The organism is Rossellomorea aquimaris (assembly GCF_020172085.1).
Taxonomy (GTDB): Bacteria; Bacillota; Bacilli; order Bacillales; family Bacillaceae_B; genus Rossellomorea; species Rossellomorea aquimaris_E.
This window is the reverse complement of sequence record NZ_JAIVAT010000003.1, coordinates 1321320-1782692: the sequence shown is the minus strand read 5'-3', so window position 1 is coordinate 1782692 and position 461373 is coordinate 1321320. Positions and strand designations below refer to the sequence as shown.

At 41.0% G+C, this 461373-nt stretch carries 448 protein-coding genes, 1 tRNA gene, 2 riboswitches and 4 other annotated features (2 of these 455 running past the window's edge); of the genes, 380 read left to right on the top strand and 69 right to left on the bottom strand.

The annotated features are described in order from the left end of the window. From sigG to pyrE, 22 genes are all read left to right on the top strand, one after another. Positions 1-746: the 3' portion of an RNA polymerase sporulation sigma factor SigG gene (sigG, locus tag LCL96_RS09880; protein WP_060669863.1), read on the top strand. The gene continues 31 nt to the left of window position 1, outside the view; 746 of the gene's 777 nt are visible here — the last part of the coding sequence; its start codon lies beyond the left edge, outside the window; its stop codon occupies positions 744-746. A gap of 559 nt (positions 747-1305) precedes the next feature. Then, the gene (locus LCL96_RS09875) at positions 1306-1593 is read left to right on the top strand and encodes a YlmC/YmxH family sporulation protein (protein ID WP_034755825.1); all 288 of its coding nucleotides are present in this window, start codon (positions 1306-1308) and stop codon (positions 1591-1593) included. A 51-nt stretch (positions 1594-1644) separates the two neighbouring features. Further along, the gene (gene pgeF / locus LCL96_RS09870) at positions 1645-2466 is read left to right on the top strand and encodes a peptidoglycan editing factor PgeF (protein ID WP_224941199.1); all 822 of its coding nucleotides are present in this window, start codon (positions 1645-1647) and stop codon (positions 2464-2466) included. A gap of 1 nt (position 2467) precedes the next feature. Next, positions 2468-3142: a YggS family pyridoxal phosphate-dependent enzyme gene (locus LCL96_RS09865; protein WP_224941198.1), complete on the top strand. Its 675-nt coding sequence runs from the start codon at positions 2468-2470 to the stop codon at positions 3140-3142. 16 nt (positions 3143-3158) lie between these two features. Then, positions 3159-3602, top strand: a complete 444-nt coding sequence (locus tag LCL96_RS09860; RefSeq protein ID WP_224941197.1) for a cell division protein SepF — start codon at positions 3159-3161, stop codon at positions 3600-3602. 8 nt (positions 3603-3610) lie between these two features. Continuing rightward, positions 3611-3874 (top strand): YggT family protein, encoded by a 264-nt coding sequence (locus tag LCL96_RS09855; RefSeq protein WP_224941196.1) that lies wholly within the window; start codon positions 3611-3613, stop codon positions 3872-3874. Between the two features lie 85 nt (positions 3875-3959). Then, on the top strand, positions 3960-4730 hold the full coding sequence (locus LCL96_RS09850; RefSeq protein WP_224941195.1) for an RNA-binding protein: 771 nt from the start codon (positions 3960-3962) through the stop codon (positions 4728-4730). 89 nt (positions 4731-4819) lie between these two features. Next, positions 4820-5335 (top strand): DivIVA domain-containing protein, encoded by a 516-nt coding sequence (locus LCL96_RS09845; protein WP_098350955.1) that lies wholly within the window; start codon positions 4820-4822, stop codon positions 5333-5335. A 47-nt stretch (positions 5336-5382) separates the two neighbouring features. Next, positions 5383-5616: a binding site (T-box leader), on the top strand. Between the two features lie 116 nt (positions 5617-5732). Continuing rightward, positions 5733-8504 carry an isoleucine--tRNA ligase gene (gene ileS / locus LCL96_RS09840; RefSeq protein ID WP_224941194.1) on the top strand — a complete coding sequence of 924 codons (2772 nt, stop codon included), beginning with the start codon at positions 5733-5735 and terminating at the stop codon, positions 8502-8504. Between the two features lie 134 nt (positions 8505-8638). After that, positions 8639-8920 (top strand): hypothetical protein, encoded by a 282-nt coding sequence (locus LCL96_RS09835; protein WP_224941193.1) that lies wholly within the window; start codon positions 8639-8641, stop codon positions 8918-8920. A gap of 106 nt (positions 8921-9026) precedes the next feature. Further along, a complete protein-coding gene (lspA, locus tag LCL96_RS09830) occupies positions 9027-9521 on the top strand; it encodes a signal peptidase II (protein WP_224941192.1) in 495 nt (164 codons plus the stop codon). Then, on the top strand, positions 9493-10404 hold the full coding sequence (locus LCL96_RS09825) for an RluA family pseudouridine synthase (RefSeq protein WP_224941191.1): 912 nt from the start codon (positions 9493-9495) through the stop codon (positions 10402-10404). The genes lspA and LCL96_RS09825 overlap by 29 nt, the downstream gene beginning before the upstream one ends. A 198-nt stretch (positions 10405-10602) precedes the next feature. Continuing rightward, positions 10603-11148 carry a bifunctional pyr operon transcriptional regulator/uracil phosphoribosyltransferase PyrR gene (gene pyrR / locus LCL96_RS09820; RefSeq protein ID WP_224941362.1) on the top strand — a complete coding sequence of 182 codons (546 nt, stop codon included), beginning with the start codon at positions 10603-10605 and terminating at the stop codon, positions 11146-11148. 149 nt (positions 11149-11297) lie between these two features. Next, entirely contained in the window at positions 11298-12626 is a 1329-nt protein-coding gene (locus tag LCL96_RS09815) for a solute carrier family 23 protein (RefSeq protein ID WP_224941190.1), read from the top strand. A gap of 159 nt (positions 12627-12785) precedes the next feature. After that, positions 12786-13664, top strand: a complete 879-nt coding sequence (locus LCL96_RS09810; RefSeq protein WP_224941189.1) for an aspartate carbamoyltransferase catalytic subunit — start codon at positions 12786-12788, stop codon at positions 13662-13664. Between the two features lie 15 nt (positions 13665-13679). Further along, on the top strand, positions 13680-14966 hold the full coding sequence (locus LCL96_RS09805) for a dihydroorotase (RefSeq protein ID WP_224941188.1): 1287 nt from the start codon (positions 13680-13682) through the stop codon (positions 14964-14966). Then, on the top strand, positions 14963-16054 hold the full coding sequence (locus tag LCL96_RS09800; RefSeq protein ID WP_224941187.1) for a carbamoyl phosphate synthase small subunit: 1092 nt from the start codon (positions 14963-14965) through the stop codon (positions 16052-16054). Before LCL96_RS09805 ends, LCL96_RS09800 begins: the two co-directional genes overlap by 4 nt. Beyond that, positions 16047-19259, top strand: coding sequence for a carbamoyl-phosphate synthase large subunit (carB, locus tag LCL96_RS09795; RefSeq protein WP_224941186.1), 3213 nt, complete (start codon positions 16047-16049; stop codon positions 19257-19259). Before LCL96_RS09800 ends, carB begins: the two co-directional genes overlap by 8 nt. Next, positions 19256-20029, top strand: coding sequence for a dihydroorotate dehydrogenase electron transfer subunit (locus LCL96_RS09790; RefSeq protein ID WP_224941185.1), 774 nt, complete (start codon positions 19256-19258; stop codon positions 20027-20029). The genes carB and LCL96_RS09790 overlap by 4 nt, the downstream gene beginning before the upstream one ends. Beyond that, positions 20026-20967 carry a dihydroorotate dehydrogenase gene (locus LCL96_RS09785; RefSeq protein WP_224941184.1) on the top strand — a complete coding sequence of 314 codons (942 nt, stop codon included), beginning with the start codon at positions 20026-20028 and terminating at the stop codon, positions 20965-20967. The genes LCL96_RS09790 and LCL96_RS09785 overlap by 4 nt, the downstream gene beginning before the upstream one ends. Then, the gene (gene pyrF / locus LCL96_RS09780) at positions 20939-21649 is read left to right on the top strand and encodes an orotidine-5'-phosphate decarboxylase (protein WP_224941183.1); all 711 of its coding nucleotides are present in this window, start codon (positions 20939-20941) and stop codon (positions 21647-21649) included. The genes LCL96_RS09785 and pyrF overlap by 29 nt, the downstream gene beginning before the upstream one ends. Beyond that, positions 21646-22269, top strand: a complete 624-nt coding sequence (pyrE, locus tag LCL96_RS09775) for an orotate phosphoribosyltransferase (RefSeq protein ID WP_224941182.1) — start codon at positions 21646-21648, stop codon at positions 22267-22269. The genes pyrF and pyrE overlap by 4 nt, the downstream gene beginning before the upstream one ends. A gap of 110 nt (positions 22270-22379) precedes the next feature. Here pyrE and LCL96_RS09770 read toward each other — a convergent pair whose 3' ends face one another. Beyond that, entirely contained in the window at positions 22380-24083 is a 1704-nt protein-coding gene (locus LCL96_RS09770) for an NFACT family protein (protein WP_224941181.1), read from the bottom strand. A gap of 209 nt (positions 24084-24292) precedes the next feature. Here LCL96_RS09770 and LCL96_RS09765 point away from each other — a divergent pair, with 209 nt between their 5' ends. The 138 genes from LCL96_RS09765 (at position 24293) to LCL96_RS09080 (ending at position 166229) form a co-directional block, all read left to right on the top strand. Continuing rightward, positions 24293-26974 (top strand): cation-translocating P-type ATPase, encoded by a 2682-nt coding sequence (locus tag LCL96_RS09765; protein ID WP_224941180.1) that lies wholly within the window; start codon positions 24293-24295, stop codon positions 26972-26974. Positions 26975-27135: 161 nt separating this feature from the next. Next, positions 27136-28011 (top strand): YicC/YloC family endoribonuclease, encoded by an 876-nt coding sequence (locus LCL96_RS09760; RefSeq protein ID WP_224941179.1) that lies wholly within the window; start codon positions 27136-27138, stop codon positions 28009-28011. A gap of 56 nt (positions 28012-28067) precedes the next feature. Continuing rightward, the gene (gene remA, locus LCL96_RS09755; protein WP_034755776.1) at positions 28068-28340 is read left to right on the top strand and encodes an extracellular matrix/biofilm regulator RemA; all 273 of its coding nucleotides are present in this window, start codon (positions 28068-28070) and stop codon (positions 28338-28340) included. Further along, positions 28341-28955 (top strand): guanylate kinase, encoded by a 615-nt coding sequence (gene gmk, locus LCL96_RS09750; RefSeq protein WP_224941178.1) that lies wholly within the window; start codon positions 28341-28343, stop codon positions 28953-28955. Then, positions 28956-29177: a DNA-directed RNA polymerase subunit omega gene (rpoZ, locus tag LCL96_RS09745; RefSeq protein ID WP_034755771.1), complete on the top strand. Its 222-nt coding sequence runs from the start codon at positions 28956-28958 to the stop codon at positions 29175-29177. Positions 29178-29312: 135 nt separating this feature from the next. Then, positions 29313-30539: a bifunctional phosphopantothenoylcysteine decarboxylase/phosphopantothenate--cysteine ligase CoaBC gene (coaBC, locus tag LCL96_RS09740; RefSeq protein ID WP_224941177.1), complete on the top strand. Its 1227-nt coding sequence runs from the start codon at positions 29313-29315 to the stop codon at positions 30537-30539. After that, on the top strand, positions 30526-32949 hold the full coding sequence (gene priA, locus LCL96_RS09735) for a primosomal protein N' (RefSeq protein ID WP_224941176.1): 2424 nt from the start codon (positions 30526-30528) through the stop codon (positions 32947-32949). The genes coaBC and priA overlap by 14 nt, the downstream gene beginning before the upstream one ends. A gap of 31 nt (positions 32950-32980) precedes the next feature. After that, positions 32981-33463 carry a peptide deformylase gene (gene def, locus LCL96_RS09730; RefSeq protein ID WP_224941175.1) on the top strand — a complete coding sequence of 161 codons (483 nt, stop codon included), beginning with the start codon at positions 32981-32983 and terminating at the stop codon, positions 33461-33463. Next, positions 33463-34413: a methionyl-tRNA formyltransferase gene (gene fmt / locus LCL96_RS09725; RefSeq protein ID WP_224941174.1), complete on the top strand. Its 951-nt coding sequence runs from the start codon at positions 33463-33465 to the stop codon at positions 34411-34413. Before def ends, fmt begins: the two co-directional genes overlap by 1 nt. Next, complete coding sequence (gene rsmB, locus LCL96_RS09720; protein ID WP_224941173.1) at positions 34406-35743, top strand: 16S rRNA (cytosine(967)-C(5))-methyltransferase RsmB; 1338 nt, start codon at positions 34406-34408, stop codon at positions 35741-35743. The genes fmt and rsmB overlap by 8 nt, the downstream gene beginning before the upstream one ends. Before the next feature lie 193 nt (positions 35744-35936). Next, positions 35937-36686 carry a Stp1/IreP family PP2C-type Ser/Thr phosphatase gene (locus LCL96_RS09715; RefSeq protein ID WP_224941172.1) on the top strand — a complete coding sequence of 250 codons (750 nt, stop codon included), beginning with the start codon at positions 35937-35939 and terminating at the stop codon, positions 36684-36686. A gap of 6 nt (positions 36687-36692) precedes the next feature. After that, positions 36693-38711: a Stk1 family PASTA domain-containing Ser/Thr kinase gene (gene pknB, locus LCL96_RS09710; protein ID WP_224941171.1), complete on the top strand. Its 2019-nt coding sequence runs from the start codon at positions 36693-36695 to the stop codon at positions 38709-38711. Between the two features lie 140 nt (positions 38712-38851). After that, positions 38852-39733 (top strand): ribosome small subunit-dependent GTPase A, encoded by an 882-nt coding sequence (gene rsgA, locus LCL96_RS09705; RefSeq protein ID WP_224941170.1) that lies wholly within the window; start codon positions 38852-38854, stop codon positions 39731-39733. Positions 39734-39735: 2 nt separating this feature from the next. After that, on the top strand, positions 39736-40386 hold the full coding sequence (rpe, locus tag LCL96_RS09700; protein WP_224941169.1) for a ribulose-phosphate 3-epimerase: 651 nt from the start codon (positions 39736-39738) through the stop codon (positions 40384-40386). 59 nt (positions 40387-40445) lie between these two features. Continuing rightward, positions 40446-41093, top strand: a complete 648-nt coding sequence (locus LCL96_RS09695; protein WP_224941168.1) for a thiamine diphosphokinase — start codon at positions 40446-40448, stop codon at positions 41091-41093. Between the two features lie 113 nt (positions 41094-41206). Continuing rightward, on the top strand, positions 41207-41287 hold the full coding sequence (gene spoVM / locus LCL96_RS09690) for a stage V sporulation protein SpoVM (protein ID WP_032088878.1): 81 nt from the start codon (positions 41207-41209) through the stop codon (positions 41285-41287). Between the two features lie 650 nt (positions 41288-41937). Then, complete coding sequence (gene rpmB / locus LCL96_RS09685) at positions 41938-42126, top strand: 50S ribosomal protein L28 (RefSeq protein WP_034755741.1); 189 nt, start codon at positions 41938-41940, stop codon at positions 42124-42126. Between the two features lie 244 nt (positions 42127-42370). Continuing rightward, on the top strand, positions 42371-42733 hold the full coding sequence (locus LCL96_RS09680; protein WP_034755738.1) for an Asp23/Gls24 family envelope stress response protein: 363 nt from the start codon (positions 42371-42373) through the stop codon (positions 42731-42733). Between the two features lie 15 nt (positions 42734-42748). Then, positions 42749-44413 (top strand): DAK2 domain-containing protein, encoded by a 1665-nt coding sequence (locus LCL96_RS09675; RefSeq protein WP_224941167.1) that lies wholly within the window; start codon positions 42749-42751, stop codon positions 44411-44413. Positions 44414-44510: 97 nt separating this feature from the next. Beyond that, positions 44511-45173, top strand: coding sequence for an L-serine ammonia-lyase, iron-sulfur-dependent subunit beta (sdaAB, locus tag LCL96_RS09670; RefSeq protein ID WP_224941166.1), 663 nt, complete (start codon positions 44511-44513; stop codon positions 45171-45173). Between the two features lie 49 nt (positions 45174-45222). Then, positions 45223-46116 carry an L-serine ammonia-lyase, iron-sulfur-dependent, subunit alpha gene (sdaAA, locus tag LCL96_RS09665; protein WP_224941165.1) on the top strand — a complete coding sequence of 298 codons (894 nt, stop codon included), beginning with the start codon at positions 45223-45225 and terminating at the stop codon, positions 46114-46116. Next, positions 46103-48154, top strand: a complete 2052-nt coding sequence (recG, locus tag LCL96_RS09660; RefSeq protein ID WP_224941164.1) for an ATP-dependent DNA helicase RecG — start codon at positions 46103-46105, stop codon at positions 48152-48154. The genes sdaAA and recG overlap by 14 nt, the downstream gene beginning before the upstream one ends. A 92-nt stretch (positions 48155-48246) precedes the next feature. Next, positions 48247-48822, top strand: a complete 576-nt coding sequence (gene fapR, locus LCL96_RS09655) for a transcription factor FapR (RefSeq protein ID WP_224941163.1) — start codon at positions 48247-48249, stop codon at positions 48820-48822. A 6-nt stretch (positions 48823-48828) separates the two neighbouring features. Continuing rightward, entirely contained in the window at positions 48829-49818 is a 990-nt protein-coding gene (gene plsX, locus LCL96_RS09650) for a phosphate acyltransferase PlsX (protein ID WP_224941162.1), read from the top strand. A gap of 1 nt (position 49819) precedes the next feature. Next, on the top strand, positions 49820-50764 hold the full coding sequence (fabD, locus tag LCL96_RS09645) for an ACP S-malonyltransferase (RefSeq protein ID WP_224941161.1): 945 nt from the start codon (positions 49820-49822) through the stop codon (positions 50762-50764). Next, a complete protein-coding gene (fabG, locus tag LCL96_RS09640) occupies positions 50765-51508 on the top strand; it encodes a 3-oxoacyl-[acyl-carrier-protein] reductase (protein WP_224941160.1) in 744 nt (247 codons plus the stop codon). A gap of 94 nt (positions 51509-51602) precedes the next feature. Then, positions 51603-51836: an acyl carrier protein gene (gene acpP / locus LCL96_RS09635; RefSeq protein WP_034755712.1), complete on the top strand. Its 234-nt coding sequence runs from the start codon at positions 51603-51605 to the stop codon at positions 51834-51836. Positions 51837-52030: 194 nt separating this feature from the next. Further along, the gene (gene rnc, locus LCL96_RS09630) at positions 52031-52774 is read left to right on the top strand and encodes a ribonuclease III (RefSeq protein WP_224941159.1); all 744 of its coding nucleotides are present in this window, start codon (positions 52031-52033) and stop codon (positions 52772-52774) included. Between the two features lie 11 nt (positions 52775-52785). Then, the gene (gene smc, locus LCL96_RS09625; protein ID WP_224941158.1) at positions 52786-56352 is read left to right on the top strand and encodes a chromosome segregation protein SMC; all 3567 of its coding nucleotides are present in this window, start codon (positions 52786-52788) and stop codon (positions 56350-56352) included. A 17-nt stretch (positions 56353-56369) separates the two neighbouring features. After that, positions 56370-57359 carry a signal recognition particle-docking protein FtsY gene (gene ftsY, locus LCL96_RS09620; protein WP_224941157.1) on the top strand — a complete coding sequence of 330 codons (990 nt, stop codon included), beginning with the start codon at positions 56370-56372 and terminating at the stop codon, positions 57357-57359. A 194-nt stretch (positions 57360-57553) separates the two neighbouring features. Continuing rightward, positions 57554-57865 carry a putative DNA-binding protein gene (locus LCL96_RS09615; protein ID WP_397550046.1) on the top strand — a complete coding sequence of 104 codons (312 nt, stop codon included), beginning with the start codon at positions 57554-57556 and terminating at the stop codon, positions 57863-57865. Between the two features lie 12 nt (positions 57866-57877). Then, entirely contained in the window at positions 57878-59221 is a 1344-nt protein-coding gene (gene ffh / locus LCL96_RS09610; protein ID WP_224941155.1) for a signal recognition particle protein, read from the top strand. A gap of 118 nt (positions 59222-59339) precedes the next feature. Further along, positions 59340-59612, top strand: coding sequence for a 30S ribosomal protein S16 (rpsP, locus tag LCL96_RS09605; RefSeq protein WP_032088859.1), 273 nt, complete (start codon positions 59340-59342; stop codon positions 59610-59612). Positions 59613-59624: 12 nt separating this feature from the next. Further along, on the top strand, positions 59625-59858 hold the full coding sequence (locus tag LCL96_RS09600; RefSeq protein WP_206850961.1) for a KH domain-containing protein: 234 nt from the start codon (positions 59625-59627) through the stop codon (positions 59856-59858). Positions 59859-60092: 234 nt separating this feature from the next. Continuing rightward, the gene (locus tag LCL96_RS09595) at positions 60093-60479 is read left to right on the top strand and encodes a YlqD family protein (RefSeq protein ID WP_224941154.1); all 387 of its coding nucleotides are present in this window, start codon (positions 60093-60095) and stop codon (positions 60477-60479) included. A 17-nt stretch (positions 60480-60496) separates the two neighbouring features. Then, positions 60497-61015 carry a ribosome maturation factor RimM gene (rimM, locus tag LCL96_RS09590; protein WP_224941153.1) on the top strand — a complete coding sequence of 173 codons (519 nt, stop codon included), beginning with the start codon at positions 60497-60499 and terminating at the stop codon, positions 61013-61015. Then, positions 61015-61749: a tRNA (guanosine(37)-N1)-methyltransferase TrmD gene (gene trmD, locus LCL96_RS09585; protein ID WP_224941361.1), complete on the top strand. Its 735-nt coding sequence runs from the start codon at positions 61015-61017 to the stop codon at positions 61747-61749. The genes rimM and trmD overlap by 1 nt, the downstream gene beginning before the upstream one ends. Positions 61750-61885: 136 nt before the next feature. Next, positions 61886-62230: a 50S ribosomal protein L19 gene (gene rplS / locus LCL96_RS09580; protein WP_032088854.1), complete on the top strand. Its 345-nt coding sequence runs from the start codon at positions 61886-61888 to the stop codon at positions 62228-62230. Between the two features lie 183 nt (positions 62231-62413). Beyond that, entirely contained in the window at positions 62414-62953 is a 540-nt protein-coding gene (gene lepB, locus LCL96_RS09575; RefSeq protein ID WP_318246410.1) for a signal peptidase I, read from the top strand. Between the two features lie 29 nt (positions 62954-62982). Continuing rightward, positions 62983-63849: a ribosome biogenesis GTPase YlqF gene (ylqF, locus tag LCL96_RS09570; protein WP_224941151.1), complete on the top strand. Its 867-nt coding sequence runs from the start codon at positions 62983-62985 to the stop codon at positions 63847-63849. A gap of 90 nt (positions 63850-63939) precedes the next feature. After that, positions 63940-64740: a ribonuclease HII gene (locus tag LCL96_RS09565; protein ID WP_224941150.1), complete on the top strand. Its 801-nt coding sequence runs from the start codon at positions 63940-63942 to the stop codon at positions 64738-64740. A gap of 48 nt (positions 64741-64788) precedes the next feature. Continuing rightward, entirely contained in the window at positions 64789-66576 is a 1788-nt protein-coding gene (locus LCL96_RS09560) for a hypothetical protein (protein WP_224941149.1), read from the top strand. Continuing rightward, entirely contained in the window at positions 66573-66854 is a 282-nt protein-coding gene (locus LCL96_RS09555; protein WP_224941148.1) for an EscU/YscU/HrcU family type III secretion system export apparatus switch protein, read from the top strand. The genes LCL96_RS09560 and LCL96_RS09555 overlap by 4 nt, the downstream gene beginning before the upstream one ends. 243 nt (positions 66855-67097) lie before the next feature. After that, positions 67098-68258, top strand: a complete 1161-nt coding sequence (gene sucC, locus LCL96_RS09550; RefSeq protein WP_224941147.1) for an ADP-forming succinate--CoA ligase subunit beta — start codon at positions 67098-67100, stop codon at positions 68256-68258. A 16-nt stretch (positions 68259-68274) separates the two neighbouring features. Further along, a complete protein-coding gene (gene sucD, locus LCL96_RS09545; RefSeq protein ID WP_098351794.1) occupies positions 68275-69177 on the top strand; it encodes a succinate--CoA ligase subunit alpha in 903 nt (300 codons plus the stop codon). Between the two features lie 77 nt (positions 69178-69254). Next, positions 69255-70130 (top strand): DNA-processing protein DprA, encoded by an 876-nt coding sequence (gene dprA, locus LCL96_RS09540; protein ID WP_224941146.1) that lies wholly within the window; start codon positions 69255-69257, stop codon positions 70128-70130. A gap of 299 nt (positions 70131-70429) precedes the next feature. Beyond that, positions 70430-72505: a type I DNA topoisomerase gene (gene topA, locus LCL96_RS09535; protein WP_224941145.1), complete on the top strand. Its 2076-nt coding sequence runs from the start codon at positions 70430-70432 to the stop codon at positions 72503-72505. Positions 72506-72827: 322 nt separating this feature from the next. After that, positions 72828-74126 carry an FADH(2)-oxidizing methylenetetrahydrofolate--tRNA-(uracil(54)-C(5))-methyltransferase TrmFO gene (gene trmFO, locus LCL96_RS09530; RefSeq protein WP_224941144.1) on the top strand — a complete coding sequence of 433 codons (1299 nt, stop codon included), beginning with the start codon at positions 72828-72830 and terminating at the stop codon, positions 74124-74126. Between the two features lie 61 nt (positions 74127-74187). Further along, complete coding sequence (xerC, locus tag LCL96_RS09525) at positions 74188-75087, top strand: tyrosine recombinase XerC (protein WP_224941143.1); 900 nt, start codon at positions 74188-74190, stop codon at positions 75085-75087. A 19-nt stretch (positions 75088-75106) separates the two neighbouring features. Continuing rightward, positions 75107-75649, top strand: coding sequence for an ATP-dependent protease subunit HslV (gene hslV, locus LCL96_RS09520; RefSeq protein ID WP_224941142.1), 543 nt, complete (start codon positions 75107-75109; stop codon positions 75647-75649). 65 nt (positions 75650-75714) lie between these two features. Beyond that, entirely contained in the window at positions 75715-77127 is a 1413-nt protein-coding gene (gene hslU, locus LCL96_RS09515) for an HslU--HslV peptidase ATPase subunit (RefSeq protein WP_224941141.1), read from the top strand. Between the two features lie 96 nt (positions 77128-77223). Beyond that, positions 77224-78003: a GTP-sensing pleiotropic transcriptional regulator CodY gene (gene codY / locus LCL96_RS09510; protein WP_149155501.1), complete on the top strand. Its 780-nt coding sequence runs from the start codon at positions 77224-77226 to the stop codon at positions 78001-78003. A gap of 590 nt (positions 78004-78593) precedes the next feature. Next, positions 78594-78983 (top strand): flagellar basal body rod protein FlgB, encoded by a 390-nt coding sequence (flgB, locus tag LCL96_RS09505; RefSeq protein WP_224941140.1) that lies wholly within the window; start codon positions 78594-78596, stop codon positions 78981-78983. Positions 78984-78985: 2 nt separating this feature from the next. Continuing rightward, a complete protein-coding gene (gene flgC / locus LCL96_RS09500; RefSeq protein ID WP_224941139.1) occupies positions 78986-79447 on the top strand; it encodes a flagellar basal body rod protein FlgC in 462 nt (153 codons plus the stop codon). Positions 79448-79464: 17 nt separating this feature from the next. Then, the gene (gene fliE, locus LCL96_RS09495) at positions 79465-79770 is read left to right on the top strand and encodes a flagellar hook-basal body complex protein FliE (RefSeq protein ID WP_224941138.1); all 306 of its coding nucleotides are present in this window, start codon (positions 79465-79467) and stop codon (positions 79768-79770) included. Between the two features lie 33 nt (positions 79771-79803). Further along, entirely contained in the window at positions 79804-81402 is a 1599-nt protein-coding gene (gene fliF / locus LCL96_RS09490) for a flagellar basal-body MS-ring/collar protein FliF (RefSeq protein ID WP_224941137.1), read from the top strand. A gap of 11 nt (positions 81403-81413) precedes the next feature. Further along, positions 81414-82427 (top strand): flagellar motor switch protein FliG, encoded by a 1014-nt coding sequence (gene fliG, locus LCL96_RS09485; protein ID WP_224941136.1) that lies wholly within the window; start codon positions 81414-81416, stop codon positions 82425-82427. Further along, positions 82420-83193, top strand: coding sequence for a flagellar assembly protein FliH (fliH, locus tag LCL96_RS09480; protein ID WP_224941135.1), 774 nt, complete (start codon positions 82420-82422; stop codon positions 83191-83193). Before fliG ends, fliH begins: the two co-directional genes overlap by 8 nt. Beyond that, positions 83190-84509 carry a flagellar protein export ATPase FliI gene (gene fliI, locus LCL96_RS09475; RefSeq protein ID WP_224941134.1) on the top strand — a complete coding sequence of 440 codons (1320 nt, stop codon included), beginning with the start codon at positions 83190-83192 and terminating at the stop codon, positions 84507-84509. The genes fliH and fliI overlap by 4 nt, the downstream gene beginning before the upstream one ends. Positions 84510-84514: 5 nt before the next feature. Beyond that, the gene (fliJ, locus tag LCL96_RS09470) at positions 84515-84961 is read left to right on the top strand and encodes a flagellar export protein FliJ (protein WP_224941133.1); all 447 of its coding nucleotides are present in this window, start codon (positions 84515-84517) and stop codon (positions 84959-84961) included. Positions 84962-84965: 4 nt separating this feature from the next. Next, entirely contained in the window at positions 84966-85556 is a 591-nt protein-coding gene (locus LCL96_RS09465) for a MotE family protein (RefSeq protein WP_224941132.1), read from the top strand. Positions 85557-85586: 30 nt separating this feature from the next. Then, complete coding sequence (locus LCL96_RS09460; RefSeq protein WP_224941131.1) at positions 85587-86858, top strand: flagellar hook-length control protein FliK; 1272 nt, start codon at positions 85587-85589, stop codon at positions 86856-86858. Positions 86859-86866: 8 nt separating this feature from the next. Beyond that, complete coding sequence (flgD, locus tag LCL96_RS09455) at positions 86867-87496, top strand: flagellar hook assembly protein FlgD (protein ID WP_224941130.1); 630 nt, start codon at positions 86867-86869, stop codon at positions 87494-87496. Between the two features lie 11 nt (positions 87497-87507). Then, entirely contained in the window at positions 87508-87897 is a 390-nt protein-coding gene (locus LCL96_RS09450) for a TIGR02530 family flagellar biosynthesis protein (protein ID WP_224941129.1), read from the top strand. A 71-nt stretch (positions 87898-87968) separates the two neighbouring features. After that, entirely contained in the window at positions 87969-89192 is a 1224-nt protein-coding gene (flgF, locus tag LCL96_RS09445; RefSeq protein ID WP_224941128.1) for a flagellar basal-body rod protein FlgF, read from the top strand. Between the two features lie 75 nt (positions 89193-89267). Next, positions 89268-89483 (top strand): flagellar FlbD family protein, encoded by a 216-nt coding sequence (locus LCL96_RS09440; protein ID WP_224941127.1) that lies wholly within the window; start codon positions 89268-89270, stop codon positions 89481-89483. Then, positions 89480-89905 carry a flagellar basal body-associated protein FliL gene (fliL, locus tag LCL96_RS09435; protein WP_224941126.1) on the top strand — a complete coding sequence of 142 codons (426 nt, stop codon included), beginning with the start codon at positions 89480-89482 and terminating at the stop codon, positions 89903-89905. Before LCL96_RS09440 ends, fliL begins: the two co-directional genes overlap by 4 nt. A 34-nt stretch (positions 89906-89939) precedes the next feature. Next, positions 89940-90938 (top strand): flagellar motor switch protein FliM, encoded by a 999-nt coding sequence (fliM, locus tag LCL96_RS09430; protein WP_224941125.1) that lies wholly within the window; start codon positions 89940-89942, stop codon positions 90936-90938. After that, on the top strand, positions 90928-92079 hold the full coding sequence (fliY, locus tag LCL96_RS09425) for a flagellar motor switch phosphatase FliY (protein ID WP_224941124.1): 1152 nt from the start codon (positions 90928-90930) through the stop codon (positions 92077-92079). Before fliM ends, fliY begins: the two co-directional genes overlap by 11 nt. Before the next feature lie 40 nt (positions 92080-92119). Next, the gene (locus LCL96_RS09420) at positions 92120-92482 is read left to right on the top strand and encodes a response regulator (protein WP_224941123.1); all 363 of its coding nucleotides are present in this window, start codon (positions 92120-92122) and stop codon (positions 92480-92482) included. A 23-nt stretch (positions 92483-92505) separates the two neighbouring features. Further along, a complete protein-coding gene (locus LCL96_RS09415) occupies positions 92506-93144 on the top strand; it encodes a flagellar biosynthetic protein FliO (protein ID WP_224941122.1) in 639 nt (212 codons plus the stop codon). Continuing rightward, positions 93137-93802: a flagellar type III secretion system pore protein FliP gene (fliP, locus tag LCL96_RS09410; RefSeq protein WP_224941121.1), complete on the top strand. Its 666-nt coding sequence runs from the start codon at positions 93137-93139 to the stop codon at positions 93800-93802. Before LCL96_RS09415 ends, fliP begins: the two co-directional genes overlap by 8 nt. Positions 93803-93816: 14 nt before the next feature. Further along, a complete protein-coding gene (gene fliQ / locus LCL96_RS09405; protein WP_224941120.1) occupies positions 93817-94086 on the top strand; it encodes a flagellar biosynthesis protein FliQ in 270 nt (89 codons plus the stop codon). A 4-nt stretch (positions 94087-94090) separates the two neighbouring features. Next, complete coding sequence (gene fliR, locus LCL96_RS09400; RefSeq protein WP_224941119.1) at positions 94091-94867, top strand: flagellar biosynthetic protein FliR; 777 nt, start codon at positions 94091-94093, stop codon at positions 94865-94867. A gap of 1 nt (position 94868) precedes the next feature. Continuing rightward, a complete protein-coding gene (gene flhB / locus LCL96_RS09395; protein WP_224941118.1) occupies positions 94869-95951 on the top strand; it encodes a flagellar biosynthesis protein FlhB in 1083 nt (360 codons plus the stop codon). Between the two features lie 18 nt (positions 95952-95969). Further along, the gene (flhA, locus tag LCL96_RS09390; protein ID WP_224941117.1) at positions 95970-98006 is read left to right on the top strand and encodes a flagellar biosynthesis protein FlhA; all 2037 of its coding nucleotides are present in this window, start codon (positions 95970-95972) and stop codon (positions 98004-98006) included. Continuing rightward, complete coding sequence (flhF, locus tag LCL96_RS09385) at positions 98003-99166, top strand: flagellar biosynthesis protein FlhF (protein ID WP_224941116.1); 1164 nt, start codon at positions 98003-98005, stop codon at positions 99164-99166. Before flhA ends, flhF begins: the two co-directional genes overlap by 4 nt. Next, positions 99147-100007 (top strand): MinD/ParA family protein, encoded by an 861-nt coding sequence (locus tag LCL96_RS09380; protein ID WP_224941115.1) that lies wholly within the window; start codon positions 99147-99149, stop codon positions 100005-100007. Before flhF ends, LCL96_RS09380 begins: the two co-directional genes overlap by 20 nt. 9 nt (positions 100008-100016) lie before the next feature. Next, positions 100017-101096 carry a protein-glutamate methylesterase/protein-glutamine glutaminase gene (locus tag LCL96_RS09375; protein ID WP_224941114.1) on the top strand — a complete coding sequence of 360 codons (1080 nt, stop codon included), beginning with the start codon at positions 100017-100019 and terminating at the stop codon, positions 101094-101096. A 15-nt stretch (positions 101097-101111) separates the two neighbouring features. After that, positions 101112-103157, top strand: a complete 2046-nt coding sequence (locus LCL96_RS09370) for a chemotaxis protein CheA (RefSeq protein WP_224941113.1) — start codon at positions 101112-101114, stop codon at positions 103155-103157. A 12-nt stretch (positions 103158-103169) separates the two neighbouring features. Then, positions 103170-103616, top strand: coding sequence for a chemotaxis protein CheW (locus LCL96_RS09365; protein ID WP_224941112.1), 447 nt, complete (start codon positions 103170-103172; stop codon positions 103614-103616). A 41-nt stretch (positions 103617-103657) separates the two neighbouring features. Next, positions 103658-104266, top strand: coding sequence for a chemotaxis protein CheC (locus tag LCL96_RS09360; RefSeq protein ID WP_412103565.1), 609 nt, complete (start codon positions 103658-103660; stop codon positions 104264-104266). Next, the gene (locus tag LCL96_RS09355; protein WP_263628075.1) at positions 104263-104760 is read left to right on the top strand and encodes a chemotaxis protein CheD; all 498 of its coding nucleotides are present in this window, start codon (positions 104263-104265) and stop codon (positions 104758-104760) included. The genes LCL96_RS09360 and LCL96_RS09355 overlap by 4 nt, the downstream gene beginning before the upstream one ends. 78 nt (positions 104761-104838) lie before the next feature. Then, positions 104839-105597, top strand: a complete 759-nt coding sequence (locus tag LCL96_RS09350) for a FliA/WhiG family RNA polymerase sigma factor (protein WP_224941110.1) — start codon at positions 104839-104841, stop codon at positions 105595-105597. A gap of 29 nt (positions 105598-105626) precedes the next feature. Beyond that, on the top strand, positions 105627-106154 hold the full coding sequence (locus tag LCL96_RS09345) for a hypothetical protein (protein WP_224941109.1): 528 nt from the start codon (positions 105627-105629) through the stop codon (positions 106152-106154). Between the two features lie 159 nt (positions 106155-106313). Then, entirely contained in the window at positions 106314-107021 is a 708-nt protein-coding gene (rpsB, locus tag LCL96_RS09340; RefSeq protein WP_044337376.1) for a 30S ribosomal protein S2, read from the top strand. Between the two features lie 151 nt (positions 107022-107172). Further along, positions 107173-108054 (top strand): translation elongation factor Ts, encoded by an 882-nt coding sequence (gene tsf / locus LCL96_RS09335; RefSeq protein WP_224941108.1) that lies wholly within the window; start codon positions 107173-107175, stop codon positions 108052-108054. Positions 108055-108141: 87 nt separating this feature from the next. Further along, entirely contained in the window at positions 108142-108867 is a 726-nt protein-coding gene (pyrH, locus tag LCL96_RS09330; protein WP_044337374.1) for a UMP kinase, read from the top strand. Beyond that, a complete protein-coding gene (frr, locus tag LCL96_RS09325; protein WP_098440752.1) occupies positions 108867-109424 on the top strand; it encodes a ribosome recycling factor in 558 nt (185 codons plus the stop codon). Before pyrH (LCL96_RS09330) ends, frr begins: the two co-directional genes overlap by 1 nt. A gap of 278 nt (positions 109425-109702) precedes the next feature. Further along, on the top strand, positions 109703-110494 hold the full coding sequence (locus tag LCL96_RS09320; protein ID WP_224941107.1) for an isoprenyl transferase: 792 nt from the start codon (positions 109703-109705) through the stop codon (positions 110492-110494). Continuing rightward, entirely contained in the window at positions 110494-111276 is a 783-nt protein-coding gene (locus tag LCL96_RS09315) for a phosphatidate cytidylyltransferase (RefSeq protein ID WP_224941106.1), read from the top strand. Before LCL96_RS09320 ends, LCL96_RS09315 begins: the two co-directional genes overlap by 1 nt. Positions 111277-111309: 33 nt before the next feature. Next, entirely contained in the window at positions 111310-112452 is a 1143-nt protein-coding gene (gene dxr, locus LCL96_RS09310) for a 1-deoxy-D-xylulose-5-phosphate reductoisomerase (RefSeq protein ID WP_224941105.1), read from the top strand. 121 nt (positions 112453-112573) lie between these two features. Next, positions 112574-113830 (top strand): RIP metalloprotease RseP, encoded by a 1257-nt coding sequence (rseP, locus tag LCL96_RS09305; protein ID WP_224941104.1) that lies wholly within the window; start codon positions 112574-112576, stop codon positions 113828-113830. 148 nt (positions 113831-113978) lie between these two features. Continuing rightward, positions 113979-115682, top strand: coding sequence for a proline--tRNA ligase (locus LCL96_RS09300; RefSeq protein WP_224941103.1), 1704 nt, complete (start codon positions 113979-113981; stop codon positions 115680-115682). Between the two features lie 99 nt (positions 115683-115781). Then, a complete protein-coding gene (locus LCL96_RS09295; protein WP_224941102.1) occupies positions 115782-120101 on the top strand; it encodes a PolC-type DNA polymerase III in 4320 nt (1439 codons plus the stop codon). 185 nt (positions 120102-120286) lie between these two features. Continuing rightward, positions 120287-120757 carry a ribosome maturation factor RimP gene (gene rimP, locus LCL96_RS09290; RefSeq protein ID WP_224941101.1) on the top strand — a complete coding sequence of 157 codons (471 nt, stop codon included), beginning with the start codon at positions 120287-120289 and terminating at the stop codon, positions 120755-120757. 35 nt (positions 120758-120792) lie between these two features. Continuing rightward, positions 120793-121926 carry a transcription termination factor NusA gene (gene nusA / locus LCL96_RS09285; RefSeq protein WP_079531429.1) on the top strand — a complete coding sequence of 378 codons (1134 nt, stop codon included), beginning with the start codon at positions 120793-120795 and terminating at the stop codon, positions 121924-121926. A 12-nt stretch (positions 121927-121938) separates the two neighbouring features. Beyond that, positions 121939-122208 carry an RNase P modulator RnpM gene (rnpM, locus tag LCL96_RS09280; RefSeq protein WP_224941359.1) on the top strand — a complete coding sequence of 90 codons (270 nt, stop codon included), beginning with the start codon at positions 121939-121941 and terminating at the stop codon, positions 122206-122208. A gap of 10 nt (positions 122209-122218) precedes the next feature. Next, positions 122219-122536, top strand: a complete 318-nt coding sequence (locus tag LCL96_RS09275) for a YlxQ family RNA-binding protein (RefSeq protein WP_224941100.1) — start codon at positions 122219-122221, stop codon at positions 122534-122536. A gap of 4 nt (positions 122537-122540) precedes the next feature. Further along, positions 122541-124700, top strand: a complete 2160-nt coding sequence (gene infB, locus LCL96_RS09270) for a translation initiation factor IF-2 (protein ID WP_224941099.1) — start codon at positions 122541-122543, stop codon at positions 124698-124700. Then, positions 124697-124975 carry a DUF503 domain-containing protein gene (locus LCL96_RS09265; RefSeq protein WP_224941098.1) on the top strand — a complete coding sequence of 93 codons (279 nt, stop codon included), beginning with the start codon at positions 124697-124699 and terminating at the stop codon, positions 124973-124975. Before infB ends, LCL96_RS09265 begins: the two co-directional genes overlap by 4 nt. Before the next feature lie 57 nt (positions 124976-125032). Further along, positions 125033-125401: a 30S ribosome-binding factor RbfA gene (gene rbfA / locus LCL96_RS09260; RefSeq protein WP_224941097.1), complete on the top strand. Its 369-nt coding sequence runs from the start codon at positions 125033-125035 to the stop codon at positions 125399-125401. A 99-nt stretch (positions 125402-125500) separates the two neighbouring features. Next, positions 125501-126409 (top strand): tRNA pseudouridine(55) synthase TruB, encoded by a 909-nt coding sequence (gene truB, locus LCL96_RS09255; protein ID WP_224941096.1) that lies wholly within the window; start codon positions 125501-125503, stop codon positions 126407-126409. A gap of 18 nt (positions 126410-126427) precedes the next feature. Then, complete coding sequence (gene ribF, locus LCL96_RS09250; protein WP_224941095.1) at positions 126428-127378, top strand: bifunctional riboflavin kinase/FAD synthetase; 951 nt, start codon at positions 126428-126430, stop codon at positions 127376-127378. A gap of 135 nt (positions 127379-127513) precedes the next feature. Beyond that, on the top strand, positions 127514-127783 hold the full coding sequence (gene rpsO, locus LCL96_RS09245) for a 30S ribosomal protein S15 (RefSeq protein WP_034760125.1): 270 nt from the start codon (positions 127514-127516) through the stop codon (positions 127781-127783). A gap of 341 nt (positions 127784-128124) precedes the next feature. Beyond that, a complete protein-coding gene (gene pnp / locus LCL96_RS09240) occupies positions 128125-130248 on the top strand; it encodes a polyribonucleotide nucleotidyltransferase (RefSeq protein ID WP_224941094.1) in 2124 nt (707 codons plus the stop codon). Positions 130249-130390: 142 nt separating this feature from the next. Beyond that, a complete protein-coding gene (locus LCL96_RS09235; RefSeq protein WP_224941093.1) occupies positions 130391-131395 on the top strand; it encodes a polysaccharide deacetylase family protein in 1005 nt (334 codons plus the stop codon). Between the two features lie 28 nt (positions 131396-131423). Continuing rightward, positions 131424-132665, top strand: a complete 1242-nt coding sequence (locus tag LCL96_RS09230; RefSeq protein ID WP_224941092.1) for a M16 family metallopeptidase — start codon at positions 131424-131426, stop codon at positions 132663-132665. 128 nt (positions 132666-132793) lie between these two features. Next, complete coding sequence (locus tag LCL96_RS09225; protein ID WP_098351732.1) at positions 132794-133027, top strand: YlmC/YmxH family sporulation protein; 234 nt, start codon at positions 132794-132796, stop codon at positions 133025-133027. Between the two features lie 173 nt (positions 133028-133200). Beyond that, positions 133201-134103 (top strand): dipicolinic acid synthetase subunit A, encoded by a 903-nt coding sequence (gene dpaA / locus LCL96_RS09220; RefSeq protein WP_224941091.1) that lies wholly within the window; start codon positions 133201-133203, stop codon positions 134101-134103. After that, a complete protein-coding gene (gene dpaB, locus LCL96_RS09215; RefSeq protein WP_224941090.1) occupies positions 134100-134693 on the top strand; it encodes a dipicolinate synthase subunit B in 594 nt (197 codons plus the stop codon). Before dpaA ends, dpaB begins: the two co-directional genes overlap by 4 nt. Positions 134694-134900: 207 nt before the next feature. Continuing rightward, on the top strand, positions 134901-135950 hold the full coding sequence (gene asd / locus LCL96_RS09210) for an aspartate-semialdehyde dehydrogenase (RefSeq protein ID WP_224941358.1): 1050 nt from the start codon (positions 134901-134903) through the stop codon (positions 135948-135950). Between the two features lie 85 nt (positions 135951-136035). After that, positions 136036-137274, top strand: a complete 1239-nt coding sequence (dapG, locus tag LCL96_RS09205) for an aspartate kinase (protein ID WP_224941089.1) — start codon at positions 136036-136038, stop codon at positions 137272-137274. A 22-nt stretch (positions 137275-137296) separates the two neighbouring features. Next, complete coding sequence (dapA, locus tag LCL96_RS09200; RefSeq protein ID WP_224941088.1) at positions 137297-138169, top strand: 4-hydroxy-tetrahydrodipicolinate synthase; 873 nt, start codon at positions 137297-137299, stop codon at positions 138167-138169. A gap of 268 nt (positions 138170-138437) precedes the next feature. Next, entirely contained in the window at positions 138438-140105 is a 1668-nt protein-coding gene (locus LCL96_RS09195; protein ID WP_318246416.1) for a ribonuclease J, read from the top strand. 143 nt (positions 140106-140248) lie between these two features. Continuing rightward, a complete protein-coding gene (locus LCL96_RS09190; protein WP_224941357.1) occupies positions 140249-140983 on the top strand; it encodes a ClpP family protease in 735 nt (244 codons plus the stop codon). After that, entirely contained in the window at positions 140980-141186 is a 207-nt protein-coding gene (locus tag LCL96_RS09185; RefSeq protein ID WP_224941086.1) for a YlzJ-like family protein, read from the top strand. The genes LCL96_RS09190 and LCL96_RS09185 overlap by 4 nt, the downstream gene beginning before the upstream one ends. A 186-nt stretch (positions 141187-141372) precedes the next feature. Further along, positions 141373-143727 (top strand): DNA translocase FtsK, encoded by a 2355-nt coding sequence (locus tag LCL96_RS09180; RefSeq protein WP_224941085.1) that lies wholly within the window; start codon positions 141373-141375, stop codon positions 143725-143727. A 427-nt stretch (positions 143728-144154) separates the two neighbouring features. Further along, positions 144155-144880 (top strand): GntR family transcriptional regulator, encoded by a 726-nt coding sequence (locus tag LCL96_RS09175; protein ID WP_224941084.1) that lies wholly within the window; start codon positions 144155-144157, stop codon positions 144878-144880. Between the two features lie 50 nt (positions 144881-144930). After that, the gene (locus LCL96_RS09170; protein ID WP_224941083.1) at positions 144931-146025 is read left to right on the top strand and encodes a BMP family lipoprotein; all 1095 of its coding nucleotides are present in this window, start codon (positions 144931-144933) and stop codon (positions 146023-146025) included. A 274-nt stretch (positions 146026-146299) separates the two neighbouring features. Further along, complete coding sequence (locus tag LCL96_RS09165; protein ID WP_224941082.1) at positions 146300-147835, top strand: ABC transporter ATP-binding protein; 1536 nt, start codon at positions 146300-146302, stop codon at positions 147833-147835. Then, positions 147828-148877, top strand: coding sequence for an ABC transporter permease (locus tag LCL96_RS09160; RefSeq protein ID WP_224941081.1), 1050 nt, complete (start codon positions 147828-147830; stop codon positions 148875-148877). The genes LCL96_RS09165 and LCL96_RS09160 overlap by 8 nt, the downstream gene beginning before the upstream one ends. Beyond that, entirely contained in the window at positions 148878-149837 is a 960-nt protein-coding gene (locus LCL96_RS09155) for an ABC transporter permease (RefSeq protein WP_224941080.1), read from the top strand. Between the two features lie 261 nt (positions 149838-150098). Then, positions 150099-151373 (top strand): EF-P 5-aminopentanol modification-associated protein YfmF, encoded by a 1275-nt coding sequence (gene yfmF, locus LCL96_RS09150; RefSeq protein WP_224941079.1) that lies wholly within the window; start codon positions 150099-150101, stop codon positions 151371-151373. 2 nt (positions 151374-151375) lie between these two features. Beyond that, complete coding sequence (gene yfmH, locus LCL96_RS09145; RefSeq protein WP_224941356.1) at positions 151376-152665, top strand: EF-P 5-aminopentanol modification-associated protein YfmH; 1290 nt, start codon at positions 151376-151378, stop codon at positions 152663-152665. A gap of 70 nt (positions 152666-152735) precedes the next feature. After that, positions 152736-153452: an elongation factor P 5-aminopentanone reductase gene (ymfI, locus tag LCL96_RS09140; RefSeq protein ID WP_224941078.1), complete on the top strand. Its 717-nt coding sequence runs from the start codon at positions 152736-152738 to the stop codon at positions 153450-153452. Positions 153453-153541: 89 nt separating this feature from the next. Next, positions 153542-153799: a DUF3243 domain-containing protein gene (locus LCL96_RS09135; protein ID WP_224941077.1), complete on the top strand. Its 258-nt coding sequence runs from the start codon at positions 153542-153544 to the stop codon at positions 153797-153799. A gap of 242 nt (positions 153800-154041) precedes the next feature. Beyond that, entirely contained in the window at positions 154042-154833 is a 792-nt protein-coding gene (locus tag LCL96_RS09130) for a DUF3388 domain-containing protein (protein ID WP_219168814.1), read from the top strand. Positions 154834-154852: 19 nt separating this feature from the next. Beyond that, positions 154853-155752, top strand: a complete 900-nt coding sequence (locus LCL96_RS09125) for a helix-turn-helix domain-containing protein (protein ID WP_224941076.1) — start codon at positions 154853-154855, stop codon at positions 155750-155752. Positions 155753-155833: 81 nt separating this feature from the next. Further along, on the top strand, positions 155834-156412 hold the full coding sequence (gene pgsA, locus LCL96_RS09120; RefSeq protein WP_224941075.1) for a CDP-diacylglycerol--glycerol-3-phosphate 3-phosphatidyltransferase: 579 nt from the start codon (positions 155834-155836) through the stop codon (positions 156410-156412). 72 nt (positions 156413-156484) lie between these two features. Further along, complete coding sequence (locus tag LCL96_RS09115) at positions 156485-157726, top strand: competence/damage-inducible protein A (RefSeq protein WP_224941074.1); 1242 nt, start codon at positions 156485-156487, stop codon at positions 157724-157726. Positions 157727-157984: 258 nt separating this feature from the next. Next, positions 157985-159022, top strand: a complete 1038-nt coding sequence (gene recA, locus LCL96_RS09110; RefSeq protein ID WP_224941073.1) for a recombinase RecA — start codon at positions 157985-157987, stop codon at positions 159020-159022. A 432-nt stretch (positions 159023-159454) separates the two neighbouring features. Further along, the gene (gene rny / locus LCL96_RS09105; RefSeq protein ID WP_224941072.1) at positions 159455-161014 is read left to right on the top strand and encodes a ribonuclease Y; all 1560 of its coding nucleotides are present in this window, start codon (positions 159455-159457) and stop codon (positions 161012-161014) included. A gap of 160 nt (positions 161015-161174) precedes the next feature. Continuing rightward, positions 161175-161978, top strand: coding sequence for a TIGR00282 family metallophosphoesterase (locus LCL96_RS09100; RefSeq protein WP_224941071.1), 804 nt, complete (start codon positions 161175-161177; stop codon positions 161976-161978). Between the two features lie 136 nt (positions 161979-162114). After that, positions 162115-162375, top strand: coding sequence for a stage V sporulation protein SpoVS (gene spoVS, locus LCL96_RS09095; protein ID WP_034760060.1), 261 nt, complete (start codon positions 162115-162117; stop codon positions 162373-162375). A gap of 91 nt (positions 162376-162466) precedes the next feature. Beyond that, on the top strand, positions 162467-163390 hold the full coding sequence (locus tag LCL96_RS09090) for a dipeptidase (RefSeq protein WP_224941070.1): 924 nt from the start codon (positions 162467-162469) through the stop codon (positions 163388-163390). A 226-nt stretch (positions 163391-163616) separates the two neighbouring features. Continuing rightward, entirely contained in the window at positions 163617-165359 is a 1743-nt protein-coding gene (locus tag LCL96_RS09085; protein ID WP_224941069.1) for a 2-oxoacid:acceptor oxidoreductase subunit alpha, read from the top strand. A 3-nt stretch (positions 165360-165362) separates the two neighbouring features. Continuing rightward, complete coding sequence (locus LCL96_RS09080; protein ID WP_224941068.1) at positions 165363-166229, top strand: 2-oxoacid:ferredoxin oxidoreductase subunit beta; 867 nt, start codon at positions 165363-165365, stop codon at positions 166227-166229. A 21-nt stretch (positions 166230-166250) separates the two neighbouring features. Here the strand turns inward: LCL96_RS09080 and LCL96_RS09075 are convergent, their stop codons facing one another. After that, positions 166251-167252: a hypothetical protein gene (locus tag LCL96_RS09075; protein WP_224941067.1), complete on the bottom strand. Its 1002-nt coding sequence runs from the start codon at positions 167250-167252 to the stop codon at positions 166251-166253. Between the two features lie 491 nt (positions 167253-167743). Here LCL96_RS09075 and LCL96_RS09070 point away from each other — a divergent pair, with 491 nt between their 5' ends. The 3 genes from LCL96_RS09070 (at position 167744) to LCL96_RS09060 (ending at position 170777) form a co-directional block, all read left to right on the top strand. Then, complete coding sequence (locus tag LCL96_RS09070) at positions 167744-168931, top strand: hypothetical protein (protein WP_224941066.1); 1188 nt, start codon at positions 167744-167746, stop codon at positions 168929-168931. 97 nt (positions 168932-169028) lie between these two features. Beyond that, entirely contained in the window at positions 169029-170213 is a 1185-nt protein-coding gene (locus LCL96_RS09065) for a coiled-coil domain-containing protein (RefSeq protein ID WP_224941065.1), read from the top strand. A gap of 72 nt (positions 170214-170285) precedes the next feature. Beyond that, entirely contained in the window at positions 170286-170777 is a 492-nt protein-coding gene (locus LCL96_RS09060; RefSeq protein WP_224941064.1) for a M67 family metallopeptidase, read from the top strand. 41 nt (positions 170778-170818) lie between these two features. Here LCL96_RS09060 and LCL96_RS09055 read toward each other — a convergent pair whose 3' ends face one another. Beyond that, positions 170819-171499, bottom strand: coding sequence for a glycosyltransferase family 2 protein (locus LCL96_RS09055; protein WP_224941063.1), 681 nt, complete (start codon positions 171497-171499; stop codon positions 170819-170821). Positions 171500-171786: 287 nt separating this feature from the next. Here LCL96_RS09055 and galE point away from each other — a divergent pair, with 287 nt between their 5' ends. Beyond that, entirely contained in the window at positions 171787-172779 is a 993-nt protein-coding gene (gene galE / locus LCL96_RS09050; RefSeq protein WP_224941062.1) for a UDP-glucose 4-epimerase GalE, read from the top strand. Positions 172780-173023: 244 nt separating this feature from the next. On the opposite strand, the gene cysQ is transcribed toward galE, so the two are convergent. The 8 genes from cysQ to LCL96_RS09010 form a co-directional block, all read right to left on the bottom strand. Then, positions 173024-173791 (bottom strand): 3'(2'),5'-bisphosphate nucleotidase CysQ, encoded by a 768-nt coding sequence (gene cysQ, locus LCL96_RS09045; protein WP_224941061.1) that lies wholly within the window; start codon positions 173789-173791, stop codon positions 173024-173026. 106 nt (positions 173792-173897) lie between these two features. Next, positions 173898-174497, bottom strand: a complete 600-nt coding sequence (gene cysC / locus LCL96_RS09040; RefSeq protein WP_224941060.1) for an adenylyl-sulfate kinase — start codon at positions 174495-174497, stop codon at positions 173898-173900. An 18-nt stretch (positions 174498-174515) separates the two neighbouring features. Beyond that, on the bottom strand, positions 174516-176276 hold the full coding sequence (locus LCL96_RS09035) for an SLC13 family permease (RefSeq protein WP_224941059.1): 1761 nt from the start codon (positions 176274-176276) through the stop codon (positions 174516-174518). A gap of 23 nt (positions 176277-176299) precedes the next feature. Beyond that, positions 176300-177454, bottom strand: coding sequence for a sulfate adenylyltransferase (sat, locus tag LCL96_RS09030; protein ID WP_224941058.1), 1155 nt, complete (start codon positions 177452-177454; stop codon positions 176300-176302). A gap of 1347 nt (positions 177455-178801) precedes the next feature. Beyond that, entirely contained in the window at positions 178802-179545 is a 744-nt protein-coding gene (locus LCL96_RS09025) for a sulfotransferase (protein WP_224941057.1), read from the bottom strand. A gap of 38 nt (positions 179546-179583) precedes the next feature. Next, positions 179584-180357 carry a glycosyltransferase gene (locus tag LCL96_RS09020; protein WP_224941056.1) on the bottom strand — a complete coding sequence of 258 codons (774 nt, stop codon included), beginning with the start codon at positions 180355-180357 and terminating at the stop codon, positions 179584-179586. Beyond that, the gene (locus LCL96_RS09015; RefSeq protein ID WP_224941055.1) at positions 180354-181307 is read right to left on the bottom strand and encodes a glycosyltransferase; all 954 of its coding nucleotides are present in this window, start codon (positions 181305-181307) and stop codon (positions 180354-180356) included. Before LCL96_RS09015 ends, LCL96_RS09020 begins: the two co-directional genes overlap by 4 nt. Positions 181308-182282: 975 nt before the next feature. Then, on the bottom strand, positions 182283-182993 hold the full coding sequence (locus LCL96_RS09010; protein WP_224941054.1) for a galactosyltransferase-related protein: 711 nt from the start codon (positions 182991-182993) through the stop codon (positions 182283-182285). Positions 182994-183360: 367 nt separating this feature from the next. Here LCL96_RS09010 and LCL96_RS09005 point away from each other — a divergent pair, with 367 nt between their 5' ends. Further along, positions 183361-184113, top strand: coding sequence for a sulfotransferase domain-containing protein (locus LCL96_RS09005; RefSeq protein WP_224941053.1), 753 nt, complete (start codon positions 183361-183363; stop codon positions 184111-184113). Positions 184114-184281: 168 nt separating this feature from the next. Here LCL96_RS09005 and LCL96_RS09000 read toward each other — a convergent pair whose 3' ends face one another. Further along, positions 184282-185163 carry a glycosyltransferase gene (locus LCL96_RS09000; protein ID WP_224941052.1) on the bottom strand — a complete coding sequence of 294 codons (882 nt, stop codon included), beginning with the start codon at positions 185161-185163 and terminating at the stop codon, positions 184282-184284. Positions 185164-185324: 161 nt separating this feature from the next. Here LCL96_RS09000 and LCL96_RS08995 point away from each other — a divergent pair, with 161 nt between their 5' ends. Beyond that, on the top strand, positions 185325-186527 hold the full coding sequence (locus LCL96_RS08995) for a hypothetical protein (protein ID WP_224941051.1): 1203 nt from the start codon (positions 185325-185327) through the stop codon (positions 186525-186527). A 41-nt stretch (positions 186528-186568) separates the two neighbouring features. On the opposite strand, the gene LCL96_RS08990 is transcribed toward LCL96_RS08995, so the two are convergent. Next, positions 186569-187642: a hypothetical protein gene (locus tag LCL96_RS08990; RefSeq protein ID WP_224941050.1), complete on the bottom strand. Its 1074-nt coding sequence runs from the start codon at positions 187640-187642 to the stop codon at positions 186569-186571. Positions 187643-187956: 314 nt separating this feature from the next. Here LCL96_RS08990 and LCL96_RS08985 point away from each other — a divergent pair, with 314 nt between their 5' ends. Beyond that, positions 187957-188718 carry a CsxC family protein gene (locus LCL96_RS08985; protein ID WP_224941049.1) on the top strand — a complete coding sequence of 254 codons (762 nt, stop codon included), beginning with the start codon at positions 187957-187959 and terminating at the stop codon, positions 188716-188718. Between the two features lie 146 nt (positions 188719-188864). Here LCL96_RS08985 and LCL96_RS08980 read toward each other — a convergent pair whose 3' ends face one another. The 3 genes from LCL96_RS08980 to LCL96_RS08970 form a co-directional block, all read right to left on the bottom strand. Next, positions 188865-190409: a hypothetical protein gene (locus LCL96_RS08980; protein WP_224941048.1), complete on the bottom strand. Its 1545-nt coding sequence runs from the start codon at positions 190407-190409 to the stop codon at positions 188865-188867. A 73-nt stretch (positions 190410-190482) separates the two neighbouring features. Beyond that, entirely contained in the window at positions 190483-191238 is a 756-nt protein-coding gene (locus LCL96_RS08975; RefSeq protein ID WP_224941047.1) for a CsxC family protein, read from the bottom strand. A 183-nt stretch (positions 191239-191421) separates the two neighbouring features. Next, positions 191422-192201, bottom strand: coding sequence for a CsxC family protein (locus tag LCL96_RS08970; RefSeq protein ID WP_224941046.1), 780 nt, complete (start codon positions 192199-192201; stop codon positions 191422-191424). Between the two features lie 236 nt (positions 192202-192437). Here LCL96_RS08970 and LCL96_RS08965 point away from each other — a divergent pair, with 236 nt between their 5' ends. Both LCL96_RS08965 and LCL96_RS08960 read left to right on the top strand, forming a co-directional pair. After that, positions 192438-193625 (top strand): ParM/StbA family protein, encoded by a 1188-nt coding sequence (locus LCL96_RS08965; protein WP_224941045.1) that lies wholly within the window; start codon positions 192438-192440, stop codon positions 193623-193625. 5 nt (positions 193626-193630) lie between these two features. Then, positions 193631-194017 (top strand): hypothetical protein, encoded by a 387-nt coding sequence (locus LCL96_RS08960; protein WP_224941044.1) that lies wholly within the window; start codon positions 193631-193633, stop codon positions 194015-194017. A 44-nt stretch (positions 194018-194061) separates the two neighbouring features. Here LCL96_RS08960 and LCL96_RS08955 read toward each other — a convergent pair whose 3' ends face one another. Next, positions 194062-194637 carry a CotY/CotZ family spore coat protein gene (locus tag LCL96_RS08955; RefSeq protein ID WP_224941043.1) on the bottom strand — a complete coding sequence of 192 codons (576 nt, stop codon included), beginning with the start codon at positions 194635-194637 and terminating at the stop codon, positions 194062-194064. Between the two features lie 384 nt (positions 194638-195021). Between LCL96_RS08955 and miaB the strand changes: the two genes are divergently transcribed. Together miaB and LCL96_RS08945 are read left to right on the top strand one after the other, a co-directional pair. After that, complete coding sequence (miaB, locus tag LCL96_RS08950; protein ID WP_224941042.1) at positions 195022-196587, top strand: tRNA (N6-isopentenyl adenosine(37)-C2)-methylthiotransferase MiaB; 1566 nt, start codon at positions 195022-195024, stop codon at positions 196585-196587. A gap of 1 nt (position 196588) precedes the next feature. Next, a complete protein-coding gene (locus LCL96_RS08945) occupies positions 196589-197020 on the top strand; it encodes a RicAFT regulatory complex protein RicA family protein (protein ID WP_224941041.1) in 432 nt (143 codons plus the stop codon). Positions 197021-197055: 35 nt separating this feature from the next. Here the strand turns inward: LCL96_RS08945 and LCL96_RS08940 are convergent, their stop codons facing one another. Continuing rightward, entirely contained in the window at positions 197056-197283 is a 228-nt protein-coding gene (locus LCL96_RS08940; RefSeq protein WP_224941040.1) for a hypothetical protein, read from the bottom strand. Between the two features lie 230 nt (positions 197284-197513). On the opposite strand from LCL96_RS08940, the gene LCL96_RS08935 reads away from it, so the two are divergent. The 15 genes from LCL96_RS08935 to LCL96_RS08865 all read left to right on the top strand — a co-directional run bounded on the left by LCL96_RS08935 (position 197514) and on the right by LCL96_RS08865 (position 215620). After that, positions 197514-198050 carry an outer spore coat protein CotE gene (locus tag LCL96_RS08935; protein ID WP_138777630.1) on the top strand — a complete coding sequence of 179 codons (537 nt, stop codon included), beginning with the start codon at positions 197514-197516 and terminating at the stop codon, positions 198048-198050. A 328-nt stretch (positions 198051-198378) separates the two neighbouring features. Then, positions 198379-200547, top strand: a complete 2169-nt coding sequence (locus LCL96_RS08930) for a DNA topoisomerase III (protein WP_224941039.1) — start codon at positions 198379-198381, stop codon at positions 200545-200547. A 94-nt stretch (positions 200548-200641) separates the two neighbouring features. Further along, on the top strand, positions 200642-201160 hold the full coding sequence (locus LCL96_RS08925; protein WP_224941038.1) for an ankyrin repeat domain-containing protein: 519 nt from the start codon (positions 200642-200644) through the stop codon (positions 201158-201160). A 229-nt stretch (positions 201161-201389) separates the two neighbouring features. Further along, positions 201390-202838, top strand: coding sequence for a carbon starvation protein A (locus tag LCL96_RS08920; protein ID WP_224941355.1), 1449 nt, complete (start codon positions 201390-201392; stop codon positions 202836-202838). 426 nt (positions 202839-203264) lie between these two features. Continuing rightward, positions 203265-204155: a nitrilase-related carbon-nitrogen hydrolase gene (locus tag LCL96_RS08915; protein WP_224941037.1), complete on the top strand. Its 891-nt coding sequence runs from the start codon at positions 203265-203267 to the stop codon at positions 204153-204155. A 72-nt stretch (positions 204156-204227) separates the two neighbouring features. Further along, entirely contained in the window at positions 204228-205583 is a 1356-nt protein-coding gene (locus tag LCL96_RS08910) for an NAD(P)-dependent oxidoreductase (RefSeq protein WP_224941036.1), read from the top strand. A 24-nt stretch (positions 205584-205607) separates the two neighbouring features. After that, on the top strand, positions 205608-206894 hold the full coding sequence (preA, locus tag LCL96_RS08905) for an NAD-dependent dihydropyrimidine dehydrogenase subunit PreA (protein WP_224941035.1): 1287 nt from the start codon (positions 205608-205610) through the stop codon (positions 206892-206894). A 16-nt stretch (positions 206895-206910) separates the two neighbouring features. Beyond that, complete coding sequence (gene hydA, locus LCL96_RS08900; protein WP_224941034.1) at positions 206911-208338, top strand: dihydropyrimidinase; 1428 nt, start codon at positions 206911-206913, stop codon at positions 208336-208338. 140 nt (positions 208339-208478) lie between these two features. Then, positions 208479-209951 carry an NCS1 family transporter gene (locus LCL96_RS08895; protein ID WP_397549705.1) on the top strand — a complete coding sequence of 491 codons (1473 nt, stop codon included), beginning with the start codon at positions 208479-208481 and terminating at the stop codon, positions 209949-209951. 54 nt (positions 209952-210005) lie between these two features. Beyond that, the gene (locus LCL96_RS08890) at positions 210006-210212 is read left to right on the top strand and encodes a hypothetical protein (RefSeq protein WP_224941033.1); all 207 of its coding nucleotides are present in this window, start codon (positions 210006-210008) and stop codon (positions 210210-210212) included. 16 nt (positions 210213-210228) lie between these two features. Next, entirely contained in the window at positions 210229-210417 is a 189-nt protein-coding gene (locus LCL96_RS08885) for a hypothetical protein (protein WP_224941032.1), read from the top strand. Between the two features lie 52 nt (positions 210418-210469). After that, a complete protein-coding gene (locus tag LCL96_RS08880; protein ID WP_224941031.1) occupies positions 210470-212083 on the top strand; it encodes a PucR family transcriptional regulator in 1614 nt (537 codons plus the stop codon). A gap of 219 nt (positions 212084-212302) precedes the next feature. Beyond that, the gene (locus tag LCL96_RS08875) at positions 212303-213769 is read left to right on the top strand and encodes a CoA-acylating methylmalonate-semialdehyde dehydrogenase (RefSeq protein WP_224941030.1); all 1467 of its coding nucleotides are present in this window, start codon (positions 212303-212305) and stop codon (positions 213767-213769) included. Positions 213770-213790: 21 nt separating this feature from the next. Beyond that, positions 213791-215146 (top strand): aspartate aminotransferase family protein, encoded by a 1356-nt coding sequence (locus LCL96_RS08870; protein ID WP_224941029.1) that lies wholly within the window; start codon positions 213791-213793, stop codon positions 215144-215146. A gap of 105 nt (positions 215147-215251) precedes the next feature. Next, positions 215252-215620 (top strand): VOC family protein, encoded by a 369-nt coding sequence (locus tag LCL96_RS08865; RefSeq protein WP_224941028.1) that lies wholly within the window; start codon positions 215252-215254, stop codon positions 215618-215620. A 34-nt stretch (positions 215621-215654) separates the two neighbouring features. Here the strand turns inward: LCL96_RS08865 and LCL96_RS08860 are convergent, their stop codons facing one another. Further along, the gene (locus LCL96_RS08860; protein ID WP_224941027.1) at positions 215655-216581 is read right to left on the bottom strand and encodes a VanW family protein; all 927 of its coding nucleotides are present in this window, start codon (positions 216579-216581) and stop codon (positions 215655-215657) included. A 130-nt stretch (positions 216582-216711) separates the two neighbouring features. Between LCL96_RS08860 and LCL96_RS08855 the strand changes: the two genes are divergently transcribed. The 4 genes from LCL96_RS08855 (at position 216712) to mutL (ending at position 222932) form a co-directional block, all read left to right on the top strand. Further along, a complete protein-coding gene (locus LCL96_RS08855) occupies positions 216712-217527 on the top strand; it encodes a hypothetical protein (RefSeq protein ID WP_224941026.1) in 816 nt (271 codons plus the stop codon). A gap of 107 nt (positions 217528-217634) precedes the next feature. Then, a complete protein-coding gene (locus LCL96_RS08850) occupies positions 217635-218249 on the top strand; it encodes a DedA family protein (protein ID WP_224941025.1) in 615 nt (204 codons plus the stop codon). Positions 218250-218426: 177 nt separating this feature from the next. Then, entirely contained in the window at positions 218427-221042 is a 2616-nt protein-coding gene (gene mutS / locus LCL96_RS08845) for a DNA mismatch repair protein MutS (protein WP_224941024.1), read from the top strand. A gap of 12 nt (positions 221043-221054) precedes the next feature. Then, the gene (gene mutL, locus LCL96_RS08840) at positions 221055-222932 is read left to right on the top strand and encodes a DNA mismatch repair endonuclease MutL (protein WP_224941023.1); all 1878 of its coding nucleotides are present in this window, start codon (positions 221055-221057) and stop codon (positions 222930-222932) included. Positions 222933-222979: 47 nt separating this feature from the next. On the opposite strand, the gene LCL96_RS08835 is transcribed toward mutL, so the two are convergent. Beyond that, positions 222980-223426: a DUF4385 domain-containing protein gene (locus tag LCL96_RS08835; protein ID WP_224941022.1), complete on the bottom strand. Its 447-nt coding sequence runs from the start codon at positions 223424-223426 to the stop codon at positions 222980-222982. Between the two features lie 211 nt (positions 223427-223637). Between LCL96_RS08835 and LCL96_RS08830 the strand changes: the two genes are divergently transcribed. The 7 genes from LCL96_RS08830 (at position 223638) to spoVK (ending at position 232070) form a co-directional block, all read left to right on the top strand. Further along, entirely contained in the window at positions 223638-224675 is a 1038-nt protein-coding gene (locus LCL96_RS08830; protein WP_224941021.1) for a class I SAM-dependent methyltransferase, read from the top strand. Between the two features lie 182 nt (positions 224676-224857). Further along, on the top strand, positions 224858-226246 hold the full coding sequence (locus tag LCL96_RS08825) for an FAD-binding oxidoreductase (RefSeq protein WP_412103564.1): 1389 nt from the start codon (positions 224858-224860) through the stop codon (positions 226244-226246). Next, positions 226243-226809: an MFS transporter gene (locus LCL96_RS08820; protein ID WP_224941019.1), complete on the top strand. Its 567-nt coding sequence runs from the start codon at positions 226243-226245 to the stop codon at positions 226807-226809. The genes LCL96_RS08825 and LCL96_RS08820 overlap by 4 nt, the downstream gene beginning before the upstream one ends. A 97-nt stretch (positions 226810-226906) precedes the next feature. Continuing rightward, complete coding sequence (locus LCL96_RS08815; protein WP_263628073.1) at positions 226907-229291, top strand: penicillin acylase family protein; 2385 nt, start codon at positions 226907-226909, stop codon at positions 229289-229291. Between the two features lie 225 nt (positions 229292-229516). After that, the gene (gene miaA, locus LCL96_RS08810) at positions 229517-230476 is read left to right on the top strand and encodes a tRNA (adenosine(37)-N6)-dimethylallyltransferase MiaA (protein WP_318246409.1); all 960 of its coding nucleotides are present in this window, start codon (positions 229517-229519) and stop codon (positions 230474-230476) included. A 28-nt stretch (positions 230477-230504) separates the two neighbouring features. Next, positions 230505-230741 carry an RNA chaperone Hfq gene (gene hfq / locus LCL96_RS08805; protein ID WP_206850853.1) on the top strand — a complete coding sequence of 79 codons (237 nt, stop codon included), beginning with the start codon at positions 230505-230507 and terminating at the stop codon, positions 230739-230741. A 378-nt stretch (positions 230742-231119) separates the two neighbouring features. Next, the gene (spoVK, locus tag LCL96_RS08800) at positions 231120-232070 is read left to right on the top strand and encodes a stage V sporulation protein K (RefSeq protein WP_224941018.1); all 951 of its coding nucleotides are present in this window, start codon (positions 231120-231122) and stop codon (positions 232068-232070) included. A gap of 47 nt (positions 232071-232117) precedes the next feature. On the opposite strand, the gene LCL96_RS08795 is transcribed toward spoVK, so the two are convergent. Next, positions 232118-232726 carry a trimeric intracellular cation channel family protein gene (locus tag LCL96_RS08795; protein ID WP_224941017.1) on the bottom strand — a complete coding sequence of 203 codons (609 nt, stop codon included), beginning with the start codon at positions 232724-232726 and terminating at the stop codon, positions 232118-232120. 206 nt (positions 232727-232932) lie between these two features. On the opposite strand from LCL96_RS08795, the gene hflX reads away from it, so the two are divergent. From hflX to glnA, 4 genes are all read left to right on the top strand, one after another. Beyond that, positions 232933-234186: a GTPase HflX gene (gene hflX / locus LCL96_RS08790; RefSeq protein ID WP_224941016.1), complete on the top strand. Its 1254-nt coding sequence runs from the start codon at positions 232933-232935 to the stop codon at positions 234184-234186. A gap of 18 nt (positions 234187-234204) precedes the next feature. Next, on the top strand, positions 234205-235473 hold the full coding sequence (locus LCL96_RS08785; protein WP_224941015.1) for an aminotransferase class I/II-fold pyridoxal phosphate-dependent enzyme: 1269 nt from the start codon (positions 234205-234207) through the stop codon (positions 235471-235473). Between the two features lie 148 nt (positions 235474-235621). Then, positions 235622-236038, top strand: coding sequence for a MerR family transcriptional regulator (locus tag LCL96_RS08780; RefSeq protein WP_224941014.1), 417 nt, complete (start codon positions 235622-235624; stop codon positions 236036-236038). A gap of 37 nt (positions 236039-236075) precedes the next feature. Beyond that, entirely contained in the window at positions 236076-237410 is a 1335-nt protein-coding gene (gene glnA / locus LCL96_RS08775; RefSeq protein WP_224941013.1) for a type I glutamate--ammonia ligase, read from the top strand. 277 nt (positions 237411-237687) lie between these two features. Here glnA and lexA read toward each other — a convergent pair whose 3' ends face one another. Beyond that, a complete protein-coding gene (lexA, locus tag LCL96_RS08770) occupies positions 237688-238308 on the bottom strand; it encodes a transcriptional repressor LexA (RefSeq protein ID WP_224941012.1) in 621 nt (206 codons plus the stop codon). A gap of 157 nt (positions 238309-238465) precedes the next feature. On the opposite strand from lexA, the gene LCL96_RS08765 reads away from it, so the two are divergent. The 9 genes from LCL96_RS08765 to LCL96_RS08725 all read left to right on the top strand — a co-directional run bounded on the left by LCL96_RS08765 (position 238466) and on the right by LCL96_RS08725 (position 249039). Then, a complete protein-coding gene (locus LCL96_RS08765; RefSeq protein ID WP_224941011.1) occupies positions 238466-238792 on the top strand; it encodes a LysM peptidoglycan-binding domain-containing protein in 327 nt (108 codons plus the stop codon). 11 nt (positions 238793-238803) lie between these two features. Beyond that, positions 238804-239454, top strand: coding sequence for a recombinase family protein (locus tag LCL96_RS08760; RefSeq protein WP_224941010.1), 651 nt, complete (start codon positions 238804-238806; stop codon positions 239452-239454). Positions 239455-239548: 94 nt separating this feature from the next. After that, a complete protein-coding gene (locus LCL96_RS08755) occupies positions 239549-239782 on the top strand; it encodes a DUF896 domain-containing protein (protein ID WP_224941009.1) in 234 nt (77 codons plus the stop codon). A gap of 281 nt (positions 239783-240063) precedes the next feature. Further along, positions 240064-242067, top strand: a complete 2004-nt coding sequence (tkt, locus tag LCL96_RS08750; RefSeq protein WP_224941008.1) for a transketolase — start codon at positions 240064-240066, stop codon at positions 242065-242067. A gap of 872 nt (positions 242068-242939) precedes the next feature. Further along, positions 242940-243377 (top strand): sporulation inhibitor of replication protein SirA, encoded by a 438-nt coding sequence (sirA, locus tag LCL96_RS08745; protein ID WP_224941007.1) that lies wholly within the window; start codon positions 242940-242942, stop codon positions 243375-243377. Between the two features lie 84 nt (positions 243378-243461). After that, the gene (locus LCL96_RS08740; RefSeq protein ID WP_034759902.1) at positions 243462-243683 is read left to right on the top strand and encodes a YneF family protein; all 222 of its coding nucleotides are present in this window, start codon (positions 243462-243464) and stop codon (positions 243681-243683) included. A 188-nt stretch (positions 243684-243871) separates the two neighbouring features. Then, positions 243872-244993, top strand: coding sequence for a CamS family sex pheromone protein (locus tag LCL96_RS08735; protein WP_224941006.1), 1122 nt, complete (start codon positions 243872-243874; stop codon positions 244991-244993). Positions 244994-245481: 488 nt separating this feature from the next. Continuing rightward, positions 245482-247230, top strand: a complete 1749-nt coding sequence (locus LCL96_RS08730; protein ID WP_224941005.1) for an ABC transporter transmembrane domain-containing protein — start codon at positions 245482-245484, stop codon at positions 247228-247230. A gap of 3 nt (positions 247231-247233) precedes the next feature. Continuing rightward, the gene (locus LCL96_RS08725; RefSeq protein WP_224941004.1) at positions 247234-249039 is read left to right on the top strand and encodes an ABC transporter ATP-binding protein; all 1806 of its coding nucleotides are present in this window, start codon (positions 247234-247236) and stop codon (positions 249037-249039) included. A gap of 102 nt (positions 249040-249141) precedes the next feature. On the opposite strand, the gene LCL96_RS08720 is transcribed toward LCL96_RS08725, so the two are convergent. Further along, positions 249142-249321, bottom strand: a complete 180-nt coding sequence (locus LCL96_RS08720) for an aspartyl-phosphate phosphatase Spo0E family protein (RefSeq protein ID WP_061811297.1) — start codon at positions 249319-249321, stop codon at positions 249142-249144. A gap of 264 nt (positions 249322-249585) precedes the next feature. Here LCL96_RS08720 and LCL96_RS08715 point away from each other — a divergent pair, with 264 nt between their 5' ends. From LCL96_RS08715 to LCL96_RS08700, 4 genes are all read left to right on the top strand, one after another. Continuing rightward, positions 249586-250293 (top strand): cytochrome c biogenesis CcdA family protein, encoded by a 708-nt coding sequence (locus tag LCL96_RS08715; protein WP_224941003.1) that lies wholly within the window; start codon positions 249586-249588, stop codon positions 250291-250293. 131 nt (positions 250294-250424) lie between these two features. Then, complete coding sequence (locus tag LCL96_RS08710) at positions 250425-250787, top strand: response regulator (RefSeq protein ID WP_224941002.1); 363 nt, start codon at positions 250425-250427, stop codon at positions 250785-250787. Positions 250788-250906: 119 nt separating this feature from the next. Next, complete coding sequence (locus LCL96_RS08705; protein ID WP_224941001.1) at positions 250907-251386, top strand: CcdC family protein; 480 nt, start codon at positions 250907-250909, stop codon at positions 251384-251386. A gap of 108 nt (positions 251387-251494) precedes the next feature. Continuing rightward, positions 251495-252025, top strand: coding sequence for a site-2 protease family protein (locus tag LCL96_RS08700; protein ID WP_318246408.1), 531 nt, complete (start codon positions 251495-251497; stop codon positions 252023-252025). A 161-nt stretch (positions 252026-252186) separates the two neighbouring features. On the opposite strand, the gene LCL96_RS08695 is transcribed toward LCL96_RS08700, so the two are convergent. Continuing rightward, positions 252187-252612 carry a DUF2621 domain-containing protein gene (locus LCL96_RS08695; RefSeq protein WP_224941000.1) on the bottom strand — a complete coding sequence of 142 codons (426 nt, stop codon included), beginning with the start codon at positions 252610-252612 and terminating at the stop codon, positions 252187-252189. Between the two features lie 203 nt (positions 252613-252815). Between LCL96_RS08695 and LCL96_RS08690 the strand changes: the two genes are divergently transcribed. After that, a complete protein-coding gene (locus tag LCL96_RS08690; RefSeq protein ID WP_224940999.1) occupies positions 252816-254141 on the top strand; it encodes an ATP-binding protein in 1326 nt (441 codons plus the stop codon). A 61-nt stretch (positions 254142-254202) separates the two neighbouring features. On the opposite strand, the gene LCL96_RS08685 is transcribed toward LCL96_RS08690, so the two are convergent. Further along, positions 254203-254298: transfer RNA gene (locus tag LCL96_RS08685), tRNA-Sec, on the bottom strand. Positions 254299-254575: 277 nt separating this feature from the next. Here LCL96_RS08685 and LCL96_RS08680 point away from each other — a divergent pair. From LCL96_RS08680 to LCL96_RS08560, 25 genes are all read left to right on the top strand, one after another. Next, positions 254576-255100 (top strand): hypothetical protein, encoded by a 525-nt coding sequence (locus tag LCL96_RS08680; protein ID WP_224940998.1) that lies wholly within the window; start codon positions 254576-254578, stop codon positions 255098-255100. Between the two features lie 152 nt (positions 255101-255252). Next, positions 255253-255390, top strand: a complete 138-nt coding sequence (locus tag LCL96_RS08675; RefSeq protein WP_224940997.1) for a YvrJ family protein — start codon at positions 255253-255255, stop codon at positions 255388-255390. A gap of 139 nt (positions 255391-255529) precedes the next feature. Further along, positions 255530-256675, top strand: coding sequence for an exonuclease SbcCD subunit D (locus LCL96_RS08670; RefSeq protein ID WP_224940996.1), 1146 nt, complete (start codon positions 255530-255532; stop codon positions 256673-256675). Beyond that, the gene (locus LCL96_RS08665; protein ID WP_224940995.1) at positions 256672-259806 is read left to right on the top strand and encodes an AAA family ATPase; all 3135 of its coding nucleotides are present in this window, start codon (positions 256672-256674) and stop codon (positions 259804-259806) included. The genes LCL96_RS08670 and LCL96_RS08665 overlap by 4 nt, the downstream gene beginning before the upstream one ends. Before the next feature lie 125 nt (positions 259807-259931). Further along, the gene (locus LCL96_RS08660) at positions 259932-261011 is read left to right on the top strand and encodes an endospore germination permease (protein ID WP_224940994.1); all 1080 of its coding nucleotides are present in this window, start codon (positions 259932-259934) and stop codon (positions 261009-261011) included. A 12-nt stretch (positions 261012-261023) separates the two neighbouring features. Then, positions 261024-262496 carry a spore germination protein gene (locus LCL96_RS08655; protein WP_224940993.1) on the top strand — a complete coding sequence of 491 codons (1473 nt, stop codon included), beginning with the start codon at positions 261024-261026 and terminating at the stop codon, positions 262494-262496. Then, complete coding sequence (locus LCL96_RS08650; protein WP_224940992.1) at positions 262477-263634, top strand: Ger(x)C family spore germination protein; 1158 nt, start codon at positions 262477-262479, stop codon at positions 263632-263634. Before LCL96_RS08655 ends, LCL96_RS08650 begins: the two co-directional genes overlap by 20 nt. Positions 263635-263754: 120 nt before the next feature. Next, the gene (locus LCL96_RS08645; protein ID WP_224940991.1) at positions 263755-264051 is read left to right on the top strand and encodes a hypothetical protein; all 297 of its coding nucleotides are present in this window, start codon (positions 263755-263757) and stop codon (positions 264049-264051) included. After that, positions 264048-264869, top strand: a complete 822-nt coding sequence (coaW, locus tag LCL96_RS08640) for a type II pantothenate kinase (protein ID WP_224940990.1) — start codon at positions 264048-264050, stop codon at positions 264867-264869. Before LCL96_RS08645 ends, coaW begins: the two co-directional genes overlap by 4 nt. A gap of 81 nt (positions 264870-264950) precedes the next feature. Next, positions 264951-265547 carry an SCO family protein gene (locus tag LCL96_RS08635; RefSeq protein ID WP_224940989.1) on the top strand — a complete coding sequence of 199 codons (597 nt, stop codon included), beginning with the start codon at positions 264951-264953 and terminating at the stop codon, positions 265545-265547. 113 nt (positions 265548-265660) lie between these two features. Next, entirely contained in the window at positions 265661-266197 is a 537-nt protein-coding gene (locus LCL96_RS08630; RefSeq protein WP_224940988.1) for a GNAT family N-acetyltransferase, read from the top strand. Positions 266198-266404: 207 nt separating this feature from the next. Next, complete coding sequence (selB, locus tag LCL96_RS08625) at positions 266405-268285, top strand: selenocysteine-specific translation elongation factor (protein ID WP_224940987.1); 1881 nt, start codon at positions 266405-266407, stop codon at positions 268283-268285. A gap of 105 nt (positions 268286-268390) precedes the next feature. Then, positions 268391-268948: a VanZ family protein gene (locus LCL96_RS08620; protein ID WP_224940986.1), complete on the top strand. Its 558-nt coding sequence runs from the start codon at positions 268391-268393 to the stop codon at positions 268946-268948. A 125-nt stretch (positions 268949-269073) separates the two neighbouring features. Beyond that, on the top strand, positions 269074-270288 hold the full coding sequence (gene cls, locus LCL96_RS08615) for a cardiolipin synthase (RefSeq protein ID WP_224940985.1): 1215 nt from the start codon (positions 269074-269076) through the stop codon (positions 270286-270288). Positions 270289-270402: 114 nt separating this feature from the next. Beyond that, positions 270403-270582: a hypothetical protein gene (locus LCL96_RS08610; RefSeq protein ID WP_224940984.1), complete on the top strand. Its 180-nt coding sequence runs from the start codon at positions 270403-270405 to the stop codon at positions 270580-270582. 237 nt (positions 270583-270819) lie between these two features. After that, entirely contained in the window at positions 270820-271476 is a 657-nt protein-coding gene (locus LCL96_RS08605) for an HAD hydrolase-like protein (protein WP_224940983.1), read from the top strand. Between the two features lie 25 nt (positions 271477-271501). Next, the gene (locus LCL96_RS08600) at positions 271502-272128 is read left to right on the top strand and encodes an NUDIX hydrolase (RefSeq protein WP_224940982.1); all 627 of its coding nucleotides are present in this window, start codon (positions 271502-271504) and stop codon (positions 272126-272128) included. Between the two features lie 97 nt (positions 272129-272225). Continuing rightward, positions 272226-272852 carry a metal-dependent hydrolase gene (locus LCL96_RS08595; protein ID WP_224940981.1) on the top strand — a complete coding sequence of 209 codons (627 nt, stop codon included), beginning with the start codon at positions 272226-272228 and terminating at the stop codon, positions 272850-272852. Positions 272853-272912: 60 nt separating this feature from the next. Continuing rightward, positions 272913-273154 (top strand) — a binding site (T-box leader). A 57-nt stretch (positions 273155-273211) separates the two neighbouring features. Further along, the gene (locus LCL96_RS08590; protein ID WP_224940980.1) at positions 273212-274210 is read left to right on the top strand and encodes a tryptophan--tRNA ligase; all 999 of its coding nucleotides are present in this window, start codon (positions 273212-273214) and stop codon (positions 274208-274210) included. Between the two features lie 120 nt (positions 274211-274330). Further along, a riboswitch (SAM riboswitch) is annotated at positions 274331-274436 on the top strand. A gap of 92 nt (positions 274437-274528) precedes the next feature. Further along, positions 274529-275653, top strand: a complete 1125-nt coding sequence (locus tag LCL96_RS08585; protein WP_224940979.1) for a methionine biosynthesis PLP-dependent protein — start codon at positions 274529-274531, stop codon at positions 275651-275653. Continuing rightward, positions 275646-276830 carry a cystathionine beta-lyase gene (metC, locus tag LCL96_RS08580; RefSeq protein ID WP_224940978.1) on the top strand — a complete coding sequence of 395 codons (1185 nt, stop codon included), beginning with the start codon at positions 275646-275648 and terminating at the stop codon, positions 276828-276830. Before LCL96_RS08585 ends, metC begins: the two co-directional genes overlap by 8 nt. 16 nt (positions 276831-276846) lie before the next feature. Next, positions 276847-278697: a bifunctional homocysteine S-methyltransferase/methylenetetrahydrofolate reductase gene (locus LCL96_RS08575; protein ID WP_224940977.1), complete on the top strand. Its 1851-nt coding sequence runs from the start codon at positions 276847-276849 to the stop codon at positions 278695-278697. After that, positions 278678-282124 carry a methionine synthase gene (gene metH, locus LCL96_RS08570; protein ID WP_224940976.1) on the top strand — a complete coding sequence of 1149 codons (3447 nt, stop codon included), beginning with the start codon at positions 278678-278680 and terminating at the stop codon, positions 282122-282124. Before LCL96_RS08575 ends, metH begins: the two co-directional genes overlap by 20 nt. Positions 282125-283081: 957 nt before the next feature. Then, positions 283082-284074 carry a ring-cleaving dioxygenase gene (locus LCL96_RS08565; RefSeq protein ID WP_224940975.1) on the top strand — a complete coding sequence of 331 codons (993 nt, stop codon included), beginning with the start codon at positions 283082-283084 and terminating at the stop codon, positions 284072-284074. Between the two features lies 1 nt (position 284075). After that, positions 284076-284681 (top strand): alpha/beta hydrolase, encoded by a 606-nt coding sequence (locus tag LCL96_RS08560; RefSeq protein WP_224940974.1) that lies wholly within the window; start codon positions 284076-284078, stop codon positions 284679-284681. Between the two features lie 62 nt (positions 284682-284743). Here LCL96_RS08560 and LCL96_RS08555 read toward each other — a convergent pair whose 3' ends face one another. After that, a complete protein-coding gene (locus tag LCL96_RS08555) occupies positions 284744-285661 on the bottom strand; it encodes a hypothetical protein (protein WP_224940973.1) in 918 nt (305 codons plus the stop codon). Positions 285662-285844: 183 nt separating this feature from the next. Between LCL96_RS08555 and LCL96_RS08550 the strand changes: the two genes are divergently transcribed. After that, a complete protein-coding gene (locus tag LCL96_RS08550; protein WP_224940972.1) occupies positions 285845-286909 on the top strand; it encodes a bifunctional transcriptional activator/DNA repair enzyme AdaA in 1065 nt (354 codons plus the stop codon). A 98-nt stretch (positions 286910-287007) separates the two neighbouring features. Continuing rightward, positions 287008-287613 (top strand): YitT family protein, encoded by a 606-nt coding sequence (locus LCL96_RS08545; protein ID WP_224940971.1) that lies wholly within the window; start codon positions 287008-287010, stop codon positions 287611-287613. A 42-nt stretch (positions 287614-287655) separates the two neighbouring features. On the opposite strand, the gene LCL96_RS08540 is transcribed toward LCL96_RS08545, so the two are convergent. Continuing rightward, positions 287656-288432: an MBL fold metallo-hydrolase gene (locus tag LCL96_RS08540; RefSeq protein WP_224940970.1), complete on the bottom strand. Its 777-nt coding sequence runs from the start codon at positions 288430-288432 to the stop codon at positions 287656-287658. A 156-nt stretch (positions 288433-288588) separates the two neighbouring features. Between LCL96_RS08540 and LCL96_RS23700 the strand changes: the two genes are divergently transcribed. Then, positions 288589-288912, top strand: a complete 324-nt coding sequence (locus LCL96_RS23700) for a TIGR04104 family putative zinc finger protein (RefSeq protein WP_412103543.1) — start codon at positions 288589-288591, stop codon at positions 288910-288912. A gap of 42 nt (positions 288913-288954) precedes the next feature. On the opposite strand, the gene LCL96_RS08530 is transcribed toward LCL96_RS23700, so the two are convergent. Further along, positions 288955-289848 carry a glycerophosphodiester phosphodiesterase gene (locus tag LCL96_RS08530; protein ID WP_397550966.1) on the bottom strand — a complete coding sequence of 298 codons (894 nt, stop codon included), beginning with the start codon at positions 289846-289848 and terminating at the stop codon, positions 288955-288957. A gap of 198 nt (positions 289849-290046) precedes the next feature. Between LCL96_RS08530 and LCL96_RS08525 the strand changes: the two genes are divergently transcribed. The 8 genes from LCL96_RS08525 to LCL96_RS08490 all read left to right on the top strand — a co-directional run bounded on the left by LCL96_RS08525 (position 290047) and on the right by LCL96_RS08490 (position 297361). Continuing rightward, the gene (locus LCL96_RS08525; protein WP_224940968.1) at positions 290047-291048 is read left to right on the top strand and encodes a DUF3231 family protein; all 1002 of its coding nucleotides are present in this window, start codon (positions 290047-290049) and stop codon (positions 291046-291048) included. A 427-nt stretch (positions 291049-291475) separates the two neighbouring features. Then, on the top strand, positions 291476-292273 hold the full coding sequence (locus LCL96_RS08520; RefSeq protein WP_224940967.1) for an alpha/beta fold hydrolase: 798 nt from the start codon (positions 291476-291478) through the stop codon (positions 292271-292273). 241 nt (positions 292274-292514) lie between these two features. Further along, positions 292515-293252 (top strand): TIGR02206 family membrane protein, encoded by a 738-nt coding sequence (locus LCL96_RS08515; RefSeq protein WP_224940966.1) that lies wholly within the window; start codon positions 292515-292517, stop codon positions 293250-293252. A gap of 58 nt (positions 293253-293310) precedes the next feature. After that, positions 293311-293886 carry a glycerol-3-phosphate acyltransferase gene (locus tag LCL96_RS08510; protein WP_224940965.1) on the top strand — a complete coding sequence of 192 codons (576 nt, stop codon included), beginning with the start codon at positions 293311-293313 and terminating at the stop codon, positions 293884-293886. Positions 293887-293897: 11 nt separating this feature from the next. Continuing rightward, a complete protein-coding gene (locus tag LCL96_RS08505) occupies positions 293898-294983 on the top strand; it encodes an aminotransferase class V-fold PLP-dependent enzyme (RefSeq protein ID WP_224940964.1) in 1086 nt (361 codons plus the stop codon). Positions 294984-295109: 126 nt separating this feature from the next. Next, complete coding sequence (locus LCL96_RS08500; protein ID WP_224940963.1) at positions 295110-295511, top strand: hypothetical protein; 402 nt, start codon at positions 295110-295112, stop codon at positions 295509-295511. Further along, complete coding sequence (locus LCL96_RS08495) at positions 295508-296107, top strand: hypothetical protein (RefSeq protein ID WP_224940962.1); 600 nt, start codon at positions 295508-295510, stop codon at positions 296105-296107. The genes LCL96_RS08500 and LCL96_RS08495 overlap by 4 nt, the downstream gene beginning before the upstream one ends. Before the next feature lie 144 nt (positions 296108-296251). Then, the gene (locus tag LCL96_RS08490) at positions 296252-297361 is read left to right on the top strand and encodes an LTA synthase family protein (RefSeq protein ID WP_224940961.1); all 1110 of its coding nucleotides are present in this window, start codon (positions 296252-296254) and stop codon (positions 297359-297361) included. Positions 297362-297428: 67 nt separating this feature from the next. Here the strand turns inward: LCL96_RS08490 and LCL96_RS08485 are convergent, their stop codons facing one another. After that, complete coding sequence (locus tag LCL96_RS08485) at positions 297429-297779, bottom strand: hypothetical protein (RefSeq protein ID WP_224940960.1); 351 nt, start codon at positions 297777-297779, stop codon at positions 297429-297431. A gap of 132 nt (positions 297780-297911) precedes the next feature. Then, positions 297912-299165, bottom strand: coding sequence for an ATP-binding protein (locus tag LCL96_RS08480; protein ID WP_224940959.1), 1254 nt, complete (start codon positions 299163-299165; stop codon positions 297912-297914). A 470-nt stretch (positions 299166-299635) separates the two neighbouring features. Here LCL96_RS08480 and LCL96_RS08475 point away from each other — a divergent pair, with 470 nt between their 5' ends. The 5 genes from LCL96_RS08475 (at position 299636) to LCL96_RS08455 (ending at position 304310) form a co-directional block, all read left to right on the top strand. Next, the gene (locus LCL96_RS08475; RefSeq protein WP_397550983.1) at positions 299636-300493 is read left to right on the top strand and encodes a YitT family protein; all 858 of its coding nucleotides are present in this window, start codon (positions 299636-299638) and stop codon (positions 300491-300493) included. 665 nt (positions 300494-301158) lie between these two features. Further along, positions 301159-302364, top strand: a complete 1206-nt coding sequence (gene thrS, locus LCL96_RS08470; RefSeq protein WP_412103542.1) for a threonine--tRNA ligase — start codon at positions 301159-301161, stop codon at positions 302362-302364. A 233-nt stretch (positions 302365-302597) separates the two neighbouring features. Then, positions 302598-303326: a UMP kinase gene (pyrH, locus tag LCL96_RS08465; protein ID WP_224940957.1), complete on the top strand. Its 729-nt coding sequence runs from the start codon at positions 302598-302600 to the stop codon at positions 303324-303326. A 77-nt stretch (positions 303327-303403) separates the two neighbouring features. Then, the gene (locus LCL96_RS08460; RefSeq protein WP_224940956.1) at positions 303404-303868 is read left to right on the top strand and encodes a GNAT family N-acetyltransferase; all 465 of its coding nucleotides are present in this window, start codon (positions 303404-303406) and stop codon (positions 303866-303868) included. Positions 303869-303890: 22 nt separating this feature from the next. Next, positions 303891-304310 (top strand): GNAT family N-acetyltransferase, encoded by a 420-nt coding sequence (locus LCL96_RS08455; RefSeq protein WP_412103541.1) that lies wholly within the window; start codon positions 303891-303893, stop codon positions 304308-304310. A 17-nt stretch (positions 304311-304327) separates the two neighbouring features. Here LCL96_RS08455 and LCL96_RS08450 read toward each other — a convergent pair whose 3' ends face one another. From LCL96_RS08450 to LCL96_RS08435, 4 genes are all read right to left on the bottom strand, one after another. After that, complete coding sequence (locus tag LCL96_RS08450) at positions 304328-304639, bottom strand: 4a-hydroxytetrahydrobiopterin dehydratase (protein WP_224940955.1); 312 nt, start codon at positions 304637-304639, stop codon at positions 304328-304330. Next, entirely contained in the window at positions 304636-306366 is a 1731-nt protein-coding gene (locus LCL96_RS08445) for an aromatic amino acid hydroxylase (RefSeq protein ID WP_224940954.1), read from the bottom strand. The genes LCL96_RS08450 and LCL96_RS08445 overlap by 4 nt, the downstream gene beginning before the upstream one ends. Positions 306367-306456: 90 nt before the next feature. Then, positions 306457-306671: a binding site (T-box leader), on the bottom strand. A 141-nt stretch (positions 306672-306812) separates the two neighbouring features. Beyond that, on the bottom strand, positions 306813-307037 hold the full coding sequence (locus LCL96_RS08440) for a hypothetical protein (RefSeq protein WP_224940953.1): 225 nt from the start codon (positions 307035-307037) through the stop codon (positions 306813-306815). A 477-nt stretch (positions 307038-307514) separates the two neighbouring features. Next, positions 307515-307961, bottom strand: coding sequence for a DUF2062 domain-containing protein (locus LCL96_RS08435; RefSeq protein WP_224940952.1), 447 nt, complete (start codon positions 307959-307961; stop codon positions 307515-307517). 210 nt (positions 307962-308171) lie between these two features. Between LCL96_RS08435 and pssA the strand changes: the two genes are divergently transcribed. Beyond that, positions 308172-308846, top strand: a complete 675-nt coding sequence (gene pssA / locus LCL96_RS08430) for a CDP-diacylglycerol--serine O-phosphatidyltransferase (protein ID WP_224940951.1) — start codon at positions 308172-308174, stop codon at positions 308844-308846. A gap of 52 nt (positions 308847-308898) precedes the next feature. Here the strand turns inward: pssA and LCL96_RS08425 are convergent, their stop codons facing one another. The 3 genes from LCL96_RS08425 to LCL96_RS08415 form a co-directional block, all read right to left on the bottom strand. Continuing rightward, positions 308899-309363 (bottom strand): hypothetical protein, encoded by a 465-nt coding sequence (locus LCL96_RS08425; protein WP_224940950.1) that lies wholly within the window; start codon positions 309361-309363, stop codon positions 308899-308901. A 68-nt stretch (positions 309364-309431) separates the two neighbouring features. Further along, entirely contained in the window at positions 309432-310616 is a 1185-nt protein-coding gene (locus tag LCL96_RS08420) for a chromate transporter (protein WP_263628071.1), read from the bottom strand. Between the two features lie 18 nt (positions 310617-310634). Beyond that, complete coding sequence (locus LCL96_RS08415; RefSeq protein ID WP_224940949.1) at positions 310635-310943, bottom strand: PadR family transcriptional regulator; 309 nt, start codon at positions 310941-310943, stop codon at positions 310635-310637. A gap of 500 nt (positions 310944-311443) precedes the next feature. Here LCL96_RS08415 and LCL96_RS08410 point away from each other — a divergent pair, with 500 nt between their 5' ends. The 3 genes from LCL96_RS08410 to LCL96_RS08400 all read left to right on the top strand — a co-directional run bounded on the left by LCL96_RS08410 (position 311444) and on the right by LCL96_RS08400 (position 315140). Beyond that, positions 311444-312931: a lipase family alpha/beta hydrolase gene (locus LCL96_RS08410; protein WP_224940948.1), complete on the top strand. Its 1488-nt coding sequence runs from the start codon at positions 311444-311446 to the stop codon at positions 312929-312931. 239 nt (positions 312932-313170) lie between these two features. After that, positions 313171-314220 (top strand): M14 family metallopeptidase, encoded by a 1050-nt coding sequence (locus LCL96_RS08405; RefSeq protein ID WP_224940947.1) that lies wholly within the window; start codon positions 313171-313173, stop codon positions 314218-314220. A gap of 149 nt (positions 314221-314369) precedes the next feature. Next, positions 314370-315140: an alpha/beta hydrolase gene (locus LCL96_RS08400; protein WP_224940946.1), complete on the top strand. Its 771-nt coding sequence runs from the start codon at positions 314370-314372 to the stop codon at positions 315138-315140. Positions 315141-315169: 29 nt separating this feature from the next. Here LCL96_RS08400 and LCL96_RS08395 read toward each other — a convergent pair whose 3' ends face one another. Next, positions 315170-315586, bottom strand: coding sequence for a universal stress protein (locus LCL96_RS08395; RefSeq protein ID WP_224940945.1), 417 nt, complete (start codon positions 315584-315586; stop codon positions 315170-315172). Positions 315587-315851: 265 nt separating this feature from the next. Between LCL96_RS08395 and LCL96_RS08390 the strand changes: the two genes are divergently transcribed. After that, the gene (locus tag LCL96_RS08390) at positions 315852-317336 is read left to right on the top strand and encodes a SulP family inorganic anion transporter (RefSeq protein ID WP_224940944.1); all 1485 of its coding nucleotides are present in this window, start codon (positions 315852-315854) and stop codon (positions 317334-317336) included. Between the two features lie 120 nt (positions 317337-317456). Here LCL96_RS08390 and LCL96_RS08385 read toward each other — a convergent pair whose 3' ends face one another. Beyond that, positions 317457-319088: a M4 family metallopeptidase gene (locus LCL96_RS08385; protein WP_224940943.1), complete on the bottom strand. Its 1632-nt coding sequence runs from the start codon at positions 319086-319088 to the stop codon at positions 317457-317459. Between the two features lie 302 nt (positions 319089-319390). Here LCL96_RS08385 and LCL96_RS08380 point away from each other — a divergent pair, with 302 nt between their 5' ends. From LCL96_RS08380 to LCL96_RS08360, 6 genes are all read left to right on the top strand, one after another. Then, positions 319391-320074 (top strand): Type 1 glutamine amidotransferase-like domain-containing protein, encoded by a 684-nt coding sequence (locus tag LCL96_RS08380; protein ID WP_224940942.1) that lies wholly within the window; start codon positions 319391-319393, stop codon positions 320072-320074. Between the two features lie 49 nt (positions 320075-320123). Then, complete coding sequence (locus tag LCL96_RS08375; protein WP_224940941.1) at positions 320124-320864, top strand: class I SAM-dependent methyltransferase; 741 nt, start codon at positions 320124-320126, stop codon at positions 320862-320864. A gap of 157 nt (positions 320865-321021) precedes the next feature. Further along, the gene (locus tag LCL96_RS23425) at positions 321022-321150 is read left to right on the top strand and encodes a hypothetical protein (protein WP_263628070.1); all 129 of its coding nucleotides are present in this window, start codon (positions 321022-321024) and stop codon (positions 321148-321150) included. An 89-nt stretch (positions 321151-321239) separates the two neighbouring features. Beyond that, the gene (locus LCL96_RS08370; RefSeq protein ID WP_224940940.1) at positions 321240-321806 is read left to right on the top strand and encodes a GNAT family N-acetyltransferase; all 567 of its coding nucleotides are present in this window, start codon (positions 321240-321242) and stop codon (positions 321804-321806) included. 111 nt (positions 321807-321917) lie between these two features. Continuing rightward, positions 321918-322739, top strand: a complete 822-nt coding sequence (locus tag LCL96_RS08365; protein WP_224940939.1) for a hypothetical protein — start codon at positions 321918-321920, stop codon at positions 322737-322739. After that, positions 322729-323415, top strand: coding sequence for a serine hydrolase (locus LCL96_RS08360; protein ID WP_224940938.1), 687 nt, complete (start codon positions 322729-322731; stop codon positions 323413-323415). Before LCL96_RS08365 ends, LCL96_RS08360 begins: the two co-directional genes overlap by 11 nt. 52 nt (positions 323416-323467) lie before the next feature. Here the strand turns inward: LCL96_RS08360 and LCL96_RS08355 are convergent, their stop codons facing one another. After that, positions 323468-324010 (bottom strand): GNAT family N-acetyltransferase, encoded by a 543-nt coding sequence (locus tag LCL96_RS08355; RefSeq protein WP_224940937.1) that lies wholly within the window; start codon positions 324008-324010, stop codon positions 323468-323470. A gap of 309 nt (positions 324011-324319) precedes the next feature. On the opposite strand from LCL96_RS08355, the gene LCL96_RS08350 reads away from it, so the two are divergent. The 11 genes from LCL96_RS08350 to LCL96_RS08300 all read left to right on the top strand — a co-directional run bounded on the left by LCL96_RS08350 (position 324320) and on the right by LCL96_RS08300 (position 333789). Next, the gene (locus LCL96_RS08350) at positions 324320-324586 is read left to right on the top strand and encodes a CD3324 family protein (RefSeq protein WP_224940936.1); all 267 of its coding nucleotides are present in this window, start codon (positions 324320-324322) and stop codon (positions 324584-324586) included. 148 nt (positions 324587-324734) lie between these two features. Beyond that, positions 324735-325376, top strand: coding sequence for a FusB/FusC family EF-G-binding protein (locus tag LCL96_RS08345; RefSeq protein WP_224940935.1), 642 nt, complete (start codon positions 324735-324737; stop codon positions 325374-325376). Positions 325377-325523: 147 nt separating this feature from the next. Continuing rightward, positions 325524-326594: a 23S rRNA (adenine(2503)-C(2))-methyltransferase RlmN gene (gene rlmN / locus LCL96_RS08340; RefSeq protein WP_224940934.1), complete on the top strand. Its 1071-nt coding sequence runs from the start codon at positions 325524-325526 to the stop codon at positions 326592-326594. 352 nt (positions 326595-326946) lie between these two features. Continuing rightward, a complete protein-coding gene (locus tag LCL96_RS08335; protein ID WP_224940933.1) occupies positions 326947-327990 on the top strand; it encodes an ArsR/SmtB family transcription factor in 1044 nt (347 codons plus the stop codon). Positions 327991-328004: 14 nt separating this feature from the next. Then, positions 328005-329231, top strand: a complete 1227-nt coding sequence (locus LCL96_RS08330) for an MFS transporter (protein WP_224940932.1) — start codon at positions 328005-328007, stop codon at positions 329229-329231. Between the two features lie 67 nt (positions 329232-329298). Continuing rightward, positions 329299-330147, top strand: a complete 849-nt coding sequence (locus tag LCL96_RS08325) for a DUF2785 domain-containing protein (RefSeq protein WP_224940931.1) — start codon at positions 329299-329301, stop codon at positions 330145-330147. A gap of 15 nt (positions 330148-330162) precedes the next feature. Further along, complete coding sequence (locus LCL96_RS08320; RefSeq protein ID WP_224940930.1) at positions 330163-331539, top strand: NAD(FAD)-utilizing dehydrogenase; 1377 nt, start codon at positions 330163-330165, stop codon at positions 331537-331539. A 77-nt stretch (positions 331540-331616) separates the two neighbouring features. Continuing rightward, positions 331617-331976: a hypothetical protein gene (locus LCL96_RS08315; RefSeq protein WP_224940929.1), complete on the top strand. Its 360-nt coding sequence runs from the start codon at positions 331617-331619 to the stop codon at positions 331974-331976. Between the two features lie 28 nt (positions 331977-332004). Next, complete coding sequence (locus LCL96_RS08310; RefSeq protein ID WP_224940928.1) at positions 332005-332439, top strand: hypothetical protein; 435 nt, start codon at positions 332005-332007, stop codon at positions 332437-332439. A 60-nt stretch (positions 332440-332499) separates the two neighbouring features. Beyond that, positions 332500-332961 carry a DinB family protein gene (locus LCL96_RS08305; RefSeq protein ID WP_224940927.1) on the top strand — a complete coding sequence of 154 codons (462 nt, stop codon included), beginning with the start codon at positions 332500-332502 and terminating at the stop codon, positions 332959-332961. 54 nt (positions 332962-333015) lie between these two features. Further along, the gene (locus LCL96_RS08300; protein WP_224940926.1) at positions 333016-333789 is read left to right on the top strand and encodes an HAD-IIB family hydrolase; all 774 of its coding nucleotides are present in this window, start codon (positions 333016-333018) and stop codon (positions 333787-333789) included. 226 nt (positions 333790-334015) lie between these two features. Here LCL96_RS08300 and LCL96_RS08295 read toward each other — a convergent pair. Beyond that, a protein-coding gene (locus tag LCL96_RS08295; protein ID WP_224940925.1) for an IS3 family transposase occupies positions 334016-335373 on the bottom strand; the annotation gives its coding sequence in 2 pieces (ribosomal slippage) (positions 334016-334908 and positions 334908-335373; 1359 coding nt in all). Positions 335374-335918: 545 nt separating this feature from the next. Here LCL96_RS08295 and LCL96_RS08290 point away from each other — a divergent pair. From LCL96_RS08290 to LCL96_RS08250, 9 genes are all read left to right on the top strand, one after another. Next, a complete protein-coding gene (locus LCL96_RS08290) occupies positions 335919-336353 on the top strand; it encodes a MarR family winged helix-turn-helix transcriptional regulator (RefSeq protein ID WP_224940924.1) in 435 nt (144 codons plus the stop codon). A gap of 30 nt (positions 336354-336383) precedes the next feature. Beyond that, on the top strand, positions 336384-337019 hold the full coding sequence (locus LCL96_RS08285; protein WP_224940923.1) for a nitroreductase family protein: 636 nt from the start codon (positions 336384-336386) through the stop codon (positions 337017-337019). Between the two features lie 24 nt (positions 337020-337043). Next, entirely contained in the window at positions 337044-337340 is a 297-nt protein-coding gene (locus LCL96_RS08280; protein ID WP_224940922.1) for a putative quinol monooxygenase, read from the top strand. A 194-nt stretch (positions 337341-337534) separates the two neighbouring features. Then, positions 337535-338419 (top strand): SMP-30/gluconolactonase/LRE family protein, encoded by an 885-nt coding sequence (locus LCL96_RS08275; RefSeq protein WP_224940921.1) that lies wholly within the window; start codon positions 337535-337537, stop codon positions 338417-338419. Positions 338420-338463: 44 nt separating this feature from the next. Beyond that, the gene (locus LCL96_RS08270; RefSeq protein WP_224940920.1) at positions 338464-339120 is read left to right on the top strand and encodes an O-methyltransferase; all 657 of its coding nucleotides are present in this window, start codon (positions 338464-338466) and stop codon (positions 339118-339120) included. 58 nt (positions 339121-339178) lie between these two features. Next, positions 339179-339388 (top strand) — a binding site (T-box leader). A gap of 337 nt (positions 339389-339725) precedes the next feature. Continuing rightward, positions 339726-340979 (top strand): tyrosine--tRNA ligase, encoded by a 1254-nt coding sequence (gene tyrS / locus LCL96_RS08265; RefSeq protein WP_224941346.1) that lies wholly within the window; start codon positions 339726-339728, stop codon positions 340977-340979. 64 nt (positions 340980-341043) lie between these two features. Next, positions 341044-342060 (top strand): serine hydrolase domain-containing protein, encoded by a 1017-nt coding sequence (locus LCL96_RS08260; RefSeq protein ID WP_224940919.1) that lies wholly within the window; start codon positions 341044-341046, stop codon positions 342058-342060. Positions 342061-342063: 3 nt separating this feature from the next. Beyond that, a complete protein-coding gene (locus tag LCL96_RS08255; protein ID WP_224940918.1) occupies positions 342064-343023 on the top strand; it encodes a GNAT family N-acetyltransferase in 960 nt (319 codons plus the stop codon). Positions 343024-343097: 74 nt separating this feature from the next. Further along, complete coding sequence (locus LCL96_RS08250) at positions 343098-344015, top strand: ferritin family protein (RefSeq protein WP_224940917.1); 918 nt, start codon at positions 343098-343100, stop codon at positions 344013-344015. Between the two features lie 52 nt (positions 344016-344067). Here the strand turns inward: LCL96_RS08250 and LCL96_RS08245 are convergent, their stop codons facing one another. After that, on the bottom strand, positions 344068-344775 hold the full coding sequence (locus LCL96_RS08245) for a DUF421 domain-containing protein (protein WP_224940916.1): 708 nt from the start codon (positions 344773-344775) through the stop codon (positions 344068-344070). Between the two features lie 187 nt (positions 344776-344962). Beyond that, positions 344963-345580, bottom strand: coding sequence for an acetate uptake transporter (locus LCL96_RS08240; RefSeq protein ID WP_224940915.1), 618 nt, complete (start codon positions 345578-345580; stop codon positions 344963-344965). 397 nt (positions 345581-345977) lie between these two features. On the opposite strand from LCL96_RS08240, the gene LCL96_RS23695 reads away from it, so the two are divergent. The 4 genes from LCL96_RS23695 to crcB (LCL96_RS08220) all read left to right on the top strand — a co-directional run bounded on the left by LCL96_RS23695 (position 345978) and on the right by crcB (LCL96_RS08220) (position 350451). Further along, positions 345978-346058, top strand: coding sequence for a putative holin-like toxin (locus LCL96_RS23695; protein ID WP_224941345.1), 81 nt, complete (start codon positions 345978-345980; stop codon positions 346056-346058). A gap of 202 nt (positions 346059-346260) precedes the next feature. Continuing rightward, the gene (locus tag LCL96_RS08230; RefSeq protein WP_224940914.1) at positions 346261-349425 is read left to right on the top strand and encodes a DEAD/DEAH box helicase; all 3165 of its coding nucleotides are present in this window, start codon (positions 346261-346263) and stop codon (positions 349423-349425) included. 268 nt (positions 349426-349693) lie between these two features. Continuing rightward, positions 349694-350095, top strand: a complete 402-nt coding sequence (crcB, locus tag LCL96_RS08225) for a fluoride efflux transporter CrcB (RefSeq protein ID WP_224940913.1) — start codon at positions 349694-349696, stop codon at positions 350093-350095. Beyond that, positions 350095-350451, top strand: coding sequence for a fluoride efflux transporter CrcB (crcB, locus tag LCL96_RS08220; RefSeq protein WP_224941344.1), 357 nt, complete (start codon positions 350095-350097; stop codon positions 350449-350451). The genes crcB (LCL96_RS08225) and crcB (LCL96_RS08220) overlap by 1 nt, the downstream gene beginning before the upstream one ends. Before the next feature lie 59 nt (positions 350452-350510). Here the strand turns inward: crcB (LCL96_RS08220) and LCL96_RS08215 are convergent, their stop codons facing one another. Beyond that, the gene (locus tag LCL96_RS08215) at positions 350511-351146 is read right to left on the bottom strand and encodes a YdcF family protein (protein WP_224940912.1); all 636 of its coding nucleotides are present in this window, start codon (positions 351144-351146) and stop codon (positions 350511-350513) included. Then, entirely contained in the window at positions 351146-351472 is a 327-nt protein-coding gene (locus LCL96_RS08210) for an NIPSNAP family protein (RefSeq protein WP_224940911.1), read from the bottom strand. The genes LCL96_RS08215 and LCL96_RS08210 overlap by 1 nt, the downstream gene beginning before the upstream one ends. A gap of 221 nt (positions 351473-351693) precedes the next feature. Between LCL96_RS08210 and LCL96_RS08205 the strand changes: the two genes are divergently transcribed. Genes LCL96_RS08205 through LCL96_RS08190 form a run of 4 tightly spaced genes read left to right on the top strand, consistent with a single transcriptional unit; the run spans position 351694 to position 354831 of the window. Continuing rightward, positions 351694-352314 (top strand): TetR/AcrR family transcriptional regulator, encoded by a 621-nt coding sequence (locus LCL96_RS08205; protein ID WP_224940910.1) that lies wholly within the window; start codon positions 351694-351696, stop codon positions 352312-352314. Positions 352315-352339: 25 nt separating this feature from the next. Continuing rightward, a complete protein-coding gene (locus tag LCL96_RS08200; RefSeq protein WP_224940909.1) occupies positions 352340-353224 on the top strand; it encodes an ATP-binding cassette domain-containing protein in 885 nt (294 codons plus the stop codon). 6 nt (positions 353225-353230) lie between these two features. Next, positions 353231-354022 carry an ABC transporter permease subunit gene (locus LCL96_RS08195; RefSeq protein ID WP_224940908.1) on the top strand — a complete coding sequence of 264 codons (792 nt, stop codon included), beginning with the start codon at positions 353231-353233 and terminating at the stop codon, positions 354020-354022. A gap of 14 nt (positions 354023-354036) precedes the next feature. Further along, a complete protein-coding gene (locus tag LCL96_RS08190) occupies positions 354037-354831 on the top strand; it encodes an ABC transporter permease subunit (RefSeq protein ID WP_224940907.1) in 795 nt (264 codons plus the stop codon). Positions 354832-354961: 130 nt separating this feature from the next. Here the strand turns inward: LCL96_RS08190 and LCL96_RS08185 are convergent, their stop codons facing one another. From LCL96_RS08185 to LCL96_RS08175, 3 genes are all read right to left on the bottom strand, one after another. Then, positions 354962-355456: a DinB family protein gene (locus LCL96_RS08185; RefSeq protein ID WP_224940906.1), complete on the bottom strand. Its 495-nt coding sequence runs from the start codon at positions 355454-355456 to the stop codon at positions 354962-354964. A gap of 144 nt (positions 355457-355600) precedes the next feature. Beyond that, positions 355601-357040: an MDR family MFS transporter gene (locus LCL96_RS08180; protein WP_224940905.1), complete on the bottom strand. Its 1440-nt coding sequence runs from the start codon at positions 357038-357040 to the stop codon at positions 355601-355603. A gap of 222 nt (positions 357041-357262) precedes the next feature. Continuing rightward, positions 357263-360322, bottom strand: coding sequence for an efflux RND transporter permease subunit (locus tag LCL96_RS08175; RefSeq protein ID WP_224940904.1), 3060 nt, complete (start codon positions 360320-360322; stop codon positions 357263-357265). A gap of 215 nt (positions 360323-360537) precedes the next feature. On the opposite strand from LCL96_RS08175, the gene LCL96_RS08170 reads away from it, so the two are divergent. Further along, entirely contained in the window at positions 360538-361419 is an 882-nt protein-coding gene (locus tag LCL96_RS08170) for a TetR/AcrR family transcriptional regulator (protein WP_224940903.1), read from the top strand. A gap of 140 nt (positions 361420-361559) precedes the next feature. Further along, the gene (locus tag LCL96_RS08165) at positions 361560-369107 is read left to right on the top strand and encodes a carboxypeptidase regulatory-like domain-containing protein (protein ID WP_224940902.1); all 7548 of its coding nucleotides are present in this window, start codon (positions 361560-361562) and stop codon (positions 369105-369107) included. 99 nt (positions 369108-369206) lie between these two features. On the opposite strand, the gene LCL96_RS08160 is transcribed toward LCL96_RS08165, so the two are convergent. Beyond that, positions 369207-369980 carry a putative hydro-lyase gene (locus LCL96_RS08160; RefSeq protein WP_224940901.1) on the bottom strand — a complete coding sequence of 258 codons (774 nt, stop codon included), beginning with the start codon at positions 369978-369980 and terminating at the stop codon, positions 369207-369209. Positions 369981-370105: 125 nt separating this feature from the next. On the opposite strand from LCL96_RS08160, the gene LCL96_RS08155 reads away from it, so the two are divergent. From LCL96_RS08155 to LCL96_RS08010, 30 genes are all read left to right on the top strand, one after another. Beyond that, positions 370106-371404: a D-serine ammonia-lyase gene (locus LCL96_RS08155; RefSeq protein WP_224940900.1), complete on the top strand. Its 1299-nt coding sequence runs from the start codon at positions 370106-370108 to the stop codon at positions 371402-371404. 92 nt (positions 371405-371496) lie between these two features. Further along, on the top strand, positions 371497-372399 hold the full coding sequence (locus LCL96_RS08150) for a cupin domain-containing protein (RefSeq protein ID WP_224940899.1): 903 nt from the start codon (positions 371497-371499) through the stop codon (positions 372397-372399). A gap of 184 nt (positions 372400-372583) precedes the next feature. Next, positions 372584-373126, top strand: coding sequence for a signal peptidase I (lepB, locus tag LCL96_RS08145; RefSeq protein ID WP_224940898.1), 543 nt, complete (start codon positions 372584-372586; stop codon positions 373124-373126). Positions 373127-373179: 53 nt separating this feature from the next. Then, on the top strand, positions 373180-373791 hold the full coding sequence (locus LCL96_RS08140) for an HAD family hydrolase (RefSeq protein ID WP_224940897.1): 612 nt from the start codon (positions 373180-373182) through the stop codon (positions 373789-373791). A 204-nt stretch (positions 373792-373995) separates the two neighbouring features. Further along, entirely contained in the window at positions 373996-375192 is a 1197-nt protein-coding gene (locus LCL96_RS08135) for a sensor histidine kinase (RefSeq protein ID WP_224940896.1), read from the top strand. A 140-nt stretch (positions 375193-375332) separates the two neighbouring features. Beyond that, the gene (locus tag LCL96_RS08130) at positions 375333-375830 is read left to right on the top strand and encodes a DUF1456 family protein (protein ID WP_224940895.1); all 498 of its coding nucleotides are present in this window, start codon (positions 375333-375335) and stop codon (positions 375828-375830) included. Between the two features lie 3 nt (positions 375831-375833). Then, complete coding sequence (locus LCL96_RS08125; RefSeq protein WP_224940894.1) at positions 375834-376541, top strand: M48 family metallopeptidase; 708 nt, start codon at positions 375834-375836, stop codon at positions 376539-376541. 107 nt (positions 376542-376648) lie between these two features. Beyond that, the gene (locus LCL96_RS08120) at positions 376649-377017 is read left to right on the top strand and encodes a nuclear transport factor 2 family protein (RefSeq protein WP_397550354.1); all 369 of its coding nucleotides are present in this window, start codon (positions 376649-376651) and stop codon (positions 377015-377017) included. Between the two features lie 245 nt (positions 377018-377262). After that, the gene (gene helD, locus LCL96_RS08115) at positions 377263-379557 is read left to right on the top strand and encodes an RNA polymerase recycling motor HelD (protein WP_224940892.1); all 2295 of its coding nucleotides are present in this window, start codon (positions 377263-377265) and stop codon (positions 379555-379557) included. A gap of 109 nt (positions 379558-379666) precedes the next feature. Next, a complete protein-coding gene (locus LCL96_RS08110; RefSeq protein ID WP_397550355.1) occupies positions 379667-380260 on the top strand; it encodes a kinase in 594 nt (197 codons plus the stop codon). A 103-nt stretch (positions 380261-380363) separates the two neighbouring features. Continuing rightward, the gene (locus LCL96_RS08105) at positions 380364-381065 is read left to right on the top strand and encodes a DUF421 domain-containing protein (RefSeq protein WP_224940891.1); all 702 of its coding nucleotides are present in this window, start codon (positions 380364-380366) and stop codon (positions 381063-381065) included. 411 nt (positions 381066-381476) lie between these two features. Then, positions 381477-381761 (top strand): hypothetical protein, encoded by a 285-nt coding sequence (locus tag LCL96_RS08100; protein ID WP_224941342.1) that lies wholly within the window; start codon positions 381477-381479, stop codon positions 381759-381761. 22 nt (positions 381762-381783) lie between these two features. Continuing rightward, entirely contained in the window at positions 381784-382170 is a 387-nt protein-coding gene (locus LCL96_RS08095) for a nucleoside 2-deoxyribosyltransferase (protein ID WP_224940890.1), read from the top strand. A 42-nt stretch (positions 382171-382212) separates the two neighbouring features. Further along, positions 382213-383346 carry a metallophosphoesterase gene (locus LCL96_RS08090; RefSeq protein WP_224940889.1) on the top strand — a complete coding sequence of 378 codons (1134 nt, stop codon included), beginning with the start codon at positions 382213-382215 and terminating at the stop codon, positions 383344-383346. A 96-nt stretch (positions 383347-383442) separates the two neighbouring features. Next, the gene (locus tag LCL96_RS08085) at positions 383443-384333 is read left to right on the top strand and encodes an alpha/beta hydrolase (protein WP_318246415.1); all 891 of its coding nucleotides are present in this window, start codon (positions 383443-383445) and stop codon (positions 384331-384333) included. A gap of 6 nt (positions 384334-384339) precedes the next feature. Next, positions 384340-384915: a GNAT family N-acetyltransferase gene (locus tag LCL96_RS08080; protein ID WP_224940888.1), complete on the top strand. Its 576-nt coding sequence runs from the start codon at positions 384340-384342 to the stop codon at positions 384913-384915. 1 nt (position 384916) lies between these two features. Continuing rightward, on the top strand, positions 384917-385513 hold the full coding sequence (locus tag LCL96_RS08075) for an AAA family ATPase (protein ID WP_224940887.1): 597 nt from the start codon (positions 384917-384919) through the stop codon (positions 385511-385513). Positions 385514-385537: 24 nt separating this feature from the next. Then, entirely contained in the window at positions 385538-385993 is a 456-nt protein-coding gene (locus LCL96_RS08070; protein ID WP_224940886.1) for a GNAT family N-acetyltransferase, read from the top strand. Positions 385994-386216: 223 nt separating this feature from the next. Then, positions 386217-386468, top strand: coding sequence for a hypothetical protein (locus tag LCL96_RS08065; protein ID WP_224940885.1), 252 nt, complete (start codon positions 386217-386219; stop codon positions 386466-386468). Positions 386469-386575: 107 nt separating this feature from the next. Next, positions 386576-386992 carry an NUDIX domain-containing protein gene (locus LCL96_RS08060; protein WP_224940884.1) on the top strand — a complete coding sequence of 139 codons (417 nt, stop codon included), beginning with the start codon at positions 386576-386578 and terminating at the stop codon, positions 386990-386992. Positions 386993-387530: 538 nt separating this feature from the next. Further along, positions 387531-387749: a hypothetical protein gene (locus LCL96_RS08055; protein ID WP_224940883.1), complete on the top strand. Its 219-nt coding sequence runs from the start codon at positions 387531-387533 to the stop codon at positions 387747-387749. A 369-nt stretch (positions 387750-388118) separates the two neighbouring features. After that, the gene (locus LCL96_RS08050; RefSeq protein WP_224940882.1) at positions 388119-389048 is read left to right on the top strand and encodes a sigma-70 family RNA polymerase sigma factor; all 930 of its coding nucleotides are present in this window, start codon (positions 388119-388121) and stop codon (positions 389046-389048) included. 131 nt (positions 389049-389179) lie between these two features. Continuing rightward, a complete protein-coding gene (locus LCL96_RS08045; protein ID WP_224940881.1) occupies positions 389180-389599 on the top strand; it encodes a GNAT family N-acetyltransferase in 420 nt (139 codons plus the stop codon). A 222-nt stretch (positions 389600-389821) separates the two neighbouring features. Next, complete coding sequence (locus tag LCL96_RS08040; protein ID WP_224940880.1) at positions 389822-390004, top strand: hypothetical protein; 183 nt, start codon at positions 389822-389824, stop codon at positions 390002-390004. Positions 390005-390431: 427 nt separating this feature from the next. Further along, positions 390432-390545, top strand: coding sequence for a hypothetical protein (locus tag LCL96_RS08035; RefSeq protein ID WP_224940879.1), 114 nt, complete (start codon positions 390432-390434; stop codon positions 390543-390545). Positions 390546-390560: 15 nt separating this feature from the next. Further along, on the top strand, positions 390561-390941 hold the full coding sequence (locus LCL96_RS08030) for a VOC family protein (protein ID WP_224940878.1): 381 nt from the start codon (positions 390561-390563) through the stop codon (positions 390939-390941). 9 nt (positions 390942-390950) lie between these two features. Next, the gene (locus LCL96_RS08025) at positions 390951-391595 is read left to right on the top strand and encodes a YdbC family protein (protein ID WP_224940877.1); all 645 of its coding nucleotides are present in this window, start codon (positions 390951-390953) and stop codon (positions 391593-391595) included. Positions 391596-391641: 46 nt separating this feature from the next. Beyond that, entirely contained in the window at positions 391642-392421 is a 780-nt protein-coding gene (locus tag LCL96_RS08020; RefSeq protein ID WP_224940876.1) for an SDR family oxidoreductase, read from the top strand. A 131-nt stretch (positions 392422-392552) separates the two neighbouring features. Further along, the gene (locus LCL96_RS08015) at positions 392553-393122 is read left to right on the top strand and encodes a TetR/AcrR family transcriptional regulator (protein ID WP_224940875.1); all 570 of its coding nucleotides are present in this window, start codon (positions 392553-392555) and stop codon (positions 393120-393122) included. A 52-nt stretch (positions 393123-393174) separates the two neighbouring features. Continuing rightward, a complete protein-coding gene (locus LCL96_RS08010; RefSeq protein WP_224940874.1) occupies positions 393175-394107 on the top strand; it encodes an NAD(P)H-binding protein in 933 nt (310 codons plus the stop codon). Positions 394108-394201: 94 nt separating this feature from the next. Here the strand turns inward: LCL96_RS08010 and LCL96_RS08005 are convergent, their stop codons facing one another. Both LCL96_RS08005 and LCL96_RS08000 read right to left on the bottom strand, forming a co-directional pair. Next, a complete protein-coding gene (locus LCL96_RS08005) occupies positions 394202-395122 on the bottom strand; it encodes a helix-turn-helix domain-containing protein (protein ID WP_224941340.1) in 921 nt (306 codons plus the stop codon). Positions 395123-395273: 151 nt separating this feature from the next. After that, complete coding sequence (locus LCL96_RS08000) at positions 395274-396113, bottom strand: LysR family transcriptional regulator (RefSeq protein WP_224940873.1); 840 nt, start codon at positions 396111-396113, stop codon at positions 395274-395276. Positions 396114-396195: 82 nt separating this feature from the next. On the opposite strand from LCL96_RS08000, the gene LCL96_RS07995 reads away from it, so the two are divergent. From LCL96_RS07995 to LCL96_RS07965, 7 genes are all read left to right on the top strand, one after another. Beyond that, positions 396196-397065, top strand: coding sequence for a sulfite exporter TauE/SafE family protein (locus tag LCL96_RS07995; RefSeq protein WP_224940872.1), 870 nt, complete (start codon positions 396196-396198; stop codon positions 397063-397065). Positions 397066-397284: 219 nt separating this feature from the next. After that, positions 397285-398580 (top strand): M20 family metallo-hydrolase, encoded by a 1296-nt coding sequence (locus LCL96_RS07990; protein WP_224940871.1) that lies wholly within the window; start codon positions 397285-397287, stop codon positions 398578-398580. A 162-nt stretch (positions 398581-398742) separates the two neighbouring features. Then, entirely contained in the window at positions 398743-399129 is a 387-nt protein-coding gene (locus LCL96_RS07985) for a VOC family protein (protein ID WP_224940870.1), read from the top strand. A gap of 92 nt (positions 399130-399221) precedes the next feature. Continuing rightward, positions 399222-399794 carry a sugar O-acetyltransferase gene (locus LCL96_RS07980; protein ID WP_224940869.1) on the top strand — a complete coding sequence of 191 codons (573 nt, stop codon included), beginning with the start codon at positions 399222-399224 and terminating at the stop codon, positions 399792-399794. Positions 399795-399879: 85 nt separating this feature from the next. Then, positions 399880-400479, top strand: coding sequence for a histidine phosphatase family protein (locus LCL96_RS07975; protein WP_224940868.1), 600 nt, complete (start codon positions 399880-399882; stop codon positions 400477-400479). A 559-nt stretch (positions 400480-401038) separates the two neighbouring features. Next, the gene (locus LCL96_RS07970; RefSeq protein WP_224940867.1) at positions 401039-402466 is read left to right on the top strand and encodes an N-acetylmuramoyl-L-alanine amidase; all 1428 of its coding nucleotides are present in this window, start codon (positions 401039-401041) and stop codon (positions 402464-402466) included. Between the two features lie 91 nt (positions 402467-402557). Continuing rightward, complete coding sequence (locus LCL96_RS07965; protein WP_224940866.1) at positions 402558-402872, top strand: DUF3892 domain-containing protein; 315 nt, start codon at positions 402558-402560, stop codon at positions 402870-402872. Positions 402873-402987: 115 nt separating this feature from the next. On the opposite strand, the gene LCL96_RS07960 is transcribed toward LCL96_RS07965, so the two are convergent. Further along, the gene (locus LCL96_RS07960) at positions 402988-403224 is read right to left on the bottom strand and encodes a hypothetical protein (protein WP_224940865.1); all 237 of its coding nucleotides are present in this window, start codon (positions 403222-403224) and stop codon (positions 402988-402990) included. 202 nt (positions 403225-403426) lie between these two features. On the opposite strand from LCL96_RS07960, the gene LCL96_RS07955 reads away from it, so the two are divergent. Next, complete coding sequence (locus tag LCL96_RS07955; protein ID WP_224940864.1) at positions 403427-404902, top strand: flavin monoamine oxidase family protein; 1476 nt, start codon at positions 403427-403429, stop codon at positions 404900-404902. A gap of 180 nt (positions 404903-405082) precedes the next feature. Then, a complete protein-coding gene (spoIIP, locus tag LCL96_RS07950) occupies positions 405083-406249 on the top strand; it encodes a stage II sporulation protein P (RefSeq protein ID WP_224940863.1) in 1167 nt (388 codons plus the stop codon). Positions 406250-406313: 64 nt separating this feature from the next. Here the strand turns inward: spoIIP and fbpA are convergent, their stop codons facing one another. Continuing rightward, positions 406314-406529, bottom strand: a complete 216-nt coding sequence (gene fbpA / locus LCL96_RS07945) for a Fur-regulated basic protein FbpA (protein WP_224940862.1) — start codon at positions 406527-406529, stop codon at positions 406314-406316. Between the two features lie 99 nt (positions 406530-406628). Beyond that, a riboswitch (SAM riboswitch) is annotated at positions 406629-406735 on the bottom strand. 215 nt (positions 406736-406950) lie between these two features. Here fbpA and LCL96_RS07940 point away from each other — a divergent pair. Next, the gene (locus LCL96_RS07940) at positions 406951-408348 is read left to right on the top strand and encodes a protoporphyrinogen oxidase (RefSeq protein WP_224940861.1); all 1398 of its coding nucleotides are present in this window, start codon (positions 406951-406953) and stop codon (positions 408346-408348) included. 71 nt (positions 408349-408419) lie between these two features. Here LCL96_RS07940 and LCL96_RS07935 read toward each other — a convergent pair whose 3' ends face one another. Next, entirely contained in the window at positions 408420-409439 is a 1020-nt protein-coding gene (locus tag LCL96_RS07935; RefSeq protein ID WP_224940860.1) for an STAS domain-containing protein, read from the bottom strand. A 317-nt stretch (positions 409440-409756) separates the two neighbouring features. Here LCL96_RS07935 and LCL96_RS07930 point away from each other — a divergent pair, with 317 nt between their 5' ends. From LCL96_RS07930 to LCL96_RS07920, 3 genes are all read left to right on the top strand, one after another. After that, positions 409757-411913 carry a YhgE/Pip domain-containing protein gene (locus LCL96_RS07930; RefSeq protein WP_224940859.1) on the top strand — a complete coding sequence of 719 codons (2157 nt, stop codon included), beginning with the start codon at positions 409757-409759 and terminating at the stop codon, positions 411911-411913. Between the two features lie 101 nt (positions 411914-412014). Next, on the top strand, positions 412015-412902 hold the full coding sequence (locus LCL96_RS07925; RefSeq protein ID WP_224940858.1) for a diacylglycerol/lipid kinase family protein: 888 nt from the start codon (positions 412015-412017) through the stop codon (positions 412900-412902). A gap of 111 nt (positions 412903-413013) precedes the next feature. Continuing rightward, on the top strand, positions 413014-413388 hold the full coding sequence (locus LCL96_RS07920) for a nucleotide excision repair endonuclease (protein WP_224940857.1): 375 nt from the start codon (positions 413014-413016) through the stop codon (positions 413386-413388). Between the two features lie 84 nt (positions 413389-413472). Here the strand turns inward: LCL96_RS07920 and LCL96_RS07915 are convergent, their stop codons facing one another. Further along, the gene (locus LCL96_RS07915; protein ID WP_224940856.1) at positions 413473-413925 is read right to left on the bottom strand and encodes a hypothetical protein; all 453 of its coding nucleotides are present in this window, start codon (positions 413923-413925) and stop codon (positions 413473-413475) included. 233 nt (positions 413926-414158) lie between these two features. Here LCL96_RS07915 and LCL96_RS07910 point away from each other — a divergent pair, with 233 nt between their 5' ends. After that, complete coding sequence (locus LCL96_RS07910; protein ID WP_224940855.1) at positions 414159-414680, top strand: GNAT family N-acetyltransferase; 522 nt, start codon at positions 414159-414161, stop codon at positions 414678-414680. A gap of 326 nt (positions 414681-415006) precedes the next feature. Then, on the top strand, positions 415007-415723 hold the full coding sequence (locus LCL96_RS07905) for a class I SAM-dependent methyltransferase (protein WP_224940854.1): 717 nt from the start codon (positions 415007-415009) through the stop codon (positions 415721-415723). A 39-nt stretch (positions 415724-415762) separates the two neighbouring features. Here the strand turns inward: LCL96_RS07905 and LCL96_RS07900 are convergent, their stop codons facing one another. Beyond that, a complete protein-coding gene (locus LCL96_RS07900) occupies positions 415763-416641 on the bottom strand; it encodes a LysR family transcriptional regulator (RefSeq protein WP_224940853.1) in 879 nt (292 codons plus the stop codon). Positions 416642-416756: 115 nt separating this feature from the next. Here LCL96_RS07900 and LCL96_RS07895 point away from each other — a divergent pair, with 115 nt between their 5' ends. The 4 genes from LCL96_RS07895 (at position 416757) to LCL96_RS07880 (ending at position 420129) form a co-directional block, all read left to right on the top strand. Then, positions 416757-417842 carry a citrate synthase/methylcitrate synthase gene (locus LCL96_RS07895; RefSeq protein ID WP_224940852.1) on the top strand — a complete coding sequence of 362 codons (1086 nt, stop codon included), beginning with the start codon at positions 416757-416759 and terminating at the stop codon, positions 417840-417842. A gap of 206 nt (positions 417843-418048) precedes the next feature. Then, positions 418049-419086, top strand: a complete 1038-nt coding sequence (locus LCL96_RS07890; protein ID WP_224940851.1) for an aldo/keto reductase — start codon at positions 418049-418051, stop codon at positions 419084-419086. Between the two features lie 112 nt (positions 419087-419198). Continuing rightward, positions 419199-419627 (top strand): hypothetical protein, encoded by a 429-nt coding sequence (locus tag LCL96_RS07885; protein ID WP_224940850.1) that lies wholly within the window; start codon positions 419199-419201, stop codon positions 419625-419627. Beyond that, positions 419620-420129, top strand: a complete 510-nt coding sequence (locus LCL96_RS07880) for an NUDIX hydrolase (RefSeq protein WP_224940849.1) — start codon at positions 419620-419622, stop codon at positions 420127-420129. The genes LCL96_RS07885 and LCL96_RS07880 overlap by 8 nt, the downstream gene beginning before the upstream one ends. 92 nt (positions 420130-420221) lie before the next feature. Here the strand turns inward: LCL96_RS07880 and LCL96_RS07875 are convergent, their stop codons facing one another. Then, positions 420222-420734, bottom strand: a complete 513-nt coding sequence (locus LCL96_RS07875; protein WP_224940848.1) for a GNAT family N-acetyltransferase — start codon at positions 420732-420734, stop codon at positions 420222-420224. 204 nt (positions 420735-420938) lie between these two features. Between LCL96_RS07875 and LCL96_RS07870 the strand changes: the two genes are divergently transcribed. From LCL96_RS07870 to LCL96_RS07855, 4 genes are all read left to right on the top strand, one after another. After that, a complete protein-coding gene (locus LCL96_RS07870) occupies positions 420939-421586 on the top strand; it encodes a pentapeptide repeat-containing protein (RefSeq protein ID WP_224940847.1) in 648 nt (215 codons plus the stop codon). Positions 421587-421815: 229 nt separating this feature from the next. Continuing rightward, positions 421816-422727, top strand: coding sequence for an ABC transporter ATP-binding protein (locus LCL96_RS07865; RefSeq protein WP_224940846.1), 912 nt, complete (start codon positions 421816-421818; stop codon positions 422725-422727). Between the two features lie 15 nt (positions 422728-422742). Further along, entirely contained in the window at positions 422743-423486 is a 744-nt protein-coding gene (locus tag LCL96_RS07860; RefSeq protein WP_224940845.1) for an ABC transporter permease, read from the top strand. A gap of 96 nt (positions 423487-423582) precedes the next feature. Further along, positions 423583-424044 carry a GNAT family N-acetyltransferase gene (locus LCL96_RS07855; protein ID WP_412103538.1) on the top strand — a complete coding sequence of 154 codons (462 nt, stop codon included), beginning with the start codon at positions 423583-423585 and terminating at the stop codon, positions 424042-424044. Between the two features lie 54 nt (positions 424045-424098). Here the strand turns inward: LCL96_RS07855 and LCL96_RS07850 are convergent, their stop codons facing one another. Further along, on the bottom strand, positions 424099-424596 hold the full coding sequence (locus LCL96_RS07850) for a sigma-70 family RNA polymerase sigma factor (protein WP_224940844.1): 498 nt from the start codon (positions 424594-424596) through the stop codon (positions 424099-424101). 511 nt (positions 424597-425107) lie between these two features. Further along, positions 425108-426196, bottom strand: coding sequence for a serine hydrolase domain-containing protein (locus tag LCL96_RS07845; RefSeq protein ID WP_224940843.1), 1089 nt, complete (start codon positions 426194-426196; stop codon positions 425108-425110). Between the two features lie 177 nt (positions 426197-426373). Here LCL96_RS07845 and LCL96_RS07840 point away from each other — a divergent pair, with 177 nt between their 5' ends. Next, positions 426374-426823, top strand: coding sequence for an NUDIX domain-containing protein (locus tag LCL96_RS07840; protein ID WP_224940842.1), 450 nt, complete (start codon positions 426374-426376; stop codon positions 426821-426823). Positions 426824-426862: 39 nt separating this feature from the next. Continuing rightward, on the top strand, positions 426863-427048 hold the full coding sequence (locus LCL96_RS07835; protein ID WP_224940841.1) for a hypothetical protein: 186 nt from the start codon (positions 426863-426865) through the stop codon (positions 427046-427048). A gap of 45 nt (positions 427049-427093) precedes the next feature. Here LCL96_RS07835 and LCL96_RS07830 read toward each other — a convergent pair whose 3' ends face one another. Together LCL96_RS07830 and LCL96_RS07825 are read right to left on the bottom strand one after the other, a co-directional pair. After that, on the bottom strand, positions 427094-427618 hold the full coding sequence (locus LCL96_RS07830) for a cysteine hydrolase family protein (RefSeq protein WP_224940840.1): 525 nt from the start codon (positions 427616-427618) through the stop codon (positions 427094-427096). A gap of 11 nt (positions 427619-427629) precedes the next feature. Further along, entirely contained in the window at positions 427630-427812 is a 183-nt protein-coding gene (locus LCL96_RS07825) for a DUF1272 domain-containing protein (protein WP_224940839.1), read from the bottom strand. A gap of 100 nt (positions 427813-427912) precedes the next feature. Between LCL96_RS07825 and LCL96_RS07820 the strand changes: the two genes are divergently transcribed. From LCL96_RS07820 to LCL96_RS07810, 3 genes are read left to right on the top strand one after another with little or no spacing between them, the layout of a single operon-like run. After that, positions 427913-428404 carry an NUDIX hydrolase gene (locus tag LCL96_RS07820; protein WP_224940838.1) on the top strand — a complete coding sequence of 164 codons (492 nt, stop codon included), beginning with the start codon at positions 427913-427915 and terminating at the stop codon, positions 428402-428404. A 58-nt stretch (positions 428405-428462) separates the two neighbouring features. Continuing rightward, on the top strand, positions 428463-429200 hold the full coding sequence (locus LCL96_RS07815; RefSeq protein WP_224940837.1) for a class I SAM-dependent methyltransferase: 738 nt from the start codon (positions 428463-428465) through the stop codon (positions 429198-429200). Positions 429201-429227: 27 nt separating this feature from the next. Then, positions 429228-429917 (top strand): HAD family hydrolase, encoded by a 690-nt coding sequence (locus LCL96_RS07810; RefSeq protein WP_224940836.1) that lies wholly within the window; start codon positions 429228-429230, stop codon positions 429915-429917. A gap of 13 nt (positions 429918-429930) precedes the next feature. Here LCL96_RS07810 and LCL96_RS07805 read toward each other — a convergent pair whose 3' ends face one another. Continuing rightward, positions 429931-430554: a class I SAM-dependent methyltransferase gene (locus tag LCL96_RS07805; RefSeq protein WP_224940835.1), complete on the bottom strand. Its 624-nt coding sequence runs from the start codon at positions 430552-430554 to the stop codon at positions 429931-429933. A gap of 799 nt (positions 430555-431353) precedes the next feature. On the opposite strand from LCL96_RS07805, the gene LCL96_RS07800 reads away from it, so the two are divergent. The 4 genes from LCL96_RS07800 (at position 431354) to LCL96_RS07785 (ending at position 434571) form a co-directional block, all read left to right on the top strand. Next, positions 431354-431629 carry a helix-turn-helix domain-containing protein gene (locus LCL96_RS07800; protein WP_224940834.1) on the top strand — a complete coding sequence of 92 codons (276 nt, stop codon included), beginning with the start codon at positions 431354-431356 and terminating at the stop codon, positions 431627-431629. Positions 431630-431819: 190 nt separating this feature from the next. Continuing rightward, complete coding sequence (locus tag LCL96_RS07795; protein WP_224940833.1) at positions 431820-432494, top strand: serine/threonine protein kinase; 675 nt, start codon at positions 431820-431822, stop codon at positions 432492-432494. Between the two features lie 135 nt (positions 432495-432629). Next, on the top strand, positions 432630-433703 hold the full coding sequence (locus tag LCL96_RS07790; protein ID WP_224940832.1) for an NAD(P)H-dependent flavin oxidoreductase: 1074 nt from the start codon (positions 432630-432632) through the stop codon (positions 433701-433703). 178 nt (positions 433704-433881) lie between these two features. Next, a complete protein-coding gene (locus tag LCL96_RS07785) occupies positions 433882-434571 on the top strand; it encodes a hypothetical protein (RefSeq protein ID WP_224940831.1) in 690 nt (229 codons plus the stop codon). Positions 434572-434606: 35 nt separating this feature from the next. Here the strand turns inward: LCL96_RS07785 and LCL96_RS07780 are convergent, their stop codons facing one another. Beyond that, positions 434607-435086 carry a hypothetical protein gene (locus LCL96_RS07780; RefSeq protein WP_224940830.1) on the bottom strand — a complete coding sequence of 160 codons (480 nt, stop codon included), beginning with the start codon at positions 435084-435086 and terminating at the stop codon, positions 434607-434609. A gap of 95 nt (positions 435087-435181) precedes the next feature. Between LCL96_RS07780 and LCL96_RS07775 the strand changes: the two genes are divergently transcribed. The 15 genes from LCL96_RS07775 to LCL96_RS07705 all read left to right on the top strand — a co-directional run bounded on the left by LCL96_RS07775 (position 435182) and on the right by LCL96_RS07705 (position 449810). Further along, the gene (locus LCL96_RS07775; RefSeq protein ID WP_224940829.1) at positions 435182-435766 is read left to right on the top strand and encodes a vWA domain-containing protein; all 585 of its coding nucleotides are present in this window, start codon (positions 435182-435184) and stop codon (positions 435764-435766) included. A 426-nt stretch (positions 435767-436192) separates the two neighbouring features. Next, a complete protein-coding gene (locus LCL96_RS07770) occupies positions 436193-437368 on the top strand; it encodes a TraB/GumN family protein (RefSeq protein ID WP_224940828.1) in 1176 nt (391 codons plus the stop codon). Between the two features lie 445 nt (positions 437369-437813). After that, on the top strand, positions 437814-438371 hold the full coding sequence (locus tag LCL96_RS07765) for a histidine phosphatase family protein (protein ID WP_224940827.1): 558 nt from the start codon (positions 437814-437816) through the stop codon (positions 438369-438371). 105 nt (positions 438372-438476) lie between these two features. Further along, positions 438477-438662 (top strand): hypothetical protein, encoded by a 186-nt coding sequence (locus tag LCL96_RS07760; RefSeq protein WP_224940826.1) that lies wholly within the window; start codon positions 438477-438479, stop codon positions 438660-438662. A gap of 171 nt (positions 438663-438833) precedes the next feature. Next, the gene (locus LCL96_RS07755; protein WP_034759492.1) at positions 438834-439013 is read left to right on the top strand and encodes a hypothetical protein; all 180 of its coding nucleotides are present in this window, start codon (positions 438834-438836) and stop codon (positions 439011-439013) included. 546 nt (positions 439014-439559) lie between these two features. Continuing rightward, positions 439560-440384, top strand: coding sequence for a M55 family metallopeptidase (locus LCL96_RS07750; RefSeq protein WP_224940825.1), 825 nt, complete (start codon positions 439560-439562; stop codon positions 440382-440384). A 14-nt stretch (positions 440385-440398) separates the two neighbouring features. Next, positions 440399-441331, top strand: coding sequence for an ABC transporter permease (locus LCL96_RS07745; protein WP_224940824.1), 933 nt, complete (start codon positions 440399-440401; stop codon positions 441329-441331). Beyond that, positions 441331-442284, top strand: a complete 954-nt coding sequence (locus LCL96_RS07740; protein ID WP_224940823.1) for an ABC transporter permease — start codon at positions 441331-441333, stop codon at positions 442282-442284. The genes LCL96_RS07745 and LCL96_RS07740 overlap by 1 nt, the downstream gene beginning before the upstream one ends. Positions 442285-442289: 5 nt before the next feature. After that, the gene (locus LCL96_RS07735) at positions 442290-443300 is read left to right on the top strand and encodes an ABC transporter ATP-binding protein (RefSeq protein WP_224940822.1); all 1011 of its coding nucleotides are present in this window, start codon (positions 442290-442292) and stop codon (positions 443298-443300) included. Positions 443301-443337: 37 nt separating this feature from the next. Further along, complete coding sequence (locus LCL96_RS07730) at positions 443338-444963, top strand: peptide ABC transporter substrate-binding protein (protein ID WP_224940821.1); 1626 nt, start codon at positions 443338-443340, stop codon at positions 444961-444963. A gap of 96 nt (positions 444964-445059) precedes the next feature. Then, entirely contained in the window at positions 445060-445992 is a 933-nt protein-coding gene (locus tag LCL96_RS07725; protein ID WP_224941338.1) for a S66 peptidase family protein, read from the top strand. Further along, positions 445989-447068 carry a dipeptide epimerase gene (locus LCL96_RS07720; RefSeq protein ID WP_224940820.1) on the top strand — a complete coding sequence of 360 codons (1080 nt, stop codon included), beginning with the start codon at positions 445989-445991 and terminating at the stop codon, positions 447066-447068. Before LCL96_RS07725 ends, LCL96_RS07720 begins: the two co-directional genes overlap by 4 nt. Before the next feature lie 17 nt (positions 447069-447085). Continuing rightward, positions 447086-448009, top strand: a complete 924-nt coding sequence (locus tag LCL96_RS07715) for a C40 family peptidase (protein ID WP_224940819.1) — start codon at positions 447086-447088, stop codon at positions 448007-448009. Next, positions 448006-449010: an ABC transporter ATP-binding protein gene (locus LCL96_RS07710; RefSeq protein ID WP_224940818.1), complete on the top strand. Its 1005-nt coding sequence runs from the start codon at positions 448006-448008 to the stop codon at positions 449008-449010. The genes LCL96_RS07715 and LCL96_RS07710 overlap by 4 nt, the downstream gene beginning before the upstream one ends. 20 nt (positions 449011-449030) lie before the next feature. Then, positions 449031-449810 carry a serine hydrolase gene (locus tag LCL96_RS07705; RefSeq protein ID WP_224940817.1) on the top strand — a complete coding sequence of 260 codons (780 nt, stop codon included), beginning with the start codon at positions 449031-449033 and terminating at the stop codon, positions 449808-449810. Between the two features lie 88 nt (positions 449811-449898). Here the strand turns inward: LCL96_RS07705 and LCL96_RS07700 are convergent, their stop codons facing one another. Together LCL96_RS07700 and LCL96_RS07695 are read right to left on the bottom strand one after the other, a co-directional pair. Beyond that, positions 449899-450900: a DUF3231 family protein gene (locus LCL96_RS07700; RefSeq protein WP_224940816.1), complete on the bottom strand. Its 1002-nt coding sequence runs from the start codon at positions 450898-450900 to the stop codon at positions 449899-449901. Positions 450901-451356: 456 nt separating this feature from the next. Next, complete coding sequence (locus LCL96_RS07695; protein WP_224940815.1) at positions 451357-451698, bottom strand: DUF3889 domain-containing protein; 342 nt, start codon at positions 451696-451698, stop codon at positions 451357-451359. A gap of 252 nt (positions 451699-451950) precedes the next feature. Between LCL96_RS07695 and LCL96_RS07690 the strand changes: the two genes are divergently transcribed. Beyond that, positions 451951-455031, top strand: coding sequence for a GNAT family N-acetyltransferase (locus tag LCL96_RS07690; RefSeq protein WP_224940814.1), 3081 nt, complete (start codon positions 451951-451953; stop codon positions 455029-455031). A gap of 179 nt (positions 455032-455210) precedes the next feature. Next, entirely contained in the window at positions 455211-456011 is an 801-nt protein-coding gene (locus LCL96_RS07685) for a class I SAM-dependent methyltransferase (protein ID WP_224940813.1), read from the top strand. Positions 456012-456102: 91 nt separating this feature from the next. Here the strand turns inward: LCL96_RS07685 and LCL96_RS07680 are convergent, their stop codons facing one another. Both LCL96_RS07680 and LCL96_RS07675 read right to left on the bottom strand, forming a co-directional pair. Further along, positions 456103-456273, bottom strand: coding sequence for a twin-arginine translocase TatA/TatE family subunit (locus tag LCL96_RS07680; RefSeq protein WP_224940812.1), 171 nt, complete (start codon positions 456271-456273; stop codon positions 456103-456105). A gap of 45 nt (positions 456274-456318) precedes the next feature. Continuing rightward, a complete protein-coding gene (locus LCL96_RS07675) occupies positions 456319-456669 on the bottom strand; it encodes a hypothetical protein (RefSeq protein WP_224940811.1) in 351 nt (116 codons plus the stop codon). A 215-nt stretch (positions 456670-456884) separates the two neighbouring features. Between LCL96_RS07675 and LCL96_RS07670 the strand changes: the two genes are divergently transcribed. Then, entirely contained in the window at positions 456885-457436 is a 552-nt protein-coding gene (locus LCL96_RS07670) for an STM3941 family protein (protein WP_318246414.1), read from the top strand. A 46-nt stretch (positions 457437-457482) separates the two neighbouring features. Here LCL96_RS07670 and guaC read toward each other — a convergent pair whose 3' ends face one another. Beyond that, positions 457483-458466, bottom strand: a complete 984-nt coding sequence (gene guaC, locus LCL96_RS07665; protein ID WP_318246413.1) for a GMP reductase — start codon at positions 458464-458466, stop codon at positions 457483-457485. A gap of 240 nt (positions 458467-458706) precedes the next feature. Here guaC and LCL96_RS07660 point away from each other — a divergent pair, with 240 nt between their 5' ends. Continuing rightward, complete coding sequence (locus tag LCL96_RS07660; RefSeq protein ID WP_224940808.1) at positions 458707-459258, top strand: 2'-5' RNA ligase family protein; 552 nt, start codon at positions 458707-458709, stop codon at positions 459256-459258. A gap of 140 nt (positions 459259-459398) precedes the next feature. On the opposite strand, the gene LCL96_RS07655 is transcribed toward LCL96_RS07660, so the two are convergent. Further along, entirely contained in the window at positions 459399-460370 is a 972-nt protein-coding gene (locus tag LCL96_RS07655) for a nucleoside hydrolase (RefSeq protein ID WP_224941337.1), read from the bottom strand. A 129-nt stretch (positions 460371-460499) separates the two neighbouring features. Here LCL96_RS07655 and LCL96_RS07650 point away from each other — a divergent pair, with 129 nt between their 5' ends. Beyond that, positions 460500-460880 (top strand): MerR family transcriptional regulator, encoded by a 381-nt coding sequence (locus LCL96_RS07650; protein WP_224940807.1) that lies wholly within the window; start codon positions 460500-460502, stop codon positions 460878-460880. Next, positions 460880-461373 carry the 5' portion of an acyl-CoA dehydrogenase family protein gene (locus LCL96_RS07645; RefSeq protein WP_224940806.1) on the top strand. 1189 nt of this gene lie beyond the right edge of the window, so only the first 494 of its 1683 coding nucleotides appear in the window; the start codon lies at positions 460880-460882; its stop codon lies beyond the right edge, outside the window. Before LCL96_RS07650 ends, LCL96_RS07645 begins: the two co-directional genes overlap by 1 nt.

Sequence of the window (461373 nt, the reverse complement as noted above, 5' to 3'; positions counted from 1 at the left end):
TGGATACGTCCAAATTGCCGGTTCTCAAAAATGACGAAATGAGAATACTGTTTAAAGAAATGCAAGCGGGTGACATTTCAGCAAGAGAAAAACTGGTCAATGGAAATTTGCGCCTCGTCTTAAGTGTAATTCAGCGCTTTAATAATCGTGGTGAGTATGTGGATGATTTATTTCAAGTAGGTTGTATTGGATTAATGAAATCCATTGATAATTTTGATCTGGGTCAAAATGTTCGATTCTCTACATACGCGGTTCCAATGATCATTGGGGAGATCCGTCGCTATTTAAGAGACAATAACCCAATAAGAGTGTCCCGTTCACTGCGAGATATTGCGTACAAGGCTCTACAAGTAAGAGAAAAATTAATGGGAGAGACATCTAAAGAACCAACGGCAGAAGAAATTGCCAAAGTTCTTGATGTATCCCATGAGGAAATTGTATTTGCACTTGATGCCATCCAAGATCCTGTTTCGTTATTTGAACCAATTTACAATGATGGCGGTGACCCTATCTTCGTAATGGATCAACTAAGCGATGAAAAAAACCGGGATTTTCATTGGATCGAAGAAATCGCCCTTCAAGAAGGGATGAGGCGATTAAATGATCGTGAAAAACTTATCATCAGCAAACGTTTCTTCCAAGGAAAAACTCAAATGGAAGTAGCTGACGAAATTGGCATCTCTCAGGCTCAAGTATCAAGACTCGAAAAAGCAGCAATCAAACAAATGAACAAAAATATTCAATAAGACAAGAAAAGCGGAGGCGGCTCGTTCAGCCCCGACAAGCACAAATGGAAAATCCCAAAAGGCGTACTTTGCCTTATGGGATTTTTCATTTGTGACCTCGAGGGGCTAGCCGCCGCAGCTGGACAGAGAAAAGCGGAAGGGCTTTGCCCAGAAGCGACAAGCATAAGGCGAACCATCCGGAAAGGCGTACTTTGCCTTTTTGGATGGTTTGACTTATGACCTCGAGCTTTTAAGCCCTGCAGCTGGACAAACCGAAAAGCGGAGGCGGCTCGTTCAGCCCCGACAAGCACAACTGGGAAATCCCAAAAGGCGTACTTTGCCTTATGGGATTTTTCAATTATGACCTCGAGCCTCTAAGCCCTGGAGCTAGACAAAACGAAAAGCGGAAGGGCTTTGCCCGGACAAAACACAAAAGAAAGGCAGATCACCTTCGGGATGGTCTGCCTTTTTATTTGCTGCATACACTAATAATAACTACTTGAAATGGGTGAAAAGTGTAAACATACACATTTACCGTGATCAATACATTAGGAACGAGATGAAAAGAGGGTGAAGAAACATGGTACGTATATCTGAATTCCAGGTCAAAGATGTGGTGAGCATTTCAGATGGGAGAAAGTTAGGGAACATTGGTGATATTGAAATAAACCTGGATACGGGAAGAATCGAGGCAATCGTCATCGGTACCGGAGGGAAAATATTAGGTTTTTTTGGCAAAGACGAAGATATAGTGATTCCTTGGAGCAGTATCGTGAAAATAGGAGAAGATGTAATTCTGGTCAGATATAAAGACAGCCATTATATTCAAGGGCAGCTTCAAGAACCGAAACAATCTCCAGATACATGACGAATCTTAAGCGACTATGGTACACTTAATAAAAAACGAAGGAGATTCAACGTGTCGAAAGAACCCTTTGTAGTAGAAACAGAATCTTATTATTCTATTGATAGATGGACGCAAAAACATTCTAAACTAGTGGCAGGAATTACCACAAAGCATGGCGGAGTCAGTGACGGACCGTTTCATTCATTCAATATGGGTCTTCATGTAGGTGACAAGGACTCTTCTGTCATCCATAATCGCCAATCTCTTGCAACAGCTCTTCATATACCTTTGAAGAGATGGGTGGCGGCTGAGCAAACACATGGGAATCATATTTACTCTCCAGGTTCTGAAGACGCTGGGAGAGGTGCAGAGAATTACCATAGCAGCATCAAAGACACAGACGGATTCATAACAGATGAAAGAAACCTCCTGTTAACGATGTGCTATGCAGATTGTGTTCCCCTTTATTTCCTTGACAGAGATACAGGGACAATTGGATTGGCTCATGCGGGATGGAAGGGGACGGTTCTTGAAATAGGACCCAAAATGGTCCATGAATTCATCGGGAATGGGTCCTCCCTATCTTCGTTAGAAGTGGTAGTCGGGCCATCCATATGCAAGGAATGCTATGTGGTGGACGATTATGTGATTGATAAAGTGAAAAAAACACTAGAAGATGAAAACAACTTACCCTATAATTTAAAGGAAGAGGGACAGTACAATCTCGACCTTAAGAAGTTAAATCAACAGTTATTACTGCAGAGTGGATTGCATTCAGAGCAAATCCATATTTCCAGTTTTTGTTCATCCTGTCACAAGGAATTTTTCTCTTATAGAAGAGATAGTGGAGAAACGGGAAGAATAATGAGTTTTATCGGCTGGAAGGAGAATTAACATGAAAGTTTCGGAAAACCTGAAAATCATCAAGGAAAATATTCAGACTGCCTGTGAACGTAGTGGAAGGCTTGAAGACAGCGTAAATATTGTAGCCGTCACGAAATACGTATCGACCCAACGGGCAGAAGAGGCTGTTGAAGCTGGCCTTCTCCACTTAGGGGAAAACCGGGATGAAGGATTGGTTTCTAAGTGGGAGGTTTTACAGGACAAGCCTCAATGGCATTTCATCGGCTCCCTGCAATCAAGGAAGGTTAAAAACATCATTGATAAGGTCTCATACATACATTCCCTGGATCGTCTGTCATTAGCGAAAGAAATTCATAAAAGGGCGGATAGGCCTGTGTCTTGTTTCGTTCAAGTGAATGTGTCGGGAGAAGAGTCAAAGCATGGTATTTCTCCCGATGAAGTGAAGAAATTTATCGTCAGTTTAAAAACGTATTTCAATATTAAAGTCGTGGGATTAATGACAATGGCTCCACATACGGATGATGAATCTTTCTTACGTTCTTGTTTCAGACAGCTGAAAACCGTTCAGGAAGAAATCCATGCACTAAACCTTCCTTACGCCCCATGCACGGAATTATCTATGGGGATGAGCAATGATTATATGATTGCGATAGAAGAAGGTGCCACATTTATTCGTATTGGAACGGCATTAGTTGGAAATGACTGAGAGGGGATGAATACAAATGGGTATTAAGTCAAAGTTTAAAACGTTCTTTTTACTTGATGAAGATGAGTATGATTATGAAGAAGAAAAGTATGAAGAGGAATACGAGGAGAAGAAGCCCATGAAGTCGCAGCTTTCTAATACGAAACAAAATGTTGTGAGCCTTCAAAGTGTTCAAAAGTCTTCTAAAATGATTCTCGTCGAACCGAGAGTATATGCGGAGGCTCAGGAGATTGCAGATCATTTAAAGAATCGCCGTTCAGTACTTGTGAACCTGCAGAGGATTCAGCATGATCAAGCGAAAAGGATTGTCGATTTCCTCAGTGGAACTGTCTATGCAATCGGAGGCGACATTCAGCGGGTAGGCGATAATATTTTTCTATGCACACCTGATAATGTTGAGGTGAGCGGAAATATTTCTGAGTTCTTAAAAGAGGAAGATCTTTCAGATTCGAGGTGGTAATGTAAATTATGGTATTGTTGTATCAAATCTTGTCTAACTTAATTCAAATTTATTCATGGGCATTAATCATTTATATTTTGATGTCATGGTTTCCAAATGCCAGAGAGACATCGATCGGGCAGTTCCTTTCGAGGATATGCGAACCGTATCTTGAGCCATTCAGACGTATTGTTCCATCGATCGGGATGATTGATATTTCACCTATTGTGGCTTTCATTGTGTTGAACCTGGCGCAATCGGGGTTATACCAATTATTCAAGTGGCTTATTTAAACTAGGCTATAAAGCATAAAGAACTGAAACCGGGCAAACAGTTTCAGTTCTTTTATTTTGTGTAAATCACTTAAGGGGTGAACGAATGTCTTCGATCTATCAACATTTTAGGCCGGATGAGAAAGAATTTGTGGATGCTGTGCTGGAGTGGAAGCAAACAGTGGAAAGTCAATATGCTCCGAAACAAACGGACTTTTTAGACCCAAGACAGCAGCATATTGTCGAGTCCATAGTAGGAAGTAACGACGAAATCTTGGTTTCTTTTTATCCGGAAGATTCGGAACGCAAACGGGCTTTATTATACCCTCCCTATTTCCAACCAGAAGAAGAAGATTTTGGAATAGAGGCTTTTGAAATACAGTACCCTTCGAAGTTTGTTACAATAGAACACAGACAAGTATTAGGGACCCTGATGTCACTTGGATTGAAAAGAGAGAAGTTTGGGGATATTGTGACGGGTGAGGATATCATCCAGATTATACTTGCCGATGAAATCTCGGATTATGTCCGCATGGAACTTACCCAAGTAGGGAAAGCCAAGGTTTCTCTAAAAGCAATAACATTAAAAGACAGAATTCAAAGTAGGGAAGAATGGCAGGAGAAGACGACCACCGTCAGTTCATTGAGACTGGACGTCGTTCTTGCAGCCATCTACAATGACTCCCGTCAAAAGGCTCAAACATTGATTAAAAGCGGGCACGTAAAAGTGAATTGGAAAACGGTTGAAAATTCATCTTTTGAAGTCGTTGCTTCGGATGTCATATCAGCAAGAGGCTATGGCAGAAGCAAGTTAATGAGTATTGAAGGAAGAACAAAGCGAGATAAATGGCGAATTTCTGTTGGAATACTGAAATAATTTGAGAAAAATAAAGGAATTCCCCCACATGCTGTCGAAATTTTAGTTATAATAAAAATGTAATTCACCAAGTACTGGAGGTGGCTCCCATGCCTTTAACGCCATTAGACATACATAATAAAGAATTTAGTCGTGGCTTTCGTGGTTATGATGAGGATGAGGTTAATGAATTTTTAGATCAGATTATTAAAGATTACGAAATTCTGATCCGTGAGAAAAAAGAGACGGAAGAACGTTTAAACTCCTTAAATGAACGATTAGGTCATTTCACAAACATCGAGGAAACGTTGAACAAATCAATCGTCATTGCTCAAGAAGCAGGGGAAGAAGTCAAGCGGAATGCAATGAAAGAATCCAAGCTAATTATTAAAGAGGCAGAAAAGAACGCTGATCGAATCGTGAATGAATCATTGTCCAAAGCACGTAAGATTGCCATTGAAATTGAAGAACTCAAGAAACAGTCAAAAGTGTTCAGAACCCGATTCAAAATGCTGATTGAAGCACAGCTGGATTTATTGGATACCAATGACTGGGATCAACTGATGGAATTCGATTTGGATGCAACAGATTTAAAAACTTTAAAAGAAGAAGAGACATTGTCTTGACGAGAATAGCAATACTTTCATATAATTGAACAACAATCTTTTTTGTCATAAAAGCTACGACAGGGACAGTACGTTCTTTTTCATATATCCTTACTAGCGAGTCGGGGACGGTGTGAGCCCGACAAGGAAAAAAGCACGGAAGATCACCCTCGAGCCCTATTCATGAAATTCGAATCGAAGAGTAATGAATAGCGAATTATTCACGTTACGAATCATAACAAGTGAAGGCCGAGCTGGTCTTTATGAGGGTGGTACCGCGGGAAAGCTTTCTCGTCCCTGTTCAGGGATGAGAGAGCTTTTTTATTTTTCCTATAAACAGAAAGTGCATCCGTTCTGATTAAGACGTGAAGGATTTAGAAATGATGGCAATAAGATAAACGTTTAGGAGGAAGAGTTCATGGAATATAAAGATACATTACTGATGCCGAAAACGGAATTTCCAATGAGAGGGAATTTACCGAAGCGCGAGCCAGATACCCAGAAAAAATGGGAAGAAATGAATATTTATCAAAAAGTGCAGGAAAGAACAAGTGATCGTCCTTTATTCATCCTTCACGACGGACCTCCATATGCAAATGGTAATATCCATATGGGTCACGCATTGAATAAGGTGCTGAAGGATTTCATTGTTCGATATAAATCCATGAGTGGATTTCACGCACCGTATGTCCCGGGTTGGGATACCCATGGGTTGCCTATCGAGCAGGCCTTAACAAATAAAGGCGTGAAACGCAAAGAAATGACGATTGCAGAGTTTCGTAAATTATGTGAAGAATATGCATATGAGCAGGTAGATAACCAACGTAAGCAATTTAAACAATTAGGGGTACGTGGTGATTGGGATAATCCTTATATTACACTCAAGCCTGAATATGAAGCCCAGCAGATCAAAGTGTTCGGCGATATGGCGAAAAAGGGATACATCTATAAAGGGAAAAAGCCTGTCTATTGGTCACCATCAAGTGAATCAGCACTTGCTGAAGCAGAGATCGAATATCAGGATAAGCGTTCTCCATCCATTTATGTTGGATTTGCCGTTACAGATGGAAAGGGTGTTCTACAGGAAGGAACCCAGCTCGTTATTTGGACGACAACTCCTTGGACGATCCCTGCCAATCTTGGAATCGCAGTTCATGCTGATCTTAGCTATGTCGTTGTAACCGTAAAGGAAAACAGCTATCTAGTTGCAGAAGATTTACTTGAAGAAGTAGCAAAGAATCTCGAGTGGGAAGATTATTCCGTATCTAATAAAGTGAAAGGTGCCGACCTTGAACATGTCGTTGCCAAACACCCGCTGTACGATCGTGAGTCACTTGTGGTCCTTGGAGAGCATGTTACGACTGATTCAGGTACAGGTTGTGTTCATACAGCACCTGGTCATGGTGAGGATGATTTCCTTGTAGGAAAGAAATATGGCCTTGACGTGTTATGTCCTGTAGACGATAAAGGGGTTATGACTTCGGAAGCCCCTGGATTTGAAGGATTATTTTATGACAAAGCCAATAAGCCGATCACGGATAAGCTACAGGAAGTGGGAGCGTTACTCAAGTTAAACTTCATTACTCACTCTTATCCACATGATTGGCGTACGAAGAAGCCGGTTATTTTCAGAGCTACCGCTCAGTGGTTTGCATCTATTGATAAATTCCGTAAAGAGTTATTAGAAGCGGTAAATGATACGAAATGGGTTCCTGCATGGGGAGAAACACGCCTATTCAATATGGTCAGAGACCGTGGGGACTGGTGTATTTCCCGTCAACGTGCATGGGGAGTGCCGATTCCGGTATTCTATGCTGAAAATGGTCAGGAAATCATTACAGATGAAACGATTGATCATGTGTCTAATCTCTTCCGTGAACACGGGTCAAATATCTGGTTTGAGAAAGAAGCGAAAGATCTTTTACCTGAAGGATTCACTCATGAAGGTAGCCCGAATGGGACGTTCACGAAAGAACAGGATATCATGGATGTCTGGTTTGACTCAGGTTCTTCACATCAGGCTGTCCTTGAGGAACGTGATGATCTACAACGTCCGGCAGATTTATATTTAGAGGGATCGGACCAATATCGCGGATGGTTCAACTCATCTTTAACGACGAGTGTAGCCGTTACAGGCAAAGCTCCATATAAAGGCGTATTGAGTCATGGTTTCGCCTTAGATGGTGATGGAAGAAAAATGAGTAAATCCCTAGGCAATGTCATGGTTCCTGAAAAAGTCATGAAACAGCTCGGTGCCGACATTCTTCGCCTTTGGGTCGCATCTGTTGATTATCAAGCGGATGTGCGTGTATCAGATCCTATACTGAAGCAGGTAGCAGAAGTTTACCGTAAGATCCGTAATACATTCCGTTTCTTATTGGGCAATCTTTCTGACTTCGATCCTAAGACCAATGCTGTATCGTTTGATCAGCTAAGAGAAGTGGATCAATTCATGCTTGTGAAGCTGAATGACCTTGTGAAAAACGTGAAAAACTCTTATGATAAATATGAATTTGCGAGCATTTATCACGCTGTTAATAATTTCTGCACATTGGACCTAAGTTCATTCTACTTGGATTTTGCCAAGGATGTCCTTTATATCGAGTCAGAAGATCATGACGATCGTCGTGCGATTCAGACTGTCTTATATGAGTGTCTAATGGCTCTGACAAAACTGATGTCTCCAATCCTTTCTCATACTGCTGATGAAGTATGGGCATATATCCCGGGAGCAGAGGGAGAAAGCGTGCAACTGACGGATATGCCTGAAGTACAGTCGTTTGACAATGCTGATCAGTTAAAGAAAAAATGGAATGCTTTCCTGGAATTAAGAGATGATGTTCTAAAGGCTCTTGAGGAAGCTCGTAACCAGAAGATAATCGGGAAATCATTGACAGCTAAAGTGACCCTTTTCGTGAATGATGAAACGAAAGACTTGCTACATTCCATTAAAGAAGACGTAAAGCAGTTATTTATCGTGTCTGCCTTTGAAATAGGTGGAGCTGTAAATGAAGCCCCCGGGCATGCTTTAAGCCTCGGTGAAAACAATATCGTTGTTGAAAAGGCCGATGGTGAAACATGTGACCGCTGTTGGGTTGTCACGACAACAGTAGGAGAGGATAAAGATCATCCAACCCTTTGCACACGTTGTGCATCTGTTGTGAAAGAAAGTTATTCTCACTTGGCATGATGAAAAAAGGTGACCCGTCATTTGGCGGGTCACCTTTTTAATCTGTTTATGCTCAATTCAAATTCCATAATTGCTATATCTTGCAACACAATATTCAAGACCGTTTCCTCCATACTATAAATGGAGGGATCAAGATGACATATGACCGATACACATCCATTGTAGAAGAGCTGGTGACATCCTTGCAGGAGCTTGAGGCAAGTCAATCTCAGCATCCTTTAGTACAACAATATATATACGACGAAATCAACGATGTGAAGCAAGCACTGGACCGTTTCCAGGACAATCAGTACGGAACCTGTGAAATGAGTGGTGTAGAAATTCCTTTTGATTACATGCTGATGAATCCAACCTGTACCAAAATAGAAGATGCGCTGGATTGGAGAAGGTTTGGAAAGATTTCTTCATATACGTAGATTTCAATTGCTTTTACGTTGTTCTTCTCCAGTTTCAGTGTCTTTATTTCCCCTTTTATGCTAAAATGCAAAGGTAATCAATTAACGATGTTCGGAGGTTGCCTTTGTGTATTATTATTTAGTGGCTTTGATTGTCATTGGATTGGATCAATTTACAAAATGGTTGGTTGTAAGACGAATGACCGAGGGAGAGAGCATTTCGATTATCGACAATGTCTTTTATCTTACTTCTCACCGGAATCAAGGTGCAGCATGGGGAATCCTCCAAGGCCAAATGTGGTTCTTTTATGTTATTACATTAGTCGTGATTGTAGGTATTGTGTATTATATGCAAGTCCATGCAAAAGGGCATTCATTGTTTAGTCTGAGTCTCGCTTTTATGCTTGGTGGAGCAATTGGAAACTTTATTGATCGTGTCTTAAGAAAAGAAGTGGTCGATTTCTTAAATACATACATTTTTTCCTATGATTTTCCGATTTTTAATATTGCCGATGCAGCATTAACCATTGGAGTGGCATTGTTACTCATTTACATGTATTTAGACGAACGAAAAGCAAAGAAGGAGAACAAAAATGGAAGTAATTCAGCACAACATACTTGAGGATGAACAGGGTGAACGAATCGATAAGGTCGTCAGTCAATTGAACAAGGAATGGTCACGTTCCCAGGTTCAACAATGGATAAAAGACGGTCATATCAAAGTGAATGATGAGAGTGTCAAGCCAAACTTGAAATGTCCATTGAACGCGGTGATCACGGTTTCAATCCCTGAACCGGAAGAATTAGATGTAGAGCCTGAAAATTTACATCTGGATATCGCATATGAAGATGGAGATGTCATCGTGGTGAACAAGCCGAAAGGGATGGTCGTCCATCCTGCTCCTGGACACTATTCAGGAACGATGGTGAATGGATTGATGTATCATTGCAAGGATCTTTCAGGCATCAACGGAGTCTTAAGACCCGGGATCGTCCATAGAATTGATAAGGATACGTCCGGTTTACTGATGGTAGCGAAGAATGACATGGCTCATGAACATCTTGTAAACCAGTTGGTAGAAAAGTCTGTAACGAGAAAATATACGGCCATTGTACATGGCTTGATCCCACATGAATACGGAACGATCGATGCTCCTATTGGTAGGGACCCTAAAGATCGCCAAAGCATGGCTGTCGTGGATAATGGAAAACAGGCTGTTACCCATTTCAGGGTCTTGGACCGGTACAAGGATTTCACACTGGTTGAATGTGAATTGGAAACAGGAAGAACTCATCAGATCCGTGTGCATATGAAATATATCGGATACCCGCTTGCAGGGGACCCAAAATACGGTCCACGCAAAACGCTTAGTATCGATGGACAAGCCCTCCATGCTGGTGTATTGGGTTTTATTCATCCCCGAACGGAAGAATATATGGAGTTCCATTCAGAACTGCCTGATGAATTCGCCAAATTAGTGAAGCATCTTGAAAATAATCGTTGACAATTTTCGACCTGACCTTTATCATGAAGTTAATCGAATAAGTAACCTTTAATACGGTCCCGTGAGGCTGAGAAGGAGCAATGTACGACCAATCATCTTGGCGTGCAATCTGATATCATAACGATAAGTGTGCCCTCTCATCTATAGCGGTGAGAGGGATTTTTTATGTGCGAAATTAAAGAAATTGAGGTGGCGAAAATGACGAAGAAAGCAACAGTATTGGATCAGCCCGCCATTCGAAGGGCACTCACAAGGATTGCCCATGAAATCATTGAACGAAATAAGGGAATTGAGGATTGTGTTCTTGTTGGAATCAAAACAAGGGGAATTTACATCGCCAACCGATTAGCTGAACGGATACACGCGATTGAAGGCGAAGAAATCCCTGTAGGTGAAATAGATATTACACTATACCGGGATGATCTCACAAAGAAAACTGAGGATCACGAACCAGAAGTTAAAGGCTCCGATCTCCCGGTTGATATTACAAACAAAAAAGTCATACTGGTGGATGATGTATTATTCACAGGAAGAACGGTCCGTGCAGGATTGGATGCCTTGATGGATCTCGGCAGACCAAGTCAGATACAACTGGCTGTACTGGTGGACCGGGGACACAGGGAATTACCAATACGGGCAGATTTCGTCGGGAAGAATATTCCGACTTCAAGCTCTGAAAAAATCATGGTTGCATTAACAGAAGTAGATCAGGAAGACGTAGTATCCATTCACGAAAAAGAATAATGATAGTCCTTTTAATAGCGGTCCAGAGAGGCTGACAAAGGATGGGAATGAAGGTAGTAACCTGGCCTTCTTGTACCCTCTTTGTGCCCTCTTTACGACAAAGAGGGTTTTTTTATGGGGAATTATGGGTAATAGAGGAGGAGACATACATGAATCAAGATCAACGAATCGTATTAGACGTAGAAGAAGTACCGAATATAGGGAAATGGATTACACTGAGCATCCAACATTTATTTGCGATGTTCGGGGCAACGGTACTGGTTCCATTCCTGGTAGGGTTAAGTCCGGGAGTCGCCCTCATTTCAAGCGGATTGGGAACACTGGCATATCTGCTGATTACAAAAGGTAGGATTCCCGCTTACCTTGGATCATCATTCGCATTCATTGCACCGATCCTAGCCGCTAAGAGCCTTGGAGGTCCGGAAGCTGCCATGATGGGAAGCTTCCTCGCCGGTATTGTATACGGTATCGTCGCACTACTCATTTCGAAGCTGGGATTGAAATGGCTGATCAGGATCCTGCCCCCGGTTGTAGTAGGGCCAGTCATCATGGTCATCGGATTGGGTCTTGCCGGAACGGCTGTGAATATGGCGATGTATGAAAATCCGGGAGCAGAACAATTAGTCTACAGTAATACACACTTCATGGTCGCACTTGCGACTTTGACCATAACCGTCATCTGCTCGATTTACTTCAAAGGCTTTCTCGGAATGGTTCCGATCCTTGCCGGTATCATCGGAGGGTATATCATCGCATTTTTCGCAGGGCTGGTGGACTTTCAACAGGTCATCAATGCACCGTTCTTCCAAATGCCGGACTTCTTTATCCCGTTTGTTGACTACACGCCAAGCTTCTCTTGGGAAATCGTGTCCATCATGGTTCCGGTTGCCCTGGTGACCCTGGCGGAGCATACGGGGGATCAGATGGTATTAAGTAAAGTGGTGGGGCGGAATTTCATTGAAAAACCGGGTCTTCACCGCTCCATACTAGGAGATGGGGTAGCGACGATGATTGCATCCTTCCTGGGTGGGCCACCAAATACAACATATGGTGAAAACATCGGGGTCCTGGCCATTACACGGGTGTTCAGTGTATTCGTCATCGGTGGAGCTGCGGTCCTGGCCATCCTGTTCGGATTCGTAGGGAAAATCACGGCCTTGATCGGCTCCATACCATCAGCTGTCATGGGAGGCGTATCCATCCTCCTGTTCGGAATCATCGCTTCAAGTGGATTACGTATGCTGATTGACAATAAAGTGGACTTGGGGAACAAGCGGAACTTAGTCATCTCAAGCGTCATCCTGGTAATTGGAGTCGGAGGTGCATTCGTAAAGATTAACGAAAATGTGTCCTTATCCGGAATGGCTCTTGCAGCGATTGTAGGGGTGTTCCTGAACCTGGTCCTACCAGGCAGGAAAGAAAGTGAAGGAGACAATAATTTATTCAAAGAAGAAAATAAGAAGCAAGATGTTGCATAGAAACACCTTTTAACATGGTCCAGAGAGTCTAAGAAGGGTGAATTTGAACAAGGCATGCGGGGTTTCCCGTCCTGTCCCTGTTAGTATGTTCAAAAACACCCTGTCAAGAAAATGACAGGGTGTTTTTTTTGAAAGAAGTGAAAATAGGGGTGTCTCAAGATGAAGAGCTTATTGACGATGAATGACTTATCAAAGAATGAAATCATTGAAATATTAGATGCAGCTGAACGCTTTAAAACGGGAGAGGCCTCGATGGAAGGCTCAAATAAATATGTAGCCAATCTTTTCTTTGAAGCAAGTACCCGCACGAAAAGCAGCTTTGAAATGGCGGAGAGAAAGCTGGGACTAGAAGTCATCCCCTTCGAAGCTCAAACGTCAAGTGTTCAAAAAGGCGAGACCCTTTACGACACGGTGAAAACACTGGAAAGCATCGGGGTTGAAGCTGTTGTGATTCGTCACTCCCTGGAGCGATACTTTGATGAACTGGCGCCTCTGAAAATGAGCGTGATCAACGGTGGTGACGGATGTGGAAATCACCCTACACAATGCCTGTTGGATCTGATGACCATCCGTCAGGAATTTGGAGGATTTGAAGGGATAAAAGTATCGATCATTGGAGACATTGCTCACAGCCGCGTTGCAAGGTCCAATGCGGAAGCGTTGAGTAAACTGGGAGCAGAAGTCGTGTTCTCGGGTCCAAGAGAATGGTTCCCCTCCCAAGATCTACATCTGCACAGAACGATGGATGAATGTATAGCAGATTCCGATGTGGTGATGCTGCTTCGGATTCAACACGAACGACACGAAAGTACATCCAGCTTGTCAAAAGAAGAATATCATGAACAATTCGGTTTGACAGAAAGCAGAAAAACGAGAATGAAACCAACCGGTATCATTCTACATCCAGCTCCTGTCAATCGAGGGGTCGAAATTGCCGATTCATTGGTGGAATGCGACCAATCAAGAATCTTTAAACAAATGGAAAATGGAGTATACGTCAGAATGGCTGTTTTAAAAAGAGCACTTGAAAACATCTGATTAGGGGGAAATGAAATGAACTGGATAATCCGAAATGCGCACATTCTAACAAAAAATGGTGACCTTGAAAAAGTAGATGTGAAAGTGGAGGATAAGAAAATCATCGAGATTGGGCAAGAAATCAAGGGGGATCATCACCAGGAATTCCAAGCAGAAGGGTTATTGCTTTCCCCTGGATTTGTCGATCTTCATGTCCATTTACGGGAACCAGGCGGTGAACATAAAGAAACGATCGAAACAGGAACGCGTGCAGCAGCCAAGGGAGGATTCACCACTATCGCCGCTATGCCTAATACAAGACCCGTACCTGATTCGGTGGAAAACCTCCAGTCCCTAAACGAAAAAATTACAGAAACAGCAAGTATCAGAGTACTACCCTATGCTGCCATCACAGAGCGCCAAATTGGAAAAACAATCAATGATTTATCATCCTTAAAGAATAACGGTGCATTTGCTTTCACCGATGATGGAGTGGGTGTTCAATCTGCAGGAACGATGTTTGAAGCAATGAAACAGGCAGCGGACATCGGTGCATCCATTGTTGCGCACTGTGAAGAGAATACGCTGATCTATGGAGGTGCGGTACATGAAGGAACATTTTCAAGAGAGCATGACATTCCTGGAATACCATCTATATGTGAAGCGGTACATATCGCGCGGGATGTGCTTTTGGCTGAAGCAGCCGGCGTCCATTATCACGTCTGTCATATATCGACGAAAGAATCAGTCAGGGTGGTCCGTGATGCAAAGAAGGCAGGGATAAATGTAACAGCTGAAGTAACCCCGCATCACCTTCTGCTATCAGAAGACGATATTCCGGGACTTGATCCCAACTTCAAGATGAATCCTCCATTAAGGAGTAAAGAGGATAGACAAGCCCTGATCGAGGGGCTGTTGGACGGAACGATTGACTTCATCGCCACCGACCATGCACCACATACAGAAGAAGAAAAGTCAGAAGGCATGCAGCTTGCTCCATTTGGAATCGTAGGGTTGGAAACCGCTTTTCCTTTACTGTATACACACTTTGTCGAAAAAGAAGTCTTTACACTGAAACAGTTAATTGACTGGATGACCATTAAACCGAGCTCTGCATTCAATCTTCCGTTTGGACTACTGGAAGTAGGAGGAGAAGCAGACTTTACGCTCATAGATTTAAAGAAACAAAAGCTGATTGACCCTGCTGAATTTTTATCAAAAGGGAAAAACACTCCATTCAAAGAGTGGGAGTGCAGAGGCTTTCCGAAAGCAACGTTTTATCAGGGATCTCTCGTATGGAATGAAGGAGGAAACGAACAATGAAAAGACAACTCATATTAGATGATGGAACAGTTTTCGTAGGAGAAGGATTTGGAGCAAACGAAGAAAGCATCGGTGAAGTGGTATTCAATACAAGCATGACTGGATACCAGGAGATTTTATCCGATCCATCCTATTGCGGACAGCTTGTCACCCTTACCTATCCGCTTGTAGGAAACTACGGAATCAACCGTGATGATTTTGAATCGATCACTCCCGCAATCAAAGCGTTCATAGTAAGAGAAGTGGCAGACTTCCCTTCTAATTGGAGAAACGAATCTACACTGGACGAATTACTCAAAGTAAAAGGCATTCCAGGAATTTCAGATATCGATACGAGAAAGTTAACAAGAATTATCAGAAAGCATGGAGCGATGAAAGGAATCATTTGTTCTGCAGAATTAGATCCACAGGATATGCTGGATAAATTGCATGATACAAAGCTTAGGACCGATCAGGTAAAACAGGTGTCCACGAAAACAGCCTATGCAAGCCCGGGAAGGGGTCACCGTGTAGTGTTGATGGATTTCGGTATGAAGCATGGGATTTTGCGGGAATTAAACAAGCGCGATTGTGACGTGATTGTGGTTCCTTATGATACTACTGCAGAAGAAATCAGAAGGTTGAAGCCTGATGGAATCATGTTATCCAATGGCCCAGGGGATCCGAAAGACGTACCTGCAGCGATTGAAACGATTAAAGAGCTGCTGGGGGAAATTCCCCTTTTCGGAATTTGTTTAGGTCATCAATTATTTGCCCTGGCTTGTGGTGGTGACTCTTTCAAAATGAAATTTGGCCACAGAGGGGGTAACCACCCAGTCAAAGATCTTAGAACGGGTAAAGTCGCCCTGACTTCTCAGAATCACGGATACGCTGTGGATGAAAAATCTTTGGCAGGAACAAGATTACAGGTAACGCACATGGCTGTAAACGATGGGACGGTGGAAGGTTTGAAGCACTTGGACTTCCCTGCCTTTACGGTTCAGTATCACCCTGAAGCATCTCCAGGACCAGAAGATTCAAATTACTTATTCGATGATTTCTTACAACTTATGAAAGAAGAGAAAAGAAAGGAGCTTCAACATGCCTAAACGTACAGACATCCAAAGCATCTTAGTAATCGGAAGCGGACCTATCATCATTGGACAGGCGGCAGAATTCGATTATGCCGGAACACAAGCCTGTATCGCTTTAAAAGAGGAAGGGTACAGAGTCATTCTGGTAAACTCGAATCCTGCGACCATCATGACAGACGCTGAAATGGCAGATAAAGTATACATCGAACCACTGACACTGGAATTTGTCAGCAGAATCATCCGTAAAGAGCGTCCGGATGCCTTACTGCCTACATTAGGCGGCCAAACTGGATTGAACATGGCAGTTGAACTTGCTAAATCAGGAGTATTGGAAGAATGTGGAGTTGAAATTCTCGGCACGAAACTTTCCGCTATCGAGAAAGCGGAAGATCGTGACCTGTTCAGGAACTTGATGAATGAAATGGGTGAGCCTGTACCTGAAAGTGAAATCATTCATACACTGGATGAAGCCTATACCTTTGTGGAAGAAGTGGGTTACCCTGTCATCGTCCGCCCTGCTTATACACTGGGGGGGACAGGCGGTGGAATCTGTCACAATGAAGATGAGCTGGTCGAGACTGTAGGCTCAGGATTGAAATATAGCCCTGTAACTCAATGTCTCCTCGAGAAAAGCATTGCAGGCTTTAAAGAAATAGAATACGAGGTCATGAGAGATGCAGCCGATAATGCCATCGTGGTATGTAACATGGAAAACATCGACCCGGTCGGGATTCATACAGGAGACTCGATCGTAGTGGCACCAAGTCAAACCTTAAGTGACAGAGAGTATCAAATGCTACGAAATACAAGTTTGGATATTATCCGTGAGTTGGGGATCGAAGGAGGCTGTAACGTTCAGCTTGCCCTTGATCCGGACAGCTTCCAGTATTACATCATCGAGGTGAATCCACGGGTGAGCAGATCATCAGCACTTGCATCTAAAGCGACGGGGTATCCAATCGCGAAGCTCGCGGCGAAGATTGCAGTTGGTCTTACACTGGATGAAATGATGAATCCTGTGACAGGGAAAACATATGCTTCATTTGAGCCTGCACTGGATTATGTGGTGACCAAAATCCCGAGATGGCCATTTGATAAATTTGAAGCTGCTAAGCGTAACCTCGGTACTCAGATGAAAGCAACCGGTGAAGTCATGGCAATTGGCAGGACCTTCGAGGAATCCCTACTTAAAGCGATCCGCTCCCTTGAAAGCAATACGTATCACATGGAATTAAGTGATGCACACGAATTTACAGATGAGTGGATCGAGAAAAGGATACGCAAAGCCGGAGACGAACGACTTTTCTATATCGGAGAAGCGCTTAGAAGGGGTGTGACGATCGAAACCATTCATGAATGGAGCAAAATCGATCTCTTCTTCCTATATAAAATGAATAAAATCATAGAGTTTGAAAAGGAACTATCACAGAATCCATACAACCTTGAACTAGTACAGAAAGCCAAGCGAATGGGCTTCTCGGATATCACCCTGGCAAATCTATGGAAGAGCACAGAAGCTGATGTCTATCAGTGGAGAAAAGAGAATGGCCTTACACCGGTCTATAAAATGGTCGATACGTGTGCGGCGGAGTTTGAATCAGAAACACCTTACTTCTATGGAACTTATGAAGATGAGAATGAATCCAGAGTGACTGAGCGTGAAAGTGTCATCGTCCTAGGCTCAGGACCTATCAGGATCGGACAGGGCGTTGAGTTCGATTATGCAACGGTCCACTCTGTATGGGCGATTAAAGAAGCTGGTTATGAAGCGATCATCGTGAATAATAATCCGGAAACCGTATCCACTGACTTCAGTATTTCGGATAAATTATACTTCGAGCCTCTGACTGTGGAAGATGTGATGCACATCATCGATCTTGAAAAGCCAAAGGGAGTCGTCGTTCAGTTCGGTGGGCAGACAGCCATCAATCTTGCAGAAGAGCTTGTCAGAAGAGGCGTAAAGATTCTTGGTACATCACTTGAGGATCTTGATCGTGCAGAGAACCGAGATAAATTCGAACATACATTGAACGAACTCGGCATCCCTCAACCGGAAGGGAAAACGGCCGTATCTGTAGAAGGTGCACTTGAAATTGCAACAAACATCGGTTATCCGGTCCTTGTCAGACCGTCATACGTCCTTGGTGGAAGAGCCATGGAAATCGTCTACCGTGAAGAAGAGCTTCTTCAATACATGAAGAATGCAGTAAAGGTCAACCCACAGCATCCAGTATTAATCGATCGGTACTTGATCGGTAAAGAAATCGAGGTGGATGCGATTTCAGATGGAAGAGACGTAGTCATCCCGGGAATCATGGAGCATATCGAGCGTGCCGGAGTTCACTCTGGAGATTCCATAGCAGTGTATCCTCCGCAACAGCTTACGCAGGAACAGAAACAAACCATAGTCGATTACACGACGAGACTTGCAAAAGGCTTAAACATCGTAGGCTTATTGAATATCCAATATGTCATCTCTAAAGGCGAAGTATTTGTCCTTGAAGTGAATCCGCGCTCCAGTCGGACAGTACCTTTTATTAGTAAAATTACGAATGTACCAATGGCCAATATAGCAACGAAGTCCATCCTGGGGATTTCTCTGAAAGAACAGGGATATGAGTCAGGACTAATCCCTGAAAAGCATGGAGTATACGTGAAAGTCCCTGTCTTCTCGTTCGCGAAACTAAGAAGGGTGGATATAACACTCGGACCTGAAATGAAATCGACAGGTGAAGTAATGGGGAAAGATCTGACATTGGAAAAAGCCCTATACAAAGGGATGGTCGCAGCTGGTATGCAAATGAAAGAATATGGATCCGTGCTCATGACAGTAGCCGATAAGGACAAGGATGAAGCGGTTCACTTAGCACAACGATTTATCGATATCGGGTATCAAATCCTCGCAACAAAGGGAACTGCCGAACAACTGACAAAAGTGGGTATCCCTGTTCGTGAAGTGGATAAAATCGGGTCCAACGGACCTACATTGCTGGATATCATCCAGAGCGGAGAAACACAGCTGGTCATCAATACGTTGACTAAAGGGAAGCAGCCGGCACGTGATGGATTCAGGATCCGAAGAGAATCAGTTGAGAACGGCATCCCTTGTCTAACGTCTTTGGATACTGCAGAAGCCATCCTGAGAGTGATTGAATCGATGACCTTCTCGGCAGAGGCATTACCAGCACAAGTGAAAACGAAAGAGGCGGTATTTCAATGATCGTAAATGAAAAGATGGTGGTGCTTTCACATGAAAGAATAGCTGAAAACATCTTTGAACTCGTCCTTCGAGGAGAGTTGGTAGGTGAAATAACGGCACCCGGCCAGTTTGTGCACGTGAAGACAGGGACGGGAATCGACCCTCTACTCAGAAGGCCGATATCCATCGCTTCTCACAACCAGGAAGAGCAGACTATGACGTTGATCTACCGTGCTGAAGGAAAAGGCACAAGACTCCTTTCCCAGGTGGAAAGGAGTGGAAAGGTCGACGTATTGGGGCCACTGGGCAATGGCTTCTCCGTGGAAGAAGGAAGTAAGACCGCACTGTTGATAGGTGGAGGAATTGGGGTTCCTCCTCTCTACGGACTTTCCAAAAAGCTTGTGGAGAATGGGTGGAAAGTGAAGCATATCCTCGGCTTTCAAAATGAAGCCGTGAGCTTTTATGAAAACAGGTTCAGGGAGCTTGGGGACACGTATGTCGCCACTGTAGACGGATCGAGTGGTACAACAGGATTTGTAACAGATGTTATCCGGGATGAAAAACCAGCCTTTGATGTGTTTTATTCATGTGGTCCGACACCGATGCTGAAGGCGTTGGAATCACAATTGATGGACAAACGGGGCTTCATTTCATTAGAAGAACGGATGGGCTGTGGAATCGGCGCATGTTTCGCCTGTGTTTGTCATAAACAGGATGATCCAGATGGCACAAGTTATGTGAAAGTATGCAGTGACGGACCGGTTTTTCCAGTTGGGGAGGTGCTTTTATGAGATCATTGCAAGTCGAATTACCTGGATTATCATTAAAGAACCCGGTTATGCCGGCTTCAGGCTGCTTTGGCTTTGGACGCGAATATAGTCAGTTCTATGATTTAAGCGAGCTTGGAGCCATCATGATCAAAGCGACGACGGAAGAGGCCCGTTTTGGAAATCCGACTCCGAGGGTTGCTGAAACGAACGGCGGCATGCTGAACGCTATCGGGTTACAAAATCCTGGGCTTACCGGGGTGATGGAAAAGGAACTCCCATGGCTCTCACAATATGATGTGCCAATCATCGCAAACGTGGCAGGTTCCCAGGTTGAGGATTATGTTGAAGTAGCAAGGGTTATTTCTTCTGCAGATAACGTGGCTGCGCTGGAACTGAATATCTCCTGTCCAAATGTAAAAACGGGTGGAATCGCATTCGGGACCATTCCTGAAGTGGCGAAAGAATTAACTGAAAGGGTCAAAGAAGTCTCACAGGTTCCACTTTATGTAAAGCTATCACCGAACGTGGCGAATATCGTTGAGATGGCAAAGGCCGTTGAAGCAGGGGGCGCGGATGGGTTGACCATGATCAATACCCTGCTTGGCATGAGATTGGATTTGAAGACCGGGAAGCCGATCCTGGCGAATAAAACAGGGGGATTATCGGGACCTGCGATTAAACCAGTAGCCATCCGGATGATTTATGAAGTGAGTCAACAAGTGGATCTTCCAATCATAGGAATGGGTGGAATTCAGTCGGCTGAAGATGTTATCGAATACTTCTATGCAGGGGCAAGCGCGATTGCAGTCGGAACAGCCAACTTTGTTGACCCGTTCGTGTGTAAAACCATTATAAGCGATTTACCTCCATTGCTTGATGAACTTGGAGTCGACCATATTTCTCAATTAACCGGAAGGAGCTGGGGGAAGCATGAATCCAAAACCGTTTATAGCTCTTGATTTTCCGACATGGGAAAGGACATCAGACTTTTTGAATCTGTTTTCAGAGAGTCTAAATGTAAAAGTGGGGATGGAGCTGTACCTTCAAAATGGACCGGTGATCCTGGAGAAGATCTTAAGTAAGAATCATCGGATTTTCCTGGACTTGAAGCTTCATGATATTCCCAACACAGTTTATGGAGCCATGAAGGGACTTGCCGGGTTTGACCTGGAGTTGCTTAATGTACATGCTGCAGGTGGCGGTGTAATGATGGAAAAGGCGCTTGAGGGTTTGTACGCGGGAACTCCGGTCAATCATAAACGGGCTCAGCTGATTGCCGTTACACAGTTGACATCGACTACAGAAGCACAAATGCAGAAAGAACAATTGATCCCTACTACTATCAATGAATCTGTCTTACACTATGCGACTCTTGCAAAACAAGCAGGTCTGGATGGAGTTGTATGTTCACCTCATGAGGCTTCCTTGATAAGTGAACATTGCGGAAATGATTTTTTACGTGTCACTCCCGGGATCCGCTTAGCAAATGATCAAGCAGGAGATCAAAAAAGGGTCACTACGCCACACTTGGCAAGAGAATTAGGTTCTTCCTACATAGTGGTCGGAAGAAGTATTACAGCTGCCGAAAATCCGGTGCTTGCGTATGAAAGAATCGTACATGAATGGGAGGCTAATGCATGAAACATGCAATCGCAAAACAATTATTGGAGATCGAAGCCGTATATTTAAACCCCAATGAACCTTTTACATGGTCATCGGGAATAAAGTCCCCAATCTATTGTGACAATCGGCTGACACTGTCTTATCCGTCCGTACGGAACGACATCGCAGAAGGGCTGTCCAAAATGGTTCAACAGCACTTTCCAGATGCAGAAGTCATAGCCGGGACAGCGACCGCTGGAATTCCGCATGCAGCCTGGGTCAGTGAGAAATTAAACCTTCCCATGTGTTATGTCCGGTCAAAAGCAAAAGCCCACGGAAAAGGAAAACAGATTGAAGGAATTGCGGCTCCAGGTCAAAAGGTTGTTGTTGTGGAAGACCTCATCTCAACGGGAGGGAGCTGTATAACAGCAGTTGACGCCTTAAGAGAAGCGGGATGTGACGTATTGGGAGTAGTCGCGATCTTCACATACGGACTGGATAAAGGGGAAAAAATGCTGAATGAACACGACATTCAATCCTATACTTTATCTGATTATTCATCTTTACTGGAAGTAGCGGTCGAAAAAGAGATCATTCGTGAAGATGAACTGGAACAATTAAAGCTTTGGAAAGAAGATCCGGAGAATTGGAGAATGTAAAAGTGAAAGCAACTCGCTGGTGAGTTGCTTTTTTTATATTAATTAGCAACAAAAATACACTCCCACTCCAGGCCAATACATGGCCTGAGTGGAAGTGCTTCCTGGATTATTCAACCCTTCAATGAACGAACGAGGTCCAAATCAGGTGTCACATATACCGTTTGCTGCCCTTCATAAATGACAAATCCAGGTTTGGCGCCTTTTGGTTTTTTCACTTGTTTGACTTCTGTGAAATCAACAGGAACCGAGCTGGATTCGCGTGCTTTACTGAAGTAAGCTGCAATATTGGCCGCTTCCTTGATGGTTTGCTCGGAAGGCTTCGTACTTTTGATGACTACGTGCGAACCGGGGATATCCTTGGTATGGAGCCAGATCTCTTCTCTTCCGGCAACCCGGTTGGTTAGATAGTCGTTTTGTTTATTGTTTTTACCTACCAGGATTTGCGTCCCGTCACTTGATGTGTAGTGTTCAAGTACAGGCTTCATATTAACTTTTTTCTTTTTCATTTGCTTACGTGCCCTGAGGTAGCCTTCCTCTTCAAGCTCTTCCCTGATTTCTTCTACGTCTTTAGTGGAAGCCGACTCTAATTGTTGTAATAATTGTTCAAGATATACGATCTCTTCCTTTGCTTTGTCAATTTGCTCATGGACGATGTTAACGGCATTCTTCGCTTTTTGATAACGAGAGAAATAATTCTGAGCGTTATCGGAAGGTGATTTTTGAGGGTTGAGTGGAATCGTGATACTCTCACCGTTTTCATCATAGTAATTGACTACGCTGACTTCCTTCATGCCTCGTTCTACTGCATATAAATTCGAGGTTAGGAGTTCTCCGAGTAATTGATAGCGGTCTGCTTGTTGGGCATCCTCAAGCGTCTGCTTCAGCTTTTCGATTTTATTGACATTTTTATCACGTTCGTTTCGAATAAATCGCTCCAGGTCATTCCCTTGCTGTTTGACTCGATCTCTTGCTGCCTTTTGATAGAAGAACCTGTCCAGTAATTCACTCAAGGATGGAAAGGTTTGTTTCTCACCTTGAAGATGTGCAAGGTCCATCCAATAAAATGTTTCCTTGTCGCCACTGATGAGGGTTGGCGTCGTATCATGAACTTTTGCTTTTTGAATCATTGTAAGGAATGACTCAGCGATGGTAGAACGGTTTCCAATACCAGCGTGGTGAACGATCTCTTTCGCAAAGAGTGGAGAGATCCCTGCGAAAGATTGAACGATCTGCTTGTCGAGCTTGCCGGAATTGAAATCAAGAGCCCTTAGGACATCATCACTTGTTGCTTCAAGAGGATTTACCTTGTCCTGCTGTGGAGGCAGTATATACGAATGTCCTGGTAATACGGTTCTGTGTGTATTCATGCTTGGTGAAATATGCTTGATGCTATCGAGGATCATATTACGTTCTTTATCCACTAAAATGATGTTACTATGACGACCCATTACTTCAATAATGAGTTGCTTATAAGAAACATCCCCGATCTCGTTTCTTCCCTTCACTTCAAAGATGATCATCCGATCCAATTCCAACTGATTGATTCCCTCGATAATATAACCTTCAAGATGTTTTCTCAACAGCATACAAAACATAGGTGGGACCGATGGATTTTCATAGTTTTCATTGGTCAATTGAACCCGTGAGTAACTGGGGTGGGCAGATAAAAGGACTTTGTGATTTTTACCATTTGCCCGTACGATCATGATGATTTCATTTTTATAGGGTTGATGTATTTTATTGATTCGTCCGTTTAATAAGTTTTCATTCAATTCTTTCGTCATGTTCCTTGTAAATAATCCATCAAATGACATATATAACATCCTCTGCTCTTTACGATTTCAATATAGTTTGACTTTTGTCCTGGCGATGTCTTGAAAGTATCAAATGTAACCGATTTTACCGCTCCGGAAGCTAAAATGCAAAACATACATAAATCATATCATTTTTTAGGACGAGTCTGAATAAGAATGCTATGAGAAGGACAACTTTTCGTATCGTAGGAGGAGAGTGACATGGTTGCATGAAATTTCATGAGATGAGACAAGAGGACATAGAGCAGTCACTAAATACTAATTATCAAGAAGGGCTTTCAGCAGATGAAGTAGCGCAAAGACGTAAGCAGTATGGGTACAATCAATTGGAGGAAGCTGAGAAGCAATCGGCATTGCTATTATTTTTCAGTCAATTCAAGGATTTTATGGTTCTCGTGTTATTGGCAGCCACTCTCATTTCTGGATTGCTAGGGGAATATATCGATGCGATCGCCATTATTGCGATTGTACTTATTAACGGGTTTTTAGGGTTTTTCCAAGAACGGAAAGCGGAAAGATCCCTGCAGGCTTTAAAGGAGCTTTCTGCACCACAAGTGTCGGTCCTGAGAGACGGAAAGTGGTTGAAGATTGTCTCAAAAGAAGTAATGATCGGGGACATCATTCGTTTCGGAAGTGGAGACAGAATAGGTGCGGATGTGCGTCTTATCGAAGCGAATAACCTTGAAATAGAGGAATCGGCACTTACAGGGGAGTCTGTCCCCGTTACTAAATCCACAAAACCACTCAGTGGAGAAAATATGAGTCTCGGAGATTTAGAAAACATGGGGTTTATGGGAACGATGGTTACACGTGGAAACGGTATCGGCGTCGTGACATCGATTGGTATGAAGACAGCCATGGGGCAGATCGCGGATATGATCCAAAAGGCTGAAACCATGACGACCCCACTGCAGAGAAGACTGGAGGAGTTAGGTAAGATCCTTATTACGGTTGCCCTCATACTGACGGCTTTGGTCGTGGGAATCGGTGTGATCCAGGGACATGATATGTACACTATGTTCCTGGCAGGAGTTTCACTGGCTGTTGCCGCCATACCGGAAGGATTACCTGCTATTGTGACGGTCGCCCTTTCACTTGGTGTTCAAAGAATGATAAAGAAAAAGGCCATCGTCCGCAAGCTTCCGGCAGTGGAAACCTTAGGATGTGCGTCGGTGATTTGCTCGGATAAAACAGGAACCTTGACTCAAAATAAGATGACGGTTACCCACCTCTGGAGCGGAGGAAGAACGTGGACGGTAACGGGAACAGGATACGAACCGGATGGACAATTTTATAACGGGGAACGAAGGGTCACTCCTCACAGTGAAAATACTTTACATCAATTATTAACGTTTGGAATGCTCTGTAATCATGCAGAACTGGTAACCCGTGAAGAAAGCTTTTTCGTCGATGGCGATCCCACTGAAGGAGCCCTGCTTGTTGCTGGTTTGAAGGCAGGACTTTCAAGAGAATCCTTACAGAAAAAATTTACGATTGTGAAAGAGTTCCCCTTTGATTCTACCAGAAAGATGATGAGTATCATCGCGGTCGATCAAAATGGTAAGTACTTCTCTGTCACCAAAGGTGCGCCAGATGTTTTGGTAGGGAAGAGTGAGTCGTTCCTTTGGGAAGGAAGAATACAAGGGAAATCGTCAGAGATAGCGGGAAAAGTGGAGGAAGCCATCCGTGACATGTCTTCCAATGCTCTCAGAAATATTGCCATTGCGTATAAACCGATCAAGGATAGGGCCGTGGAGACATTAACGGAATCGGACATTGAAGAAGGCATAACCTTCATCGGTTTACAAGGAATGATCGATCCGCCGAGGCCTGAGGTGAAGCGGGCTGTAAAAGAGTGCCGTGCAGCCGGTATTAAGACCGTTATGATTACCGGGGACCATGTTTTAACTGCGACAGCCATTGCCAAGCAGCTGGGGATTTTGAAGAATAAGGACCGCGTACTGGATGGAAAGGCACTAAACCAAATGGAAATACATGAGTTGGAAGAAATAGTAGATGAAGTTTCGGTGTTTGCCCGTGTGTCACCTGAGCATAAATTAAAAATCGTCAAAGCCCTGCAAAACAGGGGACATGTCGTAGCCATGACCGGTGACGGAGTAAATGATGCCCCTGCGATAAAAACCTCAGACATCGGAGTGGCGATGGGGATAACAGGGACGGACGTTTCGAAGGAATCATCTTCATTGGTTCTGCTGGATGATAACTTTGCAACAATCAAATCGGCGATTCAGGAAGGCAGGAACATATATGAAAATATCCGAAAATTCATCCGGTATCTTCTTGCATCAAATGTAGGTGAAATACTTGTCATGCTTTTTGCTATGATCCTTGCTCTTCCGCTGCCATTGGTTCCAATCCAAATATTATGGGTCAACCTTGTAACAGATGGTCTGCCAGCTATGGCACTTGGCCTTGATAAGCCGGAAGATGATGTCATGAAGAGAAAGCCGAGACACCCGAAAGAAGGAGTATTTGCAAGGGGGCTTGGCTGGAAAGTCGTCTCCAGGGGATTCCTGATCGGTGGGGCAACCTTACTTGCATTCATGCTATCGTACAAGACCCACCCGGATCATTTGGCATATGCTCAAACCGTCGCATTCTCGACATTGGTCATGGCTCAACTGATCCATGTATTCGATTGTCGAAGTGAAGTGTCCGTGTTCTCAAGAAATCCTTTCGGTAACATGTATCTTGTTTTAGCTGTTCTATCTTCCCTTGTATTGATGCTCATAGTCATCTATGTACCTTCACTGCAGCCTATTTTCCACACCGTACCGATTGCTATCAAGGACTGGCTCTTGATCATCGGTTTAAGTTCAGTTCCAACGTTTTTATTGGCAGGGTCATTTTTTGCAAGAAAAAAACAGTGAAATGTGGTATAATCCAAAAGGTAATAGAGAAAATCCTCTATTACCTTTTTTATATCGTTGTGATGTGTTGTGATTCCTTTCGCAGATTTACAACATAATATGATAGTGAATTCAGCGTTGTTCTACATACGTATACCGTCAAAGGATTGGATGTGATCGTAATGGTTGTCAGTATGACAGGCTTTGGAAGAAGCAAAGTAGAGTCTGAACAACATTCTGTAACGGTTGAAATGAAATCCGTTAATCACAGATTCAGTGAGTGTTATATTAGAATGCCACGTCAATTATTAAAGCTGGAGGAAAAAATTAAGAAACAAGTTTCCCATTTCGTAAAAAGAGGGAAAGTAGATATATTCATTACCATAAGTGGTGATGGCCTCGTACATAAAAACCTACATATTGACTGGAAGCTCATTCAAGATTATTATCAGTTAGTAAATAAAGTGAAAGAAACCTTTTCTTTAAAAGAAGAAGTACAATTATCCCATCTCTTGAACAGGGAAGAATTTGTCATGATTGAAGAAATGGAAGAGGAAAATGAAGAACTTGAGCAATTGGTATTAAAAGCTGTAGATGAAGCAGCAATGGAACTGAGAAAGATGCGGGAGAAAGAAGGTGAGCTCCTCAGGAAAGATTTTCTCACTCATCTCCAACAATTTGAACTGAATGTGATCGAACTGACCAATCAAGCACCTGAAGTGGTCAATCTCTATAGAGAACGATTAAGAAAGAGGATTGTCGAATACAATGAAACGTCACTGGATGAAAGTCGCATACTGACGGAAGTGGCAATCTTTGCAGATAAATCCGATATTACAGAGGAATTGACGAGACTTAATAGTCATATCCAGTACTTTCATTCCACCTTGTTGAATGAAGGGCAGGTAGGCAGGAAATTGGATTTCATGATCCAGGAAATGAACAGGGAAGTGAACACAATTGGTTCAAAAGCAAATGATTCCCTTATTGCGACCTTAGTTGTGGAATTGAAATCAACACTTGAGAAGCTGAGAGAACAAGTACAAAATGTAGAATAATAAGTTTAGTTTCCTATCATTCAGGCGAAACTAAACTATTGATTAGGAGGAGCGTTATGTCGATCAAGCTCATCAATATAGGATTTGGAAATATCGTTTCAGCAAACCGGATCATTTCAATTGTAAGTCCGGAATCAGCCCCGATTAAACGTTTGATTCAAGATGCCAGAGACCGGGGAACACTCGTTGATGCTACATACGGAAGAAGAACAAGAGCGGTTATTATTACGGATAGCGATCACGTTATTCTTTCGGCTGTTCAACCCGAAACCGTTGCTCATCGTTTGACAGATAAAGAGGATTTAGTAGAAGAAGGGCAGGGTAAATAAATGAAAGAAAAAGGATTGCTGATCGTTCTTTCCGGACCATCAGGTGTAGGGAAAGGAACAGTTCGTAAAGCGATTTTTTCCCAGGAAGATACAAAGTTTGAATATTCCATCTCCATGACCACACGGAAACCGCGTGAGGGAGAAGTTGATGGTGTGGATTATTTCTTCAAGTCGAGAGAGGATTTTGAAGAGCTGATCAAAGAGGGGAAACTGTTAGAGTATGCTGAGTTTGTAGGGAATTATTATGGTACTCCCGTTGACTATGTCCGGGAAACCCTCGACGCTGGAAAAGATGTTTTTCTTGAAATTGAAGTTCAAGGTGCACAACAGGTCAGAGATAAATTCCCTGAAGGATTGTTCATTTTCCTTGCCCCACCAAGTCTTTCAGAACTTCAGAACCGTCTCGTCACAAGAGGGACTGAAACGGACGATTTGATCCAAGGCAGAATGAATACGGCAAGAAAAGAAATCGAAATGATGAATTTATATGATTACATTGTTGAAAATGATCAAATTGCAAATGCCGTCGACAAGATTAAATCCATTGTGCAAGCAGAACACTGCAAGCGGGAACGCGTGCAACAACGATACTTAAATATGCTGGAGGCTGAATAAATGTTAAACCCATCCATTGATTCATTAATGAAAAAGATCGATTCTAAATATTCGTTAGTCAGTATTGCGGCTAAACGTGCAAGGAATTTGCAAGATACAGGTGATTATCGCTTGAACCGGTACGATTCTCATAAATTCGTAGGTAAAGCCCTTGAAGAGATTCATGCAGGTCAATTGTCTATGAAAGAAAGAGATGCTAAAGCAGTATATTCTGATGAATAAACGGCAGGAAGTTTAACGGATAACTCCAGGGGTTGACTCGAAAGGTTTCATCATCTTTCGAGACAACCCTATTTTCTTTTTCTATTAACATCCTTCATAATATAAGAAGGATAAAGAGTAATGGGGGAAAGTAGAATGATGCAGGGAAAAAAGATACTTTTATGTGTTTCTGGAGGAATTGCTGTATACAAAGCAGCTGCGCTAACGAGCAAGCTGGTACAAGGTGGAGCTGAAGTGAAAGTAATCATGACAGAGTCCGCACGCAAATTTGTTGCTCCGCTGACGTTTCAAGCATTATCCCGTCAAGACGTATACTGGGATACCTTTGATGAAAAAGATTCAGCCAAAATCGCCCATATTGATTTAGCGGATTGGGCAGATCTCGTATTGGTTGCGCCTGCAACGGCCAACATAATCGGAAAACTTGCCAACGGGATTGCAGACGATATGATCACCACCACGATTCTTGCAACGACGGCGAAAGTATGGATTGCCCCGGCCATGAATGTACATATGTATGACCATCCAGCAGTGAAACGAAATATTCAAACCCTTTTTGAGTTTGGCTGTCAATTTGTGGAGCCGAGTGAAGGGTACTTAGCATGTGGATATGTAGGAAAAGGAAGACTTGAAGAACCGGAGAAGGTAGTAAATTTGGTGGATCGTTTTTTTGAAGAACGTGACAGTCAACATAAACTGCTACAAGGGAAGAAAGTAGTGATCACAGCTGGACCGACGAGGGAAATGGTGGATCCCGTACGTTTCTTCTCCAATCGCTCAAGCGGCAAAATGGGATATTCACTTGCGGAGGCGGCCTTTTCACTAGGGGCAGAAGTGGTGTTGATATCTGGGCCATCAGCATTACCAATTCCAAAGGGAGTGAGATTCGTGACCGTAACGTCTGCTGAAGAAATGTACCAAGCAGTTCATGGTGAATTCCAAACGGCAGATATTGTGGTGAAAAGTGCTGCAGTTGCAGATTATCGCCCTAAAGAAATATTGGTAGATAAGTTGAAGAAAAAAGATGGTAACCTAGTGATTGAATTTGAACGTACAAAAGATATATTAATGAGTCTAGGTGAGAGGAAGACCCACCAATACCTCATTGGGTTTGCAGCAGAAACGACAAATGTCGAAGAGTATGCAAAAGCAAAGCTTGAGAAAAAGCGCGCTGATATGATTGTAGCAAATAACGTGAAGGAAACCGGATCCGGGTTTGGGACAGACACCAACAAAGTATCGATTGTCACAAGTGGGGGAAAGGTACGGGAACTGCCTTTATTATCAAAGGTAGAGGTTGCGAAAGAAATCTTCAAAGAAGCTGTCCATAATATGAATGGTGCCTCCAATGAACGTAGCTAGTGTAATAGTAGACGTTCCTGCCATGCAAACGGATCGCACGTATGATTACAGCATACCTGATGAATGGAAGGGCAGCATCGTTCCAGGGATGAGGGTCATCGTTCCTTTTGGCCCGAGGAAAATTCAAGGATTCGTCGTCGAGCTAAAAGAAACAAGCGAAATCTCAAAACTAAAATCCATTGTCGAACCTATGGACCTTGTGCCGGTCCTTAATGAAGAATTACTGACACTTGGGAACTGGCTTACAGAGAAGACTCTCTGCTTTAAAATCTCTGCATTTCAAGCGATGCTCCCAGCTGCCATGAAGGCGAAATATGAAAAGCTTTTTCAACTAGAAGGAAACAAGAGTCCAGGTGAACTTCATCCCTCCCTTCAACGATTTTTTCAAAGCAACAGAGTTGTTTCCTGGAAAGCCATTGAAGAAAGTGGATTGCTTCCCCTAATACATAAAGAGGTTAAACAAGGAACAGTCGAAGTGATTTACAAAGTTAAAGCAAAAGGAAATAAGAAAACCGTTCGTAAGCTATACCTTAGTGTACCGGTTCATCAAGTGGATGAAGTAAAGAATGCTTTGCCTCCCCAGGCAAGTAAGCAAAAGCAAATCATCGAATACATGATGGATACTGTACCAGGAGGAGACGGAATACTCGCATCCACACTGCTCGAAGAAATGTCTACGACGTCAAGTACCGTTAAGTCATTGGTTCAAAAAGGAATTCTCACTGAGAAAAACGTAGAAATGTACCGTGACCCTTTTGAAAATAGAACATTCGAGAAGACGTCTCCTCTTTCATTGACTTTCCAGCAGGATCAGGCGATTCAACCCATCCTGAGTACGATCGATCAAGAAGTGCATCATACATTCCTCCTATACGGGGTAACCGGTAGTGGGAAAACCGAGATTTATCTGCAATCCATCCAGCGAGTCCTCAAAGAGGGAAAAGAAGCCATTGTGCTGGTTCCTGAGATTTCCCTTACACCTCAAATGGTTCACAGGTTCAAAGGAAGATTTGGTGACGATGTGGCGGTCCTTCACAGCGGATTGTCAGTAGGCGAAAAGTATGATGAATGGAGAAAGATCCAGCGTAAGGAAGTGAAAGTGGTGGTGGGGGCACGTTCTGCCGTTTTTGCCCCATTCGAAAATATCGGGATCATCATCATAGATGAAGAACATGAGACGAGCTACAAGCAGGAAGAAAATCCGCGTTATCACGCGAGGGACGTTGCGATCTATCGCGGGGAATTCTACCAATGTCCCGTGATTTTGGGAAGTGCGACGCCCTCTTTGGAATCTTTTGCACGGGCTTCAAAAGGTGTATATGAGCTGTTGACCCTTGATAAACGAATGAATGACGGCCCGCTTCCATCCGTCGATATAGTGGATATGAGGGAAGAGTTAAGGAAGGGAAACCGTTCGATGTTTTCTTCCAATCTGTTTGAGAAGCTCCAAGACCGTATTGAAAAAGGAGAGCAAACGGTTCTATTTCTTAATCGCCGAGGGCACTCATCTTTCATCATGTGCAGAGATTGCGGCTTTGTGCTTCAATGTCCCAATTGTGATATCTCCCTGACCTACCACCGATTTTCAAACGGGATGAAATGTCATTATTGTGGATATGAAGAAGGTGTTCCAACAACTTGTCCTGAATGCATGAGTGAACATATCCGTTATTTTGGGACCGGTACCCAGAAGGTCGAAGAAGAATTGACGAAGCTTCTGCCCGATGCCAGGATTATCCGAATGGATGTTGATACCACTTCCCGCAAAGGATCACATGAAAAGCTGTTAACGGCTTTCGGAGAAGGGAAGGCTGATATCCTGCTCGGGACCCAGATGATCGCAAAAGGTCTCGATTTTCCCAATATCACACTGGTCGGCGTGCTGAGTGCAGATACTATGCTTCATCTACCGGATTTCCGGGCTGCTGAGAAGACGTTTCAATTACTGACACAAGTAAGTGGAAGGGCTGGCAGGCACACATTACCCGGGGAAGTCGTCATTCAAACCTATACACCTGAGCATTACTCGATCGACTTAGCATCGAATCATGATTACAACAGGTTTTATCAGCAAGAAATGATGATGAGGAAGATGGGTTCCTATCCTCCCTTTTACTACATCACTTTGATTACATTAAGTCATGAAGATTTAATGAAGGTGGTGAATATTTCAGAGAAAATGACGGCTTACATCCGTTCCAAGCTATCTGAAACGACAATGATCCTGGGACCGGTGGCGTCACCCATTCCCAGGATCAAGAATAGATATCGCTACCAATGTTTGATAAAATACAAACGGGAACCAAATCTTGGTATTACCTTAAAAACAGTACTTGATCAGTTTCAGCAACAATATGCATCACAGGGGCTTTCCATCTCCATTGATGTGAACCCATATGTAATGATGTAACCATATTTAAATAGAAAGATGGAGGACAGTTATGGCAATACTTCCAATTGTAATGCATCCGAATCCCATTCTCGAAAAAGAATGTGAGAAGGTAACGGATTTTGATAAAAAACTAAAGAAATTACTTGCTAATATGTACGACACCATGATTGAAGCAGATGGAGTCGGACTTGCAGCACCACAAGTGGGAATCGACCTGCAGGTAGCGGTTGTCGACATCGGTGATGATTCAGGAACAATCGAATTGATCAATCCGGAAATCGTCGAGGCAAAAGGGTCTCAAACCGATCTTGAAGGATGTCTCAGCTTCCCCGGTCTATATGGAGAAGTGACCCGTCCTTACTCAATCAAAGTGCGTACGCAAGACCGGAAAGGAAGAATGGTTGAATTTCAAGCCGAGGACTTTATGGCCAGGGCGATACAACATGAAATCGATCATCTCCATGGCATTTTATTCACATCGAAAGTAGAAAAGTATATCACAGAAGAAGAATTAGAAGGGTATGAAGCGTAATGACAAAAGTGATTTTCATGGGAACACCTGACTTCTCGGTTCCTGTTCTTCAATCTCTAATAGATGAAAAATATGATGTGATCGCAGTTGTGACACAACCCGATCGCCCTGTGGGAAGAAAAAGGACGCTTACTCCACCACCTGTGAAAGTGGCAGCAGAAAAGCATGGAATCCCGGTTTATCAACCTGAAAAGATTAAGAACGAAGAAGAGTTAAACCAGGTGCTGGCATTAAAACCGGATCTTATTGTAACGGCTGCGTTCGGACAAATCCTTCCAAATGCCCTGCTTGAGGCACCGAAATATGGATGCATCAATGTACATGCCTCCCTGCTTCCGGAACTGAGAGGCGGAGCGCCGATTCATTATTCAATCCTTCAAGGGAAAGAGAAGACGGGAATCACCATCATGTATATGGTGGAGAAACTGGATGCAGGGGATATCATCAGTCAAGTGGAAGTAGAGATCGAAGAAAGGGATCACGTTGGTACGTTACACGATAAACTGAGTGTAGCAGGGGCCAAGCTGCTGATCGAAACCATTCCTTCATTACTTAGAGGAGAAATATCTCCTGTTAAGCAGGATGATGAAAAAGCCACATTCGCGCGTAATATCAAACGCGAACAAGAGAAGATCGACTGGACGAAAACCGGGAAAGAGATTTACAACCATATCAGGGGGCTGCATCCGTGGCCGGTTGCATACACCACATTGGCCGGCTCTGTCATGAAGGTATGGTGGGGAGAGAAAGTAGATATCACCCCAGCTTCACCTGGAGAGATCCTCCGTGTCGAAGAGGATGGTTTCATCGTGTCCACCGGGAATTCTGTAGGAATTAAAATTACTGACTTACAGCCTTCAGGGAAAAAGAGAATGACTGCAAAGGATTACCTGCGGGGAGCGGGATCACATTTAAAAACAGGCATGATGGTAGGAGAGGAAAATGAATAAACGAACTAAAACCGTCCGTGAAGCGGCACTTGATGTGATCGAGGCGGTTGAAAAGAATCAATCGTATAGTAATTTATTGCTTCATTCTGTGATTGAAAAGAATGAATTGCCGAGCAAAGATATTGGTCTATTGACGGAGCTGACCTATGGGACCATTCAAAGGAAAATGACATTGGATTTCTATTTAGCTCCATTTATTAAAGGGAAGCTGGATGACTGGGTGCGTCAGTTATTGCGTTTATCCCTCTATCAACTCGTTTATTTAGACCGGATCCCGGATCGTGCTGTCTTCTATGAAGCAGTGGAAATCGCCAAAAAAAGAGGGCATAAGGGGATATCCGGGTTAGTAAACGGTGTATTAAGATCGATTCAACGAAAAGGTCTCCCGACTCTTGATTCCATCAAGGACCCTGTCGAAATGGTCTCCATCGAAACGAGTCATCCATATTGGCTTGTGAAGAGGTGGACGGAGCAATTCGGGTTAGAAAAGACTAGAAAAATGTGTGAAACCAATTTAATCGCCCCTAACCAATCGGCCCGTGTGAATACAACCAAGATCAGTCGGGAAGAACTTGTACATCAGTTGACGGAAAGCGGGAATGAAGTCAAAGAAAGTCCCATCGTCCCTGAGGCGGTCCAGTCACTAAGGGGAAATATCGCTAAAACAGAAGCCTACCTCAATGGGCAATGCACCATTCAGGATGAAAGCTCCATGCTTGTATCATATGCCTTAAAGCTTGAAGAAGGTATGAGAGTATTGGATGCATGTGCTGCTCCTGGGGGGAAAACTACTCACATTGCAGAAAAGCTTTCTGGAACAGGTGAAGTCCAGGCATTGGACCTTCACAAGCATAAAGTGAAATTAATTGACGAAAATGCCAGTAGACTAGGTTTATCCAATGTGAAGACGTCTGCCCTTGATAGTCGAAAAGCTGGAGAGAAGTTTGAAAAGGAAAGCTTTGACAGGATTTTAGTCGATGCACCGTGCTCCGGATTAGGGGTACTGAGAAGAAAGCCCGATATCAAGTATGCCAAAAAAGAATCGGATCTTCACTCTCTTCAGAAGATTCAACTGGACATCCTTTCAGCTGTAGCACCCTTGCTGAAAAAAGATGGATTATTGGTTTATAGTACATGTACCGTAGATCGGAATGAGAATGAAGGCACCGTATCCTCTTTCTTGAGTGATCATCCTGATTTCGTGTCTCATCCCCTCGACGAGCTTCCAGAGACTGTTAGGTCTTTCCTTGATGGCGATCAACTGCAAATTTTCCCTCAGGACTTTGGAGGGGACGGATTTTTCATAAGCTGCTTCAGGAAAAAGAATTGAGTCGAATATAATCAAAGATTGAATGTAAAGCAGGAAAATTCACTATAAAAGTCGTAAAGGTACAACAGACCTTAAAGAATTGAATCTTTGATGATCCGTTTTTTTGATATCGATTTGATGATGATCAAAGTCGTTCTTATATGAAGGATGCACCATATCCTTTAGGTGCAGAAGAAGAGAAGAGGTGACCTAAGTGAAGACGGTTTATTTTACGGACAAAGGGAAAGTACGCCAGCTAAATGAAGATAGTGCAGGCGTATTCGTAAATGATCATGGCGATCATTTAGCTGTTGTAGCAGATGGGATGGGTGGTCACAGAGCGGGTGACGTGGCCAGTGAGCTGACCATTTCCATCTTAAAGGACTTATGGGAGAACACTGAGAAATTTCACACCGCTGATGAAGCTGAAAATTGGTTAAAATCAACTATTAACGAAGTAAACAAAGAAGTATATACTTATTCTCAATCCAATTCCGAGTGCGAGGGAATGGGGACGACCCTGGTCGGGGCCATCTGCACCTCGTTGTTCGCAACCATTGTGAATATCGGGGACAGCAGAGGGTATATCTTGAACGAAAATGGTTTTCATCAATTAACCGAAGATCATACACTGGTGAATGAACTGGTCAGAAGCGGTGAAATTTCAAAAGAAGATGCAGAGCATCATCCAAGAAAAAATGTCATATTAAGAGCGATCGGAACGGAAGCTTCGATTACTATGGATATTAAAACGATTATGTTTGAAGAGGAAGACGTCATTCTTCTCTGTTCAGACGGACTTTCTAATAAAGTTTCTGAAAAAGAGATGAAAGATATATTAATGCAGGATCACTCTCTTGATAATAAAGGGGAATCGCTCGTTCATTTAGCCAATGAATATGGCGGTGAAGATAATATTACTGTAGTAATTGTCGAGTTTGCCGCTGAAACGGAAAGCGGGTGATATAACATGATGGAAGGTAAGCGCATCAGTGGGCGTTACAAAATCATTAAACTTATTGGTGGCGGAGGGATGGCCAACGTCTATTTAGCACACGATGTGATCCTTGATCGTGAAGTGGCCATCAAAATGCTTCGAATCGACTTTGCCAATGAAGAGGAATTCATTAAACGATTCCAAAGGGAAGCTCAATCAGCTACAAGTCTTGCTCACCCGAATATTGTGAGCATCTACGATGTAGGAGAAGAAGATGACCTTTATTATATCGTCATGGAATACGTCCATGGCATGACATTAAAGCAATACATACAGCAGCATTCGCCGGTCCATGTCGAAAAAGCGATCGATATCATGAAGCAGCTGACACTAGCGATGTCACATGCCCATCAGAACCATATCGTACACCGGGACATAAAGCCCCATAATATCCTCCTGGACGAAGAAGGAAATGTAAAGATTACCGATTTCGGAATTGCCATGGCGCTAAGTGCCACTTCAATTACTCAGACAAATTCCGTTCTTGGATCGGTGCATTACCTTTCTCCAGAACAGGCCAGGGGAGGAATGGCCACGAAAAAATCGGACATCTACTCCCTTGGAATCGTCATGTTTGAATTATTGACGGGTAGGCTGCCATTCTCCGGGGAATCGGCCGTCTCAATTGCCTTGAAGCATTTGCAATCAGAAACACCATCCTTAAAAAGATGGAATCCCGATATTCCTCAAAGTGTAGAAAATATCGTATTAAAGGCAACGGCAAAGGACCCGTTCAGACGATATGAGAGCCTCGAGGAAATGGATGAGGACCTGACTTCAGCACTGGATCCGGATCGCATGGATGAGCCTAAATTCGCAGTGCCCCTTGATGATGAAGCGACTAAAGCAATCCCTGTCATCACGGACCAAAAAGCGTATTCGAATCTAGACGATACAATCGTCCATCAAACCAATACGGATATCGTACAAACAAAGCCAACTCCCCCTCTTAAAGATGGGAAGAAAAAAGGCAAGAAGAAAGATAAAGGTAAAAAGGCAAAGAAGGACAAAAGCAAAAGAAAATGGCCGATCATTATCATCAGTTTGTTCTTTTTACTTATTCTGTTAGGGGTTGCCGCATTTACGTTGGTGCCTGGTTTGTTGGGGCCAAAAGAGATTGAGGTGCCGGATGTTGCAGAGATGGGTCAAACAGAAGCTATATCCACGATTGTATCAGCAGGGTTTGTTGTCGGTGAAACCAAGGAGATAGCGGATGATACAGTTCCTGAAGGTGATGTAATCAAAACGAATCCTAAAGGTGGTAGGATGGCGAATGAAGGATCCTCAGTCGATATTTATGTTAGTACGGGTAAGGAAAAAGTAGAGATTGAGGATTATTCCGGTCAAAACTATGAAGACGTTGCTGCTCAATTAGAGGACGAAGGTTTTACTGTGGAGAAGGAAGAAGAATTTAATGGTGAAGAATCGCAAGGCACGATTTTGGATCAAGATCCTTCACCTGGGAATGAAGTAGTGGCTGAAGAGACTACAATCACTCTTACAGTAAGTAAAGGCTCAAAGCCATTCGATATGGATAATTTAGAGGGCTATAGCAAAGCAGAGCTTAATCAATATGCAACATTAAAAGGTGTAAAGGTAGAGGAGAGGGAAAGTGAATTCTCTGATACTGTCGAAGCTGGTAAAGTAATTTCTCATGACCCAAAACCAGGGTCTCCGACTTTTGAAGGGGAAACGGTATATGTTACTATGTCTAAGGGCCCTGAGCCTCCTAAGGAAGTTCCTACCAAGGAGGTTGCCGAGGAAGTGGAAATCCCTTATACCAAAGGTAACGGAGACCCTCAGGTAGTCGAAATATTTATTGGGGATAAGAATAGAAAGATTGAGGATAGTGATGAACTCGTTCCAATTAAAGAGGATACAACCTTTACATTGAAGTTTACTCTGGAAGAAGGAACTGTAGGAGAATATCGCATCCTCGTTGATGAAAAAGAGTATAAAAATGGAACTGTCGAGTATCCTAAAGAAGAATAAAATTCAATTACAAAGGGGCTGTACCCGGGTTTTAAATGAACCAACGGGACAGTCCTCTTGTTTTCATTTATAATGATAGTGATACATAATGAAAATAACTAAATTCATGTAGATAATTGCTTTTGAATAGGAGGTTTCGAATGCCTGAAGGAAAAATCATTAAAGCCTTAAGTGGATTTTACTATGTGCTCTCTGAGGGAAGCATTACACAATGTCGGGGCAGGGGAAATTTTCGCAAAAATAAAATTACGCCGCTGGTCGGTGATTATGTTGAATTTCAAGCGGAGAACAAAACGGATGGGTACATTCTAAAGGTCTTTGATCGAAAGAATGAACTGGTTCGCCCCCCGATAGCCAATGTTGACCAGGCCATCCTCGTTTTTTCTGCCAGCGAGCCGGATTTCAGTACAGCCTTATTGGACCGGTTTCTTGTGTTGGTGGAGAGCAAAGAAATTGAGCCGCTCATTTGCGTCACCAAGATGGACTTATTGTCAACCGAAGAATCAGATAAGATTGAACAATATGTGAGCGATTACCGCGCTTTTGGATATGAAGTACTGATGACTTCATCGAAAACAGAACATGGGATCGAGGAGTTGACTCCCTACTTAAAAGACAAAATTTCTGTTTTCGCCGGGCAATCCGGTGTTGGTAAATCATCATTACTAAATGCAATGAAGCCTGAACTTGAATTGAAGACGGCCATGATTTCCTCACATCTGGGACGTGGAAAACATACGACACGTCATGTCGAACTCATTGACATTGAAGATGGATTGGTCGCTGACACTCCTGGATTTAGTTCATTGGAATTTTCCGAGCTTGAAATAGAGGAACTGCCTAACTGCTTCCCGGAAATGGTCGAAGCATCCGAACAATGCAAATTCAGGGGATGTCTTCATATCAATGAACCGAAGTGTGCAGTGAAAGCGGCTGTCGAATCAGGGGAGCTTCCAGCTTATCGCTACGATCATTACTTAACATTCCATAAAGAAATCAAAGATAGAAAGCCGAGGTACTAAATATGAAAATCGCACCTTCCATTCTTTCTGCCAATTTTGCAGAACTGGGCAACGAAATCAAAGATGTGGAAAAAGGAGGAGCGGATTATATCCATGTTGACGTCATGGATGGTCACTTCGTCCCGAATATTACACTTGGTCCGATGATCGTAAGTGCCATCAGACCACTGACAACGTTACCACTTGACGTACATCTGATGATTGAAAATCCAAGTCAGTACGTTGATGCATTTGCTGATGCAGGAGCGGATTATATTACAGTCCATGTAGAAGCAGATCCTCATTTGCATAGAACGATTCAAATGATCAAAAATAAAGGCGTGAAAGCGGGAGTCGTCCTGAATCCCGGTACTCCTGCTGAAATGATCAAGCCTATTCTTCAAGATGTCGATATGGTCCTTTTGATGACCGTGAATCCAGGATTCGGTGGACAATCGTTCATTCCATCTGTTGTCCCGAAAATTAAACAAATCCGCGAGTGGGCGAATGAAGTTAACCCGTCTCTAGAGATAGAAGTGGATGGGGGAATCAACCCTAAAACAGCAGCCATTTGTGCTGAGGCGGGAGCAGACGTCTTTGTAGCAGGGTCAGCTATCTATAATAAGAGTGATCGCGGCGCCGCAATCGAAGAATTGAAGAAATCACTGGCTTAATGGATAACAGGCTGATCCTTGTAGGATCAGTCTATTTTTCTTAAATGGGAGTGTAAAATATGAATATTCATATCGTTGCCGGAGGGCCGGATAGATACATACCGAAATTAGACATCCACCATACTGAGAGTGTTCACTGGGTTGGGGTTGACCGGGGGGTATCGACTTTATTGGAACAAAAAATCAAACCCGATATTGCATTTGGAGACTTTGATTCAGTGAATGAAGTTGAGTGGAAACTCATTCAAGAAAATGTACTGGAAGTAAATCGATATAAACCTGAAAAGGACGAGACGGACCTGGAACTTGCCATGAACTGGGCCATCGATCAACAACCTGAAAAAATCAAAATCTTCGGTGCTACCGGGGGACGGCTTGATCATTTCATGGGCAACCTGCAATTATTAATGACCCCGCACCTCTTGGATACTGAAATTGAAGTGGAAATCATAGATGTGCAAAACCGATTATATGTTGCAAAATCCGGAGAGCATCTTATTGAAAGAAACAGTGAATTACAATATATTTCCTTCGTTCCCATTACTGAAAGTGTAGAAGGAATTACCCTCACAGGCTTCAAGTATCCTTTAAAAAATCGGAATATTTCAAGAGGCTCCACACTATGTATTAGTAATGAACTTATACAATCATCTGGTACTTTTTCCTTTTCAAATGGCATATTAATGGTGATAAGAAGCAGTGATTAAAGCTTCTTGAAACCATGCAGAAAAGAAGACGTACTTAACTGAATTTGCTTGAATAGACTAAACTGTTGTCAAGCGAAACATTACGTTCTTTAGATTGTGGGGAGGGACTTTAAATGCGCTTTTATACAATTAAATTACCGAAATTTTTAGGTGGACTTGTGAGGGCGATGTTGGGAACGTTTAAAAAAGAATAATGGGAATATTGGGGATGGCTAAGGAGCCATCTTCTTTTTTTATATTTAGAAATGGTCATATGTAGAACAATGAGGGTATTTTGAAGGGTTTAGTTAGAGTAAATGATGATTAATGCATCTAAGAGTGTATTTTGAAAGGGAGAACGCGTTAAAATTTAATGTCTTTAGAGATTAAATGGGCCGGAATCGCTGTTAATTGGGCCACCTTGACGGATAATTGGGCCGGATTCACCGTTTATTGGGCCACTTTTGCGGTTAATTGGGCCAAGATGTGAACATGGAAGATGTTCGGTTGATTTAGATCTTCTAAGAATTGAAGAACGTCTTGCAGGTTTCCTGGAGATGTTTGTCAGAGCAAGCCGCCTCCGCTTTTCTGCGATGTCCAGCTCCAGGGGCTTGAGGCTCGAGGTCATTTCTGAAAAATCACCAAAGGCAAAAAGCGCCTTTTGGGATTTTCCAGAATGCTTGTCGCCTCAGGGCGAGCCCCTTCCGCTTTTCTTGCTGTAAAGTATTTTTTCTTGAAAGGTTTTAATTGTAGTATTGCATTATAGAAAGTTGTGTGATAAATTATTAAAGTATCTTTATGATAATAAGCGAAATGTGGAACTGAAATTAACTTCAGCTTCTTGTTAGTGAGGAGGGAATATATTATGGCAAAACAATGCGTAGTAACAGGCCGTAAAGCAAGCTCAGGTAACGCTCGCTCTCACGCAATGAATGCGAACAAGCGTACTTGGGGTGCAAACCTGCAAAAAGTTCGAATTCTTGTAGACGGAAAGCCTAAGAAAGTATGGGTTTCTGCAAGAGCGTTGAAATCTGGTAAAGTAGAACGCGTATAATACTTAAAATGAGAAGGCGCCTAATCGGGCGCCTTTTTTCATTCAGTATCTATTCACAGCTTGCTGTGAGTCTTCTTTGAGCCTGATCACTTGGAAACTGAATGATTAATCTTTCAATTATAAGGAAAAAATAGAGGGTAAACCCAACAAATGAAGCTTGAGAGAATAGTTTAGCTTTCAAAAACAGCATACTTATAGTAAAATGTTTTTAGCCAAGCATGTAATTAAAGGGGGAAAACATTCCATGTCCATCGAATTAAAAACGCAGTACGGACAAATTGATATTACGAATGATGTCATTGCAATGATTGCTGGAGGTGCAGCGGTGGATTGCTACGGAATTGTTGGAATGGCTTCAAAAAACCAAATTAAAGACGGTTTCACAGATATCTTACGTAAAGAAAATTTCACTCGCGGAGTGATTGTTCGTCAAGATGAAGAGGAAGTACATATTGATATGTATATTATTGTGAGTTATGGTACGAAAATTTCTGAGATTGCCCATAATGTACAATCCAAAGTTAAATATACTCTTGATAAGACCGTCGGCTTGGCGGTAGATTCAGTAAATATTTTTGTGCAGGGGGTTCGTGTCACGAACCCGTAGTGAGGAGGAAGATTCGTGTCGATTACATCTTTGGAAGGAAAACGTTTTGCCCAGATGGTGATACAAGGTGCCACGCAATTATCTGCCAATGCGCAGCTGGTTGACGCGCTGAACGTTTTTCCTGTTCCTGATGGTGATACTGGAACAAATATGAATTTATCAATGACTTCTGGTGCGAAGGAAGTCCAAAACAATATTCAAGATCATATTGGAAATGTGGCTACTGCCCTTTCAAAAGGCTTGTTAATGGGGGCAAGAGGTAACTCAGGTGTTATCTTATCCCAATTGTTCAGAGGCTTTGGTAAAGCGATTGAAGGGAAAGAATCCTTATCAAGTGCAGAGTTTGCCAATGCACTTCAAACGGGTGTAGAGACGGCTTATAAAGCGGTTATGAAGCCTGTAGAAGGAACGATATTAACGGTTGCGAAAGATGCTGCAAGACAAGGGGTCGCTGCGGCAGAAACCGAAAGTGATTTCATAAAGGTCATGCAGGCAATCGTAGATGAAGCTCAGGCTTCATTAAATCGTACACCTGATTTACTTCCTGTATTAAAGGAAGTGGGAGTAGTCGATAGTGGTGGTCAGGGACTATTATGCGTATATGAAGGCTTCCTGGCTGAACTGAAGGGCGAAAAAGTTTCGAATCAGGCGTCATTGCCATCCATGAATGATCTTGTAAGCGCTGAGCACCATAAGTCGGCTCAAGATTTCATGAGTACCGAAGATATTGAATTTGGTTACTGTACAGAATTCATGGTTCGCTTTGAAGAAGGTAAACAATCATTTGTAGAAGAGGATTTTCGTCAGGATCTAAGCAAGTTCGGTGATTCTCTACTTGTGATTAGTGATGAAGAATTAGCGAAAGTACATATCCACTCCGAACAGCCAGGAGATGTATTGACATACGGGCACCAATACGGAAGTCTCATCAATATCAAAATTGAAAATATGAGACAGCAGCACAGCTCGATTGTTGGCGAGTCTAAGCCTGTCAAAACAGAAGCTCCAGCTCAGAAGAAGGAAGTAGACTTTGCGATTGTGACCGTATCTATGGGGGCAGGCATTGCTGAATTGTTTAAGAGTATTGGCGCGACCACTGTCATTGAAGGTGGACAGACGATGAATCCAAGTACGGAAGATATCGTGAAGGCCGTTAATGAAGTGAATGCCAAGAAAGTAATCATCATGCCGAATAACAAGAATATCATCATGGCTGCCGAGCAAGCGGCTGAAGTACTGGAAATGGAAGTAGCTGTCGTCCCGACAAAAACCGTTCCTCAAGGTATGGCGGCATTGCTTGCTTTTAACCCATCTGCATCTGTTGATGATAACAAGCAAGTGATGACTGAAGCGTCTAAGCAGGTGAAAACAGGCCAAATCACATTTGCTGTCAGAGACACTACTATAGATGGTGTTTCGATTTCTAAAGATGATTTCATGGGAATCAAAGAAGGTAAGATTGTCATTTCTGATTCTGACCGTCAAAAGTCTGCTCAAGGCTTATTGGAAAAAATGCTTGATGAAGATTCTGAAATCTTAACCATTCTTTATGGCGAAGGTGTAACTGATGAAGATGTTGAGTCATTAAGAGAGTTCGTTGAAGAGCATTATGAAGATGTAGAAGTGGAAGTTCATAATGGTAAACAACCACTTTACTCCTATATATTCTCAGTTGAATAAGGAATGAAGCGAGGGGGCAGCTCTAATATGGAGTTTGTCCCCTTCAACTATGTTAGAATAGAAGTATAGTTTGGATGCTTAATTAGGGGGAAAAGCGATGAAATACAAGAGTGTATTTGACATTATTGGTCCTGTTATGATCGGTCCATCCAGTTCTCACACAGCCGGTGCGGCACGAATCGGGAGAGTGGCAAGGAATTTGTTTCGACGCGAGCCGAAATGGGCGACGATTTCATTCTACGGCTCATTTGCGAAAACGTACAAAGGACATGGAACGGACGTTGCCATTGTAGGAGGTATCCTTGATTATGATACATATGATGAACGAATCATAGAATCGATCAAAGTAGCCAAGGAAAAAGGGATTAAAATCAAATTTCAAGAAGAAGATGCCATCACAGATCATCCGAATACAGCGAGGATCCGTATGGGGGACGATCAAGGCGAAATCGAGTTGGTCGGGATTTCCATTGGCGGGGGGAAAGTTGAAATCGTTGAACTTAACGGCTTCGAGCTTAAGCTTTCAGGACACCATCCTGCGATTCTTGTGGTGCATGATGACCGATTCGGAGCGATCGCCTCTGTCTCCAATGTCATTGCTAAACATCAATTGAACATCGGGCATATGGATGTATCCCGGAAAGAGAAAGGTCAAATGGCATTAATGACCATCGAAGTCGATCAACCGATTGATGAAGCTGTCATCAATGAATTGACTTCACTTCCGAATATAACACAAGTAACACGGATTTCAGATTAACCAATTACTAATATGATAGCGTTTACATGAAGGCTAGGAGGTTGTTGATATGTTTCGAAATGTAGCAGAGTTGGTTGAACTTGCTGAAAGTCAGAACAAGAAAATTTCTGATATCATGATCGAACAAGAAATTGAGTTTACGGGTAAAACATTTGAACAGGTATACAGTCAAATGGAGAAGAACCTTGAAGTAATGGAACAGGCAGTGGCGAGAGGGCTCGAAGGAGTCAAATCCCATTCCGGATTGACAGGAGGGGATGCCGTATTACTGCAGAAATATATTGATTCTGGCCGCTCACTGTGCGGGGACACAATATTGGATGCAGTCAGTAAGGCTGTTGCGACCAATGAGGTGAATGCAGCGATGGGAACGATTTGTGCAACGCCTACAGCAGGGTCTGCAGGTGTAGTACCTGGAACCTTGTTTGCTGTGAAAAATAAGCTGAATCCGACAAAAGATCAAATGATCCGCTTCTTATTTGCATCAGGTGCCTTTGGGTTTGTCGTGGCAAATAACGCGTCGATTTCAGGTGCAGCCGGCGGATGTCAGGCTGAGGTAGGGTCTGCAAGTGGAATGGCTGCCGCTGCCATCGTAGAAATGGCCGGTGGTACACCTGGTCAATCAGCTGAAGCCATGGCGATTACCTTGAAGAACATGCTAGGCCTCGTATGTGATCCCGTTGCAGGTCTTGTAGAAGTACCCTGCGTGAAACGTAACGCGATGGGAGCAGCCAATGCAATGGTTGCGGCGGATATGGCGCTAGCTGGCATAACGAGCCGGATTCCGTGTGACGAAGTGATTGATGCCATGTATAAAATTGGTCAAACAATGCCGGTGGCTCTTCGTGAGACGGCTCAAGGGGGACTGGCGGCTACGCCGACCGGAAGAGAGCTGGAAGCAAAAATCTTTGGGGTTTCCCTGAACAAACGTGAAGACGCGTAATGAAGAACCGACGATTCAGAATATAAAGGGGATTGGTGAAGAGACAGCCTTACAGCTGAATGCAATGGGGATTTATTCCGTTCTGGATCTGTTGGAATATTTACCATACCGCTACGAGGATTATCGGCTAAGGAACTTGGAAGAAGTTGCCCATGATGAACGTGTCACTGTTGAGGGGAAAGTTCATTCTGAACCCGCGTTGATGTTTTATGGCAGAAAGAAATCACGGTTGACCCTAAGAATTTTGGTTGGGAGAAATTTAGTTCAAGCTGTGTTTTTTAATCAGCCTTACCTGAAGAAAAAAATACATCTTCATGATACGGTGACGGTGACAGGCAAATGGGATAAAAACAGACAAATCATTACAGTTCAATATTTTCAATCCGGCCCTCATGACAAACAGGGGGATTTTGAACCTGTCTATTCGGTGAAGGGTTCTGTGAAAACCAATACACTCAGGAAATTCATCAAGAATGCTTTCGCTGAGTACGGGCATTTAATAACGGAGAATCTCCCTGACCATTTGATGGAGAAGTATAAGCTTGCAAGTCGGAAGGAAGCTTTATATCACCTCCACTTTCCTGATTCAACGGAAGATATGAAGCAGGCGAGAAGGCGATTTGTTTATGAGGAGTTCTTGTTGTTTCAGCTAAAGATGCAGGCATTGAGAAAGTTTGAAAGAGAACACTCTTCCGGCATGCAGCAACCGTACGATTTGGAAAAGGTCAAAGCATTCATCGAATCTTTGCCGTTTCCATTGACCGACGCCCAAAAGCGGGTAGTGAACGAGATATCAGCAGATATGAAATCTCCCTATCGCATGAATCGTCTTTTGCAAGGGGATGTCGGGTCCGGTAAAACGGTTGTGTCGGCCATTGCCCTATATTCCAGCGTGACAGCTGGAAATCAGGGAGCGTTAATGGTGCCAACTGAAATATTGGCAGAACAGCATGCGAATTCCCTCAGCGAACTCTTTGGGCCAATGGGGTTGTCCGTCGCTTTGTTAACAAGTTCGGTTAAAGGGAAGAATCGGCGTGTTTTACTGGAAAAATTGAAAGATGGTGAAATAGATATTCTTATCGGTACCCACGCACTCATTCAGGATGATGTCGAATTTAAACAACTGGGCCTCGTGGTCACCGATGAGCAACATCGTTTTGGCGTGAATCAAAGGCGCGTCCTCAGGGAAAAAGGGGAAAGTCCAGATGTATTATTTATGACGGCTACACCAATTCCGAGAACGCTCGCCATCACTGTATTCGGTGAGATGGATGTCAGCATCATCGATCAAATGCCAGCCGGCAGAAAGACGATTGAAACCTACTGGGCTAAAGCGGATATGTTGGATAGGGTACTCTCATTCATGGACAAGGAATTAGATCAGGGGCGTCAGGCTTATGTGATTTGTCCATTGATTGAAGAGTCCGACAAACTGGATGTGCAGAATGCCATAGACGTTTATAATCAATTGCTTCTCTACTTCGAAGGAAGATACAAAGTAGGGCTGATGCATGGAAGGCTGCATCCCGAAGATAAGGATGGAGTCATGAGGGATTTCAGTTCGAATCATCTTCAAGTACTTGTTTCCACTACGGTGGTAGAGGTGGGCGTGAATGTACCGAATGCGACATTCATGCTCATCTATGATGCGGAACGTTTCGGCTTGTCGCAGCTTCACCAACTGAGGGGACGGGTAGGAAGGGGAGAACACCAATCTTATTGTATCCTCCTTGCAGAACCGAAGAACGAAGTCGGGAAAGAGCGAATGAAAATCATGACAGAGACCAATGATGGATTTGTTCTTAGTGAGAAGGACCTTGAACTCAGGGGGCCCGGTGATTTCTTCGGAAGAAAGCAAAGTGGTATGCCTGAGTTTAAAGTGGCAGATATGGTCCATGACTACCGGGCGTTAGAAGTAGCGAGGGACGATGCAGCTAAGTTGATCCAGTCCGACCATTTCTGGCAAAGTCCGGAGTTTGAACCACTGAGGAATTATTTATCCGTTTCAGGTATATTAGAAGGGGAAAAGCTGGACTAGAACGGCAGATTGTGAGATTATTTCTTGCAATCTGCTTTTTTTGATTATATACTACTATTAGTACCTAGTACTAATACTGGACGGTGTTGATATTGAGGCTTTCAAAAAAAGAAAGACAGGAAAACCTGGCAGTTACGATTAATGAGAATCCTTTTATTACAGATGAGGAATTAGCGGGAAGATTTCGGGTGAGTGTCCAGACAATCCGTTTAGATCGCATGGAATTGTCGATACCTGAGCTTCGAGAACGAATCAAATTTGTAGCAGAGAAATCGTTTGAAGACGAAGTAAAGTCGTTGCCTATTGAAGAAATTATTGGAGAAATTATTGATATAGAATTAGATCAAAGTGCTATATCCATTTTTGATGTCAAGCGTGAACATGTTTTCGTCCGAAATGGAATTGCAAGGGGACATCATTTGTTCGCTCAAGCAAATTCCCTTGCAGTAGCCGTCATAAATGACGACTTGGCTTTAACAGCGAAGTCAACGATCCGTTTCACCCGGCCTGTCAAGGAAGGGGAGCGGGTTGTCGCGAAAGCGAAAGTGATACATATGAAAGATCAAAAAGACCGAACAACGGTAGAAGTTCAGAGTGTAGTCGGTGGTGAGCTCGTTTTTACAGGTGAATTTGAAATGTATCGCTCTAAAAACTCTGTAAAGGATTGAGAGTAGATGAAGTTAGCCGTTGATGCAATGGGCGGAGATCATGCCCCGAAGGAAATTGTTTTGGGTGTGAAGAAGGCACTGGATGAATTTGATGACATTGAAGTGCTTTTATACGGAGATGAAAAGAAGATTAAAGAGTATATCACTCCAGAAGATCGATTGACCATCATTCATACAGATGAAGTGATCGAGGGTACAGATGAGCCCGTCAGAGCTGTGAAACGTAAGAAGAATGCATCGATGGTATTGATGGCGCAAGCGGTTAAAGATGGAGAGGCGGATGCTTGTATCTCAGCCGGAAATACAGGTGCCCTGATGACGGCAGGATTGTTCATTGTCGGGAGGATTGAGGGAATCGAGAGACCTGCTCTTGCACCGACACTCCCTACATTGGATGGAAGCGGATTTCTAATGCTTGATCTAGGGGCAAATGTTGATGCCAAACCTGAGCACATATCGCAATATGCGGTCATGGGAAGCATTTACGCGGAGAAGGTGAGAGGAATCACCAATCCCCGTGTAGGCTTATTGAACATCGGTACCGAGGACAAAAAAGGAAATGAATTAACAAAGAAAACCTTTCAGTTGCTAAAGGACCTCCCTATCAATTTTGTGGGGAATGTTGAATCTAGAGACTTACTTGAAGGTCCTGCGGATGTAGTCGTGACGGACGGTTTCACGGGGAATATGGTGCTTAAGACGATAGAAGGAACGGCGCTCTCCGTCTTTTCTATGTTGAAAAAGACATTTACCGCCTCGACGAAAAATAAGATTGCTGCAGGACTAGTGAAGAATGATTTGAAGGAATTGAAGAATATGCTTGATTATACAGAATATGGTGGAGCGGGTTTGTTTGGCCTTAAAGCGCCAGTCATCAAAGCCCACGGTTCCTCTAATGAAGTGGCCTTATATAATGCCATGAGACAGGCGAGGGAAATGGTGAAGCATGATGTATGCAACACAATCAAAGATGCCATAAAGGGGAGTGAGGAATAATATGAGTAAAATCGCGTTTATCTTTCCAGGACAAGGTTCCCAGACGGTAGGGATGGGGAAAGAATTAGCTGGGAAATTCCCTGAAGTACAGAATTATTTCGATGCAGCAGATGAAAGGTTGGATACAAAGTTATCAACAATCATATTTGAAGGTCCCCAGGAAGAGCTTACACAGACAACAAACGCTCAACCTGCACTGTTGACGACGAGCATGGCGATATTGGAGCGATTAAAAGCAGAAGGAATCACGGCAGATTATACTGCTGGCCATAGCTTAGGGGAATACTCTGCCCTGGTAGCTGCAGGTGCCCTGCGTTTTGAAGATGCTGTGTACTCTGTTCGAAAAAGAGGCGAATACATGGAGGAAGCAGTGCCAAGCGGTGAAGGGACGATGGCAGCCGTACTCGGTATGGCAAGAGAGCCTCTTAAAGAGGTGACCGACTTTGTTACGGGAGAGGGCCATCCTGTAGGTCTGGCAAACTTGAATTGCCCAGGACAGATTGTCATCTCGGGAACTGTAAAGGGAGTTGAGCTTGCTTCAGAGAAAGCGAAAGAGGCTGGAGCGAAGCGGGTCATTCCTCTTCAGGTAAGCGGACCTTTTCATTCTGAATTGATGAAACCTGCTGCCAACCAGTTTGTTTCAATATTGGATTCAATCAACATCGAGGATGCGGCTGTACCTGTCATTGCAAATGTGACGGCAACCCCTGTGACGGATCGTGAAGAAATCAAGCGTCTATTAATTGAACAATTGTACTCACCTGTTCAATGGGAAGATTCTGTTGAGAAGCTTCTTGAATTAGGGGTGGATACGTTTATTGAAGTAGGACCTGGGAAAGTTCTTTCAGGTTTAGTGAAAAAAGTGAATCGAAGAGTGAAAACGTATGCTGTTCAAGATGAAGCATCCTTGGAGCAAACCATTCAAGCGTTGAAGGAGGAAGCTTAAATGAATTTAGAAGGTAAAGTGGCACTTGTAACAGGAGCGTCCCGAGGCATCGGTAGAGAGATTGCTCTTGAGCTTGCACGGGAAGGCTGTAATGTTGCTGTGAATTTTGCTGGTAGCGAAGCGAAAGCAAATGAAGTTGTGGATGAAATTAAAGGTTTAGGAAGACAAGCCATAGCCGTACAATGTAATGTGTCAGATAGTGAAGCGGTTCAGGCAATGGTGAAAGAAACGATCGGACAATTCGGTTCTCTTGATATCCTGGTGAACAACGCCGGCATCACGAAAGATAATCTGTTGATGAGAATGAAAGAAACGGAATGGGATGATGTCATTAACATCAACCTTAAAGGTGTTTTCCTTTGTACAAAAGCCGTTACACGCCAAATGATGAAACAACGAAGTGGTAGAATCATCAATATTTCTTCTATTGTCGGAGTGAGCGGTAATCCTGGTCAAGCAAACTATGTAGCTGCCAAGTCCGGTGTAATTGGTTTGACGAAAACAACAGCAAAAGAATTAGCACCACGCGGCATTACGGTAAATGCTATCGCTCCGGGTTTTATCTCTACGGATATGACGGATCAGCTACAGGAAGATGTGCGTAACGAAATGTTGAAGCAAATCCCTCTGAGCCGATTTGGGGATCCGAAAGATATCGCGAAAGTCGTAACATTTGTTGCATCTGACTCAGCTGCATATATGACGGGTCAAACCCTGCATATCGATGGCGGAATGGTCATGTAATGGCAGGGAAATAATAAATTATTGATCGTTTTCATGTATACTCTTTTCATTAGAGGTCAAAATGCTCTATAATACTTGAGGGGAGGTGACAAATATGGCAGAAGTATTAGATCGTGTAACAAAGATTATCGTTGATCGTCTGGGTGTAGATGAGTCTCAAGTAACTCTTGAAGCTTCTTTCAAAGAAGACCTAGGAGCCGACTCCCTTGATGTAGTTGAGCTGGTTATGGAACTTGAAGATGAATTCGACATGGAAATCTCTGACGATGATGCTGAAAAAATCGGCACAGTAGGTGATGCTGTGAACTACATACAAGCAAAAGCTTAATCGTTCTTTTGAATCTATGGACGGGCTTGTGCCCATCCTGCATTCAAAACCATTTAAAACTTGGTAGAGGTTTCATCTCTACCAAGTTTATTTGTGTTCTAACCATATATTGAAGAAATTTTTGCGTAATTGATTTTTTTAGAATAAACTTGATTAGTATACATTGAGAACATATTAGCAAGGTGGAGTGCCTTATGCGGAAGCAAAGCAGAAATGGATTATCTAAACATAAAAATGATTTGAAGTTCAAGACATTTCAGAACCAAATGGAAATTCAATTTAAAGATGAAAAACTCCTTAAACAAGCTTTTACTCATTCATCCTATGTGAATGAGCATCGTCGAAAGCCCTATGAAGACAACGAACGCTTAGAATTTCTTGGAGACGCCGTCCTTGAATTGACGGTATCCCAGTTTCTTTTCAAAAAGTATCCCATGATGAGCGAAGGCGAACTGACTAAATTAAGAGCAGCCATCGTTTGCGAGCCATCTTTGGTGAAGTTTTCGATCGAATTGAACTTCGGCGAACTCATCCTCCTTGGAAAAGGTGAAGAAATGACGGGTGGTAGGGAAAGACCGGCATTGCTTGCTGATGTCTTTGAAGCGTTTATCGGGGCGGTATATTTGGATCAAGGATTAGAGACGGTCATTTCAATCCTTGAAAAAGTTGTCTATCCAAAGATCAATGTCGGTGCTTTTTCTCATGTGATGGATTATAAGAGTCAGTTACAAGAGCTGGTCCAGAGGGGCAGTGCAGGAATGATTGAATACAGTATCCTGGAAGAAAGCGGTCCGGCACACAACCGTCAATTCATTTCCAGAGTCAGTTTAAATGACGAAGAATTAGGAATTGGAAAAGGCCGGTCAAAAAAAGAGGCTGAACAGCAAGCCGCACAGAAGGCTCTGGAAAAGTTAAAACAAAAGCTGGATGCTAAATAGGGGGAAAGAAGATGTTCCTCAAACAACTAGAAGTAATGGGGTTTAAATCTTTTGCAGAAAGAATATCCGTGGAGTTTGTCCCGGGTGTCACGGCAGTCGTTGGTCCAAACGGCAGTGGAAAAAGCAATATTATAGACGCAATCAGGTGGGTCCTTGGCGAACAATCGGCTAAAAGCCTGCGTGGGTCTAAAATGGAAGACGTCATATTTGCCGGCAGTGATTCGAGAAAGGCCCTCAATATAGCAGAAGTGACACTGGTTTTAGATAATGAGGACGGAGCACTTCCAATCGACTATAGTGAGGTAAGTGTCACTAGAAGAGTCTACCGGTCGGGAGATAGTGAATATTTACTGAATAAACAGCCTTGCAGGTTGAAGGATATCATTGAGCTGTTTATGGATTCAGGGTTAGGGAAAGAAGCATTCTCAATTATCAGTCAGGGGAAAGTGGAAGAAATCCTAAACAGTAAGCCTGAAGAAAGAAGAACTATCTTCGAAGAAGCGGCAGGAGTATTGAAATATAAATCCCGAAAGAAAAAGGCTGAAAATAAGTTATTTGAAACGCAGGAAAACCTTAATCGGGTGAATGACATTCTTTATGAATTAGAAGGTCAGGTAGAACCTTTGAAGATCCAAGCTTCCATGGCCCGGGATTATCTGGAGAAGAAAGAGGAGCTTGAGAAATTTGAAGTTGCTCTGACCGTCTATGATATTGAAGATTTACATAAGCAGTGGGAAAAGCTTAGTGAAGAATTTGAAAGACATGGAAAGGAAGAGCAGACTCTTTCCGCGTCGATTCATCAGAAAGAGGCAATTCTTACCCAAACCCGGGATAAAATTGCTGCTCTTGATGAGTCAATTTCAAGCCTTCAGGAAGTTCTCCTCTCCACGAGTGAGGAATTAGAGAAACTTGAAGGAAGAAAACAAGTATTGGTGGAACGGAAGAAAAATTCATCCACAAATGAATCTCAGTTGAAACAATCCATTGAGGAAGCAGAAATCCAAATTCAAAAGCTAGCTTCTGAAAAAGAAAAAGCAGAGCGGGACTTTGAGAGGATTGATGCTGACGTTTCGGAATTAAAAGAGAACCTTGTAACAAAACAGAATCAATTTAAGCACTATAACGAAAATATTGAGGATGTAATTGAATCTTTCAAGAGTGATTACATTGAAAAGCTCAATCAACAGGCGTCAGCAAAAAATGAAATTCAGTATTTAAAACAGCAGTTAGAGCAGCAGTCGAGCCGAAACGGCCGATTAGAAGCGGAAAATGAAAAGTATGTCACTCAGCGTGAAGAATTGCATGTTCGCCACAAGGAAGTGTCGAAAGAAGTTCAAGAACAAAAAGAACTAATGGATGAGCATATCTTTCTTTATCGTGAAGAACAGAAAAAGCTTGAATCGGTGAAAGCCAAATATGAAAAGCAAGAAAAAACGCTTTACCAGGCTTATCAATTCCTGCAACAAGCAAAGTCCCGAAAAGAAATGCTGGAAGAAATGGAAGAAGACTATTCCGGATTTTTTCAAGGGGTAAAGGAAGTCCTTAAGGAGCGATCTGGTAAGTTAGCAGGTATACAAGGAGCGGTTGCTGAACTCATAACCGTACCCAAAGTATATGAGACCGCTATGGAAACGGCTCTCGCAGCCTCGATGCAGCATATTGTAGTGGATACGGAAGAGGATGGCCGCAGGGCCATTGCCTTCTTGAAGAAGAATCAATATGGACGCGCCACATTCTTGCCGATGAATGTAATCAAGGGGAAATCGATAACCGATAGCCAAAAGAGTATGTTAAAAGGACATCCCTCATTTGTTGGAGTGGGGGCCGATCTTATAGAATTTGAAGATCGCTTTCATATGGTGATCTCGAACCTGGTCGGTAATGTTATCATCACTAAGGACTTAAAAGGGGCAAATGAAATCGCCAAGCTCATTCAGTATCGTTATCGACTGGTAACGTTGGATGGAGATGTTGTCAATCCAGGTGGATCGATGTCTGGTGGTACAGTGAAGCAAAAGAAAAATTCGCTTCTTTCCAGAAAGGGCGAGCTTGAAGAGGTAAAACAAAAGCTTGCAGGTATGGAACATCAAACGGAATTGCTTCAATCTCAGGTAAAATCACTTAAAGAAGAGAGTGGTTTCCGTGAGAAGAAGCTGGAAGAAATGAGAGTAAAAGGTGAGAATTTGCGCCTGAAGGAACAGGGATTGCTCTCACAACTGCGTGAAATCGAACTGTCCCAGCAAAACCTTGACGAAAGGCTTTCATTATATGACTTGGAGAAAAAAGACTTTACCTCAATTAAAGAAAAACATGATTTCAGAACCAAGGAGTTAGAAGCATCACTCAAGGAGATAGGGAAAGAAGTTTCGAAACTTGATCAAAAAATCCATGAGTTGACGCTTCAGAAAAACAGTGAACGTACGTCCAAGGACGCTCTACTGAATGACATCAGTGATATTAAGGCAGAGCTTGCCGCTAGGAATGAACAGCTTGTTAACAGCCGTCTTCAATTGAAAAGGGTACACGATACAATCGTGGAAACAAGCAAGCGAAAAGCAAGTTTACAGGAAGATTTGGAGTGGCTCCAAACCGAAATGAAGGATAACTTCTCCGGCGAAGAACAGCTAGGTAAAAAAGCGGAAGAGTGCGCGGTCCAAAAGGAAGAAACATCGGGACTGATTGCTGTTCGACGGGATGAGCGCCTGACCTTACAGCATACGGTGGAAGACGAGGAGCTCGAGTTAAAAGAGTTAAAGCGACAGCATAAAGGGTTGGTCGGAGCTTTGAGAGATGAAGAAGTGAAAATCAATCGTCTTGATGTTGAACTGGAGAACCGTCTTGATCATCTAAGGGATGAGTATATGCTATCATTTGAAGCGGCGAAGGCAGATTACCCCCTTACGATAGAAGTCGATGAAGCAAGGAAGAAAGTAAAACTAGTGAAACTGGCACTGGAAGAACTCGGGACTGTCAATCTCGGAGCGATTGATGAATATGAACGTGTGAAGGAGAGATTCGAATTTCTGGTTGATCAGAAGAATGATCTTACTGAAGCGAAGGACACTCTCTATCTGGTCATTCATGAAATGGACACAGAAATGATCAAACGTTTTGATCAAACGTTCACGAGTATTCAAGAGGAGTTTGAAGGTGTATTTAAAGCATTGTTTGGTGGGGGCCGAGCTCAGTTAAAGCTGACAGATCCATCTGATCTCCTTCATACAGGTGTGGATATTGTTGCCCAGCCGCCTGGCAAAAAGCTGCAGAACCTCGGGCTTATGTCCGGTGGGGAGAGGGCTTTGACTGCCATTGCCCTTCTTTTCTCCATATTGAAGATACGGCCTGTACCATTCTGCATTCTGGATGAAGTGGAAGCGGCGCTGGATGAAGCGAATGTACAGAGATTCAGCCAATATTTAAAGAAATTCAGTGACGAGACACAATTCATCGTCATTACCCATCGTAAAGGGACGATGGAAGAAGCACACGTGCTGTACGGTGTAACGATGCAGGAATCCGGAGTGTCTAAATTAGTATCCGTCAGACTGCAAGAAACGAAGGAATTACTTGAAACTTAGGTTAGGGGTGCAGAAGATTGAGTTTTTTTAAGAAGCTGAAAGATAAGTTTACAGAATCAAGCGATAATGTAACAGAAAAATTCAAAGATGGTTTAAGTAAAACGAGAAATAACTTCACCTCAAAAGTGAACGATCTGGTTGCCAGGTATCGCAAAGTAGATGAAGAATTCTTTGAAGAGCTGGAAGAAATCCTGATTGGAGCGGATGTCGGCTTTGATACCGTCATGGAACTCATTGATGAACTGAAGCTTGAAGTGAAGCGAAGAAACATACAAGACACTGAAGAGGTTCAATCCGTCATCTCAGAAAAGCTCGTGGACATCTATCAGGGGGAACGGGATGAAGACAGCAGCCTGGATATCCAAAACGATCAGCTGACGGTTTTACTTTTTGTCGGTGTAAATGGAGTCGGCAAGACGACGACTATCGGAAAAATGGCTCATATGTTCAAGGAACAGGGAAAGAATGTTGTTCTTGCTGCGGGGGATACATTCCGTGCCGGGGCGATCGAACAGCTTGAAGTATGGGGTGAACGCGTAGGGGTCCCTGTCATTAAGCAGGCAGCAGGAAGTGATCCTGCAGCGGTTATGTTTGATGCTGTTCAATCTGCCAAAGCAAAAAAAGCAGACATTCTTATTTGCGATACGGCTGGAAGACTGCAGAATAAAGTCAACCTTATGAAAGAACTCGAAAAAGTGAAACGGGTGATTGAGCGTGAAATTCCAGGTGCACCACATGAAGTCCTTCTTGTCCTTGATGCCACCACTGGTCAAAATGCCATGGTTCAGGCGAAAACCTTTAAAGAAGCAACAAATGTTTCCGGGATTGTCCTGACCAAACTTGACGGTACTGCCAAAGGCGGTATCGTACTTGCAATCAGGAACGAACTTGAAATCCCAGTGAAATACGTTGGTCTTGGAGAGAAAATGGACGACCTTCAGCCGTTTGATGCTGAGAAATATGTATACGGCTTGTTCTCGAACCTGGTTGATAAAGAAGAAGAATAGAGACACAAAATAGAAGAGTAGCCTTGTGAGAGACTTGTGAGTAGGGATCTTAAGAAGGCACTCTTCTCTTTTTGATTTTATCAATAAAAAAACAGTGTGTATCCTTGACAAACGCCTGTAAAGACTGTATTCTTCATATGTAAAGGTTTTTCACTTAACAAGGAGGGAAATCCGTGCTGGAGAAAACAACCAGAATGAATTATCTCTACGATTTTTATCAGTCTTTGTTAACTCCCAAACAGAGAAGCTATATGTCCCTCTATTATCTCGATGATTTTTCTCTAGGGGAAATCGCCGAGGAGTATAATGTTAGCCGCCAGGCAGTTTACGATAACATTAAGCGGACAGAGGCTATGATAGAGGAGTACGAAGAAAAGCTTTTATTATTTAAAAAATTTCAAGAACGCAACGAGATTCTTGATGAACTAAGAAAAAAAATAGAAGAACCATCCATCGATTCTTCTCATTGTTTAAAACTCATTGATGATCTTGAAATATTGGATTAGGAGGCGGCATGAATGGCATTTGAAGGATTAGCCGACCGACTGCAAGGTACAATACAAAAAATCCGTGGAAAAGGGAAAATCTCAGAAGCGGATGTTAAAGAAATGATGCGTGAAGTTCGTCTTGCTCTTCTAGAAGCAGACGTTAATTTTAAAGTGGTGAAGCAATTCGTCAAGAAAGTAAGCGAACGGGCTGTCGGACAGGAAGTCATGAAGAGTCTTACGCCAGGACAGCAGGTTATAAAGGTTGTTCAAGAGGAACTTACAAACTTGATGGGTGGCGAACAAAGTCAGATTGCCGTTGCGAAACGTCCTCCTACCGTCATCATGATGGTCGGTTTACAGGGTGCCGGTAAAACGACGACCACTGGTAAGCTTGGGAACCTGCTTCGGAAGAAACACAATCGCAAACCCCTTTTAGTGGCTGCTGATATATATCGTCCAGCTGCTATCAAGCAGCTTGAAACCGTCGGGAAGCAATTGAGTCTTCCTGTATTTTCAATGGGCGATCAGGTAAGTCCGGTGGAAATTGCAAAAAAAGCCATCGAAAAGGCAAAAGAGGAACATCACGACTATGTTCTGATTGATACGGCAGGTCGACTTCACATTGATGAAAACCTGATGGGAGAGTTGAAGGAAATCAAAGAACTCTCAAATCCGGATGAAATCTTCCTCGTTGTTGATGCCATGACTGGTCAAGATGCAGTGAATGTCGCACAAAGCTTCAATGAAGCACTTGGTATTTCTGGTGTTGTCCTGACCAAACTAGATGGTGATACTCGAGGCGGAGCTGCATTATCAATCCGTTCAGTTACTGAAAAACCGATTAAATTTGTTGGTATGGGTGAAAAAATGGATGCGTTGGAAGCATTCCATCCTGAACGTATGGCTTCAAGGATCCTCGGTATGGGAGATGTACTCTCCCTCATTGAGAAGGCCCAAGCCAATGTGGATGAAGAAAAGGCAAAAGAACTGGAACAAAAAATGCGTACTATGTCCTTTACATTTGATGATTTCCTTGACCAATTAGGTCAGGTGAAGCAAATGGGCCCACTCGATGAATTGCTGAAAATGATGCCTGGCGCCAACAAAATGAAGGGTCTGGACAAGCTTAAAGTCGATGACAAACAGATCAGTCACGTAGAGGCGATCATCCAATCCATGACGGGTGATGAAAAAATTCACCCCGAAACCATTAATGCTTCCCGTCGCAAACGAATTGCCAAAGGAAGCGGTACGTCCATCCAAGAGGTGAACCGCCTTCTGAAACAATTCGAGGACATGAAGAAAATGATGAAACAGATGAGTGGCATGCAAGGAAAAGGTAAGAAAAAAGGGATGAAATTCCCATTTATGTAAGCAATTCGTTCAACTTTTCTAAAGAAAAATTGAACTGTTAAGAAAAAACACTTTACAAACAAAATACACATTTGATATTATACTAACTTGTGTGAAACTATTCGGAGGTGCTTTAATTATGGCAGTAAAAATCAGATTAAAACGTATGGGAGCAAAAAAATCTCCTTTCTATCGTATCGTAGTTGCAGATTCTCGTTCACCACGTGATGGACGTCAAATCGAAACAGTTGGAACGTACAACCCAGTTGCTAAACCAGCTGAAGTGAAAATCGATGAAGAGCTAGCTCTTAAATGGTTATCAAATGGAGCAAAACCATCTGACACAGTTCGTAACCTATTCTCAAAACAAGGCATTATGGAAAAATTCCACAATGCTAAAAACAGCAAGTAATCGATTAGATCGATGAAAGATCTTATTCTAACGATTGTGAAACCCTTAGTGGACCATCCTGAAGCTGTCCGCGTCGATTTGGATGAAGGGACGAACGGCTTAACGTATAAGTTATCCGTTCATCCCGAGGACATGGGAAAGGTTATTGGGAAGCAAGGGAGAGTAGCTAAATCGATTCGAACTGTGGTATACGCTGCAGCAGGATCTTCACAACAGAAGAAAATCTTCTTAGAGATCGTGGAGTGAGGAAGCTTTCATAAGCTCCTGACTCAGGGCTCTATGAATCAGGGGACTGACCCACAAAGGTTATACTATTTAACCTTACGATGTCAGTCCCCTTTTTCGTAGGGATTATCTACATCCAATGGTATGATATAGTCAGAGGGTTACAAAGCCGTCGTACTAGCCGCCACTCCCCTAAGAGCACCCTTTTAGACCTAAACTTCAGTGAGGGGTGAATAGAAGGAGGAGGAAGAACTTTTGAACGTGATACATACGATTACGATTAAACAGGTACTGACAGAAAAGAGCAAGAACCTGTTAATGAAACGATATGAAAATCAGAAGTTTCATCTGAAAAAGGAAAGAGACCAGCTTCAGTTCGAAATGAAAAAAATCGAGCGGGGCAAGAAATATCCTACCCACAAATTAAATCAGCATTTTGAAAAAGAATTGAATGAACGGGCTGAAAAGATCAAACTGTTGGATTTTCAAATGGAACAGCTTGATATCCTGCCGATTGGAAGTGAACTGAAGGAAAAGGAAGTTCAAGGTATGATGAACATTCAAGTTGGTGACAATTGGGATGAAGAAACCCTTTCGAGGACGATTGTGGTAGAAGACGGTATAGTAAAAGAAATTCGTTAAGGCAAGAGGTGAATGCGATGGAAAAGTGGTTTAATGTAGGTAAGATTGTGAATACACATGGCGTTAAGGGAGAAGTAAAGGTCGTATCGACTACAGATTTCCCTGAAGAACGTTATCAAAAAGGAAACACCCTATACCTGTTCCATACTAAAGGACAAAATCCCACAGAACTCATAATCAAATCTCACAGGAACCATAAGAGCTTTGATTTACTTACCTTTGAAGGATATGAAAATATCAACGAGGTTGAGAAGTTCAAAGAGGGAATCTTGAAGGTGCAGGAAGATCAATTGCAGGATCTCGAAGAAGGTGAATACTATTTCCATGAGATAGTTGGTTGTACGGTAAGGACGACCGCGGGGGAAGAGTTGGGTACCGTCAAAGAAATCCTGAGTCCAGGTGCGAACGATGTATGGGTCGTAAAAGGAGAGAGGGGAAAAGAGTATCTCATCCCTTACATTGAGGATATCGTGATCAGTGTCGACATTGAAGGTCAGCTCATTACCATTGAACCGATGGAAGGCCTATTATCATGATGAGAATTGATGTTCTATCTCTATTCCCTGGAATGTTCGAAGGCGTCTTTGGTGATTCAATCTTAAAAAAGGCTTACGAAAAAGAAGCTGTTACGTATAATGTGATTAACTTTCGCGACTACGCTGACAATAAACATCATCAGGTAGACGATTATCCATATGGTGGGGGAGCGGGAATGGTTTTGAAACCCCAGCCGATCTTTGATGCCGTCGATGCACTAAAGCATGAAGAGAATTCGAAACCAAGAGTCATCCTGATGTGTCCACAAGGGGAGCGCTATACCCAGCAAAAGGCTGAGGAGTTTGCCAAGGAAAAGCATCTCGTATTTATATGCGGTCATTATGAAGGCTATGATGAACGTATAAGGGAGCATGTCGTCACAGATGAAATTTCTATTGGCGACTATGTACTAACCGGTGGTGAGCTAGGGGCCATGGTGGTCATAGATAGCGTTGTCCGCCTTCTACCCGGGGTTCTTGGTAACGAGGATTCACCCGTACTGGATTCATTCTCTTCAGGTCTCCTCGAGCATCCTCACTACACCCGTCCTGCCGATTTCAGAGGGATGAAGGTCCCTCAGGAATTGATTTCAGGAAACCACAGGTTGATTGAGGAATGGAGAGAGAAAGAGAGCCTGAGAAGGACCTTCGAAAGAAGACCTGACCTATTGGAAAGTCATACACTTTCGGATAAACAAAAGGCATGGATTGAGGAATGGAGAAAGTCAAAATAGACGCTTGCATCCTAAATGCCTGTATGATATTATAATCTTTGTGGCTTGAGGAGTTAGCTTCTAAAGTCATGGATCCCGATGTTCCGCTGCAATCAATCGCTTTTGTAAGAGCATCTGTTGGAAGGAGTTGAAAAAGATGCACAAATTAATCGAAGATATTACGAAAGAACAACTTCGCTCTGATCTACCATCTTTCCGTCCTGGTGATACAGTACGTGTACACGTTAACATCGTTGAGGGTACTCGTGAACGTATTCAGGTATACGAAGGAGTAGTAATCAAACGCCGTGGTGGCGGTATCAGCGAAACATTTACTGTTCGTAAAATTTCTTACGGTGTAGGTGTTGAACGTACTTTCCCAGTACACACACCAAAAATCGCTAAATTAGAAGTAATTCGTCGCGGTAAAGTCCGTCGTGCGAAACTTTATTACCTACGTAACCTACGTGGTAAAGCGGCACGTATTAAAGAAATTCGATAAGAACGTAAGAAAAGGAGCTTGGAGACAAGCTCCTTTTCCTTTTATTAAAGCGTCTTATACGTAATGAAGCTTTAGAGTTTCGACTATTTGAGTGAAACCACCAATTTTTAATGAGAATTAGAAGAATTTCTAGTAGAATAGAAAAAGATAGAAAAGATTGAAATAATCATGGGTGGTGGAGATGTGGTTAAAGAGAAAAACGAGTGGTGGGAATGGATGAAAGCCCTGTTAATTGCAGTAGGATTAGCTGCCATAATCAGATTCTTTCTATTTGCACCCATCGTTGTCGATGGATTATCAATGATGCCTACTTTACATAATGGTGACCGAATGATTGTAAGTAAATTGGGAGAGCCGGAGCGATTCGATATCGTTGTCTTTCATGCGCCTGAACATAAGGATTATATCAAACGTGTCATCGGGTTGCCGGGAGATAAAGTGGAGTACAAGAATGATACATTATATATTAACGGAAAATCCTATTCTGAACCCTATTTAAAGGAGTACAAAGATCAATTGGACGGTGGCGTCTTAACAGAAGATTTCACTCTTAAAGACATTACCGGTGAAGAAACGGTTCCTGATGGGGAAATCTTTGTTATGGGAGACAATCGTCGATTCAGCAAGGATAGTCGTCATATCGGGACAGTTTCAACTGATGAAGTCATCGGGGATACGAAAGTGATCTATTGGCCTGTTAAAGATTTTGGTTTGGTGAAATAATAGAAAAAAAGTTGTTTGGAGGTGGTCATATGACAATACAATGGTTTCCAGGGCATATGGCTAAAGCTCGTAGACAAGTAACCGAGAAATTGAAACTTGTTGACATTGTGATTGAATTGGTAGATGCAAGAATTCCGTTATCATCGAGAAATCCGATGATTGAAGAAATCATTGGTCAAAAGCCCCGTCTTGTTTTGTTAAATAAAGCGGACATGGCAGACACAAGCAGGACGAATGAATGGATTACCTATTTCAAAGAACAGGGTATCACGGCCATTGCTGTAAATGCGCAGGCTGGAAAAGGGCTTCAAGTCATCGTGCAAGCCGCTAAGGAAATATTAAAAGAAAAATTCGACCGCATGAAGTCGAGAGGAATGAGACCACGTGCCATCAGGGCGATGATTGTGGGAATCCCAAATGTAGGTAAATCCACATTGATCAACAGACTGGCAAAGAAAAATATCGCTAAAACAGGCAACACTCCTGGTGTGACGAAAGCCCAGCAATGGATCAAAGTAGGAAAAGAGCTCGAATTACTTGATACACCCGGGATACTCTGGCCGAAGTTTGAAGATCCAAAGGTAGGGTATAAACTTGCTTTAACGGGAGCGATCAAGGATACCATCCTGAATTTGCAGGATATTGCGGTATATGGCTTACGCTTTCTTGCGGAACACTATCCTGAGCGATTAGAAGAGCGCTACGGTCTCGATGGAATACCAGAAGAAGTCGTGGATAGCTTTAATCAAATCGGAACTAAGAGAGGCTGTCTGATGGCTGGTGGAGAAGTGAATTATGACAAAACATCGGAGATCATTGTAAGAGATATCCGGAATGTTCAACTAGGACCAATGACCTTTGATTTCATTGATGAAGCAGAAATGGATAGTGAATAACCGAAGAGGCTGAATAAAGGGACGGGATCTCTTTTACACAGCCTCTTTATTATTTGCGGGGATAACCGATATATACGAGGAGGAACGAGAGTGACGAAAGTACATAAATCGATCAAAGAGATCAAGCAAATGATTGGAACATTGACTGACTCTGACCCGATAATGGAAGAATTAAAACAAGATGAACGAAAAGGTGTTCAGAAGCTTTTACAGCAGTTTGAACGTGAACGGATAAAGAAAGTAAAGGAGAAAGAAGAATTCAAGATTCTCACTCGATACGAAACGGAGGTGCGCCATCAAGGTTTCAAGAATATCGCGGGTATAGACGAGGTGGGAAGGGGACCACTTGCTGGACCCGTCGTCACGGCAGCAGTTATTCTGCCACCAGACTTCTATTTGGCAGGGTTGAATGATAGTAAGAAGCTTTCAGAATCGAAAAGAGAAGAGTATTTTAACTATATCCAAGAACACGCTATATCGATCGGAGTAGGGATGGTTCATGCGATGGAAATTGATGATATCAATATTTATCAAGCGACGAAAAAAGCGATGAATGATGCAATCGTAAATTTGTCGGTTAAACCTGATTATTTATTAATCGATGCGATGAAACTTGAAACACCATATCCTAGTAAATCAATCATTAAAGGGGATTCGAAAAGCATATCCATAGCCGCGGCTTCGATTGTCGCAAAGGTTACCAGAGACAGGATGATGAAAGAGTATGCTGAAAGATATCCTGGCTATGCTTTCGAGAAAAACGCAGGGTATGGAACAAAAGACCACTTAATGGGATTGAAACGATTAGGTGTTACCCCTCTTCATAGAAAAAGCTTTGCACCGGTGAAAGATTTTCTTCAGAATGAGAATAAAGAAAGAGTAGCTAAATAGGAAAAGAAAGATTCGATAGGATAAAATTGTGGAACGGGGGAAAGGGAGATGGCCCACATTCATGGTACCGGAGGCAATCAGCCATTGTCCTCTGCTTTTGGGAAACCATTCTCATTTCAAAATGGAAAGATTCTATATGTAAAGGTACATAAACTAATGGGTGATGACGTAGCAGATGTTTCAGCAAATGGTCGCAGGTTCATGGCCAGGCTCGAAACCCCTATAAAGCCTGGGGAACGTCACTGGGTGGAAGTGAAGCAAACGGAGGATGGAGTGAGTCTTCAATTGATCCGGACCCCAAATGGAGAAGGTGATGGTGAGGGAATAGCTTTTAAATTGTTACAGCACCTTTCCATCACGAGTAAAGAAAAAGAAATGTCTTCGTTCATTATGGAGCTTGTGAAGAATAAAATTCCCATCCATAAAGACATGCTTGTATTTGCCGAAAAGTATTTAAAAGGCGATGAGGCATCCATGAACGTAAAAGTACTTGTGGAAATGGCAAGAAAAAACTTACCTTTTACAGACAGGACATTCTTATCTATGAAATCCGGTGAAAAAGGTGATTTTATTTCCATGCTGGACACACTCAAGATAAAGTTGAGTGAGACAGGGAGAGATTCACGCACTCTGCAGATGCTTCAGAAAATGCAGGAACCCATCATGGAGAATGTTTCTGAAAACCTTGTCATCAAGGCTTTGGCACGGTTAGCGGACAACTCCCGAACCTTTTCAACCCGACTGGGCCACTTTGACCTATTGAAGTCCTTGGGATTCTTTTCTTCTGAAATGGTTATGCACCAATGGAAGGAAGGATTGACAAGGATGGTCTTGGAAAGCTACTCTTCTCTCGTGGAAGGGAACAGGGTCCATCATTATGGAAAGCTGCCAAATCATTCTGAAGAAAGCCTTCTGAATGAACTGAATCAATACTTAATGGTAAGTGATAAGGGCGCACAATCTTTAAAAACCGCTGCGTCCGTGGTGGAAAAATGGGTGAATGTCCTGACAGGCACCCATAACACCACCGTTGGAGACAAGAATGAGGCTTCCCTATCGGCGGCAAAACAGTTGTACGGTTTAAGTGGGAGGGAAAAGCAGGTGGAAATGAATTTCACCAAACTTAAACAGATGTGGGGGAAGAGTGTTCCTGCTTCAAATCAGGAAAAAATATTTCAAATTCTTCTTCACGAAACTGTAGAGGAATTCACTCAGCAAATCCGTGGGGATGAAATGGCCAAAGTGTTAAAAAAAGTGATCGGGCAATTCGGGATTAACTTTGAAGCGCAGTTTCATAAAGGACTTGAAATCCAGGGACAAACATTAAAAGAGCATCTTATAGGATTGAGTCAGCACCACACATCTTCAGACATTCGTCAATTAGCCGATGACATTGTTCTGAAAATGAATCATCAAGTTCTTCAGTCACAGGATCATACCCCTTTTCTTACAATTGTGCAGCAATTTCCCCTGTATCTGTTTGGAAGGAGCACGGATATTACCATTCAGTGGACAGGAAAAGAAACAGATAAAGGTGTCATAGATGAAGACTACTGCCGTGTCCTATTCTACTTGAACCTGGAAAGATTAAATGAGACATTGATCGATATGCAGGTCCAGAATCGGGTGATTTCCTTGACTGTTTGGAATGAACACCCCGCCATGGAAGCTTTGTCACAATCATACGTCCCCAATTTGAGAAACGGTCTGGAGATGCTCGAGTATCAACTCTCGAATATAAAGTTTAAAGTTCCGGATACTCATTCAGAGCTTTCAAATAAGATTCTCGGTGACCAATCTAATCGAACCTATTCCGGAGTTGATGTTAAGGTATGAAGAACCAGCAAAAGCGGAAAGAAGCGATGGCATTAGGGTATAATCCACATAGTGAAGCGGCTCCTAAAGTACTTGCGAAGGGGAAGGGGATCATTGCTGAGAACATCCTTTCACGTGCAAAGGAGAATGGGGTGCCGATCCAAGAAGATAAGAGTCTTTTGTCCCTCCTAGGAAACTTGGATATTGGTGAATCCATCCCGGAAGAATTATATGGTGCAGTAGCAGAAGTCTTTGCTTTTATCTACCGTTTGGACAGGGATATATCCAAGAAGGAATGATTGAAGCGGTTTCCCGTATGAAGTTAATGAAATAGATTTAGAGGGGAATATATTTTTTGAATATAATATTTCTATTGGAGATACCCTAATAAACATAGCGTGTTAAGAAAGAATTCTATCAACTTATGTTCAGAATTTTTAAACTAATATAATATTTTTAGCATAATGGTAGACAGATATACTGTCATTCTATACAATGAAAGCGCAGTCTATTTTTTGAAGAGTTTGATAGGAGGATGGAAAATGAATATCCATGAATATCAAGGTAAAGAAATCCTCAGAAATTACGGGGTGTCCGTACCAAATGGTAAAGTGGCTTTTACAGCTGAAGAAGCAGTAGAAGCGGCGAAGACGTTAAATTCTAGCGTATATGTAGTAAAAGCTCAAATCCACGCAGGTGGCCGGGGTAAAGCTGGAGGCGTTAAGATTGCTAAGAGCCTGGACGAAGTGCGTACATATGCAGAAGAGCTAATCGGTAAAACATTAGTTACTCATCAAACAGGGCCTGAAGGTAAGGAAGTAAAGCGCTTACTTATCGAAGAAGGCTGTGATATCAAGAAAGAATATTACGTAGGTCTTGTACTTGACCGCGCAACTTCTCAAGTGGTTCTGATGGCTTCTGAAGAAGGCGGAACTGAAATCGAAGAAGTAGCAGAAAAAACACCGGAAAAAATCTTTAAAGAGTATATCGATCCGGTTGTAGGATTAACAGGATTCCAAGCGAGACGTATCGCTTTCAATATCAATATTCCGCAGAAACTTGTTGGGAAAGCAGCTAAATTCATGATGGGTCTTTACAATGTCTACATCCAAAAAGATGCTTCGATCGTTGAAATCAACCCGTTAGTTGTAACAGGTGATGGGGACGTTATGGCTTTGGATGCGAAGTTTAACTTCGATTCGAATGCATTATACCGTCAAAAAGATGTCATTGAATTACGCGACCTTGAAGAAGAGGATGCGAAAGAAATCGAAGCTTCTAAATATGACCTGAGCTATATCTCTCTTGATGGAAATATCGGCTGCATGGTAAATGGTGCTGGTCTTGCCATGGCTACGATGGACATCGTGAAGCATTATGGTGGAGATCCCGCTAACTTCCTTGATGTTGGGGGCGGTGCCACAGCTGAGAAGGTAACAGAAGCGTTCAAGATCATTCTTTCTGATGAAAACGTTAAAGGTATTTTCGTCAATATCTTCGGCGGAATCATGAAATGTGATGTTATTGCAACTGGTGTTGTGGAAGCGGCTAAGCAAATCGGTCTTCAAGTACCTCTTGTAGTTCGTCTTGAGGGTACGAACGTTGATTTAGGAAAAGAAATCTTGAATCAATCTGGATTGAATATTATTGCAGCTGAATCTATGGCAGACGGCGCACAAAAAATCGTTGAGCAAGTAGGCTAAGAAAGGCGGGGGACAAATGAGCGTATTTATTAATAAAGATACCAAGGTTGTTGTACAAGGGATTACAGGATCAACAGCTCTTTTCCATACGAAGCAAATGCTTGAATACGGTACACAAATCGTGGCTGGTGTTACACCTGGAAAAGGCGGAACTGAGGTTGAAGGCGTACCTGTTTTCAATACAGTCGAAGAAGCAAAGAAAGCAACAGGTGTAAATGCTTCTGTCATTTATGTTCCAGCTCCATTTGCAGCAGATGCAATCATGGAAGCGGTAGATGCCGAGCTTGATTTAGCTATCTGTATCACAGAGCATATCCCTGTATTAGACATGGTGAAGGTTAAGCGTTATATGGAAGGAAAGAAAACGCGCCTTGTTGGGCCGAACTGTCCTGGAGTCATCACTCCTGACGAGTGTAAAATCGGGATTATGCCTGGCTACATCCATACAAAAGGTCATGTTGGGGTTGTTTCCCGCTCTGGTACGCTGACGTATGAAGCAGTTCACCAACTTTCACAAGCTGGTATCGGACAGTCTACAGCAGTCGGTATCGGTGGAGACCCTGTGAATGGAACAGACTTTATTGATGTATTGAAGGCTTTCAATGAAGACGAAGATACGTATGCAGTGATCATGATTGGTGAAATCGGAGGTACGGCTGAAGAAGAAGCAGCTGAGTGGATTAAAGCCAATATGACGAAACCTGTAGTAGGATTCATTGGTGGACGGACGGCACCTCCAGGTAAGCGTATGGGACATGCCGGTGCGATTATTTCAGGTGGTAAAGGAACCGCTGATGAGAAAATCCGCGTGATGAATGAATGTGGTATTCAAGTTGCGCCGACTCCTTCAGATATGGGCGAAACATTGATCAAGGTTCTGAAAGAAGAGGGAATCCTCGATAAATGTAAAACTCATTAATCTTGTATTGAGACTGATAGCTTAGCTATCAGTCTCAGTTTTATCTAGATTTAATAATGAAATAAAGGAGGCTGTAAATGAAAGGGAATCGTCACATGCTCTTCCATATTCACCATTGCCGTGGTATAGGGATAAAAGGAACCAAACGGCTGGTGGAAACATATCAAGATCTTCACGCTGTCTTTGAACTTTCTTCATCAAAGCTTCAACAGTTAACCGCTTTAAGTTCTACGAATATAGAACTCTTCTATAAAGATCTTCATTCCTTTCCTTCCGATCGGTATAAGAAACTCTATGAGGAAAATGATATAGAGTGGATTACCTTATACGATGATGATTACCCTAAGTTATTAAAAAACGTATATGACCCTCCCTTTTTGCTTTTCTTAAAAGGAAACAGGAAACTCCTTCAAGCTTCGACGAAATTGGCTGTGATTGGTTCAAGAAACGCCACCTCTTATACAGAGAAAGTCCTCCATAGGTTGATTCCACAGCTGATTGAACGGGGAGTCGTAATTGTAAGCGGGCTTGCCAGAGGGGCAGATACGATTGCTCATAAAGAAGCGATTAAGTCAGGTGGGAATACGATAGGTGTGTTAGGTGGAGGGTTCCAGCATATTTACCCTAAACAAAATGTCGATTTGGCCCATCATATGATGCATCATCAACTTCTCCTTTCGGAATATCCACCCTATATGAAGCCTGAAAAATGGCATTTTCCGTTCCGAAATCGAATTATCAGCGGTCTTAGTGATGCAGTTCTTGTCACTGAAGCCAGGAAAAAAAGTGGAACCTTCATCACGGCTGACTATGCATTGAACGAAGGACGGGAAGTGTTATGCATTCCCGGGTCCATACATGATCCATTAGCTGAAGGAACAAACTCTCTCATTCAAGAGGGAGCCAAAATGGTCTTAACAATAGAAGATATTTTTTCAGAACTGCGTGTATAAACTAGAAAATAGGACAAAAATCTCTTAATAAAACAGATTTTCACCCATATATATCCGAATAAATATAAGTTATTTATACAAAATGGTTGCAATTATGGTAAAACTGTTATACATTTTGCAACAGGTATCAAAAACTGTATTTATGAGAAATAAATAGGTAAGAGCAGTACTTCTCTACACTGAAATTAATTTCATACCTATGTGAATGTGAGTGTAAACGTTTCCGTTTGTACGAGTTGAATCAACATTCCAAGGTACTATACACAGTGATTATTTTCCTCTTTAAGGAGGCTTATTGGATGGCAGATTATTTAGTAATAGTGGAATCGCCGGCAAAGGCGAAAACAATTGAACGTTATTTAGGGAAAAAGTATAAGGTGAGGGCCTCAATGGGGCACGTCATTGACCTGCCTAAGAGTCAAATGGGCGTCGATGTTGAAAATGAATTCGAACCGAAGTATATCACGATACGGGGTAAGGGACCTGTATTGAAAGAACTGAAAACCGCTGCAAAAAAAGTGAAAAAGATCTTTCTCGCGGCCGACCCCGACAGAGAAGGGGAAGCGATCGCATGGCACCTTGCACACAGCCTGGATATGGATACTGATTCTGCGTGTCGAGTCGTTTTTAACGAAATCACGAAGGATGCGATCAAAGAATCGTTTAAACATCCACGGGCAATCAATATGGATTTGGTGGATGCGCAACAAGCAAGAAGGGTTTTAGATCGATTAGTCGGCTATAACATCAGCCCCTTACTATGGAAGAAAGTGAAAAAGGGTCTCAGTGCCGGCCGTGTGCAATCCGTTGCCGTCAGGTTAATCATTGACAGAGAAAATGAAATCAAAAACTTTACTCCTGAAGAGTACTGGTCAATAGAAGCGGAATTTACAAAAGATAAAGAGACGTTTCAAGCATCCTTTTATGGGATTGACGGTAAAAAGATGGAATTGAAAACGGAAGAGGACGTAAAAGATGTGCTCGGAAAAGTTAAGGGTAAATCCTTCGAGGTGAACAAAGTCACAAAGAAGGAAAGAAAGAGAAATCCTGCGCCTCCGTTTACGACGTCCTCCTTACAACAGGAAGCAGCCCGGAAATTGAATTTCCGTGCAAAGAAAACGATGATGCTTGCTCAGCAATTATACGAAGGGATTGAAATGGGAAAACAAGGAACCGTTGGATTTATCACATATATGAGAACGGACTCCACCCGTATTTCTGAAGTAGCCCAAAAAGAAGCAAACGAATACATCGTGAATAAATATGGTCAGGATTTCATCAAGCAATCTGAGCGTAAAGAGAAAAAACAACAAAAAGCCCAGGATGCCCATGAAGCTGTTCGTCCCACGAGTACCTTAAGGGATCCATCATCTGTGAAAGAGTTTCTTTCAAGGGATCAATATCGTCTGTACAAATTGATTTGGGAACGATTCGTGGCAAGTGAGATGGCACCTGCTATCATGGACACCATGAGTGTAGATCTTGTGAACAACTCGGTCATGTTCAGGGCTACGGGTTCCAAAGTGAAATTCCCAGGCTTTATGAAGGTATACGTTGAAGGATCTGACGACCAAAAAGAAGAAAAGGATAATTTCCTTCCAGCGCTAGCAGAAAACGATAAGGTGAAAAGTGAAAACATTGATCCGAATCAGCATTTCACGCAGCCTCCACCAAGGTATACTGAAGCACGATTGGTTAAAACCTTAGAAGAACTCGGTATCGGCAGACCTTCCACTTATGCTCCTACTCTGGATACGATCCAACGAAGAGGATATGTAACGCTTGATAATAAGCGTTTTGTCCCAACGGAGCTCGGGGAAATCGTTTTAGAGCTGATAAGAGAATTTTTCCCGGACATCATTGACGTAGAGTTCACAGCAAATATGGAACGGAGTCTTGATGATATTGAAGACGGAAATGTAAAGTGGAAAAAAATCATCGATCGTTTTTATCAAGATTTTGAAAAACACCTGGAAAGAGCCGAGAATGAGATGGAGAAAATTGAAATCCGGGATGAACCCGCAGGGGAAGATTGTGAAGAATGTGGACATCCAATGGTCATTAAGATGGGGCGATACGGTAAATTCATGGCCTGCAGTAATTTCCCGGATTGCCGGAATACAAAACCGATCGTCAAAGAAATCGGTGTGAAATGTCCTAAATGTGAAAAAGGAAACATCATTGAACGAAAAAGTAAGAAGAAACGAATTTTCTACGGCTGTGATCAGTATCCCGAATGTGATTTCTTATCATGGGATAAACCAATCGAACGGAAATGTCCGAAATGTGCTGAACTCCTCGTAGAGAAAAAGCTTAAAAAAGGAAATCAAATTCAATGTACGAATTGTGATTATAAAGAAGAACCTCAGAAATAGTGGTGTACTGAATATATAAGGGTTCCGGTACACCTTATATCCTGCTGGAGGTATGAACCATAATCCCAACAGCTGATCAATCAACGAATATTGTAAACAAAAGCAATAAAAAGATTGATTGTTGAACAATGAACTTATACAATGTAACGAGGGACTGTCCCAACAGGTGATTTCTCTATTACCTATTGGGTCAGCCCTTTTGTGTTTTCCTTTAATTTTGTAAAAACTATACAGTTTTTCAATATATATATCTTTTTTTCACATTGTCCCTTGAGGTACAATGCTGACAGGTTATAACGTTCGGACTGTAGGAGGTCAAATCATGACAGTAAATGTTATTGGAGCAGGGTTAGCAGGTAGTGAAGCCGCTTGGCAGATTGCAAAGAGGGGAATCAAAGTCAATCTCTTTGAAATGAGACCCATTACGAAGACCCCTGCCCACCATACAGATAAATTTGCAGAGCTTGTGTGCAGTAACTCCCTTAGAGCCAATACTCTTACGAATGCAGTAGGGGTATTAAAGGAAGAAATGAGATGTTTGGATTCGGTCATCATGGCTGCAGCTGATGCTTGTTCCGTCCCGGCTGGAGGAGCACTGGCCGTCGATCGCCATGAATTTGCTGCGCTGGTTACAGATAAAGTGAAAAACCACCCGAACGTAACGGTGTTCAATGAAGAAGTCACCGAATTGCCTGAAGGGACTACTATTGTAGCTACCGGTCCTTTGACTAGTGAGAAACTTTCAAGGCAAATTAAACAGCTGACAGGGGAAGAGCACTTATACTTTTATGATGCAGCTGCACCGATCATTGAGAAAGACTCCATAGATATGGACAAAGTGTATTTGAAATCCCGTTATGATAAAGGGGAAGCAGCATACTTAAATTGCCCGATGACCGAAAGTGAGTTCAATCGCTTCTATGAGGCCTTGATTTCTGCAGAGACGGTTCCATTGAAAGAATTCGAGAAAGAAATTTTCTTCGAAGGCTGTATGCCGATTGAGGTCATGGCTTCACGCGGAAAGAAAACGATGTTGTTCGGACCATTAAAGCCAGTGGGATTGGAAGATCCTAAAACAGGAAAACGTCCGTATGCTGTAGTACAATTAAGACAAGATGATGCAGCAGGTACGCTTTATAATATTGTCGGGTTCCAAACTCATTTAAAGTGGGGACCGCAGAAAGATGTTTTACGTTTAATTCCTGGTCTTGAAAATGCTGATATTGTACGTTACGGGGTCATGCACAGAAATACCTTCATCAATTCACCTAATGTCTTAAAGGATACGTATCAGCTGAAAAATCATGAGAACCTGTTCTTTGCAGGTCAGATGACAGGAGTGGAAGGGTATGTGGAATCTGCTGCGAGCGGATTAATCGCAGGTATCAATGCTGCAAAACTCGCAATGGATCAAGAACCCTTGGTGTTTCCATATGATACGGCAATTGGAAGTATGGCCAGATATATAACGACGGCGAATAAAAATAATTTTCAGCCTATGAATGCCAATTTTGGCCTTTTCCCTGATTTGCCCAAAAAGGTCAAAAGTAAAAAAGAGCGTAATGAACAACACGCAAACCGGGCTTTAGAAACAATTCAGAACTTTGTGAAAAAAGTGTAAAATTCATTGCAAGGGCTGTTCGGTTGTGTTACTATTTAGTAGCCCTTGTGAGGTGTTAAACATGGAGAATCAATTAAATGAACAACTACAATCCTTTACTGAATATTTACAAATAGAAAAGCATTATTCTGTTCATACATTTGAACAATATCGTCATGATATTGAAGAGTTCTACGTATTTATGAAAGAACAAGGTTTAAGTTCATTAAAAGATGTCGAGTATTCTGATGCGAGACTTTTTTTAACTAAGCTGCATGATCAAGGTTTAAAGAGGTCTTCCATTTCAAGGAAGGTTTCCAGTATTAGAAGCTTATACCGTTATTTGAACCGGGAAAAGCAGCTGCTCGATAACCCTTTTTCATTTGTCAATCTCCCAAAAAAAGAACAGAGACTACCTAGCTTTTTTTATGAGGAGGAAATACAGGCACTGCTGGATGCCTGTGCCGGGGAATCCCCCATGGAAGTACGTAATCGGGCGATCTTCGAACTTCTTTATGCAACGGGTATCCGAGTAAGTGAGTGCACGAATATACAGCTTGGTGACGTTGACATGGGATTATCTACTGTCCTGGTTAAAGGGAAAGGAAACAAAGAAAGGTATGTCCCATTTGGAAGCTACGCACACGATGCACTAGAACAATACATAACACAGTCCCGGCCAAAGTTGATAAAGGATAATCCCCATAATCAGTTGCTGGTCAATCATCGTGGTGGAGCATTAACCCAAAGGGGTGTACGTTTGATCTTAAATAAGATTATCGAGAAAGCATCTTTGACGGGGAAGATACACCCCCATATGCTGCGGCACACTTTTGCAACCCATTTATTGAATAATGGTGCCGATTTAAGGACGGTTCAGGAACTTCTCGGACACGCTCAGCTATCATCAACTCAGCTATATACCCATGTGTCCAAGGATCAGTTGAGAAAAACGTATTTAGCACATCACCCACGTGCTTAGAAGAGTTGGAGGTCAGGATATGGAACAATTCCACGCAACCACTATTTTCGCCGTGCAGCATAAAGGCAAATGTGCGATGTCAGGCGACGGACAGGTTACATTCGGAAACTCCGTTGTCATGAAGCATACGGCAAGGAAAGTACGGAAATTATTCAATGGGAAAGTATTGGCTGGTTTTGCGGGTTCAGTTGCCGATGCATTCACTTTATCAGAAATGTTTGAGGGAAGGCTTCAGGAGTTCAACGGAAATCTTCAGAGAGCAGCAGTCGAGCTTGCAAAAGAGTGGCGAAGTGATAAGGTACTGAGAAAGCTTGAAGCGATGTTGATCGTCATGGATGAAAATCATCTTCTTTTAATTTCCGGAACGGGTGAAGTGATTGAGCCGGATGATGGGATTCTGGCCATCGGTTCTGGTGGGAATTACGCATTATCTGCTGGCAGGGCATTGAAACTTTATGCCGGTGATCATTTATCTGCTAAGGAAATCGCTCAATCATCCCTTCAAATTGCTGCAGATATTTGTGTATATACGAATAACCAAATTATCGTCGAAGAGCTTTAATCGCGGATCTTCAGATTTGAAATGATATCCTCTCACACTATAAGGAGTAAGGAGTGTGCCACTTTATGAAGAGTACTGTCCACTTAACCCCAAGGCAAATTGTAGAAAGACTGGATCAATATATTGTAGGGCAGAAAGATGCAAAGAGAGCCGTTGCTGTTGCCCTTAGGAATCGCTATAGACGAAGCCTTTTGTCTGACGTATTGAAGGATGAAGTGATTCCAAAGAACATCTTGATGATGGGTCCCACAGGTGTCGGTAAAACAGAGATTGCCAGAAGGATTGCCAAACTGGTCCGTGCCCCATTTGTGAAGGTGGAGGCAACCAAGTTTACGGAAGTAGGCTATGTTGGACGCGATGTTGAATCGATGGTCAGGGATTTGGTCGAGACTTCGGTTCGTCTGGTTAAAGAGGAGAAGATGGTCGGGGTTCGCGAAAGGGCTGCGGAAAATGCCAACCGTCGCTTAGTAGAACTTGTCGTTCCATCAAAGAAAAAGTCCTCATCTTATAAGAATCCGTTTGAAATGATATTCGGTGGTAACGGGAATCAAGAGACATCAGAAGAAGATGATGAGAAACAGGAAGAAATTTCACTACAAGAGCAAAGAAGAAGAATCGAAAAGAAACTTGATGACGGTGAATTGGAAGAAGAATTCATCACGATTGAAGTGGAGGAGCAACAAGCATCCATGTTTGATATGCTCCAAGGTTCAGGTATGGAACAAATGGGGATGAACATGCAGGATGCCCTAAGTAGTTTCATGCCAAAGAAGAAGAAAAAGCGTAAATTAAAAGTGAAGGAAGCAAGGGTCGTACTGACAAATGAGGAAGCCCAAAAGCTCATTGACATGGATGAAGTGACCCAGGAGGCGATCGTCCGTGCTGAACAGTCCGGTATCATTTTCATAGATGAAATTGACAAAATTGCGAGTAAGAGCTCCGGTCAATCTTCAGCGGATGTATCCAGGGAAGGGGTTCAGCGTGATATCCTCCCTGTAGTGGAAGGGTCTACCATTGTCACGAAATATGGTTCGGTGAAGACAGATCATGTCCTTTTTATAGCGGCAGGCGCCTTTCACATGAGTAAACCTTCGGATCTTATTCCTGAATTACAAGGACGTTTTCCGATCCGAGTGGAACTTCAGAAGCTCTCTACGGAGGACTTCGTTCGAATTCTAGTTGAACCGGACAATGCGATCATTAAACAATATATCGCTTTAATGGAAACAGAAGGTATACAAATTGAATTTTCTGACGATGCTATTCGTAGACTAGCTGAAATTGCTTATGATGTTAATCAAAATACTGATAATATCGGAGCGAGAAGACTTCATACCATTATGGAAAAACTCCTTGAAGATCTGTCCTTTGAAGCACCGGACATCACCATGGATAAGGTGAAAATCACACCTCAGTATGTTGATGATAAATTAGGTGCCATTTCTAAAGATAAAGATCTAAGCCAGTTTATTCTATAAGTTTTTCCTTACCCACAATTGGGTAAAGGTAGATGGATAAATGATAATAGTAAATAAAATAATAGATACACTTAAGTTGTAGTAGGAGGAAATGTAATGAATTTATTAGGTAAAACAAGAACCATCAATGCCATGTTGCAAAAAGCAGCCGGTAAACCGGTGAATTTCAAAGAAATGTCTGAAACACTAAGTAAGGTGATTGAAGCGAATGTATTCGTTGTCAGCCGCCGTGGTAAACTGTTGGGTTATGCCATCAATCAGCAGATCGAAAATGAGCGTATGAAACAAATGCTGGCAGACCGCCAATTTCCTGAGGAGTACACTCAAAACCTATTCAATGTTCAGGAAACCTCTCCTAACCTTGATGTAAATAGTGAATATACTGCTTTCCCAGTAGAAAATAGAGAATTCTTCAAGAATGGTTTAACGACAATCGTTCCAATCATTGGTGGGGGAGAAAGATTGGGAACGCTGATCCTTGCCCGCCTGGAAGCAAGTTTCGAAGATGATGATTTGATCCTTGGTGAATATGGTGCAACCGTGGTAGGTATGGAGATCCTTCGTGAAAAAGCCGAGGAGATCGAAGTCGAAGCGAGAAGCAAGGCAGTTGTACAAATGGCGATCAGCTCATTGTCTTACAGTGAACTTGAAGCGATTGAACATATCTTTGAAGAATTAAATGGAAACGAAGGACTACTCGTAGCTTCTAAAATTGCCGACAGAGTCGGTATTACACGATCAGTTATCGTTAATGCCCTTCGTAAACTTGAGAGTGCAGGTGTCATTGAATCGCGTTCTCTAGGGATGAAAGGAACGTACATCAAAGTATTAAACAATAAATTCTTAGTTGAATTGGATAAATTGCGTACAAACTAAATAATCCAAAAGCTGTTTCCCTACTGGGAAGCAGCTTTTTTTTGTGAACAGAGGGATCTAATCAGTGAAAACCTGGCTAGGAAACAACATATAAGGGATGAATGAAGCGAAAAGTCAGACTGTTTAGGGAAAATAAGTCGAATGAACTACTGGCAATCGGTCTTTGGGTATTGTCATCTAATGTATGGGTAGTACAATAAAATTACAACAATGTTACGACCAATTTCGACATCAGGACACTGATATAGACAAATCACAAGCATAAGCATGCACTTTAAACCAGGAGAGGTTTTCTTGTGTATTCCGTGGATGATCTTCTATTATTTGAAAGATTCAATTTAAAGGTTTATGTAACGTTCCTGTAACATAATTGGTAAAAAATATATTTATGTGTAAAAAACAACCATGGGAATATAAGGATGAAAAGTGGATTAAAAGTCACGAAATTGATGAATATCGGCCTCTTTCAGGAAAATTTACCGAATATTCATAGACACTAATCTTGCTAAACATTACAATAAATACTGTTGTATGTTAAATTTGTCAAAAATAGTTGAAACATGTCAAAAAAACGGATAGAGGTGCCTAAAGTGAAACTATTTTCCAATACGTTCACTACTCTTGAAAACGGGCTGAATTACGCTGCGTTAAATCAGAAAGTCATTTCTCAAAATATTGCAAATGTCGATACACCGAATTATAAAGCGAAAAAAGTAGAGTTCAAGAAGGTCTTTGATCAGTCTCTCCAGCAACTGGATGCTAAGCGAACGGATCAACGCCACTTTACCTTTCATTCAGACAGTCAACATCCTGCTGTGAAGACGAAATCCACTTACCAGTATAATCACAACGGTAACGGAGTGGACCTCGATCAGGAAATGTCAGAAATGGCTACTAACCAAATTTACTTTAATGCCCTGTCAGATAGGATAAATGGTAAATTTAATAGTCTGCAATCCGTCATAAGAGGAGGTAAATGATCATGACTTTGTTTACAGGTATGAATACAACCGCTTCCGCTCTTACTGCCCAGCGTTTACGAATGGATGTTATTTCTTCCAATATGGCCAACGTGGATACAACGAGGGGGAAAATGGTGAATGGGGAGTGGCAGCCCTACCAGAGGAAATCAGTAGTGATGGCACCGCAGGAAAATCAGTTTTCATCTTTTTTAAATCAGGCCATGAATACGAGAGACAATCACTCTGTCGGTAATGGCGTGAAGGTATCAAGGATTGAAGAAGATGAACAAACTCCATTTAAGATGGTCTATGACCCTGAGCATCCCGATGCAAATGATGAAGGGTATGTCAGGCTGCCGAATGTCGATCCATTGAGGGAAATGGTAGATCTTATCTCAGCGACACGGTCATATGAAGCCAATGTAACCGTCTTTAATGCAAATAAAGCGATGTTAATGAAGTCACTGGAAATTGGTAAATAGAGAGAGGTTTTAATTCTATGGCAATTCAACAAATTAATTCGATAACACCTGGGATTATAAGTCCGTCCTTTGCAAAAAAAATTAATTCCCCTTCTGAGGGAGCAGGTAATTTCAGTCAACTATTAAAGAATTCTATCGATGAAGTTAATAAGATGCAGGTGCAATCGGATCAATTAACAGAAAAGCTTGTCAGGGGTGAAAATGTCGATCTACATCAAATGATGATTGCTTCCCAGAAGGCGAGTATCACCCTGCAAACAACGATGGAAGTACGTAATAAAGTAGTGGAAGCCTACCAAGAGATTATGAGAATGCCAATGTAGTAGACTCATGCAGTCGAGTACCGGAGGATTGTAATGAATGAATCGTTTAAGAAATATACAGATCAGATAAAGTCTTTTTGGACAAGTAGAACCAAGAAACAAAAAATGAGTATGGGAGCCATCTTCCTGATAACCGTCATTCTTATCGGTACGTTAAGTTATTTTACAACAAGGACGAGTCTGGAACCTTTGTATAGTAATTTATCCCCTTCAGAAACGGGAACTATCAAAGAAAATCTGGATGGCAGGGGAATCCCCTCGGAAATTACAGATAGTGGATCGACGATCATGGTCCCTAAGGAACAAGTGGATACCTTAAAGGTTGAACTGGCAGCAGAGGGAATTCCAAACTCAGGAAGCATTGACTACACCTTTTTTAGTCAGAATGCCGGATTTGGTATGACGGATAATGAGTTTAATGTAATGAAACTGGATGCCATGCAGACCGAATTAGCAAATCTAATAAAGGGGATAAACGGAATCCAGGATGCAAAGGTCATGATCAATCTTCCTGAAAAGGAGATTTTCTTAAGTGATGATGTTCAAAATGCATCAGCTTCCATTGTGTTGGATACTAAACCAGGATTCACATTAGATCCAAAGCAGATTAAATCGCTTTATCACCTTGTTTCAAAGAGTGTGCCGGACCTTCCTACTGAGAATATCGTCATCATGAATCAATATTTTGAGTATTTTGATTTAGATTCTCAAAATAATTCTATGGGAAGCGGGAATTTTGCCCAACAAATGAATGTAAAGAAAGAAGTCGAGCGCGATATTCAACGTCAGGTTCAGAATATGCTTGGCACGTTGATCGGCTTCAACAAGGTAGTGGTTTCAGTCACTACAGATATTGATTTTACTCAGGAAAACCGTGAAGAGGTTCTGGTGACGCCAGTCGATGAAGAAAATATGGAAGGAATTGCGGTCAGCGCTCAGCGAATTACAGAAACATTTTCAGGTGAAGGAGCGAGCCCTGGTGGGACAGCTGGAGCAGGGGACACGAATGAACCGACCAACAGCGGAGTAACGTACGGATCCAGTTCAGAATCGAATGGTGATTATGAACGTATGGAAGAAACGATCAACAATGAAGTCAATCGGATTAAAAAAGAAATCGTTGAAAGCCCATATAAAATAAGGGATCTTGGGATCCAGGTCATGGTAGAACCACCTAACCCTGAAGAAGAAACGTCGTTGCCGCAAGGTCGGGTCGATGATATCCGTCAAGTATTGTCTACTATCGTTCGTACCTCGATTGACAAAGAAGAAAATCCTGAACTGACAGACGAGGCCATTGAAGATAAGGTGGTCGTCTCGGTTCAACCTTTCAATGGGAAAATGGACGTCTCTACAAAAGAGAAACCTTTCCTCCCATGGTGGACGTACGTAATTGGTGGTATTCTCCTTGTTGTGATTCTTTTATTGGTATTTTTCTTAATGCGTTCACGAAAGAAAGATCTTGAAGAAGAGCTGGAATATGAAGAACCAAGAGAACCAGTCCAAATCCCTGACATCGAACCAAAAGAAGAAACAGAAGGCTCGATTCGCAGGAAGCAGCTGGAGAGAATGGCTAAAGATAAACCAGAAGAATTCGCTAAACTGTTACGCACCTGGTTAGCAGAGGATTAGGAGGAATGAACATGGTAAGAAGAGAGAAAGGTTTAACAGGGAAACAAAAGGCAGCCATCCTCCTGATCTCTCTTGGTCCTGATGTATCGGCATCGGTGTACAAGCATTTGTCGGAAGAAGAAATCGAAAAGCTTACATTAGAGATATCCGGAGTGAAAAAGGTAGAGACGGAGGCTAAGGAAGATATATTAGAAGAATTTCACAATATAGCCATTGCTCAGGATTACATCTCACAAGGTGGTATAGGCTATGCCAAAACCGTTTTGGAAAAGGCGTTGGGGACAGAACAGGCTTCAGCCATAATCAATCGTTTGACCTCCTCTTTACAGGTCAAGCCATTTGACTTTGCGAGGAGAGCGGATGCTGCTCAAATCCTTAATTTCATTCAAAATGAACATCCACAGACGATCGCATTGATACTATCTTATTTGGACCCGCAACAGGCTGGTCAAATTCTTTCAGAGCTTCCGCAGGAAGTACAAGCAGATATTGCAAGGCGAATCGCTGTAATGGATGGTACCTCACCGGAAGTGATCAGTGAAGTGGAAGCCATCTTGGAACGGAAGCTATCAGCCACTGTCACGCAGGATTATACTCAGACAGGTGGAGTTGAAGCGGTAGTGGAAGTGCTAAACGGTGTGGATCGTTCAACAGAGAAAACGATCCTAGATGCTTTGGAAATTCAAGATCCTGAATTAGCCGAAGAAATCAAGAAGAGGATGTTTGTCTTTGAAGATATCGTCACACTTGACGGTCGTTCCATTCAACGTGTCATCCGAGATTGTGACAATGAAGACCTGCTTCTGTCTCTTAAAGTGTCAAGCGATGAAGTGAAAGAAGTGGTATTCAGGAATATGTCAAATCGGATGGTTGAAACCCTTAAAGAAGAAATGGAGTTCATGGGACCGGTGCGATTACGGGATGTTGAAGAAGCGCAGTCACGTATAGTAGCAGTCATTAGAAGATTAGAGGATTCCGGTGAAATCATCATTGCCCGTGGTGGAGGAGACGATATTATTGTCTAGGATCATAAAGTCTACCTTAGCTCAAACCGTCGAAGAGAACAAAAAAGTCATTTCTCTTAAAAAGTTAACCCCGACTAATGAGGTATCCCAAAAGGAAGATATCCTAATGGGTCAGACTTCCTTAAGAAGGGATCAAATCATAGAACAAGCGACCAATGAAGCTGAACGAATCATTCAATTGGCGAAGGAGAAGGCTCGTCAAGAAGAAGACCGTTTGATGTATGAAAAGGAAAATTGGTTATCGGAACGAGAGCAGCTCGTGCAGGAGGCGTACAATGCCGGTTTCCTTCAGGGAGAAGAAGAAGGAAAGAGGAAAGGCTATCAGGATTTTCAGTTGAAACTGCAAGAAGCAAATGACATTGCTGATTGGAACAGGGAACAGTTTGAAGGTCATATTCAGCGAGCAGAAGAAGTCATCCTCAATCTTGGGATCGCATGTGCAGAGAAAATTATCAATCAAAAGCTGGAAGCAGAACCTGAAGCATTCCTATCCATAGTGAAAAGGGGGTTGAAGGAAGTGAGGGATTTGCCCCACATCCAGATACATGTCCATCCTTCCAGACATCATATGCTTGCCGTAAATAAATCCGAACTTGAAATGATGTTCCCGACTGACATTCAGTGCTTCATTTATGCAAATGACGATCTCGGACATGAGGAATGTTACATTGAAACGAATCAAGGGCGAGTCATTGTCAGTGTTGATTCACAACTAAGAGAATTAAAACTGAAGCTTCATCATCTCCTGGAAGGTGATGTGGAATGAAAGCGGTAGATCTTATCTCCCATATCCCTCATATCCCCACCTTCAAGAAATTCGGGAAAGTGAAACGGGTTGTCGGATTGATGATTGAGTCACAAGGACCGGAAAGCTCTGTCGGTGAAGTCTGCCATATCCATATTTTCTCCCGTGGGAAGCAAAAGGTGATCATGGCAGAAGTCGTGGGCTTTAATGATGATTTAGTCATCCTGATGCCTTATACGAATATGCAGGATATCTCACCGGGGAGCCTTGTTGAAGCAACATCAAAGCCTTTAGAGATCAAAATAGGATCTTCTTTGATTGGGAAAGTGATTGACCCCTTGGGGCACCCCCTTGATGGCAGTCAATTGCCTTCAGGATTAAGCACCGCCTATACGGAACAGGACCCACCCAATCCATTATCCAGGCCTCCGATCGATGAGAAAATGGAGGTTGGTGTAAAAGCCATCGACAGCATGTTGACGGTAGGTAAGGGACAGAGGGTAGGGATTTTTGCCGGTAGCGGAGTCGGGAAGAGTACATTATTAGGCATGATTGCCAGAAATACGAAAGCGGATATAAATGTCATTGCTCTAGTAGGAGAGCGTGGCAGGGAAGTAAGGGAGTTCATCGAAAGAGATTTGGGCGTAGAAGGGTTGAAAAGGACGATTGTAGTGGCAGCCACATCCGACCAACCTGCTCTCATGAGAATAAAAGGGGCCTTTACGGCAACGGCGATTGCTGAATATTTCCGGGATAAGGGCATGAACGTTATGCTGATGATGGATTCAGCTACAAGGGTGGCCATGGCTCAGAGGGAGATTGGATTGGCTGTTGGCGAACCGCCTACAACCAAAGGATATACGCCTTCAGTATTCGCCATTTTACCAAAGCTACTGGAGAGAACAGGGACCAATCTCCAAGGAAGTATTACGGCATTTTATACCGTTCTCGTAGATGGTGATGATCTGAATGAACCTATCTCTGACACAGTGAGAGGTATTCTTGACGGTCATATCGTCCTTGACCGTCAAATCTCCAACCGGGGACAATACCCTGCCATCAATATTCTTAAAAGTGTCAGCCGGTTGATGAATCACCTGGCAACTCATGAGCATTTACAAGCTGCAACTAGGATCAGAGAATTATTGAGTACGTATATGAGCTCTGAAGACCTGATTCAAATCGGGGCATACAAGAAAGGTACATCCCCTGAAGTGGATGAAGCCATCCAATTTTACCCTGGGATCATTTCCTTCCTGAAACAGGGAGTATACGAAAAGGTTTCTCTTCCTGCTAGTGTCGAGGAGCTAATAGAGCTATCGGAAAGAGGTGGATGATTCGAATGAGTTATCAGTATAAATTCCAGCGAATATTGACGCTGAAAGAAAAAGAAAAGGATGAAGTCCAAGAAATGTATAGGGGCTCTATCGAAAAATTTGAAACCGTCGCCGAAAAGCTTTATGAGTTCCTGAAGAAGAAAGAAACGCTTGAACAAAAGCAGCAGACTCAATTACAGCATGGCTTATCCGTGCAGAATATTCGACATCACCAGCAGTTCATCGCCAATCTTGAAAAAACCATTTCTTACTATCAGGATTTGGTGATACAAGCGAGGAACCGTATGAATTGGTATGAAGAAAAGCTTGTAGATATGAATGTCGAAGTGAAAAAATACGAAAAAATGAAAGAAAAAGATTTTCGTCGTTTCCTTCGGGACATTCAGTTGATGGAAAATAAACAATTAGACGAAGTGTCAGTCGTTCAATATATGAAACGGAGAGCAAGGTGATTTCATGGCAAAAGTAATCGAAGAGGAAAAGAAAGATTCATCCAATCGCTTTCAAAGATTTATTTTTATCATCGTCATTCCTCTCTTGTTTGCAATAACCTTCGCTTTGGTCATCATGACGTTCGCAGGGATAAACATATTTGAGAAAGCACAATCGATAAGTTCGGACATCCCTTTCTTGTCCAAGGTCATCCCTTCAAATGAAACCGAGGACCGAAAGCAATTACAAGAGAGGATTATTTCATTAAATGCTTCTATTGAAGATCAAGAAGCAAAGACTGCACAGCTTCAAAGTGAGATTGAGAAGAGAGACAGTGAAAATGAACAACTTCAGGCAACCATCCAGCAGCAGAAAGCAGAACTGGAAGAATTAAGGCAGATTGGTGAAGATAATAAGCGTGCCTTTAAGGAAGTTGTCAGTACCTTTGAAGCGATGTCTGCTAAGAGCGCAGCTCCTGTTCTCATGAACATGGATGATGAAGAAGCAATGAAGATCCTATCAAACATCAAACCGGATACACTGGCTGATATTTTGGAAAAAATGCCTCCCGAGGATGCCGCAAGATACACGGGTCTTCTTTCCACAGAGGAATGACGGAATGTTTTATTAAAAGGAGGTGAATGAATGGAAATCGGAATCGGGATTCAAAGCGTAAACTCTATTTCAAAAGGGAACAAAGGAGCTGCCTTGACGAAAAAGGAGATGGTAGGCTTTTCCCAACACCTTCTGGGCTCCGTCTCGAATCAAGTCAGTGGGAATGAAGTGAAAAAAGAAGGATCACTGTCATTTCTCACCGGTCTTGAAGCTTTACTTGGAACACATGAGCTAGAGGGTCTCGCCCTTACACAAAAGCAACTGGATGAACTTTCAAAAGTGAAAGAAGTAGATATCAGTCAAATCGCGGATATTCTCGGAGTTAGCACAGAGGCAATCACTACGCTTTTTTCTGAATTAAGTTCCGTCCTGTTTGGTACCATGCACGAGGCTGCTACAGGTAGCGGCGAAGATGCATATGAAAACCTTCTGGGCACATTGCAACTCTTACAATCCGTCTTTTCACAAAATGTAAAAGGATCTAAGCCTCTAGTCCAGCATGCTCTTGAAGTGTTGAATAACGAAGGGCAAATAGAAAAGGTCATTAAGTTAGCCAAAGTATTGGAACTATTCACTCAAAAGCGGGACTTGCATGTTACCGATGCAGCAAAAGCAACAGAGATGAAAGCAATGGTGAAGAATCTTCAAACTGGGGTGGAAGCTTCGATTACAAAGCTGGGTCATCCTGTGGGGGATTGGTCACGCATTTTAAGAGAATCATATACAAGGAACTTACCAGAAGAAACTCATGGTAAGGATCCTGCAATAGATGTTCCGAATGCTGATAAGAAAAGTATTTCCTCCATACCGGGAACCAATCTTCATTTTGTATTGCCTAGGACGGAAACCAATTCAATCCATTTGACATCGGGTGGACGATCTGTCCAATATGATCAATTTGTGAAAGAGTTCCAGAATATCCTGGGTAAATCGAGTCTAATATCACAGCCCAACATGAGTAAGATGTTAATCAAGCTTTACCCTGAACATTTGGGTTCCCTCAGGATTGAATTACTACAGCATAATGGAGTGATGACAGCGAAGATATTAGCGTCTTCCACTTCAGCGAAAGAAATGCTGGATTCTCAAATTCACGGGTTAAAACATGCGTTCACTGCTCAGAATCTAAATGTGGAGAAGATTGAAATCTCCCATGCACTTTCAGATACAGAGCGACAGTTCAAAGAACAATCACAACAACAGTCTCAGCATCAAAAACAGCAACAATCCGACCAAACAGGAAAGACAAAGGAAGAGGAAAATCAATCCTTTAAAGATTATCTCGTAAATACCGAAATATAGGTGATGACATGACGAAAATAGATCCGAGTTTACTTTATTCCACAGTGCAGACAAAACGGCAGTCAGGAGGGGATATTTTAGGAAAGGATGATTTCCTGAAGATCCTGATGACCCAATTGCAAAATCAAGATCCATTGAATCCGATGCAGGATAAAGACTTCATCGCTCAAATGGCTACATTTTCTTCCTTGGAGCAAATGACGAATCTCACTCAGACGATGGAAAAGTTCGTTGATAATCAAAGTCAGACCCAATTGATTTCTTACAATCAATTTGTAGGTAAGCAGGTTACTTGGCATAAGATCGTAGAAACGGATTCTAATGAAACACCAGAAATACAAGAAGGACAAGGACTTGTGAAAGGTGTTCGCTTTAAAGGGGATTCTGTTGAATTCATCATGGAAGACGGTACGATATTAACTCCGGGAAATATTTCTCAAGTGAATTCTGAAGGAAGCCAGGATTCTTCCCTGGTGAGTGCATCCATGTTAATAGGAAAGAAAGTCACTTGGAATGGAGAAGAAGGAGAACGGAGCGGAGTGGTACAGTCTGTTTCAAAGAAAGATTCACAAATATGGTTTCAAACAGCAGAAGGGGAGAAAATCTCCAGTGATGCTTTAATAAAAATTGAATCATAGGGAGTGGTTGCATGGAAAAGACATTCTTTCACCGTTCACCGCAACCAATATCGGCTCACTACCATAATAAAGCAACTAAGCCATCTGTCCACGGTTCTTCATCGTTTGCAACTCAATTGGATAAAGCGATCCAAGATGTGGCTCCAATGCACGTCAGTAAACATGCAAAAATTCGAATGGAGCAAAGGGGCATTTCCATTTCCAAGGAAACATGGGCGGAAATCGGTGAAAAAGTGAAGGAAGCAAAAGGGAAAGGTGTACAGGATTCGCTCGTCATATTGAAAGATGCCGCATTGATCGTAAGTGCGAAGAATCAAACAGTGATTACGGCGCTGGATCGCAAAGAAGCCCATTCTCAAATTTTTACCAATATTAATGGAACGATATTAATTGATTCATAGGCCGGACCTGAAAAAGGAAGCCTACCGCTGTGGAATGACTGAAGCAGCACATACGAAAGGGGACAACATTCATGCTACGTTCAATGTATTCAGGTATAAGTGGAATGAAAAATTTTCAAACGAAATTAGATGTCATCGGGAATAATATCGCCAATGTGAATACGTATGGATACAAAAAAGGCCGCGTGACGTTTCAAGATCTCATGAACCAAACCGTTTCAGGGGCCAGCAGGGCAACTGCTAACCGTGGTGGTCAGAATGCAAAGCAAGTGGGTCTTGGATCCTCCCTATCTTCTATTGATACAATTCAGACCCAGGGAAGCCTCCAGACTACGGGACGTTCATTGGATGTCGCCATTTCAGGGGATGGATATTTCGTTGTAAGACAAGGGAATAACGAAATGTTCACCCGTGCAGGGAACTTTTATCTGGACTCAAATGGGAACCTGGTAACGGGACAAGGAAACCTCGTGCAGGGGTATCCTGTTAATGCAGATGGAGACGTCAATAAGAGTGGTACGGCGGATATTAAGATTGACACGAACACCACCATGGCACCTCAAGCAACGAGCAAAGCGACTTATAATGGGAATTTAAAGTCAAGTGCTCCAATTGGTACTGAAGTTGAGCTTGAGACCAAAGTAAAGGATTCACTAGGTAAGGATATTAGTATTAAATTATTAATGAATAAAACAGCTCAGAATACCTGGGGTGTTACGATCTCAAGTCTGACAAACGATGTGACAGTATCTGCTGGTCAAACAACTTCTCTGACCTTTGATGCAGGAGGGAAGTTAACTTCTCAAGTTCCTTTTCCTATCACATTGAATAATCAAACAGGTGGCAATCAATCTCAATCGATTGACTTGGATTTCTCCAAAATCACCCAGTTCGACAGCTCATCATCCGCCAATGTTGATACCGTGGATGGTAACTCGGAAGGATATCTGGAAAGCTTCAATATCGGATCTTCCGGTGAAGTGAACGGAGTATTTTCGAATGGAGAAGTACGCGTTTTGAGCCAATTGGCGCTCGCAACATTCTCGAATCCAGGTGGATTGACGAAAGCTGGAAGTAATTTGTTCCAGGCTTCCAATAACTCTGGTCTTCCTAATCAGGGAGTTGCCGGAGAAGGCAGGGGATCTCTCCAATCCGGATCACTTGAGATGTCCAATGTGGATTTATCAGAGGAATTCACGGAGATGATCACAGCTCAGCGTGGATTTCAGGCCAATACTCGTATCATCACAACATCGGACGAAATTCTGCAAGAGCTTGTAAACTTGAAACGTTAATTCCTTAAAAGGGAGGAAGGGACTGACTGATCAGTCATGATGATCGTCATACAGGCAGGTCAGTCCCAAATATGAATGATTACATTAACCAGGTTGAATGGTAAATCGTTTACTTTAAATGCCTTATACATAGAAACAGTAGAAGCGTTTCCGGATACAACCATTCTGTTATCGAACGGAAGGCGGTATGTGGTGAAAGAGACAGTGGACGAGGTTAACGCCCTGTCATGTACGTTCTATGAAAGAGTGAACCTGCTTAATCTGCCACAGGAGGGAGGAAGTACAAGATGAAGAGTAAAGCTATGACCATCATGATGATATCTTTGGTGACCATTACCTTCGTGGGTGTCATTGCTTTGGTTGTTGTACTGAAATTCTCAGGGGAAGAAAAAGCGAAAGAACCTTCCATCGAAGAAGTGATCGAGAATTCAGTAGACATACCTGAAACCACAACCAATTTAATGAGCAATGACTTTATCCGGATCTCATTCAAGATCCAGACGGATAGTAAAAAAGCAAAGAAAGAACTAGAGAAAAGAGATTTTCAAGTGAATAATATTATCATAGAAGAGCTTTCAGAATTGAAAGCAGAAGAACTGCAAGGAAAACAAGGGAAAGAATTGGTCGAAACAAAGGTGAAAGACAAAGTGAACTCCCTTATGCAGGAAGGCGCGGTAGAAAAAGTGTATATCACCTCTATGATGATTCAGTAAGGCAGCTGTTAGTGGAAGGTTTGGAGGTGAAGAGATGGCAAGTGAAATATTGTCCCAAAGTGAAATAGATGCCCTGTTATCTGCCCTCAATACAGGGGAAATGAGTGCGGATGATTTCAAAAAAGAAGAAGAAGAGAAAAAAGTCAAAGTATACGACTTTAAAAGGGCACTGAGGTTTTCAAAAGACCAAATAAGAAGTTTGACCAGGATCCATGAGAACTTTGCAAGGATCTTAACCACTTATTTCTCTGCTCAATTAAGGACATATGTTCAAATAAATGTAGCTTCTGCCGATCAAATTCCTTATGAAGAATTTATTCGTTCCGTTCCGAAAATGACAATATTGAATGTGTATGAACTGCCTCCGCTGGATGGAAGGATCCTCATGGAGATTAACCCGAATATTGCGTATTCAATGATGGATCGTGTGATGGGGGGAAGAGGAGTCAGTGTCAACAAGGTTGAGTCCTTGACCGAAATCGAAACAAGGATCATGAGCCAATTATTTGAAAAGGCGTTTGAAAATCTTAGGGAAGCTTGGAGCACAGTGGTGGACGTTGATCCGGTGTTTGCTGAATTTGAAGTGAATCCCCAGTTTTTACAAATGGTCTCTCCCAATGAGACCGTAGTGGTCATTTCATTGAACACAACGATAGGTGAAACGAGTGGCATGATCAACATTTGTATTCCTCATGTTGTATTGGAGCCCATTCTTCCGAAGCTATCAGGAAGTTATTGGATGGAGTCAAAACGGAAAGAAAGTAATCCTGAAGATACCGCTCTTCTTGAAAGAAGAATCAAGCAAGCGCAAGTACCGATTGTCGCTGAATTAGGCCAATCGGATATCACCATTGAGGAATTCCTTATGCTTTCAATAGGTGATGTTATTGAAATGAAAACAAGAATCGATGATCCTTTGACCATTCGAGTGGGTGAGATTCCTAAGTTTACGGCTCAGCCTGGTAAATCAAATAAAAAAATGGCTGTCCAAATTTTAGATTCGTTGAAGGGGGGAGAAGACGATGATGAGTGATGATATGTTATCGCAAGATGAAATAGATGCATTGCTTCGAGGATCAGCAGAGCCTGAAGAAGTAATAGAAGACCGTAAAGAGATCAACATGAGTGATTATATCAGCTCAATGGAAGAAGACGCCTTAGGTGAGATCGGGAACATATCTTTTGGGAGTTCAGCAACAGCACTCTCTACACTGCTGAATCAGAAGGTGGAGATAACGACGCCTAAAGTATCCATTATTAATAAGAATCATTTAGAAGAAGAATTCCCACATCCCTATGTAGCCATCCAAGTTAAATATACTGAAGGATTTTTAGGTGTGAACTTACTGGTGATTAAACAATCGGATGCCTCAATCATTGCCGATTTGATGCTGGGTGGTGATGGCCGAAATCCATCTGGTGATTTAGGTGAAATTCAGCTCAGTGCAGTCCAGGAAGCCATGAATCAGATGATGGGTTCTGCTGCAACATCCATGTCGACGGTATTTAGCAAGAAAGTCGATATTTCACCCCCATCCATTGACCTCATGTATATCCCACAAGGAGAAGGTGAGGAGAATCTCCCGGATCAGGATCTTCTGGTGAAGGTTTCATTTTCTTTGAAGATTGGAGATCTCATTGATTCTAATATCATGCAGCTTCTGCCGTTAAGTTTTGCCAGAAGTCTAGTGGATGAATTAATGAATGGTGGTGCACAGGAAGAAGTGGCGGCGGCTCCGCCACCGGTTATGGATAGTCCTCAAACAGCGCCTGAACCTGTAAACAATCACGTTCAAGAGAGTATTGATCGATCACCACAGCATTTGGGAGGACAAGCATCGTACTCAGAGCCCGTCAATGTACAGCCTGCTACATTCAGTAGTTTCGAACCTGCTTCCTTAGGACAGCAGGAAACGAAAAACCTAAATATGTTATTGGACATCCCGCTTCAAGTGACAGTAGAGCTTGGGAGAACAAACCGATCGGTGAGGGATATCCTCGAATTATCATCAGGTTCAATCATTGAGCTCGATAAGTTAGCAGGGGAGCCGGTAGATATTCTCGTGAACAGCCAACTGATGGCAAAGGGGGAAGTCGTGGTCATCGACGAAAACTTTGGAGTCAGGATAACAGACATTGTTAGTCAAAGTGATCGAATTAAAAAATTAAAATAAATAGAAATGATTCTTAATGAGATGATGGAGGATGAAGAAAATGGCAAACAAAATTCTAATCGTGGATGATGCAGCCTTTATGAGAATGATGATTAAAGACATTTTAACGAAAAATGGCTTCGATGTCGTTGGGGAAGCAGCGGATGGAAGTCAAGCTGTTGATAAGTATAAGGAATTAAAACCGGATCTTGTGACCATGGATATTACCATGCCTGAAAAAGATGGGATTGCAGCCTTGAAGGAGATCAAAACGATTGATGCTGGTGCGAAAATTATCATGTGCTCAGCGATGGGACAACAAGCTATGGTCATTGATGCCATTCAAGCGGGAGCAAAGGACTTTATCGTGAAACCATTTCAGGCAGATCGTGTAATCGAAGCGATCCAGAAAGCGCTAAGCTAACATCAATAAGAAGGTGCATGATAGTGAAACAGTTTCAAATTTTATTAGGTATAATGCTTTTCTTTCTAACGGCGGGAGCTTCTAGCCTTACTGTATCCGCTGAAGTGAATAATGTGAAAGATTGTATAGAGCATCCGGATAAATGCAATGGTCAACAAATAAATGAAGTGGAAAGTCCCGAATCAGGGCTTTCCACTTCCGTTACATTTGTAGATTATCTAAAAATGATCGTCGCTCTTGTATTTGTCGTTGCACTTATTTATTTTTTATTGAAGTTCATTAATCAAAAGAGCAGATCGTTTCAACAAACAAAATTAATCAATCATTTAGGTGGAGCACCACTTGGTGGTAATCGTTCCGTGCAAATTGTGAAAGTAGGCAATCAGGTTCTCGTATTAGGAGTCGGGGAAGATATTCAGCTTTTGAAAGAAGTGACGAATGAAGATGAGAAAAAGGAAATTCTTTCGTACTATCAGGAACCTCAAATACCTTATGGGCCACCGGCGGTATTCAGCTGGATCAACAAGATAAAAGGATCTTCGACAAATATGGAGGGGAATTCATTTCAGTCACAGTTGAGAACTCAGCTCGAGGAAATAAACAAAGGTAGAAAAAAGATGATGCAGGAATTAAAAAATAAGGGGAATCATTCAGATGAATGAGTTCATGGAATTTTTTAATAGCAGTTCTGCAGATAATGTTTCAACGAGTGTAAAGCTATTATTATTATTTACTGTTTTATCGCTCGCCCCTAGCATTCTGATCTTGATGACGTCTTTCACACGGATCATGATCGTCCTGTCCTTTGTCAGGACGTCCCTTGCTACACAACAAATGCCGCCGAATCAGGTGTTGATTGGACTCTCTTTATTCCTTACTTTCTTTATAATGGCTCCTACTTTTCAGGAAGTGAACGATGAAGCATTGACTCCTCTTTTTAATGAAGAGATTAATCTTGAAGAAGCTTACGATAAGGCTTCCATTCCGTTTAAAGAATTTATGAGTAAGCAGACAAGACAAAAGGATCTGGAGTTATTTCTCGAGTATTCCGGTGCTGAGAGACCGGAATCTGTGAAAGATATCCCCCTCACATCCTTAGTGCCAGCTTTTGCATTGAGTGAAATCAAGACGGCATTTCAAATAGGCTTCATGATTTTCATTCCATTCCTCGTCATCGACATGGTTGTTGCCAGTGTGTTGATGTCTATGGGGATGATGATGTTGCCACCTGTGATGATTTCCTTGCCTTTCAAGATTTTGCTTTTTGTTTTGGTTGATGGTTGGTACTTGGTAATAAAATCTCTTTTACAAAGTTTTTAAGTAGGTGAGTTTTAATGAATGCTGAATCCGTAATTTCCATAGCAGAGAGAGGGATCTACGTAACCCTTATCGTATCGGGCCCCTTGTTATTGTTAGCCCTCGTTGTCGGGTTGATTGTCAGTATTTTTCAAGCAACAACACAGATTCAAGAACAGACACTTGCCTTCATTCCGAAGATCGTTGCCGTTTTGATCGGCATTGTCTTCTTTGGGCCGTGGATGTTAACAAAGCTTGTGACGTATACATCACAGATTTTTTCAGACTTGACAAGGTTTGTGGGGTAAAGGAATGGAAGAACTCGTACCTATTCTATCGGTATACCTACTTGTATTTGTCAGGGTATCATCGTTTTTTGTCACAATGCCGTTATTTTCATACCGGAATATACCTGCCCAGCACCGTATCGCTTTTTCGGTGGTGCTCTCCTGGGTAATGTATTATACGATTGACTCAAAGGCATTCGAAATTAACGGGCAATACTTCTTATTGATCATGAAAGAAGCTATGGTCGGTCTGTTGATCGGTTTTGTTGCCTATATGATTGTTACGGCTATTCAAATTGCAGGCGGGTTCATTGATTTTCAAATGGGGTTTGCCATTGCCAATGTGATCGATCCTCAAACTGGATCACAGAGTCCTTTGACCGGACAATACTTGTACACATTCGCTTTATTGCTGTTGCTCGCTCTAAATGGCCATCATTTATTGCTCGATGGGATTTTCTACAGTTATCAATTGATTCCCATCGATCGACCATGGATTCCATTTGGAAATGAGAACTTAGTCGATTATGTCATCTCGGCCTTTAATTCCATGTTTATCATTGCATTCCAGATGTCGATTCCAGTTGTGGCTACTCTTTTTCTGGTAGACGTTGCATTAGGTATCGTGGCGAGGACCGTACCTCAGTTAAATATCTTTGTTGTCGGGTTTCCCATAAAAATTGCGGTTGCCTTTATCGTTTTATTTATTGTAATGGGTGTAACGTTCACGGTCATGCAAAAGCTGTTTGAAATGATGTTTGTGACCATGAGAGATTTAATGAAAATTATTGGAGGCACATAAATTGCAGTTGCTATCATTAGACCTACAGTATTTCAGCGGGGAAAAAACGGAGAAAGCAACTCCAAAGAAAAGAGAAGACGCAAGAAAAAAAGGACAAACAGCGAAAAGCCAGGATGTCAACACAGCGATTATCCTACTTGCAGTATTTTTATTTATGACCTTCAGTGCTTCCTATATAGGCGATATTGTGTTTGATTTGTTTCATCAAACGTTTCAGGAATACATGCTCATGGAACTTACCGAAAATACGGTTCAGGTCATCACGATGGACCTGATGAAGGAAATTGCCCTTCTTCTTGGACCGGTCATGATCATTGCACTCCTTGCAGGTTTGTTTTCTAATTATATCCAAGTGGGAGTTATGTTCACAGCAGAGCCTTTACAGCCTAAATTAGAGAAAATCGACCCCATAAAAGGGTTCAAACGAATCTTTTCCTTACGTGCAATCGTTGAGCTATTAAAATCAATATTAAAGATTTCTTTTGTAGGGGCCATAACGTTTGTCATTCTATGGATGAATATCGACAGAGTCCTTAGCCTATCTTTTAAATCGGTGGGAGATTCATTGACAACGATGGCAAATTTGGCGATCCAAATGGGGATTGCAGCGTCTTTGGCTTTGTTATTCTTATCGCTGTTTGATTTTCTTTATCAAAAATACGATTTCGAAAAGAATATCAGAATGTCCAAACAAGATTTGAAAGATGAACATAAAAACATTGAAGGCGACCCGCTTATCAAGTCGAAAATTAAACAAAGGCAGCGGGAGATGGCCATGAGAAGAATGATGCAGGAAGTTCCCGAAGCAGATGTTGTCATTACAAATCCCACCCATTTTGCCATAGCGCTTAAATACGACGAAGATAAAATGGATGCCCCATTTGTCGTGGCTAAGGGAGTGGATTACCTCGCGCAAAAGATTAAATACATTGCAGGTGAACATGATGTCGTCATGGTGGAGAATCGGCCACTAGCACGTTCGCTTTATGATTCGGCAGAAATCGGTGATGCCGTGCCAGAAGAGTTTTTCAAGGCAGTAGCAGAAATTTTAGCTTATGTTTACCGAATAAAAAACCAGATGTAAGCAGTTAGGAGAGAAACAATGCCAGCAAGAGATTTATCCGTACTAGCCAGTGTTATATTAATTGTTGCGATGCTGATCATTCCATTTCCATCCTGGTTATTAAGCCTATTGATCATTATTAATATTTCACTTGCGTTACTTGTCCTCCTAATTTCCATGAATATGAATGAACCGTTACAGTTTTCTATATTTCCTTCCCTTTTATTACTATTGACGCTTTTCAGATTGGGTCTAAATGTTTCCACAACGAGATCGATCCTTAGTAAGGGTGAAGCAGGGGACGTTGTGGAAACATTTGGAACATTCGTTGTAGGTGGAAATATTCTTGTTGGGCTGGTTGTATTCATCATATTGATCGTCATCCAATTCATTGTCATTACAAAAGGATCCGAACGTGTTTCAGAAGTAGCTGCACGCTTTACACTTGATGCAATGCCTGGGAAACAAATGAGCATTGACGCGGATCTGAATGCCGGGATGATTTCTGAACACGATGCAAGAAACCGTCGTGAAAAAGTGGGGAAGGAAGCCGACTTCTATGGTGCGATGGACGGTGCTTCCAAATTTGTAAAAGGTGATGCGATCGCAGGGATCGTCATTGTCATGATCAATTTGATATTCGGGATCATCATCGGAATGACTCAACAAGGGCTTCCTATTGCGGAGGCAGCAACCCGGTATTCACTTCTTACTGTTGGTGACGGTATCGTCAGCCAGATCCCGGCACTGTTAATATCGACAGCCACTGGGATCGTGGTAACAAGGGCTGCATCTGAAGGGAATTTGGGCCAGGATATCATGAACCAGTTGCTTGCTTATCCTGTCATGCTTTATGTATCTGCGTTCACTATTTTCATGCTAGGAATCGCAACACCCATCAATGATATCTTAACGATACCCGTAGCGGCCCTATTAGGGGTCGGCGGTTATATGCTTTCAAGGTCGCCTAAAGAAAATGATGCTGACATCATGGAAATGGAAGAAGAAGTAGAACAGGATGAGATGAAAAGCCCTGAAAGCGTAGTGAATCTTCTCAATGTCGATCCAATTGAATTTGAGTTTGGATATGGACTGATACCACTCGCAGATACCAATCAGGGGGGAGACCTTCTTGACAGGATCGTCATGATTCGACGTCAATTAGCCATCGAACTTGGCCTTGTCATCCCCGTGGTCAGGATCAGGGATAATATTCAGCTTCAGCCAAACGAATATCGGTTGAAGATCAAAGGGAATGAAATGGCCCGTGGCGAATTGCTCTTGGATCATTATCTTGCCATGAGTCCAGGGGTTGAAGATGATTCCATTGAAGGGATTGATACCATAGAGCCGTCATTCGGTCTCCCTGCTAAGTGGATTTCAGAAGAAATGAAGGAGCAGGCAGAGATCTTCGGCTATACGGTAGTGGATCCACCTTCTGTTGTGTCCACTCATATCACGGAGATGATCAAGAATAACGCTCACGAACTCCTTGGTAGACAGGAAACGAAGCAACTTATCGATCATCTGCAGGAAACTTACCCAATCCTTGTCGAGGAAGTGACACCGAACCCATTAACCGTTGGTGAAGTACAAAAGGTTCTTTCCAAGTTATTAAAAGAACATGTTTCTATCCGTAACTTACCAATAATCTTTGAAACACTTGCCGATTATGGCAAGATGAGTTCTGATACAGATTTGTTAGCAGAATATGTAAGACAATCACTTGCAAGACAGATCACGAACCAATTTGTTCAGGGAGAAACTTCTTTAAAGGTTGTCACGATGTCCGGTAAAGTGGAGAAATTGATTGCAGATGCCATTCAACAGACAGAGCATGGCAATTATTTATCTATGGATCCAAATGACTCTCAAAGCATATTGGAAGCTGTTGCTTCACAAGTAGAGCAGCTGTCCCTGATGGAAGAGTCCCCCGTCATTCTGTGTTCACCTGCAGTGAGAATGTACGTTAGACAATTAACGGAGAGATATTTCCCTCAGGTACCGATCATTTCTTATAACGAACTAGAGGCAAATGTAGAAGTGCAAAGCTTAGGGGTGGTGAATGTAGGATGAAAGTAAAGAAGTATGCGGCTCCAACCATGAATGAAGCCATGAAGAAGGTTAGAACGGAATTAGGAGAAGATGCAGTAATATTAAATTCTAAAGTCACCTACACAGGCGGATTTATTGGGTTATTCAAGAAAAAAATGATTGAAGTGATCGCTGCCATCGACCCTGAGGTAGCGAGCGAAAAGTTGGAAATCAGCAGAGTAAGGTCAAAAGCGATGTCTCCGTCGCTGACTCAGAAAGAGTATGAGAAGAAGACAGAGTTTGAACCAACTAGAATGGTAGAATCAGAATTAAAGGAATTAAAACAAATGATATCTACCCTAAAATCTAAGAATCAATTTGAAAAGTTTCATGATGTTGTTCAGGAAATTTTACTTTACCTTAAAAAGCACGAGGTAAATGATTCTGCACTCTATCTACTCGGGGACGAGTTGGAAAAGAAGATCCCAAACCATTCTCTTCCACATGAAGGAATAGAAGAATGGGCGATGAAAGAAGTGAAAGAGTTCCTTCATCATCACTTAAACGGGATTGAAATGGGCGGTATAAGTTATAGCAGAAAATATATTAATGTAATCGGCCCAACAGGTGTTGGTAAAACTACGACACTTGCCAAAATGGCAGCGGAAGCAGTGATTGAAAAACGAATGAAAATTGCCTTTATCACTACTGACACGTACCGGATAGCTGCGATTGAACAATTGAAAACGTATGCTGGTTTACTGAATGTGCCCGTGGAAGTCGTCTATAAGATGGAGGATTTTAAAAAAGCGATCGATAAATTTGTAGATTACGATCATGTTTTCATTGATACAGCTGGTCGTAATTTCAGGGAGAAGAAATATGTTGAGGATTTGCGAAGTATTATTGATTTTAATCAACAGATGGAAACCTTCCTCGTTCTCTCATTTACTAGTAAAGAAAATGATATGAGAGAAATTATATCGCAATTTTCCCCCATTCATATTGATCGGTTTATCTTCACCAAATTAGATGAGACATCAAGCTACGGTTCAATGATCAATTTGATGTCAGAAACGGGAATTGGCGCAGCTTACGTAACCAATGGTCAAGATGTTCCTGAAGACATTAAAGAGATGAATGTGGATGAAATCGTTCGATTGCTAATGAAAGGATTCTGCCATGAAAGATCAAGCATATAGCCTAAGGAGGAAAATGCTCCTGACAGACTCCAAACCTGCAAAAACCATTGCGATTGTAAGCGGGAAAGGAGGGGTTGGAAAATCGAATATCTCGACGAACCTCTCTATTTTGATCGGTAAAGAGAATAAGAAGGTCCTATTATTTGACATGGATATAGGGATGGGGAATATTCATATCCTACTCGGGAGTCATCATTCATACTCTATCATGGACTACATTGAGGAAAAAGAACTAGAAATCAATAAGATTATATGTGAAAATGTTCATGGTATTTCTTACATAAGTGGGGGGAATGGCCTAAAAGATATAGTTGAGTGGAAAGAGAAGCAAATGGAACGTTTTTTTGAAGTAATGGAATATGCCATTCATCATTATGACTATATCCTTTTTGATATGGGTGCAGGTGCAACAAAGGAAACACTGGAATTTCTCCTAGCCATGGATGAAATGATCGTCGTCACAACTCCTGAGCCGACATCCATCACCGATGCTTACTCCATGATGAAGTATATTTACCTGAGGGATGAGGGGAAACCCTTTTACCTCTTATGCAATCGTGCTGAATTCAGGAAAGAAGGACTTGAAACGATCACTAGATTACAAGAAACCGTGAGAAAATTTCTGCAAAAGGAAATTGTATCATTGGGAGTACTTCCCGAGGATTCAACAGTCAGAAAGGCAGTCATAAACCAAATGCCAATCGTCGTCGGTTATCCAGCATCAGACATGGCGTTGAGTCTTCGAGCAATGGTTCATAATCTCACGGGGGCGGCAGAAAACCCGGAAAGTAAAGGGTCAGGGTTTGTCAATAGAATACGAAATTTATTTTTTGGGAGGTAAAAGTCCTGAATGAAAAAGGTTTTAGTTGTTGATGATTCAGCATTTATGAGAAAGCTAATATCAGATTTTTTATCAGCCTCCAATGCGCTTGAAGTGGTTGGAATTGCAAGGAATGGCGAAGACGCGATCATGAAGATAAAAAAACTTCGGCCCGATGTCGTAACTCTTGATGTAGAGATGCCGAAAATGAATGGAATTGAAGCTTTAAGGCACATCATGGAGGAGTGTCCAGTTCCTGTTGTCATGCTTTCTTCAACAACGAAAGAGGGGGCAGAGGAGACTGTCAAAGCCATGGAGCTTGGGGCTGTTGATTTCATCGCGAAACCTTCTGGGACCATTTCACTGGATCTCCATAAGATTCAAGATGAAATGGTAGAAAAAGTAGTGGCAGCAAGTAAAGTGAATGTGACGAAAATGACAGATCTGTACCAAAAGAATTCAGCAAGTATATCATTAAAGGGTATTTGTGAAGGATCAGAAGCTTTACCTTCTGATCGTCCCTTGCTTTCAAATTCTCCAAAAATGATACTGATTGGAACATCGACGGGTGGCCCCCGCGCCTTGCAAAACGTGTTGACTGCGTTACCACGTCATTTGGAAGCACCCATCATTGTGGTCCAGCATATGCCGCCTGGGTTTACGAAATCACTTGCCGATCGTTTAAATGGTCAATCTGCCATACACGTGAAGGAAGCTGAGGATGGCGAAGTCCTTCGAAACGGGACAGCCTATATTGCACCAGGTGGTTTTCATACTAGAGTGAAGGATCATGGCCGCCAATTATCCATTCAGCTATCAAAAGATGAAGCACCTAGAAATGGCCATAGACCTTCAGTGGATATTTTGTTCGAGTCTGCAAGCATAATCCGTACTTACAGCAAAATAGCCGTCATTATGACGGGCATGGGTTCTGATGGTTCGGACGGATTGATCAGACTTAAAGAAAGCGGAGAAGTGAAGGCTATTGCAGAATCAGAAGAGACTTGTATTGTGTTTGGGATGCCGAAATCGGCTATCGCAACAAAGTTAGTTGATAAGGTTGAACATATCGGGAATATCCCCGGATCAATAATGACGTACATGGTGTAGAGAGGTGTGTAGTATATGGAATTGAGTCAATATTTAGAAGTTTTCATTGAAGAGAGTAAAGAAAATCTGCAAACCTGTAATGAACAACTACTTGAATTAGAGAAAAATCCCCAAGACCTTGCGATTGTCAATGAAATTTTTCGGTCAGCTCATACATTAAAGGGTATGTCTGCCACGATGGGGTTCGAGGATTTAGCTAATCTCACCCATAAAATGGAGAATGTTCTGGATGCCATACGTAACGAACAAATAAAGGTAACTCCTGAAATATTGGACGTTGTGTTTAAATCTGTTGATGACCTTGAAGCGATGGTATTTTCCATAGCGGATGGGGGAGATGGTAAGAGAGATGTAACGGAAGTAGTGGAAATGCTTCAGGCAATCGAACGAGGGGAACATATCCAGGATACTCAAGCAGTGAAAGAGATCGCTGCAGCTATCGCTACTCCTGAATTGCAAATCCAATCCATGCAGTATGAAGCCTATGAACAAACGGTTATTCAACAATCCTTTGAGCAGGGATTCCGCTGCTTTGAAATTTCAGTTACCCTGCGGGAAGACTGTCTGCTTAAAGCCGCCCGTGTATATATGGTTTTTGAAGTCCTTGGAAAGATGGGTGAAGTCATCAAATCCCTTCCTACGGTAGATCAGCTTGAAGAAGAGCAATTCGACCATTCATTCGTCATTGCAGTCGTATCAAAAGAAAAGGCTGAAGATTTAGAGAATCATGTACGTAAAGTATCTGAAGTGGACGACGTCTCTGTTATGGAACTCACTGCGGACGGCCTCCAGAATCAGAATCAACCGGAGGATTCAGCTATCGAGCCGGTAAAGGGAGAAATTGTAGACAATGGGCAAAAAGAGGTGCCAGCTTCTAAGTCCTCAGGAAACGTTTCCAAACAATCGAATCCTTCTAGTAAAACGATACGCGTAAACATAGAACGACTGGATGTCCTTATGAATCTTTTTGAGGAGCTCGTCATTGATAGAGGAAGGTTAGAACAAATCTCAAAGGATTTGAATAATCCTGAGTTAAATGAAACAGTTGAAAGAATGACGAGAATTTCAGGAGATTTACAAAATATCATCCTCAATATGCGTATGGTCCCTGTAGAGACCGTATTTAATCGTTTTCCACGAATGGTCAGACAGCTGGCAAGAGATTTGAATAAAAAAATCGAATTGGAAATCATCGGTGCTGAAACGGAACTTGACCGTACAGTGATTGATGAAATCGGGGACCCTCTCGTCCATCTCATCCGTAATGCACTGGATCATGGCATTGAGATGCCTGAAATCCGAATGAAAAATGGAAAACCAGAACAAGGTACGGTGAAGTTGAAAGCGTATCATAGTGGAAATCACGTCTTTATCGAACTTGAAGATGATGGAGCCGGCATCAATAAAGAGCGTGTTCTCGAAAAAGCAATCCAAAAAGGAATTGTCTCGGAAGAAACAGCCAAAACATTATCAGATAGACAAATTTATGAGCTCATTTTGGCATCAGGTTTTTCTACAGCTGAACAAATTTCCGATATTTCCGGTAGAGGTGTGGGATTGGATGTTGTGAAAGCAACGATCGAGTCGCTTGGAGGTTCGATTACAATCGATTCCACTGTTGGCCAGGGATCATTGTTCTCCATTCAATTACCTCTTACTTTATCGATTATTTCCGTCATGCTTGTTGAAATCGAAGAAGAAAAGTACGCCATCCCACTCTCTTCTATTATTGAGACAGCTATTGTGAAAAAGGAAGAAATCATGAATGCGCATAATCAAAAGGTAATTGATTTCAGAGGAAAAGTGGTTCCGTTACTGTTCCTTGAGGATGTATTCGAAGTACCTAAACATTCAAATGAAGAAGAATTATATTCTGTGGTCATTGTTCGTAAAGGAGAAAAAATGGCTGGTCTGGTCGTCGATTCCTTTATAGGTCAGCAGGAAGTTGTATTGAAATCATTAGGAAATTATTTAAATGATGTCTTTGCGATTTCCGGAGCTACCATTCTCGGGGATGGGCAAGTAGCACTAATTGTCGATTGCAATGCGTTAATTAAGTAGGAGGTAAGGGTAATGAGTGAAGTGACAGATATAGTGGAAGATTTAAAGCTTATCGTTTTTCAATTAGTTGATAAGGAATATGCCATTCCTGTGAATCAAGTACGATCCATCGAAAAACTCGAACATATTACAAGAGTTCCGAGGACCGCCTCCTATGTAAAAGGTGTCATCAATTTACGCGGAGTGGTTACACCCATTATTGATTTAAGGTGCAGGTTTGATTTGCCATTCGGAGAGCCGACTGAGAGTACTCGTGTGATTATAGTAGGTTTAGAAGATAAAGAAGTTGGTTTGATCGTGGATGCTGCCAATGATGTACTGGATGTTTCAACAGACTCGATTGAACCATCTCCAGAAGTCGTTGGAGTAGTGGAGGCTGAGTACATCGGTGGGGTTGTTAAACAAGATAAGAGACTCCTGACCCTTCTCCATTTAGATAAAATACTTCTATCCATCTAAGAGGAGGGATCACATTGGGGTATGAAAAAAAAATAACGTCGATGCACTTGGATGTATTGAAGGAAATTGGAAATATTGGGGCTGGTCATGCAGCGACGGCCCTTTCCACCCTTCTTGATAAAAAAATTGATATGAAAGTACCCAGCGTTAAAGTCGTATCATTTGATGAAATGATGGAAATGGCTGGAGGACCTGACAATGTAGTCGTAAGCGTATTTTTAAGAATTGAGGGCGAAGCACCGGGTAGTATGTTTTTTTTGTTGCCTCTTGAACAGGCTTCTATGTATATCAGAACAATGATACACGATCGTTCTTTTTCCTTTAGTGATCCTCCATATTCAGAATTAGGGTTATCCGCCATGCACGAACTCGGTAATATCCTTTCGGGCTCATATTTATCCTCGTTGTCTGATTTTACAAACCTGAAGCTATTTCCATCTGTACCTGCGTTGTCTGTGGATATGGTAGGTGCTGTCATCGGTTTTGGACTATTGGAAATATCCCAGGTGAGCGATTATGCAATTGTTATAGATACGGCCCTGAAAGAGGAGGAAGTTGACGAGTCTGAAAGTGTGAAGGGACATTTTTTCCTGCTTCCTGATCCTGATTCATTTGACACCATATTCCAATCTTTGGGATTAAAGCTATGATGATTAGCAGCACCGTAGTAAAAGTAGGAATTGCAGATATGGATATTGCTGAAAGCGGAAGTTCGATCCGTACATCTGGGCTGGGTTCATGCATCGGAGTCGTCTTGTATGATGAGCGCATCGGCCTTGCCGGCATGGTTCATGTCATGCTTCCCGATTCCTCTTTGGGGAAAGAACAGAAACCGAATCTTGCTAAGTATGCCGATACTGGAGTTGAGGAGCTCATTCGAAAGTTAAGGAACAGGGGAGCGAACATGAATAGACTACAGTGTAAAATGGCAGGCGGTGCACAGATGTTTCAATTTCAATCCAAGAGTGACGTAATGAGGATCGGCCCTAGAAATGCAGAAGCTGTTAAAGAAGCTCTCTCAAAGCATAACGTCCCGATAATAGCACAGGACTTAGGAGGGAACAAAGGGAGAACCATCGAATTCTTCACCTCCACGGGGATCCTTCAGGTCCGGACGGTGAATGAAGGGACAAAGGAATTATGAAGAAATGCGACCTTTTAGTCAAACAATAGGGAAGTCATATGTTTCACTGTAAGAAAATAGTTAGCAAGGAGGATTCTTATGTCTCAACAACCCACTCGAACAGATGAACAAAAATATTGGGAGAAATGGATTAACAGTCGTGATACCGAATCCGGGGACATGTTAGTGAGGAAGTACATGCCCCTGGTCTCATATCATGTTCAGCGAATTTCCGTTGGGCTGCCAAGGAACGTCTCGAGAGAAGATATAAAGAGTCTTGGGTTGATGGGATTACTGGATGCTCTTCAGAAGTTTGACCCTACTAGAGATTTAAAGTTTGATACATATGCTTCGTTCAGGGTCAGAGGGGCGATTCTTGACGGGCTTAGAAAAGAGGATTGGCTTCCTCGTTCAACAAGGGACCGGGCCAAGAAAATCGAAGCGAAGACTGTGGAACTGGAACAAACGCTTTTACGCCACGTGACCGCCGAAGAAGTAGCTGCTTCCTTAGAAATGACACCGGATGAAGTCTACCGAACCACAAATGAGCATTTCTTTGCCAATGTCCTTTCCATGGATGAACAATTAACTGATGACGATCACGAATCTCAAAACTACTCGATTAAAGATCACAAAACGATTTCTCCTGAAGAAGAAGTGTTGAAAGGTGAAAAACTGAACGAATTAGAGCAAACAATCCAGACCCTTTCTGAGAAAGAACAGCTTGTGTTAAGCTTATTCTATAAGGAAGAACTTACTCTGACTGAGATTGGAGAAGTCATGAAATTATCAACATCCAGAATTTCGCAAATTCATTCAAAATCAATATTCAAATTACGAAATCTCCTAGGTTCGTAATATAAATTCAAAAAAAGCAAGGTGATGATATGGTTACGTTTCTACTTTTTTTATCCTTTCTCCTCAATATCGTTTCACTGCTTTCAATCGTCCTATTATATTCAAGACAAAATCGCTATCATAACGTGGAAAAAGATCAGAAGAGAACGATCGCTGAAATAGAAGATATTATATCGTCCTATATGGTTGAAATGAAGGAAGAAAATGATGAATTCATTCAAAGCTTTAGGAACGAAGTACGCAATAGCGGAAGAGGAATTCATCCTGAAGAGAATAATCAAGAATCCACTTCTCCTGACCTTAATCATACGAAGTGGACTGGGGCTGGTTATAAACGTGCTTCGAAGGCTTATCTTCAGTCTAAACAAACTGAAACGAAACCAATCGACCAAACGGCCGAGATGCATGAGATACATGAGATACCGGGACAGGACCCGCTTATTCAAAAGGTCATTACAATGAAGAAAAAGGGAATGTCACTAGAGGAAATAGCAAAGGCTGTTGGAAAAGGTCAGACAGAAATCGAGCTTCTGTTGAAATTTCGTCAAATTATGTAGGAAGTCCTTGATTGGCGTGAACAGGTGTGCTATAGTATTCATGGTGTGATTACACACGTTTCTCGATTGGGGTAGATGGTGCTATTCTTTAGAATAGTTTCTACTTTCCAGATGACGGAGACGGAGGAGAAAAACAAAACCATTTAGGAGGAAACACACATGTCAGTAATTTCTATGAAACAATTGCTAGAAGCTGGTGTACATTTCGGACACCAAACTCGCCGTTGGAATCCAAAGATGAAGAGATACATCTTCACTGAGCGTAACGGCATCTACATCATCGACCTTCAAAAAACAGTTAAAAAGGTTGAAGAAGCTTATAACTTCGTGAAAGAATTAGCTGGTAACGGCGGTAAAGTTCTTTTCGTTGGAACAAAGAAGCAAGCACAAGAATCTGTTAAAGAAGAAGCAGAACGTGCAGGTATGTACTACATCAACCAACGTTGGTTAGGTGGAACGCTTACAAACTTCGAAACAATCCAAAAGCGTATTTCACGTCTTAAAGAAATTGAAAAAATGGAAGAAGACGGTACGTTTGAAGTACTTCCTAAGAAAGAAGTAGTACAACTTAAAAAAGAACATGAGCGCTTAGTTAAATTCCTAGGCGGAATCAAAGATATGAACACGCTACCTGATGCATTATTCATCATCGATCCTCGTAAAGAGCGTATCGCAGTGGCAGAAGCTCGTAAACTTCATATCCCAATCGTGGGTATCGTTGATACAAACTGTGATCCGGATGAAATTGATGTTGTCATTCCTGCGAATGATGATGCAATCCGTGCGGTTAAGCTTCTTACTGGTAAAATGGCTGACGCTATTCTAGAAGCTAAGCAAGGTGAAGAAGCAGCTGTAGCAGCTGAGTAATGAATGAAAGGTGATAAGAGGACTTACCCTTATCACCTTTTTTTAAAGAATTTTCACATCTGCTTCCCTCTGATACAGAGTCAGCAGATTTAATGACTCATACCAATTGGTCACTGATGTCTACATAGTTAAACTAAGGAGGAAACCCACTATGGCAATTACTGCACAAATGGTTAAAGAACTTCGTGAAAAAACTGGCGCTGGAATGATGGATTGTAAAAAAGCGTTAACAGAAACTGATGGAGACATGGACAAAGCAATTGATTTCCTACGTGAAAAAGGGATTGCAAAAGCAGCTAAGAAAGCGGACCGTATCGCAGCTGAAGGTACTACTTACATTGCGAGCGAAGGCAACACTGCCATCATCCTTGAAGTGAATGCAGAAACAGATTTCGTTGCGAAAAACGAAAACTTCCAAAATCTTGTAAAAGAACTATCTGATCATCTTCTTGCAAACAAACCTGCTTCTGTTGAAGAAGCACTTGAGCAAAAAATGGCAAATGGTTCAACTGTATCTGAATTCATCAACGCTGCAATCGCAAAAATCGGAGAAAAAATCACATTACGTCGTTTTGAAATCCGTACTAAAGGCGATAACGCTGCATTCGGTGAATACCTGCACATGGGTGGCCGTATCGCTGTTCTTACAGTGGTAGAAGGCACTACTGATGCAAGTGTAGCGAAAGATGTTGCGATGCACGCTGCAGCATTAAATCCTAAGTATGTTTCTCGCGACCAGGTTTCTGCTGAAGAAGTAGAACGTGAGCGTGAAGTGCTTAAGCAACAAGCGTTAAACGAAGGCAAGCCTGAAAATATCGTTGAAAAAATGGTAGAAGGCCGTCTTGGAAAATACTTCGAGGACATCTGCATCCTGGATCAAACATTCGTTAAGAATCCAGATCAAAAGGTACGTCAATACCTTGAAGCAAATAAAGCGACTTTAACTGATTTCACTCGTTACGAAGTAGGGGAAGGTCTTGAGAAGCGTCAAGAAAACTTCGCTGAAGAAGTAATGAATCAAGTAAACAAATAAGATCAGCTTAAGTTGAACATTATTTAGTAGGGAACACCTAGCGTGTTCCCTATTTTTCAAGAAAAATTCTATTTTATGGAGGTTCCCATGAGCGTTCCAAAATACAAACGTGTCGTTCTAAAACTTAGTGGAGAAGCATTAGCAGGTGATGATGGCTTCGGTATTAATCCTTCTGTCATTAAAAATGTAGCAGAAGAAGTAAAAGAAATCGCTGAACTTGATGTGGAAGTGGCGGTTGTCGTTGGCGGAGGTAATATCTGGCGTGGTAAAATAGGCAGTGAAATGGGAATGGATCGTGCATCTGCAGACTATATGGGGATGCTCGCTACCGTTATGAACTCTTTAGCTCTTCAGGACAGCCTTGAACAACTGGGGATCGAAACAAGAGTTCAAACTTCCATTGATATGCGTCAGGTCGCAGAACCATATATCAGACGCAGAGCCATCCGTCACTTAGAGAAGAAACGTGTTGTCATTTTTGCGGCAGGTACTGGAAATCCATACTTCTCTACTGACACAACGGCAGCACTTCGAGCGGCGGAAATCGAAGCAGAAGTGATCCTAATGGCTAAGAACAACGTAGATGGTGTATACTCAGCAGATCCTAAGAAGGACGAAACGGCTGTTAAATATGAAGAACTTTCCTATTTAGATGTTCTGAAAGAAGGTTTAGCTGTCATGGATTCAACAGCTTCTTCCCTATGTATGGACAATGATATTCCACTTATTGTATTCTCTATTATGGAGGATGGGAATATTAAGAGAGCCATTACTGGGGAAAATATTGGTACAATCGTTAGGGGGAAATCATAATGCCAAACACGATCATAACAAATGCAAAAGAGAGAATGACCAAAGCCATTCAAACATTTTCACGTGAGTTAGCAAGTATCCGCGCAGGAAGAGCAAATGCTTCTCTTCTTGATAAGATCTCAGTTGATTACTATGGTGCACCTACACCGGTCAATCAATTAGCTGGAATCTCGATTCCAGAGGCGCGTATGCTTGTCATCCAGCCTTACGACAAATCAGCACTAGGTGATATTGAAAAGGCAATCCTGAAATCGGATCTTGGCATCACACCGACAAGTGATGGAAACATCATCCGAATCGTGGTTCCTGCATTAACAGAGGAGCGCCGTAAAGAACTTGTGAAGCTTGTGAAAAAAGAAGCTGAAGATGCCAAAGTGGCTATCCGAAATATCCGACGTGATGCGAATGATGAATTGAAGAAAAAAGAGAAAAACGGGGACATTACAGAAGATGATCTTCGTGGCTACTCAGATGATGTTCAAAAAGCAACCGACGAAAGTATTGTCAAGATTGATAATATTGCAAAAGATAAAGAACAAGAAATGCTCGAAGTATAATCTTTCATAATCGAATCCTAAGGGGCTGACCTATAAGTGAACTTATATTCCTTATGGGGAGGTCCCTTTGTTTTTCGTTTGTTAACCAATTACTTATGGCTGAATTAAAGAGCCTTTATCACCTCTATCACCGGTGTTTGTTAAGGTGAACAGCCAAGCCACTAAGTTCAAAAACGTATAGGTATATACATAATCTATTTTCTTAAAGATATCTTCCTTGTTTTTTGATATGATAATAAGGTCAAATATTTTTTGGATTGTTGGTGGAGGATTTTTTTATGCTAAACAAGCTTAAGCAATGGAAAAGACAACAAACTTCCGAGGAAGTAGATGATCGATTCCAAGAACTACTGAAACACCCGATTCCGGGTCATATAGCAATCATTATGGATGGTAATGGACGTTGGGCCAAAAAAAGGGCTTTGCCGAGGGTTGCCGGACACCATGAAGGGATGAAGTGTGTTCGGAGGATCACCAAATTGGCAAATGAACTGGGACTAGAAGCCTTAACGTTATATGCTTTTTCAACAGAGAACTGGAAACGCCCTAAAATGGAAGTTGAGTTTCTGATGAAATTGCCGGAAGAATTCTTAGGAACGTTCCTTCCTGAATTGGTTGAAGAAAATGTACAAGTGAAAATGATGGGCTCGCCGGAGGCTTTGCCAAATCATACGAAGGCAGCGGTTACAAAGGCAATAGAAGCAACACAGCATAATGATGGGCTAATCCTGAATTTCGCCTTGAATTATGGAAGCCGGTCAGAAATCATTGATTCCATGAAACATGTCTTAAATGATATACAGAATGGAATACTAGATGAAAGAGAATTAAATGAGGAAGTCTTTTCAAACTATTTAATGACAAGAGACTTAAAAGATCCAGACCTGCTTATTCGAACGAGTGGAGAGATCCGCTTAAGTAACTTTATGCTTTGGCAGTTGGCCTATACTGAGTTCTTTTTTACAGATGTACTATGGCCGGATTTCGGTAAAGAACAATTAATTGAAGCCATCGAAGCATATCAAGGTCGTTCAAGAAGATTTGGTGGGTTACAAAGCGAGGAATCCTAATGAAACAAAGAATTATTACAGCAGTGGTAGCAGCAGCAATATTTTTACCGATTATCATTTTTGGTGAAACACCGTTTATCATTTTAATGTATCTGATCGCTTCCATCAGTTTATATGAGGCGTTAAAGATGAGGGGGCAATGGATTTTTACCATTCCTGGATTATTATCGCTCGCTCTATTGTGGGTGTTCCTCATACCGACGGAAACGATTGGGATCATATCAGATTTCGGTTACTCTAAGATTGAATTGGCATTTCTTGCCGTGTTATTATTTTTAACGTATACAGTGGCCACCAAGAATCGTTTTAATTTCGATGATGTAGCGTATGCGCTATTAAGTGTTCTATATGTAGGGATCGGCTTCTATTACTTCATGGAAATCCGACTTGAAGGCGTTCAATTTGTGTTTTATGCATTATTCATCATTTGGGCGACAGATTCCGGGGCTTATTTCATCGGCAGGGCAATGGGGAAGAAGAAGCTGTGGCCAGAAATTAGTCCGAATAAGACCATTGAAGGCTTTGTGGGAGGCATAGTTTGTGCTGTCATAGTCGGCGTCGTCATGACGTTCTTTACCGATCTTGATATGTCGATCCCTAAGCTAGTGATTGTGACCGCTATCCTCTCTGTTTTTGGACAGGTAGGGGATTTGGTTGAATCTGCATTAAAGAGACATTACAAAGTGAAAGATTCAGGACATTTACTTCCAGGGCACGGAGGAATGTTGGATCGATTCGATAGTTTACTGTTTGTATTACCCCTTCTTCACTTTCTGTTATAAAGTGGAGGGTTTCAATCGGGAGGAGTGTACTAGTTGAAGAATATCAGTTTAATGGGTGCTACGGGGTCGATTGGAATACAGACCCTAGATGTCATTCGGGAGCATCCTGAAGAATTCAAACTGACTGCCATTTCTGTTGGCAAAAATATAGAAGAAGCCAGGAAGATTATCATGGAATTCAGCCCCAAACTTGTTTCTGTCCAGCAGAAAGAAGACGCTGAAACATTATGCGGGGAATTCCCTTCATCCGTTACGATCCTACATGGGGAAGAAGGATTGGTGGAAGTGGCATGCCACCAGGATGCCGATGTTCTGGTTAATGCAGTCCTTGGGAGTGTGGGGTTATACCCTACACTTCAAGCCATTGAGGCAGGAAAGACGATTGCAATTGCCAATAAGGAAACCCTGGTAACCGCGGGTCACCTTGTGATGGAAGCGGCAAGGGGCAAAGGGACGACATTGCTGCCGGTGGATAGTGAACATTCTGCCATCTTCCAGGCACTTCAAGGAGAAAAAGAAAAAAATATTGAGAAATTGGTCATTACGGCATCTGGTGGAAGCTTCAGGGATCGGACGAGGGAAGAATTGAAAGGTGTCAGTGTACATGAAGCATTGAATCATCCAAACTGGTCAATGGGAGCGAAAATCACCATCGATTCTGCTTCCATGATGAATAAAGGGTTGGAAGTCATTGAAGCTCATTGGTTATTTGATATCCCTTACGACCAAATCGACGTTGTCCAGCATAGAGAAAGCATCATCCATTCAATGATCCAATTCCATGACTCATCTGTAATGGCTCAATTGGGCACACCTGATATGCGCGTGCCGATTCAGTATGCACTGACGTATCCTGACAGACTTCAAAGACAGGGGAAAAGGCTGGATCTTACTGAAATAGGAAAGCTTCATTTTGAAAAAATGGATCTGAATCGTTTCCGCTGTCTGGCTTTTGCTTATGATGCAGGTCGGATCGGGGGGAGCATGACAACGGTTTTAAATGCTGCAAATGAGGCAAGCGTAGCGATGTTCCTGAATAATAAGATTTCATTCCTGGACATTGAAACCTATATTGAAAAGGCTTTGAATGCTCACCAGGTAATACATAAACCCGACCTTGAAACGATACATGAAATTGATCGGGAGACCCGTCTACTCGTTTCAAGCTGGTTGTAGGTAAGTATCTGCGCATGTTTACTTTGTTTGTAACGTAGAATGATAGTGGACATGTTTCAGTGGGTCTATACTTAACATTTAAATCTGTTACCAACAGGTTATAAAAAAGGTGGTTTTTTATTTGCAAACGGTAATTGCCTTTATTGTTATCTTTGGGGCTTTAGTATTTTTTCATGAATTGGGGCATTTGATTTTTGCTAAACGTGCAGGGATACTCTGCCGTGAATTTGCCATAGGATTTGGTCCAAAGGTTTTTTCTTATAAGAAAGATGAAACAACCTATACCATCCGTTTACTGCCTCTTGGGGGCTTTGTAAGGATGGCAGGTGAAGATCCGGAAATGGTAGAGCTCAAGGCTGGCCATCGTGTGGGGCTTGTACTGGACCAAGATGAAAAGATCGTTAAAATTGTCTTGAATAACAAAGACCGCTTTCCGAATATCCGTGTTTTAGAAGTGGAAGAAGCGGATTTGGAACATAGACTGCACATCCGTGGATATGAGGAAGACGAAGAAGAACTGAAAACCTTCAAAATATCAAGAGATGCTGTTTTCATTGAGGATGGTGTTGAGACGCAAATAGCACCATGGGATCGACAATTCGCATCCAAGACACTTCCACAGCGGGCACTTGCCATCTTTGCGGGCCCACTATTTAATTTCATTCTTGCCTTCTTTATCTTTATCCTTGTAGGCTTACTACAGGGTGTTCCTACAAACGATCCTGTACTTGGGGAGTTAACATCAGATGGTGCTGCGAAAGAGGCAGGGCTTCAGAAGGATGATGTTGTCCTAAGCATTGACGGCAAAGAGATTTCCACTTGGGATGATATCGTAACGATCATTCAGAAACATCCGGGCGATGAACTCCGATTCAATGTTGACCGCGATGGTTCAAATACCGAGATTGCCGTCACGCCAAAACCACAGGAAATCGAAGGGAAAGAGATCGGAATCATCGGTGTTCATAGCCCAGTGGAAAAATCACCACTTAAAGTAGTGACAAACAGTGCTCAGCAAACCTATGAATGGACTAAAATGATTTTTGTCCTTCTTGGTAAATTAGTTTCGGGTGAATTTTCTATCGATGCCTTATCAGGACCTGTTGGTATCTATCAGTCAACAGATGTAGTGGCGAAATCGGGAATATTCTACTTAATGAGATGGGCAGCCATCCTTAGTATCAACCTGGGAATCATGAATCTACTACCGATCCCGGCACTGGATGGAGGGAGACTCCTATTCTTTGCAGTCGAAGCTATAAGGGGGAAACCAGTGGACCGTCAAATGGAAGGAATGGTACACTTTGTCGGCTTTGCCCTTCTCATGGTTCTCATGCTCGTCGTGACATGGAATGATATACAAAGATTTTTCTTATAAAATGAATGGTATGAAATCAAAACAGGCAGTTTCTCCCTTAATAATCAAAAAAATGAGGGTGTCACTGCCTGTTCATTTAAGTTAAAATAGTGTGAAGGAAAGTCCAATATTACATAAATAATTTATATGGTAACTGAGGTGCTAAAAGATGAAGCAACAAAATACATTCATTCCGACACTGAGGGAAACACCTGCTGATGCAGAAATTAAGAGTCATCAGCTTCTCTTGCGTGCAGGATTCATTAGACAAAATGCAAGTGGTATTTACAGCTTCTTGCCACTTGGAAATAAAGTGTTGAAAAAAGTAGAAGAAATCATCCGTGAAGAGCTGGATGCAGCCGGTGCTGTGGAGTTACTCATGCCTGCACTACAACCATCGGAGCTTTGGAAAGAATCAGGTCGTTGGGGAACATATGGACCAGAATTAATGCGAATGAATGATCGTCATGATCGCGAATTCGCTCTTGGTGCCACTCATGAGGAAGTTATAACCAGCCTTGTGAGGGATGAAATAAAATCGTACAAGCGTCTGCCTCTCACCATGTATCAGATTCAAACTAAGTATCGTGATGAAAAACGTCCGCGTTTTGGACTCTTAAGAGGAAGAGAATTCATCATGAAAGATGCTTACTCTTTCCATTCATCATATGAAAGCCTGGACACCACGTATGATACTTTATTCCAGGCATATTCAAATATTTTCAATAGATGCGGCTTGAACTTCAGGGCGGTCATCGCTGATTCTGGTGCAATGGGTGGTAAAGATACACATGAATTCATGGTGTTATCGGATGTCGGTGAAGACACAATCGCCTATTCAGATTCATCTGATTATGCTGCAAATATTGAAATGGCTGAAGTCAACGATACCTACTCCGAATCAACTGAAGAGATGTTGTCAGTGGAAAAAGTATCAACGCCTGAAATCAAAACAATCGATGAAGTATCCACATTCTTATCAGTGGAAAAAAATCAATGCATAAAATCACTTTTATTTAAAATAGATGAAGAGTATGTATTGGTATTATCTCGTGGTGATCACGAAATCAACGATATTAAAGTGAAGAATCTCTTTAATGCTGATGTGGTGGAATTGGCGTCAGCGGAAGAAACGAAAGAAGTCATTGGGTGCGAGATTGGTTCGATCGGACCATGTTCATTAAACTTAAAGATCGTAGCGGACACAGCGGTGAAATACGTTCGCAACGGTGTATCAGGGGCCAATGAGCCTGGATTCCACTTCAAGAATGTAAACCCTGAGCGAGATTTTTCGGTATCAGAATATGCCGATCTCCGTTTTATCCAGGAGGGGGATGCTTCACCTGATGGGAATGGGACAATTGTCTTCGCAAAAGGTATTGAAGTAGGCCATGTCTTTAAACTGGGAACAAAATACTCTGAAGCTTTAGGCAGTTCGTTCCTGGATGAAAACGGCCGTTCTCAATCCACCATCATGGGGTGTTATGGTATCGGGGTTTCCCGTACCCTTGCTGCGGTAGCGGAACAATTCAATGACGATAGAGGACTTGTTTGGCCGACGAATCTATCTCCATATGATCTTCATTTAATACCGATTAACATGAAAGATGAAGCACAAGCATCACTCTCGAACGAATTATATACTGCTCTTAAAGGAAATAGATATGACGTATTAATGGATGATCGAGCTGAACGCCCTGGAGTTAAATTTGCAGACTCTGACCTGATTGGTCTTCCTGTCCGGATAACGGTTGGAAAGAAAGCAGGGGAAGGGATCGTAGAAGTAAAGGTAAGAAAAACAGGCGAAGTGTTGGAGATTCATAAAGATGAACTTCCTTCCAAGCTGAATGAACTGTTCAAGACACTTTCTTAATTGTGGAAGGGCTCGACTTTAAAGGAGGCAATCCTTTTGCTGTCAGCCCTTTTACTCTGTAATCATATCGTTCACGAATAGAAATGGGGGGAAACGGATATGGAAGGAAAGCCCCTGGGCAAAAGAGAAAGGTTTCAATTGCTACTGCAACAGTTAGGCTTAACAGAGGACGCCTTTGTGCAGTATTTTCAACATGCTGAAATTGAAAAATTGGCAGTATATCGAAAGGAAAAGAAATGGCATTTTTACTTCAACTTTGAAGAAATTATCCCTTGTAACGTTTGGAGTAAATTTTCTATTGCATTGCAAACATCCTTTAAACACATTGCAAACGTCGGGTTTACGATCAAAGTACTCAATCCTAATGTGACAGATCAGCATATATTAGATTACTGGCAGGACTGTGTGAAAGAAATACAAGGAATTTCTCCGCCGTTATTAAAGTTATTAAATACACAAAAGCCGAAAATCAATGGAAATAAAATCATTGTTCAGGCTTCAAATGATACTGAAGCCACTCAACTAAAGAGAAAATACGGAGAAATGATCACATCCACATTCGAGAACTTTGGGTTTCCTAAACTGGTGTTGGATGCAGAGGTTAGTCAGGTTGAGGAACAAAGCAATGAATATGAGAAATTCTTAGAAGAGAAACTCAAAGAAGATCAAGAAAGGGCGAAACAAGCTCTTATTGAAATGGAGAAAGCGGAAAAAGAGGATGCAAGTGATGCTCCGAGCGGTCCATTTATGCTTGGTCTTACAATCAAAGACGATGCTGACTTCCGTAAGATTGAAGAAATTTACGATGAAGAGCGTCGTATCGCCATCGAAGGATATGTATTTGATTGTGAGACTAGGGAACTCAGAAGCGGACGTACCCTTCTTACATTTAAAGTGACCGATTATTCTAGTTCGATTCTGGTCAAAATGTTCTCCCGGGATAAAGAGGACGCCGCGGTTATGAATAATATGAAAAAAGGCATGTGGGTCCGATGCCGCGGAAGCATACAAAACGATACATTTGTACGTGATCTTGTGATGATTGCGAATGATGTAAATGAAATCAAACCGGTTCTTAGACTGGATACGGCCCCTGCTGATGAAAAAAGGGTAGAGCTTCATATGCATACCCCGATGAGTCAAATGGATGCCGTTTCTTCAGTGGCAAGCCTTGTGGCACAAGCGAAGAAATGGGGACATAAAGCGGTTGCGATAACAGATCATGCTGTTGCTCAATCTTTCCCGGAAGCTTACAATGCAAGCAGGAAAAATGATATTAAAATGCTTTATGGTGTGGAAGCCAACCTTGTCGATGACGGGGTTCCGATTGCTTATAATGATAGGGACCTTCCTCTGGAAGATAGCACGTTTATCGTGTTTGACGTAGAAACGACTGGTCTTTCCGCCGTTTACGATACCATCATTGAACTGGCAGCGGTAAAAATCAGGGATGGGGAAGTCATTGATAAATTCGAGTCATTTGCCAACCCTCATCATCCTTTGTCCGCAACGACGATCGAGTTGACTGGGATTACAGATGACATGGTTCAAACGGCTCCTGAAATAAACGATGTTCTTCACGATTATTATAAATGGGTAGGTGACGATATTTTAGTCGCCCATAATGCTTCCTTTGATATGGGGTTCTTGAATGCAGGGTATCAAAAAGCAGGTCTTCCTAAGTCAACCAATCCTGTCATCGATACATTGGAGCTTGGAAGGCTTTTATATCCTCAATTTAAGAACCACAGGCTAAATACATTAGCCAAGAAGTTTGATATTGAATTAACCCAGCATCACCGCGCCATTTATGATGCTGAAACAACAGGGTATCTGCTGCTGAAAATGTTGAAGGATGCCGTAGAGAAAGGTATCACCAATCATAATCAGTTCAATGATTACATGGGTAAAGGTGATTCATACAAGCGTTCAAGACCCTATCACTGTACATTGATCGCACAGACGGAAGAGGGATTGAAGAATCTATATAAGCTTGTATCCATTTCCCATATGAATTATTTCTACAGGGTTCCAAGGATTCCGCGGTCTCAATTACAAAAATATCGGAAAGGAATTTTGGTAGGTTCTGGATGTGATAAAGGGGAAGTATTCGAAGGAATGATGCAAAAAGGGAAAGAAGAAGTTGAAGAAACAGCTCAATTCTACGATTACCTGGAGGTTCATCCTAAAGAGGTATACCAGCATTTAATCGAATTAGACCTCGTTCAAAGTCAGAAGAACCTAGAAGATATCATTCAAAATATCGTTGAACTCGGTAAGAAATTAGATAAGCCCGTGGTGGCTACAGGAAACGTTCATTATCTTAATGAAACGGACAAGATATATCGGAAGATTCTTGTGGGTTCTCAAGGAGGAGCCAATCCCTTAAATCGACATGAACTTCCTGATGTCCATTTCAGAACAACGAATGAAATGCAGGATTCATTTTCCTTCTTAGGGAAAGAGACCGCTAAAGAAATCGTTGTGGATAATTCCAATAAGATTGCCGATATGGTAGATGTGATTAAACCGATCCGGGATGATCTTTATACACCTAAAATCGAAGGTGCAGACGAAGAGATGCGCCGGATGAGTTATGCCATGGCCAGGAGTATATATGGCGAAGAACTTCCTGAAATCGTTGAAGCCAGAATCGAAAAAGAATTAAAGAGCATCATCGGGCATGGTTTCGCGGTCATCTACTTAATCTCGCATAAATTAGTAAAGAAATCACTGGATGACGGTTACCTGGTCGGTTCTCGTGGATCTGTAGGTTCTTCATTTGTGGCGACGATGACTGAAATCACGGAAGTGAATCCTTTGCCTCCACATTATGTATGTCCGTCATGCAAAAAGTCAGAGTTCTTTGATGATGGTTCTGTTGGATCGGGCTTCGATTTACCAAATAAGGATTGTCCAGAGTGTGGAGTTCCTTATAAAAAAGATGGTCATGATATCCCGTTCGAAACCTTCCTCGGATTCAAAGGGGACAAGGTTCCTGATATCGATTTGAACTTCTCGGGGGAATATCAGCCGAATGCCCACAACTATACAAAGGTGTTATTTGGAGAGGATAACGTATATAGGGCAGGAACAATTGGTACTGTTGCAGAAAAGACCGCATATGGGTATGTAAAGGGATATGCAAACGATCATCAGCTGCAAATCCGCGGTGCCGAAATCGATCGCTTGGTCAGTGGGTGTACCGGTGTGAAGAGAACAACCGGTCAACATCCTGGAGGAATTATCGTAGTGCCTGATTATATGGACATATATGATTTCTCACCAATACAATTCCCTGCTGACGATTCGAGCTCAGAGTGGAGAACCACACACTTTGATTTCCATTCCATACATGATAATCTGTTAAAGCTTGATATACTTGGACACGATGACCCAACAGTCATTCGCATGCTTCAGGACTTATCAGGGATCGATCCTAAGACCATTCCGACAGACGATCCTGAAGTGATGAAGATATTCAGCGGCACTGAATCTCTTGGAGTGACTGAAGAGCAAATCATGTGTAAGACAGGTACTCTTGGTATACCGGAATTCGGTACAAGGTTCGTCCGCCAGATGCTTGAGGATACAAAGCCGACAACATTCTCTGAACTCGTACAGATTTCCGGATTATCACATGGTACGGATGTATGGCTTGGGAATGCACAAGAACTCATCCATAACAATATTTGTAATCTGAGCGAGGTTATCGGATGCCGTGATGATATTATGGTATATCTGATCTATCAGGGACTGGAGCCTTCCCTTGCCTTTAAAATCATGGAATTCGTACGAAAAGGAAAAGGCCTGCAGGATGAATGGGTGGAAGAAATGAAGAAGAACGGTGTACCAGACTGGTATATCGATTCGTGCCTGAAGATCAAGTACATGTTCCCGAAAGCCCATGCGGCAGCTTATGTATTAATGGCTGTTCGTATTGCATACTTTAAAGTGCATCATGCTCTCCTGTATTATGCAGCTTACTTCACCGTTCGTGCGGAGGATTTTGATATTGAAGCGATGGTGAGAGGTTCACAGGCTGTTAGAGCCAAGATAGAGGAAATCAATAGCAAAGGCCTGGATGCATCTCCTAAAGAAAAGAACACATTAACCGTTCTTGAGTTGGCGTTGGAAATGTGTGAACGGGGCTATAAGTTCCAAAAAGTAGATTTGTATCGTTCACAGGCTGCCGAATTCGAAATCGATGGAGAAACATTGATTCCACCATTTAACTCCATTCCCGGACTTGGGACCAATGCCGCCATCAATATTGTAAATGCAAGGAAAGATGGGGAGTTCTTATCAAAAGAGGACCTTCAGCAAAGAGGACGAGTTTCCAAGACGATCATAGAGTACTTGGATAATCACGGCTGCCTAGAATCACTGCCAGAGAAGAATCAATTATCCCTCTTCTAAGCTGATAACACGGGAATTGTTTGCATAAAAATGTTGATTATGGTATATTTTTATTGGAAATACTAAAGATAGCTCTAAAGGTAGAAGAGTGGGGTCGCACCCCACTCTTTCGTTATTACATGGAGAATTTTGAACTATCATTTCTAGTCTTGGTGCAAGATTTTCATATAGACCAGGAGGTAAGTATGAGCAAAATAACAACACTTGTAGAAGAAATTGTTACACCGATCTTAGATGACATGTCATTGGAACTTATCGACATGGAATATGTGAAAGAAGGATCCAATTGGTTTCTTCGAGTATTCATCGACAAGGATTCAGGTGTTGACATTGAAGAATGCGGAACAGTAAGTGAAAGACTTAGTGAAAAGTTAGATGAAATTGATCCAATTCCTCATAATTACTTTTTAGAAGTTTCTTCACCGGGGGCAGAACGTCCTTTAAAGAAAGACAAGGACTTCGAGAAAGCCATCGGCAAAAACGTTTATGTAAAAACGTATGAGCCTCTGAACGGCGAAAAAGCCTTTGAAGGGACACTTCTTTCCTATACTTCAGACCAATTATCATTAGAAATAACCATTAAGACTCGAAAGAAGAAGGTTGAAATTCCAACAGATAAGATAGCCATCGCACGATTGGCTGTTACATTTTCATAGGAACTAACCGCACTATAAAGGGGGATGAAACCACCATGAGTACTCAGTTATTGGATGCTCTTACTGTTTTAGAGAAAGAGAAAGGCATTGCAAGAGATGTCATCATTGAAGCAATTGAAGCAGCCCTTGTGTCTGCTTACAAACGAAATTTTAACCAAGCACAGAATGTCCGTGTAGATCTTAACCTTGATACAGGTACGATGAGAGTCTTCGCCCGTAAAGAAGTCGTAGATGAAGTATTTGACTCCCGTCTGGAAATTTCAGTTGAAGATGCAGGAGAAATCAACCCAAGTTACGAAGTAGGAGACGTTGTAGAACTTGAAGTCACTCCAAAGGATTTTGGACGAATCGCAGCCCAGACAGCTAAACAGGTTGTGACTCAACGGGTGAGGGAAGCAGAAAGAGGAATCATCTATTCCGAATTTGTGGACCGTGAAGAAGACATCATGACGGGCATCGTTCAACGCCAGGATAACCGTTTCATTTACGTGGCTTTAGGGAAGATCGAGGCACTATTACCGGTAAGTGAACAAATGCCTAACGAAACATATAAGCCTCATGACCGCATTAAAGTGTTCATCACAAAGGTAGAGAAGACGACTAAAGGTCCTCAAATCTTTGTTTCAAGAACTCATCCTGGATTGTTGAAACGACTATTTGAAATCGAGGTTCCAGAAATTTTCGACGGGACAGTTGAAATCAAATCGGTAGCTCGTGAAGCAGGCGATCGTTCTAAGATTTCCGTTCATGCTGAGAATCCTGAAGTGGATCCTGTAGGTGCATGCGTGGGAACGAAAGGAGCCCGTGTTCAGGCAATTGTAAATGAACTGAAAGGCGAGAAGATCGATATCGTCCAATGGTCAGAAGATCCGGTGACATTCGTAGCAAACGCCTTAAGTCCATCTAAAGTCCTTGATGTACAGGTGAATGAGGAAGACAAAGCAACTAGAGTCGTGGTACCGGACTACCAGCTGTCGCTTGCCATTGGTAAACGTGGTCAAAATGCCCGTCTTGCAGCTAAATTGACTAACTGGAAGATTGATATCAAGAGTGAAACAGATGCACGTGAATTAGGATTGTATCCTCGCGAAGAGGCATTTTTACCTCAGGATGAAGAGGATGAGTATGACAACGAGCCTTTAAATATTGATTTTGAAAATCAAGATTAAGAGGTGAGTATGATGGCTATGAATAAAAAAATCCCTTTGCGCAAGTGTGTAGCAACGGGTGAAATGAAACCAAAGAAAGAAATGATCCGTATTGTAAGGTCTAAAGAAGGGGAAGTCTCCATTGATCCAACAGGTAAGAAATCAGGACGTGGAGCTTATCTTTCAAAGGATAAAGAAGTCATTTTACAAGCTAAAAAGAAAAATACTTTAGCCAATCAATTACAAGCGAAAATAGATGAATCTCTTTACGATGAATTGATTAGCCTTGTGGAGAAGGAGTAACGTTTAGCGTATGAATCAGAATCGTTGGATGTCACTTTTAGGATTGGCGAATCGGGCACGTAAGATTATTTCAGGTGAAGAGCTTGTGATAAAAGAAGTTCGTAATGGACGAGCAAAACTTGTCATCCTTTCCAAAGATGCTTCTGCTAATACCAACAAGAAAATCACGGACAAGTGTAAATCCTACAATGTCCAGGTATGCTTAGTGGAAAACAGGCATGAGTTAGGTCAATCTATTGGAAAAGAGGCCAGGGTAGTCGTAGCCGTCATGGATGCAGGCTTTGCCGGGAAATTATCCGAACTGCTCGATGAATCTCAGTGGGGGTGAACATATGAGCAAGATGCGTGTATACGAATATGCAAAAAAATATAATGTTTCAAGCAAAGATGTGATCGAAAAATTAAAGCAGCTGAATATTGAGGTATCAAACCATATGGCAACTATAGAAGACGACGCAGTAACAAAATTGGACGCGATGTATAAAGGCAATTCTACCGGGAATAAAGCCCAAAAGGATGCCAAGTCAAATGCATCCAAGTCAGAAGAAGCTCCTAATAAGGAAAAAGTGAAAACAGCACCGAAAAGCCGAGAAGGAAAGAAACACGAACAACAGCACCAATCAAAGGAGAAGAAGGTCTTCAATAATAATAAAAACAAAAACAACAGACAAAATAAACAAAATAAAAATACAAAACAGGCTCCTCAACAACAACAACAGCCTGCCAAGAAGAAAGAGCTTCCTGCAAAAATAACGTTCTCAGAGTCATTAACGGTTTCAGAACTTGCCAAAAAACTTCATAAAGAACCTTCTGAAATCATTAAGAAGTTGTTCATGCTTGGTGTCATGGCTACGATCAATCAGGAACTGGACAAAGATTCAATCGAATTGATTGCAGGGGAATACGGAGTCGAAGTAGAAGAAGAAATTAAAGTGGATGCTACTGACCTTGAAGTATATTTCACAGAGGATACAGAAGATCAAGTGGAAGAACGTCCTTCTGTTGTAACGATTATGGGTCACGTCGACCATGGTAAAACAACTCTTCTTGACTCGATCCGCAATACGAAAGTGACGGCAGGAGAAGCGGGCGGTATCACTCAGCATATCGGTGCTTATCAAGTTGAAGTGGATGGTAAGAAAATCACTTTCCTTGATACTCCGGGACATGCTGCCTTCACAACAATGCGCGCACGCGGTGCAAAGGTGACGGACATTGCGATCATCGTTGTAGCGGCTGACGACGGTGTCATGCCACAAACGGTTGAAGCGATCAACCACGCAAAAGCGGCTGAAGTACCGATCATCATCGCTGTCAATAAAATGGATAAGGAAGCTGCCAATCCAGATCGTGTGATGCAGGAGCTGACAGAATACGAATTGGTTCCTGAAGCATGGGGTGGAGACACAATCTTCGTTCCATTATCTGCATTATCTGGTGACGGTATCGACAATCTCCTTGAAATGATCGTTCTTGTAAGTGAAGTGGAAGAGCTTAAAGCAAATCCAAACCGTCTTGCACAGGGAACTGTCATTGAAGCTCAATTGGATAAAGGCCGTGGATCTGTTGCTACTTTACTCGTTCAAAACGGAACGCTTAAAGTCGGTGATCCAATCGTAGTAGGAAATACATTCGGTCGTGTCCGTGCGATGGTCAATGACCTTGGCCGTCGAGTGAAAGAAGCTGGACCATCTGCTCCTGTTGAAATTACAGGATTGAATGATGTTCCTCAAGCAGGGGATCGTTTTGTCGTATTCGAAGACGAGAAGACAGCACGATCAGTAGGTGAAGCCCGTGCATCCCAGGCACTCCAAGCTCAGCGTGGCGAGAAATCAAAGGTAAGTCTTGAGAACCTGTTTGAACAAATGAAACAGGGAGAAATGAAGGACCTGAACCTTGTGCTCAAAGCAGATGTTCAAGGATCGGTTGAAGCCCTTGCAGCGTCATTAATGAAGATCGAAGTCGAAGGTGTAAATATTCGAATCATTCATACGGGTGTTGGAGCGATCAACGAATCTGATATTACACTGGCGTCGGCATCAAATGCCATTGTCATCGGTTTCAACGTACGACCTGATGTGAATGCAAAGCGCACTGCCGAAGCTGAAGGTGTAGAAATTCGCTTGCACCGCATCATCTATAAAGTAATGGAAGAAATTGAAGCGGCTATGCAAGGGATGCTTGATCCTGAATTCGAAGAGAAAATCATCGGTCAGGCAGAAGTCCGTCAAACATTTAAAGTGTCTAAAGTCGGTACAATTGCGGGAAGCTATGTAACAGAGGGTAAAATCTCTCGTGATAGCGGAGTTCGTCTGATTCGTGACGGAATCGTCATCTTTGAAGGTGAACTCGATGCCCTTAAACGTTTTAAAGATGATGCTAAAGATGTTGCTAAAGGGTATGAATGTGGTATTACGATCAAGAACTTTAATGATGTGAAAGAAGGCGACGTCATCGAAGCCTTCATCATGGAGGAAATTACACGTAAATGATCTCATATGTTGAATGTGAGTGTATGATTTATGATTCTCACTCGTTAAAAGAAAAACGGGCGGTCCTGCAGAGGATCATGTCACGCCTTAAACAGAAATTCAATGTATCAGTTGCGGAAATCGATCACCAGGATGTATGGCAGCGAACAAAGATTGCCATTGTTGCCGTAGCCTCCTCCAAAGGAGCGAGTGAACGAGAAATCGAACATGCATTGAAATTCATAGATTCTTTTCCTGAGTGGGAACGACTGGAAACCCAATTCGAGTCATTGTAATGAACGACTTATGTTTCAACGTAAAATCATTATTAGTATATATATGAGGTGATATTGATGAGCCATCGTGCGAATCGTGTTGGCGAGCAAATGAAGAAAGAGCTCAGCGATATTATCGGACGAAAAATAAAGGATCCACGCATTGGCTTTGTAACGGTTACAGATGTACAGGTATCCGGAGATTTACAACAGGCAAAAGTGTATATTACCGTTCTGGGTGGAGAGGACCAAAGGGAGAACACTCTCAAAGGTCTCGCGAAGGCAAAAGGATTCATCCGTTCTGAAGTCGGACAAAGAATCCGTCTTCGTAAAACACCTGAAATTATTTTTGAGTTTGATGAATCGATTGATTATGGTAATCATATTGAGTCTTTATTAAGAAAAGTTCAAGATGAACCAGAAGAGTCTAAAGATACAGAAGAGTAACATGAAAGGGCTGATCCGGACGGAAGTACACTTCCATTGGGTCAGCCCTTTGTGTTTTCGCCGATTGAATATTCTACATAATGTATTGGAGGAATGAAGATGAATGGTATCCTGCCCCTATGGAAGCCACGGGGAATGACGTCCCATGATTGTGTTTTTAAGCTTAGGAAGCTTCTAAGAACGAAGAAAGTCGGTCACACAGGCACCCTGGATCCGGAAGTCTCAGGAGTACTGCCTATTTGTATTGGAAGAGCAACCAAAATAGCAGAGTATATAACAGCATCCGGGAAGACTTATGAAGGGGACGTTACGCTCGGTTATTCCACTACAACAGAAGATGCTTGGGGAGAGAAAGTGGAAGAAAAGGAAATCGACCGAGTGATAACAAGAACAGAGGTTGAAGAAATTCTTCAAAGTATGACGGGTGAAATTACACAGACTCCACCCATGTTTTCAGCGGTCAAAGTGAACGGGAAGCGTTTATATGAATACGCAAGACAGGGGGTGGAGGTGGAAAGACCTTCAAGGGTCGTCACTATCCATAAACTTCAATTACTGGACGATTGGATTGAACTGGATCCAGAAGACCCTTCCTTCTCCTTTGAAGTTGTTTGTGGTAAAGGGACGTATGTCAGAACTCTTGCTGTTGAAATCGGAAATAAGTTGGGTTATCCAGCACATATGTCCGCTCTTACCAGAACACAATCAGCCGGCTTTAGAAAAGAACATTGTTTCACTTTCGAAGAAATTCAAGAGTCCGTTTTTAACGATCAACAACAAAGCCTTCTTCTCCCCTTGGAATTGGGGCTTTCTCATTTGCCGAAAATGACAATTAGTGATACATTAGCAGAGAAAGTGAAGAACGGAGCACGCTTAGAAGAGCCTGAGGATTGGCCTGACGGACCTGAGATAGTGATGGAATATCAAGATAAAGCCATTGCCATCTATCAGCCGCATCCGGACAAACCTGGGATTATCAAGCCTGTCAAAGTACTCTTCAACGACTAGTGAAAAAGGTGAAATACTGTGAAAGTAATAACTGTACATCATCCACATTCAATTAGTAAGAATGATTTTCCACCCCTTGTACTCGCCCTTGGGTATTTTGATGGAGTGCATAAGGGCCACCAAAGGGTGATCAGGGCAGCTGTAGAAAAAGCGAATGATATGGACATATGCAGCGCAGTGATGACATTTGACCCCCATCCTTCCGTTGTGTTGGGCCACAAGCATAAACACATAAACTATATAACGCCTTTAGAAGATAAAAAAGAAATCATCGAAGATCTGGGTGTGGATTATTTATTCATTGTCCGCTTCACCTCAGATTTTGCGAGTTTAATCCCACAGGACTTCGTTGACGAATATATTATCGGACTTAACGTAAGGCATGTAGTGGCGGGATATGATTATTCATATGGAAGATTAGGGAAGGGGACGATGGAAACCCTGCCATTCCATTCCCGTGATATGTTTACATCCACAATCATTTCTAAGCTGACGGATGATGATCTGGATTTGAAAGTGAGTTCCACCCTTATAAGAGAAAGCCTTAAAGAAGGGGATGTATATAGGGTTCATAAGCTTCTTGGAAGACCATATAAAATGAAGGGAACGGTCATCCATGGAGATAAAAGAGGGAGGAAAATAGGATTCCCCACAGCCAATATTGAACTATCCGACAATTATTTGACGCCAAAGGTAGGAGTCTATGCGGTTAGAATGAAAATTCATGATAAATGGTTCAACGGTGTTTGCAATATCGGGTATAAACCGACATTCAAGAATCCCGATGACTATTCCCTCTCCATTGAAGTACATCTTTTCGATTTTCATACTTCCATATATGGAGAAGAAGTGTTCATAGAATGGTATGATAGGATCAGGGACGAACAGAAGTTTTCTGGAATTGAGGAATTAATCTCTCAAATCCAGAAAGACAAGGACCAGGCAATAGACTACTTTATGAAAATTTGAGGATTATACTTGATTTTTATATGAAAGAGTAGTATTCTAAATAGCGTATGAAATGAACCTTTGCTTGGCATCACGATTCACCAACGGTTGCTCAGTAACAGGGGATTTGAAAGAAATTATTAGGAGGTGAAAAGGATGGCTATCACTAAAGAGCGTAAAAACGAACTTATCAGTGAATACAAAGTACATGAGAACGATACTGGATCTCCAGAAGTTCAAATTGCTGTCCTAACTGAAGAAATTAACAATCTGAACGATCACTTACGCGTTCACAAGAAAGATCACCACTCTCGTCGCGGTCTTCTTAAAATGGTAGGTCACCGTCGTAATCTTTTATCTTACCTACGTAAGAAAGATGTACAACGCTACCGTGAGTTAATTAACAAATTAGGTTTACGTCGATAAACAGACAAAGGAAGCGGGATTATGTCCCGCTTTTTCTTTAGCTTTCATAAGTGGAAATCTTTGTATGATCCTCCACTTCTTTTTATACATTTTCTTGATTTCAAGTATTCAACTTGATTGTTTTTGTCTAAAATACATAATATGTACATAGATTACTCGATTGACTACTGTACGGTTCAATCATCCACTATGATGCAGCATCCTGTATTTACATAGTCAGCAGATTTCATTCAAAGGAATATAACAGCGCAAATGTGCATGATATAGATTATTTTTAGTATTTATCCGGGTTGGGTATAGGCCGAACCCTTTAGTGATATATAAAGAGAGGGGTACACTTTATGGAACAAACTAAACAAACCTTTTCCATTGATTGGGCCGGAAGAGAATTAACGGTTGAAGTTGGCCAATTCGCCAAACAAGCAAATGGAGCGGTAATGGTACGCTATGGTGATACTGCGGTATTAAGTAGTGCTACAGCTTCAAAAGAGCCAAAACCTTTGGATTTCTTTCCATTAACAGTTAATTATGAAGAAAGACTATATGCAGTGGGTAAAATCCCTGGAGGATTTATTAAACGCGAGGGACGACCAAGTGAAAAAGCCATTCTTGCCAGTCGTTTAATTGACCGTCCCATCCGTCCTTTGTTCGCAGATGGATTCCGAAATGAAGTTCAAGTAATCAGCATTGTGATGAGTGTAGACCAAAACTGTTCATCTGAGATGGCAGCTATGTTTGGCTCTTCCCTGGCACTTTCAGTGTCTGATATTCCATTTGAAGGACCGATTGCCGGAGTTATCGTTGGTCTTGTCGATGGGGAGTTCGTCATTAATCCCTCAGTCGAGCAATTGGAGAAGAGTGAAATTCATTTATCTGTCGCTGGTACGAAAGATGCCATCAACATGGTAGAAGCCGGTGCAGATGAGGTCCCAGAAGAAACAATGCTTGAAGCGATCATGTTCGGTCATGAAGAAATCAAGCGTTTAGTGGCTTTCCAGGAGGAAATCGTCGCTAAAGTTGGTAAAGAGAAATTGAACATTCAACTTGTTGAACTGGATCAAGATGTTGAAACAGAAGTTCGTTCACTGTGTGAAAGCGAACTGATTCCTGCAATCCAAGTTCAAGAAAAGCATGCACGTGAAGAAGCCATCAAGGCTGTTAAAGATAAAGTAAAGGCTGTTTATGAAGAAGAAAAAGAAGCGGATGAAGACACTCTGAAGCAAGTAAAGAAAGTATTGGACAAACTTGTGAAGAATGAAGTGCGCCGCTTGATTACAGAAGACAAAGTCCGTCCTGATGGTCGTAAAGTAGACGAAATCCGTCCACTTTCATCTGAAGTCGGTTTATTGCCAAGAACACATGGTTCAGGATTATTTACACGTGGACAAACTCAGGCGCTAAGTATTTGTACATTAGGTGCTCTAGGGGATGTTCAGGTACTGGACGGATTAGGAATTGAAGAATCAAAACGATTCATGCACCATTATAATTTCCCTCAATTCAGTGTTGGGGAGACAGGGCCGATCAGAGGGCCGGGCCGTCGTGAAATCGGACACGGGGCACTGGGAGAAAAAGCGCTGGATCCTATTATTCCAAATGAAAAAGACTTCCCTTATACAATCCGCCTTGTTTCGGAAGTACTCGAGTCAAACGGTTCGACCTCTCAGGCGAGTATTTGTGCAAGTACATTGGCGATGATGGATGCGGGGGTTCCAATTAAGGCACCAGTAGCCGGTATCGCAATGGGTCTTATTAAATCCGGTGAAAATTATTCTATTTTAACGGATATTCAAGGGATGGAAGATCATCTGGGTGACATGGACTTTAAAGTAGCCGGGACATCTAAAGGGGTAACCGCTCTTCAAATGGACATCAAGATTGAAGGACTTTCCCGTGAAATCCTTGAAGAAGCCCTTCAACAAGCGAAAAAAGGAAGAATGCAAATTCTTGAGAGCATGTTAGCCACGATCGGTGAATCAAGAACAAGTCTGTCACAATATGCTCCTAAGATCTTAACGATGCATATCAATCCTGATAAGATTCGTGATGTTATTGGACCAAGTGGGAAACAAATCAATAAGATCATTGATGAAACGGGTGTTAAGATCGATATCGAGCAGGATGGAACAATATTCATTTCTTCTACTGATGAAGAAATGAATAAAGTAGCTAAGAAGACCATCGAAGATATTGTTAGAGAAGTGGAAGCTGGACAAATGTATCTTGGAAAAGTGAAACGAATTGAGAAATTCGGTGCATTTGTAGAAATCTTCAGCGGAAAAGACGGCCTTGTCCACATTTCAGAGCTTGCAGAAGAACGTATCCGTAAAGTGGAAGATGTGGTTGCGATCGGCGATGAAATCCTTGTAAAGGTACTGGATATTGATAATCAAGGAAGAGTGAACTTATCTAGAAAAGCCGTTCTGAAAGAACAGCGTGAAAAGGAAGAACAAAACGAAGGGTAATCGTTTAGAATGGCAGGCTGTCCTGTAAGGAGCAAATTCTCCTCCGGGACAGCTTTTTTTATCTGTTCCATTGCTTTTTTGCCGGATGTTCTAGGCTGTTCCTCTCCTACATATGTTTTTAGGAGAAGGAAGGTGGACAGGGATGGAAAAAAAATACTTGATTGGAATTAGTCTAATTGCTATTCTGACTTTAGTAGTTGTAGAGAATCCTTTATCAGATCAGTATGTGACGGGGTTAAAACAAGATGCAATCGTAGTAAGTGGGGGAAATGGGGAAACGGATCTGACCCGTAGAGTAAAAGAGGAAGCAAAATTAAGAGAAATTCCAGCTCAGGATGCTGTGATCGATACGGTTTGGAAAGCTACACCAGGATATAATGGTTTAAAAGTGGACGTTGAGGCATCTCTGCAAAATATGAAGAAAGAAAAATCGTTTGAAGAAGATAAACTGGTTTACAAACAAGTCCCTCCAGAGAAGCATTTACCTGATTTACCCGCTTCACCAGTCTATCGGGGGAATCCTGATAAGCCAATGGTTTCCTTTATCATCAATGTGGCGTGGGGGAATGAATATATTCCCGATATGCTTGCAACTTTGAAAAAACACCAGGTATATGCTACGTTCTTTCTAGAGGGGAGATGGGTAAAGAATAACCCGGACTTAGCAAAGATGATCGTGGATGCAGGACATGAAGTGGGGAATCATTCTTATTCTCATCCAGATATGAAGACACTTCAAACCGCCAAGGTAAGAGAAGAATTAAAAAAGACGAATGAAATGATCGAAGTGACCACGGGGGAAAAAGTGAAATGGTTTGCTCCACCGAGCGGAAGCTACCGGGATGAAGTAATCAATATTGCCGATGAGATGCAGATGAGGACTATCATGTGGAGCGTAGATACGATTGATTGGCAGAAACCAGAGCCCAGCGTATTGATCGATCGTGTGATGCGAAAGATGCATAATGGGGCGATTGTGCTCATGCATCCTACAGCTTCAACAGCCAATTCCTTAAATGCGCTGATCCTTCAAATTAAAGAAAAAAATCTAAGGCTCGGAACGATCTCAAGTCTGGTGAAAGAAGAGAGAATCGTAGATGATGCCGATAATTCGTCTCAACAAGGAAATAGTAAGAAGAAGCAGTAACATTGCATCATGAATAGGAGGAACTTTCTTGATTAAGAAATATACATGCCAAAACGGACTGCGAATCGTGCTGGAAGAAATTCCACACGTTCGCTCCGTAGCAATCGGGGTTTGGATAGGTACCGGTTCACGTAATGAAACGGAACATAATAATGGAATTTCCCATTTCCTGGAGCATATGTTTTTCAAAGGTACAAAGACAAAGACTGCTCGTGAAATAGCAGAGTCGTTCGATAGCATAGGCGGACAGGTAAATGCATTTACATCAAAGGAATACACATGCTACTATGCAAAAGTCTTGGACAACCATGCAGATTACGCATTACATACACTTTCAGATATGTTTTTTAATTCTACGTATGTTGAAGAAGAATTGACAAAAGAAAAAAATGTGGTGTATGAAGAAATAAAAATGTATGAAGATACTCCGGACGATATTGTTCACGACTTACTAAGCAAGGCCATTTATGAAGAGCATCCACTTGGGTATCCGATCCTTGGTACAGAAGACACTTTAAACACATTCAATCAGGCCAAATTAAAAGAATATATGCATGACATGTATACACCTGATCAGGTAGTCGTGTCTGTTGCAGGAAATGTGGATGAATCCTTCATTAAAGAAGTCGAAAAGCTATTCGGTTCCTATGAAGGTGGTAAAGGGCCAGAGGATCGTGTGAAACCCGTCTTTCACCATAATAAGCTTGCCCGTAAGAAAGATACAGAACAAGCCCACTTATGTTTAGGTTTCGATGGTCTGAAAATCGGTCATCCAGATATATACAATCTGATTGTGTTAAACAATGTATTGGGTGGCAGTATGTCATCCCGCCTGTTCCAGGAAGTTCGCGAGCAGAGAGGGCTTGCGTATTCCGTATTTTCTTATCATTCCGCATACGAAGACAGTGGAATGGTGACTCTTTATGGAGGTACGGGGGCCAATCAATTAGATCAATTATTTGAAACGATTCACAATACACTTGAGACCCTCAAAGCAGAAGGAATTACATCTAAAGAATTGCTTAACAGTAAAGAGCAATTAAAAGGGAACCTCATGCTGAGCCTGGAGAGCACCAACAGCCGTATGAGCAGGAATGGTAAGAATGAATTACTCTTAAAGCGGCACAGAACCCTGGATGAAATCGTCGAGGAAATCGATGGTGTGACAATGGATAAAGTCAACCGGCTTGCCTTGGACATCTTTACTGATGACTATGCATCCTCCCTTATCAGCCCTGATGGAATCCTTCCTGAAAATATGCGTAAATGATCGGAAAACAGACTCTTTAGAGTCTGTTTTTTTTTTGAACATCTCACGGTGATGATAAAGTTTTGCTTCTAAAATGATGGACAATGTATACATTGTACTAAAGAGAACGTTTTGGAGGGATACCAACCATGAGGTTAAGCGAATTAAGCGGGAAAGAGATCGTTGACTATAAAAAAGCGGAACGGCTGGGCATTCTTGGGCAAACGGACCTTGAGTTCAATGATAAGTCAGGGAGCATCAATGCTCTGATTATACCGACAGGCAAATGGCTGAGAAAGCAAGGGGGAGAAATCCGGGTGCCATGGCATCAAATCAGGACGATTGGGGCAGACATGATCATTTTGGAAGTATCGGAAGACTAATTGGATTTTGGATTAAAGTAAAAAAACGGGGCTGCCCCGTTTTTTTTTTTGCCATCTTTATCGAACTTACATACACCTCATTTCTTCTCACCTATTGGGTAAGTGCAACATACACTGTTGAAGTGAAAAGGGATTTAGAATAGCGATTATGTAAAAAGTAGGTGAAATCAGTGATGCTGACCGGAATGCAGATCGCAGTTCTAGGCGGAGATGCACGTCAACTTGAGATTATTCGGAAACTTACAGAATTGGATGCCAAAATATCACTCGTAGGTTTTGAACAACTAGATCATGCCTTTACAGGTGCCACAAAGGAAAAAATTGATGAAGTGGATTTCTCGGTAATAGATGCCATTATCTTACCTGTACCAGGCACGAATCTACAAGGAGAAATAGATACGATTTTTTCTAATGAGAAAATCACGTTAACGGAGGAAATAGTATCTGATACGCCAGAGCACTGTACGATCTATTCAGGAATTAGTAATGTGTACTTGGATCAAATTATGTCATCAACGAACCGGAAACTTGTTCAGTTGTTTGAAAGGGACGACGTTGCCATCTATAATTCCATTCCTACAGTTGAAGGAACGATTATGATGGCTATTCAACATACTGACTTTACTATACATGGATCTGAGATTGTCATATTGGGTCTAGGGAGAGTGGGTATGAGTGTAGCCAGAACGTTTCATCATTTAGGCGGAAGGGTGAAGGTTGGGGTGCGCAAAAGTGAGCATCTTGCCCGGGTGACCGAAATGGGTTTAATTCCCTTCCATTTAGATGCGTTAGAAAAAGAAGTAGAGAATTGTGACATTTGTATCAACACAATTCCAGTGCATATAGTGAAGGCAGCGGTCATAGCCAAAATGCCTGCCCATACGTTAATTATCGATCTGGCTTCAAAACCTGGCGGTACAGATTTCCGTTATGCAGAGAAGCGAGGGATCAAAGCATTGTTAGCACCAGGGCTGCCAGGGATTGTAGCACCTAAAACGGCAGGACAGATCCTGGCGAATGTCCTTTGTCAATTATTAGAGGAAGATTTTGATTCAAGAAAGGAGAGTTCATCATGAGTGTGAAAGGAAAAAGAATCGGGTTTGGTCTGACTGGATCTCATTGTACGTATGATGCCGTTTTCCCTGAAATCGAACGATTAGTCAATAACGGAGCGGAAGTCATGCCGATTGTAACCTCAACCGTTATGAATACTGAGACAAGATTCGGTAAAGGCGAAGATTGGATTAAGCGTATAGAAGACGTTACAGGACATAAAGTAATCGATTCAATCGTCAAGGCAGAACCGCTTGGTCCAAAGATACCACTGGACTGCATGGTGATTGCGCCTCTTACAGGAAATTCAATGAGTAAGTTTGCCAATGCCATGACCGATTCTCCTGTGTTGATGGCAGCCAAAGCGACAATTCGAAATCATCGTCCTGTGGTGCTCGGTATTTCTACAAATGATGCTCTTGGATTGAATGGTGTGAATCTGATGCGGTTGATTTCGACTAAAGATATATATTTTATTCCATTTGGGCAGGATGCACCTGAGGCTAAACCGAAATCGATGGTGGCAAGAATGACTCTGATTCAGGAAACGATAGAAGCAGCGATGGAAGGGAGGCAGCTGCAACCCGTCGTCATCGAAAGATATTTGGATTAATACATCAAGAAGGTCATCACCTTATCCCATTCAGATGACCTTCTTTTCATGCACGTAGAAGAGATTCGTGAAATGAGGGTACTTGGAAATAAAAAAATTCCTATTGTCGAATAATTGTTTATGTTAAAATATTCTTTATTATAGTAATAGATTAAATTACTTTACCTATTGTACTATGGTATTACTGAATGGTTGGAAGGAGAGAAGATTTTGAATACAACGGGATTACATGTAGCTGTTGTGGGTGCCACTGGTGCCGTAGGGCAACAAATGCTTCAAACTTTAGAAAAAAGGGATTTTCCAATAAAACAATTGACCTTATTATCATCAGCACGTTCTTCAGGGTCCACTGTTATGTTTAAAGGGAAAGAATGGACGGTAGAAGAAGCAAAGCCTGAAAGTTTTGAAGGAGTCGATATCGCTTTATTCAGTGCTGGGGGAAGTGTATCCAAACTTCTTGCTCCTGAAGCCGTAAAGCGCGGGGCTATTGTTGTCGACAATACGAGTGCGTACCGAATGGATCCGGATGTTCCGCTTGTTGTTCCGGAAGTGAATGAAGAAGATTTGAAAGATCATAATGGAATTATTGCCAATCCTAATTGTTCTACGATACAAATGGTTGCGGCGCTTGAGCCAATCCGCAAGCAGTATGGACTGAAGAAAGTGATCGTGTCTACTTATCAGGCCGTTTCAGGTGCAGGTGCGGTTGCAATTGATGAACTTCACTCACAGTCACAGGCCATTTTATCAGGTGAATCATATGAACCTGCTGTGTTACCTGTAAAAGGGGACAAAAAACATTATCAAATAGCATACAATGCCATTCCTCAAATTGATACATTTCAAGACAACGGCTTTACGTTTGAAGAAATGAAAATGATCAACGAAACGAAAAAAATCATGCATATGCCTTCGTTAAAGGTATCTGCAACATGTGTAAGATTACCAGTTGTAACAGGTCACTCTGAAAGTGTATATATTGAAATTGAGAAGGATTCTGTTTCAGTGAAAGATATCCATGCTCTTCTAGAGGAAGCACCAGGGGTGACCTTGGAAGACAATCCTGAAGAACAAATTTATCCGATGCCTGCCCATGCCGTAGGAAAACCGGATGTATTTGTTGGTAGGGTGCGTAAAGATCTTGATGAAGACAAAGGCTTCCATATGTGGGTTGTGTCTGACAACTTATTGAAGGGAGCCGCTTGGAACTCAGTTCAAATCGCAGAAAGTTTAATGAAGCTTGGCCTAATAAAGTAATAAAGAGGGGTCCATCCAGCTGATCTGAATAATTCCACTACTCGTTTTCTCATACCTCTTGAACATATGACAATGAGGTGTAGTCATGAAAGTGATCGTTCAAAAATTTGGTGGAACATCTGTACGTGACGAGGCAAGCCGACTGAAGGCACTTGCCCACACGAAACAAGCAATCGATAAAGGTTATAAAGTAGTGGTAGTGGTTTCGGCAATGGGACGGAAAGGTGAACCTTACGCGACGGACTCCCTTTTATCATTAATTGGTGGAAGGAATACTTCGATCAGTAAGAGGGAGCAGGACCTACTATTGTCCTGTGGAGAAATCATATCAAGTCTGGTATTTTCCAACATGCTGCTTGAGCATGGAATTCGGTCAACAGCCCTTACAGGCGCGCAAGCCGGGTTCCGGACCAATAATGATTTTAATAATGCAAAGATAGTAGAGATGAAATGCAGCAGACTGGTAAAAGAACTCGAGCATCATGATGCCGTGGTGGTGGCAGGATTCCAGGGAGCGACAAAAGATGGGGATGTCACAACCATTGGCAGAGGAGGAAGCGATACTTCTGCTTCCGCTCTTGGAGTTGCATTAAAAGCGGACTATATTGATATATTCACAGACGTGGAAGGAGTCATGACTGCCGATCCGCGAATATCATCCAAAGCAAGGCCCATAACGGTTGTTTCTTATAACGAAGTGTGTAATATGGCATACCAAGGAGCGAAGGTGATACATCCGAGGGCGGTTGAAATTGCTATGAATTCGAATGTGCCAATCAGGATTCGTTCGACCTATTCAAATGGTGAAGGTACCCTGGTTACTACCCTTGAAAATACAAAAGCACACAAAGAGTTCAGAAGCCATCCCGTCACAGGGATCGCTCATGTATCCAACCTCACGCAAATTAAAGTCTTTGCTAAGGAAGATCAGTACAATCTCCAAGCAGAAGTATTTAAAGCGATGGCCAAAGAGGAGATAAGTGTTGATTTCATTAACATTTCCCCAAGAGGTGTCGTGTACACGGTGGGTTCATCCGTGGCAGAAGATGCAATCAGCGTTCTAAGGAAAATAGGACACAACCCCGTTATTGAATCAGAATGTGCAAAGATCTCAGTGGTTGGAGCCGGGATGACAGGAGTCCCCGGTGTGACCTCTGCCATCGTTTCCTCCCTTTCCAATGAAGGGATCCGCATACTGCAGTCTGCGGATAGTCATACAACCATTTGGGTACTGGTGAAAGAAATGGATTTGATTAAAGCCATTAATGCACTTCATGATACCTTTCAATTACAAGAGAGAAGCGCTGTATTCAGAGTGGGATAAACTTACGAGGAGAGTGACTAGATTGAATTTTGGCCGTGTATCTACGGCAATGGTTACACCATTTGACCGTAAAGGAAATATTGATTTTACTAAAACGACGCAATTGATCCAGTATCTGATTGATAACGGATCGGATTCGCTCGTAGTAGCCGGGACTACTGGAGAATCACCTACTTTAACGAAAGAAGAAAAGGTTGCCTTATTCCGACATGTGGTGAAAGTGGTGGATGGTAGGGTTCCTGTCATTGCCGGTACGGGAAGCAATAACACCCATGCCTCAATTGAGCTGACCAAGAAGGCTGAAGAGGCAGGCGTGGATGCAGTCATGCTTGTGGCACCGTATTATAATAAGCCGAGTCAGGAAGGAATGTATCAGCATTTTAAGGTGATTGCCGAATCAACGTCCTTACCTGTCATGCTCTATAATATTCCTGGAAGATCAAGTGTCAACATGTCACCTGAGACGATTATTCGTCTTTCAAAGATCGATAACATCGTTGCTGTCAAAGAAGCAAGTGGAGATTTGGACAGTATGACTGCCATTATTTCCGAGACGTCAGACGGGTTTAAGTTGTACAGCGGGGATGACGGTCTTACCTTACCTGTATTGTCCATTGGTGGTGAGGGAGTAGTATCTGTTGCTTCCCATGTCATCGGAAACGAAATGCAGGAAATGGTTTCAGCCTTTTTAAATGGAAACCTTTCAGATGCAGCACGCATGCATCAAGGACTACTTCCGATCATGAAAGGCCTGTTTACTAGCCCGAACCCGACTCCTGTCAAAACGGCATTGCAGATGAAAGGCCTTGACGTCGGCTCTGTGCGCCTACCGTTAATTCCACTAACTGAAGTGGAAAGGGCAAAACTGTCTCAATTGTTAGAAGCTTTATCATAAACATAGGCCACTGACTTAACATATTAGACCGTGAAGGGATGTTCCTTTACGGTCTTTTTTTGTCTTATATCAGTGAGGCATATATTACCCGAAAGAAGAAGGAATTCCTCTTAATGTATCGAAATAGTAACGTAGTATAAATGATTGCAGTCTTTTACCTAATCTTGTTGAGGGAGGATAAATTTGGTTGTGCTCCCAAAATAGTATCAAGTATAATGGATATAACTGATTTAAGATCGGGGAAGGAACAGCATAGGAGGACATAATGGTGAGTAAGACAAAGAATGAAAGTATTAAAGTAATACCTCTTGGTGGAGTGGGAGAAATCGGTAAGAATATGTACGTGATTGAAGTGGATCACGAAATTTTTGTGATCGACGCGGGACTGATGTTTCCAGAAAATGAAATGCTGGGAATCGACATCGTTATCCCGGATATTCAATATTTACTGGAAAATAAAGAAAGGGTGAGAGGGATCTTCCTGACTCATGGACATGAGGACAGTATCGGTGCGATTTCATATGTTTTAAGTAAGATCAAAGCTCCTGTCTATGGTACACGCTTGACAAATGCCCTTGTAAAGGCCCGGTTGAAGGATGAGAATGTCAGGGAGGATGTGAAATTCTATACCGTTCACTCAGACAGCTATCTCACTTTCGATGGCGTAAATGTCACTTTTTTTAAGACTACACACAGTATTCCTGATTCGGTCGGGATATGTATACATACATCTGAAGGAATCATCGTCCATACAGGAGAGTTTAAGTTTGATCAATCAGCTAAACATCTTTACAGACCGGATTTAGGCAAGATGGCGCAAATCGGTGAGAAGGGTGTTCTATGTCTCTTGTCTGATAGTAAAGAGGCAGAGAGACCAGGATTTACTACATCCGAATCAGTCATTGAGCAACATATCACGAATGCATTGCGCAGTGCGTCTGGCAGAGTGATTGTAGCATGTTTTGCAACCAATTTAATAAGGCTTCAACAAGTTTTCGATACAGCGGATCAAAATAATCGTAAAGTCGTTGTAGTTGGTAAGAGTTTGAAGAGAGTCTATGATGTTGCCTTGAAACTGGGATATCTCCATGTCCGGGATGAACTGATCATAGGGATGGATGAAATCGGTGATTATCCTAAAGATGAAATTCTCATCATCGCCACAGGCACACAGGGAGAACCTTTTGAAGCACTTCAACGTATGTCCAAACGTTCTCATCGCCTGGTGAACATTGAAGAAGGAGACACAGTCCTCATTACCGCAACGCCATCACCTGGAATGGAAGTGATTGTAGGCAGAACGATCGACATGCTTTATAGAGCAGGGGCAAATGTATTGACAGCGACAAAGAAAGTCCATGTGTCTGGTCATGGAAGTCAGGAAGACTTAAAGTTCATGTTAAATATCATGAAACCAAAGTACTTCATCCCCATCCAGGGTGAATATAAGATGTTAGTCGCCCATACCCAGCTGGCACATGATACAGGACTTCCATATAAGCAGATTTTTATTTTGGATAAAGGTGATGTGCTCCAATACAAGGACGGTAAGATGAGAATGAGCGGTCGTGTACAGGCAGGAAATGTACTGATCGATGGAATTGGTGTCGGCGATGTTGGGAACATTGTTCTTAGGGATCGTAAATTATTATCGGAAGACGGTGTATTTACGGTTGTCGTGACCATCAACCGACGTTCCAAATCAATCGTCGCTGGACCTGAAATTATTTCACGGGGGTTTGTTTATGTAAGGGAGTCCGAAGAATTGATCGAAGGTGCCGGGGGCATCGTGACAGATGTGGTCCATTCTTATCTGCAAAAAGGCTCTTTCGAATGGACTGCCATCAAGCAGGACATCCGTGATCAATTGAATCATTATCTATTCAATAAAACAAGAAGAAGACCGATGATCCTACCGATCATCATGGAAGTATAATGAATGGGGCTATTTGGATTATCAAATAGCCCTATATTTATTTAACACGAAAGAAAACAGTATGAAAACACTCCTGAATTAAAATAATAACAAGAGAATGGGAATGAAAAGGAGATGTTTTCATGGAACAAAATCATGAACATATGCAGGACGAGCCAAACAAGGGGCAGGATGATCAAAAAGACAAGCCATCTGGTTTAATGGAAAAGATTCAGCAACTTGGACAGACGAATGTTCCACAACTTTCTCAAGACTCCAACATCCACTGCCTGACGATTGTCGGACAAATAGAAGGGCATATGCAGCTCCCGCCCCAAAATAAAACAACGAAGTATGAACATGTCATTCCACAGCTTGTAGCCATTGAACAAAATCCAAAAATAGAAGGGCTAGTTGTGATATTGAATACAGTGGGGGGCGATGTGGAAGCGGGATTAGCTATATCCGAAATGATCGCTTCATTATCCAAGCCCACCGTATCCGTCGTGCTTGGAGGAGGACATAGTATAGGTGTCCCCATTGCTGTATCATGCGACTTTTCTTACATTGCAAGCACAGCAACCATGACGATCCACCCTGTTCGATTAACGGGTCTGGTGATTGGAGTACCACAAACGTTTGAGTATCTGGATAAGATGCAGGAACGGGTGGTAAGCTTTGTTACGAAACACAGCAACATCACGGAAGAAGATTTTAAAGACCTGATGTTTGCAAAAGGGAACCTCACCAGGGATATCGGTACCAATGTGGTGGGGGATGATGCAGTAGAATATGGGCTGATCGATGGAATTGGTGGGATCGGGACTGCCATTAAAAAGATTAATGAAATGATAGAGATGAAGAAGCAGTCTGATCAACAAGAAGGGCTGGTACAATGATACTGTATACTGTCGTTCCAAATGATCTTGTATTCCCGACAGATGTAAATGAATTCAGTGGCCAAATGATGATGGACTATCAGGGCGTGCCTCTACTCGTTCAGCAGGTAGAGAATAAATACCGTATCATCAGGGTCATGAGCAGCGATCCGGCACATTATATGAATGATCAAATATGCCCGGGAGAATTTATCAACAATTGAGTGAGAAAGAGGATTTTCCCGAAATAGTGGTTATGCTATAATATTACTGGAAGACGATAGATTGATTCGATAAGTACACGGGAAGGGTCTGACACCTTAGGCACACACATTGCCCCAAAGGGTCAGCCCTTTCTTCATCTTTATGTACATAACAAGGTAGACTTCAATAGAATTTAGGTGAATGGATTGGCAAAACGAAAAAGAAGAAAAAAACGTTCTCAAACGAGTTCCACTCTAAAACAGACGATCAAGTATGAGATCATCGGTCTGATCCTAGCTGCATTAAGTTTGATTTCCATCATAGAGCTGGGTGCAGTTGGAAAGGCGATTGTGTATTTTTATCGTTTTTTCCTGGGAGAGTGGTACATGATTGCCTTGCTGTGGATGCTTTACGTAGCGGGCTATCTCATGATTAAGAGGGAAGTCCCCATGTTATTCAGCCGCAGACTGGTAGGCGTGTATATCATTATTGCGAGTTTTCTCCTACTTAGCCATGTGAAATTATTTGACCTCCTTTCAAATGGTGGCTCTTTCGCTAATCCCAGTGTCATTATGAATACATGGGATTTGTATTGGATGGATGTAAGGGGCGATTCCAGCACTTCGGACCTTGGAGGGGGAATGATAGGGAGCATCCTATTTGCTGTATCCTATTTTCTTTTTGATTCACAAGGAGCAAGGATCGTGAGTGCAACCTTCATCATGATCGGGATCATATTAGTGACGGGTAAGTCCTTAGGCGATGTTCTTGGACGAGCCGGAAAGCGATTCGGTACATTCATGGGTGGACAATGGTCGGCATTCAAACAGGATATGAGTGAATGGAAAGAAGAGCAGTCCAAGAAAAAAGAGACGAGGGAAAAGAAGAAGAAAGAGGCACCAGTGAAAGAGGAAGTCGTGGCATCAGCGCCTTCACAGGAGGAAGAAAAGAGGGAGCCGATCATCTCGAATTTCGCGGAACGTGCATACGGTGTACCTCCTAAAGATGACCCAACTCCATCCACCGAAGGTACAAAAGAAGAGAAAGAAGTCAGTGTTCCACAAAACCATACCGAGTCTGTAGGGGAACCGGATTCACCTCCAATCACCTTTACAGAGGTAGAAAATAAGGATTACAAGCTTCCTTCGATCACATTATTGAAAAGTCCCAGAAAAACAGATCAAAGTAATGAGTACCAATTAATCCATGCCAACGCCGCAAAGCTCGAGAGAACGTTTCAGAGCTTTGGCGTAAAGGCAAAAGTGACACAAGTCCATCTAGGACCTGCTGTTACAAAATATGAAGTGCATCCCGATGTGGGTGTGAAAGTAAGTCGCATCGTCAACTTGAGTGACGACCTTGCATTAGCCCTTGCAGCGAAGGATATTCGGATTGAAGCGCCGATTCCTGGTAAATCCGCCATCGGTATCGAAGTTCCCAATTCGGAAGTGGCCATGGTGTCCCTTAGGGAAGTTCTCGAAGCGAAGGAACACAATAAGCCCGATGCCAAGCTGCAGATTGGATTGGGACGAGATATTACAGGCGAAGCGGTTCTGGCTGAACTGAATAAAATGCCTCACCTATTAGTGGCAGGTGCGACAGGAAGCGGGAAGAGTGTTTGCATCAACGGGATTATAACCAGTATTCTCATGAGGGCAAAACCGCATGAAGTAAAGCTAATGATGATTGATCCGAAAATGGTGGAGTTGAATGTCTATAACGGTGTACCCCATCTCCTGGCCCCTGTTGTAACGGATGCCAAAAAAGCTTCTCAGGCTTTGAAAAAGGTTGTAAGTGAAATGGAGCGAAGGTATGAACTATTCTCTCATACGGGCACAAGGAATATTGAAGGCTATAATGACTATGTTAAGAGACAGAATATCGAGAACGATGATAAGCAGCCTCTTCTTCCTTACATTGTGGTCATTGTCGATGAGCTTGCCGATTTGATGATGGTGGCCTCGAGCGACGTGGAGGATGCCATCACACGGCTTGCTCAGATGGCACGTGCGGCAGGGATCCATCTAATCATAGCGACGCAGCGTCCTTCTGTAGATGTTATCACAGGAGTCATTAAAGCAAATATCCCATCACGGATTGCCTTTGCCGTATCCTCTCAAACGGATTCGAGGACCATCTTGGATTCAGGTGGTGCAGAGAAGCTTTTGGGCCGGGGAGATATGCTCTTCATGCCAGTCGGGGCATCGAAGCCGACAAGGGTTCAAGGAGCTTTCTTATCAGATGAAGAAGTAGAAGAGATCGTTGATTTTGTCATTTCTCAACAAAAGGCGCAATATCAGGAAGAAATGATTCCTGATGAAGTGCAGGAGGATGAGAAGTCAGGTGAAGTCGAAGACGAATTATATAATGACGCCGTCCAGTTAATTGCTGAAATGCAGACTGCCTCTGTATCCATGCTTCAGCGAAGATTCAGGATCGGCTATACGAGAGCTGCCAGATTGATCGATGAAATGGAAGTAAGGGGAGTGGTAGGCCCTTATGAGGGCAGCAAGCCGAGAACCGTCTTGGTAGGCAAGCCATCAGAAGAACAAAGTTCGTAAAATAAAAGGTGTGTTATCCTATTCAATCCGAATAGAATAACACACCTATTTTTGTGATCATTTTTTGAAGGAAATACCATTTGAACACAATAAATTTAATAATATCAATAGTTATCCACCAATATGTTATACTATTAAAAGCGTTTTCAATTGTAAAGACACTGTTGTGTGCATGTAAAGTTTGATAATAAAATACGATACGAATGTAAAATTAGAGTTAATATATCCCATGAAAACCCATTCAAAAGCAGTTTTTAACCTAATTTTTTACAAAAAAGGATTCTAAATTGTCATTCTAATCATTTTTTTCGACAAAATCACACAATGCTATTTATTTATCAAAAGAAAAGTGTTATAGTATTTTCGATTAGTAGGAAAGATATACATCAGAGGTCTGATGTCTTGAGAAAATGTGGTGGTGGTTCCAGTGACAATAAAAACAGACAATAGGCATTTATACTTACAAGTAATTGACCGTTTGAAGAAGGATATCGAAGCGGGAGTATACAAAGAAAAAGAAAAACTCCCATCAGAATTTGATCTCTCCAAACAATTAGGCGTAAGTAGAGCTACTCTAAGGGAAGCTCTCAGAATTCTTGAGGAAGAAAGTGTCATCGTACGACGTCATGGAGTAGGTACATTTGTAAACGCGAAGCCGCTCTTTACTTCCGGTATCGAGCAGTTAAACAGTGTAACGAACATGATTAAGCAGGCTGGTATGGAGCCAGGGACCATTTTCTTAAGCTCAACAACTCAAGAAGCTACTGAGGATGATGTGAAAAGGTTTACATGCAATGAAGAGGACGACGTGATCCTGATTGAAAGAGTTCGAACCGCTAATGGGGAACCGGTTGTCTATTGTGTGGATAAGATTCCTGAAAAGGTAATGCCGAGGAATTTCACACACGAGGATAATTCGATTTTCACCGTTCTCGAAAAACGAGAGAATAAAAGAATCACTCATGCGGTAGCACAAATAGAGCCAATGGGATATCACGATAAAATCTCCCCTATTCTAAATTGCGAACCGGAAACGGCCTTACTCGTTTTAAAGCAAATGCATTTTGATGAAAATGATGAGCCGATCCTGTATTCCGTAAACTATTTCAGATCAGACAAATTTAGCTTCCAGGTATTAAGAAAGCGCGTATAACAACAATCTATCTTACTACTAATTTATTACAATAATAGGGGGTACTCTAGGTGAAAAAACGTAAATTTGGTTTAGCGTTGTCATTTGTTCTGGCAGCAGGTACATTATTAGGTGCTTGTGGGACAAGCGAGGACAAAGAAGGTACATCTAGTGGTGAAGGCAAGAAAGAAGATCAATTTACAGTAGCAATGGTAACAGATGTTGGTGGGGTAGATGACAAATCATTCAACCAATCAGCTTGGGAAGGACTTCAAGCATTCGGTAAAGAATACGACTTAGAAAAAGGTAAAGAAGGATTTGACTACTTACAATCCCAATCTGATGCTGACTATGCTACGAACTTAAACACTTTAGCTCGTCAAGACTTTGACTTAGTATATGGTATCGGTTTCTTAATGCAAGGTGCGGTCAATGATATTGCACAACAACAAAAAGATTCACATTTTGCAATCGTTGACGCTGTTGTAGAACAACCAAACGTTGCAAGCATTACGTTTAAAGAGCAAGAAGGATCATTCCTAGCTGGAGTTGCAGCTGGTTTAGCAACAAAAACAAACAAGATTGGATTCATCGGAGGTATGGAAATCCCTGTAATCGAACGTTTCCATTCAGGTTTCATCGCTGGTGTTAAATCCGTTAATCCTGATGCAGAAATCGTTGCGGATTATGCAGGAGCATTTGATAAGGCTGAACTTGGACAAACAATCGCTTCAAAAATGTATTCCCAAGATGTTGACGTAATCTTCCATGCAGCTGGTGGTACTGGTAACGGTCTATTCAAGGAAGCGCGTGACTTAAAAGAGAAAGACCCTTCACGTGAACTATGGGCGATCGGTGTTGACTCTGATCAATCAGCAGAAGGTAAAGTCGGGGATCACAACATCATCTTAACATCTTCATTAAAGCGTGTTGATAATGCGGTTATGGACCTTTCAAGCAAGGCGAAGGATGGCAATTTCCCAGGTGGAGAGGTTATCTCATACGGTCTTAACGAAGATGGCGTTGGTTTAGCTCCGATTAATGAAGAGCTTTCTAACAAAGACGAAGTGATGAAGAAAGTTGATGAATGGAAAGAAAAGATCAAGAGTGGAGAAATCACTGTTCCAGAATCACTTGATGAAGCTAAATCATTCTCAGCTAGCTAATGTATCAGGGATAAGGGGATCAATGAAAGCTGGTCTCCTATCCCTTTTTTAAAACGAAGTTCTGATTGGATAATGGTACAAGAGTCACGCGTCTTCCGATGTGAAAAGTAGACGATTCAATGAAATTTTACTTAGAACCTTAATTGAAACATAGAACTTCTTTCTATCTTTCATTTAGAGTTTTATAAGGGGAAACCCTTTTTTTCTAGAGTTATAAGGTCTGACCTCTAACTACTAGATCGATATCCCCAGCCTATGCAAGGAGTGAATAGCAATGGATTATGTAATCGAGATGTTGAATATTCGCAAAGAATTCCCCGGCATCGTAGCAAATGATAATATTACCCTCCAGCTCAAAAAAGGTGAAATTCATGCGCTTCTTGGTGAAAATGGAGCAGGTAAGTCAACACTGATGAACGTATTATTTGGACTTTACCAACCTGAGCAAGGTGAAATTCGAGTTAAAGGACAGCAAGTGAATATCACCAATCCAAACATAGCGAATGATCTCGGAATAGGGATGGTTCATCAGCATTTCATGTTGGTAGATACCTTTACTGTAACAGAGAATATTATTCTTGGAAGAGAGCCAAAGGCTGGAGCCACGGTGGATATTAAAAAAGCCGAGAAAGATATTCTGGATATTTCTGAAAGATACGGCCTGAAAGTGGACCCATCCGCTAAAATTTCCGAAATCTCAGTTGGTATGCAGCAGCGTGTAGAAATATTAAAGACGCTTTATCGTGGAGCGGAAATCCTGATTTTCGATGAACCTACAGCTGTATTGACCCCACAGGAAATCAAAGAGCTTATACAGATCATGAAAACCCTGATCAAAGAAGGAAAATCCATTATTCTTATCACCCATAAACTGAAAGAGATTATGGAAGTGTGTGATAATGTAACCGTTATCAGGAAAGGGAAAGGGATAGGCACAGTGAAAGTGTCGGAAACCGACCCGAATCACCTTGCCAGCCTGATGGTAGGGAGAGAAGTCACATTTAAAACGGAGAAGAAAGAAGCTTCCCCGAGTGATAGTGTATTAGAGATTCGTGATTTGAATGTGAAAGATCATCGCAATGTTCCTGTAGTTAAAGGATTGAATCTTGAAGTGAAAGCAGGAGAAATCCTGGGTATTGCAGGAGTCGATGGGAACGGACAAAGCGAGTTGATTGAGGCCATTACTGGGTTATATAAGGTCGACAGCGGTTCGATAAAATTGAATGGCAAAGAAATAATGAATATGAAACCCCGTAAGATTTATGAATCAGGAGTGGGCCATATTCCTCAGGACCGCCATAAACACGGTCTGGTTCTTGATTTTCCAATCGGCGAAAATATGGTGCTCCAAACGTACTACCAGAAGCCGTATTCGAATAAAGGGATCCTAAGTTATAAAAATATTTATAATCAAGCGAGAAAACTAATTTCAGAGTTTGATGTAAGGACCCCGTCAGAGTTTACTCTTGCACGTGCTTTATCAGGAGGGAACCAGCAAAAGGCGATAATAGGCCGTGAGGTTGACAGAGATCCTGATTTATTAATTGCGGCACAGCCAACGAGGGGTCTTGACGTAGGTGCGATTGAATTTATCCATAAGCGGCTGATTGAACAAAGGGATAATGGGAAAGCTGTTCTGCTTCTTTCATTTGAACTGGATGAAATCATGAATGTAAGTGACCGTATCGCCGTCATTTACGAAGGTCAAATTGTGGCGATTGTTGACCCTAAGGAAACAACCGAACAAGAACTTGGACTTTTAATGGCTGGTTCTAAGAGGAAGGAAACGGGAGGAAACGCACATGTCTAATCGATTAACGAATATACTAATCCCTGTTATCTCAGTCCTTTTGGGTATCATCGTCGGAACCATCATCATGCTTGTGAGTGGATATGATCCGATTGCTGGATACTCCGCATTATGGAATGGTATTTTCGGTGAAATATATTATGTTGGAGAAACGGTTCGTCAAGTCACACCATATATTCTGGCAGGTTTAGCTGTTGCCTTTGCCTTTAGAACTGGGCTTTTCAATATCGGGGTAGAAGGCCAATTGATTGTTGGTTGGCTGGCTGCAGTCTGGGTAGGTGTTGCCTTTGATGGTTTGCCAAAGATGATTCACCTGCCACTTGCCATCATTGCAGCAGCAATGGCAGGAGCGCTTTGGGGTTTCATCCCTGGTTTACTTAAAGCGAAATATCGTGTACATGAAGTTATCGTCACGATCATGATGAACTATATTGCACTACACGTAACAAATGCCATAATCCGTGATGTGTTAACAGATCGAAAAGATCGTACAGATTATATAGCAGAGACGGCTTCGTTGAAGTCACCATTCTTTGAAAGCTTAACGGATTATTCCCGTTTGCATTGGGGGATTTTCATCGCCCTTGCATGTGTATTCATTATGTGGTTCTTACTCGAGAAAACAACCCGTGGTTATGAATTGCGTTCAGTAGGTTTCAATCAGCATGCTTCTCAATACGCAGGAATGAACGTGAACGGGAACATCATCCTCTCCATGGTCATCTCTGGTGCATTTGCAGGACTTGCTGGAGCAATGGAAGGCCTCGGAACATTCGGCTACGCTTCCATTAAAGGTGGATTTACAGGAGTCGGGTTTGACGGTATCGCTGTCGCTCTATTAGGCGGAAATGCAGCCATAGGAGTTGTATTCGCTGCCCTTCTATTCGGAGGACTTAAAGTAGGGGCACTGAATATGCCACTCGATGCAGGAATTCCGAATGAACTGGTAGATATTATTATTGCTCTTATTATTTTCTTTGTAGCATCTGGTTACATGATTCGTTATCTGATTCAACGATTTAGTAAAAAGGGGGTGAAATAAGTGGGCTTTATTGATATTTTGACTATTCTCATCCCGTCTACATTACTTTGGGCGACTCCACTTATTTTCACTGCTTTGGGAGGAGCGTTCTCAGAGCGTTCAGGTGTAGTTAATATTGGTCTTGAAGGGTTAATGGTCATTGGAGCATTTTCAAGTATTGTATTCAATCTTGCATTCGCAGATACTTTTGGTTCAGCGACACCATGGGTGGCACTAATCATTTCCATGCTGATGGGAGCATTACTTGCCATACTTCATGCCGTTGCTTCGATCACATTCAGAGCAGATCAGGTCGTTTCTGGTGTGGCTATCAACTTACTTGCAGTCGGCTTGACTCTATTCCTGGTTAAAAGAATCTACGGTAAAGGTCAGACCGATATCATTTCCGAAGGATTTGGTAAGATCGATGTCCCTTTACTTCACAAAATACCTGTCATTGGAGATATTTTCTTCTCCAACACGTATTGGCCGCCATTCGTAGCAATCTTAGTGTCCTTCATCGTTTGGTTCGTAATGTTTAAAACGCCATTCGGTCTTAGACTCCGTTCAGTCGGGGAACACCCTATGGCAGCAGATACAATGGGGATCAATGTAACGAAAATGCGCTATATCGGTGTCATCATTTCAGGTGCGTTTGCTGGGGTGGGCGGTGGAGTATATGCCCAGGCAATCTCCTCAGACTTTAGTCATGCCACAATAAGCGGTCAAGGGTTCATGGCCCTGGCGGCATTGATATTCGGTAAATGGCATCCACTTGGAGCCATGGGGGCTGCTTTATTCTTCGGGTTCGCTCAAAGTTTAAGTATTATCGGCTCAAGTATTCCGCTATTTGAAAATATTCCTAGTGTATATCTTTTGATTGCGCCTTATGTATTGACCATACTTGCACTTACAGGCTTCATCGGACGTGCAGATGCACCAAAAGCATTGGGCACGCCTTATATCAAAGGAAACCGTTAAGTCATTTGAATAACAACAAGAAGGATATCCCGAAATGTCGGGATATCCTTTTTTTATATCAAGAGAGTTACCACCGTGAAACATAAAGGAAAATCTGCAAGCATATTATAGTTTACTCCATGGGTATTTTTCCAACAGAGGAAGATGCTTGAAAACAATCACTCTCTACATGTATAGTTATACATAAATACCGCACAATAAGGGTGTTTATAACTTTTGAATCCAAAATGACGGAAGTGTGGAACTAAGGAGGACGGTACGATGACAGCCATCAATGAAGTAGTAAAAAAGAAACAGGGGTACACGCTACATATCGTTCAAACGGATAAGTATAAGACAAACAGCCTCGTATTAAAGATGAAAGCACCCCTTGATCCGGAAACCGTTACATTGCGGGGATTACTACCCCATGTAATGCAGAGCAGTACAGGGACATATCCAAGCACAACGGAATTACGCTCGTATCTTGATGAGTTATATGGTGCCAATTTTTTTGTCGATTTAGGTAAAAAAGGAGAGTACCATGTGGTCAGTATGTCCGTTGAAATCGCCAACGAGAAGTTTCTGAAGGATTCTGAACCATTACTTCAAAAAGGGATTGAATTCCTTGCAGATGTCCTGCAGAATCCTCATGTTGAAAATAATGAATTTGATAAGAAAACCGTTGAAAAAGAAAAGCGAAACCAAAAGGTGAGAATAGAAGCGGTATATGATGATAAAATGCGCTATGCCAATTCACGGTTAGTGGAAGAAATGTGCAAAGGGGAACGGTTTGCTCTTCATGTGAATGGTGAGAGTGAAGAAGTGGAAGCCATTACCGCAAAGAGATTATATGACTATTATCAGAAAGTGATGTCTGAAGATCAATTTGATTTGTATGTGATTGGAGATGTTGAGGTTAGAGAAGTGGAAAGTCTCTGTGACTCACTCCTTAAATTAAGTGACCGTACTCCCCAAGAAGTGGGCGCATCAGAAGTGACGAAGAAAGAACAAGAAAACGTCATAAAAGAGAAGCAGGATGTGAAACAAGGAAAACTCAATATGGGTTACCGCACACATACGAAGTACGGGGATGATGACTACTTTGCACTTCAGGTATTCAACGGGATCTTCGGCGGTTTCTCCCATTCTAAACTGTTCATAAATGTGAGGGAGAAAGCAAGCTTGGCTTACTATGCTGCCAGCCGTTTGGAAAGTCATAAGGGATTATTGATGGTAATGTCCGGAATCGAATTCGAGAAGTATGATCAGGCTGTCGGTATCATAAACGAACAGCTGCAAGCCATGAAGGATGGAGACTTTACGGATGGGGAAATCGATCAAACGAAGGCGGTCATTCGCAATCAGCTTTTAGAAACGATCGATACGTCCAGGGGCTTGGTTGAAGTCCTATATCATAACGCCGTTGCTCACGAAGAAATCGATCTGAAACATTGGCTTGATGAAGTGGAAAAAACAACAAAAGAAGATATAGTGAAAGCAGCAAATAAGGTTGAACTTGATACGATCTACTTTCTAACAGGAATGGAGGGATAATGATGAAGAAAATTTCCTTCGATCAATTACAAGAAAATTTATATTATGAAAAAATGTCAAATGGACTGGACGTGTACATTCTCCCAAAAAAAGGTTTTAATAAGACGTATGCCACATTTACGACGAAGTATGGAAGCATCGATAATCATTTCGTCCCTCTGGGTGAAGATGATTTCGTCAAAGTACCGGATGGGATTGCTCATTTCTTAGAACATAAGTTGTTTGAAAAAGAAGATGGAGATGTCTTCCAACAGTTCAGCCGACAAGGGGCATCGGCTAATGCTTTCACCTCCTTTACAAGGACAGCTTATTTATTTTCCAGTACAAACAATGTTGAGCGTAATCTCGAAACACTGATTGATTTCGTTCAAGACCCTTACTTTACAGAAAAAACGGTAGAAAAAGAAAAAGGCATCATTGGTCAGGAAATCACCATGTACGATGATAACCCGGACTGGCGATTATACTTCGGGGTCATCCAGAACATGTATAAAAATCATCCTGTGAAAATTGATATCGCTGGTACGATCGAGTCCATTACCCCGATTACGAAAGATATGCTGTATCAGTGCTACAACACATTCTACCACCCAAGCAATATGCTGCTGTTTGTGGTGGGGGCAGTAGATCCTGATCAGATCATGAATCAGATCCGTTCAAATCAGGAAAAAAAGGATTATGAAAAAATGCCTGAAATCAAGCGGAAATTCGAGGATGAACCTGACACTGTGGCAGAGAAGAAACAGGTTCTAAAAATGAACGTACAAAGTCCTAAATGCTTAGTTGGTCTCAAAGCTCCAGAACCACAGCAGCAGGGCAAGGAAATGCTCAGACAAGAGCTATCCATGAATGTCTTCCTTGACATGTTATTTGGGAAGAGTTCAGCGTATTATTCTGAACTCTATAATGATGGTTTAATCGATGAGACGTTCCATTACGACTATACACAGGAAAATGGCTTTGGATTCCTTACTGTCGGTGGAGATACGGAAAAGCCGGATGAACTGGCGGAAAAGGTACAATCCCTGCTTCTGAAAGCGAAACAGGAATCCCTTTTTACAGAAGAAGGATTGGAAAGAACCAAGAAGAAGAAGATCGGTTCATTCCTTCGCGCCATTAACTCTCCTGAATACATTGCGAATCAATTCACGCGATATGCGTTTAATGAAATGGATTTATTCGAAGTTGTACCGACACTTGAATCATTAAAGTATGATGATATCCAGGCAGTAGCCAATTCCATTATTAGCGAAGAACGATTTACCGTTTGTCAGGTAGTACCTAAATCATGACCATAGGGGAGCTATTCTTTTTCAAAGAGTAGTTCCTCTCTTTATGTGATCAATGTTTGGAGTGAAACGAATGAAACATGCATTAATTACAGGTGCATCGGGCGGGATTGGAAGCAGTACGGCCCTTGCACTTGCAGAAGAGGGGTGGAATGTTTATTTACATTACCATTCCAATGAAAAGGCAATGAAAGAATTAGTACATAAAATTGAAGGACTTGGGGTGGAGGCAATCCCTATTCGGGCCGATCTCACCACTCCAAAGGAAGTCGGAAAACTAGTTCAGTCCATTTTTCAGCTTGATGCCGTTATTTATTGTAGTGGGAATTCCGGGTGGGGGCTCTTTCAAGATCATTCAGAAAATGACATGGATCAGATGATCAATCTTCATATCAAAAGTCCAATGCTCCTCATTCAGCAACTTTTGCCGAAGTTGATAGACAGAAAAGGAAATATCGTCATAGTAAGCTCCATTTGGGGTCAGATAGGCGGTGCCTGCGAGGTCGTTTATTCAACGGTCAAAGGGGCTCAATTGGCTTTCGTGAAATCTTTAAGTAAAGAGCTTGCTCCAAGTGGGGTAAGAGTGAACGCGATAGCACCGGGAGTGGTAGAAACCAATATGTTGAGTGGATTCACTGACGAAGATAGGCTTTCCATGTTTGAGGAGATTCCAATGGGACGCTTCGCTCATCCAGATGAGATTGCGGACTCCATTCATTTCCTGATATCCAAAAAGGCTACATATATTACCGGTCAAACCCTCTCTGTCAATGGGGGATGGCACACATAAAAAAGTTCTGAAGCCATTTGATAATGACGCATAATTTTTTCTCCTGGATACAAACTAAGATTGTATTTCAATAAAGGAGGTCATGACAAATGTCTGTATTAGATAACTGGTCTGAATGGAAAAACTTTTTAGGGGACCGTCTTAACCAGGCTCAACACGGCGGTATGGAAAATGAAACAGTAAACGACTTGGCATACCAGATTGGTGACTATCTTGCCAATCAAGTTGAGGCTAAGAACGATCAGGAAAAAGTATTAGCGGATTTATGGTCTGTCGCTTCTCCTGAAGAGCAACATGCTATTGCGAACATGATGGTGAAACTTGTAAACAACAACGGTACTCGCTAAGGAGAGGGAATTTCCCTCTCCTTTTTATTATATGAGGGTAAAGTGTATGGTGAAAATGTTCATATCCTGATACACCCAATCAAAAAGCACACTTAGGAATTGAGAAATTATGCATATTTATATAGGTTTTGCTTTTCTATTGCCTGAAAATCATTTATGATAATACCTAGATGTTTAAAATATACTTTTCGAATGATGTTTTTTTCTTGAATCGGAATATCACAGTCTTTAGGAGGGTAACGATGGAACGCAAAGAGTGGTATTTAGAATATGAAATCCAAAAGAATCGTCCTGGCCTCTTAGGTGATATCTCCTCATTATTAGGAATGCTTTCTATAAATATAGTGACTATAAATGGTGTTGACGAAGGAAGAAGGGGCATGCTGCTCCTTGCCAATAATGACGAACAGATCATGAGGCTTGAGTCCATCCTTCAAACAATGGATACGATCAATGTGACCAAGCTCAGGGAGCCGAAATTAAGGGACAGGCTTGCCGTCCGTCACGGCCGCTATATTCAGCGAGATGCCGATGACAAGAAAACGTTTCGGTTTGTTCGTGATGAGCTTGGGTTATTGGTGGATTTTTTGGCTGAATTATTTAAGCAAGAAGGACATAAGCTTGTTGGGATCAGAGGGATGCCTCGTGTAGGTAAGACAGAATCCATCGTGGCATCAAGTGTATGTGCAAATAAGAAATGGCTTTTTGTCTCTTCTACATTGTTAAAGCAAACGATTAGAAGCAAATTGATCGAGGATGAATACTCCTCCGAAAACTTGTTTATCATAGACGGTATTGTTTCGACACGCCGTGCAAGCGAGAAGCACTGGCAGCTGGTAAGGGAAATCATGAGGTTACCTGCTGTGAAAGTAATCGAACATCCTGATGTTTTTGTTCAAAACTCTGAATATTCACTTGAAGATTTTGATTATATCATTGAACTTAGAAACGATCCTGATGAAGAAATTACATACGAATTAGTGGAACAAAATAATCTATTTCAAAATTCCGATTTTGGAGGTTTTGATTTTTAATATTGGAAGGTGTTAAGTGGTGACGGAATTAGGAAATCGTTTAAAGGAAGCACGTGAGGCAAAAGACTACAGCCTTGATGATTTACAAAGGATAACAAAAATCCAAAAACGCTATTTGATTGGAATCGAAGAAGGCAATTATGATGCGATGCCGGGTAAATTTTATGTTCGGGCATTCATTAAACAATACTGTGAAGCGGTTGGGCTTCCCCCAGAAGTGATCTTCGAGGAGCACAAGGAGGAGATCCCGAAAACCTATGAAGATGAAATACCGATGTCTCTCTCAAGGGTCCAGTCCCGTAAGAGTGTATCGGAAAGCTCGACCAAGGTATTTGATTTTCTGCCAAAGCTGCTCATAGCCCTGTTTGTCATAGGAGCACTGGTTGCCCTTTGGGTGTTTTGGCAAGGAAGAGTGGGGGACAAGGCTCCTGAGGCCAATCCATCAGAAAATCAATCCCAGGTGGATGTAGATGAAAATCAAAGTGCCGAAGGGGAAAAGCCTGAAAAAGAAACCCCTGACAAGAAACAAACCGATGAAGACAAACCTTCCGACGATCAAAAGGCGGATGAAGATGAGGCAAAGCCTGAACAATCTTTAGAATCAGTGAACTCTTCAGGATATAAAACGACGTATGAACTGAAAAATGCAGATGAGTTCAAGCTTCAGCTGTCAGCAAAGGGTGATACGTGGGTAGGAGTATATAACACCGTCGATGAAGCGCTATTCGAAGGGTTATTAAAGAAGGATAATAAAAAGGACTTTGATTTATCTGGGGAAAAGCAGGCATATCTCATTATTGGTAATGCCTCAAACACAGATATTTCCGTGAACAGTCAACAGCTTGAATACAAAATCTCTGCCACGGATGTCGTAAGGCAGGATATCATCATTCATTACGAACCACAAACGAATCCATAATGAACAGGAGAGGAGTTTTAATAACTCCTTTTTCTTACATACTAAAAGTAGATGCGTTTTTTAAGTATTGGAGGTAGAAAGGTGAACTTACCTAATAAGATAACAGTATCAAGGATATTTTTAATTCCATTATTTCTAATCATCATGCTCGCACCTTTGAACTGGGGGGGAATGATGTTCCTTGGAGCACAAATGCCGGTTAAGCATTTTGTTGGGGCCATGATTTTCATTATTGCGGCAACAACGGATTGGGTTGATGGCTATTATGCAAGGAAGCTGGACCTTGTGACGAATCTGGGGAAATTCTTAGATCCACTGGCTGACAAATTGCTTGTATCGGCAGCGTTAATTGTTCTGGTTGAGATGGGGCTTGCTCCCTCATGGATCGTCATCATCATCATCAGTCGAGAGTTTGCAGTAACCGGACTTCGCCTCGTATTAGCAGGAGAAGGGGAAGTCGTGGCAGCAGGTCAACTAGGTAAGATTAAGACTTGGGCACAGATCATTGCGATTTCTGCTCTGCTCCTGCACAACGCGATATTCGAATTGATCAATCTTCCATTTGCGACCATTGCTCTATGGGTGGCTATGTTCTTTACGATTTGGTCTGGATGGGATTACTTTAAACATAACAAAAAAGCATTTGTAAATTCGAAATAATAAAGTATTTGAGGGGATTGATCCAAATAGGGATCATCCCCTTCTTTACACCAAATTCAGGGGGGAATAGAGATGAACGCAGAAATTATTGCTGTTGGATCAGAATTGCTGCTTGGGCAGATCGTCAATTCAAATGCTCAATACATCTCTGAGCAATTAGCAGAAATGGGTGTGGATGTGTATTATCACACTAGTGTAGGAGACAATCCTGGTCGTTTGCAGCATGCTATTGAAGTAGCCAAGAAGCGATCAGACTTATTGATATTCACAGGGGGACTTGGACCCACAAAAGATGATTTGACGAAAGAAACGATTGCGAAGGCATTAGGAACGACCCTGAGCATGGATACGGATGCTTTGGAATCGATTAAAAACTATTTTCAAAAAGTCAATCGTGAAATGACACCAAATAATGAAAAACAGGCACTTATTTTGACCGGAGCACATGTATTGAAGAATGAACAAGGTATGGCTCCTGGGATGCTTCTAAAAAAAGGTGCCAATGCTTATATGCTTCTTCCGGGTCCACCATCCGAAATGCGGCCGATGTTCCATAAGTATGGTAAACAGGCGATTCAAAATCTGATGAAGAAGAAAGAAGTCATCTATTCACGGGTCCTCCGATTTTTTGGGATTGGAGAAGCACACCTGGAAACGGAATTAGAACATTTGATCGATCAGCAAACCAACCCAACCATCGCCCCTCTTGCAGGTGATGGGGAAGTGACGTTGAGACTGACTGCAAAGCATGAGTCAAAAAGTATCGCTGAATCGTTGGTGAATGCATTAGAAAAGGAGATTTTACAGATTGTAGGGGAATACTTCTACGGATATGATACTGATTCCCTGGTGGAAGTAGGATTAAAACTGCTTAAGCAGAAAGGCGTTACTTTATCGTGTGCAGAGAGCTTAACAGGCGGACTCTTTCAGGCGCAATTGACATCCATTCCCGGGGCATCAGAGGTTCTGGCAGGTGGTGTGGTCTGTTATCAGGATGCAGTGAAGAAAAAGGTCCTATCTGTAAAAAGCGACACATTAAAGCGACACTCTGCTGTAAGTGAGCAGTGTGCTGTGGAATTGGCGGATAACGTTAGGGAGCTTTTTTCTACTGATATAGGAATCAGCTTTACCGGCGTGGCAGGACCTGACCCCCTAGAAGGCAAACCTGCCGGGACAGTCTGGATCGGATTATCCGTTAAAGGAGGGACGACCAAGACGTTCCTGCTCAATCTTGGTGGAGGAAGAAATGGGAACCGTATGAGGACGGCGAAGTATGGCTGGCATTATTTGATTAAGGAATTGAGTCAAGTTTGAATGAGACATGGGCTGCCTTCTTTTTAGAGGGCAGCCTTTTGGCGTTTACAGGTCGCTCTTGTTTATAGGCATACCGTTCTTCTGTTTGGTCTCAATGACGAGAAAATTCAAGCACGCGAACCGGTTTGAAAAAACCGAATGAATGTTCGATTTTTTTCTTGTTTTCTATATTAAAAAGGTTTATAGTATAGATAGGTTGGATTTGAGACAAACTTATAAGTTGTCATTTCAAGATGTATATTTAAAGGAGGAAGATTTGTGAGCGATCGTAAAGCAGCCCTAGATATGGCGTTAAAACAAATAGAAAAACAGTTTGGTAAAGGCTCAATCATGAAGCTTGGGGAACAGACTGATAGAAAAGTAGTAACATGTCCAAGTGGATCACTTGCGTTGGATGCTGCCCTTGGAGTTGGCGGATATCCGCGTGGAAGAATCATTGAGGTATATGGACCCGAATCATCCGGTAAAACAACCGTTGCACTTCATGCGATTGCAGAGGTTCAGGCTCAAGGCGGACAAGCGGCATTCATTGATGCCGAGCACGCACTTGATCCTGAGTATGCTCAAAAGCTCGGAGTAAACATAGATGAATTATTGCTTTCTCAACCAGATACAGGTGAGCAGGCTTTGGAAATCGCAGAAGCGTTGGTGCGCAGTGGAGCAGTAGACGCAATCGTCATTGATTCCGTTGCAGCCCTAGTACCAAAGGCTGAAATCGAAGGTGAGATGGGGGATGCCCACGTAGGTCTTCAAGCCCGTTTAATGTCACAGGCTCTACGTAAACTTTCAGGTGCTATCAACAAATCGAAGACCATTGCCATTTTCATTAACCAAATCCGTGAAAAAGTCGGCGTTATGTTCGGAAATCCTGAAACGACTCCTGGTGGACGTGCGTTGAAGTTCTATTCTTCCGTGCGTTTAGAGGTTCGTCGTGCGGAAACACTTAAACAAGGCAATGAAATGGTCGGGAACAAAACAAAGATTAAAGTCGTAAAAAATAAAGTGGCTCCACCTTTCCGTGTGGCTGAAGTTGACATCATGTACGGGGAAGGAATATCTAAAGAAGGTGAAATCGTCGATCTTGGCTCTGAATTGGACATCGTTCAGAAGAGCGGTGCCTGGTACTCCTACAATGAAGAGCGTTTAGGCCAAGGCCGTGAAAACGCGAAGGTTTTCCTTAAAGAAAATCCTGAAGTCCGCAATGAAATCATGCTGAAGATTCGTGAGCATTACGGATTGGATACAGGCCGTGCCGAAACGGATGATCAAGGTGAATTAAGTCTTTTAGAAGACTAAGTGAGGGAGAGAAGCAGCCATGGATTGGCTTGCTTCTCTTTGTTATGTATGGTATTGGAATAATTGGTTGAAAATAGAAACAACACCATTTCTCTCAAACAGGATATATGTGGAAATGAGAACCTAAATGATCAGACCATCCTCTCAACGAGACACAAGATGAAAAAAAAGTTTTGATTAAAAACAAATCTCATGCCCGCCGTATCAGTGCCAATTTTTGTCGATTGCAAAAAAACCCTTGAGAAATCTAGTGATAGAGGGCTCAACCCCTTGACAATAAATTTTCAGAGATTTAAAATTAACATGTATATTTTACAAATTTTTCGAATGAATATTTGAAAGCCTAGCGCTGTATATTTTGTTCAAGTGAGCAATGTACAAGCCGACATGTAAAAAACATGATGACAGTTCATAGCAAGAGGAGGTGAAATAATGCAACCTATTACAATCATCTTCATTTTGCTTGGCCTAATCGTCGGTGTAGTTGTTGGATACCTAATTCGTAAGTCCATTGCTGAAGCAAAGATTGCTGGTGCTAAAGGTTCAGCGGAGCAGATTTTAGAAGATGCGAAGCGCGAGGCAGATGCTCTGAAGAAAGAAGCACTTTTGGAAGCAAAGGATGAAAATCATAAACTTCGCACAGAAATGGAAAATGACCTTCGTGAACGAAGAAATGAATTGCAAAAACAAGAAAATCGTTTGATGCAAAAAGAGGAAAACCTCGATCGGAAAGATGAAACGCTTGATAAGCGTGAAGCCTTACTCGAGAGAAAAGAGGGGACTCTTAACGAAAGACAACAACATATTGAAGAGATGGAAAGCAAAGTGGACGAGATGGTACGATCACAACAATCAGAGCTAGAACGTATCTCGAGCTTGACTCGTGATGAAGCGAAAGGAATCATTCTTGACCGCGTTGAAAATGAACTCTCCCATGATATCGCTATTATGGTAAGAGAGCACGAAACCCGTGCCAAAGAAGATGCAGATAAGAAAGCGAAAGAAGTCCTTTCACTGGCTATACAACGTTGTGCTGCTGAACATGTGGCAGAGACAACCGTTAGTGTTGTGAACTTACCAAATGATGAGATGAAAGGTCGAATTATTGGACGAGAAGGACGTAACATTCGTACGCTGGAAACACTTACAGGAATTGATTTGATTATTGATGATACTCCTGAAGCAGTTATTCTTTCTGGTTTTGATCCGATTCGTAGAGAAACGGCTCGAATTGCATTAGAGAAATTAGTTCAGGATGGACGTATCCACCCTGCACGAATCGAAGAGATGGTGGATAAATCCCGACGTGAAGTGGATGAATACATCCGTGAAATTGGTGAACAAACCACATTCGAAGTTGGTGTACACGGTCTCCATCCGGATTTGATCAAGATCTTGGGAAGATTAAAATACCGTACAAGTTACGGTCAAAATGTTCTGAAACACTCAATGGAAGTAGCATATCTTTCAGGGCTACTTGCAGCCGAGCTTGGAGAGGACGAACGACTTGCTAAACGTGCCGGTTTGCTTCATGATATTGGGAAAGCAATCGACCATGAAGTCGAAGGTAGCCACGTAGAGATTGGTGTGGAACTTGCAACGAAATACAAGGAACACCCTGTAGTCATTAATAGTATAGCCTCTCACCATGGAGATACAGAACCAACGTCTATCATTGCAGTTCTAGTCGCAGCAGCTGATGCATTATCCGCTGCAAGGCCGGGAGCAAGAAGTGAGACGCTTGAAAACTATATCCGTCGATTAGAGAAGCTTGAGGAAATCTCAGAGTCTTATGAAGGCGTTGAGAAATCCTTCGCGATACAGGCTGGCCGAGAAGTACGTATTATGGTAAGACCTGAAGCGATCGATGATTTAGAATCTCACCGATTAGCAAGGGATATCCGTAAACGGATTGAAGATGAACTCGATTATCCTGGTCATATCAAAGTGACGGTCATTCGTGAAACAAGAGCTGTCGAATACGCGAAATAAGAGGTTGACTCGAAAAGGGATATCCCTTTTCGAGTCAGCTTTTTTGTTTGTGTCCCTCTTGTTTAGGAAAACAGTAGAAGATGATAATTTCCGGATGAATAGACAGGAAGTTATTTGTGTTACAATATAGTCAAGAATACATAAGAAGAAGGGAATTTTCATGAAAATATTATTTGTAGGAGACGTTGTCGGCTCAATGGGCAGGGAAATGATTACAGAATACCTGCCGAAGTTAAAGAAAAAGCATTCACCGGATTTCACGATCGTTAATGGGGAAAATGCTGCTTCAGGTAGAGGGATAACGGAGAAGATTTATAAACAGTTTTTACAAGATGGTGCCAATATGGTGACTCTGGGTAATCATACTTGGGATAATAAAGATATTTTCGACTTCATCGATACCTCTAAACAAATGGTGCGACCGGCAAATTTCCCTGAAGGTACGCCAGGTAAAGGTTTAGTGTTTGCAGAAGTGTATGGTAAGGAGGTTGCGGTCATCAATGCTCAAGGAAGGACGTTTATGCCTCCTTTGGATGATCCGTTCAAAGCACTTGATGAACTGGTGGATGAAGCCAGGAAGAGAACATCCGTCATTTTCGTTGATTTTCATGCAGAGGCAACAAGTGAGAAGCAGGCGGTAGGATGGTTCTTGGATGGTCGTGTATCTGCGGTGATTGGGACCCATACTCATGTTCAGACGGCAGACAACCGTATTCTACCTGGTGGGACTGCCTTTATGTGTGATGTTGGGATGACTGGGCCATATGATGAAGTACTGGGAATGAATAAAGACTCAGTTATAAGAAGATTTCAGACAAGTTTACCCGTTCGCTTTGAAGTTCCGAAAGCAGGGCGTAAAATCCTTAGCGCATGCTTAATCGACATTGATCAAAAATCTGGTAAAGCAAAAAAAATTGAGCGTATCCTGATTAACGAAGACCATCCGTTTATGGCAGAATATTAAATGTTTTCCTTCCTTTTTCAGTGTTCCCGGAATGATTTGTCCATTTCCTGAATATAGTATCAGTGGAATCATTTATACCAAATTTGTTCTTTACCACGGACATACGGTATGGGGGAAATGACAAGGAGGAAAAGGAATGGAAATATTAAAAGTTTCAGCAAAATCTAATCCTAATTCTGTAGCTGGTGCACTCGCCGGTGTTCTTCGTGAGAGAGGGGGAGCAGAGATTCAGGCAATTGGTGCAGGTGCATTAAATCAAGCCGTTAAAGCAGTTGCCATTGCCAGAGGATTTGTGGCTCCCAGTGGTTTGGATTTAATATGTATCCCGGCATTTACGGATATTCTGATTGATGGGGAAGAACGTACGGCGATAAAGTTAATCGTAGAGCCAAGATAATAAACCATAGGCTGTTCATTAAAGAGGACTCTTTAATGGACAGCCTTTAATCTATAAAAATAACCTATTTTACACTGGAAGGACGAACAATATGATTTTTGATGCCCACTGTGATGTTTTATTGAAACTGTATTTAGAACCAGGAACAGGAGCATTTCAATCCAAAGGTTCCTTACATATTACGTATCCTCAACTCCTTCAAGGGAGAAGCAAGGTTCAGTTGTTTGCCATTTACATCCCATCCGATCTCAAACCGGGACAACGTTTTCAAGCAGCGCTTGAGATGGTGAACATGTTTTATAATCAAATCCTTAAGCCGAACCCTAAGTTGAAATTAGTTACCACAAAAAAAGATGTAGAGATTCTTAAGGAAGATGAAATAGGAGCCATGCTCACACTCGAAGGTGCAGAGGCAGTGGAGGAGGATCTCACAAAGCTTGAAATCTTGTATAGACTGGGAGTTCGTTCCGTAGGTTTAACATGGAATTGGGCTAACGCAGCGGCTGATGGTGCACTTGAACCAAGGGGAGGCGGGTTGACCAACTTTGGCTGTGATATCGTCTCGTTTCTTAACGAGAAAAAACTTTGGACAGATGTCTCCCATCTATGCGAGAAAGCATTCTGGGATGTGATAGATACGGCTGATTATCCGATAGCCTCCCACTCAAACGCATACTCGATCTGCCCTAATCCAAGAAACTTAAGAAATGAACAAATACAGGCTATCATCAAAAAAGACAGCGTTATGGGAATTACCTTTGTTCCGCCATTTTTAAACAAGAAGGGTACAGCGGAAATCTCTGATGTGATCAGGCATATTGAACATGTATGCAGTCTGGGAGGAGAAGATCATATCGGGTTTGGATCCGATTTCGATGGAATTACAGAAACCGTCCAGGGACTATCCTCATATATCCAATATGATAACTTAATCAATACACTTCTACGTTACTATAGTGATAAGCAAGTAAAGAAATTCCTATACGAAAACTTTATTGGGAAATTGCCAGATTGATATTGGGAACAGCCACTTAAAGGAACGCCTTTAGTGGTTTATTTATGTCCATGAACTAGTTAACATCCATAATCTCTTCAATTCAGTAGTGATTTAAATGGAAAAGTGATAAACTGATAGAGTAAATGAAATGTAAATGATGCAACAGAAATAGATGAATGATCCTAGTTAAGAGAATATGCTTCCGTAATAGATGTTGCAAATATTGATTGAAGGGGTGTAATAAATGAAGGAACAACTTTCATGGAAAGTTGGAGGCCAGCAGGGTGAAGGTATCGAGAGTACAGGTGAAATCTTCTCCATGGCCCTCAACCGCTTAGGGTACTTCTTATATGGTTATCGCCATTTCTCCTCCCGTATTAAGGGTGGACATACAAACAATAAAATTCGTGTAAGCACCACTCAAGTAAGAGCGATCGCTGACGATCTAGATATTCTGGTGGCATTTGACCAAGAAACGATTGATGTGAATTATAAGGAATTACATAGCGACGGCGTCATAATAGCCGATGCAAAGTTCAAACCAGAGAAACCTGAAGATACAGACGCCTCTCTCTATATTGTTCCATTCACTGCATTGGCAACGGAGCTGGGAACTTCCCTCATGAAGAACATGGTGGCAGTAGGTGCGACATGTGCAGTACTTAATCTCGATCCGGATGTTTTTAAGGAAGTAGTGGAAGAAATCTTCGGTCGCAAGGGTGAAACCGTAGTTGAGAAAAACATGGAAGCCATTAAGCAGGGGTTCGAGGCGATGAAAGTAGAACTCGGAGATAGAGTAGGTTCCCTGCAATTGAAAGAAGCAGACGGGAATAAACGTATGTTTATGATTGGGAACGACGCCATTGCGCTTGGTGCATTGGCGGGGGGCGTCCGTTTGATGGCGGCCTACCCAATCACGCCGGCTTCTGAAATCATGGAGTACCTTATTAAGAAACTGCCAATGGTTGGTGGAACCGTCATTCAGACGGAGGATGAGATTGCAGCGGCCACAATGGCTATTGGAGCGAATTACGGAGGAATCCGTTCGTTCACGGCTTCAGCCGGTCCAGGGCTTTCTCTCATGATGGAAGCAATAGGTTTATCCGGAATGACAGAACAGCCGCTTGTGGTTGTGGATACTCAGCGTGGGGGACCATCTACGGGTCTGCCGACCAAACAGGAACAGTCCGATTTGATGGCGATGATTTATGGTACACATGGAGAAATCCCTAAGATCGTCCTGGCTCCAAGCACCGTCCAGGAAGCATTCTATGATACTGTTGAAGCCTTTAACCTGGCGGAAGAATATCAATGTCCGGTCATCATTCTATCAGATCTCCAGCTTTCCCTGGGGAAACAAACGGTGGAACCACTTGATTACAGTAAAGTGGAGATTCGCAGAGGAAAGCTTGCTGCAAATGAGTCTGAATTAGAAGAATTAGAACCGAAAAAATATTACAAGCGCTATGAAGTAACAGAAGATGGAGTATCCCCCCGTGTAATCCCAGGAATGAAAAACGGGATTCATCATGTGACGGGGGTAGAGCATGACGAAACTGGAAAGCCATCTGAATCCCCTGTGAACAGGCAGGCCCAAATGGATAAACGTATGCGTAAACTTGAGAAGATCAAATTCCAGAATCCGATTCATACCCATGCACCTCATGAAGAGGCCGACTTACTATTAGTCGGATTCAACTCTACACGTGGAGTGATTGAAGAAGCGATGAGTCGCTTGGAATCTGATGGATTGAAAGTGAACCATGCACACGTCCGCTTAATTCATCCTTTCCCGGCTACGGAATTAGAACCACTGATGCAATCTGCGAAGAAAGTGGTCGTGATTGAGAATAATGCTACCGGTCAACTGGCCAGCATTATTAAAATGAATGTGGGATACGGGAATAAAATTGTTAAAATGACAAAGTATGATGGAACGCCATACTTGCCAAACGAAATTCATTCAAGATGTAAGGAGTTGAACTAATCCATGGCTACCTTTAAAGATTTCAGAAATAACGTTAAACCAAACTGGTGTCCTGGATGCGGTGACTTCTCAGTACAAGCTGCCATTCAGCGGGCATCCGCCAACGTAGGTCTTGACCCGGAACAGTTAGCTGTTGTATCCGGTATCGGCTGCTCCGGACGGATATCCGGATATATTAACTCATATGGTTTCCATGGGATCCATGGTCGATCGCTTCCGATTGCCCAAGGATTGAAAATGGCAAATAAGGATTTAACAGTTATCGCTTCAGGAGGCGATGGTGACGGATTTGCCATTGGTCTTGGACATACAATCCATGCGATCCGCCGTAATGTCGATGTGACGTACATCGTCATGGACAATCAGATTTATGGATTAACTAAAGGGCAGACGTCTCCTCGTTCATCCTCCGGTTTTAAAACGAAGTCTACGCCAGAGGGATCGATCGAGCCGGCTCTTGCTCCAATGGAAATGGCATTAACAGCAGGTGCAACCTTTGTAGCACAAAGTTTCTCATCTGACTTAAAAGAACTCACAGCGTTAATTGAAGCGGGACTTAATCATAAAGGTTTCTCCCTTATCAATGTGTTCAGTCCTTGTGTAACGTATAATAAAATCAATACGTACGATTGGTTTAAAGAGAACCTTACTAAACTTTCCGATGTTGAAGGGTATGATCCTTCTAATCGTGAACAGGCAATGAATACGCTAATGGAGAAGGATGGGCTTGTGACCGGTTTGATTTATCAAAACAAACAACAAGCGTCATACCAGGACCTTGTGGCGGGTTACTCGGAAGAACCCCTTAGCACGCATGATTTAAGGTTAGATCAACATAAGTTTGATGAATTAGTGAAAGAGTTTATGTAATGGTAGAAACCGGACTTCTTTTCAGAAGCCCGGTTTGTTTTTTAGTTTATTGATTTCTTCAACCAGAACAGCATTGGTGAATTGAAGATGATGGATGGTATTTTCATACTTTTTTAGAGTATCTTTTGATGAGATGGATTCTATATCATCGAGAACTGAGTCCGCATCCTTCATATTTTTGATATTCATTCGTAACTGTTTGAGGGTCTGAGTATATAAATTATTATCTCCCTTAAGCCTCCTTAGTTCTTCCTGGAGTTGTTGAATGGATGCATCTTTATCTTGTTGAATGATGAGTGCGTGTTCAAGTTGTTCCTTTTGATGCTCAATGACAAACTCATAATATATCTTGGATTCAGTAAGAAGATTATCCGATTCAAATAATTCTATCTCATTAGAATAAATGCGTTTTTTTAAACATTCATTGGCATTCATGATGCGAACTTTTTCATCTTCAGCAAAGCCCATCTCAATATGCTGATTCTGAGATGCCGCTTCCTCATTTATTTCCGTCAATAGGGTTTCAAGCTCCCATAATAAGATTTCTCTTCTATATAATCGTATCTCCAACACTTGATTAGCTTTGAATAGAGAATCATTCTCTTTTAATAGGAAACTATTTTCAATTTGATTTGAAACGATTTTTTGTTCAAGGGATTCCTTTAATTCTAAAAGTTGTTCCATTTGTTTTTTTGAATCGGCTACATGAGATTGAATATATTTACGAAGCTGCTCTTTAACCTGATTCAGAAGGTAGCGAAGCTTTTGTACTTCCCTTTCCTGTCCTTTAAGGAGGGCTTGGTATTTTGAGGATTCGCGCTGTTTTTCTGAATCTTTGCTTTCAACCTGTTGAAGATAGGATTCAATTTGACTGCGTAAATGTTCATTTTCTTTTTGAAGAGAGAAGTATTTCTTTGAAAGATATTCGTTTTCTAATGATTTACATTTTATTTTGTACTTCTCCATTTCCGATTTGTAATGAATGATTTGCTGCTGAAGCTGTATGGGAGAAAGTTGTCTCATGCTTATTTACTCCTTTCGGCAGTTTGCTATTAATATGTATATGTCAGTATCGGGATGAACGGTATTTGTCCATGAAAGAAGCCATGTAAACTTCCCAGCGTTTACATGGCTTTTATATTTATAATTAATATCATTGCAATGATAGGATAATCGTTCACGTTCGTAATATTCATTTAAAGGAAGCAGCGAAACATTATGATTTGAAACTAAATATATATTAATTTTTCATTTATTAATAATTAAAAAATGTTACGTGTTTATTAAGATTCTTCACAATTCCTCCTTTCTTATGGTATATGATATGTCGGTTTAAAAGATGATGTACTGACAAATGTCTATAGAATCAGCCTATTTTTTGATGATTTTCAATAAACTATCAAATGCCTATTAATTTTTTTTTGAATAAATAGGTGTTTACTCTATACCAATTTCGTTCTCGTCCATAGGATATAGTGTGATATAAATATTCATTAAAAGAAAGGAAGATTTGTTTGAAGAAGCGTAAACAAATTAGGGGTTCCCAGACTCCTACACCAACACCAACGGGTATACCTTTGGATCCCAATGATTTAGCACCGGAATGTATCTTCGTAGATAAAGTTTATGACTGGGTGTTCTTCGCAAATAAGTATGAGAACAAGAACTTTATTCCAGATGAAGCATGTCGTGCGGCAGTTAGTGCAGCTTTAGCAGCTGGTCAACGAGTAGAGGTGCAAACTGCCCCTGTAGATCCGTCTGACGTCAGCGTATCAGCTTCCATCATTGAAAATGGTAACCCTGGGAAAGTCCTTATTGTCTGGACAGTACCTGTAGATGTTACGATCCTGATTGATGGAGTAGCTGAGTGTTCATTTACAATTCGTACTCAGTTCACAGACGAAATCATGCTTTGTGTACCTGTCGGTATTACAAACGACAACTTAAACATCAGAGCTACTCAGGTTATTGCTACTTCTAATATGGGAGTATTAATGGGCCCAGATCCATTTGGACCAATGATCCCATTGAAAGTTGTACTATGTAAAGATATTCAGGTTGAGTATCCAGTTAAACTTGAAGTTTTGGCGAAATTCTGCTTCCCACGTCCGAACAATATTCCAGTACGTGAGGAAAAACTAAAATGTGACCTAAGCCTGCTTGAGTTCCCTCGTCAATGTCCAGGATTATTCCCGGTTGATAACTGTGAATGCCAGGCAACTGCTCTAGCAAGAAATGAAGATACTATTGCAACAATCGGTTCTGGTACATCAGCAGACATGGTAACAGGTCTATCCACTTTAAGAGCAGAAATTTGTCAAGAATGCTCTCTTGCAGACAGCACATGGTCTTACTCCTTCACCGATACTGAAGTAGGTCCGACTCCAGCTCCGACTGCAACAGGTTTCCAACCTGACTTCAGCTTTAGTTTCGATCCATCTTCAATCGACAACGTTACTTGCGATGTGTTTTCACTAACAGCAGTAGGAGAAGGAATTCGCTATTTTGATGGTGTTCCTGAACAGATGTTCTACGAATTACAAATCTTCACAGAATTATTAGGTCCAGTCTCTGAAGGATTCCGCTTAATCTTAAGAAATACTGCTAATGTAGTAGTCTTTGACAGTGGAGTAGTAGAAGCATTGGTAGAATTCAGTGAATGTGATACATTTGCAGACTTACTTGGTGGAATTGATGAATAATTAAATCTGGGAGAGAGGTAACTCTCTCCTTTTTTTTAACATGTATACAAACCTTACATAAGATAATAAAAAAAACTAAATGGAGGTGATGAATAAGATGAATGAGGAGGAGAGTAAGTCACAAGAAATTCCGGGAGTATTAAAAGATATTCATTTGATCTCTGAAGAGCTTGAGTCGCTTTATAATCATTATTCAAACAGGATAAGAAGAGTGTCAGAGGAATTGTCCAGGGAACGGTCAAAGCATAAGGTATATCAATTAGAAATTGCTGAGAATCATCATACCATTCAGTTGTTGACGGAACAGATTGAATATTTACTTCAAAATCTTAAAGTGAAGCATGAGCTAAATATTCAGTTGCAGAATGAACTAAAAATAGAATCGTTACAAGATGACTTGAAGGAGATCAGCTTAGCAACAGCAACCCGATATGATATTGATGAAGGCAACTCTCAAGGGGATTCTTGGGAAGTTTCTGATCATACATTTCCTTCTCCCATCCCTGAGATAAGAGTAATTTATGAAAGCATTGAAAATCACAAAAAAACATTACTCGAAAAAATTAAGAATGATGCAATATCTTTGTTGGTTGAAGCAAATAGGTGCTTTTTTCCAAAGGGTAATATGTCTATTGAGGTTGAGGAATACTCAAATACTTTCTCTACACAACTTGAGTGGTTAAGGAAGCAACGAAAACAATACACGGTGGGTAAAAATGAAAGGTGGTATTCAAAAATGTGGAAATTTCTATGGGGGAAAGAAGAAAATAATCATCCTGAAATTCTGAAAAAGCTTGATCTGATTGAAGAACAATTAGTCTCTTATTCCTCCAAATTTAATGAAGTCAAGGAAACATTGAATATGGACAATACGAGAGAGGAAATCACTCAAAATTTTTTACAAAAAACGAGTGATTTGCATGCTGAGCTAAAAAAAATCGAGGAACATTATGAGGAAGAACTCCATGCATTGAAGAGTCAAATTGAGGATTTCAAACAAAGAGAATCACATTTTGAAAGACAGATGGACTTATTTGATGAACAAAATAAGGCGAAGCAAAGCGAAAAAAATCAAAGGGAAATCGAATTGGAACAGGAACTTGTAAAACTTCGTCAAGATCTCAAATCCCAATCGAATAAAAAAAATGACTTATATAACAAAATGAAACAACAAAAGAAACAAACTCCTCAGGTAAATACCCAATTCGAAGAATATGGAAATATCCCTATGTCTTCTGAATCAAAGAGAACCATTTTTAACCCGAATAAATACATTCGATGAAATTGAAAGGGGGGAAGAAGATGCAGTCGAAAGATCTAAATAAAATATACAAGCAGTCAAAAAGCACACCCATTGGGACTAAAAAAGAACAAAGAAAACAAATGGAAACAAAGCGCACGAAGTTTAAATTTAAAGGCTGTGGGTGCAACGCCTAAAGATTCAATCATTCTTTCAAACGAGTTAAGGGAATATTTAATAAGGAGTTGTAAAAAAGAACTACCTAATGAAGCATGTGGATTTATTTCAGGGAAAAATAATATTTGTTCTAAAATTTGGCCAACTACTAATGTAAACCCAAGCCCTTTTACTTTTGCCATTGATATAAATGAAGAAAGTAAGATTGTAAACGAAATAAATAAAAGGAATGAAGATTTAATCGCGGTTTATCATTCTCATCCAAATGGGATAGCTATTCCCTCAAAAGATGATATCTTATTTGCTCCTGATTCCGAAATCCACTACTTTATTATTTCAATTAGCCTGTCAAGAGCTGTGGTAAAGTGTTACAAAATAGCGGAAGGGTCTGTTTCAGAGGTTAAGGTTGCTCAAGGAGAGTTATTTTAAAAAAATGACTCTCTTCTAATAGTCAAATCTCAATATTCATTTCATCGTTTCGATAATATTCTTATTAAATCATTATTATTTTTACATTGCTGATAACTTTTTAGTAGAAGTAAGTTTCTTTGATAATTCATATTGTTAACTGGCTCAGAACGGGGGTGCCATAAATGAATGATCTCAGAGTCTAGTCTTGAATGATTTCCGCATAGGTGGTCTACCGTATATGCGAATGCATCGTCTTCCCCACCCCACCCAATAAATCTTTCATCAAATCCTTTAACTTTAGTAAAGGATATTTTACTGATAACATTTACTCCACCTACAGTAGGAAACTTACCGTTTAACCTTTCAGAGTATTCGTAAGTGCCTTTCACTGGCCATCTCGCAGGATAATTAATAAAAAAATCAGTATCCCTCTTCGACATGTCAAATACTTTGGAATACGGAATGACCCAGGGCTTTTTTCTAATTAATACTAATGAGTCCATTATGGATTTTGGTGAACAGATTATATCACAGTCATGAATGATGAGTATTTCACCTGAGGCTGATTGAGCTGCATTATTAATCGCTTGTGCTCTGGAAAAATCTTGACTACGTGAAATACCAATACATTGTTCAAAGTTGGGGAAGTAATATTTATAATATTTTCGAACCCATTCGAAAATTTTTTCCCTATGCCCCTTATCCGTTTTAAATGGGAAAAGTAGTGATACTTTATCCATTTACTCCCTCCTCAAACACTCATGGTTAGCACTTCATATACCTTATGCCCAATATGCTTACAATATTCTGCAAGATATGTACTAATTTCTTTATACATTTTCAAGTAGTTACAAAGGTTTTTAGAGTGTGAAAAAAAGAAACTAGAAGTATTCTTTCAGGTCACCACTTTTTGCTTTTAGAGAATGGATAGTAGGAACCAAGAAACTCGCATATTTCGGTAAGACTCAACCAATTATAGGATTTAATGAATAAAATTACATTATCAAAGAAGGAGGTAGAATGAGTATTGAATATACTCGTTACTGGAGGTGCAGGTTATATTGGATCACACACCTGTATTTCTTTATTGGAAGCTGGATATTCAGTAATAGTTGCAGATAATCTTTGTAATAGTAAAATTGAAACCTTAAAAAGAGTTATGAAGATAACCAATAAAGAAATAATTTTTTATAAGATTGATGTGACAAATGAACATGATGTGGAAGAACTTTTTGAGAAGCATTCTATAGATGGTATCATTCATTTCGCCGGTCTAAAGGCTGTCGGAGAATCACAAAAAATTCCTCTTATCTATTATTATAACAACATTGTAAGTACTATAATTCTTGCTAAAGTATGTGAAAAATATGGAGTGAAACGGTTTGTCTTTAGTTCTTCAGCTACAGTCTATGGTGAAAATCAAGTTCCATTCTTCGAAAATATGAATCTAATGCCAACCACAAATCCTTACGGTGAATCAAAAGTAATTAGCGAGAGAATTCTTACCGATGTAGCGAAAGAAATTCCAGGATTTTCAGTTGCTATTCTCCGATATTTTAACCCAGTTGGAGCACATGAAAGTGGGTTAATTGGTGAGGTACCAAATGGTAACCCTAATAATTTAATGCCCTATATAACTCAAGTAGCAGTTGGGAAACTTGATAAACTTAGAATTTTTGGAGATGACTACTCAACATTTGACGGAACAGGAATAAGAGACTATATACATGTAATGGACCTTGCAGAGGGACATGTGGCAGCCTTAAGATATTTGAAGGAAGGTGTTCAAGTTTATAATTTGGGGACAGGAAAAGGGACAAGTGTCATAGAGTTAGTGAGAGCTTTTGAAGAAGCTAATAACATTAAAATACCGTATGAAATAGTTAGCCGCAGGCATGGTGATATCGCTGCTTGTTATGCTGATGTAACAAAAGCAAGCCGTGAGCTTGGCTGGAGAGCTAATCGTAGCATACGATCAATGTGCGAGGACTCTTGGAGGTTTGAATTAAATAATAAATAATAGTTTCTCATTATCCGTTAAGTCTGAATTATAGCTTAACGGGTTTTATGTATCTTATCAGGAAATAGGACAAGGACAATTAATCATTGTCCTTGTTTGTTGTTTGTATAGAACCACATTTTGAATTGTTTAAAAAATAGAATAGGAGTTAAAAGTAATATCCTCTCCCAGGAGGCCATTAGATAAAATGTGAAAACGAGTGATTTCCAAATTTTAAAAGAGATGAAAGTGTAATGTGAAACTTTTAAAATTCACAAACAAAAGGTGGATTGGTAAGGTGAATTTTATTATACAAAAGCTTTGAGTTAGTTTCATGAACCAAAACAGACCCTCCTGCCTCTTCTACGATTATTTGTCCTGCTGCAGTATCCCACTCCATAGTTGGAGCAAGTCGCGGATAATAATGTGCCACTCCTTCTGCAACTAGACAAAACTTCAAGGAACTTCCAATTGGAGAGAATTTTAGTTCTCCTTCTCTTTTTTCAAGGTCCCTGATAAAAGAATTTGTTTCTTTTGACATATGTGAACGACTGATAACAACGCTTTTGTGTTTACTTTCTGAATCAGTTTGAAGGCGTACCGGGGGATCTACAGACCTCTGTGCTCTTATTTGTTTGAATGCCCCTTTGTTCTTCTTTGCAAAATAAAGAATGTCTAAAGCAGGGGCATAAATGACGCCTAGTATAGGATGGCCTTTATGAATAAGGGCAATGTTTACCGTAAATTCATCATTTTTTTTTATGAATTCTTTAGTACCATCTAAAGGGTCTACCAGCCAAAATGTTTCCCATTTGGAACGTTCATGGTAGGGAATGGACGTTCCCTCTTCACTTAATATAGGTATGTCATCCCAATATGCAGATAACTCTTTTTGAATGAAATTCTGGGAGAGTCGATCGGCAGTAGTCAAAGGAGATTCATCATTTTTTAGTTCAATGTGGAAATCCTTTTTATAAACGGTCAGAATTTCATTTCCAGCACTAATAGCAATTTTTTTAACTTTATCTAACATTTTTTCACCTCTTTTAGTAAAGTAATAGTTAACCTGATATATTTATTTATGCAGTTAACAATTGAGAATTAGAAATGGCTTGCTTGATAGAATTTTTTAGAAAATGTCAGAGGTACTGTTTGTCTTTAAGATAGGTAAGAATCTTCTCAACTGATTCTTGAATTGTCAAAGCTTCTGTATCAATGTGGATTTCCGGAGAAGCAGGAGCTTCATAAGGTGAATCAATACCAGTAAATTCTTTGATTTTACCGTCTCTTGCTTTTTTATAGAGACCTTTGGGGTCTCGCTCTTCGCAAGCTTCAATACTCGCTTGGATGTATACCTCAACGAATTCTCCATCTTCCATCAGCGATCTTACGTATTTGCGATCCTTTCTGAATGGAGAAATAAAGGCTGTTAGCGTTATGAGTCCAGCATCTACCATCAATTTAGAAACCTCACCGATTCTACGAATATTCTCATATCTGTCTTTCTCTGTAAAACCAAGATCACTGTTTAAACCGTGTCGGATATTATCACCATCCAGTCTATAGGTTTTGATCCCCATTTCATGCAATGATTTTTCAAGTTCTACTGAAATCGTCGATTTTCCAGAGCCGGATAACCCTGTAAACCAGAGTGTGACACTTTTGTGTTGGTTTAATGAATTTCTGTGTTGCTTTGTCACTTTCCCTTCATGCCACATAATGTTTTTTTTACTCAACATATTCACCTCCTTCCATAACTAAATCCAAAACATATAAATGAGCATAGTAGTGATAACCATTGTAATTAAATTCAATGGCAGACCAGCCTTAAGGAAATCTATGAATCTGTAACCTCCGGGACCGTAAACAATCAAGTTTGTCTGGTAGCCAATCGGTGTAGCGAAACTTGCCGAAGCTGCTATAGCCACAACAACCGCCAATGGAGTAGGTGAGATTTTTAAGGTAGAAGCTAATTCAATGACGATAGGGAACATCAAGACAGCCGCTGCACTGTTAGTCATCAACTCTGTAAATATATTTGTTAGCAGGTAAACAGATAAGATGACAGCGAACACACCAAAGGGGGCGGTCAATTTAATTAATACATCAGCTATGAAGGACGCAACACCTGAATTGGTCAATGCATAACCAATGCCAAATGAACTAGATATGATAAGAAGAACATTCCATTGAATAAAATCTTTGATTTCTCTTGGGCTGACCATCTTAAAGAAAATAAAAAGCATGACCATAATCGACATTGCCGATATCATTGGAATAAAACCGATAGTAACTAAAGCAATCATCATACCAAGTAATAAAATGGCATACCAACCTGACCGTACATCTTCAATTGATTGGACAATCCTTGAATGTTCAGACGTGAAATAGAAATCATTTGACTGAATTCTTTTGTTAAACTCCTGGCCGACAACTAGTAATAATATATCCCCAGGTTTTATAATGATGTCTCCTATTTTTGTTCTTAGTCGATGGTCTTGCCTATGAACAGCAATGACTGCTGCATCATATCTGCTTCTAAAGTTTGTTGAATTGATTTTTTTGTGTAACAGGGGAGAATGGTGGGAAATGACAGCTTCTACTAATTTATGTTTTTTAGGGAAATCATCTCCAATACAACTTTGGAGTTCAAGTCCTTTTGTTTGTTGTAGTTCAGTAATTGTTGTAATGTCACCAGAAAATAGTAATCGATCACCTTCTCTAAGAATGGTTACATCGGAAACGGGGGCTATAGTCTGGTTATCCCTCACGATACTTACAAGGAATACTCCTTTTAAACTCCTTAACTTGGCTTCTTTTATAGTTGTATGAAGATAAGGATAATCCTTTGTGATTAATACTTCTCCAGTAAACTTCCTGAGATTTTCAACCTCTCGCAATGCATTGCTTTTCCGATCCGGAAGAAGATAAGGGCCTAAAAAAATTAGATATAGCAGTCCTAATATGGTAATGGGGACCCCAACCTTTGCAAGTTCAAAAAATGTAAATCCTTCTAAGCCTTTATCTAACAGAAGTCCATGGACGACTAAATTTGTAGATGTACCGATCAGTGTAATCGTCCCTCCGAGAATGGTTGCATAGGATAAAGGAATGAGGAATTTGGAAGGGGACAAACCGTTTTCTTCACACCATTTCTTAATGATCGGAGTGAATGCAATGACAATAGGCGTATTATTGATAAAACCAGAGAGTAGAGAAATAGGGGGGAGGATTCTAGTTAATACATGTTTTGTTGAAAATGATTTCTCCAACAATCTTTGGAAGAGCATATCAACTAATCCGCTCTTTTGAATGGTTCCTGCGATAATAAAAAGAAGACCTATAGTGAGCATTCCTTCATTCGAAAACCCTTTGATTGCTTCTTTAACCGGTACAATCCCTGTAATCATGAATAGAAGAAGTGTGAATGGAATAATGAATTCAGGACGTCCCATTTCAAGGACAAGGCAAGAGAGCATAAATAAAACAACAAAAGATACAAAATAAAATTCAATCATGGTGTTTGCTCCTTTTTCAAACCCTATAAATCTTTGTCTTCCATTTCTGTAACTAGCACTTCTATCACTTCTGGCCTTGAAAATTCCTTTGGGGGTACCTGTCCATTTTTCAACATATTTCGAACTTTGGTGCCGCTGAGATGGATGTGAAAGTCGTTGTTGTGAGGACATGTTTTAGAGGTAGCCATTGAATTACACTTGATACAAAAGAATGCATGCTCAAACTTAAGTATTTCAATTCCTAGTTCTTCTTTTTGGAATTGGTCGAAGATAGTTTGTGCATCATATGTTCCGTAATAATCCCCGACTCCTGCATGATCCCTGCCTACAATGAAATGGGTGCAGCCAAAGTTTTTGCGGACAATGCTGTGGAAAACTGCTTCTCTCGGGCCTGCGTACCTCATTGCAGCAGGGAAGACTGACAAAACCACTCGACTTCGAGGGTAATAATTCTCCATCAGAACTTTATAGCTCTTCATCCGGATTTCAGCGGGAATATCATCAGCTTTGGTGTTGCCGACAAGAGGGTGGATAAGTAAACCATCTACATTTTCAAGTGCTGTTTTTTGGAGATATTCGTGAGCTCGATGGATTGGGTTGCGAGTTTGAAATGCTACAATTGTTTTCCACCCGAGTGATTGAAAGGTTTGTTTTAATTGTTGTGGAGTTTGAAAGTCTTTATTGAATATACTTTCAGGTTTATTAAGTAAAGTAACGGGGCCGGCTACATAATAGTCTTTTTTTTCATATACTTTTTTTACCCCAGGGTGACTGGGATCCGTTGTTTTATAAACGAATAATGCTTCGGCTTTTTTACTGTATTCATAGATTTCTTCTACTTCCAATATGCCATAAATGACACCATCTTCGCCCTTTAAAGAAATGACTTGTCCAATGGACAACTTATCTTTTATTTCTTGTGAAACAGATAGAGTAATAGGGAGACTCCATATCTCTCCGCTACTTAGCCTCATATCTTTAAGAACCTGCAGATAATCTTTTTGTTTCATGAACCCATTTAGTGGACTAAAAGCTCCTATGGAAATTAGAACTAAATCGGAGAGGCTCCATGAGTCCAATTTAACAGAATAATAATGCTCTGCTTTTTCTAAACATTGAGTTCTGTTTTTTCCTTCTGCCACCCGGTTAATAAGGGTGCCACCATGTGGAGTTATCATAGTATCATTCTCCTTCCTTTATTTAATGAAAATATTCTCTCTATTATTTTATGTAACAGACTCCATTTGGATAGGGCACACCAGAAAAATAATCAAATACCTATACACTAATAAAGATCTTAATCAACGGCTGTTTTCGTAAACATTGTTGCTTTTGGATGTAGCGAGTGGCGGTTGATTTCCGCTACAGGTGCTCGCTTTCCGCGGGGCTGGCGGTGAGCCTCCTCGGCTACGCCTGCGGGGTCTCAAGATCCAGCTATGGCGGCTAGCCCCTCGAGGTCATAAGTCAAATCAACCAAAAAGGCAAAGAGCGCCTTTCCGGTTGACTCGCCTTATGCTTGTCGGGCCTGACCAAGCCGCCTTCGCTTTTCGTCCTGTCCAGCGTTTCCCGCAGGAGTCGAGCACCTTCCGCTCCAATAAACTGACGAAAACTTTGACTATCACAAAGGAAATGTGGAGATTGCTTATGCCACTGCTTTTTCATTCGTTGCAAATCCTTTACTCTTTTTAAACTGATGGTCACAAACCATTATGCTCTGTCAACCACTTACTACTCTAGAGGGTGAAGGGAACTGCGTAGACTCCTACGGAAAACGGGCGTGCCTAGACCCCGGAAGCGGTTTTTGCTGAGGAGGCTCGGCCGAACGTCCGTGGAAAGCGGGACTGTTCCCTTCACCCTCCTGCACTACAACCTAATTGACAGAGCATCGTAAATCTTAGATTGTATGCGTATAGCAACAATCTTTGCGAAAACAGCCTAATCAAAAGAAGAGCAATCTGCTTTCATTATTATGTCAGGGCGGAAAAGAACATTGAGAATATTCCTAGAGGCAGCATTTGAAATAACCCATGTCGTTTAGAATCTATGGATGGAAAAACTGGTCTTTAGTCGGTGATAAAATTAATTAAGAAATTAGAGTAGCAGTAAATGAATGTGAAATAGATGGAAATAATTATAACCTTAAGGGAGAAGAGTGGGCGTAAATGGTTGCGGAAACAAAGAGGTTTATATTTTTATAGGTAAACAACATCTAAATCAAAATCAAATTGTTCGTTGGATCCTTATTCCCATTAACTTTTCATATCATAGTATCATTCTTAAAGATAAACATTTATTACTGTAGTGATAACAATTGCTAAAGTTAAAATGAACATCTTTCACTAGAAACCTATATTTGCATATCAAATGAAACAATGCCATGAACTTAAATGAGATTCATGGCATTGTTTCATTTATTCGATAATTGATAAATTTATTTTACTTCGAATTGTAATGGCAGTTCGGTTTCACTAGCAAGTAAAAATTGTTATTGAAACTGTTTGTGCTCATTAATGGGCTAAATCTGATTAATAACCATATAGCTTCATCGTTTCACCACAAACTTCACGGATTTTCTTTTCCTGAGCTTGAGGGATTTCAGTTGAAGTACTACTTATTTTTTTTCCTAATACATTGGTGATCTGATTTATTGATAAATCTCCTAACTTAGATAACAGTTGGAGGGTAGCTGGTTTTCTATTAATGATATCCTCATATTTAAATAAGTACATATTTGGATCTTTTTGAGCAAGTTCATAATATTCCCTTGATCTGTTGTTCCACTCATTCAAAAATTTGTTGAATGGATTCTCATTCTTAGACCATGATTTTCCATTCATGCTTTTTCTGATGTCAATCGGATTCCTTACTAATAATATGATTGGTGTTTGAGGGAAGCACTTTCTAAATAAATGCAATTCTTCTCTTCCATAATGTACTTCTTTAAATCCAATTTTATCATACGAATTTCTTTTTTCTGAATATAGTTCATTAATAAAAGTTCTGACAGCAGATTGCATCGCTTTTTCAATATAAGGCATATCAGGCATTAGGCAAGATATTGAAACACCTGTGTCTTCTTGTTTGAAATAAATATCTCTAGTCCCTTTATGACGATTGTAAAAAGCTGTCGTATTATTATAAATTTTATTGAATTCAGTTAAAACACCGAAGTGTTCTCCCCAAATTAACGTTTGTTTTCTTTCGTTAAAAATCCTTTGTACTAGCGTGGATCCTGTTCTTTGAGTTACAGCTGAAATCATGATATCCATTTGTTTTGCCTCCTTTTCCACATTGTTAATCTCGATGTTTAATTCTTAAGTTTTACAGTAATCTGATAAAACTTTTTTAAATGTTGTTGAGAGAGAGCAACCCACTTGTCGGATCTTTGATTTGAACTAGGAGTGGGTATTGGTCTATGAATCGCCACCGCATCTGTCACGACAATCGTTTGGTTAATATTCCTCTTTTTTAATTCAAGAAAAAAAGCTTCATCATCTAAAGTGTAAATATTCGGGAACTTAATATCTTTCTCAAGAGCTTTCCTACAAAATACAAGACAACCAAGTGGCCCCCAGTCAGCTATTTGATACTTTTTATAAATAGTTTGAAGTTGTTTTCTAATCAGCAAATCACCTTCGAATTCCATATTAGCACCAACAATGCTTTTTACACCTCTTGGTCTCTTCATACCTGTTGAAAAAACACTATGATTAGGAAAATAATTCATGGCTTTTTCTATATTCTCATACCAATTAGGTGTAATTTGCATATCATCGTCAAGTGAAATGATGACGTCATGTTTTTCTTTCATTGCTTCAAATAAATAGTGCCTAGATCCTCCAGCTCCAACTCTTTCAGAATTTAGTTCTTGCCGATCATTTAAGACTACAAAATCTACATCTTTTCTCTTACTCCTCTTAATTAACTTTGTTAGTCTATTTGATAGTGGAGCTGTTATATCATTATATAGATAAATTGAAAATGGCTTTTTTAGGTAATTAAGCAAATGGACAATTGTCCAATCCAAAGCCTCTTCTCTCCCATAAGTTGTAGGAATCATAACCCCAATACAGGTATTCATTTTATCTCCCCTTTATTTTTTTCAGATTCTATAATCAAATCAATACTCTTCATTAATTGTGATGCTCGAACCTTTGTTGTGTGTTTTACATGTACCATCCTATAACCATTTTCAGCGATTCTTTTACGTTCTTTTTCATTTTTGGCATAATAATTGGATACTTTCTCGAAGTTTTTTGAATTGATTTCAATATAATGCGTCCCGGGAATAAACCCTAAATCTCTTAACTCCCGAGATGAGGGAGCTAATAAGAGGGTGTTACAAGCCAAAACTTGGTAATACTTAGCAACAGGATACTTATATATAGAATCACATGTAAAAAACATTTTTGCGCGATTTATTTCTCTGGCGTAATTTTCATAGATAAATAGCTTTTGCATTTCCTTTTTTGAAAATTTTCTATATCCTGGGTGAGCATGGTAAATAAAATCTTGCTTATTTTCTAGTGTTTGAAGGATTTTTGCGCGCAGGGGGTAAATTTTTGGGGAAACAGATCCCATCAACAATTTGCTAATACTTTTATCTAGTCCATAATCTTTAAATAGGTTTGTATTTACGTGGTGAGGGAGCCAGATAAGTTTATTTTGGAATTCAGGGTAAAATTGAATGAATGCATCCCTGTAGTAAGAAAAGATATATTTAATTCCATCTTGCATAATCATTTTTTTTCGCTTTTCCTTTTCGTAATGAAGATCATGGAAGATTACTCCAATAGGGATAGAGGTCGATCTACAATTAGTGATTACCGGAGTGAATTTCTCCCCGTAATCATTTATTAAGATGAAGTCTGGTTCTTCGCCAATATTTATTAGAATCTCCTTTATGTCTCCGGATTCTCGCCACATTATAATATTTGTTTCCTTATTAAGTTCATCAGCAAGGTAATGAAAATCAGGAAAAGGTCTTTGTCTATAATCAGCACTAATAATTAATATGGTTCTCTTATGCAAAATTTCATCCCCCAAAAATTTATGACATGTATTCTAAACGTAATTTCAATTTTTCTTCAGCAGCAAAGTTCAAAAAGGGATATTCAAGGAGAACAGACCGGTTGTCCATTATATACTGTGGAGAAATAATCAACATTTATATGTGAAGTTTTATATACTGCTTAGTATTTTTACCGTTTCTAGTATATTCACCAGGAATTTATTGGAATTTACTTTGGGGCTGCTCGATGAAGAAAAATGTATCTTTAAAACCCTAACCTCCTGTCTTATACATTCACGAAACAAATCCCACTAGAGGATTTTTTAATCTCTATATAATATACATAGGTAATGGACAACGACAGGGCTGTTATCATTAAGTATTTATAAAAATTATTAAAGTCAGCACAAGTCTAGGTATATTACAAATATTTGATAATGAGGATGGGACAAAAAGGTTTTAGTCAAATAAAAATCTAAAAGTTCATTCGGAATTCTTTAATGAAAATCGTATTCGTTCGGATTTTTTTAGTTTTATAAGCATATAAAATGGGTATTTTGCAGGTTCTAGCTGTTGAATGGAGTGCAAGACGAAGACTCTTGCGGGAAAAGGGGAATAGGTAAGGATTGGGTAGCGATGCAACATGTGATTTAAAAAAGGTAATACAAAATTTTCGTCTTTAGATTGTATTTATTTAGTTATGTCCCAGCCTCGAAATGATTATAATAAAAGATAAATTAAGAATTATAGATTGTATTGATTTATATAATAGTTGTTAATTTGAAAGAGAACTTTTATATTGTAAAGGATTGTGAAAATTCTTTGAAATGAGTAAAGATATAGTTATGTAATATGAGAATTTTTATAAATGATATAAAAATAACATTTAATACACATATCTAATCAACGAAGAAGAACAAGTATAAGGGAAAACCTAATCAATTGTGGTTTCCCTCATTTTCGAAATATGGATGTTTTTACATCTAACTATGTGTTTAATTAGTGTTTTTATACATCTTATTTTTGTTTATAATTTCTAGCATGGCAGGAATATTTCCACTTGCATTACGATATTGGTGTGCAAGCTTAACGTTGTTATTATGTTTAGGATTGCTACGGGCTTTAGCGGGAGGATGCCATAAATGAAAAACACTTTCATTTAATCTTGTAAAATCTCCACAAATTGTATTCATCGCAGAACAAAAGGCGTCATCTTCTCCACCCCACCCTATGAACCTCTCGTCAAATCCTCCTACAGAGTAAAAGGATTCTTTCCTTAGAATATTAATTCCGCCTACTCTAATACCACCTTTCAATCTCTTCGATGTTTTTAAATGTTGTAGAATCGGCCATTTCGGGGGCTGTTTAAACAATGTTAATGTACTATTTTGAGAAATATCCTCAATACTTGTGAAGGGTATAATCCATGCTGCTTCATTAAGGGAGTTTACAGCATTTCGGATAACATCTGGACTACAAATAATGTCAGCATCCACTATTACAAACACATCCCCAGTCGCCTTTCTTGCAGCTTTATTTATTGCTAATGATCTTGAAAAGAACTCATTGGATGTATAGCCAATACAAATCTGAGCTTCTGGAAGAGTAATCTTATAAAAGTTTACGATCCAGTTGAAAGAGATCTCTCGAGCTTTATTTGTAGGCTGGTATGGAATAAGAATTGAAATTTTACTAATCTTAAACAACTCCTTTTTTTCTATTGTATGAATGGAAGTAGTGGTTAATTTAAGGCAAACATGGAGATTTTCAAAAATGGGCACAGTTTTAAGAGGAATTAATGTTGGAAAAATTGTCTTTACTTTTAATGGTTGTATAATGGTGGTTTAAATGTTCTGTTTCTTCTCAAAGTTGATGTAAAGTCTATAGTGGACAACCTTTTCCAAATGATGTGTCAGTTATAAAGGGAGGGTTGATAAGAGATAGCAGTATGCAGATTGCGTCGTTTTTAAAAAATGTGCCCTTTTAAGTCGAACTAAGTGAAAAGGACCATACATTTACATAGATACTTTCATAATATGTTGGTACACCATTAATTTGAAGGAGCGAGTTTTTATGCACGAAATTCCCCATTTTATCATACTGGGAGGAGCGAAATGTGGTACAACCTCACTATATTTCTATTTAAATCAGCATCCTCAAATTTTGCCATCGAGCAAAAAGGAGCTTTTTTTCTTTAATAAATCTAGTAAAACAGTTGAGTGGTACAGAAATCAATTTCCAGAAAGTGTTAAAAGTGACGAAATAACAGGAGAAGGTACACCAATATATTTAGTACATCCTCAAGTAGCAAGAAGAATCTATGAATACAACCCGAAAATAAAATTGATTGTTCTATTACGAAACCCCGTTGAAAGAGCTTATTCTCAATATCATCACTTTATCAATACTGAAAAGCACTCATTCGAGGATGCCCTTGAAATTGAAAAAAATACAGTGAAAAAAGAACTTATACGAATGGAGGAAGATGAGAATTATATTCCAGACGACGTTTTTCGGTATTCTTTAGTAGAACGTGGACTATACCACAAACAGCTAGAGAGGTATTATCGTTACTTCGATACAAATCAAATTCATATCATTAAGAGTGAGGATTTATTTCAAAATCCTCAAAAAGTCTGTAATAAGGTCTTGAAATTTTTAGGCTTACCTCGATGTAAATTAAAGGATAGGGAAGCCAGAAATACACGTAGTTATCACAAGATGAATCCTGATACGGAAGCGATGTTATATGATCGCTTCAGAGCAGAGAATCAAAAGCTTTATAAGTTAATTGGTAAGGACTTCAATTGGGAGGAAGGAAAATAGGGAACATAAACACAAACTGTTAGATGCCTCTACTTAAATTTAGGTATTTATCAAACCGTGCGTTATAAACGATAAATAATTTATAGTGTGAACAAGTTTATAACTAAATATGCTAATATAAAAAAACAAACCATTTCATTAAATGTATTCAGAAATGGTTTGTTTCTTTTAAAAATGTATATTAAAGTGTTTGAAATACCATTCGTCGTTATAAACCCTCTTTTGAAAATACTCTCTTCTACGTTTTTCCACCCCATCATTAAGAACTTGGCTTTCGACTTTCTTTGGACTCCGATGAATGATCAGATCCTTCGTTTTTTTTATTCTTTCCTGATCAAAGTGAAGGTAGGCCATCCTCAGCAAATTATAATATACCCCGTCATAATCCACTTTGTATGGATGAGATTTTCTGAATAAATGCAGTATCGTCACAGACGGCTCACAGCTACATCTGTAACCGAATAACCACAGTTTAATAGACAATTCTACATCTTCATGCCCCCAGGTTTTAAAACCAGTTTCGAATCCGCCAACTTTGAAGAAGACATCTCGTTTGATCAAGAAACATCCCCCAGGAATAATCGCGGTATTGAATAGATATGGCCTTTTCTTATGCCATTGAATTCTTAAGCTGTTAGATAAAGTTTGCCCATAGCCTATAACCTTTGGATCATCCATAGAAGCTATTGCAGGACAAACAACATCCGTCAAATCTGACTTCAAAGGAGTCAATAGTTTATCAATCCAAAGAGGTTGGAAAGTTAAATGAGCATCACAAAACATCAGATAGTCAGAAGTAGCGTTTTCAGCCCCAATATTCCGTGCTACAGATGGCCCAACACCCAAAGTTCGAATTTTTTTCACTTTATTTTTAAAGTGGGATTGTTCCAAGAAATCACAGCATCCATCGTCAGAAGCATCGTCCACGATGATCACTTCATATTCAATTTTAGTGGCAGTGGAAAAAAGTGAGTTTAATGTTTTTTTTACATTGGAACCTTCATTTTTCACAGGAAAGATAATAGATACCTTTGAATGATCTTTATGCACTACATGTTCTCTCCTTTAATTTTTTATCCATCACTTTATCCTATGTATATATTCCCCGTTGGTGTACATGGAATGAGAGATCGTGTTCATGCATCATAGTTGATCATTTTGAGTCATAAGATAAAGAGACCAAATAAGAATGAAGAGCGGTGAGCATGTACATGAAATTAAAAATTAACAATCATGATTGGGGAACGATTCCAGCTCATTCCATAGCTGCCATCCAACTTTATTGTGCAGAGAATAATCATCAATTTTGTCTGAACGAAGAAGAACAAATGGTGGAAGTGAAAAGTTCGCTTCATGGAAAGAAAGTATGGGTATCGGTAAACACACCGAATGTTAGTATAAACGATGAAATTGATGAAAAAGTGTCAGGAATATTAGCTAATTATGGAATTGACGTATCTACAAAAAGTGATACAGGGAAGATCAGGAACGGGGATCTCTTTATTGATTTAGTGTCGAGTAAATCGAAGGGAGATAACAAGACTATATCTGTTGGATATAATGAAAGACTGAATTCCATCAATGTTAAAAAAAATCTCTCAATCTATAAAGATGAGCTGCACTTTATGGGATACTATTTGATGCCGGAGAATCATTCTATTCCCCATTTAAGATGTTCCATGAGTTGTGGAGACGAAGAGTTCTTGTTAAAAGAAGGGCCTGCAATTCTAACACAATGTGTCCTTAAAACGCTTCTCGGTAATCAAAAACCCAATTTACTGGATCTGGATATTCTCCATTTATTAACGAAGAGTAATCAAACAGGATCTGCTGATCCAAAAGCGGTTGAGAAGAAAAAGGCAAGTAAAGATATCCAAATTGATGATAAAACGTACGAAGAGATGAAAATGCGAAAAGCAAACCGGAAAGTTCGTGAAGTTCAGGAAAGGAAGCTATATGCGGAAATATATTTTGATTATAATGTTATACCGAATCGAAAAACTGAACGTTATTCCATTAAAGCTGATCTTTTTATAAAGAACACAGGGAATGTAGATTTATCCAATCCCAAGATCTGCTTTCGGGTGGACCCACCTGAAAAGATTGAAATTGGAGGACAGATTCTTCCACCTGAGATGAGCGAGATTTTTTCTATACAAGGTCAAAATGGTGCACAAGGATGGAAGTATATGGGGAAGGATTGGCTTGAAAAGGCATTCTCCACTGGAGAATATTGGATTGAGTCGATACAGGAAACATTTATACCTCCTGGTGAAACGCTAGCAGTGGAAGGACTGCAATTTACGGTAGAAAATCTTGAAGAACAGGAATCATCGACCATTATAGGGTTTGTTTTATTTGAAGATCAGGAGCTTCAGCTTAGCTCCAATAATAAAATCAAAATTACATTTTAACTAAAAAAAGATGCCACGAATGGTTGTGGCATCTTTATATTTTATTCCTTCTCATCGTCAGAACATTGACTCTCCATCTTTGCTGAGATCTTCTCTACAAGAGGTTTTTGACGTGCAGTTATAATATGAGTCTGACTGCGCTTCTGGCTCTCCACCAGCCTCTTAAGCTCCAATAAATTATGTGTCAATGTAGAATTATATTCACGTATGGAGTCGACCTCTGAAATGAAATTCAGAAACCTCTGCTCAACCTGCTCAAACTTCTCCTTCAGCACCTCATTCTGTAGAGTAAAGTGAATTTCCTGATCCTGCTCAACCGCTTCAATTCGTTCATCCTGTTGTTTGGTTCGTTGATCGATATCCGCAAATTGGGAAGACAGCCACCATTCATTTTCTTCAAAATGTTTTTGATATTGACTGATGAATGTCTTAATGTACTCCAACTTTTGCTTTTCTGCTTCTATTAATTGGTCCTTTGCAAATTGCAACGAATCAAGGGTATGTTTTCTCTCGGACATTACCTTTTCTAACTCTTCGGTTTTTGAGATCAGGTTATAAAAAATTTCTTTCTTTGTACCTTCAGAGTGAGCTAAAGCTGAATTTAAATCTGAAATATGGAGTTTTTTTCCTTGCAGTTCACTGTTTAAGCTGTCAATTTTTCTAAGGTGAAGGATGTTTTCCTCCGATACTGCTTCTTTTTTACTGAACAGTTCTTTTTGGTCCTTCTCTAATTCCGATATTTTTTGAGATTGTTGTCTTTGTGTGAGCTTGTTGGCAAGGAGTTCTTGTTGGAGTTCATTCTTCGCAACTAGGTGCTGCTGTAATAACTCCTCCTTTACATGAATGGCGTCATGAAGTGCCCTTACTTGGTCTTCTAATTTCTCTTTCCCTTCTTTAAACAGGTTTCGATCTACAATAAGTTCCCGTTCAACTGTATCGTTCTCATTTATTCGATGGTGAGCAAGTGTTAATTCCTCCTTCACCATTTGAAGTTGGTCCTTATGGTATTCATTTTCGGCATACAGATAACTGCTTTTCAGAGTTCGGATCTTTTTATTCAGATTCTCTATTTCAGATTTTAAATAAAGGACTTCTTGATCAGTAGTGGTGTACATTGGTGGTAATTTGGCTTCCTCCTTTATAATAATCTCCTCCTAAAGACTTTTACTCTATTGTATGGAGCCATTTGGGTAAAGGTTACAAAATCCCAAGCAATTAATATGGATCAAAGCTTCTTGTGTATGAGTATTCCAATGTTTCATAGATTAATAGATGTACTAGAAATATGTTGTAGCCTACCGACACACGTCCACTCATTTTTGATAAATAAACATAGATTATAGTAAGTCAATAGAAAAGGAATATACACTATTTACGCTACATTTATGGCATTTCTATTGATTAATTATGATTACTAGGAGTGAATAATTTGAAAAAGAATACGAGCTGCGGGTTCGGATATCACGGGTGCCCTTCACAACCATCCAGTGATATGGCAAAGTCAAGAAGCTTATTTACAGAAACGTATGTACCGGATCTTGATTTAGAAGAAGTTACGGTTGTTCTGGGGGATGTATTTCTTCAATCCCTAACAGAAGCAGATATTTATCTACCAACTTATGCAAGTGCAATTAAAAACATCGAGAAAAACGTTTCCCTTACTCAGTGTAAAGCGATACCTGTACCAGGTTTTCCAGAATACGTTAAATTATTTGTGGAAGGAATTGTCCACAAGAATATTCAGTATGTAGAAGGTTCATATGGGGTAGTAAAAGATTATAGTATTGACATTCCGTTTAAAGCTTATGACCGAGTGAAACTCGCTAATCCTGTCAATAAACCATTTGGAATTGACTTCAGCATTAAGGAGAATGTTTTGCAAAGAAGAGAACTTGCCAAAGATGGAATGGGTGCATCCCGTTGCGAATTTGGTTCATTAACGTTCGAAATCAATAACGAGCCTATTAAATGTAAACTTCTTGCATCTGCAGTGAATCAATGGGATATTACCGAAAACTTTGATAATTGGGGACGTTTTAATAAAATCACTGAAAAGATGGACATTAACCTTCTTATTAAATTAACCCAAAAGAAACAACAAATGGCTGGAGATGCTGATGCAGGTGGAGGAGAAGATCAGCAAGGTCCAGAAGTAGTCTTTAATCGTTTCAGAAACATCATTCAACAATAATGGCTAGCTCAAAATGCCCTAGGCAGACTAGAAAGGTAAGAGTCTGCCTCTTAGGCGTTTTTTTAATACTGAGATATATGAAAGGGAGGGTGAACGTCAAAAAAGGATTCACAATGAGGGTGTGCCCCTTCCTCATATTACATATTTTAAAGCACTTCATTCACATTTAATTGGACAAATTGTTCTTGCGTTAAATGCAGACATAGCGCTAAACACCCTTGTACTTTCAGGGTGGAATTCACCTCATCCTTAGAGTGCTCTTCCTGACTAATAAACTTGAAATCTTGTAGTGAATGGTGGATTGAATCACAAAAGGAATCATGACTTTCATGATGAGTGGTCATTCTTTGATTGTTTTTTGTTAAGAAGGTGTATTCTCTATGAACACTAATGGGTATTTTCGGTTGAACTTTCCAATGAGCTTTGCAGGTGTGATTCCATTCAATTGGAATCTTGATTGAATGGACAGAACTTGTTTCTCCTTTATTTACATAATCTATCGCAGCAACAAGAGTTCCCTTCACAAATACAATGGAAGCAGGAGAAGGGATATATGTCTTAAGAGATTGAATAGACCAACGGATTGTCTGGATATGTTCAATCGGAAAGGGTAAATCTAGATTCTCAAAGATGGTTAGTTCAATCTTTAAAGTAGACAATACAACAGGAATCTTCACAGATATAAAGTGAAAATCAAATGGGTAAGTAGCTATCGCTTCGTCTGTATGTGGCTCTGGTGAAAATAGTTCATTTTCGAAATGTTTTTTTAAGGCAGTTAGTTCACTACGGTCCTGTTCGCATTCTTCGGGGTATTTAGGATCATTTTTCATCATCGCTGTGGAAAGTTTTTTGAGAACAGATGTCAGGGAACTTATTGACTCATTGAATTCATTCGATTTATTTTCTGATTCACAGTATTCTGTCTCCAAGAAATGGGTGAATGAAGATGGATGATTTGCTTTATGATCGTAATCGAGATAAGAATAGATACAATCTTCCTTATGTGAAGTATGAGAATGCTCCTCGGATATTACATTCTGTTCGTTAGTGTGCTCATCTTCTTTTTTGTCATTTTCTTTCATTTTAAGGGAATCTACATCTCCATTTTCATCTTTTGTTATCTTAGAGGTCGATATTTCGGCTGACAAACCTTCTGCAGATACTTCACCCGGTTCTTCATCCAACATCATAAATATTTCTTTACGTATGGAAATAGGCTCTTTTCCTTTATCTTCCTCACCAGAGGATAGCTTGTTTACTTCACTGTGACCGGAAGCTGAAAGCTCATCCTTGTTCCTTTCATCACGTAAATCCTCTCTGAAATGATTAGAGAGCAGGTTTTCATCCTCTATTCCTTCACCCTGATTAACCATTTCCTTCAATTCTTCATCAATTGTTTTCCCGTCTTGAATGATTTCCATATCCATCACTTTGGGAGGTGGGAAGAATGTAGGTTGAGAAAGAATTCCTTCTTGGAACTCCTTAGTCAATGTTGAATCTGTCGGACTATCTTTTTCATTATTTACATTCGTATCGGTGGAAGGAGCGTGCTTCTGATTAAGATTAAATAATGAAAATGAATGATGAGGTTGATCTTTTCTAATCGTTTCCTTTCTGTGTTTTTCTTGTTGAAATTCATCCATCTTATTTAGAAAGTGTTTTTCAATATCATCATATTGATCATTTTTCATAATCAGTGTGATTGGTGCGTTACGATACTACACCAAATCCTTTGCCTCCTCTCTATAAGAATGATCATCTTATTCAGTCGCAATCATCGTTTGTAGTGGAGGTGACTCGAATCTGTTGGTTTTGAAGGACTTTTATACATAAATCTATGACCATTTTTTCTTCTATTGTACGGAAGTATCCTTCTCCGATAGGCCCTAAATGAGGGAGAGCGCAGCGATCGATTGCTTCATCCCATTCAATGATTTTACTTGAAACTAATTCACAGTAAGGGATCTCATTGTAATACTGATGACTTTCTTGATGGAATTGAGATAAATCATGTGTTAGTAACTCATCCTTTTCTGGATATCCGGAAGGTAATGGCTTCGAAATTAAGAAATCAAATTCTTGGCGATTATTTACTTCAGGCATTACAGGCATTGATAAGAAATGCTTAATGTCAGTCACACATTGAAAAGGAATATCAACCGTGTAAGAGTGAAGATCTGAAGCAATGGAAGAAAGGGAAGTTTCTTCAATTTCTTTACAAGGGCTTGCATATTGGATGTTTTTTCTTACAAAACCTTTCACAAATAGTTTATTAGAAGGAAGAAGAAGCCTGCACTGTGTTAACTTTATCGTTTTCTTTATATCTTTAATTTCCAAAACGGCTTCTGGAAAGGTAATCGTCGCATCTACGTTTACCTGAAGAGTCAGTTCAGCCAATACAACTGGGACCTTAGTTACGATTTTTCCGATACTAACTTTTGGATGGTGACAATGGCTTTTACAATCATTCATATTTGACGTTTCATTGCAATCTGACATTTTATTATGGTTTTCAAACATAAGGGACCTCCTAAAGCAAGATAATGCCATCTTATGATTAAGGTTGATTGTTGTTTGGGCCAGAGCCTATATGTAAAGGGACTAATTATTGAATCAGCTCACAATCACTGCGGGGAATCTTGTGAAGAAAAAAAAGCATTCCCCTGCTGTTATACCTAACAGTAGGGGGAATGCTGGTGAATACTATTCATCTCCGTCTAATGCTCTAAGACGGACCTGCTGTTTTTGTAATACTTTAATGGTGAAGTTGATGGACATTTTTTCTAGCATATTATAGAAATATCCTTCACCTACAGGGCCATCAGATACACGGTCTGTTGATTCATCCCACTCTAGAATGCTGCTTGAAATCAATTCACAGTAAGGAAGCTGATTATAGTAATTCGTGCAGTATTGATGGAATTGAGAGATATCATTTGATAAATATTGGTCTTTTTCAGGATAGCCTGTCCCTAGGTCTTGAGCTCTGAAGAAGTCAAATTCCTGACGATTATTCGTTCTTGGAAGTTGTACGGGAGAATCCAGGGTAATTGTTGTCATGCATTTGAAAGGAACGCGGACCGTTAATGATTTAATGTTAGAAGATACACATGATCCATCAAATCCAGTTCCTCCACATGGTGTAGCATATTGAATGTTTTTGCGCACATATCCTGATAACAACAGGGGAAATTCCGCACCTTCATCACTGAAGTCGCCATTGCTGGTTGGAATAGTCATTAAGCGGCATTGTACAATTTCGACCTTCTTCTTTACATCTTTAATTTCCATCACAGGTTCCGGAAATTTAATATGGGCTTCAAGGTTACTAGAAACACGATATACTCCTAAATCTACTGGAACATGGACAGTTCTAATACCAGCCGGAGTTAGAATAGAATCTACAGCTGTGTTGTCGCAGTGATCGAGTGAAGCAGATTGATCTACGTTCACACAATTTTTATTCTTATTATAATCACTCATTTTGTTTCCTCCTAATTAATAAACAATATTTTTTAACTACACTTTATAGTATGCTTGGCGAATCTATTAAGAGTGGTTATATGAATCAGTATAAGAGTGGAAATTTACTAGAGAAAATCATTCAAGAGGAAATAACTCTTTCCTGAATTACATTACTGGATTTAAAAATTTATGATTAGGTACTTGCACCGATGTTTTCTATTCCGGCATAGGCTTTAAGGAAGGAGGAGGATGTAATGAATAGGCATAATTATGTTGCTGTGGACTTGGGGAACAGCTTTTATAAAGCCATTGTGTCAACAAATGGTGAAATGACAGAATACTCCATGCCGAATGCCATTGCTTTATTTGATGAAGAATTTTATGAGAAACCTTACGATGATGAAGATGTTTTATTTGGAGACAACTTGATTGTGGAAGTGAACAGTTCAGCACTGCATGAGAAGAGAGAAATCTTTTATATAGGTAAATCAGCAGCGAGACAGCGTAATGTGAGTTTAACATCCTTTAATAATCAGAAAGTAGATGAAGACCGTACTTACACTCTTTTATTTGGACTGTTGGCCCATCATGCTGTAATGAGCAATCAATCAGATATAGATGTATTCTTTGATATAGATCAATTGGCAGTTTCTCTGCCGACTACTCAGTATAAAGAACGTAAAGATACGTTGAAAAGTCGTCTTATCGGGACTCATACTGTTTATCTTCACAAGGTTCCAGGAATGATTGCCCCTCAAGAAACCGTTGTAAGACTTCATATTAAAGATGTTATTGTTGGTGCTGAAGGGGCTTGTGCTTACCTGGCATTAACAAGGGATGAAGAGACATTGGGAGTAAAAGACGAAGCTCTCTTACAAGATTCTGCCAAAGGAATCCTTATCGGTGATCTGGGGGGAGACTCAGTCGATTTTGTAGGAATCAAAAATAATAAGCCAGTAGCTTCCATTGAAGGAGAGCCGTTTGGGATTAATCAGTTTTTAGATCATATCATACAAAAAGTGAGTAAATATGAGTTATACAAGTTCGACTCAAGATCTGAACTTGAGGAAAAAATTGTAGCTGGTCAATCCGAGTGGTATGTAGAACCATTTGCCGGTGTGAAAAAGGATATTAGTAAGTATATTATTCCTCAGTTGAAATCATTGGCCATAAAATATTTGGAACATTTCGATCGGGTTAGAAATAGCTCAAATGAAATCAAAGGGGCAGTCAAATATATTGCAGTAGGTGGAGCGGCTAAAATTGCTGAATCTCATATTAGGGAAGCGGCCGTAAAATGGGCAGAAAGAGGACGTCCCATTGAATTGTTCTTCCCTCCAAATATGGAAAAGTTAAATGTTTCAGGATTGATGATCCTTGCAAAGTTAAATCAATTAAAAAACAATCCTGCACAGATTGAATATACAAAAACTAAAGGGTGATGGGCATGTCTAAGAAATACTCGGATTACTTTCAGGACACGATTCTTACGATCCCCGAACATTTCATAAATGTTAAAACTGGGGAGGAAGAAGCCATCACCTCTAAGATTCAAGAGCAAATTGCCTATCATTCAAGAAACAATACGTTAATGCATCTTGTTTTTTCTGCTCTGCATGATTACTTGCACCATTCTAAGCCTGTTCAACTTAACATGACACCAGATGATACCATACTAGAAGAACTATTAGATTTAAAAAGATTACTTCTTCAAAATGGATATAATTCCCCGAAGAGCTTGCCTGAAGGTACCATCGTAAGCCGAAAGGAACAAGAACATTCCCCCGTTGGATTGAAAGAAATAGACGATTTGCTTGAAGCTTTTGGAGGATGAAAAAGGTGAACGACTCTCGTTCACCTTTTTTTTTCGAGTGTGTGTTATAAATGAACGGCAGGCAAGCAGGTAATTGCACAGAAACAAGACAAATCTACAGTTATACAAATCCCTGTTTCCATCAAGTCATCCACGCATTTGTGGTCAATTTGTTTACAAGGTGAAGTGAGTGAACATTTACTGTCATTTTGAGAGTGAGAATCACCCTTATGATGTTCGGATTTAAATGTCAATAATTCCAGAGTCGCACATTTATGATCAATGTCTATTATTTTGAAAAGGTAGGTTTCAATGCATTTCAATGTCTTTTTCTTCTTTGTATGACAATGATAGGCGGTAACACCAGTTCCTTTGAATGGATCGCATCCACAATATAAAATAAAGGGAATGGTATTCTTTTTGTGTTTCTTTTTTTCGCATAGTAAATCCTCTATGGATTTTTTGCAGGATGAATTGCATCCATGGTCTTTCTTTACTTTTTCCTGGGCTTCAAGGATTGCTTCTAAAACGTCTCCGACACAATTTTCATAATGGCTGGGACGAGATTCACTGCATTTATGGTTTTTATAATCCTCATGGTAATAGGTGTCCTGGGACTTTTCTTTCTGACTATAACTCATTATTTAACACTCCTTTACAATTTACTACTAATTATCATACGTTCATAAGGGAATATTCGATTGAGCCTCTAGCCTAAAAAGATAAAAATAGATTCCAGGTACATAATTGATAGTTGTTTGGTCTTGAGAATTGAGCCGAGAGAGGGAGGTGTTTACCTTTGGGGCTCGAAGGAGAACATAAATGTAAAGAAACTATCACTTTACTGCAGTTTTACTAGCTGAGATGGAATTGAAACATTTTTCAACACTTAAGCACCTCTATTGTATGTAGGGGTGAAAACCTTTATACTATAGTAATGTGCAACAATGTATATCCTGTTAATTCGGCCGGCTTTATATATAGAAGAAAACGGTTTGGTTATAGTGGTAGAAAGGGGATTTTTCATGAACGAAGAGCAACGAAAACATGGACAACAATCGAAGTCTGTATCACCAGCGGACCAAAAATCCGAAAAGGATTACAGCAAGTACTTTGAAAGTGTCTATAACCCGCCGTCATTAAAAGATGCGAAAAAGCGTGGGAAAGAAGAAATCAAATATCATAATGACTTTACAATTGATGATCAATTTAGGGGGCTGGGGGAAGGAAAGAAATTTTATATCCGTACCTATGGCTGCCAAATGAATGAACATGATACCGAAGTGATGGCAGGAATCTTCATGGCACTCGGCTATGAACCTACGAATTCAACGGATGATGCAGATGTCATTCTTTTGAATACATGTGCCATACGCGAAAACGCTGAAAATAAGGTGTTCGGGGAGTTAGGACATCTGAAACATTTGAAGCGGGAAAAGCCTGAGCTTTTAATCGGAGTTTGCGGATGTATGTCCCAGGAAGAGTCTGTAGTGAATAAGATTCTGAAAACCTACCAGCAGGTGGATATGATTTTTGGAACCCATAATATCCATCGCCTTCCAAAGATCCTATCTGATGCGTATATGTCTAAGGCAATGGTTGTTGAAGTGTGGTCGAAAGAAGGGGACGTCATTGAGAACCTTCCAAAGGTCCGCCGTGGCAACATCAAAGCATGGGTCAACATTATGTACGGCTGTGATAAGTTCTGTACATACTGTATCGTTCCTTATACACGAGGTAAAGAGAGAAGCCGTCGTCCTGAAGAGATCATTCAAGAAGTCCGTCACCTGGCTGCACAAGGATATCAAGAAATCACTCTCTTGGGGCAAAATGTTAACGCATACGGCAAAGATATCGAAGACCTCGAATATGGCCTGGGAGACCTGATGGATGATCTCCGTAAAGTGGATATTCCACGTATCCGATTCACGACGAGTCATCCAAGGGATTTCGACGATCATTTGATCGAAGTACTTGCCAAAAAGGGAAATCTGGTTGAGCATATTCACCTACCGGTTCAATCCGGTTCAACAGACGTCCTGAAAATTATGGCGCGTAAATATTCCCGCGAACAGTTCTTAGAGTTAGTGAGAAAGATTAAGACGGCCATGCCTGATGTAGCCCTTACAACAGACATCATTGTCGGGTATCCAAATGAAACCGATGAGCAATTTGAAGAAACACTTTCGTTATACAGGAAAGTGGGCTTTGAATCAGCCTACACATACATTTACTCTCCTCGTGAAGGTACTCCTGCAGCGAAGATGAATGATAATGTGCCGATGGAAGTGAAAAAAGAGAGGCTACAGCGCTTGAATCAAGTGGTGAAAGAATATTCTGCTGAAGCAATGAAGAAGTATACCGGTCAAATCGTTGAAGTGCTAGTAGACGGGGAAAGCAAGAAGAACCCTGAGATTCTTGCCGGCTATACGAGACGCAGTAAGCTTGTAAACTTCAAGGCTCCTAAAACAGCCATTGGGAAGATAGTGAAAGTCAAGATCACAGATGCCAAGTCCTGGTCATTGGATGGGGAAATGATCGAGGAAGGCCAAATCGGAACAGAATTTCAAGAAGCGGTAGAGGTGAAATAATATGGCAAAGTATACAAAAGACGATATTATGAAGCGTGCAGAAGAGCTTGCAACCATGATTGCAGAAACAGAGGAAGTGGATTTCTTTAAGCGTGCGGAAGCACAAATTCACGAAAATCAAAAGGTCCGGGAAATGATCGCAAGTATTAAGAGTTTACAAAAACAAGCTGTTAACTTCCAACACTACGGGAAGATAGAAGCTCTAAAAATGGTTGAAGCCAAAATTGAAAACCTGGAAAAGGAAATTGATGAAATTCCAGTGGTCCAACAATTTAAGGAATCACAGACAGATGTGAATGATTTACTGCAAATTGTCGCTTCGGTCATATCGAATAACGTGACTGATCATATCATCGAGTCAACAGGAGGAGACCTGCTCCGCGGTGAGACGGGGTCAAATGTGAAAAACTCTGCTCCTGGAAGCTGCTCCTAATCCATGGGCTATTCATTTTATAATGGAATGAATTCCTAAGGGAGACATAGAAATAAAAAACGATCTTTGCTTAAAGGAATATCCTTTTCTTGCAAAGATCGTTTTTTATGTTTGGTTTCTTTTTTAGCCAATGCTTCCTTTTTGGTTTTCGTTGTACGCACCATCATACAAAAATCAGGATCGATCCCCCTCCGCATCGTGACATTTTGGCCGGTATTCCGGAGATGATGGTCTCTTTTCTTCTTTGCCTTACTTTTGGCCATACGTGTTACCTCCTCAATGAAATGAATACATACCCTGAACAGGCATGAACTTTCTCAGTTTAGCTTACCATTTTTCTATATTGCTGTGTAGTCCATTCCGGAACATTCAATGGGTATTCGCATACAATACATTATCTCGCAACAATCCCATTATGTAATAAAATTTACTCGCACAAACACCTAGATAGTCGCATAAGATGAATTGAAAATGAATGAGGAGGTTCGCTCGAATGGCAGAATATAGAGAGATTATTACGAAAGCGGTCGTAGCGAAGGGACGTAAATTTACACAGTCTCATCATACGATTTGCCCGCCGCATAATCCATCGAGCATTTTAGGCTGCTGGATCATCAATCATCAGTATGAAGCACACAAAGTCGGCAAGAAAGTCGAAGTTCACGGATCATATGATATCAACGTATGGTACTCCCACAGTGACAACACGAAGACATCGGTTGTAACGGAGAGAGTAGAATATACAGACTGCATTAAACTAAAATACCGTGATCCCGATTGCTTAGATGACATTGAAGTGTGTGCTCGAGTACTGCAACAGCCTAATTGCTGCGAAGCGGTCATTTCACCAAACGGTAACAAAATCATCGTTCACGTAGAACGTGAATTCCTGGTAGAAGTTATCGGAGAAACGAAAGTATGTGTCCTTGTGAATCCAGAAGGCTGCGACGATGAAGATTGGGATTGCGACTTGGATGATGAAGAATTTGAAGAGTTAGATCCAGACTTCTTAGAAGGCGACGAAGAATAACGTTTACTAGGAAGACGGCCTCTTCCTAGTTTTTCTTCTTAGCTATAAAACTGCAGGATGGGATAACCAAACAACGGGCATCTGTCCAGATGCTCTCTTTTTATGCAAAAAACCAGTCGTCGAGAACATGATGATTGGTTTTTTTTTCGATGAAAGACTTAAACTTGATCACCTACAGCTGCCATGACCATGATGATCAAACAATAGGAAGCGTTTCAACTCAATGGCCGGTCATGTGCCGAGAACCAAAATGCCCTAGTCTTTTTATTGTATGTTAAAATAGAAAAGATATAGAAAATAAACACCCCGTAATGAAAGGATTTTTTACATGAAAAAGACTTTGGTCCTGGCAGAGAAACCTTCTGTAGGCAGAGATATTGCAAGAGTACTTCAATGTGCGAAAAAGGGAAATGGATTCTTAGAAGGGAACGACTATATTGTCACATGGGCACTTGGACACCTGGTGACCCTGGCAGAGCCTGAAAGCTATGATGACCGATATAAATCATGGAAGCTTGAAGATTTACCCATGCTTCCATCGTCACTTAATCTGGTAGTGATCAAGAAGACGGGAAAACAATTCAGCGCCGTTAAAGCACAAATGAATCGATCGGATGTTAAAGAAATAGTTATCGCCACCGATGCCGGGCGTGAAGGTGAGCTAGTTGCCCGCTGGATCATAGAGAAAGCGCGTGTGAACAAACCGCTAAAACGTTTATGGATTTCCTCTGTAACCGACAAAGCTATCAAGGACGGATTCCGCAAGCTCCAAGATGCAAAGAGTTACGAAAACTTATATGCGGCAGCACAGGCAAGATCTGAAGCCGACTGGTATGTAGGGATGAATGCTACGAGAGCGTTGACAACCAAGCATAACGCACAATTGTCATGCGGACGTGTACAAACCCCGACTCTAAGCATCATTGCTCAGAGGGAGGAAGAAATTAAGAATTTCAAACCGCAATCTTATTATGGGATACAGGCTGTGACAGACAGAGGAACCTTTGTATGGACGAACAATAAGAATCATGATACAAAAACGTTTTCAAAAGAAGAAATAACCTCTGTGATGAAATCAATCAAAGGGCAATACGAATTGACCGTTCAATCAGTCAAGAAAGCACTGAAGAAAAATTTTGCACCGTCCCTTTATGATTTGACTGAACTGCAAAGAGATGCACATAAACTCTATGGTTATTCTGCTAAAGAAACACTTTCAATTATGCAGAAGCTATACGAGCAGCATAAATTGGTAACCTATCCGAGAACAGACAGTAAACATCTGTCGAATGATATGGTGTCTACACTTAAGGACAGATTGGAAGCTGTGAACATACAACCATACCGTAAATTGGTACATATGGCATTGCAGGGGCGAGTGCATCTGTCCAAAGCATATGTTGATGATCAAAAGGTGACGGATCATCATGCCATTATCCCCACTGAAGAAACACCTTCCCTTCAGCGGTTACAGGATAAGGAAAGAAAAATATATGATCTAATCGTCAAGCGTTTCATTGCCGTATTCCTTCCTCCTTATCAATACGAACAAACGACAGTAGGAGCAAAGATGGGTTCAGAATCATTCCAGACAAAAGGGAAAAGAATCGTTGATCCCGGCTGGAAAGAAATCTATGATTTTGACTCTGAAAACGATCAATTACTATTGAAAATGGAAGAAGGAGGTACCTATTCTGTCCGCTCTGTTAAAGAAACAGAAGGGCAGACGAACCCTCCAGGTAGGTTTAATGAAGGTACTTTATTATCCGCGATGGAGAACCCAAAGAAGTTCATGAAAGAAAGTAATAAAGACCTGATTGCCACGATCCATGAGGCAGGGGGACTCGGCACCGTTGCCACGAGAGCCGATATCATTGAAAAACTCTTCAATTCAGGTGTCATAGAGCCTAAAGGGAAAGAAATTCTCATTACGTCAAAAGGAAAGCAACTATTGGAACTGGCACCCCTCGAACTCAGGTCGCCTACTTTGACTGCAGAATGGGAGCAGAAGCTTGAAAGGATTGCAAAGGGAACTCTTAAGAAACAGGAATTCCTGAAAGAGATTAAGGATTATACGAAGAAATCCGTCAGTGAAATCAAGAACTCTACAAAGAAATTCTCCCATGATAATCTTACAGGGACAAAGTGCCCTGACTGTGGCAATTTGATGCTTGAAATCAAAAATAAGCACGGAAAGAAACTTGTCTGCCAAGACCGGGAATGCGGACATCGTAAAAATATCAGTAAAAAAACAAATGCCCGCTGCCCTAATTGCCACAAACGTCTGGACTTGAGGGGAGAAGGGGAAGGACAGATGTTCACCTGTGTATGCGGACATAGAGAGAAGCTCTCCACATTTAATGATCGAAAAAAGAAAGAAAAGAATAGCAAAGCAACAAAAAGGGATGTAAATAAATACTTAAAAACACAGCAACAGGATGAGCCTGTCAATACCGCTTTAGCTGATGCATTGGCTAAATTAAAACTGGATAAGTAACAAATGGGGTGATTGCCAATATTGGTGGTCACCCCTATCTTTTAGTCAGTAAAATTGGTAGAATATTTATAATTATTTAAAAAGAGGTGGAATAATGATATCTATCACCGTACAAGAGTTTTTTGAAGCAATCGAAGCGGGCAATAAAACAAGAGTAGAACAGACGTTAAGAAATGATACAAATCTTTGTAATGCAAATAATGATCAGGGTTTAACAGCACTTGGGGTGGCTGCGCATTTTGACCGTTTTGAAATTGTCAAGCTTCTCCTTAATTTTGGGGCAGATATCAATTCCGTTTCCAATTCTAACGTATCCTATATTCCATCGAACACAGCTTTACATGCAGGAATTGCCGGCAAAGCTTCGAAAGAACTAGTGGAGTTCTTGCTAGATCAGGGTGCAAATGTAAATCAGCTTGATTCATCGGGACACACACCACTACATATTGCAGCTTTCGACGGCAGTGCAGAAATCGTGTCTTTGCTTCTTGCATATGGAGACGGGCAAGAGATGCAATCAGGTAAGGCACAATCTCCGATAGAAATTGCCATTGAAAGAGACAATAAAGAATTTTTAAACGCACATGAGGCATTTGTAAAATTAAAAAAATAATACTGAATGTGAATGAAACGCATTCCTGAAAGGGGTGCGTTTTTTATTATGACAAAAAAATTTTCCGGGTGATGTATGCGCATACATTGTTGGAGTCATCCTTATTTTGGAGAAGTGTAAGTGGGTTTTAATTCTGAAATCATTTTATTTTTAGAAAATTCTGTTGTTTTTTGTCGTTTTCCGTATTAGAATAAACGGTAATTTCAATTTGTGAAGGGAGGACATCGTGATGCTCACATTTCTTGCATCCATCTGTATACTGGTAATTGGTTATTTCATTTATTCAAAGGTGGTAGAAAAGATTTTCGGTGTTGATGATTCCAATTTAACACCTGCATATTCTAAAAAGGATGGCTTGGATTATATGCCGATGAGTTGGTGGAAAGCAAGTTTGGTTCAACTCTTGAACATTGCGGGGTTAGGTCCGATCTTCGGTGCAATTCTAGGTGCATTATATGGACCTGTAGCCTTTCTGTGGATTGTTATAGGTACATTGTTCGCTGGTGCTGTACATGATTATTTCTCAGGGATGCTTTCTCTCAGACATAATGGGGCACAGTTTCCATTCATTGTAGGGAAATATTTAGGTAAGTCTGCTCAATCTCTTATGAACATCTTGTCCATTGTATTGATGATTCTAGTAGCAGCTGCATTCACTTCGGGACCCGCACAACTTATGGCAGAAGTCACTCCGCTGAATTTTATGACCTGCCTGGTCCTGATCTTTACATATTTTCTGATTGCAACCGTATTGCCGATTAACAAAATTATCGGTAAGATTTATCCGGTCTTTGGAGCAATCCTAATTTTCATGGCAGTAGCAATCGGAATCGGTTTATTCTTCTTTGAACATCCTGTACCGAATCTAACATTTAAAAACCTGCACCCTTCTGAACTGCCTTTATGGCCGCTATTAATGGTTACAGTTTCCTGTGGTGCCATTTCCGGATTCCATTCCACACAAAGCCCGATTTTGGCAAGGACGCTTAAAAGAGAAAGCGAAGGGCGTAAAGTATTTTATGGAGCCATGGTTGCTGAAGGGATCATCGCTTTGATCTGGGCTGCTGCGGGTATGGCATTCTTCAATGGAACTGGCGGGCTTCAAGAAGCATTGGCTTCGGGAGGACCTGCAGGAGTAGTCAATGAAATAAGTAAAACGACCTTAGGGACGCTCGGTGGGGTGCTGGCAATTCTTGGTGTCATCATACTGCCAGTGACGACGGGGGATACTGCTCTCAGGTCCTCTCGAATGATGCTTGCTGATTTATTAACTGACTTAACAAAGAAAGATGTAGAAGGAAAGTGGTTGCCGTTGCTCCTGGTTGTTCCAGTAGCAGTCCCTACATTCCTCTTGACTCAAATCGATTATACTTTTCTTTGGAGATATGTCGGCTGGTCGAATCAGGTAGTTGCGACAGTCATGTTATGGACGGCTGCCATATATTTATTACAAAAAGCAAGGTTTCACTGGATATGCAGTGTGCCAGCTTTATTTATGACAGGGGTGGTAAGCTCATACATTTTTTATGCCCCAGAGGGATTTGGCCTTTCCTATTCCATTTCGATGGTGCTTGGATCAATCATATGGTTGGCGGTTTTGACTTGGTTTATTGTACAAGTAATAAAATACAGACCAGTAAGGAACCAATCACTGAAAATGAGATCTGTAAATTCATAGCTTCGACAAAAAACAGCCTTTTCCAATAGATTAGGCTGTTTTTTATGATTAGGATTTCTCCACCTGAAATCATGCCGATTAAGGGAAAGATGGGGTTGCAAAGAATTTTGTCGAATAAAAACTGAATATTTTTAATATTTAATTAAATTATTCTACAAATTTCGCAACTTGAGTATGGTACTTTATGAGAAACGGACAAGATGACGCATGTAAAAGAAAAATATACATAATGACAAATGATGAAGGCCGTTCATGTTACAAAATGTTTAGTGCAATACAATTTACTAAGGGTTAAAATAAAGTGAAAATATCAAAAATTCAGAAATTAATTCTATTTTGAAATCTAGTAAGTGTAAGTTCATGAAGCAAAAAATAATGAAAGCGCTTACTATTTTTATATAATCTAAATGTTTAGGGGGAAATGAAATGTCGGATTTGGTAAATATTGGGCTGATTCAGGCTTCTCATGATGTGGATGGAAGTGAGGCGGTTGAAACCCATAAGGAGCAAGCAATTAAAAAGCATGTGGAATTGGTGAGAGATGCAGCAAAAAAGGGTGCTCAAATCATATGTTTGCAGGAAATTTTCTATGGTCCCTACTTTTGCTCCGAGCAAAACCCCAAATGGTATGATTCTGCAGAAGAAATCCCGAACGGCCCGACTACAAAACAATTTCAGGATTTAGCCAAAGAGCTGAGTGTCGTTATCGTTCTGCCAATATATGAACGGGAAGGCATTGCCACATACTACAATACGGCAGCTGTCATCGATGCAGATGGATCGTACCTTGGTAAATACAGAAAGCAGCATATTCCCCACGTGGGAGTCGGCGAAGAAGGATACGGATTCTGGGAGAAATATTATTTCAAACCAGGAAATCTGGGTTATCCGGTATTTGAAACGGCTTACGCTAAGGTAGGGGTTTATATTTGTTATGACAGACATTTTCCTGAAGGAGCACGGTTACTAGGGTTAAAAGGTGCGGAAATAGTGTTCAATCCATCTGCGACTGTAGCGGGCCTTTCAGAATATTTATGGAAACTTGAACAGCCGGCTCATGCAGTGGCAAACGGATACTATTTAGGAGCCATCAATCGAGTTGGATATGAAGGACCCTGGAACATGGGTGAATTTTATGGTCAATCGTATCTGGTCGACCCAAGAGGAAGCTTTGTTTCAGTAGGAAGTAGGGATCGCGACGAGGTGGTCATAGGAGAGATGAATAAAAAATTATTAAGGGAAGTACGGGATACGTGGCAGTTTTACCGTGACCGCAGACCGGAAACCTATAATGATATGACGGCTTTACTACCTTGATATCATGAAATGTTTCATTGTTTGAACATAATGAGGTTTTTATCTTTATGAAATGAAGAGGGGGAAGTCAGTATGTCTAGTACACCTTCGTTACTCAATCTCGAGAAGAATTTTCTTGAAGCTCATGAGGGCTTAACGGGCAGAGAGGCAGTGGAAGAAGCCAATCGTTGTTTGTACTGCTATGATGCCCCGTGCATTCAAGCCTGTCCCACTAGTATCGATATACCATCATTTATCAAAAAGATCGCTTCTGGGAATCTAAAGGGATCTGCAAAGACGATCATGTCTGCCAATCCTGTTGGGGCTAGTTGCTCCCGGGTATGTCCGACAGAGGAGCTATGTGAAGGGGCTTGCGTATTAAACCATTCCACAAAGCCGATCATGATTGGCGACTTACAGAGGTATGCAACAGATTGGGCGAGGCATAATGAGACGGTGTTATTTGAAGCAGGAGAAGCAAATGGGAAGAGTGTGGGGATTATCGGAGGGGGGCCAGCTGGGCTCTCAGCTGCAAGAGAACTTGCCCGTTTTGGATATGCAGTCACCATTTATGAAGCTGAAAAAGAAGCCGGTGGGTTAAATACCTATGGTATCGTTTCCTTCCGCCTACCTCAAAGTATATCTTATTGGGAAGTGGAGCAAGTCAAGAAATTGAATGTTGATATCCGGACAAATGTAAGGGTAGGTCAAGATATATCCGCTGATGATATTACCCAAAGACATGACTTTGTCATACTTGCTGCCGGAATGTCTTCTGTTCCAGATTTAAAAATTCGAGGAGAAGACCTGAATGGTGTGCATGATGCCATTGAATTTGTAAAGGAAACCAAAAGTGGCACTTTAAATCACAACTATGTGGGTAAAAAAGTGGCCGTGATCGGTGCAGGGAACACAGCCATTGATGGAGCTACTTGTTCAGTACGGTTAGGGGCAGAAAATGTAAAAATCCTCTACCGCCGAACAAAAGAAGAAATGACAGCTTATGACTTTGAATATGAATTTGCCAAGCAGGATGGCGTGGAATTCCGTTGGCTGACGGCTCCACAGAGAATCATTGGAAATGAAGCCGGTGATGTTACCGGGATTGAATGCATCAAAATGGAGCTTGGGGAAGCAGGAAAGGATGGAAGAAGAAGACCGGTCCCAGTCAGGGGCTCAGAATTTACTTTACCGGTTGACGTCGTCATCAAAGCGATTGGCCAAACCAGGCACCTGAATTTGATCGAACAATTCGGTTTAGAACACTCAGATGGTGTCGTTAAAGTTGACCGTGAAACCTTCCAGACGTCAAATCCAAGGATTTTTGCCTGTGGGGATATTGTGTTTGGAAAAGGTGTAGGTGAAGCCATGGTCGTAACTGCAGCCGAACAAGGAAAGCAGGCAGCCTATCATTTACATGAGAAATGTTCATCTGTCGAAGTGAATTAAGAGTGTATTAGAGGGGGGATTTTCATGGCAAACTTAAACATCGATTTAGCTGGCATCAAATCACCAAATCCATTTTGGCTGGCTTCTGCACCACCAACGAATTCGGGTTATCAAGTTCAGAGGGCTTTCGAGGCAGGTTGGGGAGGAGCTGTGTGGAAAACATTAGGCGAACCTATCATAAACGTTTCCTCGCGCTTCGCAGCTGTTAGCTTTAATGGTCAAAAGGTAGCTGGATTCAATAATATCGAACTTATAACTGATCGCCCACTTGAAGTGAATCTGAAAGAAATATACGAGACGAAGAAGAGGTTTCCAGGTCACGCCATCATTGCTTCTTTAATGGTCGAACCGAAACAGGAGAAGTGGCATGAAATTGTAAAGAAGGTAGAAGATGTTGGTGTTGACGGGTTAGAACTTAATTTCGGATGCCCCCATGGGATGGCTGAACGGGGAATGGGATCCGCATCCGGTCAAGTACCAGAGTTAGTAGAGAAACAAACCCACTGGGCCAAGGAAGTGGCAAAGACTCCAGTCATTGTAAAGCTGACCCCTAATATTACGGATATTACCGTGACAGCTGAGGCTGCTGTACGAGGGGGGGCGGACGCTGTAAGCATGATCAATACCATCAATAGCCTTGCCGGAGTTGACCTTGATTCATGGAATACCATCCCTCACGTTGGTGGTAAGGGCGCACACGGAGGATATTGTGGACCTGCTGTGAAGCCTATTTCACTTAATATGGTGGCAGAGTGTGCAAGGAACCCAAGAATCAACGTTCCGATTTCAGGAATGGGAGGTGTGTCAAACTGGCAGGATGCAGTTGAGTTCATGCTTATGGGGGCATCAGGAGTACAGGTGTGTACGGCTGCCATGCATCACGGTTTCAGAATCGTGGAGGATATGCTCGATGGATTGAATAATTATCTTGATGAAAAAGGTATAGCATCCGTGCAGGAAATCGTCGGTAAATCCGTTCCGAAGTTTTCCGATTGGGGTAATCTTGATCTTAACTATAGTGTTGTGGCAAAGATCAATAATGATGTATGCATCAATTGCAATAAATGCCACATTGCTTGTGAAGACACTTCACATCAATGTATTGACATGCTGAAGGATCCAAATGGGAATAGCATTTTAAAGGTAAGGGAAGAAGATTGTGTCGGGTGCAATTTATGCTCGATTGTCTGCCCGGTTGATGGTGCCATCGATATGATAGAAGTTCCAAGTGGCCAAATGCCGATGACTTGGAATGATCGTCAGGCTGTGATGAGTAACCTATCGGGATCGAAAATGAATGCAGTGAAATAATTCAGGAGGTAATGTAATGGATAAAATCATTCAAAACGGAACAATCGTAACAGCAACAGACACGTATAAAGCTGATGTCCTCATTCAGGACGGAAAGATTGCTGCAATAGGCAAAGGGTTTGAAGCAAACAAAGCAGAAGTGATTGATGCCAGTGGAAAATTTATCTTCCCCGGCGGAGTTGATCCACATACCCATCTTGAAATGCCGTTCGGAGGAACGGTTTCAAAGGATGACTTTGAGAGTGGTACGATTGCGGCTGCATTCGGAGGAACGACCACACTGATTGATTTTTGTTTAACGAATAAAGGAGAACCGCTTCAAAATGCTATTGATACTTGGCATGCCAAATCAAAAGATAAAGCAGTCATTGATTATAGCTTCCATTTGATGATCGGGGAGATCAATCAAGAAGTCCTCTCTCAACTACCAGAAGTCATGGACCAAGAAGGAATCACATCTTTCAAAGTATTTATGGCTTATAAAAATGTATTCCAGGCAGACGATGAAACGCTATTTAGAACATTGGTTGCTGCAAGGGAACTGGGTGCCCTTGTCATGGTACATGCTGAAAACGGTGATGTCATTGAGTACTTAACGGAAAAAGCTTTAGAAGAAGGTAAAACCGAACCTATCTACCATGCACTGACAAGACCCCCTGAACTAGAAGGGGAGGCTACTGGCCGAGCAGCTAAATTAACAGGCCTTGCGGATTCCCAATTATATGTCGTTCATGTTTCCTGCTCTGAAGCAGTGGAGCAGATTGCAGCTGCAAGAAGCAAAGGTTTAAATGTATGGGGAGAAACGTGCCCGCAGTATCTGGTCCTTGATCAAACCTATTTAGAGCGCCCGAACTTTGAAGGGGCCAAATATGTCTGGTCGCCTCCACTAAGGGAGAAATGGAATCAAGATGTTCTGTGGAATGCATTGAAGAGCGGGCAGCTTCAAACATTGGGCTCTGATCAATGCTCATTTGATTTCCAAGGCCAAAAAGATCTTGGCAAAGAAGATTTCACTAAAATTCCGAATGGCGGACCAATTATAGAGGACCGTGTATCCATATTATTTTCAGAAGGGGTTGAGAAAGGACGAATAAGCTTGAATCAATTTGTAGATATCATGTCGACAAGGAGCGCAAAGTTATTTGGTTTGTATCCTCAGAAGGGTACAGTAGCCGTAGGTTCTGATGCAGATATCGTCATCTTTGATCCTGATACTGAAAGAGTCATTTCTGCAGAGACTCATCATATGGCCGCTGATTATAACCCATTTGAAGGTATGAAGGTGAAGGGAGAACCGGTTTCAGTTTTATCAAGAGGTGAATATGTCATCAAAGATAAACAGTTTGTAGGGAAATTGGGTTCTGGTAACTATGTTAAAAGAGCGAAATACGGTAAGCTTCTTTCAAATGAAGAGAGTGAAGCGCTACAATCATCCAAGTCCTAAAACATTCTATTTAAAAACATCCATCTTAAATGTAGAACTACTCCTGTGAGCTGATGGCAGGGATTCAATACCGCCATCAGCTTGCCTCTCTTGTAATAAGATTGGTTTTGCCATTCGAAGCAAACGAATAAGGGGTGTTCATGTTGAAAAGTAATTACTTAAAATCTCCTGATCTATTACCAATTAAACAAAGTGAAAGAAAAATAACAAAGCTTGGTTATTCATTTATGTGGGTAGGCATGGTTGTGGTACTGGCTACCTTCGCAATCGGGGGAGCAGGGGTTGTATCATTGCCATTACCACTCGTTGTTCTTGCCACAATCATCGGTTCTCTTGCCATTGGGTTCTTTATTACTTTAACGGGTGATATCGGGATCGAGCATGGAGTATCATTCCCAGTCTACATGAGAGCACCATTTGGGACGATTGGGACGCACATCCCTTCAGTTGTCCGGGGACTCGCGGCTTCCATGTGGTTTGGAATCAACACTTATTTTGGTGCAACAGCGATGAATGGAATTCTTAATATATTATCTGGTTTTGATAATTGGTTTATTTGTTTCTTGATCTTTGCTGTTCTTCAATTAGTGAATACAGCTCTGGGAATTAAAGCTGTAGAACGTTTTGCAGATCTTGCAGCACCTGTCATCATTTTGATTTCAGTATGGATGTATTCTTCTTTATCTGAGTCTGCTGCCAGTCAAGGAAGAGACATTTGGAGCTGGGTGGAGAGTCCGGTAACGGGAGCAGCCACTTTTACAGCTTTTCTGGTTGTCATCTTTAGTAATATGGGATTCTGGGCGACACTTTCAGCCGATATCCCTTCCATTTCCCGCTTCATGAAGGCTCCAAGCAATGAACGTAACTGGTTCAAGAGAAATCGGAGTTCATTGATTGGTAATCTTGTAGCTCTTCCGATTACTCAAGCATTTATGGTGTTAATAGGTGGGATATCTTATATCGCCGTATTGAACTATGATCCTGTAGTTGCGTTGCAGGAAGCAGCAAGCGGGTTTGTTTTAGGAGTACTCCTCCTTATGATCGTTCTGGCACAGTGGTCGACGAATATTGCTGCAAATATTGTGCCGGCAGCCACTATCTTTTCAAATGTAGGCGGACCAAAATTTCCTTTCTGGGCGGGTGTATTAACTGCCGGGATCGTAGGGACGATTGTTCAGCCCTGGAACCTATTCGGTGTCATCATTCCGGTCCTTCTCTTTGTAGGAGGAATTCTATCAGCAATTGTTGGCATATTAATATCAGATTACTACTTTATTAGAAAACGAAGGGTCAATGTACCTGATTTATACGAAGATAGAGGACAGTTTAGCTATATGAATGGAGTCAACCTTGCAGGGTTTATATCATGGATTCTTGGAGCGGTCGCTTCATATTTCGTTCCTAACTTTTCGTTCTTGGTAGGATTTGGTGTCGGTGCCCTTTGTTATTTTGTTCTAGCAAAATTCTGGTGGTTTAAGAAGTATGAACAGGCAGAGATTTCTGATCCGAGTGATGAGAAATACCTTGGATTGTCGGTAGGTCGTGATTGGATCATTGAGGAGGAAGAAGAAATGGTTGTAGAAGGATCTCCGACAGGCACAAGTTTAACTTAATCCAGACTCAGGGAATTCACTGAAGTCCAACGTAAAGGAGGGGAAGGGCTCTATATGTCTGAATATCAAGAGTTCTTAAGTGAAAGGGATAAGATAGATTTTCTTATACAAAAAGGCTTTAAAATTGAGAAAATCACCGAAAATCTCAGTGGTGCATTTGTCTTATTTAAGCACACTGAAAACAAAAGAAGTGCCACTCTACATGTGAAAACGGCAAATGCACGAAAGTATTTTTCAAATCTCTTATTTCATACTCAATAACGAAAGGGGGACTTTGATGAGTGACTTGAGGGATTCGCATACAGGCAAAGAATGGATCCTCTGCCCTGGAACGATTCAGACATCCGATGAATTAATAGATTGGGTGTTAAGTGTATTATCGTCGAATCACCTGACTGATGAGGAATTAGTGAAATGGTGGAGCGAAGAGATACAGTTTGCGATCCCCTATATTGAAGAAAGATGAAGGATTGGTTCTGCCAATCCTTTTTCTCCATTTACTGCGGAAGGAGTAGAGGATGAAGAGTCATTATTATTTTTCAGTGGAAGACATTCTAGAACGAAAATATTTTGAACACGCAAAAGTGATCGCTGGACATAACGGTCTTAAGAGGCAAGTCAAGTGGGTCCATATCGTCGAAGTCACTTCAATAAGGAATCTTCTTAACGGGAATGAACTGATCCTGTCAACAGGCATTGCCCTGCAGGAGGAAGGCACTTTCCTTTCTCTCATTCACCAGTTAGTCGAATGTGAAGCTGCTGCCATCTGCATCGAGCTGGATACGAATATTTCTGCCATACCAGAATCTGTTATGAAATGCGCCGATGAGTTTGACTTTCCGATCCTTGTTTTTGAAAGGGAAGTCCCTTTTGTCAGTATAACGCAGGATATACACTCAGTTATCATCAATCAGCAATATGACATGGTCAAAAAACTTGATTCTTATGCACAGAACTTGAATAAAATGCTTCTTGGAGTCAACCAATGTAGTGATATTCTGGAGGTGTTACATAATGAGCTGGATGTGCCGGTGATCTTTCAGGTGAAAGATCAAGAAGCACAGATTCATCCACACATGAGCTCAATTGATGAAGAGCTGCTCTTAAAAAAATATGAAAGTCAAAGTGAGACGCACAATCATGATTTGGCATCGACGAAAGTAATCCTATTCGACCGAGAATATGCAGAGCTTTGTATCTGCAGGTGCCATCCGCCTTTTAGTGAATATGAGTTGTTAATTCTCGATCGAACTTCTACGGCACTTGCACAATGTCTGATGAGAGAATTGTATTTCAATGAGCAAAAGCGACTGGAAGAATCAAAATGGATCATGTCGTGGTTAAAAGGGGAACAGTCGTACGAAACGCTTGCCACCTTTATAGCTGAGCAGAAAGCGGCTTTTCAAGGAGGTGTCGTATGTATTTGCCAAACGAATAGGCTGGAAGAGAAAGACACCCTCGATCTAACTTATTTTAATCTGGTGACAGGAAGTATTTTTGAGCAGCATGGCTTTCAAATGGTACCAGAAAGGTTGGGTAATGATTACATTTTTATCCTGCTTGACAAACGGAAAACGGGAACATGGAAGAACAGATTGACCAACGCTTTTGAAAAAATATTGAATTCAGGATTTATTAGCGACACGTCAAATGCCCTATTTGCTACCGGTAAGTATCAATCGGAGATGGTGAATATCCATAAGAGCTATGAAACTGCACGGGAAACGCTGAAGTTCCGTCGTATAGAGGATGAGAATGAACATTTTTTCTTCTTTGATGACCTTCATCTTTTTAGGTTGATTTCAATTGTTAATAATAATGTGAATCTTTCGGAAATGATTGAGGAGTACCTTTCTCCCTTATTGAAATATGATCGAGATCATGATGGAAACTTGATGAAGACACTTAAAGTATTTCTTTCTTGTCAGGGCTCCAAGAAAGAAACGTCTAAAAGGTTATTTATCGTCAGACAAACACTCTATCATCGTCTTAAGAAAATGGAGGAGCTACTCGGAGAAGATTTCATGACACCGGATAAACGTGTGGCAATCGAGTTTTTACTTGCTGCTCAAGAATATTTGCAACCTCTTCGATCCATGAAGAAGTCTGATGTCAATGAATTTATACTGTAAGTCCCTCGTCCAATTTGAATGGATCAATGGACTGAGAGGTTATCAAATAATATGAATCAATACAATATGCTGTTATGTCCAATTGCAATGTGTGGCTTTTTAACGAAATGTCTAATGAAAGCACTGCCAATTTCTTTCATAATGAAAGTATCTAGCATACAGAAGATCCTGTACTTCTTGGGGAATATCCAATACAAAGTGAATTAGGAGGAACTGAAAATGACAGTAATCAAAAAAGATGTGGCGGTATTAAAGAATTATATTGGCGGAAAATGGGTGGAGTCTCTCAGTTCACAAACACTGGAAGTCTTAAATCCTGCCACGAATAAAGAGATTGCCAGAGTTCCGATATCCACTAAAGAAGATGTTGCGATGGCCGTAAAAGCAGCCAAGGAAGCTTCACAAACATGGAAGAAGACACCTGTTCCTAAACGAGCTCGTATTTTGTATAAATATCACTCTCTATTGTCAGAAAATCATGATGAGTTGGCAAAATTGGTCGTACAGGAAAATGGGAAATCATTTAAAGAAGCGTATGGAGAAGTGCAACGCGGATTAGAATGCGTTGAATTCGCTTGTGGTGCGCCTACATTAATGATGGGAGAAACGCTTAGTGGGATCGCGGAAGATATCGATTCTGAGATGTTTCGTTACCCGCTCGGTGTTGTAGGGGGGATCACACCATTTAACTTCCCAATGATGGTGCCTTTATGGATGTTCCCACTCGCGATTGCATGCGGAAATACATTCGTGCTGAAACCGTCTGAAAGAACTCCAATATTAGCCAATAGACTTGCAGAGCTTTTAACGGAAGCAGGGATGCCGCAGGGGGTCCTCAATGTGGTGCATGGAGCCCATGATGTAGTGAATGGCCTTTTGGAACATAAGGACATTGCTGCTATCTCATTTGTGGGGTCCCAGCCGGTAGCTAAATATGTATACCAGCAGGCTGCTTCACAGGGGAAAAGGGTGCAAGCATTATCCGGAGCCAAAAACCATCATGTCGTCATGCCTGATGCAGACCCCAATAAAGCGGCAGAGCATATCATTAGTTCAGCATTTGGCAGTGCAGGTCAGCGATGTATGGCATGTAGTGCAGTTGTAGTGGTTGGGGAAAATGAAGAATTTGTTAAGACTTTAAGTAAAAAAGCAGATGAATTATGTATTGGCAATGGGATGGATGAGGATGTACTGCTCACACCTGTCATCCGGAAGGAAAATAGGGAGAAGACACTGGGCTATATAGATAAAGGATTACAAGAAGGAGCGTCGCTGATCAGGGATGGCCGGAAGGAAATGGACGAATTCAAGGAGGGTAACTTCTTAGGAGCAACGATTTTTGATCATGTGACCCCGGAAATGACAATTGCAAAAGAAGAGATGTTTGCCCCGGTCCTCAGTTTACTGAGAGCGGAGGATTTAAATCAAGGGCTTGATTATATCCGGGAATCCAGATACGGAAATGGTGCCACTATCTATACGAAAGACGCAAGTGCCGTACGACAATTCAGAGAGGAAGCAGACGCGGGCATGCTTGGTATAAATGTTGGTGTTCCTGCAACAATGGCCTTCTTCCCGTTTTCTGGATGGAAGGATTCATTCTATGGAGATATGCATGTAAACGGGAAAGACGGAGTAAATTTCTATACAAGGAAGAAAATGATCACTACCCGATTTGATTTTTAATCAAGGTTAGGAGGAACCTTCATGGTAAAAGCAGGTCAATCACAAGATGTATGGTTGCAAAATGATGAAAAACTCATCTGGCACTCGATGAAACCATATAATCCCGACGGAACAATGGTTGTGACAGAATCCAGTGGATCGTGGATTACAGACCAGGATGGACAGAAGTTTCTGGATGGCATGGCGGGATTATGGTGTGTGAACGTTGGGTATGGAAGGCAGGAACTAGCTGAAGCTGCTTACGAGCAACTCAAAAAAATGGCCTATTTTCCACTTACTCAAAGTCATCAACCAGCTATTGAACTTGCAGAAAAATTAAACGAATTACTTGGTGATGACTATGTGATTTTCTTTTCGAACAGTGGATCAGAAGCAAATGAAACGGCTTTTAAGATTGCCCGTCAGTATCATCAACAAAAAGGAGAACATGGTAGATATAAAATATTTTCCAGATATAGAGGCTATCACGGTAACTCGATGGGGGCGTTAGCCGCTACAGGTCAGGCTCAGCGCAAGTATAAGTATGAGCCATTGGCGCCGGGCTTTCACCATATCGCACCGCCTGATGCTTATCGCGATGGAGAAACAAGTTCTGACCCCAGTGAACTTCCAGGAGTAATGGCCATTGATCAGGCCATGACGTGGGAACTGAGTGAAACTGTGGCAGCTTTGATCATGGAACCGATTATCACTGGCGGAGGAATTCTCATGCCCCAGGACGGCTATATGAAAGCAGCTAAAGAAGTTTGTGATAAGCATGGTGCTCTACTAATAGTAGATGAAGTCATTTGTGGTTTTGGGCGGACCGGAAAGGCTTTTGGCTTTATGAATTATGATGTGAAACCTGATATCATTACAATGGCTAAAGGGATCACCAGTGCCTACCTTCCTCTTTCTGCCACTGCAGTGAAGCGTGAGATCTATGATGCGTTTAAAGGATCTGAAGAATATGATTATTTCCGTCATATCAATACGTTTGGAGGGAATCCAGCAGCTTGTGCCCTTGCCTTGAAAAACATCGAGATCATGGAAAATGAAAAGCTTTTTGAAAGGTCGGCTGAACTTGGAGAAAAAGCAATGAATACATTGAAAAATCATTTGCAGGATCACCATTATGTTGGAAATGTAAGAGGAAAGGGCTTATTGATCGGTATAGAGATGGTGAGTAATAAGGATACTAAAGAACCGTTAGATCTGGATAAAGTAAATGCTGTTATTGGATATTGTAAGCAGCATGGAGTAATCATCGGAAAAAATGGCGCCACTGTCGCTGGATTCAATAATGTTTTAACCTTATCTCCTCCATTAAACATTGAAGATGATGATCTGGATGTATTACTTTCAACTGTCATTCAAGGGATTCAACAACTTTCGTAACAAAGATGAAGGCATCTGCACAAGCAGATGCCTTTATTCATGATGTTAATTTAGAATATTATGGTAAAATGTAAGGGGAATCATAATCAAGGTGGGGGAGAATACATGAATATTGAATTTAAAGGAATCGATCATATCCAAATTGCAGCTCCGGAGGAATGTGAGGTGAAAGCCCGGATGTTTTATGGTACCATCCTTGGATTGACAGAAATACCTAAGCCTGAAAACCTGCAAGGAAGAGGTGGCTGTTGGTTCCAATATGGTCCACAGGAAATCCATGTAGGGGTTCAAAACGATTTTGTTCCTGCTACGAAAGCTCATCCTGGTTTACTTGTTGCTAATTTAGCATCCTTGAGAGAGAGACTAACGGAGCAGGGTATTACGATAAAGGAGGATACTCCAATCAAAGGTAGAGATCGCATCTTTGTATCTGATCCTTTTGGAAATCGAATTGAATTTTTAGAATTTAATTAATACCTTCCGCACCTCCTTAAAGGGGAGGTGCAGGTTAATCTTCCACAGAGTGATCGACTTGTTTTTCCTGAGGTAATTCCTGTGAAGCACTTGGGACCTTCCTTTTTCTAACATTTATGAGGTCTGATGAATGAACCGTAACGACTACTTGTCCACCAAGGATTTTTGCCCGGATGAGAAGCGGCTGGTTATACGCATTCTTAAACGTGAAGTCTGGTCCGTACCAGCTAACCGTGGCATCCCTTCCTTCAGGGACATAAGGAACCCGCTTCGAGTGATGATATCGTTCTAATATTGCAACACCCGCTTGATCTACCGCATTAAATAAGGTAGAAGATACCTGGCAGATACCTCCACCTATATCCTCTGATAACTCCCCTTTTACAATTACCGGTGCTTTTTTATACCCTTTTTCTTTCGTTCTTTTTCCAACTACTTTATTAAATGAAAAGACTTCTCCGGGAAACACCACTGTATTATTAATTTTCTCCGTTGCAAGGGATATATTTTTCGTACGCTCTTCGTTATGACGATTGAAGTATGTGACATATTGTCCGATTTTTTGTGTTCGTATATGAGCAAGGATCTCGCTATCGACTTTTGGATACAACGTTAATAAGGGCGGATCGGATAATTTGTCTCCCCTTGAATATAAGTAGTCAGTGGTCAACTCACGAAATTTCCTTTCGTCAAGTTTATTTCCTGCCTTTTCGGGAACAATTCTTCCCAGGTCGTTGATATAGGCATTTTGTGGAGGGGTGTAGACTTTTTTCTGCACTTCCGAAACAAAACGATTATAGTTTCTTACGTTTATTAATGGTTCATCTATCAAAGGCACAACTAAGGAATGACGTTCGACGGATATATGAGTCCCATCAGGCATTTGAATATGTAGTTGATCATCATTCGACATTGTCGGATACAGTAATAAGCAGATCGCAGTAAGCTTAACCCAAAGCATGTGAACCCTCCCTTTCGATGATAGTATCTCTAATGGAGACCAAATTCATGTTCATGGTGAATTGCCAAAAATTGAATGAATGAATCGATGAGCAGGGAACAGAAAATAAAGAAAAAAAGAGGTTTCGTACATGCTTTTTAGACTTACGCTTATTATGTCATTGCTCCTAGTGTTCGGAGAGAAGCCTGCAGGAGCCATGCCGAGTTTTCAAGTGGAAATCCTGCCCTGGAATCAAGTTAAAGAAATTCTTCCAAAATATTCATATTTTACAATCATCGATGTAGATACCGGGTTGTCTTTTAACGTTCAACGAAGGGCTGGAAGCAAACATGCAGATGTGCAGCCGGTTACAGAAAAAGACACAGAAATGATGAAAACTATTTATGGTGGGACTTGGAGCTGGGACCGTCGTGCAATTCTTGTGTTGGTAAACGACAAGCTCATTTCTGCCTCCATGAATGGGATGCCACACGGTGGAGGTGCCCTCCAAAATAATTTTCCAGGCCATTTCTGTGTACATTTTTATGGAAGTACAACTCATAAGACACCCACTCCAGACTTAGCTCATAAAATCATGATATTGAAAGCGGGAGGTAAACTGGATCAATTTCTGTACCAGTCAGATCCATATGAATTAATCAGTTTCCTGGAAATAGCCATTAATCAACAGGATGAAAAACTTCTCTCACGCATCATGACAGGAAACAAGGGTCAGGTTCGTAAGGCTCTGTCCTCCGTGAAACATGTCCAAATTACGCAAAGATCGATCCTGCCAGTAGAGGATTTGCCTGCATTTGTAGCGTTGGATTTTCAGTTTAGGGTGAAGTGGATCAAATCAGATCACTCTCAAGAGGAAAAAAAGATCCAGTTTTATTTACTCAGAGACACGCCTGAGGATCAGTGGAAAATCGACGGTCAAACTTTTGCCGGTGAGATGGGCTTTTAGCATGGGAAAATTCCCCTGAATAGGATGGAAACTTATCCTTTTCTTGCGTTTTTAATCTCGAAAAGAGGGAAAAGGATAGATAAATGAATTGTGGAGGGAAATAACCGATGTTGGAGTTTGTCATGAATTTCATACAGGAGCTGGGGATGTGGGGGTTATTCGCAGGAAATGCCATTGAAGCGTCCTCGCTGCCATTTCCAGGTGCCCTTGTAACACTGACTTATGGTTATGTATTAGATCCATCCTGGATGAAAGTATTCATGTTGGCATTTGCAAGCAGCATTATTTACACCATCTTTAGTTACATTCCATATGGAATTGGATATAAGCTGAAGGACAAGATCAAAGAGAAAACCAGTTCAAAGAAAATGGAAAAGGGGCAGAAATGGTTCCGTAAATGTGGTTTATGGAGTATAGCCATTACAAGACCTCTTGGCATCGGTAATTATATTTCTTATATTGCAGGAATTAGCAAAGTGAATAAGTGGAAGTTTGGTGGATTGACCTTTATTGGAATATTCCCGATTACACTCACAATGTTAATAGTCGGGATGAATGGCAATTTGAAATCCGTCCAAGCCTTGATGAGCGATCTCCAAACTTACCTTCTGGTTGGAGGGACTGTACTTATCGGTGGTTACTTTCTCTTTAAGTGGTATAAACGAAAAGAAAAGTCTGATTGTTTAAACGAAGATTCAAGTATGATCAAACAAGCAGAATAGATATTAAGAAAGTTCGCTCTTTACGAATAGAGAGCGGATTTTTTTGTTGGAAAATGGATATCCACGAATGGTAAGGGAATACACTTCCTCAATCTACTACATGCCTCAACCCTTGTCCTTATGATATAATGAATAGTTGAAAATAGCAGATTTACTTGGAAAGGTTTGAATGAAACCATGACACAATATACTCCAATGATAAAACAATATCTACAAGTGAAGGCAGAATATCAGGATGCCTTTTTATTTTTTCGTTTAGGCGATTTTTATGAAATGTTCTTTGATGACGCCATCGCTGCCTCGCAGGAACTTGAAATAACTCTGACAAGCCGTGACGGTGGTGGAAAGGAACGAATCCCCATGTGCGGTGTACCTTATCATTCCGCTCCAAACTACATAGAGCAACTGATTGATAAAGGGTTCAAAGTAGCGATTTGCGAACAGACAGAAGACCCGAAACATGCAAAGGGAGTTGTCCGAAGAGAAGTTGTTCAGCTCATTACTCCAGGTACCGTTATGGATGGAAAGGGCTTGAATGATAAAGAAAACAACTATATTGCATCCGTAAGCGATTTTGAAGATCAAACGTATGGTCTTGCCTACAGTGATTTATCGACCGGTGAAACAAAGGTAACCGTCGTTTCGGAAGGATTGCAAGCGCTGTTGAATGAATTATCCACGATTGGCGCGAAAGAAGTAGTCATTCACCCGGAATTGCCCGAAGAAGTCCAGGCAAAAATCAAAGAAAGAAGCGAGGTCACCTTATCATATGAGCGTGATTCTAGCATAGGACATGCGTTCAGCCAACTTGTTGATCCACTGAAACAAGAGAAACTCATTAAAGCTTCTTCTAGCTTGTTTCATTATCTTTTCCGTACTCAGAAGAGAAGCTTGGACCATCTGCAAATTGTGGAACCGTATCAGCTTCATCAATTTATGAAAATGGATTACTATTCAAAGAGGAATCTGGAGCTGACGGAGACCATTCGTTCGAAAGGGAAAAAGGGATCTCTTCTATGGCTGCTTGATGAAACGATGACAGCTATGGGCGCAAGACTTTTGAAGCAATGGATTGATCGTCCTCTTATCCACAAACAGGATATCGTGAAGCGTCAAACTGTAGTAGAAGTGTTATTGGAACGTTTCTTCGAAAGGCAGGATCTCAGGGAACGGTTAAAGGAAGTGTACGATTTAGAGCGACTTGCAGGGCGGGTAGCCTTCGGCAATGTCAATGCTAGGGATTTAATTCAGTTAAAGAAATCTTTACAGCAAGTACCTGTGTTAAAGCATTTAGTGGAATCCCTGGAGAATGAAGCGACCGATGATCTTGTCAGCAAGCTAGATCCTTGTGAAGAATTGACAGATCTTTTGGAACAGGCTTTAGTAGAAAATCCTCCGTTGTCCATTAAAGAGGGAAGCTTGATTCAGGACGGCTATCATGCTGAACTGGACCAGTATCGTGATGCAAGTAAGAACGGGAAATCATGGATTGCAAAACTTGAACGGGATGAAAGGGAACGAACCGGGATCAGGTCTCTCAAAGTCGGTTTTAACCGTGTATTCGGCTACTATATTGAAGTAACGAGAGCAAACCTTCATCATCTTGAAGAAGGCCGCTATGAACGGAAACAAACCTTAACGAATGCAGAACGGTTCATTACTCCTGAATTAAAAGAGAAGGAAGCGCTTATCCTTCAAGCGGATGAAAAAAGCGTGGATTTGGAATATGAACTATTCCTTGGTATTCGGGAAAGAGTGAAGGAATTTATTCCCCGACTTCAAAAATTGGCGAAACTCGTCAGCGAACTTGATGTCCTACAGTGCTTTGCTACAGTAAGCGAGAAGCGCCATTACACACGTCCAGTATTCAATGATGAGAGAAGGATCGAATTAAAAGAAGGAAGGCATCCTGTGGTGGAAAAAGTAATGGGTGCTCAGGAGTATGTTCCAAATGATTGTTACATGGATCAGGATAGAGAAGTGTTCCTCATTACAGGACCGAATATGTCAGGTAAGAGCACCTATATGAGGCAGGTGGCACTGACGAGCATCCTTGCTCAAATTGGTTGTTACGTGCCTGCAAGTGAAGCGAATCTGCCGATATTCGATCAAGTATTCACCCGAATCGGAGCAGCGGATGACTTAATATCCGGTCAGAGTACGTTCATGGTTGAAATGCTCGAAGCAAAGAATGCCATCATTCATGCCACTCAACAGAGCCTGATTCTGTTTGATGAAATCGGACGTGGTACCTCCACTTACGACGGAATGGCGCTGGCACAAGCCATCATTGAATACATCCATGAAAATATTGGTGCGAAAACATTATTCTCCACTCACTATCATGAGTTGACGGTGCTCGAAGCCGAGCTCCCTAAAGTGAAGAATGTACATGTAAGTGCAATGGAGCAAAACGGAAAGCTTGTCTTCCTTCATAAAATCAAGGAAGGGGCGGCGGATAAAAGTTATGGTATACACGTTGCCGAGCTTGCTGAACTGCCTGATGCCTTAATCCAAAGAGCGAATGAAATCCTTCTTGAGCTCGAACAAAAAGGGGACCACCAAACAACGATGGAAGTAGCGGCTTCAAGAGAGGCTATTCCAGAGGAGCAGGAAACAGCGGATCTTGCCCAGTTGTCCTTCTTTGAAGCAGGGAACTCTGTTAAAAAAGAAAAGCTCAACTCTAAAGAAAAGAAATGTATAGAGGAGCTTAAGAAGCTGGATATCCTGGAGATGACGCCGTTAGACGCTATGAACACACTCTATGGAATCCAAAAAAAATTAAAAAACTAAGGGGGTGAAACTGTGGTGAAAATCTTCCAGCTTGATGATTCCCTTTCCAATAAGATTGCTGCTGGTGAAGTGGTGGAGCGCCCGGCCTCAGTTGTGAAAGAACTCTTGGAAAACAGCATCGACGCAGGTGGGGACGTCATTGAGATCCACATTGAGGAAGCAGGACTTCAGTCCATACGCATCATAGATAACGGGGACGGCATTGAAGAAGAGGATGTTAGAACGGCATTTAAGAGGCATGCCACAAGTAAAATCAAAGACGAAAATGACTTGTTCCGTATCCGGACCTTAGGTTTCAGGGGAGAGGCTCTACCGAGTATTGCATCCGTTTCTCACTTCACGTTAAAAACGAGTACGGGGGATGGACCCGGAACAATCATTGAACTTGAAGGTGGGGAAGTGAATGCATTTGAAAACACTTCGTCCAGAAAAGGGACGGATATCACAGTTTCCCAACTGTTCTTCAATACACCTGCGCGATTGAAATATATGAAAACCATTCATACGGAGCTTGGGAATATAACGGATGTTGTCAACAGGATCGCGCTTGCTCACCCTGCCGTTTCAATTAAGCTCCTTCATAATGGGAAGTCTTTATTGCATACGAGTGGCAATGGAGATGTCCTTCAGGTTCTTGCGGCCATTTATGGAGTGGGGATAGCGAAGAAAATGGTTCCCATTGAAATGGAATCCCTCGATTTTAACGTGAAGGGGTATGTTTCCCTTCCTGAAGTAACCCGGGCATCAAGGAACTATATTTCTACCATGATCAACGGAAGGTTCATAAAGAACTATGCTCTGGCAAAAGCAATCGGAGAAGGGTATCATACCCTTCTTCCTATAGGGCGGCACCCCATTGTTCTTCTCAATATAGAAATGGACCCGATCCTGGTGGATGTGAATGTGCATCCTTCAAAGATGGAGGTCCGCATCAGCAAAGAATCTGAACTCAACGAATTGGTGACGGAAGGGATCAAAAAGGTTTTCAAAGGGAAGGAATTAATCCCCGCAGGATCCATAAGCCCTAAGGCAATGATTCCAAAATCGGAGCAAACCTTTATGAATCTGGACCATTCATCCAAACCGACAGAGGTAAAGGTAGGTAGTCAGGAGACAGTTCGAGAACGGCTTACTCCAAAAGAAGAGAGTGTTAACTTGTATGAGCCGACGCCTTCTTTCGATACCGGCAGGGATTCTGAGGCGTCAGGATTGAATGACGCACAAGTTCGAGAGCGATCCGATAATTTGGAGGGTATTCTTCAGGAAGAAAAGACGATCGAAGACATCGAGGATGTACATGCGCTTCCCAGGGTTCCCCCTCTATATCTAGTCGGGCAGATGCACGGCACATATATATTTGCTCAAAATGAACGTGGGCTTTATATCATTGACCAACATGCTGCCCAGGAAAGAATTAAGTATGAATTCTATAAAGAAAAGGTCGGAGAAGTTGCCAAAGAACTTCAGGAACTCCTTGTCCCCCTTACTCTGGAGTTTTCGACGGATGAGTATATCAAAATCAATGAACATCGCTCACTCCTTGAAGAAGTCGGGGTGTTCCTTGAAGATTTCGGACATAATAGTTTCATAGTAAGGGCACATCCTCAATGGTTTCCAAAAGGGGAGGAACAGCAGACCATTGAAGATATGATCGAACAAATCATTAAAATGAACAAAGTCGATATTAAAAAACTTCGTGAAGAAGCGGCCATCATGATGAGCTGTAAAGGTTCCATCAAAGCGAATCATTATCTGCGCCATGAAGACATGCAGGCATTGCTGGACGAACTGAGAAAGACGAGTGACCCGTTCACCTGCCCGCACGGTCGTCCCATCATCATCCACTACTCGACGTATGAAATGGAGAAAATGTTCAAACGAATCATGTAAAGAAAGAGGGGAATGGACCATGAAGCGGTTCATTCCCCCTTTGATGATTATCCGTAATTCTTTTGGTGTTCTTTTTTCCGTTTTAAATAGTCTTCATCCTCTCTTGCTAATGTCCATTTAGTTTCGAATATAGCAGCAGATTCAGCTTTTTGTTCATCTATCTCTCGCTCGTTAATCTCCCCATCTTTATTATATTTCTTCCCACCTGGATAATTGGCGTACCGTCTGGAACGTGTATACCCCATCTGAAGAAATTTCCTGGCCATGTCCATTCCTACAAAATCATTCTCCTTTTTATATTTGAGAAACATGCAATAGATGCTGTTAGATGATTTTTCAGCTATATCCGGTGTCTTAAATCTCCATTCGGGGAGAATTTCACTTTTATATGGTTCTACGAGTAATACGCCTTGTTCCCCGCGTCCAACCCGATATTTCTCTGGATGCTTCCGAAAGTCGGTGGATTCAAAGTCAAGATCGTAATCAAAGGGCACGTCCTTCACCTCCTAAAATATTTCTACCCAAATCTATCACAGAAGAAACGAGAGAGGGTACCTCCATTTTATTACCTGTAATATTATTATGGTAACTAGATGTTATAGGAACATGTTTAATATTGACTGAAAAAAAGAGGGTTTCTTACAACCTTTCGTTAATGTATATAGTGAGGAATGAATGTTGCTCTAAAAAGGGAGGAAGGGTTGGATGATAGAGGTCGAAACATCTATCAACAATGAAATATTACGGGAAGAAACGTATCTGGAGGCATCTCATCGGGTAGACAAGAGGCAGTTTTCTGAGAAGGAGTATAATAAATTTGTGAAAGTGAAGGGTGTCAGGGATTGGTCTACTTTAACTTGGAAAGATGTTGGAAAACCGTATCAGGTTACGACTTTTGCTAAAGAGAAAACAGACTGGGAAAAAGATAATGGAACATCACTACCTGTCCATACCTCTTGGGAAATGTTTAACCGTTCTTTCCATGAATGGTTTGTGAAGGACGTTCCTTCTGAATTGAAAGGGACGCGAAGTCGCATAGTCCAAAATGCTTTAAATTTGAATGTGAGAAACTCTAAAAAAGCATTGGGAGACTATCTCAGATTACATTTATGGAATTATGTGCATCGAATTCAGGATGGAGTGTGGGACCCCAGAGGAAAGAGAGCGTTATTCAGTGGACTGGATGTCGTTAAGCCTAGGATATTATTTTTAGGTGCAGCAGAAGGGTATGAAGGAATGCAGCTTGCAGCTCTTTACCCCGGTAGTGAAATTGTAATGGTGGATTATGATCCATTTTGCCGAGATACCCGTTATCACGAATTTCCTGATTCTTACCCTTTCCTTGGACCAAATCCCTCAACAGGAGGGTTTAAAACCTATTACAAAGGTGATTTTTCAATATCTTATATTGTTTCGGATATTAGAGAGTTAACCTTCGGAAAAGAATTTGATATTGTATTGAGTGTAGGATTACTAGAACATTTTCCGGATGAATATAAGCCTGAAGTGGTTGAATGGCATCGTAAATTCTTAAAGCCTGGTGGGTATATGGTACTTACCACACCAAGAGCACAGCTTAAATCCAAAGTGTATTATGAAGTAATGGCAGATGTCATGAATCATACTTACCGAGAACTAATGACTGTAGAACAAATGGGGCTGTATTTATATGAAAATGGAGCGGATATTTTACAACACGGTTATATTAAAGTTCATAACGGAGTCATTGCGAAAGCAAGGTAAAGAGTAAGAAGCCTTAGATTAATATAATCTGAGGCTTTTTATTTTTTGAGAAATCCATTGAATATTTCTTTCTTTAGTGTAAAATTACACTAAAAGAGTAAAGGGTGATGTAGTTAATGTGCACATTCATCAAGGGGAAGAGAAGATTATGGTTGATAATCGTTTTTATCATTATTTCCTATATGTTGATATATAGGTTGGAATCAACTAAAAGTGAATCGAAAAACATCATTACAGATGTCAGCAGATTAATGCCCACAAAAATTGAAAAAGTCGTCAAGGGGAATGAAGAAAAGAGCATTGTGGCTGCATTGACAAAAGCAAGAGAGGAAGATCTAAAAGTATCGATTGCCGGTAAGAGACATAGTCAAGGCGGGCATACGTTTTACCCTGATGGGGTCGTACTGGATATGACGAATTTTGATAAAGTGCTTGGTGTTGATCCTGTTAATAAGACTGTCCATGTGGAGAGTGGGGCTACTTGGGATGATATACAACAAGCTGTAAATCCACATGGGCTTTCTGTGAAAGTGATGCAGTCGCAAAATATTTTTACAGTTGGAGGGTCATTATCCGTTAATGCCCATGGCAGGGATATACGGAATGGATCGTTAATTGAAACGGTGAATTGGTTCCGCTTGTTAAAGCCAGACGGTGATATCATCACCGTTTCAAGAGAGGAGAACAGAGAGTACTTCCCATTGGTCATTGGGGGATACGGGTTGTTTGGAGTGATATTGGACGTTGAACTTCAACTTACATCAGATGAATTACTAACAATGGATACAGAGGAAATGACATCTGATGAATATGAAGAATATTTTAACCAGCATGTCTTATCGGATGAAAAAGTGAAAATGCATTTAGCAAGGCTTTCTACTGCACCGGATTCGTTTCTGGAAGAAATGTACGTGACCAATTACAAAGCTAGTGACCAACAGGAGCTATACAATGAATATAATACTTTGAAAAAAGAAGAATATACGTTTCTAACAAAATTCCTCCTGGGTCTCTCAAGAGATTTTGATTGGGGGAAGGATCTCTTTTGGGATATGCAGAAGTCATTTTTCGATAAGAGTAATGGTCAGCTGGAAACCAGAAATAATGTCATGCGATCAGAGTCAGAGTTCTTAGAATACAACGGTAAAAACGACACAGATATTTTGCAGGAGTATTTTATACCTGTAGATGAGTACGAGGAATATATCGACGATTTAAGGGTGTACTTAACGGAAGAAGACATAAATTTAATGAACATAACAGTAAGGTACGTCAACAGGAGTGAAGAAGCATTACTATCTTATGCGAAAGAAGACATGTTCGCACTTGTCCTGTTGATCAACCAGGGAATGGGAGTAAAAGAAAAAAAGAAGACAGGTGATACCATCCGTGGCATGATCGATATCACCATTGAACATGGAGGAAGCTATTATCTCCCTTATTACAAATACCCTACTCTCGATCAGTTTCATGAAGCGTATCCATATGCAGAAGAGTTTTTTAACTATAAGCGAACATTCGACCCAGAAGAACGTTTTGTGAATTTATTTTATGAGGAGTATGGAAAATGAAATGGTTAATTGTGTCTCAAAGCTTTGCCATGGTGGCAGCCAGTGTGTCTTTTCCGTTTTATTTACTTTTTATCCAAAACATCGGTAGTGACATATCAAGTTTTGGTTTTGCATATGGATTGTTTACGTTAAGTTCAGCCCTCAGTCACCGATTCATAGGAAGACTGTCTGATATAGTAGGAGGGCAAATTCTGCTAGTCGTATATAGTTTGGGTATGAGTTTCTTGTTCTTGTTCATACCTTCTACAGGTTCCATCCAGGAGGTATACCTCATACAGATTGTTCTTGGAACCCTCGGTGCTCTCCAAAAGACGTCAGAGAAAGTGGTAATCAGTGACGTGACAGTACAAGGATCAAGAGGAAAGAATATCGGGATGTATCATTTTTGGACCGCACTTTTCTCGAGTATTGCCGTGATGGGAACCGGTTTGATTTTGGAGTATTTTACGATTCATTTTCTTTTCTATGCGTGCTCTCTTTTCTTCTTAGCCAGTGGGTTCGTACTTTTATTATTTTGGTCCAAATTGAAGCACACGGATCGTCCTATGACTGGATGTAAATAAAATCTCCTGTATAAGAGAAGGAATTACCCTTCAAAAAGGCTAATATTAAATATAGCATCATTTTCGGAAAATTCTATATATTACAGGGGGATTAGAAATGAATGGAGGTATTGAGCTTCAAAGGCAGAAAAAGAATAAGCGTCTGAAATTGACATTGTATACGGCGGGAGCCATATTATTTATCCTGCTAGGACTTTTGATCTTCGTAAATTATTACATTGACAGATCACTCCCGGTTACGACAGGTACCATTTCAATGAAAGGATTATCAAATGATGTAATCGTTATGAGAGATGATGAAGGGGTGCCTCATATTCAGGCTAAAGATGAAAAAGACCTTTATATGGCTCAGGGGTATGTACAAGCACAGGACCGATTATTCCAAATGGATCTAAGTCGTCGCCAGGCATCTGGACGATTGAGCGAAGTAGTTGGAGAGAAAGCGGTAGATCGTGATAAATTCTTTCGTACATTTGGTTTGAGGAGGGCAGCGGAGGTTTCCTTTACCGCTTATCCTGATGAATCGAAGCAGCTTCTGGAATGGTACGCTGATGGGGTCAATGCATTTATAGAAGAAGCGAAAGACGAAGGCAGACTACCTTTTGAATTTACACTCTTAGGATACAAGCCTGAAAAATGGACACCGATCGATTCATTAACGATAGGTAAATATATGGCATTTGATTTAGGTGGTCATTGGCAGGGGCAGGCATTCCGGTACTGGGCTCTTGAGAATCTCCCAAAAGACAAGGCATATGATCTTTTTCCTTCTTATCCGGAAGAAGCACCTGTTATCCTCTCAGATAGTGGGGAAGGAAACATCGATCTGAAGCAATCATTCGCATCAGCCGTCATCCCCCCTGAATTTAATGGAAGCAATAACTGGGTGGTCGGCGGGGACAAAACGGAGAGTGGTAAGCCTTTACTAGCAGACGATCCCCATCTTTCATTAGGGACTCCTTCCATATGGTATCAGATGCACCTTGAATCACCGGATGTAAATGTGAGCGGGGTGATATTTGCAGGAATACCCGGAATCATCCTTGGTCATAATGAACAAATTGCATGGGGTGTCACAAACACAGGTCCTGATGTACAGGACTTGTACGTAGAAAAAAGAAATACAGAAAATCCCGAACAGTTTTTGTATGATGGAAAATGGGAAAAAGCGACCATCGTGGATGAACCGATCAAAGTAAAAGACAGCGAGACCATCCCTTATAAAGTGACCATCACGAGGCATGGGCCGGTCATTTCTGAGTTTGCTCATCAAAATGAAAGCGAAAAGGTGCTCTCGATGCGCTGGACAGCCTTAGATCCGAGTCTCGAACTCTCTGCCATTATTAATATCAACAAGGCGAAGAATTGGACAGAATTTGAAGAAGCATTAAAAGACTTTCATGTGCCCACACAAAATTTCGTATTTGCCTCTAAGGATGGGACGATAGCATACAAGGCGAATGGTAAAATACCGATCAGGAAAAAAGGGGATGGACTTCTTCCTGTTCCTGGCTGGGATCCCGATTATGAATGGCAGGGCTACATCCCATTTGATGAACTCCCGAAAGTGATAAACCCGGAAGCAGGCTTTGTGGCTACAGCGAACAATAAAGTCGTGACGGACGACTATCCATACCATATCAGTCATCATTGGGCACAGCCGTATCGCTATATGAGGATCTCAGAATACTTGAAAGAAAAAGATACACTGACTCTTTCTGATATGGAAAAACTGCAAATGGATCAAACGAATTTACATGCCAGGGAATTTGTTCCTATCATGACTGTGGATTTAGAGAAAGCTTCGTTAACAGCTGAACAAAGAAATGCTCTAGAAATATTACTTTCGTGGAATTATGTAGATGACAAAGATTCAGCGGCACCTCTTATATTTCATCAGTGGATGAACGAAATATCTACGGGACTTTTTCAAAACGAAGTACCTGAGGAAATGATGAAAATGTTCGAAGGTCGCCAAAGTGTAGTCGATGAACTCTTACGCAGAGCGCACGCCGGGGAAGAGTCCCAGTGGTTTGTAGATCGTGGGGGCTATGAAAGATTTCTGGCTTCATCCCTATCAAAAGCAGTGAAGGAGCTTGAGGTGGCATATGGATCATCAATGAACGATTGGGAATGGGGAATGTATCATAAAGTGTACTTCGAACACCCATTATCAAGTGCTTCTCCAATCCTAAAGAGGTTCTTGAATGATAAAGAGCCCGTACCTGTAGGAGGGAGCAGGGTGACAGTGGAAGCTGCCAGTTATAATGATGAAGGGATTGTCAATCACGGTGCCTCCTGGAGATTCGTGATCGATACGTCAGATATGTCCAGTGGCTATCATATCGTTGGTCCAGGCCAGGCAGGTCACTACAAAAGTGAGTGGTATCAAGATCAAATTGACGCCTGGGTAAATGGAGATTATCATAAAACCTCCCTTGAAAGTTCAGGTGGGGATCAATTGATATTGAAACCGGAATAAACATGAACAGCTTGAAGAGATACTCCTTCAAGCTGTTTTAACTGGAACGGATGCTAAAATGACGTTTTAGCATTTTCAGAATGGGGTACAATCATTTCAAAGAAGAAAGTTGGTTTGAATAAAACGTACTGGAAAAGGAAATACTGACAAGATGTGATTTCATCGCCTCTATTATTATGGTACGATAATATGTAAAAGAGCATTTACATAGAAAGCAGTGAACATATGACTAGAATGGAAAAAGAGAAAGTGATTGTTCTTATTGGTCCAACTGCTGTAGGGAAAACCAATACGAGCATTGAGCTTGCAAAAAGGTTTGATGGAGAAATTATAAGTGGGGACTCCATGCAAATCTATAGAAAAATGGATATAGGCACTGCCAAAATAACGACAGATGAGATGGAGGGCATCCCCCATCACTTGCTTGACATAAAAGATCCTGATGAGCCTTTTTCTGTAGCAGAGTTTCAACAGCTCGTCAGAAAGAAGATATCCGAGATTCATTCACGGGGGAAAATTCCTCTGATTGTTGGAGGAACTGGCCTATACATTCAAGCGGTCCTATATGACTACCATTTCACGGAAACGCCTGGCGATGAAGAGTATCGGGCGGAGTTGGAAGCTCAGGGAGATAAACGTGGATCCGTTTGGCTCCATCAGCAGCTTGAAAAAGTCGATCCTATCTCTGCGAAAAATATCCACCCCAACAATATACGCCGTGTGATCCGCGCATTGGAAATATTTCATTGTACAGGAAAGACCATGAGTGAGTACCAGGAAGGTCAATCACATGAACTGCAGTATGATGTGGCGTTGGTTGGTCTAACTATGGACAGGGATATTTTATATAAACGAATCAATTTACGGGTAGATGTCATGATGAATCATGGCCTTTTAGATGAAGTGAAAGGACTCTATGATGAAGGTGTAAAGGACGTTCAGTCGGTACAGGCGATAGGGTATAAAGAACTTTATGACTACTTCGACGGTAAGATCGGTCTGGATCAGGCAATTGAAACCCTTAAGCAAAACTCCAGAAGGTATGCCAAACGCCAACTTACTTGGTTCAGAAATAAAATGGCTGTTGCCTGGTATGATATGACGGAAGGAAGTCAACACTCCAAAATTATTGATGATATTTCAGAATTTATTGCAGGAAAGCTTCAATTAAAGTCGAATAAGTAAATGTAGAGATAGAAGAGGAGGACTAACCATGAAACAATCCATTAATATCCAAGATCAATTCCTTAATCAATTGCGAAAAGACGGTTCACTCGTAACAGTATTCCTTTTAAATGGCTTTCAGATTAGAGGCCAGGTTAAGGGGTTTGATAATTTTACCGTCCTGTTTGAAACAGAAGGTAAGCAACAACTGGTATACAAACATGCCATCTCAACATTCGCACCACAGCGAAATGTTCAAATAAATTTCGAAGAACAAACGAATTAAGGTTCATAGTAAAAGCTGCCCTTTGTGGCAGCTTTTTATTTTGGCTTGATTATCGAAAGATTAATTAATGAAATGATTTGTAAGTGAATAGGATGATAAGAGAGGCTTTTTTTGATATGATCAAATGCCTCCCTTGACAAGAAAATGCACCCTGTAATCTATATGAAGGGGCTATTAACTGATGAAACTTGTTAAGCAATAAACGGAGGGTATAAACGAATCATTGCATGAACAACGTAATTCTATTTATTTCTCGGGAAAGCGCAGGAATAGACAGGATTCTTTTTATTTGTCGAAAAAAATAGATGAAGTAGCAGATGCGTATCACCCTTACACCCTATAAGCGTATTTTGTCCTTAGAATGGCGAGGTGAATTAGTTGGATCAACCAATGAGAATGAAAAATAACGGTCAAATCAGCATTGTGCTAAATTCTCAGAAAAGGAGTTCAGTCCGTGAAACATTAGAGTCAATCCCTCAATCCATTCCTCAAGAGCACGTAGCATTAAAAGAAATTGAAGAAGAACTTGGATCTCTTGTTGGTATGGAAGAGATGAAGAAGATGGTGAAGGAAATTTATGCTTGGATATATGTTAATAAAAAAAGGGAAGCTATGGGGCTGAAGGCTGGAAAACAAGCTCTTCATATGATGTTTAAAGGCAATCCGGGAACAGGGAAAACCACCGTTGCAAGAATAATAGGAAAGCTGTTCCTGAAGATGAATGTGCTCTCGAAAGGCCATTTGATCGAGGCTGAGAGGGCTGACCTGGTTGGGGAATATATAGGTCATACGGCACAAAAAACAAGGGACTTGGTGAAGAAGGCTTTGGGGGGCATCCTATTCATCGATGAAGCTTATTCACTTGGAAGAGGCGGGGAAAAGGATTTTGGAAAAGAGGCAATCGACACGCTTGTGAAACATATGGAAGATAAGCAGCATGATTTCATCTTGATCCTGGCAGGGTATTCCAGAGAGATGGAACACTTTCTTACATTGAATCCTGGTCTTCAATCACGATTTCCACTAGTGTTTCATTTTCCTGACTATTCTGTTGATCAACTCATGGAAATCGGTAAAAGGATGTTGGATGAGAAACAGTACTTATTGAGTCATGATGCAGAAAGAAAGATTCGCGATCATTTGAATGCAGCTAAAAATACATTATCTCCAATGGCATTTTCCAATGGCCGTTATGTGAGGAACATCCTTGAAAAGTCGATAAGAGCTCAGGCAATGAGACTATTATTGGAGAATTGTTTTGATCGACACGATCTGTTAACCATTCGCAGTAACGACCTGGTGTTTACGAAAAGTACAACAGAGTCATGATAAGAACAATAAAAAAACAATGCATTCAGATGTGAATGCATTGTTTTTTATACATGGGCCCGTAAGCTTCGATTCGGCAGCCTCCACTTATATAAATAGGAAAGAACGCGTAAAGCCGTCGTAATGATGAATAGCGAATACAGTTCTAAGGCAGTATGAACAACGTCAAGTCCTATGGCAGCTCCGCAAAGGACTGCCCACACCGCGTAAATTTCAGATCGCAGGACTAAAGGTTTCCGGCCGGCTAGAAGATCGCGAATGATTCCCCCGCCACTACCAGTTAAAACGGCTGCTACGATAATCGCACTGATAGGATGATTCATTTCAGAAGCATATAATGCCCCTTGGATAGCAAAAGCTGATAGCCCGATAGCATCAAAGAAATTCCCCCATCTTCTCCAATGCTTTAAAAGATTGTTGGGGAATAAAAAAACCGCTGTAATGGAAAGGAGGGCAATCTGAAATAGCATGCCCTGCTCCCACAAAGCCGAAACTGGTACACCGATCAGTAAATTCCGAATGGCTCCTCCACCAAATGCAGTGACGATCCCTAATATATATACACCTAGAATATCATATTCCTCTTCCATGGCAATGATAGCTCCTGAAATAGCAAAAGCAATGGTACCTATGATGCTCAATACTTCCCATGTCATACACATCCCCCTCTCACCTTATTACAATATGCTACATGCCATTATGTAGAATCTTGAAAGTGTGTTTATTGTCGTAATCAAACATACTGATTTTAACACGAATGCGCGTTTTTGCAACCATTTTTCATTGCTTTTTACATAGAGTTTACGAGATGGATTTGGTATGATGAGAAATAGAATCAAAAATGAAGAAAGAAGGATGATGATTGAAGAAAGAACGGAAAGAAAAAGTCATACTGGTTGGCTGTCAGCTCGAAGAAGACGACCTGCGTTTTCAATATAGTTTGACTGAGCTTGAAGAGCTGACCGAAACCGCACAAGGTCAGGTTGTGAATGTGATAACTCAAAAGCGTGACCGGGTTCACCCGAGTACATATATTGGAAAAGGGAAAGTGGAAGAGCTGATTCTTCTCGAAGAACAGTTTGAACCTGATATTATCATCTTTAATGATGAACTATCTCCCAGTCAGATCAGAAATTTATCAAAAGAGGTAAACGCAAAGGTGATCGACCGTACCCAGCTGATATTGGACATCTTTGCCGGACGTGCCCGTTCCAGGGAAGGGAAATTACAGGTAGAGCTTGCTCAACTTCAATATTTGCTTCCGAGACTGATCGGGCAAGGCGCATCCCTTTCAAGATTAGGCGGAGGGATAGGCACGAGGGGACCAGGTGAGACCAAACTGGAAAGCGATCGGCGCCATATTCATCGACGAATCGACGAGATTAAGAAGCACTTACAAATCATAGTGGATCATAGAGAAAGGTACCGAGAAAGAAGAAAACGGAACAAAGCTTTTCAAATAGCCCTGGTCGGTTATACAAACGCTGGAAAATCCACCTTATTCAATCGGATTTCAATGGCGGAATCCTACGAAGAAAATCAATTATTCGCTACCTTGGATCCAATGACAAGAAAAATGCCTTTACCCAGTGGTTATCAGACGTTACTAACGGATACTGTAGGTTTTATTCAAGATTTACCGACCACTTTGGTTGCTGCATTTCGATCGACCCTTGAAGAGGTGAAGGAGGCTGACCTTCTTCTTCATATCGTAGACAGTTCCAATCCGGATTACATCCAGCATGAGAAGACGGTACAATCGTTGTTGACCGAGTTGAATATGGAAGGGTTGCCACAACTTACTGTCTATAACAAAATGGATGCCATGGTTCCGGATTTTGTTCCTTCCGGGGAATCGGACATTATCCAGATCAGTGCCTTGAACGAGGAAGACCGAGGAAAACTGTTAATGAAAATAGAGGGAATCGTGAAAAAACATATGATTCCATATCATGTGTTCATTCCTGCAGATGAAGGAAAGCTCCTTTCTCAGCTAAAGAATGATACTATCTTAACGAAATTAGATTTTCTGGAAGAAAGAACAGTTTATGAACTAACCGGGTTTTACCTGGAAGACCACCCTGTCGCAGGGAGCATCAAGAAATATCAAAGGTAGAAGGGATACAAAAATCTTATGTTTGAACAATTAGTAAATGAAATGACTTTAAAACCACTTGTAACAAAAGTGGAACAAAACATACAAGAAATCCACAAGCAAATCGATGGACGTGCTGAAAGTAACCAATTTAAGGTTTTGCGATCATTTCAGAAACACCGGGTCAGTGATTCGCATTTTATACCTTCAACAGGTTATGGTTACGATGATGCAGGGAGAGACACGTTGGAAAGTATCTACGCGGATGTATTTGGGGGAGAGGCAGGTCTTGTAAGGCCACAAATCATTTCCGGGACTCATGCCATTTCCATTGCCTTATTCGGAGTACTTCGACCAGGTGATGAACTTCTTTACATCACAGGAAAGCCATATGATACATTGGAGGAAATTGTCGGTGAACGGGGTGAATCGACGGGTTCCCTTAAGGACTTTCAAATTGGCTATCAAAGTGTTGATTTAGATAAGGGAGGAAAGGTCGATTTTGAAGAGGTTTCAAGAAGAATATCATCACGAACGAAAATGGTGGGAATTCAACGTTCGAAAGGGTATGCAAACCGACCTTCTTTTACAATAGAAGAAATAAAAGAAATGATAACCTTCATTAAAGAGATCAATCCTGAAATCGTTGTATTTGTCGATAACTGCTACGGAGAATTCGTAGAAGAACAGGAACCTTGTCATGTCGGGGCGGATCTGATGGCAGGATCCCTTATAAAAAATCCGGGTGGAGGACTTGCTAAGACTGGTGGCTATATCGTAGGTAAGAAAGAATTCGTAGAAGCCTGTTCTTATCGAATGACATCTCCAGGGATTGGAGCTGAAGCCGGTGCTTCCCTATACAGCCTGCAGGAAATGTATCAAGGGTTCTTTTTGGCACCTCACGTAGTCGCTCAATCACTGAAGGGGGCAGTCTTTACATCGGCTCTGTTAACAGAAATCGGGATGAATACGAATCCATCTCCATATGCTACTCGTACTGATTTGATACAATCGGTGCAATTTGACGATAGAGAAAAAATGATCGCATTTTGTCAGGCGATTCAGTTTGCGTCCCCGATTAATTCACATTTCACTCCATTACCAAACTATATGCCCGGTTATGAGGATGATGTCATTATGGCCGCTGGAACATTTATACAAGGATCAAGCATCGAATTATCAGCTGATGGACCAATTAGACCACCGTATGTAGCGTATGTCCAAGGTGGATTGACATATTCTCATGTCAAAATTGCTGTATGTTCAGCAGTAGACAATTTGATCGAAAAAGGTTTAATCACTATTTGAAAAGGATAATAAAGTAGTAATTGGATAGTCTAATTCTGACTATCCTTTTCTTTTGGTTTCTCATGTAAGAAAATCTAACATTTCATTGACAGAACTCCTGACGTTACATATAATATACTCAAGAAGGAAAACAAAAGGAGGAATCAAGATGAGCGAAAGTGAAATTCGTCGAACGATGGCATTGTTTCCAATTAGTATTGTCATGCAGCTCACGGACTTAACAGCTCGTCAGATTCGATACTATGAAGAGCACCAATTGATTAACCCGGCAAGAACCGAGGGGAATCGCAGGCTCTTTTCCTTGAATGACATTGATAAGTTATTAGAAGTAAAGGATTTGTTAGATCAAGGTATCAACATGGCCGGTATCAAGAAAATCTTTTCTGTTTCCAGTCATAATGAAAAGAAAGTAGTATCTGACGTAAGTGATGAAAAGGAAGAAAAGGCACGACAGGATCTATCTGACGACGAACTTCGTAAATTGCTACGAAATGAACTGATGCATTCCGGTCGTTTCAATCGATCAAGTCTCCGTCAAGGTGATATGTCACGCTTTTTTCATTAAATAAACCTTTAATTAAACTTGAGGAGGAATTACGTAAATGGCAAAGTATACTCGAGAAGATGTGTTAAGATTAGCGAATGAAGAAGGGGTTAAATTCATTCGACTACAATTCACTGATATTTTAGGGACGATAAAGAATGTAGAAATCCCTTTAAGTCAGCTTGAAAAAGCATTGGATAACAAGATGATGTTTGATGGGTCTTCAATCGAAGGGTTCGTTCGTATTGAAGAATCAGATATGTACCTTTTCCTTGATTTAGACACATGGTTAGTATTCCCATGGACAGCCGAAAAAGGTAAAGTAGCCCGACTAATCTGTGATATTTACAATCCTGATGGCACTCCATTTGAGGGAGATCCTCGTAATAATCTAAGACGTATCTTAGGTGAGATGGAAGAGCTAGGGTTTACTGACTTCAATCTTGGACCTGAGCCGGAATTCTTCCTCTTTAAATTAGATGTAAATGGCGAACCAACTCTTGAACTGAACGACAACGGCGGATACTTTGACTTAGCTCCTACCGATCTTGGGGAGAACTGCCGTCGTGACATCGCATTGGAACTTGAAGAGATGGGCTTTGAAATCGAAGCATCTCACCATGAGGTAGCTCCTGGTCAGCATGAGATCGATTTCAAATATGCGAATGCATTAAAAGCTTGTGACGATATTCAAACATTTAAATTGGTGGTTAAAACGATTGCACGTAAACATGGTTTACACGCAACATTCATGCCGAAGCCATTATTTGGTGTCAATGGTTCTGGTATGCACTGTAATATGTCCTTATTCAAAAACGGTGTAAACTCTTTCTTTGATGAAAAAGGTGACTTACAACTAAGTGATACAGCACGCCAATTCCTTGCTGGTATCATTAAGCATGCTACTGACTTTACAGCGATCACAAACCCGACTGTAAACTCATACAAGCGACTAGTACCAGGATATGAAGCGCCATGTTATGTTGCGTGGTCTGCACGTAACCGTAGCCCGTTAATCCGTATTCCTGCATCACGTGGATTGAGTACTCGTGTAGAAGTGCGCAGTGTCGATCCTGCGGCAAACCCTTACCTTGCAATGGCTGTTTTATTAGCAGCAGGATTGGATGGGGTTAAGAATAACCTGCAAGCTCCTAAGCCGATTGACCGTAACATCTATGTCATGGACAAAAAAGAGCGTGAGGAAGCAGGTATCGTAGATCTTCCAGCAACATTACATGCAGCTCTTGAAAACCTTAAGACAAATGAAGTCATCGTGAAATCACTAGGAGAACACATCTTCGAACATTTCGTAGAAGCAAAAGAAATCGAATGGGATATGTTCCGTACACAAGTACATCCTTGGGAGCGCGAGCAATACATCCAAATGTATTAATAGAAGTAAAAAACCTCGACATCTTGTGTGTCGAGGTTTTTTTGGTTTTTATACACTTTTTCCATCGTGAAGCCAGTCTTTCTACGTCTCATTTTCAACCTCTTAGTTCTTTGTTAAACCAATAAAACACCTTAACTCCCTGATACTGATCTTGAGTATAAAGCAGCTGCGAACATGCTCCACACTTCCTATTCAATCCTTTGGTAGATGTATTCCCTATATAAATGTTAACAAAAAACAAAAATCCCGCTACGCACAATTCGTAGCGGGATGATTATTAATGCACTTGACGATAAACTCCGACCACTTTACCCAAAATCGAAACATTTCTCAATATAATAGGCTCCATGGTTGAATTTTCGGGCTGTAGTCGAACGTAGTCCCTTTCTTTAAAGAAACGTTTGACTGTTGCCTCATCTTCATCTGTCATGGCAACGACAATGTCGCCATTATTGGCTGTTTGCTGCTGGCGTACGATGACAAAGTCCCCGTCGAGGATTCCGGCTTCTATCATACTATCCCCCATGATTTCCAGCATGAAGACCTGTTCATCCGAAGGGGCCATCCGTTCGGGGAGGGGGAAGAATTCTTCCACGTTTTCGACTGCTGTAATGGGCTGACCGGCTGTTACCTTACCGATTAATGGGACATTGACAACTCTTTGTCGAGGAATGGTATCCTCTTCAAGATCCAGAATTTCAATTGCTCTTGGTTTGGTTGGATCGCGACGTATCAGACCTTTGCTCTCAAGCCTGGCTAAATGTCCGTGTACGGTGGAACTAGAAGCAAGACCGACGGCTTCCCCGATTTCACGTACGGAAGGCGGATAACCTTTTTCTCTAACTGAAACTTTAATATATTGGAGTATGTCTTGCTGTCTTTTAGACAATTTTGTCATGTTCACGCACCTCTATTATAGATCTTATGTTCCCATTATAGCATGTCTTTCCAATAGATACAAACATAAGTTCGAATTTGTGTTGACACCAAACGGATGTTCGTATTACAATGAATATATCGAAAACAGAACAAACATTCGCATGGAGGTAATTTATATGTTAACACATATTTGGTCTCGATTCTCTTATATAATCATATTATTTGTTTTAGCTCTTTTATCCGCTGTCTATTTATTAATCAATATCACAAACCAACCATCCTACCAAAGTATCACGGTCAAGAATGGTGACACTCTTTGGACCATTGCAAAACAGTATAATGAAGACTATTCTATGACAGTGGAAGAATTTATTGCCTGGGTGGGAGAGGAAAACGACTTAACCTCCTTTTCTATCAAACCCGGAGAATCACTTGTGTTACCGATAGAAAATCCAACCATATCCACCCAATCAGATTATGAACTTGTCATGAATGAAGAATAGAGGGATAGAAGATGAAGGCGGTAATATACTGCAGGGTAAGTACGAAGAAAAATACGCAGGAAACTTCCTTGGAACGTCAAGAGGAAGAACTGGTCAAATTGGCATTAGATCATCAGTATGAAGTCGAAGCGATCATAAAGGACCAGGCGAGCGGATTCGAGTTGGACCGTCCAGGTGTATTGGAACTCTTGGACATGGTGAAAGACCAATCGATCGAAGCTGTGTTCATACAGGACGAGACAAGGATCGGAAGGGGTAATGCGAAGATTGCCCTTATACACTGCTTATTAAAAGAAGAAGTGAAGATTGTCAGCCAGACTCATAGTGGTGAACTTCACTTATCTGAATCCGACTCAATGGTCATAAACATCGTCAGTATGGTGGAGGAATATCAAAGGAAGCTTCATAACCTGAAAATCAAAAGGGGTATGCAAAGGGCTGTTAGAAATGGCTTTAAACCACATAAAAATTTAAAAAACAAAGGCAATCAGGATGGAAGGGAACGCATTGAAGTGCCTGTCGAGGAAATTATTAGGTTAAGGAAAAATGAATTGACATTTGCTGAGATCGCAGCTACCCTAAGGGGGTTCGGCTACGATGTCTCAAAGGCAACGGTACATAGACGATTCAAGGAATATATGGCCTCGCTTGAAGATGCTTAACTCTTGTTTTATCTCCTTTAATCTAGTAACATGACGGTAGTATAATATACAACTGTTGGAACTAGCTGACTATGCAATAAAGGAGTTTTTATAGATGCTTTCAAAAACAAAAATGAACCGAATCAACGAACTTGCCAAAAAGTCCAAAGAAAAAGGACTTACAGAACAAGAAGCTAAAGAACAGACTAAATTGAGGAAAGAATACCTTGAAACATTCCGTCAATCGATGAAAGGCACGATTGAAAATACGAGAATCTTTGATCCGGAAGGTAATGAAGTAACACCGAAAAAGATTCAGGATATACAAACCAAGAAAAAAATGCACTGATTTGAATGGCTGTCAGGTCTCTTTGTAAGAGATCTGGCAGCTTTTTACATGTGTGTTAAAGGGTGGGGATATATGAATGATATTTATTCACGATCAAGCACACATTGATTGACTTCGTCTGGCAGAAATCAGCAGCGATTGGATAAACCCGTAAATAGGCATGTTCAAAGGTTTTTTATTTTCATGGATGATAAAGTCATGTTATCATTCAAGATAGTTGTATAAACTACCAAAGAAGATTAATATTAATAAGGTACATTAAAAGGAAGGATGTCTGACTTATGTTTGATAACACAGATCAATTAGCAATTAATACAATTCGTACATTATCAATCGATGCAATTGAAAAAGCAAATTCCGGTCACCCGGGGATGCCTATGGGAGCAGCTCCAATGGCGTATGCACTCTGGACAAGATTCATGAACCATAATCCTAAAAACCCTGAGTGGTTCAACCGTGACCGCTTCGTTTTATCGGCAGGACATGGTTCGATGCTGTTATATAGCCTGCTTCATTTATCAGGTTATGATGTGTCAATGGACGATCTTAAGAATTTCCGTCAGTGGGGAAGTAAAACTCCAGGACACCCTGAATACAAGCACACACCTGGTGTAGAAGCCACGACAGGTCCGCTTGGTCAAGGAATCGCAATGGCGGTTGGTATGGCATTAGCCGAAAGACATCTGGCCACTACATATAACAAAGACCAGCACAACATGGTCGATCACTATACATACTCCATTTGTGGAGATGGTGACTTGATGGAAGGTGTATCCTCTGAAGCGGCATCGCTTGCAGCTCACCTTAAATTAGGACGTCTTGTTGTCTTATACGATTCAAATGATATTTCACTTGACGGAGACCTTGATAAATCGTTCTCTGAAAGTGTAAAAGGACGTTTTGAATCATATGGTTGGCAATACATCCGTGTTGAAGATGGTAATGACCTTGAAGAAATCTCGAAAGCCATCGAAGAAGCACAAGGAGATACTACCCGTCCAACAATGATCGAAGTGAAGACAGTCATTGGATACGGTGCTCCAAACAAATCAGGTAAATCAGCCGTTCACGGTGCCCCTCTTGGTGAAGACGAAATGAAGCTGACTAAAGAAGCATACCAGTGGACGTTCGACCAGGATTTCCATGTTCCTGATGAAGTTTACAGCCGCTTCGAGGAAAAAATACAACAAGCTGGATCTGCGAAAGAACAGGATTGGGCTAATCAATTCATTAAATATAAAGAAGATCATCCTGAACTAGCGGCTCAATTAGAGGCAGCAATCAAAGGTGAGCTTCCTGAAGGCTGGGATAAGGACATCCCTGTCTATGAAGAAGGAAAGGCATTAGCGAGCCGGGCTTCTTCAGGAGAAGTATTAAATGCAATTGCTAAAAATCTTCCTTCATTCATCGGTGGTTCTGCTGACTTGGCAGGTTCGAACAAAACGATGATCAAAGATGAAAAAGACTTCATGCCTGAATCATACGAGGGCCGTAATATCTGGTTTGGTGTTCGTGAATTCGGTATGGGTGGTGCTATGAATGGTATGGCCCTACATGGTGGCCTCCATGTATTCGGAGGTACATTCTTCGTATTCAGTGACTATTTAAGACCAGCTATTCGTTTAGCGGCTCTAATGGGCTTACCTGTGACGTATGTATTTACACATGATAGCATCGCTGTAGGGGAAGACGGTCCAACACATGAACCTGTAGAACAACTTGCATCCCTGCGTGCTATGCCAAACCTTTCTGTCATTCGCCCTGGTGATGGTAATGAAGTGGCAGCTGCTTGGAAGTTATCCTTGGAATCTAAGAATCAGCCAACGATGTTAGTTCTATCCCGTCAGGACCTGCCTACTCTTAAAGGTACGGCAGATAAAGCATACAATGGGGTAAATAAAGGAGCGTATGTCGTTTCAGCTTCTGGTAAAGACCAGCCTGATGCGCTCTTGATTGCGACTGGATCTGAAGTGCATCTTGCCGTGGACGCGCAGAATGCACTTGAGAAAGACGGCATCAGTGTATCTGTTGTGAGTATGCCTTCTTGGGACCGTTTCGAAAAACAATCAAAAGAATATAAAGAATCTATCTTGCCTAAAGCAGTTAAAAAGCGCTTGGCAATTGAGATGGGATCTCCAATGGGCTGGGATCGTTATGTTGGGGATGAAGGTGACATCTTAGCGATCAATGGTTATGGTGCATCTGCTCCTGGAGCGAAAGTCATGGAAGAGTATGGCTTCACTTCAGATAATGTTGTATCAAGAATCAAAGCGTTACTTCAGTAATTCTAAATGTAAAAGATCAACTCCTTACACTCTTTAAGGAGTTGGTCTTTTTATTTGTAAAGCTGTTTTCGTAAACATTGTTGCTTTTGGATGTAGCGAGTGGCGGTTGATTTCCGCTACAGGTGCTCGCTTTCCGCGGGGCTGGCGGTGAGCCTCCTCGGCTGCGCCTGCGCGGTCTCAAGATCCAGCTATGGCGGCTAGCCCCTCGAGGTCATAAGGCGAGTCGGGCCTGACCAAGCCGCCTTCGCTTTTCGTCCTGTCCAGCGTTTCCCGCAGGAGTCGAGCACCTTCCGCTCCAATCAACTGACGAAAACTTTGACTATCACAAAGGAAATGTGGAGATTGCGTATACCACTGCTTTATCATTCGTTGCAGTGACTGATTTTATTTAATAATCCTTTACTTTTTTTAAACTGATGGTCACAAACCATTATGCTCTGTCAACTACTTACTACTTTAGAGGGTGAAGGAAACTGCGAAGACTCCTACGGAAAACGGGCGTGCCGAGACCCCGGAAGCGGTTTTTGCTGAGGAGGCTCGGCCGAACGTCCGTGGAAAGTGGGACTGTTCCCTTCACCCTCCTGAACCACAACTTTAATGACAGAGCATCGTAAATCTTAGTTTGTATGCGAATAGCAACAATCTTTGGGAAAACAGCCATTTGATAAAGCATTCTGAAAGGATTTGTGAATAAATAAGAGTACAATTGGAAGAATTCGGGTAAAGGGTAAATACCTTACTAAGCTTTAAGAGATGAAAATACATTCTCAAAATTTGTTCGACAAAACTAGTGCAGATTTTCAACAATTTATGACAATGACTCCCTTCTAGTTGATTTATACTAAATGAAAGAAAGGTAGGAGGGAGAAAAGGTGCGAAATTATCAAATCTATTGGATTGAAGAATTGTTTGTTCAGCACTATTATGGTCGTGAAAGAATGTTCTATCAGTTGTTTTCTGATTGGGAATCGAGTACAGGTGACCTTCACACTATCGTCTCTAAACAAGTGGATTACATTACAAAACCGATACCTTACCTTCCTACACAAAGAATCCTTCAGAACGAAATGACAAAGGTAGAAGGGGCAACTTGGGTGGACTCCGTGGCGACGATAGAAAGAAATGGATCAGGGGCTACGCTCGTGTTGAATGAAAAGTCGATGATTCTAAATGCCTGGGGCCACGATGAATCAGAATATCTCTTTTTTGAAATTTTACGAAGAAATATGGGGCAGCTATTGGCAATGGACCTGAAAAATGAACGTTTTGGCTGGTTAAAACCGATAAAACAAAGAAAGTTTATATATTAATATGAAATTTTGACCAAGATATTGTATAATGTTTCTTGGTTTAGTACACTTTTAAAAGGACAACATGAAGGAGGAAGTAAGAGTATGGGAACGACTGGATTACTTATTCTAGTAGGAGTTCTGGCATTACTTGCTGGAGTTGCACTAGGATTTTTCATTGCTCGTAAATATATGATGAGCTACCTTAAGAAAAATCCACCAATCAACGAGCAAATGTTGCGCATGATGATGATGCAGATGGGTCAAAAACCATCACAGAAGAAAATTAATCAAATGATGAATGCAATGAATAAGAACATGAAGTAATAGATGGAAGCACTCAGGTCATGAGTGCTTTTTCTATTGATGGGGTATGCTGATGTAAAGACATGAAGACACCACTTTTTCAATTATCTTAGGATAATGGAATTATTTTTTAAAATTCATAAAAACTTAAAGGTTATGGGACTGATTAAATTTAAATGTATGATAAAATATAGTCCGGAGGGAGCTATATGAAAAAATGGTTGATTGTATCACTTTCTCTATTGACTCTTGTTGCCGGATGCAACAATAAGCCTCAAGAAGTGATAGATGAAGAAACATTGGAAGTTCAAAATAGTGCTGCAGGTGATGCACGTGAATATTTAAATTATAAAGTGAATGAAGAAAAAAAAGCGGTTAATCGCGGCCTCATTACAATGACCATCAATAATCGCAGTGATATGGATGAAATTGAGACAGGTCTTATGTCATTATCCACTGATCATTATTCACCTGAAAAATATGTCTATCAAGAGGGGCAATACTTAAAGAAGTTAAGTTCATGGTTAGGGAGGGAGTCTAAATCCAATAAATTGGGACTCAACCCTGCATTGAAGATTACAGATGATATGACATGGGAACAGCAAATGGAGACGGAAAAGAAAAACCCGATGTACCTTGCCTATATTCATGAACAGAATTATGTCGACTCTGAAGGCAACATCAAAGGGATATCTCTTGGCCTTGCAATGAATTCTGTCGATTACATTCGGGTCGAAGATGATAAGAAACTCATGCATTTTGATGAAGCGAAAATAAATGAGAAAAAGATGGAGGAATATGGAAAGAAAATGGCTGCCACGGTTGCCAGTCGTGTAAGGGCGATTAAGGAATTGAAAAATGTACCCATCATGATTTCGATTTATAAGCTTCAGCCATTAAACAGTGTAGTCTCAGGTAACTATATTACTACTACTTATTTGGATGAGAATGATACTAGAATTAAAAAGTGGGATGATATATCCGACAAATATTTTTATTTCCCTAGTGATGAAGGGGAAGAAAAGGACCGCGATCTATATAATCGTATCCGGGATTTAGAAGATTATGTGTCAAAATTCTTTTCTCATCAGGATATTGAATTCGTCGGGAAAGGTTTGTATAGAAAAGACACGTTAAATAAACTGGTCATCGATGTACATACTGGAATGGTGAAAGAAACCGAATTAGTCGGCTTTGCACAGGCGATCGGTCCAGAAATCGTCGATTATTTTCCTCACACACCGGTTTATCTTTATGTGAAAACGCCTAAGGGTCTGAAAGCGACCATCGTTAAAGAAGTAGACCAGGAACCATTTGTAGAAATACATTAACAATCATTCAATTCTACTGAGCATCTCTTATCATTTGAAGAGATGCTCTTTTTTATTTGGTGTAACAATCTCAACAATAGGTCTTCGCAAGATGCATTGTATTTTTTCAGCTTCCCGGATATTAAGTATGCGCTGGAGAGTTTAGGGCCGTTTTCCGTAGGAGTCTAAACAATTCTCATCACCCTCTAAAGAAGCAGTTGTTGATATGATTGATAAGATTAAAGACAAAGTACATTAGTATATTAGAAATAATCGATCACTGCAGTCAAAAAATGAATTTATTGTAAGTAATTTTGATACTTACACGGTTATATTGAAACAATATATGCTTGGACAGTTGATTGGAGCGGAAATCAACCAACAACCATGTTAAAAGAGCATTTTTAAATTGAAAAAATAAAACAGGATCAAAAGAAAAAAACATATCTCATTTTTCTGAAATTTGGTAAAATAAAGAGTCGATTTCATCATGATTCAGGGGGTATAGAATGAGAGTTTTCTTAGATTTGAAATGGTTTTTTCTACAGGAGAAAAAATCATATGTCATAGGAATCATTCTCCTGTTGATGGTCGCATTCCTTCAATTGATTCCACCAAGAATTGTTGGGATAGTAGTCGATCGCATAAAGGGGCAAACGCTTACGTCAGAGGACATGTTGAAATGGGTTCTGGTTTTGATCGTTACCGCATTGTCCATGTATGGTCTTCGTTTTATATGGAGGATCATGATATTCGGATCTGCCACCAAGCTTTCCCGCATATTGAGGAATGAATTATATCACCATTTCACCAAAATGTCCCCAGCCTTCTATCAGAAGAGGCGTGTTGGGGATCTGATGGCTCACGCAACAAATGATCTACAGGCTATTCAACAAACAGCGGGAGTGGGGGTCTTGACCCTTGTGGATTCATTATCAACGGGATCCTTTGTCGTTATCGCCATGGCTTTGACGATTAGCTGGAAACTAACCCTTATCGCACTCATCCCGATGCCGTTTATGGCGATTTTGACCAGTTATTATGGAACACTCCTGCATAAAAGGTTTCATGATGCGCAAGAAGCCTTTTCATCATTAAATGATAAAACCCAGGAAAGTGTAACAGGGATTAAGGTCATTAAGACCTTTGGGCAGGAAAACGAAGATATCGAAGCATTCAGGGTTCAATCAGAAGAGGTGGTCCAGAAAAATATTTCCGTTGCAAGGGTGGATTCCTTATTTGATCCGACCATCTCCATCATTGTCGGAATCTCCTTCTTCCTTTCCATTCTATTCGGGGCAAAGTTTGTTGTAAATGGCGAGATGACAATAGGCGAATTGATTTCGTTCACCACTTACCTCGGGCTCCTGATTTGGCCAATGCTCGCATTCGGTTGGTTATTTAATATTGTAGAAAGAGGCCGTGCCTCATATGATCGCGTTAAGAATCTCCTGGAAGAACAGGTGGATATTCAGAATACCCCAGAAGCCGTCGACCAATCTCCTACAGGAGATATTGAGTATCATATTGAGTCCTTTTCATTTCCTGGTGAAGAGGTGCATGCATTGAAGGATATTCATTTTGCCTTCAAAAAAGGCCAAACCATCGGCATTGTAGGGAAAACCGGCGCAGGAAAAACCACGCTTTTCAAACTCCTTCTGAGGGAGTTTGAAGGTTACAAGGGGAGTGTGACATTCGGAGGTAATGCCATTCAACATTATACATTAATGCGGTTGCGTGAAAGTATAGGATACGTACCACAGGATCACTTTCTATTTTCGGCAACGATTAAAGAAAACATTTCCTTTTCGAATCCTCTCTCAACCATGGAGGAAGTTGAATCGGCAGCGGCAGAAGCGCATATTCATGAGGATATTATCCGGTTATCTAAAGGATATGACACAGTGGTGGGGGAAAGGGGAGTATCTCTTTCGGGTGGACAGAAGCAGAGAGTTTCGATCGCAAGGGCTCTTTTGATGGATCCTGAAGTATTGATCCTGGATGATTCCCTGTCGGCGGTGGATGCCAAAACAGAAGAATCAATCCTGGAGGCATTGAAGCAAAATCGTGCCGGAAAGACGACGATGATCGCTTCTCATCGATTAAGCGCCATTCAACATGCAGATCTGATCATTGTCCTGGATGACGGGAAAATCATCGAGAGAGGTACTCACAGTGAATTAATGCAGGAAAAAGGTAGGTATAGAGAAATGTACCTCCGCCAACAGTTAGAAGACCTCGTGGAGCATGGAGGGTAGGAAATGGATCAAAATCAGACATTGACACCAAAAGAGCAGCGGATGATTTTTTTTCGCCTCATGAAATATACAAAGCCCCATAAAAAGACGATGTTGTACGCATTTTCACTATTGTTTCTGACAACGGTCGGAGATATTTTCGGTCCCATTATCATAAAGGTGTTCATCGATAATTATTTAACTCCCAGGGTATTTCCTTATGGCCCACTCACAGGTTTGGCTGCTGCATATTTATTGATTCAAATAGGAAATGTATGGATTTCGTATTTTCAATTATTGAAATTTCAGGAAATCGCCCTTAGAATCATCCAGCAATTGAGGGTCGAGGTCTTTCGAAAGGTTCAGAGCCTTGGAATGAAGTATTTTGATCGCACGCCAGCTGGCAGCATTGTCTCCCGTGTAACGAATGATACAGAAGCCATCAAGGATATGTTTGTGAGTGTTTTGGTTTCTTTCATCCAGGGAGCTTTCCTTTTAACAGGAATATTCATTGCGATGTTTGCATTGAATCCCCGTTTAGCGTTTTTTTGTCTCTTCATCTTACCTTTTCTCTTTATGATCATGAAAATGTATCGTATGTATAGTTCCATCTTCTATCAGGAAATGCGTGAGAGATTGAGTGAGCTTAATGCAAAGCTCAGTGAGTCCCTTCAAGGAATGTCCATCATCCAAGTGTTCAGGCAGGAAAAACGATTTAGGCAAGAGTTCGGTGAAATTAATGAAAAGCACTACTTGGCAGGAATGAGGAATATAAAGGTCGATGGGTTATTATTGAGGCCTGCTATTGACTTGGTTTATGTTGCTGCCTTAATAGTAGTTCTGAGTTATTTTGGTCTCACCTCATTCAATCAACCAATTGAAATAGGTATACTTTATGCCTTTGTGAATTATCTCGACCGCTTTTTCGAACCGGTCAATCAAATAATGATGAGGTTATCAATGTTTCAACAGGCCATCATTGCTTCTTCTCGTGTCTTTAAGCTTCTGGATGAAGAAGAGCTTTCCCCCGATCAAATCATTCATGAAAAAGAGAGTGAAACGATAGAGAAAGGGGAAATTACATTTGCAGATGTTTCCTTCTCATATGATGGAAAAACGGATGTTTTAAAGAATATATCATTCACAGCAAAGCAGGGAGAAACGATTGCTCTTGTTGGACATACAGGAAGCGGTAAAAGCTCCATCATTAATCTACTTATGAGATTTTATGAATTTGACCACGGGAGTATTTTAATAGATGGACGAAGTATCAAATCTTATCCGAAGAAAGAACTACGTCAGAAAATGGGGTTGGTCCTGCAGGATCCCTTCCTCTTCTTCGGAAATATCCGGGATAATATCAAGCTCCATCAAGTAAGTATGTCTAATCAAGAGGTTGAAGAAGCTGCAGCATTTGTACAGGCAAATACGTTTATCGATAAACTTCCTGAAGGATTTTCTCACCCTGTGGTGGAAAGGGGTTCAACACTCTCAAGTGGACAAAGGCAATTGATTGCCTTTGCACGAACCATTGCCGCAAAACCAAAGATTCTCGTTTTGGACGAAGCAACGGCAAATATTGATACAGAAACCGAAGAAGCGATTCAAGATGCCTTAACCAAGATGAGAAAAGGGAGAACAACCATTGCCATTGCCCACAGGCTATCGACGATCCAGGATGCGGACCTCATCCTTGTCCTGCACCAAGGGGAGATTGTGGAGCGGGGAAGCCATCAGGAGTTATTGCTGCAAAAAGGGATCTATTATAAAATGTATCTGCTGCAAAATGGTTTAGTGCAGGGGATGGAAGATGCTATAGCAGGATCATAAATGAATTTGATCCAATAAAAAGGAGACCCGGCAGGTGTGGGGTCTCCCTTTTTATAATTATTGCATTATATGGAAATAATATATTTGCATATATGATTAGATTTAGCTCATTTGTGGTGTATAACATTTTTTTATGTATTGAGAGTTGTAGCTATTCAACAGACGATCAAGTTCCTGACTAAATTGAATTGCTTGAGGAGATGTAAGTCCATTTTCAGCAACAATATCAATTAATTGAGCGCGCTTTTTTTCAATTCGTTCGAGAAGCTCTTTTTTAGACACGGCTGTTTCCTTTCTTTTGTATGTCCTGACAAGTGGAATACAAAACTAGTAATAACTGTAACTTTTTATTAGTATAACGAAAGTAGCCTTTTTTTTCAAAGCAAAAATGGTGGTTTTCAAAAAAAGAAAAGAGACTTTAATACAAATGAAAGAGAATGAAGAGGTTGTAATGAAATGGACACAAATCTTTCACACAATCATTCCTCATAGTTTCGAGAATTGTTTGATAGAATAGATATATACTGAATTGTAGGAGATGTAGAAATGTCTGATATTAATATTTTCCTGGCCTTTGGGGCCGGATTTCTCAGCTTCATATCCCCATGCTGCCTTCCCTTATACCCCGCTTTTCTTTCATATATTACGGGGATGAGCGTCAATGAATTGAAAACGGACAATGCCATGCTACAGAGAAGAAGTTTATTACATACCTTATTTTTCTTGATCGGTTTCTCTGCCATTTTTATAGCCATTGGATTTGGGGCTTCCTTGATTGGAAACTTCTTTTTGAACTATAAAGACCTCATTCGTCAGCTTGGAGCAATCTTTATCGTAATATTCGGTTTGGTGGTCATTGGAGTCTTTACTCCTGAGACCCTGATGAAGGACCGAAGATATGAATTTAAGAATAGGCCAGCAGGATTTGTCGGTTCTATCCTCATCGGGATGGCATTTGCTGCCGGATGGACCCCCTGTACCGGCCCGATCCTCGCTTCGGTACTGGCGCTTGCGGCAACCAATCCGGGTTCAGGAGTCCTGTATATGACAGCCTATGTATTGGGGTTTGCCATCCCTTTCTTCATTCTTTCATTCTTCATCGGAAGAATGAAATGGATCAGAAAGAACAGTGGAAAGATTGTGAAAGTCGGAGGATATGTCATGATTGCTGTTGGAATCATGCTATTCTTTGATTGGATGACCGTTATTCTTGCGTACTTCACATCTGTATTCGGTGGTTTTCAAGGTTTTTGATAGGACATTAAAGGTACACTGAACGTCAGAATAAATTGAATTAACATTACGTTTTATGGTATAGTTTAAATGGATGATTTAGGTAAAAGAATGCGATAGACATCGATAGTGCATACGAGGAGGAAACATCTGTGGCAACGATACTTGTAGTGGATGATGCTAAATTTATGAGACTGACTCTTGGAAACATGCTTTCATCCAGCGGACATGAAGTCGTTGGGGAAGCTGAAAATGGACTTATTGCCGTGGAGAAGTATCGTGAGCTTCAGCCTGACCTGGTGACGATGGATATCACCATGCCGGATATGAATGGAATAGAAGCGGTAAAGAATATTCTAGCGGAGTTCCCTCATGCAAAGGTGATTATGTGTTCAGCGATGGGGCAGCAAAAGGTAGTAGTGGAAGCGATAGAAGCGGGAGCCAAGGATTTCATCGTTAAACCTTTTGATGACGTACGTGTGGACGAAGCCATTAAAAGAGTGCTAGGATCATAGGTTGAAAGAGAGATTGAACCTTCCATTCATTCTCTCTTTTTTTGTGTTTTCGTTTTTTCTTCATTTGGGCTATAATAGGGGAAGGTATGAAAGTAGATAATAAAGGATGATGATGCTTTATGATGATTGCTTCATCCATTGTAGCGATTTGCATGGGATTTATGGTGATTTTTATTAGGATGAAGGCTCAGAAGAAACCGGTAAGCGGCAAGAAAATCATTTTACCACCACTCTTTATGAGCACTGGTGCCTTGATGTTCTTATTTCCTGTATTCCGGGTCAGTATGAGTGAATTATTAGAAGCCATCACAGTTGGGATGGTATTCTCTCTGTTGTTAATTAAGACGTCGAAATTCGAAATTCGTGAAAACGATATTTATTTAAAAAGGTCAAAAGCGTTTGCCTTTATTTTAATCGGCTTGTTGCTAATTCGAATTGTGGCAAAATCGATTCTTAGTGCTTCCATTGATTATGGAGAACTGAGCGGAATGTTCTGGTTACTTGCATTTGGAATGATCGTACCATGGAGGATTACCATGTACTTTCAATATAAAAAGCTGCATCAGGAAAATCAAGATCTCACGACGAATTCAATTTGATACATTGTAAAAAAAGCAGGGGGCAACCTGCTTTTTTTTTGTGAAGAAATCTTAGCGCGATTACGATTTTATTACAATACTGAAAAATAAGCTTACTGGTTGATGTTATTGGGCAAAGAGAAAGAAAAGACATTCACAAACGTATTGGTGGGATATCGATTGTTTACGATTGCTGATATATGGACGTTTTTCCTGGCATTCTTTCTAACATTGCCTCTGGTCACCATTCTACACGAGGCGGGTCATATCCTTGTTGCCCGGATATTCGGAGCGAAGATTAAATTTTCCATTGGTACCGGTAAGCACCTTTTGAACATTGGCCCATTGGAAGTGAAGAGGATGTATTTCATGGAAGGGTGGTGCCAGTATAAAGAATTAACATATAACAAGGTATGGGTTCACGTACTTATTTATATGTCTGGCAGTTTATTCAACTTGATTGCGATCTTATTGATCAACTTTTTGATATATGAAGGGGTTTTACCCGTTCATATCTTTTTCTATCAGTTTGTGTATTTCTCGGTTTACTTTATCTTCTTTTCATTGTTCCCTTTCAGGAACGGAGATGGGAAACCGAGTGATGGCCAGGCTATACTTGACGTCATCCGGTTCGGTAAAGCTGAAGATCCCATTGATTGATGAGAATAGTAAACTGGATAATAAAAAAGGTAAACGATTAACGTTTACCTTTTTTGGGACTTCTTCCATTTTCCAAACAGAAAAGCTGCACCAACAATAAAGATTAAATATAACACGATCGGTATGACAAGTATTGATCCCATTTTAATCCCTGCCTCTGATTAGAATAAATGTTCATATGGTGTGGTTTCTATCTGCATTTCATTGAGTTTTTTTCTTAGAAACTTATGATCCCGTTTGGGGGTGGCCATTATATAACCTCTGATGACCAATTCTTGAGTAATGGATTCTGCCCTTTCCTTAAGAGCCAACTCACCAATTTTCCCTGCAATTTTTTGTTTGGCCACATCCCTGAATAATTCAGGCACGGGTGTAACCAGTTCATTAAGCATCTTCTTTTCATCTTCACCCCAAAGATGGATGGTCTCGTTCACATAATGCTCTTCCCAATCCAAATCAGACTTACCATCCTCTTTCGGGAACCTCTTTAAGAACTTCCGAAACATGAAGAATCCTCCGATGGCAAAGGAAGCCACTAAAAAAACAACCCAAAAAAGGATGAAATATAAGAACCAACCTTCTAGCATGTTTTCACCTCAGTATAATAGCAAATGTATCGTTTTCAATTATAGACAAGGACAGAGCATGTGACAAGAATATCATTGATTTTTCAAAAGAGGTCTATACTGTTCTTAATTAGAAATGATATACTAATAAATAACAATTATCGTGAAAATTCTTTCTATTTCGATTCTATTCTAAAAGTTTCTACGGATAGGAGGCTCGTAGCATGAAGTATAGAGGCAGGATCGTATCAATGCTCACTGGACTTTTATTAGTACTGACGTGGGATTTTATTTATTACTTTGTTCTCCACTATCCGGTGGATGTAAAGGTGGATATCGTCTTTACTGTATTGATACTTTTTATCAGCTACTTTATGGGGAAGAATTTTGACCTCAGTCATGAAACGTTAGCTGCTTTAAAAAAGAACGAGGAGAGGGTGACACTTCTCAATGACGAAATGAATCATGTGCTTCAGAGTATCGATGAAGTGGTCTTTCATACAAATGCCAAAGGAGAGTTTCAATTCCTCAATCAATCCTGGGAAGACTTTACGGGATACACCATTAAAGAAAGCTTACATAAAAATGCACTCCATTTCATCTCCCTCTATGAACGACATGAAATTCTCAGGCTCATAAGGCAAAGTATCAGCTTGAAACAAGCGAAAACCAAGATGGACTTTTCTTACCAGAAGAGGGACGGTCAGTTCCGTTGGGGTGAAGTCAATATCAAACTGAACTATAGTGAAAATGGAGAGCTTCTTGGTACAGTGGGGACCATTTCGGATATTACCGAAAGAGTACATAATGAAGAAGAATTAATGGAAATGAACGAAACACTGGCTATCGAGTCTCAAAAACTCTCAGTTGCAGGACAATTGGCTGCTGGGATCGCTCACGAGGTTCGTAACCCACTGACTTCAATCAATGGTTTTCTGCAGTTGTTAAGAGATGATGCAGATGAGAAAACGAATGAATACTTAGGAATTGTCTTTTCGGAAATCAAGCGAATCGAGGTGGTTCTAAGTGAATTATTGATTCTTGCAAAGCCACAATCCGTCACGTATAAAAGAATCAATATCATTGAGACGTTGGATCATGTGTCGAAATTACTGAATACCAATGCCATTTTATACAATATAGAAATTCAAACGTATTTCCATGAAAGAGAGCTGTATATCAGAGGTGATGAAAATCAGTTAAAGCAGGTTTTTATCAATTTAATTAAAAATGCAATAGAAGCCATGCCTCATGGAGGAACGATTACCCTTCACGCTGAAATCAACTCTCATAATAAAGTTCAATTGACGTTTAAGGATGAAGGCGTGGGGATGAAGAAAGAAGTCCTCGATAAACTAGGAGAGCCTTTCTTTACGACCAAAACAAAAGGAACTGGACTAGGCCTCACGATATGTTTGAGAATTCTTCGCGATCATGGAGCTGATATCCGGGTACAAAGCGAACAAGGGGAAGGGACTGCCTTCCACATTTTGTTTGACAGTGTACAGGCAACAGAGAGAAGAAGACGGGAAGCTTTGCAAAATCAATAAGAAAGGACCCTTGTGTGTCACAAGAGTCCTTTTTGTATGCAAGTGAATGTTTTTTGTCAATTGGCGGGACTGCCTGGGAATCGAACCCAGCGGAGACGGCACGCGCCTCCCTGAAATTTTGAAGACTCCGGCAAGCACCAGCTCAACAATCAGCCCCGAGAATGAATCATATATATGTTATACCACGGGATCACGACTTGTTCAAATGATTTTCAGAGAGGCATTCATACAAGAAGGAAATAGAGACTGTTAATTTGTAATATTTACAAGATTTAAACTTTGGAGAAATCTGCAAATATTTCTTTACCATTTGAATAACTCCGTGATAAGATACTTTTTGCCGGCTAATTATAGATGAAGTAAGCGATTTCCTGATGGGGATGTTTACTTTCGATACTTGAACATATTGATAGAGACAGAGAGGGGAAACAAGTATGAAAAAAGTATGGTTATTAGGTCTTGGTTTATCATTAGCGCTCGCTGGTTGTTCCGATTCAGGTTCTGACAAAGAGAATAAAGAGGAAGCGGCAAGTGCGGACGAGAACAAAGACATGGCAGGGGACTTAATGGATTTCTATCTGAACCTAACTACGACTGTTAACGGTGCAGATATTGATTTAAATGGATATGAAGAAGCCATGGCAGGGGAAGAGCCTCCTACAGGAGAGGAATTGGCTGAATTGAAAACATCTGCGGCTGCATCTGCGAAAGCATCTGCTGAAGCCGTTGAAGGTATGGAAATCCCTGAAAGTTTAGGAGATCAAAAAGAAGCGATGGAATCATTCCAATCCACTTTGGCAGAATCCTATAATATGAAAGCTGATGCACTTGCTAAAGAAGGAGAAGCAGATTTGACAGCTGCAGATGAAAAATTAAACGACGCAGAAAATCAAATCAAAGAAATCCTTGATGAAGCAGGTCTTGTTAGCTCAAGCCTAATCAGCGATCTTAACGGTTAATACCAGGTCACGAATAATTTTCTTATAAACACATCTAGTATAATTAATAGATAAAAAAGCGATTCCAGTATGTTATGGATTCGCTTTTTTCTTTCGTATAAGTATCCATTCTCCGTGCAATGTTCTATATAAAGGATGAAAGGAGGGAGAGCATGGAGTCGATTATTTCAATCGTTTCAGAAGTAGGTTTCCCGATCGTCGTCACGATGTATCTTCTTTATCGAATCGAGACAAAGCTTGATGCCGTCATCACGTCGATCCAGACCCTGCCTCAAGAGCTCAAGAAATAATGGAAGAGAGGCCGGCGTTGTTCGGTCTCTTTCTTGCATTATGTACATGAAAAAGAGCAGAATCTTTCATTACACGGGTACCATATGAATTTGATATACTTTAGATGAAAATAGAATGTACGGAGAGGAGTCTTGTGAAGTGAAATTCATTCATACCGCAGACTGGCACCTGGGTAAATTGGTGCATGGCATATATATGACAGAAGATCAACGATACATACTGGAGAGTTTCATAGAATTAATAAAAGACGAACAACCTGATGCAGTCGTCATTGCAGGCGATCTTTATGATCGATCTGTACCTCCTACTGCAGCAGTAGAATTATTGGATGAGGTATTATTCCGTATTAATGTAGAGCTTGATACACCGATCATCGCTGTATCCGGCAACCATGATAGTGCAGAGAGACTGTCATTTGGATCCTCGTGGTATAAACATAGTCATTTTTACTTAAAGGGGAAGATAACATCAGACTTTACGCCCGTCAATATTAAAGGGGTAAACTTCCACTGTGTTCCTTATGCTGAACCGGGTACAGTCAGACAGGTTCTGGAAGAAGACTCGATCAATAGTCATCATACAGCAATGGAAGCTATCGTTAAAAGAATAGAAGAACAGATGAATGCCGATGAGCCTCATGTGTTTGTTGGTCACGCATTCGTACTGGGGGGGAAGACCACTGATTCGGAACGAACACTATCTGTGGGAGGTTCCGGATGCGTGGGTGCTGACGTGTTCCGTCCTTTTCATTACACTGCCCTCGGGCATCTTCACAGTCCCGATGCCATTAAACATGAAACGATAAGGTATTCAGGTTCCCTAATGAAGTATTCGTTCTCTGAAGCTTCTCAGAGGAAATCGGTCACCATAGTAGAAATGGAGGAAGACGGAAGCTTCCAATTACGGGAAAAAGTGCTTCAACCTAAACAGGATATGAGAGAGTTGCAGGGGCTAATGGAAGAGCTTCTCGACCCGACTTTTTATCAGTCTCAAAATGTCGATGATTATCTAAAGATTACGCTACATGACGAAGGTACGTTGATCGATCCTATCAATCAACTGCGACAAGTCTATCCCAATGTCCTTCATTTAGAGAGAAAAAGGGAACTGACAGATGTCAAAAAGAAAAACACGTTCCAAGTGTTAGATGATAAAAGGAAGTCTGAACTGGACTTGTTTAAAGAATTTTATAAAGATATGACGACGGGTGAATTCACCCATGAAAAGGAAGAAGTCGTGCAAAGTGTGATTGAAACAGCTAAAAGGGAGGTCGATCAGGTATGAAGCCTCTTCAATTAATGATGCAGGCGTTTGGGCCTTATGCGGGGAGGGAAATCATTGACTTTCGCGCCCTTGGTAACCGCACCATGTTTGTTATATCAGGGAAAACAGGTTCTGGTAAGACAACAATCTTCGATGGACTCTCTTATGCCATTTACGGGAAAGCAAGTGGAGAGGACCGCAGTCCGACTGAACTAAGAAGTCAATTTGCTCAAAACGATGATCTGACAGAAGTCGAACTTCTATTCAGTTTACGGGGGAAAACGTACCGTATTTGGCGCTCGCCCCAACAGGATAAAAAGAAGTCAAGAGGTGATGGATTCACTACCATTAATGCTCGGTCCGAACTTTATGTATTCGATCATGACGGGAAAGAACAGATTCTTGCTGCCAATGTGCGAGAGGTGGACGAGAAGGTCAAAGAGTTGATTCAGCTGGATGCTAACCAATTCAGACAGATCCTTATGATTCCACAAGGGGAATTCCGGAAGCTTCTTACATCGGATAGTAGAGATAAAGAGCTCATCTTGCAGCGTTTGTTTCATACAGAACTATACAAGACAATCCAGGAAAAATTGAAGATTGAAGCAGATGATTTAAAGAAAGCAGTCGAAACCTCAATTGAAGAACGGACAAGGGAATTGCTCAGAATCCATTTTGATGAAAATGAAGAACTTCAATCTCTATTATTAGAAAATCCGTTGAATGATCATCAAATCCTTCAACTTCTACCCCCGCAAATTGAAAGGATGGAGGGCTATGAAAAAGAACTCCATCAACAATATGAAAGGGTTCAGAATAAAAGAGATGTTCTTCAAAAGGATTTGGCAGAAGCCAAGGGCCTTGTTGAGCAATACGGCCTTCAAGATAAACTAAGGAATCAGAAAGAAGCCCTGTTAGCATTAAAGCCTGAAATGGAATCTATCGATCATGACATTTTATTGGCTCAGCGTGCTGCCCGTTTGGTTCAACAAGACGAGTATTGTCATAAGCTTAATCGAAACCTGAAAGAATTGAAGAGTCAATTTGTTACATTAAGTGAGGAAAACCATGATATTTCTGAAAGGCTTGTGGCTGCCAAGGAAACTTTAACAGAAGAAGCCAAAAAGGAGAATCTTAGGGATGAAGCTTCTAAGCAGGTCACTCGCCTTGAAAACATGGAAAAAGACATTGACTCGTTAGATGCGTTAATGAAAGAAACCATTGAGGTAAAAGAAAGATATGAAAAGCATCAGGAAATGGTCACGAAACAATCCGAACAAATTGCGTTTTTACAGGAAGGCATAAAAACACGGGAGAAGCGCATTGAAGATGGGGAAAAAGCTCATGCAGATTTATTTCAATTGGAAAAAACCTTACAGGAAAAGCTTCTCCTCTTGGACGAAATAAATGAAATGAAAAAGATGGATGGTAGGTTAAGGAATGTCCAAATCCAATATAAAAATAAAAGAGAGCAATACAGGCAACTTCAAGATCATATCAAGGATGCATCTGAAACTCTTGCCTTTTTAGAAGAGAAATGGAATTCAGCACAAGCAGCTTTACTTGCAAGAGGTTTATCAGATGAAGCTCCGTGTCCCGTATGTGGTTCAGAGCATCATCCGAGTCCGGCCGTTGAAGTGGATTCTTTACCTTCAGAAGAAGACCTGAAAGTGGCAAAAGCAAAGCAGAACGAACTGGAACGTGAAGAGAAAGAGCTGAGCTTAGTCATTGCCCAAGAAGAAACGAAAATGGAAAGTATTCAGGAGCAGATTGATGATCTCTTCAAGAAGATAAGTGAAAAGGATATGGACTTGGTTCAGGATGAAATCGATGATAGCATTGTCAAAATGACAAAAGAAATCGATACCTTAAAAAAAGCCATTACTGAAAAGCAAGAAGAAGTGGAAAAGGTAAAAGCTATACGAGAAGAATTAAGAAGGGGAAGAGAAAAACAAGAAGAACTTGAAGGCTCTAAAGAGAAGAATCAGGAAATTCTTCAAGAACTCAATACTTTTTATCACACGAAGAATACGACGCTCGAAAAGGTGAAGGAATCCATTCCTGATGATCTCAGAACAAAAACGCATTTTCTTCAAGTGTTAAATCAAGAGAAGAAACGACTAAAAGAATTAAAGGCATCATTTGAACGTGCTCAAACGCAGTATTATGAGCTGACAAACCTAGACAGTGTAAAGAAAGCTCAAGTCAAGGAGAAAGAAAGCCAAATTGAAAAAGTACAATCCGAGATGAAAACAGAGCGGGAAGCATTCCTAGCGCTTCTCACGGAACAAGGTTTTCCCCATTATAAAGCCTTTCTAGAAGCAAAAAAGTCTGAAACGGAGATCATGGAACTTCAGGAAAAGGTGAAGAAATTCGGAGAAGACCTTCGCTCAGTATCTGATCGACTATTGGATATTGATCAACGATTGAAAGATAAACAAATGCCTGAAATAAAAGGTATCGAAGAAAACATAGATCAGGTTACACAGGAACTGAAGGTCGTAAATGACGATCTTAACAGGGTCAGGACCAATAAAAAGGAAAATAAGCTCATTCTCTCCAGAGTCACAGCCATAAACGAAGGGATAAAACATTTAGAATCACGTTATCAGGTGGTTGGACATTTAGCTGAAATAGCACGTGGTCAGAATGCCAATCGCATTACATTTGAACGTTATGTGCTGGCATCCTTCCTGGAGGATATACTACAGGTGGCCAATGAACGTTTAATTAAAATGACTTCAGGCAGATATCAGTTGATTCGGAAGACTGATCGAAGCAAAGGCAATGTGCAGAGTGGTTTGGAGCTTCTTGTATTTGACCAATACACAGGTCAGGAGAGACATGTCAAAACGTTATCAGGCGGGGAAAGTTTCAAAGCATCCCTTGCATTAGCTCTGGGGCTCGCAGATGTGGTACAGCAATACGCAGGTGGAGTATCCTTAGAAACGATGTTTATAGACGAAGGATTTGGTACTCTCGATCCCGAATCATTGGATCATGCAATTGAAGCATTGATGGACATTCAGAACAGCGGAAGACTGGTAGGTTTGATATCACATGTACCAGAGCTGAAAGAAAGAATAGACGCACGACTTGAGGTCATATCCTCTCAAAGCGGAAGTCGAACGGAATTTCATTTTTTAGCATAGAATAAATGATGAAGAGATCAAGGAGATTATCCTTGATCTTTTTTTATTTCAGAGAATATAGGGATGGTAATCATTGTACTAGGACATAAATAGAAGTAAAACTCGTTATATTGTGGGGAAGTCAAATGAAGAGCTTACGTCCAATCCTAATTCCTAGACTACTTGTATTTTTACTGATTCTTTCAACAGGTTTATTAAATCATGTCATGCTTATTCCTAGCATTTTGAATGCTGCAGGAAGGGATGGCTGGATAAGCATTCTCGTTTCTTATCCAATCCTTTTAATCATGACGCTATTAATTTATTACATAGTAAAAAACTCTCCTAAAGAAGGGTTCTTCCACTTATTAAATAAAAAATGGCCCAGATGGCTTGTATTGTTATTTGCACTTCCACTTTGTTTATTTTTAATATCAAGTGCATATATCACTTTCAATGACTTAATACTATGGTTAAGTGCGTATTTCTTAGCAGATGTACCTTCATTTTTAGTGAAAGGAACTATTTTTATTATCTGCTTTTGTATTAGTTGGGCAGGTATCAAACACATGGCGATAGCGAGCGGCCTTTTATTACCCCTAGTGATGATTTTCGGATTTTTCATTGCCATTACGAATACAAATATGAAAGATCCCAGCCTCCTTTTGCCGATTCTAAGCCATGGATATGAACCAGTCATGAAAGGCATGATATATGTTTTAAGTGGATTATTAGAATTATATTTAATTATTTTGATCCAGCCATATAGTGAAGGTAAAATCAAATTTCATCATTTAATTGTTTTAGGGTTGATCTTTATGGGACTTATTTTTGGCCCATTAACGGCCTCCATTATGGAATTCGGACATGTAGAGGCTGCTTATTTAAGGTACCCAGCTTATGAACAATGGAGGATCCTTGCCATCGGGGAATTCATTACCCATTTAGACTTCTTTGCCCTTTATCAATGGTTATGTGGTGCGCTTATCAGAATTAGCCTATTTATGTTCTTTTTAGCCGCATTTTTCACAAAAAGTAACGGACAATATAGAATTTCGTTAAAAGTTTTAATCCCTTTATTCATTCTTTTATTTGGAATGATATTAATTGAGGTAGAAACCTACAATTTTTATAAATTTTTATATGACATTTTTTTCCCGTTATCCGTATTGCTTTTCTCGGGACAAATTATTATATCTGCCATCATTCTTCGATTCATTAAGTAAAGGATGTTCACTATGATGAAGCTCTCAAAAGAAAAAAAATGTCCGGAAGAAAGAGTGGATACCTTATCCGAATTAAAAAAGCTTTTTTCACGTAGTCAAGATTTAGTTATAAAACCACATCTTTTTAAGGATAAGGAAGTGACACTCGTTTACTTTGATAGCATGGTGGATCGGCACTATCTGGATCAGTATATCCTTTCTAAACTTGAAAATGCTCCAGAAGAATCCTATGTCAACAGATTCTTAAGTGCATTCCAAACGGACGAAATCACAGAGTCTCCTATGGACAAAATTTCCTCTTCATTATTTTTAGGTTATGTTCTTTTTTTTATAGACGATAAAATATTATCGATTCATGCTGGCGATCTTCCAAAACGCGGGCCAGAAGAGTCTTCCCTGGAAACATCCATACGTGGACCAAAAGATGGTTTTGTTGAAGATTTAAATACGAATATTTCACTCGTTAGAAGGCGGCTGTTTACTCCTTCTCTCTGTGTGGAGAAATATAAAATAGGCTCAAGAGCCAATACAGATATTGCCATTATGTATCTGGATGATGTCATAGACCAATCAATTTTAACAGAACTATATGCCAGATTGGAAAAAATTGATATTGATGTGGTAACGGGAAATCATCAAGTGGAGTCCCTATTAGATGATAACCCATATTCGGTCTTTACTAGCTTTGATTATACGGGAAGACCAGATTTCATCGTCGACTCATTAACTCAAGGGAGGTTTGCTCTGATTGTCGATGGATTTCCTACTGTTTCAATAGCTCCGGTCAATTTATTATTACAAACGAAATCTCCAGAAGACGCAAGCATTAATTATGTGTATATTACCCTGGAACGGATCATCAGGTTGACCGGGCTATTAATTTCAGCGTTCTTACCCGGTTTATGGGTCGCTCTCTCATCGTACAATATTGAACAAATTCCTTTTCTCCTCGTTGCTACTATTTCAGTTTCCAGATTTGGTTTGCCTCTATCTGCTCCTGTTGAAATGTTCATCGTTTTATTCTTATTCGAATTCTTCAATGAAGCAGGTATTCGCCTTCCACGGGCTATTGGTCAAACCGTCTCTGTCCTGGGGGGACTTATCGTAGGAGATGCAGCAATTCGTGCAGGATTGACATCTCCAACGATGCTTGTCATCGGTGCCATAACCTATATTTCTTCCTTCACTCTCGTCAATCAATCTTTAAAAAATGCCACGACCATTGTAAGGTTCGTCGTATTACTTGTAAGCACATTTTTTGGGCTGTTTGGAGTTATCATGATATTCATATTAGTCCAGGTGTATATGGCTACCATAACTTCTTTCGGCATACCATACTCGAATATGGGTGTTATGAGCTTTAAAGAAACGATGCGATCTCTATTCAGATTACCAATCCAATTCTACAATCAACGCACCAATACGACTAACCCTAATGATAAAACAAGGAAAGGACAAACCCAGCATGAACAAAAAGATGAGTAAGATAACCATCATACTGTTTGTCATGGTTTTGACTGGTTGTACTGGATCAAAAAACATACAGGATTTAACCTATATTGTCTCGATTGGATTAGATTATGATGAAGAGAAGGATGAGTATACAGCATATGTTCAGGGATTGAATTTTGCCAATGTTGCGAAACAGGAAGGGGCAAGGCCAACAGAACCAATCCCAACATATATAGGATCTGCTAAAGGTAAGACGTTAAATATGGCTGTGAGTAAATTGTATAAATTATCAAGACCTCCATTATTTTTTGGTCATACGGAAACACTTGTATTGTCAAGGAACCTCATACAATATAAATTCAAAGAAGTATTAGAAGACGTGGGAAGGAACCGTTCTTTACGGCCAAGTTTAGAATTGTTTACGACAGATATGAACATGGAAGAGGTTTTTAGTGTCAAAGGATTATTTGATTACCCACCCGTATATACTGTTCTTCTAACTGAAGAACATTCAGAATATATACAAAACGATGTTGAATCAACAAGCTTGATGCATTTTTTAAGAACCTATTATGAACCGATGGGAACAGCATTGATTCCGAACGTTCGAATTGATGACCATTCCTGGACTGCGAAAGAAAAGATTCCTGCCCTCTATTTAGATGGATATAGTGTTTTTCAAAATGCTACTTTAAAAGGGAAAATCTCAGAGAAAGATTCAATGATTGTAGATTGGTTACTAAATAAGAAAAACGCATATAATTACCCTCTCTATAAAGGGGACGAACTTCTGTCAACCTTTAAATTATCTGCATCAAAGCCTAAGGTGAAATATAATAAAGAAGAATTCGGTTTTCCGAAATTCACAGTAGAAATTGGGGTAGAGGCAGAATTGTTAGAGAAGATTAGGGATGTTCCATATAAGGAATTACAATCGACTCTCCAACAATCACTAGAAGATAAAATAGAGAAAGTATACAACAAAGGCCTTCAGGAGCAGATGGATTTACTGAATGTCGGTGAGAAGTGGTTTAGACTCCACCCAAAAGAATTCAATGAGCTGGAAAAGAAAAACGCGTTTTATCTAACCGAAAATTCATTAGAGCAACTAAAGGTAAAGGTGAAAATCATACATTTTAATGCATATCGTTATAATAAAAAGCAGTATTGATAATCAGAAAGTAAGATGGAGGAAACACCAGTAATGGATGTTTTTTCTAATATATCTTTCATTTTTAAGTGATATTGCATAACATAAAGTTAGTAAAGAAAAAGGGAGGGGGCGCACACTATGAAAATAAGCATTTATTTATTGTTATTGGCAATTTCAGCAGTAGTGGCAATCGGTTGGAGCTGGAAAAGACTTCTTGACTTTAATACATATAAAAAACCCTTCTTAGAAGGAGTGGCGGTTCAGTTCGTTTTCTTGCTCTTTGCATCTGTCTGGTGGCTCATTACAGAGGATACTTCTGACGGGGTGATGGGTGTATTCTATTATTTTCTTGCATTCCTTACGATCATGGTTGTTCATGGGTTTACCCTTCACTATTTGTTTTCTAAGAAAAAGATGCAGGAGCGGGAAGAATGAATGTCATAGGTATCGATGCGGGAGGGACATTAACCAAAATCGTATATGAAGAAAAAGGAAGACGCCATTTTAAAACATTCTACAGTGATGACCATATTGAAATACAGAAATGCCTCAAGTTCCTCGCCCCGAATCATTTCCTTTACCTGACTGGGGGGAAGGCGGAGAACTGGAGGAAATCGTTCCCTCGTGCACATATCGTGGACGAGTTTCAGGCGGTATATAAAGGGACCGAGATGCTCCTGAAAAAGGAAAGACAAGAGCTGAAACAATATATTCTCATCAATATCGGAACAGGCACATCCTTCTTTAGGGTTGATGAGAAAGGATGTGAGAGGCTGCTTGGCAGTGGTTTAGGCGGAGGTACTATTTTAGGGCTGGGATCCATCCTGACGGGATTATCTGACTATTTCAATCTTGTTTCGTTATCTACAAAGGGTAAAAGAGAAAAGGTCGATCTTCTGGTTGGTGACATTTATGAAAAAGGAGATTCCCCCATTCCTGATCATCTGACCGCATCTAATTTCGGTAAAGGAACGATGTCTCTAGAAAAAGCAGACTTAATGAGAGCCTTGACGAATATGATAGCGGAAACCATCATCCTTCTGGCATCACATGCGGCAAAACAGTACCAAATGAATACTTTCGTTTTTGTTGGGAGCGCATTGGAAGCAAACACAGCTTTTAAAGAGGACCTAACACAATTTCAAGATATGCTTTCCTATACCGCTGTATTTCCCGATATGGGCTCATACGCAGGTAGCCTGGGGGCTTATCAGATAGGAATGGAGGGACAGGATTCACAAAATAGACAATGAATCTTGCCTGTGGCAATTGTTTTTTCAGCTCCTTTTTACTAACATAGAGTGGTAGATAGATAATATCGGAGGAGATAATAGATGTCCAAAACCAAAACATTCATTGTGGTGATGACCATCATCGGGATTCTCCTTGCAGGTTGCAGCAATAGTGACTTTCAAGCGGAGACAAATTATAAAGTGAAAGATTTTTCCTATACGAACCAGAATGATAAACAAGTCAGTTTAAATGATTTAAAAGGTCAGGTATGGATTGCGGATTTCATATTTACAAGCTGCGAAACGGTATGCCCTCCAATGACATACAACTTAACAAAGTTACAGACAAAGCTTAAAGAAGAAGGTGTAAAGGATTATAAGATTGTTTCCTTCAGTGTTGATCCTGAAACAGACACACCGGACGCATTGCGTGAGTACATATCCAACTTTGAAGCAGACACCAGTAAATGGGACCTCCTTACAGGCTACAAGTTCGAAGAAGTAAAAGACTTAGCAGAACACTCCTTCCGGTCCATTGTAGCGGACGATCCCAATTCCGATCAGATGATTCATGGCACCAGCTTTTATCTAGTAAACCAGGAAGGCACCGTGGTGAAAACGTATAGTGGTAATAGTGATGTTCCTTATGATGAAATTGCTCTAGATATGAAAACATTAATTAAAGAGGGATCCAAGTAAATTGCTTAGGAGAATCACTTATTAATAAGTGATTCTCTTTTTTATATGATTCCCCATTCCAATATTAGGATGATAACGACTATAATAATAAAAAGGATAGGGGGATTGTTATAATGATGAAGATACGTCCAATAGAAGTGAAAGATGCTGAAAGAGTAGTGGAAATCATGCGCCAAAAAGCGGTTCTGCCTAATATTATTGCTTTGCCGAGTTTACGAACAGATAAATTTGAGGAGCGATTAAAGAACCCATCTCCTAATCAGCATGACTTTGTAGCAGAAGTGGATGGCTTAGTAGTGGGTCTTTGCGGGTTAAATCAAGGGAGCGGAAGGCGTGCACATACTGGAAGTTTATTCGTCTTTATCGATGAACATTATCATGGGAGAGGGATCGGTACGGGACTCATCCAAAACGCAATTGACTTGGCGGATAATTGGTTAAGAATCGAGCGGATTGAATTGACCGTCATCGATGTCAACACAAAGGCGAAAACGTTATATGAGAGATTAGGTTTCAAGAATGAAGGGTTTAAGTGTGGCTCCATTGTTCAAAACGGGCGCTTAGCCGGGGAATATTGCATGGCAAGGTTTCGCCCGGGCGGGTCGATTGAGAAGGAAAATGATAAAATGAAAGAATCTCAAACTAACTGATAGGATAGAAGGTGAAACCTTATTCGAAATTCAAAAGGAATGCTGATATTTGATGTATTCATCACTCTTTTCATTCTCATATGGGTGGTGAAATCCTTCTCTGATGGTGATGTGTGGAGAGGATTGCTATTTGGGGCTTGCTTTGTGGTAATGGCAGGAGTTCTGATCAAAAGGTTTATAAAGAAAGGATAGAAAAGAGGTGTGGGGATGGCTAAGAGATATTATACGATTGGGATGGCTGGACATATCGATCATGGAAAGACAACCCTTACAAAAGCTCTTACGTCTGTTGATACCGACCGTCTTAAAGAAGAAAAAGAGCGAAGTATCTCTATCGAACCCGGATATGCCCCCTTCTATATGGATGATCATCTTGAAGTCTCCGTAGTTGATGTTCCTGGTCATGAGCGTTTTATTAGACAAATGATTGCGGGTGTGGCAGGGATTGATCTGGTCTTGCTGGTTGTCGCTGCAGATGAGGGTGTGATGCCTCAAACGAAGGAGCATCTCGATATACTGTCTCTACTGGGTGTTAAGCAGGGAATTATAGTGTTGTCGAAGATTTCTAAAATTGATGAAGAAATAAGAGAGTTGGCACTTGAAGAGATAATGGAAGAATTGATTGGAACCGTTTTTGAAGGTTCACCCGTTCTTTTGGTGGACAGTTTGACGGGAGAAGGAGTGGGTGAGCTTAGAGAAACCATCATTTCTGTTATAAGGGACTTGCCTTCAAGGAATATTTCCGGTGAATTTCGATTACCTGTCGATCAGGCCTTTACAATAAAAGGGCAGGGAACAGTGGTAAGGGGAACTATTTATGAAGGCAGTTTGGTAACGGGTCAGGAATTGGTGATCTTACCAATGGGTATACATACAAAAGCTAAACAAATCCAGGTCCACCATCATAGGGCTGAAAAGGGATATGCTGGTCAACGTGCCGCCGTCAATCTTTCCGGTGTGGACTATAAAGAGCTCAAACGGGGAAATGTACTTGTGGCCACCCCTCATCTTTATGTGACGGACACCATTGATGTATGCTTGAACATATTAAATCATGTCAGGCAAATAAAGCAGAGAATGCCCATTATGGTTCATGCTGGTACTTCAGAGGTTATGGGCAAGCTTGTTTTCTTTGATCGAAATAGTGTAAATGGCAACACAAACCCTGGTAGCATCCTTTGTCAGATTCGCCTGGATGAATACATTATGGTTAAAAGGGGAGACCGATTTATCATTAGGAGGCCTTCCCCGGTTGAAACCATCGGTGGAGGATGGGTTCTTCAGCCAAAGGGTGGTAAATATCGTTTTGGAGAAGAGACGATAGCCCTTCTTCAATCCGAAATGGATGGGAATCCAAGAGATCGGGTATTAAATGTTCTGAACCGACATAAATCTGCAGAGAGGGATTCTCTAATGAAAGAAGCATCCCTGTCAGAAAGTAGTATGAGAGAATTTCTCCAAGAACAGGATTGGGTCGTCCTTTCCGATTCCACAGTCACTCATAGAACGATTGTGAACGAGTGCCGTCATGAGATTGAATCGGTCCTCTTGAAGTTTCATCAAGATTCCCCGTTATTAAAGGGACTCAATATCGGGGAATTAAAGCAACATTTAAAAGAATATCCAGGTCCACTGATTGATCATGCATTGGAAAAAGGAAAGTGGAAACAAGAAGGTGGACGTCTTCATTTAGAAGGTTTTTCTCCTCAATTACCCATTGAATGGGAGAAACGATGCAGTCAGCTCCTTTCAATGATGGAAAATGACGGAACCAAGGTAAAAGACATGGAAGAGTATTTCAAACAGATGGGGATACCGGAAAAATGGCGTTCGGACTTTTATCATTTTTTCGTGCAGGAGAAGAAAATCGTCCCACTGGATGATCGGAAAGCTTATTCAATCCGAGTATTTAACGAGGCTGTAGTACGATTAAAAAGACACACCAAAGATACCTTTCACATAAGTGAAGCCAAAGAAGTGTTGGACTTATCCAGAAAGTATATGATACCTTTTTTGGAGAAGCTTGATAAAGAAGGATTGACGATTCGTATAGAAGATAAGCGTAAATGGGTTCGCACTGAGGTTTAAGGGGTCGGGAAAAACATTGAAACATCGTAATTTTATTGAAAAGGAATTAAAATGAAAAATGGCTGCTAAGTGTTTTGTAACAAATAGGAAAGTAGGCTCTTGTTTATGAATGAATTATGGAGCGCATTTGGATGGGTTCTCCCAATCATTTTCATTGTGACGGTTTCCCTTATCTTTGCGGTCTCCTTTTGGAAGAAAAGAAAAGGGAAAGGCAGATGGATGAACCTGCTCCCGATCTTATTTACGTGCATTTCAATCGGGGGCATCTGTTTGATTACCCTGACTCCAGTGACTGGAGAACATGTGAGTGAAGGGGCTGTGAACTTCGATCCTTTCTCCAATCTGAAAATAAATTTAATTTATCGAAAGCATCTGGATGTCCCAATCAGGAATCTCCTCGCCAATATATTGTTGTTTATCCCCTTCTCTTTTTTTCTGTCATGGTGGATGAGGCATTCAAAACAACTGATCATCATGGTCACATTTTTAGGCGGACTATTATCGTTCGGTATAGAACTGGCCCAATATTATCTGCCTTTGGGGAGAGCGACGGATATTGATGATTGGATCATGAATACGCTGGGAGCCTTTATCGGTGGTGTAGTTTTTGCCTTCGCTCGAACGATCTATACCTTATTAAAAATCAATAAAATAATCCGGTGAAAGCGTCGACTTTATGTCGACGCTTTCTTTGAATTCATTCTTCATTTCACCTCAAACTTTCATTGTGTATGTATAGTCCTTTCCCTTAAACAAAAGCTAACAAAAAGTAGGAAGGGGGAGTTCACGTGTTACTAAAATGGTTGAAATGGATGATGATCTTTGCGGGATTCTTCACCGTATTATTTCTTGTGATGCATTGGGATGTGAAACATGGTGCGAAAAGCTATACGAGAACTCATCCTATGACAGAGACCCTTTCACACAACGCTACGATTGATATTTATAATACAGGCAAAAGCTTTTATGAAGATCTCTTTAAAGACATTGAGAACGCAAAAGGACACATCTGGATCCATTTTTTTATCATCCGAGATGATAAGGTATCCAATGAGTTTTTTGATCTATTGATTGAAAAGGCTAGAAAAGGAGTTGACGTGCGTCTATCGGTCGATTTTTTAGGGTCAGATATAGAAAAAGATACTATCCATAAAATGGAGAAGGGTGGAGTTGAAATCGTGAAAAGCAGGTCCATCTCCATGAAGAATGCGTTTTATTCCCTTCACCATCGGAACCATCGCAGGCTTATCTCTATAGACGAGGATATAGCTTATATTGGAGGCTTCAATATGGGTGATGAGTATCTAGGAAAAGATCCAAAGTTTGGGTACTGGAGGGATTACCATATCCGGTTGAGTGGAAATGCAGGAAGTGAAGTATATCAGCAGTTTAAAAGGGATTGGTTAGAGGACGGTGGTAGCAGCATAAAAAGTATTCAGCTGCACTATTCTTCAGAAGAAAACAATGAAGGGAATGTTCATTTCATTTTCTCTACTGGTGAAACTCTTGTTAATAAAACCATCGATTGGATCAATGAAGCAAAAGAGAGCGTGACGATCACTACCCCATATTTTATCCCGAACAAAAATCTTGTTACTGCATTGAAAAGAGCTGTGAAGAGAGGTGTCGAGGTGAATATCCTTGTACCTGATGATACGGATGCCTGGTTCACAAAGCCTCCCAGCTACCAGATAGAAAAAGACCTTTTAGAAAAAGGCGTGAATCTTTACTTGTATCAGAAAGGTTTTTTCCATGGGAAGATCATTGTTGTTGATCATGCATGGGCAGACGTAGGTACAGCCAACTGGGACCCCCGCAGCTTCTACTTGAATGATGAGAGCAATTGTATTATTCGGGATGAAGCGGCTGCCAGGAAGTTGGAATCCTTTATCGAGAAGGATATGAAAGATAGTGAAAAGCTTACGGAAAAAGCGTTTGAGGAAATACCAGTATGGGAGAAAGCATTGCAAAGAACTCCAAAATGGCTTTATTATTATTTTTAATAACCTGTTGAGTAGTGGGTCACGGATGATAAAATTTCTGTTGAATAAGAAAATATGGTAAAGTGTTCTCATATAGTGGATATATAAACATTTTACTGAGGAAAGGGATTGTCCATGAGCGAGCTCTTGTTTATAGCTTTGTTTGTTCTTTCGGTAATGTCCTTTACGTTTTTTAATGTATCGAAGAAGAAACGTGTTTCAAAGTATCACAGGTCGGTAGCAGTCACGATTGTGATCTTCTCTGTAATCGGCATGATGTTGACGGTCCTTTTTTACCTGCCCAACGCATCTTGAAGTCCACAGGATAACATTGAAAGCGAAAGACACAAGAGAGGGGGTCTCAAGTGTCTTTTTTTTATGAATAAAAGCTAATATGTACAAATGAAGACATCCTCTATAAATTAGTTGCATCAAAATGGGTGTGAATTTGATATGATAAGAGCTGGATTTATTCCAACCAATTGGAAGATATAAACGGAATCAGCAAAGAAACGAGACTGATCGTGCTATTGGCAATAAAGGAGAATACAGATGAAAGCTGCAATGATATTTGATATGGATGGGACGATATTTCAAACAAATCGTATACTGGAAGCTTCCCTTCATGATACCTTCGAAATACTTAGAGAAGAGGGAAAGTGGAAGGATGAAACTCCGATTGAGGCATACCGGGAAATTATGGGGGTACCCCTTTCGGTTGTGTGGGAAACCCTTTTACCTGACCATCCCAATGACGTTCATGGAAACGTGAATAAAGTATTTCAAGATAAACTGATTCATAACATCCAGGGTGGTAAGGGAGCCCTATATCCCCATACAGAGGCTCTGCTTTCCTATTTGAAAGAAAGGGGATATCCAATCTTTGTGGCAAGTAACGGCTATCCTCATTATTTACATGCGATTGTGGAGTATTACTCATTGGATCGATGGGTCACATCTATTTACAGCATACAGGAAATTGAGTCTGATGATAAAGGCGATTTGATAAAAAAAGTGAAAGAGGATCATCAACTCACTCACGGTGTCGTAATAGGGGATAGAGCGTCGGATTTTAAGGGTGCTGCAGTGAATCACTTCCTTTCGATCGGCTGTGCTTTTGATTTTTCCCAGGAAGAAGAGTTACTTGAAGCCGATATAGTGATCAGGGATTTGTTGGAGATTAGAGACTATTTGGAAGAAGTTAAATGAATTCGGTGGAAAAAGGGGGAGTTCAATGGAGAGCGAAAAACTGGCCGTATTGAATGAATTTGGAGACAGGCTTGGAGTTGCAAGCCGTTCAGAGGTACATGAAATGGGGTATTGGCATGAAACCTTTCACTGCTGGCTGGCACATCGTGTCGAAAACAGTCAGGAGATCTATATCTATTTTCAATTAAGAAGTGATGATAAAAAAGATTTTCCAAGTTTATTGGATATAACGGCCGCCGGACATATTTTGTATGATGAGAAGATTGAAGACGGGGTGAGGGAAGTTCATGAAGAGCTGGGGATTACCGTTACGTTTGAAGAGTTACAGCCACTGGGAATCGTAAAGGGGGAACTGGTTCAGGAGGCTATGATTGACAGGGAGTTTACACATGTTTTTCTCTATTCAGAACAAGTAGCTTATGATGAATTTGAGCTGGATCCAGATGAAGTTTCAGGTATTTTTCGTTCAACCCTTGCAGATTTTAAGGCGCTCGTAACGCATGAGAAAAAAGAGATGGATATAGAGGGCTTCATAGTTCATTCTTCAGGTGATAGAGAATGTATTCAGAAAAAGGCGGAATACAGGCATTTTGTTCCTCACGAAAGGTCCTATCTCCTTGATATCATTGAACGCATATCAACACATGTATAAGAAAGTAATGCATCCTTCCCATAGTCATTTTGCATAACAAAAGCTATCATTATAAGTTGGAACATACATAGACAATTATTAGAGTAGGGGGACACAATTGAACGGTACGTCACATATGGCAATTGGAGCAGCAACAGGATTTATTGTGGCCAACTCATTTGAGTCAGGTCCAGCGATAACCACAACACTAGTAGCAATAGGCGGGGTGTCCGGACTCATGCCTGACATGGATATCGACGGAAAGCTCAGTAATAAGGTTACTTTTTCACCTAAAATGATCAGAGCGGTCGCTCAGATCATTGGATTTCTAATGATGGTATACAGCTACCTTGAAGGAATAGGAAATGAAAGATGGTTAGGGATCGGGTATGGAGCAGGTTTGATGGTCCTCTCGAGCTTCATTACTCAGAGAAGGATGCTCATGATTACAGGAATCGGTGTAATAGCCTGCGGTTGGCAATTGAATGAAACATGGTTATGGTTATTGGGGACTTATATTTTCATTGCCTCATTTGTTCCACATCGGAGTTATACCCACTCGATTCTGGGAATCGTATTCTATGGGGTGATTGCACAATATCTGGAAGAGTCATTGATGATTGAAGGCGTCTTCGAAGCGTGTATCATAGGATATATCAGTCATCTTATTGCTGATATGAAATTCCTTCCCTTTAATAAGAAAGGCATCAAGCTGTTCCTTCCTTTTTCGTCAAAAGAATTCTAACATATGTTTACAGCCTATTGACCATTATTTACCTATGTATTAAAATGATGGAAAATATATTGTAATGCGATGATGAAGAAGAGTAGGCGATCGAAACATTTTAGAGAACTGATGGTTGGTGAGAATCAGTATGCTGACGTCGTTGAATGGGCTTATGAGCATCCATGCTGAAATAAAGTAGGTAATGGCGGAGTGTCTCACCGGTAAAAGAGGCGATGTATCGGAGGAAGCTCTGGTACAGATAAGTGCGTTTACACATTGTAAGCGAATGAAGGTGGCACCACGGGTTTCCCGTCCTTTTACAGGGTATGGGGAGCCCTTTTTGTGTTCATTTATTAACTTTAGCGGGGGGATCAGTGGTGAGTAAACAAGTTTTGACAGGGATTAAACCAACAGGTCACATTCATTTAGGAAATTATGTTGGTGCGATTAAACCGGCATTGAGATTAGCAGAAATTGAATCCTACAACGTAGCTTATTTTGTTGCGGATTACCATGGTCTAACGAAAATTCATAATCAAGCTGAAATGAAAGAACTCTCATATGGAGTGGCGGCAGCGTGGCTTGCATTAGGTTTGGATCCTGATCGAGCGGTCTTTTATCGCCAATCTGATGTACCTGAAATCTTCGAATTAAGCTGGATCCTCGCTTGCTTTGCTCCTAAGGGCTTAATGAACCGTGCCCATGCATATAAATCGATGGTCGATGATAATCAAAAGGGTGGAAGAGAAATAGACAATGGAGTCAATATGGGTATGTTCACCTATCCAATATTGATGGCCGCGGACATTCTCCTATTCCGGACGGAACTGGTTCCGGTTGGGAAGGATCAAATTCAACATGTGGAAATAGCAAGGGACATAGCTGAAACCTTTAATAAAATATACGGGGAGACCTTTGTCCTTCCCGAGTATGTCATACAGGAAGAAACATCCGTTCTTCCGGGATTTGATGGACGCAAGATGAGTAAAAGCTATAACAATACAATCCCATTGTTTGAAGAACCGAAAAAACTTCAAAAACTGATCAATAAGATCAAGACAGATTCTTCTCTCCCTGAGGAGCCTAAGGATCCCGAAACATCTGTCATATTCTCACTTTATCAAGAATTTGCAACAGTTGATCAAGTTGAGAAGATGAAAGTGAGGTTCAAAGAAGGGATCGGATGGGGAGAAGCGAAGAAAGAGCTCTTTCAAGTCATGAATTCATTTATTGAAAAACCCCGCTCAAAATATGAAGAACTGATGGCCAATCCACACGTGCTGGATACCATACTAAATGCAGGCGCGAAAAAAGCCCGTGAAACCACGATTCCGTTCCTGAGGGAAATTAAGAAGAAAATGGGAATTTATCATTGAATCTCCACTGAGAAGTAGGAATGGGTGCGTTATTTTTTCAGATAATTCTTAATTGTTATTGACATTTCATCGTCATTGTTATAAGTTATGGGAAAGTTATTTTCCACAAATTCATATAGTTTCTTATCAAGAGAGGTAGAGGGACTGGCCCGAAGACACCTCAGCAACCAGCCAAAGAGGCATGGTGCTAATTCCAGCAAGTTGATGTCAACTTGGACGATAAGAGGGAGAACGAATGTATAAAACCTTCTTATTTTCAATAAGAAGGTTTTTTTGTTTTTCCCCTTTTCATTTTCAAGGAAAGAAAAGGAGAGAAGAATGTTGAGAAAACATATTGATACTTTATTAGTCCAGGCAGGCAACCGGAGTGATCCTGGAACCGGAGCTGTCAGCATGCCACTTCACTTATCTACAGCATTTGAACATAAAGGGATCGGTCAATCCACCGGCTATGATTATACGAGGACAGGAAATCCTACCAGGAAGACCTTGGAAGAAACACTTGCCCAACTGGAGGATGGACATAGAGGATTTGCATTCAGTTCTGGAATGGCGGCCATCCAGGCGATACTTGGTTTATTCTCAAGCGGGGATGAATTGATTGTTTCGAAGGACCTTTATGGGGGAAGCTATCGTTTATTCATACAGTACGAAGCCCAGTATAATATCAAGTTTCACTTTGTCGAAACAAGTGACAATGAATTGATAAAAAGACATATTTCAAACAGAACCAAGGCCATTTTTCTTGAAACCCCAACCAATCCATTGATGAACGAAGCAACTATTGATGAAGTAGCTGGTTTAGCAAAAGAAAACGGGTTGCTATTAATAGTCGATAATACATTTTATACCCCTGTACTTCAAAAGCCACTTACTCAGGGAGCAGACATTGTAATTCATAGTGCAACGAAATACCTTGGTGGCCATAATGATGTGCTGGCAGGAGCCGTGATCGTAAACACAGAGAAGTTGGCGGAAGATATTTATACCATTCAGAATTCAATCGGAGCGGTTCTTGCCCCCTTTGATTGCTGGCTCTTATTAAGAGGGATGAAGACCCTTAGCCTCAGAATGGCACAGCACGAAAAAAATGCAAGACAAATAGCCGAATACCTTGAAGAGCATGATGGTGTAACAGACGTACTTTATCCCGGAAGAGGCGGGATGCTTTCCTTCCGTATCGAAAAAGAAGAATGGATTGCTCCTTTTCTCAAGCATTTAAACGTGATTACGTTTGCTGAAAGTTTAGGAGGCGTGGAAAGCTTTATCACTTACCCAGCTACACAGACGCATGCAGATATTCCTGAAGAGGAACGGATGATGTTGGGGATCTGCAATAGACTCCTGAGGTTTTCTGTAGGAATTGAGTTTATCGATGACCTGATAGCAGACTTGGAGAATGTTTTTCATCAATTGGAGAAAGAGGTGCCAGCGTATGAGTAAAAAACCATTTTCACTTCAGACGTCACTCATTCATTCTCACGGATTTGATAAAGAAACAGGAGCGGTCTCTACGCCTATTCAGCACGCCACTACTTTCCATCAACAGGATTTCGACCAATACGGGACCTACGATTACAGCCGTTCTGGCAATCCGACCAGGGAAACGGTTGAAGAAACGATAGCAGAGTTGGAAGGAGGGATAAAAGGCTTTGCCTTTTCATCCGGTATGGCGGCAATCTCAACAAGCTTCTTATTGTTATCAAGCGGCGATCACGTCCTCGTATCCGAAGAAGTATACGGTGGGACATACAGGATGATCACTGAAGTCCTTACAAAGTTTGGTATCGAATACTCCTTTGTGAACATGAAGGACCTGCACGAAGTAGCTTGTTCAATTAGGCACAATACAAAGGTTATTTATATGGAGACGCCTTCAAATCCACTTTTAAACATCACTGATATTGAAGGGGTTGTGAAGCTTGCGAAGGCAAATAACTGCTTGACGTTCCTGGATAATACATTTATGACACCCCTGTTGCAAAGACCAATCAGTCTGGGAGTAGATGTTGTCCTACACAGTGCGACGAAATTCCTTGCAGGGCACAGTGATGTTTTAGCAGGGCTTGCCGTAACGGGAAACGAGGAGATTGCCGGGAAACTAGCTTTCCTGCAAAACTCATTTGGAGCGGTCCTCGGAGTCCAGGATTGCTGGCTGCTCTTAAGAGGGATGAAAACCCTGCACGTACGATTAAAGGAATCCTCAGAATCCGCTTATAAGATTGCGAGCTTCTTAGAAAGCAGGAAAGAAGTTGAGGAAGTATATTATCCTGGTCTGAGCTATCATCCTGGGCGTGAAATCCAGGTCCGCCAGGCAGAGGGTCCAGGAGCGGTGCTTTCCTTTCGATTGAGAGGAGAGGAGGAAGTAAAGCAACTGATACAACATGTGAATATTCCGGTGTTTGCTGTAAGTTTAGGAGCTGTTGAATCAATCCTTTCCTATCCATCGAGAATGTCCCATGCTTCCATGCCAAAAGCCGAACGGGAAAGAAGAGGCATTACAGATGGCTTACTGAGGTTATCCGTAGGACTTGAAAACGCAGAAGAATTGATTAAGGACCTTGAAAAAGGTCTAGACAGTATCCAAAAGATCAAACGAAACAATGTCATAAATTTATAATAAAGGAGGGGATGGCGTGAAACCGTTCCTTGATGCACTGAAAGAGAGAATCTTGATCGCAGATGGCGCTATAGGGACATTATTGTATTCATATGGAGTGGACAGATGTTTCGAAGAATTGAATCTTTCTCACCCAAATGAAGTATTGAAAGTCCATAAAGAGTATATTGATGCAGGAGCAGATATCATTCAGACCAATACGTACGGAGCTAATTATCAAAAGCTTTCTAGATACGGTTTGGAAGATTCGGTTAAGGAAATCAATACAGCAGCCGTGAGACTTGCAAAAAAAGCAGCTGGAAACAAGACGTATATTTTAGGGACCATCGGGGGCATAAGGGCCATTAAACAAAATGTGCCACTGGAAGAAATCAAACGGAGCTTCCGGGAACAGCTGTACTGTCTATTATTAGAAGGTGTAGACGGTATTCTCCTTGAAACCTATTATGACTTTGAAGAATTAACCACTGTGCTGGACATTGCCAAACGCGAGGCGGACATTCCGGTCATTGCTCAAGTTTCACTGCATGAGACGGGAGTCCTTCAGAATGGAATGGAATTAAAAGACGCGCTTCACCATTTAGAATTGCATGGGGCCGATGTTGTCGGTATCAATTGCCGTATGGGACCATTCCACATGGTCAACTCTTTGGAAGAAGTTCCATTGCCTAAACGGGCCTTCCTTTCCGTCTATCCCAACGCCAGCCTTCCAAACTATGAAGAAGGCAGGTTTTATTATTCAGCTGAACCTGATTACTTTGGGGATATCAGTAATGAACTACGGCAACAGGGTGTCAGAATCATTGGGGGCTGCTGCGGGACGACACCTGACCACATTCGTTCAGTGGCCGAGAGGTTAAAAAGCCGTGAGCCAGTTAGAGAGAAAGTGGTGAAAAAGAAAAAAGCCGTTCCATTGTCTGCAGCTCCCGTCAAGGGCAACTTGCTGCATGAGCAGGTAAGAAAGAAGAAAACGATCATTGTCGAACTTGATCCACCAAAGCATCTTGACACAAAACGATTCTTTCAAGGAGCCAAGGCATTAAAGGAAGCTGGAATCGATGCGCTGACTCTTGCTGACAACCCTTTAGCATCTCCCCGTATCAGTAATGATGCGATCGGTAGCCTTGTCCAGTCTCAACTCGATTTGACACCACTGGTCCATATTACGTGCCGGGATCGCAACCTGATAGGCTTGCAGTCCCATTTAATGGGCCTGCACACGTTAGGGATTCACAATATATTAGCCATTACAGGGGATCCTGCGAAGATTGGTGATTTTCCAGGTGCAGCGTCCGTATATGATTTGTCATCACTTGAACTGATTGAACTCATTAAACAGAACAATGAGGGAATTTCCTTTTCAGGTAAATCACTTCGGGAACGCACTCAATTCTCAGTAGGTGCAGCATTTAATCCCAATTTCCGTCACTTGGACGCTTCTGTGAAAAGATTAGAAAGGAAAAAGAAAGCAGGAGCAGACTATTTTATTTCCCAACCGATCTTCGGGAAAGAGCAGCTTATACAAGTGCATGAAGCCACCAAGCATCTCGATGTTCCCATCTTTATTGGGATCATGCCTTTAATCAGTTCAAGGAATGCAGAATTTCTCCATCATGAAGTTCCAGGTATCAATGTCCCTGAGGAAACAAGACGCAGAATGAAGGAAGCAGGAACTGATCCTGTCATTGCTAGGACGGTAGGTATGGAAATTGCTAAAGGCTTATTGGATACTGCAGTGGAGCTGTTTAACGGAATTTATCTCATCACACCTTTTGTACGTTATGATATGAGCATTGAACTTGTCCACTATATACAAGAGAAAACCAATACAGAAAGAGAGGTTCCCTATGACCATCACCTTGTTTGAAGAACAGCTTAGGAAAAAGATCCTCGTTCTCGATGGAGCAATGGGAACGATGCTGCAGCAGGCAAACTTATCTCCAGAGGACTTTGGGGGGGAAGAGCTTGAAGGATGTAATGAAAATCTAGTATTGACGAGACCGGGAGTCATCCATCAGATTCATCTGGAATATTTAGCTGCTGGGGCTGATGTGATCGAAACGAATACATTCGGTGCAACCCCCATCGTACTCGACGAATATGATCTGGGAGCTAAAGCATATGAAATCAATAAAGTTGCAGCCGAAATCGCCAAAAAGGCGGTACAGGAAATTTCTACAAAGGAGTGGCCAAGATTTGTGGCCGGTTCTCTCGGTCCAACAACCAAAACTTTATCCGTTACTGGAGGAATAAGCTTCGATGAGTTAGTGGATAACTACCGGATACAGGCAGAAGGTCTTCTCGATGGAGGAGTAGATGTAATGCTTCTTGAAACGAGTCAAGATGCATTGAATGTGAAAGCTGCAAATCTCGGAATTCGTAAAGCCTTTGAATCCAGGGAGAAAGAAATCCCTATCTTATTATCTGGTACGATCGAGCCGATGGGCACGACTCTTGCAGGACAGAATATCGAGGCTTTTTATTTATCCCTTGAACACTTAAATCCCCTGGTAGTCGGCTTGAACTGTGCAACGGGACCTGAGTTTATGCGCGACCATATTCGTTCCTTATCGGGTCTGGCCACTACCTATATAAGCTGTTATCCGAATGCAGGCTTGCCGGATGAAGAAGGGAATTACAATGAGACGGCGGATTCACTCAGTGTAAAAATGAAGGGCTTTGCAGAGAAAGGCTGGTTGAATCTTGTTGGAGGATGTTGCGGCACGACGCCGGATCATATTCGCGCTCTTTCAGAAGCAGTGAAGGGACTTCCACCTCGTAAACCCATCGCTTCTCATCCTCATGCTGTATCGGGAATTGAGCCTTTTATCTATGAGGATGAAGATAGAAGACCGATCCTCGTCGGAGAACGGACGAATGTCATCGGCTCTCGTAAATTTAAACGGTTGATTGCTGAAAATAAGATAGAAGAAGCGTCAGAAATTGCGAGGGCGCAGGTGAAAAATGGTGCCCAGGTGATCGATATCTGCCTCGCGGACCCCGATCGTGAAGAAGTGGAGGATATGAATGTATTTATCCAGGAGGTCGTGAAAAAAGTAAAAGTTCCCCTTGTTATAGACTCAACCGATGAGAAAGTACTTGAGGCTGCATTGAAATATTCTCAAGGAAAGGTGATCATCAACTCGATCAATCTTGAAGACGGTGAAGAGCGGTTTGAGAAAGTAACCAAGTTGATGAAGGAATACGGAGCCGCGGTTGTAGTCGGAACGATCGATGAGAAAGGAATGGGAGTAACAACAGATCGTAAGGTGGAAATTGCCCTTCGTTCCCATACATTATTAACAGAGAAATACGGCATCGCTTCAGAAGATATCATCTTTGATCCTCTTGTATTCCCCGTTGGGACAGGGGATCAGCAATACATCGGATCAGCAGGGGCAACTGTCGAGGGAATAAGACAGATCAAAGAAATCCTGCCGGAATGTCCTCATATCTTAGGGGTAAGCAATGTTTCATTTGGCCTGCCGCCTGTCGGAAGAGAAGTCCTGAATGCTGTGTACCTTTACCATTGCACGAAAGCAGGACTTGATTATGCCATTGTCAATACGGAAAAACTGGAGCGATTTGCCTCGATACCCGAAGAAGAAGTGAAAATGGCTGAGAAACTGCTATTTGAGACGACTGATGAGGTATTGGCTGACTTCACAGCATTTTATAGAGGGAAAAAGAAAGAAGTCAAGGTCCCTGTCAATACAATGACGTTGGAAGAGAGATTGGCACATTATGTTGTAGAAGGGACAAAAGAAGGGTTGATTGATGACTTGAACCTTGCCCTTCAGCAATATGATGCTCCCCTTGATATCATCAATGGTCCGCTTATGGCCGGGATGAGTGAAGTCGGGAAACTCTTCAATGATAATCAGCTGATAGTTGCAGAAGTCTTGCAGAGTGCTGAAGTGATGAAGGCTTCCGTTGCTCATTTGGAACCACATATGGAACAAACGGAAAGTTCTTCTTCGAAAGGGAAAGTGATTTTGGCTACCGTAAAGGGAGATGTCCATGATATCGGTAAAAACCTGGTGGATATCATTCTTAGTAATAATGGGTATGAAGTCATTGATTTAGGTATTAAAGTCACACCGCAGGAACTGATCGAAGTCATCAGGAAAGAAGAGCCTGATATTGTAGGCTTGTCTGGGCTCCTTGTGAAGTCAGCCCAACAAATGGTCATTACGGCCCAGGATTTGAAGCAGTCAAATATATCAGTACCTCTTGTGGTAGGTGGAGCGGCGCTTACAAGGAAATTCACTACGAACAAGATTGGGCGGGAATACGATGGTATGGTCCTTTACGCGAAGGATGCAATGGATGGGTTAAGCATCATGAATGGAATTCAACATGAAGAAACAAGGATTGAGCTGGAAGAGGAGAGCCGTGAAAAGAAGAAAAGGCTGTCTCTCAACGAAGAAACTTCAACACAGTCTCCTTCATCGGTTGCAGTCAAAGTACGATCAGCCGTATCTAAAGATGTGTTGGTCCATGTCCCATCAGACCTGATTCCCCATACCATAAGAGAATTTTCACTGGATCAAATACAGCCCTACGTGAATCAGCAAATGCTTCTCGGCCATCACCTGGGGATTAAAGGGAAAATATCAAGATTACTGGAAGAAGAGGACGAGAGAACCATCGGACTGAAAGAGATGACGGATGACCTGTTCCATAAAGCAAAAAAGAAAGGGATGATTCAGGCATCTGCACGATATCAATTCTTTCCTGCTCAGTCAGATGGTGATGATGTCGTGATTTATCATCCGGAAGACCTTTCTATTGAAATAGAGAGATTTCATTTTCCGAGGCAGGTTGGGAATCAACATTTATGTTTAGCCGATTACCTGCGATCTGTAGATAGCGGAGATATGGATTATGTCGGATTCTTTGCTGTAACAGCAGGTGTGAAAATCAGGCAATGGGCAAACGAATTGAAGAAAGAAGGCAGATTCCTCGAAAGTCATGCATTACAGGCACTTGCTTTAGAAACAGCAGAAGGGCTCGCTGAAAGGGTGCATGAAATGATGAGAAGCAGATGGGGATTCCCTGACCCTGTTGACTTTACTATGCAGGACCGCTTTAGGACGCACTATCAAGGGCAGCGTTTCTCATTTGGGTATCCTGCCTGTCCCGAACTGGAAGATCAGAAGAAGCTGTTTAAGCTCATTCAACCCGAAAAGATAGGGATCCAACTAACAGACGGTTGCATGATGGAACCTGAAGCATCCGTAACAGCGATGGTTTTCGCTCATCCGGAAGCAAGATATTTTAATGTATTATAATACTCATATTAAAAAGGCAACTTCAAAAAATGGAGTTGCCTTTTACACTTATGGCGATATGTTCTAATCTATTCTTATAGAGATCGACTTTGTCAAAATAAAAATGGATAGGTGATAATGAGAGAACTTAAAGTTTAAGGTTAGAGGATGAAGGATAGTCGACTTGTAGAGTAATAAAGGGGAAACACAGAAGTTATAGAGAGTGATTTTCTGCTTTAACACTTTCATTACTAAACGTTGTTTCAAGTATTTCCAGTATTTTTTCTTCTGAGAATCCTGTGACCATTGATAGATTCAGCAAACTAGGTTTAATTCCGATTGAAACACAGAAATGATAGGCACTTTGGATAGCAAGTGTTTCAATACACTTGCGAGTCAGATTGTTCTTCATACTCAAATCAGCTCCCAACAATTTTGACGTATGACTCAGTAGCACCTTTACGATATCATATGAAGACTCGAGGTTGGTATCTATCAGGAGATCCCTATACATCAAAATAGTATATCGAGACAATCCTTGCTGCCTTTTTCTCACTATATACCATCATTATACACTTTATATTGTGAATTGTAGAGTGTAATTACAAAATAGTGTAGTGTTTTTAGAAAATGCTCATTATTCTGATTTCTAATGAGATATTATCAAAGAGAGAATGCATCGAGGTGGGAAAAAGGCGGAATGTAGCCGATCATGGGGTTAGAATAATCGGTGAGTGTGTTTAAGAACGAACTATGAGGGGAGATAGGGATAGAGTTTCATCTAAACTTCAGGAAAATGAAAAAATTGAGCATCTATATGTATGGATGTTTTTTTTTTTGCGAGTTTGATTGCAAGGAAAATTACAACTCGAAAATGGTATGGTCAATACCTTGAAATTAAATATCTTGAATTAAAGATAATTATCGTGTATGATACAACTATAAGGTAAATACTATTCCTTAAGGAGTGAAGATCAGATGAAATTGAAACCATTAAAAGGGCAGCATCACGTTTCTGCCATTACGGCTAATGCCAAGAAAAACTTTGAATTTTATACCGAGACACTCGGACTTCGATTAGTGAAGAAATCCATCAATCAGGACGATACGTCGGTTTATCACCTATTCTATGCAGATGAGAGGGGGAACCCGGGAACGGACCTGACATTCTTTGAGATTCCACATGCAGGGAACACCTATGAGGGTACGAACAGTATCTCATTAACCGCACTTAGAGTGAACACCGATGAATCTCTGTTTTACTGGAAACGACGTTTTGAAGAGTTGGGTATCGATCATGAAGATATTTCCCATCATACAGGGCGTGCAAGCTTAAGATTTCGTGATTTCGAAGGTCAGCGGCTCATGCTTGTTTCAGATGAATTGAATGAAGGGGTTGCAGGTGGGAAACCGTGGGATAAGAGTCCTGTTCCTGTAGAACACGGGGTGGTCGGTTTAGGTCCCATCACGTTGACCGTTGCCCGCGGGGATGACACAGCAGTGGTCCTGACGAAGGTTTTGGGCTTTAGAGAAACGAGAAAGTTTCCTTCCGACATAGAAGGGCAGCCTGATATACGTGTATTTGAAACAGGTGAAGGAGGAACCGGAGGAGAGGTGTATCTCCAAGAAAGAAGCGACATCCCCCGGGAAAGGCCTGGTAGAGGAAGTGTCCACCATGTTGCGTTCCGTGTAGAAGACGAACAGGAACTTCATAAGTGGGTCGAGTGGCTCAATGAAAATCGCTTGCCGAACTCAGGTTTTGTTGAGCGATACTATTTCCGTTCCCTCTACTTCCGTGAACCGAATGGAATTCTCTTTGAACTTGCAACAGATGGTCCTGGATTCGAAACGGATGAGGATTTCGATACATTAGGCGAGAATTTATCTCTCCCTCCATATTTTGAAGCCCAAAGAGAATCCATTGAAGCGAAGTTAAAGCCTTTGGATACGAAAGAGAAAGGAGGGAGATAATGTGAAACATATTTTCAAACAGGGAAACAAAAATTTGCCTACACTCTTATTACTTCATGGAACAGGAGGAGATGAACGCGATTTACTCCCCCTTGCCGGGATGATTGCACCGGAAGCTTCGGTTTTAAGTGTGAAAGGGAACGTGGATGAAAATGGGATGGCACGGTTTTTTGCACGCTTACGAGAAGGAGTCTTCGATGAGGAAGATTTGGTTTTCCGTACAGGGGAATTAAATGAATTTATTGATTCAAGCGCTGAAACTTACGGTTTTGATCGGGATAATGTAGTAGCCTTGGGGTATTCCAATGGTGCCAATATCGCAGCAAGCCTGATATATCACATTCCTGGATCGTTAAAAGGAGCCATGTTATTTCATGCCATGGTACCAAGGCGTGGAGTGGATCTCCCTGATTTGAATAGGGTTCACGTATTTATAGGAGCAGGGAAACGAGATCCTCTTATCCCTACAGAAGAAACCAGGGAACTTGTAAAAAATCTAAAGGATGCTCATTCTCCTGTTACGGAGTTTTGGACAGATGGCGGACATGAGCTTCGCAGGGAAGAAGTAGAAGAAGCGAAGAGTTGGTTTGTCAATAACTTTCAATAATGGAAAGAACACCGGAGACATTTGTCTCTGGTGTTTATTTATGGCCCAATAATATGCACCTTCTATTTAAGACCTATCCCATCATACGCCTTAAATACTCGTAACATTTCCAGGGTCAGAATCCCCCGCCACTCCGTTTCAGCAATGGGCCAAGTATTCTCAAATTGTCCGAACCAGGACCAATTGGGCTGCCAATAACCTTGTGGATACTGATTCATTGCCTCCTGATTCAATTGAATGTGTATCTCCTCTTTAAGAGCTTCAAAAAATGGAGAGGCAGGCTCATTCGCTACCTGAAGTGGTTTGGCCACGTACTCATTCCACTTTGAAGGATCTGTACATACTGTATCCCTGACATGGCTTATGAGAATGGTGTACAAGGTCGATTTCGTCTCTCCATGAACCTCTTGCAACATTCGCGCATAACAGAGAAAATCATGCATGTCTATAGGATGGGGCAATTGTTTAAGCTCATGGAGGGCTTTATCCGTCCATTCCGAAAGTCGGGAATGCTGAGGAGAGTACCGATGAAAGTAACCTACAATTTCAGCATTGGGATTTGCCCAGGTGGTTTGTACGCCGCAATGGCCCTTTTTAGGGTCAAAGTGCCACCAAGGAGCATGTGGCACGGAATTGACCTTCTCTGATACAGCATTCCATCCTTGGATTTCTTCATCATATGTGTGATGGAGGTATTCGAGTGCCTTTTGGACGATGGGATGGTCGGAATCTAGTCCTATATTCTTTGCGTTCTGTAATCCAATAGTGGTTGCGAGTGGGGAGGAACTGTCCAGGCGAAAGTCAGGTTCGATGGATCGACCGAATCCTCCATCCTCATTTTGATAGAGGGATAATTCATTTATGACTTCTTCTTTCCTTCCCTCCTCGAAGTAATAGCTGAATAACTTCTGTTCAAGTGGTCTTGCATGCTGTTGAATGTAATCTTTTGCTTTTTTCCATTGATCGATGGAAAGATACATGTGGAAAACTCCTTCCTTTCTTTGTATTCGTTATACATTATCTATTGATAAGTGAAATTCCTGCTTTTTAGAGAGATTTTTCAGAGGTCCGTCCCTCATGAAATATTGATGCCTGATTTTCGGCGGCGTTGTTTTGGCTTTGTATTATAATGAAAGAAAGAATAGGACGTGGAGGGATTGTGGATGATATCGCTGGATTTACAAAAGGAATACTATCAGGCTTTGTTAGAAAAAAGAACGGATTATGAGGGGATATTCTATGTTGGAGTAAAAACAACGGGTGTCTTTTGCCGGCCGGCATGTCCCGCCAGAAAGCCGAAATTCGAGAACTGCGAATTCTTCGAGACGGCAGAGCAAGCACTTCTGGCGTCCTTTCGCCCATGTAAGAGGTGTAAACCTTTATCTCATCCGAATAGTGTCTCAGAAGTGGTAAAGATGCTAGTGGATGCGGTAGAAGGTGACACTGAGAAACGATGGAAGAATAAGGATCTGGAGGAGCTAGCTATAGATGCGTCCACTGCAAGGCGACAATTTAAGAAAAGATTCGGTATGACATTTGTTGAATATGCAAGAGCACGCAGAATGGGGTTGGCCATGAAGGAAATCAGGTCGGGATTGCAGGTCATCGATGCCCAGCATGCATCAGGTTATGAGTCAGGGAGCGGATTTAGAGATGCTTTTTCGAGGATCATGGGGGCACCCCCATCATCTTCACAGCACAGTACCGTGTTAAAAGCGGCTTGGATCGATACAAAACTGGGACCGATGATCGCTATTTCAGATGACAAGTCATTGTATTTATTAGAGTTTGTAGACAGACGGGGGCTTGAGCGTGAGGTGGAAAGGTTAAGGGAGAAAACAAAGGCAGCAATCATACCTGGTTCCTCTGAACCTCTTCGTTCAATCGAAAAGGAACTGACCGACTATTTCAATGGCAATTTGTCAGAGTTTCACACTGCTTTCACTATGCTTGGCTCGCCATTTCAACAGAGTGTTTGGTACGAACTAAAAAAAATCCCACTTGGAGAAACAAGATCTTATACCGACATGGCGGAAAGCATTGATCATCCATCGGCCGTTCGTGCAGTTGCCAGGGCAAATGGATGTAACCAGCTCGCCATCATCATACCCTGTCACAGAGTGATCAGAGCAAATGGTGATCTTGCGGGTTATGCAGGCGGTGTTACCCGAAAGAATTGGTTAATCGAGCATGAAAAGAGGATGGCAAATAAGAAGGATCTGACTTAAGGAAAACAGAGGATCATGGGCGAAATGGATGTTGCAGAATCTATAAATAGCTACTAGACTATGAGATAGAGTTTATTTACAGAATCGGGAGCAGTGATATGAGGATTTTGAGAAAAGCTGTAATGTTAGCATTAGGCGCAAGTATACAAGGTCTGGCTATGGCTGTATTTTTGTTTCCACACCTCATTCCTTCGGGTGGAGCAGCAAGTGTGAGTGTTCTGTTTCATTACCTGCTGCATATTCCTTTTGCCGTTACCCTTTGGGTGATGAATGTATGTTTATTGGGGGCAGCTGCGAAATGGCTGGGTAAGGAAAATGCCATTTGGACCATGTATTGTGTATCCGTTACATCAGTGGTTGTAGATATCTCGGATCAAGTTGTAGCGGGCACTGTTTCATTTGTGTACGTGGATCTCTTCATTGGAAGCATCCTTTTTGGTATCGGGGTCGGGATTCTCTTCAGGATGGGAGCTTCTTCAGGGGGAATGGACATTTTAGCACTCATTATATCAAAACTGAAAGGGTATTCTCCTGGGAGGACTCTATTCTTTATTAATGGAAGTGTATTGCTCCTAACAGGTATCGTTGTCGATTTCAGCCTTATTATATATGCCATTGTTTGTCAGTATATCGGAACAAGGACTCTTGATTTCATCAACAACTTCGATATCAAAGGCAGGATTCCAAGACTGGAAAACTATTGAATAAAAGGTCCGTCCCTCTTTGATGAGGGACGGACCTTTTATTTAGGATATTTCTTTAATGATCGATTTGACGGTGTGTGTGGGCGAGTTTTCAAACAGTGAGATGTATTGAAAGAGTTTGTTTTTGGGCAAAAGGTGTTTGCGTATTTCTTTGGTTGATTTTCCTTCGAGATGAGCCTTCTTTACGTTATCTTGAAGATTAAGAAGGTAATCTCTTTTCTTCTCTAATAACTTTCTACCATGCTTCAAATGACCTTGATGAGAGCAATAGACTTCTTGAAAAGAGTATGACAGTGTCTTATTAATGGAGCGGATCAATTCGGGAACGGATTCAAATGAGAAATTGGAAGTGGGCGAATGAAATAAATATAAATCCCCTGAGAAGCAAATCCCCTTCTCTTCATCAATAAGAACAATGTGATCCTCGGCATGGCCAGGAGTATGGACAATTTGGAATGAATGATGCTCGGTAACGAACACATCTTCCTGAAGAGCTCTAGGATGAAATGGTGCACGATTGTGCCAGAACAAGGCTCGGTAGAATGGAAGCTTGGTCCTCTGTTTGCATGCGTTTACTCCCAAGGGATGAATCCATTGAGGAATGGAATAAAATCTTTCAATCCAAGCACTATTGCCCGTGTGGTCCTCATGGTGATGAGTATGAATGACCCTTTTGATAGGTAGATCTTTCACAATCGAACGAACTTCATTTTTCATACTATATGGCCCGGTATCTATTAGAACATCATCAACTTGAAAAAAATAAACGGGCATTTTTTGACCAAATGTTTGAACGTCTAATTTAAATGATTGTATCAATTCAGTTACTCCTTGAGAATTAGTGTTATAGTACAATATTCGAATGAAACGGGAAAAATCCTGCATGGATTATATTTTTTCATGAAAGAAAGTGGGACGGACCTCGAATATCGGCTATAACTAGCAGTAGAAAAATGATAAAATAAAATAATAAAGTTGTGCTATATAGGGGGAAGTGCTTTGCAGAAGTGTAATGGATGTAAGAATCAATTTAGATGGAAAGAGCTTTTGTTTTCCATATGGAAATCTTATTCACCAATAGAATGTAGTCAATGTGGAAAAAGGCATACAATTAGTTCAGTTTCCAAATTTATTGTTTCCTTTCTCATTTTAGTGCCTGCAGTTGTATTCGGTTTATTGATTGCTCCTGAACAAGGATTGTCAAAACCGGTAACTTTTTTCCTGATTGTGTTAATGGCGTTTGTCATTTCAATTTTCCTACCGTTATTCGTCAAATATGAATATAAGAAGGGATCATAAAAAGAGCTGCCGACCGGGGCAGCTCTTTCTATTTCCACATGATCACTTCTTCTTCATTTCTTTTAATACTTCTTCTAAACGATCAGGGTAGTTGGTGAACATTCCTGTCACGCCCCACTCGATCAATTTTTTCATATCTTCTTTTTCCAAGACGGTGTAAGGGTGGACCAAAAGGTCATGATCTCGTACTTTCTCTACATATTCTTCATCGATCTTTTTATAGCTCATTCCAAGACCAACTGCATATTCCTCGTAGTGGTCAAGCTCATCTTCCGTAATAGTGGCATCCGTCTTATAATCAATTAATTGAACAAGTGGGATATCTTCGTTCATATCATGTACTTTTTGAAGACTTTCTTCACTAAAGGACTGTATGATCACTTTACTTGAAGGTCCATTTTTCCTTATCAGATTGTACTCATTCAGAATTTGAAGTAATTTTTTCTCCATACCTGGATATACTTCAGGAGATTTTGTTTCAATGTAGTAGTGCTTGTCTTTTCCAAAGTGTTGGATGATTTCTTCAAGCGTTTGAACCTTCAAGCCATTGTATTCAGGCTTGGCCATATCAGGGTGCATATCATTAAACCATGAACCAGCATCCAAACCCTTGATTTCTGCCAGTGTATAATCTTTTACCAGTCCAGTTCCATCAGTTGTTCGATCAAGCGTTTCATCATGCATGGCAATCAATTCACCGTCTTTTGTCATCTGCAGATCAAGCTCTATGTAGTCCCCTCCCATTTCGTCTCCCAGTTCATAAGATGGAAGAGTATGCTCTGGAGCATATCCAGATCCTCCTCTGTGCGCAATGTTCAAGATTTGGTTGTCATTCATTGCTGGATGACCAGTTTCCGCAAGTGCAGGCTGAACGGAAGAGGCGCCTAGCCCAATCATTGCCGCAGATAAACAAACTTTCTTTACTAGTGTATTCATTTTACATTCTCCCTTCTGAAGTAAACTCAAAATAAGGATATAATATGAATTTGAAAGAAATTCATCATGTTTGAAAAGCTTGTGTGAACATTGGATTAATGGAATATGACAGCTGAGACTATAGATACATGACCAATGAATGGAGAATAATTTACAACATTAGGAAAACACTATAGTAAAAAGAAAAGGAGTCGTAAGATGGAGGACCAAGACATCAAATTGACTACTGCAGAAATCTCCGCATTATGGACGACTTATATTAAGTGCTCGGCGCTTAATTGCTTTTACACACATTTTCTTACATACCTGAAAGACGAAAGGATCAAATCCGTTGTTGAGGAAAGTTTGATGACGAATATTGAAACGATGAATAAAATCAGAAACCTTTATATTTCTGAAGGCTTTCCGATTCCGAATGGCTTCACAGAAAAGGATGTAGATACAAAGGCACCACCTCTTTACTCGGATTTATTTGCTCTGAGCTTTGTCTATAGAGGGGGTCAGGTCACAAGTAGTCACTACACGACAATTGTGGGGGCTGTTGCCCGTTCAGATGTGTATGACCTTTTCGAACAGTGCCTGACGAAAGCTCTAACATTGTATAAACAATCCTTGCAATTGATGTTGGAAAAAGGAATTTATGACCGGCCACCTAAAATGAATTACCCTCAATCCATACAGTATATTTCTCATCAGCCCTCCTTGATGGAAAGCTGGTTAGGGGATAAGAGGCCACTGAACGCCCTCGAACTGAGTGAATTATTCTTTGTGATTGAGCGGAATTGCATAGGCATCATTTTATTGAAAGGATTCATACAAACGTCTAAAGACAAAGAAGTAAAGGATTATTTAAGGAAAGGGAAAAAACTGAGTGAAAAGCAGATTACGACGTTTAATCATGTACTTGTGAAAGACGATGCATTTCCGACGTATCCAGTTTCCATGGAGATTACTGCCTCTACAAAGCCACCGTTTTCAGAGAAGTTGATGTTGTTTTTTATATCTTCTTCGAACTCAGTCGGTCTGACGACGCTTTGTCATGCTATAACGATGTCAACAAGAAAGGACCTGGCTGTTCATTACACACTGTTTGTGACGGAAATTATGAAATATGGGTCTGATGGCCTCAAACTCTTAGTGGAAAGAGGTTGGATGGAGCAGCCTCCGCAACAGGAAGATCGAGGCAGCATATGTGAATAAAGATATGGGGGAGTAATATGTATTCAAAAATCGTATTTATATGTTTAGTAGGAATCCTTACCGTGCTTAACATGGATAGTATAAAGAGTAGATGCAAACATTTTGTCAGGTATAAATGTTCAATGGTTTTATCAACGTTTTATACTTTAAGGTAGATATTTGACTACATGTAAGGGACGAAACGAATAAAAATAATGGTGAAATTACAATCTGATAACACAAAAAGTTCGGAATTTCTTCAGAATCTATATGACAAAGAACCTTAAGGTAAGATAGAATAAAGATACATTAAGGTAAGGCTTCAAGAGAGTAGAGTGCTTCATGTCAGGTAGATCCAAACCGATGATCTTATTGATGATCCGTCTGGTTCAACCGCGTGATCCATTCCACACTTTTGGTAGGTTGTGCTGTTTTTAAGGAGAAATAGATGCTAGAATACACCGTACATCAGGGAGTCGGCAAAGAGTATGTGGTTTTCCTTCATGGAATTGGAGGGACGTCAAAGATTTTTTGCAAGCAATTGGAAACCTTTAAAAAGTACTACAATGTAGTGACGATTCACTTGCCTGGTCATGGCAAATCGCCAGGGGTGGAATCGTATGATGAACCTTTTACGATTGATTTAATTGTACGTGAAGTCGTGGAAGTGCTGGATGAGATCAAGATTGAGCGGGCCCATTTTATTGGGATATCCCTCGGTTCAGTGGTCATTCACCATTTAATGCAACAAGCACCCGAGCGTGTGAAATCAGCGGTTTTGGGAGGATGCATCACGCGTTTTACGTTATTCTCAAACACCCTGTTGCATATTGGTCATGCGGTCAAAAAATTGATTCCATTCATGTGGTTATATAAGTTATTCGCATATGTCATGATGCCAAAAAGCAATCATAGTATTTCAAGAAAGTTGTTTATTCGGGAAGCGAAGAGAATGAAACGACAGGATTTTCTGGCGTGGTATCGACTTACACCCTATATTAAAGCAACTTACGCCTGCGTACAGGAAAGGGCAGCACATATCCCGAAGCTCTATATATCAGGAAAAGAAGATCATCTTTTTGTTGATTCACTTGATGAAGACACAAAAGGGGATTCTTCTGCTGTGAAAGTATTTCTTGAGGATTGCGGACACGTTTGCAATGTAGAAAAGCCATCTGAGTTTAACCGGCTTGCCCTCGATTTCATTTATAACAATCAGAATCTTCCGCTGCGAAAGGTTCAATAGCTTGAAAATCCCATTTCAATGATGAAGTGGGATTTTTTATTTGTGAAAGGGTCAAGTGTGGGGGCAATGGAATGTCGAGAATAATATAGATAAATGAAGAGGTCCGTCCCTGCAGAAATGATGGAAAAGGGCTCTAAATAAAGAAAGTGGATGAGGAAATTGAGGTCCGTCCCTATAAAGGAAATGAGGGGGTATTGGTAGAATATAGTATAGATGGAGTCGGTTTGGGGGGATTGTGGGTTTGTTTTGGGATGTATTGAATTTCAGGTATGACGAGTATCCTTTTGAGTTGTTTTCTGTTTCTCATTTGGCAGCCATTCTTGTTTCGGTTGGCTGCATGGTGGGGTTATTTGCAGGAAGACATCGTATTCAAGGGAATATGAAAAGAATATTCAAATGGACCCTGGTTGTTTTACTTGTATTGAGTGAGGCGTCTTTTCAAGTGTGGTATATCATCAATGATCATTGGGAAGTAGCCGTCAACCTGCCATTTCAACTATGTTCATTATCATTGTATCTTTGTATCATCATGTTGTTGACCAGAAGCTATCGGATCTTTGAAATCGGTTTCTTTGTCAGTATGTCAGGTGCGTTTATAGCCATCATCACACCGGAGCTTTTTTTCGGATTTCCTCACTTCCGGTATTTTCAATTCTTTCTTGCCCATTTAACGATTGTAGTAGCTTGTTTGTACATGGTGTGGATCGAAGGGTTCAGACTGACATTCGGTTCCTTGATCCGGGCATTTTTTGCATTAAATGGGTTTGCCTTATTCGCTTATTTAGTCAACAAAATGGTTGGAGCGAATTATATGTTTCTCATGCATAAACCTTATAATGCAAGTCCCATTGATTATTTGGGAGAATATCCTTGGTATCTGATTTCCTTGGAAGGGGTCAGTTTTTTTCTTTTTATTATTTTATATGCCCCTTTTATCATCGTTAAGAAGAGAAGGAAAGAAGAAAAGGTAAATATATGAAACTTTTTACATGGTTCTACCGTCTATTAACATATAAGAATAGCAGGGAGCAGGTAACATGAGTCACAGTTTGACAATAAGTCTAATCATGATGCTTTCTTACGCTCTGGGAAGTATAACAGGAGCTTATTATATTGTAAAAGCTTTCACTGGAAAGGATATCCGGAAGGTCGGAAGCGGGAATGTAGGGGCTACGAATGCAGGAAGGATGGCAGGCAAGAAAGGATTCTTGTTGACGATTTTCATTGATGCAGGAAAAGTGATTCTCGCATTATTCATCACATCCGTCCTGATCAAGGGAGAAGGCTATTTAATCCTAAGCTCTTTAATGGTAGTGATGGGACATCTATTTCCCTTCCAACTCGGATTTCATGGCGGTAAGGGGATTGTCGCCTATTTGGCTTCTGCTTTATTTCTTTGTCCGTTAAGTATCGTTGTCTTTGCCATCATGATGGGTGGTGTTTACATCGTAATCAGGAAGTACACATTAGCCGGTTTTCTTTCAATGGCTTCCATTCCCATAACAGCCATTATGATTGAGGATTCATTCATTAAATCTGCTGGCTTGGGAATTTTATTTGTGATTATTCTGTTATCCCATAACCGATCATTTCACCATTCAGTTCAAACATAGGAGGTACAAGTATGAATAGTCAAATGTTGCAATATAAGATTGCAAGAGATCCGGATGAATTTCAACAAATATACTCTTTAAATTATCAAACGTTCGTAGAGGAAATCCCTCAGCATGAAATAAATGATAGTCGCATGCTTAAGGATCGGTTTCACGATGAAAATACATATGTCATCGCAAAGGCTGGAGATGAAGTTGTGGGAATGATTGCCGTAAGATCTGACAGACCTTTTTCGTTGGATCAAAAGTTGGGCAACTTGGATGAGTATTTGCCCCCACATTCCGTACTGTGTGAAATCAGGCTTTTATCTGTTAAGGAAACATATAGGAGTACGAGGGTATTCTATCAATTATGTGAGGTGCTTCTATCACATTGTTTAGAAAAGGGATATACCATGGCCTTGATCTCAGGTACTGTTCGGCAGCTTAAACTATATAAGCGTATGGGCTTTCGTCCGTTTGCAAAACTCGTCGGTAAAGATGCTGCGAGATTTCAGCCCATGTATCTGACTCGTGAAAGTTTTGAGAATTCTACCAAAGCGTTTCGGCGCTTGATGGTACGAAAGTCTGAAGAAACCCTTCCTCATGTATTTCTTCCTGGACCCGTTCCCCGTCATAAAAGGGTGGAAGATGCCTTTAAAAAGGAAGCTATTTCACATAGGAGCAGTTTATTTCTTCAAGAAATGGAAGAGGTGCGAAAGAACTTAAGGAAAATGACAAGTGCGAATCATGTTCAGGTGGCAGTGGGAACCGGTACTCTTGCCAATGATATGGTAGCTGCTCAACTGACAAAGCTATCCGGAAGGGGGCTCATTCTTGCAAATGGAGAATTTGGTTATAGGTTGATGGATCATGGAAAACGATTCGATTTATCTTTTCATACCATTGAAAAGGAATGGAATGACCGGATTACATTGGATGAAATTGAGACCGTACTCCAATGTGATCCAGGTATAAAATGGCTTTGGACTGTTCATTGTGAGACATCAACGGGGTACTTATACAAAATAGGGAAGCTTCTTTCGCTATGTCAAAAATACGATGTAGAGCTTTGTGTGGATGCCTGCAGTTCCGTAGGTGCGATTCCGATTGATTAAAAAAATGTTTATCTCGCAAGCTCTGTAAGTGGAAAGGCACTGGGGTCTTATCCCGGTCTGGCTCTGATATTTCATCGTGATAAAATCAATCCAAGTGATTCCATCCCAAGATATCTGGATGTGGGGATGTATGCTACGAACGGTGGAAGCGTCCCGTTTACTCATTCATCCAACCTTCTGGGTGCGTTAAATGAAGCCTTACAGGTGGTCGACTATGAAAAAAATCTTATAATTTCCCAAAAAGTAAGGCGCTTATTAAAACAAGAAGGTTTACATCTGCTTGAGGGTGAATCGTATGCTCCCTGGGTAATTACAGTCGCTCTAAACAAGGAACTATGCAGTAGACAATTTGGAGATGTCTGTAAAGGGGCTGGCATCTTATTAAGCTACGAAAGTAAATACTTGATTAACAGGAATTGGGTTCAAGTGGCACTCATGGGATCGCAAAATGAATGGAAGGTATTGAACGCAATGTCTGTTCTCACAAGAGAATTTCAAAGCATGAGGGATCCAAAGGTAATCCAATGAGTGAAGTGAAAAAATTTCTTTTGGCATTTAGCAACGAACAATTGGCAGGGTTCGCGATTCTGTCCCTATGGGTCAAAACCGTTTTGGTATCGCTCTTAGGGTTCAACCTGCACGTGGAATCATTTCTTGACATCTTACTTATTCTATTTAATCCGGTTGGATCGTTATTGATATTGATTGGATTCAGCTTTTTCTTCTTTAGGAAATTGAAACCGATCCTGGTTATCATTCTGATGGGGATTGTAACCGGTCTCCTATACGGTGACCTTCTTTACTTTCGGTTTTATTCAGATTTCGTAACGGTCCCTATTCTTTTTCAGTTTAAAAACGTGGGAGGGATCGGGCCAAGCACATTTGAACTGATGAGCCCCTGGGATATTCTGTTATTGGTAGATATCCTCTTGGCTGGATGGATACTAAAGGGAAAACCAAGGGGAGCCACCGTTTTATCACGGAAATGGAAGTTCAGCTACATAGGATTAAGTGTGACTTTACTAATGAGTACACTTGTGATTGGTTTGGTGAGATCTCCTTATTTATTTGCAGAGTCCTACGACAGGGAGCAACTGGTTAAATCAATCGGACCATTCAATTAGCATTTATACGATATCGCGATTGCAGCTACGAACCCGATCTCGTACCTGCTTGCAGGCAAATCAGACACAGAGGCGTCCTTAAGGTATACAAAGTCGTCCAAACAAGAACCGTCGGACTTATTTGGGGTTGCTGAAGGGAAAAACTTGATTTTAGTCAGTATGGAATCTACACAGAATTTTGCAATCAATCAAAAAATCAATGGAGAAGAAATTACACCGTTCCTGAATGAATTGATAAAGGATAGTTTTTACTTTACGAATATTTATGATCAGACCGCACAGGGAAAAACATCGGATGCAGAGTTTATGATCGACACGGGATTATACCCTTTATCAAGCGGATCAGCATTTGTGAGGAAACCCGACAATACATACAGAAGTCTTCCTCATCTCCTGAAAGCACAGGAAGATTATTATGCAGCTGTATTTCACGGTAATGACCGGACATTCTGGAACCGTGAATCCATGTATGAGTCGCTTGGGTACGATCGCTATTTTTCCAAGAGGGATTACACCGTGACCGAAGAAAATTCGGTGAATTACGGGATTAAGGACATTCCATTTTTTGATCAGACATTTACCTATCTAGAGGAAATTCCGCAGCCATTCTATACACGTCTGATTACATTGACGAATCACTTTCCGTTCCTATTGGAAGAACATGATCAGTTCATTGAAGAGGCTTCTACCAGTGAAGATGTTGTAAATCGTTATGTTACAACGGTGAGATATGAAGATGAAGCCATTAAGGCGTTATTTGAGAAACTAAAATCAAATGGAATGTATCAGAATACAGTAGTCGTCCTTTATGGGGATCATTACGGGATTTCTGAAAAATATGAACAGGGAGTGTTTGAACTTCTGGGTCAAGAGGATACTCCTGTAAATCATGCCAAGCTCCAACAGGTACCCCTTATCATTCATGTACCTGGTGAAAAAGCGAAAACGATTGAAACCATTGGAGGGGAGATTGATATCCGCGCGACCATCCTACATTTATTGGGCATCGAATCGAAGGACACCCTTTCATTTGGGCACAGTCTGTTTACTAGAGATGGAAATCATCCTGTTATCTTTCGGGATGGGGATTTCATTACGGAGAAGTATATTTTTCAAGACAATGCTTGCTACAGCAATATAGGTGAAAAACCAGTCAGTGACTCACGTTGCGAGCCATACAAGGAAAAGGTAAGGGAGGAATTAAGGCGGTCAGATGATATTGTGTATGGAGATTTATTGAGATTTTTGGAGTAATAGGATGTATAACCCCCGGCTTTTAAGCTAGGGGTTATTAAGTGAATCATAATATAGTTATGTAAACTCATTTCGGTCCATTCCTTGAAGTCAGTGTATAGAACCTTCCATTGAACCCGATGACATCAATATTCATCATGTTCTCAGGGTCATTGAGACTTTGGTATTGTCGATTGATGCGGAGGGTGAATAGACCGGAAGAATTGGTCCCCTTTACGTCAGCATACTTGATTCTTTCCGTTATATCCTCATTGATAAATTTCATTTCGATAATGGAACAGTCTTCTTTACAGTCAATCCCATACTCCTTTTTTAGCCACTTTTCATAATCATTTTCAGTTGGTTTGTTGAGTATCGAGATAATACTGAGTGTTATGACGACAATAATAAAAAAAAGAAAGGTGCGTCTTTTATTCATGATTACATTCCTTCCTTCCAAAAAATATGTATTGGAAAATCCTGATAGAATAAGTGTATCACAGTTAGAGAGGGAAGGGTGATGGAATCCTCATAAGAAAAGAGCTTAGAATGACTAAGCTCTTTAATGGTGTTATTGATTTGTTATAAGAGGAAGTTTGATCCGAACGATGGTTCCTTTGTTCAATTCACTTTCGTATTCAATCATTCCCCCCATTTCGCGAATGAGCTTATTGGTCACCATACTCCCGAGTCCGGTTCCTTTTGTTTTCGTCGTATAAAAGGGTAAGCCGATTTTCTTTAATTCCTCTCCGGTCATCCCTTTTCCGTTGTCCGAGATCGTGATGATGATAGATTTAGAGAATGGGTCTTCTTTTAGACAAATCGACATTTCGCCTTGACCTTCAATGGATTCTATCCCGTTCTTTATGACGTTCATAATGGCTTGTTTCAAATGGTCCTCATCCCCTTTAATATGATGGGAGCCTGTCCCGTCAAAGAGAATGGTTGTGTTGGAATAGGCTGCGAAGGGACTTAATAGGTCCACGCAATCACCTATGACGTTTTCAAGGTTGAGACTGGACAATTGAAATCCGCTCGGTTTTGCTACGTTCAGATAGTCGGTAATGATTTTGTTTGTTCGATCCAATTCATTCAGGATAAGTGGTGAGTACTTCTTCAATCTAGCGTCCTGTGAGTCCTCGCTTAGATGTTGTATGAATCCTCTTACAGTTGCAAGGGGATTGCGGATCTCATGTGCGATGGAAGCCGCCATTTGTCCGACCATATTCAACTTGTCCAGATATACCATTTCTTCTATTTGTTTATTGGTGCGGACTAAATGTTCGATGATGTATACCAAAGCTAGAAATGTAAAATAGAACACCGTAAAGTACGTAAAATAAAATGGCAAGTGCAGAATTGGAATGAATGCTTTAATGATGGCGATGTAAAAAAGTGCGTGAATGATAAAAATGACGGTACTTACCAATAATTTGTACTGTGTCTTCAATAGCATCTTTCGAAAGAGAATCCCGATTATAAACGGAAGCACTGATACAGCAATGCCTACGGCAACATAGGGACCTCCGATCAGATACCGGAAAAAGATTACGCAGCAAAGAACGATGGAACCAGAAAGGAAGCCTGCATAAATGGTCACAATCAATATCGCGATCATCCGTAAATCAAAGTGGGTTTCCCCAAGAGTTTCAATCGGGTACAGCATACATAATAATGCGCCGAATGATGCAACCAGCCCGTATGTGATCTTGTGTTTAAACGCGGATTCCTGTTTCTCTTTAAAAGGAAACAATACATTGGCATTATAAGCAAAGGAAAATAAAATCGTAATATTGACCAATAGTGATTTGATTAATGTAATCAAAAGCAAAGCCTCCAAAAAAACTACTAAACTAAGGGATAAAAAACCTCCCCAGAGCTCATACAAACATGAACATACAAATAATAAAAATACTTCATTTTCCCGTATTAGTCAAATCTTACTATCTTATGAGGGACGGACCTCCAAATAGAACAGTTATTTCTCTTCCGCATTTACAGAAAAAGTAGTGTTAAAGCATGTTTCAAGCGTTTTTCTTTTTCTTTTGCCTTGTCTGAGTTCCTTCATTTCAAGGTCCGTCCCTCATGATTTGAAGGTATTTTAGCTGGGCGAATAGAATATATAGATTATACAAGCCCTTTTTGTGGGATGGATCAGGAGAAGGTACATATTCGGTGTGTATTGGTGGTCTTTGGGTTTATCGGATTTCAGCGCCTGTATCGTGAGAATATCTTATACGAGGAGGAATGAAGATGGAAGGTCAGATCATACATGAACCACAGCAGGTAAAGATCATGCATAAGAAGATTCCCCTGAAAGAAGTGGTGAAGCGGGCCATACTGATTACGGCAGGTGCTGTGATTATGGCTGTCGGCCTAGAGATTTTCCTCGTCCCCAACCAAGTCATTGATGGAGGGATCGTCGGTGTCTCCATCATGCTCTCGCACATAACCGGCGTAAAGCTCGGACTTTTTATCTTCATCTTAAATATCCCTTTTTTCTTCATCGGTTATAAACAAATCGGAAAAACCTTCGCATTCTCTACCCTTTATGGCATTGTCATATTATCTGTGTCTACTACTTTTCTGCACCCTGTCGCAGCTTTCACTCAAGATATTCTACTGGCATCCTTATTCGGAGGCATTGTCCTCGGGATAGGAGTAGGTATGGTCATCCGTTATGGAGGTTCACTTGACGGGACAGAAATCCTCGCAATCTTATCCAGTAAAAGGCTTCCCTTCTCAGTCGGTGAAATCATCATGTTTGTAAATCTTTTCATATTAGCAAGTGCAGGCTTTGTGTTCAGCTGGGATAGAGCCATGTATTCATTACTTGCCTATTATGTGGCCTTTAAAATCATAGATATTACGATAAAAGGGCTGGATGAATCAAAATCCGTCTGGATCATTAGTGAAAATTATGAAGAAATCGGAGATGCCCTCCTGCACCGGTTAGGTAGAGGGGTTACCTATTTAAGGGGGGAAGGAGCCTTTTCAGGAGATGATAAAAAAGTGATATTCTGTGTTATCACCCGTCTGGAAGAGGCAAAGTTGAAAGACATTGTGGCAGAACATGATCCATCCGCCTTTCTCGCCATTGCGGATATTGCAGAGGTAAGGGGAGGAAGGTTCAAGAAGAAAGATATACATTGATTTGTGAATGGTATTGTGGGCTGGTACTTGTCGGTATGATCTTGGTTATTTTTGTATAAAATGACGCTTGACAGTTAGTAAATACTCCCATATAATTTCAATAACACTTTTATACGAATTGGAATATACTATATGAAAGCAAAGAAGAGGACATGATTCATTCAATCTTCTCTTAATCAGAGATCAGGGTCACCGGCTGAGAGCCTTGAAGAGAAATGGATGTTTTACCGCCTTGGAGCTATCATGGAGAAGGTGCAGTATCCATGATCGGGAAAACCGTTATCTTACTTAAGCGAAGAGTTTCTTTATACTCTTTGAAATTAGGGTGGAACCACGACCGCACTCGTCCCTTGGTTAGGGATGAGTGCGGTTTTTTATTTTTGAATAAGCAAATCGCTAAGAAGAGGACACAAATCATTTTTACCTTCTTACCAGAGAACAGGGTCATGAGGCTGCAAGCCCTGAAGAAAGGGAATTGATTTACCACCTCGGAGCTATTATGGGGAAATCAAAGTATCCATAATCGGGAAAACCGTTATCTTACTTGAGCGAAGTGTTCATGTTGTTGAGCACTTCGGAATTAGGGTGGTACCACGACCGCATTCGTCCCTTGGTTAGGGATGAATGCGGTTTTTTATATAAAAAAATCTTAAGGAGGAAATAAAATGATGTCTATCCAATCAGAAGTTGAAAAGAGAAATCATCGAAAATTGGGTCAGGAGCTTGAATTGTTCATTTCCATGGAAGAGGCCCCGGGGATGCCCTTTTATTTACCGAAAGGCATGCTGTTACGGAATGAACTGGAGGATTTCTGGAAGAGGGAACACAGAAAGGCGGGCTACCAGGAAATCCGGACACCGATCATGATGAAACAAGAGCTTTGGGAGAAGTCGGGTCATTGGGATCATTACCATGAAAACATGTACTTCTCAGAAGTGGACGATCAGAAATATGCCATCAAGCCTATGAGTTGTCCAGGTGCCGTACTCATTTATAAAAGTAAGAAAAGAAGTTATCGTGAATTACCCCTCCGCTTTGGAGAGCTCGGGTTGGTTCACCGCCATGAGCTTTCCGGATCATTGAGCGGATTATTGAGGGTCCGTTCCTTCACTCAAGATGATGCCCATTTATTTGTCAGGGAAGATCAGATTCGTGAAGAACTTCATAAAGTCCTCGATCTCATTGATCGTTTCTATGGGAAATTCGGTTTTGACTACAAAGTCGAGCTTTCTACTCGCCCGGAAGACTTTATGGGATCTGTAGATCTTTGGAATCAAGCAGAAGATGATCTAGAAGGAGTATTGAAGGATAGAGGAGTTGATTATCATATCAACGAAGGAGACGGAGCCTTCTACGGACCGAAAATCGACTTTCATATTCTTGATATTCTCGGAAGAAGCTGGCAGTGTGGGACGGTTCAACTCGATTTTCAAATGCCTGAAAAATTTCAGTGTCAATATATCGGTGAAGACAATCAAGTCCAGATGCCGATTATGATCCATCGTGCTATTTATGGTTCCATTGAGCGTTTCCTTGCTATCATCATAGAACATTTTGGAGGTGACTTCCCTCTTTGGTTAGCTCCTCATCAGGTGAAGATCCTTCCTATTTCTGAAGCTCATAACGCCTTTGCCGAAGAAGTAAAATTTCAGTTGGAAAATGAAGGTTTAAGGGTGGAGTTAGACGATCGAGCTGAGAAAGTCGGATTGAAGATCAGAGAGGCAGAGATGCAGAAAGTTCCATATATGATGGTGATAGGGGATAAAGAACTTCATCAGCAATCGGTGTCTCTCCGAAAAAGGAAGGAAGGTAACCTTGGGGTAGTTACAATGAAAGAAGTGATCATGAAACTTAAAGACGAGTTGATATAAGTAGGTGATTGATTGGTGCATTGTTGAAATGAGGTTAATTGTGGAAAAATTCCCTTGACCAAATCCTGTATATTTAATACACTAACAGAAGGAAAATTCTGAATACAATGAAAGGGGGAGGAGAAATGAGCACTTTTTATCTAAATGACCATACCATTTCTTCTTCCTATTTAAGAGCTAAAAAGTAAATCATTTTACTTTTTAGCTTTTTTTATGTCAAGGGGGGAAGCGATTTGAGTTACAAAAGAGTGCTAATAAAGTTGAGCGGGGGAGCTTTGGCAGATAATGAAGGGAATAATTTTGGTACAGCAGAGCTTGAGCATATTGCCAACGAAATCCTGTCCATTGTAAACATGGGAATTGAAGTGTCATTGGTAGTTGGTGGAGGAAATATATTCAGGGGTAATTTAGCTGATAATTGGGGAATTGATCGTGTGGAAGCGGATAGTATCGGTACACTTGGAACGATCGTAAACAGCTTGATGCTGAGAGGAGTGCTCAAAAGTAAAACGGAAAGAGAAGTAAGGGTCATGACGTCCATCCCTGTCTCGGCAGTGGCTGAACCTTATATCCGTTTAAGAGCTGTCCATCATTTGGATAAAGGATACATTGTCATTTTCGGAGGGGGAAATGGCCAGCCTTTCGTCACGACGGATTATCCGAGTGTCCAACGAGCGATTGAAACAAATAGTGATGCCATTCTGGTAGCGAAACAAGGAGTGGATGGTGTATTCACTTCCGACCCTAAACAGGATAAAGAGGCAAAGATGTACCATAATCTAAATTATGATGACGTGGTTAAGAACAATATTAAAGTCATGGATCAGTCAGCGCTCCTATTAGCAAGGGATTATAAGCTCCCGGTGCATATCTTTAACTTTAATCAGGTGGGAATTATGGAGAAAATATGCTCCGGACAGAAATGGGGCACTTTGATTAATCATGGTGAGACTAAATTGTAAGCGGATGACGGCAGTTGAAACATGAGTTTCCATAACAGGACAATTCCTTGACTTTTTTCTATTAAAAGGAGACGTATATGAGTTTTACTTTTCAAATGATGACTCAGGAACAGGCAGAATGTATAGCGAATACATGGAAGTATGAAGGAGAATATGCTTTTTATGATATATCGGCAGATGAAGAAGATTTAGCAGAATTTCTGGATGAAGGGAGACGTGGAAATGCGACTTTTTCGGTTCTCAATGAAGGGAAGCTGGTTGGTTTCTTTTCATTCATTGACTTGAATGATGGAACGATTGAAATCGGATTGGGAATGAAGCCTGGTATGACTGGAAAAGGCAAAGGACAAGAATTCACGGAAGCCGGATTGGAATTCGCGCGAAGCAAATATTCTCCAAGTGCTTTCAGTCTATCTGTGGCCACGTTCAATCAACGTGCGATCAAAGTGTATAAGAAGTCAGGTTTTACCGCTCTTGGAACATTCATTCAAAAGACCAATGGTGGTAGCCATGAATTTCTTAAAATGGAATACCATCTATAGAAGAAGTAGGAGTGTTTGAACGGTGAGTGTTAAGATTCTGAACCAATTTGAACCGGATAAAATGAAAGAAATAAAAGATGTGTATCATTCAGTAGGGTGGTTTAAACATACAGATGAAATTATATCCAAAATATTCTTGAGGAGTGATATCGTTTCCCTTGCTGTTTTTGAAGGGCGTATTGTGGGGGTTGGCAGAGCTTTGACGGATGGGGTCTTCAACGCGACGATTTATGATGTAGTCGTCCACCAGGATTATCAACGAAGGGGAATCGCGAGTCAAATTATGAGGGATCTGTTGGAACAATTGAAAGACGTATCTTGTATCTTACTGGTATCGACTTCAGGAAATGAAGCTTTCTATAGAAAACATGGCATGAAAAACCTGAAGACCGGTATGGCAAGGTACCTTAATCCAACACTGACGGAGGAATATCTGGAATAAAAAAGAAGGCAGTCACATCAGTGACTGCCTTCTGATCCATTCGTACCTTCAAAGATGCGATCAAACTCATCAGCCAGGTCAAAATCAACGTCTGTAAGACCTTTCTCATGCCAAGAAGTCAATTCTACAATAATGAGCTTGTATTGAATCGTTATGAAGGGATGATGATTTACTTCTTCTGATCGTTCGGCCAATTTGTTAACAAAACGGATCCCTTCAAGATAATCTTTGAACCGATAGCGCCTTTCAATCCATTTACCATCTTTCAACTGCCATTTCTCAATGGACCTCAACTTCTGGGAAATAGTCGCCTCATTCAACTTCTTCATACGATGACACCTTTCCTGTCATAGATCACATCAAGACCATTTTCAATCAAGCGCTGAAATCGATCCTGTTCACTTAAATGAAGCAAATCTTTAAGAAGTTCTTTCTTTATACATGCTTCCGGATCATGAATTTCCAAGAGTTCGACTATCTCTAGTCTAAGAAGCCATTCTTCAGGAAAATCTTCTTTTAATTTCCCTACTATGCTGTGAACTAAATCGATAGAGAAATTGACTTCACGCAAATCACGCACTTCTGCAAAAAGACTTTCCAAAGGTGTCAGAGGTTCAGGTCCATCGTCAACTTCTTCATCCATGGAAGCCACAGTCCCATAGAAAGCATCGAAGTCAGCAGCATGGGGGCGTGCAGAAACGATAGCAGAACCGACGGCTAAGTCATATGTTCCCCATGTGGGATGGAATAGAATCTGTTCTCCATGAGTGACCAGGCATTCATCTATGGTCAAGAGGATGGGGTGTTGATGGTGAAAGACAATGTCCGTTACATGTCCCGAAACTTCTATGCCGCTTTCAAAGGTGATTTGCATCATCTTATTCAATTCTATGCCCATATTCTTCAATTCAGCTTCTGTTTTACTTTCTAAACAGGTCCCATCTTGAAGGAAACCGATTGGGGCACCGAATCCATCGGCATGACGTTCCGTTCCATGATGACTCAGTTGCTCATTTTGCACGGATAGAGCAGTCGGCCCTGTCGTCTTTACATAGATTGCCTCACCATCAGCGTCTTTGATTATTTCTTTAAAGACCCCTGTAATCTGTAGGCCGGAATTGTATTCAATATGAGCCACTTGATTGGAGTGAATCGCTTTCTCGATTGAATTTGTACCTCCTTTTCGGAATGCCATTGTTTCACCAAATTTTTCTACCTCATCAATCAATTGGTCAAAGCTTTCGCATACAAATAATTGAGTTTGCATGGATGTGACATCATAGCTTGTTTGAATAGCATCATGTATAGAGAATGGCCGCTTATTCACCTCATTAGATAAACTGTGCTTGCTCTCACCAACCGACGAAAGCAGTCCGGCACCGAAAATCTTTGGTTGATGAAATTCTCCGATCAATCCAAATTCGACGGTCCACCAGAAGATTCGCGATACCTGCTCAGCTTCCGAGAGCCCGGATACCGTTTCCTGCTTTTCTGCTAAGATCTTTTTTGCCCTCAGGATTTCTTCTTCGGTCGAATTCGGTTTTTCCATCACAATGGATAGTCTTCTGGTTGCTTCGAATACTTCATGCTCCTCTTCAGTAGCAAATGCATTGGCGCCGATATTTCCAATAAGTTTAACAAACTTTGAGTACGTTTCGTCAAATAGTATGGGGGCGTGACCGGCCGCTTCATGAAGGATATCGGGAGCAGGTGTATATTCAATATTAGATTTTTGTCGGATATCTGTGGCAATCGGTAGAATACCATGGGACTGGAAATCAAAGAATGCAGTACCAGGAATTAAACCATCAACTATCGCAGCTCCCCAGCCGATTTCAGACAGATGTTTGTTCATGTCACTAACTCTGGGGATTTCCTCGATGTTGATTCCGGAAGATTTTAATCCTTCAGTAAAGGCTTCATGAGCGGTTCCTTCCAGAAAATGATGGTTCTGTCGCATGACATACCGCCAAACTGCATGATCAATGGGCGTATAGGCATCATAATACTGCTTTGCTACAAATTGACGTAAATGATTTGGAATCGATTGTTTCATAAAACATTCTCCTTAGTATGGTGTTTTAGCACTTAAACGCTTTTGTGCACGAAAGTATGAACATACAAAAAGTCCCTGCTGAAACAAATCAGCAGGGACGATTGAATTCGCGGTACCACCCTCATTGTAAGTTTATGACAACTTACCACTCAAATTGATAACGGTCAATGACCGTCCTGATCTATTGAAGGACAGGAAGCTCCGGAAACGTAATTCATGAAACTTCCTTTGTGCCGGCTTTCAGCGATACCGGCTCTCTGGTAACAGGGAGGAGTTCACTACTGCAAATCCATCGTAGCTTTGTTATATATGTTCAAGATGCTTTATATCTTAAACGCTTTTAAGCGTTAAAGTCAAGAAAAATTTTCAAGTTCGTATATGTCCTTCAACCGGAAAGAATGGCAAAATTGAATCTAATACAAATAAAAACGCCATTAAAGGCGTTTTTATAATGTATGTGTCTTTTCCTTTGGATCTTCGAGGTTCATTTTTTCTAATTCAAGCCTCATTTTTTGAGTTTCAATGACGAAATTTTCATGTTTCAATTTTTCAAGCTGTAGTTCATCTTCTAACATTTTCTGTTTAAGCTTGGATTGTTTTTGAAAATGGTCTGTAATGATGCCGAGAATGGGTATAGAAAAAATCATGATTACAGCGATTGTACCGGTCATTTCAATCCTCCTCTTTCTCTTATATTCTCGACTTGTAATAGTTTAATTATATCAAAGTGCGAGATAAAAAGTAAAAAAATGGTCATTTGAAGAATGAATTTCTATACTTGAATATACGGAGAAGAGGGGGGATTGGTTTCAAACATTTAGGTGTGGTTCGATTTCACTTGGAGAGAACGTGTTTTTACCATTATATGTTAAAATGCGCAATTAAAAGAATTATGACGCAATTAGGAGTGAAAACGACGCAATAATTAAAAAAATGACAAAATTCATCATAAAAACGACGCAATTCGGAATCCGTCTCCTGTTTATATAACCGCTGACATGTGAATAATACCTTGATTTGGGGTACGCAAAACCATTTATTTAGATTTTTTCATTATTTTATACAGTAAGAGATCAAAATGACATGGAAATACAAAGATATTATAGAAAGTATTCAATCATGCCAAACATCTCTCATGAGGGAGGAACTTACACATTCCACTTCCTTTGTACAAAAGTAAGCATGGTTCCTCTATATTTTCTCACTGCGGAATTCATGATGATGTAGATCAAGACGCCGAATATGGGTATATTGATCAGCATACCGGTAAAGAAGGCTTTCCCGATTTGTAATCCCACTCCAACGGCATCGTTTGTTGAATCCAATGGGAAGAAGAGATGACCCACAGCAATGTTCAGGTAAAAGAAAAAAGGGAATGCCCAGATTAGAGAGACCCCTCCAACTAGTCCTGCGAAAGAATTACCCTTGAATATCTTTGCACATGCCGTTGAAATAATGGGTCCGATCCCAAAGGAAGGAACAAAGTTAATCAATAGACCGACCGTGAAGCCTAATGCGATACTATGGGCATTATCTTTAAGACGTAGTAGTTTTAAAGTGAGGCATTTGAATTGTCTTAATTTTTTTCTTATCATGTTATAATCACCAAATCATTCGAGTTTTTGATTCTATTCAAGTCTGTTTTTTGTCATCCTAGTTTATAGTATGTCTTATTTTGGCGATTGTAAATTGAAATTGTATTTTTTTAAGGGATTCATTGGATTTTTTTCATGATTTTCTTTATGAGTGTAAATAAAATGGTATTCTAGTAATAGTAGAATATTTGGCAGAGTGAGGACAGGAAAATGAAACTAACCAAAAAGATCCCCAATATGGTGACGTTGGGGAATTTATATTGTGGATTCTTATCCATCGGATTTGCAGCAAGTGGACAGTTTAAGAATGCTGCGGTCTTGATCATTATAGGCATGATGCTTGATAGTATGGATGGAAGACTTGCAAGAATGCTCAATGCAGACAGTAATCTTGGTAAAGAATTAGATTCTTTGGCGGATATTGTGACATTTGGTGTGGCACCATCGTTTCTTGTTTATTATACATACTTTTTTCAATTCGGTTTATTAGGGTTCATCGTAGCAGGTTTATTCCCTTTGTTCGGTGCGTACCGCCTTGCACGCTTCAATACAAGTCCACCGAAATCGTCGCTGCACTACTTTGTAGGGGTACCCATTACGGCAGCGGGTGGAATTCTGGCCATCCTTACTTTATTCGGTAACTGGATCCCGAATATCGTGACTACCGTCATTTTTACGGCGATGTGCTTTCTCATGGTGAGCAGGATTAGAATTCCGAGCTTGAAGGAAGTTCCATTACCTAAATATGGAACCATTGTGACCCTCTTTATCGGTGCTTTGCTTTATGTGATCTATAAAGGGACCTATGAGGAGTTTCCGTACCTCATTTACATTGCCACCCCACTGTATATAGCGTATCTTGCGTATCGTTTTATCAAAAGGTAATTCTCTTCAGTCGCACTAAAGAAAGGAGCCGGGCAGTGCCCGGCTCCTTTCTTTATTCTGCATGTTTGAAAATGGTTTCCTGCCATTTTTGATAAGCGTAAATGATGAAAGAGAGACCATAAATGACCAGGAGATATTGCCAAGGAGAAATCTTATCGTATTCGGCTATTCCGAGTAGAGCCAGCAACGGCAGAGCTGCAAAGCACATAAAGGCATCCATAAGGAAGTTCACCGTCGTATAAAGAATGAATTTATGTGATGTAAATCGGAATATCCAAAAGGTCCCTACTGCAAAAATTCCGTATGCAAAGCTCACATCTATCATGTACCCCCAGGGAACGATATATTGATGGATGATCCACCATTTGTATGTATAGGCAATTTGAAAGATGATGGTCATAAGTAAGCAAGTGAGAATGGTGACAGGCATAAATCGCTTTATAGTCTTTGAAGAAGCGAAGAATAAACTGAACCAGGGAAGAAAGAAGGCAATGAAAAGCATCACTTTGGCTGTCATACAGAAAAACTCCAAACGTTTTGGTTTTTCATAGTTTTCCACAACGTTTGAAGTCTATACTTGATATTTTAAATCATTCCTATCAGGAAGCCACCAATGGACCCAGTAATGACGACAATCCAAGGAGGCAGCTTCCAGAAGACCAGCATACTGAATAAAATCGCACCGAAAGCAAAATCGACTGGTGCCAGAATGGAAGAGGTCCATATTGGATGATAAAAAGCCGCAACCAAAATGCCGACCACTGCAGCATTTACCCCCATTAGTGCTCCCTTTATCTTGGGGTTTTGTCTTAGTGTATCCCAGAATGGCAATGTCCCCAGAATGAGTAGAAAAGCAGGGAGGAAAATGGCAATCGTCGCAAGGATTCCACCCTTCCAACCGTTAATCACTGCTCCAATATAAGCTGCGAAGGTGAAGAGCGGGCCAGGGACCGCTTGGGCTGCAGCATATCCTGCCAGAAATTGTTCTTCCGTCAACCAGCCTGTCGGAACAAATTCCCTCTCAAGGAGCGGCAAAACGACATGACCGCCACCGAATACCAATGATCCAGATCGATAGTAACTGTCAAAGAGAGCGAGCCATTCCCATGTGCTCCATTCTCTGAAAATAGGAAGTAGAAACAGTAGCCCAAAGAAAATCGATAAACAAATCAACGCGAATCTTCTCGAAACGGGAAACGTTAACACTGTTTCATCACCTGCTTCATGATGCCGATAAAGTAGGAATCCGATAAGAGCAGATAGAAGGATCACCCCGACTTGTGAGAGGGCAGTCTGCCAAAGTAAAATGATCACCAAAGTGAAGAGGGCAATGGCTTTACGCTTTAAATCTGGAGTCAATTTCTTGGCCATACCTAAAATCGCATGCGCCACCACTGCTACCGCTACGATCTCCAACCCATGTAACCATCCTGCATTGGACATATCGGTTCCTTGAAGAAGAATGGCAAATAGAATTAAAACCATTACAGACGGAAGGGTGAAACCCAAAAAAGATACAATCCCGCCAAGCACACCGGCACGCATAATGCCTATGCCAATGCCCACCTGACTGCTGGCAGGCCCGGGAAGGAATTGACAGAGAGCTACGAGATCCCCGTAGCTTTTTTCATCCATCCATTTTCTTTTACGGACATACTCTTCATGAAAATAACCGAGGTGGGCAGCAGGTCCTCCAAAGGATGTAAATCCCAGTCTAGTAGATATGAAAAGGAGCTCAATCAGTGTTTTAATTTTTCTTGATGTGTTCAATATGTATTCACCTACTTATCAGTCTCTTATTTCTTTAAAAAGCTCAAATGCTTTGTTTTGGGCTTCACCCAAAACCTCATTTCCTTTATTGGTTGCTGAATAATATTTTCTGATTTTCCCGTCCACGTTTTTATTTTCTTTTAGTAGCAGCCCGTCTGTTTCCATGGAGTGAAGAATGGGATACAGTGTACCAGAGCTGATGTTATATCCATGTTCTTTCAATTCTTCAAGCATCCACTTCCCATAAATGGGTTCTTGTTTAGCGTGATGCAGGATATGTATTTGAATGAATCCAAGGAATAGTTTTCTTAAGACTTTATCTTCCACAATAAACACCTTCTTTATTTAATATCGAAATTCAATATCGATATCCGATATCGGTTTTTTATACTGTAACTATAGCATGTAAAAATCGATTTTTAAAAGAATAAATGATCTGGGAAAAGCATTTTTTAAACGCTCTTTATGCAATGGGTGTTTTTATTCTTACACAGACTATGACTATAAAATGTTCTGTCATTGACTGAGTGGAAGAGGGTGAAGAGAATGCTCCGGTTTTCCGTAGGAGTCTCCGCAGTTCTCTATATCCTCTAAAGTAGAAAGAGAATTAGTACTATTAACTATAATTGGTCACTGCAACTACTACTCTCTACATCCGAAAGCAACAATGTTTACGAAAACTGTCGTATTTGTATAGTCGTTTTAAAAATGATGATGCTTTGTCTTTGTTAGGACTTTCTTCATGCGTTACATAAGTCCTGTCATATCTTCTTATTCCTGCCGATATACTTTACATGTTTATGACATTTGAAAAAAGGAGAGAGTGTATGATCAAAAAGATTAGTATGATTGTTTTGGCATTGTTCCTATTATTGCCGTCATGGAGTCAGGCTGGTTCTTGGAAAGAAGATCCTTCTGGGGTTCCTGGACAGTGGTATGTTGGTACGACTCCTTCTTATGTAGCTCCTTCAAAGCAACCGATCCTTTTTGTTCACGGTTTAAACAGCTCTTCTAACACTTGGTGGGATGACAATAATATGTACGATACCGCCTATCAGAACGGATATGAAACCGCTTTTATCGATTTATATCCCACAAAGAATATGTGGGACAACGGCGCACTCCTTGCACAGAAGATACGTGATATATACAACTATTACGGAGAAAAGGTGGTAATTGTCGCTCATAGTAAGGGTGGTATCGATACCCAGTCTGCTCTTGTTCATTACGGTGCTTTTCCGTATGTTTCAAGGGTGATCACGCTTTCCACTCCGCATCATGGTTCTCAATTGGCAGATCTTGCTTACAGCAGTTGGGCGGGTTGGCTGGCAGGCATACTTGGCAACAAGAATGATGCCACTTACTCATTGCAAACAGGATATATGAGTTACTTCCGTGATGTAACAGATCAACATGCAAATGTGAGTAAAATTCCCATCTATACGTTTGGTGGCACGAAATGGGGGAGTTTTGGAGGTTCACTGTATTGGGGAGGATTATATCTCTCTGGATATGGAAGTAATGACGGGGCCGTTACGGTCAAAAGTTCAAGGCTTCCTTATGCTACTGAATTGAAGGTAGGGGATTGGAATCATTACTCTATCAAGGAAGGTTCATCGACGTTTAATTTGTTCAAGGATTATTTGAATGAAACGGCCATCCAATCTTCAGGAACTTTGAATCAAACCACAGAACGCAACTCAGCCTCCTATCATGATGCATCTTCGCTTATAAGAGGAGGGGAATATCAGGGGAAAACTCAAGAAAAAATACAAGTGGAAGAGGGGGCAACCTCAATAACCTTTGACTGGATGAGCAGCAGCCCTTCTTCGCGAGTGATCCTGAAAGACCCAGCACAGAAAGTCTATTCTTCTTTTACTGTGAAAAAAGACGAAAGTGATTATTTTAAAGGAGCCTATCACCACACTCTGACACTTCAAACTCCGATTGCTGGTGAATGGACACTTGAATCAACTTCTTCAAATCAAGAGGAATATCTATTGAACGTTTCCTTTGAAAGCAGCTTGAATGATGCTGTAATGGTAGATGTGAATCAAGATGAAATCAGTTTGAAGAAAAAGGATAGCAAGGTAAGCCTACAGCAGGACATGACGATTGAATTTTATAAAAATGGGAAGTTAAAAGAAGGGAAGTTGAAACCAAAGCAGAACGGTACATTCAAATTACCGAAATTGGGAGAAGGCGTCTATAATGTAACGATAGATTTGAACGGATCAAAAGGCAAAAATAAATTTAATCGGACATTGATTAAAAGCGTTTATGTGGATGCAAATGGAAAGGTGTATGGAGAATAACAGAAAGTATAGGAGAAGCCTATGGTGAGGGGCTTCTTTTTTTCATGGGAATGAACTGAATACAAAGTCTCGATTCAATAGTCAGGCAAAATGCTGGATACTTCTAATTGAAATAGGAACTACTATCCACACATTATTCCGTAATTCAGTCCTATTGTTTCATTTTATTGTATTTGAAAGGGTTTTATTGATGACAACTCTAAGTATATTAGAGAGACGAAATAAAGGAGGAATACATAATGAAGAAGAAATTAGTGATTGGAGCCCTTACAGGTGCTCTGGTAGCATCTGGAATCAGTTTTTCGACACCTGATGTCAATGTTCTGGCAGGTGGACCGGATTACAATGGGAATGAGACGATTAAGAACGATCGTCTTCATAGCTACGAAGAAATGGTGAAAATGCTTCAACATTTAGATCAGAAGTCTGACGCTCTTTCATTAGAAGTATATGGTCAATCTGTAAAAGGAAGAGATCTTTACCTCGCGAAATTCGGGAATAACGATGAAAATCCTACAGTTCTTTATTTAACACAGCAGCACGGGAATGAAGCGTTGACAACAGAAGGCGCCCTTCAATTCATCAAGCATCTTACTTCCAACTCACAAGAAGTGAAAGGGATGCTTGAAAACGTAAATATACTGGTCGCTCCCCGTTTGAATGTCGATGGTGCTGAGGGGGATGTGGATTTTTCTTTGGATGACTATGTAGCGGGAACTCACACAAGATACAATGCGAATGAAGTGGACCTGAATCGTGATCATGTTGACCGTAACCAGCCTGAAACGAAGGCACTTCATGAAAATGTACTTCAGAAATATCGTCCTGATTATATGATCGACCTTCATCATCAAGGTGCAGAAACCACTCTTGGGGATACTGATGAGCTGGTATCTGGTTCGATTTTATATCCAACCAATGAAGATGTAGATCCTGAAGTGGTAGAAAAATCAAAGCAGCTGGGGGCAGTCTTATACAACACAGTAGAAAGCCGCGGATTCGGTACATTGTCAAAATACATCGGTGGCTCAGCTCCAACGATAAGCCGAAATGGCCTTGCGGTTGAATATGGGATTGCGACGCTTCTTTTTGAGATGAGAGGCATGGCCGATCATTATAGAGAAGATTATGTTCTTGGACAAAAGAGCAATGGATATCTTATAAAACAAGCGGTCATCAGTTTGGAAGCAACCGCAAAGGCGATTGCAGATGGTTCTATTGAGGAAGCGGATACATCATTCTGGGATACTCTACCCGAGAGCTCCTATAATAGAAGTGAGACTGAATAAGGTAAGAAGTGAATGAAGGTGCACATCCTGTAGAAGGATGTGCACCTCTTTTATAATAGGACAGGTTCAAAATCTTATTACATAATAAAACCTTTACAACTCTTTTCATGCTACACTTGAAATAAAATAGGAATGGAGGTGCCTAACGGATGTATGAGCATTTTGAAGTAACCATGACTCCTTTAAATCGAAAAAGGACTGTCCGTGTGTATTTACCGGAAGATTACCATGATGCAGCACCGAAAAGCTACAGAGTACTTTATATGCATGACGGACAAAACCTTTACCGTGATGAAGATGCTGGATATGGAATGGCATGGAGAATCGGGGAATACATAGAAAAAGAAAAGATGGAGCTTATTGTGGTGGGAATTGACTGCAATGAGGGATTGAACAGGCTCGACGAATATGGGCCATGGGAAAGCAGAGAGATGTCGGATGTGTTTTCAGCTGATCGAAAGTCGATCGGTGGGGAGGGAAAAGCTTATATCGAGTTCATCGTGAATGAATTAAAACCCATGATCGATCGCAAGTATCGGACCATTCCAGGAGAGACGAGCATGGCCGGAAGCTCCATGGGTGGATTGATCTCTACTTATGCAGCGTGTAAGTATCCCTATATCTTTAAAAGGGTGGCTTCGATATCATCTGCCTACTGGTTTAACCAGGATGAGATTGAGAAGTATATAGAAGACAGCGATTTATCAGCAATGGAGCGTTTTTATATGGATATCGGAACCAAGGAAAATACCGAATCGATCGATGATCTCACCTATATCGATTCAAGCAGGAAGGTCTATCGCTTACTCAAAGACAGCGTGCAGGATTGTCGGTTTGAGATTGTTGAAGGCGCCGAGCATAACGAAATGGCATGGAGAAAAAGGGTACCGAAGATCTTTGATTATTTGTTTAAGATTTAAGGAAAGACTTCCATATTGGGAGTCTTTCTTTATTTCACAATCATGACGGGACATTTTGCCCGCTTTGCTACTTTATGGCTTACACTTCCAAGAACCATTTCCTGAAAAGCGTTTAACCCGCGACTTCCGATGACAAGTGCATCAAATTCATGTTTATTCGCGTACTCCACTATAGTGGGTCCAGGTTCTCCATGTAAAAAGATGATTTCATACTGAATTCCATCATGTTTCGCTTTTTGCTCGATCATTTGAAGCTTTTGCCTGCGTTTGTCGCTCGCATCCATACCCCAATGATGCAGAACATCTTCTTTAGAGTGTTTTCCATCTACCACATATACAATATCGATTTTTGAACCTTCCTGGCAATTTGCGAGAGCAATTGCTTTTTCTCCTGCCCGTAAGGCATGTTCCGAACCGTCTGTAGCAAGTAGTATCTTCCTGAACATAATTTGTCCTCCATCCCATGAAAGTGTTTACTATGTAGTTCTATTAAATTTTTCATAATCCTTTAAAGAAATCTATGTTTTTTTTACAAGTTATTGAAGGTGAGTAGAATGAGGGCGAAAACGGAAGTAAATAAGAGGTAAAAATAATTGATTGCGCTTTCATTGAGATTTCACAAATGTATTCATCCATTATATAATGTGCCTTGTGTCAAACGGCCCCGACTTTCATGAGAGTTGAAAGTCACAATTTAATAGGAAGAGGTGCATGATGATTTTGAGTGAAAAAGTAAAATATGAATGGTTTGGAAATGTGAAAGGGGATGTACTGTCAGGGATCGTAGTGGCCATGGCATTGATTCCTGAGGCGATTGCATTTTCCATTATTGCCGGAGTCGATCCGATGATTGGGCTTTATGCTTCCTTCTGTATTGCAGTGGTTATAGCATTCGTAGGTGGTCGACCAGGTATGATTTCCGCTGCAACAGGTGCAACGGCCCTTTTAATGACGACGCTTGTGGCTGATCACGGGTTACAATACTTACTGGCAGCAACCATCTTAACAGGGGTGATCCAAATTATCATGGGGGTCCTGAAGTTAGGACGTCTAATGAAGTTTGTGCCACGCTCTGTTATGGTTGGATTCGTGAATGCATTAGCTATTCTGATTTTCTCGGCGCAATTACCTCATTTTGTTGGAGAGTCATGGATGATGTACGCCATGGTAGCAGGGGCACTTGCCATCATCTACATTTTGCCTCGTTTCACTAAGGCAGTTCCATCTGCGTTAGTAGCGATCATTGCTGTGACGGTGTTTGCGGTGTTGACTGGAAGTGGTGTCCGTACAGTCGGAGATATGGGTGAGTTAACACAGACACTTCCTATATTTTTGATTCCGGATATTCCTTTTACATTCGAAACATTGCAGATTATCTTTCCATATTCCCTATCGATTGCGGTGGTTGGATTGGTAGAGTCACTTCTGACAGCTTCGATCGTAGATGATATGACAGATACATCAAGTGACAAGAACAAAGAGGCGAGAGGCCAGGGTATGGCCAATATCGTTTCCGGTTTCTTTGGAGGAATGGCAGGTTGTGCAATGATCGGACAATCCGTCATCAACGTGAAATCGGGAGGCAGAGGCAGACTTTCAGCCCTTGTAGCCGGAGTATTCTTAATGATTTTGATTCTAGTATTAAACGATTTCCTTGTTCAAATCCCGATGGCTGCACTGGTTGGTGTAATGTTTATGGTATCAATCGGTACGTTTGATTGGTCATCTCTAAGGAACCTGCATAAAACACCTTTCACTGATTCACTTGTGATGTTTGCAACGGTGGGGACTGTATTAATGACCCATGACTTATCTAAAGGTGTACTGGTAGGTATTATTCTAAGTGCGGTATTCTTCGCTTCTAAAATTTCGAAGGTCAAAATCACGTCTATGGCTTCGGGAGAAACTCACAAGAAGGTATACAGAGTGTCGGGACAGTTATTCTTTGCTTCTGTCACTGAGTTTGTAGACAGCTTTGATTTCAATGAAGATATCAGCGAAGTGACTCTCGATCTGACTCACGCTCACCTGTGGGATGATTCTGCAGTTGGAGCAATTGATAAAGTCGTAATCAAGTACCATCAAAATGGTGTAAAAGTCAATCTGACCGGATTGAACACGGAAAGTAATAAGTTAATTAATAATCTGGCTGTTCACAATAAGCCAGGTGGTTTAGATAAAGCGGCAAATCACTAAGAACGAACGAAAAGTCCTTGATCTGTGGATCAAGGACTTTTCTTATTTTTTGTGATAATGTGACATCATCAATGTAAATAACACATGAGCAGAGAAAATATCTCTGCTCATGGTTCTGTATTAATTGATTCCGACAGCGTTGAAGGAAAGTTTCACAGCATTGACTTCAGCTGACGTGCTTCCATATAAATCTGTAGCTGATTGAACTGCTGCTGCTCTTGCCTGGCTGAATGTGGAAGAGGCTGTAAGGTAAACAGTATTCATGCGGTAGTAAATATCTCCTAGCTTATCACGCCCGATTCCTGGGACTGTTACACCATAATGCGTACCACCTTCACTTAATAAGTAGGCTTGCTTGTTGATGATTCCGCTATTTGTATGAACCCCGCCGTTGTCAGCCGTTCCCGTATATCGTTTAGAATAATGGTCGGGATCCCCATATTTCGCGGGATTGCTCATAGAACGAAGGGCATCTCCGGAAGTGCCCGGCGTGTATATATCTTCACCAATTTCAAAGTCAGGATTAGATCCATTCTCATACTCGACCAACGTTCCAAAAATATCAGATATGGCTTCATTCAAAGCACCTGATTCATTCTGATAAACAAGGTCAGAAGAAGAGTCTGTAACCGCATGGGTGAGTTCGTGTGCAACGACGTCTATACCGCCTGATAGAGGGGCGAATGTAGTGCCATCACCGTCACCATATACCATCTGCGAACCGTTCCAGAATGCGTTGTTATACCCGCTGCTGTAATGAACGGAGGAGACTAACTTAGCACCTTGATTGTCATAGGAATTTCGATTGAAATGATCTTTATAATAATCATACGTGACTCCTGCGAAATAATGTGCGTCCACGGCTGGAGCGTCGTATGAAGCATTCAACACGTTATCACTATCTGACCATAAGGTCCCAGGTAAGAAAAATTGCGGGAAGAATGTACGGTTATTCATGTTGTATGTAAATATACCACTTCCCCTTGTATTATCCTGTAAATAGTACTTACCGCTAGAAAGAGTCGTGTTTAGTGGTTTTGTTTCTCCCAATACACCTTTACCGGTCCCAACTTGATTCGTTCCGCTGACTTCATGCATGTCATTGTATTTATTCAGGATCTCCCCTGTCCCCGCGTCTATAAAGTAATTCCAGTTACCAGGAGATGGTTCCAAGTAATTTATGTTTATAAAATAAGCGAATGCAGCCTGATCTCCATCTGTATATACGACTAGTTCCGGCTTTATATCTTTTTGTAATTTTGGATTGATGCCCAGATCAGCCTTAGCAAGCTTTGTGGCTTTCTTCGCACTTATTTTCTTTTTTGAGGATGACATTTTTTCATCCAGTTCTGCCACCACTGAGCCGGAAAACGCCTGGAGAACGCCATTTTCCTTCACGACTGCTGATTGTGTGGAACCCCAGACAGGAATACCTTGATACGTTTGCTGAATGCGGACGACTGTGTTTCCAAGGCTGTCCTTTTCTTCAGAAATCACCTTGAACTGCTCGTCTGCTTTTTTATTAGCAAGTTTGAATGTAGATTTGTTCTGATTTACAAAAGAAAGGACAATGGACTCAGCATCTTTTCCAGAAGGAGCGGATAAGAGACCCGATACAAATTCAGGTGTACCCGCTTTCTTATTCATTTGGAAATGTGCATTGCCAGCAGGTGCAGCAAGACTGCTTGTCGCCATCATTCCGGAAAGTATTCCCACCGATAGCCCCATACTCAAGATCTTTTTCTTTTTCATTCCAATTCCTCCTCTTTTTTCTAATAATTCAAACAAATTAAGAATATCACAGGATAGTCAAAGGCGGTATTGAGAAAATCCGGGACTATTTTCAGGTCAAAACCGCCTGTTAATAAGGTCAAATCTGGAAAATTTTCATGATAACACGGCATTTTCCAAAATTAAGAAATTTGTGATAATGAGAGAGGGACGGACCTCCAATTTCACATCAAATATTCGACTGAACCCTATTTATTGCTATAATTAACATTATTAGGGATCAAATATTGGAGGTCCGTCCCTCCAGTAAAGGGGGAGATGAATTGAGTAATTTGTATCTTTCGGGCGGTGGGGATAAGGAGCAGACATATGAGATTGACAGGGTGTTTGCGGGTGAGTTGGGCAGTGGAAAGCCATTATTATATGTTCCTATAGCGATGAATACAGCACATATTTCATACGAGGATTGTTATAAGTGGATATATAGTGTAATGGATCCATTTGGAATAACCGATATTACGATGTGGACGAACTTGAGGGGGAAGACTTCCAAGGATCTTATGAAGTTCGGAGCTGTTTATATAGGTGGTGGGAACACGTTCAGTTTGATGCACGATATCTTACAATCTGGATTCAGTTCTCAATTGACCACTTTCATAGATGAAGGTGGGCTGATCTATGGGGGAAGTGCCGGGGCCATAGTGATGGGAAGCCATCTTGCCACGTGTGAGCATATGGACAATAATGATGTTCAATTAAGGGACAGGAGCGGATTATCTTACTTGGGGGATTATTCTATATGGTGCCATTATGATACTGATAATGACGATCTGATTCACCGATTCATCGATACATATTCTAAGCCGGTCATAGCCCTTAATGAAGAGACAGGCTTACAAGTGAAGAATGGGAGAATGGAAATTATGGGTACAGAACCTGCTTATGTCTTTGATGTGGACAAGATGAAGAAAAGAGTTGAGCCGAAAGAGTTTTTCTCATTTTCTTAATAAGGTTCCGAACATGTAAGAAACGATTAGTGCAGAAAGAGGGAGACAAATGAAACAAAATATTTATGACGATCCCGTATTTTTCGAAGGGTATATGAATTTGCGAGAATCGGGAATAACTTATAACGACTTTCTTGAACAGCCGGCCATGAAAGAAGAGCTGCCGGACCTTATGGGGAAACGAGTAATGGATCTCGGATGCGGTACAGGCGAATTATCGAGATATTGTATTGAAATGGGTGCTTCATCTGTTATTGGAGTGGATATTTCCAGCAAGATGATCAATCGCGCACAGAAGGTCAATCCAAACGGAAAGATACAATATATCTGCTGTCCAATTGAAGAGATGAATTGGGATGGAGAGGCATTTGATGTTATCGTAAGCTCACTTTCCCTTCATTATATAAAAGACTACGATTCACTCGTTCGGAAGCTTCACACCTTTTTAAAGAGAGACGGGATATTTATTTATTCGATTGAACACCCAATCGTGACCGCCCGTAAAGACATGAATAACTGGTGGAGGGATGCTGATGGTGAACAGCTTCACTGGGCACTTGATCATTACCGTCTTGAAGGGAAACGGGAGCAGCATTGGTACGTGGACGGTGTCATTAAATATCACCACACGATACCAACGTTGATTAATGGGCTGATCCAAAATGGCTTCATGTTGGAAAGGGTGCTTGAACCCATGCCTACTCCGGAAGGTTTGACTAAGATTCCTAGTCTGAAAAATGAAGAAAGACGACCATCCTTTCTGATTGTTACTTCGAGAAAATCCACTTGATCATAGAGAATAAACGATTCTAAAGATAGTATTGACAGGATGAAGTTTATTCCCTTATAATTTCAATAATTTAAAATATTTCCAATTTGGTATTGATGAGAAGGTCATTGGTATTGAAGTGATGAACAGAGAGCCCTGTCGCTGGAAAAGGGCCATCATGGTAGTAATGACGAAAGGCTCGGAGCTATGTTCAAAGCTGCCCCACGCAGTGAAAACATCGGGAACTCCCGTTACAGAGTCCGGATATTCTGTATCCGTTAAGGTCGGTATGGTGACATGCCGGTAAACTGAGGTGGTACCACGAGACTCTCGTCCTCAAGATTCATTTCTTGAGGGCGGGGGTTTTTTACTTTTGATTTAGAGGAGTGTTTAGAAATGAACCCAGTATTATTGGATATACCAATGGTGATTGAAACTGAAAGATTAACATTAAGGATGCCCCGGCCCGGAGATGGCATTAAGGTGAATGCTGCGATTAAAGCTTCCTTATCTGAATTACAGCCGTGGCTCGGTTTTGCCCTAAGTAATCCTGAAGTGGAAGAGACGGAGTCAAACACCCGTCAAGCACATGCGAAATTTCTAACAAGAGAAAGTCTGAGATACCTGGTATTTTTGAAAAATACCGATGAGTTTGTCGGTTCAACCGGGTTTCATAATATCGACTGGAGTGTCCCGAAGTTGGAAATCGGATATTGGATCGACACCAGGATGAGCGGCTATGGGTATATGGTAGAAGCGGTCCGCGAATTAACAGAATTTGCTTTGACTGAGCTGGGTGGAAAAAGGGTGGAAATACGATGTGAATCCACGAATCATAAAAGCAGGGCGATTCCTGAAAGGCTTGGATATAAATTGGAGGGAATTCTTCGAAATGAAGACCTCTCCGTTGACGGAAAACGTTTAACGGACACCTGTGTATACGGGAAAATTGCTGAGAAATAGGAAGGAAGTATAGATACAATAAAGTGGTATGATAAGGAAAATTTTGCAAATTATTAATAGTTCGATAGAATGATAATGTTATTATTTTTACCATTTAAAGGAGGTTTTAGTATGCAACATTACTTATGTGAAACATGTGGAGTTCAATATGAAGAATCAATGGAGGTCCCCGAGCATTGCAAGATTTGTGAGGAAGAAAGACAATATGTAAGCCCAGCCGGTCAAAGCTGGACCACTTTGGAGAATATGAAGGGGGAGTCGTTCAGAAATAAGATCATCCTTGAGGAGTCAGGCTTATATAGTGTGAAAACAATGCCTGAATTCGCGATTGGTCAGACAGCATATCTCGTTCAGCAAGAAGGATTCAACCTTCTGTGGGACTGCATCTCCTATCTGGATGAAGAGACGATCAGTGAGATTACGAGACTTGGTGGCTTGGATGCCATTGCATTATCACATCCCCATTATTATTCCACACAGGTAGAGTGGGCGGAGGTTTTCGATGTGCCCATATATATCCATGAGGATGACCGGAAATGGGTAATGAGGGAAAGTGAAAGGATTGTTTATTGGTCGGGAGAGTCCCTGGAATTACATAATGGAATTACCATTCACCGTCTTGGCGGGCATTTCAAGGGCGGAGCGGTCCTCGAATGGAAAGAAGGTTTCAACAACAATGGAATCCTATTGACAGGGGATATCATCCAGGTTGTGGCTGATACGGAGTGGGTCAGCTTCATGTACAGCTACCCAAATCTCATCCCCCTTCCTGCGATGAAAGTAAAAGAGATGGCTGAGGTGGTAGGTAAATTGACTTTTGCCCGTCTATACAATGCCTTCCATCGGGTTGTGAAGGAAAATGCCCATGAAAGAGTTCAAATGTCTGCAGATCGATATGTGAAGGCGTTGGAGGGGGTATTGTTTGAGACGTGAAGAGTTTGGGGCATTTCGCCGGAATATCATCAACCTGATTCCACCTGATATGACATTCGGTTTTTATATGCATGACATGGGGACGGATTTTTCCGTTACAATCAACGAGGATGAATGGTTCCCGCTTGCAAGCATCGCAAAATGGATAACGGCCATACTTGTTTCGGGGCATGATTGTTCTGGAGTTAAGGAAGATGTCTATTTTGCTATTCGTGAACACAGCAATACGGCATATTCAAACCTGCTTCAAAAACTTCCTGATCAGCACCTGAATGAATTATTACAGGAGCTGGATATTGATTGTAAGGTTTCATCCCACAATCGTGATATTGTGAGCAATATCGGCACTCCGTCAGGAATATATAAAATGATGGAACCGTTATTTCATGAGAGGTTAAATCCGGATGATATAGAAAGTGTATTACAGGGGATGAAAGACCAGGATGATCCCGACGGTTTCCGATTTAACGATCAATGGTACCATATGACGGGTGGGTTAGAAGGAGTATGCAATGACGTGGGCTTCATAGAGGTAGATAGCAGGCGTATCGTAGTAATCGGTCTACTTCAATCCAAGGATCCTACTGTTCAATGGACCTCACTGGAAAAAGTGATGAACAGGATTGGCGAAGTGGTAATGGAGTATGTAGAAGAGATTCGCAGTCCTAATCGCTAAAAAATAGCCAGCTTCGACACCCTAAGCTGGCTGTGACATATCACCCAACGGACTAACCCATCCAGTCTTTTTTCAATAGACTGTAGGTTACAATGTCTTCGTAATGATCATACAGCCATTGACCATCACGGGTGATTCCTTCTTTAGTGAATCCCAGTCGTTCCGGGATTCCGATGCTTTTACTATTGTTGACAGCACACTGTATTTCTACCCTGTTTAGTTCCATCGCCTCAAATAGATAGTTTAATAGGGAGGAAACGGCACGAGTGATGATCCCTTTGCCCTGTGCGTCTTCGGAAAGGAGGTATCCGATACTAGTGCTTTTTGTTTTCCAATCAATGTAATGAAGCCCGATCATGCCGACTAGGTCACCTCTATAACGTATCCCTGCATCGAATCCGTTGTTATCTGCATAATTCCTTATCCAGATAGGAATGATGGGTTCCAAATCCTTTGGAGATCGACGTTTATCGACCCATAGAAGCCACTGGCGAAGATGTTCCCGGTTGGAATCAATCAGTTCGTAAAGCTCCTCTTTATGTTGCTGTTGAAATAATTCGATAGATATATCTTGATCAACGGTGAATGAAAACATGGAAAACATCTCCTTTTTGATATTTAGAAGATTATACCATATTAACTGTATTTAAAGGGATAGGTTGAAATATACTGTGAAGTAAAGAAATCTAAATTATAATAGAAGAAAACGATTCAAAGGAGGTGGTGACATGGTAATGAAAAGCTTCTTACCAGAGTCCCGTGCGTCTCATGCAAAGCCTGATATTAGAATGGCGATACTTTGCATGGGGCGGAATCTCATATAATCGCCCGAAAAAGTCATTTCTAGTAAGTCGGCTTTGCACCTTATTGACTGTATACATGAGAAAATAAGGAGCTGACCGAAATGAAATATGTAAAAGCTGAAAGTGTGTTACCTCAATCGTTGTTGAGCGAGATCCAGAAATACGTTCAAGGAGAAACCCTTTATATCCCAAAAGAAAAAGAGAAGCACCAAAAATGGGGAAGCCTTTCCGGCAGTAGAAGGGTGATCGATCAACGAAATAAGGCTATCAAAGCTGCTTTTTCGAATGGAACGACCATTCCTGAATTAGCTGAAGAATATTATCTTTCCATTGAAACAATCAAAAAAATCGTATATCAGAAGCGCTGAATATTTCAGTGCTTTTTGTTATGGATAAATTAATTAGAAATGAAACGATACATATCCAACGTTTCATTCAAGGTTTATAGTATAAGTGTATCTTTGTTGCCAGCATTTAAAGGTACTCAACATAATGACAAATGTTTTAGGAGCGATTATGATGGAACCATTTATTCGGAATGATCAATATAATTTTATTACGTATCAAACACAGGTGTTGATCAATGGGTATAGAGCCGTGAATGACCTTGGTGTATTACAAGCATTGAAAGGACTGGCGAAGGACAAAGTGCTGAATTTGTTCGGGGAATTGTCCCCTTCACAACAGCGGGTTCTTGAACACATCATTGAAATCAGGGATCAGGACCAAGCCGAAGATTATCTAATGGGGTTAAAAGCGTACGTAATCCCGTTTCAAACCCTTAGTGACGCGTCGGTCAAAAAATTATTCCCCAAGGTGAAAAAACTGAAGACACCAGACTGGAATCAAGTTGACGTAAAGAGTGTCTCCTACTTAGGATGGAATGATCATGGTCAAGAGAGAAAATACATTGTTGCAGAAAGAAATGGGAAACTGAAAGGGTTTAAAGGTACGTTTAAAAATAGCAGTAAGAAAGGGATATGCACGATCTGTCATTCTTTCGGAAGCATCGGGTTCTATATGTCTGAATCTAAAAAATCTGCTCATGGAACCTATGTGAAAAAGGGAAATTATATTTGTCAGGACAGTGATAAATGCAATGAAAAGCTGAAAGACAAAGAAAAACTGGAAGATTTCATCGAGAGAATCAACCTTTAACATGAAATAAAGGTGGTATTTGAACACATTTTACCTTATTACGGAATTCCAATTCTTCACAACACTTATAAATCCCTTGAAACATTCCTATACTTTAAGTAGTATAGATAAGTAGAAAATTGTAGAGTTTTGAAATGAGGGTTTTAAATGGAGAAGAAATCCATATATGGATTAACATTAGATCAACTGACGTCTTGGCTCGTTGAAAACGGACAAAAGAAATTCCGCGCATCTCAAGTGTGGGATTGGTTATATAAAAAAAGAGTGACAAACTTTGCGGATATGAAGAACCTGAATTCAGACTGCGTTCAGCTTCTGGAGGAGAACTTCTATCTTCACACGCTCACTCAGGAAATCAAGCAGGAATCAAAGGATGGTACGATCAAATTCTTATTCAAGCTTGACGATGGAAACCTGATTGAAACCGTATTGATGCGATTCAACTATGGCTTGAGTGTGTGTGTCACGACACAGGTAGGATGTAATATTGGTTGTACATTCTGTGCAAGTGGACTGTTGAAGAAGAATCGAGATTTATCAAGCGGAGAAATTGTCGAACAGATCATGAACGTGCAGCACCACCTCGATGAAGCAGGTAACGGAGAACGTGTCAGCCATATCGTGGTGATGGGAATCGGTGAGCCATTCGATAACTATGATAATATGATGGACTTCTTCCGTGTAGTGAATGACCAGAAAGGTCTTTCCATCGGTGCGCGTCATATTACCGTTTCCACTAGCGGACTGGCAGATAAAATTTATAAATTTGCCGATGAAAATATTCAAATCAACCTGGCTGTCTCACTTCATGCACCTAACAATGAATTGCGTACAAGAATCATGAAAATCAATCGTGCGTATCCGTTGGAAAAACTCATGCCGGCCATCGATTATTATCTAGAAAAGACCAATCGCCGGATCACATTTGAGTATATTCTATTAAGTGATGTGAACGATCATAAAGAAGAAGCCCTACAGCTGGCAAAATTGCTGAAAAATAAGCGTCACCTTTCATACGTGAACCTGATTCCTTATAATCCGGTTGACGAACATAACCAATATCAACGAAGTACAAAAGAAGCGATCGTAGAATTTTACGGTACTTTACTCGAACACGGGATTAACTGTGGAGTGCGCGTAGAGCAGGGTACGGATATCGATGCTGCCTGCGGTCAGTTGAGAAGTAAGCAGATTAAGAAAGATAAAGTAAAATCGTAAAAGATTTTTATGGAGCACATGAATCTCTCAAGGAGATTCATGTGCTTTTTTGATGCGTATTCTTCTTTTTTTGTAAAAAGGCGCAATTCACATAGGTTTTGACGCAATTCCAGGAATTATGACGCAATTACGGTGATCAACTAACTAGTTCCTCGTTTCAATAGGCATCTACTTAGGCTATTTTCCTATAGAAGCTAGAAAATATCCCAGTTTACTACCGAATCTTCAAAAAACGTATGATGAACACCGTATTTAAATGAAATTGAAATACAATTCGAAATATATTGAATTATATATTCAGTAATTATAGAATGTACATAGAAAGAAATTTTTGGATGAGAGGTGTTTCAATATGGATGTGCTCCATATGACCAGTCGGAAAAGAGAAACATACGACGTGAAAATAGAAGCTTCCTTGCTATGGGAATGTGCACTAGGGATTGCTGCCATCACCAATACCAGGCTCATTGATACGTTAGAAAGACCCAAAGCATCATGGGACAAGTTGAAAAAGTCCCTATCCCGTTCCCTGATCCAGGACTTGGAGTTTGTAGAAAAGAATAATACTTGGAAATCCCTGCTTCTTTTGTTGCATCAAAAAGAATTTCAAACCCTGCATGAGTTCATCACATATGTGGATGCTTTGGAAGAGGAAGAAATCATTTTCCTTTGTATTCCCTACATAGGGCTAAAATTTCAGGAATTTCGAATGCTCGCTTCAAAAGGGGATATGGCATCACGGGACAGATTGAAAGAACAGACGGAAGATAACCCGTATTATCCAGGCTATATTGAATTCATTTGCACTACAAATGTGAACAACCTCAAGAAGCATTTAATGAGTGTAATGACCCGTTGGTATGAAGAGGTGATTTTACCTGAACAAGAGACACTAGCTGCCATATTGACAAGGGATAGACAGTCTAAGAAAGAGATGAGTGAAAAGCTCAATTCTGAGGCTTTAGTGGAATGGGCAACTGGCGGTATCACCTATTTACCTGAACCGGCTGTCCATACAGTACTCCTCATCCCCCAGGCGATTTATCGACCTTGGAATGTGGAAGGGGATATTGAAGGCGTAAAGGTGTTTTATTACCCGGTAGCCAATGAGAGTATCTATCCGGATGAGCAGGATATGCCAAATTATTTCCTCGTTCAAAAACATAAAGCTTTAGGAGATGAGGCGCGCCTTCGGATGGTGAAATTGTTGAAAAGGTCGGAGCGAACCTTGCAAGAAATCACCAATGAACTGAATATGGGGAAATCCACGGTCCATCACCATTTGAAAATCCTCAGGTCTGCAAGGCTCGTTGATACCCACGAAGGAAAGTATCGTTTGAAAGAGAATGCTGTTCAATCATTATCGAATGAATTGATGCACTATTTAACGAAATAGTAGGGGGAACGGAGATGGGAGAGCCTGCAGTCAGGCACAATCAACAGGATGACTTCCCGCCCTTAAAGAAAAACTATTCTGTTTTCAGATTTATGGGCGGGAATTTGATATCCTTTTTCGGGGATCAAATTTACTTAATCGCGATTCCTTTGATGGTATTATCGATCACTGGCTCACCTGTGAGTATGGGAATTGTGGCAGCTCTTGAACGGCTGCCGATTCTACTGCAGCCATTTGCCGGAATCATGTCTGATCGATTTAACCGAAAACACCTGCTCCTGGCATGTGATTTCGGACGATGTATACTTGTTGGGGCGATCGGGGTTTTATTTATAGTAGGTGCTCTGGAGATCTGGATGGTGTATCCAGTGGTATTCGGGATTGGATTACTGAGTCAGCTCTACAATACATCACAATTTGCCTCGATTCCGGTCCTGGTTAGAAAAGAAGATCTTCAGGCTGTCAATTCACTGAATTCAGGGATATTCAATTTGGCGGTTTTTTTAGCACCTGGTTTGGCCGGATTGATTCTTTCCTTCTATAATCCAGGGTATGCCTTACTGATCAACAGTGTCAGTTTCCTGGTTTCTTTCTTTGCAGTTGCGAGTCTTCGCATGAAAGAGAAGGAAAGAGTCTCAACCGGTACATCCATATGGGGTGGAATTCGAGAGGGATTTGAATTTGTCGTTAAGACCAAACCCATTTTTTATACCAATCTGGCTATGGTAACATCCGTTTTTGGAACGACTTTGTTTCTTACATTACTAGTGTTTCACCTGAAAGATTCCATCCATCTAAACACGGTCAAGATAGGATGGTTATTATCAATGGGTGGTGCAGGAGCCATTCTCGGAGCAGTTTCTTCTAGCCTCTTTCGTAAGCATTTTTCTTATCGCAGTATTTTATTTACTGCATCTGTAGTCGGAGGCCTTTCGATTCTCTGTTTCGGATTGATGGAATCCTTTTTGTGGCTTGTCTTCATGAATGCGGTCGGCACGTTTTGTGCATCAATGATGAGTCCGTGCATCCTTACTATCCGGCAAACGTTGACACCAGATCACTTGTTGGGAAGGGTTCAGGCAACTTGCCGTCTCATGACGTGGATCTTTATGCCACTTGCAGCCTTTTTGGCAGGCGTGTCAGCACAAGCCATAGGAACAAACCAGACTATCACGCTTGCCGGGGCCATCTCGACTCTCGCCTCTATCCCCTACTTACATCCTAGCTTAAAAGATAAATAGAGGGACGGACCTATCATATTATTTTATGGTACGATAAAAATAGATTTATAGTGGGGAGAATTCAAATATGATAACGGAAGCACAATTGAAAGAATCATTAAGGGGTATTGATTTTACACAGCCAGAATACATAAAAGAATTGAATTTGGATGCATTATTGAAAGAAATGATCCACAATATTGGATCCACCGACGGGGAACTAAGGGATAAGTTGATTTATACAAGTTTTTACAGAATGATGGAAGGAAATCACCTGTCACCTGAACAAATGCTATTTCTGTTTGATACGTGTATGGACGAACATCATTTGTTTTGCGGGATTGGAATGAAGGAAGATGACTCGGTTTTCACAAGGGCATTCTCATCATTGGTCCTAGCGTTGCTTCTTGATAAGGACCGGACAACATCCTTTATGCCCGTTGAAAAGGTCACTTCAGCATTTGAGGCGTGTTTCGACTATTTAGAGAAGGAAGCAGACACCCGCGGATATGTAGAAGGGAAAGGTTGGGCGCACAGCATTGCACACGGAGCGGATTATTTAGTGGAAGTGATCAAACATCCTGCCTTTCCTAAGGAGTTTTACAAAAGAAGTCTACGCGTAATAGAAACCTGTTTATTCAAGGATGTTACTTATATAGATGAAGAGGAAGGACGATTATTTTATGCCATAGAATCCCTTCTTGATAAGGGAATGGCTGAAGAAGATCTATATTTATGGCTCACTGGATTGTCCAGTACAGTGAACAGGCTATATGAGGAAGAAGGTTATTCCATCCCTTTCTTTAGAAAGAAAATGACAATCGAACAATTCTATAAAACAAGTTATTTCCGACTTAAATGGAAAGCTGAAGGAAGCAAATCAATGGATCATATTGATGCTGTACTGAAGAAGTGGCACAGGCACGATTACAGCTAAGAGGAGGGGCAGACGATGCAACCGAAGCATTACGACATAACCATCATAGGCGCAGGTGTGAGCAGTGTGTTCCTTGCGTATACGTTGATGAAACAAAATGAACATGTATCCATTCACATGGTTGATATAGGGAAAGAACTGAGTGAGCGTGTGTGTGGATTGGATCAAGGTAAAGAGTGTACATGCAAAGGGCAGTGCTGCAAATATATCGGTTTTGCCGGTCTTGGGAAATCAGAGGGGAAATTCAATTATACGAATGACTTCGGTGGAGAGCTTGGCAGGAAGATCGGAAAGCAGTCCACCCTTGAATTGATGAGAGAAGTGGACGAAATCCTTTGCGAGTTTGGCGGTGATGTCATCCCTTCCTACAGCACCAGGAATGAGGTCCTTTCAGACAGGGCTGCGAAGGTGGGATTAAAGGTGCTATCAACAGAGGTTCGTCATTTGGGGACACGTTTGGCGAATGAAGTTTTTCAAAAAATGTATGAGGTCCTTAAGAAGCAGGTCTCTTTCAGTTTTGAAACCACCATTGATACCATCTCAAAACATGAAGACGGCTTTCACATTCAATCAGATAATGAGAAGTTTACCACAGGAAAAGTAGTTATTGGAACTGGAATGAGCGGTAGCGCCTGGTTGAAAAAACAAACTGAGTCTTTGGGGCTGCATCCCGGTGAAACTCGTTTGGATTTAGGCATTCGCGTAGAAATGAAAGGCAATCAGCTTCATTCGATCCTGCAGGATACGTTTGAAACGAAGCTGAAGATTGAAAGAGAAACGTTCAGTGCTACCACCTATTGCATGAATCCCCGTGGGAGGATCATTCGTAAACACCAGCATGGTGTAGTGATGCCGGATGGACAAAATGCCCGTGAAGAAGATACACCGAGCGCAAATCTAAATTTCAGCTTATTTGTTCCAAGCTATTTTCCTTCACATGATCAGGCGATGGACTATGCAGTAAACATCATCGGAGGCATCAATCAAGGACGAGAGCGGATTGTTGTTCAAAGGCTGGAAGATTTTCAATTCAATAGAAAGACAACATCACTTCAAGAAAATAGTGTAGGTCCGTCCCTCAATGGGGAATGCGGGAGTGTAAGGGAGGAGGTTCCGGAATTGTACGGGATGGCACTTGAGGAGTTTCTTGCTTGTGTGGAAGATCTCATCGGTGAGAGGGTACACCCTGATACGCTTTTATACGGTTTGGACGCGAAATTCTATGAGCCTAAATTGCCGACAAAAGAGAACTTTGAGACAGAAGTGTCGAATCTGTACTTGATAGGGGATTGCTCTGGAGAAACACATTCCTTATCTCAGGCAGCGGCTAGCGGCATATATTTAGGAAAATATTTAGGGAAATATTTAGGGAACGAAAATGCCAAAAATTGATAAATTTAGAATAATTTGAAACCTTTCTGTTTGTTCTTTCGTATTAGTAGGGAAGTGTAGGCAGAAAGGGTTTTTTTATGGAATTACGAGTGGAGAAAATCAGTAATGAACTTGAGAGGAGTAAAGAGCATCCACCTAAGAAGCAGATGAGTATGTATTCTTTCTTTCGACTAATAGGGATTTTTATTTTCGTTGGATGGGGAGTCATGTTCTTCACAGTCCCGCTGGATCTCAACGAGGATTTCGAATGGGTTCAAGTCATCCATGTAGATAGGAACATGGTAGGCGAATTCTTTCTATGCCTCATCACAGTGGGATTCATTTATTTTGGGTTAGTATATTTTCATTTTAAAAAAGGAGGGGGAAGAAATCCGATATTAATATCCCTTTTATGTCTCGGAATAATTGATGGTATCTTATTTTACCTTACCCTCTAAATTTAATGATGAACGGAGGTAAACCCACATGTATTACTACTTCAACATTTTACTAACCATTATCATCCTTATCATAGGAACTGGAATTGCTTTCTTCATTGACCAATTCAGCAGAATGTTAGAAAGAGTTATTCCTGTAAAATTCCTCTCTATAACAATCGTCTTCATCCTATTTACCCTAATGGCGGCTGCTACGATAATGGCCAGCTCTATGGGAGGATGGGGTCTGATGGATACTGCGTTCATATTAAGTCTCTGTTTCTTCGCACTGGGATGGTTCACCAATATCACTAAACGCGCAGGAATTAATCAGGCTTCAACAGCCGCTAAGTTCATAACCAATAATCAGTTTAAATATGAATATGAATCTGTGAGTTCTTCTAATAAGAGTCCCTATTTCGTTGCCAGTCTGCTGTTTTTTGTTTTGAGTTGGGGGATTTCTTTTTGGATGGCGTATACGTAGAGAAACTGGATTATTCACTGAATGACGGTTTCAAATTACTAGATAAAAGGACGTGTAAATATGTTGGAACTTTTTACTTACAATTGGCAAGTAAGGGATGATTGGTTTGAATGGTGCAGGGACATTGATCCTGAAGAATTATTGAAAGAGCGTACAGGCGGGATGGGGAGCATTTTAAAGAACCTCTTTCATGTAGCGGATTGTGAACAAATTTGGATGAACCAGCTGCAGGGGACACCTGTTATAAGAAAGAATCTTCACAGCATTTCGACACTTGATGAAGTCATTGGATTTTCCAGAGAGACTCGTCAACAGACAGAAAACTTTCTCTCATTATGGACACCTGCATATGAAAAAAAGGAATTCACGATGACATCCAAGTCAGGTAACTCATACACTTTTACATACAAAAAGGTACTTCAGCATATTGTGACACACGAGATTCATCATATGGGCCAATTATCTGTATGGGCAAGGGAGATTGGAATAAAGCCTGTGTCGAGTGATTTGATATTTAGATAATGTGAATCAAATGTATAAAATAAGATTCCGTAATATGAAGAAAGGATGGTAAATATGAAATTTGTATTCGACTTAGATGGAACGATTTGCTTTAAGGGGGAGCCAGTATCAGAAAGAATTGTTCAATGTTTGCTCGAACTGAAGTCATGTGGACACGAACTATATTTTGCATCAGCCAGACCGATCAGGGATATGCTTCCGGTCCTGGATGTGAGATTGCATTCTTTTCCATTAATCGGAGGGAATGGATCTCTTCTTTATCACGAAGGAGAAATCGTGCACTCAACTTCCTTTCAGGATGAGGACCTAGCGAAGATACTTGAATTAATCCATAGATATGAAGCCACTTATTTAATCGATAGTGAATGGGATTATGCTTACACTGGTCCAAACAATCATCCCATCCTTGATTTTCTGGACCCAGCGAATCTGGCCCAATCCCTGCCAGTTGCATCGTTGAATTCAATCGTGAAGATTCTGTTGTTAACATCCACTCATTTTCAGGATCTAACAAAACAATTGGAACAAATGGATATTGTTCTGAACATCCATGGGAATGAAAATGTAGTGGATATCAGTCCAGCCAATATACATAAATGGAGTGCGCTCTCGACATTTGGAGTCAAGGCAGAGAACTATATAGCATTCGGCAATGATGCAAATGATATGAGTATGTTCAGCAATGCGAAGCATTCTGTCATGATAGGATACCATGATGGACTTTCTGACATTGCCGATGAACAGATTCCTCTCACTGGTGATTTTGAAGGTGAGATCATTAAAAAACTAAAGGAATTGTCTTATACATACAGCGAAATAAGAAAGTAAAAAAGCTGGAAAAGTGGTAGCTTCCCTTTTTACCAGCTTTTCGTCTTTTAATAAGGCTGTTTTCGCAAAGATTGTTGCTATACGCATACAAACTAAAATTTACGATGCTCTGTTATTTAGGTTGTAGTACAGGAGGGTGAAGGGAACAGTCCCGCTTTCCACGGACGTTCGGCCGAGCCTCCTCAGCAAAAAATGCACTGGACCCAAAAAGTTGGACACTTATTTTCTATGCAGCTAATTCGGTGTTAACTCGATAAGCTACCGGACTTTTTCGTTTTAACCTTGATTTAATTCTCAGGTGGTTGTAGTAATACATGTATTCTTTCAATTCGTCCTTAAAGTGCTCGATGCTATCAAATTCTTGTAAGTACAGGAATTCGGACTTCAGAATTCCAAAAAAGTTCTCCATGACGGAGTTGTCATAACAGTTTCCTTTACGAGACATACTTTGGGTGATGTTATGTTTCTTCAGTGTCCTTCGGTACTGAGCCATTCGATAGTGCCAGCCCTGATCGGAATGAATCAAGAGATTATCGCCCTCATTTACATGTTTCAATCCTTGTTCTAACATTGTTTTGACCAAATTAAATGTTGGCCTTGATTGGAGTGTATAGGTAATGATTTCTCCGTTAAACAGATCCAAAATGGGGGACAAATAAAGCTTCTGTCCGAATAATTTAAATTCTGTAATGTCCGTCACCCACTTTTGATTGGGTTTTTCGGCTTTAAAATGACGGTTTAAGATGTTGGGAGCTGTTTTTCCGACTTCCCCTTTATATGATTTGTACTTTTTCATTCGCACAACGCATTGAAGTCCTAGTTCTCTCATGATTCGAAGTACTTTCTTTTTATTAATGTCGTGCCCTTTTTCCTGAAGGACGTCCGTAATGCGACGGTATCCAAAGCGCCCTGAGTGCCTATGGTAAATGAAACTGATTCTTCTTTTCCATTTGCGGTCAGAGTCTGGTTGGTCCCATTTATTTATGATGTGGTAGTAAGTGCTTTTAGACAGCTTAGCTACTTTTATCGTTCTAGTCACCGGGAATTCGTTCCTTAGTTCAAATACTACTTTCGCTTTGATTTCGTTGGTGATGGTTCTTCCTGAACTAAGGTGTTTAGCTTTTTTAGATACGCATTCTCCATACGAAGGTATTCAAGTTCTTTTTTCATATCTTCTATCGATTGGCTTGAAGAGTTGTCTTTCATCTTCTTTTTCTTTTGATTAGCTGTCATTGTAGAAGGCCTCATTTCTAAAGATCCGAAGGCATCTTCTCCAGCTCTTTCCCACTTTTTCACCCATCTACGAACCATAGAGGGATCGGGGATTTGAAATATGGCTGATGCCTTTCGAATGGAGCAATTCTTCTCCGAAATAAATTGAATTACCCTCAGTTTAAAGGCAGAAGAATAGTTTGTATAGGGAAAGGTAAATGCTTCATCCCCATGATGACGAACTAACATTACCCAGTAACGGAGAATGGAATCGTCTATGCCAACTTGATACGCTAGGTCTCGATAACTGACTAGTTCATTTAGATAACGTTTGGCAACGTAAAGTTTATGTTCCTGTGTAAACTTGGCCATTGGTGCGGGCACCTCCTATTGTTGGTTGGTGTGTCCAACAATAGGGGTGCAGCTCAAAAACGCTTCCGGGGTCTCGACACGCCCGTTTTCCGTAGGAGTCTACGCAGTTCCCTTCACCCTCTAGAGTAGTAAGTGGTTGACAGGGCATAATGATTTGTGACCATCAGTTTAAAAAGAGTAAAGGATTATTAAATAAAATCAGTCACTGCAACGAATGAAAAAGCAGTGGCATAAGCAACCTCCACATTTCCTTTATGATAGTCAAAGTTTTCGTCAGTTGATTGGAGCGGAAGGTGCTCGACTCCTGCGGGAAACGCTGGACAGGTGAGACCCCGCAGGCGTAGCCGAGGAGGCTCACCGCCAGCCCCGCGGAAAGCGAGCACCTGTAGCGGAAATCAACCGCCACTCGCTACATCCAAAAGCAACAATGTTTACGAAAACAGCCTTTAATAAAAACGGATTGATTGACTATAAAATTCATTTGTATTATATTAATTGACGGGTCAATGATTGACCTATCAATTAATAAAAAGGAGGAGGATGCTATGTCCAATTCGTGTAGACAAGAAGAGAAGATCATTGTTCAACTCAATGATATATATAAGCAAATGAGTCCGAAATTTGAACGCTGCACTGGAATCAGTCAATCTCGACTGGAACTGTTGCACAGGTTGTTCGAAGTGGAAGAAATCAGTCAGACAGCCCTTCAACGCGAAGTGAATATTGACAGTGCGGCTGTAACCAGGCATTTAAAACAGCTTGAAGGTAAAGGGATGGTAGTGCGTCGGAAAAACCCTGACGACAACCGGTTTACATTCGTTCGCCTGACGGAAGAGGGACGAATGAAGATCAATGCCTATCGGGAAGAAAAAGAAATCTTCATCTCTAAAGTATTTAAGACGTTCACAAAAGAGGAACGTTCCGTTTTATCAAATATGCTTAATCGTATTCAAGTCAATGTGAAAGACATTGAATCGTAAATAATAGTGAAACAAAAAGGAGAATGCATCATGAACCAAACAAAAATCAATGACTTCAATGAAATTATCACGGGGCGCCGCTCCATCCGAAACTATGACCCATCAGTGAAAATCAGCAAAGAAGAAATGACAGAAATTCTCACGGAGGCTACTCTTGCTCCATCATCCCTTAATCTTCAGCCGTGGCGTTTTGTTGTCATTGACAGCGAAGAAGGAAAGGCAACCCTTGCTCCACTTGCAAAGTTCAATCAAACGCAAGTCAAGACATCTTCAGCCGTTATTGCAGTATTTGTAGATATGAACAGCTTGGATTATGCAGACGAAATTTATAATAAGGCCGTCGAGGAAGGATATATGCCAGCAGAAGTAAGAGACAGACAGCTCCCTGCTATTAAGGATTTACTTAAATCAGTTCCCGTCGAAATGTTCAGGGAAATGAATCTTATCGATGCTGGCTTGGTTTCAATGCAGCTGATGCTTGCTGCTCGAGCCCACGGATATGACACAAATCCGATTGGCGGCTATGAAAAGGATCAGATTGCCGATGCTTATGGCATGGATAAAAACCGCTACTACCCAGTCATGCTAATTTCAATTGGGAAAGCGGCAGATGCAGGATATAAATCCGTCCGATTACCAGTTGACTCCATCACAGAATGGAAATAATAATACGAATAGAGGAGAATTAAAATGATTATCATTCACGCTGAATTTCAGATAAACCCTATTAAAGAACAGGCATTTTTAGAAGAAATCCGTCCCCTTGTCTCTTCCTCCAGAGGCGAGGAAGGGAATATCTCATACGATTTAATGAAAGATACCGAAAGAGATCATGTCTATACTATGGTTGAAGTATGGAAAGACTCAGCAGCCGTAGAGAGTCATAATGGGAGTGACCATTTCACATCATTCGTAGGAAGGGCTCCCGAATATTTAACCGCACCACTAAATGTGAAAATGTATGATGGAAATAAAATCGAGAAATAAATTTTACAGAAGCATCCGGCATTGGCTGGGTGCTTTTTTTATTAATGAAAAATGATTCAGAGCGATTCAAGAAGTTCAGTCCTTCTCTATGCTTGTGATTTTCTTTCCGGTCTTGGTGAAGCAGGGAGGATTTTGAAGAATAAAAAGGAATTTACAGGAATTAACGAGAATTATTCATTGAAAGGAGTTTTTTTATGTCAGTCAGGTTGCGAGTAGACGCACAAAATACTCTGGGGGAAAGCCCTTGTTGGGATCCTGAAAGAAATATGTTCTTATGGGTGGACATTATAGAAAAGAAAATTTTCCGCTTACATACTCTGAAAGATGAGTTGGATGAAGTCCGCTTGAATCAATCCGTAGGCTGTCTTTCTCAGACCAACAGTGGACGCATGATCCTTGGACTTCAACACGGCATCCATTTTTACGATTGGGAAACGGATAATCTAGAAAAGGTCGTGGATCCGGAAAGTCACATAGAAGAAAACCGCTTCAATGATGGTAAATGTGATCCAGCCGGCCGCTTTTGGGCTGGAACGACCGATAATACAGGGGTAGATGGGAATGGGGCTTTATATGTTATAGACTCAACCCTTCATATTACCAAAAAGGTCGATAACGTGGGCACTTCAAACGGTCTTGCGTGGTCACCGGATCACCGCTTTATGTACTTTATCGATACTCCTACGAAGCAAGTGGTCAGATATCGTTATTTTGTAGATTCCGGTCAGATTGAAAATCCTGAGGTGGTTATCCAATTCCCTGATGGTGCAGGATTGCCTGACGGTATGACAATCGATGAGGAAGGAATGCTTTGGATTGCCCATTGGAGCGGGAAGGGGATATCCAGGTGGAATCCACATAACGGCAAGCAGATCGAATTTATTCCGGTTCCCGCAGTGAATGTGACGTCTTGTGCGTTCGGTGGTGCGGATCTCGATGAACTTTATATTACCTCTGCGAGAACGAGAATGACAGATGAACAGTTGACTGACTATCCACATTCTGGAGGGGTCTTTACATTCAAAACGAATGTTAAAGGTATAAGGAATTTTGTGTTTAAAGATAATTCATCAAAATAAATATACATAATAATATTATGTAAACTAATAGGAGTGATTTTTTAATGCCAGCAGATATTTGGACAAAAGTCGATCAATATTATTCTACTAAACTGCAAAAAACAGATTTAGTCATGGAGTCGGTCTTGCAGGCAAATAGTGAAGCAAACCTGCCTGCAATCGATGTATCCCCGAATCAGGGAAAATTCCTTTCATTGCTTGCCCAGTTAAAAGGGGCGAAACGGATTCTGGAAATCGGAACACTCGGAGGCTACAGTACGATTTGGCTTGCCAGGGCATTACCGGAGGACGGCCGGCTTGTGACACTCGAGTATAGTGAAAAACATGCAAAAGTCGCAGAACAAAACATTCAAAAAGCCGGTGTAGAAGAAAAAGTGGAAATCAAAGTTGGCGCTGCACTCGACACCCTGCCTACACTTCAAGGCACATTTGATTTCATCTTCATAGACGCAGACAAACAAAACAATGCCAACTATTTAAAATGGGCACTTCAATTGTCTCAACCAGGGGCGGTCATCATTACCGATAATGTGGTTCGCGGTGGAAGAGTGATAGATAAAGATAGTGAGGATGAAAGCGTTCAAGGAGTTCGAGCATTTGTAGAAATGTTATCGCAAGAAGACCGAATCGATTCGACGGTCGTGCAGACAGTTGGATCGAAGGGGTACGATGGATTTGTAATGGGAATAGTGAAAGAATAAAAAAATTTCTATTGTTATTTCCTGAATTATCCTGTAAAATGGATAAAAATTTCAAATTATACATGTTTTGATGGGAATCAGTAGTGACTTATCTCCCTGTCTTAGAGAGCTGATGCCGGGTGAAAATCAGTACACAGATGAGCACGAATTACCTCCTTGAACATTCTTTGTGAACGAATGAGTAGCAGAGAACGGCCGGTCCGTTATCCGAATAGAGTGGAAGAGAGATCTTCAATTAGGGTGGTACCGCGTTAACCACGTCCCTTTTTTATAGGGGCGTGGTTTTTTGGTGTTAAGGAACCGAGAAGGTAGTGGTGGAGAGTAGCTCAAATAGTTTTAACGGCGAAATTCGGAATATATCGGCGGAAAATTTTATTTAACGGCGAAATCGAGAATATATCAGCGAAATCTTTAATTTAACGGCGAAATCGAGAATATATCAGCGAAATCGTAATTTTAACGGCGAAATCGTAATTATATCAGCGAAATCCCCAATTTATCACCGAAAATGTCAATATATCAGCGAACCGCTACAACATAACAACAACTCAAAATCTCTTCTTTGAGTCAACAAATTCACCCATCAACAACTAGGAGGAAAGATGATGGATCATAAATGGGAATCACTATCAAAAGTTCAGCAGCTCGAAGTCGAAAGGCAGCTGGCACAATATCAGAATGGCGTGCATGAAATCATTCCAGAAGCAGAATTAAAGCAAAAACTGATAAAGTCAATTTCAACGGGCACTCCGTTAAAAATCAAGCTGGGTCTGGATCCGACGGCACCCGATGTTCATATCGGCCATACTGTTGTACTGAATAAATTGAGGCAGTTTCAGGAAAACGGTCATATCGTGCAGCTCATTATCGGTGATTTCACCGGGAAAATCGGAGACCCCACCGGGAAGTCAGTTGCGAGGAAGCAGCTCACAAATGAAGAAGTGAAGAGGAATGCCCGGACTTACTTTGAGCAATTTGGCAAAGTCCTGGACAAGGAGAAGGTGGAGCTTCATTACAATTCAAAATGGCTGTCGTCACTTGATTTGGAAGATGTCATTCACTTATCTTCAAAGATCACCGTCGCGCGATTGATTGAACGAAATGATTTCTCGAACCGGCTGTCAGAAGGGAAGCCAATCTCACTTCATGAATTTTTTTACCCATTGATGCAGGGTTATGATTCCGTTGCATTGGAAAGTGATGTAGAGCTTGGTGGAACGGATCAGCAATTCAATGTCCTGATGGGGAGACATCTACAGGAACATTGCAATCAGGAGAAACAAGTGGTCATACTACTTCCATTACTTGAAGGTCTTGATGGGGTCGAGAAAATGTCTAAATCAAAGCATAACTACATCGGAATTGATGAAGATCCCAATCAAATGTTTGGGAAGACGATGTCGATACCTGATGAATTGATTATAAAATACTTTCATCTCATAACAGATTTTTCATTGGAAGAGAAGGTGAAGATCGCTGGTGAAATTCGTGATGGATCAATTCACCCGAGAGATGCCAAAATTCTTTTAGGAAAAACGATTGTGAGAATGTACCACGGAAAAGACGCAGCCGATCAGGCAGAAAACCAGTTCAAGGAGATCTTTCAAAAAGGGGCAATCCCTGATGATATACCTGAGCAGGATTGGCCTGGTGAAGAGAAGGTTTCCATTATCGATTTACTAGTGGCTTTAAACATGCAAAGTTCAAAGAGTGAAGCGCGCCGGATGATCCAAAATGGGGGCATCAGGATCAATGGTAAGAAGGTGTTGGATGTTCAGACAGAAGTGGATGTTGCAGATGGAATGGTCGTACAGGTGGGGAAAAGGAAATTTATACGACTGAGATGGGACAATGAGTAACACTTCTTGATCATTTGGAGTCTTTTCGCTAAAGCTATTTTACAGGAGAGGGATGGATGTTTACATGAAAGAACTATCTACTAGGATCAAAGACTATGCAGAGAAAAATGATTTTTCAGGGACTGTGATCGTGAACAATAAAGGAATATCTCTGGTGGAATCTGCATTTGGGTATGCCGACCGCAGTAATGAACGTGAAAATACGGTCCATACGAGATATGGAATTGCTTCAGGATGTAAATTATTTACGGCTGTGGCCATCTGTCAGCTTGTTGAAAAGAAATTGATGTCATTTCAAACGAAGTTGAAGGATTGCCTGCCCAACCATTTTCCACATTTTAATGAAAATGTGACTATTGAGCAATTATTGACACACTCGTCTGGAATTCCGGATTATTTTGATGAGGATGAGATGGATGATTTCGAGGATTTATGGAAGAAGATTCCCATGTACCATGTTCGAAGTGGAGAAGATTTTCTTCCATTATTTCAGGACTTACCTATGAAGTTTCCTCCTGGTGAGAGGTTCCATTATAACAATGCAGGATATATCATTCTGGGGTTGATAATCGAGAGGCTCTCTGGAATGAGTGTGCAGGAATACATCGAGAAACATATCTTCATTCCAGCGAATATGAATGGTTCGGGATATTTCCTTCTTGATCGCTTACCTAGGAATACGGCCATCGGCTATATTGAAGAAAAAGACAACACCTGGAGAACCAATTCCTATTCGATTCCCATCCAGGGTGGGGCAGACGGAGGAGCCTTCGTGACGGGTCCCGATATGATCTCGTTTTGGGAAGCTTTATTGGCAAATAAGCTGCTGACAACAGAAAATACTGTGCGGATAACCGAACCCCATGTCAACGTGAAGGTAGGGGTGGACTACGGCTATGGAATGTGGCTGAATCTACCTGATAAACATCACATTATGGGATACGATCCAGGAGTAAGCTTTCATTCTGCGTTTTACCCGGAAACCGATACCAAAGCAGTTGTATTATCAAATAAAAGTTCCGGAGCTTATGGTGTTTTACAATTGATAGAATCCTATTTCAATAGTAATAAAGGGGTATAGACAGTGAGTTCAGTTAGAATCGAGAAAGCACATATCGAGGACGTTTCTGTCCTTACCGCTGTTCAAACGAAAGTGTTCGATGCTGAAAAAATGAAATGGTTCCCAGATCGGACTGAAATCGTCGATACTAACATTCAGCCTCCGGGCTATGATTCAATAGAAATGAATACTTATATGTTAAAGGAATTGGATTATTTTAAGGTCGTTTTTGAAGGGGGCATCGTTGGTGGGCTGATTCTTACGGTCATTGGCAGACGCCATGGACGGGTCGATCGGATATTTATTGATCCTGCATATCAAGGGAAAGGAATCGGATCAACAGTGATTAAGCTTATGGAACGTGAATATGCACATGTGGTGTCCTGGGAGCTTGAAACTTCGAGCTTACAGCTGAACAATCACCGATTCTATGAAAAAATGGGATACCAAAAAATATTCGAATCTCCTGATGAACACTGCTATGAGAAAAGAATGAATGAAAAGAACGGTCCGGGAGGTAAAACGAGAGAAGTGACAATCCTTGGTGACATTATGAAAGACGTGGATTTTTCCGGACATCAGTTGGAACATTGCATCGTGGAGAGAGCCGACTTCTACGGGATCAACGGGAGTTATGCCACATTTAGCAACAGTAGTATGACGGGAGTACAGTTTAGCAATTGTAACCTGGAAGGATCCCGTTTTCAAAATATCAACTTCAAAAGAGCACTTATCGCTGACCTCAATCTTTCGTATAGTGAATTTGCTCACGTCTCTATAGGAGGCTTACATGTTCATGATACTAATCTTGGTGATGAAGGAGAGCCGATAACGTTTGAACGATGTGTTCTTGAAGGATCCATGTTTGAAAACTGCAGTTTAAAAAATGTTGACATTTCTGACTGTGAAATATCGGGGATGAAAATTGATGGGATTTTGGTGGAGGACTTGTTGGAAGCTCACGCACATAGAATGAAAAAGTAGTACAGGTACAAACACCCATTTTTTCTTCTAGTCATATTATAAGTATTGACTGGATAAAAGAGGTGAGAATTAAAATGAATCCATATCATTATTACCGTCAATTCAAGCCTTTCAACCTGAGTGGCAACTACCGGGTGCCAGAAACTCATTCCCTGGTGGATGATCTCCAAAAAGCCATCAATGGCGAATACAGTGCGATTGCCTGCTATAAAAAGCTTTCGGCTCTTGCTCCTACTGAGGAAGAAAGACTTCGAATCCTTGAAATTCGAAAAGATGAAAAACGTCATTTTAAAGCATTCAGTGATATCTTTATGAACTTAACCGGAGTCGAGCCGCGTCCTCAATTGCAGGAAGGTTGTCCGGATCGATATTACGATGGACTCCGATTTGCCTTTAAGGATGAACAGGAAACGGTTGATTTTTATCATGAGATTTCAAATGGGGCACAGGATGTCTATATAAAGGAAACATTTCTTCGAGCTGCAGCAGATGAACAGAATCACGCTGTCTGGTTTTTGTATTATTTGACGATGAATAAAGGAAGGAGAAATACTCTCCGACAAGCCGATTATGGAGCAAAAGGGGCTCTTGCTGCCCCGTCGCTTACGGTTCCTCAAATGCTTATATATGCCATGCAGGATGAATATCTGGCACAGGCAAGATACGATCGGATCATTCAGAATTTCGGCAATGTCCCTACTTTTATGAGAATTAAAGAAGCAGAGCTCCGTCATATTTATGCATTGCAGACATTATTCCAGCAATATGGACTCCCTTTACCGGAAGATCAGTCACAATCGTATGTGACCACACCGGAATCAATAAAAAGTGCCTATAGCGCTGGGGTGGAGGGAGAAGTCGATAATATTTCGATGTATGATACTTTTCTTGCCTACCCGCTTCCTCAGGATGTGCGGGTCGTCTTCACACAGCTGAGGAATGCTTCGCAGAATCACCTTGCAGCATTTGAGAGGGGATTAGCAAGAGTATAGAATAGAAATAATAGGCGGCTGGCTGATTCCTTGGGCATTCGCCTATCTCTCTTTATTCGATATCCGTTGGGTAGTGTAGGTGGTCTTGAACTTTGTCTATAAACAATGAGTCATTACTGCTTATGACTGCATAATATATTTCCCTGAGTGCTAGTCCTCTAGTGCGGAGTTCCTTATCCAGCCAATCTTTACTGTAAAGTGGGGTCAGGTTTTTGTCTATAATTCTTCCATCCATGATCAGTTCTACAGGGAGTGAATTTGAGGTGTGAGTTGGAAGTTGAAGGTCCAATTTCGTTACATTCTGAAATTGGTCTTTCTTTTTAATGGAAAGTTCACCACTGACTTCCAATAGTGCATAATCAACTTCCGAGATGTCAAACACACCCTTTTCCCTCAAGTGTTGATTCAAGTCATCTAACGTGAATTTTATTTTCTTCATATTGTCTTCTAGCACTTTCCCTTTCTCAATGATGACTGTTGGGCATCCGGATAACCATTGTCTTAATGTTCTACTGTGAGATGTCATTAATAGCAGTATGTAATATAAAGTAAACAATGAGATAAAGGAACCGAGAATTTCAGTGAAATCAAGGTGGGTATTGAAACCCATATTCGCAATTAAAGAACCGATCGTAATGGATAAGGCAAAACTAAAATGAGTTTTATGAGAGTTAATATGCTTGCCAATCACCAGCGTCACCAGAATTAATATCATAAAGCTGATGATTGTTCTGAAGATAGAGAATAGTATCCCGTCCATACATAACATCCTTTATGTCCTCTTGTTTTTCATAGTATGAACCAAAATGTGGTATGTATTTACGCATCTCTTGATTATGAAGTGAGTGAAGAATAAAAATCAACTCATGAAAACCGCGTTCCAGCTATGATCTATTTAAAAATTTGTCACAAAAAAGAGATAGACGAGGCATCGTCTATCTCTTTTCTTATTTGAACACGCCGAATGGTTTACCAACCGGAAGCGTTTCTTTCCCGAAGTGGGTATTTAAGACACTTGCAGCTGAACCATAAAAACTGAACAGAGAGATAAATAATTCTGAGATGGCCGCCAATTTGTGCATGGCTTCAGGTGCAATTCCTAACGTAGAAAGGGAGAGTCCAATAAATAAGAAATCAATAAGGACAAAAATGATGAATAAGACCTTATGCGTTTCCATGGCGCCAACCGTCATGAAAATACTGAATATCAGATACCCGATATATGCAATTCCCAACTGCTCTGGGTCGACTGCAGCCGCTGCTTTTTCTCCGAATACTCCAAATGAAATCAACCAGGACGTTCCGACTCCAAGCCAGAATAAGCCAAATGCCCCGAATGCCGTCATTCCAAATGTGTTATTGTGCTTGGCATCCCCGAAGCTTGCCATCAGTTGAGCAATCCCTCCAAGGAATATCGCCCAAGGTAAAATGAACGAAACGCCGTCTGTCCATCCCAGTTTTGCCGAAGAGGCTACAAGGGTGACCATAGCCAGACCGAAAAGCCCGAGAGCAGAAGGATCGGCCGTTGCCATTTGTACCCGCTGAGTGTTTTGTGTGTGATTCATGATGATACCTCCTATTAAACATACTTGACTAATTTACATGGAAAAGTCACTGTATGCAATAGAAAAAATGATGTAAGCGAAACTTTCATAAAAGGATTGCAGTGAGAGACAGGTCGTATCTTCTAATTCGCTGATAAATTGGATATTTCGCTGTTAAATGGAAAATTTCGCTGATATATTTTAATTTCCGCTGATAAAGGCTCTCATCGTCCGTTCATCGCTTCTCTGAACCTACATGAAAAACAGAAATCCTGGAAGATCTCGCACAAGATCATCCAGGATTTCTGTTTCTACCCACCAGAACATTCAATTCACAACAAAAAAATGCATGAAGTGAGTGAATCCTACATACATATCAAATGGGGACAAATATTTCCTCTAAAAGGAGGTGAGATGGATGGAGCAATACTATATTTTCATGCTCATGTTCCAAGCGGGAAGCTTTATCATTTCGTTATTGAACCATATTGAAAAGTAGAAAGCTCCAAGAATCTTTTCCGGACTATGACTGGCCTCATAGTTCGGATTTTTTTCTGAAGGATCCGTTTCCCTATATGGTATGTCAAGATTCCCGATATTATACGTTTCTATGAAAATAGTAATCCCATCTCATTGTTTCTAAATCCTCTCTTTGTTGTTATCATAAGAATTAAACAATACTCACGGAAGGAATCAGTCTCTTGAAGATCATACATGAAAAACTTATAAAAGATCGATGCGGTACCGTTTCTTACAAGCGGGGAGAGGCGTATTACCAATCCAATAAAGTGAAGATAGAAGTATCGACTGGCGATCATTATGAAGCGACAGTTATCGGGGAGGAAGAGTTCCATGTTTCCGTTCATGAAAATGGCGTCGGTGGAATAGAAGCCCACTGTACCTGTCCGAAGCTTGCATCATTTAATAAAGATTGTCAGCATATTGCAGCTGTCCTGTTTGCCGTTAAGCATCATCAGAGATACATGGTGAATTCTGAAGGTAGTGTGTCAGAGGATTTTTTCACCCTGTTCCAAGAAGATTCCTTCCGTAAAACGGGAAAGCTTCGCCATTTTGAAAACAGACAGACCTTGAAGAGTGAATTTCTCATTAAACCGATTTCACACAAGAACGGCGAAGAGGAAATTGTAATCGAGCTCACGATACAGGATATAAAGGTACACGGGCTCCGATCGTTTCTAGCCAGTTTGAACGAAGGAAAACCGATCCACCTGTCAGATTCCTTTATCTTCAATCAGGAGTTTCATTGCTTTGAAAATGAAACGGATGCTGTACTTCAACAGTTGGTGGCATTTTCGAAAGGATTCTCAAAGGAACATAGTGATTACATGACTATTCCTCCATCTTCCTGGAAGCAGCTACTACCAGTATTGATGAAGAATAACCTTGTGAAGATACAGCAAAATAACCAGCTCTATAAGGGAATGAAGGAAACGGAACTTCCCCTTCCGTTGACATTCCAATTTGAACAAGATATTCACGGCCATTTTTCATTAGATGTTTCCGGATTACGGAATATGACAGTTTTGAATGAGTATCAAACGGTCTTTCATGAAGGAAAGATCACCCAACTCGACAACATGGACTGTAGACGACTGTCTGAAATAAAGCGACTCCTCGACCGTTCAGGAACGAATCTTATTCCTATTCCTGAATCCCAGATTGGTTTCTTTCTTGATAAAGTGGCTGTCGGGTTGAGAAAACTGGGTGAAGTGAAAATTTCAGAAAGCTTAGGACAAAAGTTGGGATCAGCGCCACTGGTGGCGAAATTATATCTCGACCGAGTCAAAAATCGCCTTTTGGCTGGACTTGAATTTCATTATGATCATGTCGTCATTCACCCCCTTGAAAACAGGGAACCTCCATCTGGTTCTCTTCTTATCCGTGATGTGGAGAAAGAAGACCGTATCCTCGAATGGATGGATGAATTTTCGTTCGGAAAGACGGAAGGCGGCTATTTTTTACATAACGAAGAATTAGAATATGAGTTCTTAACCTACGGTGTGACGAAGATTCAGAAACATGTTCAAATCTATGCGACAACGGCAGTAAGAAATAGGGTATCCAAAGGGAGCCATACCCCGAAAATCCGGATTAAAGTGAAAAAGGAACGAATGAACTGGCTTGAATTCACATTTGAAATGGATGGAATCCCTGATAGACAGGTGATGGAAATCCTCGGGGCGCTGGAAGAAAAACGGAAGTATTATCGTATGAGAAACGGATCACTGCTTTCACTGGAGTCAAAGGAATTTCAAGATATTCAGCGGTTTCTCCATACTTCACAAGCCGAGAAGAATGATCTGGTGAAAGGACTTGAGCTCCCTTTTTATCAAAGCATGGATCTTCTTGATTCAGTAGATGCCAAGAAAACGTTCATACTGGAGGATTCATTTAAAGAATTCTTCCGGCAACTCATGGACCCAGACAGTGTTGAATGTTCAGTTCCTTCTACAATGGGTTCTCTACTGAGGGATTACCAGAAAACAGGGTATCGCTGGATGAAGACGCTATCTCAAAATGGAATGGGCGGGATACTGGCGGATGATATGGGACTAGGGAAAACGATTCAAAGTATTTCGTTCATCGTGTCGGAACTCGAATCGATCAGGTCAAGGAAACTCCCGGTTCTGATTGTGTGCCCATCCTCCCTTACGTATAACTGGCAAAATGAATGTGTGAAATTTGCTCCGAATACCCGTACGCTTATCATAGATGGGGACAAGGCAGAACGAATGAAAAAACAAACGAAATGGAAGGATGTCGATGTGATCATCACAACCTATCCTTTACTTCGCAGCGACACTAAATGGTATGAGGATAGGGAATTCCATACAGTGTTTTATGATGAGGCACAGGCATTTAAAAATCCTCTTACGCAAACGGCAAGAAGTGTCAAGAAGATACAGGCCTCGAATCGATTCGCATTGACCGGAACACCTGTGGAAAATTCCCTTGAAGAGCTATGGTCCATCTTTCATGTTGTATATCCTCAGTTATTCCGTGGATTAAAGGATTATAGCCGCCTCACAAGAAAAGAGATCGCGAAAAGGATCAGACCCTTTGTTCTTCGCAGATTGAAAGAGGATGTATTATCTGAGATTCCAGACAAAGAAGAAATCATTGATTCCGTAGAACTTCTTCCAGGGCAGAAAGAGTTGTATGCAGCCTACCTTGCTAAACTGAGACATGACACCATGAAGCATTTGGATAGGAACACCTTAAGGAAGAATAAGATCAAAATTCTCGCTGGGCTGACCAGACTGAGGCAAATATGCTGCCATCCGGGATTATTTGTTGAGGACTATCACGGCTCATCGGCAAAATTCCTTCAGCTCATGGAGATGTTGGAGGAAGCCAGATTGTCAGGAAGACGGGTATTGATTTTCTCCCAGTTTACGAAAATGCTTGAGATGATTGGAGGGGAACTTTCTGGAAAAGGACAGCCATACTTTTACTTGAATGGAGCAACTCCATCAGAGGAGAGAGTTAAGATGTGCGATCGATTTAATGAAGGGGAACGAAATCTTTTTCTTATTTCTTTGAAGGCAGGTGGAACGGGGCTGAATCTTACCAGTGCAGATACGGTCATTCTCTATGATACATGGTGGAATCCTGCAGTTGAAGATCAGGCAGCCGACCGTGCCCACCGGATGGGCCAGAAAAATACGGTTCAGGTAATCAGGCTCGTTGCCAAAGGAACGATCGAAGAGAAGATGAACGAACTTCAGGATAAAAAGAGGCACATGATACAGGAAGTCATGAACCCGGATGAAAAGCTTGTACAAACCTTAACCGAGAATGAGTTAATGGAGATTTTATCCATTCATCACCAAACAAGTCAATAGAAGAACAGATTCTACATGATTTAGGAGATACAAAAACCAAATAACCTTGATCAATTTGATCCAAGGATGGTTCCTCACTTTTGTTTGCTTTAGACCGGCTTTTGAAGCTGACAAAATGAATTTGGCAAAATATCCTCTTGTTGGTAAAATGAATAATGAAAAGGTAAGCGAGTTTTCCTGATCTATTATGATGATGATTACTCCTACTGATCGATCTGAATCGGTAGGGGTTTCTTTCATGAAGAAAAAGATAATTTGAGGTGTGAAAATGATATACATTTTCGTAGGAGCAGCTGGAATGGCGGGAGCTCTATTTCGATACTGTCTTGGTATTTTTTCTGAAGGTCTGTGGGACTTTACGTTTCCTTTGGGTACATTTCTGGCTAATATGATAGGCAGCTTTATACTGGGTCTCTTTACAACGTATTTTATTCAAACGAAAAAGGTATCTCCGAAGGCGGCGACTGCGATTGGAACAGGACTGATTGGATCATTCACCACATTCTCCACATTCAGTGTGGAAACCGTGAATCTCCTATCTCATTCACATGTTCTTCTTGCGCTGGTTTATGTAGTGGGAAGTGCATCCGGAGGTCTTATGATGTCATGGGCGGGGTATACGGTAGGTATGAATACATACAGTAATAAACAGAAGGGGGCCACACCTTGATTGTTCATGGTTTGATGGTGGCAATCGGTGGCTTTTTTGGAGCCATGTGCCGCTTTGGAGTCAGCCGATTATTTAAAAAGTACTGTTTGTCTGATTTTCCATACGGCACATTATGTGTCAATCTGATAGGATCTTTTTTTCTGGGATATGTGATCGGAATGGGGATCGACGAAACAGGCGTGCTTCTAATAGGAACTGGATTCCTTGGTTCTTTTACAACTTTTTCTACTTTCAAACTGGAAAATATTCAACTTTACCTTCATAAAAAATGGAAACCCCTCATTTCTTATCTTCTACTCAGTTACACATGTGGCATATTATTCGCATTTGTTGGGATGACATTGGGTAAATTGTAAGTTATCAGAGCTCAGGTCACCCTGAGCTCTTTCTATTTGTTTAAGTATTCAATTATCTATTACATAGGTTGTAAATGCCCCAATCTCCCATATTTCTCAATCCTCAGATATTCGCCCCAAACTCTTTTTCTACCGATTTCCGAATCCATCCAGTTGTTTCTGTTAACTTCGATTCCACGATATGTTGTGGGAAATGTATACGGGATGTATTCGAGCTTTTCAGGCAGATGCTTCATTAACGTACGAAGCTGCCTCCCCGTGACATGACTTTTACATATTACCATAAGGGACTTCACGGTAGAAAAGTCAAACACTTCTTTTGCAAAGAGAACATTTTCAAGAGAATTGGTCGATTTATCTTCATAAACGATTGCTTGAGAAGGAATTCCTGCATGTTTCAACTGTGAGATGATCACATCAGCCTCTGAATATTCTTCATGATGGTTTCCTTCCCACTCTGGGTGTGGAACTCCAGTCAGACTTCGACCTCCAGTGACCACGATTTTTTGTATGTATTTTTTTTCGTAAGCTTCAATGGCTTTTTCCCAATGGCCACAATGGGTTCCACTGAAGACAAAAAGGGCGTCACAAGCTTTTGCCTGAATGTCTTTTCCAAAGGTTAGATCCGTTAAGAATTCAACTTCTTCTTTATTTAATTCTGGAACAATTGGCTCTCTCGGTATGATCGGTTTCATTATTCCAACCCCTTAAAATCATAATTCCCTGTCATAGACCAGTATTCTTCATTAGTAGATATATACAAAGGCTCGATGGTTCTTCTGTGAGTCTGGGCCAATTGGTGAAGAGAGGTCCTTTTAATACACTCTTCAATTTGTTTATAGTGCTCCATAGATTCATATTTCCAGATCGCTAAAATTTTAGTCCTATCTTCGTTAACCCAACGTCCAATTAATTCAGCTCCATGAAGTAATTGGTTAGGTAGTAAGTATTCATGAAAGAAATGATTGAATTGCGGTACAACATTCGGAATGATCTCGTACGTCCGGACTCTGTATACCATAATATTCCTCCTTTGGTGATAATTGTACACGTTTGTTCGTGTTTGTTCGATAATTAATTTCAATACACTTCGTTTTTATGCATTTTATTTCGTGGATTAAACAAGGAAGATGACGTAAACCATTATAGAAAAATAATGTTGACCATAGTGGTCAAAAAGGAATAAAATAAAATTGACCACTCCGGTCAATACCTTGTCTTTATAAAGGAGGTAGACAATGTTTGTTTAGAACGTTAAACATTGAGTCAGAAAAAGAAGATCGTATTATCAAGGCCGCAACCAGGATATTTTCAGAGAATGGGTATGAGAAAGCATCGACAAATGCCATTGTGAAGGAAGCAAAAATATCTAAGGGGATCCTATTTCATTATTTTAATAGTAAAAAAGAGCTGTACATCTCTCTTTATGAATATCTTACGGAGCTATTAACAGAAAAAATTTACGAAAAGGTCGACTGGAATGAGCGTGACATTTTCAACACAATACGTTCCGTTACATTGATCAAATTTGAACTTTTCTCTGTGTATCCTGATCTGATCAATTTTCTTAACAGTGCCTTTTCGGAAGAAGCTCTTGAGGTGAAAGATGATATTGAAAAATATAAAACCAAAATGGTTGAAAGTAGTTTTACTACGTTATTTTCAAAAATCGACACAACCAAATTCAAAGATGGTATCGACGTGAAAAGATCGATTCAAATCATCTATTGGACCTTTGAAGGCATTGCTAATCAACAACAACAGAAAGTGAAGACACGTTCTGTTAAAGATATCAACCAGGAAGAAGTGTTGAAGGAAATCGACGCCTATATCGCTTTATTGAAGAACTCATTTTACAAATAGAATAGAGGAAAAGGGAGGATAAAAGATGAATGTAATCGAAATTCATTCGCTGACAAAAACCTATGGAAAGTCCAGGGGGATCACCGATATCAGTTTTCATGTAGAAGAAGGAGAAATCTTTGGATTTATCGGACCGAATGGAGCGGGCAAATCGACGACCATCCGAACACTTCTCTCACTGATCCGTCCCACGAGCGGGAGTGCGACCATTTTCGGTAAGGACTGTATCGAATCAGCCCCTGAAATTGCAAAGGAAGTGGGATACCTGCCATCTGAAGTCTTCTATTATGACAATATGAAGGTGAAGGATCTTCTAAAGTATTCTGCCAGCTTCTATAAAAAGGATTGTACAAAAAGAATCAAAGAGCTGGCAGAGATATTAAATCTGGATTTATCGAAGAAGATTGATGATCTCTCCCTCGGAAACAAAAAGAAGGTAGGAATCATTCAGGGATTGCTTCATGAACCAAAGCTGATCATTTTAGATGAACCTACCTCGGGATTGGATCCACTCATGCAGCAAAAATTCTTTGAACTTCTTCAGGCTGAAAATGAGAAAGGAGCGACCATCCTTTTCTCATCTCATATTTTAAGTGAGGTTCAACGTCTGTGTGATCGCGTGGCCATCATCAAGGAAGGAAAGATCGTTCAGGTTGAGAAGATCAGTACATTAAAAGAGAACAATCATAAAAAGTTCAAGATGGAAATCAAGAGCGATATAGATGCCTCTTACTTTGATCTGGATGGCGTGACAAACCTGGAAATGATTGACCATCATGTCAGCTTCTTATTTAGAGGGGATATCAATACGATTATGAAGAAGATCGCCGACATAGAAATAACTAATCTATGGATCGATGAGCCTGATTTGGAAGAAATATTTATGCATTATTATGAAAAGGAGGCCTGATCCTCTATGAATATCTTTCTTTATGAACTAAGGGCTTACCGGAAGTCAACTCTTATCTGGACAATGGTACTCATCGGATTGGTCATGTTATTTTTGTCCATGTTTCCGTCCATTTCTAAAGAAATCGATGAATTCCAAAAGCTTTTGGAAGGGTTCCCTGAGGGAGTTCGAAAAGCACTGGGAATACAGGTTGAAACCATCGGATCCCTTAACGGTTATTATTCTTATATCTTTCTATATATATCTTTATGCGGCGCCATTCAAGCGATGAATCTGGGAATCTCGATAAGCTCAAAGGAAATGAGGGAAAAGACAGCTGATTTTCTTCTAACTAAACCTGTCACACGCACGAAGATTCTATCGTCAAAAGTTCTGGCAGCACTCGCATCGTTACTTATGACGAACATTGCGTATGGGATATCGGCCATCATTGTTGCTAATGTGGTAAAAGTCGAAGAATTCAGCTTGAACGTATTCTTCTTGATTTCGCTTACACTCTTGTTCACTCAAGTCATTATGTTTGCCGTCGGAATGATCATTGCAGTTATTTTCTCAAGGGTGAAGTCAGTCATTGCGCTCTCTCTGGCTGTGGTGTTCGCCTTCTTTTTCATTGGGATGGTAGCCGCGACGGAAGAGACTGGTCGATACTTTACACCGTTTAAATATTTTGACTACACGTATATCATGAACCACCACCGTTACGAGTGGTCATTCGTCATCGTGGCCATCCTCTTGACTGCAGGCTCGCTGATCGCGAGTTTCATCATTTACAATAAGAAGGATATCCATACGCAATAAATGGAGGGAATATTATGAACGTATACTTGAGAGAAATGAAGGCTCATCGCAAGTCCCTTATTATTTGGTGCATTGGGATGATTGCATTGATCGGATCCGGAATGGGGAAGTACGCAGGCTATTCTTCTTCTGGCCAATCCATGAATGACCTAATGGCTGGTATGCCGAAATCCCTGCAAGCATTTTTAGGATTTGGTACGCTGGATTTGTCAACGGCAAGCGGATATTATGGTGTGCTCTTTGTTTATATTCTGTTGCTGGCAACCATACATGCAGCCATGTCGGGAGCAACCATCATTTCGAAGGAAGAAAGAGATAAAACCGTCGAGTTTCTATTCGTCAAACCCGTTCCGAGAAAGAAAATCATAGGGATCAAGCTGCTGGCTGCTCTGACACAAATTTCGATACTCGCGTTGATTTCCTGGATTTCTTCATTGGTCATAGTAGGGCATTACAGTGACGTTTCCATCGCAGATGATATCGGGATCACCATGTTGGGAATGTTCATTTTACAGATGCTTTTTTTAGTAATCGGAACGGCTATTGCCTCCCTCTCAAAAAAGCCTGCAAAAGCAGCGTCATTCTCAACGGGCATCTTGTTACTGACGTTTATTCTCTCATTTGCCATCGACTTAAGTGAAAAAATAGAGGGAATGAAATACTTTACGCCATTTAAGTATTTCGAGGCCAAAGATGTCATGTACGGTGGAGGATTGGACACCGTGTTCGTAGGGATATCCATTGTGTTGATAGGGGCTTTGGGGTTTGCAACGTTTGTGCTTTATGATAAACGGGATTTGAGGGTGTAAGGAATAACTATGAATAATGTAAGCTTAACCTTCGTACATCTGTTTAGGATGAAATCATCTCGACGTTAATAGAAGAATCATAAATGAAAAGGATCTGTTTCACTGGATGAACAGATCCTTTTCATTGGATTTATCTTTTTGCTTTCAACTCGTCTATTTGCTCTATATGCCTCTTCTCATGAAAGCCGATAAAAGGAATCCACTCATCTAATCGGATTTGACCGAAGATGGGGTGAGGATATGCCTTTTTCATTAAGGCTTCTTTATTTGTAGATTCCAGGAAGGCAAGAAGATCTTTTCGTGATGATTTCAATTTATCCTTCATCTGCTCCAGGCTCTGTTTTTCGTCAGTAGGGGTGACGAAAGGCGGAGCGTCCACTTTAGTCGTTCGATCTACAGTAAAGTGGATTGGCTTCGACTCAACCAATTGTTCTTCTCCATTTTCCAAAGTCATTTGAATCACTTTTGTTAAGGATTTTTCCATTAGATACAAATGATCGAGCACCTGCATGATGTTCCATCGGTCTTTTTCGACTTTCTTATTTAGTTGCTCTTCGCTTAAATCCTTCACACTGTTCAGTAGCTCGGAACGAATATCTTCTATCATTTGAATTTCTTTTTCCACAGTAGACCCTCCTCCTGTTATCTATCAAACTATTTTACCCCTGAAAAACAAGGACGTACAGTGAAAGCACTTCATTGATAGATGCTAAAAAAACGAAAAGCTCTAATTTGTATAGAGCTTTTCGTTTTATAGAAAGGTATCGTATTATCCTTCAGATCCTTTTTCATCAAAATCTGGGGCGACTGCTTTTCTGATAAACAATGAAATGGTAAATGCAAGTGCAGCCAGGCCCAGTGCGAACCAATAGGCGTGATGAACGCCATAGGTCATGGCATCAAAGGCGACCTTTTCGGTTACTGTACCGGAATGGTTTTCAATATATCCGGTTTGACTTTGAGTCATGATGCTGACAAAAATGGAAACCCCAAGTGCCCCTGCTACGGGTTGTAATGTATTTGCGATGGCCGTCCCATGTGGGTAGAGGTGCTTCGGCAGCTCATTTAACCCATTTGTCTGGGCGGGCATCATGATAGCTGAGATTGACAACATTAGAACCATATACACGATCACAAATAGCCAGATGGGTGTGGATGGATTAATGGTACTAAAGAAAATCATGACACCAAGCAATATGAATGTTCCTGGAATAATAAGCTTTCTTGGTCCGTATTTATCGAATAGGGAGCCCATGGTAGGAGACATTAGACCATTAAGCAGTGCTCCCGGCAGTAGCAATAAACCGGCAGTTTTTGCTGAATATCCGAGTGGGCCCTGCAGGTACATCGGCATGACGATTTCGGAAGCAAACATAGCCATGATGACGATGACGAAAATCGTGACACCCCTTGTATAGCTTTTGAACCGGAAGACGCGGACATCAAGGAGCGGTTCCTTTAGCTTTAATTGACGCAGCACAAAGATAATTGCACTTATCACTGATATCGCTAGGATAGCGATGATTTTGACCGATGAGAATCCTGCCTCTTCTTCACCTGCTGCGCTGAATCCGTAGACAATCCCGCCAATCCCGATGGAAGAGAGGATGATTGAATAGATATCGACTCCTGGTCTTGTCACTTCGCCAACATTTTGCAAGTACCTGAAGGCGAATAGAATTGAAAATACAGCGAATGGAATGACCGTGATGAACAACCACCTCCATCCAAGAAAATCAACGATCACACCGGACAGCGTCGGGCCAATGGCGGGTGCGAACATAATCACCAACCCGAATGTACCCATTATCTTTCCGCGGACTTCCGGACGGTATATCAGTAGCAGGGCGTTCATAATGATCGGAATCAGTAATCCTGTCCCAACTGCTTGAATCATCCTACCTGCGAGGAGCATAGGGAAATTCAAGGCGCAGGCTGCAATCACTGTTCCCAAAAGAAAGACACTCATGACGCCTATGAACATCTGCCTTGTGGTGAACCATTGAATGAGCAGGGCGGAAATGGGCATCAAAACACCCATGACGAGCATGAATCCAGTGGCAAGCCATTGAACCGTAGGGGCATCCACCTTAAATACGTCCATTAATTCTGTTAATGCGATATTTAATAAAGTTTCATTCAAAATAGCGAAAAATGCACCGATCATGAACGTGATCAGGATGGCTTTTGAATTGATTTTAGTAGTCATATAGTTCCTCCAACAAAGTATATACTAGAACACTTATCTATCATGCTTGATGACGGGGAATATCTCAAGTGGAAAGTTCGTTTCGAAAAGAATGTCCTTACTTCGGAACCCATTCCTACATTCCGAATACATAAGTGTGACTTTTACTATCATTCCATCTTTCATTTTTGTTTAAACAACGCAAAGAGGGGAGACAGTGTCTCCCCTCGGAAATTCTTTGAATTATGCTTCTCGATTTCTTCTTCTAAAGCGGTTAAAGACCAGATACATCATCGGTACGATAATCAGTGTTAAGACAGCCGAGAACATAATGCCTGAGATGATCGTCACAGCGAGGGGAGTAAATAGCGCGTCACCGCTCACTGCCACTGGAATCAACGCTACGATAGAGGTGAGGGCAGTCAGAAGGATCGGTCGCAATCTTGTTCGACCTGATTCAATGACGGCTTCTTTCACGCCCATTCCATTTTTGATACCCTGTTCAATAAATTCGATCAATACTACTGAATTCCTCACGACGATTCCGGTCAGAGAAACCATTCCCATTACCGCCAGGAAGCTGATTGGTGTTTGAGTGACAAACAATCCAAGAATCGCACCTGCGATCGCGAGATAAACTGCAACCAGGACAAGGAAAGGCAGAGATAAAGAATTGAACTGAACAGCAATTAAAAGATAGACAAGGAATATCACGATGATGAAGAGAATGGTGATCTCAGCAAAGAAATCATTTTGCGCTTCATTTTCCCCACCCAAGGTGATGGAGTAATCGTTGTCATCAAGATCTTCACGAACATTTTTTACGATTTCCTGTACATTTTCTTTATAGTTATCGTCTTCCCCCGGGAAAGCGCGTATCGTTATAGCGCGTTCTCCATTCTTGTGTGGGATGAGCTGAAGTTCTTCTTTCTTCTCCGGAGTAACGAGTTCATCCAGGGAGATCAGCTGAGGAGGCCCAACAGAATTTTGGGTTGTGGCCGGGATTTCCAGGGAAGCCAGGTCCACCTCTCGATCATTGCCTTCTAATAAGAGGGTCATATCCCGTTTGGTTACCCCATTGTCAAATGATTTCAACGGGATGCCTTCTGTAGCTAAGCGGAGCTGTTGACTGACAGCATTAATGGTGATTCCATTTTCCTCGAGTTTTTCACGGTTTGGAACATATTCTATCGTAGGTTCCATTTCTCCTACATTATCAACGACTAAGTCGGTGTCCAATGTTTCGATTTCAGAGGTGATTTCATCTCGAAGCTCTATTATTTTATCGATTTCCGTACCTGAAACGGTTACCGTTACTGGTGCTCCAGCAGGTGGACCCTGCTGGATGGTCTCCATGAAGATTTTCGCATCAGGGTATGCTTTACGTAATTTATCTGTCCATTCATCGATCAATCCTTGTGCAGTCTGGTTCGTTCGATCGACTCTGGCAACCAACTGTCCTGTATTTTGTCCTGAATTCGACAAAGAACTGTTGAATAGATTCGGCAGTCCCGAACCTGCAAATGCAGAAGTTTCATAGACCCCTTCGTCAGATTTTAAACGTTGTTCCATTTCATGAAGGGTGTCAGATGTTTCTTCAATTGTTGTGCCGATTGGCAGGGTGACATCGATTGTCACTTCTTCACGGTCTGCAGACGGGAAGAATTCGAAAGGTGTCAAGGCAATCAGGCCAAAGATGGCTGTGGTAAATACGAGCCCGATGGCTGAAACGACGAAGGGTCTTTTTGAAAAATTCTTCAGGAGCGTATCAGCATAAAAATCAGCGATCCTATTTAATGGTTTTCCTAATAAACCCGGGGCATCGGATACCTTTTTCTTGGTTTTACTATAAAGTAAATATCTCATGATCGGTACGAATATCAAGGCAACCAGTGTGGAAGCGATGATAGTGGTGATTAAGACCGTCGGTAATGCCCGAATAAATGCACCGTTTCCACCAGATAAGAAAATAAGTGGGAGGAACGTGAATACGATGGCAAGAGAAGAGGTCACAATCGATACCCATATCTCTTTCACACCGGTAATCGCACCGGTGAGAGCACCGTCACCAAGCTTATAACGACGTTGGATATTATCATTCACAACGATGGAGTCATCCACGAGGATTCCGAGAGCGATGATGGCTCCTATAACGGAAATCTGATTCAGATCCACTTCTGCAAATGGTAGTGGTATCAATCCCATCAGCACTGAAATTGGAACGGCGAGTGCCACTACGAAGGCACCGGAAACCGTCAGACCGAGAGCTGTGGTTAGTACTACGGCCACGACAGATATGGCAAGCGATATAAATAATCCTTTGAAAATGGTGTTTACAGTGTCAGCCTGTGAATAATAAGGAATCAGTTTTACACCTGATGGCAGTGAGTCTGCCAGTTCATCCACTTTATCACTAACTCTTTTGTCGACCGTTGGGATATCTTCACCCGGTTGAACAAATGCCGTGAAGGAGATTGAAGGCTGTCCTTCAAAGGTTACAATGTCCTTGAACTCTTTCGGGGAGATCTTTACATTCGCGATATCGTTAAGGAAGACCGATTCTCCTTGAGGATTTTTCCCTACAAAAAGCTTCTCCATTTCGTCCAGGGTGGTAAAGTGATCAACGGTCAGTTGAACCACTTCTTTATCCACTTCCTGCTTGCCAAGGGGAGTTGGATAATATTCGTCGTTGATGGCACTCATGACGGATGATGGGTTAAGTCCTGAATCCTTTAATTCATCCTTCTTTAATTCAACAACGATCTCTTTCTCAGGGAGCCCCTTTACTATGACGCTCGATACACCAGGTAGATCTTCAACCTCTTCCTTCCACCTGTTTACTTCATCATCCATTTCAAGAAGTGTTTCCTTCTTATCACTGGTCAAGTGGTAGGAGACAATCGGCATTTTTACAGTTGATTCATTGACTTCAGGGTCGAACGCTTCCTCAGGAAACGAGGTTGAAGCATCCGAGACGGCTTGGCGCACATCACCGAATACTTCTTTTTTGTCTTCGCTGTCTTCAACCTCTACAATAATAGTAGAAAAACCGGCTGCCGAGGAAGAATTGATTTCTTTAATACCATCAATCGATTGAAGAGATGACTCAATTGGATTAGTGATGGTCCTTTCAACGGAATCAACCGTTGCTCCGGGGTAAACGGTTGTTACCGTACCAATATTAATGCTGGTTTCCGGGATTTCTCTCTGTGGTAATTGAAAAAAGGTGAAAACCCCGATGATTACAAAAAGCAAAATGAATATCAAGACGATTTTCGAACGGTTCAAAATAGCTTTTAACAAGGATATTGCCTCCTTTAATGAATTTTTGACTTGTGGGTCAATAATAATAATTTTTGGTGGATTAAACACTGATATAACAATCATTATATTGGTTGACTCAATAGTCATTTTACCTAAAAATAATGGGTAGTCAAGAAATAATGCTCTTCTATTTTTTAATGAGTATGGTTAAAATGGGAAAGTAAATGTTTTTTCTGGATATAGAGGTGTAGAAAATGGACAAACGGAACGCAATTTTAGAATCAGCAGTGGAACTTTTTGGAGCACAGGGATATAATCAGACATCCATGCAGCAAATTGCCGAAAATGTCGGAATCTCAAAAGGTTCACTTTACTCATATTTTCAATCAAAAGAAGATCTGATCATATCGATTTATGAACATTATCAGCAGCTCGTATTTGAACGGGCATTCATTGTCGGACTAGATGAAAATGTACCTCCCATGGAGCGGTTCGCCAAACAGTTTCAGGTACAGTTCGAAGGGATTATGGAATATAAGTCATACATGAAGATGCACATGAGAGGTGATTCCGCAAAAAATAGTCAGAAATTAGCGGCTATGGAGCATCGGATGAGGGGAAGGCTATTCAGCTGGCTCGAACATAATCTGCTGAATGTATACGGTGAGGAGATTCGGCCATACAAATGGGATCTGATGTGGATGACTCAATCAATCTATTCGTCTTACATGATGTTAATGATTTCACAGGATGACTCCATCGATCCTGCTATACTGGGCGCTCATTTAGTGAGACAGATTTCCCTGCTCGCTGGTGATTTTCTCAATGGGGAAAGTGCTCCATTATTGGATGATGAGATGATGAAACCCTTTGCTGTCAGTATGGACAAAGAAGGAGCTTTCATCTCATTTGAAAAAAGGGAAGAGGCATGGAAGTCACTTTATGACAGTATCAAGGGGTTGAGCGATACTACCTCAACTTATTTTATGAACATAGCAAATCGGATTTCCGAGGAATGTCGAAAATCAAATCCCGACGAGTTGATCATTACAGGGTTATTCCGGTTGTTAAGAGATGAAGAAGGTTTAAAGATTGCAGCTGAAGAGTTGGAAAAACAGCTCCTTCCCTTAAAATAGGGAAGGAGCTGTTTTCTGTTTCATATAAATTCTGTTGAAAAAATTACTATATTAGAAGTTTACTAGACGTTTGGTAAGACAACATTCTTTCCCTCAAAATATCATAATAAAGATAATAACATTTAAAGGAGGTTTTTTCTGTGGCATTTCCCAGTAATGCGCAGTATACCCCGGTCTTGGTAGGGGGGGCACCCTTATTTGACGTCTTAGGCGATGAAAGTCCCGTATCAACAGATATCGTGGGGAACTCAACTTTCCCTGCAGGTTTTTTTGCATACGACGGGACTAATGTGTATTTTCGCTTAAGGCTAAACGGGGATCCCCGGAATACACAATTAACAGGCTTTAGAAATTTTGCATGGGGGGTTTTAATTAATACAACCGGAGTAGCCGGAACATACGACTGGCTCTTTAACGTCGATGGCTTGAACAATCGGGTGAGCCTGATTCAAAATACGGTGAAATTGGTCAATTCATGGAATGATCCTGCAGAAGGGACGGGTGGGGGGAATCCAAACTTTGCCCAGCCGATTACCAACTTTGATTACGCCAGGGTGACGCCAGCCGATTCCAGCATCGGTGGAGATCAAGATTTTTTTCTAGATTGGTTCCTTCCGGCAAGTACAGTATTTTCATTTTTAGGTATTAATGCATCATCAGCCATCCGCGCAGTTTATTTTTCATCAGCGAATGCCAATAACTATAATAAGGATTCACTTCGGACGAGCGAAGGGTTTTCTTTCACAAATGCCTTTACAGATCCTGTCACTCCTGACCAGGTGGACATCAGGGCGAAGCTCACAACGAACAAAGTACGGAATTCGGGACCTCAAACAGTTGTACTTGGTCAGCAGGCCACTTGGACTGGTACCGTAACCGTAACAAATACCGGACTTTCTCAGGCTACCTCAGTCTTTCTTGATGACATCATCGGTCCTGATCAAGTAAACTCATTTGTTGTGAATACTACTTCTCAGGGAATCACAACGTATAATTCTGCGTCTAAATTGCTTACCTGGAACATTGGAAATCTAAATCCTGGTGCCACCGCGACTTTGACTTTTACATTGAATGGTGCATTCACCACAAGTGGAACAAGAAATTTAGATAGGGTACAAGCTACAGGATTTGATTCATCTTCAGGTAACGCCATCCAGTCCAATACTTCCGTCGTCACCATCAACGTTCAACAAACCGCCACAATCAATGGAACCATAACCGATCAATCCACCGGGTTGGTCCTCTCGAATACAACGGTGTCACTCTTCCAGGGCATGAGCTTGATTGCAACTACCCAATCCAATGCAAGTGGATTTTATACGTTTACGAATGTCGTTCCAGGCAACTATACTGTAGAGGCTGCCCGAACGAATTATGTAACTGGAACAGCTAATGTAGCAGCTGTAGGGGGGACATCCACTACTTCGAATATTGCACTCGTTCCTCAGCCCAGTACCATTTCTGGAAATGTATCAAATGGAGGCGCGATAAACAATGCCACCGTACAACTACTAAATAATTCTGGTTCTGTAGTAGCGACTACAACCACAAATGTAGCAGGAAATTATTCTTTCGTTAATGTAACTCCTGGTCTTTACAATGTCACTGTTATTGCATCAGGTTTTCAATCGCAAACCCAATCCGTCATGACTGAGCCAAATCAGGCATCTGTTGTCAATTTCACACTGGTCGCAAATCCCGGCTCGATTTCAGGTACGGTACGTGATTCCACCAATAATACGGCCATCCCACTTGCGGATGTTGAATTAGTGGATTCAAATGGGGTACCCATTGCCAGTACAACTGCCAATGGAAGCGGTCAATACAGCTTCAATAATCTAGCCCCTGGAAATTATCACGTTAGGTCATTTGCCACCAACTATAGCACAACGACCGTAACTTCAACCGTCACCGCTGGAAATAACACCATTACGAACATTTTCCTCGAGCCGAATCCAGGGTCTATTCAAGGGACCGTAATAGACAGCGAAACCATGCTGGCTATTGCAGATGTATCCGTCCAAGCAGTAAATAGCCAAAATGTGATTGTAGCGAGCACGATGACGAATGGTAGCGGTCAATATTCCTTTGACAGTCTATTACCTGGATCGTATTCGCTTATTTTTACAGCTATTGGCTATGCTACTCAAACCCTTGGTGGAGTTGTGACGTCCAATGCTACTACAACAGTAGATGCATCGTTAACCAGACAGGCTGGTGCCCTGGTCGGTACCGTACAGGATCCCAATGCTGTCGCCATTGCTGGAGCAACGGTAACAATCTTTCAGAATAATATTCAAATCGGATCAGTGATCACCGACTCTAATGGGGACTACATGGTAGCTGGTCTGCCTCCTGGAAGTTATACCGTTGTCGTCAGTGCACCTAATTACACCACTGAAGCCGTTGCAGCCATGATTGAGGATGGTCAAACAACCACCTTAAATATTACCCTGAATGAAGATCCTGGAACTTTGGCTGGATTTGTGAGGGACACAAATAATGATCCAATTGCAGGGGGGAGCGTGACCGTTCAAATCAGTACCGGTTCAGGAATTATTGTCGCTACCACTGTAACAGCACCAGACGGATCGTATGCGGTGCCGAATCTTGCTCCCGGGAATTATACGGTAGTCGCAGCGGCTTCGAATTATCAAGCAGCCACCCAAGGTGTGACGATATCATCAAACGCTACGTCGATCGTGAATTTTAACTTGGCTTCAGATCCCGGTTCGATTTCCGGAATTGTGACGAATGCACAAACGGGAACGCCGATTACTAGCGTAAATGTACAGGTAAGGATCGTGGATTCAAGCGGGGCGGTCATTTCTACTGTACTAACCGATGAGAATGGTCAATATGTTGTAAATGGATTAGCCCCAGCGGTCTATACCGTTGTCGTATCAGCACCTGATTTTCAGACGAATGCGGTAACCGTTCAGGTATCGTCCAATCAAACAGCAGATGGCAGCATCGCACTTCAGCCTGATCCAGGACAGATTACAGGGACTGTGGTCGACAGTATTGGAAGCAATCCTATTTCAGGTGCGGTCGTCAGTATTGTGAACAGTTCAGGAAATTTAATTACGTCCGTGCTCACAGATATGGATGGAATCTTCATGGTAGAAGGGCTTGCACCTGATAATTATACTGTGAATGTGATGGCGAATGATTTTCAAAACGGAATGGTCGGTGCTCTTGTATCTTCTGGTCAAACGACACCTGTATCAGTTGTGTTAAACCCTGATCCCGGGTTCATCACAGGAACGGTCAGTCCTATTGTGCCCAACACGATCGTCCAATTAAGGGATGTGAATAATGTACTGATTGATTCTGTTGTGGTGAATCAGGATGGAACGTTCTCATTTAATAATCTGACACCTGGTACCTATACGGTGTTGGCATCTGCACCGAATTATTCAACGGTACAGGCTGGGGTTTCTGTTCTTGCAAACCAGTCGTCAACCGTTGATTTGATCCTCGTCCCTAATCCTGGTTCAGTATCCGGTATCGTTACAGATAATATGGGGAATCCGATTGGGAACGCAATCGTACAGATTTTTGATCAAAATAATATTCTGATCGGCTCTGGGTTCACTGATTCATCAGGTCAGTATATTGTGGGGAATCTTCCAAGTGGTTCATTCAATGTGGTAGTTAACTCACCAGGTTTCGGCCAGGTGATTACTGGGATAAACCTTGGTGTAGGACAGGATTTAACAGGAGTGAATGTATCGCTGATTCCAAATCCGGGAATCATCAACGGTCAAGTCACTAACCTTACGACAGGAGATCCTATTTCAGGAGCCACCGTAGTCATTATTGACGGCATTTCTCAGATCCAGGTTGCAAGCACAACGACTTCTATTTCAGGAAACTATTCTGTCAGCGGATTGGCACCAGGTTCCTATATTGTCTCAGCTTCAAAACTGAATTTCACGACAGAGCAAACAGGTGCCATTGTCATAAGTGATTCCGGCACAAGAGCCGATCTGGCACTAGGAGAAAACCCTGGATCTATTTCGGGTAACGTTGAAGATACAAATGGTAACCCGATAACGGGTAATGGCATCCAAATCTCGGTGTTTAATGAAAACAATGTATTAGTTGTAAGTTTCTTAGCCAACTCGGATGGTACCTATTCCATTCCTTCACTCGCACCCGGCACATATTTTGTAACCGCAGCCGCCCCGAATTATTCATCTTCAACTGTATCAGCCATGGTTCAATCGAATCAAACCACAGCGGTAACAAATGTCCTTGCTGCAAATCCCGTAACGTTGACGGTCCAGGTCGTTATTCAAAATACTTCAACTCCGATAGAAGGCTCGACAGTCACGATCCGTCACGCCAATAACATCCCGATTGCAACAGGGATTACGGATGAAAACGGGTATGTAACCTTTTCATCTTTACCGACAGGAACACTGAATATCACTGCTGATGCCGTCTCGTTTGGAACCGATACAAAAACGGTTATCGGTAACCCAGGAGATATCCTGTTTGCCGAACTAAGCCTTGCTCCTAACCCTGGACAAATACAGGGGTTCATTTCAAATCTTGCAAATGGAGAAGCGATTCCTAATGCAGTTATACAGCTCTACGATATTACAAATGTACTTGTCCAAACCACTCTTTCGAATCAAAACGGTGAATATACATTTTCTGGTGTAACACCTGGAGTTTATACTGTCGTTGCTAATGCAGCTGACTTCGGTCCGGAGGCGGCTGGAGCCATTGTCACTTCCAATCAAACGAGCTTATTGAGCTTTGCCTTAAGTCCAAATCCTGGAATCATTCAAGGGTTTGTAAGAGATTCTGTCTCCCTGGGGCCAATAGCTGGAGCGACAGTGGTCATTCGGGAGCTTTCTGGATCGGGTCCGGTGATCTCCACTACCGTGACAGATTCAGATGGATTCTTCCAGACAACGACCCTGTCGCCGCGAGTATATGTACTAGTAGGAAGCAGTCCAGACTTTGGTTCAAACTCTGTATCGGCAGAAGTAACGAGTGGGGGAGTGACAAATGTTGAAATCCTCCTTACCCCGAATCCGGGATCTCTCACAGGAACGGTAAGGGATGCCGCAACATTACAACCTCTAGCTGACACGTTAGTCAGGGTCATTGACAATCAGGGAACTGTGGTAGCTACTGTACAAACTACGGTAGATGGAACGTACATTATCTCTGGATTGGTGGAAGGAAGCTATACCGTTTCAGCCATCAATACAGGATATCAGTCATTAATCCAACAAGTGAATATTCAGCCGAACAGTGCCACGGTGCTCGATTTCAATCTTTTGGCTAATCCAGCCACCCTCAGTGGAACGGTTGTGGACGCCAATACGGGGTCGCCATTAACGGGTGTCATCATAGAGGTTTACGTAAGTGGAACGGATATATTGGTAAGGCGCGTCCTCACAGATGAAAACGGAGAGTACTTGATCGAAGGACTTCCACAAGGAACGTTTGACGTGCAGGCTCAACTTCAAGACTATGCAATCAGTATCAATTCCGTGTTCTTATCTCCGGGAGAAAGTGAAGTGCTCAATATTGCACTCATCCCATTCCCAGCAACAGTTCAAGGGACAATAAGGGATACCGTTACACAAGACCCGATCAGCGGTGCGCTTGTAAAAGTAGTCATACCTAATACAGACATTGTCGTTGGCAGCATCATTACATCAAGCGATGGAACGTATTCAATAGGTAATTTACCAGCAGGCAGCTATAATGTAGTGATTTCCTCTGATGGTTATGCAACCGCAATCGTACCTGTCATACTTGTTCCTAATGGAACAGAAACGGTAAATGCGGATCTTGATCCAAATCCAGCAGGAATTACAGGAACTGTATTTAATGCACAAACAGGCGTCGGCATTCCATGGGCACTAGTGAGAGTTTTTAACTCAGACGGAGTATTTATTGCCAGTACGTTGACGGATGAAAGCGGTTTTTATACGATTTCCGGTCTGGCTCAAGGTCAGTATACGGTCATTGCAAGCGCAGACGGCTTTGGGGACGGAATGGCCATTGTCACGTTAACGCCAGGAGAAACAGAAAACCTTAATATAAGCTTATCAAATCAAACTGCAACACTAAGAGGAACAGTGCAGGATGCAGTCAATCATCAACCGATCCAATCCGCTCTTGTTCAAGTCTTTAGGATCGGTACATCGATCCCAATTGCTTCTGTCCTCACCAATGGATCAGGTGAGTATGAAATTACCGGACTTGCCCCAAGGGAATACCGGGTGGTCTTCTCGGCAGATGGGTATGCAAGTGAGGTATTTAGAATATTTCTGACAAACGGGGAAGTCCAGATTTTAAATGCCGAGCTCGGTCGTCAGCCGGCCTCCATTAGAGGTCAGGTGACTGATGCAAATACAGGAGACCCTATCCAAAGTGCGGGTGTCATAACAGTCATAAGTGGAAGCGGAATAGTGGTTGCCTCAACATTAACCGACCAGGATGGAAATTATATTCTAACAGGTCTTGCGTCTGGGGACTATAACGTTATCTTCTCTGCAGAAGGCTATGTCAGTCAGACGTCCATGATTACCTTGAGCCCAAATGAAACAGCGATTCTTAATGCAGCATTGGAACCGAACCCTGCAACGATTACTGGAAATGTTCGGGATGCTATTACGTTTGCGGCAATTGAAAATGCCCTCATCCAAGTGTTTACGCCTGATGGAAGATTATTGGGAACGACACTAACAGATATGGATGGGAATTACACGATTTCAGGATTGCCGGGAGGAAATGTCGTTGTCATCGTAAGAGCATTAGGTTACCAAAGCCAGATACAAGTGATTGCGCTCATAAGGGGGACTACGACTACGCTCAACTTCTTATTAGAAGGAAATCCTTCAAGTGTCAGTGGTACAGTGACAGACATTCAAACAGGGGAACCGATCCCGCAAGTTCTTGTACAAATTTTCCCTGTCGGTTCACTCGTACCGATCCGCTCAACGCTAACCGATCCGAATGGGTTCTATATCTTGACGGGATTGCCTCCAGGAACTTACGTCTTAAGGTTTACAGCAGCAGGCTACCCTGTTAAAGAGGTGACGATTGTTCTTCAGGAAGGTGAGAACCGGCAGTTGGATGTCCAACTTGGAACCATTCTTCCTCCACCGCCTTCGAACCTAAGGCCGGAATGTATTTCAGTAGAAAAAGTATATGATTGGGTCATTGCCACCCATCATTCAACGCTCTCCATAGGATTTTCCCGAGCATGCAGAGAATTAGTGGATGAACTTCTTGCAAGAGGAGAGGGAATCAATGTTGACTGTCAGCTTAGCCCAATAGGATGCTCTATCATTTCATTTGAAAAAGGAACTCCGGGGTATGTTGAAATACGTGGTGAAGCGATTCTTGGTCTAACGATTGGATCTCTCCTTAATGAAGGTGAAACCTGTACCATGGAAGTACCAGTCTTCTTTGACAAGAAAGTTGCAGTTTGTTTACCGGAGGGGATGGATACAGGCAATATCAACTGTTCCATCATCGATATTAAATGCCGCGAAAAAGTTGGAAGTCTGACCCGTGATCAGCTCCAAATCCAACTCATTGCATGCCTGGAAATCGACATACTATATCCTGTCATTCTTGAAGTGTTAGGAACATTTTGCACTCCTAGAACAACTGTGGAGCATGTGGATGAGGATGAGGATATGTGTTAAGTGGAAGAGAGGTGCTTTCCTTCGGGAAGCACCTCTTTTTCTAATTAATTATAGCGCAGGAGGGACGGACCTTGCTTATGAAGGTCCGTCCCTCTCTGATTAAGTTTCGTGCAAATAGTCTTCGTTTTTCCAATCCGTTACGAACATGCAACCTGGAGAGTGGGTGATCATATTTGGGATCTTTGCGTGCTGTGCCACTGCTTGAGGTGTCACCCCACATGCCCAGAACATCGGTGTTTCATCCTCCCTGATTTCCACGAAATCTCCGAAATCAGGCTTGGTAATATCCTGGATGCCGATTTCAGTTGGATCACCGATATGCACGGGGGAACCGTGCATTTTAGGAAATAACGAGGTGATATCCGCTGCTTTTTGCACCAGAGAGTTTGGAACGGGCCTCATGGATACGACCATAGGACCATCAAATACTCCGGCTTTCTCTGTTTGGATATTCGTTGTGTACATAGCTACATTTTTATTTTCTTCGATATGTCGCAGTGGGATGTTCCCTTTGATCAGCTGGCTCTCGAAAGTAAAGCTGCACCCAATGAGAAAGCTGACAAAATCATCTTTCCATACATCTTCAATGCTTTTTTTGGTCTCAATCAATTTACCATGTTCATAGATGTGGTATAAAGGGATGTCCCTGCGAATATCTGATTCTTTGGCATATTTGGATTGATATTGTCCTGGTTCCAGCACTTCGACGATAGGACACGATTTCGGGTTGCGAGTAGTAAACAATAAAAAGTCGAAAGCGTATTCTTTTGGAAGGACGACCAGATTTGCCTGTACATAATTCTGACAAAATCCAGAAGTGTGGGTTTGGTGCTTTCCGGATCTAATATCCGCTCTAAGTTTGGAAGGTAACATGAAATCAGGCTCTCCTTTTTCTGTTATAATTTTCAGAAGAATCATATCAATCTTATCATATTTTGGTTAGGCATTTGTGAAGAGGGTTTAAATTGGATGGTCATGTCAATGAGGGGGAATCAAAAATGACGGGTAATATGCATCAAATGAATTCGGAATTATTCATGGATTTGCAATCGGCTAAAGAAGTATTCTGGGGGAACCCTTCATTGGACCCTAAGAGTACAATGTCAGGCATTCAGGAAATCGTGGATGCAGAGCGACGGCTCGAGCGGTTTGCTCCTTACCTGAAAAAGGTATTCCCGGAATCAGTCGACGGCATCATTGAGTCACCCATTAAATACATCGGGAACATGCAGAGAACGCTCGAAGATTATTATAAATCGAAGATACAGGGTCAGATCATACTGAAATGCGACCATGAGCTTCCAATTGCTGGGTCGATTAAAGCCAGGGGAGGTATATATGAGGTGCTCAAGATCGCAGAGCGTATCGCGATCAAACAAAACTGGATCGATGAAAAGGACGATTATTCAAAACTTGCGTCAAAACGGATCCGAGAGTGCTATTCCCGTTACTCCATTGCTGTCGGCTCAACGGGGAATCTGGGCTTGAGTATCGGTATAATGGGGGCAGCGATTGGTTTTCAGGTTACGGTTCATATGTCCCGGGATGCAAAGCGTTGGAAAAAAGACCTCTTGAGGGGAAAGGGCGTCAAGGTAGTGGAGCATGAACAAGATTTCTCCCACGCCGTCGCTGAAGGCAGGAAGCAGAGTTTATCTGATCCGAATTGTTTCTTTATAGATGATGAGAATTCCAAGGATCTGTTTATGGGATATTCGGTTGCTGCAATGAGGCTAAGGGAACAGTTCAGAAAAAAAGGGATAATCGTAGATGAAAATCACCCGTTGATCGTTTACTTACCGTGCGGGGTAGGTGGTGGTCCAGGTGGTGTGACATATGGATTGAAACATGTATTCGGTGAACATGTGCATTGTTACTTTGCAGAACCTGTGCACTCGCCCTGCATGCTATTGGGGCTTTCGACAGGGAGACATGAAGAGATATCCGTTCAGGAAATTGGATTAAGCAACCGTACAGAAGCGGATGGACTTGCAGTTGGAAGATCATCTGCACTGGCGGGGAAAATGATTGAGAGACTGCTGAACGGGGTGTTTACCGTCACTGATGAAACCCTCTTCAAATTGCTTGCGCTCTTACATTCATCAGAATCCATCGCCTTGGAGCCCTCCGCACTAGCGGGTATGATTGGCCCTGTCCTTCCGCCGGTTCAGGAGCATCTTACATCGCTTCAAGTCGATGTGACCCATGCCACTCATTTAGTATGGGCCACGGGTGGAAACCTTGTACCAGCTTCCATCATGGATGAGTATGTTAAAAAAGGAAAAGGGTATCTGGGATGATGTTTATGAGAGAGCCCTGTGCTGTGTTCATTTAGGCATAAGCACACCTTCCGAATCCACGCATATGATATCGTGGTAAAAGACTGAAGGGAATGATCAGAGTGTATAATGTACCGAACGGGTATTCCTATCACGCTCATACCTATCCTATGACCGTAACCGGAACGGAAGGGAGCACTGGCCACTTGGTGAACACCCTGCTGAGTGGGATCCAAAAAAAGGCATCGAGTGTTGATTTCTATCATCGCCTTGCAAAGATTGCACCTAATAATGAAGAGCGACAATTCATAATGCGCATGATGGAAGATGAGCAAAGGCATTGGTGGGAGTTAACGAATGTGTATACTTCATTAACAGATTCACACCCCGTCTATCATGTGGAGAGCATTCCGTTTCATTCGTATCGGGAGGGGCTTAAACGGGCATATAAAGCGGAACTTGCAGATTATGAGCAGTTCCGGGTTTGCAGCATGCAGGCACAGCACTCAGTGGTATATGAAGTACTTGTGAATACGTGCAGGGATGAGTGGGAGCACGCACGAACGTTATGTGAGTTGGGATCAGCTGAAGAAATACGGATGATGTCAAAAGATGTTGGCCCTGCTCCATATGCGGTGAATATCGATGAAGCCACTGTGGCGAATGACACATTCCGCACCGCCTTATGGACGGGAGAACATTTACAGGTAACATTGATGAGCATTAATCCAGGTGAAGATATCGGGCTTGAGATCCATCCGAATCTGGATCAATTTCTCCGTCTTGAACAAGGCGAAGGGATTGTCCGGATGGGTGATCGCCAAGATCATTTAACCTATGAGAAACAAGTGCAGCAAGACTTTGCCATCATGATTCCCGCCGGCACCTGGCATAATCTTATCAATACCGGCAATACTAAGATCAAGTTGTATTCCATTTATGCGCCACCGCAACATCCAAAAGGGACGGTACATGTAACCAAGGCTGATGCAATGGCAGCTGAGGGAGAGCACTGACTCTCTTTAACTCGCATCTAAACGTTGCAGAATTGTTTTCTGCAACGTTTTTGTGTGTCTCTCAATTTATTGATTTATCATTAAGACATACTTTTTCACGTATCCGCTACAGATGAAAACGAAAGATTAGGAATTTTATGCTAAAATGTAGAGTGGGGAGAGCTTTTAAGAGAGGATGAAGTACATGGTGACCGAAAAAAGAAAAATCTGGGGGTGGGCTCAGCCCTTAATTATTGGAGTAGTGCTAGCATTTATCATTCGATCCTTTATCATTATCCCGATTGTGGTTGAAGGGGCTTCGATGAATGCGACCTTACTGGACCAGGACCGTATGATTGTCAATAAGATGGATAAACCTGAGCGCTTTGATATCATTGTTTTTCATGCGACCAATACGGAAGATTATATTAAACGTGTCATCGGCCTGCCGGGAGATAAGGTTGAGTATAAGAATGATACATTATACATAAACGGCAAAGCGTATGCTGAACCTTACCTGGACAAACAAAAAGAATCCGTGATTGGTGCCCTGACCCCTGACTTCACCTTGGAGGATACACCGGTAAAGCAGCTGACGGTTCCTGATGGTGAACTATTTGTTATGGGGGATAATAGAAGATACAGCAAAGACAGTCGTCAAATCGGTTCGATCCCGATTGATAAGGTAGTGGGGACGACCAATATAGTTTATTGGCCTGTTAAAGAAATGAAGATTATTAAGAAATAGAGTTGAATACCCATTTAAATAATAGAGAAACTTTAATAGATTGGTGGAGAAAAATGGACAGCATCATCTTTGACCTTGACGGAACATTGTGGGATCCAATTGAGTCTGTACTTGAAGCGTGGAATAAAGTAATCGTGGAGAAAAATAAAAGTAGTATTACAAGAAAGCATCTGGAAGGGACTATGGGACTTCAAATGAAGGAAATTGGAAAGATATTATTTCCTGATTTGGATGAAGAAGAACGTGAACAGTTATTGAAAGACCTTACCCGCCAAGAGATCCCCCACTTACGAAACCATGGTGGACGTATATATCCCCATGTAGAACCTGTTCTGGAGGAATTGTCTAAGAAGTATAGATTGTTCATCGTCAGTAACTGTCAGGATGGATATATTGAGGCGTTCTATGATTATCACGGGCTGGATGAGTATTTTATCGACTTTGAGAATCCGGGTAGAACTGGATTGACCAAAGGGGAGAATATCCGACTTATTATCGAGCGTAACGATTTAAAGGAACCGGTATATGTAGGAGATACACTGGGAGACCAAAAAGCATCCGAAGAGGCAGGTATCCCTTTTGTTTATGTATCATACGGTTTTGGAAGCGCAACTTCCTACCATCATATGATCGAATCATTTGAAGACTTGTTGAAAGTATTTTAACATTTATGATAAAAGCCAAAGGATCCTGAGGGGATCCTTTGGCTTTTTTTGCTCGATTTCTTAATTGATGCATGAAACGATTCAGTTGAGGCAATACATATGGACGGAACTTAGTGAACGTTGACTTTTTCTTGTTTTTGTAAGATAGTTACAATATTATGACAATGATTTGGAGAAATGTAGAATACTAGTAGGAGTTTAGAAATGAAAGAATTCCATGATCGGCTAAATAAAAAATATTATTATTACATTGTTTCGTTTATTATCTTGTTGATGATAGCTGGGCTAGTCATCGATAATCCGATTAATTCGAGATTTGTCATCCATAGCGTGATGGTCACCATTATATCTGCTTGCCTACTAATATACCCCTTCTATGAGAATACATGGGTAAGGTATTTAACTGTTTTATCATCGGCAGGATATTTTTATACATTGTTTTTTCTTTATCCAGAAACATGGTCGAATTTCGTATTGCTTTGTTTCATACCCGCCCTTTCGATCATGTTTTTTGATAAAAAGCTTTTTTATTTCTCTATGCTTTTGAATGTGGTTTTCATCGTTTGTACATTTAGTTATATTGGAATGATTGATAAAGGGGAAATCTACCCATATATTTATGAAGACATGGTGGGTAATGTTGTGAACTTCATTGCGAGCCAAGTTCTATTGTACTTTATTTTTCATCTAACCAACCTTCGAATCCAGAAACAACGCATGTATTATGAACAGATGCAGCAGGCAGAACGGATGAAGGTGACAGGTCAACTGGCAGCAGCTGTCGCACATGAAATTAGGAATCCTCTGACTGTCGTCAAGGGTTTTTTGCAATACTACGCAGAGGATGAGATACTCAGGGAGAAGCAAAATTTTCCCATGATGATCAACGAGCTGGACACCGCAGAGCATGTTATTTCTCAATTTTTGTCGATTTCAAAGCCAGATTTAGCAGGGAAAATACATATTATCAATGTAGATCTTGTGCTTAAAGATGTTACAGAGCTATTGATTATGTATGGGTTGCTAAATGATAACAGTATACAACTTCACGTTGAAAAGGAATGTCATGTATCAGCTAATTCCATCGAACTGAAACAACTTTTCATGAATCTGATCAAAAACGCTATTGAAGCATCTTCAGAAGGTGGAGCTGTATGGGTGACGGCGAATAAAGAAAAAAGGAATGTCATTATCCGAATCACAGATACCGGAAGAGGAATGACAAATGAAGAATTAAAAAGCCTCGGCACCCCTTTCTACTCCTTGAAGAGTAAAGGAACAGGTCTGGGTCTAATGATTTGTTATAACATTGTAGAGAAATATAACGGGAATATCACGTTCCAAAGTGCACCCGGCAAAGGCACAACTGTAACCCTTCAATTTCCATTAGTACTCGTTTAATGTTAAAAGGTCTGTCCTATGAGGGACGGACCTTTCATTATATCTAATAAGTATTAAAAGGATCATTACACGCTTCTTTTTCTAACTTTAACATGATAAGCTTATGATTTAGTGAAAAGCAAATTTCCAGGAGGCAAACAATGAATATTGATAATAATGATATCTTGATTCGATTGAGGTACGCACTCGATATTAAAAATACAGAAATGGTAGAAATCTTCAAGCTTGGTGGAATAGAATTATCAAAAGACGAAGTGTTGAAGGTCCTTACAAAGTCGATGGACATGGACGAATTGGAAATAGAAGATCAAATACCTTGTGACGATGAGATGTTCGAGTCTTTTTTGAATGGCTTTATAACTTTTAAAAGAGGAAAGCAGGAACCAAAGCCCGGACAGCCCGAAAAACCTGCGATCACATGTGAACATGTGAATAATCTTCTGCTGAAGAAAGTGAAAATCGCCCTTTCCCTAACAAGTGAGGATATGATTGAAATCTTGGAATTAGCGGATGTCGTAATGACAAAGAGTGAGTTAGGTGCGATTTTAAGAAGAGAAGGGCATAAAAATTATAGGATCTGTGGTGATCGTTACGCCCGGAATTTTTTGAAGGGGCTGGCAATCAGATATAGGGGTTAAGAAATGAAACATTCGTATTCAGGTGAGACGATCCATTTTGAATTAAAATATAAAAACCGAAAATCCATAGGAGTATATGTTGATGGTTATGGAAATTTAGAAGTGCACGCTCCAAAGGGAACTCAGGAAGAATCTGTCTTTGAGTTTCTTGAAGGGCATTGGGATAAGATCATTCAGAAATCAAAGGAAGTAAAAGGTCGTTTGAATGGTCCACAAATAAAGTCCTACCAACATGGTGAGCCTTTCTTGTATCTTGGGAAGAGCTTTCCCATAGAAGTTCATCACAGTCCTGAAATCACTCAGGACTATGTGACATTTAACAATGAGATACTGAATATCCAAGTGAAAGTAATCGAAGATGAGAGGATTAAACAGGCGTTAAAACGATTTTACTACAAGCAATGTAAGTCGATCGTTGAGAAAAGTATTTCCTCTCATCAGCAACATTTTAAAACCAAGCCTCGCTCTGTACGCATTTCGGATAGTCGTACGACTTGGGGAACTTGCGATGGAAGACGGCAGCTGACCTTTAACTGGAAATTGGCCATGTCGCCGCTTGAGGTCATTGATTATGTTGTCGTCCATGAAATGTGCCATATGGTTCATCTTAACCATGATCGTTCCTTTTGGAGGCTTGTGGGAAAGATCGTACCGGATTATAAAGAAAAAGAACGGTGGCTTGCGGATTCGAGCTGGAAGATGACAGTCTGATGATCGAATAATGTAAGAATCTTTTGAAACATCCCCCTTTCATATATAATGAGAAGGACATACAATTTTTCATTAAGGGGATGACGGAAGTGACTGAAAAACAAGGAATGTCTAAAAAAGAAATAGCCGTTTCGTTTCTGGAAACCGTTGCGTCTGGCGATGTTCGTAAAGCATTTAAAGACTACATAGGAAATGGTTTTCACCATCACAACCCTTATTTTCGTGGGGATGGAGAATCGCTCATGCTCGCAATGGAAGACAATGCTGTAAAGAATCCTCGTAAGATTTTTGAAGTGAAACGGGCCATTGAAGAAAAAGACGAAGTAGCGGTTCATTCACATGTCAGACAGCATCAAGATGATTTGGGTGCGATCGTTGTGCATATTTTTCGCTTCGAGGAAGATAAAATTGCTGAATTATGGGACATAGGGCAACCGATGCCTGAAGATACCATTAATGAAAATGGAGTTTTTTAGCCGGGTGTCCCTATAAAACTCTATTAGAGCTTTTTGCTTAGGAATAATATTTACAAAAAAACCTTCCCCTCTGAAAGAATAAGAGGGGAAGGTTTAATATTGTGATTGAATTTATCATGATATTTTGGTATATTAATAAAGATATGTTTAATAAATTAAAAATAAAACATATTTCCTCAATTTTAATTATACAACATAAACCGTTTATCAGTCAACCCTGAATTTTATTGTGAAGGAGTGCTTGGATGAATCCAGATATCAAACTTGAGCAAAAACGTGTAGACTCAGTCATAGGAAGCATATCTGACATGATCGTAAAGCTGGAAAACGAAACTGGAAGACGTAAAGATGAAGTGAATGAGATTCGTAATCATTTCTGGGATGAGGTTAAGGTTAATACAGATACCTTCGATGATTTCCTGGAAACCGTTCTTGCATTAAGGCAGCAAGCTCAAACCTTGACCGTTTCCGAGAGTACCCACAGGCAAGCTTTAAAAAAATTATCCGCTCTTCGGAAAATGATCGGGAAACCGTATTTCGGGCGTATCGACTTCAGCGAAGAAGGAGCACCAACTGAAAAGGTCTATATTGGCATTTCGACACTGACAGATCAAAGTGGAGAAAATTTCTTGGTTTACGATTGGCGGGCACCGATTTCAAGCGTGTATTATGATTATCCTCCTGGTCCAGCCGAATACACCACTCCTGGGGGAGTCATTCATGGATCAGTAGAGAAAAAATGGCAATACCTCATTCGTGAAGGTGTGATCGAGTCCTTGTTCGATACTAGTCTGACGATTGGGGACGAAGTTTTACAGCAGGTCCTCGGCAATCGATCAGACAACTACATGCACAGCATCGTAGCCACGATTCAACAGAAGCAGAACCAAATCATCAGGCATGACAGCGGAAGATTACTCATCGTCCAGGGAGCTGCTGGAAGCGGAAAGACCTCTGCTGCTTTGCAGAGGATTGCGTATCTGCTATATAAATATCGGGAAACGTTGAAAGCAGACCAAATCGTTCTATTTTCGCCTAACTCTATGTTCAACAGTTATGTATCACATGTTCTTCCTGAACTCGGGGAGGAAAATATGGAACAGGTGACCTTTCAGGAATATCTGGACCACCGTTTGAGCAATGAATTCCAGGTTGAAGGTCCTTATGAACAGCTGGAATATGTATTGGATCAAACTGGTGATCACATGTATGGGATCCGCATTGAAAGTATACAATTCAAGGCCTCAACCGTTTTCTTTCATGCGTTGAAGTCTTATAGGGAATCACTAGAGAATTCGGGGATGAAATTCAAAGATATAAAGTTCAGGGGGAAACCGATCGTTACAGGAGAGGAAATCACTGAACGGTTTTATAGTATTGATTGCTCGCTCCACTTTCATAATAAACTAGAGAAGTTGACAGGATGGCTCAGCACCCGAGTCGATCAAGCAGAAAAAAGTGAACGGTTTGAGCCATGGGTGGAAGAAGCCATCGAGTTGATGAGCAATGATGAATATCATAAGGCTCGGAAGTATTTCCGGAAGAAAAATATTTCTGATGATTATGAAGCGGAATATGAAGCGCTGAGAAGGTTGATTGTACGAAGAAAATTTAAAAGGCTAAGGAATCGGATCAACTCGTTCTGTTATATAGATGTAAAGGGGATTTATCAACAATTGTTTGCAGATTCATTGGAATCAGGGTCAGTCATGAAGGAGAATAGACCCCATAAATGGGATGATGTATGCAAATTGACGATCAACATGTTAAATGAGGGACGTTTGCTTTACGAAGATGCGACACCTTATTTATTATTAAAAGAGTTGATTCTCGGTTTCCAGACCAATTCATCCATTAAACATGTACTCATTGACGAAGCCCAGGATTATTCACCCTTTCAATTTGAATTCATCAAAAGACTTTTTCCTTCAGCCAAAATGACCGTCCTCGGTGATTTTAACCAGGCCATCTTTGCCCATGCCAATCAATATGCTGATTTCAGTAATCTTACCGATCTATATGGTCCAGGTAAGACGGAATGGATTCAAATCACTCAGAGCTATCGATCCACCAAGCCGATCATTGAATTCACAAGAAGTTTGGTGCCGGGTGGTGATCAAATCTCCGCTTTTGAACGGGACGGAGATAAACCAACCCTTAAACAGGTGACAGACGTTGCCGAACTTCATCACCATATAGCGGAAACGATAGTGAAGTGGAGGGAGAAGGACTATTCTTCCATCGCCATCATCTGTAAAACCGCATCCGAAAGCAAATGGGTATACGATTCCCTAAGAACCGTTGAAAAGGTGAAACTTATGACGAGTGTATCACTTGAATATGAGCAGGGAGTGGTCATCATTCCTGCATACCTGGCAAAAGGAATCGAATTCGACGCCGTCATCATCTATGACGCATCAGAAAAATCGTACGCTGACGAAAACCTGCGCAGGCTATTCTACACCGCATGCACAAGAGCTATGCACGAACTCCAACTCTACAGCATCGGAAAGCCAACTCCCTTTATAGAACACATATAATCACTGTGAGGGACGGACCTCTGTTTTCGGGATGAAAACCAGATTTAGAGGGGTTTAGATCTAAAATTTGAGGTCCGTCCCTCTCAATCATTAAGGAGTGAAGAAATTGATGGAGATGGAGCATCTGGATTTGTTGAGGGATGTTGATGATGAGTATGGAAGGAAAAGGTTCATTCTTGGAATAGACGGTTTGAGCCGTTCAGGGAAGACGACTATTGTCCGGAATTTAAGTCATCACTTAAACAAAGAAAATCGCCCATATCATATTTTCCATCTCGATGATCATATTGTTGAACGTAAACGAAGATATGACACGGGCTTTGAAGAGTGGTATGAATACTTTCAATTGCAGTGGGATGTGGAATGGCTGGCGGAACATTTCTTTCGGAATTTAAATGATAGTGAACACATTTTACTTCCATTTTACCAAGGTCAACTCGATACACATGAAAACAGGACGATTCAGTTACCAAAGAATGGGTTGATTATTATAGAAGGGGTTTTCATCCAGCGGAAGGAGTGGAGGAACTTTTTCGATAAAGTCCTTTATCTCGATTGCCCGAGAACCACCAGATTTGATCGGGAATCACTTAAAACTCAACAAAATATAACAAAATTCAAGAACAGATATTGGAAAGCAGAAGATTATTATATCAACCAATACAACCCTGAAGTTATGGCTGATCATGTCATTCGTTCATAGCGAAGAAAAACAAAGTACTAGATCTTTTTTTAGTTTAACCCCCGCATAAAATAGTATAGAAGCGCACAGAACTATACTAAATAACGTTTAGGGGTCGAATCCTTTGTTTCATGTAGATTACTTAGAAATGATCATACGTTCCACAGCGAGTTTCCTGGTCCTCCTGCTACTCGCACGATTACTGGGGCGAATACAGCTGAGTCAATTGACTTTTTTTCACTATATTACAGGGATTACCATTGGCTCCATCGCAGCAGACATTGCTGGGGAATCCAAGACTCCTTTTTTTGAAGGGCTAACAAGTCTCGTTTGGTGGAGTTTCCTGACGTTCCTATTAGGATATATCGGACTCAAATCATCTAAAGCTCGTGTAGTCATTGACGGACAGCCTGTGATTGTCATTAAGGAGGGGAAAATACTCGAGGACACGTTAGGCAAACATCATCTGAATATGGATGACCTAAGCATGCTCCTTAGAGAAAAAAACGTATTTTCTGTAAATGAAGTTGATACGGCCATTCTTGAACCGGACGGAAAACTAACGGTATCTTTAAAATCGGCATATCGACCGTTTACAAAAAGAGACCAGAACATCATTACTGGACAGCCTAAATACATACCAACGGAATTAATTGTCGATGGGAACATATTATATCAAAACTTAAAGGAAGCTGGCATATCGGAAGAGTGGCTGCAATTTCAGCTAAATCATTTTCAAGTTAAGGTTCAAGATTCCTTCTACGTTGAACTGCAGGAGGATGGTACACTTTACATCGATCAAAGGAATGATGGGTTAAAAGAATAAAGAAGGTGTCCAAATCGCGATAGAAGGTTTGGCACCTTTTTTCTATAGGAAAAGGGATTGTATTAGATGAGATAATTTGGAATAATTGGAATATATGTTAACTCAGCCTGTGAATTTTCAAAGGTAGTTCGGGATGGAGGAAGAAGAATTGGGGATTCTCATCATTTTACCCTTTGTTATGGGTTTGTTGGGAGTATATCTAGTTACCGTTGGTCTTTGGGAGCTTCGGATCGGTACGGACAGAAAGAAATATTCAACGTATATGTTCACAGGTCTTGTCTTAATCGTTTTTTTAACTATGGGGTAGTGAAACGAATTTTCTTATAAACAGACCCTATGAAATAAACCTTAATGAAAGGAAGTAATACAGATTATACAACTATTGTATATAACGTAAAGGAAGGAGTTATGATGACATTCAATCAAAAAATAACCGAAATAATGAATCCTGGAGAATATTCTCCTGACACATTCGAAGACATTTTAGAACTAGCCTCGACGTGTAAATTCTCAAACTGCACCCACAATACGGAGCCGAACTGTGCAGTGAAGGCAGCCATCGAAAAAGATTTGCTTTCCTCAGAAAGGCTTTCTACCTATAAGAGAATCAAAAATGAATCAACCTATGTCTCGAACCAAAAAAACAAAACGAAAGCAATCGACTACATGAAACAACGTAAGCTGTTTCAAAAGTAGTTTATTGACGATGAGGAAAACCATGAAATTTTATCTTGCTTCAGGTTTTGCAAATAAAGATCTTGTACGTTCGGTAAGTGACAAGTTAAAGCGACTAGGTCATCTTCATACCTATGATTGGACACGTAACGAGCGGGCATTGACAGTGGAAGACCTTCAGCACATTGGAAAATGCGAAAAGGATGCCATTATCAACTCCGATGTAGTCATTATATTACTGCCCGGCGGAAAAGGGAGTCACGTGGAGTTGGGTATCGCCCTTGGTCTTAGGAAGAGAATTATTTTATATTCTCAGGATGATGTATTAAATGACATAGCTGAAACCACTACGTTTTATCACCTGCCTGAAGTTGAAAAATGCTCAGGCGATATTGAAAAATTAGTTGACTATGTTTTGGCACTCTATTAAGCCACAAAAAATAGACTCAATTCTAGTAGAAGGAGATCACCATTGAATAAAATAACAAGATTGAAATTACCCCCTTCAGGACGAATCATTGTAATTTCGGATATCCATGGAGAGCTAAACTTGTTTACAAAGCTATTGAAAAAAGTAAATTTCAATTCAGAGGATTATTTAATAATAAACGGAGACCTTTGTGAAAAAGGAGAAAATAGTAAAGGTGTTGTCCGTCATATCATGGAGCTTTGTGGGTGTAACCATAACGTTTATGTAACGGAAGGGAATTGCGACACACTGGTAGAGGATCTGGTTGGAGAAAACCCAAAATTGATGAATTATCTAAGCTCAAGAAAACATTCCATTCTAAAAGAGTGGGCTGATGAAGCGGGGTTTGAAATCAAAGAAGATACCTCGGTTCAAGAACTAAAGCGTGTTCTTACCCGCCATGTTCCAGCTGAAATTAGGTGGCTGTTGGATTTACCGACTGCGATCGAAACCGATGACTATATTTTTGTTCATGCTGGTTTGGAAGATAAGGAAAACTGGAGGGAAACGGACCGCCTCGCCGCCATCACGATGCCTGCATTCCTGGAGAAATCTCATTGCTCTGGTAAGTATGTTATTGTCGGACATTGGCCAGTCGTCAACTATTCAAAGAACGTCCCATCGAATAATCCAATCGTGGGTGAGGATAAAAAAATCATTTCCATCGATGGAGGAAACGTCATCAAATCATCAGGTCAGTTAAATGCTTTTATTATACATAGAGCAGCAAGCGGTGACACTTTTTCCCATACCCATATAGATTATCATGGAACCTGTGAAGTGAAGAAAGACTTTAAACCTGGCCATATGTTGGGGAACATTTCTTATCCCAACTATGAATTGGTTCCCCTTCAACATTTTGAGCATTTCACATTGTGTAAACAAGTCGAGACAAACGAACAATTATATGTGAAAAATGAATATCTTCACCGAAGTGCTGATGGAACGTTTTGGGCAAAGACTGACCTTTCCTGTGCACAAATATCCGTTAAGACCGGAGAGGTCATTTCTGTTGTAGATGATACCTGCACAGGGTTCGACTTAATTAAGAAAAATGGGGAAGAGGGATGGGTGCCTAAAGAAGTTCTTCTTCCAATAAAAGAACACCATTTGACTTCCGTAGGTTTAAAAATATAACAGATATATCATTGGAGACAAAACCGAATGACGAGAAGACTGCTTTCCTCTTAATATAGACAACATCAACATTGAACACGGAAAAGGTGATCTACTATTTGCACGTTACAAATCATCAATCATCACAAACTGGAGATACTCCAAAAAGGTCATGCCGGTTCGTTAATCGTTATCCTCACAGGGATGGGATGCTCCTTTGATGAATGGCATGAAGTCACAAATGAATTAAGTAGGACTAATCAAATCCTTATGTTCCACCGCCTAGGCCTTGGCCGCAGTGAACTGGGAGATGAAGTGAGAAATACATATGCGACAGTCAAGGACTTGTTTGAACTGCTCAACTCGTTAAAAGTAAAAAAGCCAATTTATATAGTCGCTCATTCTTATGGTGGATTGTGTGCACAACACTTCGCGAAAGTTCACCCCGAAAGGGTGGCTGGAATGGTCCTTGTTGATTCCACTTCGGTTGACTTGAAAGATTTGGACGAACTGGATCTTCCCACCATAAATAAAGAAACGGATGAAACATGGATAAATAAATGTTTGGAATATGCTTCAAAAGATCGTGAGCAACTAACAAGCATCATCCAACCTTTCCTACTGGAAAAACATAAGCAATTCCCTGCTTCCGTTCAGCGACGTCTGCTGGAGTTTCAAACGACTCCTTCCCTCTATGAAGCGATGGCATCGGAGATTAAGAACTGGAAGAAGGATGCTTCAATCATTAAAAGATTGAAGGGTTTTCCTAATGTACCTCTGGTGGTGATCGGTCGGGATAAAGAATATACCATCATTTCCGAAACCGAAGTAGGAATTCCAAAGTGGGAGTCAAAAAAGTTTGAAGAAAAATGGGAAGAATTAATCGGTCAGCAGGCAACCCTTTCAACTAAGGGTGAATTACGCTTTGCAAAGGGGTCCGGTCACTCAATATTCCTTGACCGACCGGACATAGTCATTGATTCTATTCAAAAAGTAATTGGGGAGTGAAATTATGTGACCAGGATTGAAATCAGTAGACCCATGGACGTCGATAAAGATGAACTTATTCTATTTTTCGATCTTGTCATCAGAGATACCTTTGACAAAGAGGGTTTATCTACTCTTCAAGAAGATATCCAGACTGAAATCAAAACCAAGATCCAATACTTACAATCTGACTATGACAGCAATGGAGGAGAACGATATTTCTTGATTGCAAAAGTTGGTGGAACGATTGTCGGGACGGTTGAATATGGGCCGTCAAGTGTCCTGATCAATACGGTAACAAACGGCTCATTAAAAGAGCTATTCGAAATCGGAACGGTATTTGTCCATCCGGAATATCAAAGGCGTGGAATTGGTACGCTGCTGTTTAACATCATGCTCCTTACTTTTCAAAGCAAAGGTATTGACGAGTTTTGCCTGGATAGTGGGTACTCGACGTCTCAAAAAGTTTGGACAAGAAAGTTAGGGGACACGGATTATTGGCTGAAGGATTACTGGGGAGAAGGCTCAGATCATATGATCTGGAAAAGGAATATAAAGGATGTCCCCATTACATTCATGGGCTTAAAGGATTGGGGTGGATGAAATGATCCTATGGATTAATGGCGCGTTTGGTTCCGGGAAGTCCCAAACGGCGTATGAATTAAATAGAAGAATACCGGACTCATTTGTATATGATCCTGAACAAGTTGGATACTTATTGAGGAAAATGATCCCGAAAGAAGCTTCGAAAGCAGATTTTCAAGGTTATCCTCCTTGGCGGGAATGCAACCGTTCCATCTTGAAATATATTGAGTCACATTATAATGGCGTCTTGATTGTACCTATGACGGTCGTTGATGCACAATACTTCAAAGAGATTGTACATGAATTAAGAAATGAAAAAGTGGAAGTGAAGCATGTCGTCCTATGGGCAGATAAACACATTATTGAAAAAAGGTTGAGAAGTAGGGGAGAACGAAAGCATTCATGGGCCCACCGACAGACCGATCGATGTTTGAAAGGATTATCGGATGAAATCTTTGAAAATCGAATCATAACAAACACATTGTCTATTGAAAAGGTGGCAGAATCCATCTCCGAACTATTTGATATTCCCTTACTGCCAGATGACAGGAGTATAGTAAGGAAGAAATTAAGTAGAATCAAAACGCAAATCAAACAACTGAGGGTTTTCAATTAAATTGAGGCAGAGGAGGCGATGAAATTGTATCAATATTTCAATGGCTTGGTCATCAGGGAAGGAACGGAAGGTGTTCCAGCTCCTTATGTAGAAGCATTGTTTGAAGATGCCGGTTGGGCAAGGAATACCCCAACCTGGCAAAAAGAGAAGTTTTCCCTGATATTCATGAATTCTGCGTGGGCCTTCACAGTTTGGGATAACGAAAAGATGATCGGGATGGTCAGGGTGATCTCAGACAAAATCATGGCAGCCAACATTATGGATCTCGTTGTCCTATCTGAATACAGAGGCAGGGGAATAGGAAAGAAACTCGTACAACTCTGTATCGAGAAGTTGCCCCATGGAGACTGGTTCGCACACACATCGGCAAACAATTTCAAGTTCTATGAAACGTGTGGTTTCGAAGTGAAAAATCTAACTAAAAATGGCACTTGCGCTTATTATGGTTACATTCAGGCACGTAAGGAAGGGCATCGGTAAAAGGATGAAAAAGATCTTATGCATCATGTTCGTATGCGTTCTCTTGAATGCTTGTTCTTCTTCCGTAAAACATTTGGAAATGGGAAAATTACCACCTGCTAAGTATTTATATATTCAAAAAGTAGAGCACAATGCTTCTAAAGAAGAATTAACAAAAGTAGTGACGGATGAATGAAACATTAGAGAAACACTGAAATTACTTCAAGGGATAGAAGTAAAAGAAATGAACGGCGATAAATTAATGGATTCTATGAAAAATAAGGACACGTATATGTTTTGTTACTACGAAAGCAAAGAAGCCGCTGAAGACATGAATCAGAAAAATATTTTGTTTGCCTTCAATATAGTGGGAGACGGAGAGGTTATGATCATCCATCAATGGAAGATTTCTTCATTGAATACTCCTCTTGTTTCGACGGAAGTTCATGGAAAATTGTTGAAGAAATTGAAAGGAATATTGGGAATTGACTTTTAATCAGACGTCTCACTAGAGGTATAATGTTTATCCTACTGATGACATGCATAACTTGAAACTATGAAGCTGGATATTTAGAGATATTACCTTGTTAAAGGAGGAATAACATGTACATCGTCAATGTCGAAGGAGCCATTCACAGAAATGGTTACTGGTTATTGATTCGCCGAAGTGAAAAAGAAGAACATGCAGGTGGAACGCTGTCTCTTGTTGGAGGAAAGTGTGAACTTGAAGGCAATTCTACGAATATTCTCGAAAGAACATTACAACGTGAAGTGTTTGAAGAGGTAGGATTAAAAGTGAACGTGATATCTTATGTAAACAGTTCTTCATTTGTCACAGATGCTGGAGTCTATGTTATTGATATCGTGTTTTTATGTTATCCGGATTCAGGTGAACCATTTGCCAAAAGTCCGGATGAAGTAGAGGATATGCATTGGCTGTCTACAGATGACATATTATCACACCAAGATCTGCCAGATTATTTAAAGAGAAATATAGAATTAGCTCATCAGAAGCTCTAAAAAGATGGTTGGTCTGGAAAGTTAAAATTAAACAGGCTCAGAATAAATACTGAGCCCTATTCAATACTAGAAGTTTCTATTTTTCCTCGCTTTTTTTCTAAAGTAACCGACTGTAATTCCAATAATGCCTGCAATAATGATTAGTGGAATTATAATAAACAGTACAACTCCAGATGCTCCAATCATTGAAGTTCCTCCTCTCTAATCGTTCACAATCATATTCCCCACTTGTTATTGCCAGAAAACGTTTGGATGTGTTTAAAATATATAATCAACATGCACTACGATTGCTAGAGAATCGGTTGTGAATTCATAAATGTTGAACACATTTTCGTAGACTTGATAGTCATGCCCATACATTCCTACTATATATTTCATATACTAGAGTATCCTCTGAATAGAAAGGAGGGGAAATATGAATAGAAAATATAGTGACTGTAATTGCAACAAATACAATCCTTACAAGCAGGATGATCATAGTGATCATCAACAAGTGGATACGTGTAATTGTTGTGTCATTGGATTAGAGAAGACTATTATGGAGCAATTTCGTTGCGGGGATACCATTGGGATAACTCGAATTGGAGACGCATCAGCAGGAATCTTCATTGGTAGATTTAGAAGTTTGAAGCATAGTGTACTGGAAATCGACGACCTTCTTGTTCCAGGTACAACTAGTTTTGTACCGCTTTGCGATATCGATAGTATCGAGAAAGGCCTTCAGTTTCAGAATGAACCTATGAAGATTGATAAATAATGTAGCGTTCTAAGATTTATTCATCTCTAAGTATCATATTTGAATCAAAATGATTGATTGAAAGCTCAGAGATACTCTGAGCTTTCTTCTATACTTCCTTTTTTTCGGTGGACGGCTGGTATCTTGATTTTTACAGGGAATTCTTCTTCCTTTATACATAAAGATAGAAAACTTTCTTCAGAGAAAATGATTGTAAGAATTGATATTATTGGTGGGTCCTCCTTTTATATCATGCTGAAAAATAGAATATTAGGGTAATACAAAAATGAAATGTCTAAAATTTTTCATTACATATTTAGCAGATTGAGTATAATTTAGCATAGCCTAAACGTTTTACATACGAACGAAAAATTTTAAAGGAGGAAAAACATGCAGGAAAAGAAGAAAGAATCCTTTTCGGAAAAAAATAGGGATTTGGCAAATGAATTTAATCGGATGATTGAAGGTTTCAAAGACGGGTTGTGGAGGTATTGCCGGTATTTAACAGGTTCTCCGTGGGATGGGGAGGATTTATTTCAAGATACCATCCTAAAGGCTTTTGGAGGTTACTATCAGAGGTGGCACCCTACCAACCCGAAAGCATATTTGTATCGAATGGCGACAACCACTTGGATTGACCAGTGCCGTAAAGAAAAAAGAAATGTCGGTATCCTGGAAGAAAACGTTCTCCATCATGAAGAAATATCAAATGGACTGGAGGCAGAGGAAGCCTTACACATCCTATTTGATCTATTTTCCCCCCGACAGGTCGCAGTCTTTTTGTTAAAAGAAGTGTTCAGGTTCGATGCGAAGGAAGTGGCTGGTATGGTAAGGACGACACCTGGTGCGGTTTATGCAACGGTCCGCCGTATGAAGGAGAAACTGCAATCTGTAGATTTACTGGAGAATAGCACCCAAACACCTGATCATGAAACTGACCCTGTAATTAAAGCCTATCTCAATGCAATAAACGAGGGTGATATAGAAGCTGTTTTGGCATTGGTCAGTGATGAAGCACACAATGAGGCCGCCCTCGGTTTCCAGGAATACAGTAAGGACGAGATGCGTACCGGATCGATGAAATTTGGTCTCCCTGGTATGAGGGCTTTAGAATACAACTTATGGGGACGCAGCGTCATCGTACTGCTTTCAGAGGAAGGGAACGGACCTGAAATCCATGATATCCAGTACCAGGAAGTGGAGAATGGAAAGATCGTGTACCATGTAAGCTACTATTTTAGAAAAGAATTTATTTTTGCTGCTGCTGAAGAATTGGGAATTCCGCCACAAACAAGCAAACCTGTAGTGGAATGGGGTTAATCTGCAATTGTTCAAGAAGCTAATTCAGAGAATTAGCTTCTTTTTTAAAAAAATAGCAAGAATTTTTGGATAATTATGTTAAAGTAAAGAGGTATTCGTTATTTATAGGTATTCAGTAAGGGAGTGATCCAATGCGAATCAGGCTTACAAACGATCAGGATATTGTGATCAGAAAATATACAACCGAAGATTACATCCATATACATAAACTGAACGTTGACGAACAATGGAATACCCTCGTAGAGAAGCATGAAAGCACAAAGAACGCCTGGAACAACTCCAATGTAGCCTTTGTAGCCATGCGTAAAGATGAAATCATCGCGTATGTCAGAGGACTTACAGATCAATCAATCAGCCTTTATATTTGTGAACTATTGGTTAAAAAAGAGTTTCGGGGAATGGGTGTAGGTGATACCTTGCTTCAATATGTTCACAATATCTATCCCGATACTAGGATTGAGATGCTGGCAAACACTTCTTCACATACTTATTACGAACAAAAAGGATACCGCTCATTTTATGGATACAGAAAGTCATTTCAGGAGAACTAAATGTGTGGTTCACAATTAATTAATATTAGGTTGAACATAATTCAGTTTTTTGATTATTTTTCATCCTGTAAAAACACACCTTGTATCCATTTACGAGGTGTGTTTTCCATTATTGAGTTTCGGTGTTGGATTTGAAATAATTGGAATTGATTAGTGGGAGCTTCTATTCGGATTGCATGTAAATGCCTGATTCTTCATAAGATCAAGAAGGGAGGGATTGAAATGACTTGGTTCGTGGTGATGATTGTTGGAATATTACTATTTGCAATAGCCATCGATATTAGGCGTAAACGGAGAGGCAGTAATCGGCACACCCCTGGGATAGATCCTGGTGCCAGGCCGGGAGAAGACCGGAATTACACGATGGGTGGAGGTCGGGATTCTGGAGGAGGCACGGGACAATGATACTGTGACAACAGGAACTTTATAAATGCGCTCAGTTGGTGTTCTATTATTAATAAGCTAAATTAGAATAATAGCTTTAAGTCTGGTCACTTCTATTCAATCCAGTAAAATCCTTATCAATCTACTAAAACGAACATATAAAATAATAGAGTAATAGAATTTCATTTATGAAAGGAGGGATTATTTTTGCCCTACAACGAATGAAAATTCAAGCAACTTCTACGTCATCGATTTTTGTAGGACCAGAAGCAGCAAGGTTTATTAATGTCACTACTGCAGTTGCGGAGGCAGGTGCCACCTTGACCATTGATGCTATTGTTTTCTTTTAGGATACCGAAACAGCTGTAACAGCTCTTCCTGCAATGGCTGCCAGTACAGTTATGTGAACGTATATATCAATGGCGCCCTTCAAATGGAAGGGATTTATATGTACCCACCTGGTGCGACCCGGGCTGGTTCTTTAGCCATCGACCTCCCGGCGGGTGGAGGTCGAATCATCCAGGGTTCTTCTGTAATCATTGAGGTATTAATTACGTCGTGAGAGGGGGATATTTACTTGGAATTAACACATACAAGGATACTGGTGAATGATTACAAAAGATGTTTTTTATTTTACAGAGACATTATGGGTTTTGAGGTTTCGTGGGGGGATGAAAACTCCTTATATGGACAATTTAAAGTTGGACATACGCATTTAGGCATATTTGAACGTAAACAGATGATGGATGCAATTGGTGCAAATAACACTACGGAACCATACCAATTTGACCAAACAGTCATAATTTTTGAAGTTGAGAGTGTGGAAGCAACATATGCACGGCTGAAAGATAAAGTTGATTTTCTAACAATACCCTTGGAAAAAGTTGAATGGGGCATGAAGGTTGCTCATTTTCGGGACCCAGAAGGTACTCTTCTAGAAATCTATGAAAATATGTAAGGTGATGACATGTTAATCAAAAGAATCAATTGCAAAGTGAACGACGACCAAAGGGACGCTTTCTCTGAATATCAGCAGCAATGGGGTAGACTCAGTTCAGTGAAGGGATTCATGGGACAATTGGGAGGCTGGAGTAACAAGCAGCCGAACGTGGCTTGTGTGTATGCATTTTGGGAAACACGTAAGGCCTATGAGATTTTTATGGAAGAAGTGCATGATATGATTTTTTCTACTTTCGGTCAAGGAAGCACATATTCTTCTATTGATGTTGACGTATTCGATGAAGTCGGCTCAGTGTTAAAAACGGTTAATGAGATGAGAGCCGTAATTATGCAGAGCCAGTGTGTTCGTATCTCACTAGTTGATCTGAAGGGAAATAAGAAGGAGCATTTTATCTTACAGCAGGAGCAAATCTGGAATCCTGGAATGGCTGCTACAGCAGGCATGGTAGGTGGTACATATGCGTTTTCTTTAAAGGATAAGAATCACTTTCTTGTATTAACGGGTTGGAAGGATGAGGTTTACCATCGATATTACGTTGATAGACGCTTTCCTGATTTATATAGGTCAGCTAACCCCTCAGAGGATGTAATTAGAATCTCAGCTGATGAGTTCAAGGTGGAAAATGCCTGGCGTGTTCTTAAGGATTTATAAAAAAGTTAGTGACGCCGCGCTTTCAGATGAAAAGGGAGTATGATACATGACAAATTTGACAGGGAAAATAGCCATTGTTACAGGGGCAAGCCGTTCGAAAGGAATTGGAGCAGCCATCTGCCGTTCTCTGGCATCTGCAGGTGCTGATATTTTTTTCACCCATTGGACGTCATTTGATGAGGCCAGTGGAACGGGTGCAGACAAAGATTTTCCGCAAAAATTATGTGTTGAATTACAAAATACAGGAGTTCGTGCATTTGGGAAGGAACTGGACCTGAGTGAAGAAGCAGCCTCCACTAGATTGATGAATCTGGTACAGGAAAAGCTCGGTCCTCCTTCGATTCTGGTGAACAATGCTACATACGAAGCCCCTTCTAACTTTCGAACATTGGATGCAAACATCTTGGATAAACATTACCAGGTGAACAACAGCGGAACTCTTATGCTTACAATGGAGTTTGCCAGGCGGTATGAAATGGCTTTTCCAGACAGTAGGCATGGCCGGATCATCAATTTGGTTTCAAAAGGACCCGACCCCAACAATTTAGCCTATATTGCTACAAAAGGAATGTTGATTGGTATCACAGAACCTTTATCAGTCGGTCTCGCACCCATCGGGATCACAGTGAACTCAATCGATCCCGGACCTACCGATTCCGGTTGGATCAATGATGAAATTAGAAATCATCTACTCCCATTGTTCCCTACTGGCCGAATCGGAAAGCCAGAAGATGCAGCAAGATTGATCAAGTTCTTAGCAAGTGAGGAATCCGGTTGGATCACCGGCCAATTAATCAAATCCGAAGGTGGTTTTATTGGGAAGTGATGAAGAGGGACGGGCCTTAAGATAAGGTCCGTCCCTCAAATTTGAAATTTCAGAAAATAATTTGTTGACAATACTATTTGTTAGGAATATTATTTAATTATACACTGGTCAATAAAAGGAAGTTAAATAATATGTCACCAAGAAAAGCGGTTGAACAGGAACTCACAAAGGAAATGATAATGACGGCTGCACGTGAGCTATTTCGTAAAAAAGGCTACCAGCAGGTTTCTATCCGGCAGATTGCATCTGAACTTGGATACAGCCACGGGTCCATTTATTATCATTTTAAGAATAAAGCAGACTTGTTTTATGCAATGATTGAAACAGATTTCAAACTGTTGGATCGTTGGCTTGAAGATGTGATGAATTTAAATTTGGATCATCAAGGGAAGCTAAGAGAAGTACTTCTTGCTTATATTCGGTTCGGTCTGACGCACAAAAGTCAGTATGAAATGATGTTTTTACTTTCAGATGATGAAGTGAAGAACTATGTGAGCAAGGGACCGAACGAATCTTATGAGAAATTTGCAAGTACACTCATTGAATTAACCAATCGAAAGGTCACGATTCAAGAGACATGGTCCATTTTTCTATCGTTGCACGGGTTTGTGAGTCATTACTGTCGTTGTGATGAAACGTATAATGAAGTCGAAATGCTGGCAATGATACATGTGAATTTTATCCTAAAATCATTAGGATAAAATTTTTTGCATTTATTTGACCGGTGGTTAATTAATTAAGGGGGAACGAAATATGAACAAGGCTATTGTAGTCGGGGCATCTGGGGGAATGGGTTATTCACTTGTATTGGAATTGGTGAGTAGAGGAATAGAAGTCGTTGCTTTTGCCCGGGGAGAATCAAAATTAACTCAGCTGTTTGCCGGGATAGAGCTTGTTTCTATAAAGGCTGGGAATGCAGAGAATAGAGAGCAGCTCATTTGTGCCTCAAAAGGGTGTGACGTAATCTTTCAAGCGATGAACCTTCCTTATGAAGAGTGGAAAGATAAGTTATTGAGTATTACATCTAATATCATAAGTGCAGCTGAAAGATATAATGCCAAGTTGGCGGTAGTCGATAATATTTATGCTTATGGAAGAAGCAGGGGAGAAATGCTGATAGAGGATATGGAAAAAGATCCACATACACGTAAAGGTAGACTTCGATTGAAAATGGACCATTTATTAAAGAAAGCCAATGTGCCAACATTAATTTGCCATTTTCCCGACTTTTATGGACCTAACGCTACAAACACGTATATACACTATACTCTCCAACAGTTATTGAAGAAGAAGAAAGCAGGGTTTGTTGGTCCAGAGGACATCCTTCGGGAATTTGTTTACACGAAAGATGGAGCAAGGATGATGGTGGACTTAGCGATTCATGATAATGTATACGGTCAAAATTGGAATATACCAGGATGTCACGCATTAACTGGAAAAGAAATCGAAAGGTTATTAAAAAACGTCCTTGGAGAAGAAAAGGAACTATATTTCATTTCGAAACCGTTGTTTACATTGTTTGCAATCTTTGCAGGAAAAGGAATGCGTGAAGCAATTGAGATGCAATATATTAATTCTGAACCTACTATCCTATCAGGGAGAAAATTGGAGGCGTTCATGGGGAATGTCGGCATCACCTCATTTGAGCAGGGAATAAAGGAAACCATAGCGTTCATGGATGTGTAAAAAGTTCTTTAATCACTCAAAATATATGGCTTAGGTGATTTGGAAAGCAAAGAGACAAACCTTTGCTTCAAAGCTTAGGTCCGTCCCTCTTTTATCACTTCATAAGACGATCATGTAGTATATGTTGGTCAATAAATGGCATAATCGGAATGATTTCCTTCATTCCTTTTTTCTCACAGGCGTCCAATGCCAGCTCATTAAGAAGCTCTTTCTTTAAGAACGGTGCGATGGATACGATTGATTGAAGTCCGTCCCTGAGATAACCTTCTTTCGCACATGAGTGAAGAGTATTTTCACTGATGAACGGTGCAAGAGAGGATAAAGAATGTAAGTCCTGTAAATGGAACTGTTTCTGCGCACAAGTATCGATGACGTCTTGATTGATAAAAGGAGCCATTGAGGCTAAGCTTTCTATTCCATTCGTTTCGAATTCCTTGTTAGCGCATTCATCAATGACAGTTTGACTGATGAAGGGAGCCATTGGTGTCAATCCCTCGATACTTCTTTCTTCAGCCTCTTTTCTGGCGCATTCATCTATCAGTTCCTGACTGATATAAGGTGCGATAGGGGCCATACCTTCAAGACCGCTCAAATGAAATTGTTTATGTGCTAATGCGTCAATTGAACTCTGATGGAGGAAAGGGGCTATTGATGAAATCTCCTCTTGAGATAGATCTTCTTCTACGTTTTGATAGAGCTTATCTGCCTGTTTCATCGTGAGTATAGGTGCAGCATGTAGGAACTCATCTTTATCGATTGATTGAGTATCAGCCAATGCTTCATTCTCGGCTAGTTCGCTCACCAGCTTTGCTCCTTTGGTATGACCTAATAATTCATCGATGGTGATATTGAAAATCCTTGCCAGTTCAGGCAGCTTGGAGATATCGGGCATGGTGTGTCCTCTTTCCCAGTTACTGATTGCTTGAAAACTAACCCCAAGCTGATCAGCAAGCCCCATTTGTGTTATGTTATTTCCCTTCCGTAACTGTACAATGCGTTTCCCAACCTTTGTCATATCAAACAATACACTCACCTCGTTTAGAAATATAATCTAAGTTTACCTTTAGCTCAGAAATTTGCCTATCAAGCATTGCTTGAAAAAGATAATTATATATCAAGTCTTGCTTGAATAGGGACGGACCTCATTTTGAGGTCCGTCCCTCTCATCAATTAGGATTCTCAATCAAAGACACCAATTCTCTAATTAAGGAGATTGAAGTAGCATGTTCAGGGTGCACCGCATAGAAGGGGCGGTGGATGATGTACGGTTCTATTGGGACAAGTTTCCCATGGAGCACTTCATCTTTGACCATGGAGCTTGAAAGAAATGCGATGCCGAGTCCCCTCACAGCAAGTTGCTTAATAAGAAAATGACTGCTAGCTTCGAGGATTTCAACAGGAACGATTCTCTCTGACTTTAAGAAATCATCAGCATATTCCCTCGTACCGGAGCCCTGTTCCCTAAGAATGAAAGGGGAAGAATGAGGATTCATCCTACTGCTTGCAAAGAAACGGAGTTCATCCCGACTGATTACTTCTACATGAAACGGCTCCAATCCCCTCGTTCCTTCCACCAGGGCAAGATCGACTTCATTCGAATTCAGAGCTTCCACAATCGTTTCATGGTTATGTATCATTAATTGTAATTGGACTTGAGGATAAAGGACCTTAATTTTTTTTACAAAATCCGGTAGCAAAACATCGCTGACTGTATGTGTGGAACCGATTCGTAAAGGGATTTCCTCTTTCTTCTGGTTGACTTGTTCCATAGACCTCCATAAGTCCATCATTTCTTTTCCTTTTTCAAACACCTGCTCTCCAGCTCGTGTCAATTCGAAATGCTGATTGGTAGATGACCGATGGATCAGTTCCGTTCTGAGGGTCTGTTCTAACTTTTTAACATGAACGCTGACGGTAGGCTGGGATAAATTCAGATATTCACTTGTTTTGGTAAAATGCTGCAGTTGAGCGAGAGTAACGAAAGTTCTGATCCAGTCCAGTTGCATAACACGCCTCCATTATAAAACGTAATCGACTATATTATCATTATTCATTTCTATTATAGCGTATATAGAGGTATAATGTTACGTGAAGGAAGTGATGTACGATATGGAATGGATATTATTTATGATAGGTGGTGCCGTCATTGGCATCATATCGGGTTTTTTTGGTATTGGAGGCGGGATTGTCCTGACGCCTACTTTACTGGTCCTTGGGTATGAACCGAGTCAGGCCATCATATTATCCTTAATGCTTACGCTTGGGTCGACGGTGACGGGAACTCTCTCTCACTTGAGGCTGCAAAATGTGAATAAGAAATTGGCTGTTCTCCTTGGGGTGTCAGGAGTGATAGGATCTGTCCTGACGGTACCATTTGTAAGATGGCTGGATTCCATCAACGGAGCATCCACATTTATTTCAATTGTCTATATTGGCATTTTAAGTTGGTTTTCTTATCAATTCTTCAGTAAACGGAAACAGGACACGAAACCAAAAGGTGCCTCTACAGCACCGGTCATCGGCTTGTTCACCGGTGTGATTTCATCCCTTATGGGAGTCAGCGGGGGCTTTGTCATGACTCCATTACTTACGAAGTGGCTAAAGCTTGATCTGAATAAAGCGATCGGCACCAGTATATCTGCTGCATCAATTATTGTATTATCAGGGATTACATCATTTATGTACACAGGTGAGTCACTTGACTATAGACACGGTATTCTTCTTATCATCGGGGCGTTGATCGGGACACCAATCGGTTCGATCCAGCTGAAGCGATTCTCTGGTGTGATCGTCAAACGAATGTTAGCCATTCTATACATGGTAGTTGCCGTGAGCGTCGTATTCAAGATGCTGTCCATCGCAACTGTCTCGTTGGGCTTGATTCTGGGAGCCGTACTCGTATTCTTCGGAATATTGATCTATTCAATGCAGCAATCCAAACGGACGGCCAACTATTAAGAGAGGTGAATAACCTCTCTTTTTTTTGCAATTTTGTAAAACATGAAGGATATCATGTGATTGCTATCGAACCTAGTCTAAACAGAAAAGCTCACTACATACATTTTCGTTCCTACTGTTTACTAGGTTTATTGATTAGACAATGTGTCTAATGACCAGCAAGGCCACTAACTGTACAATTACGATGAGTCTCAAAAATTGTTAACGAAGGGTGATTCTATGGATATCAATCGTGAAAGATTAAATCGTCATCTGAAAGAGTTAGCTGAAATCGGGAAGATCGGGGAAACAGGGGTTTGCCGTTTGGCACACTCGAAGGAAGATCGCCAGGGTGTGGATATGGTGAAAAAATGGATGCTAGATGCGGGATTAACGGCCAGGATTGATGGATTCGGAAATCTGATTGGCAGGTTAGAAGGACGAGATAAAGAAAAACCGATTTTGATGCTTGGCTCACATATTGATTCACAGCCTTACGGGGGGAGGTTTGATGGTACTGTAGGGGCGCTGGGGGCAATTGAAGTTGTTCACAGTATGCAGGACAATGGCATAGTGCCAGAACGTACGATTGAAGTAATATGCTTCTCCGATGAAGAAGGAAGCCGTTTCAACAAAGGAATTTTTGGTGTCAGGGCGCTGGCCGGGATGCTGGAAGAAGGAGAGCTTGAGCGGAGGGACAAGAATGGCGTGACAAGGCGGGAAGCATTAAAAGAGTTTGGTGTCGATACAGATGTGACAGAAAGTCCTGTATACAAGAAAGGCGATATAGCTGCTTTCCTGGAACTTCATATAGAACAAGGGCCAGTCCTCGAGGGGAAAGACAGGCCGGTAGGGATCGTATCGGGAATTTCCGGGCCGATATGGCTGACAGTGACTCTTGAAGGATTTGCAGGACATGCAGGATCTGTTCCGATGTCCATGAGGCAGGACGCCCTTATCGGTGCTTCACAAATCATCAGGAAATTCGACGAGCTTGTGAAGGAGGAAGGGACGGACACGACAGTGGGAACGGTAGGAAGCATGCAGGTGTTTCCGAATTCCAGGAACATTATTGCCGAAAAGGTGGAATTCACCATCGATCTTCGTGATGTCGACCTTCAAGCACGAACAGAACTTGAACAGAAACTGTATCGAGTGATCGAAGAAACATCTTCAGCTCACCAACTTAAGTATGAAATTAAGGAAGATACCAGAAGTGAACCGAGGTATTGTGCCGATTGGATCAAAGAAATCATGGGTGAGGAAGATGATAAGCTCGGATTCGATAGTCCAACCTTGATGAGCGGTCCGTTCCATGACGCATTGATCATGTCCTATATCAGTGATTATGGTATGATCTTTGTCCGATGCGAAAAAGGAATCAGCCATAATCCATTGGAATATGCGGAAATGGAAGATATCGAAAAGGGTGTTCAACTCTTATACGCCACTTCACTCCGCATTTGTCAGGAAACAGAGGAAAGTCATCTTGTTACTGGAGGAAACCAATCTTCTGCTTTGGATAGCACCAAATGATTTTTCTTATTCGTTCCGATCATAAGAGATCGGGACGAATATGCATGTGCACTTTAACAGGCTACCTTCATAAAAGAAGTGAAGGTAGCCTGAATCCATTATAATACCATTGTATGGTATTCATTCATGTGTGAAAAATTCAAAAAAGGAGTGCAGGGATTCATGTACACAGATCAAAAAATCACGACTTTTTTCATGTTTAACGGTAAAGCTGAAGAGGCGATGACTTTTTATACATCGATTTTCGATGATTCCGAGATCATGAATGTAATGTACCATGAGGATGGCTCCGTACTTCATGCAACGTTCATATTAAAAGGTCAAGCCTATATGGCCATCGATAATACAAATCGGTATGAGCACCAATTCTCACCAGCTATCTCATTATTTGTTGCCTGTGATTCTGAAGATGAAATAGACCGCGTGTATGATCAATTGTCCCTGAGAGGGACAGTGCTGATGCCATTGGAGGAATCTCCATTCAGTGAGAAATTTGCATGGGTAGAGGATCGTTTTGGTGTATCATGGCAGTTAAATCTATCTAAATGAAGAGTGATTGATTGAAAAAAAATGCAATCGCTTGCGCATTCTAGAAGCTATGAGATACTATGATTTCAATCACTAAGAATTTGGAGGTCCCCATGAAAACCGAAAAACAGAAAATGCTCGAAGGAGAACTTTATGAGCCTTGGGATGCTGAATTAACGGAAGAGAGAAGACAAGCCCGTTATTTAACCAGAATGTTGAATATTACAACAGAGGAAGAAAGCGATAAGAGAATTACAGCGATTAAGAAGCTTTTTGGCTCTACTGGAGAAAACATATATTTAGAGCCAAACTTCAGATGTGATTACGGATATAACATCCACGCAGGAAATAACTTTTTTGCTAATTTTAACTGCGTAATCCTGGATGTGTGCGAAGTGCGTTTCGGAGAAAATTGCATGCTTGCACCAGGAGTACATATTTATACAGCCACACATCCCGTCAATCCTATTGAGCGGAACAAGGGTCCGGAATATGGCAAGCCTGTCTTCATTGGAGACAATTGCTGGATTGGTGGAGGGGCGATCATAAATCCAGGTGTGTCGATAGGGGATAACGTGGTGATCGCTTCAGGAGCTGTGGTTACAAAGGACGTGCCTTCCAATGTAGTGGTCGGTGGAAATCCAGCCCGAATCATTAAGGAAATTGACTTGGATGATTTGAGTTAGAAAAGTAAAAAAATCATCTGGATAATCGTATTTAACCATTTCTTAATTGAACTTCATTTGTAAATGAATAATAGGAGAGAATCCAATGATTACAGAAGTCTATTTTGTAAGACACGCACATTCTGTCTTTTCGTTAGATGAAGAAGAGACGAGAGGTTTATCTTCTAAGGGATGGGAAGATACAAAAGAAGTCACCAAGATATTAATCGGAGAAGACATAGATTACATTGTATCAAGTCCCTATACACGGGCTATTCAAACGGTAGAAGGTCTAGCGGGAAAATTAAACAAAGAAATCATTCGAGATGAGCGTTTCAGGGAAAGGGACCTGGCTTCCAGGAGTCACCATTTTAATGACCCCATGGAGGCTAAAAAACATGTTTTTGAAGATCCTTTCTTTCAATACCCTGGGGGAGAATCCAACAAAGCTGTGAAGATGAGAGGGATTGCGGCACTAAGAGATATCATTTCGACCCATAAAGGAAAAAAGGTTGCAATAGGAATTCACGGGCATATCATGACCTGTACGATGAACTTTTTTTCTGACCAGCTCCATTTTGATTTTTGGAAAAGCAGCTCAAAACCTGATATCTATAAACTTCAAATCGATGAAAACTTCGAGCTGCTTGAGTGTAAAAGACTTTGGAACAAGAAGATCGAAAAAGGTGCAAAAGCTAAATCATAACCAAAAAACTGTTGTCCATTTTTGAAAAAATTAAGTTGCTTGTCCTCACCAACCAGCCACTTCCGACATAAAGTGTTCTATGGAGGTGATGCTTTGGCAAGAAAAATACTACAATTTCTTTTTATAAGACCCGAAGAAACTCATGCCAATTTTGATTTGGGATCTCCTTCCCTATCGAATCAATACGTTGCACAATTTGGGGTAGCGCTGAGGCCCCATGTAAAGGTAAGAAACAATGCTTATAAGATCAACAGTCCATACTGAAATAATTGAAGCGGTCTCAGTATGGTACTCCGCCGGTCGACAAGTTCAATGATGATGAATAAAGCGAATAAGAACGTGTTTTGGGTAATAAAATATAGAGAGAAGTTTTGACAACCCTATTAGAAAGTCCCCTCCATAAACATATAGAATCGTGCGTAAAAAAATGTTTCCCCGCTCAATAGCAGGGAACATTTTTTTGTTTGATAATAGAAAGATGATAGGATAGTGTCCAATCATGCTTGTCTGAATGTGAATATAGTACTATATGTCTATTCTATTGTAAGGAGGAAGTTTATTGAAAACCATCATGATTGATCCAGGACATGGAGGATCTGATCCAGGTGCTAGTTATAAAGGAAGCGAAGAGAAGACATATAATTTATTAACGGCATTAAAGGTTAAAGAATATTTATTGGCCAATTATAAAGTAAATGTTTTAATGACGAGAACAGGAGATCAGACTTTGTCCTTAACTGAAAGGTCGAACCTCGCCAATCGTTCCAATCTTGATTTTTATTTGTCCATTCACCATAATGCTGGAGGTGGTAGTGGATTTGAAAGCTATATATACAACGGCCCAATACTTCCCGAAACACTAAACTATCAGGAAGCAATCCATAGTGAAGTGGTGGCAGCCGTTCAGCCATTCAAGATCATCGATAGGGGTGAAAAGAGAGCCAATTTCCATGTGCTTCGTGAAACGAAAATGCCATCAGTGCTTGTCGAAGTCTTGTTTGTTGATAACCCTGAAGATCTTGCTCATTTAAAGAATGAGCAATTCAGGCAGAAAGTAGCGATTGGACTTTCAAAAGGTATAGCGAAAGCATTGTCCCTGCCGGTAAAGGAATCAGGTATTAAGCAACTCTTTAAAGTTATTGCAGGTTCGTTTACCGAGCGCAAGAATGCTGAAATCCGTGTGAATGAGTTGAAAGAGGGTGGGTTTGAATCATTTATCGATACCGTAAAGATTTCAGGAAAGACCTATTACAGGGTCCAAGCGGGTGCTTTTTCCGAACGGGTTAACGCAGAAGAACAAGTAAAATCATTAGAACGTATTGGAATCCAAGCCTTCATTCTGGCAGAAGGAGCTGCACCAGCACCGATTCCTACTGAACCACCACCAACCGAACCTCCAAAACCTACCCAGCCCCCACAACCTACTCAGCTGCCAGGAATCGAATATTCCATATTGGGAACATCAGTTGTCCAAGCCCGGCAATTGGATGACTTCGCCAAAACCATTAACCCTGAAGCACCTTTACTGGGTAAATTTTATATTTCTTTCGGTGATCTATATGGAATTAGGGGAGATATAGCTTTTGCGCAAGCGATACACGAAACAAATTACTTTAGATTCACTGGTCAAGTAAAGCCTGGTCAAAATAATTATGCGGGGATCGGCACAACTGGAGCCGGAAACGATGGAGCCACTTTCGCTACCCCGGAAGAGGGTGTACTGGCCCATATTCAGCATCTATACGCTTATGCATCCACAAGTCCACTCCCTGATGGGCAAACACTGGTCGACCCCCGATTTACATTGGTGACCAGAGGAACTGCCAGAAACTGGACCGATTTAAATGGGAAATGGGCTGTGCCAGGAACCACCTATGGTCAAAGCATCTTGAGTGTGTATAAAAAGAATGTGGAAAATGCTCTGGCAGGAATAGAAATTCAAAGAAAAATGCTCAACAATGTACTGGCAAAATTAAATGAGTCTTGAAAGCAGAGTGTTGTAGCATAGGCACGCCAATTTGTTTTATAAAACACCTCCCCTCCGTAAATACTAAACGTATGTTCGGGAGGTGAATACAATGAATGAAAAGAATTTTGAACAAATTTATGAGGAATATAAGCAGCAGGGGAAAGTCCAGGCTAAGCTTGAGATGGCTGAAGAACTTACTGCAGGAGCCGAACATATCATTGCTGTCCGAAGGAATAGTGATGATGACCTTATCGCTTTCAAAACCGAGAGTGGAAGGGAACTTGATTATGTCACGGCACTGGAGGAAGCAAAAGCCGGAAAAATCGCTCATGTCGATGTCATTCATCGTTATGGGAGGGACGTTCTCCGTAGTGAGCCTGATGGGGTGAAAGAGAATAATCTAGGAGAGCTGCCTTCTTTCTAATCCACAAACAAAAACGAGCATAACCATTTATGGTTCATGCTCGTTTTTGTATTTCATAGAGGGACGGACCTACCCTCAATAATCGATGAGTAGTTATCATGATGATGTTATTCATTCAATTTGACACTTCAATAAGTAAGATCCGTTCTATAGTAGTGGCCAAAAGGCTGATGTCAGTATATATTTCCACTTTCATTGATTCCACATAGGTAATCTGAAAGCTCTCCGTGTCGGAATGATAAGTAACCGTCATAATAGGTGAGTGTTCATAATCGGAAATCGTATGAACAATCTCACTTTCCTTGAATTCTTTCAACGTCTTAAGCATGGTCTCAATATTTTTCAGTGACATTTAACATGTCTCCCTTCTACTGCCTCAAGGGATTGACTAAATACAGTCTCGTAGACCCGTTGAATCCTAATTATAGCATAAATAACACCTATTAGAAACAAGTGTTCTGAATACATGTGGAAATGAGCCATACATCACGTTATCCAAACGTATACCTCCTTGTAGCGAATCATATGATGTAATAATAAGGAGGTAGGTTTAAATGAAGTATCGATTCATTAGAGATGCCCCTTCTGAGTTGAAATATCCAGATGATATGCTTTCTATTATTAGAAAAGGATTAAATCCCTCATTACCAAAAAAAGTAATCATCATCGGGGCAGGTATGAGCGGATTAGTTGCAGGCTCAATCCTCCTTAAGGCCGGGCATGATGTGACCATTTTAGAAGGGAATAAACGGATCGGTGGGAGGGTATATACAGTCCGTAAACCGTTTACCAAAGGGAATTACCTGGATGCTGGAGCTATGAGGATTCCGGATAATCATCATTTGGTATTTGAGTATATCCATAAATTCAAACTTCCATTTCAGCCCTTTCTAAATTCTTCACCAAGAGATCTTCTTCTAGTGAATAACATTTTAGTGACGAGAAAACAGTATGAAGAAGATCCAGATATCCTCCAATATCCCCTCCCTGAAGAAGAAAAGGGAAAAACTGCTTCTGAACTGTTTTTGGAAGCGACCAAACCCTTTGTGGAGCTGTATAAGAAAAGTGAACATGAAGAACAACTAAACTTGATAAAGAAATACTCTCATTATTCGATGGGACAATTTTTATCTAATAATCCGTTTGGGAAATCATTATCATTAAATGCAATACGAAAAATCAATGTCATTCTTGGAATAGAAGGATTCCCTGAATTTTCATTTGTCGATATATTAAAAGATATAATATTCCCGATTTTCAGGAAAGAAACAAAGTTTTATGAAATAACGGGAGGAAATGACCGTTTACCTTATTCTTTAGCTGGAGAAATTCAATCTCATATTTTACTGAACCAAAAAGTCATCCAAATCATCCAGTCTGGGTCGGGAGTTACCGTTCACACAACAAACTTAAAGATTGGAACACGCGGAGAATTCGAAGGTGACTATGTGATAGTCACTGTACCTTTTACCGTGTTTCAATTCATAGAAGTTGTACCTTATAACTCCATTTCGTTTAAAAAGTGGCAGGGCATCCGTGAAGTGACCAATGTACCTGCGGTAAAGGTCGGGATTGAATTCAGGAGTCGCTTCTGGGAAGAACTGAATTATGGGAATATTATATCGGATCTCCCTACCCGGTTTACCTACATGCCAAGTCATGATATAGGCACTAATATGCCGGGTGTCATGCTTGCTAGTTACAGTTGGGGACAGAACGCACTTTTATGGAACAGTAAATCAAAAGAAGCAATCATTAGTGAGGTTCTAGAGGATTTGTCAAAGGTATATGGAAATCGAGTCTACACAGAGATTCTTAATTATTTTGTATATAATTGGAGTAAGAATCCATTCTCAGCAGGATGTTTCACTCTTTATACACCTGGTCAGGCAGCCGACATTGGAGATTACATGCGAACACCTGAAGGAAGAATTCATTTTGCTGGAGAACACACCTCATCTTTTCATGGATGGATGGAAGGGGCAGTTGAATCAGGTGTAAGGGCTGCCTATGAAGTGAATGAAAGGTAACAATCAAAAAAAACAGGTCAATGTGTATTTTTTGTTTTTACAGCTTGGTTGCGAAAATATCTTTTAGAACATAATGAAACGTAGATTTATAGGAAATCCGACCGAATCCCTGAAAAATCCTTCTACTCAACCCATCATCTGCATAAAGTTAATTATCAAATACTTTATATAGGGGTACTGATGATGTCGTATAAGTCTCGAAATAATAATAGTTTAGTCCCACTAGTATTCGTCTCTATGAAAGCCGTCATCCGGATTGTGTTGATAGGCATTATCCTCATGTATTTAATGGTTTGGCTGATATCATCGACGGCCATTAAATTGAGGGTGGATAGCATATTTTATACTTCGGTATCTGAATTGGTACCAAAGGAAACCTTTCTTATGCTGTTGTCACAGGAAATGACAGGATTACGCATCGAAAATAAAGAGGCAATGAACAATGACTTCGATTGGTTGGAAAGCGTTACGAATGTCTCTCTCCTCGATCCCAGGAGTCTATTTGGTCGGGAGATACCAGGCATTGAAAATTATCATACTCACATAGCAGTTGCCGGGAAAGGGACGGACATCACGAATCTTCCGAACGAATCACCTGCACCAACGGAAGACCAGCTAAAGGATCAGGAGATTGACCAAAGCCAAATTGATGAAGCGAATCATGACTCCGGAAATGGAGTGCAGGAGATTGAGAATAAATCGGTCTTTATTTATCATTCTCACAGCTGGGAAGCTTTCAGTCCTTTAATCAAAAACAATGACTCGAAAGATCCTGCCAGTACAAACGAGAAGGTAAACGTCATTGCGGTCGGGTCGAAACTGAAGCAAGAACTTGAATCTAGGGGAATTGGAGTGGTTCATGATAAGACAGATGTAAACCAGGCATTAAAAAATAAGTCTTGGACGTATTTCGAATCTTATAAGCTTTCAAGAGGATTGGTTCAGGAAGCCATAGCACAGGATGATAACCTGAACTATTTAATTGATATACATCGTGATTCCATGCCAAGGGACATCACAACCAAAGCCATAAACGGTAAGAGCTATGCCCGTTTATTTTTTATCGTAGGGAAAGAAAATAAAAATTATGAAAAGAACCTGAAAATCGCAAAAGAATTAAATGCTAAATTAGAAGAGAAATATCCGGGGATCAGTCGAGGCGTCTTTGTTAAAACGAGGGCGGAAGGAAACGGAGTCTACAATCAGGATTTAACGGAACAAGCCATGCTCCTTGAATTTGGAGGTGTGGAAAATAACTTAGTAGAATTATATAATTCTACCGAAGCATTTGCGGAAATCTTTGCTTCATACTATAAGAAAGATGCCGTTGAAGTTAATGCACAATGAGATCACGTTTGAATGACAATGCTGAACAATAAGAAGCACCAATCCACCTTGGATTGGTGTTTCTTTAGCTACTTTTCCTACCAATATTCTTCCAATGAATCGAACCAACATCATTATGCGGGTGACAATTATTTTGGATACATTGATACTCTTCTTCAAGTTCCTCCAAGCTCAATTCAAATAGTTGTTTGTCACCTTTTTTGAAAAAGTTGTGGACGATTAATTTGTTCACTAATTCGTTTCTTCGATTCTGTTTAATTCCTTGAGGGATTTTCCCCATTCTAATCACTCCTATTGTTATGTCTGAAAATAGAAGAAGAGTCTACCCAATGAAAAAGCCCACTTCCTAAAAAATAAGAAGAAGGCTTTGTGTAACTTCGACTCATCTTTCAAGGCAATGCTTGTGGAATTAGCACAGTGTTCTACCGTGTAGAATCTGTTGCTGAGGCTTCATCGGGCCAGTCCCTCTGCCTCTCTGGATAAGTGGTTATATGGTTGTAAATGATTATTTGTATTATAAAACAAACTATTCCTAGTAGTCAACTTTGAATTATGCATTAGTAATATACAACGAATCACTGCTATCCGTTACCTCTATATTATTAGGGCGCACTTTTCCTAAAACCGTCACAGTTTGTTTTTCTAATACGGGGGAAACATGATAATCTGTATACATAAACGAAATGTATGGAGTGAATGGTATGAAAACAGTGGTTGTCGTAGGTGGGGGAATTACAGGTTTAACGGCACTGTATCACCTACATAAAATGTCAAAAGAACATAAATCTGAATTAAAGTTACTGTTAATCGAACGAGATCACAATCTTGGTGGAAAGATCAGAACTGTAGAGGAAGGAGATTACATAATTGAAACAGGGGCGGATTCAATAGTTGCCCGCCATGAGGCAGTCCTTCCTTTGGTCGAGGAACTTCAACTACAAGATGAGCTCGTTTACAACGAAACCGGGACATCCTACATATATACAAATGGAGAATTGCATAAAATTCCAGTTGATTCAATCTTCGGTATTCCTATGAATGTGGAGGCATTGGGGGAAAGTACCCTGATCTCTGAAGATGGGAAGAAGGCTGCGCTTCTGGATCTGGAGACTAATAATTCCCGGTTTACCAAGGAAAGTTCTATTGGAGAATTTTTGGAAGCTTTCCTGGGAAGAGAACTGGTTGAAAACCAGATTGCGCCTGTATTATCGGGGGTTTATTCTGGAGACTTGTATAAACTGACCTTGGCTTCTACTTTACCCTATCTACTCGACTATAAAAATGAATACGGAAGCATTATTAAAGGATTATCTGCAAATAAACTGAAATTTAAAGGTGCTTCCAATAAAAAATTCGTATCTTTCAATAAAGGCTTAGCCAAAATCATTGACCGTTTAGAAGAAGAGTGCACGGATGCCACCATTCTAAAAGGTGCAGAAACAACCAAACTAAGAAAGGTCGGTGACAAGTACGAGCTGTCGATAAATGGACATGAAGACATCCATGCTGACTATGTCATTTTGGCTACTCCACACGATATAACACAACGAATCCTGGAACAGGAATCATTGGATCGTGACTTCAATCAATTAAAAAACTCATCCCTGATATCCATTTACCTGGCTTTCGATGTACGTGATGAGGAACTGCCTGCGGATGGCACTGGATTTATTGTATCCGATGAAAGGGACGTGAAGTGTGATGCATGTACTTGGACTAGTCGTAAATGGAAACACACATCCCGAAACCAGAATCTCCTAGTGAGACTCTTTTATAAGAGTTCAAACAGCCAATATGATACATTAAAGAATTTGAACAACGAAGAATTGACACGAGTCGCACTCGAAGATATAAGAAAGAGCATCGGAATTTATGCAGAACCTATCACCGTTGAAGTAACCAATTGGAAAAATCTGATGCCCAATTACCTACTTGGGCACAATCAATCCGTGAATTCATTAGAGCGAACACTCTTAAAAGAGATGCCAAATGTGGCATTGGCCGGAGCATCATATTACGGAGTGGGAATTGGAGCTTGTATTCAAAACGGAAAGGAAACAGCCGAAACCATAATAAATGATATCATCAAAAGAGCATGATCCTCAGGATCATGCTCTTTTAGTTGACAGTGTAAAAAAATATGAAATGAAGTTATGTGGGTCATACCATCTTATACCTTCCTGGCAATCTCCAACCCTAATTGATCCAATGCATAATTCATTCCTTGCTGAAGGAGGGAGAAGCAGGGGATGTGATTCATTCGAAAGCCACTTTGAGTCACTTTCATACTTAATTCTGTAGAAATCCCAACAAGCAAACAAGTGGTTCCTAAAAGGGAAGAAGCTCCCACAAATTTTTGTATGAATGTGAGAGTATAGTCGTCAACCCAGCTGAGACTGGTCAAATCGATAATTAAGAACTCAGCATTATACCTCGGAAGATTGAGAAGTGTTTTGTTTAGTAATTCTTCCGCTCTGATTTCGTTATAGCGCCCAACAAGGGGAACGACGAGAATGGAATCCAACACCGGAATGATTGGAGAAGAAATTTCTTTAATGATTTCGGATAATACTTCTGTTCTCTGATTGGTTATCCGCTCCAATTCTTTTTGTGCGGCTGCTGTCTGTTCTTCCAATAATGCTTTCACGTTCAAAGAGGGGGAAATATCAGATGGATAAAACTCATATACACTGCAATCGTCCCCGCTAATCTGACTTTTGACAACCCTGTACCATACATTGGACCCGAATATACCGGTCAGGACCCCAGCCCAATGACCGGGCATGAAAGTTCCTTCTGCGTCTTTTCCTTGAGCTACGTTCACTTTGTATTCCCATCCATTACAAAATTGCACAACTGCTGTTTGATCTTCAATAGAATAAGAGAATATTTCTGTAATCCCCCATCCTGCTGTCACATATGTATTCGGCAGTTTATCGAGAATCTTCTCTGGTTTTCCGATCGATTTTAAATAGAAGTCACTGACGATAAGTCCGGTTCGGTATCCAGCGGTTTCAAGAACCAATCTTGCTTCTTTCTCACCAGCAATCTCTTCAATTGAATCAATTAGCGTTTTAAATGCTGTATTCACCCAGAAAGATACAACTTCATCATTTTCAAACGTAAAGGAACCATTTTCCAGGTCCCATTCAAATAATGAACCATTCACATCAATATCATATTTCGACATCACCAATACCCCCATCAAACCAACTAGTGTAAATGAATAAACCAAATATATTTTCTTTACCCTTTTCGATAGATCAATAAACCAACGTATATCATTTAAATTTAGGAGAATCGCTTTACTTACAAGCAAAAAGCTCTCTCTATTAATGATGATAAATAGTTGACATTCCTCAGGAAAATAAGTGATGTTGACTAAAAGTTAACCTCCATAATTAATTTTTGATCGAATGCTCTCTCGTTACGAAATCAAATACTCAGGATATAGAAGTTGGGCATACTAAAGTCCATACTAAGGTTCTGTGCAAAGGCAGGTTTCCTATGAAAAATATCTGGAGAATTTATAAAAGAGATATCAAAAATGTAACCATGAACGGTGTTGCAGCATTTTTAGTGGGCGGTTTGATGCTCCTGCCTTCTCTTTATGCATGGTTTAACATTGAAGCTTCATGGGATCCTTATAGCAAAACGGATATGCTTCCCGTCGGAATCGTAAATGAAGATGATGGGGCAGCCATTAGGGGTCATAACCTGAATGTGGGAAAAGACCTTGTAAGCGAATTAAAGAAGAATGACGACATGAACTGGCAGTTTGTCGACAGAAAAAAAGCAATGGATCGTGTAGAGTACGGAGAATATTTTGCTGTCATCATTATACCTGGAGATTTTTCCAAGAAGTTAGCTACCGTTATTGAGGATGAACCAGAAAAGGCAACCCTGGAATATTACGTCAACGAAAAGATCAATGCTATTGCACCCAAGATCACAGAGTCGGGGGCAGGTGGAATCGTGGATAAAATCACGGATTCGTTTATTTCTACAGTCAATGGTACTATTTTTGAACTGTTCAATGAGCTTGGAATTGAAATTGAAAAAGATCTGCCCGACATTAAGAGATTCGAGGAGTACGTTTTTAAAGTTGAAGAAGCATTACCTGGATTAGGTGAAATATTGCAGGCATCCTTATCAGATGCCGAAAGTGCCCAGGATATCGTTCATAAAGCGCAAGCTGGAATTCCGGATGTCAAACGCATGACCAATCAGGGATTGGAAACGATTGATCGCACAACTGATTTTATCCAAAGAGCGGAGGATCGATTGAATGCCATGGCACCTACCATACAAAGAGATCTGAAAAAGGTGCAGGATATGGTGTCCAACATCAATAAGTTCGTACAGCAAATTCAGACATCGACAATCGACCTGAATGGAGCGGAAGCCATACACAATCAAATGGCTGAAAAACTTAAAAGTTCCATCCAAATGATCGAAACGATTGAATCTTCCCTGATGTCATTACAGAATAATGAAGATAATCAAAATCAGGAGAAGATCCAACAATCCTTGGATCAGCTCAAAGTTGTTAAACAGGACATGCAGAATGTACAAAATGAAGGACAGAAAATGCATGATTACCTTGCAGCAAAGCAACAGGAAATGGATGAAGTGCTATTCGGCATTAAGGATCGAACAGCCAAAACACAAACTGAACTTGACGCCTTTGTAAAAGAATATAAACAAACCATCGAACCAGCTGTATTGAAGGAGGTCGCCGGAGTCAAAGGAACATTGAATGAAGCGGGAAATATTCTTCAAGATGTTCGGGGGACCATTCCGGAAGTAGAACGAATTCTCTCGAGTACAGAAGCAAACCTCAAGAAAGGGACAAAAACGATAAAAACAGTGACTGGAGAATTCCCATACGTAAAAAATAAAATCAGCCAGCTTGCCGACCGGATCAGGGACATACAGGGAAAGACCGATATCAATGAAATGATTGAGCTTCTTCGAAATGATCCAGAGTTGGAAAAGAGTTTTTTCGAAGAACCAGTCAAGTTAAATAAAAATAGTCTATTCTCCATCCGAAATTACGGCGCAGCCATGACACCATTTTATACTGTCTTGGCAATATGGGTGGGAGCCCTCTTACTCATTTCCTTATTGGCAACTGAAGTATTTGGTTCTCATGAGTATAGCGATAAGCAAATATATTTCGGAAAGCTTCTGACCTTTCTCAGTATCGGATTTGTTCAAGCGATGATTGTAACGGTTGGAGATATCTTCATCCTAGGGGTACATATCGCTGAACCCGTATGGTTTGTTTGTTTTGGGTTATTGATCGGCTTTGTATTTATGGTCATTGTGTATACTTTGGTTTCGGTATTCGGAAATATTGGTAAGGCAATGGCTATCGTTCTTCTCGTATTACAAATTGCCGGTTCTGGAGGAACGTATCCGGTCGTCCTCTTGCCGAACTTTTTCCAAGCTATTCATCCTTTTCTTCCGTTTTCTTATGCCATAGATCTTATGCGGGAAGCGGTAGGCGGGATCGTTTGGCAAAGAGCGTACCATGATCTTTCGTTCCTCCTTCTCTTTGGTTTGAGTTTCTTATTATTCGGCGCATTTTTAAAAGGGCCATTAAGTAATAGAACAAAGGCATTTATGAGAAAGTCAAAAGAGTCTGGATTATTTCATTAATTCAAAAAATCTTCATGATACATATCATGAAGGAAAAGGATTCCTCTCCGCTGATTTAGGGTATACCCTTACTATAGCAGAAGTTAAAGGGAGGAAGCAGCGTGAAGCAGGCCATGTTAATCGTCAACCCGTCTTCAGGAAAGGAACTGGGGAAGAAATACAGCGATCATGCACATAAAACGATGATGGAGATGGGGTATGATACAGAAATACGAGTGACACAAGGAGAAGGGGATGCCAGAGCATTTGCGAGGGAAGCGTGTGAGAAAAAGTTTGATTTCCTCGTAGCGATGGGAGGGGATGGCACAATCAATGAAGCCATTAATGGTATGGCGGAACAGGAACATCGACCGTTGTTTGGCATTATTCCACTTGGCACGGTCAATGATTTTGCGAGAGCGCTCAATATCCCTATGAAACCTGAAGAAGCAATCAACATCTTTAAGGAGAACCATGTTCAAAAAACGGACGTTGGTAAAATCAATGATCGCTATTTTGTAAATATTGTTGCAGTGGGGGCACTGGCAGAAGCATCATTTTCCACACCGGACGAACAGAAATCGAAGATTGGTCCTCTTGCTTATATAATAGAAGGTATGAAGAAGATGAAGGAAAAGCAGCCATTTAACCTCAAAGTTCTATCAGATCACGATTGGGAGGGAGAGGCACTACTAATGCTAGTGGCCCTGACTAATTCTGTTGGTGGGATGGAAACAATCGCGCCGAATGCTAAAGTGAATGATGGTCAGCTTCATGTTTTTATCATTAAAGATATGGCAATGCCTAAATTTCTTCTTTTACTGCCTAAAATCCTTTTAGGTGAGTTAGCAGAAAGCGAACATGTCCACTATCTGAAAGTCAACAATCTCCAAGCGGAGTCAGAGTATGAGATGATTGCAAATGTTGACGGGGATGAAGGAGACAAACTTCCTATTACAATTGAAAACTTAAAACAGCATTTGAATATACTCGTTCCCCGCGAGGGATAGGACGCGCTCAATGGGGAAGAGATTTTAAATGGAGATTCTTTCGGTGTATAGTAATTCCCTCCTTTTTGTGTTACCATTACTTCTTACAGTAAACAAAGGACGTGACCAATCATGATTAACATTCAAATTCCCCAAGCGGACATTTCCATTACGGAACGCAAACAGCCAAGAGACGCAGATGAACCAAAAATTAAAAGCATCGAGGGCTTTATCGATCTTCATGAAATTCCAAGAGACAAGGGCGGTATCATCTTATTTTACAATATCAATGATGAGCTTTTATTCGTTGGCAAAGCGAGAAAGCTGAGACAAAGAGTCAAAAAGCATCTTGAAGATAACGTTTCACCTCTTCGCAACCATAGAGATGAAGTCTATAGAATCGACGTAGCAATTGTTGAGGATCCAATGGATCGTGATATTTATGAGACGTACATTATCAATAAACTACAAGCGAAATATAATGTAGATAAGGTATTTTATCAATAATGGATTCATAGGGAACCAGGGTGTTTACTCTGGTTCTTTTTTATTGAGAAGGTTCCGATATGTTTTCATTGGATGATGAATCAATCAGTCTTCATCTTGACCGTTCACTTCATGACCAACATTCCATTCTTTCAATCTGTCTTCTTGGATCCCATAATAGGTTGTATCTGTTCGGTCCCTCACCCCATACAGCACCACAAACCCTTTAACGTCCCAATGAATATTGATGGCTTCGATGACAGAAGTTCTCTTCACGCCTGCTATCTCAATATCGACTGATTGATCCAAATCGAATGCTGTTTGAAAGCCTATCTCGCACCTTTGTACCGAAGGAGGAGCAGGGCAATCATCAATGTTCACATATTTCTTCTTTCCATCAAGAATATCGTAGGATATAAACGATTTTCCCGGTTTAATCCAATACACAATTTGAACGATTCGCCCTGTCCTTAGGCAAGAGCCACTAAACGTATCATGAAAAAGGTCCTCATATTCAATGACTTCTCTCAGCCTTATGGGGTTGATGGTCCCTTTCATAAAATCTCCTCCTGCTCATAAGTAAGCTAATAAGATTCATATAGTAATACTTATTGGAGGGTGTGTTTTAATAGAACGAAGAGTTCACATTTGATTACCATGAAAAATAATAGTTTATGGCCTAAGATCGTGTTGAAATAATGATAAAATGAAGATTAAAACGATTTGGATTTCCCCAGGCAGCATCAGGCTTAGCAACTGATGGGACAAATCAAATAAAGGGAGGTAAAAGGATGAACGTACAGTTTACTAAAGTAGTGACTCCTTCTGCAGAAATAGTAGATGCATTAAATAAGTGGGATAACGACCCTGTGTTGATTCCACTCACCAGACCGAATCAAAACAGGGAGGAGATGGAAACACGAAGGGAAACAACAGTAAATGAGTTAAAAACACGATTGAATTCCCATGACATGTTTCTTATATACTTGGAAAATAAACTAGTGGGAGAAATGAATTATATGATCGATCCAGGCCACCTTTATAGAAAAGTGAAGGGCACTGCCTGGATCGGAATTACGATCGGTGAACCCGAAGGGCGAGGAAAAGGTATCGGCTTTAAAGCCATTCAATATTTGGAGGGTGAAATTAAGAAAAAAGGATTATCGAGGATCGAACTGGGTGTCTTTGAATTCAATAGTCAAGCTCATAGGCTTTATCATCAACTCGGATATCAGGAAATAGGAAGGATTCCTGAATTTACTTATTGGAATGAAAAGATGTGGACTGATATCCGTATGGAAAAGCACCTTTGATCATCCTTTGAAGGTGATCTGGAGTATGCATACATTCATGTAATGTAATTGCAATAAATGTAACAAAAAGTATGGAACTCCAATAAATTACGTCACATTTAAAGGGGGTAAATCCCCCGTGGTGGCAAATCACAAAATTTACATAGTATCCCATTGGAAGCCCTTTCAAACTTCGAATCACCTATCCTGAGGGTGTTTGAGAGCAAGATAATGTTTCCTTTAACCATTGAATATTGGGTAAATATAACCTTATTGTAAAATCGTGGTAACCTTTCTTCTCCTGTAATAAAGTAAACTGTAGGTAGATTGATTTAGGAGGGGAAATTATGCACGAAAATATCCATCAAAACGATGATGTATTGAAAATGCTGGATTCATTTTTAAGGGAACCTGCTCCATTCTGGGATGAGTTTTTTTCTGATCGTGAAAAAGCCATCCCCATCTTTGTCAATGCACCTGACGAAAACTTAGTATCCTATGTAGAGAAGGGTAAAGTCAAACGGGGAAAAGTATTAGAACTTGGCTGTGGGCCGGGCAGGAATGCAGTTTATCTTGCTGAACAAGGTTTTGAAGTTGATGCAGTCGATGTATCAAAAACCTCCCTTGATTGGGCAAAGGAACGTGCTGATGAAAGGAATCTGTCCATAAATTTTCTACACCAAAATATTTTCGACTTAAACTTGAAGCATGTAGAATACGATTTCATATATGATTCAGGCTGTTTTCATCACATCGCCCCTCACAGAAGAATGTGTTACATACGAATTGTTGAGGATGCCTTGAAGGATGAAGGGTGTTTTGGCATTACCTGTTTTCTGCAAGGTGGAAAATTAGGTGGGGCGGATATTTCTGATTGGGAAGTGTATAGAAGAGGTTCGCTTATGGGGGGACTTGGTTTTACTGAAGAAAAACTGAAGAATATCTTTCATTCATTAGAGGCTGTGGAGATAAGAGAGATGATTGATAGGGATGATCCCAAAATATCATTTGGGTCATCAGAGTTATTAACAGGGCTTTTTACGAAAAGATGTGGTGGGAAATAAAGTGAAAGAAAACGGCATGGGCTTGCCGTTTTCTTTTTTTCACACCCTGAAACGTGATAAAAAATGCAAAAATTCCTGTTGGATAGTATGTTGATACTTTGTGACGGCGTAGGTGTTTGCTTCCGGTAGTGGAAATGATTTTGTTTCTACTTCCAGAAGTCTACCTTCGAGAAGTTCTCTTCTGACTGTAGACGAGGGAAGATAGGAAATGCCAAGTCCTTCAGAGATAAAGCGTTTTGTTATATGTGTCTGCGATACCTTTATCGTTCTGACTCTCGGAAAGAACTGTTTAACGGTATGACTAAGTTCATCCCAGTAACCCGGGTGATTGTGGGTCAATAAATAATTCGACTCTAATACCTCTTCTTCTTCGAGAGGTGGTGCTGATTCAAAGTCACGTCCATCATGAGGAACAACCAAAATGACTTTATCCGAAAAGAGTAAAGTTTGTTGGAGTTCGGAACTGTAGCAGGGTAGGCAGGAAATTCCGATATCCGCCGTGTCTCTTAAAACAGCCGACTCGATTTCTGAAGATTCGATAATTTCAACTGATATTTCCACCTCGGGATGGTTCTTAAGAAATTGTTTTAATACAAACGGGAGGATATTATCCGCGATCAAGGGAGATATGGCCAGCTTTAAAGTTGCGGTATATCCCTGGCTGATGGATTGTAGGTCACTGATTCCTTCCTCATACGTTTCGAGTAATCTTTTGGCATGTTGTAAATAGGCTCTTCCTGATTCCGTCAGTCTGATTTTTTTTCCATCCCGTTCAAACAAGGTGACTCCAAGTTCCTTTTCGAGCTGTTTTATATGTACCGTAACGGTTGGCTGTGAAATAAATAATCGCTCAGCCGCTTTTCTGAAATGGTTGAATTCAGCTGCTGTTATGAACGTTTTCACCACATTCAAATCCATGTTTTTCACCCATTCCTTATTAATGATTATAATTGATTTGATTAAATATATTTAATTTTCTTAATTATAAAATCATTATACACTAATTGTAATAAAGGAAAAGGGGATGTTATGTATGTTCAGGGAAGGTTTAAAAGGAATCATAGCAGCACAAACCGCAATCAGTCATATTGACGGAATGCAAGGAACCCTCGTCTATAGAGGGTATGAAATCGGGGAGCTTAAGGAACTAACATTTGAAGAAGCTGCTTTCTTATTATGGTATGGACGTATCCCTACAAGGGAGGATGCCTTGGAGATAAAGAAGAAACTGAGCACCAACCGATACCTTACTCCTATAATGCTCGATATCATTCAAATATTACCACATGAAATGGACATGATGAGTGTATTAAGAACCGTGATTTCTTCTGAAGGGGGAGCACAATACAAATGGAAACCAAGCATTGATCAGGCAATAAGATTAACAGCCGTCATTCCCACCATTATCGCCTGCCGCTTCAATCTGATGAATGAAAAACTTTTCATTGAGCCGGATCCTGAGTTGAACCATGTGGATAATTATCTATATATGTTATCTGGGATGAGACCCTCTAAGGCCATTGCCTCTGCGTTGGAATCGTATATGATCCTGACACTTGAGCACGGTATGAATGCTTCTGCTTTTTCGGCAAGAGTCACTGTGTCTACAGAATCCGATCTCGTGTCAGCTATAACTGCAGCCATTGGGACCATGAAAGGACCCCTTCACGGAGGAGCACCATCAGGGGTCATCGAGTTACTGAATGAGATAGGCACCAGGGATAGAGCTGAAAGTGTTCTAAGGGATAAATTGGTGAAGGGAGAAAAGCTGATGGGGTTTGGTCATCGTGTCTACAAGACGAATGATCCAAGAGCCATTGCTTTGAGGAAGAAGTTGTTAGAAAATATGGGGGAAGATCCCTCCCTCGACCTGGCACTATATGTGGAGGAGAAGGCGATTGAACTCTTAGCAGAAAGTAAGCCGGGGAGATCCCTCTACACAAATGTAGAATTTTATGCAGCCGCGATCATGAAATCGATTCATTTACCGTCAGATCTTTTCACACCTACTTTTACAGCAAGTCGAGTCGTTGGATGGACTGCGCACGTGTTGGAGCAGGCAGAAAACAACTCCATTTACCGTCCCCAGTCAGAATATATTGGAAAACAGTACTGCTAGTTAAAGAAGAACCTACACCTGGAATTCGTTCCTGGGAACATTTTTGATGTGAAATAAATAAGCAAAGTACGTTTAAGAAAGCCCGAGATCTCCATCGTGATCCCGGGCTTTCTATATGTTCATTATATCATACTCTTTGCAAAAATATCAGTCTCTTAATTGGATTTATTATCCAGTATACTGTTTTTTAAGAGGGAGGAATGGCAATGATACCCGGTTACGCAAATTTCAATTCAACAAGGAAGTATGGCCAGAAATTCACTTTGACTTATCGTACATTCTCTGAATTTGTGGTTTCACCTATCGCTTTGGGAACCCATTTGGGGGAAATGAACGAAATAGACTCTGATCTATATAGGGAAGGGATTCAATATGGTTTGCAGAATGGATTGAATTTCATCGATACCGCCCTCAATTATCGGGGAATGCGATCGGAAAGGGATATAGGGTATGTTCTGAAATCCTTAATACATGATAAGAAGATTTTGAGCAGGGAATCTATCGTCGTTTCTTCAAAAGCTGGTATCATTCCTGGAGATGTGATGAAAAATCTTGTTCCAAAAGAATATCTCCAAAAGGTTTTACTTGAGCCAGGAATCATACAGGGAGCGGATTTGAATGAAGTGGAGCATCAAAAACATGTCCTAACCCCACGCTATTATCAATTTGCCATCGCTCAAAGTAAACAGCATCTGAATCTTGGAACAATTGATATCTACTATGTTCATAACCCTGAAATCTCCATGATGGCTCTTGGACCCGAGACTTTCTATCAGAATATGGAGAGCGTATTTTCCACTTTAGAAGATCAGGTTCAATGTGGGAATATACGGTATTATGGATTGGCAACGTGGACGGGACTTCTGAAATCACCTGAAGATAATGGTTATATTTCTATTGAAGAGGTGGTGAATAGAGCAAAGTCCATTGCAGGGGAAGATCATCATTTTAAATTTATCCAATTTCCACTCAACAAACAGTTTACTGAATCGATTACGTTCAAAAATCAATTAGTACAAAATGAATTCCACCCTTTGCTTGTTGCTGCAGAAAAATTGGGATTATCCTCTACTACCAGTGCTCCCTTCCAACTAGGGAAAGTATTTAAAGAAAATCAGGATCCTCATGAATGTTTACAAGAAATCATTCAGACGGGAGGAGTTCTTTCAACCATGGTTGGAATGAAGCAAGTAAAACACATCAAAGAAAATATCATGTCCATTCTACCTGATGCAAGAAACTGATATCTGAACGGAATTCAACACGTCTAGCCTTTGAACATAAGCGTCTTCCAAGATGTTGAACCTAAAACTCCTCTAGTTTGATCTTGTTATGAATTTAAAGGGGGAACTAAAATTGATGAAGTTGGAAACGATCCAAAATGCGATGGATTACAAAAAAGCCGTGATCACCCATCTGTTCGATTTAAAACAACAGATTGAAAAAGGAGAAGACTCAGATGGAGTCATTTCCTCTCCTAAGTGCACGATACAAGTCCTTACTCAATCAGCCATGATTGAAGGGGAGATCAACCTATTTGAAAATGAAGAACAAAAAAAGACATTTATGGAGTATGGACTTGGTCGTTTTGAAGAGGAGCTTAATGAACTTCCACCTGAATTGGTGGCATCAAATGTCACTGCTCCGATCCATATGAAAGACGTTCGACTAAAATCACTTTCAGCTCCCGAATCTATTACAGAAATGGATGAAATGATTGTCTTTTCCGATCAAATTGTAGGGATGGCCATTGTAAGAGGAAAAAGGAGCGACGGCTTTGTTTGAAACTCTAATAGGTAAACAGAGAAATGAGATATCAGGATCCAAAGTGAAACATCGAACGGCCGTAAAAGCTGTGATCATGCAAGATGATCAAATTCTCCTTATGAATTCCAACAGGGGAGACTATAAATTTCCCGGCGGGGGGCTCGAAGCAGAAGAGACCTTGGTCGAGGCACTGCAGAGAGAGGTTCGTGAAGAAACAGGCTTCGTACACTGTGTCGTGAGAGAACTAATAGGAATAGTGACCCAAAGATATATGGACTTATTTGATGACGATACCATATTCGAGATGACTTCACACTATTACAGGTGTGAACTATTGGACAGGGAAGTTATCCCACAACAATTAGAAGAATATGAGTCGGAACTGGAGATGACGCCAAGTTGGGTGACGTTGGATGAGGCCATTACCTGTAATGAGCAGTTAATGGACAAATTCGAGAACAACCAATGGATCAAACGGGAGAATTTTGTTCTGAAAGAACTGAAGAAATTATACGAATAGGATGAATTTAGTCTGATCAATGCAGTATGATGATGACTATTAAAATCGAAAAGAGCTAAAGATTCAAGCTCCTTTCGGTTTTTTATCTTCTATCAAAATCTAAGATTTAATCCGTATTTTTTCAGCTCTTCTGAATCATTCGGAAGTGTCACATAACCTTCTAGCCTCATGCTTAGTTTCTCAAGTAAAGTAGAGGAGGGTTCATTATCTTTTGTCGTAATGGCTATCAAGCGTTTGATTCCCAACTCCTTTGCATACTCGAGCGTAGCACACGCCGCCTCAAAGGCATACCCTTGGGACTGGTACTCACTTAAGAAGGCAAATCCTATATCCACATCTTCAAGGCCGGCGCGCTTAATCAATCCACACAGTCCGATTGGAATTGCACTTTCTTTACGCTCTACTAAAAATAAACCGAATCCTTCACGTTCGTACATGGCCCGGGGACCGTTGATAATATAATCCCTCGCGTCATCCATCGTTTGAATTCCTTTGTCGCCTATATATTGCAGCCATCCAGGTTCATTTAACAATGTCACGATGAATGCTGCATCCGTTACTTCTACCCATCTCAAAATAAGACGCTGTGTTTCTGCTACTTTCATATGGAACACCTCACGTTGATTTTTTCTCCCCTTATTTTAACCTGAAAGTCTGATTAGGTGAACTCTTTCCCACTTTATGATAAGTAAAAGTCTGTGAGGACTTCCACTAATGAGACATACAGTTTGCCAAATTCCAAGACTACCATTCAAATTTAATCATGATATAGTTTCCATATGAAATGAATATAAAGAGGTGTTGATGTAGTGGGTGTAAAGTTTAAGATAGAAAGCCCCAGAATTCCAGTTCGACCAGAGTCTGCTCAGTTCCAAGATGTCTATTATGATGAAGATCCATTTCTATCAAATTGCACAATAAAAAATGCAAGGCTTGATGGGAAGAAAGTGGACCAGCTCGTTTTGTCCAGAGTGATATTTCAAAATGTTTCATTTATTGGTGCAAACTTTCCACGAATCGATATGACAGATGTCGTTTTTGAAAACTGCGACTTGTCGAATGCAAACTTTAGCGACGGAATCATTCACAGAGTTTCCTTTAAAGAATGTAAACTAATGGGCGTGGATTTTTCAGGTGCAAATTTGGGGAATGTCCTTTTCGAAGATTCAATGGCAAACATGAGTGACTTCGTTGACGCTCGATTAAAGCAAGTAAAATTCAATCAAACCACTTTACAAAACGCTAATTACTCTGATTGCGACCTTTTGAAAGTACACTTTGAACAATGCGATATGAATGATATCGATTTCACCCAAACAGACCTTAGAGGAATTGATATTAGTACGTGTCGTTTTGAACGAATCAATGTAGCAGTAGAAAATCTACCAGGTTGTGAAGTTTCACCTGAGCAGGCAATAGGATTTGCAAACTTATTGGGCTTGAAAGTAAAGGAATAGAAAAAATACAAAGAAACTTTAATAGTCTTCAACTTTAAAAAGTAAACGGTATAGAGGGACCCTGATACTTCATATTAATGGTATCAGGGTTCTTATCTGTTTCCTGAAGGAAGGATTTGACTAATCATAACAGCTTCTTTGTTTGCACCTGAAACTTTTACCAATTTCATCCGTATATATTAGGAAGATCAATCTATTGAAAGCCACTGTGAAAAAGGGGGGGGATCTTGTGATAAAGATTGAGAATGTCAGTAAGCAGTATGATTCTATTCAAGCACTGGAAACTATTCAGTTAACCATTTCAGAGGGTTCATGTTTTGGGATTGTAGGTCCTAATGGAGCAGGGAAATCAACTCTTATGAAAATTCTATCCGGGGTATTACAAAGTTTTGATGGAGATATCATCGTTAAAGGGCAATCTGTCAAAAAATCCAAGTTGGATGTGAAAAGGCTTATTGGATACATACCTCAAGATATCTGTCTGGAAGAAACACTGACTGCCAAGGATAACCTATTTTATTTCGGCAGCCTTTATGGATTGAAAGGGAAAGAGCTTCATGACCGTTCTGAGAAGGTACTCAAACAAATTGGGTTAGACGAGCGGGGGAAAGACAAAGTTGTCACTTTCTCCGGAGGTATGAAGCGACGTTTGAATATCGGATGCGCCCTACTACATGAACCATCGATTGTCATTATGGATGAACCGACTGTTGGGATCGATCCGCAATCAAGGAACTCGATATTTTCAATCATTCATGAGTTGAAAGAGAAGGGAAGTACAATCATTTATTCAAGTCACTATATGGAGGAAGTGGAGCAGTTATGTGACAGTATAGCATTGATAGACAAGGGGGCTTTGATTGAATCCGGAACGATGGATGAACTTCTGGACAAATATAATAAACCATCTTTGTTTATTTCTGGGGAAGGGATCAATGAGATGAGTTTAAATCCATTTGGTGAGACTGAAGTGAAGGGAAATGGCTATCTGTTACAGAGTGAAGACCCTCTGACGACACTGGAAAAACTCATTGTCGAATTCCGTATCCAAAACGTGTTACCTAGGAAACTTGAATTATATCAGCCAAAATTGGAGGATATTTTCTTCGATTTAACCGGAACACAGCTTCGGGATTCATAGAAAGGAGGAGATCATATGTGGGCCATTGCGAAAATGGAATTGAAGAAGAATATACAGGATAAAGGCTTATGGTTTTGGACGTTCATCTTGCCGATCGTATTCATTATTGCCTTTGTCTCCATCTTTTCCGGTGATGAAAATACCAGTTATAAAGAAGTGGTCACTCAGATCATACCAGGATATACGATTATGTTCGCATTCTATATTATGATATCGATGGTCATCGGACTTGTGAAAGATAGGGATAAAGGAATGGTTGCCAGAATTGCCAGTACGCCCTTACCGATCAAGAACTATTTTATCGGAAAGTGGATTCCGTTCATGGTGATCGTTTTGATTCAGATTACTGTTTTATTTGGTTTTGGTGTCGTTGTGTATGACCTTCCGTTAGGAGATCCCATCGGCCTGATTGGTTTATCTGTTTCTTTGGCTTTTATTGTGACGGGATGGGGGATGGCGCTGGCCGTATTGGTGAAAACGGAGAACATGGGCATCGCCATGACACAGATCATAGCACTAGGAGGCGCAATGCTTGGTGGTTTGTGGCTGCCTGTGGATCTAATGCCTGAATTTATGCAAACCATCAGCAAGTTACTGCCTCAGTACTGGGCGATAGAAGGGTATAAGGAAATTATCTTAAATAGAGGCTCAATCCTTGACGTTCTTTTCAATATATCTGTTCTGCTTTTCGCAGGAATAGCAGGGGGATTGATTGCGATCGCTGTGTATCCGAGGTTTCTTCGTGCATCTAAGAGTTAATATCTTATCATAAGTGATTTCCTACTATTTTCATATATGTTATGGTTGAATTGTCTGAAAATGACATCGTGAATCGCACAGATGGAAAGGGGAAACATGTTGATAAAGAACAAAGTGAAAATTGTAGAGGTAAACGCAGAAAATTGGTACGAATGCTGTCAGCTGGAAGTTGCGCCGGATCAACTTGAATTTATTGAGAGCAATGCTGTATCCATTGCTCAATCAAAATTTGAAGCAACATTAAAGCCATACGCCATTTATTTTGAAAATAAAGTGGCAGGATTCTTAATGTTTAACTCTACACCAGAAGAACTGGATGCTTATTGGGTTTATAGAATCATGGTGGATAAAGGTTTTCAGGGAAAAGGAATCGGAAAAGCTGCAACAGAGTTAATGATCTTGGAAATGAAAGAAAGCTTTGATGTAGACAGAATCGTAGTGGGGTACCATCCCGATAACAAGGAAGCCCATCGCTTATATGCAAGTCTTGGATTCGTCGATCACGGTGAACGATTCGGCAGGGAAATGGCCGTAGTAAAAGAAATCCATCCTAACTGAAGAATATACAAAGGGCCAACTACATTCCTCTTGGCCCTTTATATTTAAAGATTGCTATACTTCTTGTTCCTGAATATCTACTAATCCCTTGATCTTATCTTTCGCTCCCTTCCTCCATTTTTTCACAGCGGAGATGGATACGCTCTCCACCTCGGAGATTTCACTGACCGTCAGCATATGCAGACAGGTGTACATAACCCATTTCCTTTGATTTTTCGTTAAATCCTTACAGTAACTGAACAATAATTCTTCTGCCAACCCTTCGTTTATATGCTCATCTTCAATCATGTCAAAGAATTCTGACTCTTTATACACACTTCTTTCTTCATGTTTATTTTCTTTTGATAGTTGAGTGAGTATTCTGCCCTTCACAAACGAATAGGCATAAGCAGGGAAAGCACCTTTATCGGGATCGAAGTTTTGATGTGCCTCCCAAAGTGCAATAAGCCCGGTCTGATAATAATGATCTTTATTTTTATAGATGTGTAGAGAATGAATGATTTTATGAATCATTCGCTCATATTTAGCATGAATTTCCTCAAACTTCTCCAAATTTAATTCCTTCTGATCGGCGCGCCTTTCATTGTATTCCCAGGTATCTTTACCTTACAAAGAAGAAGCGTGTCGAACAAAAGAGGATACTGCTTGTTCATCCTTGAGAAAGGGTTAGAAGCGAAGTGTAATGTGGTCGGTTTCTATTAGAATTAGTAGAGATTTCACCTAAATGTAAATAGGATTAAAAACACCATCCCTGAACACATAAATGACTTTCCAATATTATTAATAGGGAGACAAGACTCTCCTTGTGAAATCAACTTACAATAGTTTACAATATTCTTAAGTGATGTTGTCACGCTTAACCAATTTGGGGTAGAAAGTAACGGTTTGTTCAAAAGGGAAAGACGTGAGATGAGCAGACATTTTTCATGAGAATCATAATACTATTATGTAAACTCTATTCTCTATTTTTTATAGAATAATCTGCTTGATGGAGGAACTATGGAATCGGTTTATCCAATTTTTCTCATAAAGAGAAAAACGCCCTATACTGAGCGTTTTCCCCCTAGATATTACATACTTCGGTAAACAGCTGATGTGCGAGGGTAACCACTCCTACAGGCATTTGATTTACGATAACTGTCATAAAGATGTCTTGTTCCGGATAATAGAGGGTTACAGATTCATATCCGTGTATCCCACCGTGATGACCATATGCTTGCAGACCGTTATCAAACCAATACTTATTGATGCCCAAACCGGAAAGTATGTTCGGATCATTGGTTTCTTGAAACTCCAGCATTTGATGCATTGACCCATCAGACAATAGACCACCTGATATAACAGCCTTCATAAACGATTGGAATTCTGACGGATTGGAAATGAGAGCACCGGCAGTCCATAATATCGAGACATTAAGTTCAGTGATTTTCGTTAGATCTCCTGAAAGGTCAGTCAAGTCCGGAGTTGCTATTGAATGGCCAGTCCCATAGGGAGAGGCTAGATTACTGGTACTGGGTAAGAATGTCCTTTTCAGTTGAAGTGGTTGAATGATCCATTGATCAATTACATCTTTAACCCTTTTTCCTGTGCATTTTTCCACAATCATTCCCAGAATGATATACCCCGTATTTGAGTAAATGAATTCTGTACCGGGTTCAACTTCCAAGTCATGGTTGGCAACAAGTCTGACAAGACTTTGAGGGGGAAAATGATCCTTCAGGCTTGTAACCGCATGCTCGATGCATTTTGTGCCAGCCACATCCATCCATATATAATCCTTCAACCCACTTCTGTGCTGAAGCAATTGTCGGAGCGATATCCAGCTGCCATGTTCAAGTATACCGGGAAGGATTGATTCTACGGATTGATCTAATGATAATCGACCTTCTTCCTGGAGTTTGAGAATCAGCGTACTGGTTACCAATTTTGTGATGCTTCCAACACGTTGATGATCGAATGGACACAACATAATATCTTGATCATATTCCCGAACCCCTGCAGCTGAAACAAAGTCCTGTCCTGAAGAATCAGTCAGGCATACCGAAATGCCTGGTAACTGGTGGGCCTCGCGAAGAAATTTAACTTTTTCGTGAAACAAAGTGAGATCGATCAAACAAATCATCCTTTCAAGTGGTGGGTTTACATGATACATTTTTATTGTCACCAGGAAGTGGAGTACCCTTTAATGGTATTCATGTATGTGTATTAGTGTTGAAACCTTCTTAGGGCATGATTCGCTGAGTCACAAAAGGTGAATTTCTAAGAATCTATCAATTACCCATGTTTAATACATATGAATCAATCAAATAAATAGAAGGGAAACTAACCAATGCCAATTCGTAATTCTGCTAAAGCCATCATTATAAGAGACAACAAAATACTTCTGACAAAAAATAAGGATGTGGAAGGTTTTTTCTATCTTTTTCCCGGTGGAGGCCAGGAACATGGAGAGACCCTTCCCGAAGCATTAAAAAGAGAATGCGTCGAGGAAATGGGATGTGAAGTGGAAGTAGGGGCATTGCTACATGTGAGGGAGTATATCGGCAAGAATCATGAACATGCTTCTTTCGATTCTAACCTCCATCAGGTGGAGTTCTATTTTGCCTGTAGGTTACTATCTGAGTGGAGCGATCATCTAACACCTTCTAATCCCGATAGTCATCAAGTCGGTGTGGAGTGGATTGATATACATGTACTGAAACAGTTTAGGTTATATCCTAAAGAAATATCGTCACATATAGGTGGAAGCTCCAAGGTTTATCTTGGGGATATCAACTAGTAATGTAGCAACGAGAAATAGAAAGGAGAACGACGACAGGTGAGAGTGCACACCCTTATCATAACCGGATTAATGGCAGGTGTTTACTCCAGTATCTTAGATGGAATGGAAGAAGACTACGGTCTCCATTCATTTGTAAGTGCATTGATAGTAACATTGTTAACGATATTGACAGGACTACTTCATCACAGGCATTCGAATAAAGGAAAAAACAATATAGTCTGACTACATACTTAATCGCTAAGAGATTCCTCTCTTAGCGATTAGTCATCAATACCCGCTGATCCAATCCTCTGTGCTGACCGTATCCCCAAACCAGCGCAATACTTCATTATGATGGGAAATTATTAGTTTTGCTGAAATATCTGTTTTATCAAATGTCGAGTGCGCATCTGATAATAATGTTACCTTATATTTTAGACTAAATCCCCTTCGACATGTAGTGTCTACACAGGCTTCAGTCTGTATCCCCGTTATGATCAGGTGATCAATATCCAACTCGATTAGTTTTTGGTGCAAGGTCGTTTCATAAAAGCTATCAGGTGTATCTTTATGTACGATGATATCTCCTTTTTCTGGAGAAATTTCTTTATGAATGTTCCAACCTGCTGAGTCTTTTTCCAAAGGACTATTCTTGGGTCCGCTATGCTGAATATATATAATAGGCATGTCGTTTTTTCTAGCATACGAGGTGGCATATTTAATCTGATTTAAAAGTGATTCTCCATTATAAACAGAAGGGTTCATCGTGAACATTCCGTTCTGCATATCAATGATAAGCAATGCTTTCTTCATTATTTCACCCCTTAGTGTTCGATGCCGGAAGGTGGTTTGGGTCTTCTTACTAACTCTCCACTACAATTAGGACAGACAGAATCATATTTAGCTGTACACTCTTCACAAAAAGTACATTCGTGGACGCAAATATAGGCTAGATCATTTAATGCCCTCTCACATGTTTCGCAGTTGGTCTTCATTTCTAATCCCATAGGTATCTTCCTTTCTATTAATCTCTTTCCATTATATTCTAAAATACGATAAAATAGTGAAGATATAGAATACTCTTTTATATCAGGGAGGCAAATATTCATGTCTACATACGTACTGTGGGGGAAATCGAAAGTGAAATTGACGTGGATGGAGGACTTCACCCTTCCAGACACGTCACGGATCACCAGTGTTCATGGTTTCTGTTTCAAAAATAAAAAACTGCTTTTAGTGAAACTCCATAAAAGGGGATGGGATTTTCCTGGAGGACATCTGGAAGAAGGGGAGTCCCCTGAAGAATGCTTGAAGAGAGAAGTGATGGAGGAGGCATATGTTTCGGGTCCCCTGCACCTTCTTGGATATGTAATCGTTGATCATCACGATAATCCTCATTGGAATGAAGAAAGTCCGTATCCTAAAGTAGGGTATCAACTTTTTTATCAAATGAATGTTGAAGAAGAATTTTCATTTGAAGGAGAATACGAATCGTTAGAAAGATGCTGGATCGATCCAGATCATGTGACAGAATACTATTTAAAATGGAACAGTGTGTATGGGGAGATACTTAAAATTGCAGATGAAGTACATATGTAGGGGAAAATAATCTTCCTATATTTTATTAGCAGAGTAATGATAAAAGGAGGAAGGAAGAATGAACAAAACATTAACTATTAACAAAAAAAGCTGGGATGAGGCGTCACCGCGATTTTACGGGAGAAATCCACTGCCAGAGTATGGGCCGCTTGCCCCAACCGAAGATGAATTACAATTACTTGGTAACATAGGCGGGAAGAAGGTTCTGGACATCGGCTGTGGAAGCGGGCATTCACTGCAATATATGAAAAACAATCATGCCAGTGAGCTTTGGGGTTTGGATCTGTCCCACAGCCAACTTCAGGCTGCGGCACAATTACTTATAAAAGATGAAGCCAGATTGTTTGAAGCACCTATGGAAGAGAATCCAGGAATTCCGAGGGATTACTTTGACATCGTCTATTCCATTTATGCACTTGGTTGGACGACAGACCTTGACCAAACGCTGGCCAACATCCATTCATACCTCAAAGCAGGAGGTATATTCGTATTCAGCTGGGAGCACCCATTTTATAACCGGGTACAACAAGCAGGTGACTCCCTCATTCTTAACCAATCTTATCATCAAGAAGGAGCCTATGCTCATGAGGCGTGGAGTCAGCCTGCCATCATGCAGCAATTCAAGGTTAGCACCTATCTCAATACACTCATCAATAATGGCTTTATGATTGAACAGGTCATTGAAGAGGTTCGTTTATCAGAAGAAGATGTTGAGAAGCATTCCAACAGGTGGTATAGCTTTGATAAAGCGAGTCATGTACCCACTACTTTAATTGTAAAAGCCAGGAAAGAGTAATGTTCAACAAGAAGGGGGAGTTAATCTATGATCAAAGCGGCGATATTCGACCTGGATGGCACACTGTTAAACAGGGATGCTTCTGTGCTGGCATTCATCAGAAATCAATATGAGCGAATGCACCACTGGCTTCAACATATCCCAATAGATATATACGTTTCCAGGTTCATAGAGTTGGATCAAAGAGGGTACGTGTGGAAAGACAGGGTTTATAAGCAGATGATAGAAGAGTTTGCGATCCCCGAATTAACCTGGGAAGAGCTGCTGGATGATTATATCAGTCAATTTAAACACAGTTGCATTCCATTCCCTCATTTACATTCCATGTTGGATGAGTTAAAAGCAGCAGGCATCCAATTGGGTATGATCACAAACGGGTTTGGAAGGTTTCAGATGGACAACATTCAAGCACTTGGAATTGAACATTACTTTCATGAAATCCTTATTTCTGAATGGGAAGGCTTGAAAAAGCCTGAACCTGAAATCTTTAAGCGGGCGTTGGCACGACTGCACGTGAAACCTGAGGAATGCATCTTTATCGGAGATCACCCAGAGTATGATGTGTATGGTGCCCAGCAGGTAGGTATGAAAGGTGTTTGGAAAAGTGATCCTCATTGGACGGATACAAACCATGCAGATTTTGTGATTGAAGATTTAGCTGATTTACCTCGGACGATAGAACAGTCTAATTCTAAAAAAGGAAGAAGCCTCCTGTGAAAAGGAAGCTTCTTTACATTAGTTTATCTCCCATCACCACAACAGTATGATACCCGCGGGACCGAGGTCCTTTTTTCATTTCGATGTTTTTAAAACCACAGCCCTCCATAATGGGAAGAAGCTCTTCTGTCAGCATGTTCTGAACACCTTTCCATGGCTTTCCGTCTTGTCCATCGCTTAAGGTTATGATGATAGAACCCTTCTCTTTTAAAACACGATAAATCTCGGAAACCGTATCGCTCAAGGAATCCCAGAAATAGATAGATTGAATGCTGAATACTTTAGAGTATGTGTGGTCATCAAAAGGCAAATTCATTACATTCGCCTGTACAAAATCAGCACAGCCTTTTTTTACACTGGATTTATTCCGATAGCGTGCAGAAATAAGGGCCGTATTCGATAAATCCAATCCCACCACTTTTTGAACTGGTGAATCCGAAAGGGCTTTTTTCACTGCATATCCTGCACCACATCCTAGTTCCAAAACATGATCCTGCTCCTTCAAATCGAGCAATTCCAATGTCCACATGGTTTCAATTTTATGTTGCAGGACCATCTTTTCACCAAAATAAACCCCAAGCAGTCCTTTGGGTGATTTATACTGTTGATCAATCAATTCCATGATCCGTTTCTTCAAATATCCGACACCTCCTGAAGAGTAAATTACAATAAAAGTATATACATGGATTCTTTGACTAGAATTAAGATTCTTATTTTCTATTATATCTTTATATATAATAAACAAGTAAACACTTAATGGATTTTTATTGATGCATTTTTGTGAATAGAGCTTAGCCTGGTCATTCACTTAAAAGACTTAATTAAAAGTTTAAGCCACTATTAAATATTAATTATTTCTAGTATAATAGTCTTCTTGATACTACATATTCAGCATAACAGCTGGAGTTGAATTAAATCAGGAGGGTCTATTTTGTTAGAATTCAGTAAGTTATTTACAGAACCAGTCAAAACCGTTGCCATCAATATAGCGATAGTATCATTAGTTACCATATCGTTGACCACACTTATCTATACAGTACTTAAATTCATTAAATTACCTGAAAAATTTTTAGAAAACATTATTGGTCTGATCGTTGTTTTTGTAAGCATCGGCACGGTCTATTATTCACTAAGATGGGATTTGTTTCTCGCCTTATAATCACATATAAAGTGTCTCAAAAAGCATCTTAATCAGATGCTTTTTTGTTTTTTTGATACAACTTTCCAATGTTATTTAATTAGGCACGTAAGTTTTCATTTGTATACTAAACTTCATTCTATGGTCTTTTATCCCTTCCTACAAACAGACCATGATTATTTACAATAAAACCTCTATTCTATAAATAGAAAAAGTATTTCAAATTCCCTTGATAATATGGAGAAATTTCTTTATATTTAGTAAATACCATTTTACCAAATGTTGGAGGGCGCTACCTATGAATGACATGAAGAGATTATGTAACTCCATTAATACTTGTTTATCTAAAAAGGATTCTTCAATTGACGAACTTCAAATGGGTGAAATTGTAAATTTGCTGCGCGTGAAATCTCAACTGACCCAAGAAGAGTTAGCTCAAAAAGCAAATGTGTGCACCCAAACCATCAAGAGACTTGAAAGAGGAAAAGAAAAGGTAAGTGATGTCACTTGCAGAGTTATAATTGAAGCATTAGGGGTAAATATTAAACGGCTGACCAGGCTTTTAGATGAATGACACGATAGTCACCTCTTTGAATAGATAAAGGGAAACCTTAAAGAAGTGTAACAGTCACAATTGCTTAAAATTACTAAGAAGAATAGAAGGATTTCAGTTGATATTAGAAATGGCTAGATGCTATATTATCCTGAATAAGGTGCGAAAATCAGTCATACCTTTTAAAGAGTTCGATCTGAAGGGAGAACTTATGGATAATAAATGGGAAGTGGCACTGCCATCTTTATCTCAAATGACCGTTTCTTCAAATGCCAATAATGAACCTGTCAAGATTCACGGTGGTGATGATACATTACGGTGCGTCGGTGTAGGAACAGATGCTGCAGTCTTTCAATCCATTTATGCACCAGACTTTGCTTTCAAATTGTATGCTGAAGAAAAGAGGTCCAAAATAAACATCGAAGAAAACGTCTATCATAACATAGGGAACACTCCTTATTTTTCCACATGCTATGCAGCTTACGAAAGACTACTAGTATTAAGTTTTGAAGAAGGACCGACACTCTATGACTGTTTACTGCAGGGAATTCCAATTCCTCAGCAAGTGATTCAAGACGTTGAGAAAGCTAGAGAATATATTCGTGAACTAGGAATGAACCCACGTGATATCCATTTGAAAAACATCTTATTGCAAAACGGGAGAGCGAAAATCATCGATGTATCGGAATACGTTCTGCCTGGCAATGATTACAGATGGGAGCACCTTAAAAAAGCCTATGAAGATCATTATTACCTAATTGAAGGCCGAGCCGTCCCATTCTGGTTATTGGAAACGATTCGAAAATGGTATAACTCATGGAATAAACATTTTGGTTCTTATGAGGAATTCATGAAAAGAGTATCAAAATTCACTTCATTTAAATAAAATGGAAAACGTTCAGGGCAATCATAGCCTTGGACGTTTTTTAATTAATTAGAGTTCGTTGAACATGAATCATTTGTACAACGAGCTTTCATTTGACATAATTTGTTTAAGATCAGAAAATCTGGAGGGGAAAATATGTGGTATCAAAACGCTGTTACGGAAAGTTTAAGCATAAAATATCCCATCATCCAAGCTGGAATGGCAGGTGGGATTACAACTCCTCAACTGGTTGCTTCAGTTTCTAACTCAAGTGGTCTGGGAACGCTAGGAGCGGGATACATGTCGGTTGATGAACTTCAAGAAACCATCAAACAGGTAAAAAAACAAACAGACCATCCATTTGGAGTGAACCTTTTCATTCCCGAGATACCCGAATATACAAATGAACAAGTGGAGCGGATGCAAAAGGTGCTAGAACCCTTTAAACAAGAGATGGATCTAGTAACTGAAGGTAAATACGTACAAAAACAAAGAGATTTTGAAAAACAAATAGAATCTGTCATTGAGGAGAGCGTGCCAGTCTGCAGTTTTACATTCGGTGCTCCATCTAAAGAAATAATGAAAGAGTTCAAAAAAGAAGGGATCAAAGTAATCGGAACTGCGACGACAGTGGAAGAAGCATTACTCAACCAAGAATGTGGCGTGGATTTGATCGTCGCACAGGGAATTGAAGCAGGTGGCCATCGAGGTTCATTTATCGGTGCTTACGAAGAATCAATGATCGGAACTTTCTCACTAATTCCACAAGTGGTGGATGCTGTAGAACTCCCGGTGATTGCAGCAGGAGGGATTATGGATGGAAGGGGAATGATTGCCGCTCTTGCCCTTGGTGCAAAAGGGGTCCAAATGGGCACTGCGTTTCTTACCGTAAAAGAAAGCGGGGCAAAAAACATACACAAAAATGCCATTTTTCATGCAGATGAGACAAGCACAACCATCACTTCCGTTTTCAGCGGAAAACCTGCACGGGGCATTTCCAACAATTTCACAAGGGCGATGAAAGAATATGAGAATCAATTATTGCCGTATCCTATTCAAAACGATTTGACAAAAGAAATCAGAAAGGAAGCCGCTAATCGGAATAATAAAGAGCTAATGTCTTTATGGTCAGGTCAAACTCCACGGCTCAGTAAAGATGTTCACGTAAATGAACTGATTGATTCCATAATGAAAGAAGTGGATGAAGGAATACAAAAGCTGACCAGATAAAAGAATTTACCAGCAAAATTTATCACTAGTCTCACTCACAAAATTCTTGTTTTCCAATTATTATACCTTGTAATACTTTCTATCAGAGGTATAATTTTGATATAAAGAAAGCGCTTTTAGAGCGAATTTTCGAAATAATAAAAATACTTTTGTCCAAGTGCATTTTTAGGAGGTTCACATGAGAGAAATTTTACCGGGATCCGTATTGTCGCATATACAGTACGGATATCAAAAAGTTCCTAAGAAAGTGAAGAGTCAATGTCCCACCTGCTCTAAGAACAGTGAATTTGTGTTGAAAGCCAATTTTTATCAAGTGAATAAGACAGGATTGTTCGCAGAAGCCAACTGCTCGGAGTGTAAAAAACCGGCTGTTTTCGTCATTATGCTGAATGACGATTCGATTCATCCCAGAGAGGAAGCAGCTCTTTATATTTACGACCCATTAGCTACAAATGGGCCACTGGATCAGATTCATGGGAATAAACGAATCCCACAGGATCTGGTCCGGTCATTCCGTTCTGCATTGAATGTAAGCCAGTCCAAGGATAACTCTGCGACGGCCGTGATGTCGAAACGTGTATTAGAGAGTGTCCTGAAAAATTTCAACGGGGATAAATCGGCCGGCCAAACTTTGTCCGAGCAGTTCGATCAGCTTCCTAAGAATGTAGACCTGTCGAAACCTATCCAGGCACTCAGCCATCTGGTTCATCCCAACTCCGCATTTTATGAAATGCTCGAACTAGAACGGGAGATAGACGATGAAACTGCCGGTCTGCTCATAGAATTATTGGAAGGCCTGATTGAATACCTTTATGTACTTCCGGAAAAAATTGAAACCTTACAAGAGAAAATCGAAAAGAAATATTAGTGGAAGTAGAGTGCCGTTTCTAGCACTCTACTTTTTTATAATGGTTTTAATTTAAGAGAATATAGTGCTTGATTCACATCATCGATATCATAGATTTTCTTCTCTAAACAAAACTGAATCGCGAGGTCGAATCGGTCACTGTCTGAAAGGGAGAAGCCGGCGGCATGCAACATATCCCCTGTTTCTTCTTCAGACAGCTCAAGAGAAAGACACAGGGCAACGACCGTCCGTTTACTAGGCTTGTAATCAGGAATACTTCGAATTTTGGAAAAGTGTTTTCGGTCGACTCGTGCTTTTTTGTAGATGGTAGCATCTGTCTGACCCTTGCCATCGATAAGCTGGAATAACCGCTCTGAAAAAGACGTTGATTGGTGCATCTCAATAAATTCTTCCAGCTCACTGGAATAGAGAGCATCACTTATAAACGATTCTTCTTTAGATGCTTCATCGATCAGAATATCTCTATTTGTCTCTACATAATCATAAAGTTCTTGTAAAATATGTTCATTAAGCATCCGTTCACCCCAAAAATGTCGCTTGCAAAGCGACCCATTTCTTCCTATACATGGTTATGATTATATCAGAAACCATAAAGAGAGGATGAAGAAAATTGAATACAACATTAACTGAAATCATTTTCTTATTAGACAGAAGCGGATCAATGGGGGGACTTGAGCATGAAACGATTGGAGGTTATAACTCTTTTATTGAAAAGCAGAGCTTACTAACTGGTCAAACCCTCATTACTACCGTGCTTTTTGATGACAAAGTTGAACAGTTGTGGACTGGAATGGAGGCTGAAAAGATAAGGCTTACACAAGAGGAGTATTTTGTAAGGGGGAGCACTGCTCTAATGGATGCTGTTGGAAAGACCATTCTTGCAGTAGGACAACGATTATCAAATATGGTGGAAGCGGAACGGCCGGGTAAAGTCATCTTCGTTATCACAACCGATGGTATGGATAATTCGAGCGTAGAGTTCTCGGCTAACAAGGTGAAGGACCTTATCCAACAACAGCAGGAACGATACAATTGGGAATTCATTTTTCTGGGAGCAAATATCAATGCTGTCGGAGAAGCAATGAATATCGGAATAGACAGCGGGAATGCGTATCAATATGAAGCCTCTCCTAAAGGGGTTGATGAGATGTTCGACGTGATGAGTGAAGCTGTGTTTGATATGAGAAATAAATAGTAATATTGAATTTGGGATCTCATCTATTAGATGGGATTTTTTTATGATGGATATGTGTTTTTGTAAATTTGCCGATGAAAATCTGATATCGCCGTTAAATCAGTGATATCGCCGTTATATTTAGAGATTCGCCGTTAAATCAGTAATATCGCCGTTATATTTAGAATTTCGCCGATAAATCAGTGATATCGCCGTTATATTTAGAATTTCGCCGTTAAATCAGTGATATCGCCGTTACATCAGACAAATGGAATCAACACATCCCAAATCCCCACCTAATCCGAGTACAAACAAATTAGCTTAGCATTAAAATCAAGATCTTTCATGATTCTGAATAGAATTTATTTAAATTTTGCCAAAACTAGTTTATCATAATGAGGTAGATTCAATTATCGTCAATGTCAATGGAACTAAAGGAAGGTACTTATGACAACAGAAAATGAAAAGAATATTACGAGATTACATATGGATGGGAAGGAATTTATCCTGATTGGAACGGCTCATGTGTCACGCCAAAGTGCTGACCAGGTAAAAGAAGTGATAGAAGCTGAACGCCCAGACACGGTTTGTGTAGAGCTCGACGAACCAAGGTATCAATCGATTGTCGAAGGAGATAAATGGAGAGAGACCGACATTTTTCAAGTAATTAAAGACAAGAAAGCAACATTATTACTTTTGAATTTAGCCATAGGCTCGTTCCAACGCCGGATGGCTAAGCAATTCGGCATCAAACCGGGACAAGAAATGATACAGGGGATCGAATCCGCAAAAGAAATAAATGCGGAACTCGTCCTTGCTGACCGTAACATCCAGGTCACCTTTTCCCGTATATGGAGCAGTGTCGGTTTCAGTGGGAAGGCTAAGCTCCTTACCCAAATCGTATACAGTATCTTCAGTAATGATACGATTACAGAGGAAGAACTTGAAAAAATCAAATCGCAGGATATGCTAGATTCCATGCTGAATGAATTCACCCAAGTGTTTCCCAAACTGAAGACACCACTCATCGATGAACGGGATCAATACTTGGCTCAAAAAATCAAAGATGCACCTGGTAAGAAGATTGTGGCAGTACTTGGTGCTGCACATGTTCCTGGTATTACGAAAGAAATCCACAACGAACATAATTTAAACAAGCTCAATGAACGGCCGGCTAAATCGAATTGGCCAAAAATCATCGGTTGGGCCATTCCAATCATGATCCTGGCAGTCATTGCCTATACGTTCATTTCGAACCCGGATGCAGGTATACAGCAGGGGATCAGCTGGATTTTGTGGAACGGCGGGTTCTCGGCACTTGGTGTAGCCATTGGGCTGGGGCATCCATTAGCCATTTTAACAGCATTCGTAGCAGCACCTATCACTTCATTGAATCCTTTGCTTGCAGCTGGTTGGTTTGCAGGATTCGTTCAAGCCTATTTCCGTAGACCTAATGTAGGCGATTTTGATTCTCTTCCAGAAGATGTTTTAAGCGTTAAAGGATTCTGGAGAAATAAAGTTACACGCATCCTCCTCATTGTTGTACTGGCCAATTTAGGGAGTACATTGGGTACGGTCATTGGCGGAGCAGACGTTGTAAGGCTATTTCTAGAAAATTTATAGAAACGGAATAAGCTATCCAATTGAGGATAGCTTTTTTTGATGACGATTTGGAATATTATGTTAAAATGAATATAATAAGACGTATTGGAGGGGATCATAATCGCGGATTTCATCAAAAGATATGCCCATTGGCTACTTCTTCTTTTAGTAGGAGTGAGTACCATGACGGGCTTCAGAGTTTTGTCTTCTTCTGCGCAGGGAATTATCGCAGGCGTTTTTGGAATAATGGGCTTTTTGGGTGTCTTGTATCTAGTCATCCACGTAGAGATTCAGAAGAGAAAGAACAGAAATAAGGTTAAGTAATTCGATATCATGTTTTTAGTCTGACCAATAGTAGGAGTTTTCAACTCTTCGTGTACATTAGCAAGCTAACATAATATTAAATATTCGCAAACCATCATGCTATGACCAAATAGAAAATTCTTTTAACGAAAGGAATAGATATATGCTCTATGTCATTCGACACGGCCAAACGGATATAAATAAGCAGGGAAGACTGCAGGGCAGGAGAGGACTTCCGCTGAATGAGGCAGGAATGAAACAAGCTGAAGATTTAAAGCAACAGCTGTCCCACATTACCTTCGATTACGTATTCTCTTCCCCTCAGGAAAGAGCGATCCAAACGGCTGAAATTTCAACTGGCATGTCGTGCCTGATTGATTCTAGATTGGACGTTTATGACTTAGGAGAGGCGGATGGATTATTAAAAGGTGAGGTAAAAATGGCTGGACCACTGCCTGATTCTTCTTATTATAATGATGTGGAGGATCCTGAACAGTATATGCAAAGGATTCTACACTTCATGAGAGAGCTTCAATCGCATCACGGAGTAGAAAATAAACAGATTCTAATATCCGGACACAGATGTACAACAGGTGCAATCGGGGCATTTTTTAACGGCATTCCACAAGACAAGAATATTTTGAAGAACTCATCTAATAATGGCGAATGTAAATTATACGATTTCACGAACATTAATAGGAGGACAAAGGAAAAACTTTAAATTGTGACTTTCCAGACACGTTTTCAAAAAGGAGCTTTGGGTAAATAGTAATTAACCTTTACCCGCGACCTTGTGAGGAGAGAATAATAGGAGCTGTGAGAATCGTTGCTCAATATACATGACAGATACTCCATTGTTTTGTATCAAACCTATATGGCAAGAAACCAGGCTTCCCGTCATTCCAGTAAGATTACGATTCAAATGCTTTCTCAGTATACGGGATTTTCTGAGGAAATCATTCTTGAAGCACTCGAATTCGGAAAGTTATCACCTGATTTATCATTTAAATAATCACATACGTGTAAAGGTCTAAGAAAATTATTTTCTCCTCCAAGGTTGACCTATTTAAATGCGTAATCGGATTGATTCATTTTTGTTACATAATTAATTTTTGAAGAATATATTGAAAAAACAAGCCTATATTTATTATAATAACAGAAAGGATTTATAGAGGAGGATCTAATGGACACCCACAGGAGTAAAAGAATCTCAAAGTTATACAGAAAGTTGATTACTTCTGATGCAACACAAGCTTTCCTTATTTATAAAGGCCTAGATGAGACAACGAAGGCAGAATTGCTTGATTTAGTGGCAGAGATGGGCTCTCAGCACTCTGAAAAACTGATGAATAAAATAAGCTAACATACATTGACCGATAAAAAGACCTGAAGGGACGATTCCTCCAGGTCTTTTTCGTTTATCTTGTGAGTTTGGTGATATGAAATGAGTGTAAATATGTGTTATCAGCGAATTTTTAAATTTATCAGCGAAATTCAGCTTATATCAGCGAAACTGTAAATAACAATTTGCTAAAAATAATCCCATCTAAACAACAACTAAGCCCATTGGAATAAATCGTCCCAAAATCGATAAGTCATTTGTCCTCCATCCAATACTCTAATTCAAAACAATGCTATGTGCACAAACAAAAAAATGCGGTGTGATTTCGATTATGAAATGCACCGCATTTTTCATTTTGATCAATATCGGTATTCCAAATGAACCATTAAAAATTCAAAAACAATGAAATAGCCTCTTAGATGAATTTGAATATAGTTCTTTTTCCTTATTTTATGTAAATAGGAATATATTCCTTTTTATTCAAAAAAATGTTGTAAAGTGCCGAATTAATAATTATAATATTAAGAAAATTTAATAAATATTACCTAAGAAAGGAAGGTACGATAGATGAACGTATATTTGTCCGTAGATATGGAAGGTATCACAGGTCTTGTAGATCATACACATGTGTCATCAAACAAGCATAATTATGAACGCGGAAGAATCATTATGACAGATGAAGCAAATGCTGTAGTGACTTCAGCCTTTGACTTGGGATGTAAAGAAGTGGTAGTGAATGATAGTCATTCACAAATGAATAATCTTTTAATTGAGAAGCTGCACCCTGAAACGAAGCTCATATCTGGTGGGGTAAAACCATATTCCATGGTTCAGGGACTGGATGAGACGTTTGATGGGGCTTTTTTTGTGGGCTATCATGCCAGGGCTTCCATGAAGGGGGTGATGTCCCATTCCATGATCTTCGGGGTTCGAAACATGTATATCAATGATGTAGCGGTGGGTGAACTGGGATTTAATGCTTATGTTGCAGGCCATTATGGTGTTCCCGTGTTATTGGTTGCCGGGGATGACCAGGCTGCGCTGGAGGCAGAAGCATTGATACCCAATGTAACGACAGCAGTCGTGAAGGAAACCATTTCCCGTTCTGTTGCGAAGAGCCTTACACCAGAAAGGTCAGCTCTGTTATTAAAACAGAAAACAGAAGAAGCCATACATAATATGCAAAACGTAGATCCTCTCATACCTCCTGAACACCCACTGCTCTGCATTGAGTTCGCAAATTACGGACAGGCGGAGTGGGCAAGTCTCATGCCGGGGACGATTCATGAAGAAGGGACAACGAAAGTGAAATTTAAAGCAAAGGATATCCTTGAAGCCTATAGGGCCATGCTTGTCATGACTGAATTGGCGATGAGAACAACATTCTGTTAGGAAGTGTGAGATCAATGAGTACATATTTATTAAAACGACTGTTGGCCATGGTCATAACTCTTTGGCTAATTGTTACGTTAACGTTTTTTCTTATGCATGCAATACCGGGATCACCTTTCAATGAAGAACGCAATACGAGTGAAATAGTTCAACAAAATTTAGAAGCTCATTATCATCTAAATGAGCCGTTGATGGTTCAATATTTTCTGTATTTAAAATCATTAATATCGTTGGATTTTGGTCCATCTATCACCCAGCCGTCCCAAACAGTGAATGACTTACTCGGGAGAGGATTTCCGATTTCATTTGAGCTGGGGATGACAACCCTCGTAATTGCTGTTCTTTCAGGGATTATCCTGGGGGTATTGGCAGCACTTAAACATAACGGAATCATCGATTATATGGCGATGACATTTGCCGTGCTTGGGATTTCGATCCCAAACTTTGTGATGGCAACTTTACTTATACAGGAATTAGCCGTCAATAGAGGTATTTTTCCGGTTGCCACTTGGACAAGCTGGCGTCATATGATACTTCCTACACTGGCCTTAGCCACCGGTCCGATGGCAATCATTGCCCGTCTTACACGATCAAGCATGTTGGAAGTGTTGACGCAGGATTACATTCGAACGGCACGTGCGAAAGGACTGTCCCCCTTTAAGATCGTGTTGAAACATGCTTTGAGAAATGCCTTATTGCCGGTTGTCACAGTCCTTGGAACACTTGCCGCAGGGATTTTGACAGGAACCTTCGTCATTGAACAGATCTTTGCCATTCCTGGAATGGGAAAGTATTTCGTTGAAAGCATCAATCAGCGCGATTATCCCGTCATCATGGGCACGACGGTATTTTATAGCGCATTTCTTATTATCATGTTGTTTTTAGTCGATCTGGCATACGGGTTCCTTGACCCGCGGATTAAATTACATAAAAAGGAGGCGAAATAATGGGTGTTCCAAAACAACAAGAGCCAGTTCCGACTCCAGACGTCCTGGATGAATGGTTCACACCCAAGAAGAGGAATAAAGATGATGCTGAAGCGGTGGTAAGACCGAGTCTATCCTATTGGCAGGATGCCTGGAAGCGTCTACTGAAAAATAAACTGGCCATGCTTGGGTTGGTATTTTTAATCGGATTGGTTGTGATGGCTGTTTTCGGCCCGATCATTTCTCCCCACGACGTAACGAAGCAAACACTATCTAACCAGAACCTGTCTCCTTCTGGTGAACACTGGTTTGGTACAGATGATTTGGGGAGAGATGTATTTACCCGTACGTGGTACGGCGCACGGATATCCCTGTTTGTCGGTTTCATGGCAGCACTGATCGATTTTGTCATCGGGATTGTGTATGGTGGCGTTGCCGGTTATAAGGGTGGAAAAACGGATAATGTCATGATGCGCATTGTGGAAATCTTATATGGTTTACCTTATCTGCTTGTTGTCATTCTATTAATGGTTGTGATGGGTCCGGGGCTGCTTACGATCATCGTTGCCTTAACGGTGACCGGATGGATCGGGATGGCTAGAATTGTGCGGGGACAGGTGCTACAGATTAAAAACTATGAATTTATATTAGCTTCCAAAACGTTTGGAACGAAGACGGCACGGATCATTCGAAAGAATCTACTTCCCAATACAATGGGCCCGATTATCGTACAGATGACATTGACTGTCCCAAGTGCCATTTTCGCCGAAGCTTTCTTAAGTTTCCTAGGTCTCGGGATTCAGGCCCCCTATGCAAGCTGGGGTGTGATGGCAAATGACGGTTTATCTACGATTCTATCGGGTTACTGGTGGCGTTTATTCTTCCCTGCACTATTCATTTCATTGACGATGTTTTCATTCAATGTGTTGGGTGACGGATTGCAGGATGCACTTGATCCGAAACTAAGGAGGTAATCATCATGAGCGAAGTATTATCTGTACAAGATCTCCATGTCTCATTTAAAACATATGGTGGAGAAGTCAAGGCTGTGAGGGGAGTAAGCTTTGATTTACATAAAGGGGAGACCCTGGCGATTGTTGGAGAGTCCGGCTGCGGGAAGAGTGTAACATCCCAGAGTATCATGAGACTGATACCTGATCCACCCGGAAAAATAACGGGTGGGAGAATCTTGTTTAAGGCAAGAGATCTATTAAAAATCTCAGAGCCTCAAATGAGAAAAGTGCGCGGAGCCGATATTTCCATGATCTTTCAAGATCCTATGACGGCACTCAATCCCACACTGACCATTGGTGAACAAATCATGGAGGGGATTCTGCAGCATAACGATGTTTCAAAAAAACAGGCAAGACAAAAAGCGATGGACATGCTGAATCTTGTCAGCATTCCAAATCCCGAAGAAAGATTAAAGCAGTATCCTCATCAATTCAGCGGGGGGATGCGGCAGCGGATTGTGATTGCCATGTCACTCGTATGCGAACCGGATGTCTTAATTGCCGATGAGCCCACCACAGCACTTGATGTTACCATACAGGCCCAAATACTGGAATTATTCAAAGAGATCCAGAGAAAGACGGGCGTCTCCATCATATTAATCACACATGACCTGGGCGTCGTCGCTCAAGTTGCTGATCGAATTGCGGTCATGTATGCTGGGAAAATTGTCGAGGAAGGAAACAGAAGAGAGATCTTCTATCAGTCACAGCACCCCTATACTCAAGGGTTACTAAGATCGGTTCCAAGACTGGATCTTGAAGGGGAAGAACTGATTCCGATTCCCGGTTCACCACCAGACCTTTTTGCACCGCCTGTGGGATGCCCTTTTGTCCCTCGCTGTGAAAAAGCGATGGAAGTATGTGACCGTGTGTATCCAGGGAAGACAACATTATCAAAAGAACATCATGTCGACTGTTGGCTTCAGGATAAACGAGCCCAATCCATGCTTTCATCGATCAGCTTAACCATTCGCTGATCGTTTGATAGATAAATAAAATAATAGGGGGAAAATCATGAAAAAGGTATTATCAGTCTTTCTAGTGGGAATGCTCATGTTCATGCTGGCAGCTTGTACAGCTACAAAGGATGCAGGCAGTGAATCTAGCAGCGGAGACAGCAAGAAAGAAAATGCAGGTAAGGTCCTTCATCTCAATAATGGGGCAGAACCAACATCCTTTGATCCACCAATCGGATTTGATTCCTACTCATGGACGGCACTAAACAACTTAATGGAAGGAATGACACGTTTAAATGCCAATCATGAACCGGAAGCAGCCATGGCTGAAAAGTGGGATGTCTCGGAAGATGGCAAAGTATATACGTTCCATATTAGGGACAATGCCAAGTGGTCAAATGGTGATGATGTCACAGCGGGAGATTTCGTATTCGCATGGAAACGCCTTTTAAATCCCGACACAGGCTCTCCGGCTGCGTTCCTGGGATACTTCATTGAAGGTGGAGAGGCATACAATACAGGAAAAGGTTCCGCTGACGATGTGAAAGTAATGGCGAAGGATGAGAAAACATTCGAAGTCACTCTAACAAGTCCACAAGCGTATTTCTTGAGCGTCATTGCCAATCCAGCCTTCTTCCCGATCAATGAAAAGGTTGCCACTGAAAATCCAGAATGGTTTGCAGAAGCAGATACCTTCGTTGCGAATGGTCCATTCAAGCTGACTGAATGGGAACATGACAGTCATTTCGTTATGGAGAAGAATGATCAATACTGGGATAAAGATTCCGTAAAGTTAGATAAAGTTCACTGGGCGATGGTTAACGATTCAAATACGGATTATCAATTATACAAGACGGGTGAACTGGATACGGCGGATGTACCTGCTGATCTAAGTAAACAATTGTTCGATGAAGGAAAAGTCAATGTAGAAGATCAAGCCGGAACGTACTTCTACCGTTTTAACTTAGAAAAAGAGCCTTTCCAAAATCAAAACATCAGGAAAGCATTCGCTATGGCTGTTGATCAACAGCAAATGGTCGATTTTGTAACAAAGAATAAAGAAAAAGCAGCATATGGATTTGTTTCAAAAGGATTTAAAGATCCATCGGGCAAGGATTTCCGTGAAGCAAATGGAGACTTGGTAAAAACAGACGTGGAAGAAGCGAAAGTCCTCTTGAAAAAAGGAATGGAAGAAGAAGGGTACGATAAACTTCCGGAAGTCACGTTAACATACAGCACAAGTGACACTCATCAAAAAATTGCAGAAGCCCTTCAACAAATGTTCAAGGAAAATCTAGGTGTGGACGTCTCGCTAGCCAATATGGAATGGAACGTATTCCAAGATGAACAAAAAGCCTTGAAATTCCAATTGTCCCGCAGTTCATTCTTAGCGGACTACGCTGATCCGATCAATTTCCTGGAGAACTTCCAAACAGGGCACTCCATGAATCGAACAGGCTGGAGTAATGAGAAATATGACAACCTGATTCAAGAAGCGAAGAATGAAGCGGATGAAGAGAAGCGGTTTGACATGATGTATGAAGCGGAGAAAATCCTGATGGATGAAATGCCGATCATCCCGATTCACTTTTACAATCATGTGTATCTACAAAATGAGGATGTGACAGGCATCGTCCGTCACCCCGTCGGATACATGGAATTAAAATGGGCAGATAAAAAATAGAGATTTAAAAAGAGGATGAGTGGAGGGACGCGGAGGCGCACTTTTTGGCCATGCGTTCACTCCCTCTTTTTCTACGAAAGGGGTCTGAGAAATGTGATGAAACCTTCTAAACTAAAAAAAGGGGATATGGTAGGAGTTATAGCTCCGGCAAGCCCACCCAAAATGGAACCTTTACAAAAAGCGATACGATTTCTTGAAGAATTAGGATTACAGGTGAGGCTTGGGAAATCGGTCCATGAAAAATATGGATACTTAGCAGGCGAAGACCAAGTTCGACTAGAAGATATCCATGAAATGTTTGAAGATCGGGAAGTGAAAGCTATATTTTGTGCGTGTGGAGGATTTGGTACCGGCCGAATAGCATCACGATTGGATTATGAACTGATTCGCCGAAATCCGAAAATCTTCTGGGGTTATAGTGATATTACTTTTTTACATACATCAATTCATCAACAAACAGGTCTCGTCACCTTCCATGGACCGATGTTAAGTTCGGATATCGGTCTTGATGATGTGCATGAAGCATCAAAGGAATCGTTCCAACAACTTTTTCAAGCAGGACCTGTTGACTATTCGTACGACAAAACAAAACTTGAGACAGTTGTGGAAGGAAAGGCGAGTGGTTCGGTTATTGGTGGGAATCTCACCTTGTTGGTCAGCACATTGGGGACACCCTTTGAAGTAGATACCAAAGGGAAAATCCTTTTTATTGAAGATATAGATGAAGAACCCTACAAAGTGGACCGGATGGTGAATCAACTGAAAATGGCTGATAAATTCAAAGATGCTGCTGGCATCATTATTGGTGACTTTAAAAACTGTATACCTAAGAAACGGGAAAGTTCTTTGACTCTCGATGAGGTGCTGACAGAACATGTTTCCAGTGCAGGAAAGCCTGTAATGAAAGGATTTAATATCGGGCATTCTTCCCCGAATATTGCAATACCCATTGGCAGCGTTGGAACCATGAATACATTTGATCATACATTAAAAATCGAATCCGGTATAAGAGAGGATGAAGCTGAATGAAGATTCTTCAACTTGAAACGTTCAGGACAGCCGTTCCTTTACATACCCCATTCAAAACAGCCTTACGTACCGTAAAGGTCGCGGAAGCCATCGTCGTCAAAATGACGTGCGAAAACGGGATTGTCGGTTGGGGGGAAGCACCCCCGACCGTGGTGATTACGGGAGAGAGTTTATCCAGCATCGAGTGGTCGATCCAGCAGGTAATTAAACCTGCGATCGTAGGTGAAGATCTCTTGAACTTTGAATATCTATTTCAACAATTACATACTTTACTCGTCAGAAATTCAAGCGCGAAGGCAGCAGTGGACATGGCGATTTACGATTGCTTAGCTCAACAATGTGACTTGCCACTCTATCAGTTTCTTGGAGGATACCGCAAGGAGCTTGAAACGGATTACACAGTGAGTGTAAACAGCGCGTTAGAGATGGCTGAAGATGCAGCAGCTTATGTGAAAAAAGGCTTCGATGTGCTGAAAGTGAAAGTAGGAAAAGACGATATCGAAACCGATATAAAAAGAATTCAAGAAATTCGTAAACGAATCGGTTATGAGATCAACATCCGTTTGGACGCCAATCAGGGGTGGGAATCAAAAGCTGCTATTAAAGCGATAGGCAAAATGGAAGACCTCGGACTAAATATTGAATTAGTTGAACAGCCAGTACCTGCACATGACATAGAAGGGTTGAAAAGAGTAACAGATGGTGTAGATACTTTGATAATGGCTGACGAAAGTGTTTTCACTCCACATCAGGCACTAGAAGTGTTAAAAACACGTAGCGCAGATTTGATCAACATAAAGCTCATGAAAGCGGGCGGAATATACCAGGCTCAGAAAATTAATGATTTTGCAGAGGTGTGCGGGGTCGAATGCATGGTCGGCAGTATGATTGAAACCAGACTAGGGATTACGGCTGCGGCCCACTTTGCTGCAAGCAGGAAAAACATCACCCGATTTGATTTTGATGCTCCTCTTATGCTGGCTGAAGACATTGTTGTGGGAGGAATAACGTATAAAGGTAGGAAGATAACCTTTCCAGCCAAACCGGGTCTTGGAATCGATAAAGTAACAGTTTGAATATAGGAGGATATCAAATGACGATAAAAGCGCAAATAGCTGTACCTGTAGCCACTTTATGGACAAATCCGGATTCAGCACGTGAATTGGATGAACCAGCCTTGACCAATCCCGTTCATATCACAAGCTGGCTGGATTCATTAACGTTTGAAACTCGTTTGGCTCTTTGTGATGAGAATCGCATACAATCTCAAGCTTTATTCGGACAGGAAGTGTTCGTGATGGAAGAAAGGAACGGGTGGTCCCACGTCATTATTACCGAGCAGCCATCTTCTAAAGACGCTAGAGGGTACCCTGGTTGGATTCCGAGTTGTCAACTTATTCAAGGGGAGCAACCCGACTCTGAAACGTATGCCATTGTGATAAGCAAATCTACGGGCTTAATGACAAAAGAGGATGTGCCAGAATTAGAAATCAGTTTCCAGACCATTTTACCCGTTGTAAAAGAACATGTTGATTTAATTGAAGTGTCTACTCCCTTAGGGAAACGAATGCTGCAAAGATCAGATATCATGATTTCAAAATCAAAAATAAATGATCAAAAGGGAAGCGGAGCAGCCATCGTGACTAGTGGAGAAACCTATCTTGATCTTCCTTATTTATGGGGAGGGATGTCAAGCTACGGATTTGATTGTTCTGGTTTCAGCTATACGATGTGTAAAGCACAGGGTTACATCATTCCACGTGATGCAAATGACCAGGCGAAAGCAGGGAATGATGTCCCATTAGACCAATTGTTGCCTGGAGACCTGTTGTTTTTCGCCTATGAAGAAGGAAAAGGCAGCATACACCACGTTGCCATCTATCATGGCGATGGTAAGATCATTCATTCTCCGAATACGGGAAAAACAATTGAAATCCTGCCTTTGAAAGGTACCTATTACGAAAAAGAGCTATGTGTCGCCAGACGTTATTGGGAAGAAACGGGGGAAACACCATGATCGATCAGAAATTACTTGAAGTAAAAGAATTGACAAAGCATTTTCATCTTGAAAAAGGAAAAACATTGAAAGCCGTGGATGGGATATCCTTCGATATTTTCAAGGGGGAAACATTTGGATTAGTAGGGGAATCAGGGTGCGGCAAATCCACGACCGGTCGCACCATTATCGGGTTATACGATCGGACAGCAGGGGAGGTTCTTTATGACGGTAAAAACGTCCATACCCTGTCAGAAAAGGAAAAACAGTCCTTTCACAGGAATATGCAGATGATATTTCAAGACCCGTATGCCTCCCTTAATCCACGTTCGACGGTTAGGGAAATCATAGCTGAACCGGTGGAAGCACACCGTTTGTTTAAGGATAAAAAAGAGCAGATGGAGCGTATATATCAGCTTTTAGAAGATGTCGGTCTGAATCGAGATCACGCAAATCGGTATCCTCACGAATTCAGTGGCGGACAACGTCAGCGTATCGGGATTGCGCGGGCACTTGCACTTAACCCTGATTTTATCATTGCTGACGAACCAATTTCTGCTCTTGATGTATCTGTTCAGGCCCAAATCGTAAACTTATTAAGGAAACTTCAAAAAGAAAAGGGATTGACCTTTTTATTCATTGCCCATGATCTTTCCATGGTGAAGCATATCAGTAACCGCATTGGAGTGATGTATTTAGGTCATATAGTCGAATTGACAGAAAGTAAAGAGTTGTATCAAAAACCACTTCACCCATACACGCAAGCTTTGCTTTCAGCCATTCCAATCCCCGATCCCGATGTGGAGGATGCACGTGAACGAATGATCATTCAAGGCGAAATTCCAAGTCCAATCAATCCACCGACCGGTTGTGTATTCAGGACAAGATGTCCAGCAGCCATGGAAGCATGTGCCACTCATAAACCTAAATGGCAGGAAGTAGAGGCAAAACACTTTGTGGCTTGTCACCTTTATGACAAGGAAATCACAAGAGACCTTGATGAAGTAGCAGTCACAAAGTAAAGGGATGATGGAACATAATCATGACAGATTTGGAACAGAAAATACGTGATGTTGTGAGACTTAGCGATGGAAGGGTCAGTATTGCCATTGAACTTCCATCACATTGTATACAAATAGGGGGCGATCGACCTTATTCAGCCGCCAGCTTAATCAAGATTCCGATCTTACTCGAGGGCTTTCGCCAATCAGAGGAAGGGAAGATTTCCCTAAATGAGCAGATTACGATCCCTAAAGAAAGCAGAGTAGGAGGGGCGGGAGTTCTTGCCGCACTTTCAGAGGAAGTTTCTCTGACAATGGAGGATCTTTTCACCCTTATGATCATCGTTTCGGATAACACGGCTACTAACGTTCTCGTTGACCGCCTTACTCCTGAAGCAATTCAATCATTTTGCCATTCATTGAATCTGAAGCAGACTAAACTACTAAGGAAGATGTTGGATTTTGATGCAATAAAGCAAGGATTCAACAACTATACTTCGGCACTCGATATTCTGTCTTGCTTAAAGCTGATGGACAGAAGTCCGATATACAGTCAAAACAGCCGCGAAAAAATGCTCAGGATATTACATCATCAGCAATTTACTAACAAACTGCCTGCAAAGATGGACCGGGAATCGGTGTTTGTGGCAAACAAAACAGGTGAGCTTCCCGGGGTCGAGCATGACTGCGCGATTATGAAGATTGGAAACAAAACTGCTTATATTGCCGTTTTAATCGATGGCCTTGGAAAGAATTCATCTGGGAAAGACACCATTGCACATATCGGAAAATTGATATTCGATTTTATTATAAGTGAGTGAAAAAAAAAGCAGATGGGCCACCATTTTGAGAGGTGGTCCATCTGCTTTTGGATGCTGTTTAAGGGGATTATTCTACTCTAAATAAGTTCTACTTAAAAAGCTTATTCCGATCTTCCATCGCCGGTGGTTGTTCCAACCACCCATTTTTCGCCATTATTTTTCCACCATCATGTCCATAAGCTAATATCTCTTTAGCTGTTGCAGCAAGCTTGACCGGCAGATCGCTTCGTAAGCTGAAAGCCGTACCTAGTGCATTGCTGCCTAACCCGAAATTTGTGAAAAGTGAGGTGCAATACATCATAAGCTTATCCGAAAATGGAGATATGGTTGAATCGGTTGCCTTCGCTCCAGACGTGGACGGTGCATGGATATCACTTTGCATTAAAACATGGGAGTAGTCGCTGACAATTTTCTTTGATAATTCCTTTCCTCTAATGAAATATTTCTTCACTTCCGGCTCGGTTGCTGCCTGAGCGAATCCCGTCATCATCTGCATACCCAGCGTATTCGATTCTATTCCAAAATAAAGGTATGCGACTTCCACAGTATTTAACGTTCTTTTATCCGAGAAGATATGAAATCCAGCCATGTAATTCGGACTTTGGGCAAACTCTATCGTTTTTGGAAGTGTCACAGCAGGAGAACCTGGCAAAACGTCCTTTTCCCTTAAGTAGTCCATGCATTTCTCATATACGTTTTGAGTGAATTCTGTTAGCTCTTTAAATAACGAAATAAGGTCATGTCGATAGGACATATTGACGTGTAATGTATGTAAACCCATACTGATGGCTTTAAGTTGTCTTAGGAACATGATGTCGAATTTGTGGTCAAACAAGTTCGGAACTCCTGTATTAACATCTTCTTCAGTAAAACCTGCCGGCACGACACATCCCTCATCCTCAAATAAAGAGGTGATTCTTTCCACATATTCTTTCACGCTCGTATGAGTATAAAGAAGAATTCGTTTTGATTCTTCATTCTCCGCCTTTTCAATGAAATATTCCAGTATACGCTGAAGCATCGTTTTTTGTTGATAGGTCATCCATAATGTAGCAACTTCACTTGAACTTAAGGCTCTCTTATCAGTCATACATTCCATCCCTTTGTATCATTTTTATTCCCCGAAGTTGAGACGCATCATTGGTGTCCGAGAAATTCTATCTATATTTTTTCAAATTGATTTAGGATTTATTCTATTAAAACGTGATTGATGAGCTTAAAAATATTAGCTGTATGTCGAAATCACTGAAATAAAGTGCCTAGATGATTTTAAGCTCCTGTAAATAAATCAGGGCTGTATAAAAACTCTCAAAAGTTGAAATATGGTTGATGACAATACCGATTTTTACCATTGCGATACCCAAATAAGATATACTTGGATTTTCAATACAACTAACCATATTCAGGAAAAACATATTAAAAAAAGGTATTGGAGTAAACAAGATGTAAATCAAATGATCGGTAAGAAGAGATGACAGGAATATCAGATCAATAAAAAGAAACATCAAAAGAGATCAAAGGGTCGATGTCCTCCGATCTCTTTTTTTTATCGATCTGTTTCCCTAAACCTAATATTAATCAGCTTTTCACTATCTGTTTCAAATTCGATATCAACAAAAACCCCAAATTCTTTTCCATTTCGCTTTAACCAAAGCTTGAATTTTTCAGTTGAAACCTTTGTCCCGTTCTCTTTTCCAATATGAAGATAATCGACAATATCAGCATCAGGATATCTTTCTTTTGTCTTTCTCACAGCAAGACTGCCCCATTTAGCATAAGAAGGAGTAACCTGTTGAGCATGTATTTCCATGGCTCCATCGATTACCGTGCTCACACCGAAAATCAAACAAAGTATTACTGAAATAAGTGTTATTCTCTTCAATTCCATTACCCTCTTTTTACTTTGTAGGGTGGACTTGAATTCCGGATATTATTCCGTCTCCAATTCATGAGGATGCCAAAGCTTTTTGTTAGAATATTCTTTACTTAATCATCATAAAATCTTACACTGTGGATGTGGGAAGAAAATCTTTCCAACTATCTGAAAGGAGGCGATGGCGATGATGATGATCGTCAATGCAATGAAAAAAATGAATGATTATGAGGTTCTTTCACTTAAAACGTAGCCTAGGAGGACACTATGAAGACAACACTTGAACAAGTAAAAATCGTGGAATACCATGAAGGGTTAGCCAAAGGGATCAGCAAAATGTGGAATGAAAGCCGGGAGAACTGGGGTGGGGATTCTACTGTCACAACAGAACAGGATGTAAAGAATAAAGAAGCCAACTCCACGAATCTACACTTGTTTATTGCGCTGGTCGGGGAGGAAGTGGCAGGGTACTGCGGACTATCCGAATATCGTGAGGATAAAGGAGCTTTATATATCCCTTTATTAAATGTTCATCCCAAGTTCCAAGGTTTGAAAATCGGCAAAAAGCTGGTACTCAAGGCGATTGAGAAGACGGTTGAATTAAAATGGCCGAGACTGGATTTGTTTACATGGCCGGGCAATACTAAAGCCGTTCCTCTGTATAAAAAATGTGGATTTTTCTGGGAGGACCGAGATGACACAGTTCACCTGATGAACTTCATCCCCTTGGTACTTCAGATCGATTTCCTAAAGCCGTTCTTCCAAAAACATGATTGGTATAGTACCAGCCAACGTGTAATAGAAATTAAACCTGATGGGATTAAAGATAAAGATCATACGTATTATGAATACAAGTGGGAAGCAGGTGAGGAGTTCGTTCGCATTCAATTTGAACGAACTGGACGAGGTATTCGTTTAATCGAAACACAGGATTTATTTATTGAGATGAACGTGCCTGAATTTAAGCTCATCGAAAATACAGACCACTATATAAAGTATTATGTGGAGAATCGGACTGAAAAACCTATGGAAATTACCTTGATAGGAGAATCGTCACCAATTGCAAACCATGAATTTGAGGAAACGATTTTGGTGGAAAGCAATTGGACAGGCAATTTCCCGTCAAGAGTCTCTATGCCGGACAGTGACCCTGGACCGTGGAAAACACATCCTACTATAAATACGGAATTAAAAATAAATAATAGATCAATCCCATTAAAAATCGGTGTATTTCCCAAGCAAGCAGGCAAAATCAACTTGAGAACAGTGAAGAAAAATTGGAGACCACTTTGTAATGGGACACTATATCTTGACCTTGAAAGCCAGGTGAAGGAAAACACAACCTGGACTGTCAGACTCCCTTCAAACACAGTGTTGCACTGGGGAAAATCCGAAGTGGTGGTAAACATCGAGGGCAATGGAAGAATGTCAGTCCCTATTCCAGTCCAGCTCATAAAGAATGGTTTTTTGACAGAAGAAATCGTGGTGACATGCAAATGCGAAGACGGAAGTAGTTCGAGTTTCTCCTCTATCCTCCGAATGGCATTTCCGGGATATGGTGCGAAGTTCGGTGCTGAAACGGATGGACATTGGTTTGGATATAATGGACCACATTATGTAGAAATTGAAAAAAGAAATCATATCGTAAAAATCGGCTCTACCGCTTACACTCGGGATCCTATAACATTCCTCACTCCGAAATTCGGTAAACCGTATAGTGAGGAATTTTCAAAGAGAGAAGCTTCATCCATCGAATATATTGATTTACCTGAGGCATTGGTCATAAAAACGACCCTTGAATCGGAGGCATTCGAATTCATTATGCTCAACACGTATTTCAAGATTTTCGGAGATGGATTGGTGGAAGTCAAGCATGAGGTAGTGAATAAAGGGCAGAAAGATAAGAAAAAGCTTTCTTTGATACAGCCTGTATTTACAAGCTTAGAAGGGTTGCATATCCCTCAGAATAACGGCGTTATGATAGCTAATGAATCTCTAGTGCCTTTTGTGGACTACATCAATGACAACGCCATTTCAGAGCGTTGGATCTTTTTCGGAAAGCCAAATGGCGATACACTTGGATTAGCATGGACAGAAGAGGCCACTGCAAGAAAAGATGATTGGCGAATGGCTCTGGAATATGAAGTGGATTTGATTCGATCTCATGAGGAGTTATGTTTAGGCCCGATTCAAATTGGGATCAATACGTCTAATCACTGGTCGAAATGGCGTGAACTAGTATCGGTTGCTGATGAGTGCGAATTGGAGGAACTTCCTCTTTATACCTTCGAGAAAGAAAAGGGAGATGTTGTTTCTACTGTAAATGAAAAGGTGAATTATTCATTTCAATCCAGAATGACCCCTTATTTACACGGAAGATTAGCGGTTCACGAAGAGGACAATACAATCGTGAAAGATGTGCAAAAAGATGAGGGGCATACAAATTTATTTGTACAGCTTGAACATCGTTCTGCAGGTGTGAAGTGGATATCCAGTGAATTCACATCTAAGAGTCAAAAAGCAAAGCTAGACTCAATGCAATTTGTTCAAGGGAAAAGGGACGTTGAGATTGAGCTGCAAGGGGACATTTGGTCTGTTGATAATGGGGTCATTTCGTTTCATGCCTCTTCGGCGTATTATCCTGGAATTTATTCAATGCAGCATAACGGAAATGAAGCCCTTGATCATCAATACCCTGAACCAGGTCCTCGGGCATGGTGGAATCCTTGGGGAGGAGGAATTTCCTATTCCTTCGAGAACATAAGTGCCTATTCCATGTTGAAGGAAAAGACCAGAATTGAACCTGTGACCAAAGTCGATCAATACGGTCATACCTGGAGCGGAATCTGTATAACAACAGAGTTTAAGAAGCACGAAAAGATGAAGGGAGTCACTCTTCGTCAATATGCTTTAACGCTCCCGGAAGTACCGGTTCTTTCCGTCTATGCAGAAATTCACCAGAATTCCGGCCGAACGTTTGATCGTGATCCACTGAATCTGGATGCTTGCTTCAAGCTAGGCAAGACGTTGCAATCCAGCTACGTATCGCTTGAAACGGATGGGATTTTCCATAAATACTATGCTGGATGGGAGGAATTCGTTTTAAGGGATTCTCCATATGCCATGTTAGGCTCTGACGACTATGATGACATCATTACAGTCGTCCATCCAACTAATAGAAAGTCATCAGATGCATACGTAAACCAGGATGTGCTCCTGGTAGCATCCACAAGCAAGTGGTCTGCTGCAACCGGAGAAACCACAAAAATCGAACCCACTACTCTTTTCTACGGAAAAGGAAGAGGGAGTCATAGCCTTAAAGCAATTCAAAACATCCGATTCAACTAACATTCACGCGAACCTGTTGTTCCCAGATAGGTTCGCGTGTTTCGTTTCAGTGTGAGGGACGGACCTCTCACATGTGAGGTTTATCCAATTAGAACCTTGATTAATTAAGGGTAGTGGGGTAATACGAGATCTATGTCGAGGTCCGTCCCTCAACATAGATCCTTGGAGGTGACAAGGTTTTGAATCAAAGTGAGCTCAGTAAGGTAAATAAGCTGGGATGGAATGATGGGGCATATAAAGCATGGGTGAAGCGTTATGGTTTGCCCCAGGATTATGCTCTGACACTGAAGGAGAATCCAACTCACAAAGTATCGGACTATTTAACATATATGGGAGAAGTAAGGGGAAAGAAAATCGCTAATTTACTTGGATCTAAGGGAAATAAAGCGGTATCCTTTGCCTTATTGGGTGCAGAGGTGACTGTGGTTGATATTTCAGAGGAAAACAGAAAATATGCCGTAGAATTGGCTGAAGGAGCTGGAGTCAAGATTCATTATATCGTCTCGGATTTATTAGAGATACCAGCGAAGAATGTGTTATTGGATTTTAATTTTGTTGTCTTGGAACTTGGGGTACTTCACTATTTCGTAGATTTGGTTCCTGTGTTTGAAGTGGTTAAACAGATGCTTAAACCGGGAGGGACGTTTATTCTAAGGGATTATCACCCAGTGCTGACTAAACTATTAAAAATTGAAGATAACCGAATGGTAGCAGGAGGAAATTATTTTGAAACTGATGAAATCGAAGTGGATGTCGCATTCTGGAAGTTATTACATACAGATTCACAGCATCCATCACCAAAGAATATGATTCGTAGGTGGACTCTGGGTGATATCATCACTTCCCTTGCTAAAGTGAAGTTAGAGATCGTCGAATTAGGAGAAGAAAGTGGAATAAGGTGGGCATTCCCACCGGACGCACCAGAAGGTATTGAGGATAAAGTACCTGGATTATACACAATCATCACGAAAAAAGGATAGTGGGTAGAGGGACGGACCTCGATTTGGTTAAAAATAATGATTGAAACACCACTTTTGGAGGTCCGTCCCTCAAAGTTACTTCTGCTATGGATTACTTCTTTAGATTTTCCTTGTCTTCTTCTTCCATTAATCCACTAACTGCTTTTTTGAATTCCCTCAGGGAGGTACCTGCGGCTTTTCCGAGTTCCGGAAGTTTGCTTGGTCCGAAGAATAATAGAGCAACAAACAGTATGATCGCTATTTCACCGATTCCCAGATTCATTTATGGATTCCTCACTTTTCATCATCATTTCCTATTTAAAAGACATTAGTTAAATAATAAATGTAAGGTTTTGAGATAATTGGAGTGGGACCTGATCACTTCAAGAAAACCCAACGAATCAGGAAAAACGTCAAAGTAAAATAGACTTGCACCATATGTCTTTATGTCAAAGTGTCGGTCAGTTATTGTTTTGATTTTTTTAGGGGGAATATCATCTTGTTTAAGGACAAGGGAAGGGACCGAATCAAGTATCATGGATGCATCTGTTAATAATAGATAGTTAGAAATGGTCTCTACTTCATTATAGATTGAAACATTACTTTGATATGTTTGCTGTTGAACCTGATTCGTTACAAACATCATTCCTATTACCAACATGAATACGAATCTCGCCATATACCCTCACCACCAAGATCATATTAAATTTTATTATAGCTATAATTCAGCATGTGTCTAGATAAAGTTATGAGGGACGGACCTTGAAATGAAGGCTCGAACAGGGGAAGGATTCCTTATTAAAGGTCCGTCCCTCACCATCAAGTTTAATTGCTGATATGAAGGGTATAGGAGTTTGTGTATGTATATATTTGGAAAGGAGGTAGGGATTGGTGATGGAAGGGAAGGTTGTTGATTTTTATGAATCGAAGAAGAGGTTGAGTTTGATTGCAGTGGGGTGTGTTTTATTTGTTCTGTTGTGCTTGTATTTATCATTTGTTTTCTTCTTTGTTGATGTTCAATATCTGATAGGGACAGTAGTTGCATTGGGAGGATTATTTTTTCTCGTTTGCTTGATTCAGATCTTTAAGAAGCTCTCACATGACGTGCCACATGTCAGTATGACAGGGGATTACCTTATTATATATGTGATTCAGGAACATCCGGTACAAATCCGCTGGGAAGATATAGAAAGCTATCTACCTTATGAGATTTACCGAAATGCATTTATTGGTCTGATCCTGAAAGATGAAGATAAATACCGCGACAAAATGCCGGATAAGCTAAAACGAATGTCTAGAATGAATGTGAAAATGGGCTATCCGCAATACAATATTGTTATTAGCAATCTTAAAAAGCCTCAACAAATGTTGGAAGAATTATCAACTCGAATCCCTAATAGTAAAATTTGTGCTGAAGGAAAGGCTGTCGCTACGAGGAATTCATGATAATAAGAAAAGGTGAGCCATCATCGCCCACCTTTCAATAATTGTATTAGTAAACCTTATCTCCATTGAAGATCGAATTCTTCACGACAACATAATCTACCGTGCGGATGGATTCTAGTTTCGTACCACCGGCATAGGAAATAGAGGATTGAAGATCTTGTTCCATTTCAATCAGAGTATGCTCTAAGGACCCTTTATGCTCGACATACATTTTCTTGCCTTCAACATTTTTCTTTTCACCTTTTTGGAATTCCGAGGCTGACCCAAAGTATTCTTTAAAGAGTTTTCCGTCTTTCTCAATCGTTTCACCCGGAGACTCTTCATGGCCTGCAAACAGGGATCCAATCATGACCATAGTGGCTCCGAAGCGGATGGATTTTGCAACATCTCCATGAGTCCGGATACCCCCGTCAGCTATGATCGGTTTTGTAGCTGCTTTGGCACACCATCGCAGTGCAGCCAGTTGCCAACCTCCAGTACCAAAGCCTGTTTTGATCTTGGTAATACACACTTTACCAGGTCCGATTCCCACCTTTGTAGCATCGGCTCCGGCATGTTCTAATTCTCTTACAGCCTCAGGTGTACCAACGTTCCCGGCAATCACAAAGCTTTGAGGAACGTGTTTCTTAATATGTTGAATCATATTGATGACGGCATTGGAATGTCCGTGAGCAATATCAATCGTGATGAATTCCGGTACAAGGCTTTCTTCCGCTAATTGCTGAACGAAAGCATATTCTTCTTCTTTTACACCTACAGATATTGAAGAAATCAATCCGCGGGACTTCATATCTTTAATAAATGACACACGCTTCTCTGGTTCAAATCGATGCATGATATAGAAATAATTATTTTCAGCTAAGTAAACAGCAATTTTTTCGTCAATAATCGTTTGCATATTGGCTGGCACTACTGGAAGCTTAAACGTATGCCCTCCTAGTGTTACACTCGTATCACATTCTGAACGGCTGTTAACCACACATTTCGCAGGAATCAATTGAATATCTTCGTAATCAAAAACATTTTCCATCATAACACCCCTAAACACGAATAATAAATCTTGTTTCTTTTAAAAATGTTCGTCCATAAGGTAATTTACATCATTTTCTTATCAATGTCAAAGATTTTTATCTTTTAAGAACTGAATACAGAATTCCTTTCCCGTCAGATGATTAAGCGCTACCAAATGAATACAGCAGCTACAAGACTATGTTACAGTGATAGAAAGAAGACCAGTGAAAATACGGATATTTTGAAAGGTGGTTTATTCATGTACTGGGTCATCGCTTTATTTGATGAGAAAACGGAAGAAGGGATTAAAGGCATTTGGAAGGAACTTACCATAAAGAACATTTCATATTATGAAGAAGAAATCAACGATGCCCGACCGCACATAACGATAGGGAGTTATACCGATTTGGACAAAGAAGCTTACATAAACGCTTTAGACAAATATTATGAACATAAGAATAGTATCGGGGTAACATTCAATACAGTCGGTTCTTTTTTAAATTTCGGCACGCTTTTTCTCTCACCTACTGTTACCAGGGAACTACTTGACTTTCATTCAACTCACCATGATCATTTCCAGTCTTTTAATGAGGCTGCAAATCCACTTTATCTTCCTGACAGCTGGATTCCCCACTGCACATTGGCCAATAAGCTTTCTCCACAGAAATTAGCTGAGGGATTTGAGCATTGCTTAGAGAGGGGAGATATGATTAAGGGGGAGATAACGGATATTGCCCTGATAGAATTAGTGGACGACACCACGGATTGTGTGGAAGCACCCATTATTTTTACTAAAACGTTAAAAAATTAATATATTCTGATTCCTAGCCAAAAACACCCAGTGAGCTTTAACATGCTTCTGGGTGTTTTGGGTAAGAAATACTCGATTCAGCCACACCTATAGTTGATTAATATATGCAAGGCAGTGGCAACGATAAATTTGTTCCTTATTCAATTGTTTTCTTCCTCAAACGCTTCTCCCGTCATCACGCTCATAAACCGTTTAAAGAACAACTCATAGTTAAACGAAAAGGCTATCCGATGCTTTTTGGCTTTTTCTTCAAATTGAATATAAGGTCTTATATCTGCGATACTTTGTCCCCTGTGGATACCGGTACTGGACGTAACAATATGGACAGGAAGGTGTCGAAACGAAAACATATCTTCATACGTAGTTGCCATGATCGTGATCGCATCATGGACGGGGCTCCCTTTGATGAACGGATTCAGCTTCTTATAAAAGGAATAATAATAATCCAATAAAGGCTTAACCAAATTACTGAGCCCCTTATGGTCAATGTATTCAACCATTTCAGGAGTGACGATTGCATGATCAGTCACATTCAACGGGATGATGGTAAGGTTATTTGCATATGTTGTCACTATTTTCACTGCGATAGGATCGGAGTGGAAATTCGCTTCCGACACCGCTGTAACATTTCCTGGAACCCAGAAAGCACCACCCATGATGTAAATCTTCTTCACTTTATTCATTAAGGTTTGGTATAAAATAAACATATTAGCAAGAGATGTAAGCCTTCCTACATTGACTATGACAAGTTCATCACCGTACTTTTCAATTATTCGAGTAATCTCAAAGAAATTCTCAATAACACCTTCATAAGCTCCAGGGGTTATAGGGCCAAGACCGTATTCCCCATGAATTTCGGGAAAGAATGTTGGGTGTTCTGCAGTCATAGGAACCTCTGCTCCACCAATAATCGGGATTTGATTTTTAAGGTTCAATGATTTCATTAAGTAATGTACGCTTGCAACAGCCCTGGCTCTCGGTACATTTCCATAATCGGCTACAATACCAACCAAATCAATGTCTTCATTGAGATAAGAATATATGAGAGCGATCGTATCATCAATTCCAATATCAGCAAATAACAATACCTTTACCAAAACCCTCACCGCCATATTTTTTACTAGTATATGGAAAACCATATTCTCTTTATGATTAAAGTTTTTGAGAAAAGTAGTTGAAGTTTACGTCAACGTTAATGATAAAATAAAAATATCAAAATTTTCACACAAAGGTTTGATCCAATGATCTTTACAATCTCTCAATTAGCGAAAGATTTCAACGTCACAACGCGTACAATCCGGTATTATGAAGAGCTTCATTTACTGCATCCGTTAAGAAGTGCATCAGGCAGACGCATGTATTCAAAAGGAGACGTCACAAGGTTGAAATTGATTATCAGGGGAAAACGTTTCGGGTTTACTTTAGAAGAGATCAGAGAAATGATTCACCTATTTGATCAAGACCGAAGCGGGAGAAAACAACTAGAACGGACAATTGAGTACGGAAATATGCGGATAGAGGAAGTAACCCGCTTCATTCAAGAACTGGAAAATCTGAAATCGGAAATGGAAGGACTTAGAGATGAATTCATAAAAAAATTAAATGAGTCAGGAGAGATCTAATGAGAAAAATCGAGAATTTTTATCTTGAAGACCCTCATCTGAAAGAAATAATGGAACAGTATCTGGATGGTGATTTTTTTACCTGGGCCGATCACGAATTGACACTCTTCGGGGAGTTATGTGCGGGGGAAATCGATGAACGGGCAGTCCATACGGATCGGGAAGGACAGCCAAGGCTCATTAAATACAACCGGTACGGAGAAGAAATTTCAGAAATTTGGGTGAATGAAGGGTATAGAAAAACCGTAGAACAAACCTATAATAAAGGAATTGTCGGCTATATTCATAAAGCAATCCCTGAGCTCGGCCGCAAAGGAAATTATGTGTATTCCTATGCCCAGGGATATCTTCTATCTCAAACGGAACCGGGTTTTTATTGCCCTGTCACACTTTCCATGGCAACAGCGCTCCTTCTTGAGAGATATGCTTCCGAGGAGGTGAAGGAAAGGTTTCTCCCGCATGTTTTATCAACGGGAGAAATTGAATTATATGA

Coding starts and splice junctions, on each gene's coding strand:
- helD (WP_224940892.1), top strand. CDS start 377,263: ATGAATCCAGATATCAAACTTGAGCAAAAACGTGTAGACTCAGTCATA.
- metH (WP_224940976.1), top strand. CDS start 278,678: ATGACCATCACCTTGTTTGAAGAACAGCTTAGGAAAAAGATCCTCGTT.
- LCL96_RS08200 (WP_224940909.1), top strand. CDS start 352,340: ATGAATGTAATCGAAATTCATTCGCTGACAAAAACCTATGGAAAGTCC.
- LCL96_RS08545 (WP_224940971.1), top strand. CDS start 287,008: ATGAGGATTTTGAGAAAAGCTGTAATGTTAGCATTAGGCGCAAGTATA.
- tkt (WP_224941008.1), top strand. CDS start 240,064: ATGTTTGATAACACAGATCAATTAGCAATTAATACAATTCGTACATTA.
- LCL96_RS09825 (WP_224941191.1), top strand. CDS start 9,493: ATGGAAGTAATTCAGCACAACATACTTGAGGATGAACAGGGTGAACGA.
- LCL96_RS08960 (WP_224941044.1), top strand. CDS start 193,631: ATGTCTAAGAAATACTCGGATTACTTTCAGGACACGATTCTTACGATC.
- LCL96_RS08910 (WP_224941036.1), top strand. CDS start 204,228: ATGTCTAGTACACCTTCGTTACTCAATCTCGAGAAGAATTTTCTTGAA.
- LCL96_RS08400 (WP_224940946.1), top strand. CDS start 314,370: ATGTATGAGCATTTTGAAGTAACCATGACTCCTTTAAATCGAAAAAGG.
- LCL96_RS08635 (WP_224940989.1), top strand. CDS start 264,951: ATGTCCAAAACCAAAACATTCATTGTGGTGATGACCATCATCGGGATT.
- LCL96_RS08620 (WP_224940986.1), top strand. CDS start 268,391: ATGAATGAATTATGGAGCGCATTTGGATGGGTTCTCCCAATCATTTTC.
- lexA (WP_224941012.1), bottom strand. CDS start 238,308: ATGACAAAATTGTCTAAAAGACAGCAAGACATACTCCAATATATTAAA.
- LCL96_RS08240 (WP_224940915.1), bottom strand. CDS start 345,580: ATGAATCACACACAAAACACTCAGCGGGTACAAATGGCAACGGCCGAT.
- LCL96_RS08040 (WP_224940880.1), top strand. CDS start 389,822: ATGACTTGGTTCGTGGTGATGATTGTTGGAATATTACTATTTGCAATA.
- LCL96_RS08215 (WP_224940912.1), bottom strand. CDS start 351,146: ATGAAACCGATCATACCGAGAGAGCCAATTGTTCCAGAATTAAATAAA.
- LCL96_RS07980 (WP_224940869.1), top strand. CDS start 399,222: ATGAAAACCGAAAAACAGAAAATGCTCGAAGGAGAACTTTATGAGCCT.
- LCL96_RS07905 (WP_224940854.1), top strand. CDS start 415,007: ATGCACGAAAATATCCATCAAAACGATGATGTATTGAAAATGCTGGAT.
- LCL96_RS09815 (WP_224941190.1), top strand. CDS start 11,298: ATGAATCAAGATCAACGAATCGTATTAGACGTAGAAGAAGTACCGAAT.
- sdaAB (WP_224941166.1), top strand. CDS start 44,511: ATGAAATACAAGAGTGTATTTGACATTATTGGTCCTGTTATGATCGGT.
- ffh (WP_224941155.1), top strand. CDS start 57,878: ATGGCATTTGAAGGATTAGCCGACCGACTGCAAGGTACAATACAAAAA.
- carB (WP_224941186.1), top strand. CDS start 16,047: ATGCCTAAACGTACAGACATCCAAAGCATCTTAGTAATCGGAAGCGGA.
- LCL96_RS08565 (WP_224940975.1), top strand. CDS start 283,082: ATGAAATTGAAACCATTAAAAGGGCAGCATCACGTTTCTGCCATTACG.
- glnA (WP_224941013.1), top strand. CDS start 236,076: ATGGCAAAGTATACTCGAGAAGATGTGTTAAGATTAGCGAATGAAGAA.
- pyrH (WP_044337374.1), top strand. CDS start 108,142: ATGAGCGTTCCAAAATACAAACGTGTCGTTCTAAAACTTAGTGGAGAA.
- fliR (WP_224941119.1), top strand. CDS start 94,091: ATGGAAGAACTCGTACCTATTCTATCGGTATACCTACTTGTATTTGTC.
- LCL96_RS08650 (WP_224940992.1), top strand. CDS start 262,477: ATGAACAAAAAGATGAGTAAGATAACCATCATACTGTTTGTCATGGTT.
- LCL96_RS07770 (WP_224940828.1), top strand. CDS start 436,193: ATGACAACAGAAAATGAAAAGAATATTACGAGATTACATATGGATGGG.
- LCL96_RS08275 (WP_224940921.1), top strand. CDS start 337,535: ATGTCAGTCAGGTTGCGAGTAGACGCACAAAATACTCTGGGGGAAAGC.
- LCL96_RS09450 (WP_224941129.1), top strand. CDS start 87,508: ATGGAAAAGACATTCTTTCACCGTTCACCGCAACCAATATCGGCTCAC.
- LCL96_RS07705 (WP_224940817.1), top strand. CDS start 449,031: ATGACAGATTTGGAACAGAAAATACGTGATGTTGTGAGACTTAGCGAT.
- LCL96_RS08820 (WP_224941019.1), top strand. CDS start 226,243: ATGAAATGGTTAATTGTGTCTCAAAGCTTTGCCATGGTGGCAGCCAGT.
- LCL96_RS09845 (WP_098350955.1), top strand. CDS start 4,820: ATGCCTTTAACGCCATTAGACATACATAATAAAGAATTTAGTCGTGGC.
- LCL96_RS08395 (WP_224940945.1), bottom strand. CDS start 315,586: ATGTTCAGGAAGATACTACTTGCTACAGACGGTTCGGAACATGCCTTA.
- LCL96_RS09680 (WP_034755738.1), top strand. CDS start 42,371: ATGTCCATCGAATTAAAAACGCAGTACGGACAAATTGATATTACGAAT.
- crcB (WP_224940913.1), top strand. CDS start 349,694: ATGATATACATTTTCGTAGGAGCAGCTGGAATGGCGGGAGCTCTATTT.
- LCL96_RS07845 (WP_224940843.1), bottom strand. CDS start 426,196: ATGTATCATGTAAACCCACCACTTGAAAGGATGATTTGTTTGATCGAT.
- LCL96_RS07920 (WP_224940857.1), top strand. CDS start 413,014: ATGATTAACATTCAAATTCCCCAAGCGGACATTTCCATTACGGAACGC.
- LCL96_RS09805 (WP_224941188.1), top strand. CDS start 13,680: ATGAACTGGATAATCCGAAATGCGCACATTCTAACAAAAAATGGTGAC.
- ymfI (WP_224941078.1), top strand. CDS start 152,736: ATGAAACATGCATTAATTACAGGTGCATCGGGCGGGATTGGAAGCAGT.
- LCL96_RS09100 (WP_224941071.1), top strand. CDS start 161,175: ATGAAAATATTATTTGTAGGAGACGTTGTCGGCTCAATGGGCAGGGAA.
- LCL96_RS08695 (WP_224941000.1), bottom strand. CDS start 252,612: ATGCTAGAAGGTTGGTTCTTATATTTCATCCTTTTTTGGGTTGTTTTT.
- LCL96_RS08020 (WP_224940876.1), top strand. CDS start 391,642: ATGACAAATTTGACAGGGAAAATAGCCATTGTTACAGGGGCAAGCCGT.
- fliJ (WP_224941133.1), top strand. CDS start 84,515: ATGAGTTATCAGTATAAATTCCAGCGAATATTGACGCTGAAAGAAAAA.
- flgF (WP_224941128.1), top strand. CDS start 87,969: ATGCTACGTTCAATGTATTCAGGTATAAGTGGAATGAAAAATTTTCAA.
- LCL96_RS09020 (WP_224941056.1), bottom strand. CDS start 180,357: ATGAATACCTGTATTGGGGTTATGATTCCTACAACTTATGGGAGAGAA.
- LCL96_RS09190 (WP_224941357.1), top strand. CDS start 140,249: ATGCAGGACGAGCCAAACAAGGGGCAGGATGATCAAAAAGACAAGCCA.
- LCL96_RS08035 (WP_224940879.1), top strand. CDS start 390,432: ATGTACCCACCTGGTGCGACCCGGGCTGGTTCTTTAGCCATCGACCTC.
- rnpM (WP_224941359.1), top strand. CDS start 121,939: ATGGCTATGAATAAAAAAATCCCTTTGCGCAAGTGTGTAGCAACGGGT.
- fabG (WP_224941160.1), top strand. CDS start 50,765: ATGAATTTAGAAGGTAAAGTGGCACTTGTAACAGGAGCGTCCCGAGGC.
- LCL96_RS08270 (WP_224940920.1), top strand. CDS start 338,464: ATGCCAGCAGATATTTGGACAAAAGTCGATCAATATTATTCTACTAAA.
- rpe (WP_224941169.1), top strand. CDS start 39,736: ATGAAAATCGCACCTTCCATTCTTTCTGCCAATTTTGCAGAACTGGGC.
- LCL96_RS08550 (WP_224940972.1), top strand. CDS start 285,845: ATGATATCGCTGGATTTACAAAAGGAATACTATCAGGCTTTGTTAGAA.
- LCL96_RS09090 (WP_224941070.1), top strand. CDS start 162,467: ATGATTTTTGATGCCCACTGTGATGTTTTATTGAAACTGTATTTAGAA.
- rny (WP_224941072.1), top strand. CDS start 159,455: ATGCAACCTATTACAATCATCTTCATTTTGCTTGGCCTAATCGTCGGT.
- LCL96_RS08965 (WP_224941045.1), top strand. CDS start 192,438: ATGAATAGGCATAATTATGTTGCTGTGGACTTGGGGAACAGCTTTTAT.
- pyrE (WP_224941182.1), top strand. CDS start 21,646: ATGAAACATGCAATCGCAAAACAATTATTGGAGATCGAAGCCGTATAT.
- LCL96_RS08555 (WP_224940973.1), bottom strand. CDS start 285,661: ATGTATCTTTCCATCGATCAATGGAAAAAAGCAAAAGATTACATTCAA.
- LCL96_RS08350 (WP_224940936.1), top strand. CDS start 324,320: ATGAAATATGTAAAAGCTGAAAGTGTGTTACCTCAATCGTTGTTGAGC.
- LCL96_RS08320 (WP_224940930.1), top strand. CDS start 330,163: ATGCAACCGAAGCATTACGACATAACCATCATAGGCGCAGGTGTGAGC.
- LCL96_RS07695 (WP_224940815.1), bottom strand. CDS start 451,698: ATGGAATTGAAGAGAATAACACTTATTTCAGTAATACTTTGTTTGATT.
- pknB (WP_224941171.1), top strand. CDS start 36,693: ATGATGGAAGGTAAGCGCATCAGTGGGCGTTACAAAATCATTAAACTT.
- LCL96_RS09075 (WP_224941067.1), bottom strand. CDS start 167,252: ATGAGACAACTTTCTCCCATACAGCTTCAGCAGCAAATCATTCATTAC.
- dpaA (WP_224941091.1), top strand. CDS start 133,201: ATGCTGACCGGAATGCAGATCGCAGTTCTAGGCGGAGATGCACGTCAA.
- rlmN (WP_224940934.1), top strand. CDS start 325,524: ATGGAGAAGAAATCCATATATGGATTAACATTAGATCAACTGACGTCT.
- LCL96_RS08160 (WP_224940901.1), bottom strand. CDS start 369,980: ATGTTACCTTCCAAACTTAGAGCGGATATTAGATCCGGAAAGCACCAA.
- fliQ (WP_224941120.1), top strand. CDS start 93,817: ATGAATGCTGAATCCGTAATTTCCATAGCAGAGAGAGGGATCTACGTA.
- LCL96_RS08460 (WP_224940956.1), top strand. CDS start 303,404: ATGAGTTTTACTTTTCAAATGATGACTCAGGAACAGGCAGAATGTATA.
- LCL96_RS08510 (WP_224940965.1), top strand. CDS start 293,311: ATGAGTCACAGTTTGACAATAAGTCTAATCATGATGCTTTCTTACGCT.
- LCL96_RS08010 (WP_224940874.1), top strand. CDS start 393,175: ATGAACAAGGCTATTGTAGTCGGGGCATCTGGGGGAATGGGTTATTCA.
- LCL96_RS08195 (WP_224940908.1), top strand. CDS start 353,231: ATGAATATCTTTCTTTATGAACTAAGGGCTTACCGGAAGTCAACTCTT.
- LCL96_RS07700 (WP_224940816.1), bottom strand. CDS start 450,900: ATGACTGATAAGAGAGCCTTAAGTTCAAGTGAAGTTGCTACATTATGG.
- LCL96_RS09225 (WP_098351732.1), top strand. CDS start 132,794: ATGAGGTTAAGCGAATTAAGCGGGAAAGAGATCGTTGACTATAAAAAA.
- acpP (WP_034755712.1), top strand. CDS start 51,603: ATGGCAGAAGTATTAGATCGTGTAACAAAGATTATCGTTGATCGTCTG.
- LCL96_RS08125 (WP_224940894.1), top strand. CDS start 375,834: ATGAAACATTCGTATTCAGGTGAGACGATCCATTTTGAATTAAAATAT.
- LCL96_RS09555 (WP_224941148.1), top strand. CDS start 66,573: ATGAAGAACCAGCAAAAGCGGAAAGAAGCGATGGCATTAGGGTATAAT.
- xerC (WP_224941143.1), top strand. CDS start 74,188: ATGGAGAATCAATTAAATGAACAACTACAATCCTTTACTGAATATTTA.
- LCL96_RS08500 (WP_224940963.1), top strand. CDS start 295,110: ATGTATGCTACGAACGGTGGAAGCGTCCCGTTTACTCATTCATCCAAC.
- LCL96_RS07860 (WP_224940845.1), top strand. CDS start 422,743: ATGTGGGCCATTGCGAAAATGGAATTGAAGAAGAATATACAGGATAAA.
- hfq (WP_206850853.1), top strand. CDS start 230,505: ATGAAACAATCCATTAATATCCAAGATCAATTCCTTAATCAATTGCGA.
- LCL96_RS07895 (WP_224940852.1), top strand. CDS start 416,757: ATGTTCAGGGAAGGTTTAAAAGGAATCATAGCAGCACAAACCGCAATC.
- LCL96_RS08120 (WP_397550354.1), top strand. CDS start 376,649: ATGTCTAAAAAAGAAATAGCCGTTTCGTTTCTGGAAACCGTTGCGTCT.
- LCL96_RS08940 (WP_224941040.1), bottom strand. CDS start 197,283: ATGGCCAAAAGTAAGGCAAAGAAGAAAAGAGACCATCATCTCCGGAAT.
- rpsP (WP_032088859.1), top strand. CDS start 59,340: ATGGCAGTAAAAATCAGATTAAAACGTATGGGAGCAAAAAAATCTCCT.
- LCL96_RS07830 (WP_224940840.1), bottom strand. CDS start 427,618: ATGAAGAAAGCATTGCTTATCATTGATATGCAGAACGGAATGTTCACG.
- LCL96_RS08375 (WP_224940941.1), top strand. CDS start 320,124: ATGAAACAAAATATTTATGACGATCCCGTATTTTTCGAAGGGTATATG.
- LCL96_RS08605 (WP_224940983.1), top strand. CDS start 270,820: ATGAAAGCTGCAATGATATTTGATATGGATGGGACGATATTTCAAACA.
- coaW (WP_224940990.1), top strand. CDS start 264,048: ATGAATGTCATAGGTATCGATGCGGGAGGGACATTAACCAAAATCGTA.
- def (WP_224941175.1), top strand. CDS start 32,981: ATGGCAATACTTCCAATTGTAATGCATCCGAATCCCATTCTCGAAAAA.
- rnc (WP_224941159.1), top strand. CDS start 52,031: ATGCGGAAGCAAAGCAGAAATGGATTATCTAAACATAAAAATGATTTG.
- trmFO (WP_224941144.1), top strand. CDS start 72,828: ATGACAGTAAATGTTATTGGAGCAGGGTTAGCAGGTAGTGAAGCCGCT.
- yfmH (WP_224941356.1), top strand. CDS start 151,376: ATGAAGAAAATTTCCTTCGATCAATTACAAGAAAATTTATATTATGAA.
- LCL96_RS08190 (WP_224940907.1), top strand. CDS start 354,037: ATGAACGTATACTTGAGAGAAATGAAGGCTCATCGCAAGTCCCTTATT.
- LCL96_RS08435 (WP_224940952.1), bottom strand. CDS start 307,961: ATGATAAGAAAAAAATTAAGACAATTCAAATGCCTCACTTTAAAACTA.
- LCL96_RS09360 (WP_412103565.1), top strand. CDS start 103,658: ATGCACTTGGATGTATTGAAGGAAATTGGAAATATTGGGGCTGGTCAT.
- LCL96_RS08450 (WP_224940955.1), bottom strand. CDS start 304,639: ATGAAGAAGTTGAATGAGGCGACTATTTCCCAGAAGTTGAGGTCCATT.
- LCL96_RS07690 (WP_224940814.1), top strand. CDS start 451,951: ATGAAGACAACACTTGAACAAGTAAAAATCGTGGAATACCATGAAGGG.
- LCL96_RS07815 (WP_224940837.1), top strand. CDS start 428,463: ATGAACAAAACATTAACTATTAACAAAAAAAGCTGGGATGAGGCGTCA.
- LCL96_RS07940 (WP_224940861.1), top strand. CDS start 406,951: ATGAAAACAGTGGTTGTCGTAGGTGGGGGAATTACAGGTTTAACGGCA.
- LCL96_RS09420 (WP_224941123.1), top strand. CDS start 92,120: ATGGCAAACAAAATTCTAATCGTGGATGATGCAGCCTTTATGAGAATG.
- LCL96_RS09065 (WP_224941065.1), top strand. CDS start 169,029: ATGAATGAGGAGGAGAGTAAGTCACAAGAAATTCCGGGAGTATTAAAA.
- LCL96_RS08285 (WP_224940923.1), top strand. CDS start 336,384: ATGAACCAAACAAAAATCAATGACTTCAATGAAATTATCACGGGGCGC.
- fliM (WP_224941125.1), top strand. CDS start 89,940: ATGGCAAGTGAAATATTGTCCCAAAGTGAAATAGATGCCCTGTTATCT.
- LCL96_RS08975 (WP_224941047.1), bottom strand. CDS start 191,238: ATGTTTGAAAACCATAATAAAATGTCAGATTGCAATGAAACGTCAAAT.
- LCL96_RS08060 (WP_224940884.1), top strand. CDS start 386,576: ATGTACATCGTCAATGTCGAAGGAGCCATTCACAGAAATGGTTACTGG.
- LCL96_RS07715 (WP_224940819.1), top strand. CDS start 447,086: ATGACGATAAAAGCGCAAATAGCTGTACCTGTAGCCACTTTATGGACA.
- ylqF (WP_224941151.1), top strand. CDS start 62,983: ATGACAATACAATGGTTTCCAGGGCATATGGCTAAAGCTCGTAGACAA.
- LCL96_RS08895 (WP_397549705.1), top strand. CDS start 208,479: ATGTTGAAAAGTAATTACTTAAAATCTCCTGATCTATTACCAATTAAA.
- LCL96_RS07890 (WP_224940851.1), top strand. CDS start 418,049: ATGATACCCGGTTACGCAAATTTCAATTCAACAAGGAAGTATGGCCAG.
- tyrS (WP_224941346.1), top strand. CDS start 339,726: ATGGATCATAAATGGGAATCACTATCAAAAGTTCAGCAGCTCGAAGTC.
- LCL96_RS08280 (WP_224940922.1), top strand. CDS start 337,044: ATGATTATCATTCACGCTGAATTTCAGATAAACCCTATTAAAGAACAG.
- LCL96_RS08730 (WP_224941005.1), top strand. CDS start 245,482: ATGAGAGTTTTCTTAGATTTGAAATGGTTTTTTCTACAGGAGAAAAAA.
- LCL96_RS08680 (WP_224940998.1), top strand. CDS start 254,576: ATGAAAAAAGTATGGTTATTAGGTCTTGGTTTATCATTAGCGCTCGCT.
- LCL96_RS08505 (WP_224940964.1), top strand. CDS start 293,898: ATGAATAGTCAAATGTTGCAATATAAGATTGCAAGAGATCCGGATGAA.
- thrS (WP_412103542.1), top strand. CDS start 301,159: ATGATGTCTATCCAATCAGAAGTTGAAAAGAGAAATCATCGAAAATTG.
- gmk (WP_224941178.1), top strand. CDS start 28,341: ATGAAAGAAAAAGGATTGCTGATCGTTCTTTCCGGACCATCAGGTGTA.
- LCL96_RS07755 (WP_034759492.1), top strand. CDS start 438,834: ATGGACACCCACAGGAGTAAAAGAATCTCAAAGTTATACAGAAAGTTG.
- LCL96_RS09275 (WP_224941100.1), top strand. CDS start 122,219: ATGAATCAGAATCGTTGGATGTCACTTTTAGGATTGGCGAATCGGGCA.
- LCL96_RS08995 (WP_224941051.1), top strand. CDS start 185,325: ATGAAATTAAAAATTAACAATCATGATTGGGGAACGATTCCAGCTCAT.
- LCL96_RS08110 (WP_397550355.1), top strand. CDS start 379,667: ATGGAGATGGAGCATCTGGATTTGTTGAGGGATGTTGATGATGAGTAT.
- metC (WP_224940978.1), top strand. CDS start 275,646: ATGAGTAAAAAACCATTTTCACTTCAGACGTCACTCATTCATTCTCAC.
- LCL96_RS08095 (WP_224940890.1), top strand. CDS start 381,784: ATGAAATTTTATCTTGCTTCAGGTTTTGCAAATAAAGATCTTGTACGT.
- flgD (WP_224941130.1), top strand. CDS start 86,867: ATGACGAAAATAGATCCGAGTTTACTTTATTCCACAGTGCAGACAAAA.
- LCL96_RS07800 (WP_224940834.1), top strand. CDS start 431,354: ATGAATGACATGAAGAGATTATGTAACTCCATTAATACTTGTTTATCT.
- LCL96_RS07855 (WP_412103538.1), top strand. CDS start 423,583: ATGTTGATAAAGAACAAAGTGAAAATTGTAGAGGTAAACGCAGAAAAT.
- LCL96_RS07780 (WP_224940830.1), bottom strand. CDS start 435,086: ATGCTTAATGAACATATTTTACAAGAACTTTATGATTATGTAGAGACA.
- LCL96_RS08665 (WP_224940995.1), top strand. CDS start 256,672: ATGAAGCCTCTTCAATTAATGATGCAGGCGTTTGGGCCTTATGCGGGG.
- frr (WP_098440752.1), top strand. CDS start 108,867: ATGCCAAACACGATCATAACAAATGCAAAAGAGAGAATGACCAAAGCC.
- ileS (WP_224941194.1), top strand. CDS start 5,733: ATGGAATATAAAGATACATTACTGATGCCGAAAACGGAATTTCCAATG.
- LCL96_RS09375 (WP_224941114.1), top strand. CDS start 100,017: ATGAAAAAGGTTTTAGTTGTTGATGATTCAGCATTTATGAGAAAGCTA.
- LCL96_RS09265 (WP_224941098.1), top strand. CDS start 124,697: ATGATCTCATATGTTGAATGTGAGTGTATGATTTATGATTCTCACTCG.
- LCL96_RS08050 (WP_224940882.1), top strand. CDS start 388,119: ATGCAGGAAAAGAAGAAAGAATCCTTTTCGGAAAAAAATAGGGATTTG.
- LCL96_RS09300 (WP_224941103.1), top strand. CDS start 113,979: ATGAAGCAACAAAATACATTCATTCCGACACTGAGGGAAACACCTGCT.
- LCL96_RS08890 (WP_224941033.1), top strand. CDS start 210,006: ATGTCTGAATATCAAGAGTTCTTAAGTGAAAGGGATAAGATAGATTTT.
- LCL96_RS08865 (WP_224941028.1), top strand. CDS start 215,252: ATGAATATTGAATTTAAAGGAATCGATCATATCCAAATTGCAGCTCCG.
- LCL96_RS08015 (WP_224940875.1), top strand. CDS start 392,553: ATGTCACCAAGAAAAGCGGTTGAACAGGAACTCACAAAGGAAATGATA.
- LCL96_RS09185 (WP_224941086.1), top strand. CDS start 140,980: ATGATACTGTATACTGTCGTTCCAAATGATCTTGTATTCCCGACAGAT.
- tsf (WP_224941108.1), top strand. CDS start 107,173: ATGGCAATTACTGCACAAATGGTTAAAGAACTTCGTGAAAAAACTGGC.
- LCL96_RS08370 (WP_224940940.1), top strand. CDS start 321,240: ATGAACCCAGTATTATTGGATATACCAATGGTGATTGAAACTGAAAGA.
- flhF (WP_224941116.1), top strand. CDS start 98,003: ATGAAAGTAAAGAAGTATGCGGCTCCAACCATGAATGAAGCCATGAAG.
- rbfA (WP_224941097.1), top strand. CDS start 125,033: ATGAGCCATCGTGCGAATCGTGTTGGCGAGCAAATGAAGAAAGAGCTC.
- LCL96_RS07745 (WP_224940824.1), top strand. CDS start 440,399: ATGAGTACATATTTATTAAAACGACTGTTGGCCATGGTCATAACTCTT.
- LCL96_RS08005 (WP_224941340.1), bottom strand. CDS start 395,122: ATGACAAAGGTTGGGAAACGCATTGTACAGTTACGGAAGGGAAATAAC.
- remA (WP_034755776.1), top strand. CDS start 28,068: ATGTCGATCAAGCTCATCAATATAGGATTTGGAAATATCGTTTCAGCA.
- LCL96_RS07930 (WP_224940859.1), top strand. CDS start 409,757: ATGAAAAATATCTGGAGAATTTATAAAAGAGATATCAAAAATGTAACC.
- rpmB (WP_034755741.1), top strand. CDS start 41,938: ATGGCAAAACAATGCGTAGTAACAGGCCGTAAAGCAAGCTCAGGTAAC.
- flgC (WP_224941139.1), top strand. CDS start 78,986: ATGACTTTGTTTACAGGTATGAATACAACCGCTTCCGCTCTTACTGCC.
- LCL96_RS09800 (WP_224941187.1), top strand. CDS start 14,963: ATGAAAAGACAACTCATATTAGATGATGGAACAGTTTTCGTAGGAGAA.
- LCL96_RS08920 (WP_224941355.1), top strand. CDS start 201,390: ATGCTCACATTTCTTGCATCCATCTGTATACTGGTAATTGGTTATTTC.
- LCL96_RS07900 (WP_224940853.1), bottom strand. CDS start 416,641: ATGGATTTGAATGTGGTGAAAACGTTCATAACAGCAGCTGAATTCAAC.
- mutS (WP_224941024.1), top strand. CDS start 218,427: ATGACACAATATACTCCAATGATAAAACAATATCTACAAGTGAAGGCA.
- LCL96_RS07675 (WP_224940811.1), bottom strand. CDS start 456,669: ATGGCGAGATTCGTATTCATGTTGGTAATAGGAATGATGTTTGTAACG.
- sucC (WP_224941147.1), top strand. CDS start 67,098: ATGAATATCCATGAATATCAAGGTAAAGAAATCCTCAGAAATTACGGG.
- fliG (WP_224941136.1), top strand. CDS start 81,414: ATGGTAAGAAGAGAGAAAGGTTTAACAGGGAAACAAAAGGCAGCCATC.
- LCL96_RS07790 (WP_224940832.1), top strand. CDS start 432,630: ATGTGGTATCAAAACGCTGTTACGGAAAGTTTAAGCATAAAATATCCC.
- LCL96_RS08825 (WP_412103564.1), top strand. CDS start 224,858: ATGTTGATATATAGGTTGGAATCAACTAAAAGTGAATCGAAAAACATC.
- LCL96_RS08530 (WP_397550966.1), bottom strand. CDS start 289,848: ATGAATACACTAGTAAAGAAAGTTTGTTTATCTGCGGCAATGATTGGG.
- preA (WP_224941035.1), top strand. CDS start 205,608: ATGGCAAACTTAAACATCGATTTAGCTGGCATCAAATCACCAAATCCA.
- LCL96_RS08645 (WP_224940991.1), top strand. CDS start 263,755: ATGAAAATAAGCATTTATTTATTGTTATTGGCAATTTCAGCAGTAGTG.
- LCL96_RS09560 (WP_224941149.1), top strand. CDS start 64,789: ATGGCCCACATTCATGGTACCGGAGGCAATCAGCCATTGTCCTCTGCT.
- sucD (WP_098351794.1), top strand. CDS start 68,275: ATGAGCGTATTTATTAATAAAGATACCAAGGTTGTTGTACAAGGGATT.
- LCL96_RS09005 (WP_224941053.1), top strand. CDS start 183,361: ATGCACGAAATTCCCCATTTTATCATACTGGGAGGAGCGAAATGTGGT.
- LCL96_RS08335 (WP_224940933.1), top strand. CDS start 326,947: ATGGATGTGCTCCATATGACCAGTCGGAAAAGAGAAACATACGACGTG.
- LCL96_RS08425 (WP_224940950.1), bottom strand. CDS start 309,363: ATGACAGCCAAAGTGATGCTTTTCATTGCCTTCTTTCTTCCCTGGTTC.
- rpsB (WP_044337376.1), top strand. CDS start 106,314: ATGTCAGTAATTTCTATGAAACAATTGCTAGAAGCTGGTGTACATTTC.
- LCL96_RS09380 (WP_224941115.1), top strand. CDS start 99,147: ATGAAAGATCAAGCATATAGCCTAAGGAGGAAAATGCTCCTGACAGAC.
- fliI (WP_224941134.1), top strand. CDS start 83,190: ATGAAAGCGGTAGATCTTATCTCCCATATCCCTCATATCCCCACCTTC.
- LCL96_RS09055 (WP_224941063.1), bottom strand. CDS start 171,499: ATGGATAAAGTATCACTACTTTTCCCATTTAAAACGGATAAGGGGCAT.
- LCL96_RS09810 (WP_224941189.1), top strand. CDS start 12,786: ATGAAGAGCTTATTGACGATGAATGACTTATCAAAGAATGAAATCATT.
- LCL96_RS08930 (WP_224941039.1), top strand. CDS start 198,379: ATGAAAAAGACTTTGGTCCTGGCAGAGAAACCTTCTGTAGGCAGAGAT.
- LCL96_RS08300 (WP_224940926.1), top strand. CDS start 333,016: ATGAAATTTGTATTCGACTTAGATGGAACGATTTGCTTTAAGGGGGAG.
- rimM (WP_224941153.1), top strand. CDS start 60,497: ATGGAAAAGTGGTTTAATGTAGGTAAGATTGTGAATACACATGGCGTT.
- LCL96_RS07710 (WP_224940818.1), top strand. CDS start 448,006: ATGATCGATCAGAAATTACTTGAAGTAAAAGAATTGACAAAGCATTTT.
- LCL96_RS08675 (WP_224940997.1), top strand. CDS start 255,253: ATGGAGTCGATTATTTCAATCGTTTCAGAAGTAGGTTTCCCGATCGTC.
- LCL96_RS08630 (WP_224940988.1), top strand. CDS start 265,661: ATGATGAAGATACGTCCAATAGAAGTGAAAGATGCTGAAAGAGTAGTG.
- LCL96_RS07740 (WP_224940823.1), top strand. CDS start 441,331: ATGGGTGTTCCAAAACAACAAGAGCCAGTTCCGACTCCAGACGTCCTG.
- LCL96_RS08850 (WP_224941025.1), top strand. CDS start 217,635: ATGTTGGAGTTTGTCATGAATTTCATACAGGAGCTGGGGATGTGGGGG.
- LCL96_RS09770 (WP_224941181.1), bottom strand. CDS start 24,083: ATGTCATTTGATGGATTATTTACAAGGAACATGACGAAAGAATTGAAT.
- LCL96_RS09785 (WP_224941184.1), top strand. CDS start 20,026: ATGAGATCATTGCAAGTCGAATTACCTGGATTATCATTAAAGAACCCG.
- dprA (WP_224941146.1), top strand. CDS start 69,255: ATGAAAGGGAATCGTCACATGCTCTTCCATATTCACCATTGCCGTGGT.
- LCL96_RS09440 (WP_224941127.1), top strand. CDS start 89,268: ATGATTACATTAACCAGGTTGAATGGTAAATCGTTTACTTTAAATGCC.
- LCL96_RS08980 (WP_224941048.1), bottom strand. CDS start 190,409: ATGAAAAATGATCAATATGATGATATTGAAAAACACTTTCTAAATAAG.
- codY (WP_149155501.1), top strand. CDS start 77,224: ATGAATTTATTAGGTAAAACAAGAACCATCAATGCCATGTTGCAAAAA.
- LCL96_RS09615 (WP_397550046.1), top strand. CDS start 57,554: ATGAATTATCTCTACGATTTTTATCAGTCTTTGTTAACTCCCAAACAG.
- sdaAA (WP_224941165.1), top strand. CDS start 45,223: ATGTTTCGAAATGTAGCAGAGTTGGTTGAACTTGCTGAAAGTCAGAAC.
- LCL96_RS09365 (WP_224941112.1), top strand. CDS start 103,170: ATGAGTGAAGTGACAGATATAGTGGAAGATTTAAAGCTTATCGTTTTT.
- sat (WP_224941058.1), bottom strand. CDS start 177,454: ATGATAACTCCACATGGTGGCACCCTTATTAACCGGGTGGCAGAAGGA.
- LCL96_RS23425 (WP_263628070.1), top strand. CDS start 321,022: ATGGTAGTAATGACGAAAGGCTCGGAGCTATGTTCAAAGCTGCCCCAC.
- LCL96_RS08405 (WP_224940947.1), top strand. CDS start 313,171: ATGAAGAAGAAATTAGTGATTGGAGCCCTTACAGGTGCTCTGGTAGCA.
- hydA (WP_224941034.1), top strand. CDS start 206,911: ATGGATAAAATCATTCAAAACGGAACAATCGTAACAGCAACAGACACG.
- LCL96_RS08780 (WP_224941014.1), top strand. CDS start 235,622: ATGAGCGAAAGTGAAATTCGTCGAACGATGGCATTGTTTCCAATTAGT.
- LCL96_RS08955 (WP_224941043.1), bottom strand. CDS start 194,637: ATGAGTTATAGTCAGAAAGAAAAGTCCCAGGACACCTATTACCATGAG.
- LCL96_RS09315 (WP_224941106.1), top strand. CDS start 110,494: ATGAAACAAAGAATTATTACAGCAGTGGTAGCAGCAGCAATATTTTTA.
- yfmF (WP_224941079.1), top strand. CDS start 150,099: ATGACAGCCATCAATGAAGTAGTAAAAAAGAAACAGGGGTACACGCTA.
- LCL96_RS09355 (WP_263628075.1), top strand. CDS start 104,263: ATGATGATTAGCAGCACCGTAGTAAAAGTAGGAATTGCAGATATGGAT.
- fliL (WP_224941126.1), top strand. CDS start 89,480: ATGAAGAGTAAAGCTATGACCATCATGATGATATCTTTGGTGACCATT.
- LCL96_RS07785 (WP_224940831.1), top strand. CDS start 433,882: ATGAGAGAAATTTTACCGGGATCCGTATTGTCGCATATACAGTACGGA.
- LCL96_RS07955 (WP_224940864.1), top strand. CDS start 403,427: ATGAAGTATCGATTCATTAGAGATGCCCCTTCTGAGTTGAAATATCCA.
- lepB (WP_224940898.1), top strand. CDS start 372,584: ATGGTGACCGAAAAAAGAAAAATCTGGGGGTGGGCTCAGCCCTTAATT.
- spoVS (WP_034760060.1), top strand. CDS start 162,115: ATGGAAATATTAAAAGTTTCAGCAAAATCTAATCCTAATTCTGTAGCT.
- LCL96_RS08355 (WP_224940937.1), bottom strand. CDS start 324,010: ATGTTTTCATTCACCGTTGATCAAGATATATCTATCGAATTATTTCAA.
- LCL96_RS08260 (WP_224940919.1), top strand. CDS start 341,044: ATGAAAGAACTATCTACTAGGATCAAAGACTATGCAGAGAAAAATGAT.
- LCL96_RS08045 (WP_224940881.1), top strand. CDS start 389,180: ATGCGAATCAGGCTTACAAACGATCAGGATATTGTGATCAGAAAATAT.
- LCL96_RS07795 (WP_224940833.1), top strand. CDS start 431,820: ATGGATAATAAATGGGAAGTGGCACTGCCATCTTTATCTCAAATGACC.
- LCL96_RS08440 (WP_224940953.1), bottom strand. CDS start 307,037: ATGACCGGTACAATCGCTGTAATCATGATTTTTTCTATACCCATTCTC.
- fmt (WP_224941174.1), top strand. CDS start 33,463: ATGACAAAAGTGATTTTCATGGGAACACCTGACTTCTCGGTTCCTGTT.
- LCL96_RS09790 (WP_224941185.1), top strand. CDS start 19,256: ATGATCGTAAATGAAAAGATGGTGGTGCTTTCACATGAAAGAATAGCT.
- flhA (WP_224941117.1), top strand. CDS start 95,970: ATGCCAGCAAGAGATTTATCCGTACTAGCCAGTGTTATATTAATTGTT.
- pyrR (WP_224941362.1), top strand. CDS start 10,603: ATGACGAAGAAAGCAACAGTATTGGATCAGCCCGCCATTCGAAGGGCA.
- selB (WP_224940987.1), top strand. CDS start 266,405: ATGGCTAAGAGATATTATACGATTGGGATGGCTGGACATATCGATCAT.
- LCL96_RS08100 (WP_224941342.1), top strand. CDS start 381,477: ATGACATTCAATCAAAAAATAACCGAAATAATGAATCCTGGAGAATAT.
- LCL96_RS09345 (WP_224941109.1), top strand. CDS start 105,627: ATGGTTACGTTTCTACTTTTTTTATCCTTTCTCCTCAATATCGTTTCA.
- LCL96_RS07915 (WP_224940856.1), bottom strand. CDS start 413,925: ATGAAAGGGACCATCAACCCCATAAGGCTGAGAGAAGTCATTGAATAT.
- rpoZ (WP_034755771.1), top strand. CDS start 28,956: ATGTTAAACCCATCCATTGATTCATTAATGAAAAAGATCGATTCTAAA.
- LCL96_RS09860 (WP_224941197.1), top strand. CDS start 3,159: ATGGGTATTAAGTCAAAGTTTAAAACGTTCTTTTTACTTGATGAAGAT.
- LCL96_RS09460 (WP_224941131.1), top strand. CDS start 85,587: ATGGAAATCGGAATCGGGATTCAAAGCGTAAACTCTATTTCAAAAGGG.
- LCL96_RS08525 (WP_224940968.1), top strand. CDS start 290,047: ATGGAGGACCAAGACATCAAATTGACTACTGCAGAAATCTCCGCATTA.
- fliY (WP_224941124.1), top strand. CDS start 90,928: ATGATGAGTGATGATATGTTATCGCAAGATGAAATAGATGCATTGCTT.
- hslV (WP_224941142.1), top strand. CDS start 75,107: ATGGAACAATTCCACGCAACCACTATTTTCGCCGTGCAGCATAAAGGC.
- truB (WP_224941096.1), top strand. CDS start 125,501: ATGAATGGTATCCTGCCCCTATGGAAGCCACGGGGAATGACGTCCCAT.
- LCL96_RS09350 (WP_224941110.1), top strand. CDS start 104,839: ATGTCTCAACAACCCACTCGAACAGATGAACAAAAATATTGGGAGAAA.
- LCL96_RS07875 (WP_224940848.1), bottom strand. CDS start 420,734: ATGAAAGTAGCAGAAACACAGCGTCTTATTTTGAGATGGGTAGAAGTA.
- LCL96_RS08870 (WP_224941029.1), top strand. CDS start 213,791: ATGGTAAAAGCAGGTCAATCACAAGATGTATGGTTGCAAAATGATGAA.
- LCL96_RS08310 (WP_224940928.1), top strand. CDS start 332,005: ATGTATTACTACTTCAACATTTTACTAACCATTATCATCCTTATCATA.
- topA (WP_224941145.1), top strand. CDS start 70,430: ATGGCAGATTATTTAGTAATAGTGGAATCGCCGGCAAAGGCGAAAACA.
- LCL96_RS08315 (WP_224940929.1), top strand. CDS start 331,617: ATGGAATTACGAGTGGAGAAAATCAGTAATGAACTTGAGAGGAGTAAA.
- LCL96_RS09160 (WP_224941081.1), top strand. CDS start 147,828: ATGTCTAATCGATTAACGAATATACTAATCCCTGTTATCTCAGTCCTT.
- LCL96_RS08935 (WP_138777630.1), top strand. CDS start 197,514: ATGGCAGAATATAGAGAGATTATTACGAAAGCGGTCGTAGCGAAGGGA.
- LCL96_RS08830 (WP_224941021.1), top strand. CDS start 223,638: ATGATAGAGGTCGAAACATCTATCAACAATGAAATATTACGGGAAGAA.
- LCL96_RS07680 (WP_224940812.1), bottom strand. CDS start 456,273: ATGAATCTGGGAATCGGTGAAATAGCGATCATACTGTTTGTTGCTCTA.
- LCL96_RS08055 (WP_224940883.1), top strand. CDS start 387,531: ATGGAGCAATTTCGTTGCGGGGATACCATTGGGATAACTCGAATTGGA.
- LCL96_RS09080 (WP_224941068.1), top strand. CDS start 165,363: ATGGCTACCTTTAAAGATTTCAGAAATAACGTTAAACCAAACTGGTGT.
- LCL96_RS08610 (WP_224940984.1), top strand. CDS start 270,403: ATGAGCGAGCTCTTGTTTATAGCTTTGTTTGTTCTTTCGGTAATGTCC.
- LCL96_RS08410 (WP_224940948.1), top strand. CDS start 311,444: ATGATCAAAAAGATTAGTATGATTGTTTTGGCATTGTTCCTATTATTG.
- hslU (WP_224941141.1), top strand. CDS start 75,715: ATGAAGAGTACTGTCCACTTAACCCCAAGGCAAATTGTAGAAAGACTG.
- LCL96_RS07650 (WP_224940807.1), top strand. CDS start 460,500: ATGATCTTTACAATCTCTCAATTAGCGAAAGATTTCAACGTCACAACG.
- LCL96_RS08065 (WP_224940885.1), top strand. CDS start 386,217: ATGAACGGCGATAAATTAATGGATTCTATGAAAAATAAGGACACGTAT.
- LCL96_RS08690 (WP_224940999.1), top strand. CDS start 252,816: ATGAAGTATAGAGGCAGGATCGTATCAATGCTCACTGGACTTTTATTA.
- LCL96_RS09765 (WP_224941180.1), top strand. CDS start 24,293: ATGAAATTTCATGAGATGAGACAAGAGGACATAGAGCAGTCACTAAAT.
- fliP (WP_224941121.1), top strand. CDS start 93,137: ATGAATGAGTTCATGGAATTTTTTAATAGCAGTTCTGCAGATAATGTT.
- LCL96_RS08325 (WP_224940931.1), top strand. CDS start 329,299: ATGATAACGGAAGCACAATTGAAAGAATCATTAAGGGGTATTGATTTT.
- LCL96_RS07725 (WP_224941338.1), top strand. CDS start 445,060: ATGAAACCTTCTAAACTAAAAAAAGGGGATATGGTAGGAGTTATAGCT.
- LCL96_RS09025 (WP_224941057.1), bottom strand. CDS start 179,545: ATGGATATCATGATTTCAGCTGTAACTCAAAGAACAGGATCCACGCTA.
- rimP (WP_224941101.1), top strand. CDS start 120,287: ATGAGCAAAATAACAACACTTGTAGAAGAAATTGTTACACCGATCTTA.
- LCL96_RS09165 (WP_224941082.1), top strand. CDS start 146,300: ATGGATTATGTAATCGAGATGTTGAATATTCGCAAAGAATTCCCCGGC.
- infB (WP_224941099.1), top strand. CDS start 122,541: ATGAGCAAGATGCGTGTATACGAATATGCAAAAAAATATAATGTTTCA.
- LCL96_RS08655 (WP_224940993.1), top strand. CDS start 261,024: ATGATGAAGCTCTCAAAAGAAAAAAAATGTCCGGAAGAAAGAGTGGAT.
- LCL96_RS09370 (WP_224941113.1), top strand. CDS start 101,112: ATGGAATTGAGTCAATATTTAGAAGTTTTCATTGAAGAGAGTAAAGAA.
- LCL96_RS08970 (WP_224941046.1), bottom strand. CDS start 192,201: ATGAGTGATTATAATAAGAATAAAAATTGTGTGAACGTAGATCAATCT.
- LCL96_RS08885 (WP_224941032.1), top strand. CDS start 210,229: ATGAGTGACTTGAGGGATTCGCATACAGGCAAAGAATGGATCCTCTGC.
- LCL96_RS07750 (WP_224940825.1), top strand. CDS start 439,560: ATGAACGTATATTTGTCCGTAGATATGGAAGGTATCACAGGTCTTGTA.
- trmD (WP_224941361.1), top strand. CDS start 61,015: ATGAGAATTGATGTTCTATCTCTATTCCCTGGAATGTTCGAAGGCGTC.
- fliF (WP_224941137.1), top strand. CDS start 79,804: ATGAATGAATCGTTTAAGAAATATACAGATCAGATAAAGTCTTTTTGG.
- LCL96_RS08725 (WP_224941004.1), top strand. CDS start 247,234: ATGGATCAAAATCAGACATTGACACCAAAAGAGCAGCGGATGATTTTT.
- LCL96_RS08495 (WP_224940962.1), top strand. CDS start 295,508: ATGAGTGAAGTGAAAAAATTTCTTTTGGCATTTAGCAACGAACAATTG.
- LCL96_RS08660 (WP_224940994.1), top strand. CDS start 259,932: ATGAAGAGCTTACGTCCAATCCTAATTCCTAGACTACTTGTATTTTTA.
- LCL96_RS08785 (WP_224941015.1), top strand. CDS start 234,205: ATGTTTGAACAATTAGTAAATGAAATGACTTTAAAACCACTTGTAACA.
- LCL96_RS08170 (WP_224940903.1), top strand. CDS start 360,538: ATGGACAAACGGAACGCAATTTTAGAATCAGCAGTGGAACTTTTTGGA.
- LCL96_RS07975 (WP_224940868.1), top strand. CDS start 399,880: ATGATTACAGAAGTCTATTTTGTAAGACACGCACATTCTGTCTTTTCG.
- LCL96_RS07910 (WP_224940855.1), top strand. CDS start 414,159: ATGAACGTACAGTTTACTAAAGTAGTGACTCCTTCTGCAGAAATAGTA.
- LCL96_RS08990 (WP_224941050.1), bottom strand. CDS start 187,642: ATGTACACCACTACTGATCAAGAAGTCCTTTATTTAAAATCTGAAATA.
- LCL96_RS08795 (WP_224941017.1), bottom strand. CDS start 232,726: ATGACATGGGAAGTATTGAGCATCATAGGTACCATTGCTTTTGCTATT.
- LCL96_RS08290 (WP_224940924.1), top strand. CDS start 335,919: ATGTCCAATTCGTGTAGACAAGAAGAGAAGATCATTGTTCAACTCAAT.
- dapG (WP_224941089.1), top strand. CDS start 136,036: ATGAAAGTGATCGTTCAAAAATTTGGTGGAACATCTGTACGTGACGAG.
- LCL96_RS07840 (WP_224940842.1), top strand. CDS start 426,374: ATGCCAATTCGTAATTCTGCTAAAGCCATCATTATAAGAGACAACAAA.
- LCL96_RS09135 (WP_224941077.1), top strand. CDS start 153,542: ATGTCTGTATTAGATAACTGGTCTGAATGGAAAAACTTTTTAGGGGAC.
- LCL96_RS08815 (WP_263628073.1), top strand. CDS start 226,907: ATGAATGGAGGTATTGAGCTTCAAAGGCAGAAAAAGAATAAGCGTCTG.
- LCL96_RS23695 (WP_224941345.1), top strand. CDS start 345,978: ATGGAGCAATACTATATTTTCATGCTCATGTTCCAAGCGGGAAGCTTT.
- LCL96_RS09875 (WP_034755825.1), top strand. CDS start 1,306: ATGGTACGTATATCTGAATTCCAGGTCAAAGATGTGGTGAGCATTTCA.
- LCL96_RS08445 (WP_224940954.1), bottom strand. CDS start 306,366: ATGAAACAATCGATTCCAAATCATTTACGTCAATTTGTAGCAAAGCAG.
- LCL96_RS08765 (WP_224941011.1), top strand. CDS start 238,466: ATGTTAACACATATTTGGTCTCGATTCTCTTATATAATCATATTATTT.
- rplS (WP_032088854.1), top strand. CDS start 61,886: ATGCACAAATTAATCGAAGATATTACGAAAGAACAACTTCGCTCTGAT.
- rsgA (WP_224941170.1), top strand. CDS start 38,852: ATGCCTGAAGGAAAAATCATTAAAGCCTTAAGTGGATTTTACTATGTG.
- LCL96_RS08000 (WP_224940873.1), bottom strand. CDS start 396,113: ATGCAACTGGACTGGATCAGAACTTTCGTTACTCTCGCTCAACTGCAG.
- LCL96_RS09295 (WP_224941102.1), top strand. CDS start 115,782: ATGGAAGGAAAGCCCCTGGGCAAAAGAGAAAGGTTTCAATTGCTACTG.
- miaA (WP_318246409.1), top strand. CDS start 229,517: ATGACTAGAATGGAAAAAGAGAAAGTGATTGTTCTTATTGGTCCAACT.
- LCL96_RS07735 (WP_224940822.1), top strand. CDS start 442,290: ATGAGCGAAGTATTATCTGTACAAGATCTCCATGTCTCATTTAAAACA.
- LCL96_RS08915 (WP_224941037.1), top strand. CDS start 203,265: ATGTCGGATTTGGTAAATATTGGGCTGATTCAGGCTTCTCATGATGTG.
- LCL96_RS08390 (WP_224940944.1), top strand. CDS start 315,852: ATGATGATTTTGAGTGAAAAAGTAAAATATGAATGGTTTGGAAATGTG.
- LCL96_RS08025 (WP_224940877.1), top strand. CDS start 390,951: ATGTTAATCAAAAGAATCAATTGCAAAGTGAACGACGACCAAAGGGAC.
- LCL96_RS08180 (WP_224940905.1), bottom strand. CDS start 357,040: ATGACTACTAAAATCAATTCAAAAGCCATCCTGATCACGTTCATGATC.
- LCL96_RS08210 (WP_224940911.1), bottom strand. CDS start 351,472: ATGGTATACAGAGTCCGGACGTACGAGATCATTCCGAATGTTGTACCG.
- LCL96_RS08305 (WP_224940927.1), top strand. CDS start 332,500: ATGTTGGAACTTTTTACTTACAATTGGCAAGTAAGGGATGATTGGTTT.
- LCL96_RS08875 (WP_224941030.1), top strand. CDS start 212,303: ATGACAGTAATCAAAAAAGATGTGGCGGTATTAAAGAATTATATTGGC.
- miaB (WP_224941042.1), top strand. CDS start 195,022: ATGAACGAAGAGCAACGAAAACATGGACAACAATCGAAGTCTGTATCA.
- dpaB (WP_224941090.1), top strand. CDS start 134,100: ATGAGTGTGAAAGGAAAAAGAATCGGGTTTGGTCTGACTGGATCTCAT.
- LCL96_RS08330 (WP_224940932.1), top strand. CDS start 328,005: ATGGGAGAGCCTGCAGTCAGGCACAATCAACAGGATGACTTCCCGCCC.
- LCL96_RS09130 (WP_219168814.1), top strand. CDS start 154,042: ATGGAACGCAAAGAGTGGTATTTAGAATATGAAATCCAAAAGAATCGT.
- LCL96_RS08860 (WP_224941027.1), bottom strand. CDS start 216,581: ATGCTTTGGGTTAAGCTTACTGCGATCTGCTTATTACTGTATCCGACA.
- LCL96_RS07720 (WP_224940820.1), top strand. CDS start 445,989: ATGAAGATTCTTCAACTTGAAACGTTCAGGACAGCCGTTCCTTTACAT.
- LCL96_RS09695 (WP_224941168.1), top strand. CDS start 40,446: ATGAATATTCATATCGTTGCCGGAGGGCCGGATAGATACATACCGAAA.
- LCL96_RS09085 (WP_224941069.1), top strand. CDS start 163,617: ATGAAGGAACAACTTTCATGGAAAGTTGGAGGCCAGCAGGGTGAAGGT.
- guaC (WP_318246413.1), bottom strand. CDS start 458,466: ATGGAAAATGTTTTTGATTACGAAGATATTCAATTGATTCCTGCGAAA.
- LCL96_RS07990 (WP_224940871.1), top strand. CDS start 397,285: ATGGATATCAATCGTGAAAGATTAAATCGTCATCTGAAAGAGTTAGCT.
- LCL96_RS09320 (WP_224941107.1), top strand. CDS start 109,703: ATGCTAAACAAGCTTAAGCAATGGAAAAGACAACAAACTTCCGAGGAA.
- LCL96_RS07820 (WP_224940838.1), top strand. CDS start 427,913: ATGTCTACATACGTACTGTGGGGGAAATCGAAAGTGAAATTGACGTGG.
- coaBC (WP_224941177.1), top strand. CDS start 29,313: ATGATGCAGGGAAAAAAGATACTTTTATGTGTTTCTGGAGGAATTGCT.
- LCL96_RS08250 (WP_224940917.1), top strand. CDS start 343,098: ATGAATCCATATCATTATTACCGTCAATTCAAGCCTTTCAACCTGAGT.
- LCL96_RS07670 (WP_318246414.1), top strand. CDS start 456,885: ATGGAAGGGAAGGTTGTTGATTTTTATGAATCGAAGAAGAGGTTGAGT.
- pnp (WP_224941094.1), top strand. CDS start 128,125: ATGGAACAAACTAAACAAACCTTTTCCATTGATTGGGCCGGAAGAGAA.
- fabD (WP_224941161.1), top strand. CDS start 49,820: ATGAGTAAAATCGCGTTTATCTTTCCAGGACAAGGTTCCCAGACGGTA.
- LCL96_RS08520 (WP_224940967.1), top strand. CDS start 291,476: ATGCTAGAATACACCGTACATCAGGGAGTCGGCAAAGAGTATGTGGTT.
- LCL96_RS08880 (WP_224941031.1), top strand. CDS start 210,470: ATGAAGAGTCATTATTATTTTTCAGTGGAAGACATTCTAGAACGAAAA.
- LCL96_RS08705 (WP_224941001.1), top strand. CDS start 250,907: ATGATGATTGCTTCATCCATTGTAGCGATTTGCATGGGATTTATGGTG.
- LCL96_RS09835 (WP_224941193.1), top strand. CDS start 8,639: ATGACATATGACCGATACACATCCATTGTAGAAGAGCTGGTGACATCC.
- LCL96_RS08740 (WP_034759902.1), top strand. CDS start 243,462: ATGGGAACGACTGGATTACTTATTCTAGTAGGAGTTCTGGCATTACTT.
- LCL96_RS09465 (WP_224941132.1), top strand. CDS start 84,966: ATGGCAAAAGTAATCGAAGAGGAAAAGAAAGATTCATCCAATCGCTTT.
- LCL96_RS09760 (WP_224941179.1), top strand. CDS start 27,136: ATGGTTGTCAGTATGACAGGCTTTGGAAGAAGCAAAGTAGAGTCTGAA.
- LCL96_RS08365 (WP_224940939.1), top strand. CDS start 321,918: ATGCAACATTACTTATGTGAAACATGTGGAGTTCAATATGAAGAATCA.
- LCL96_RS08155 (WP_224940900.1), top strand. CDS start 370,106: ATGACGGGTAATATGCATCAAATGAATTCGGAATTATTCATGGATTTG.
- cysQ (WP_224941061.1), bottom strand. CDS start 173,791: ATGTTAGATAAAGTTAAAAAAATTGCTATTAGTGCTGGAAATGAAATT.
- plsX (WP_224941162.1), top strand. CDS start 48,829: ATGAAGTTAGCCGTTGATGCAATGGGCGGAGATCATGCCCCGAAGGAA.
- pyrF (WP_224941183.1), top strand. CDS start 20,939: ATGAATCCAAAACCGTTTATAGCTCTTGATTTTCCGACATGGGAAAGG.
- LCL96_RS07935 (WP_224940860.1), bottom strand. CDS start 409,439: ATGTCGAAATATGATATTGATGTGAATGGTTCATTATTTGAATGGGAC.
- LCL96_RS08945 (WP_224941041.1), top strand. CDS start 196,589: ATGGCAAAGTATACAAAAGACGATATTATGAAGCGTGCAGAAGAGCTT.
- rsmB (WP_224941173.1), top strand. CDS start 34,406: ATGAATAAACGAACTAAAACCGTCCGTGAAGCGGCACTTGATGTGATC.
- LCL96_RS08735 (WP_224941006.1), top strand. CDS start 243,872: ATGAAAAAATGGTTGATTGTATCACTTTCTCTATTGACTCTTGTTGCC.
- LCL96_RS07660 (WP_224940808.1), top strand. CDS start 458,707: ATGTACTGGGTCATCGCTTTATTTGATGAGAAAACGGAAGAAGGGATT.
- LCL96_RS08475 (WP_397550983.1), top strand. CDS start 299,636: ATGCATAAGAAGATTCCCCTGAAAGAAGTGGTGAAGCGGGCCATACTG.
- LCL96_RS09035 (WP_224941059.1), bottom strand. CDS start 176,276: ATGATTGAATTTTATTTTGTATCTTTTGTTGTTTTATTTATGCTCTCT.
- LCL96_RS08140 (WP_224940897.1), top strand. CDS start 373,180: ATGGACAGCATCATCTTTGACCTTGACGGAACATTGTGGGATCCAATT.
- LCL96_RS07960 (WP_224940865.1), bottom strand. CDS start 403,224: ATGTCACTGAAAAATATTGAGACCATGCTTAAGACGTTGAAAGAATTC.
- LCL96_RS09235 (WP_224941093.1), top strand. CDS start 130,391: ATGGAAAAAAAATACTTGATTGGAATTAGTCTAATTGCTATTCTGACT.
- LCL96_RS08245 (WP_224940916.1), bottom strand. CDS start 344,775: ATGGACGGGATACTATTCTCTATCTTCAGAACAATCATCAGCTTTATG.
- nusA (WP_079531429.1), top strand. CDS start 120,793: ATGAGTACTCAGTTATTGGATGCTCTTACTGTTTTAGAGAAAGAGAAA.
- spoVM (WP_032088878.1), top strand. CDS start 41,207: ATGCGCTTTTATACAATTAAATTACCGAAATTTTTAGGTGGACTTGTG.
- LCL96_RS09115 (WP_224941074.1), top strand. CDS start 156,485: ATGAACGCAGAAATTATTGCTGTTGGATCAGAATTGCTGCTTGGGCAG.
- fbpA (WP_224940862.1), bottom strand. CDS start 406,529: ATGGGGAAAATCCCTCAAGGAATTAAACAGAATCGAAGAAACGAATTA.
- LCL96_RS07655 (WP_224941337.1), bottom strand. CDS start 460,370: ATGGCGGTGAGGGTTTTGGTAAAGGTATTGTTATTTGCTGATATTGGA.
- LCL96_RS07730 (WP_224940821.1), top strand. CDS start 443,338: ATGAAAAAGGTATTATCAGTCTTTCTAGTGGGAATGCTCATGTTCATG.
- LCL96_RS09855 (WP_224941196.1), top strand. CDS start 3,611: ATGGTATTGTTGTATCAAATCTTGTCTAACTTAATTCAAATTTATTCA.
- LCL96_RS08600 (WP_224940982.1), top strand. CDS start 271,502: ATGGAGAGCGAAAAACTGGCCGTATTGAATGAATTTGGAGACAGGCTT.
- LCL96_RS08585 (WP_224940979.1), top strand. CDS start 274,529: ATGTTGAGAAAACATATTGATACTTTATTAGTCCAGGCAGGCAACCGG.
- LCL96_RS07825 (WP_224940839.1), bottom strand. CDS start 427,812: ATGGGATTAGAAATGAAGACCAACTGCGAAACATGTGAGAGGGCATTA.
- LCL96_RS08485 (WP_224940960.1), bottom strand. CDS start 297,779: ATGAATAAAAGACGCACCTTTCTTTTTTTTATTATTGTCGTCATAACA.
- LCL96_RS07765 (WP_224940827.1), top strand. CDS start 437,814: ATGCTCTATGTCATTCGACACGGCCAAACGGATATAAATAAGCAGGGA.
- LCL96_RS08130 (WP_224940895.1), top strand. CDS start 375,333: ATGAATATTGATAATAATGATATCTTGATTCGATTGAGGTACGCACTC.
- LCL96_RS08075 (WP_224940887.1), top strand. CDS start 384,917: ATGATCCTATGGATTAATGGCGCGTTTGGTTCCGGGAAGTCCCAAACG.
- LCL96_RS09850 (WP_224941195.1), top strand. CDS start 3,960: ATGTCTTCGATCTATCAACATTTTAGGCCGGATGAGAAAGAATTTGTG.
- spoIIP (WP_224940863.1), top strand. CDS start 405,083: ATGATGTCGTATAAGTCTCGAAATAATAATAGTTTAGTCCCACTAGTA.
- LCL96_RS08755 (WP_224941009.1), top strand. CDS start 239,549: ATGCTTTCAAAAACAAAAATGAACCGAATCAACGAACTTGCCAAAAAG.
- LCL96_RS07810 (WP_224940836.1), top strand. CDS start 429,228: ATGATCAAAGCGGCGATATTCGACCTGGATGGCACACTGTTAAACAGG.
- cysC (WP_224941060.1), bottom strand. CDS start 174,497: ATGTTGAGTAAAAAAAACATTATGTGGCATGAAGGGAAAGTGACAAAG.
- LCL96_RS09600 (WP_206850961.1), top strand. CDS start 59,625: ATGAAAGATCTTATTCTAACGATTGTGAAACCCTTAGTGGACCATCCT.
- LCL96_RS08385 (WP_224940943.1), bottom strand. CDS start 319,088: ATGAAAAAGAAAAAGATCTTGAGTATGGGGCTATCGGTGGGAATACTT.
- LCL96_RS08715 (WP_224941003.1), top strand. CDS start 249,586: ATGTCTGATATTAATATTTTCCTGGCCTTTGGGGCCGGATTTCTCAGC.
- LCL96_RS08760 (WP_224941010.1), top strand. CDS start 238,804: ATGAAGGCGGTAATATACTGCAGGGTAAGTACGAAGAAAAATACGCAG.
- priA (WP_224941176.1), top strand. CDS start 30,526: ATGAACGTAGCTAGTGTAATAGTAGACGTTCCTGCCATGCAAACGGAT.
- rpsO (WP_034760125.1), top strand. CDS start 127,514: ATGGCTATCACTAAAGAGCGTAAAAACGAACTTATCAGTGAATACAAA.
- pssA (WP_224940951.1), top strand. CDS start 308,172: ATGAAACTAACCAAAAAGATCCCCAATATGGTGACGTTGGGGAATTTA.
- LCL96_RS07985 (WP_224940870.1), top strand. CDS start 398,743: ATGTACACAGATCAAAAAATCACGACTTTTTTCATGTTTAACGGTAAA.
- LCL96_RS08150 (WP_224940899.1), top strand. CDS start 371,497: ATGATCAGAGTGTATAATGTACCGAACGGGTATTCCTATCACGCTCAT.
- LCL96_RS08925 (WP_224941038.1), top strand. CDS start 200,642: ATGATATCTATCACCGTACAAGAGTTTTTTGAAGCAATCGAAGCGGGC.
- smc (WP_224941158.1), top strand. CDS start 52,786: ATGTTCCTCAAACAACTAGAAGTAATGGGGTTTAAATCTTTTGCAGAA.
- LCL96_RS08855 (WP_224941026.1), top strand. CDS start 216,712: ATGCTTTTTAGACTTACGCTTATTATGTCATTGCTCCTAGTGTTCGGA.
- LCL96_RS09865 (WP_224941198.1), top strand. CDS start 2,468: ATGAAAGTTTCGGAAAACCTGAAAATCATCAAGGAAAATATTCAGACT.
- LCL96_RS08345 (WP_224940935.1), top strand. CDS start 324,735: ATGATGGAACCATTTATTCGGAATGATCAATATAATTTTATTACGTAT.
- LCL96_RS07965 (WP_224940866.1), top strand. CDS start 402,558: ATGAATGAAAAGAATTTTGAACAAATTTATGAGGAATATAAGCAGCAG.
- LCL96_RS08135 (WP_224940896.1), top strand. CDS start 373,996: ATGAAAGAATTCCATGATCGGCTAAATAAAAAATATTATTATTACATT.
- fliE (WP_224941138.1), top strand. CDS start 79,465: ATGGCAATTCAACAAATTAATTCGATAACACCTGGGATTATAAGTCCG.